We start from the raw sequence: 461,373 nt of genomic DNA on the forward strand, positions 1-461,373 counted from the left end.
TGATTCCAATCCTGTAACAGCCTGATCAGTACCGGAAACTGCCGCCCCCCAGGAACTCACGCAAGAGGGATGTGCCCGGAAGTCCGACATCAGGAATATAATTAAAGTAACGGAGGAAACGAAGCAGGCGGTAGGCTTCGGCATTTTCCGGGTCGCACTCGCGTACTTCGCTTAGGATCGGTTCGGCAAATTTGCGCAGGGCGGCCAGTTCATACAACATGGCGCTGTTGAACATCGCATCCGCATTTTCCTGATAGGGGAATATCCATTTGTCTTCACCCCGGCGGACACTTGGCCAGCGGGCGATCGTGTCGCGGGCGGAATAGCCACGGAAACGGTAATCACGGATGATGCGTCGCAAGAGGCGGTTGTCGGTCGTCGGAATCCAGTTGTGGTTATCCAGCGAGATGGAGGTCAGTACGGAGACATAAATCCGGTATTTATAACAATCCTCGATCATAGAGGTCAGCTCCGGGTTCAGGGCGTGGATGCCTTCTATCACCAGGATGGAGTTTTTATGTATCTTCAGCTTTTTCCCTTTGAATATGCGGCGGCCTGTTTCGAAGTCGAAAGTCGGGACTTCGATCTCTTCTCCCGAAAGCAGTTTCTGCAATTCACTATTGAAATAGGGGAGGTCGAGCGCATACAGCGATTCGAAATCATATTCACCGGACTCGTCCTTCGGCGTATCTTCGCGATTCAGGAAATAATCGTCGAGCGAGAGGCCGACCGGATGAATGAGGTTCGTGATCAGCTGTATTTCCAAACGTTTACAGAAAGTAGTCTTTCCCGAAGAGGACGGGCCGGAAATCAGTACAATACGAATGCCGTCGTTGTAACGGGCGGCAATCTCTTCTGCAATCTTGGCAACCTGCTTCTCTTGCATGGCTTCGGAGACCATAACGACTTCGGAAGCCATACCCCGCTCAATCACCCGGTTCAGATCGCCTACGTTGTCCAATCCGACTGTACGTTGCAGCGTCAGGTGCTCCTTATAAACCTGAAACATCTTGTCCTGGCGGATGACCGGCTCCAACTCTGCCGGGTTACTCCTTTGCGGGACACGCAAAAGCACGCCGTCGAAATAAGGGACCAGGTCAAAATGCCGGATATAGCCGGTGGAAGGTGTCAGGCAACCGTAGAAATAGTTGATGTAACCGTCCAGGTCATAATAAGAGGTATAAGGCATGCCGGCACTTTCGATCAGACGTGCCTTGTCGTTCATGCCCCTTTCGCGAAACAGGACTGCCGCATCGACTGTGCGAACCGTCTTTAAATGGAAAGGAAGGTCGGCGTCGATGATCTCACGCATCCGCTTTTTGATCTTGCCGATCGTTTCTTCGTCTATATCCTTCCCGTTATGGATCACACAATAATAACCTTTCGAGATGGGATGTTCGAGGTTGAGCGTGGCCGAAGGGAGGACGTCGTTCACTGCTTTTGAAAAAATATGACAAAGGGAACGGACATATGTACGCACCCCCGAAAGCCGGGAGTAATCAATATATTCTATATCTTTGGGATGCCAGCAACGGAAGGTCAGCCCTTCGGTTTTATTGTTTACCTGCGCATTCATCGGCTGTAACCGGAGCGGTGCGCCAACCAGCGAATAGATGTCCAACAGCGAAGAACCAATCGGTACCTCTTTATAAGTATTGTTATTTTTGCAATAAATTGTAATAGTTTCAGACATGGTATATCAGTTATTATTTATACTTTTGTCCCCTAAAGTTAGGAATATTAATCGGATATACATCCACTTAAACGTATTTTAAATGGACTATTCATTTTTTGATTTTCTACGCCTTATAGGTTCCTTGGGATTATTCCTGTATGGTATGAAGATCATGAGCGAAGGTCTGCAGAAATTTGCAGGTGACAGCCTACGCAAGATTCTAACGGCCATGACGACTAACAGGGTTACCGGAGTGCTTACCGGGGTTTTAATTACAGCCCTGATTCAATCATCATCCGCCACAACAGTTATGGTGGTCAGTTTTGTAAACGCCGGCCTGCTCACCCTTACCCAATCCATCGGGGTCATTATGGGAGCCAACATCGGTACGACCGTTACCGCCTGGTTGATCTCTACCCTCGGGTTCAAAGTCGACATTGCGGCTTTCTCTCTTCCTCTCCTCGCTTTCGGTATTCCGCTTCTGTTTTCAGGAAAAAGCTCCCGCAAATCGATCGGAGAATTCATATTCGGTTTCGCATTCCTCTTTATGGGCCTTCAAGCACTGAAAGCCAATGCTCCGGATCTCGGAGCCAACCCGGAGATGCTCGCTTTCGTGCAGAACTATGCCGATATGGGCTTTTTCTCCATCATTCTGTTCCTGTTTATCGGGGCTATCCTGACCATGATCGTGCAGGCTTCCGCTGCGACGATGGCTATCACGTTGATTATGTGTGCCAACGGGTGGATCGACTATCAATTAGGTGTAGCGCTCGTATTGGGTGAAAATATCGGTACAACGATTACAGCCAACCTGGCGGCTTTGACAGGTAATACACAAGCCAGACGGGCGGCTTTGGCGCACCTTGTTTTCAATATATTCGGCGTTATCTGGGTATTGATTCTGTTTTATCCGTTCACAAATGCCGTTTCCTGGTTCGTCACGCATATAATGCGCATTTCCGATCCGTCGGTGGCTGTTTCCTTTAAATTGGCTGCTTTCCATACGGCGTTCAATATAAGTAATACATTTATTATGATTTGGTTCGTCGGGCTGATCGAGAAAACGGTCCGGTTCCTTATCAAAGGCAAGAAAGAGGAAGACGAAGAATACCGGTTGCGCTATATTACAGGCGGTATGTTGTCGACAGCCGAGCTTTCCATCTTGCAGGCACATAAGGAAATCACGTTGTTTGCCGAACGTACCGGGCGTATGTTGGATATGGTGAAAGAACTGTTCTATGAAAAGAACGAAGATGTATTCCTGAAAACCTATAGCCGTGTCGAGAAATACGAAAGTATCAGTGACCGGATGGAGATCGAAATTGCCAACTATCTAACTTGTGTGGCTGAAGGCCGCTTGAGTTCGGAAGGTAAGGAAGAAATCCGTATCATGCTGCGTGCCGTGTCGGAAATCGAAAGTATCGCCGATTCTTGTAATAACATGGCGAGAAGCATTAAGCGTCGCAACGAGTTTAAATCGATATTTACGGATGAGCAGAACCATAATGTGGACCAGATGCTGGCACTTACAGAAAAAGCTTTACATCGTATGATCGAGATTTTGAAAAAGACAGAACTTGTACGCGACGATGTCAATCCGTCTTACAACATCGAAAACGAAATAAATAATTACCGCAACCAGTTGAAGATCCACAATGTGGAAGACATCAACAACAAGAAATACCAGTATCAGGACGGTGTCTACTACATGGATATCATCGGTGAAGCCGAAAAGTTAGGCGATTATGTGCTGAATGTGGTACAGGCGGTTATTGAGAAGAAGATTTAAGAAGATTTGAGCTATCAATTTATATCTATACTCCCGTCGATATAAATTGATAGCTCAAATCCGGCAAGAAGTGAAGCCATCCTTTTAAAATGTTAAATCATACAAGAACCTCCCCTAAAAGACAAATATCCATATCTATTTGTTACCCAATGCTTTGTATTATCATAGGTTTCTTAAAAAATATTACCCGCAGGGGTAATTTGAAATAGATGGGGTAGAAAACCGAATTTCATGCACTACTGTTTCGATTTGGACCAACGGGTATTTTGAAAAACTGTACAATAAGCCAGAATTCTTTTGTCACAGCGTCACACCGGATTTGAAGATTGCGATCTCCCGGTAGCCATTCTTTTCATTGTTAGTCGGGCTACCGCTTGCGATACTGATGATAAACCGGATAAAACATTCACAAAGTTCCTCCATGCTTTTGCCCTCCAAGAGGGGGCCGGCATTGAAATCGATCCAGTTGGGTTTGCGGAAATACAGATTACTATTGGTCGAAACTTTCACAGTCGGAACAAATGTGCCGAACGGAGTTCCCCTGCCGGTTGTAAACAAAACCAAGTGGCAACCCGAAGAAGCAAGTGCCGTACTGGCCACCAGGTCGTTACCAGGTGCACTTAGCAGATTCAGGCCCTTTGTCTTCAGCCGTTCGCCATAAAGCATTACATCCCGGACAGCCGAGGTCCCGGCTTTTTGCGTACAACCTAACGATTTCTCTTCTAGGGTTGAGATACCTCCAGCCTTGTTTCCCGGAGAAGGATTCTCGTAAATCGGTTGTTTGTTTTCTATAAAATAAGATTTGAAGTCGTTGATCAGATGAACGGTCTTTTCAAAGACAGCCTTTGATTCGCTACGGTTCATCAGGATCGTTTCGGCACCGAACATTTCCGGTACTTCTGTCAGAACGGTTGTTCCTCCCTGCGCAACAAGAAAATCGGAAAAGACACCTAACAGCGGGTTAGCCGTAATGCCTGAGAAACCATCCGATCCTCCGCATTTCAACCCCACACGCAATTCACTCAAGGGAATATCCGTCCGCCTATCCTGCGAAGCAATCGCATAGAGTTCCCGCAACAACTCCATCCCCGTTTCCAGTTCATCATCCACCTTTTGCGTTTCCATAAAGCGGATGCGTTCCGTGTCGTAATCACCAAGCATTTCCCGGAAAGTGCCGGCCTGGTTGTTCTCGCAGCCTAACCCGACAACAAGTACAGCACCCGCATTCGGATGCAGAACCATATCCCGCAAAATTTTCCGGGTATTTTCATGGTCGTCTCCCAGTTGGGAACAGCCGTAGTTATGGGGAAAAGCGACAATTGCATCGACTCCGGCGTCCTGTGTCTCTTGCCGTAATTTGTCGACCAGCCGGTGCGTGATGCCGTTGACACAACCGACAGTAGGAATCACCCAAATCTCATTCCGGATTCCCACCTCTCCGTTCTTGCGCCGGTATCCTTTAAAGGAAAGCGACCTCGCGGACGGTTGTTCAGGAATAGCCTGCGGGTTGAATTCATATTCTCGCAATCCTTCCAGATTGGTCTTGATATTCTTTTCGTTTACCCAGCTTCCGGCAGCTATCGCTTCACGGGCATGTCCGATGGGGGCGCCATATTTAATGATATGGTCTCCTTCTTTAAAATCCTGCAAAGCAACTTTATGTCCTGCAGGTATATCCTGCAGGACAACAATTGTTTTACCGTCCACATCCAAAGATGTACCGGCCTGTAAATCCTTTACGGCGACAACGACATTGTCCGCCGGATTTATTTGTATATATGTCCGCATCAGCAAATTTCTTTAACGACATTGAGCATTCCTTTTTCCTGGATGGCATCCAGGAACCCTTTAACCATACCGGTCAATCCCGGAATACGGTTCAGGTCTTCTCCCCAAATAGAAGTCGCCGCCAATACGCCTTCGGCAACTTGATGTGTCGAGCCGGTAGCCCAAAGTCCCTGCAGCAACTGAAGAATCTCAGCAGAATCGTTCGGCTCGGATTTCGTACCATCGGCACGGACATATCCTTTATAATAGGTGATAATAGCGGCCAGGCCTAACACAAGTCCTTTCGGCAACTCGCCTTTCCGTTCCAGATAGACTTTCAAGCCCGGCAGATCGCGTGTCTCATATTTAGGGAATGAGTTCAGCATGATGGAAACGACCGAATGATCGACAAACGGGTTGTTGAAACGTTCCATAACATCATTGCCGAATTGCACCAGTTCTTCTTTCGGCAGATTCAGCGTCTCCAGCAATTCCTCAAACATCACCTTATGGATGTATTTTCCCAACACTTCGTGCTGGCAAGCATCCCGCACGATATTCACCCCGGAAAGCCAGGAGACAGGTGCCAGAACCGTATGAGGACCGTTCAGCAGCGTCACTTTTCGCTGATGGTAAGGTTCTTCGCTCGGAACAAACAATACATTCAAGCCCGCCTTGTCTGCAGGAAACTCTTTGGCAACCGATTCAGGCGCCTCGATTACCCATAAATGGAATATCTCCGCCTGCACGACCAGATTGTCATTATATTGCAGTTTCTCTTTAATCGAATCGATCTCTTTACGTGGAAATCCCGGAACAATACGGTCCACCAACGTCGCATATACACCGCAACATTCCGTAAACCAGTTTTTGAAACCTTCTCCTAATTGCCATAAATCGATATATTGATAAATGGTTTCTTTCAGTTTATGCCCGTTCAGGAAAATCAGTTCGCACGGAAAGATAATCAGCCCTTTGTCTTTATCTCCGTTAAATGTTTTGTAGCGGTGATAAAGCAATTGGGTCAGTTTGCCTGGATAGGAAGAAGCAGGCGTGTCATCCAACTTGCAAGCCGGATCGAAGGTAATTCCTGCTTCCGTCGTATTCGAAATGACAAAACGCATCTCCGGCTGTTCGGCCAGTTTCATAAAAGCGGAAAAGTCCGCATAAGGATTCAACGCACGGCTGATCACATCGATCCGGGTAAGGCTGTCTACTTTTTCGCCTTTATCCAACCCTTGGAGATTGACATGGTACAAACAATCCTGTGCGTTCAACATATCGACCATTCCCCGGTCGATGGGCTGGACCACCACGACACTGCTGTTAAAACCTACTTTCTCATTCATTTTCTGGATAATCCAATCCACAAATGCACGAAGGAAATTACCCTCACCGAACTGGATGATCCGTTCCGGATACAGCACTTTGCCGGCAGTTTTTTCATTCAACTCTTTCATCTTAATCTTAATTTAAAATCTGTTCATTAATGGCAATCAGAGCCGATTATATAAATTCGGGCTCTAATTTAAAGGAAATCTCGGATTTATTTAGTATGTTTGCATAAAACTTATCCATAACTGGCAAGAATAGTCTTTTTTGTACCATGAAACATTTTCTTATTAACGCATCTGTTTTAATATCTATTTTGATTATGACGGCATCCTGCTCACCTAAGGTCGAAATGATTCCAGCAGAGTTGGCCTATCAGGCTGAAGCGACTACTGGAGAAGGTTCCATCTGGCATCCCGAACGTCACACCTTATTCTGGGTGGACATTGAAGGCCAGACATTATACGAATATCATCCGAATACGAAAGAATGTAGTTCATGGAAATTCGACCGCATGGTTTCGACGGTGGTTCCCGAGACAGACAGTACGGTTATCATAGCCCTGCAAAATGAGATCGTGCGGGTGAACCTGCATGACGGGCATACGACTTCCATAGCTCCGATCCCCGACAAAGACGGCAAAGTACGTTGCAACGACGGCAAATGCGATCCCGCCGGACGTCTGTGGGTCGGGACGATGGGCTTCGGTGCGCCTAAAGGAGCCGGGACCTTATATACCGTTTCGCCCGACGGAACAGTTACTTCCAAACTGCAAAAGGTTACGATCTCGAACGGAATCGTATGGTCGTCCAATAAGAAGTTTATGTACTACAACGATACGCCGACCGGCAAAATAGCCCGCTACCGCTACGATGCCGACAACGGCGACATCCTGTTTGATGGTATAGCCGTTACCTTGCCCTATGAATCGGGGGCGCCCGATGGTATGGCAATAGATAGTGAAGACCACCTTTGGGTTGCCCAGTGGGGTGGTTATGGCGTTTATTGTTACAACCCCTATACAGGGGAGTTGCTGGCAAAAGTGGAAGTGCCGGCACCAAATGTCGCCTCCTGTGCATTCGGAGGTAAAAAAATGGATACGCTTTATATTACAACGGCTCGTGCAGGCCTGTCCGAAGAACAGCTCCGGAAATACCCGTTAAGCGGTAGTGTGTTCTGTTGCAAACCGGGGGTTAAAGGTGTAAGAGCCAACAGTTTCGGGGAATGAAATCTCCCGAATATTATTTATCGCAAATGTAAACAGCTTCTCAAAATTTATTGTTTACTTTGTAAAACACATTGAAAGAGAAATATGACTAAGAATAAATCTGAAAAGAAAAGTAATAAACCGGAGAAGAAGAAAAACAACTCCAGAGGCGAAAACAAACGGATGAAGAAAGAGGCTATGATCAATGCTATCATCAACGTTTTCAAGTCTTCTCCCAAGGAACCTTTTAACTATCGACAAATCAGCAGTATGATAGGCGTGACCAACCAGGTGCAGAAGTTGCAGGTGGTGGATATCCTGTATGACCTTTCTTCTGACAACTTCATTTCCGAGATAGACCGGGGGCGTTATCGCTATAACGATTGGGGGACGACGGCTGTCGGAACCTTTATACGCCGCCAGAACGGAAAGAATTCTTTTATCCCCGAAGATGGCGGGACGCCGATCTTTGTGGCAGAGCGGAACTCTGCACATGCGCTTAATGGCGATAAGGTGAAAATACAGCTTCATGCCAAAAGAAAAGGAGCCGATCCGGAAGGGGAGGTTATTGAAATACTGGAAAGCAGCCGGCGTACAATCACCGGTAAGCTCCAGGTGACAAAAGGCTTTGCCTTCCTTATTACGGAGGATAAGACATTGGCAAACGATATCTTTATCCCGAAAGATAAACTGAAAGGCGGCAAGACCGGCGACAAAGCGATCGTCCGTATCACCGAATGGCCGGAAGAAGCCAAGAACCCGCTGGGCGAGGTGGTCGATATTCTGGGAACTGCCGGTGAGAATAATGCGGAGATGAATGCCATCCTGGCCGAGTTCGACTTGCCGTATAAATATCCGGCTAACGTAGAAAAGGCGGCGGAAAAGATATCGGAAGCAATTCCTGAAGATGAGATAGCCAAGCGCGAGGATTTTCGCGGTGTTACGACTTTCACGATCGACCCGAAAGATGCCAAGGACTTCGACGATGCCCTTTCCGCCCGCAAGTTGGAAAACGGCAATTGGGAAATAGGGGTCCACATCGCCGATGTGACCTATTATGTCAAACCGGAAAGCTTGATAGACCGGGAGGCTTACAAACGTGCTACATCTGTTTATCTTGTGGACCGCACTATCCCGATGTTGCCGGAACGCTTATGTAATCAGATCTGTTCACTCCGGCCGGATGAAGAGAAACTTTGTTTTTCCGCTATCTTCGAACTGAATAAGGAGGCCGAAGTACAACAATCACATATCGCCCGCACCATTATCAAGAGCGACCGCCGCTTTGCCTACGAAGAAGCACAGGCCATAATCGAGACAGGAGAAGGTGATTATAAGGAAGAGATTCTGGCGCTTAACAGTCTGGCACAGAAACTGCGTGAGCGACGTTTCAAAGACGGGGCAATCGCTTTCGACCGTTACGAAGTCAAATTCGATATAGATGAGACCGGTAAACCGCTTGGCACTTATATCAAAGAGGTGAAGGAAGCCAATAAGCTGATTGAAGAATTCATGTTATTGGCAAACCGTACGGTAGCGGAGTTTGTCGGAAAGAGCAAGAATAGGAACAAGAAAACGTTCGTCTATCGTATCCATGAACAGCCGGATCCTGAGAAATTAAGAGACTTCTCTGCGTTTATCAGCCGTTTCGGTTACAAGATGCGTACGGAAGGAACAAAGACGGATATATCTAAAGGTATCAACGATCTGCTGGACAGCGTACAGGGAAAGGCGGAAGAAAATCTGGTGGAGACTCTGGCTATCCGCTCCATGCAGAAAGCCCATTATACGACAGATAATGCCGGTCACTATGGGTTGGCAATGGATTGTTATACACACTTCACTTCTCCTATCCGCCGTTATCCGGATATAATGGTGCACCGTTTACTGGAACGTTACCTGGCTGGTGGGCGCAGTGTGATAAAGAACAAGTATGAAGAGTATTGTACACATTGCTCCGATATGGAAATGGTTGCCGCAAATGCCGAACGCTCTTCCATCAAGTACAAACAAGTCGAGTTTATGAAAGATAAAATCGGACAGGTATTCGATGGGGTCGTGTCCGGAGTTGCCGAATGGGGATTATATGTGGAACTGAATGAGAACAAATGCGAAGGGCTTGTTCCGATGCGTGACCTCGATGACGATTACTACGAGTTTGACGACAAGAATTATTGTCTGCTCGGTCGCCGGACAAAACGTATCTACCGGTTAGGGGATGATATCACGGTTAGAATAGTACAAGCTAATCTGGAAAAGAAACAATTGGATTTTACAATAGTCTGATAAAGAGTAGGTGTCAAAACTGTCCCGTCCCCGTGTCAAACACGGGGACAAGGGTTTTGAATCACCCTCTTTTCGATTCTTAATTCCAAAGGACAAGCCCTGTCACCCCGCAGGCAATCAATCCCAATCCCAAAAGAACATAGAAGATACGGGCGCCTTTACGTCCCAGCCATTTGACAAAAGTCATGGCTCCGCTGGTCTGGAAGTACCAGTCGAGATTCAGGGCTGCGGCAACAATAGAGAATACCCCTAATGCGATAAAGAGTATCAGGATAAAATATTCGGTAGGTTCCATCTTACTTTACTTCTACGGTGCGGGAACCGTCCGGATTTTCTGTAATGGCAACTTCCACAACGTCGCCCGGCAACAATTCTTCGATCTTTTCCGGCCATTCGATAAAACAGAGTGCGCCGCTATAGAAATAATCTTCCGTGCCTATATCTTCCGCTTCACTCAGCTTATTGATACGGTAGAAGTCGAAATGATAGATCAGTTCACCGGTCTCGTCGCTCCGGTATTCGTTGATAATGGCAAATGTGGGGCTGTTGATAACATCCTCTACACCCAGTTCTTCGCAAATAGCCTTGATAAAGGTGGTCTTCCCGGCTCCCATGTTACCCCGGAAAGCAAAAACGGTACGGTCATCCATCCCGGCAATAAACTCTTTCGCTGCTTGACGGATCGTATCTAAACTTTCGATTTTAATTGTATTCATAATTTTATTAATGGACAATTGACAATTTGGATTTCAGTTGCAAAGTTAAAACAATTGTCCATTGTCATTGTCCGTTGTCCATTATTTTATTTCACGGTCATCGTGATAAAAGGAATCAACATTTCCTCCATCGAAATACCGCCGTGCTGGAATGTGTTCTTGTAATAAGAAACGTAATAATTATAGTTGTTCGGATAAGCAAAGAAATCATTGTTCATCGCAAAGATATATTTGCTGCTCAGGTTCGGGGAAGGTAACCCCGCCTTGTCGGGAAAACGGATGTCAAAGACTTCCTTCGGATTATAATTCAAGTTCTTGCCTACCTTATAGCGCAGGTTGGTATTCGTATTCTTATCGCCTATCACCTTCTGCGGATTATCGACGCGGATCGTGCCATGGTCGGTCGTGACGATCACTTTATATCCTTTTCCGGCAATACGCTTGAAGAGTTCCAGCGTGCCTGAATGTTGGAACCAGGAACGAGTCAGGCTACGGTAAGCCGCCTCACTCTGGGCCAGCTCGCGGATCATCTTGTTTTCGGTACGGGCATGGGAGAGCATATCGACAAAGTTCAGCACTACTACATTCAACTGGTTATGAAGCAGGGAAGGGACGATATTCAGCAATTTGTCGTTATATTGCGAATCATGTACCTTATGGTAAGAGAAAGAATATTTCTTGCGGAACCGCTCGATCTGTGTCTGGATAAGTGGCGCCTCGTTCAGGTTTTTCCCCTCCTCGCTGTCTTCGTCTACCCAGAGTTCCGGAAATATCTTTTCGATCTGCAGAGGCATCAGCCCGGAGAAGATCGAGTTGCGGGCATACTGTGTGGCGGTCGGCAGGATGCTGTAGTACAGGCTCTCGTCGAACGTATAATATTCAGCCAGCAAATCCTTTACTTCGCGCCACTGGTCGAGACGGAAGTTATCGATCAGAATAAAGAACACCTTCTCTTCGTTGTCGAGCATCGGGAAAACCTTCTTTTTAAACAAGTCCGGGCTCATCAACGGACGGATTTCGGGATTCTGGATCCAGTCCACATAATTCTTTTTGACAAATTTGCCGAACGCATTGTTTGCTTCCTGTTTCTGCATACGGAGCATATCGGTCATCTGGACCTGGCTGTTTTCCAGTTCGATCTCCCAATAGACGAGCTTCTTGTACACTTCCATCCAGTCGTCGGTCGTCAGCGAATCGTTGATCTGCATGCCGATGCGGCCGAACTCCTGCTGATAGCCGACAGTCGTCGTCTCGGATATGATTACATTCTTATGGACATTCTTTTTGATCGACAAGAGCAACTGGTTCGGATTGACAGGTTTGATCAGGTAGTCGGCGATCTTGTTGCCGATGGCCTGGTTCATGATGCTCTCTTCTTCGCTTTTGGTCACCATGACGACAGGGACATCTGGGTTGACCGCCTTGATCTGCGCCAATGTTTCCAGCCCGGTCAGCCCAGGCATATTCTCGTCTAAGAAAATGATGTCGAACGATTCTTCCTTGCAGCATTCGATGGCGTCCTGCCCGCTGATTACCGGAATCACTTCATATCCCTTATCCTGCAGGAAAAGGATGTGGGGCTTTAACAAATCTATCTCATCGTCTGCCCAAAGCACTCTGTCTTTCTTTACTGCCATAGTTTTATCTTTCTTTTTTGAGGATGAACACACGGGTTCATCCCTACAAATGTATGATATTATAACGATATACCCCTTTATTTTGTATATTCTTCCCGCATTTTTTAGGCTCTTTTGTATTACCTTTGTATAATATAAACGAGTTAACTATACACGTATGAGACTATCCGTATTTGCCCTGGTTTGCCTGTTTCTTGCCGCATGTGCCACACAGGAAAAAGGCCGTGAGAGAATATCTTTTAACAAGGAATGGCGCTTTGCCCTGACTGAAAAGCAAGCCGATGCCTCCGCACCCGGTACGGATGACAGCAATTGGCGAGTTCTGAACCTGCCTCACGACTGGAGCATCGAAGCGGATTTCTCCCTCGATAACCCGGCGACTCCCGGAGGCGGTGCGCTGCCTGGTGGAATGGGGTGGTACCGGAAACATTTCAAACTGCCTGAAAGCGACAAAGGAAAAGTGGTCTATATTGATTTCGACGGTGTTTACCGGAACAGTAAGGTCTGGCTGAACGGACACATGTTAGGTTTCCGCCCCAACGGGTATGTCTCGTTCCGTTACAACCTGACACCGTATCTGAATTATGGTAAGGAGGAGAATGTTCTGGTTGTCCAGGCCGATAACAGCGAACAACCGAACTCCCGCTGGTATTCGGGTTCCGGCATTTACAGGAATGTATGGTTGGTGAAAACCGGACAAGTCCATGTGGATAACTGGGGGACAAATATCACTACGCCAGTCATTAATGCGGACAAGAGCACGGTCGAAATTGAAACGACCCTGAAAAACGATGCATCCGATGTAATTGTGGAAGTTTCTACCCTGATACAAAACAGGGAAGGAAAGGTTCTCTACGAGACATCTTCTCCAGCCGAATTAGCCGCAGGAGGGAAGAAAGTCATTACACACACAATAGAAATGTTCTATCCGGAACTATGGAGCATCCGGAATCCTTATCTGTATACCGCCATAATCGAGGTGAAAGTCGGCAATAAACTGACGGACCGCTATCAAACCACATTCGGCATACGTAAGTTCGATTGGGACGAGCATACAGGATTCTCTCTGAACGGAGAACCGACTAAAATATTGGGTGTCTGCCTGCATCATGACCTGGGATGCCTCGGAAGCGCGATCAACCCGAGGGCACTCGAACGTCAACTGCAAATGATGAAAGACATGGGTGCCAATGCCGTCCGCACCAGCCATAACCCGCCGGCTCCCGAGTTGCTCGACATATGCGACCGGATCGGGCTGCTGGTACAGGACGAGGCTTTCGACATGTGGCGGAAACGAAAATCGCCGTACGATTATGCCCAATATTTCGACGAATGGCATGAAAGAGACTTGACAGACCAGATTCTGCGCGACCGTAACCACCCGTCCGTTTTTATGTGGAGCATCGGAAACGAAGTGCTGGAGCAATGGCAGCATGCCGATGCCGACACCTTGAGTCTGGAAGCCGCCAACCTGATCCTCAATGCTGGACATCCTGTAGATGACAAGATTTTGTCCGATACCGCCATGAGCGTACAGGGATTGATCGCCCATTCGCTGGCGGCAATCGTCAAGCGCCTGGATAAGACGCGCCCTGTCACTGCTGCCAACAACGAAGCCACACCGGGTAACCTGATCTTCCGTTCGAATGCGTTGGATATATTGGGATTCAACTATCACGAAAAGAATTACGAGCCGTTCCCGCAAAATTTCCCGGGCAAGAAGTTAATCGTCAGCGAATCTACTTCCGCCCTGATGACGCGCGGCTACTACCAGATGCCATCCGATTCGATGTATGTCTGGCCGAACACCTGGCGGGATCGTTTCGACCGTCCCGAACATCTCTGTTCGGCTTATGACAATTGCCATGTACCCTGGGGCTCGACTCACGAAGTCACTTGGCGGGAAGTCAAACGGCTGCCTTATGTTTCAGGCATGTTTATCTGGACAGGTTTCGACTATCTGGGCGAACCGACACCGTATTGGTGGCCGAGCCGTAGCAGCTTCTTCGGTATTGTCGATCTGGCTGGTATTCCGAAAGATGTATATTATATGTACCAGAGCGAATGGACCGACACACCGGTCCTTCATCTTTTCCCTCACTGGAACTGGAAAGAAGGAGAACCTGTCGATGTCTGGGCTTACTATAACCAGGCGGATGAAGTGGAACTTTTTCTGAACGGCCAGAGCTTGGGAACCAAGAGCAAACCGGACGATGCTTTCCATGTATGCTGGCGTGTCCCTTTTATGCCAGGTACATTGAAAGCCGTTTCCCGTAAAAACGGTAAGGAAGTGCTTACGCGTGAAATCCATACGGCCGGCGAACCTGCCCGGATCGTACTGCTCCCCGATCGTTCCGCCTTGCACGCCGATGGAACGGATCTTTCATTCGTAACCGTGGAAATACAGGACAAAGATGGAAACTTAGTGCCGGATGCCAATAACCTGATTCGTTTCACGGTTGAAGGGGACGGTTTCATTGCCGGAACGGACAACGGCGACCAAAACGATCCCGTCAGCCTCAAGAAACCGGAACGCCATGCTTTCTATGGAAAGGCAATGGCTGTCGTGCAAAACACGGGTAAGGCAGGCTCCATCCGGTTAAAAGCTACAGCGGAAGGTCTGCCGGATGCCATGGTGGAAATACGGGTAGAGAAATGATGATTTATGGTTCATATTGGGAAAGAACAGAGAGTGGCTATACATACTGTTTTTCGAAATCCTCTGTCACTCTATCACACTTCGCTGTTTAAGTGTTGATAATCAGGATGTCATCGTGTGATAGATGTTGTATTTATCTATCACACATCTATCACACCTCTATCACCTGTCCCCTAAAAAGCCATAGCCTTTATTTTGTTAGATAAGCATCTGTCAATCATTTTATTAGTATAGATTGTACGCGGACACCCGGATGTCCGGAACAGGAACATCCGGGTGTTTAAAGCGGCTACACCCGGGTGAAGAAAGCTGCAAGATGGGGATGTTTGCAAATATTTCTGCTTGTTTTTCGTACTTTTCTTGCTTGTTTTGAAGAAAAAGCACCTTGTTATGGACAAAAATGCTCCGGTTCATATAGGTGTACTTAGTATAATTTAAAGAATAATGGAACTTCCAGGAGATGGTAATCAGGGATATTTGTGTAAATTTGCCCGGAAATAAAAGAGTTTATGGAAGTAAAGATCATAAATAAGTCACATCATCCGCTGCCCGGATACGCGACTCCGCTGTCGGCAGGAATGGATATCCGTGCAAATCTGATGGAACCGGTAGTTTTGAAACCCCTTGAACGGAAACTGATTCCGACCGGATTATATATCGCGTTGCCCGAAGGCTATGAGGCACAGATGCGCCCCCGTAGCGGCCTGGCATTGAAACATGGCATTACATTGCTGAACACGCCGGGCACTATCGATGCAGACTATCGCGGCGAGATCGGCATCATCCTGATAAACCTCTCATCCGAACCCTTTACCATCAACGATGGGGAGCGTATTTGCCAGATGGTGATCACAACCCACAGCCAGGTCGCCTGGCAGCCGGTGGAAGTGCTGGACGATACCGAACGGGGTGCCGGTGGCTTCGGGCATACGGGGAAAGAATAATTGAAAATTGAAAATTGAAAGTTATGGGTGTGATGCTAAAGTCTTTGATCTCGATATTTCTTTTCTTATTTCTGGTCGGGAGTCCATCGGCGTTGAGGGCGCAGGAGCAGGATGCGAAGGTGGAGATACCGCAGAAAGCTATTAAGGTGAGTGCCGCAGATCAGCGAAAATTCGATTATTTCTTCTACGAAGGGCTGAACCTGAAGACAGCCGGAAAATTCGATGCCGCTTATGACGCCTTTAACCATTGTCTGGCGATCGATTCGACTGCGTCGGCTGTGTTATACGAACTTTCTTCCTTTTATGCCCAACTGAACCGTCCGGAAAAGTCACTGGAAATGTTGCGGCGTGCGGTGGCTTACAGTTCCGATAATTTTACCTACCGGTTGGCGTTGGCCACGATGAGCCGCAACCTCGGTATGTTCGGTGAAGCGGCAGAGGAATATGAGAAGTTGGTGAAAGATTATCCCGGAAAGCCGGAGTTGAACTATTATCTGGCGGATGCGCTTACGCAGGAGGGTGAAATCGGAAAGGCGATCGATGCTTACGATGCCCTCGAATCGTCTATCGGCATGAACGAAGCGCTTTCCATGCAGAAATACAAGCTCTATAATGCGTTGGATCAAAACGATAATGCGTTCAAAGAGGTGGAAAAGCTCGCCGACAAGTTCCCGATGGAGTCCCGCTATCAGATCATCTTGGGGGATCTGCACCTGGAGAAGAACGATACCGTCAAAGCCCTGAAATACTATCAGAAGGCACACGCCATCGATCCGGAGAGCCCCTATTACATCGTCTCCATGGCAAACTACTACGAAGCCGTGGGCGATAAGGATGCCGCCGAAACGCAGATACGCAATGCGCTGGTAAACGAAAAACTGGATGTCGATACGAAAGTCGGTATCCTGTCCCGCTATATCCTTAAGTTGCAGCAGACGAAGAAAGGGACGGAAAGTGCGAATGCCCTTTTCCAGACGTTGATCGAACAACATCCCGAAGATATCGACTTGAAACAGATGTACGGCAGCTTGCTGATTGCCCAGGGGAAGACTGACGAGGCACGATTCCAGTTCCAGTTGATCACCGAGATGGAGCCGTCGGATGCTGCCGCCTGGCAACAACTCCTGAACCTGGCGTTGAAGTCGGAAGACATTCCCGAAGTGATCCGTATCTGTACCCGTTGCCAGGAACTTTTTCCTGATGCGCCGGAGTATTACTTTTATCTTGGGATCGCTTATTTCCAGCAGGAGAAGTATCAGGATGCACTGGACACCTACAGGGCGGGCTTAGAGATTATCCCGGAGACGAACGTAGGGCTGAAGTCTGACTTCTACGGACAGATCGGCGATATCTACTATCAGATCAAGAATATGCCGGAAGCCTATAAAGCGTATGACGAAGCATTGAAGTTCAACGACAAGAATGTAGTTGTCCTCAATAATTACGCCTATTTCCTTTCGTTGGAAAAGAAAGACCTGAAAAAGGCGGAACGGATGAGTGCGCAGGCGGTCAAGTTGGAACCGAACAATTCGACTTACCTCGATACCTATGCCTGGATATTCTTTGTGCAGGGAAACTATACGCTTGCCAAGATATACATCGAGAGCGCGCTTGCCAACGATACCACCAAGAGCTCCGAACTGGTCGACCACTACGGTGATATCCTCTTTATGAGCGGCGACAAGGAAAAGGCGCTCGAACAGTGGAAGAAAGCGAAGGAGATGGGGAAAGTGAGCGACGTACTGGATCGTAAGATCGCAGAAGGAACCTATATAGAAGAAGAGGAGGTCAAGAATGAATAAGATTAGCCTTGTCTCTGCGCTGATCCTTTTTATCGCCCTGTCGTTTACGGGCTGTAAATCGACAAAGAAAGTCGGGACGGTCGAAGCGGGCGGAGCGAAAACGCATAACGAGTTTTTTACGCTTATGCAGGAACAGGCGTTCAGGTATGAAACCCTGACCGCACGTCTGAATGTGGACTTGAACTTGCCGGGCAATAATATGAGCTCGCGTGTGGACCTGAAAATGGTAAAAGACAGTGCCTTCCAGTTGTCCGTCCAACCTTTTTTAGGTATCGAAGTTTTCCGTGCCGAGATCAGTGTGGACAGCGTGAAGGTGATTGACCGCATGAACAAACGCTACGTAGCCGATAATTATGCCAACCTGAAGGGGCAGACGCCGATCGAGTTCAACTTCTATAATCTGCAGGCGCTTTTCACCAACCAGTTGTTTCTTCCCGGGCAGCAAGGAATCAGCCCGAAGCAGTATAACCGTTTTAAGTTGAAACAGGACGGACCCGCAGCCGAAATACGGGTGAAGGATGTGATGGGGCTGTTGTACACCTTCATGGCGGACGGGGAGGAGAAGATTCTTTCGACCTGCATCACCGAGCCTTCGGATCGCTATGCCCTGCAATGGGATTATGCCGATTTCCGCTTGGCAGACGGGCAGCCGTTCCCCATGAAGATGGATGTGCAGGTGATGAAGGAAGGTGCTTCGCAAGGGGGGATTACGTTGCATTTCTCCCGTATGCAGACGGATGTGCCGGTGAAAATGGATTTTTCCATTCCTGCCAAATATAAACGTATCACGCTGGCGCAGATCATCAAGTCGTTGAGCAATACTAAAATGTAAGATGAAATACTTTTGGTTCGTCATATTCGTACTGTCGATCGGTTCTGTTTCCGCACAGAACTCGGCGAGAGTACGCGAACTTGAAAAGCAGCGTAAAGCCGCACTTGCCGAGATCGAGATGACCAGCCAACTGTTGGATGAGACTCGGCAGTCGGCGCGAAACTCGCTGAACCGCCTGAACCTGCTCTCCAAACAGATCCTTTCCCGTAAACAGGTCATTAACTTGCTGAATCAGGAGGTCGGGGAAATAGATAAACAGATAGCCGCCTCCCGCCACAATATCTCCCGCTTGGAAAAGGAGTTGGGCAACAAACGGCAGAATTACGGAAAATCGGTTCAGAGCATATACAAACGCCGCAGTTCGCAGGATAAGTTGCTGTTTATCCTCTCTGCCGACAATTTTGCCCAGTCCCTTCGCCGTATGCGTTACCTCCGCGAGTATGCCGACTGGCAGAAAAGGCAAGCTTCCGAAATCATCGACAAACAAAAAGAGATTGCCGACAAGCAGAAAGAACTGGAAAAGACACGTGCCGAAAAGAACGCCTTGTTGGGCGCACGTGAAGATGAAAGCCGTAAACTCGTTGCCGAAGAATCGAGCCAGAAAGAGGAAGTACAGCAATTAAGCAAGAAACAGAAGCAGTTGCAGGCCGACCTGAAAAAGAAACAGAAACAGGCCGACGCCCTGAACCGCCAGATCGAAAAGCAGATAGCCGAAGAAATCGCGCGCGCCGAGGCCGAAGCAAAAGCCGCCCGCGAACGGGCGGCCCGTGCCGAACGGAACCGCCTGGCCCGTGAAAAGGCTGCCGCTTCCGGAAAGAAAGTTCCCGAAGCGAAGCCGGAGACGGAACCGGCCCGTGAAGAACGTGTCGCCGACACCAAAGGCGGTTATGCCATGACGAAAGCCGAGAAACGCCTGTCTGATGATTTCGCGGGCAATAAAGGGCGTTTGCCTTACCCAGTGTCCGGCCGCCATACGATTGTCGCCTTCTTTGGCGAACAGCAACATCAGGAGTTGAAGTATGTCCGCACGAATAACAGCGGTATCGACATCCAGACCTCTCCGGGTGCGGACGCCCGTGCCGTGTTCAACGGCGAGGTGACGCGCGTGTTCGTCGTTCCGGGATATAATAACTCGGTCATTGTCCGGCATGGTAACTATCTGACGGTTTACAGTAACCTGAGCCAGGTCTATGTAAAGGCAGGCGATAAGGTGAGCACCCGCCAGGCAATCGGCAAGATCTTTACCGATACAGAGGATGGCAATGCTACGATCCTTCATTTCCAGCTCTGGAAAGAGAAAACGAAATTGAATCCGGCGCCTTGGCTGGATTGACGTAAGGGGTGCGTCAGGGTTGACGCAGGGGTTGGTCAGGACAGAAGCCGGAGGTGCGTCAGGGTTGACTCCCGTCATGCGTCGGCCGGAGCTTCCGGAGTGCGAATCTCACATCCTCCTTATTAAGAAGAAATTCCCTTAACCGGGTTCCCGTTTTCCGGCAGAAGATAATCATCGAGAATATCAGCATGGCGCTGAAAGAGATACTGGAACTAATGGCCGATCCGACCACTCCGTAAAGAGGAATCAGCAGATAACCGGAAATAAGCAGGCTTGTCAAACCGACAAAAGAACTTCCTGCGCTGTAGCGTATTTTTCCACTCCCGATAAAATATTGGCTCAAAATGCTGTTGCAGGCCAGTGCGATGATTCCGGCTGCCAGCCCTGTTATGACTTTGCGCATCCCCGCAAACTCGGCACTGAACAGATAATCCGTGTACACCCATTCCGGTATCAGGAGAATGCAACCGGTCGCAAGCGTGACGGCGCAAAAGGTAAGCTTGAAGAACCGGAGCGTAATCAGTTTTTGCTCGTAAGGATTGTTTGTCTGGGCAACGCGGCTGTACTCGATGAAACCGATGCTGCGATTGATGTGCCAGACGCTCTCGGAAATCTTGGTTCCTGCGTCCAATAGCCCGACACTTCCCAACCCGGCAAACCGTTTGACCAGGAAGTAATTGAGGCGAGTGGTCAGAATCTCGGCGATATTATCCGCACTCCCCCAAAGCCCGTAGGCAAACATTTCTTGCAAAAGTGCGTATTGCGAGCGTCCTTTACGGGGATCAGCCTCTTTTTTGCGTAGGAAGGGCAGGAGCAGGAGCAGGCTGACGAAGAATGCGGCCCCGTTCGTGAGATACATTCCCCACAGGTAGGCGTTAACATCCTGTATCTCCAATCCGTAATAGAGGAATAGCAGCACAAAGAATAACAATCCTCCTTGCAGGACAAAGGTCAGGTTGAACCCGAAAATCTGATTCTTCCCCAGCAGGAAACGGGAGTTGGCCGCTACCAGCGAGGTGAGGATCGAAAGGATATAAATATCAAGAGCATACCCTTCGGGGAGCAGTCCGGCAATAGCCATACAGCCGCAAGCGATACCCGCCCCGGCCGGTGTCCAACAATAAGAGGGCCAAAATACGGCCTGCATGGAATAGCGGTTCATGAAATAGACAATCGTGTTGCCTGCCAGTATTCCGCAGGACATGGTTGCGATCCCCACTGCCGCCAGGATCAGTCCGGCCAGACCGAGTCCTTCCGCTCCCAATACTTTGGCATTGATAAAGATCAGCGCCAGGTTCAGGATGGCAATCAGGTAGCGGGTGCCGATGGTTCCGAAGAGGTCTTTCATGATTGTCCATTGTCAATTTTCAATTGATCCAGCAGCTTGATATAGGTGTCTATTGCTTCCCGTATTTCCATCAAACCGATATATTCGTCGGCGGCATGGGAACGGGCGGAGTTCCCCGGTCCGATCTTCACGGAAGGGAAGTGCATCAGTGCCTGGTCGCTTAAAGTAGGCGAACCGAAAGGCTCTTTTCCCATCATAACGGCACGGCGTATGAACGGATGTTGCAAATCCGTACGGGTGGAGTTAAGGCGGAAACTGCGGGCTTTTATTTCGCAGCCGACCAGGGGCTTGATCAGTTCGAACAGTTTTTCGTTGGGATAGAATTCGTTCGTCCGGATATCGACGGTGAATTCGCAGCGGTCGGGAACGACATTGTGCTGTGTCCCGGCATGGATGATCGTGACGCTCATCTTCACCGGTCCGAGGAAATCGCTTTTTTCCGGGAACTGATAGGTGTTGAACCACTCGATATCTTTCATGGCAAGCGTGATCGCATTGATCCCTTCGTTCCGGGCGGCGTGCCCGGCTTTGCCGGTGCTCACGCAATCCAGGACCATCAGTCCTTTTTCGGCTACGGCTGGCTGCATGCCGGTCGGTTCGCCAACGACGGCAAATGCGATAGGGGGAAGGTCGGCAAGGGCGCTTTCCAGCCCGTTCTTGCCGGAAACTTCTTCTTCGCATGAAGCCAGGAAAATCAGGTTGTACGGTTGTTCCTTCCCGGATAGCACCCTGAATGCCTCGTAAAGAGATACCACGCTCGCACCGGCATCGTTGCTGCCGAGGCCATACAGGCGTTCGTCTTCCGTCTCCTCCGGTTTAAACGGATCTTTGGTCCAGCCCGAAGCCGGTTTCACGGTGTCGATATGTGAATTGAGCAGCAAAGTAGGCTTCTCCGGATGAAAGCCCGGAGCAATCAGCCACAGGTTATTCCCCTTCCGGTTCACTTTATACCCGGCCTTTTCCCAACTCTGTCCGAGAAAATCCGCCACTTCTCCCTCTTCCCTGCTGAAAGAAGAACGTGAAATCATCCCTTTTAATAGGTCTATTGCGTCGTAATACATGATATATTCTTATTTGTATATTGTCAATTACTCTTATATTTTATCCATGGAAACTATTCTGATTATTCCGTTAATATTCTCTCCACCGTCTCCCTGTCTTTCTTCAGTTGGTCGATCAGTTGGTCGAGGGTGTCGAATTTGATGTCGCCTCGTACGTGGTGTATGAACGCGACTGTCAGTTCGTTATTGTAGATGTCGCCGGAGAAGTTGAGGATGTTTACTTCCAGTGTAATGTTGTCTCCGTTATCGAGTGTCGGGCGGTTGCCGATATACAGCATTCCCTTGTAACGCTGTCCGTTCAGATACACCCGGACGGCATATACACCGATGCCCGGAATGACCTTGAAAGGCTCGTCCACCTGGATGTTGGCAGTCGGAAAACCTAATTTCCGGCCGACTTTATATCCGCTGACGATGCTCCCTCTTAGCCCGTAAGGATAAGTCAGCAGATGAGCCGCCTCCTCCACCCGGCATTCCGAAAGAAGTTTCCGTATCTCGGAAGAACTGACGGCCGCCTCCCCCTCGCTATATTGCGAGGCCTTGATAACCCGTATGCCGCAAGCCTTTCCATACGTTACATACTGTTCGAAACCATCTTCGCGGTTATGCCCGAAACGGTGGTCGTAACCGATCAGCAAAGTATCTACATGCAACCGGTCTGCTAATACGGTAGTGATAAACTCTTTTGCCGTCAGGCGGGATAGCTCGAGAGTGAAGTCTAACACAATACAATAATCGATCCCGGTGGACGCCAGATGTTTCAGCTTCTCTTCGAACGAGTTGAGCAACTTCGGCTGATAGTCGGTATGCAGGACTGCCCGGGGATGTTCGGGAAACGTGATGACGGCGGAAGGCAATCCGGCGGTTTCGGCCACCTGCTTCAGCTCATGGATCAGAAAACGATGTCCCAGATGAACTCCATCGAAAAAGCCGATAGTGGCTACCAGCTTTTTCCCTTTCAATGTCTCTGTGTCTCTTACAACTATCATCTTTTCAGTCTTAGGTACTTATAATTATATCTACAAAAGTACATAAAAATAGGGCAACCGCACCAAATCCAGCAGTAACAATTCTTTATTTCTATGGAGAGAAAAACCCGTTTTTGTCCCGAATAATTCTTTCTTAAGTGCCTGCTAATTCTGTAATCGGTGTCAGTGACTTTATAATCAGTGGTTGTGATTATATAATTGCTGGCACTGATTTTATAATCACTGGCACTGATTACAGAATTGATAGGCATTCCGATATTTTTTATGCCTATGTAGATAAGTTTTCTTGTAGCGGGGATAGATTATTCCTTATATTATGTAGTCCATAAGATCGTATTGCTTAAAAATGAATTCTTGAAACTGTGGGACAAGCAGGTGTTCCGTCTCCCGGAGAACGATCTGAAACGGATACTTTATGTTTCCGTCCGGAATGCCTGCTTCGATTATCTCCGTCGGATGAATATGGAACAGGAGATCATCGACCACCGCGCCTTGCAACTAAAACTGGACGAACTTGACTTCTTTGAGGCTTCTGACGAACTTTTCATGCGGAAAGACCTTCTTGACCTGCTGATGAAAAAAGTGGCTGAGTTGCCTGAAAGAAGCCAGGAAGTTTTTCGTATGTCTTATCTCGAAGGTCTGAAAGCGACCGAAATAGCAGAACGTCTCGATCTCTCCGTCCGCACGGTCGAGAACCTGCTCTATCGCTCCCTCCTTTATCTGCGCAAGAATTGTTCGAACCTGTTCCTGCTCATCTTCCTTTTATAAAGGAATTGTAAGTTTGGAAAATACTTGAATCAAGCTTCATAACAAGATTGATAACAGCTGCCGTGACTTGGATACCCGCCGTGTAGTTGCTTGTCGACAATTGTCGACAAGCAATTTCTTACAGGACCCCGTAAGCTTCCGCCCCGGTACATCCTTCTCTAATTGCTTATGCTTTTTATCTTTGTTCCGAAAAACCGGAAAAAGGATTCCTCTTTCCCAGGTTGGGTGAAAGACCTTCTGTTATCGAAGCGTTAATACAAATTAACGCATTATCCCTTGCATATTTACGACAGATTCGTAGCTTTGCGATACGATCGTAAAAAATAATATTGAAAATGGAAAGATTAACAAGACAGGAAGAGGATGTGATGCGTTGGATCTGGCAGATCGAGCCGTGTTTTATCAAAGACATTCTGGCGAAGTATGAAGAGCCTAAGCCTCCTTATACGACACTCGCCTCTATTGTGAAGAACCTGGAACGTAAGAAATACGTGAAGGCAAAACGTTACGGGAATACTTACGAATACAGGCCGCTGATCCCACAGGAAGAATATAAACGTACGTTTATGGGAAGTGTGGTGAACAACTATTTCGAGAACTCTTACAAGGAAATGGTCTCCTTCTTTGCCAAGGAACAGAAGATTTCGACCGATGAATTAAAAGAGATCATCGATATGATTGAGAAAGGACGAGAATAAACCGTAAATACATAATACCATGACACCGGAATTTGCCTACTTTTTGAAGGTAAATGTAGCTTTTATACTCCTTTATGCCTTCTATCGGTTGTTCTTTTATAAGGACACCTTCTTCAAACTGCGCCGTGCGATCCTTTTGGCATTCTTTGGAGTGTCATTGCTTTATCCGCTAATGAATATTCAGGACTGGATCCGGGAGCAGGAGCCAATGGCGGAAGTCATACAAATGTATTCGGCTATCTTACCCGAGACAACGATAACTCCTGGCAATGTTCCTGAAACAAACTGGCACGATCTGTTTCTTTCCGGTGTTTCTTATCTCTATTGGGGTGGCGTCATCGCCTTGTTTCTTCGTTTTTTGGTGCAGTTGAGTAGCATATTGCTATTGGCGCGCCGGTCCGAAGTCACTTTGATTCGCAATGTACGTGTACATCTATTAAATAAGCCGGCCGGTCCTTTCTCCTTTTTCGGGCTTGTATTCTTGCATCTTGAAAGCCATTCCGAGAAAGAGATCGAAGAGATCCTGACACACGAGTGTACACATGTCAACCAGTGGCATTCGATCGATGTGATTATCTGCGAACTGGTTTGTATTATTTGCTGGGTGAATCCGTTTGTCTGGCTGTTGAAAAGGGAAGTGCGCCATAACCTGGAATATCTGGCGGACGATACTGTTCTCGAGTCTGGTTATGACAGTCGCAGTTACCAATACCACCTTTTGGGGTTGGCGCATACCAATAAATCGGCCACCTCTTTATCCAATAACTTCAATATGCTGCATCTGAAAAACCGGATCAGCATGATGAACAAAAAACGTTCCCGGGGTATCGGAAGGACGAAATACCTGATTTTTATACCGGTTGTGGGCGTCTTGCTGATCGTGAGCAATGTCGATGCGTTGGCCCGTATTACGGACGAATTGGCGGAAAGCACGTTTGCCGATGTCCTTTTGCCCGACGTTGTCCATCCGGATGAAAAGATTGAAGTGAAAGCCCAGGTCGTGGATATCATGTATAAACCTGTTGCAGGTGCGGCAGTTGTCATTAAAGGGAAACCGATCGGCACGATTACGGATGTGAATGGGCATTTTGTCTTGAAGACTCCGGCTGATGCAACATTGCAGATTTCCGGGCTGGGGTTAAAGAAACGGGAGTTTGAAGCTACATCCGTTAAAGAGAATATGAAAATACAACTGCTTCCGGTAGTCGGGAATGCTGTTGCGGCTGAAGAACGCGAGGAATATGTGCTTTCGGAGGAAGAGGCCGAAGCTGCCAGACGTGCCCGTAGCCAAATCTTTACCGTCGTAGAGGTGATGCCCGAATTTCCGGGCGGACAAGGTGCTTTGCTGAAATTCCTGTCGACCCATGTCAAATATCCGGAATCGGCCATAAAGGGCGGTATAGAAGGACGGGTGAGTTGTTCTTTCGTTGTCGGAAAAGACGGGACGATTTCGGATGCGGAAGTCATCCGTAGCGTAAATCCGGCACTGGATGAGGAAGCTTTGCGTGTGATAAACTCCATGCCGGTTTGGACTCCGGGAAAACAGAGGGGCAAAGCTGTTAATGTGAAATATACGGTACCGGTTACTTTCCGGCTTTCCGGAGGAAAGAAAAAACCTTCTTCCCGTATCGCACAGAAACAAGTCAAAGGAATCGATACGTCCGGTCGCATCTTTTCGGTCGTACAACAGATGCCGGAATTTCCGGGCGGCCAGACTCAGCTGCTGAAATACCTGGCAACGCGCATAAAATATCCGGTTGAAGCACAGGAAAATGGAATACAGGGCCGTGTCTCTTGTTCGTTCGTTGTCGATACGGATGGAACTTTGAAAGATATTAAAGTGCTCCGCGGAGTCGATCCTTCGCTGGACAGGGAAGCGGTCCGGGTGATCCGGGAAATGCCGAAATGGAGTCCGGGCGTACAGAATGATATGGCTGTAGCCGTCAAATATACGGTTCCGGTCACGTTCCGTTTGGAAAAACCTGTTATGGATTAAAATAAGAAACCATGATGAAATGTAAGTTTTCTCTATTACTGTTTCTTTGCGTACTGCCCCTCTGTGGGCAGGCGCAGAGTTTTAACCTTCAGGAATTGGTGAATAAGAAACAATTCCAGGAAGTTATAGCACGTGTGGACAGTCTTACTCCGGCTGATTCTGCCGACTATGCCACGATGTCGGCTATCGGGCAGGCGTACGAAGGATTGCTTCGCTATAAGGATGCGTATCTGTGTTTTTCTTATTGCCTGAAAATGGATACGACCAATGTGGATGCTCTGAATGCCGTTGCCAGGAATGCCACCAATTTCGGTCGGATAGCGGAAGCTAAACGTTGCTATCATAAGGTGTTGGAGGCTGATAGCATGAACTTCTATGCCAACTATCAGCTGGCACGCCTTTATTATCAGTTGGGAGATTATGGTAAAGCGACGGAACACTATCATGTGCTCGCCTCCATCGAAGGTGAAAACCCTTCTATCCTAACCGGGTTGGCTGACTGCCATATCAAAAGGGGAACTGTCCCTAACATGATGATCGCATTGTCTTTATATGCCCGCGCACTGGAACTGAACCCGGAGAATATACGGGTTGCCTCCTCTTTAGCCAATCTCTTGCTTCAGACCGGAGATGGCAAAGGTGCATTGCAGGTCTGCGATACGGCTTTGTGTTATAACCCTGATAACAGGCAGATACGGCAGAGCAAAGGGATGGCCCTTTATATGTTGAAAGAATATTCGCAGGCGGATACGGTTTATACCGGGCTATTGGCTGACGGCGACTCTTCTTTCCTGAATCTCAAATATGCGGGCGCTTCCCGCTATATGTTCGGACATGCGTTCAATGCCGTCGGATTATTGGAGAAAGCGTATGAAATGGATACGACGGATGTAGAAACGGCTCTGTTGTACGGGGCAGCCATTGGGAAGACCTATGACCGTAAGCGTGCTTATGCCCTGTTCGACCAGGCCGAACGGAATATGCAGCCTAAAAAGTTTCTTAAGAATCTGTTGATTTCTTTACGGGGGGATATTTTGGAGCGTGACGGACGCTGGAAGGAGGCTGAACATTTATATTATGCCGCGTGGAAGAAAGATTCGGCTCAATTGAATTTTTTGTATGAGATCAACGTACATTATTGGGACGTGGATCCCGGCTTGTTCCAGAATGAAGAGATGTTGCAAAGAACAGTTTTTGCAAAGTATACTTATCTGACCGCCTATATGAAGACCGATAAGTCACAAAAGTATCTCTACAATTATCGTCCTTTCTTAGAAGCCGTTTGCGAAGATGCTTTTTTCAAGAATGCCGATGAAGTGACGATGCTGGCTCCCGATGGGGAAAAAACAAAATTGGCGGTCGCCGACCTGCGTGCGTTGGTTGCTCAACTGCCGCAGATGCCCGAAGATGAACGGCTGAGGCGTGAAAAAATGCAGGAACAAATGAAGAAGGTCCGGGAAAGGGAAAAGAAACTGCATAAAAGCGGTGCTAAACTTGATACGCTCGTCCTTAGTCAGGAAGAAAAAGAAAAGGCCCGGAAAATGCTGAAAGACGCCGGACTGGAATAAGCGGAATAATTCGGACAATCATGGACTGCTCACCGGAATCCTTTGTTGAAGGAAAGAAATATCCGGCTACCCGTGTTGCGGATAGTGTCTTGCTCTATTACCGGGACGCCTATGAGGTGTTGGAGTTGGCGGAAAAGAATCCGGCAATCCTGGAATACGAACAGCTGAAGAACTTGAAGGATGATGATAACCCGGTGTTGATGTTGGTCACTTTAAAAGAATAATAAATACGATAGATTATGCATAAATATGTATTTCTGCTTAGTATGCTTGTATTCCTTTCGGCATGTGGAGGGAAACAAACCGGGCAACCGCTAATTGCCGAAGTCGAACCTGTGAAGCCGGAATATCCGGTAACCGTTCCGTTTGAGGCGGGAGTCGGTGTCGAGCGGGAGATGAAGTTGAGCGATATTGCCGATTCCGTGCGATATGTCCCGTTGGAAACGAATGATAAGTGCCTGATCGATTTTATAAATCCGGGTAAAGTGGTAAAGACCTCTAAGTATTGGTTCGTATCCAGCAATTCGAGGTTATATCAATATACGACCGATGGGAAGTTCGTCAGGAACATCGGTTCGAGGGGCGGTGGCCCAGGACAATTCAATTACTTCCAACAGATAGATGTAAACGAGGATACAGGATTGGTTTTTATGTTGACGGCTTCCGGAAAGGTCAATGTCTATGATATGGAAACCGGGAAATTCCTTTATGATATAAAGACACCGGATAAGGAAACGGCGCAATTTGCCATGTTGAATGATACCTTAGTGGCAACATTCCTGCTAAATAGTAACGGGCAGCAAAAAGAACGTATCTATATTTCCGGTCAAAAAGGAAGTATCTTGAATACCTTCTACCGTTCGGATTTGTTTGAAGTCAAGAGTGGAACCCGTTGGCTGATGATGAGTGGCATGGACAGATATATGTTCCGTTATCAAGATATGATTTGCTACAAAGAATTTTACAACGATACTTTGTTCATCGTGACGGAGAAGGAACTTCAACCTCGTTACATCATCGATTTAGGCAAATATGCCATTCCTGTCGACTGCCGTATGGAAGCTTGTGACGGAGATGCGAAAACTTATAACACAGTTGCAGCTCCATATATCCGAAACCATGTGATAGAAACCGATTCTCTGCTTTTTATGCCCTATAATTACTGGGCGGGGGAAAAACAGCGGGAGCGCCACATGGTGCTTTATGACAAAAGGACGAAGGAATGTTTCTCCATTCCGGACGGTTATATAAAGAATGATTTTCCCGGCGCGCTGCCTTTGCGTCCGGCGACTTCTTTGGACCGGAACATTCTGGTTTCTGTCTGGGAAGTCGGAGATCTTATGAAAGAAGCTGAAAAGAATCCGGCTGTCCTCGATCATCCCCAGTTGAAAAGATTGACCGAAGATGATAATCCGGTACTGATGGTCGTTTATATGAAATAAGTTATGATGCGTTTTATTGGATTAGTACTATTGATCGGGCTGGTTACCGGTTGCTCGCCGGAGCGACCGGTTCCGGTCCGTATCGGTTATGTGGAAACGGATGTTCCCTCAAGCAACCAGTGTGTGGAGATAACCGGTGCTTTCCAAGGGAAGCCGTATCAGCTACGAATGGCACATTCCCTGAACGGGAATGTGAACTATAAGGTGTTGAACGAGGCGCCTTACATTATGCAAGATACGGTTTTGCGTATATCTATGGCAGTCGAGCCTCGACACAAACATACGGCGCGTTTTACATTGGATGCCGGTTCGGTGCAGATTGTCGAGGAGGCCGAATTGGAAGATGTCCTGCACAGTATCTTATTGGAAACCTATTCCGACCGCTCTTTTACCTCTTCCGATACGATTCCGCTTACTTCCTATTCTAATGGAGCTTTGTACGAAGTCATGGTGGACGGGCAATTGCAACAGGGCGGGAGTTATTGCAATGTACGGAATGCCAAGCTACCGCCGAAAGAGTGGCATAAGGCTTTTGATATGAAAGAATATATCTGGTTTGAGCTTTTGTTTACCGGAAAGTAGACGGCGCGCTGCGTTTTTTCAATCCTTTTATTGCGTGAGGCGATAACAAAATATATCTTTGCCATTGGATGTAAATAAGATATACGTTACGGAGTGATAACGACTATCCGATGAATTCATTCTGGATATGGCATCTATTAATCGCTTCACAGTTGTGAGCCGATCGTTTCACAACTGTGAGCCGTGCGAATCACAGATGTGAGCCGTACGGCTCATGGCCGTGAAACGATTAATAGATGCTGACTTCCGAAAGAATATATCCATGGGAAACAACTAAATAAAGGGATTGTGATGATGAAGAAATACCTGTCTCTTTTGCTTATATGCCTGCTCGTCTGGCCTGCAATGGCGGGGGAGCGCAAGAAAGTCGCTGTCGTGCTGGGCGGTGGCGGCGCAAAAGGTGTGGCGCATATCGGGGTATTGAAAGTGTTGGAGGAAGCCGGTATACCGATCGATATCGTGACCGGGACCAGTATGGGAGCGATTGTCGGAGGTTTGTACGCCATCGGCTACAGTCCGGACGAGATCAAAGAAATGGTGGAGTCGCAGGATTGGGAGATGTTGCTGAGCGACAAAGTGAAACGCAGTCATCTGCTTTTCCCCGAGAAAGAGAAGGCGGAACGCTATATTGTCTCCCTGCCTTTCGGGTTGGAGAAGAAAGACCGGGTGATAGACGGCGTTGTGAAGGGGCAGAACCTGCAAAACCTCTTTTCGGACCTGACGATCGGGTATCATGATTCGGTCGATTTCAATTCGTTCCGGATTCCGTTTGCCTGTGTGGCGGTCGACATGGTTAGCGGCAAAGATTATGTGTTTCATAAGGGAAGCTTGCCCCTTGCCATGCGTGCCAGTATGGCGATCCCGGCTGTATTTACGCCTGTCCGGCTGGACAGCATGGTGCTTGTCGACGGTGGGTTGAACAATAACTATCCGGTGGATGTCGCACTTGCCATGGGCGCGGATATCATTATCGGCGTGGATCTGGCAACAAGCGATTTGCGCACGTACGACCGCCTGCATTCGCCAGGCGATATTGCCACGCAGATCATTGCTTTGCATGGTAATGAAAAATATGTCCGGAACCGCGACCGGACCGATCTGTTGTTTCGTCCGGATATGGAACCTTACCGTTCCTCTAGCTTTGCTCCCGTTGCTCTCGACACGATGTTGCACAGAGGAGAAGCCGATGCCCGCCGCCGTTGGGACGAGATCATGGCTTTGAAACAGAAAATAGGTATTCCCGAAGCCGATACCTCTTCCTTGCAGGCCGGACGGCTGGCCCATCGTCCTGTCATGCCTGCCGATACTTTTTATGTCCGCCATATCCGTTTCGACGGAGCCGATCCGCGTGATCTCAACTGGTTGCACCGCATCTGTGCGCTGAAGGAGAATAGCCACATCACGTTGAAGGAACTTCGCAAGTCCATGTCTATCTTAGTCGGAACCAATGCTTATGCTTATGTAAACTACAAACTGACCGGCGAGAACCAGCAGGATCTGGTTCTGACCTTGCAGCCTAAATCGGAAAGCTCGGTGAACTTAGGCATACGTTTCGATTCGGAAGAAATCATCGGGGTGCTGGTGAATGCTACTTATCATAAGGGGAAACGGAACCATTCCCGCTTCGCTTTTACCGGGCGTGTGGGAAGCAAGATCTCCTCGGCGATGCTGGATTACTCGATCGAGCGTTCTCCGTTACGCAATTTCAATTTGTCGTATAAGTTCAGCTATAACAACCTGGATATTTACGAGAAGGGGGACAAGCGGTTCAACACTACCTATACGCACCATCTCGCCGAGTTCGCCTATTCGGATATGAACTGGTTGAGCTTCAAAATAAAAGCCGGACTTCGTTATGAGTATTTCAATTATAATTCCTTTCTTTACACGGGAGGCGACGAACTGTATGCCGTGAAACCGGAAGGCTTTTTCAGCTATTTCGCATCGGCGCACCTCGAGACATTGGACCGGCGGTATTTCCCCGATAAGGGAGTCTCGCTGGAGGCGGATTATTCACTCTATACGGACAACTTCGTGAAATATAACGGCAGCTCTCCTTTCTCGGCTATCGGCTTGAAGTTTATGACGGTTTGCCCCATTAGTTCGCGTTTGAGTCTTCTGCCTGCGCTTTACGGGCGTGTCCTGATCGGCGGGAATACGGCTTATCCGTTCCTGAATGCGATCGGGGGAGAAACGTTCGGGCGTTATTTGGCTCAGCAGTTGCCTTTTGCCGGTATCAACCATGTGGAGATACTGGACAATTCGGTCGTGGTGGCACGCCTCCAGCTCCGGCAACGCATTGCGGGTAACAATTATATCACGCTGACCGGCAACTATGGCATTCATAACGACGACTTTTTCCATCTGTTGGAGGGGAGAAGCCTTTGGGGCGGCAGCCTGGGATATGCTTATAACAGTATCGCCGGCCCTTTGAGTGCAACGTTCGGTATGTCCAACCGCAATTCGCACTTGCAGTTTTATATGAATTTGGGATTTATGTTTTAATATAATATATAAGGTATGAATGCAGAAATAATACAATTCCTGACGGAACTGCGTCAGAACAATAACCGGGAATGGTTCCAGGCGAATAAAGACCGTTACGATGCTCTTCGCAAGGGCTTTATCGACGAAGTGCAACAATTGATTGACCGGATTGCCCTGTTCGATCCGGAAATTGCCGGATTGGAGGCGAAAGATTGCCTGTTCCGCATCTATCGGGATATTCGTTTTTCTCCTGATAAGACTCCGTATAAAATCCACTTTGCCGCTTATATGGCTTCCTGTGGCGGACGGGGCAGCGAGCGTGCCGGCTACTATATTCATCTCGAACCGGGCGGTTGCCTGCTGTCGGGTGGTGTTTGGTGTCCGCCGCCGGCCTTGTTGAAAGCCCTTCGTAAAGATATTTATGAGAATATAGAAGATTTTGTCGGCATCATGGAAAAGCCGGCCTTCAAGAAGACATATCCGACGATGGAGGGCGAAGTCCTGAAACGTATGCCCGCCGGTTATCCTTCCGATTTCAGGTATGACGAAATCCTTCGCCATAAAGACTTTAGTGTTGTCTCCTGCAAACCGGATGAATTCTTTTTCGCACCGGATTGGATGGATAAAGCCCTTGAAGATTTCAAACTCTTATACCCGTTCAACCAATTCCTGAATTATACGGTGGATGAGTATTTAGGAAGAGTGTAACCATCCATTCATAACCGATCTGTTTCAAACCAAACAGCCCTCGTAGGGGCAGGTTCCAAACCTGCCCGATTTACAGTTCAATCTATCTGTCCCTATCATGTGGGTTCCAAACCTGCCCCTACCAATCCCTTTATTCCTCATTTCAATATATATTTTATGTGATTCATAATATTTTTATCGAAAAACGATAAAAATATTTGGTGGAGTCAAAAATAATATATTCTTTTGCATATCGAATAACGATAAATATTATTTGAGAAACAAACAACAAATACATAAAACATTATGAAACAATTCTTCAAAACAGTATTTGCATCCACACTGGGCGTGCTGGTTGCTTTGGGAATCGTAACAATCGGTTCTATCTTTTTTATCATTGGAGTAGCTGCCAGTGCCGATGGCTCTTCCGAGTACAAGCCTGATAAGAATACCGTGTTCAAACTGTCTCTGAATGGTGTACTGGTTGATCAGGCAGTGAAGAATCCTTTTTCCGAACTGATGGGCGAAAGCAGTGGCCAGATGGCTGTATCGGATGTGATCAAAGCGATCCGCCGTGCAAAAGCAAACGATAATATTAAAGGTATTTATCTGGAAGCCGGTTCACTTTCTACAGGATTTGCAGGGATCGAAGCGATCCGTCGTGAACTGGAAGACTTCAAGAGCAGCGGGAAGTTTATCGTTTCTTATGGCGATTACTACACACAGGGCGCTTACTATCTGTGTAGCGTGGCCGATTCTGTTTTCCTGAACCCGCAAGGCAGTGTCTCCCTGGTAGGGCTTGCATCACAGGGTCTGTTCTTTACCGGGCTGGCTGAAAAAATCGGAGTGGAACATTATATCTTTAAGGTAGGAACTTATAAGAGTGCCGTAGAGCCCTTCTTCCTGAAAAAATTTAGCGATGCCAACCGCGAACAGTTGACCTCTTTCTTGGGTAGTGTCTGGGGAAACTTGACAACCGCTATCGAGAAAAGCCGTAATATCTCTTCCGACGAACTGAACCGTTACCTGAATGAAGGTCTTGCAATGGGCCAGGCTTCCAATGCCGTTGATTATAAACTGGCAGACGGACTTCGTTATCGGTATGAGGTGGAAAACTGTGTGAAAGAAATGGCCGGGCAGGACGTGAAGGGTAAACTGAAAACAGCCGGAGTGGACAAAATAGTTTCTATCAAAGTAAAAGAAAAAGATAATGACAATAAGATCGCTGTCCTGTATGCAGAAGGTGAAATCAGAGACGAAGATTCTTCTTCCCCATTCAGTGCCGACGAACAGGTGATTTCGGAAGAGATGGCAAAGAAACTGCGTAAGTTGAAAGATGACGATGATGTAAAAGCCGTAGTCTTCCGTGTGAACTCTCCGGGCGGTAGCGCTTATATTTCCGAACAGATCTGGAAAGAAGTGGTAGAGTTGAAAGCTAAAAAGCCGATCGTCGTTTCAATGGGTAACTATGCCGCTTCCGGTGGCTATTATATTTCTTGTGCTGCCAACAAGATTGTGGCTGAACGTACGACACTGACCGGTTCGATCGGTGTGTTCGGTGTGGTCCGTAATTTTACCGGAACATTTGATAAATTAGGTGTAACCACGGATATCGTAAAGACGAATACGTTTGCCGACCTGGGCGACATCAGCCGTCCGATGCGTGATGATGAAAAGGCGCTGATCCAGCGTGGTGTGGAACAGACCTACGATTTATTCCTGACTCGTTGCGCAGATGGCCGCGGCATGACGAAAGCCGAGATCGACTCTATTGGACAAGGCCGTGTGTGGACCGGCGAACAGGCTTTGGAAAGAGGTTTGGTCGACCAGTTGGGCGGCATGGACGACGCAATCAAAGAAGCGGCCGCATTGGCTGAATTGACGGAGTATTCCGTTACGACAGCAGACGGCCCGAAAGACTTCTTTACCAAATTCATGGAAAAGAAAATGGACGAAGTAAAAGTTTCTATGGCTAAGTCGGTTATGGGTGAAGAACAGTTCAAATTGTTCTCTACAATCCGTAAAGCCGAAACGGAATCCGGTATTATTGCCCGTATGCCGTTCGAAATAAAAGGTTTATAATAATAAGAGAGAGGCTATAAGTTATGAAAAAGCAATTGAATCTGATTTGTGTATTGATATTCTTCTTTGTAGGATTGTCTTTGCTCCCGAGTATCTATTTAATGGGCAATGCCTTTGTAGATGGTTTCAGTGCCGGAATGTCACAGGCGGAAAAGGTGCATGAGCAAGGGGTAACAAATATCAGTGCGGAAGTCTTGAGTCCGCTGGCTCTTAATTTATGGCCTAAATCTCTGGCTGCCACTTCTGATAAAATATTTAATCAGAGAGATCAGGAGTGGTATCCTGCTTCCCAGATAAAAACTTTGGTCTGGGTGAAATCCAAGGAGTTGGGGATTACACAGCTCGGAGGTCTTTTAACCCTGATTAGCCTGATCTTTATAGTGAAAGCTATTATCCAGTTTTACAAACTGATCAATGCGATCAATCATGAGGTGATATTCGACTGGTTGAACGTCCGCCGCCTGAATCGTATCGGACGTAATCTGCTTATCTCATTTGTTCTGACACAGGCTTATGTGTTGATGAACTATTGGGCTTCTATCCGTTTGTTTGAACTTGAAGGTTACGAACATAATATCGGTTGTGACTTCCAGTCGATGACATTGATAATGGGACTGATCGCTTTATTAGTAGGCCGTATTTTTGCAATCGGCTTACAGATGAAGGAGGAACAAGAGTTGACAATTTAAGAATTTTGAGATGAAACGGAATTTGAATGCCCTGTGTTTTGTGTTGGTGATGCTTTGTATTATAGCTCTTTCATCAAATAATATAGATGCCATACAGCTTTGCTATGAGATGGGGAAAGGTACGGCTTATACCGATGCTACACAGAAAAGTTTTCTGATAGAGGTCCTTATTCGTGCTGTAGATATGAATATACTGTTGATAGCAGGCATACTCTTGATTATAGTTGTCTCAAAAATAAATAAGGGACTTGTCTTTGTCTGGCAGAATATCACTTTGTTCAGATGGATCGGATATTTGTTGGGTTTTCACGCTTTGGTTTCTTCTGTAATTAATTATGTGGAAAAGCAGGCTTCGGATACTTTTGTAGGAAATCCATTTGATTACCGGGGAATGATTGCTGCAATATTTGTTTTAATGGTTGCAGAGATTTTTGCAATTGGTTTGAGGATGAAAGAAGAACAAGACCTGACGGTCTAATGGAGGGAATGAAAATGAAATCGAAAAGTATAAGGATACTGAGTATTTTGATACTGCTTCTTTCTATGGTGGTGTTGGGCAACGGCTTTCGGGGCTTTAAAGACGGATGGAACAGCGCAGGCCGTGATTTGGATAAGAAGCCGGAAGGAAAAATACACCGGGTGGACGTGCCGTTGAACCCTGTTGTCGCGTATAGCTTGCCCGATACATTGCAATTGGAGGATAACCGGAAAATACCTTATCAGATAGGAAGTGTTGCTTTGGGAATGAAGACCGATAAGGCCTATGAACTCTATTCTGTTATTATAGGATTGATTTTTACACCGGTTTCTTTGCTTCTGATTATTTGGGCGGGATTGTCTTTCTTCCATTTTATCCGGGATGTGCAACGGCAACAGATATTTATCCGTTCGAATGTCAAGAGACTCCGCGTTATCTGCTGGATGTTGTTGTTTGTCGGGATTATGAAAAACTTGTTTGCAGGGATGGACTACTTTCTGTTGTTAAAAGACAGCCATGTCTCTTTTCCGGGCTATCAGATTGCTGGCTTCGAGTTTCAATATAGTATATTTTTCCTTGCTCTCTTGTTCGGCCTTTTTGCCGAAATATTTGCTTTAGGAGTTAAATTGAAAGAGGAACAGGATCTGACGGTTTAAAGGAGGATGGATATGGATAAGATTATAAAATTGCTGGTTATTCAGATCGGATTTCTGTCTTTAGGAAGCGTGTTTTTTGTCTGGTATATGCTGTCAGAGAAATTCGTTTGCCTTGATTCATGGGCCTGGTCATTCCGTTCTGCGAAGGTATTGCTTCTGACGGTTATACTGAGCGTCGTCTTTTTCGGGCTGCTTTGGGGATATCTTTATTATCGATCCGGCAGTTTGAGTTTATGTATTCTTTCGAATATGATCGTGAATGGTATTTCGGCGTTGCTTATAATTTATTACCCGGATGCCCGTTCCGTATATGAAATGATCGGAACAATGCCTTTTATCGGGCTTGCCGTTCTTAATGTGATATTGTCTGCTGCCTGTATTTATTATTTGAATCGAAGTTTGAGTATTCCGGTCTGGCAAATACCGGAAAATACGGATGGTGAATCTTGTAATGTCGTAATTAACGAATAATCAAAGGAGTAAAGTATGGCTATAATAGTGAATTTGGATGTGATGATGGCAAAAAGAAAGATTGCGTTGGGCGATTTGGCCGACCGTATCGGCATTACTCCGGCAAATCTTTCGATCTTAAAGACGGGTAAAGCCAAGGCTATACGCTTTTCTACTCTTGAAGCAATTTGTAAGGAACTCGATTGCCAACCGGCGGATATCCTCGAATTTAAGGACGATGAATCATAATGTTTTGGCTATGAATGACTATATCCTTACAATATGTAAGCTTGTCGGGTGAGTGAAGGTGAATAAAAACTTGAATATTGTTAAATAAGCTATATTTGCTGACAATATGTAAGCAGAAGTTTGGTTGATTCTGGAATGGTGGCTACATTTGCACCGCAATTTGAAAGTAATCTTAAAGTAATAATTATATGAAAACTTCAGTTTTAAGTAAAAGCATTCTTGTTCTTGCAGTTATCTTTTTATGTAATCTTGCAATGAACGCAGCCTCTCCCAGAGAGTACATGTATGATACGAAGGAAGAGAATGGTAAAATTGTTTCAAAGGTCATTTTCTTAAATGACAATGGTCTTTTGAACAAAGAAGTTAAATATGAATTTTCTTACAATGAAAACGGCAAAGTGTCGGAGAAGAAGGCATATCGCTGGGATAAGAGTAAGGATGAGTGGGTTCCCTATTATCTGACGACTTATTCATATAACGCAGAAACAGGGGAAATCAACACCACATACGGAATGTGGGATAGAAAGAAGAAAAACTTTAGCTTAAATGTCCAGAATATGGTTGCCCCGGCAACAAGTTATAACGACATTTTCTCATAATACCTATTTTTAAAATATTTCATAGACACAACCGAAAATGGCGCGAATAACAAAAGACGTGAGTCCCTGTTATTAGCGCCATTTTCATCTTTTTACGAGAATATGTAGTTTATCTGTAAATGTTTCTATCTTTGTTGAAACATTAAATAACCATAGCTATGGATAAAGTAAGAATACAACAATGATCGGTTTTTAGATTATTCTTACTTGATGATCTTCTCTATCTCCGAAAGATTCTTCTCAACGTCGGCATCCGTGACTTCGTAGTTGGTCAGGTCGCCTGCCAGATACTGGTCATAAGCGGCCATGTCGATCAGACCGTGACCGGAGAGGTTGAACAGGATCGTGCGCGGCTTGCCTTCGATCTTGGCCTGTTCTGCTTCGCGGATAGCGGCAGCGATAGCGTGGGAAGATTCGGGAGCCGGTATGATACCTTCGCTTTGAGCGAACAGCGTAGCAGCTTTGAATGTTTCGAGCTGCTGGATATCTACAGCATCCATCAGACCATCCTTTTTCAGCTGGCTGACGATAGAGCCTGCACCGTGATAGCGCAGACCGCCTGCATGGATATTGGCCGGGGCGAAATTATGTCCCAGGGTGAACATCGGCAGAAGCGGTGTGTAGCCGGCTTCGTCTCCGAAATCGTACTGGAATTGTCCGCGTGTCAGTTTCGGGCAGGAAGCCGGTTCGGCAGCCACGATGCGGATATCTTTACCCTGTGTCAGTTTATGGCGCAGGAACGGGAATGCGATACCGGAGAAGTTCGAACCTCCACCGAAACAAGCGATAACCACGTCCGGATATTCTCCCGCCATCTCCATCTGCTTTTCAGCTTCCAGGCCGATAACCGTTTGGTGGAGCATCACATGGTTCAGCACGCTACCCAATACATATTTGCAGTTCGGAGTCTGCATTGCCAGTTCGACAGCCTCGGAGATAGCCGTTCCCAGGCTTCCCTGGTAATTCGGGTGCTTGGTGATTATGTCGCGGCCCGCACGCGTACTCATACTCGGCGAAGCGATCACCTCGGCCCCGAATGTCTGCATTATAGAGCGGCGGTAGGGTTTCTGGTTATAGCTGACTTTTACCATATAAACAGCCAGTTCCAATCCGAAATGTTTGGCAGCCATCGCCATGGAAGCTCCCCATTGCCCGGCGCCTGTCTCGGTCGTGATATTGGTTACGCCTTCCTTTTTGCAGAAATAAGCCTGCGGGATGGCGGAATTCAGTTTATGCGAGCCTACCGGGCTGACACTTTCGTTCTTGAAATAGATGTGGGCCGGCGTGTCGAGTGCCTTTTCAAGACCATAAGCACGGACCAACGGAGTCGGACGCCAGATCTTATACATCTCGCGAACTTCTTCCGGAATCTCGATCCAAGGATCTGTCTGGTTTACTTCCTGATCTACCAATCCTTTGGCAAACAGGGGGTAGAGGTCTTCAGGTTTAAGCGGTTCCTTTGTTTTGGGGTTCAGTGGAGGAAGCGGTTTATTCTTCATGTCTGCCACGATATTGTACCAGGCTGTAGGAATATCTTTCTCCTGCAGTAAAAATTTCTTACTTTCCATGATGTTGTTATGTAGTTTACATTATTAATCGATTTGGCCTTTAAGGCTTACAACTTGGAAGCAAAGTAACAAATAATATTTCGTTCTTCAAATGAAATACAGGAAAATATATATCTTTGCGGCTCAACTCTGCTAAACTGATAACGAACTATAAGAATGAAAAAGCTGATATTACTGCTGGCCGGCATCTGTATGCTACTTCCGGCGACAGCACAGAAGAAGAACTTCACTTACAAGTTCTACGGCTTCGTCCGCGGAGACCTCTTCTATAATACACGTGCCAATATGGCTCCGGTGGATGGTAATTTTTATCTGTATCCGCTGGACAAGAAGCCGGATGCCGATGGCAAGGACCTGAATGCCGGTCCCAACGGCAGTTTTTATACCTTTACTTCCCGCCTGGGAGTGGATGTGACCGGTCCGAATATCGGTACGGCGCGTTCTTCGGCAAAGATCGAAGTCGATTTCGGAGGCTTTTCTTCCAGCAACACGATGCTGCGCATCCGGCAAGCCTATGTCGCCCTGGATTGGGAAAAGAGCCAAGTCCTGATCGGGCAAACCTGGCATCCTTTGTTCGGAAGTGTCTGCCCGGATATCCTGAACCTCTCTACAGGCGCTCCTTTCCAGCCGTTTAACCGCGAACCGCAAATACGTTACCAATATAAGGCGGGGAAGGTGAAGCTGACGGCTTCCGCCCTTTGGCAGTTGCAATACCTTTCGAGCGGCCCGAACGGAATGAGCGAGGAATATATCAAGAACAGCTGTGTACCGGAGTTTTATGCCGGAGCCGATTATACCTCCGGCAATGGCTGGCTGGCGGGTGGCGGTGTGCATCTGATCTCCCTGAAACCCCGTACATCTTCGGTCTGGAATGAAAAGACTTATAAGGTGAACGAGCGCATGACGACGTTCTCCTATGAGGCTCATGTCAAATACACCGGACGCAATTTCGCTTTTGCCGCCAAGAGCCTGATGGCTTCCTGCCTCGACCATACGGCGCTGATCGGCGGTTATGGCATCAGCTCCATCAACCCCGATAACGGCGAACAGGAATATACGCCTTTCCGCCATTCCACTTCTTGGGTTAATTTCACCTATGGCACGAAATGGAAAGGGCATTTCTTTGCGGGCTATACCAAGAACATGGGGACGGCAGACGCATTGGCCTCCGCCACCAAATACGGCATGGGATTGGATATAGACCAGGTCTTCTCCACCAACATCGCTTTCTCCTACAACCTGCCCCATTGGCAGATCGGTATGGAATATATGCCGACGACGGCCTGGTACGGCGATACCGACAGGGCTTCCGGCAAGGTTGTGAATACGCATAGCGTCACGAACCATCGTATACTGGGACTTGTGATGTATTACTTCTAAGTGATTGATTGGCAGCGTACCCAATTCTCACGGTTTCCACAGGTATGAGAACTTTTTCTCATAATGATGAGAATAAATACTCACAAACATGAGAAAAAATACTCATGCGTATGGGAAAATTTTCCTGTGCCTGTGGGAAAACCGTCCCGTGCCTATAGGATGATATTCTCAAGCCCTTGGAACAGATATTTTGTAGTGAGACCAAACTTCCTTACCTTTGCAGCCAATTTGAAAGGATAGAAATGAAAAGATACGTACTACTCTTTGCCGCCCTCTGTATGGTTATGGCCGGTTATGCTCAGAAAAAGAATTTTTCTTATAAATTTTATGGACAGGTGCGTGGCGACCTGTTTTATAATTCACGTGCCAATGCTGAAATTGTGGACGGGCTATTCCACCTTTATCCGAAAGACAAGAATTTGGATGCCGATGGCAATGACCTGAATGCCACGGCAAACGGGAGTTTTTACCTGCTTTATTCCCGCCTGGGAGTGGATGTGAAGGGACCGGACATCGGAAAAGCCGTGACGACTGCCAAGCTGGAGGCGGACTTCCGCGGTTCGGGGAGTAACTGGGCGGTCTTGCGTATCCGCCATGCTTATGTCAATCTGGACTGGGGAAAGTCGGCGGTGTTGGTTGGGCAAACCTGGCATCCGCTGTTCGGCGATGTGTTTCCGCAGATGCTGAACCTTTCGACCGGCGCGCCTTTCCAGCCGTTTAACCGTAGCCCGCAAATCCGTTACCGGTACACGTCCGGCAAGGGGTTGCAACTGACGGGGGCGGTGCTTTGGCAGTTGCAATATCTGTCTGCCGGCCCAAACGGAAAGAGCGAGGAATATATCAAGAACAGTTGCATTCCGGAAGTCTATGTTTCGGCTGATTATAAGGTGGACGGATTGATTGCCGGCGTCGGTATGGAAATGCTGTCCTTGAAACCCCGCCGGCAGACGACGGTGGACGACCGTGTGTATAAAGTGAACGAGCGCGTGACCTCCCTTTCTTTCGAGGCGCATGCCAAATATACGACTCAGGATTGGTTGATTGCCGGCAAGACCTTGCTGGCTTCCAACCTGACGCAAGCCTGTATGTTGGGCGGTTATGCGGTAACCTCCGTCGATCCGCGTACCGGGGAGCAGGAATATACGCCTTACCGCCATTCCATGACCTGGTTGAATGTGGTCTATGGCAAGAAATGGAAACCGGGAATCTTTGTCGGATACCTGAAGAACTTAGGAACGGGAAAGACGATCGCCGGACCGACCTATGGCGTCGGCTTAGATGTGGACCAAGTGTTTACAACGAATCTGCAACTCTCTTATAACCTCCCTCACTGGAAGTTAGGAGTGGAATACAGTCCCTCGCTTGCTTGGTATGGAGATATGAATGCTGAAAATGGTAAAATAGAGAACACGCATTCGGTGACGAACCACCGTGTGCTGGGGGTCCTGATCTATACGTTCTGATGAAAAAGATACTGATTATAGGAGCAAACGGGTTTACAGGGCGTAGAATCCTGGATAGCCTTTCGGAGAATGGAGCCTGCGAGGTTGTCGGTTGTTCCCTTCATCCGGATATCCGGCCGGGAGGAAAACATACGTTTGTCCGGGTGGATATTAATGATTATCCGGCGGTGGAGGCCTTGTTCGATCATGTCTGCCCCGATGTTGTTATCAATTGCTCGGCTCTTTCCGTCCCTGATTACTGCGAGCAGCATCATGAAGAGGCGTATGCGATTAATGTGGCGGCGGTGGAGAACCTGGCACACTGTTGTGGGCATCAGGGAAGCCGCTTTATCCATCTGTCGACGGATTTTGTGTTTGACGGGAAAAGCGACCGCCTCTATACGGAAGAAGATACGCCCGCACCGCTTAACTACTATGGACTGACCAAATATCAGGGCGAGCAGGCGGTTGCAAGGATCTGTCGTAACTATGCGGTTGCCCGTGTGGTTGTCGTCTACGGGAAAGCCTTGCCCGGACAGCATGGCAATATCCTGCAATTAGTCAAGAACCGCTTGGAGGCAGGGCAGGAGATCCGTGCCGTCTCCGACCAATACCGCACGCCGACCTGGGTGGCGGATATCGCCGATGGAGTGGAACGGCTGGTGCATTCCGGCAATTCCGGCATTTATCACATCTGCGGTGCTGAACATCTCTCTATTGCCGAAATGGCATATCGTGTAGCCGATTATTTCGGTCTGGACCGTTCCCTGATCCATCCGGTTACGACGGAGGAAATGAAGGAGACAACGCCGCGTCCCCGCTATAGCGGATTGTCTATCGAAAAAGCGAAACGCGATTTAGGCTATCGCCCGCATACATTGGAAGAGGGCTTAAAGGAAATGGCATAAAAAAAGAGGATGCGTTAAAGCTATCCTCTTTTCTGTATATTTAAATATCGTTTATCCGATATTCTTTACTTTCAACAAATATTCTGCGATCTGTACGGCATTCAAGGCTGCGCCTTTCTTGATCTGGTCGCTTACGGTCCAGAAAGTCAGGCCGTTCGGGTTGGTAATGTCCTTGCGGATACGACCTACGTAAACGGGATCTTTTCCGGCGATGAACAATGGCATCGGATAGTCTTTCTTTGCCGGTTCGTCCTGCAGGATAACACCTTCGGCTTCAGCGAAAGCCTTGCGGGCTTCTTCCACGCTGACCGGCTGTTCTGTCTCTATCCAGGTTGCCTCGCTGTGGGCACGCATAACCGGGACACGTACACAAGTCGCGCTCACTTCGATGTCGGAGTGCATGATCTTGCGTGTTTCGTTATACATCTTCATTTCTTCCTTCGTGTAGCCGTTATCCGTAAATACGTCTACGTGGGGAATTACGTTGTAAGCCAGTTGATAAGCGAATTTTTCCACAGTCGGTTCTTCGCCTTTCAGCAGCTGTTCATATTGTTTCACCAGTTCGGCCATAGCTGTTGCGCCTGCACCGCTGGCAGCCTGGTAAGTAGATACGTGTACACGCTTGATGTGCGACAGGTTTTCGATTGCCTTCAATGCAACGACCATCTGGATGGTGGTACAGTTCGGATTGGCAATGATCCCGCGCGGACGATTCAGTGCATCTTCCGGGTTCACTTCGGGAACTACCAAAGGTACATCGTTATCCATGCGGAATGCGCTGGAATTGTCGATCATCACAGTACCATGTTTTGTGATGGTTTCTGCAAACTCGACAGAAGTACCGCCACCGGCCGAAACAAAAGCAACATCGATTCCCTTAAAGTCGTCGTTATGCTTAAGCTCCTTGACGGTAATCTGTTTACCACGGAAAGTATAAACACGTCCGGCACTGCGAGATGAGCCAAAAAGCACCAGCTCATCCATCGGGAAGTTTCTCTCGTCGAGTACGCGCAGGAATTCCTGTCCTACGGCTCCACTCACTCCAACAATTGCTACTTTCATTTTGAGCACTAATTAATTTGTTTATAAAAAAAATAGTATAACTTTACAGCGTGTACAGAAAGCACTGCGCTTCCTCCGTTACAACGCTTTGGGGTGCAAAGATATACATTTTATAAACAAAACTATCAGACTATGAAACAATTTATTCTTTTTCTCTTCGTATTACTTCCTTTTTGTGTGGCTTCACAGGTAAATGAGATGTTTAATGGGCCGGAGTTGGGTTCTGACTGGATCGGCAAGGATCGGGATTCATTTAAAATTAATGAAGAGGGGAGGCTTCAACTTGCGATAAAGCCCGTCTGGGCAGGAAATCTGTCTATAGGAAAGAACATTATGTATTCGGCAAATATGCAATGGGAGTTTGATGTGTATATGCAGCAGGCGCCGAGTAATGCCAATAAGTTATGTGTATATTTGTATCAGGAAAATGTAGAGCGTTATTATTATGTGCGCATTGGGAATACGGGGACGAAAGAGTTGGGATTGATGCGTCATGGAAAAGCCGAATTGGTTGCACCGCGCACGGACTTTGCAGACATACCGTTACTTTTACATATCAAAGTGACACTGGAAAATAATGAACAGTGGACATTGTACAGCCGAACCGAAGGTAAGGCCAATTATAAGTTGGAAGGAAGTGGTATGTATGCGATTACCGTTCCACCGGAACGGGGGAATATGATTTTTACATTTTATTATACGAAGAGTCGAAGTGACTTGTTTTGTATTGATAATGTATGTGTTTCTGATCAGATCACCCCGACTCCGCTTGAACCGGAAGAACCCGAACCTTCTCCCGCAGAACTTCCGCAACTGCTTAGTGTTGAGCCTGTCTCAACTTCCATGTTGTGCTATACTTTTGATAAACCTGTCGAAATAAGAGAGGCCGTTTTCCATATTTCCGAAATCGGGGCGGCTTATCGGAAAACCTATGTGGACGTAGAAAAGAAAACCGCTGTGAATGCACTCTTCGAGGATGAGATGGAAGCCGGCAAACAATATACAATCTCTTATCAGGGAGTGACAGATCTGTCGGGAAATAACCTTGCCGATTATTCGGAAGAAGTGAAGTTTGAGGTGGAAGATGAAGAACCGGATGAGGAGGAAGGAAATAATACCGGTGATCTCTTACCAGGTTCTATTCTGATAAATGAAGTGATGGCAAAGCCGGGAGATGCACCGGGAATGGTTGAGTATGTGGAATTGTATAACAACACATCCGCTCCTGTATCCTTGAGCAGATGGGAATACAAGAATGTAACGGGCAAGAAAGTCAAAGTGTTGCCTGATGTAACCCTGGATGCAGGTAACTATGTCGTTTTATATAGCAGTGGAAAATCTTTGTCGGTCGATGATAAGGTATTGCTGATTCCGATAGAAAAGTTTCCAGCGTTGAACGACCAGGGAGCATCTTTACATCTATATAATGCTTCCGGAACTTTAATCGATTCCGTAACCTATGCAAAAGCCAGCCCCGGCAAATCCTGGGAGCGCTCTGCTTCAGGCTGGCATCTTTCCACTGACCCACGTGGCGGAACCCCCGGTTCAGTCAATTCCTCTCCCGACAAAGAAGAAGAACCGCCTGTAAATCCAGACGAACCGGATAGCCCGGATAATCCCGATGAACCCGACATTCCGGTGACCACAGACCCGGTTCAGCCCCGAGACATCATCATTAACGAACTCTTACCCGATCCGTACGCCGGGGGCAGCGAATATATCGAGTTATACAACCGTTCGGATAACCCCTTGTCTCTGTCCGCTCTCTCTGTTGCCACCCGTAAATCGGACGGAACACTCAACACTCGCTATCCTTTAGCCGCTGTCCCGCATGATCTGAAAGCAAAAAGTTATCTCCTCCTGACTAAGAACCTGGAAGGCGTTACCTCTTTCTATGATATTGCCGATCCCTCCGCCCTCTGCGGGTTGGCCAAACTTCCGGTTCTTGCCAATACATCTTCTACTTTGGTCTTATTCCGTTCTGCGGATGAAACGGTAATAGATGAAGTCGCCTATTCCTCGAAATGGCACGCCCACTCTATCAAGAACCAAAAAGGAGTCGCCCTCGAACGTATCGATCCGGATGCCGTTACGCAAGACGCGGCAAACTGGACCTCCGCTTCCGCAACGGCAGGTTACGGCACGCCCGGCTATCAAAACTCCCAATATAAAGATGCTTCGTCCGGAAGTTCCACGGGGATAGAACCTCCTGTCTGGATAGAAGAGTCCGGCAGTTATACCGTTTCCTACCTGCTCGACCGTCCGGGATATAGCTGTCGCGCTTTCGTTTTCAATACCTCCGGCCAGCGTGTAGCCGAGATATCCCATCATGAGTTGTTAGGCACATCCGGCGAAATCACATGGGGAGGTATTGGCTGCAACGGAAGCCCGCTACAGACAGGTGTCTATATCTTTTATGCTGAAATATATCATCCCGAAGGTACAGTGAGGCGCTTTAAAAAGGCTTTCCTGATCCGGTGATAGAGGGTTTATTCATAAACCGCCTTATACCAGCTAACCCTTTGCCTATACCATTCGAGCATTTTAGGTAGAGATTCTTGCGGGACGAAAACGGTCAGGCCGCAATAGCTGTCTACCGGCAATGCCTGTTGAGGTGTGCCGTAGTAATAATAGGATTTTGGGGTATGTGCTTTGTAGACAACAGCCTTGTCTAAGCAGCTGATGAAATTGCTGTATTGTTCGTCTGTCGCAAGCTGCTTGATATAGTCTGCCATATCATATAACATTCCGGGGCTGCGATACAAGTATTCCAGTCTTTGCATCTTTTTGAGGTCGAGGCTGTAGATATCGCTTTCGGGCTTATCCGCCAGTATCTCACGCGTTGCATTTTTCAGATTATCCAGTTCGCTTGTCTTCGTAAGCGATACGGTCGCGTACGGATAAGAATCATTCAGATAATAGTTGTAGAACGTTTCGCCGACCTTTTCCAGTTGCAGGTTGGTGGCGAACAATTGCGGCATCATATCCGCATACGGCCATCCGTCGGCCAATGTTTCCGTCGGGGAAGCTAAGATATATTCGGCCTTATTTCTAAGCTCGTAAGCACATTCGACACTTGCCATGTAGCAGGCATCGAACAGGATAAAATCAAATACGTTATTCGGCAATCCCTTTGCCAGGTCGTCGATCTCCATCCAGTCGTTGCCGTCCTGCCCGAATGCTTTCAGCTTATTCTGGTAGTCGGAAGGGAGCCAGGCAGTCCCGTGGCTCCATAAAACCAGCCCGTAGCTGTCGGCCGAATATTGTGAAACAACCTCGTTGATCACGCTCCGCATCACGTCCGGATCAGCCGAGTTCTGCTTCTCATAATCTTTCAGATGGAATTTTTTGACAACGCCGTTCTCCTCTTTTATCTGAAGAAGTTCCGGGTCCGAGCCGACAGGGGCATAATAAACGATCAGGTTTCCTCCGTTGAGGTTTTTGCCGGTCGCTCCTTCTATCATGCTTTCTATGTTTTTCGATGCGAAACTGCTGAGACTGTTATTAGCCATCATGTAGACTAAAATGGTGCGAGTTGTCCGGGGTTCCGGAGTCTCATTCTCGGAACAGTTTGTAAATCCTAAGCAAAGGATGATAAACAGAGTGATAAGTTTAAATTTCATATGCCCCCAATACTAAATGGTTCATCTTACAAAGATATGCAATTAATCTGTCCGGAGTGTGCATTTAGCATCAATTCTGTTTATATACATATAGATTTTACATATCTTTGTTTTTTAATTCATGATGTAAATCAATAAAAAGTCGATGAAGAGAATCTATTTTATCCTTATCTGTCTGTGTTGCGCTTTCTGTGCCCGGTCGCAGGTGGTTGCCGTCAAGACGAATGTGCTGTATGACGCGACCACGACTTTCAACCTGGGAGCAGAAGTTGCATTCAACAAACATCTTTCACTGGATATTTCGGGCAATTACAACCCCTGGACTTTTTCGGACGATAAATCCATTAAGCACTGGCTCGTACAACCGGAGTTGCGCTACTGGCTGCACGAACGTTTTAACGGACATTTCTTTGGCGCCCATGCCCTGTATGCCGATTATGATGTGGCAGGCAAGGCACTTCTGAATGTGATGAAGTCCGGCTACGCTTATGACGGCAATGCCTATGGGGGCGGTCTCTCATACGGCTACCAGTTGTATCTTTCTCCTCATTGGAACATCGAATTTACAGCCGGAGTCGGATATGTCCGTTTCAAGTATGACAAAACCCCGTTCCCGGCAAGTGAAGCGGCGGCAGGCAGTTACCGTAATGACTATTTCGGCCCGACGAAGTTAGGGATAAGTATCATGTATATCATTAAATAAGAGCCTTATGAAAACAATTCCATATATCCTGTTTTTTCTTTTTACCGTGCTGTCAGGTCATGCCCAGGAACTTCTGTCCGATTACCGGGGAATGGTGTATGTAAGAGAAAATAGTATCGGGCAGCAGGGTGATAACTTGATGTTGGACCTGCAAATCGACTTGTCGGGATTGAATGTCGGCCGTTACCAGAGCCTGGCGATTGCGCCGATGCTCCGTGAAGGCCGGGACTCGCTGATGTTCCGGCCCATCGTCGTGAATGGCGCCAATAAGCAGAAGATGTACGAACGGGCACTTGCTTTTAAAGGGAAAGTTGTTGCAGATGACGGGGCCTATCTGGTCGTGAAAAATCAACCGGCCTTACTCCGCGAGATTTCCTATCAGGAAGCAATCCCTTTCGAGCCCTGGATGAAGGGGGCGGAACTCGTGCTGGTCGGCGAACTGAAAAACTATGAGGGTGTTACAAAGAAAGTTTATATAAATGTTTTGACGGATAACCTAATCTTTTGATGGCAGGTATATTAGATTTTAACCCACTCTGTTGTTTTTTATATTGGGTTCACACCCTTGTAAGTCCAATTAAATCATTGTTTTGAAGTGAATGCAGTGAATGCCGTTCGTTTTTCCGGGAAAAATGGTTGTGAACAGTTCGATTTTTTTTGCCTTCACTGCTAACTCCTGAAATTTATCGTTTTACGGGAGGGTGAACCCCGTTTGTTTTTTTCTGATAATGGGCGGAATCCGGTAATTATTGGTCCCCGACCTGTAAAATATAGCCTAAAGGATAAAAAATATAGCCTATATCCTATTGGTAAAAAGGTTATAGGCTGTCTCCCAAAAGGTGCTAACCTTTTTCGGAAGAGGTGCCGACCTTTGCCAGCCTCTTTGTTTATCTAAAAATAAACTGTTTCATTGCTTGAACCGCCGTCTACCCAGGGATTGATGCTGCCGGAGAGGTGGATGTCTTTGGCTTGCAGGGTGAATTCATAGGTTTGTCTCTTTCCGGGTTCGAATGCTTTGGAGGATTCGATGCGGTAATCTTTACCGCTCATGCGGACGATAAAGATGGGTTTGGCTATGGGGCAGAGTAAAAAATCGGTCACGATTGTCTGCCCTGCAGGGACGACAGGGGTCGTTAAATCTTTGATAAATGTATATGCGGTAGTGGAAACTGTCTGTGTCAGCTTGCCTGTTTGTATGTCGAGTTGTAAAGAAGGCGAGTAGCTCGCTAAAGAGATGCTTTCTAAAATCATTTCTTCTTTAATATCGTCGACTTTCTTGAATTTGATGGTGATTGCCGAGAGAAGGTGGTTGAAAGAGAGGTTGACTGTCTCTTCGTTTGTGGCTTTACTCCGGTTCAGGACAGGGGTAGCCCACATAATGTCTTCTTGTTTGCTTAGATCGAACGGAATATTTCCGGGCGTATTGGCGGCTGATGATATATAAGGGTAGTAAGCGTAGAAGTTTAACAATGTGTCGGGATTGATGGGATAATGGGCGTCTGCCGAAGTTACTAATTCAGCGCTACCGGCTTCTTTGGTGTATAGCGTGTTTGTCAGATCTTTGCGGAGAGTGGTGTTAACGCTCCCGTCGTTTTTATGATGTCCCCAAGAGAAGATCCCGATTTGGGAGTTGTCGGGAAGGGTGGTTTCGGTGATGATGGATTTGGTGGTAAGGGTTTGGATGTGGGTGGAAAATCGGATAGCTTCTGATGGTGTTACCAATGGCACATCTGTTTCATTGCAACCAGATAATGTAAAATATAATAACAAAAATGTATACTTGATAATTTTCATGTGTTGTAATTAGTTTGTAAGAGGAAAGGAGATATATCAAACTATCCATTTCCCTTTTTAAAAGAGAAATGGATAATTTTTAAAGATATGTTTCTGTTGTGATATATTTTAATTAATTAAATGTTCCACTTCCAGAAGCAGCACCTGTTGCCCAACCTGTAAGAGTAGCTGTTGGCTCTATACCTGTTGCACTAAATGTTAGTGTTATTTTATGTGCATTACCAACTGTTATTGCTCCTCCATTTATTGTGATAGGCACTTCTTTTTCTGTAACATTATCTGTAGTAACGAGTAAAGTGTAATTCGTTGTAGGCTGTAATATCAGATAACCAACGCTTTGAGCGTCTGCTGCCACTGGCATTTCAATGTTTGTAATCTCTTTATCGTCATTTAGACTACGGACAGATAAATTATCTTTGTCTATATTTGTCCAGTCTAATGTAGTTACTTCATTATCACTTAATGCCATTTTAGGTTTGGTTAGAGCATCTTTTACCTTGATGGAAACTATCTTTCCAAATGTTGTTTTTGCTGCCTCACTTCCAATAACTTCAAATTGTAACTGAGTTAATAAATGTTTGAATGATAAAGACGTTATTTGCTCATTTTCTGTTTTTGAACCACTAACAGCTTTTGCGATTATAATATCCTGTGTTCCATTTATAGTCCATTCAACTTGGCCAGCAGTATTTGCTCCTACAGGACTGTATGCAATTAAATGTGATTTATTAGCTGCATTTGCATTATAATATAATTTAGTTGCGTCTGTAAAATCAATTACCCCATCTGTGCCTAATTTGGGAGTGGATGCCGCATTTGCCACATTTGTCCAAACTGCAGTTGGAGCGTCTGGAGCTGCCACAATTTGTAGTGGAACAGTTGTTGCAGGATAATTGGCATTCTCACCAGTTCCATTTTCAATGGGTGCTTTTGTTGTAATAACTCCCGCATTCAACTTTATCTCCACCTTGTCCTGATCCCCACCAGTCACTTCGTCAATCACATCATTCTCACTTGAGCAGCTGCTCAGAACTGATATGCTTGCTATAGCAAGCATACTTAATACTAAATTCTTCATGATATTCATTTTTTAATTGTTATTATACCCTATATCGCTTATTATTTGTTTATTCGATGATTAAACTGTCTCCGGCTACTACTTCCCAGTGGTTGATTTTGACTGTGAAGGTGGGGCCGGGAACGACGGTGGCTTCAATGGCTACATCAATGTCGTGCCCTTCGGTTTCGTCGATGGATGTTCCTAAGTCAATGGTTGAAGAGGCGTTGCTACCGTCGGATAAGGTAAAATCTAATGTTACCTCATGTGTGGGTGGCTCGGGTTGTTCTTCCCCTTTTCCTTTTGGTTTTCCCAGCATCAGAATGTTTGCATTTACTCCTTCCTCTGAAGGGGTGGTTTCGAATGTCAGGTCTGTCTTCTCGCCGGTTACAATCTCCTGTCTGCTTAGATTGATTGAGGTCGACATACCGCTGATGGTCCCTTTACAATTTGTAATCTTCTCCATTCCGTCTACTTTGACCTTGATGGACAGGTTGCGGACTAATGGTTCGGGAGTGAACTCGATTAACTCGTTGCTTCCGGCTTTTATCTCTAATTTTTCAACAACAACCCCGTATAAGGGGATTTTTCCTGTTTGAGCGTTTTCGGCCGCCTTTGTTGTTTGAAGGTAAGCTTCGGCTGTTTCAAACTTATTGATATTCCGAAAGTCGATGTCTGCGGCATCACAATTAAATACCAATAATTTGTAGCGGGCAGGCGGCAATGTGAAACTCAATTCATCGGCATCATCTTCCATCTGGATGACTGAACCTCCGTCTGTCGGATAGAAACAGTATCTAACCCGTTCCGGGACCGGATGTCCTTTCAAGAGCTTATCCCATTTGAAGGAATATTGTATGTCGCCCTGCTTGCCCAGATCCGGTGTCTTTTCCGTACTGCATCTGACTAATGTGATGATAATGCAACAAACGGTAAAGACGATTCCTGTTTTTATGTAATTCAGAATATTCATTCTTTAAATAAGTATTGATAATCAATACTATCTTTCTCTTTATGCTGCAAATATAGAGGAATAGCAGATGGCAGGAATTGCTTTTTCTAATCAAAAGGTTGCAAAACTTGCAAAATGTATTGATTTTTATATGTTTTCGTCTCTTTCGTTACGGATGGCACGCGGAGACTTGCCGAAATTAGCCCGGCAGAAGTGGGAGAAGTTGGATAAAGATTCGAAGCCGTACTTATAGCAGATCTCGGAAATGCTGATATTCGTGGTGGTCAGGTCGTTTTGTATATCCAGGCATTTCTTCTTCGTCATCCATTGGTAAACCGGCTCTCCGAAAGTATCTTTGAATAAACGCCGGAAAGTGGGGGTGCTATATCCTCCTAATTGCGCAAACGACTCGACATCTTTTACTTTCAGGTAATTTTGCATGACGAAGTAACGGAATGTTTTACTATACCTATATATAGGTGCATAGAAACCGGCGATCTCCTTCAGGGTATAGTAGCAGTTGAGCAGGAAATACAACTCCGTCTGCTTGGCTTTCAGAAATTCGGAGCACAGCAGGTCGTTGTTGAGGTACATCTTCAGCCCGTTGATAAAAAGGCGCAGAGGAAAGTACATCTCCAAGACGATGGGGAGCATGGGAGACTCTTTCGCCAGTTCCAATCCTTTGTTGAAGCGGTCGGCGCAAATGTTTTGCGGAGTCTCGAACAGGTAAAGGATGCATTCTGTAGATTCTAAGATGTGGAACTCTACACGTGAACCGATCGGTTGCATGATGAATTGCCCGCCATGAAATACCGTGTTTGGATGCTCGTCACTGGTTACCCGGACGGAGCCGGATATCAGGAAGTAGATCGTATTCTGCGAACACCGTTCTTTCGGGATCTTCATCCCTTTCAGGTAAGAACGGTATTTGAATATCTGCTTCTGATAGTGGGAGCAGGAAGAACAGTCTGTATATTTCTGACAGATAAAATCAGACATCCGCAGTTGGTTTTAAAGTTTTACCTTTTTGCTTTTACCTTGATTTTCATTATGGAAACGGTCTACGGCTGTGACTACGTAGCGGTATTTTTGCTTTCCGTTGTCGTAGGGCAGCAGATAGTTCGTTTTGCGTGTGATCGCTACGATCTTCGAGGGGTCGTTCAGGTTGACCGGCTCTTTATTTTCGAAGCGGTAAATGACGAAGTAGCTTGCCAATTCGGGATTGGTCTTGCTTTGTTCCGCCTGCCAGTGCAACATATATCCCTGGGCCGTCCATTCGGTTTTCAGCTTCTTGACCTCTTGCGGGGCACGGTTGTGCAGGTGCGTATAAGCCGGGATCAGTGCCGGATAGCGGTGGTAGTTCCGTTTCAGGCTGTCGGCTACGCCTTTGTTGTTCCAGAGGATTTCGTTTGCAGGCCAGAAGCAGTTGCCGCTGATGTGGGGAAGCGTGCGCTCGTAGCGCATCTTACGTGTCAGTTCTCCGGCTTTCATCGTGCGGGCGACGTCCTGGCCGATATAGAGGTGTCCGCCATTGGCGTTTTTGTCCCACCATTTGATCAGTGTGACATAGTCGGCTGCCGGATGCCCGATCTCCCAGTATATCTGTGGAATGTTATAGTCTATCCAACCCTCTTTCACCCAGCGTGTCACGTCTGCATACAGATCGTCGTAGTTCTGTAACCCGTTGGTGTTGCTGCCCGAACCGTCGGGCGTGCTTTTCTTGTTGCGGTAGATGCCGAACGGGCTGATGCCGAACCGGACCCACGGTTTGGACAGTAGGATGGTGCGTTTGATCTCACGAATCAGCAGGTTCACATTCTCCCTTCGCCAGTCCGCGCGCTGTGTCGCTTTATATCCTTTGTTCAAGCCGTATTTCCGGAAGCTTTTATCATCCGGGAAAGGCATGCCGGCTGCCGGGTAGGGGTAGAAATAGTCGTCCATGTGGATGGCGTCTACATCATAACGGCTTACGATATCGCGTACCACGCGGCAGATGAACTGCCGGCTTTCCGGTAATCCCGGGTCAAACAGGATTTGCTTGTTGTAGGTCACGAACCATTCCGGGTGCTTATTATATATATGTGAATCGGCAAAACGGGTGTTGCCTGCCGTGCTTGCCCGGTAAGGGTTCAGCCAGGCGTGAAATTCCATGTTCCGTTTGTGGCATTCTTCGATCAGGAAAGCCATCACGTCGAAGTTCCCGGCCGGGGCGAGTCCCTGCTGTCCGGTGTAGAAGCGGCTCCAGGGTTCAATGTTCGATTTATAGAAGGCATCGGCTTCCGGGCGCACCTGGAAGATGATGGCGTTGATCCCGCATTTTTGCAGATAGTTTAGCTTACGGATAAAATCTTTCCGCATTTGCGCGGGCGTCATATCCTTATATTCTCCCTGGAAAGCCGTCTGTATCCAAGCTCCGCGGAATTCCCGTTTCGCTTCTTTTCCAGCCGGTTGCTGCGATATTTGTTGTGTCGTTTTACAGGAAGTTGCTAAGCAAAGCAGTAATACCAGCAGTAAACGAAGATGTTTTGTCATCATAAATAATTAATGAATATGCGATTTAGGGTACAAACATACTTATAATTTTTGAATTGCATTTCAATATATTATTCTGATCAGGCCAACAACATCAAAATTATTGCCCTGAAACAAGAACCCGGAGCGCAACGGATAATAAATCCATGTGCTCCGGGTTCTCTTTATATACTCCTTATTCGTATCGACTGGGTTACTTCACCTCTACCTTTTCGCTTATGGTTTGCGAACCGCTTTCGGCACGGATGACGTAGATGCCCGGTGCGAGGTGGTCGACAGAGGCGGTCGGGGTGTTCAGGTTGCGCAAGGTGCGCAGGGCACGGCCGGCGATGTCGTAGACCGTCACTTCGCTGAGTGCATCGACCGAAGAGACGTCGATCCGTCCGGGGGCACTGTTGTAGAAGATGATATGGTTACGGGCGATAATCTCGTTCGACGTGGCGATGGAGCCGTTCAGGAAGTAGCGTCCGTAGGTGTTGCCCGGGACGGTCAGCGTCAGGCCGTCGGTCACGTCGTAGCGCTTGCCGGTCTGTTTGTCTACCAGCTTCACGTTCTTCATAGCGCCCGACAGTTTGAAGCTCAGCTCTACCGGAGTCGCGTCTTTGCCGTGGATGCCGACGGGGATTTCAGCCAGGTCGGGTGTCACGTTGATGGCTACCATCTGATTTCCGGCAAGAGTATACACCTGTGGTGCGGCAACTTCCTCGTTGATCAGCAAGGCAGCGTCTTCCCCCTCCACATAGCTGTCCGAAGCGGTGGCAAGACCGGCAACAACGGCAGTGTTGCGTACTCCGTTGCGGGTGGCGGTGATGCGCAATTGCGGCAGGGGTTCTTCGGCTGAAGCGACGGTTGCGGAGCGCAAACCAACGTTTGTACCATTTGCCGGGGCTTTCGCAATCATGTCGGTGTTGAAAGTGGCAGTTCTCTGATCTTTCACGATGAATGATTGGAGAGGGGCGACAAACTTAGGATCTGTATTGTCCTTCGTTGAAATTGAATATCCCTCGCCTAAAATATTGGTAGTCGTACCATCCTCACTTAGGATATAATAAGTTCCTGTACTATTATCAAAGAACTTCGACATATCCAAATGTGACATGAACGGGTTGCCGAACATTTCACCAGTAGCCTGAACTTTAGTAACAGGAGTCTTACCTTCTTTATTAGGGCTGATATGGAAGCGACCGTTACCGCTGCGGTTAGCTTCTGTTATTCTTATTTCATACCCTCCAGTAGTTTCACCTTTACCATAATATGTATATTTATCATCTGCTTTCGGCAAACGGAACAACACTTTATTGCTTTCACCTAAAGAATTTCCATCCGTCTTTGTCCCAATCGAGAATCCAGTACCCGGCGTAAACGAAACATCTACATCATTATAGAGGTTCGACCAGCTACCTGTAATTCCGTAATTGACTTGATTATTAGAACCAGTACCCCGAACAACCGTTGCCGTTGTCTTATCCCATCCGCGCATATAAACTGCCGGTTTCCAACGGGTATAGTTTGTATTATCCCTATAGGTAATATCCGTAAACGCCGGTGTCTCCTGACGTGCATACTTACCTACGTTACTTCCTGTCGGCAAATACATATCCCCCGACACTACGCCTTTCAAGGGTGAAGCGAGCATGTACCAGCGGTTCGGAGCCATTTCGTAATCTACGTGTGCCTTGTTGTAAGTCAGGTATTCCGTATGCAGGATTTCCGATTCGGGCTTGATGTAGATTTCGTCGCAGGTGTTGCCGTAGAAGCGGACACAGGCGTAATCATGTTCTCCTAATGCAAGTTCACCTGTTGGTTCTTCACCCCATAATACTTTCTCATAATCCGGATCGGCAAGCAAATCATACTCAATATTCTTGGTGGCGGCACCGATAGTTTCATCGGTTGTAACCATGTCTAATATCGGAGATTGACTTTGCTTATTTAATTCATATAAATGCGGATAGGCAGAATAAGGCTTATTTTCCTTATTGCCATAAATCGTCACCTTCGTGAAACGCATTGGAGTGTAGGCTTCGTCATGAGTACCGTTTGCACTTGCTACACTCGTTGTGTACAGTTCATCATCTTTAGACCGTCTCCAATGGCTTGGTCCGTCGTTGTTCCAGTTGTGCATACCGTCTACACTTCCTACCCACGTCACATATTCGGGGACGATTTTGAGGGTGAGTTTCATGGAACCTTCATAGACTTTTTGCTCATTGTCTACTACTTGATAAGGTATGTCAACCATATACCAGAAGCCTTCACGGAAGCCGTTATTTGTATTAAATTTGATTTTGAAATAGTGCGTATTCCATTTCGGTGTATTATTATCAGTGGATTCTAAATCTATATACTGATCTGCAAGTTCCGTTAAGGTTGCAACTTCTTTATCATTATTCTGCCAATTCGGATCTGAAGTCCTTACAACCTTTATTTTATTATTATTAGGGTTTACAGCAAATATCTCCCCCTTTGCCGATTTACGGAAATGAATCGGAATACGCAATGTCCCTTTTTTATTTTCTTCTGTTGGACTTAACATATCCTGTATCTGAGTTAGCATAACACGGACAGAGCGGACGTGTTTGCCATTCCAATCATCCGGTTGGTTAGGATTATTGGGATCCTTCGGGTCGGGGTCTTTCGGGTCCTCAGGATCGGGATCGGGCGTGTCGGGATCACCCGGGTCGATGGTCGGAGGAACACCTCCTAAATCAAATTGAACAGGCTTTGAACAATACAGCACATTATCTCCTAATGATGACAATGGCTCCTGATCTGCTGAAACCTGTACAACTACCGGTTGGTACTTTTGAGTCATTCTATGTGTAAATTGAGTCTCTTTTAAGATCAGTCGCCCGCTAGGATTATCCGTACTTTTTATTCCATAATTTGTTTCCAATACACTTTTTATTTCGTTCTTAATAGCTTCGGTCGTATTGGATGCGTTATATGTATTCAATGCAGTCTGAATCGAGTAAGATCCTCCATTATTGACAACAATTGTATTCGGTGCGATAAACTCTTCAAGCGTTCCGAAAAACCAATCAAATGTAGCATTTTTCAGTTCTTTAAAAGACTCTGAGTTTACGTTCTCCTTGTACCAAAATTTACCATTTATGGTATAGGTTTCATTAATTTGTGCATTTTCCGGTAAGATAACTTCCGATTCTCCTTTTACTATTTCATACATATTACCTGCTACAATTAATTCAAAGGGATCACCGACTAAAGCGCAGGGGTTGTTTTCGATGGAGGGTTCACTCTCCATCACCGATATATCGGTGAAAAGTCGAGCTACATATTTATTGCCGGCGATTAATTCTCCGTTAAGAAAAACTGGGGCGGAAGCTATTAAAGGATTCGGATCATCTTTATCGTAAGTAAATGTTTTGGTCCATTCCATATCTTCCAACCGAGTTGATATGTAGGAAATCCGATAATTCTGTTTGTCTGCCTTTGAATTATTATAGTTGATCTGTACGGGGGTATTTTTTTCGTTTTCGTCATAAACAGCGTAATAAATGCTTGTGAAATATTGAAGAGCATCATCTTGTTTCGTCGGATATTTTTCAGTAAGATACTCTTTCAATAATTCCGGTAACTCGCTATATGATACACGTCGATTTTCCGGTACTACCTGTTCTTGTTTCAATCCTAAAACTTGTAATGCACGATTATAATCCGTTACAAATCTCACCGTATTAATTTCGGTATCACACAAATCACCGGCTTGCACAAGACGTACTTGCGGTTTCGTTTTGAAGATACGGATATCATCGATAGCATAGTCGGCACCATCGGTATGAGGCTCGTTGTTTTGGATTTCGAGGTAATATCTCTCATATTGTACATTACTTTCCAAAACAAATGTGTAATACAACTGTTGCCATTTCATTATGTCAGAATTCTTTGTATCCTTATAGTGCACCAAGGCATCTCCTGTTGTTAAAGAATGCAATGGAATTTCATTTCCAGAATTATCAACTCCTTTAAAAATGATATTCAAGTTTGGTGCTAAAGGATATACTGGATCTTTTGAGTTTGACAATCCAACACGAGTCATATCTGCCAACCAAGCCGTTACTGTTATTTCTGTATTAGGACAAATAGGTTCTTCAATAGGAACTTTAACCACCGTTCCGAATTCATTAGAAGCATCTATATAATAAAAATGACCATGTTTTGCTCTCTGTTTCAGCTCTTCTTGGGTTTTACCTTTATTATCCGGTTCATTTAGATCCATAGAAATTTCATATGTGCGATCATATAAAGTATTATTGCCACTAATCCATAAATATTCATAATTCCATTTTTTTGTTTCTCCATTCACAGTTTGTGTTTTGTATTCTTTATTAACTCCGGTTACTGAAACATTAGAATGATTTGCACTTCTAAATAGCGCATAAATATTTTGGTTACTTGTAGCAAAATATGCTTCTTTTTCTTTATTCCAACCAATTCTCTGCAGGGGATAAATATCAGGATCCCAAAAACCATATGTTGTATAATTATCTTTGAATGCACTAAAAGGTTCTTTTGCTATATTATTCTCCACGTTTAAATTTGATGTTAAGACAGGTTCCCCTTGGTCAAAATTGACACTAGCTAACAATTCATACTTATCAGTTAGTCTTCGTGGATAACGATTAATGTCATTTTTTATGTTTTCTTCCAGTTCAAATCCGACATCTTGTAAAGGATGAAACGTGAATTTTGCCAAATCACCACTTGAGTTCTGATTTTCATCTATCGCTTGAACGTAAATAATTATATCTTCTTTATTGTCAGTGAAAAATTTTTCTGGAATTCTCTGCGTCTGTTGAAAAGGGACCTTGTTATTATTACGTGTAACTAGACTAAAGGATTGATATGTTTCATTCTCTCCCACTTTAAATTGAAATTCTTTTCCTTGATGAATATTATTGTTTTCGTCTTTCCAAAAATAGTTATTCGGCAATGAAGGCATATGAAAGTTTATAGATTTATTAATCTGATCTACTCTTCCATTAGAGTTCTTTGCTTTTCTTACCGCAGGGAAATAATACTCAAACGTTTCAACTTTTTTTTCTTTTATATTTTGGATGCATTCATCTGCATTTTTAATGATATATTTAACTCGTTTGGTCAATGTGGGTTCTGTATATACACTTTCATTTATTGCTCCATCTTGATATATACTAACATCACAATAAACAACATCCCCTCCTTGATAGTCTTTCGGAGCTGTATATTGAATGGTAGAAGCATCCATACCATATCCCTTAACAGGTTCCAACTGGTCTTTTAACCGTTTTGACCAAACCAGACCACCATCGTTTCTATTTTCAGCAGAAGAAGTTACAGTTACAAACTGATTAGAGGTTATATATTCTGTGTTTTTTTCTAAAGTAAATTCTCCTCCTTGATTATTAGCCTCATTTTGAGTAGTTTTAGATTGCAAAAAACTGATCTCTCCTTTTGTATTTGTGGTTAGAGTTTCATTTTTAACATACCAATGAACATACCAATTATATCTATCGTTAGTTTCATTACTATTATTTTTACTATCCGATATACTAATCCTCAACTCTTGAATAAACAATTCCCTAGGTCGTCCTGGCACTACATAAATCTCTTTTGTATCCACAAACACACTATCATGCGTATCTGTGTATTTGAGATTTATGGTTGGTCTATTTGTTTCTGTTTCCTGTCCCCAGACCATCCAGCCTCCCCCGCCTGTCAGCAGGGCGAACGATAGGAACAGCGTCCGGAGCCATCTGTCATATCTGATTTTATTTCGTTTCATCGTATTCTGAATTTAGTTTTATATCTGTTGTTATTTAGTGCGAAAATCTACTTATCGAGTAAGCTTCGGTCTACTCGATAAGTAGACGAGAGCTTACTCGATAAGCAGACGAATGTCTACTCGATAAGTAGGTTTTAGAGAGCTTATGGTTGCGATTCAAATATATCCTTAAACCGTAATGTCACTGTAAAGGACAAGGTCCGTTGGGCTTCAGGATTTTGTACCTCTAAAATGAACGTTGCGGTTTGGTTTTCGATTGCTGCACCAACCATACGACCGGTTATTTCTGTTCCGTCTATTGATAAATCACCGACCAATAAGCCGTCTCCATTGTTTGTTTGGGCAATTGACCATTTTAATTGATCAACATTATATTGTCTATCGGTTTCTAACGATTTTAACTCCTTTATCGTAAGAGTAAATGGACCTCCTCCAACAATACTACAATTCAAATTGGTCAATCCATTTTCACTTGTCATCACATCCGGATACCCACCAATTGGTGGATTTTTTCCCTCTATCCCTAAAGTAAGTTGATAACTTGCAAATACCAATCTTAGATTCCAAACGTGATTGCGCGGAATCCGTTTGACAAAAGAGGTTCGTTTAGTCCCACTATGAAAATTTGCATCGTGACTGAAACCAGTACCCGTACTGGTCGTATTCAATATCACCTCAAACCCGTTGTCCTTTTCCGATTCATTCACATAAATCCATTCCGAACTTTTTTCTTGATTTTCATCATTGGTTGTGAGCGGTATATTATTTAATATATCATCAATGCTCCATCCGTCTCCTGTCGTTGGCAAGATTGTGTTATTCTCTTTTCCAAACAGATAAGAGTTCGTATTAAAAGGAGTGATTTTTAAACTACTGACAGTTATTCCATGCCCCGTTTCATTTCTTACGAAAACCTTCATGCGGCTCACCAAACGGACTAACTCGATTTTCTTCTTCGTTCCGGAAGATACCGTCCATGTTTCAGAAAAACTCATCGGTAGGAATTTGTTATTATTCGGATCGAATGAGTCATTTTCCCAGGAAACCGTTTCCGGCAACTTCGGCATCGGTTGTCCTTCCGCCGTTCCGATTGCCTTATTCAAAGTTTCATTATTCAGCGACTTCCAGTTGGCAAACGCATAAATCTTCTTCACACCACTGGTAATCTCGAAAGAGCCGGACGACCAGTTGGTCAATTCACCTTCCTTTGCTTGTTCATCACCAGTCAAATCTGGCTGGAACTTCTTTTCAATCTTATCAGAAGCGTTGACGATAAACACTACCAAAGAGTTGATCTGTTCACCGGTCAATGGCTTCAGATCATCGTCACTCGCTTTCGTCTGCAACGACCCCGAAGCATCGGAGACGCCTACCTGCAAATCCACTTCCACCATTTCCGGAAGGTCGGGATCGCCGTTCGCACCCCGCTCGCCGCTCGCGCAACCGAATGTCAGGCAGGCAAGCAGGCAAGCTAACACGGGTAGGCTTTTATATGGATTCAATCGCGTTTTCATAATCCCATCTCCTCATTACCAAGTGTCACGTCTTCGAGACGGACGATCCAGTCGTCCACTACTACATAGAGGCAATGCGCCCGTCCGCCGGCGATATCCACGTATGCGGTGAGCACATATTCGTCCTGACGGTCCAGATATTCCTGTCCGCCCAGTTTGTGCGACTCGATCTGCGTCAGCTTCAACAACTCTGTCAGGTTGACGTTGATAAACGGCGTCTTTTCGCTTGCATAGCGGACACTCAGCGTTCCGGTCGAGTTGTCGATCAGACGCAAGGTGTTCAGCTCGGTGCAGGCGGCATCGTAGGCAACGGTTGCATTATCAGCCGACTTGACGGTTTCGACCTGTTGCAGGTAGGGCAACCAGGTGATGCGGGTGTCGGCAACCGGCTCGTTGTGCGCGTCGAGGTCGCCGTTGGTAGTGGTGACCACGAAGTCGAAGGCGTCTTTCGACAGTTCCGTGCCCCGGTTGGCATCCACTAAGATGAAGCGGATTTTGTTCGTATTCTTCACGAGCGGAAACTCGGTGTCGGTTGTGCCGCCCGCCGGGATCGTGTAGTCCAGCTCACCCTGGAAGAGTCCCGACAGCTCGCTGTCCACTCTGTTTTTGGGTGCTCTCAGTGCCATACGGAAGTCTTCGATCGTAGAGCCTTCGGCGGGTTCCGTCCAGGTATAGTCGCGGTCGTTCAGCCCCGCCCAGGCAAGCAGGCGGTAGTCGCCCGGTTCTAATTCGCTGAGATCTACTTCGTTCTTTTTCAGTTCCTCGCCCTCGATCAGACGGGAAGAGAGGAACTTGCCGTCCTGATCGTAGATGTAGAGGCGGACGTTCTTTTCGCGCTCCTGGTTCACCATCTCGTAGGCGAAAGCATCGGCGTGCTTGATGTTGTGCCGGTAAACGAAACGGAGCGTGTGCCGGCAAAGAGGCAGTTCGTCATGGATATAATCGCATGAAGCCAGTCCGGCGAGGCAAAACACCGCCAGCACCGGGAATAAAAGATATAGTATTTTATGATAGTTCATTGTTCTCCAATTTTGCACGTTAAAAATAAATCGTCTCGTCCGGCAGTCCTATCCAGGGTTTGACAATCACTTCGATTTCGATTTTTTCCGGTTCATCCGGATTGTCGGGATCTTCGGGGTCTTTCGGATCATCCGGGTTATCCGGATCTATCGGATCCTCGGGCTCGGGATCGAACGGCGGTTCGTAGGGAATGTCGTCGCCCAGGCCGTAGAAGTCGCGGATGCGCAACTTGTAGACGTTGTTGCGCACGATGGCATACTCCATGATGCCCTTCGAAGGGGCGTTGTTGTTGGAATGGCGGATCCAGTGGGTGTAGAAGCAAACACCGTCCACGTAGGTATGCAGGCCATAGCGTGCCAACAGACGACGCGTGTCTTTACCGCCCTGATCGACCTGCGGCGTGCCGTCCGTGCGCGAGGCATATCCGAACGTCGTGTACATATATTTCTTCCACGCCAATGCAGCAGCTTCGGCTGCAGTCAGAGCAGTTGACGAATTCTTGTCTTTCAGCTTCCTTGAAAGGAAACGGCGGTATCCGGTCGGGTCGCCCTCCTTCAAGCTCGATACCAGCGAATGCACGTCGCCCCAGGTCTTGCCCGTGAAGTCGTAGGTAGAGACGTCCGGCGCCCCTTCGGTGAAAGCCAGCATCGCTGCTTCGGGCGAACCGTAGATCACACCTTTGAAAGCAAAGAAGGTAAACGGCGTGCCGTCCAATCCTTTGCGATAGTCGCTCGTGCCGGTGGCGGGATCATAGAAGAGGCATCTTCTGGGTCCGTATAATGTCCTGAACACCACGCCTGTGCAATAGTAAGGCGACTGGTCGGCACGCGCCACCGTGTTTTCTTTCGTGTAGCCCACGCGGTACCATTCGCCTACGCGGTCGCCCATGCCGTTGGTGAAACGCCAGTTACCTGCCGAAGTACCGAAACTCATAAAGTAGTTTTCATAAAGGGCTTCGACCCGTTTGCCGTCCGAAGCGGGACGCTCCGGCCAGTTGGGGTTGAACATCTCGCTCTTCACATTCGCCATCGTCTTGTAGCGGCTCCACGGGTCGAGCACGTAGTTAGTCTGGTGGTCGCCCCATTCAGGCAGCTCCAAGCCTAAAAACTCAACTGCGCTTGCCGGTCCGAACGCATCGTTGGCCGCAGCTCCGACCACTCGTTTGACCATGAATGAACCTGCATCCAGCTTGTTGACGATCATGGCGCCGGTAATCGACACACGGGCTGCTCCCGCCGTCTTGTCCATCACGTCGAAATAGTCATGTACCGGCAGGTAGTCGATGCGTGCCGCATGACGTTCGACCTCGACTGTTGCCGAAGCGGGGTTGTCGATCGTGTTGTCGCCACAGATATACACCTTCTCGTCCAGGTGGCCGTCCGACGCCATCACGAAATGTGAATACTCGCCGTTTCTTTCCATCCACGCACGCTTTTGCAGGAAGTCACGTACTTCTCCGAGCGTCAAGTCTTTGAGCTGCGGGCGGATGTTGCCGGTGTTGGTAATAACCAGCAGGTCGTACCATCCGCCGGGCAGTCCCACCAACACCGGTTCGGTGCGGTTGTCGCCCTGCATGGCGTCGCGGTCGAGATAGATAATCTTGTCTATCGGAGTCGAGGCGGGCGAGTTCACCCCGTCTGTCCCTTGGTAGAAGAGCAGCATCAGGTCGTCGATGCGCGTCTCGTAGTCCTGCCCCGGCTCGTAGCCGTCGCCGTTCTCGCCTCCTGTAGGATTCGAGCGGGTGAGCGGTGCCTTGACATCCGGACAATGGAGCGTCAGTCGGAGGTAGTTCTCCTCCACCGGCTTGTCGCCGCCGTCGTCCCGTTCCGTCCGAAGCTCGTCCGAACAGCCTGCCGTCATGAGGGTGGCTGCCGCACAGGCATATAAAAGGAATTTATTGGTTATGTTCATGATTCTTCGTTTTTAAGAGTTGCTCATTCTTCGCGCTTCGCCTTGATCTGTTCGAGGTTCGCACGGGCGGCTTCGCCTGCTGCCGGGCTGTTTTCCAATCTTTTCAGGATCGCTTCCGCACCGTCGAGATCGCCACGCAGCATCCGGACGGAGGCAAGCGCCAACTGTTTCTCGTCGCCTTCGACAGCTTTCGCAAGATAACTTTCCGCACGGTCGAGCTGGCCTGTCCGAATGGCGGTGTTGGCGGCATTCAGGTTGGATACCGGGTCGTCCGGGAACATGCGGACCGCGATTTCGAATACTTCGTTATACTTCTCGCTGCCGGCTTCGAAAAGCTGTGCCACCATGAACATTTCGTTCAGGCTGAGCTTCTTCGGGTCGGTGTAGATGAGCGACTTCGCCTCTTCGGCTGTGAAGTTGCGGATGTGGTATTTCACCACGTAGTCCGAGTGACGCAAGGCGGGATAGATGTCACGCAGCAAGATCTTGTAAGAAGTACCGCCGTTCAGCGTCTTCAGTTTCAGTTCCTTCTTGTCCATGTCGCGCGGTTCCGGGTTGCGGATGATGGCGAGCAGTTCCGCCTTGTCGGGCAGGTTCATCTCTTCCAGCCGCTTTTCCAGCCCTTCCCAGTCTTCCGGCTCGAAGTCGACGCTGAAGGTGGCGTGTTCGAAGCGATAAAGGCTCTTCACATAGTCACGCAACGCCTTGGCACGGTTTTCTGCCAGATAGGTGTTGTTGGCGTATGTTCCTTCGGGGGAGGCGAAACCTTTGATCCACACCTCCGTGATAGTGGCGTAGGGATCGTCCTTCACCGACTCGATCGTGGCACGGATGGCGGCCAGTTCGCGCGGGTTGTTGCGGTAGTCGGGATAAATCGTAATCTTGTTGACCGGGAAGTCGAGGAACGCCTTGCCTTCGATCGAACGCGCCTTGACCGCTTCGGCTTCGGGCGTACGGTAGGCGAGCAGCGGTTTCAATACCACCGGCTCTGCCATGTTGATCGGGAAGAGCGGTAAACGGTCGTTCTGCAATGCCTCCCAGCCGCAACCGCATTCGTCGATGACGAGGGCGACTTCCGACTTCTTCATCCACGGTGCCATCGGTGTGCGGGTGGTATATTCGAAAGTCTGAGGCTTCCCTTTCTCGCGGCGCAGTTCGTATTCATCGTGTGTCGTATAGGTACGCTCCGTCCGTTCATATAATATATGCCGGTCGCGTCCGGAGAGGATGACCGGCGTCAGGGGACGGATGCTGTCGCCTGACGTGATGACCGGTGTGCAAACCAGGCTACGGTCTGAAGGAACTTTGGTTTCTCCGAAGTCGAGTGTCATGCCGATCAGCAGGGTACCGTCCGACTTCTCCACAATCTTATCTTTTACTTTAATCTCTTGTGCCTGCAAGGTGGCTACCGCCAGCAGACTTGCCACAATCCATGTATGCTTGTTCATTTTCATAAGGCGGCGATGTTTAGAATTGATAAATCAGGTTGATAGCGGCCTGCGTGGGACCGAAATAGTGTTTCTTCACATACTCCTGGCGGCGTCCGCAGTTGGTACAGGGGTACTTTTCCGATTCGAGGTAGAGGTAACCCACACCGACGGTCGCTTCCAGATTCCAGTGTTTGGAGAGCAGCCACGAATACCCGTAGCTGACACCTACACCCGCACCCCAACCCTGGTGGCGTTCGTTTTCGGTACCAAGCAGCTTGATGTCCGATACATTATATAATATGTATGGGACGTGCAATCCGATGAAATGTTTGTAAAACGTTTCGCAGAACCAGTAGCGCATCTCCGGATGGAGTCGCCAATGTTTGAGAGATTTGCCATAGCTGCCGTCCTCCTTCTTTCCGTCGAACGGATTAAGCCCGGTCTCTATGTCCAGACTCCAGTGACGTGCCAGGCGAAACTCCGCTCCGGCGTTGAAAGTAGCCATGGCTCCCCAATATGGAATATTGGTTTTAATTCCGACGACCGAACCTTTTTGTCCGGTCAACCTGTCTTGTGCGTAGAATGTCAAGGGTACTACTAACAGGAACATCATGACGATAAGTTTTTTCATCATACTCTTTATTGTTTTGCAGTTATAGTTTTCTTCCATTTCAGTCATCGGTTTGTTTTGCGGTATGCTTATTTATGAAATAAGGATACCAACATTTGTCTTTAGCCATAAAGAGCAGGTAGAACTGCAATTTTGGAATGTTTCTCCTGCTCGAAAAAGTTTGATTTTGACAATTTTTTGTTCTTTCTATGAAAGTAAAAGAATAAGAAATTGTAATAAAATATTAAATGAGGGCAAGGAAAGGGGAAACTTGTCTTAAAATAGAGAATCAATACTAATTTGTGTAAATAATGTGCAAAAATTAGGCAGTAGGGAAATGGGAAGACTATTTTTTTCTCTTTTAAAAAGCCTTCATATATATTTTTATATTATTTTTGCCTTTAAAATAAGGAAATATCTCCTTAGCTCAAACGAAATTTAACTCAACATCGTAATAACAAGTTTGTTATAAGCTATGATCCTTATTTCATAAATAAGGATTGTTACAAACTTTACCTTATTTCATAAATAAGGATTGTTACAAACTTTACCTTATTTCATAAATAAGGTGAAGTTTTAATCTGTCCTCCACCAAACAGACAGTTGATAGGGGCAGAAATAATTCGATTGGCTTTCGTCAATTCAGACACATCCAATTCACTTAAATAGTAACGTGTTGTTTTTTCCGAACTGTGTCCCAATCCTTGGCTGATAACAGCGACGGAAACACCGGATTGTAGTGCCGTGGATGCCCAGCTATGGCGGATCACGTATGAAGTGAAACGGACAGGAAGGCAAAGTTTATCTCCGATTTCCTTCAATTTCTTGTTGTGCAGTGCCAGACAACATTTATATTGTGAATGAGTTGGCGAACTTGACGGTAGGATAGGAAAGAGAAACTTTCTTTCCTCTTTATTCGAAGGTGCATATTTATTGATAATTTGCCACATACCGGTACTTATTTCCATACGGATTCGAGTACCTGTTTTCCGACGGTTATATACCAACTCGCCATTTTGGATGTTGCTTGTCGTCAGGTAAGCCATATCGACAAAAGGCATCCCACAGGCCAAAAAACTGAATAGGCACAGGTCTACCGCCAGTTCCTGTCCATGCGAACCATCTGTCTTGAAACTTGCCAACTGTTGAATAAGCGTGACAGATATGGCACGCTTGACGGTGGATTCGCGTTTGAGTTTGAGCCCCTGAAAGGGATGTTCAACCGGTTGCAACAAGCCATCATAACAGGCTGCATTATAGATCGCGCGTAAACTGCTCTGATAGGAGTTGATCGTGTTTGTTGCTAATCCTTTGCACTGCAGGTAAGCAGCAAAATCAGAAATCAGCGTTCGGTTCAGGTCTTCCATACGAAATTCGGAATTACCCGTAAATTTCAAAAAATGATTGACGGCAACTTGATAAAGTTCCGCTGTACTTGCCTTATTCAATTTTTTTTTCACTCCGATACGCACATTGGCATATTCGAGAAGTAATAACGAAGGGGAAATTTTCTTTCGTGCCATATTGGTATTTTGTTTGAATGGTTATTAGCTTATAACAAATGTAAATGCCTCTTATTGTCAAATTCTTCAAAAAGTTATTGGTTCAAATCGAAACTACTACTGCGTCTAATTCGATTTTCTATCCCATCTGATTCAAATTACCCGCAAGGGTAATATTTTTTAACAAACAGGTGCTTTCGGTATGTTGTTTGGAATCAGTGTATTGTCGGATATTGGTGGGCAAGGATGGGTTGTTGTCATTTTTGAAAAAAGATAAATCATTATAGAGAAGATGAAGAAAGATAATCTTATTACTTTTACCGCCGGAATCTTAAAAGAACAGACCATGAGAAAACCTCTGCTTAAAACATTGCTTTGCCTTTCGCTATTGGCTCCTTTTACGGGGAGTGGCCAGGATAAAAATGCGCTTGAATCCGGTTTTGCGAATCCGGCTGAAAAGGTGCAAACTTCCGTTTATTGGTATTGGATTTCCGGGAATATCTCGGAAGAAGGCGTAAAGAAGGACCTGTATTCGATGAAAGAAGCCGGGATCAACCGGGCTTTTATCGGGAATATCGGGTTGGAAGGGATTCATACGCCTTATAAGACCGTGCCGTTTTACAGTGAGGAATGGTGGAAAATACTACATGCAGCCCTTAAAACGGCAACGGAGTTAGGAATAGAGATCGGCATTTTTAATTCCCCCGGATGGAGTCAGTCGGGCGGGCCGTGGGTGAAACCGGAACAGGCGATGCGTTATTTGGCATCTGTAAAGGCGGAAGTCAGTGGAGGAAAACAGGTCGAGGTGGTTTTGGCGAATCCGGATAAAGATTTCCAGGATGTAAAGGTGATCGCTTTTCCCTCTGTCGGGAAGAGAGCAACCCGGCTGTCGGCCGCAAATACACAAGTGACATCTGCAACGCCTTTGCAAAACTTGAACAGCCTGATCGATGGAGATAAAGAGACGGCCATGCTCTTTACGGAAAAGAGTGAAAAGCCGGTGGCGATCGATTTCAGGACGGACGAACCGTTTACTTTACGCAGTCTGCAAATCTTCCCCGCTTGTCAGCCGATCCAAACCAATGCCCGTTTATTGGTAAAAGAGAACGGGGCTTACCGGATGCTGTCCGATTTTAAGATCGACCGTTTCAATGCGAATCTGAATGTCGGCTTTGAACCGTATGCTCCCGTCGTTATCTCTATCCCGGCAATGACGGCAAGCGAGTTCCGGTTGGAACTGACAAACGTCGCTCCAGGTACGGGACTGGCCGAGGTGGAGTTTTCTTCTCTTCCTGCTGTGGAACGTTATCCTGAGAAGACATTGGCCAAGATGTTTCAGACTCCGCTTCCCTATTGGCATGAATACCAGTGGCCGGTACAACCGGAAGCTGGCGATCCCTCCCTGGTTATCGATCCCGGACAAGTGTTGGATATTTCTGCTTTCCTGCAGGGGGACCGCCTTGTCTGGAAAGCTCCGGCAGGAGAGTGGACAGTCCTGCGTACCGGTATGCTCCCGACAGGCGTAACAAACAGCCCTGCCGATCCCGAAGCGACCGGTCTGGAAATAGATAAAATGAGCCGCAAGCATGTAGAAGCGCATTTTGAAGCTTTCATGGGCGAAATATACCGCCGTATTCCGGCAGAAGACCGTACCTGTTGGAAAGTTGTCGTGCAAGACAGTTACGAAACAGGCGGACAAAATTTTACCGACGGTTTCTTATCGGAGTTTCAGGCGCGTTACGGCTATGATCCGTTACCATTCCTTCCGGTTTATGAAGGATATGTGGTCAAGAGCGAGGATCAGTCCGACCGTTTCTTTTGGGACCTGCGCCGCCTGATTGCGGATAAGATTGCATACGACTATGTCGGCGGCTTGCGGGACGTATGCCATAAATACGGATTGACGACCTGGCTGGAAAACTACGGGCACTGGGGCTTTCCCGGCGAGTTCCTGCAATACGGCGGACAGTCGGACGAGATAGGAGGCGAGTTCTGGAGCTTTGGCGATTTGGGGAATATCGAGAATCGTGCCGCCTCTTCCTGTGGACATATATACGGAAAGCAGAAGATTTCGGCCGAATCGTTCACCAGCGGCGGGACGCCTTTCAGTTGCTATCCCGCCATGATGAAACAACGTGGCGACCGTTTCTTTACGGAAGGAATCAATAATACGTTGTTGCACGTCTATATTTCGCAACCTTCGGAAGAACGGGAACCGGGGATGAACGCCTGGTTCAGCAGCGAGTTCAACCGGCTGAACACCTGGTATCCTCAGATGGATTTGTTTACATCCTATTTGAAACGTGTCAATTATATGTTGCAACAAGGGCTGAATATTGCCGATGTTGCGTATTTTATCGGCGAAGATGCCCCTAAGATGACAGGTATCGTTGAACCGGAACTGCCGAAAGGTTACCAGTTCGATTATATCAATGCCGAGGTGATAGAGCGCGACCTCTTTGTCAAAGACGGCTTGCTGACGTTGCCTCACGGTACGCAATACCGGATATTGGTACTTCCGAAGCTCGAGACCATGCGTCCCGAACTGCTTGCCAAGATCGGGAAACTGATCGAAGACGGTGCAGTTGTCTTAGGACCTGCCCCGAAACGTTCGCCGAGTGGCGAATCTTTCCAAACGGCTGACGGGCAGGTTAAGAAGTTGGCAGACGTATTATGGTCCGGCCTGGACGGGCGGAACGTGAAGGCTGCCAAAAGAGGAAAGGGGGAATTACTGTTTGGTATGACAATGGAAGAAGCCTTGAAGCATATAGGCTGTGTACCTGACTGCGGGCTGCCGGCGGACGCTCCGGTCCTCTACGGACACCGTTCTGCCGGAGATGCCGAGATCTATTTTATCTCCAACCAGAAGGAAGAGACGATCGAGGTCAGTCCGGAGTTTCGTGTCCGTTCAAGGCAACCGGAGTTGTGGGATGCGACAACCGGTCGTACCCGTATGCTACCGGCCTATAAAGAGACGGCTGCGGGAACGGTGGTCCCTTTGATGTTACATCCTCATGAAAGTGCTTTTGTCGTGTTCCGCCGGCCGGCCGCGAAAGCGGAGGGAACGGGGTTGCAACTGAACTATCCGGCTCCGCAGACGCTTGTTCGCTTAGATGCTTCTTGGAAAGTCTCTTTTGAGGAAAAGAGAAGAGGACCGGCTGTTCAAACCTTTGCCCGCCTGGAAGATATCAGTAAGAACGAAAATCCTGATATCCGCTATTATTCAGGTACGATTTGGTACGAGACGGAATTTAAGTTGAAAAAGAAACCGGAAGGCCAATTGTATCTGAATCTGAACGATGTCGGTGTCATGGCAAAAGTAAAGATCAACGGCCGGTATGCCGGGGGTGTTTGGACAGCTCCCTACCGGGTAAATGTCACGGATTTGGTTCAAAAAGGAAAGAATAAAGTCGAAATAGAAGTCGTTACCACCTGGATGAACCGCTTGATCGGCGACAGCCGTTTACCGGAGTCCGAACGGAAAACCTGGACGCCTTGCAACAGCTGGAAACCGACCGACAGTTTGCAGAAATCCGGTCTGATCGGTCCCGTTTGTATAGAATGTGTGAATTGATTGTTTCCGAATGTGAATGCCAGCTGTTTACTTGGCAAAACAGCATTACTTTTTTACCTTTGCAATTTGGTAAATGAAGGAAATAAGTATGTCCGAAAACAATTCTATATTCATCAAGGGAGCTCGAATCAATAACCTGAAAAATATCGATGTCGAGATCCCCAGAGATAAACTGGTCGTTATAACCGGCCTTTCCGGTAGTGGAAAATCATCGTTGGCATTCGATACGTTGTATGCGGAAGGGCAACGCCGCTATGTGGAGAGCCTGTCTGCCTATGCCCGCCAATTCCTGGGACGTATGAGCAAGCCGGAGTGCGACTATATCAAAGGCATTCCCCCTGCCATCGCCATCGAACAAAAGGTGAACACCCGCAACCCGCGTTCGACGGTGGGAACTTCTACGGAGATATACGAATACCTTCGCCTCCTGTATGCCCGTATCGGGAAAACGATCTCTCCCGTCTCCGGTACGGAAGTGAAGAAACACCAGGTAAGCGATATCGTGAAAGAAGTCCTGGCTTATCCCGCCGGAACCCGTTTTGCCGTATACGCCCCAGTCGTCCTGCCGGATGGGCGTGGCATAAAGGAGCAGTTGGAAATCCTGCAAAAGGAAGGTTACACCCGTTTGTCCATCAACGAGACCGTTTATCGTATCGGTGAAGTGCTGGCGGATGACGCGCTGCTTTCTTCCCCCGTGATCGAACTGCTGATTGACCGTCTGGTCGTATCTGATGATAAGACATTGAAAAGCCGTCTTGCCGACTCTGCCGAAACTGCTTTCTTCGAGGGACATGATACCTGTATTATCCGTATTTATGTACCCGAAGGAACGGTTGTAAAAGAATATTCCAAAAAGTTTGAGGCCGATGGTATGGTGTTTGACCAGCCGACCGACATGATGTTCAGCTTCAACAACCCGTTAGGCGCCTGTCCGACTTGCGAAGGTTTCGGGAAGGTGCTCGGTATCGATGAAAATCTGGTCGTGCCGGATAAGAGCCTGTCCGTTTTCCAGGGGGCGGTTGTCTGCTGGAAAGGCGAGGTGATGGGAGAGTGGCTGAAAGAGTTTATCGTGAAGAGCGAGAAATATAACTTCCCGATCCACCGTCCTTATTACGATCTGACTGGGAAGGAGAAAGACCTGCTTTGGCACGGTGCACGCGGACTGCATGGCATCGATGACTTCTTTAAGTTTGTAGAAGAGAACCTTTATAAGATACAGTACCGTGTGATGCTGGCACGTTATCGCGGGAAGACCGTTTGTCCGACCTGCCGGGGTTCGCGCCTGCGCCCCGAAGCACTTTATGTAAAGGTGGGAGGGAAAGATATCGCGGAATTGGTCGCTCTTCCGATCACGGAAGCAAAAGCCTTTTTCGATAACCTTCAACTCGACGAGAACGAGGCCTCCATCGCCAAACGTTTGCTGACGGAGATCACCAACCGCCTGCAATTCCTGTTGGATGTGGGGTTGGGCTACCTGACGCTCGACCGCTTGTCCGCCTCCCTTTCCGGTGGTGAAAGCCAGCGTATCAATCTGGCGACCTCTTTGGGTAGCAGCTTGGTCGGTTCCCTTTATATATTGGATGAACCGAGTATCGGGCTCCATTCGCGTGATACCGATCTGCTGATCAAGGTCCTCCGGCAATTGCAGGCATTAGGCAATACGGTTGTCGTGGTGGAACATGACGAAGAGATTATCCGTGCAGCCGATTACATTATCGATATCGGCCCGAAAGCCGGCCGCCTGGGGGGAGAAGTGGTCTATCAGGGCGATGTTAACGACTTGAAAACCAGTAGTAACAGCTATACCGTCCGGTATTTGACTGGCGAGGATCAGATAGAAGTGCCTCTTTATCGTCGTCCCTGGAATAATTATATCGAGGTGAAAGGCGCCCGTAAGAACAATCTGAAAGGTATCGATGTGAAGTTTCCCCTGAATGTAATGACCGTCGTAACAGGTGTCAGCGGTTCGGGTAAAAGCTCGCTTGTGCGTGATATCTTCTACGAAGGAGTCAAGCATTATTTAGATGATGCCGCCCGCCTGATGGTAGACTGTTCCGGCCTGGAAGGTGATATGCACATGATCAAAGGGATCGAGTTTGTCGACCAGAATTCCATCGGTAAGAGTTCCCGCTCCAACCCGGTGACCTATATCGGCGCCTACGACGAAATCCGTAAACTCTATGGCGAACAGCCTCTTGCTAAACAGATGGGCTATTCGGCAGCCTATTTCTCCTTTAATAAGGAAGGCGGACGATGTGAAGAATGCAAGGGAGAAGGAAAGATCACGGTCGAAATGCAGTTTATGGCCGATATCACCCTCGAATGCGAAACCTGCCACGGCAAGCGTTTCAAACAGGATGTACTCGATGTCGAATATCACGGTGCGAGCATTTACGATATGTTGGAAATGACCGTGAACCAGGCGATCGAGTTTTTCGAACAATATCCGGGTTCGCAGGAAAAGAAGATTGTAAAAAAGCTGAAACCCCTCCAGGATGTCGGGTTGGGCTACATCAAACTCGGACAGACTTCATCTACTTTGTCCGGCGGTGAAAACCAGCGTGTGAAACTTGCCTACTATCTCGGTCAGGAGAAGCAGGAACCGACGCTTTTCGTTTTCGACGAGCCGACGACCGGTCTGCACTTCCATGACATCAAGACCTTGTTGAAAGCCTTCAATGCCTTGATCGATAAAGGCCATACGGTTGTCATTATCGAGCATAACATGGATGTGATCAAATGTGCCGATTATCTGGTCGATCTTGGTCCCGAAGGAGGAAGTGCCGGAGGAAATCTGGTCTGTACCGGAACGCCGGAAGAGGTGGCGATGTGCGAGGTTTCCTATACGGGAAAGTATTTGAAGGATAAACTCTGATAAAAAAGGGAGGTGTGCCAAACTGCCCCGTTCCCGTGTCAAGTGCGGGATCAAGGGGATTTTGACATACCTCCGTCCAAATAGCCATCGGTATTTCTATTTTTTACTCTTTTCCTGCTCTGCAACCTGATGAACGCGGTCGGCAACAGATTCTATTTTGTCCAGGCCTGCATCTTTCAGACTCATAGCTTCTTCTTTTGCTTTTGAAGCAAGGTTGTGCAGGTTTGCGTGAAGGCAGCGGAATTTACCATCATCTTCCATCTTGCGGAGTACATAACCTGTGACAACTCCGACTACCATACCAATTAATAAATCTTTCATACCATTACGTTTTTAAATGATTACTACTTTAGTTTTGTCTCCTCAAAACAAGAGGTAAATCTGTATTGTTCCGGTTTTTAAAGTATTTATAAGTATTGCGGAATTGTTTAGGGAAAAATATACGGCAACCCGTTTCTTTCCGCTGAAAGAGGATTGCCGTATAAAAGTTAGGAATAAGGTCCTGGTGATTTCTTCGCGTCTTCAAAATAAGTAATATAAGTGTGTGTTTCTCTTTTCTTCGGACAAAGGTAGAGTGGGAATGTTACAAAACTGTTACAGCTGGTGTACAGTGTTGTTAAAAAACTTTTGCTAAGCATTGTTTATTCGATTTGGGCTAATGGCTTTCTGAAAGATATTGCAATAAGGGATTGAAAAAAGGGAAGGTGGTTATTGTATAATATTGTTTTGTTAACAACAAGGCACATTCTTTTTTAATGGCTGCAGATTCCGGTTCTTCATCGGGGAAAAAGGGTTTTCTGCCATGAAGTGCGCAGTTTTTCACCACGAAGACGGTCGCCATCGCCGTGAGTTGCCGGGGCTATGCACCACGAAGACGGTCGTCATGGTAACGAAGACGGTCGTCGTGGCGATGAAGACGGTCGTCGTGTCGGTAAAGGGGCAAATTTCTTTTGCGATATTCAGGCCTGTGGCAACATTCGTTTGCTACAGGCGATTCTCCTGGAGTTTAGTTTTTTCACAATGTCAGGATTTCTTGCTTTCCGGTAACAGAAGGACTCTGTTTTCCAATTTCCTGCCGTGCTCGTTTTAGCAGTTGTTTATGAATTCCGATCTGAAAGAAGAAAACGTCAAACATGCATCGGCCGGGATTTCATCCCAAATAGAAAAAATCCCCAATAAGGGTTGTTGTATATTTTAGTAACATGCCTAATCCTTATCCCCACTGATTTTCTACTGAGCCAATATAAGTCTGTGCCCCTCTTTTCTTTGGACAAAGGTAGAGGGGAGATGTTACAAAACTTTTATCCCCTGAACATGGAAACATGTTGCATAAATGGCGCAGTTTTGTCCTGTAACCCATATGTTTTGGAAAAATATGCCTGTTTTTTCTTGTTGATTCGGAAAACCTATTTACCTTTGCAACGATTCCGTAGTGGGCAGCGGCCCACAGAGCGCGGAGTCAATTACATATTGTAAGCATTTTACGAAGATTATTCTTAGTTAGAAATCTGCAAAATTTTTAAGTACACTGGAATAATGGACAGTAAATGCTTGCGCTGGTTACGTATAAGTTCATCTACCATTCTTATGGGAAGATTGTTTTATATCGTATAAGGCGCGGGCTATTGTTCTATTATTGGTGTACGGGCTTTGCAGAGCCTCTAATTAGATAATAGACAATTGGCCCGCGTTTTTTTATGCCCGTTCATAATCACTCGCGGGGAGTTGTTCTCTCCTTCGTGAAATTAGTTGTTGGATTTTTAAACACTATTTTATTAACAATTAATTTTTAATGATTATGAACAAAAGATTTTCTACTCTTTTGGCAGGTGTTGCACTGATGGGTGCAGTGTCTGTTAATGCGCAGCAGGTTCCGGTGACGACCAAGCCTGCGGCATCAGTTGCAGCTTTGACTGCAGGAGATGTGGTGTATTTGAATTATGATGCTTCTTGGCAGATTGATTTTACAGGTGCTTGGACGGCAAATTCTCACAAGGATAGTTTGATTTATGCAAGTACTCCTGTGGCTGGCCGTTCAAAAGCTCATATTGACTCTTTGTTATTCAAGCTGGACTATGAAAAGACAGCTTTGGATTATAACGGAACCGCAACATTTGAATATGGGTTTACTTTTACAAGTAAGGTCGGCAAGTTTGCATTTGCAAAACCTGCAGCAGGAAAAAAGGCAACAGCTTTTTTGAAGACAAATGGAGCATTGAACAAGTGGGTACTGCCTGCAGCCTATTTGACTACAGCTGGTGTTAGTGCTTCTACGTCTTATGGATATGTCCCTTATGTAGTTGCTTCTCGTGTATCCGCGACAGATGATACTCCTAAAACTGTATACGTATTAGCTAAAGATATTACTTCTGGCGTTGTTGAAGTATTGGAAGTCGAGTATGATGCGGCTTTAGCATCTGCGATAACTTTAGCAAAGTTACAGGTAAATTATAATGCTTCAACAGGAATCGGTACGCTTGTTCAATCCGGTTCTCATGTGTTGTATTCAATAGATGGTTATAAAGTTTCCAGTTTAGATATAAACGTTTCTGCAACAAACATCGAAGACGCTCTTGGTTATGAAAAGCCGAGCTTCAAGTTTGCAAAGAATGTATCTGAAGGTGAAGATAACCTGTTGGCTGCTTACAATTGGGAATATACTTCTCAAGGTTATTTGAAAGCTATTGGTGCAAAACAGGAAAAAACAGGTCGTGACTTGTATCTGACTGTCGATACTTTCTACTATGATGTGCCTAATGCTCAGAACTACAAGTTGGCTTTGGATACACTGCCTGCAGTTGGTGCTCCTGCTGATTGGACTCGCAATGTAGAGACTTACAAATTCGATATCAAAGCATCTTTCGTTAAAGACTCTATCACTGTAATTGCAAAGAATACACCGAAAGTAACAGGTGACTACTTTGCACAAGATGCTGCTCCTATCGATGTAAACGCAAATGCTAACGAAGAAATTATCGTTAAGAAATTCGGTAACAAGACAGTTCTGACTACTCGTTATAGTGGTGATGCTACTAAAACTCCGTCTATTACTCCTTCCGAATTCCCGACATGGGAACTGATCGACACAGAGATTGCCCAGTTTACTTCAGGTGATGTTTATGTAATCTACGATATGAACAAAACTAAGGCAGATAAGAAAACGGTTAACCCTGATTTTGGAAAAGCGTTGATTATCGACAATATGGAGAACAGATTCACTCAGTTGTTCGTGAAGACAGATAAATTGGATCAGACTCTTCCGTCTCATCAGTGGGTTGCTTTGAAGAAAGATAACGTCAATGTTTATTCATTTGCAAACCGCGAAACGGGTGCGAAAGCAAATGCTTCTGTTTCTGGAACAGTTGGAACTGCTTTGACAGACGTCCAGTTGTATGTTGTTGATGCTAAAGAAAACCTGTACACTTACGGTTCTAAGGCTGATACGATTAAGATGGTTAAGATCGACGCTAAGACTTTGTCTCCGTTCGACGGTTACCGTGTTATCACGAAAGAAGAACAGATGAACAAAGTATTCAGCCTGCGCTTCATCAGTGACTTGTTGGGTGACGAAGCTTATGTACAGCAGGATGCTGATTCTACAATGACGGTTGCTGTTGGTAATAAAGATAATGCGGCTGAGGTTCGTTTCTTAAATCTCTATAGTGATACAATCAAAATAGGTGTTGTTGATCATCAGCTAACAGTTGTTCCTTATGCTATCAAAGTTGGTCGTTACTTCTTGGCTTATGATACAGAGAAGAAAGTATATCGTTTTACGACTAAACAGATAGGTGAAGCTTGGGCAGAACAATATTCTCTTGGCTATGAGTATCGGTTTGTTATTACAAAAATAGCTGGAGGCAATATAGCATTGGTTCCGTACGATGTTTTGTATGGTTCTACTCCAGAAAAATTGGCTATCGACAGTCAGAACGGAAACGCCGTACGTGTAGCATTGGATAGCGACCTGCGTCATGCATTCGAGCTGACAGAACCGGCTAACCGTATCTTCGCTGAAGTATTGGGCAATACTGATACTACTTTGGTTAAAGTAAATTTCCACTCTGTTGAAAACTTAGGTTGGAAATTAGCTAAGGGGGCTGACGACTTCTTGTATGAAGGTGTAACAGAACTGAAAGCCGGTGGTGCTGAATACGAAAAGGCTGCATTCGACTTCAAGTTGGATACTGCTTACGTAAATCGTCCGGGTAACACAATGCCGTTGTATTACATCACTTATGATGCTGTTCGTGGTGACTCTGTTCCTGTTGCTCACATCCATGACAATGGTAAAGACCATGTATGTCCGACTCCGTTGGTAAATGATACAGTTTCCGGTAAGTTCCTGTTCATGATGCACGACTCTTTGGATATTTCAAGAGCTAACGATTTGAAGTATGGTTATACCTATAATTATAATACATACGCAAAACTTCAGATGGTAGATGCTAAGCACATCAACGATACTTTGATCGTGAACCGTGTTAATCCGGTTGCTGCCGATACGTTGAAGGCCGGTGAAATTGCAGACAATGCAACAGTAGAACAAATGCAGTCTCAGTGGTTGAACTATGATAACAAGGCTCTTTTCGCATTCCGTGTAAACATGGATAATGCAGAAGAATATGCTATCTACAACCCTGCAACCGAATTGTATCTTACTTATCTGAACGGTTTCGTCGTTGCAACAACTGAAGCTGCTTTCTATACATTGAAAGATGAAGCTGGCAATAACGTTGCAAATGAAGAAATCGAATCTTCTGCATCTGCTGTAACGGTTATCGCCGGTGAAGGCCAGGTAACAATCGCTGGTGCCCAGGGCAAGAAAGTTGTTATCAGCAACATCTTAGGTCAGGTAGTTGCCAATACAGTTATCACTTCTGACAATGCGTCTATCGCTGCTCCCCAGGGCGTAGTTATCGTGGCTGTTGCAGGTGAAGAAGCTGTTAAGACAATCGTAAAATAATAAATGTGTTACATACGTAGAGATGCACGGCTGTGCATCTCTACACACGTACACGAAAAATATAATCAAATAATTCTAAAATGCAGATCGCGTGCCAAACGGCAATTACCCTGCGACAGGCGAACAAGCGGTCTAATATTAATAATACTAAAGTATTGAAATAAAGTTCAAGTGGCCTTTTCCCTGTGAAGGACGAAGGCATACGCAAAACAAGCCCCGAAGGTGTTCGACATCTTCGGGGCTTCGTTTTGTGTATGAAACCGTTATATTTACAGGGGACGGCACTTTGCGAATGATGGCGAAAAAAGTTCAAATCGGGTATTTTAGGAGGATGTTATTGTTCAAGTCGGTGAAATGCTCTATTTTTGTGGATATAACAATCAAACAAATCAAGACAATATGGCTCAGTACAAACGTATCCTGTTGAAGTTAAGCGGTGAATCGCTTATGGGAGGTAAACAATATGGTATAGACGAAGTTCGTCTGAATGAATATGCGTCACAGATCAAGGAGATTGCCGAAATGGGTGTCCAGATCGGGATTGTGATCGGTGGCGGTAACATCTTCCGCGGCCTGAGCGGGGCTTCCAAAGGCTTCGACCGTGTGAAAGGCGACCAGATGGGGATGTTGGCAACGGTTATCAACAGTCTGGCGTTGAGTTCTGCCCTTGTCGCCCAGGGGGTGAAAGCCAAAGTGCTGACAGCTATCCGCATGGAGCCGGTCGGCGAGTTCTATAATAAATGGCGGGCGATCGAATTGCTTGAACAGGGCAATGTCGTGATCATGTCGGGCGGCACAGGCAATCCGTTCTTTACGACTGATACGGGCTCTTCCCTGCGCGGCATCGAGATCGAAGCGGATGTGATGCTGAAGGGTACCCGCGTAGACGGTATTTATACTGCCGATCCGGAGAAAGATCCGACGGCCACCAAGTTCTCGGATATCACCTATGATGAAATCTATACTCGCGGCCTCAAGGTCATGGACCTGACGGCCACCACGATGTGCAAGGAAAACAACCTCCCGATCATTGTCTTCGACATGGACACCAACGGCAACCTGAAAAAGGTGATGAGCGGTGAAAACATCGGAACGTTGGTGCATAATTAATGCTGAAATGAATAACAAACGTATAGGGGTGCTTGCGAGTGCCCTGGTGGGTTGTATCTTCACCTTGAGCGCGCAAGACCTGACAATGAAAATAACGAAGAGATACCTCAATCTGCCGGTTTCGCATCAGGTAGACCGGGCTCTGATGACATTTGATGTGGGAGGGCGGCAAGAGCGGGTGTTTGAGATTCGTTTGGCCTCGGGAAAACCGGACTATTGGGTGTTTTGCGATATGTCTGCCTTGAAGAACAAAGAGATAAAAATATCTTATACTGGGAATAAAACAGGTATAAACAAGATTTATCAAGCGGATGAAATAGCCGGACAAGATAGCTTGTATAAAGAAACCAACCGTCCGCAAATCCACTATACTCAACGTAGAGGATGGAACAACGATCCTAATGGATTGCTGTATTATGACGGTGAATATCACTTGTTCTACCAACATAATCCGTATGAACGCGACTGGGGGAATATGCATTGGGGGCATGCAGTAAGCAATGATTTGATACATTGGGAAGAGCTGCCGATCGCCCTGTATCCCGACGAACACGGTACGATGTTTTCCGGTTCGGCAGTGATAGACTATGATAATACTTCCGGCTTCGGAAAGAATGGTATTCCGGCGATGGTGGCTATTTATACAGCAGACAACCCGGAAAAGCAGGTGCAATGTATAGCCTATAGCCTGGATAAAGGACGCACTTGGACAAAATATAAGGGCAATCCGGTGATCGATTCTAAGGCCAAATGGAACAGTAAGGATACTCGCGATCCGAAAGTCTTTTGGCATAAACCTTCAGGTAAATGGGTTATGGTGCTGAATGAGCGCGACGGACATTCCATATATAACTCTGACAATTTGAAAGACTGGACGTTCGAAAGCCATATTACCGGTTTTTGGGAGTGTCCTGAATTGTTCGAACTCCCTGTCGATGGGAATAAGGACAATACTAAATGGGTGATGTACGGTGCTTCCGGGACTTATATGTTGGGTGCGTTTGACGGAAAGAAATTTACACCTGAATCCGGCAAATATTACTATTCGACCGGTTCTATCTATGCAGCCCAAACGTTTACGAATATACCTGAGTCGGATGGCCGTCGTATTCAGATCGGTTGGGGGCGTATCTCTCATCCGGGAATGCCTTTTAACGGGATGATGTTATTCCCGACGGAGTTGTCTTTGAGAACGACGAAAGACGGCATTCGCCTGTTTAGTAAACCGATCGAAGAACTTGACCGCTTGCAGACCTCAGTCGGAAAGTGGAGAGAGCTGACGGCAGATAAAGCCGATGAACTGCTTCGGCAGTATAAGGATGCAGGTACATTGCGTATCCGTACAACCCTCAAATTGTCTCATGCCACAAATGCCGGCCTGAACCTGTTCGGGCAGTCATTACTGGATTACGATATGAATTACAACCGGATCAATGGTGTGTTCTATTCGCCCGAAGACATGACAAGTATGGAAATCACGGCCGATATTATCTTGGATAAGACTTCTGTTGAAGTTTATATTGATGATGGAGCTTATTCTTATTCGATGGAGCGTTGGCCGGACTTGAAGAACAGGGAAGGGTTCCATTTTTTTGGAAATAATATCGAAGTAAAAGAGATGGAAGTATACACGTTCCGATCCATCTGGGAGTAATTTTAAAAATATAAAACAAGTAAATAATGAAAGATAGTAAACCTGTAGTTGTCGGTATCGGTGAACTCCTGTGGGATGTTCTGCCGACAGGAAAACGTGCCGGAGGCGCTCCGATCAATTTCGTATATCATGCTACCCAACAGGGAGCCGAAGGGTATGCGATCAGTGCAGTCGGCAACGACGTGTTCGGGACGGAGATCGTCCGGGAACTGGATAAGAACGGTATCTGCTATTCATTGGAAACAATCGAATATCCTACCGGAAGTGTGATGGTGGAACTGAAAGACGGCATTCCGACCTATACGATTATCGAAGGTGTTGCCTGGGACCATATCCCCTTGACTCAGGAAGCTATTAACCTGGTAAAGAAGGCAGACGCCATCTGCTTCGGCACATTGGCACAACGTTCGCTCGAATCGCGTACGACGATCCACACGCTGCTTTCCTATGCCCGCGAAGAGGCTCTCCGGTTCTTCGACATCAATATCCGTCAGTCTTACTATTCAAAGGAATTGATCAACAGCCTGCTGGATAAGGCGAACGTGTTTAAGATCAATGATGAGGAACTCGATCTGGTACGTGAAATGTTCTCCCTTTCGGAGGATGAAGATACGGCTTGCCGCCAGCTGATCGAGCGTCACGACCTGCGCTATATGATCCTTACGGCCGGAAGCCGTTACAGTTCCATCTATACGGCGGACGATAAGTCGACGATCCCTACTCCCAAAATCGAGGTTGCCGACACGGTCGGGGCGGGAGATTCTTTCTCCGGTGCATTCGTCTACTCCATATTAACCGGCAAATCCCTGCGCGAAGCCCATCAGGCTGCTGTCGAGACGGCTGCCTTCGTCTGTACGAAAGAGGGTGCATGGCCTGCTTATCCTAATAAAGACTGATTATGAAAGAGAAGGGTTTATATGTAAAGTTGATTCCGGTGATGCTTGTTTTCTTCACGATGGGATTCGTGGATTTGGTAGGGATTGCCTCCAACTATGTGAAACTGGATTTAGGATTGACAGACTCCGAAGCGAATATCTTTCCTTCCTTAGTGTTCTTCTGGTTCCTGATCTTCTCCGTCCCGACGGGAATGTTGATGAATAAGATCGGGCGGAAAAAGACGGTAATGCTGAGCCTGCTCGTTACTTTCGTGTCGTTGCTGATCCCGTGCTTTGGCGATGGCTATATGGCGATGTTGGTCTCCTTCTCTTTGCTGGGTATCGGAAATGCTTTGATGCAGACCTCTTTGAACCCTCTTCTTTCAAATATTATTACCGGGAATAAGCTGGCAAGCAGCTTGACTTTCGGGCAGTTTGTCAAGGCGATCGCTTCTTTCCTGGCGCCTTATATCGCCATGTGGGGAGCAACCGCGGCGATCCCTTCCCTGGGGTTGGGCTGGCGTGTCCTGTTCCCGATCTATATGGTGATAGCGGTCATTGCGATCTTCCTGTTGGGGGTAACCCATATTGAGGAGGAGGCGCCTGAAGGCAAGCCGTCTACATTTTCCGAATGTATCGCTTTGTTGGGTAATCCGTTTATCCTGTTGATGTTTATCGGTATCATGTGTCATGTCGGCATAGATGTCGGAACGAATACCACCGCCCCTAAAATCCTGATGGAGCGCTTGGGGATGGATATACATGCGGCGGCGTTTGCAACGAGTCTTTATTTCATTTTCCGTACGATCGGTTGCCTGACAGGTTCACTGATCCTGGCGCATTGGTCGCCGAAGAAGTTCTTCATGGTCAGTGTCGTATTGATGGTTGCTTCGATGGCAGGCTTCCTTTTGTTCGACAGCAAAGTGCTGCTGTATGTCAGCATCGCCCTGGTCGGATACGGCAATTCGAATGTGTTCTCCATCCTTTTCTCCCAGGCTTTATTGTCGATGCCCCAACGCCAGAACGAAGTTTCCGGCTTGATGATTATGGGGCTTTTCGGTGGGACGATCTTCCCGCTCCTGATGGGGTTTGCCTCTGATGCGATCCATTCGCAGACAGGTGCACTGTTGGTTCTGGCAGTCGGGGTGCTTTATCTGCTTTTCCTTTTTACGAAGTTGAAGTAGCCCGGACGGTTTAGAAATAACATATTTCCATAAACAGTTTGCCAAAAAGAAAAACTTTACTATTTTTGTTTGCCTAACAAACAAAGAAAACAAAAATATACAATCACTTATGGCAGATATAAAACAGTATGTAAAGGCGGCAGAAGAGAAGATGACTTTCGCGATCGAATATCTTGACGAACAGTTGTCTCATATCCGTGCCGGTAAGGCGAATCCGAAAATCTTGGATTGCGTGAGAGTAATGTATTACGGTGCTCCTGTTCCTTTGGCAAATGTGGCTACCGTAACTGTACCGGATGCAAGAACGATCATGATCACCCCGTGGGAGAAGAAGATTATCAAGGATATTGAAAAGGGAATCATGGATTCCGATGTCGGCATCACTCCTGAAAACAATGGTGAAGTGATCCGTTTGGGTATTCCTCCTCTGACGGAAGAGCGCCGTCGCCAGTTGGCTAAACAGTCCAAACAGGAAGCGGAAACTGCCAAGATCAGTGTCCGTAACGCCCGTCGCGATGCAATCGAACAATTGAAGAAGAGCATCAAGACCGAAGGGACTCCTGAGGATGTGGAAAAAGATGCAGAAGCAGAAGTTCAGAAGGTTCATGATAAGTATATCAAGAAAGTAGATGAACTTTACGCAGCAAAAGAAAAAGAAATAATGACAGTATAACGAGTTGAAAGTTGAGAGTTAAAAGTTGAAAGTGGCGGAATAAACCGTTTCTTTCCTCCTTTTAACTTTTAACTTTCAACTTTCAACTTTCAATTAACATGAGGGGTTTGGTTATTAAGAACACGGGTAGCTGGTATACCGTACGCACCGATGATGGTCGCGACATAGAAAGTAAGGTTAAAGGAAATTTTCGTCTGAAAGATATCCGCACCACCAATCCTGTTGCGGTCGGTGACCGGGTCGATATCGATATCAATGCCGAAGGAACTGCCTTTATCACCGAGATCGAAGAGCGGAAGAATTACATTATCCGTCGTGCCTCCAATCTCTCTAAACAGTCGCATATCATTGCCGCGAATGTGGACCAGGCGATGCTGATTGTGACGGTCAACTATCCGATTACCACCACCGTTTTTATCGATCGTTTTCTCGCGACCGCCGAGGCTTATCGTGTCCCCGTGAAGTTGGTATTCAACAAAATAGACCGCTATAACACCGGTGATCTCGAGATGTTGGACGCCCTGACCAACCTGTACACGACGATCGGTTATCCCTGTTCCAAGCTCTGTGCCCGTTCCGAAGAAGGCTTGGACGAACTGAAAGAAGACCTCAGAGGGAAAATAACATTATTATCCGGACATTCCGGCGTAGGGAAATCGACCATTATCAATAAACTGGTTCCCGGAGTCAACCTTCGCACCGGCGATATTTCCGAATACCATAACAAGGGGATGCACACCACCACCTTTTCCGAAATGATTCCTCTGCCGGATGGCGGTTACCTGATCGACACTCCGGGTATCAAAGGCTTCGGCACGATCGAGATGGAAGGGGCGGAAATCGCCCATTACTTCCCCGAAATATTCAAATTCTCCGCCGATTGCAAATTCAACAATTGCTCGCACCGCCACGAGCCGGGCTGTGCCGTATTGCGTGCGGTGGAAGAGCATTATATCAGCGAATCGCGGTATAAAAGTTACCTGAGCATTCTCGAAGATAAGCAGGAGAGCAAATACAGGGAAGAATATTAGACTGCCGGCAGGCTCATCCCTGTGATCTTGCGGTATAAATCCAACGCATATACATCTGTCATCCCCGATATATAATCGAGGACGCATTGTACCTTGCCGTAAACGGTCGGAGCGTTCGTGTCGTACTGCTCCGGAATGCGTTGCAGCAGGAGCTTGCTGTAGGCATGATTCTGGTTCATGACGGCCTCCGTCAGCGTGTCGATCAGGTGGCTGAAGATGTGGTAACCGGCCAGTTCGATGTCCAGGACTTCTTTGGCGCGGTATATCTTTTTATAAGCGGTTTTTGAACAGGTTTCGTAGGCGGTCTTTGCCTGATCGCAGATGTTGTCGATAAGTGGAGTGTTGTATGTCCCGTTCAGGATTCCTTCTTCATTCTCGAGGAAGATTCGGGAGCATTCGTCTACTAAAAGTCCGATGATGCAGGAGCGGAGGTAAGCGATCTGTTCGTTGGTATCGTCCACCATCTTCATGACGCGGACGATATGGTCGAGGCGTTCCCCTTCGAAGAAGTTGAGGAGCAGCCTTATGGCCTCTTCCGTAGTCAGGATATGTAGTTTGCAGGCATCCTCGATATCCATGATCTGGTAGCAGATATCGTCGGCGGCTTCCACCAAATAGACAAGCGGATAACGGACGAACTTGTTTGCATCTTCCGGGTTCCGGCAAATTCCTAACTCGTCGGCAATACGCAGGTAATCTCCCTCTTCCGACTGGAAGAAGCCGAACTTCCCTTTCTTCCCGGCATAAACAGAAGAATACGGATATTTGATGATGGAAGCAAGCGTGCTGTATGTCAGGGCAAATCCTCCTTTGCGGCGTCCGATGAACTGGTGGGTAAGCAGACGCATGGCATTTGCATTCCCTTCGAAATGGAGGAAGTCTTCATAGCGACCTCCTTCTTCGAGAATCTTTTCCTGTAACTTTTTTCCGTTTCCTTCGGCGAAGTAGGCGGAGATTGCCCGCTCCCCGGAATGTCCGAACGGCGGGTTACCCATATCGTGGGCAAGGCAGGCAGCGGAGACGATGGAACCTATTTCCGGGAAATTGACGCTTCCGTCGGGATATTTCTGCATCAGGCCTTTGGCGACATTATTGCCTAATGAGCGTCCTACGCAGGAAACTTCCAGGCTATGTGTCAAACGGTTGTGCACGAAGATACTGCCCGGCAGGGGGAAAACCTGCGTCTTGTTCTGCAAACGGCGGAAAGGGGAGGAGAAGATCAGGCGGTCGTAATCCCGCTGAAAATCGGTGCGTTCATGTCTGCGTTCGTGATATTCCTCCATTCCGAAGCGTTTGCCGGAGAGTAATTGGTTCCAGTTCATCTTGTTTTGTTTGCTTAATAGATTAATTCTCCTTTTCCCTGGCGGATGATTTCAAAGTCGTCTGTCGTGCAGTCGATGACGGTCGAGGCCTCCGTGCCACCATAACCACCGTCGACGACGATGTCCACCTGGTTTTCATACTTTTCTTCGATCAGTTCGGGATCGGTGCTGTATTCGATGATATCGTCTTCATCGTGCAGGGACATGGTCAGGATCGGATTCCCTAATTCCTGTACAAGTGTGCGGATGATAGCATTGTCCGGTACGCGTATACCCACCTCTTTTCTGTTCTTATAGATCTTGGGCAGTTCGCTGCTGGTAGGCAGGATGAAGGTAAAGGCGCCCGGCAGGTTCTTCTTCATCAGCTTGAAGGCGGCATTGCTCACTTTGGCATATTCGCTCAGGTTGGAAAGATCATAACAGATAATGGAGAGATTGCTTTTTTGCGGGTTGACACCCTTCATCTGGCAGATCTTTTCGACTGCACGTACATTCAATGCGTCACAACCGATGGCATAAACGGTGTCGGTCGGGTAGATCACCAGACCACCGTCGCGCATGATATTGACCACCTTGTCTATTTCCCTGGGATTGGGATTTTCGGGGTATATTCTTACAAGCATAGCATTATGAGTTGAAAGTTGAAAGTTGAAAGCTGAAAGTTTGAGAGAACACGAAGTTAACTTTGCACTTTCACCTTTCCACTTCCAACTTATTTACGGCTTTAGCCGTAAATAACGTGTCCGTTTTCGTCGGTATATTCTTCCAAACCTTTGCTGTACTGGTTCATGGCGCGAAGGCTCATGCCCATGCTCGAGAAACCACCGTCGTGGTAGAGGTTCTGCATCGTGACTTTGCGGGTGAGGTCTGAGAACATCATAACGCAATAGTCTGCACATTCGTCGGCTGTGGCATTGCCCAGCGGACTCATCTTTTCGGCGAAATCCAACAGGTGGTCCATCCCTTTCACACCGCTGCCGGCTGTAGTCAGCGTCGGCGACTGGGAGATGGTATTGATACGCACGTTCTTTTCACGGCCATAGATGTAACCGAAGCTGCGTGCTATAGATTCCAGCAGGCTCTTGGCATCTGCCATGTCGTTGTAACCGAAGAATGTACGCTGTGCTGCTACATAAGAGAGGGCGATTACCGAACCGTATTCGGCAATCGCATCTTGCTTTTTGGCAACCTGCAACATCTTGTGGAAAGAGAGTGCGGAGATATCCAGCGTCTTTTCCAGCATGTCGTAGTCCAGATCGTCGTAAGTACGTTTCTTACGCACGTTCGGGCTCATGCCGATGGAATGTAAAACGAAATCTATCTTACCACCTAATATTTCTACTGATTTAGAGAAAACTGTTTCCAAATCTTCAACGCTCGTAGCATCCGCCGGAATAACCTCGGCGTGCAACTTCTCAGCCAAAGCGTCCACCTGTCCCATACGAACGGCGATAGGCGTATTGCTCAGTGTGATCGTTGCTCCTTCTTCTACGGCTCTTTCAGCCACCTTCCAGGCGATAGACATATCATTCAGTGCCCCGAATATAATGCCTCGCTTGCCTTTCAATAAATTATGACTCATACCTTTTATTTTAATATGTTACGGCACAAAAGTACACAAAATGTGCAAGATACGCAATTATTCCCGGTAATACACCCTTTTTACCCTCGGCGAGATAGAGGTCAGAATCTCGTACGGAATGGTCTTCAGCTTGTCCGAAAGTTCGCTGACGGGTAATTCTTCGCCGAAGATAATGACGGTGTCTCCTTCACGTGCGTCGATATCGGTGACGTCGATCATGCAAGCATCCATGCAGATATTACCGATGATCGGGCAACGGCGCCCGTTAATCACTACTTCGCCACCACCATTGCTGAAATGGCGATCCAGGCCGTCGGCATAACCGATCGGGATAATCGCAATGCGGGAATCGCGTTTTACATAGCTCATCCGGCTGTAACCGATAGAATCGCCTGCCGGAACGTTTTGAATCTGCAAGATAGTCGTCTTCAGCGTGCTGATATTGCGTAACCCTTTCTGGCCGGAGGCGCTGACCCCATACAGACCGATGCCGAGACGCACCATGTCCATCTGATAATCGGTGAACCGTTCGATTCCGGCCGAATTCAGGATATGCTTGATCACCTTATATTCCAGCCCCGCTTCCAGTTCTGCTGCCGCGCGGGTGAACGTATCTAATTGTTTTTTCGTGAAATCGTCGAAGATATAGGAGTCGCTGCCTACGAGATGCGAGAATACGGAGCGGGCAACCACGCCGCTTTGTTCTTTCAGGCGTCGGCAAATCTCCGGTACATCTTCCGGTTGGAAACCCAGGCGGTGCATGCCCGTGTCGATCTTGATATGGATCGGATAGGAGGTAATGCCCCTGCGTTCCGTTTCTTTTATCATCGCGTCGAGCAGGCGGAAACTGTACACTTCCGGCTCCAACTGGTTTTCGAACAAGACATTGAAGCTGCTGAATTCCGGATTCATGACGATAAGCGGGATCGAGATGCCTTCCTTGCGCAGTTCCGCCCCTTCATCGGCAACAGCTACAGCCAGGTAATCACAACGGTGTTCCTGTAAAGTCTTTGCCAGTTCGTAAGAACCGGCACCATATCCGAAAGCCTTAACCATACAGACCATTTTAGTCTCCGGCTTCAGTTTTGAGCGGTAGTAGTTGAAGTTATGGACAACGGCATCCAGGTTCACTTCTAAGATCGTCTCATGCACTTTCTTCTCCAACAGTTCGGAAATACGTTCGAAATGGAATTGGCGGGAGCCTTTTATCAGGATCAATTCGTCTTTGAACTTTTTGAAGGACGGAGACTTGATGAACTCCTCCGTTGTCAGATAAAACTCCTTTTCGATATCGAAGACACCCCCGTATTCTTTCAGGTCGCGGCCGATACCGATGATGCGGTCGATCTTCTTTCTGCGCACCAGGTCCGCGACTTTCTTGTACAGCGACTTCGGCAGCGTTCCCGATTGCAGGATATCCGAAAGGATCAACGTGCATTTCAGGTCCTTTTCTACGCGGCGGCTCTGCTGGAAGTCGAGGGCGATATCCAAAGAGTTGATATCCGAATTGTAGGTATCGTTTATCAACAGGCAGTTGTTGATACCCTGCTTTACATCCAGACGCATGGCGACCGGTTCGAGGCGCTTGAACTTTTCGACGTCGTTCACACTCGTCGGCTTCAGATACAACATCACAGCCATGCAATGGATGACGTTTTCAATAGAAGCATCGTCGGTGAAAGGGATCGTGTATGTCCGGTCGAAACCTAAAAGCGTGCAGCGGATGATGGTCTCGGATTCCAGTTTCTTGATCGATTCGATGTACAAAGGTGCTTCCGAGTCCGTCCGGCTCCAGGTGATCGCCTTGTGGGACAGGCAGGCCGACTCGATGCAGTTGGAGATAAAGGCGTCGTCGCCGTCATAAATGATCGCTTCGCAGTCGTTGAACAAGGTCAGCTTTTCCAAGCATTTCTGTGTGGAAGAGATAAAGTTCTCCTGATGCGCTTCCCCTATATTCGTGACCACGCCGATGGTCGGTGCGATGATCGGCTGCAGGCGTTCCATTTCGTCCGGCTGGGAAATGCCGGCTTCGAAAATGCCTAATGTATTCTTGTCGCTCATCTGCCATACCGACAGCGGAACCCCCAATTGCGAGTTGTAGCTACGGGGCGAGCGGACGATGTTAAATTCGTTATGCAATAATTGATAGAGAAACTCTTTTACAATCGTTTTCCCGTTGCTTCCCGTAATACCGATTACCGGAATATTGAAACGTTTCCGGTGATGGGCTGCCAACTTCTGGAGCGCTTTCAGCGTATCTTTGACGACCAGGAAGTTCGCTTCAGGCATCGATTCGAACTCCGGTAAAACAGTGCTGACTACGAAATTGCGTACACGTAACTTATATAATCCTTGTATATAATTATGCCCGTCGTTGGTCTTTGTCTGGAGGGCAAAGAATAGACTTTGTTCCGGGAATGAAAGACGGCGGCTGTCGGTAAGCAAGATACTGACAGGAGCATCATGTAATTTCTTGGCGTCAGCTCCGATTATCCCGGCGATTTCTTTAATTGAATATTCCATTCTTTTCTCTATAATTAGGTTTAGAACTTCTTTTTAATCATTTCGACTTCATTTGTCATATCAAAGTAAGGGAATTTCTCGTTAAGTCGTTCCATCTTTAACAAAGTTTGCGAGATGAATCGTTTATAGGCTTCGCTTTCCGGTTGAAACGGCTTATGGTTAATGGCCTTTTGGATATCCTTCCATTCTTTAATAATTGACAGTGAATCAGGTGAAAGCATACTGCCTGTGAATCGTTCCCAGATATATTCGATCGCAGCGGGGGATGGGTGCAGCATATCGTCGGCATAGAAACGATAGTCCCTCAATTCGTCCATCATGATTTCGTAAGCCGGGAAATAGGCGGTGTGTTCCGGGAATTCCTTTTGCAGCGCGTCGATGGCAAGTAGGAGAGTGGCTTTACTGAGCTGGTTGCCGTGCGCCCCGTCTTTCCAATGGCGGATCGGGCTGACGGTGAAGAGTATCTTCAGCTCCGGATTCTGTTCCCAAAGCGACAGGAGCAGGCTTTTCCATTCCGTCACGATCTCCCCGACAGTAAGTATGTTGCGGTCGAACATCTTTTCCGGTAGCTTGTGGCAGTTGGAAACGATCTTTCCCGAACTTTTCAACCTGTAGACCCATGCCGTGCCGAAGGTAAGGATCATCCGCCGGGCTTCCCGTATCGTGTCGGCTGAACTGAACAGCCTCCCGTTGATATTTGCTAAGCATTCTATTTCCGAAGGTGAGGAAAAACGGCTGTGATGGCTGAAGCTATGGTAAATCCCTTCATGTTGAAAAAGATCATCCCCTGTGAACCGCTCCGGACGAAGCAACATACGGATCGCTTCGACTATGGAAGAAGGATTATAGAGCGTTCCGAACGGATTCAGGTCGGTCTTGAACTTATTTTCCTCCAACTTCTTTCCGATATTCTCGGCAAAGCAGGAACCAAGCAAAACTGTCTGCTCCGTATAGGAAAATGTAAACGGGGCTTTCGGGATGGTGATGCGGGTGTAAAATTCCATATTGTTAATGTGTTTTTGAGGAATGACTGTTGTTCTTAGACAATTGTTTTTATTCTTGTAGCAACCAATCTGCACATATTTGTTGATGTTCATGATGGTATGTTTTTGGATGTCCGCCGCAAAGATAACCATTCAATTCCTTAAACTGCACTATTTCGAATGATTGTCGTTTTCAAACTGCACTATTGCTCTCGGATGTAGGGAAGGGTGTTTTTTCTGTTTTTACCCCTTTTTTTCGATGTTTTCTCAAAAACAACGTTTTTATACTTGTAGTATTACTTGAATAAAAGGGCGTAAATTGTTATGGGTGAGATTTATATGGCTATCTATAGGAAATGACTAAAAAGGCTGTTTTTAAGGGGTGAAAATGGCTTGTTTTGTGATTGTAAATGATTGGATATAAAATAAATAGGTACTGAAATCAAAATGACTAAAAAAAACGTACGTTTTTTTTAGTCATTTTTGGCGGGGCTGGCGGAGGTTTGTGATAAAAAGACGGTATGTTTGTACTTGATAAGCTATCTAATTGATAAGAAAGAATATAGAAAAGGAAATTTTCTTTGAGAAAAGGGTTGCAGGTTTAAAAAGTATGCGTATTTTTGTCACAAACCTCCGCCAGCCCCGCCAAAAATGACTAAAAAAAACGTACGTTTTTGATTTCAAAATACATACGTTAACATTTATCGAGGTTGTATACATTATATAACAAATAGGTTTTATTACTAATTAAATTATTAAATTATGAACAAGAGATTTTCTACTCTTTTGGCTGCCGCACTGGTAGCCGGTGGACTTTCTTCAACTGGAATGGCCCAGATTGCCAATCCACAACGTTTCCAGGATGTTGCTGCTTCAGAAGTAGCTTCTGAAAAGGTGGAAGAAGGTTTTTATTATCATTTAGGAACTACAGGTGGTAAGCATTTGAGTTTCCTTACTGATGCAACGGATAAGAAAGTTTATCTGCAAGCTCGTCCTATTAGTTCTTCTTCAGCAGATGCAGAAGTATATGTTGCTTCTACCGACTCTGCGTTGTGGGAACCAACTATCACTATTTCCAATAATGTGAAGTCCTTTAAGTTTACAAACAAACTTACTGGTAAAGTTTTAGCTGTTAAGTATAATAAGGATAAAGCTGCAGCAGAATGGGTCGCTGAAGATGCAGATGGCGCTATCTCTTCATTTGCTTTTGACAATTCTAAGAACTTGATTTGCTATGATGATGCAAGAACAAAGTATGTGTTGGACATCAAGTCAACTGGAAAAGCCGAATTTGTAAAATGGGAATCAGGTAAAACTTATGGAACAGCTGAGGTATATACTCCGGCTCAAAAGTTGTTATCAGCAAAAGAATTGAATGCAATTGGTAACGGTTCATTCAAATTAAATGTCCTGGATGCAGTAACTGATAATAGCGCAGACTTTATTAAAGGTGCTACATTGATCGCATATCAGGCGAAAGTGGGTTCTGAAACTTCAGGTGTTTATCTGCAAGTAAGTGGTGCTACTAAAGAAAATACCAGAGAAGCTGCTGACGGTGGACAGTTTGCAAATGATGGTAAAACAGCATTGAAGAACAAACATGTATTTCTGGTAGTGGATACAGTCTTTAATACTGGTACGGCATTCAATGACTCTATCGGCGGTCGTGGTTTAAAAATTGCTTCCGATAGTGTAACTTGTTTGTGGAATACTCCTGCAAAAGATGCGCAAAAACTGTATGAAAAAAATCAATACATTCAGACTGGTTATACTTTGCCTGATGCAGCAGCAGATTTAAGCTTTGACGAAGGTGCTAATATTCAGGTTGCAGAAGGTCGCCATCCGGCTAACTATCGTTTTTATATTTATAAGAATGTAGCTAAAGTCGGAGCTGAAGGCTTTACTGTGAAAGTAGATTCTATCCCGTCTATTTTCGAATTAAAGCAAAATAGTACATACAAAACTCCTTCTGCTGGTAAATATTACAAAGATGCACAGGTTGACTCAGTCGGTTATTTTGCTATCGCAAGAACAGGTACAGGTAATCCGGGTCTGTTTACCGTAGTTGACTCTACTACATTGTCTAAGGCTGTAGCTGATACTTATGCTACAATTTCTACAGCAGAAGGTAAATTAGCTACACTGGAAAAAGGTGTTTATTCTATCCGGGTAAAAGACGGAGCTTATCTGGCTGCTGCTTTGGTTGCTACTAAAGAATCGGCTGCTACGGAGCCTGCATTTACGACAGCGGCTACAGCAAGTGCTTTAGTTCCTGCAACTCAGTTCGCTATTGACGGTAGAAACGGTTATTATGCTGTAGTAAACCGTGAAAATGGAGGTAATGCATTTAATAATGGTGCAGCGAAAGTATATATCTATACGACTGATAAGGCTGATGAATATAAAGTACAGGGCGAAGATGATATTTATATCATTAAAAAATTAACTGTAGCAGATGATGAATATCTGGGTTACAAGCACTTTACTGATGATGAGCTTGCAAACTATACTGCCAAACTGAAATTCAATACCGCATTTGGTGGTGATAATTTGTATGTTGTAGCAACTTCAACCGGTAAACTGACTGTTGCCGATGCTGATGCTGCCGATGCAATGGAATTTAGCTTACGCGCTGCTGCAACAGATACTGTTGCTTCCGGTAGTAAAGCAGGTGAGAAAACATATGCTGCTGTAGAATATGGCAATAAAGATTTGAAACGTTCTGCATATCATTTATATGCTGTAAATGATGATTCAAAAGTTCTGACTTATAATACAACAAGCAAGACATTTGAAATTAGAACTCTTGATAACAGTGCTTCTAAAAAGTATGATGATAAAGTTGGCTATGCAAAGGTTGACTCTATTTCAACTCCGGTTTTGTTTAGAATGAATGCAGATGAACAATATCAGTTGATTTTGGCTGATACGGCTTATCATAATCCTGAAGGAAGTAAAGGTGATCCTTCTCATTTGGCATACTACAAGGTCGATAGCTTACGTATGGGCCAGATCAATGTTGCCGGTTCAGGTGCTTCTTTAATCTTAACACCGTTTGATGCAGCTCCTATGGGTTACTTCACTCTGGAATTACCGGACGATGCAGCATTTGTAGATCCTATCAAAGCAACTCCTTCTCATAATAGAATCGCTTCTGCCCGTAATACCACATTGGCTATTTCTATGAATGATAAAAAACAGGGTGTATTGAAAGCTGAAACAGAACTGAAAGCTGATGCTTTTGTTGAATCAGACTTCGCTATGTTCATCGATACTGCCAACATGGATAACCAGAAAGGTGAAAAACCGTTGTTCTATATCCTGACAACTCGTGGTTTGGATGCTGAAGCTGTAGCAGACGGACAGGCTATGTATATGTCAAGCAAGGATGGATCTTCTGTAGAATTCATCAAAGCTAAACAATTCGGTGAAGCTGGTCGTGACTCTCTGTTGGTTTACGCAACAAAAGCGAATGAAAAAGACGCTAAGTTGAAATTGGCAGACAACTATGCAACATTTGCATTTGCAAGCACTTCAACTAAGGGTGAATATAAGATCCAGAATGTTAAGAACAAGAAATATCTGGCACAGACAAACGGTATACTGAATTTAGCTGGAATTTCTCCTTATTCAGGTCTTGCTTTCACTGTCAATGCAGCCGAAGCTCCGACAAGCAACGAAGCAATCGCAACATCTGAAGTAGCCGTTATCGCTGGCGAAGGTCAGGTAACAATCGCTGGTGCTCAGGGTAAGAAAGTTGTTATCAGCAACATTCTGGGCCAGGTAGTAGCCAATACGGTTCTGACTTCCGACAACGCTGTTATCGCTGCTCCTGCCGGTGTAGTCGTAGTAGCTGTCGAAGGTGAAGAAGCTGTTAAAGCTATCGTTAAATAACTAAGGATATTATAATCAATAATTCTAAAATGTTTGACCGCGCAAAACGAAAGTTTTAAGTATCCTGCGACAGGTGAACGAGCGGCCAGATTTAATATTAATAATACTAAAGTATATTGAATTTAAAAGTTCAAGTAGCCAGTACCCCTGTGAAGGAGGAGGGCATACGAAAAACAAGCCCCGGAGGTGTTTCACTTCCGGGGCTTCGCTTTGTTAATGGAAAATTGAAAGTTGAAAATGGAAAATTGAGGGAAATCAATATTTACAAACATATAAATTTACGACACATGAAAAAAAAATTCCGGCTTCCGAATTGAACAAGGGAGCCCAAGTATTGGGAGAATCTACCCGGCAGGTAGGCAAACAACTACACGAACTCGAAAAATATTGTAATCATTTCTGCCGTCTTCTCGAACATGCCGTCTGGGAAGAAGATATGGTGCATGAAGAACTGATTGTCTTTACCGGATCGACGCAGGAGTTTCTTAAACTCCTGGAACCGCTGCTTCGCAGCAACCATTGCAAAGTGAACGGGAAAAACAACCGGGAAGCCCTACTCAGGGTTATTGACAGCGTGATAAAAATACAGAGTGAAGATGCCCGGGAGTATATCAAATTCGTCAGTTTGTTGGACGCCGCCAAACGTTTTCTATCGGAAGAGTGACCTGTATCCCTTTTTTACTAATATAGCGAAAAAAGGGTGAGATGAAGATATGAAATTCCGTACCTTTAGGAAAATGCCGGACGAACCGGCATTACATACACAAATACAATTTATTATCATGGTACAAGCAAGTATTTTCGCTTCGTTCAAGAATTACTTAGGAGATTCGCCTTTGGTAAAAGTGTTAACCGATATCCGCGAAGGCAGTTACGCCCAGCCTATCCAGGAGCTACGCCAAAAACTGTCTGAAGGAGACAAGGAAGGGGCCGAACGGATCAAGAAAGGGCTACCGGCCTTTACCGTCTCGGCCACCTACAAGGGTAGGCGTACGAAAGATTTCCTGACCGGCTACAATCCGTTGCAGGTCCTCGACCTGGACGGGCTTCAACCCGAACGTATCGCAGGCCTCCGGCTACTGATCGAAGGAGAACCTTATACGGTGGCCTGTTTTCGTAGCCCGAGCGGCAACGGCCTGAAAGTGATTGTCTATAATGCTACCGGATTGGACCCTGTCCCCGCGAATCACCGTAGTGCCTATGATTGGATGAAAAGCTATTACGAAAGACGGTTGGGAGTCGAAATCGACGCTTCAGGCAGCGATGCCGGGCGGCTGTGCTTTGTTTCGCACGATAGTGATCTGTATCTCTCTTCCCGTTACGAAGCGTGGCTGAACGGCGGCGGGGAACTGCCGGGCGATATTCCCGTCCTACCTTCCACACCGCCCGACAAACCTTTGACGGCCGGGAGTGACGCTTTTACACGGGCAAGACGGCTTACCTCGCGCAAATACAAATACGTGGACGGGAGCCGCAACAACTATGTCTATCTCTTCGCCTGCCATTGCAACCGCCTCGGGCTTCCAAAAGAAGAGACGGACGGCTATTGCCGGACTAACTTCGGCGATCTGCCTGCCGGGGAGTTGCGTCAGGCTGTGGAAAGCGCTTATGCGCACGCCGATGAGCAGGGAAAGGACAACGACGGCGGGTGCCGTGAGAAGAAGGTGGAACGCGTACGCGAATACCTTTCCCGGTATTTCCATCTCCGTAAGAATGTCGTGCGCGGTCTGGTGGAGTATCGGCGGAAGAAGACGAAAGGCTACTGCTACCTGCCTGTGACGGACTACTGGGAGAACTCTGTCTGGAGCAACCTCCAGCTGGAAGGATGTCCCGTCAAGCAAAACGAAGTGCATGCAGTCGTACATTCCGATTTCAGCAAGGAGTACAATCCTTTCACGGCCTATTTCGAAGAGCTGCCGGCATGGGACGGCGTGACAGACCATATAGCCCGTCTGGCGGCCACGGTGCGGACGGATAAACCGGAATTTTGGACCTCCTGCCTCCGTAAGTGGCTGGTGGCGGCTGTCGCTTGTGCCATCGATGACGGGCAGGAGAACCATTCCGTTCTGTTGCTTAGCGGTGAGCAGGGGATCGGTAAGACGACCTGGTGCCGCCATCTGGTTCCTCCTGCCCTTTCCGAATATGTCTATTCGGGCAATCTCGATCCGTCGTCCAAAGATGCCTCGTTACTGCTCTCCGACTGTTTTATGATCATCCTCGATGAGCTTTCGGGACAGAGCCGCATGGAGTTGAACCGTTTGAAAGCGATGATTACGAAGGATGCGGTACGTGAACGCCGGGCGTATGCCCGCAATGCGGAGGTGTACGTGCGCCGTGCCTCGTTTGTCGCGACGGTCAATGACAGCCAGGTGTTGACCGACCGCACCGGGTCGCGCCGTTTCCTGTGTTTCGAGGCACAGGTCATCGACTACAGTGCGCCTGTCGATCATGCCGGTGTTTATGCCGAGGCGTTGGCGTTATATCGGAGCGGTTTCAAATTTTGGTTCTCCGATACCGACATCACGGAACTGAACGCAAACAACGAAGCTTTCCAGCAGAGCAGCCCGGAGGAGGAGCTTTTCTATACCTATTTCCGCCGTCCCGAACGTTTTGACGTTCCACTTTTTCTGTCAAGTAGCGAAATAATGGCTAAAATCAGCCTCTACGCACGTGTCTCGGTGACCGGAACGAACACAAATAACATCGGAAAACTGTTGATAAGGGACGGATTTGAGTACAAAATACGGAAGGGAAGGCGCCTTTTTGCCGTAGTTGAGCTAACTTTTGAACAGGTGAAAGCATGTCAGATGGGGATATCGGGGGATGATACCGAGGAAGGAAGTGAAATGGAAAATGATGTTTATTTATCAGATAAACAGGTTGATACAAGTACTGGTGATCCGGATTTGTTTCATCAGCTTTGAGGGTTGGGGTGGACGTGGTGGACGTAAAAATGCACTTTTGTAAACTTTATATATGATGGTCATGGTCATTACCCTCGTTTTTACCATTACCCTCGTGTATAAAGTTATGAAAACGCAAAATAACGTCCACCACGTCCACCCCTTTTCCGGGACTCCTGTAGGAAAAAACGGTTCCCGTCTGAAAAAATAGGAGACGGGAACCGTTTTTTATAGTTCGTATGATTCTTCTTACAAAGAGGCGATGGTGTCGGTATCCAAGCCGGTGCAGGTCACGATGGCGGCGATGTCCACGCCTTGTGCTTTCAATTTTCCGGCTATTTCGCGCGAGGTGGCGATCCGGCCTTCTTTGATGCCTTCCTTGATGCCTTCCTCTTTACCCTCTTTGATACCTTCCTCCTTGCCTTCTTTCTTTCCAGCTTTAAATCCTTCCTCTTTACCTTCCTTGAATCCGTTTTCTATGGCATAATCCCACGTGTTTTGATTGTCGCGATAGATTTTCAAACATTCTTCGTATTCCATTCGTTCCTTTTTGTTGAGATTGACTATTTTCGCCAACTCTTCCAAGCGTCGGAACAGTGCTTTTTGCCCTTTGAAAGGCAGTGTTTCCAACTTTTCCATGTTTTTAAGCGTATAAAGCCAATAATCCAATCCGTTTTCACATTCTGCCTCTTCCTTGTCGAAGAAAGGCATTTCCAAAAAGATCTGCCGTATCAGGTTACTTGCCTGACGGCCGTTGCTGCGGTCGGCGAGCACGATGTCTGTGCGCACCTTGTCTGTTTTGCCGGACTTGAAATTCAGGAAAAAGATCCCGTACACGGGGCAAAGTGAAAATTTCCATTCGTCTCCCGGCTTGTCCTGGTCGCAGATCATACGACAAAGATAATACAAACTGCGTTCATAAAAATAACTTTGAGCGGCATTTTGGACCTCTACGATAAAAAAGTTTCCGTCTTTGTCTTTGCATTTAAGATCGAAAATAGCTGTCCGGCTGTCGGTACAGTCGGCCGGCATTTCTACGTTTAAATACGATAGGTCCGTAATGACATGTTCATTCTCGAACAGGTCGTTCAGGAGGTCGATCAACAGGGCTTTGCTTTCATCTCTTCCGAAGATGATTTTAAACCCCCGGTCTACGAAGGGATTGATAAATGTTGCCATAGTTTTATGGTTTTAGTTGTTTCGTCATCCAATATTGGATGACGAAACAAAGATAAAGAATAAAACCTTTCATGCAACTAATATGTCCTGAATATTAAAGGAAAAGAAAGAAAACCGTTTTTTTACGGTTCCCCTAAATGTTCTACAATAGCGGCTACCATCTTCGGGGTGAAACATCGCAGTCCCGGACGGTAACCGAGAGCCGTCAGTTTTTCTTTTAATACTCCCTGGTAATTGATCCAGCGCCAGAGTTGCATGATGGCAGCCCGGTGAGTGAGATGCGGGTTGTATAGACCGGCCAGTTCGCCTATCCCGTAGGCACGTATGCGAAAGGTTATCGTTTCCATTTCTTTGCTTGTTTGATTAGTTAAATATACGAATAAATATCGGAATATCAATTTATTGTGACGTCTTTATTGGTCGTATTATGAAGAAAACCTTCTTGTCGTCACGTTACGTCTTCCCTGTCTTCAACGGGGGGTGTCCGGTGATGTATCTTTGTATTGTAATCAGTTACAAAACAGTTTATTAATCATCTAAAACGTAAGGTTATGGGAGTAAAGTATCATTTGGTTCTTCGGAAGAACATGAGTAAAAACGTGGAGTCAGGGAAGGAAAATCTCTATTATGCGCAGACACGTGCGACCGGAGTCTGCACCTTCGACGAGTTGTGCGATTCGATCTCTGAAAGTTCGACGGCTTCGAGCGGCGATGTAAAATTGGTGATCGACCGGATGACTAAATTTATGGCAAAGGCTTTGGAGCGTGGCGAAGTAGTGCAGTTCGGCGAGTTGGGTAACTTTCAATTTCTGTTGGGGAGTTCCGGTAGTGTGACCGTGGAAGATTTCTCGATTTCACAGCTTCGCAAGCCTCGCCTTTGTTTCCGGCCGGGCAGTTTGTTACGTGGCCTGAAGCAGACGGTGAAAGGCGAACGCTTAACGTTCGAACCTGTGGCATCGGGTGGTTCCGGGGGCGAAGAGGAGAGACCGGGGGAACTGTAGGGAATTGAAAAATAAGAGTAGGTAATTGTAGGGGCGGGGTTTGCCCGCCCTTTTTAAAGGAGATAAAAGAATGGAAAAGCATTTATTTGTAAAGATATATGGAGAGGCGGCGCGGATGGCGGGGGAATTATTCGGGATGAATCCGGTGGTGATACTGGCGCAGGGGGCGATCGAGTCCGGATGGGGTGAGAGCGTGTTGGCGGTGAAGTACCATAATCTCTTCGGGATTACGGGCTATGGGGTGGAGAATGCTTACTGGCATGGCGGGAAAACGGATCTGGGGAAGGGGGGATTGTTATTCCGCCGGTATGACACTCCGGAGCATAGTTTTATGGATTTTGCCCGGCTGATATCTTCTGCCTACCCCCAGGCTGCGGCAGTCAGTTTCTATCCGGAGGCGTATGCACAAGAGATTGCCTACAGCCGGTATATCAGTGAAGTGAACGGGGACAACAGGGCTGCGTATTGCCGGATGTTAAGGATGATTGCAGTCGATATCCGGAGGATGGCATCATTTTAATCATTGTTTAATCCAAATAAAAAGAATGTGTATGAGTAAAGTAAGGTCGATTTTAGAGTTTGTGAAGTCGTTGATTGAGTTTTTGTTAGGGATCAGGAAATAGTTGAAAGGTGAAAGGTGAAAGCTGTGGCAAGCAGTATTTAACTTTCACCTTTCACTTTTTATCTCAATTAAATTCTTTGCCGTATTTCATCTGGGCATCGGCAACGAATTGTTTGATGCGCTGTTCGTCCTCTTTCTTACAGATCAGGAGGACGTTGCCGGATTCGGCCACGATGCAATCATTGATACCCTGTATGACGGCGAGGCGTTTCGGATTGTCGAGAGCAACGATATTACCACTGCTTTCATACATCATCGCTTCGCTTTTCAGGAGCGCATTGTTCTGTTCGTCTTTCTTTGCCAGGTCAAACAGTGATCCCCATGTACCGAGGTCAGCCCAACCGAAGTCAACACACAGCATATATACGTTGTCCGCTTTTTCCATGATACCGTAGTCGATGGAGATATTCAGGCAGTAGGGGAAGTTTTCGGAGATAAAATCGCGTTCTTCCGCTGTGTTGAATTTATCTTTACCCAAATCGAAACGGAGGGAAATGTCCGGGAGGAATTTGGAGAATGCTTCCAAGATGGCGTTGACGTTCCAGACGAAAAGTCCGGAGTTCCAGAAAAACTCGCCGCTTTCCATGAATACTTTGGCCAGTTCCAGATCGGGTTTTTCAGTAAAAGTCTTCACCTTCGTGAATTCGCCCAGCATGATATCGCTGCTTTGGATATATCCGTAGCCCGTTTCGGGACGGCTCGGTTTGATACCTAAGGTAACCAGTGCATTGTTGTCTTTTACGAAGTCGAGACCCTTCTGCACATCTTTCAGGAATACGTCTTCTTTCAGAATCAGATGGTCGGAAGGAGCCACAACAATATTTGCATTCGGGTTGCAAGCCTTGATATGATATGCCGCATAAGCGATGCAAGGAGCTGTATTACGGCGTGCCGGTTCCAACAGAATCTGCGATTCTTCCAACTCTGGCAGTTGCTCTTTTACAAGTGAAGCGTATTGCTCATTTGTTACGATATAGATATTTTCGATCGGAATAATCTTGGAGAAACGATCGAATGTCATCTGTAGCAGCGACCGGCCTGTGCCGAAAAAGTCAAGAAACTGTTTAGGGTAACTTTCTCTGCTGAAAGGCCAGAAACGGCTTCCAATCCCGCCGCCCATGATAACGCAATAATTATCTTTCATGATGATCCAGGTTGTTTTTTAGTTATACTCTTACAAAGTTAACGAAATATTCCGGGATTTCGTCTATCCATAAATCCTAAGAAGATATAAAATGAAAAAAAAGAGCGAAACGCTTGCAGGTTTAAAAATAATGCTTACCTTTGCAACGCATTTCAGAAATAAATGCCCAGATGGCGGAATTGGTAGACGCGCTGGTCTCAAACACCAGTGGATTCACTTCCATGCCGGTTCGATCCCGGCTCTGGGTACGAAAAACCCCTGATAATCACTTGATTATCAGGGGTTTTTGTTTTTATAGGGCGTACTAAATGTGTACTGAATGACGAATACAAAGAAAAGGTGTACTTTTATAATTTTTCTCCCTGTATCTTTATAATTTCTTAACTCTTATCCTGTCTTTTCTTCCTTATTATTGCCGATGTTTTCGGGAAAAGTGAGATTCTTACCTTATATTTGTAGTAAGAACGTTTAAAGGCACACGATTATGGAAAATCATATAGAAACCAATTTCAGAGAAATACAGAAGATATTAGATAGTTGTATAGCTCATGACTATAAAACTAAAGTAGATGCACTCTTTTTAAAACGTGAGTATTTGACGCAAGCCCAGCTAAAGGACTATTTGCGCCAAGAAATTTTTCGTGTGACTGAAAATATTGTAGCCATCCAACAAAAATACCGTGTCGTGCGTAACATTGTATTGGATATGGATATTCCCGATTTTTTGTGGGAAAGCGGTTATTTTGAGGACTTGAATTCTGATGAAAGAAAAAAGTATATCGGTTTCCGCTGCTCTGATTTTGATATGGACGCATATTTGCACGAACCGTCCTGCTATGATGGGCGGCTTCCTTATTTGTCCATCATCGTTAACCTTGTCGTTCTTTCCAAGTATTTGCGCCATCTGCAAGAACAGGAAAGTAATTACTATACAGATGTAGTTACCATCCAAGAGCAATCCTTACCAAAAGAGAAAGAGGAAAGTGTAGTTACTAATCCAACCAAGATTGTGGGCAAAAGCAATCCTTTCAAGTCCACGTTGAAAGCCAATGAAATCAAACTTCTGACTGAATGTGTGAACGAAGCGAATATGTTTACTACTACCGTCAGTGCCAAAATACTTACCGATTTTTTCAACTGCAAACTGAATGGGGTATTGAAAGTTAATAATACCCGTCTGTTAGCCTATCTTATGATGCAATTGAGTTGCTATAATTATATTGTTTATGAATGGCAGTCTGTCATAGCAAACAACAAACTGATATTGAAGAAGATAAAAGGAGAACCGCTTACACGTACTGACCTGTCGAGTGCGACAGACCAAGCAAAAAATATCTATCCGAAAGGATATGAAATCATAGACAAATACATCAAACAACTGAAAAAAGGTTGAGCATAGATTGAACGCTCAAACAAAGGTCAATTAGACTTCATTTTCAAGCTCTTAACTTTGCCCTCGTTAACAAAAAAACGAGGGTGCGCACCTTCATATTGTTTCACCTAAATTCCTAAACAATATGGAAAGAGATTTAGAGTTAAGAGTTTCCGAACTCGAAAAGATGTTGTTCCTTTCAAAGAACGTGCTTAGCTTCGATGAAGCGAGCAAGTTCTTGAACCTTTCTAAAAGTTATTTGTACAAGTTGACTTCGGGTAACTTGATACCCCATTACAAGCCGCAGGGCAAAATGCTTTATTTTGAGAAAGCGGAGTTGGAAGCATGGTTACGTCAGAATCCGGTCAAGACGCAGGCGCAGATAGAGCAGGAAGCGCAGAAGTATATCCTTAACCGTCCTCTAAAGAAATAACGGCTATGGAAAATAGAAAAGCGACAGAAGCCGGGCAGGACATCACCATGCAGAAAGAGGATTTCGCAGCCCTTTGGAAAACCATTCATCTAAAGGTGACGGACACTTACGAAGTGCCACCCGAAATACTCTGGGTGAACGGCTCTACCATTGGCACGTTGGGTAATTTCAGTGCATCCACGGGTAAAGCCAAGAGCAAAAAGACATTCAACATTTCCGCTATCGTTGCGGCAGCGTTGAAGAATGACGAGGTATTGAAGTATTCGGCATACCTGCCACCGAACAAACGGAAAATCCTCTATGTAGATACCGAGCAGAGCAAATACCATTGCCACAAGGTCATGGAGCGTATTTTGCGGCTTGCCGGACTGCCTACCGACAAGGACAGGGACGATTTTGTTTTCATCGTGCTAAGGGAGCAGACACCCGATAAGCGGAAACAGATTATCGGTTATATGCTTGAAAATATGCCCGATGTGGGGTTGCTCATCATTGACGGAATCCGTGACTTGATGTATGACATCAACAGCCCCAGCGAATCGACTGACCTAATCAACCTCTTGATGCGCTGGTCAAGCGGATATAACCTGCATATCCATACCGTACTGCATTTGAACAAGGGGGATGACAACACAAGGGGGCATATCGGTACGGAACTGAACAATAAGGCTGAAACCGTCCTGCAAATTACCAAAAGTACGCAGGACGGCAACATAAGCGAGGTAAAGGCGATGCACATACGTGACCGGGAGTTTGACCCGTTCGCATTCCGTATCAACGACAGCGCATTGCCCGAAGCCGTGGACGGTTATGTATTCAAGCAGCCCAGCCAAGACAGGGGCTTTCCACTGGCAGAACTGACGGAGCAACAGCACAGGACAGCTTTGGAAAACGGTTTTGGCAAACAGGTCATATATGGTTACGAGAATGTCCTAAAGACCTTGAAACAGGGTTATGCAAGTATCGGCTACAAGCGTGGACGCAATATCCATGTGGATTTGAACAAGTTCCTTGTGAACAAGCGCATGATTGTGAAAGAGGGCAAGGGCTACCGCTATAATCCCGATTTCCATTATTAAAAGTCAGTTTGGTTTAGTCCGGGTGTATATATAAGAGGAACGGACTTACTATTTCCCTGTATCGGAACAGGCAGGTTTAGTATGGTACGGGTATATATATAACGGACTAAACAGGACTGGCGCACTTTTCAACTATTTTTTAATCCCCAAAAAAGAAAATGTTATGAACATCGAAGATGTGAAACAAATACCCATCGTAGACTATCTGCATAGTTTAGGTTACTCTCCTGTCAAGCAGCAGGGTAACGGCTTATGGTACAAATCACCGTTAAGGGAGGAACACGAACCGTCTTTCAAGGTGAACACTGACCGCAACCTTTGGTATGACTTTGGCGCAGGCAAGGGCGGCAACATCATCGCACTGGCAAAGGAACTCTATTGCTCCGACAGCCTGCCATACCTGTTAAACCGGATAGCGGAACAGACACCGCACGTCCGCCCGGTCAGTTTTTCTTTTCCCCAGCGTAGGACAGAACCGAGTTTCCAACATTTGGAAGTCCGTGACTTGACCCATCCGGCATTGCTCCGTTACTTGCAGGGACGGGGTATCAATATCGAACTGGCAAAAAGAGAATGTAAGGAACTCCATTTTACCAATAACGGCAGACCGTTCTTTGCTATCGGTTTCCCGAACATAGCAGGAGGTTACGAGGTTCGCAATTCCTTTTTCAAAGGCTGCATCGCCCCGAAAGACATCACCCATATACGGCAGCAGGGAGAGTCGAGAGAGAAGTGTTTGGTATTCGAGGGTTTTATGGACTATCTTTCTTTCCTCACGCTCCGGATGAAGAACTGCCCGACCATGCCCGACCTTGACAGGCAGGATTATGTCATACTCAACTCTACTGTCAATGTGCCGAAAGCTATTGACGTGCTGTACCCGTATGAACGCATCCACTGTATGCTTGACAATGACAAGGCAGGATATGAAGCGACACGGGCTATCGAATTGGAATACTCCTACCGTGTGCGTGACTTCTCGGGCAATTACAGGGGGTATTCGGACTTAAACGATTACCTGTGCGGCAGGAAGCAGGAACAGAAGAACAGCACCAGCCAAGCGCAGGAGATAAAGCAGGAAACCGGACAACGTGCCGCCCCAAGACAGAAAAGGGGCAGGGGCATTTAGTCCGGCAGGATTACCAGCGACAGGCGGTTTAATTTGGAGAGCAAGGTTATGTTTCGGTAAACCGAAACTACCTTGCTTTGCTTGACAGCAAAGAAAATTTCTCCCGTTGGTCGCAATTTTTAAGATACTATTTAAATGTAAAAACCTATGACGAATATAAAGGATAAGCCGGGGGGACGTCCGGCAAAGAAACGGATAGAGAAGCAGCAACGGGTAGTCAGCACGAAGCTGACCGAGTTGCAGTATTATGCCATCAGGAAGCGAGCCGGGGAAGCCGGGTTGCGTGTCAGTGAGTATGTCCGGCAGGCGGTTGTTTCGGCAGAGGTCATACCCCGGCTGAATAGGCAGGATGCGGACACCATCCGCAAGCTGGCAGGGGAAGCCAACAACATCAACCAGCTGGCGCACCGAGCGAATGCCGGAGGTTTCGCACTGGTGGCGGTGGAACTGGTGAAACTCAAAAACAGGATTGTCGAAATTATAAATCAGTTGTCGGATGATTGGAAAAATAAAAAAGGGAAGCGGGTTTAAGGGCTGTGTGAACTATGTGCTTGGTAAGGAGCAGGCGGTTTTGCTTCATGCGGACGGGGTTCTGACTGAAAGCCGGGGCGATATAATCCGCAGCTTCTGTATGCAGACCGGGATGAATCCCGATTTGAAGAAGCCTGTCGGACATATTGCGTTAAGTTATTCGGCAGTGGATGCACCCAAATTGACAGACGAGAAGATGGTACAGCTTGCGCAGGAGTATATGCGTGAAATGAAAATCACCGATACGCAGTATATCATCGTGCGCCATCAAGACCGGGAACACCCACATGTGCATATCGTGTTCAACCGCATAGACAACAACGGCAAGACCATTTCGGACAGGAACGATATGTACCGTAACGAGCAGGTATGCAAGAAGCTGAAAACCAAACACGGGCTTTATTTTGCTGGTGGAAAAGAACAGGTAAAGCAGCACCGCTTGAAAGAGCCGGACAAGTCGAAATACGAGATTTACACGGCTGTAAAGAACGAAATCGGGAAGTCCAAGAACTGGCGGCAGTTACAGGAGCGGTTAGCGGAAAAGGGTATTACTGTCCGGTTCAAGTACAAAGGGCAGACAAGCGAGATACAAGGTGTTTCCTTTTCCAAAGGCGAATACACGTTCAAGGGTTCGGAGATAGACCGCAATTTTAGTTTCTCCAAACTGGATAAATGTTTCGGGGATGCAGGACTGAATACGGTCGGAAATCAACGGCAGACAGCTTTTACACCCGTTCGGGAGCCATTGCCGACACAGGGAAAGACTGACAGTCCGTTGATAACTGGCTCACTCGGTCTGTTCACCGCTTCATCGCCCCCTGCGGATGAAGAACCCAACTTGAATTTAAGAAAGAAGAAGAAAAAGAAAAAACAACTTAATTTGTAAACACATGGAGAAAAATTTGATTTTAGAGGGGCTTCTCTCAATGGTTACAGAACTGAAAGAGAAGCAGGAAGCACAGGTAACGCCAGCCAGTCGGGAGGAAACTCTTGAAAGGCTGAACGCAATCGAACAGGTATTGTCGGAATTGCACAGCAACCCGGCTATTCCCGAAAAAGATTTGCAGGCTATTCAAAGCCAGCTTGACGAGATACGGAACGGGATGCAAAGTCAGCAGAAACATATCGAAGACACCAAGAAAATAGTATTGGAAACCTACCGTTGTTTCAAGGTAATGCTTGATACTTTGGGCTCTTGCAAGACGGATAAAGAGGAAGCTGCGCCCTTACCGCTCTATCAACGGATTTACAACAAGGTCGCTTCTTGGATTCGTCCGGGATTGTTCCTTTTTTCGGCAGTGCTGGTTATCTGTTCCGTTTCCATATTCTTGAATATCCGTTTGGCTGAACGTATGCAGCAGTTACAGGACAACGATATGAAATACCGCTATTTGCTGATGCAAGGACAGGCAGACGGGGAAACTTTTGATATACTGGAAAACAAGTTCAAGTGGCAACGGGATAACGGCTTTATCCGAAGTCTGACCGATTCAGTGATGGATTTTGAATACCGCATCCAAAAGCAGGCGGAAGCACTGGAACGTGCAAGGCTGTTGAACGAGCAAGCCGAACAGCTAAAGAAAGAAGCTGATAAGCTGGGTAAGCCATAAACGGGGAAAGCCGGGATGGATGAAGCACATTCACCGTTCCGGCTTTTCAGATTCACTTCTTTTTCTTCGTACAGTGTTCTTTCTCGAACTGGCGTAGCGTGGTGACGCTGAACCTTTCCTTGATGAACTCCCGGACATCGGAAGCCTTGTAATACACTTTTCCGCTGATAGTGAAGTATGGCAACGCACCGATAGCCCGGTAGCGTTGCAGGGTTTTGATGCTTACTTTGAACAGCAGGCACAAGTCTTGATTATCCAATAGGTTATCATCTTCGGGCAGTACCCTGTCTGCATTGCGTAGTACCCGTACATCTTTGCAGAGTTCTTCCAGTTTGGCATACAGCTTCTGCATCCATCCACCAAATTCGTCATTGTCTATATACATAATTGCTTCATGTTTCAGATTATACATTCTTGTTTGTCAATCGATTGATGAAGCAAAGTTCTAAAAACGGATACAAAGAAATTACAGGAGAACTAATGGAGTCCCCTATAAATAAATCATAAGTTGCTGATTATCTATATCCTTTCTTATCATGTTCATTTTTGATTAGGTTTGCCAGTCCATTAAGAAATTCGGTGAGTTTGCCCGGCTTCCGTTTTATCACGTCCTCATGTTTTTGGTGGCAGTCGCTTATCTTAATGTTAAACAACCATTCAAAACCTTTGGATAAGTCCACTAAATAGGCAGGTTTACCGTTCTGATAAACGATGTCTTTGGAGAGGAATAAGCCGCTTACCACTTCCATGATATTGATAAGGGTTGTTTTGTCGGCGAGGTAGAGAGGGGAAAGGGGCTGTTTATTGATGCGTTGCTGTAGTTGTTCCGGGTATTTGATGCGCCATTCAATAAGGCGTATTTCAGTGTTCAAAAGTCCTATCGCTTCATCAATTAAATGCAAATAGGGCATTTTTTTCTTGCTCAAACCGTACACGATACGATTTAAGACGGTGTAAACCAAAGGAAAAATAGCGAAGTAAAATACTGTAATCCTGTTCGTTGATACCAAAATCGGCTACATGCGTAGCCAATTCCTCAATAGCTTCTGTAAACTCCGATGCAGAAACTTTACGTTGTGAATATTCCGACAATAAGCGGAAAAATCGCTGTTCTAAAATTAGATTCATGTATGTATTCATATAAAAAATAAGCCTTAGCGAGACTTAGGAAAAGGCTTATTTCAATTCATAATATTGTAATCCGCAAGTTGTTGTTTTGGGGGAATTTAGAAAAATAGTTTATAGCAAAGTAATCCCAATAAAAATAGCACTAAAAGGCATATTGTAAGAAATATATATATCCTAAACATATATATTTGGTCTGATTGCTCCTTTTCTATGGTTTTTTTACGGATTTCTTCTATCTTTTCAATGGAAACATTGGATAAATCAGCATTTTTACCTTTGCCTACAAGATATTTGTGATGTTCTTTCATCCTGTCTCTATTCAACTTGCGAAGCTCACGGTTCTCTTTGTCCCGTTGTAGCATATCATTTATGCAACCTAATGTTCCCATTTTCCAGTTAACATTTAATTTCCAAACCTTGATATATCAATTTCTTTTTGTAGTTCCCTAAAGATACGTTCCAAATCATATCCATGCGGATTGGAAATTTGGAAACATCCGCTTTCTATGGGGCTATTAACCTGAGGGGCAGTTATCACTGTGTCATTGAAAACGAAAGCGATGTACTTTCCTACACTCTTTGTTGTGGCTTCTCTCCATATAGGCAATTTATCTTGGAGGAAGACACCGGTAATGACCGAGTGTCCAAAAGCATCAGTTTCCAAACGTAAAGAATCGAAATCCTTAACAGTAAGGAAAGGTGTTTGTGAAAGGCTGTCTGTAATCTGTGATGTTACGTAGTACCAGCCGTTTATCCGGTGAAAGGATTTTGTCTGCATACAGGCTGTCATTAGTAGGCAGAAAAAGAGAATTGTTGAAATCTTCATATCCGCTATTTTTAGGTTAATACATCTTCTCCAACGTCCACACCATCTTATTGGGATTATAGGCTTCCATTACGAGGTGTGTTCCTGTGTATTCCAGCACTGTCCACGGACCTGCTATGTTGTCGAACGTGATGATTTTTCCATTTACTTGGTAAGTAAAATCTGTGTTCCACATATATCCGTCTTCTTCGTTCGTCCTTGTATAAATGCCTTCTGATTCGTTGGTAAACTGAAGAATGGATTGTTTTGTGTAGTCTATCTCATCTTCGATATTGTACACGGTCATTTGCGCTTGCCAAGTAGTTTGCTTCAGGGCTTCGGGGGTGAAGACAGAAGTAGGGGCATCATCGTTACTACAATTTGTCAGACATAACATGGCGCAAATAATGAATGTGGAAAGCACCATACATAAAGTAATTTTCTTTTTCATCTTATCTCTATTTTAAGTGATTGACAATAATTATATATTTCTCTTCATAGGGATACTAACAATACCTTTATTAATCTCTTTTTCACCCACTTTTTTGAAGCCTAAAGATGTATAAAAAGTTTCTGCATAGGTTGAAGAATTAACTGTTATATAAGTGAAATTACAATTGCTCATCATATAGTCAAATAGCGATTTCCCTATTCCTTGCCGATGATAGTGTGGCAAGACAAAGAAGAGGGATATATGTTGCCTTTCCTGATGTACACCGATTATTCCTATCAATAAATGATTGTCAAAAGCACCATATATGTCAAGTGTATTCATCAACGATGTGTCATACACGAAACTTTTAAAGGTTTCAATACCTTCTTGGGTGAAATCATTCCTGCCACATTCCATATATACTTGATAGGACAAATCAGCAGCATTATTATATTCTTCTTGTGTTAATTTACGTATCATATCAATGTTATTAAATCATGAATGCAAAATACGGAAGAATAAAGAAAAAAGGTCTTGACAATTGTCAAGACCCCGGTATAATGGATGTTAAAAGATTGGCTATTTCTCCAGTTTGCGGCGTATGCGGCTAATGGTTTCCGGTGTAACCCCTAAGAATGAAGCGATGTTTTTCAAAGGAACTACTTCTGTCAAGTTCCTGTATCGTATTTCAGGCGTACAATATGAATCAAGTAATCGTTCATATACCATTTCAAATAGACTCTCCGCCACATGCCTTCCGAATCGTTGAGTTTTCATATCCGTTTCCCAATATTCAATAATGTCATGACGGGATATTTCATGTACAGAGCAATCTGTTATAGCTTGAATATTCACTAATGATAAACTACCTTTCATAAAAGAAGAATAGTCACAAATAAATTCATCCGTAAAAGAGTATCCTACAATATGTTCTTCTCCTTCCTTATCTATATATGTATATTGGAATGTACCGTTTTCTACCCACCCGGCAAAACGTTCTATTTCATTCTGACGGATAAAGAAATTTTTTTTGCGGTATATACGTTGCTTCCCTTTTTCATGAAATAAATCTTTTACGAGGGAATAGTCTAAATTGTCGAGGTATGAATTAAAATCTTTCATTGTCGTAAGCTATTTATTCAGTCCACGGCGTATGCGACTGATTGTTTCCGGTGTGACTTGCAAGAAAGAGGCAATCTCCTTTAACGTAATGTACTCTTGAATATCGGGGCATCTATTCAATAAGTCAAGATACAGTTCTGCCGTGGTCTTGCAGTACATATCTATTAATCTATGATACATTAATAAGTATGATTGTTCAATAAGAGTACATTTTACTTGCATGGTTTCTACATTTGTGGCAAAGAATTCCTCTACTTTTAAATAGGGTATATAACAAATCTTTGTATCGCAAACGGCTTCAATTGTTACTAATGACGGTTGATTAGGTGCTATAAGTGTGCATAAACTTCCTGCAAATTCTCCGGAGAAAGTATATCCTACTATGTGTATATTTCCTTTTTCATCCACACGAGTATATCTCAATAAGCCGTGTTCGATATAAGCTCCTCGATGATTCACTTTGCCTTGAATAGTGAATTGTTCACCCTTTTTGAGTTCGATATAAGTGCCATGTTCCAAAATGAACTGCTTTAGCTGTTCTAATTTCGAATGGTTGGCATATTGTGAGTTAAAATCTTCCATACTATAAACTAATTGCAATTAAAATATAGAATAATCTCGTGAGTTGTTCTCTTAAAAAGCAAAAATAGATTCCTGACTTTATCAAAACATCTTCCTCCCTTTTTATAAATCCATTTTATTGTGAGTTTAGTTTATGCTTTTGTATATATATCCAAAACGAACTAAACTTATTTCTATTGACTGAAAGTATATGCTGGCGAAAAGAAAAAAAGTATTCTTCTTTTCGCCAGTTTTTAGGTTTGTTGTTCTAATAGTTTGAAGAAGAAATGAACTCCTTTATTTCTTCTTCGGTTGGAAGCTCTATCCTATACTTCTGTACAAAGATATTTGGGTCTAACCCGGCAGTGGCATACTTTACTAATGTATCTCCCTTTTCGGTGCAGAGCAAAATACCGATAGGCGGGTTATCATCCGGCTGCATCACTTCTGCTTTAAAATAGTTCAGATACATATTTAGTTGCGAAGCATACTCATGGTGGAACTTGTCTATCTTCAATTCTACAATAACATGACATTTCAAAATACGATGATAGAACACAAGGTCGGCAAAGAAATAATCTTCATCAATCAAGATGCGTTTTTGCCGGGCTTCAAAGCAGAAGCCATGTCCCATTTCCAATAGGAAGCGTTGCAAGTTGTCAAGAATGGATTGTTCCAAATCGTTTTCCGTCACTAATGCACGTTCATTCAACCCTAAGAATTCCAAAGTAACAGGTGTATTGATAACATCTTTAGGTTGTAATAAGGTTGCTTGTTGCTGGACTAAAGCGGAGAGAGCTTCTTTGTTTTTGGATAGTCCGCTACGTTCGTAATATAAAGATGCGATTTGTCGCTCCAACTCCTTAACAGACCAGCAGCCACGAATAGTTTCCATTTCATAGAAAGCACGTTTTACCGGGTTCTCAATTCCCGATATAGTGTTTAAATGGGTGGAAGATAATCTATTGAATAATCTATCAGCCGGAATCATCCATGTTTCGGTTTGTGGGTATTCTGTTGATAGTTTCCAAACGCCATTTTCAGATTCGGCGGTCACCAACCGCCGAATTGGTTCTGTGAATTCGGCGGTCAATGACTGCCGAATTTGAATTTGTGATGCAATATATTGTGTAACAGGTCCTTTTAGTTGTGGATAAACAAGGTACAACCGCCTAAATTCACGGAATCTACGTTCATTCAGACCTTTTGTTTTCAGTTGTTGTTCCAGCTTCTTCAAGAGTTGTTCACCGTAGGCGGCACGGTCTTCTCCGTTCTGCTCAAATTCTACGATATAGCACCCCATAAGCCAGTTACGGGAAGTAAGGGCAAGGTTTACAGCGTGTGCGGCTTGTGCCTGCAACGTGTTCTGTATCGTGCTGATATGTTTTACTAATGCTTCAAAGTTCATAGTTACAAAGATAAGTCTTTTATGGTTAAAACTTTAGTTCGGGTAAGCTGTTTATTGCTTCCTCTTTCAATTTATCCACCGCACGGGTGTACTTCTCCGTATGCTTCAATCCGCTATGCCCTAAAAGGCTGGCTACGGTTTTGATATTTGCCCCATTGTTCAGAATGTTCACAGCAAACGAATGCCGGGCACAATGCCAGCTTATATGTTTGTCTATCCCAGCTCTCTTTACCCAACGCTTTACTGATTTACAGCAACTTTCGTAAGTAGGTAAATCGAATATCAAGCAGTTTTTATCTGCCGGGGTTTCACCAATGATAGACAATAGACCATCATTCAGGGGAATAACCACACCACTACTGGCAGAATGTCCCTTTGTCTTGCTTTGTTCAAATTTCAATAACCGATTAGCGTAATCCACATTCTTATAGGTAAGGTCTTTTACATCACAGAAGCGCAGACCGCAGTATAAGCAGAAGATAAAAGCACGTCTAACATTCGGGTTCTCGTTGTCATAATGGCAAGCCGCCAACTTTTGTATTTCTTCGGGAGAAAGAACATCTTTTCGAAGCATTTGGCTATCCACTTTACAGGTAACACTTTTGCATGGGTCTTTCAACATTACATCGTGGTCAATCGCATATCGAATAACTTTCTTGAAACGCTGGTAAATGCTTTTAGCACCCTCACCCACACTTCGGGATTGCAGATAGGTTACAAACTGTTCCATCATTTCTTTGGTGATAAGTTCCGGTTTGATACTAAACTCATTCATGGGGTATTGCTCTTTTAAGAAGTCTTTAAAACGGCTAAGCGCAATTTGCACCATGCGAATATCTTTCTTGGTATAACTGTTGATATAGGCTTGGAAATAGTCTAAGAAATTGACCGTTCTATCTTTTTTCAACCGATAGCCCAACATACTTTCTTTAAATTCCTGCTCACGCTCCGCACGTATCTTTGTGGCAAGCTCCAATGTTTCTTTGTTCTGCTGGCGTTCCGCAGGGGTACGGGGCTTATCTATCAGATACAGACTAAGGTTTTCTTTTCGCCTGTTATGCTTTACTGCAAACTTGGGTTTACCTTGCATCTTTCCACTATCATAGTACACTTGATTGCCGTTTTCATCTAATACGGGCTTTTCCTCTCTACCTAAATAATACTCTAAGTAAAGGCTGATTCTACCATCCGAGAGCTTATTTTGCTCTAACTTGGGGTTTTCTTTCGTTTTATTTTCTAACTTTGCCATTGTTTAGAGGTTTTATCCCGATTTAGGTACCATAACCGGGTGATTACGCTAAACAGTTGATTTTCTTTTGTTTTCCGATATTGCAAAGGTACAAAAGAAAATGATATTTCAAAGTGTACTAAAAGTGTACTGAATAACGGAAAATGGGCAAAATATGGCAAAAATAGAGAAAATAGGAAATACTCAAGTGATTGATAATAAGGAAGATAATTTCTTTTATTTTCCTATGATTTCTATGGCTTGTACCGGCTCTGGGTACTAATTAAAAGCTAAGTGTTGATAGTCAATACTTAGCTTTTTTTCTTTCCTCCTGTTTTTCCGTGTAGGCTGTATGTTTTTGGTAGAATCGGGTAACGTGCTTTTTTGCTCTAAAGCAAAACTTTATTGAGGGAGATAACCTATCTTTGTCGCTCCTAATGCCTGTCTGCGTGGTGGGCGGTTCTTAACTTGGAATATAAACTTAATAAGATGCTAATATCATGATGAAGAGTCAGAATCCAGCAATCGGCCAATCGCACGTCGTTTGGTTGGATGTGGTACGTTTTGTTGCCATGTTTACCGTGGTTTGTTGCCATAGTGCAGATCCGTTTAACTTTTTTCCGGGCGAACCGCCTGCCAATATCGATCAGATAAAGTTTTGGGGGGCAGCCTATGGATCGTTTCTCCGTCCCTGCGTCCCCCTGTTTGTGATGATTACGGGAGCCTTGCTGCTGCCGGTGAAGGGCGATACTTCCGTCTTTTATAAGAAAAGAATCAGCCGTGTCTTTTGGCCTTTCCTGATCTGGTCGGTGCTCTATAACCTGTTCCCCTGGATAACCGGACTGTTTGGTCTGTCACCGGAGGTGATTTTGGACTTTTTCCCCTATTCGGGCGAAGAGGTGGCTCGCCAATCGTTGGGTGTTTCTCTAAGATATATTGCGGAGATCCCATTGAATTTCTCAATTGTGGATGTGCATATGTGGTATATTTATCTATTGATCGGGTTGTACCTGTACCTGCCTATTTTCTCCGCCTGGGTGGAAAAGGCCTCCGAAAAGGCCAAGTTGTGGTTCCTGGTTGCCTGGGGCGTGTCGACGCTGTTGCCTTATTATTATCAGTTCGTTTCGCCTTATATCTGGGGTGGTTGTTCCTGGAACTCTTTCAATATGTTGTATTATTTTGCCGGATTCAATGGTTATCTGCTTTTAGGCCATTATCTGCGCAATCACGACTGGAGCCTGAATAAGATCCTATTGGCCGGAATACCGATGTTTGGGATCGGCTATGCCGTTACCTTCTTGGGGTTCCGTTATGTAACGGCTTTGCCGGAGTACAGTGACGAATTGCTGGAACTCTTCTTCACCTATTGTTCGTTGAATGTGGTGATGATGACGATCCCGTTCTTCCTGTTGGCAAAGAAGGTGAACGTACGATCCGAAAAGATCAGGAGCCTCCTGGCAAACCTGACGACTTGCGGGTTCGGAATCTATATGGTACATTATTTCTTCACCGGTCCGGGTGTTGTGCTGATGCGTGCTCTGCATGTCCCGGTCGCCTTGCAGATACCTGCCGCCGCAGTTGTCGCATTTGGCGTTTCCTGGCTGATTGTTTTCGCGATTTACCGGTTGATGGGAAAGAAAGCCAAATACATTGTAGGGTAGTATTTGTAGCTCAAATACGGGAATAGGGGGGCTTCGGTATGAAAAAATGCACTACTTTTGCAGATATAGTTTAATAACAACGAGGTAATGATGCTAAACAGCAAGTCTATAATCGGCGAACTACTAATAATTGTATTTGTTTTTACTCTTTCCCTTTCCTCTGCGAAAGCAAGGACGGCAAACGTAGAAGGTCAGAAGGTTTTGGTCATTAGCTCTTACTCTCCGATCAAGGAAGTAGGAAACCATTTGATCGCCTCCTTTATTGATCATATGAGAGTCGATTCGGAAGCTAAAATATTTGTCGAGTATATGGACTGCGAGGCTTCCCCCGTCTTTGATACCTGGGTGGAATGGATGCGGCAGCTTTTTGCCGCTTATAAGGTGAAGCCCGATGTGGTTGTCCTGCTTGGAAACGAGGCCTGGTCTTCTTATCGGGTTACTTGTGTGGAGAGTTGGCGTGATGTTCCGGTTGTTTTAGGTTACGTAAAAGGGGCATTTGTCGATTATGAGAACCTGGGCAAGGAGCAGTTGTCTTTCGTCGCAGACATGATGCCGATGAAAGAGTCGTTCGGTGATTTCAAGGTAACGGGATATTCCTTTAAAGATTTTGTCATAGAAAACCTGTTGCTGATCAAAAAACTCCAGCCTCATATCCGGAAAGTGGCGTTTTGCTACGACAATCGTTATAATGTCGAGCTTTTCGAAACTTATTTACATAGCATTTTCAAGCAGATCGATTTGTTCGAGTTCTATTATATGGATGGCAGCAAACTATCTACGTCCCAATTGCTCGACTCTGTTGCCGTTATGGACGAGTCTTATGCTATTTTGTCGGCTGGATGGTATACGGATGCACTCCGGAACCCTCATGCCTATTCGATGCTGCACAATGAGCTGGCTCGCTATACATCCAAACCTGTTTACCAGATTATGGACCAGGGTGCGTCTAATATGAATTATATCGGCGGTTATTTCATTTCCGGTGAGGATCTGGGCAAAGATCTGGCATCGTTGACCTATAGCGTCCTGACTAAAGGAATCGAGCATAGCCCGGCTTTCCAATTCACACCTTCGCGGCCCAATTATTATATTAATTATCCGACGTTTGTAGCAACAGGGATTGATCCTTCCTTATTGCCTGAAAATACGGTGTACTATAACGAAGATCCTTCGTTGTGGCAGGAGCATCCGGTAGAAGTGGTCTTGTTAATCTGCTTGATAATCCTGATGGTGATTATCTTTATCGGCATCCTGAATTATAGGAAACGCAAGGAAGAAACCTATAAGACGGCAAATGCCAAAATGATGGAACTCTTGAGCCGCATGCCAGACATGGCGACCATCTATGATTCCGATCTGAATTTGGTGGATATCGTGAACCCGGAGAACCATATCTGGAATGGCATCGACACGAGAACCTTGGTCGGGAAGAACCTGAAGGATCTTTATTTGGAATATCCGCAGTCAAAAGAGATGCTGGATGAAATCATCCTGCATGTGAAGCGGACGGCCGAAACCGGCGAGGTGACCGTCTTTAACTGTAAATACGGGAAAAAGGACCAGGTCAAATATACAAAGGCACGCGTTGTGCCGTTTGGGAACAATTCGGTTATCTGCTTTACCCACGACGTGACCTCTTATGTCGTTGCCGAGAAGGAAAACCTGCGTTTAAAGACATTCCTCCAGTCCATCATGGATAACCTGCCGGTCGGGTTGTTTATCAAGGATGTAGGCAATGAATACCGCTATCTGTTTTACAACAATAGAGTCTGCGAATTCTATGGAGAGACCTTCGACAGTATGCTTGGAAAGAATGATTTTGAAGTGGATGATCCGAAAGCGGCTCTTTTCAGGGAAGAAGATGAACGGGTTTTGAAAAGCGACAGGCCGATCTCCTTTAACCGCGTGTTGTATGATGACGAAACCGGATTACCCGTACGTTGGGCGGTTACAACCAAAACACGCCTGGAAGATAAAGAAGGGAATATGTATATCGTCGCCACGATGGTCGAGACAACAGATATCCGCCGGAATGAAATCGAACGGGAAGAAAGCAAACTGCAACTGGACTTTACCCTCGATGCCGCCCAGATTATCTCATGGGAATATAATGCGGAGGACCGCATTTTCTATTCACCCCGGTCTACCGTGTTCGAAGGGCTGACGATATCATTGGAAGACTACCTCACATTCGTACATCCCGAAGACCGCGACTTGCTGCGTAGGGGTCTGGAAAACCTGTCGTGCGGTAAGATACATTTGATGGATGTCCAGATCAGGACGAAAGTGCCTGCCTTAGGGGATCGCTGGTTTGAAATGCATGCCGTTCCGTACGGGCGGAATGAGGACGGGAAGATCCGTAAGCTCATCGGCCTGAGGCGCGATATCACAGACCTGAAAATGACGAATGAACTGATCCGCCTGCGTAACAAGGCCGAAGAAGCCAACCGGCTGAAAAGCGCTTTCCTGGCCAATATGAGCCACGAGATACGGACGCCCTTGAACGCGATTGTCGGTTTCTCGAACCTGATCGCGATGGCGGAAGAGCCGGATGAGATCGGTGAATACGTTAAGATTATCGAGATGAACAATGAGCTTTTGCTCCAGTTGATCAACGATATTCTCGACCTTTCGAAGATCGAGGCTGGTCAGATGGATTTCAACTATTCGGCAGTTGACCTGTCCGCTATATTCAACAACCTGCAGCAAATCTATAAGTCACGTGTGAAAGAAGGAGTCGATCTGATCTGCCGCCTGCCATCTGACACCTGTGTGATCTATTCGGAAAAGAACCGTCTGACGCAGGTTATCTCCAATTTCCTCAGCAACGCCTGTAAATATACTTCGGAAGGCTCTATAACAATGGGGTACGAAAGGACGGGCGATACCTTCCGCTTTTATGTGACGGACACAGGTAAAGGCCTTGCCGAAGAGAATATCCCGCATGTCTTCGAACGTTTCGCTAAGTTTGACAGCTTTGTGCAGGGTACCGGATTGGGGCTTTCCATCTGCGAGTCCATCGTACAATCCCTGAACGGTAAGATCGGCGTGGATTCGCAACTCGGCAAAGGTTCGACATTCTGGTTTACGATTCCGTACAATCCGGTAAATGAATAAATGAGTATAAAACAAATAACAATAAAATGGAAAAAGTAAAGAAATCGTTGGTAAAGAAAGAGTATCTGGTCCCTTTTGTATTAGTCACATCTCTGTTTTTCTTATGGGGGTTTGCACATGCTATTTTAGATGTGCTGAACAAGCATTTCCAGGAGGCGCTTGTCATGACGAAGGCTCATTCCGCTCTGATCCAGGCAACGATGTACACGGGTTATTTCACGATGGCTATCCCGGCCGGACTTTTTATCAATAAATACGGATATCGCCAGGGCGTGGTGTTCGGTCTCATCCTCTATGGGATCGGATCGTTGCTTTTCATTCCGAGCGAACAATTGATGTCGTTCAACTTCTTCCTCTTTTCCTTGTTTGTGATCGGTTGCGGACTGACATTTTTGGAGACGGCAGCCAATCCCTACGTGACGGAGCTTGGGGATCGCGAGACGGCAGCCAGCCGTTTGAACTTGGCACAATCTTTTAACGGGTTAGGCTGTATCTGTGCGCCGGTGATCGGTGGAATGCTGCTGTTTTCTGGTAACGGAGAGGCTAACATTGCTTTGCCCTACACCGTGATGGGCGTTGTCGTCCTGTCTGTCGCCCTTGTTTTCTTCCGCATCCGCCTGCCGGAGATCGACCATGACGATTGTGAAGAGACGACAGCAGAGGCAAAAGCCGGATTGAAAGGATTGTGGAAACACCGTTGTTTCACCTGGGGCGTGATGGCCTTGTTCTGCTACGAAATAGCGGAAATATCGATCAATAGTTTCTTTATCAATTATGTGACTGACGATGGGTGGATGGATGCGCATGATGCTGCTATCGTCCTTTCCTTCGGTGGATTGGGTCTGTTTATGGTCGGACGTATTATCGGTAGCTGGATTATGAGTTATATCCGGGCGGAGAAGGTCTTGTTTATCTGTGCTATCTTTACCGTCTTGGGTGCTCTGTTCGTCACCCTGAATTTAGGTGCCCTGTCGAAAGGTGCTTTATTTGCTTGTTATATCTTCGAGGCTATTATGTTCCCGACCATTTTCGCTATCTCGTTGAGAGGGTTGGGCGACTATACCAAGCGTGCTTCGTCCTTCTTGATGATGTCTCCGATAGGTGGAGCGGTCGGACCGTTATTGATGGGCTATGTGGCCGATATCTCGACGATGTCGTTTTCATTTGTTGTGCCGCTGTTTGGGTATGTCGTGGTACTTATTTATTCCTATATGGTGATGGCTAAGAAACTGCATTGATTTATGATTTCAGATTTATGATTTATCAGTGATACATAGCTTATAAATCATAAATCTGAAATCATAAGTCGTTTCACTTATTCTTTTCGATAATATCCCAAACGTCTTTCTCCGTTCCTCCGAAAGGACCGGATGCCTCCAGCTTGATTGTACACATGGCGGCGGCAAAACATCCGGCTTCTTTGTATGAAGCCCCTTTGTTTCGCATATACAGATAGCCGGCCATATAGGTATCGCCACATCCCGTAGCGTCCACAATCTCTGTTGGAGGATAGGCGGGTATCTCATGATATTTGCCGTCGGCATAAATGACGGACCCCATACTTCCTAATGTCAGCAATACCTCCTTGACACCCCAGTTAGCTAATTTCAGAGCAGCTTCGCGCGGATCTTTGCACCCGGTGAGAACTTCCGTCTCGTGTTCGTTGGCTTTCAGGATATGGATGTATTTTAGTGCCTCCTTCTTTTCCGGCCAGTCTACGGCGAAAACTTTCTCACCGCGAACTTCGCGCAAGTAACCTTGGGCATCGACCGACAGCATCCCTTTGGTCGATAAATATTTGATCACGTCTAAGGAAAAATCGTCCGCCAGCAAACTTCCCAGGTGGTAGATTCGGGCATCGACATCCTGTAACCCTTCCACTGTGAACGGATCAGCTTTAGCCAATACCCGCTGTGTCCGGTTATTCTGGTTCTCGCCATATGTATTCTCAAAGTAGACGGAATGGGCACTGGGCAAAACTTTGACATCGATCCCTTTCCTGCGTATTTCTTCTACCGCATCCATTTCGCTGGCAGCAAGAGCTGTTACCAACAGAAAATCGGAAGTGTCTAAATTGCTCATCCCATGCGCGAAATAGAAGGATGTCCCTCCCGGCATATGTAGTGTTCTTTTCGGCGTTACAATCTTATCCAACGTAATGTGGCCGATACAACAAAGATTATGTGTATTCATATTACTTATTTAATCAGAGTGCAAAAGTAGGAAAAAAACAATTATACATAGGCACTTGGCTTATAATAAGAATACTTTATAACTCAATCTCTTTGGAGAAAGGCGTCGTTTTGCTTAAGAAACTTTTCTCTGTATTAATCAGGTTAGTCCATTTGTTAGAGTCGAATTTCATATTTTTTTTAAGGATCGCAGTCAACTCCTGGTTGGCGAAAAGTCTGAAATCCGAATGTACATCTTTCAGATATTCTATCAAAGTTTGAACACCTTTGATAGAGCCGCACCGAGCCAGGGCTGCTGCAATCGATAATTCCAGAAATCCACCATACAGCCTCCATCTGGTCTGATTACAATCGGTTGTCTGGTAACCGATGATATCAGGATTCGAAGCCAACTGTTCAAGTCCTTTAATAAAGAGGGGATCAGGTGTGCGTTCGATATAAAAACAGAGATTCAGAATGCGGTTATAATATGGGATTAATAGCAAATCGATTCTATTCCTGTTATAAGCGTCGCTTGCCTTGACTTTTTCTCCTCCTGAATGTGTCTCGCATAGTATCCGGTTGATAATCCGGTTGAAATCCGAATGACCGCACATACCGAGCAGTGCGATATCCTGGTTAATTTTCCAATACAGGTTGTCAGCATTATATTTTTCGAAATACTGTTGTGGATGTCCTGTCTGGACCTCGTTGACAAAAAGCTGTTCCAATTCGGAAATAATCAATCCGGCTCCTTCCGCATCTTTAAACCAGGCCAATGCTTTAGCTATCAAAATCGATTTGTCTTTCTTATATGCTTTTCTCAGAAGGGGATGGATATCCTGTTTTGCTCTTCGGCAGCATTTGAATAAATATTCGTTATCTCCTTCAATTAGTTTGTTCACGATATCCTGTGCTGAGAGTTTTTCCTGCGGATGGTTAGGCAATAAAAGCCCACTTTGCAGCCATTCTTTTTGTAGTTGGGAAACAGAAAAATCTCTTGGACGTTTCTGTTGGCTGATAATAGAAGCCGCAATAATCCCCGTCGCATATCCGAGTAAATAAACATCAGCGGACATACGTGTGAATTGCAGTGCGTTATGTGTCTGGCTGATGCCTCTGCCGGAAAGCAAAAGGCCGTCGATCGTTTTAGGAACAATGGCGCGATAAGGAATATTCACCGTGATCTGGTTGGAATGAGGTAACAGGAATGCACAACGTGAATATTCGGAATGGCCAAAATGATGGGGGTCGAAATCGCTGTGTGCATTGATAATGGTATCTTTGAACCATGTTTGTTCCAATGCGTCGATTAGGTTTAACTTGTATTCACCTTCCGGCCTTCTGGATTCGCGGACGGTCAGCATGGGATAGAAGTCGTAGAAGAATGATTCGTAATGGGACAGATATAAACCTCGCTGCAACTCTGTTATCTTCGTGTTGTCGATAATATCGTAGTCTTTGTTGATTGTTTGCATAGGTGCATTTTTACTTTTGAAAGGGAGGTCCCATTGGCTGTAGTTCTGGGTGGTATGCATTCTTGAATTTCCGATTTCAAAGTTCTCCCCTGCGAAATAGGCGATATCTCCATCACCGGTTGCATCTACCGTAAGTTTAGCTTCTACCCATTTCAATTCACCGTCGACACATATTGCGACTTTTTCCAGTCTCTTTCCATTGGTTTGGGTGCCACAGATAATAGCACCGTTAATCATACTATAGTCATATCGGTTTAAACTACGGACACTATGGACGCACCTGCAAATACAGTTGACCGATATGTTGTAGTCTTTGGCTGTTTGCCGTATCTCTTTTTCCAATGCTAAAATATAGGAATGTTTGTTTTGTCCTAAATAATAACCGGTCACCCCTCCCATCGTCTTACTTCCTCCTAAATCATTGAAATATTCGATGATAAGAGGTTTTGCCCCTTTTTCTGCGGCTGATAGGGCCGCTGCTATTCCGGCAGTTCCTCCTCCGGCAATCAATAGGGGATGATTGACTATGGGGAGTTGCATATCCTGGATTGAAAAAACAGTCAGAGGAAGTGTGTGTCCATATTCGCTTATTGTTTGGTTTGTAGGAGCGTTGAACGGCTTGTTTTTCCCTCCCGCATAATAAACAGTGTTCATGGTTCTCCGGGTATCATGCTTTTTGTATCTGCCGATACTGTATTGTGCTTTTTGAACCAATTCGAGAATAGAATTATAGCTGTGTTCTGCCGGGTGGCTTTCGGTGCAAGTATAGTCTTTGAGGGGGATATCCGGGAGTTTGTAATTGTTCAGATAATAAGAACATTCCTGTGCGTAATAACGCAACTTGGCATTTGCCAGGCCTTTTGCCAACAAAGGGAAGTCCTTACTGATTTGTGTTGCGATAAGTCTTGCTTTCTGTTCGATCGCACTTAGATTGTCTGTCTCAACAGGAAAATTGAAAGATAAGAAATACTGGTCCGGCGATTTCTTACCGGGATGTATTTCGAGTCTGTTATCTGAAAGACCATAAGAAGAGCTAAGAGTCAAATATTTGCCACTTAAATATTCCGCGTCCTGCACTTCCATTACAAACCCGGCTTTATCAGGTTTATAGGGTTGTCCGAATAAACGTCGTGTAAATGAGTTGTTGTCCGAAGCATCAATGAACCCCGTAGTGGGAATGGAATAAACTCCTTGCTTGCAAGCGGCGATTATTCCTGAAACCTGCTTTTTCTGATCGGAAATGATGCCGCAAACGTCGGTCATTAATAATAGGTCGATATTATTGGTGAGGAGAGAGCGGAGCAATCCCTTTTTCAAGCTTCCTGCAAACAGAAGTGTCTCGTCTCCGATAGAACTGTTGTAAGGTGCGCCGAGTTGAGTATTAAATATCTCTTTCTTTTCTCCTTTGGGGAAGAACAGTTGGATCAGGTTATCCGGCCATTTTTCGTATCCGGCCGTATTTAACCATAATTTTCTCTTGGCTGTAATATCATAACCGGGAGAAGTTCTTTTATCGATGACCAATACTTTCATTCCTTGTCTGGCCGCTTCGATTGCCGCAAAACAACCGGAAAGCCCGGCTCCGTTTATGATCAGGTCATAGCCGTTTTGTTCTGTCGTATGTTGGAATGACTGCGATATTTCTTCCATAGCTTTTGCGTACGAAAAATGATTATTGATTAACACGCCTCCTAATGCCGCTATGTTGATGTGGATGAAGTCTCTTCTTTTCATATAGTCTTAAAATTGATTGTTTATGCTTAAAGTTTGCCATGAAATACAAATGTCTGTATTTCATGGCAGTTCTCAATTAATAATTGGGGTTTTGTTTCAGATTCTTATTAATATCCAGTTCTTTTTGAGGAATCGGGAACAGATAGTCTCTATCAGGGTTGAATGTTCTGTCATCGAAAGAGCGTAATGCTTCGGCATATGTATCATATTGAGGCATGCCGTTTTTATCGAATGCCGGAATGTAGTGGGGTAGGTAATCCCTTACAGGCCTTCCATACAATTTACCGTTCATTACGGATTCTGCAATTCTCCACCTTCTGATATCAAAGAAGCGCAAACCTTCCATCGCAAATTCAACCTTTCTTTCCTGTCGAATCAGCTTCCGGATATTCTCCTGTGTATCCGGTTTGATAGCCGGCATTTGTGCCCTCTCTCGGACTAACTTTAAGGCTTCATATCCGAGATTATCCATTCTTCCTAATTCATTGACCGCTTCCGCATACATTAATAAAACTTCTGCATAACGGATCAGGATGATATTCAGCTCGCTTTTCAGTCGAAAAGTTTGTTCTTCATCCGTGTATTTTCTCCAACAATATCCTGAGAATGTGGCATAGGGATTTGTTACGTCCTGATTGTTTCTGCGTACTGCAGGAGTTACATTGTAGTCCCAGCATTCCAAGCTGTCAGGATGCGTTTCGAACTGGTAGCCTTGGAATGTACTGCCTGGTACGACAACGGTTGCTTCCAGCCGTAAATCCCGGTTTTTGAATGGGGTGGCTGCATTGTAAAGACTTGATTTGTTAATAGGTAAACCGTCTGTGCAGTAATAAGAATCAACAAGTGATTGGGCCGGAACCTTATTGGAATACCCGGAAGCCATGCGTGAGAATAGATTACCGGGAACACCATGAGTCTGTTGGTTTACGCGCGAGTACTGTACGAAGAAAATAACTTCCTTACTTTGCTTATTCAGCTTATTGAAAAGATTATTGTAGTCGGGTTCCAGTGAATAAACACCCGATTCTATTACGCGTTTACTGGCATCGGCGGCAATATCCCATTTCCCGGAAAACAGGGCTTCCCTAGCTTTTACGGAAAGGGCACATCCCTGAGTGATTCTGCCGATGTCATCACCTGTATATTGTACCGGCAATAACTTGGCCGCATCCTCCAGTTCGTTTAATATGAATTCAGAAACTTGACTTCTGTCGGTCTGAGTCGGTTTATCGGTGATTGATTGGGGCTCGGTCAACAGAGGTATATTGCCAAAGAAGTTGACCAATAAATGATAGTGATAGGCTCTGAAAAAACGAGCTTCGCCTTCTATCCTCGTGTATATGTCAGGGTTCGTGATAGACTGTGCTTTATGCATATTTGCTAAAAGCATGTTACATTGGTTGATAACTGTGTAACTGTTGAACCATATTTTATTAAAAGTTTCATTTGTCGGAACATGAAGCCCTTCACCTAATAATTGCAGGTCACTGCCCTGATCACGGTCCCAACCGATATCGGAGGCACAATCCAGAACCAGGTTTAAAGGAGAGGCTGCTTGTTGAAAATACATACTTTTAAAGTAAATGCCGTTGATAGCCATCGTTAGTTCGCTTTCCGTACTATAGAAGGTCGCATCCGAAGGTTTATCCAATGGATATTTCTCTAAATAGTCTGAACATGAAAGACATCCTAAAGTGAATACGCCGATTATGAGTTTTATATATTTATTCATGGTGATTAGTTTTTAGAATTTTACATTAAGTCCGAATGAATAGATTTTCATCATGGGATAGAAATCGCCTCTGCCAATAGGGGCTTCCGGGTCGAATCCATCATAAAAGCCTGTAATGGTAAACAGGTTCTGTGCACTGAAGAATATGCGGCAGTAATCCAGGAATATCTTTTTAACTAACCGGTTAGGTACCGTATATCCTACCTGGAGATTTTTTAACCGAAGGTAAGATGCATTTCTGATCCAATACGAAGATACCTGTTCATTGTTCGGGTAGTTGAATGTTAGTCGTGGATAAGATGCATTCCGGTTTTCTTCTGTCCAGTGATCCTTATGCCATTCTTGCGCCGTACCTCCCATATAGAATGCCAATACCCCTTGTTGGTCGATGTATCCGTCTGCTTTGCCTACTCCTTGTAACAGAAAAGACAGGTCTATATTTTTATACTTTCCGTAAAAGTCGATGCCATACGTGTAATGTGGCATATAGTCTCCCATTATCACCCGGTCATCTGCATTAATGACCCCGTCTGCCTTATCCATAATACCGTCACCGTCTGAATCGATTGTCAGTTGGTCTTTGTATTTGATATCGCCAGGTGCCAATATCGTTCCGAATTGGGAAGCGTGGTCTTTGATCTCGTCCATGTTTTGGAATAATCTCTCTGTCTCTAATCCATAGAGTGAAGTAATGGGATAACCTTCCTTATGGATCGTCCGATCGTAAATGTAAGGCCCTGTTTCTGCCAGATCTGTTATTTCGTTATGGACATCCGACAGATTAACTCCGATCCCATATTCGAAATCACCTATTTTATCATTATATCTGAGTGTAATATCCCATCCTTTGTTTCTTACTTTGCCGGCATTTTGATAAGCCGGATTTAATCCGGAAGTTCCAGGTATTGGTAATTTCAGGAGAATATCGGATGTGTTTTTAACATAATATTCCGCAGTGACCGATAGTTTGGAAAAAAAGGTCGCGTCGAATCCGATATTCGTCATTGCTGTAGATTCCCATGTAATGTTGGGATTAGCTGCGTCTGTGACCGCTCCGCCCGGTGCTGAAACTGCACCGTTGAAAACATAATCCATTCCCAATGAAACGGACGATACAAATGGATAGTTCCCGATATCCTGATTCCCTAATTTCCCCCACGAGGCTCTTATTTTCAGATTATTGATCCATTCGATATCTTTCATGAAAGATTCTTCGGATATTCTCCAACCTGCGGAAAAAGAAGGAAAGACGCCATATTTTAATCCCGAGGCAAAACGAGAAGAACCATCGTAGCGAATGTTCGCTTCAAGAAGATATTTTTGGTTGTAGTTGTAATTTATGCGACCGAATACGGAGCGTAGCGCCCAGTCGCTGGCAGAACCTGTTGCAGCCTGGTTTGCCGGTGAACCGGCATTCAGCACTTCGTAGTTCTCCAATAAATATTGATCCCTGAATCCGTTCAACCAGTCTCCCCGGAAGTCTATTTGTTCGAATCCCGCCAGTAATGACAGGTTATGGGCATTGAACGATTTGTCATAAGTTACCAGAGCTTTCAGATTATTGGTGACATTCTTGCTGTACTTTTCAGTCATATTTGCTCTGTACGGAGTCGGATTGTATAAATCTCCGCTCGGATAGTATAAGTTAACCGTCTTCCCGAACTTCTTGTAGTGGACGAAATTCCATTTCGGTGCATATTGGAAACTCAGGTTAAGACCGTTTACTGGCTGGTAATTGACTTTGAAGTTAATGTTGGCGGAATAATTCTTCTCATGCGTCATCCCTCCATCGTTTTCTTGTGCCCAGGTGTTCGTCCCATCCCATCCGATACCCCAGGAACCATCTTCATTTTTGCCTTGCAGGTTATTGGGATAACGGTTGAGGAAATACCAAGGCATGCCGGCCGCAGGTGTCGCATTGTCATCCGTCATAAAGTAAATATCGAAATTGGCAGAAAGCCTTTTATGTAGGTTTATATCAGAATTCAATCGTAAGTTTACGCGTTCGTAATTCGTGTTGATTGTTATACCATCCTGATTCAGGTAAGAAAGCGATCCTAAAATACTTACTTTTTCACCACCTCCATTGATACTGACATGGTGGTTATGCTGCAGGGCTTTCTTTTTCAGCATGACTTTCCTCCAATCAGTTTCAGGGTAGAGGTCGGACGGCGCATTTTTACGGTATTCATCGATATATTCTTGTGTAAAAGGTTCTACTTTGCCAACATTCCGGTTTGCCTCGTTTATCATCACCATGTGATCATATCCTGAAACGTTTTGCGGCATGGATGTCGGGGACTGCCAACCGATGTAGTTGTCATAGTTGACTTTAAACGAACTCTTTTCTGCGCGGTTTGTCGTTATCAGGATAACTCCGTTTGCAGCTCTCGACCCGTAGATTGCAGCCGATGCCGCATCTTTCAAAACTGATATGCTTTCGATGTCACTCGGATCTACCGAATTGATATCCGATTCGATACCGTCGACCAGAATCAGGGGATTAGCAGAACTTAACGTGCCGATACCGCGTATACGGATGGTTCCGTTATCTTTACCTGGCTGTCCCGATGTTTGTTGGACGGTAACACCTGACGACATCCCTTGCAAAGCCATCGAAGTTTGCCCCACGGGCTTCTTTGCCAGATCCGATCCAGTGATGTTTTCAACGGAACCCGTCAGGTTGATTTTCTTTTGGACACCATATCCGACAACAACAACCTCTTCCAGATTTTGTGTGTCTTCTGCCAGCTTTATCTTTAAGACGGATTGATTACCCGCATGGATTTCCTGGGATAAATAGCCGATATAAGATATGACAAGAGTAGCTCCTTCCGGTATTTCAAGAGAAAAGTTTCCGTCTGCATCCGTGATGATGCCGTTGGTTGTACCTTTTTGTACTACATTAGCACCGATGATCGGTTCATCTCTGTTGTCAGTGATGGTTCCGCTCACTTTTTTATGCTTATCCTTTTGTACCTGGATAAGTTTGATTGCAATCGTATTTCCTGTCCGGGTATATTCCATCCCTTTACCGGGAAGAATGCGATCCAGTAACCTTTCAACCGGTTCGTTCTGGATGCTGATGGTAATATCTTTTTTATGATCGAGATTCTTTTCGATGTAAGAAAACCTGACATCGGACTGTTTCTCGATACTTGTTAATAACTCTTTGAGCGAAACGTCTTTAACAGATATGCTTATTTGAGAATTTTGAGCATAAATTTCTGCAGGACAAACTAAAAAAATAGAGATAAGTAGCAGCTGTATAAATCTGAAAATAGTATCTTTACACACTAAACTGCACTGAAAATTTTGATAGTACATAGATTTAAATAATTATTTGTTGATACTTAAAGCCTTACGTGGTGGTTCGGCTTCTGTGTTTAAAGTATTGACTTTGCCGGAGATCTGTATAGGTTCTCCGGCTTTTTTAAGAAGAATTCATAATGCTTGTTTTTTTAGAGTGATTACTTGGTGAATTTAAGAGATATCTCGTTCCCTGATTTCTGATATTCGAATGTATAATGTTGTTGCAGGTTTTTCAAAACCTGGATGATGTCGTTCTCATGATAACTACCCGTGAAAAGCTCTTCCGGATATTCTCCGTTTGCTGTTATACTGACGCCATAGAATATTTCCAATTGTCCGATTATCTCTTTGAATGGTTGATTCCTGAAAATCAGATCTCCCCGTTTCCAGGCCGTTTCGACTTTCAGGTCCGTGCCCATTACCTTGATTTCTCCCGTTGTATGGTTGTAGCGGGCTTTTTGGTTAGGGGAAAGATGTACTTGTTTTCCCGGACTTTTATAAGGGGTAACTTCTATGCTACCCTCGATTAAGGAGGCTTCGAACCATGAATCGTCCGGATAAGCATATAAGTTGAAAGTCGTTCCTAATACCTTTATTTGGATTTCTGCAGTTTTAACAATAAAAGGAGCATCTGCATCATGTTTTACTTCAAAATAAGCCTCTCCGGTTAGTTGGACGGTTCTTTCATTCAGAGAGAAAGAAGCCGGATAGGATAATGTGGATTCTGCATTGAGATAAACTTTTGTCCCGTCGGGGAGGGTGACGGATGCACGTTCTCCCTTTTCGGCTGATATCGTGTACATTTGCGCAATCGCAGTTTGTATGTTTATCTTATCTATATAAAGATAACCGGTTAACGAGATCAGTAATAAAAAGATTGCGGCAGCAGCTATCCTACCCAAATATCCCAATAAGCTTATCCTTTTTTGCGGTTGGATGATCTCCTCTATGTTCTTCGAGATAGTATCGAATGCCTCGATATTTCTTTCTCCGGAAACAGGGTAGGTAGCCCATAATTGGGATAAATTTTGTTCCAAAGAACGGTCATCCATCTTTTGGATAAGTGCTTTCAACCGTATGACTTCCTCACTTGTGAGTTGTCCGTATAAATATTTTTTGAATAATGTATTGATCTCCTCCTGAACCATAGTAATAGATTGTTTATAGGTAATACGATAGAAAGACGAAAATCTACTTAATGATTTCGTGTGTTGTAAAACATATCTTTGTTAAGGTCTTTACGAATGTAAGAAGAACATGAAAAACAGGGTGTAGAAAGTAGACATTTCTTTTCTCAGAATGCCTAATGCCTGATGAAGGTAATTATAAACAGACTGTTCGGATATTTGTAATTTGTCGGCAACTTCTGTGGCAGACAGTCCTTGTTCCTTTGCCAGTTCAAATATCTGAACCTGCCTTGGGGACAGCTTTTCTTTTGCTTTAGCCAAAGATTGATTGAACGCTTCAAAATCGAAGCTATCTTGTTCGTTGACGGATAATTGTTCATCGGAGCAATGAATCAGGTAATCTTCAAAAACAGGATTGTTGAATTGTTTTTTCAGTTGGTCCTTCAATTGGTTTTGTGCCATTTTAAACAGCCAGGCCTTAAAAGATAAATCCAGGTCTATTTTTTGCCGGTTGATCCATACTTTTATAAAGGCTTCCTGTACCAGCTCCCTGGTTTGTTCATGCGAACGGGTGAGTCCGAAGATAAAGCCATATAGCAAGTCAAAATATTGTTCATATAAAGAATTGAACGCTTTATAAGATCCCTCTTTTAACTGTTTTAAAATTTCCGGATGTTGACTCATGCTGGTGAATATGAATATATAAACGACGGACAAATGTACATAAAACAAATAGAAATGCTTAAAAATAGATTGTTAAAGCTCTTTCTCCACCATTTTGAACAATAAATAGTGTACATTCTTACACTTTTTATTTATTTTTGCCGGAGTGATAAGTTATTGATTTATGTAATACCTGAAAAGCAGACATCTTATGAGAAAACATCTTTCCTTCTTTATCTTGATCCTGTTCCTGTTGCCGGGAGTATTTTCGCTGGCAAAGACTTCGTCTTCTTCCGATATACGCTATCTGTTCGCCTATTTTACCGATAAGAATGAGAATCGCAACGGTATGCACCTGGCCTGGAGTGCGGATGGATATACCTGGACACCGATAGGGCCGGAACATAGTTTCCTAAAATGCGATTACGGAACGTGGTATGCCGATAAACGTATGCGCGATCCTTTTGTCATGAAGGGGCCGGACGGGCTTTGGCATTGCATCTGGACGCTGAACTGGGACGGGAATGCGATCGGATATGCCCACTCCGAAGACCTCGTGCACTGGTCGCGCCAGTCCTATCCGAAAGTGATGGAAGGATATGAAGTCCGGAACTGCTGGGCTCCCGAAATGATTTACGACGACGAGAACCGGCAATATGTGATCTTCTGGGCCAGTACGATCAAAGAGAACGGCGTGTGGAAGACCGAGCCGGGAGAGAAATACGACCATCGTATGTATTACACTACGACAAAAGATTTCAAAAACTTTTCCCCTGCAAAGATATTCTTTGATCCGGGACATAACGTGATCGACGTAACCATACAGAAAAAGGATGGCAAATACTATATGCTCTATAAAGACGAGCGTATCTGGCCAGAGGCCAAAAAAGAACTGTCGGTAGCCGTAAGCGACCACGCAACAGGCCCGTATCTGCCGACCGGAGACAAACCTTTTGCGACCGACTGGGTGGAAGGCCCCGCCGTCTGCCCGCTGTCCGATGGCAGCTATGTCGTTTATATGGACGCCTATACCCGTCACCGCTACGAAGCGAAGCGGACACGTGATTTCCGTACCTGGGAGGATGTGACGGAGCGTATTTCGATACCGAAAGATGCCAAACACGGTTCTATCATTACGGTCACCAAAGCGTTTGTCGACAATCTCCTCTCGGAAGTGGCTGCGGCCCAACAGCGCGAGAACCTGCGCAATGAGCGTCTCGCTTTGCCCGATTCCTTGAAAGAGGCGGTTCCCGTTGAGGCGGAAATTACCGTCGAGGGCGGTCAGGCGAAAAAGATCAGCGATCATCTGTTCGGCATCTTCTTTGAGGACCTGAATTATGCGGCCGACGGTGGTTTGTATGCCGAACTGGTCCAGAACCGCGATTTCGAGTATGATCCGGAAGATAAGACCGGCAATGATCCGGATTGGAACAGCCGCTATGCCTGGGAATTGAAATCATATAAGGCGGATGCACCGGCGGAAGCTGTGGTGTTGGAGATCGACACGGCAGCCCCTCTTCATCCCAACAATCCGCATTATGCCGTCCTCCGTGCCAAAGGTGCGGAGTTGGACTTGATCAACAGCGGTTTCGACGGTATCCGCATCCGGAAAGGGGAGAAATATGACCTCTCTTTTTTCTCCCGTATTCAGGGTAATAAGCAGGGAGCCTTGCAAATCCAGTTGAGGGACCGCTCCGGAAGACCGCTCGCGCAGGCAGCCGCTAAGGTTGCTCCCGGAGAATGGACGAAGCAACACCTCACGTTGCAGGCTGTGGAAGATGCAGACAGTGCTTGCCTGTCCATACAGACGGTGGCTCCCGGTGTCTATGCCTTAGACATGATCTCCCTTTTTCCGCAGAAAACATTCAAAAACCGTCCGAACGGTTTGCGTGCCGATCTGGCACAGGCAATAGCCGACCTGCACCCGCGCTTTATGCGCTTTCCCGGAGGTTGCCTGGCACACGGCGATGGCGTACATAATATTTATAATTGGAAAGAAACGATCGGCACGCTGGAAAGCCGGAAACCACAACGCAATCTGTGGGGATATCATCAGACAAAAGGGCTTGGATATTACGAGTTTTTCCAGTTCTGCGAAGATATCCAGGCAGAACCTGTTCCCGTTATCGCTGCGGGCGTATGTTGCCAGAACTCCCGTGGAGGCGGGCAGCAGGGAGTCGCGATGTGCGATATGGATGCTTTTATCCGGGATATACTGGATCTGGTGGAATATGCGAATGGAGATGCCTCCTCGAAGTGGGGTCGGATGCGTGCCGAAGCCGGCCATCCTGAACCTTTCCATCTGAAATATATCGGGATCGGAAACGAAGACCAGATAACGGATGCCTTCGAAGAACGTTTCACGATGATCTATAAGGCTCTGAAAGCAAAACACCCGGAAATAACCGTGATCGGTACGGCCGGACCGTTCAACGAAGGAACCGACTATGAGGAAGGTTGGGAGATCGTCGACAGATTGCAGGTCCCGATGGTCGACGAGCACTATTACCAGACACCCGGCTGGTTCTTGAACAACCAGCATTTCTATGATTCCTACGACCGCCAGGGCGCAAAAGTCTATTTAGGCGAATATGCCGCCCATCTTCCCGGCCGTCCGAATAACCTGGAAGTCGCTTTGGCGGAAGCGGCATATATGACTTCCCTCGAACGTAACGGGGATGTGGTCAGTATGGCGTCTTACGCTCCGCTCCTGGCAAAAGAAGGGCATACGCAATGGAACCCGGATCTGATCTATTTCAACAACCGGGAGGTGAAGCCGACCGTCAACTATTACGTTCAGCAGTTGTTCGGCCGGAATGCCGGCGACGAATACCTGCCGGGTACGGTCAAACTGTCCTTCCCGTCGGAAGATATCGCCAAACGTTTTCCCGTCTCTGCCGTGAAGGACTGCAAAACGGGCGACCTGATCCTGAAATTGGTGAATATCCTGCCTACAGCCACCCGGACGCAAGTTCGGCTGAATGGCGTCGAGGTCGGTAATACCCGTGCCGTGAAGACCGTTTTGTCCGGAGCGTTGGAGGATACGGATTTGAAGCCCCGGACCTCTGATTGTGAAGTCGGGCGTGAATTTACCTGCGAATTGCCGGCATATTCGCTTACCGTAATCAGAATCAAGATAAAATCCGTATATTAGTCGCTGTTAATTAAACAGCGACATTATGGAAACTGCATTTTTTGTACTGTTACTCCTTGTAGTGTGGATCAGCTTGTATAATCATATAAGCAAAGCTACTGCCAATATAGATTCTCTGAAAAAGGAGATCGCCAGCTTGCGGAAGCAATTGGAAAGCCGGGCGTCTCACATTCCGGTCTTGTCCGTAGAGGTAAGGCCGGATGAAGTGACTCCGGAACCGGAAGTGAAACTGCCGGAGCCGGAACCTCGGAAAGCTGCTGACATTATTCCGCAGGTTACTCCCAAAAAGAAACGTAAACCGGTTAATTACGAAAAGTTTATCGGAGAGAACCTGTTCGGTAAGATCGGAATCCTGATATTGGTTATCGGCATGGGATTGTTCGTGAAGTATGCGATCGACAAGGACTGGATCAACGAAGTTTTCCGAACCGTGCTCGGTTTCGTGGTCGGTGGCGGCCTGTTGCTGATCTCGCAGAAGTTGAAGAAAACCTACCGGGCGTTCAGTTCCCTGTTGGCGGGCGGCGCTTTTGCGATCTTCTATGTCACGGTCGCGATGGCCTATCATTATTACGGGTTGTTCAGCCAGGCGACCGCCTTTGTCATTTTAGTGGTGCTTACGGTCCTGATGTCCCTCCTGGCCGTCTTCTACAATCGGCGTGAATTGGCTATTATTGCGTTGGTCGGCGGGTTTATATCGCCTTTCCTCGTCAGTAACGGCATGGGAAGTTATTTAGTGCTGTTTGTCTATGTGACGATCCTGAACCTTGGGATGTTCGGTCTTTCCATTTATAAGAAATGGGGCGAGCTGCCGGTCGTCAGCTTTGTGGCGAGCTACCTGATCCTGTTTGGTTATTCGAGTGCGGGAGATCTGGACGTGGCCGGGTTTACACAATTGGTGCACCTGTTACTTTTCGCGACTTTGTTCTTCCTGATCTTCCTCCTGACGGTCGTGACGGTGATCCGCTCGGACAGCCGTAAAATCAACCAGTTGATGATGGCTGTCGTGGTACTGAATAATTTTCTTTACCTCTTTTTCTGTTTGTGGTTCCTGCGGGAGATGCAGCTCGAGCAGAATATAAAAGGGGCGTTCACTCTGTTCATCGCCCTGGTGAATGTCGCGATTGCCTTTATCATAAACCGGAGGAAAGTAGAAAAGAGCCTGCTCTACCCGGCATTGGTCGGGTTGGCACTCACCTTTGTTTCCATCACCATACCGATCCAGTTGGACGGAACCTTTATCACCCTGCTCTGGGCGTGTGAGATGGTGATCGTCCTGTGGCTTTTCATCAAATGGAGAATCCGGATATATGAATACTTTGTAGCGATCCTGTTTTTCCTGACGAATGTTTCCTATTGGATGGATATCGAAGCCTTGTTGGGCTCCGGCATAAGGCCGGCTTTGTTTGCAAACGGCACATTTGCCACCGGCGTATCTGTCGGCATAGCTTTTCTGCTGGTTGCCTGGTTCCTGTTCCGTGAGAAAGACTTGTTTGCCACAACTTCCGTCTGGAAATATTCGCCCTGCAATGCGATAACCCTTTTAGACGGAAGTGCAGTGCTTTATACGGCCTTTATGATCGAGTTCTCCCGGAATATCGACGACTGGTATCTGTCGCAAGGCTTAATGCTGGCGTTTACGGCGGCTACTTTGTTTATATTGCTTCTCGTTATGCGGAAGCGTTTTCCGGTGGAACGTTATTTCCGGTGGTATGCGTTCTCTCTGCTTATTCCGGTTTGCTGGTATATGTACGTTTTCCTGTCCGGCCACTATTTTCTGTGGACGGCTTTGCAAGCGCTCGGATGGCTGACGGTGGCCGTTATCGCGGCGCATATTTACTGGCTGGCAAAGGAATATTATGCCGTGTTCAATTTCCGCAGCAAGACGGCGAACCGGATGACGGTCTATATCAGCGTTCTTTCCACCGTCCTGTTAGCCCTTGCCGTACGAAGCCTGCTTTGCCAACTTTCGCTTTCCGATGAGACGAACGCCGGCTTCTCCATCTCCTTAGCAATAGCGGGATTTGTCGAAATGGCAACCGGTATGCGCTTGCATCTTAAATCATTGCGTATGGTGAGCCTGTCCACTTTCGGGATCGTCCTTCTCAAACTGGTCGCTGTCGATCTGTGGCTGCTGCCTACGATCGGGAAGATCATTATCTTTATTATCCTGGGTGTTATCCTGCTGCTCCTTTCGTTCCTGTATCAGAAATTGAAAAAGGTTCTGTTCGAAGAAGATCGGGGAGAGGAAAAAGAATTATAATACAACCTAAAATACAAATAGTTATGGAAAACGATTTTGATTACAAATTAGTCCCTTCCGGCTTTATCCATTGTTTCAACAGCCAATGTCCGCAGGCCGGCAGTTGCTTGAGGCAAGTGGCTGCCCGGTATAGTGTACATGCCGACCGGCATATCCGGATTGTGAACCCGGCTTATTTCCCTGTAGGGGATGCGACATGTCCGGACTTCAAGCCTGCGAAGAAAGTGCGCATTGCATGGGGTATTACGAACCTGCTAGAAAAAGTCCCTTATCGGACGGCACGGCATTTGCGGAAAATAATGATCTTCCACTTTACGAAAACGCTTTATTATCGTTACTATCGCAAAGAATATGGCATTCTGCCGGAAGCCCAGCTCTATATCCGGAAACTTTTCCGGCAGCATGGTGTCGAGGAGGAACCTGTGTTCGATTCTTATACGGAAGAATACGAATGGTGAAAAAAGCACTCTCCGCTTTACAAGCGGCTCTTGGAGTTTCAAGTAGTTTCAAATATTGGAACTTAAAGTTTCTGCATATGAAACAAAGGGTTTCTATGTATGAAACTCTTGGTTCCACTGCATGAAACTAAAAGTTCCATGAGATGAAACTTACCGTTAACAACTTGTCATAGGCTCAAGCAATGGAAATTTCCGATAACTCGCGCCCTATCATTCGAATTGTTTCCACTATATCCGAGAAACGCTGCTTGGAGGGCTTTTTTGTCCCGCTCACATATTGCGCAAACAGACTTTGAGATATTCCCAGCCTGCGTGCTATTGCGGCGGCGTTCAGTTCCGGATGGGCTGTAAACAAATCATATAAAGGACTGGACTTCTTTTCATGGAAGAATCCCTCAAAACTCAAGTCTTCATCCAGCTCCTCCCAACGAATGCCAAACTTATCAACAGTGAAATTGGTTCGTTGTTCCGGGGTAGCAAATTTCAAACGCTGATAATCTGCAAATTTTTCACATGCCTCTTTGCCGTCGGTCGTATGTATCCATACAGCCGTGTCGGTCAACCATACTTTGTCTACTGTCATGTCTTGCATACTGATTCATTTTGTCTTATTAAAGAATTTATTCCAATGTTCCGCGATTACTTCCTGGTTTTCTTCGATCACCGATTCTACAAGTTTTAGCTCTGAAGATTTTAATCCGTTATTTTTCACCAATGTGACCGGGAACAAAGTGAATTTCGCGCTTATGTCTCCTTTTGTCACATGGACATGAATGGGTTCATGGTCATTTGCATAAAACATGAAACGGAAACCGAACAAAATAAATATCGTGGGCATAATCATCTTTTGTATTGTTATATCACAAATGTCGGTAATTATTTAATTACCTGCAAATATATAAAGGTGAAAAATATGCATCCGGCTGACGCAACTCCTTTATTTTGCCGAGAGGCTGACTTATTGTAAAACCATCAAAAAAGTCATGTACAGCTATCGACTAAAAAATTAGATGCGTGTGTCCTGAATATGGAATACAGTTCACTTGTTTAACCAATAACTATTACTATATTTGCATTGTGCAAATAGCACAATTGCGTTGTTTAACTGATTCTTTCAAATAAAAATCTGGAAAATTTGAAAGGGAAAGAATAAGTTAACGTATCCCGCATCGTATCCGTAAATATGGTGTGGGAGTATGTTGCTTATTTACTCCCGAAGGTTTTCCAGAGCCCTATTTGATAGATAAGTCACAGCTCTCACACTTCATATATAATTTAAAGATTAGAGTTTGGAGATCGAGAACGCCGTGATTTCATTCACACAAAAAAAAGATGCTGGCTGAAAAGAAAATACTATCTGACCATTTTGAAGAAATATATGTCTCATGGTTTTCACGGATGAAATATTTCGCCCTGGAGTATGTCGTGTCGGAAGAAGACGCGGAAAACATTGTCCAGGATGTATTTACCGAACTGTGGGAACGGAAAGAAATTCTGGCCTATGATGTGAATTTGGTCGCCCTGCTCTTTACCTCGATCAAGAACCGTTGTATCGATCTCTTACGTCACCGCATTGTCGTGAAGGAAGCTGTCAACCTGATGCAAGAAGAATATCAGGCTACTTTGCGGATGAAACTTGCCTCCCTGGAATTATTCGACCAGTCCATACTCTCCGAGCAGGATATCGAACGGATCATTACTGAAGTTATAGATTCTTTGCCTGAAAAATGCCGGGAAATCTTTGTCAAAAGCAAAATAGAAGGAAAAAAGCAGAAAGATATAGCAATCGAATTGAATATTTCCCTGAAAACCGTTGAAAACCAAATGGCTATCGCATATAAGAAAATTAAAGGCGAATTGAAAGACTACCTTCCCTTATTACTATTTTTGCTTGCTAATTAAAAAAATCTGTTTATTCTTTTGGGGGTTTTGGTCTCCTGATCCGTTTATTAAGAACAAAAGCGGAAAATATGAACGAACGGATACATAAATACTTTTATGAGGAACTTTCCACGGAAGAGCGACTATCCTTGTTGCGCGATGTCGAGGCGAGTGAAGAACTCAAAAAAGAATTTGCTGAATATCAAAATCTATATGCCTTGTTGAACTTAGGACATCAGGTGCAGGATAAAACAATCGGCAAACGGAAATACGACCGCTTTATTTTGCAGAAGCAGCATACCGTGCTGTGGAAGTGTTGGACACGCCGGATTGGGTATGCGGCTGCCATTCTCTTTTTAGTCGTTTCTACAGGTTTATTGACTTATTGGTACGCGCAGACTGAACAGCCGGAGTATTTATCGGAGAATGTGATGAATACTTTGTACACACCTGCCGGGCAGCGGGCGCAATTAGTCTTGCAGGACGGAACGGAAGTCTGGCTGAATGCAAAATCGAAGCTGACTTATCCGGCTCATTTTACCGGTGATAGGAGGAATGTTACGATCGAGGGTGAAGCCTTCTTTAAAGTTGCGAAAGATCCTTCCAGGCCTTTTATCGTTTCTGCGCATGATGTCGATATGAAAGTTTTAGGAACCCAGTTTAATGTGTGCAGTTATCCTGTGACCGGATATGTACAAACGAGTTTGTTGGAAGGTTCCGTACGTGTCTTTTTGCGGGACAAGGAAAATGAAGGAGTTATCTTGGAACCGGATCAGCAGGTGACGGTCTCGAATGGGAAGATGAAAGTTGAACCGATTCGCCTGAAAGCCCATTTCTTGTGGCGTGACGGTATCTATGCCTTTGAGAATGAACCATTGATCAACATTCTGGAAAAGATGGAACTTTACTATGACGTAAAGATTATAGTGAAAGACACATCCTTATTCAAGGATACTTATACGGGAAAATTCAGGCAGCGCGACAGCCTTGACGATGTTTTCCGCGTATTACAGCAAATCCGCAAATTCAAAGTAGAGAAAGACACAGAGCGGAACATAGTGACCTTAAAATAACAACATGTCAAACATAAAAACGTATAGCCTATGATGAAAGAACAGTAGAAAAGAAAACAAAAGCGGCAGAAGCTACCAACAACTGCCGCCAGAGTTAAAGCAAACACAAGTCGTAATTTTTTAGTATTCACTTTAAAACATTAGAACAAAGATATGAAAAGAAAAACTTTGTTATGGCCTTTTATTATACATAATAATTGCATTAAATATTTTTTTAGGATTATGAGAATATCGCTTTTCCTATTGTTTATATGCGTATGTCAATTGATGGCTGTAGATGCCGGGGCACAAAATGCGGAAATCACACTCAGACAGAATAGTATGACAATAAAACAGCTGATCAAGGAGATCGAGGCACAAACGGATTACCTGATTGTGTTCCGGGATCAGGATGTGGATGTTGACAGGATTGTTTCTTTCCAAGAAAAAACGGCTACAGTCGTCGACTATCTGGAGATGATTGCTAAAAATACTGGAGTTGGCTATAAGTTAGAGAATAACTATATTACGTTACTCCCTGCCTCTAAGTGGGCCAACCAAGAGAAAAAGAAGAAAGTGAGCGGACAGATAGTCGATGCATCTGGTTTAGCTGTTATAGGAGCAAATGTTGTAGAAAAGGGAACGACGAATGGTACGATAACAGATGTGGATGGAAATTTTTCATTGGAAGTCAGCGAAAATGGCACGTTGATCATAAGTTATATCGGCTATATCCCACAAGAAGTTACTGTTGCAAACAAGTCAAGTTTCAATATCAAGCTGAAAGAAGATACGGAGGTCTTAGATGAGGTAGTGGTGGTCGGATATGGAACAGCCAAAAAGAAAGACCTTACAGGAGCTGTTTCCAGCGTTAAAGCCGAGAAATTATCGGCTCAAGCACCTCGAAATGTACAAGATATTTTACGCTCAAATGCGGCTGGTCTGAATATTGGTATCGCAACTGATGCTAAAGCAGAAGCAGACTTGGCTGTTCGTGGTAAAGGTACTTTGTCAGCAGGTAGTTCGCCTCTTATTGTTTTGGATGGAGTGATTTATGAGGGGAATTTGTCTGATATAACACCCGAAGATATAGCAAGTCTGGATGTCTTGAAAGATGCGAGTTCTGCTGCTGTGTATGGGGCAAAAGCTGCAAATGGAGTTATTGCGATTACAACGAAAAAAGGAGCTCAAGGGAAGCCTGTGATTAATTTCAATGCAAATATCTCTTTTGCAAAATCTGCCAATCAGCCTAAAATATTGGATGCTGATGGATTCTTAAAATTTAGGCAGGACTATAATGAAGGGAGAAACTCGGATGAATATTTGGCGAAATACCCTCAAATATTTGTAAATCCATTCAATTTGCAAGGTGTAGACCCGCTTGTATGGTATAATTATGACCAGAGTATACCCGCTACATCTGTCACTGATAAACAATTAGAGACTCAATGGCTGTCTCGTCTGAATTTATTGACCCCTGAAATTGATAATTATTTTGCGGGTAGAATCACAAAATGGGATGATCTTGTATTTCAAACGGGACTACAACAGGATTATACAGTTAGCGTTTCGAATGCAACAGAAAAGACATCGCAATATTATTCATTAAACTGGGCAGATAGGGATGGCATTATTACCGGAGATAAATATACAAACTTTAGAGCAAGAATGAATGTGAAAACAGAAATCACGTCATTTCTTGCAGTAGGTATGAATACTCAATTTTCATCTCGAAATGAAGGTTTTTTGAAGAGTCTTTGGGAACAAATGACCATGATTTCACCTTATGGAGCAAATGAAGTGGATAATTTGGAAAGCCCTTATAGACGAAATCCGACTGGGATGGATCCTGTCAACCCTTTTTATGATAATATGTATACAGAAAGGAAAGATTTGTATCAAAATCTAAATGCAAAATTATATGCAGAAGTGAAACTACCATTCGGTATTGAATATAGTTTGAACTTTACACCTTATTATAGTTGGCATGATTATTATAACCATTATTCATCTGAGGGAGAAAAGTGGGAAGCCATCGGGGGAGCTTCGGTTAGAACAAACACCAAGCAGTTCAGTTGGCAAATAGATAATATAATTCGTTGGAAAAGAGAATTTGCTCAGAAGCATAAAATAGAAGTCACATTGTTAGCTAATGCAGAAAAATCTCAACATTGGTCCACTACAGCAGAGGCTCAAGGATATACGCCTAATGATGTTTTAGGGTATCATCAATTACAATCGGGATCAGTACAAAAAGTTTCAAGTGACGATACTTATCAAACAGGAGACGCTTTAATGGCTCGTCTATTTTATTCGTTTAATAACAAATATATGTTGACAACTTCTATCCGACGTGATGGATATTCAGCATTTGGAAAGAAAAATCCTCGAGCTACATTCCCTTCTGTCGCTTTAGGATGGGTTTTTACTCAAGAACAGTTTATGCAGCAAACAAACTCTTGGCTTAATTATGCAAAATTGAGACTTTCTTGGGGAGAAAATGGAAATCGAGATATTGGTCAGTATGCTGCATTGGCTCAAATGAATTCAAGTTTGAGACCTTATATTGACCAGACAGGAAATATCTATACAATTTCTCAGATGTTTGTAAATACGATGGCAAACCATAATTTAAAATGGGAGAGGACAGCTGCGTTTAACTTTGGTTTGGATTTTTCATTGTTTAATGAATTGTTGAGTGGGTCCATTGAAACTTATGTATCTAAAACCAATGATTTGTTGGTAAAACGGGCATTACCCGATGTTACCGGATTTAATAGTGTAACAGCCAATTTGGGCCAGTTACAGAATAAAGGATTTGAATTGACATTGAATGCAAACATCATTCGCACAAATGATTTTAAGTGGTTTGCTTCTGGTAATTTTTCTCTAAATAGAAGAAAAATAAATAGCCTTTACGGTGATATGGTCGATGTCTTGGATGAGAATGGAAATGTTACTGGGCAAAGAGAATCGGATGATGAAACTAATAAATGGTTTATAGGTCAAGATCCGGATCGTATTTGGGATTATGAGAGAGTGGGAGTTTGGCAGAAAGATGAACGTGAGGAAGCTGCAGTTTATGGATGTCAACCTGGTGATTTTAAGTATATCGATCAAAATGGAGACGGTATTATGAATAATAAGGATAAAGTTTTCCAAGGATATACAACTCCTCGTTTTCGTTGGACTTTGAGGAATGAATGGACTTACAAAAATCTTTCATTATCGGCTGTTTTATATTCCTATTTAGGATATTATGGTGCTTTTCAAAGGGCAGCCAATAATTATTCATTTCCTGACAGAACATCGGACTATGATTTTCCAAGATGGACGACAACAAATCCGATAAATGATTATGCACGCATTGGCTCAAAAAATATAGGAACTAATTATGTAAGCAAGTCATTTGTACGTTTGGAAAATGTGACGCTATCTTATCATTTTCCGAAAGAATGGATAAATAAATTTGCAATACAGTCTCTCCGCTTGTCCGGTAGTATTCAGAATGCAGCCGTTTTTGCTCCTCATTGGAATTTTTGGGATCCAGAAAGTGGCTCTGTTACTCCTCGTACGTTTAATTTAGGTATTAATGTAACTTTGTAAAAATTAGATTATGAAAAATAAGAATATATATATATGCGTTGTTGTAGCTTTTTTATCGCTCAATTCTTGTGCGGATAGTTGGTTAGAACCTAAACCATTATCTTTTCATACTCCAGAAGATACTTATGTTGGAGCCGATGGTTTTGAGGCTACTTTGTCCGCATGCGAAGCTGAAATGCATGACGAGTATAATGGAGATGGATGTGCTATTCTTACAGAGATGATACAATCGGATATTTGTGTTGAAGGTACTACTGATAAAGCTGGACCTCAGATGGATATGGATAAATCTCTATTACCCGATATGCCTTTGAATAATATGGATTATACTCGTGTCGGATGGTATTGGACGCATGGTTACAAAGCTATTAAATCTGCAAATATAATAATTGCTCGTATCAACGAAGGGAAGTTCGCAAATGAAGAAGAGAAAAATCGGATATTGGGGCAAGCTTATTTCCATAGAGCTTATTGGTATTATAAATTGGTACATCAATTTGGAGATGTACCTTGGTTAGATTATGAATTGGCAGAGCCTAAAACAGATTTTTATTCTTATGACAGGTGGAGTATTTTGGAAGAATTAAAACGAAATTTGGAGTACTCTTATCAGAATGTACCTGACAATGTTAATCGTGGTAAGGTTTCAAAAAGTGCCTGTGGGGTTTTGCTGATGAAAATAAATATGTGTTTGGGGCATTTTGACGAAGCGATACAAATCGGACAATCTATAGTAGCTGAACACCCTTTAATAACAACTCGTTTTACTTCAAATCAGAATAAACCTAAAACGAATTTAATGCATGATCTGCATAGTGTTGAGGCAAAAATGGATATATCGAATACCGAGGGATTGATGTATATTGTATCTTACCCTAATGCTCAAGGTTCCGTAAGATCTCAATTGATGAGAAATACAATTCCGCGCGTAGTCGGAGTTACAACTCCGGATGGAATGTCTGGAATTGTTTATACGAATAATGTAGAATCTCAATATGAAATTAATAAAACGTATGGAAGAGGAATTGGGAGAGCTCGTTGTACTAATTATTATCAGTACACTATATGGACGGAAAAGGAAAGAAACGATTTAAGAGGTGTTTATAATCGTGATAGTTGGGTAAGTCCATCTGACTTGTATTATAATGATCCAACGTTAAAAACAAGTGGAAATATTTATTATGGTACACATTTGGTGAAAAATCCAGCAATGTCTGTAGAAGATTCTATTAGAGCTTGGTATCAATGGCCCCATTATAAGTTATATGTTCCGGATCCGCTTTCTTCAAGTTGGTATTGGGGAGGTGAAACTCCTATGTACATTTATCGCTCAGCAGAAGTTTATCTATTAATGGCGGAAGCGTATTATTGGAAAGAGCAACCGGCTAAAGTGGCGGAAATGTTGAATGTTGTCCGTAATCGAGCTGGAGCAGAATCTTTGACTGCTTCAGATATTAATATTGGTTCAATTTTAGATGAACGGGCGCGTGAACTATATTATGAAGAAAATAGACATGTGGAAATTACTCGTATAGCTTTTACTTATGCTCATACAGGTAAAAATTGTGAATATTTTGGAAGAAGCTATAGCCTTGATAATATATCAGGGCCTGGAGGTGCTGGCTCTAATATTAAACAAGAGGGAATCAATTTTTGGTATGATTGGGTAAATGCGAAGAATAATTTTTATAATAAAGGTATCAAGCATCGTTGGGCTGAATATAAAATCAGTGTCCATCATCTGTTATGGCCAGTTCCTGCATCAGCTATTAACGCGAATACGAAAGGGGTTATAAACCAAAATATCGGTTATCCTGGTGCAGAGAAAAATGTAGAACCGCTTAAAGTTGGTCAATTATAATAAATGGATGTCTTATTAAAAATAGAATAACTCATGAGATCATTTTTTTATATATTATTTCTTTCCTTGATTTATAATTTCGCTTGTGGTCAAGCGATCATAAAAGGAATAAACTATGATGAGAGTAAAGTGCCTGATTTTGTGCTGCCGAATCCTCTCATTTGTAATGATGGACAGCAAGTAACCACTGCGGACGAATGGGAGAAAATAAGAAGGCCGGAAATTTTAGAGATATTTATGTCTAAGGTCTATGGACGGACGCCGGCTGATAAAATCGATGTGTCTTATACCTTATTGGCTTGTGATCCTAAAGCAATGAATGGTAAAGCAACTTGTAAACAAATATTGTTTACTTTTACAAATGGGAAAAAAACTATAGATGCAATTTTATTATTATATATTCCTAACCATGTAAAGGGAAGAGTACCTGTGTTTGTTGGATATAATTTTATGGGGAATCAAACGACAACATTAGAACCATCAATTTACTATTCTCCAGGATTAAGATTTGTACATGGTAAGGATAGCCCTGTATGGAAAAGGGGGGCACAGAAAAACCGTTGGTGTTATGATAAAATAATAGAACGTGGATATGCCGTAGCAACTATGTGTTATCATGATATCTACCCGGATCGTGCTGAGTTGAGAGATTATAGTGTAGCCTCTCTTTTCCCTGATTATATATCTGGATCCAAAAATCATGATGAATGGGAAGCAATTGGAGTTTGGGCTTGGGGATCAAGTCGTATAGTGGATTATTTGGAACGTGAGGAAAGAATAGATATGAGTAAAATTGCAATAATGGGACATTCTAGGCAGGGGAAAGCTGCACTCTGGTCTGGAGCCCAGGATTCACGTTTCAAAGTAGTCATATCAAATGATTCTGGCTGTGGGGGAGCCGCCTTGTCTAAAAGGGTTTATGGGGAAAATATTGCTCGCATAACAACTGTTCTTTCTCATTGGTTTTGTCCTGCATTTAGTCAATATGCAGGTAATGAAGAGAATTTGCCTTTTGATCAGCATGAGATGCTGGCTTTAATAGCACCGCGTCATCTTTATGTAGCGAGTGCAGAAGGTGATCTTTGGGCTGATCCTAAAGGTGAATATTTGTCTGCATATCATACAAATAAGGTTTATAAATTATACAAAATGAAAGGGCTGGAGTCGCCTGTCCCTCCGGCTGTTCATCAACCAATTATGAATGATGTAGGTTATCATATACGGGCTGGTAAGCATGATGTGACGGACTACGATTGGGAGTGTTTTATGAATTTCTGTGATTTGCATTTTAAGTAAATAGGAGTTCTGGTAAATATAAGTAATAAGAATATTGGATTTTGATCCCCAAAGAATCATATTCGATATTGTATTTATTCATTATTCAGTAAAGCTTTTCAAGAACTTGAGATACCTCTAAGAAATAGCACAATGTAAAAGGTTTGTGCCAGTTTCTTAGGGGTATTTATTCTCCAAAAAAGAAAAGGAAGAAGTCATAAAACCTCTACCACCCTCTCCAGCGCCATCCCATGCGACCCCTTTATCAACACATGAAACCCTTTCAGCGGATTCTTGCGTAAGGCTTCGATCAATTCCTCTGTTGTAGCAAACGTAGCAAAATCTTTTCCGGCTGCTTTTAGGAAATGTTCTCCGCACAGGAATACTTTGTCGTAGTTGCCTTCCTTGATTCGGGCAATGACTTCGGCATGAAGTTCGTCGCTTGTTGGGCCTAATTCTCGCATATCGCCTAGGATAAGAGCTTTGGGTGAGACAGGCATTGTGGCGAAATTGTCTAAGGCGACTTTCATGCTGCTTGGATTGGCATTATAGGCGTCGATGATCAGTTCGTTTTTTTCTGTCTTTTTCAGTTGCGAACGATTGTTTGTCGGTTCATAAGCGGCAATGGCACGGCTGATGCGTTCAGCAGGAATTTTAAAGAAACGGCCTACGGCAACGGCAGCCAAAGCATTGTCCAGATTGTAATTGCCGATCAGACGGGTTTCCACCGTATGGATCTTACCTTGCTGCTTCCATTCGAAAGTCAGGTAAGGATTGCTGCTGACAACACATCCCCAGGCAAAAGCCGTTTCATCGGAACCGTATGTAACCTGCTCGATTCCTTTGGCAATGTCTGTTAGATATTTATTATCCTGATTGATGAATATTTTACCTTTCGTACGGCGCATATAGTCGTATAATTCACCTTTTGTTTTGATCACGCCCTCGAAAGATCCGAAACCTTCCAGATGGGCACGTCCGACATTGGTGATAATCCCGTAGTTCGGCTGTGCGATGTCGACCAACTCTTTGATATCGCCCGGATGGCTGGCTCCCATTTCGATCACAGCCATTTCGTGGTCGTGCGTCAGGCGAAGCAAGGTGAGAGGCACACCGATATGGTTGTTCAGGTTGCCTTCGGTGTAGAGGAGGTTGTATTTGGTAGACAGGACGGCGGCCAACAGTTCCTTCGTCGTTGTCTTTCCGTTTGTTCCGGTGATACCGATAATCGGACAGCCGATCACTTTACGGTGGCGGTGCGCCAATTGCTGTAAGGTCGTCAGCACGTCGTCCACGAGGATCGTACGTTCACCGGTAAAATAATCCGGATTATCGATTACAGCATATACGCAACCGGAAGCCAGTGCTTTCTCTGCATATTGGTTCCCGTCAAATTTCTCCCCTTTCAGTGCAAAGAAAATCGAACCGCGTGGACAGTTACGGCTGTCGGTTGTTACTTTCGGATTGTGTATAAACAATTCATATAGTTCAGGAATAGTCATAATTTCTCCTTTATAAATTCTATGATAGTTATTTCGCGCAAATGTAGTGATTTAATGTATTTACCTTTATCTTTGTCGGAAAGAAAAATAAGAATGTTACATAAAACGCTCAATATTAGAGGGACGCTTACCTCGCTCGATACTCCGCTGGTAATGGGAATTTTGAATGTCACTCCCGATTCTTTTTATGCCGACAGCCGGAAACAGACGGAAGCTGCTGTTGAAGAACGTATACAGGCGATTTTGTCCGAAGGAGGGCAGATCATTGATCTTGGAGGCTACTCTTCCCGACCCGATGCCGTCGAAGTCTCACCGGAAGAGGAGATGGAACGTCTGGCTTTTGCCTTGAAGATACTAAATGCACATTATCCGGATGTAGCCCTGTCTGTCGATACTTTCCGGGCGGATGTGGCCCGTCGTTGTGTCGAAGAATACGGTGCGGCAATAATCAATGATATTTCGGGTGGTGAATTGGATGCGGAAATGTTTGAGACGGTTGCCCGTTTGCATGTACCTTATATAATGATGCATATGCGCGGAACTCCCCAGACGATGCAGCAGCATACGGATTATGAGGATATGATGGAGGATATTATGTTGTATTTCGCCAGGAAAGTCCGGCAGCTTCGTTTATTAGGAGTGAACGATATTATACTGGACCCCGGTTTCGGTTTCAGCAAGACGGTGGATCAGAATTATACATTGATGAGCCATTTGTGCGAGTTCAAAGAATTTGGTTTGCCTCTGCTCGTCGGTGTTTCCCGTAAGAGCATGATTTATAAATACTTGGGAGGAACACCTGCCGACAGCCTGAACGGGACGACCGTCCTGAACACGATCGCTTTGTTGAATGGGGCGGATATCCTTCGTGTCCACGACGTAAAAGCCGCAGTAGAAGCAGTCAAACTCGTCTCAAAAACTTTCAACTTTCAACTTTCAACTTTCAACTGTTAATATTATGTGGATGAATTTCGGAATAAAAGACCTGATTGATGTCTTATTGGTAGCCTTCTTCCTGTATCAGACGTATAAGCTGATGAAGAATTCCGGTACGTTGGCTATCTTTAGCGGGGTTGTGTCGTTTATCATTGTCTGGATTCTGGTTTCCCAGGTGTTGGAGATGCGCTTGATGGGGGCGATACTCGACAAGTTTATCAGTGTCGGTTTCCTTGTGCTGGTGATTTTGTTTCAGGATGAGATACGCCGTTTTCTGGTGGCGCTCGGTTCGCACAGGGGATGGAAATTCCTCGGAAAGATATTTTCGAAGAAGAACCACGACAAGGAGAACGAAGGGAAGTTTATTGCCCCGGTTGTCCTGGCTTGTATGAATATGGCGAAGAAAAAGACCGGTGCACTGATCTGTATCCAGCAAGATGTCGATCTGACCGTTTATGAGCATACCGGTGAAATGTTTAATGCTGATGTCAATGCCCGTCTGATCGAGAATATCTTCTTTAAGAACAGCCCTTTGCATGATGGAGCCATGATTATTGCAGACAATCGCATCAAGGCTGCCGGCTGTATTCTTCCGGTTGCCCAGAACGCCAGTCTGCCGAAAGATATGGGGTTGCGTCATCGTTCAGGTCTGGGAATGTCGCTCGAGACGGATGCGCTGGTAATCATCGTTTCGGAAGAACGCGGGAAGATATCGGTCGCTCATAATGGCAAGTTGGAGGTGAACGTTACGGCAGAAGATTTGCAACAAATCTTGTCAGGGGAGAAGGAAGTAACAAATTATTGTTAAATGTTCTGAAACTGACAGGTCTGCATGTAAATCTTTTACCGATTTTGCAAACTCTATATTGCATTTTGCCTACTTTTGTACCCGATTATCGTGATATCTAACTAACAATATAATAAAAACAGATCTTCCGCTATGGACTTAATGCAAGAGATTATTGCACGCGCTAAAGCAAACAAACAGCGTATCGTTCTTCCTGAAGGAACAGAAGAAAGAACATTGAAAGCTGCCGACCGTTTAGTGGCCGACGAAGTTGCAGACATTATCCTGATTGGCAACCCCGCTGAAATCAACAGCCTGGCTGCACAATACGGGTTAAACCACATTGGACAAACTACTATTATCGATCCGAAGAATCACGAAAAGAAAGCCGCTTATGCAGACCTGCTTTTCCAGTTGCGCCAGAAAAAGGGTATGACTCCCGAAAAGGCTGCCGTTTTAGTAGAAGATCCTTTGTTTCTTGCCTGCCTGATGATTAAATCCGGCGATGCCGACGGTGAAATCGCAGGTGCACAGAACACGACTGGTAACGTGTTGCGTCCTGCTTTGCAGATCATCAAGACTGCTCCGGGTATGAGTTGCGTTTCAGGTGCGTTCCTTATGTTTACAAAAACTCCCCAGTATGGTAAAGATGGTGTTCTGGTGTTTGCCGACTGTGCCGTAATGCCGAATCCGACAGCTCCCGAACTGGCGAGCATCGCTATCGCTACGGCTGCTACAGCCCGCGATATCGTAGGTATGGAACCGCGTGTCGCCATGTTGAGTTTCTCTACAAAAGGCAGTGCCTCTCACGAGATGGTCGACAAGGTTGTCGAAGCTACCCGTCTGGCAAAAGAAATGGCTCCTGACCTGAAGGTTGACGGAGAGTTGCAGGCCGATGCCGCTTTGGTGGAAAAGGTCGCTTCATTGAAAGCTCCGGGCAGCGATGTCGCCGGACAGGCTAACGTTTTGGTATTCCCCACTCTGGAAGTTGGTAATATTGCTTACAAGCTGGTTCAGCGTTTAGGTGGTGCAGAAGCTGTAGGTCCTATCCTGCAGGGTATGGCTGCTCCGGTTAACGACCTGTCACGCGGTTGCTCCGTTGACGATATCTATAAGATGGTTGCGATTGCATGTAACCAGTCAATCGGTCTGAAAGCTGCAAAATAATATACATTCCCTGTAGAGACGCACGGCCGTGCGTCTCTACACAATAACATCCATATTTAAATCATTAAATCATGAAAGTATTAGTATTAAACTGCGGTAGCAGTTCTATCAAATATAAATTGTTCGATATGACATCCGGCGAAGTGATGGCACAGGGTGGTATCGAAAAGATCGGTCTGCCGGGTGCATTCCTGAAGCTGACTGACAAGGACGGTAAGAAAGTTGTTCTGGAAAAAGAGATGCCTGGCCATAAAGAAGGTATCGAATTTATCCTGAGTATCCTGACAGACAAGACATACGGTTGCATCAAGGAATATAATGAAATCGACGCTGTCGGCCACCGCGTGGTACATGGTGGTGAAAAGTTTGCTTCCAGCGTGAAGATCGACCAGGATGTGATCAACAAGGTAATCGAATGTTCAGACCTGGCTCCGCTGCATAACCCGGCTAACCTGAAGGGTATCGATGCGATGGAAACGCTGATTCCGGGTATTCCCCAGGTGGCTGTCTTCGATACGGCTTTCCACCAGACAATGCCGGCTAAGGCTTATATGTATGGTTTGCCCTACGAAATGTACACGAAATACGGTGTGCGTCGCTACGGTTTCCACGGAACAAGCCACCGCTATGTTTCCCGTCGTGCTTGTGAAATCCTGGGCGTCCCTTATGAAGAACAGAAGATTATTACGGCCCATGTCGGCAACGGTGGTTCCATTGCTGCCGTAGACCACGGCAAATGTGTCGATACTTCTATGGGGCTGACTCCGGTTGAAGGTCTGCTGATGGGTACTCGTTGCGGTGACGTAGATGCCGGCGCTCTTTCTTTCATTATGGATAAGGAAGGGTTGGATGGTCACGGCTTGTCGGATTTGATCAACAAGAAGAGCGGTGTTGCCGGTTTGGTAGGCGGTTCTTCCGACATGCGTGATTTGGAAAATGCGGTAGCAGCGGGAGACGAACGGGCCATTATGACATTGGACGTTTATAACTACCGTATCAAGAAATATATCGGTGCTTATGCTGCAGCTATGGGCGGTTGCGATATCCTGGTATGGACCGGTGGTGTCGGTGAAAACCAGTGGGCGACACGTCGTGTTGTTTGTGAAAACATGGAATATATGGGTATGAAGATCGACGTTGAAAAGAACGAAGGTATGCGCGGTGAAGAAATGGTCATCAGCACGCCGGACAGCAAGGTCACGATTATCGTGGTTCCGACAGACGAAGAATATATGATCGCTGCCGATACAATGGATATATTAGGTAAATAATAATTATTCTAATCCTCACAGCTTACAAAACATTAGGATTAGTGTTTAGACTGCTCCGACACCGGTTGGAGCAGTCTTTTTTTATAAAATGAAATGGTCAAAATCTTTGCAATAAATAAGGAATGGACCGGATATGTTGTATTCTGAAAATTTGTCGGAAGGGAATCGTTCTATTTGTTCTTCCGTAGCGTCCCATAGGTTAAGGCCAGATGAAAATGTTGCAAGAAATGTAAGGTTTTCTGCGAATTTTTCTAATGGATCATTTTCTGTAGAAATATCTGTAACGATTATATATTGTTTGGGTAGCGATTTGAATAGATGAGGATCGCTTATATTCGCTTTACTAACCAATATATCCAGGATGCTTAAACTATCTTGTAGCTTTTTTTCAAGTTTATATTTTGTGATTTGTTCTTTAATACCTTTCTGAGAAATATCATGCAGATGATATTCTAAATATTTTTTCCAACCTTTTATTTCAATAAAAAGAAGTTCTTCATTTTTATAAATAGCATCAACTGAGGCAAGTGGTTCTTGCCCTTTGCAGTATAAATCCTTTATATGATCAAAGTCGATGATTACAGTCTGGCTTCTGTGAGGACAAGCTATATTTACCTTACAAGGATTATGCAATTGGCAGATAGTTGATGTTTGTAACCAACCTAATGAATTGATGTAGTCTAATAATTGCTCTATCATTTCAGATTCATAATATGATTTAATGGTTCTGATAGTTTTTTGAATATCATATTTAAATTAGTAGTTACATCCTCTATGGTAGATAGATTTGATGTGTCATCATTTTCAGTCAGGTAGTATTTGACTAAGTCCTCGATTTGTTCCTGATGTGCAAAATAACGAACCCCCTGTATAAAATAGGGGCTATGTGAACTGACCATAACAGGAATCCCTTCTTTTACCATCTTGACAATTAATTGGGCACAATCTATTTGCCATTTCGGATGAAGATGGTTTTCAGGTTCATCAATGATTAACATTTTTCCAGAATTGATTTCGTCTGCATCTAACAGCAATTGGATAATTCCAAAAGTTTTGATTCCTGAGGCAACATTCATGGTTTGTAGTTTTAATTTCGTCCCATTTTTTGTCGTTGAAAAATAGAAATCTCTTAATGTTTTATCATATTTGAATTCTCCGCCTATGATGCGGGAAATTTCCCATTCTTTGGTGAATAAAGAGGGAGTCGGATATTTACTCACTTCCAATTTATTCATTAAGTCTTTGATATGAAAAGGAATGACAGGGGCAAAACGATATTCGTTACGCCCGCTAATAACATCAAACAAACTACGGCTTTTGGATAATAGATCGTTTAGTTGCAGATATAAAGGTGTTTCTAAAAAAGTTGCATCTCCTATTGGTAGATAAAAACTTTCGTCTTTAAAAGATTTGACAACCTGATTGTCTTGAATCGTAAAAAGACATTGTCCTGTCTCATCGGATAATGTGACAGACGACTGCTCCGTCCCTTCTGTACAAATGTTATGGATAAATTCAGAATCAATGGCTCTTTGGAAGGCGTCGTTCAGTAATATTGTTCCATTGTTGGACTTAAGAAGGGTATTATGTATTTCTGTTAAGTTGTTAAGAGCTTTCTCTTTTCCTATGTCTGAAATTCTGAGTTGCCGTATGATTGAATATTTCTGTTGTATGAATTTATCGAATTCAAGTCGGATAATAGGATTATCCATGTCGTTTATGAAAGGCTGAATGCTGTTCATGAAGCGAGGCGGAATAAATTCATCTCTCCCTATTTCTATTTCTCTTTCTTTTGTTGCTATAGAATATCCGGTGCGAGTATATCTATATATTCTGTCAATACATTCGCGAACGATACGGGTTTTGTATTTAAAAGAATCTCCTTCACTGCCTGATAAAGCTTTGATTGCACAGAACAAAGCTTTACCTGCTGTACTTTTACCAGAGTCGTTGATCCCGGTAATGACAGTTAAGCCGCCGACTTCAATTGAAGCATGCTTGATCTTGTTTATATTGGAGAGTTCAATTTGCATCGCCTTTTTATTTAATATATGATTATACAAATGTAAAGATAAATATTAGTAAAAACTAATTCTCTTTTTATTCCGTTTCGAACTGCTCCATACAGAGCGTTTCCCCGTCCCATACGATATAGGAGAAGTATTGCATCCAGTCGCCAGCGATCAGGAGCCGCGCAGTCCGCGAAAGCATCAGGTCGAGCATGATATGGCGGTGGCCGAAGATAAAGAAGTTGATGTCCGGATGTGTCTTGAGGTAATCTTTTGCAAAGAGGACCATATATTCATGGTCTTCTCCCTGGTATTCGGGAGCCTCCCTTGTCTTATGCTTTTTCAGTCCGCTTTTGCGGCTGTTGAGCGACCAGCCGAGAGCGAAACCGAATGTCCAGCGAGGATGGATGCCCGCGTACAGCCATTGGCAAAATCGATTGCGGAAAAGGGCACGGAGGAAACGGAACGCTTTGCTGCGATAGTCAACCTCGTCGCCGTGCCCGAGGAAGAACCGCTTGCCTAAAAGGTCTATGGTGAGCACATCCCGGTGGATAATAGCACCGATCTCCTTCGGCAGATAGTCGAACATCCAGATGTCGTGATTGCCGATAAAGATATGGATCTCCACTCCGTTGTCGGATAGCTCAGCTAATTTTCCGAGGAAGCGGACGAAGCCTTTCGGCACGACATATTTATATTCATACCAATAGTCGAATATATCTCCTAAGAAATAAATTGCCATCGCCTCGTCTTTGATGCTGTCTAACCAGCGTACCAGTCTCTTTTCGACAGCAAGCGGGTCTTTATGGAAACGGGCGCCCAGATGTGCGTCCGATGCAAAATATATTTTCTTTCGAAGGGAATTCATGTTTCTATCGGAAGGAGTTTGTTTTTTCTTTCGGATGTATATTAGAGGAAACCTAATTCCAGTTTGGCCTCTTCGGACATCATGTCCTTGTCCCATTCCGGCTCGAACACTAAGTTCACTTCTACGTTATTCACGCCTTCGACAGCCTCTATCTTCATCCGGACATCTTCCAGAATGAAATCGGCAGCAGGGCAGTTGGGGGCGGTGAGCGTCATGTCGATGAGGACATTCTTCTCGTCGTCTACCTCTATATTGTAGATCAAGCCAAGATCGTAGACGTTGACCGGTATTTCCGGGTCGTATACGGTTTTAAGCATGGCGACAATCGCTTCTTCTGTTTGGAGGAATTCGTTGTTCATCTTTCTTTAATTTGAATGCAAACTTAATAAATAATTGAGAATTGACAATTGACAACAGCCAATTAATAAGAGAACAACCCTAACTCCCCATTGTTCAACTCTTTCTCCCTCTCTTTAATTCCCTATTTCCCATTCTCTAAAGTTTCCCCTCATCCGAGTAACTGTAATAACTGCCGTCAGCCAGGACAATATGGTCTAACAGGTTAATTTCGACCAGACGGGCGGCATCCCGGAGGCGTTGTGTCAGTTGGTCGTCCTGCCGGCTGGGACGGGTGTTGCCCGAAGGATGGTTGTGGCAGACGACGATGCCTGTTGCAAGGGCATTGATCGCGGCTTTCAGGATCAGGCACAGGTCGGCGGATGTCTCGCTTATCCCGCCCTGGCTGATCTTGACCTTCTCGATTACCTGTAAAGAGCGGTTCATGAGTGCGATCCATAATTCTTCGTGGGGAAGATCGCAGAGCAGAGGGTGGAAGAGCTGGTAAGCGTCTTTACTGGCGTGGATGGTCGGACGTTGAACAGGTGTACTGTTGCCGCGCCGTTTCCCAAGCTCGAGAGCGGCATTGATTATGATCGCTTTGACTTTTCCGATGCCTTTAAACTTAGACATCAGCTCTTTGACGGATAATTTGCCTAAGGCATTCAGATTATTATTGACGGAACCCAGAATACGTTGTGACAGTTGGACTGCGGTTTCCTGGCTGTTGCCGGAACCGATCAGGATGGCAAGTAATTCGGCATCGCTAAGGGAAGCAATACCTTTCAATAACATTTTTTCGCGCGGGCGGTCTTCTTCTGCCCATTCTTTTATTTTCATAGCAAGACTTTGTTAGTTGAAAGTGGAAAGTTGAAAGTTGAAAGTGAACCAACACCTTTCCACTTTCAACTGTTTTACCGGATACGTCCTACATAAGAACCGTCCTGTGTATTGATTTCGATGATTTCACCTTCTTCAATGAACAACGGGACGCGTACTTCGGCACCTGATTCTACTGTAGCAGGTTTCAAAGTGTTGGTTGCTGTATCGCCTTTGATGCCCGGTTCGGTATAAGTTACTTTCAACTGTACTTTTACAGGCATATCAGCGAATAAAACAGTATCTGTTGAAGCGTCTGAAACAACGTCTACTATCTGACCTTCGATCATGAAGTCTACACCATTGATCAGATCTTTGTCGATGATAACATCATCAAACGTTTCCTGGTTCATGAAGTGATAGTGTTCGCCTTCCTGATATGTATATTGGTACGGGCGACGTTCTACGCGTACGTCTTCCAGTTTTTCACCGATGTTGAAACGACGTTCGATCTGACCGCCTTTTACAACATCTTTCAGGGTTGTACGCATAATCGTGTTACCTTTTCCCGGTTTTACGTGAAGAAAATCGACGCAGAAATAGAGTTTACCGTCCAGACGGATACATGTTCCTTTCTTGATGTCCTGTGAATTAATCATACTAATGTGTTTTATATTATATTGTTAATTTATCTCGTGATGGATTTCGGGTGCAAAAGTAGTGTTTTCCTCTTAAAGTAGCAATAAACTTCTGCATTTTTATTTAGAAATAGGTTGCAAATCAGTTTGATAAGCAGAGGGTATACGGAGGCAAAATGCGATCCCTGCTCAAGTCCGGGATGACAGGCAAACTAAAAGAGCGAGATAATAAAACTGATAACCGGGACAAGAATAGCCGTCATGATCCCCATCAATCCGATGGCAAGCCCGCTCAAAGCCCCTTCCACCGCACCGATCTGGATCGCAACGGAAGTACCGACACCGTGTGAAGAAGCACCAAGTGCCAGCCCTTTTGCTATACGGCTTTCAATGCCTAACACTTTCATTACGAACGGCCCGACAATGCTGCCGAATATCCCGACCGCTACCACGATAACGGCTGTCAAGGAAGGAATGCCGCCGGATTTCTCAGCAATGCCCATCGCAATCGGTGTTGTGACCGACTTCGGTTCGAGCGTGGCGACCAACGCGGCATCTGCTCCCATCAGCTTACCGATCGCTATAACGCTGACAATCCCCACAATCGCACCGACAAAGACGGACGTCAGGATTGAAATCACATTCCCTTTCAGATATTGGATCTGTTCATACAGTACATATCCCAGCGCCACGACCGACGGCCCCAGCAGGAAATGGATCAGGTGGCTGCCTTTCTGAAACGACTCGTATTCGATATCCATCGCTTTCAGGACAACAATAATGACTAATATGGAGGTGATAAGCGGATGCAGCAAACTGATACGCGTCTTTCTGTACAAAGCCAAAGATGCCAGATAAGTGCCGATTACCAAAGTCAGGGAGAATACTTCCGATTGCGCCAGGTTATTCATGTCCGTCCGTCTCCTTTCCTAACTTTTGCTGGATGAGCGCCACACTGGCAATTACGAGTATGGTGCTGACTACTGAAGCTGTTACGATCACAACCCAATACTGGGAGATAATGCCGAGCGAATTCATCAATCCCACACCTGCCGGCAGGAAAAACAACCCCATGTTTTCGGTTAGGAGCGTGGAGAGCTTCTTTACTTTATTTGGTTTGACCACCTTAAATAGCAGCGCCAGGAACAACAACACCATTCCAATTACGCTACCCGGAATAAATCCGTCGATAAAATAACTGACAAACTCTCCTGTAAAATAGAAGAAGAGGATGTAAAATGCTTCTATTAGCATATTCTTACTGTCTTTTAGATAACCGCTGCAAAGATAACACCTTTGCGGAAAATATGTTCTACAGCATATAATATTTAACTATCCGGCCAATGCAGACGCAATGAACATATAGATCATCATACCGATAATGTCGTTTGTAATCGTGATAAACGGTCCCGTAGCTAACGCCGGATCGATCTTCAGTTTATCGAGTGTCATGGGAACCAGCGTCCCGAAAATACTGGCGAACATCACGACCGCAAACAGGCTTAAGGACACGGAAGCGGTGATACCTCTGTCGCCTAACATAAAGAAATTATAAATAAATACGACTAAACTGATAATACTGGCGTTAATCAGCGAAACGACAGATTCTTTCAGTATCTGGGGCAGGATGTTTCCTTCCTTCAAACTGTTGTTTGCCAAACCTTGCACCACAATGGCGGAAGACTGGATACCCACATTCCCACCTGTCCCGCCGATCAGCGGGATAAACAGTGCCATCTTGGGGTTGACGGCAAAGTTTCCTTCGAAATTGCCTAAAATCAGGGAGTTCCCGATACCGCCGATCATACCGATCAGCAACCAGGGAAGGCGGGCGGCCGTTTGGGTGAAGACGTTGTCCGAAGTTTCCACGTCTTGCGAGATACCGGAAGCCAACTGGTAGTCACGTTCGTGCTGTTCGCGTACTTCGTCCATAACGTCGTCGATGGTGATACGTCCGACGAGGCGCCCGATACTGTCGATGACCGGCAGGGCGACCAGGTCATATTTCTCGATCGTCTCGGTCACTTCTTCGATACTGTCGCTGTCGCGGACAGAGATCGGGTCTTTCTTCATCACGTGTTTGATCTTTGAGACGGAAGGATTGGTGATCAGTTTCTGGAGTTGGAGCACTCCGCGCAGGCGTTCGTCGTCGTCTACTACGTATACATAATAGATTTCATCCATGTCTTCGGCTTGCTTGCGCATCTCGTCGATACACTTGGGCATACTCCAATTCTCGTTCACCACGATCATTTCGGTACCCATCAAACCGCCGGCGGTATCTTCGTCGTATTTCAACAGGTCGACGATATCGCCCGCCTGCTCAACGTCTTCGATGTGCGAAAGAATCTCTTCCTGGGTATCTTCGTCCAACTCACGCATCAGGTCTACAGCGTCGTCGGTCTCCATGTTATCCACGAAGCGTTTGGCAATCAGTTCGTTCGGGAGTTCCTTCAGTAACTTGTGACGGTCTTCCTCGTCCAGTTCCATCAAGACATCCGCTGCCTTTTCGCCATCCATCAGCAGATAGAGGTAGATCGCCTCTTGCAGACTAAGTTCCTGATACAGTTCGGCTATATCCGCCGGATAGAGTTCGTTCAGTATCTCCTTAATCTTTGTGTCATCCTTTTCGGTGATGATGTCTTTCAGATTGTCTATATAATCTTTCGTCAGTTCAATCATTTTGGGAGAATTTATGATTTATGATTTATGATTTATGAAACAATACACGTTCCATAAGTTATAAATCATAAATCTGAAATCATAAATCGTTTACGTTTCGTTCCGTTATCAGCGTCAGTTCCACGAATTGCTCTACGGATAGCTGTTCCGGTCGTTTGTCGAAGATCGGGAGCGAATAGTCGGGACAATCCTTGCCCAACAGGGGCTTCATCGAGTTACGCAATGTTTTGCGGCGTTGGTTGAATGAAGTCTTGACAACCGTCTTGAAAAGCTTCTCGTCGCATCCCAACGTTTTCCGGTCATTCCGCACCATCCGTATCACCGCGCTCTTGACCTTTGGAGGCGGGTCGAACACTTTTTCACTGACCGTAAACAGATATTCCACTTCGTACCAGGCTTGCAACAGGACGCTCAGGATGCCGTATGTCTTACTGCCCGGACCGGCGGCAAGGCGTTCGGCTACTTCTTTTTGTATCATGCCTGAACAGCAAGGAATATGTTCCTTATAATCGAGCACTTTGAAAAATATCTGGCTGGATATATTATAAGGATAATTACCGATCACGCAAAACTGGTCCGGAAACAACCGGCTGAGATCCAGGCGCAAAAAGTCTTCCGCCAGAATCTTGCCTTCCAGGGCGGGAAAGTTCTGTTCTAAGTAATCGACCGATTCCATATCCAGTTCCACTACTGTCAGATCGTGTCCTTTTTCTAATAAGAATTGGGTGAGGACGCCCATGCCCGGGCCTATTTCCAGTACAGGCAATTGCTTGTAATCGGACAATGTATCTGCAATACGTTCAGCTATTTGCAGATCTTTCAGGAAATGCTGTCCTAGCGCTTTCTTTGGCTTAACTAATCTCATCCACTTCTTTGGTGTAATGTGTTCGTATTTAAATATAATGCTTATCTTTGCAGACGTACAAAAATACAACAAATAATTTAAAGTCATCTACGCATAATGGATTTTAAAACAATTCTACGCACGTTTCTTAAGATCATTCTCCCGCTTGCTTTCGGTTGTTTACTACTCTGGTATCTGTACAGTAAGATGGATATCGGCGAGATCTGGAATGTAATTCGTAAAGGCGTCCGCTACGACATCATTCTTTTTTCGCTTTTGTTCGGTTTGGGAGCCAATATAATCCGGGGACTGCGTTGGGGATTGCTGATCCGCTCGTTGGGTGATAAGGTGAAGACTAATAACGTGATTTACGCCGTGTTGGGAAATTACGCCGTGAACCTTGTGCTGCCTCGTGTGGGCGAAGTCTGGCGTTGCGGGGTGATAACCAAGTATGATAAGATCCCGTTTACCCGCTTGTTGGGTACGTTGCTGATCGACCGTGTGAGCGATACCATTATGGTCGGACTGATCACGATGTCTATCATTATCTTCAATTTTGATTTCTTCCGTAGCTTCTTTGCGAAGAACCCGGCATTGCTGGATGGCTTCCAGTCTATGTTCAATTCGATATGGATTTACGTGGCAGGCGTAATTTTTATCGCCGGAATTTGGTTTATATTCACATATATGAGTAACTTTACGCTGGTCAAGAAAGCAAAGTCGATGTTGCAGAACGTTTGGGACGGAATGAAGAGTATCTGGCTGATGAAGCGTAAAGGTCTTTTTGTGATTCAAACCTTGTCGATCTGGACAGGTTATTTCCTCTATTTCTACATCACTTTCTATGCATTCGACTTTACCCGTGACCTGGGCGTGACGGTCGGTCTGATCGCTTTTACAATGAGCAGTATCGCCGTGGCAGTACCCGTCCAGGGAGGTATCGGCCCGTGGCACTTTATGGTGATCGCCACTCTGATGTGCTTCGGGGTAAAGGAAACCGATGCGGCAGCTTTCGCACTGGTAGTCCATACGGTGCAAACCGCATGGCTCGGATTGACCGGTTTGTTTGGCGTGGTGGCTTTGCCCTTCACGAACAAGGAAGTGCCGGTCGCTGTTAATGAATAATACTATTGCATAAAAATAAAAGTAGCACAAATTAAATTTAACTTCTATGTCAGCAGAAATCAAAAATCTTTCTCCGCAGCCAGTCTGGGGTTATTTCTATGACCTTACGCAAATTCCTCGTCCTACCGGACATATGGAGGCTGTAACCCGTTTTATGGTAGCTTTTGGTAAAGGATTGGGATTGGAAACCTTGCAGGACGAAGTGGGAAACGTTTTGATTCGTAAACCGGCTTCTCCGGGAATGGAAGGACACAAGACCGTGACCATGCAGTCCCACCTCGATATGGTTCCGCAGAAGAACTCTTCAGTAAAACATGATTTTCTAACCGATCCGATCGATGCTTATATAGATGGAGATTGGGTGAAAGCCCGCGAAACGACATTGGGAGCCGATAACGGCATGGGCGCCGCTTTTGCTATGGCTGTCCTGGCAGACAAGACATTGAAGCATGGTCCGCTGGAAGCTCTTTTCACCATTAATGAAGAAGTCGGAATGGATGGGGCGGTCGGTCTGAAGCCGGGTTTCCTGAAAGGGGAAATCTTGTTGAACTGTGATTCGGAAGAAGAAGGTGAGCTGTTTGTCGGCTGTGCCGGTGGTGCCGATCTGAATGTCTCCATGCAGTTTAAGGAAGATACCTATATCCCTGAAGGCGACGTGGCAGTGAAGGTCAGTCTGACAGGCCTGAAAGGCGGCCACTCGGGCGTGGATATTCATTTGGGACGCGCGAATGCGAATAAGTTGATATTCCGTTTCCTGAAAGAAGCGGTACGCGACTATGGGGTTCGCTTGTCATCTATCGAGGGCGGTTCGTTGCGCAATGCGATCCCGCGTGAAGCGTTTGCTATCATAACAATTCCGGGTGATAATGTGGAAGCCCTTTGGGAACTTGTCTCCGATTATCAGGAAATGTACCGTTCCGAATATAAAGGTATTGAAAACGGCATTCATTTCGTGGCCGAAATGACCGAAATGCCGGCAACTCTCATTCCGGAAGAGATTCAGGATGATCTGATCAACGCGATAGAGGGCTGTCAGAATGGTGTGATCAGTATGTTGATGGATTTTCCCGGCACGGTCGAATCGTCGACAAACCTGGCAATTGTAAAGTCCTCGAACGAAATGATTGAGATTCAGATTTTGGTTCGCAGTTCGTCCGAGAGCCGCAAGGAAGCTGTTTGTTCGAGCCTGGAAAGCGTATTTTCACTGGCAGGTGCCAAAGTTGAATACGATGGCGGTTATGGCGGTTGGCAGCCGAATATCGATTCGCCGATCCTGAAGATTATGCAGCAGGCTTATCTGGACCTGTATGGAAAGAAACCGGAAGCAAAGGTTATGCATGCCGGCTTGGAATGCGGCATTATCCAGGAATCCTATCCGAATATGGACATGATCTCTATCGGCCCGGATCTGCAGCATCCGCATTCTCCTGACGAGCGCGTAAGCATTCCGTCTGTTGCCCGTACGTGGGACTTTATTGTTACGACGCTTGCGAGAATCTGATTTGTATTATACCTAATATAAAATAGAGAAGCCTCCGGTGAACGCAATCACCGGAGGCTTTTTTTATTTCCCATTCGATGTTTTCCGATTTTCTATGCAATGTATGTCTGTTTTTATGTAAGTGTAATTTGTTTTTGACGACGTCGGGAATATATTTGACGTTGTCGAGTATTTATACGACATCGTCGTGTATATTTTCGACGTTGTCGAAAACAGATTAGATGCAAGTGAAATTTATATTCCTTGCTGAATGCGAAGGTAATAAGTCGGCTAAAAACAATTGTCGGACGGCTTTTTTTGCCCGTTTTTTCAAAAATGCTCTTTTTGACGGTTTGAGGTTTTCGTAATAGCTTGATTATTAGATGTGCTTAATATATGCAATTGTACGCGCGTACCTATATTTATGGGGGTAAAATCGGACTAAAATGCGTGGGTAATTAGTTGTGCATTAATGAGATATGCCCTGAAAACAAAATGACTAAAAAAAACGTACGTTTTTTTTAGTCATTTTTCAGCTACAAAAATACAACTACTTTTTAAACCTGCAATTCTTTCTTCAAAGATTTTTTCTTTTCTATATTCTTTCTTATCAATTAGATAGCTTAGCAAGGACGAAAAACCTTCTTTTTGGCACAAACCCTCTGATCCCTCCCGAAAAATGACTAAAAAAAACGTACGTTTTCATTAGTCATTTTGGAGGACGGTCCCATGAAGGGACAAAAGAACTGAATTTCATTATATATAGTATTATTAATTAAATTATTAGATTATGAACAAAAAGTTTTCTACTCTTGTAGCAGCATGCTTATTGCTCTCTGGTTTCGCGAATGCAACGAATCCTGACGATGCTCCGAAAGGTGCTGTGAAAGCTGAAACTGTAGCAACTGGCAATTATTACCACATTGGTGCTTCTACAGGTGCTACAAATGTATTCCTTACCATTAAAAAGACGGATGATGGTTTTGCTCTGGTAAAAAAAGGTCTTGAATCTGGTGATTTGTTGACTGCATCTACTGACTCAGCTTTGTGGGAACCGACAGTGATTAAATCACAGGCTCCTTCTGCTCCTGTTTATACTTTTAAGAATAAGTACACAGGAAAAATCTTAGCAGTAAAGTATGCTGGCGATAACAAAGATCAAACGGCTATCTTGGTTGATCCTGCAACAGAAGGTGCATTCTCTGAATTTACATGGGATTATAATGGAACTGACTCCGCGTTAGTTGCTTATGATGCTCAGAACAAACCTTATGTATTGGATTTCTCAGGGGCAACTACCGGTGGTGTAGTAAAATTTGTAAAAGGTAAAAGCGCAAATTTGAACGGAATGGGTGTTAAGCCTTTTAACCCTGCAGAGATTTACATGACAGCAGAAATGCTGAATGCAGAATTAGGAGGAAAATCTTTCAAACTGAATGTCTTAGGTACTTATACAGATAAGACTAAGGATCCTTTGATTGGTGAATTTATTGCTCAGGATGCGAATGCTTTAGGAACTTCTCCTTCTTTAAATTATCCTGGTGTTTATTTACAAGCAAAAGATAAAAGCATAGATCGTAAAGTTAAAGATGCTGATGGTAATTATCTGAAGAATAATAATGTTTTTTTAGTTGTTGATACTGTATTTGTCGATGGTTTTGGTCGTGTAGACTCTATTAACGCAAAGGGGCTGCGGATGGCATTAGATACTATCAACTCAACTCATGCCGTTTGGTCCTCTCCAGCTGCTTGGACTACAGATTCTGTCGCAGCTGGTAGACAACCGGCTAACTATCGTTTCTTTATTTATAAAAACATTGGAAAGGTTGCTTCTGACTCTTTGATTGTAAAAGTTGATACCATACCTTCTATTGGTGTAAGTGGTAATTCTTTCTCACAGGGTATTAACCATGCTTCTGCTCCTGGCGCTGGTTATTTGGCTAATTATGTAATTGGTACAGGTAATACTCCTGTTCTGACTCCGCTTGATTCTTCTTATTTAGTATCTCAGCCTAAATACCAGTTGCCATTTATTACTTTAGGTGAAGGAACAAAAGCTAATTTGCCGGAAGGTATCTACTCTATTCAGCAGAAAAATGGCGGCTTCTATCAAGCTGCTTTAGTTAAGGCTGGTGCCGTTGCTGAATATGATTCTCTTGGTACTGCTGTTTGTAAGGAAGTTCCTTATTCTCAGTGGAGACTTTCTGGTTCAAATGGACGTTATAGCATTGTAAACCGTGAAAATGGCGTTGTATTCAAGAATTATCAACAGGTAATGACTCTTTATACAACAGATAAAGAAAATGAATACAAATATGGTGACGAAACATTGATTATTAAACCGATCGCTGATGTAGATGAAGATGATGCTTACTTAGGTTACAAGCATTTTACTGCTGAAGAATTGGATAATTTAGCTGTCCGTTTGCGTTTCACTGCATTTGGCGGTGTTGAAAACTTATATGTAGTTGGTAATAGAGCAGACTCATTGCTTCATGTTCGTCAGGTTGCAGATGTGGAAGATGCTATCGAATTCAAACTTGTAGCTGTAAAAGATAAAGATGGGAAAGCTAAAGATGTTAAATATAACACTTCTGAAGGTTTGAGTCGTCGCGCTTATCAGCTGATGGTCAATAATTACGGAGATAATAGCGTTAGAGAATATTTAGTTTGGGATGGTGATAATTCTGCATTTGCGTTGAGTGATTTTGAAGATCGTGGTGATGGTGCTGTTGCCGATAGCGCTGCTGTTGCTGTTATCTTCCGTCAGAATTGTGAAGGGGCATATCAGATACTTCCTGTTGATACAGCTATGATTGGTGTAAATCATTCTGGTTTTAAAGCAGATAGTTTGTGGGCAAATGGAACCCAGTTGACTGTAATAGGCTCTAATGATTTATTGGTTGGTTCTGATGTAAAGGGCTTACCTACCGGATATTTTGTATTGGATATTCCAGAAGCTCCGAAATATGCAACAGTAGAAACAGGCCATTATAGAGTACAGTCCGTAAATAATACATCTTTGGCTATTACTACGAATGCTGATGGTGCAGCAGTATTGCGCGGTGTCGGTGAGTCAATGCTGAAGTCAGACCCTGCTTATGCTGCAAATAACTTCGTGTTATATATTGATTCAGCTTGTACACATAATGCTGCAATGCCGACATATTATATTTCTACAACTCAGGCTACAGCAGGTACATTGACTCCAGAAGATTCTATTGCTGGTGCCCGTTATTATATGATGAATACTTTGGCAAGAGATGGCAAAGCAAATGCTGAAAAACTTGTATTTGCTAAAGCTAAACAGCCGTTTGAAACAGGTGATACTTTGGTTGTAGCTCCTTATGCAAAGACTGACACAATGGTAATTGGAGGTAAAGATGGTGCTCAGAACCGTGCAGCATTTGCATTCCAGACTACAGCTAATTCGGGTGAATATAAGATTCAGAATGTCGCAACCGGTGAGTATGTAAAACAGGTTAATACTGTTATATCTTTGGCTACAGGTTATGCCAATGGTAATAACTTTACATTGGAAGTTCAGGATACACCGACTTCTAACGAGGGTGTTGCCATTTCTGAAGTAGCTGTTATCGCTGGTGAAGGTCAGGTAACAATTGCTAACGCTGCTGGTAAGAAAGTGGTTATCACTAACATCTTAGGCCAGACAGTTGCTAACACTGTTATCACTTCCGACAATGCAATAATCGCTGCTCCTCAGGGTGTAGTCGTAGTAGCTGTTGAAGGTGAAGAAGCTGTTAAAGCTATCGTTAAATAATAAGGATATTATGTAGGGGCGGGGCTTGCTTCGCCTCTCTTAATTAATATAATTCTAAAATTTACCGTGTGCACCGTATAGATGCACGGCCGTGCATCTATACAATGGCAATTATCCCGTGACGGGTGAACAGGCGGTAGATATTAATACTAAAGTAAAAAAAGTTCATCTGCCAGTATCCCTGTGAAGAGAAAACGCAGACACAAAATGAAGCCTCCCCAGTAGCAATATTGAGGAGGCTTTTATTTATATATCATGATTTGTTGTTGGTTTCGTAAAATAAACCTTATATTTGTCTACTTCCCTATAAAAAGGGAAGAGTGATTTTTAACCAAACATATATACGATATGGAAATACAAAATAACCAATTTAACTATGCCGCTTTACTTAAGCAGGTTAAAGCAAGAGTTGCCTTTGCGCAGAAAAAAGCCATTTATGCAGCGAATGAAGAACTATTATCCATGTATTGGGATATCGGGAAGTTGTTGTCTGAAAGTCAAAAACAAATAGGCTGGGGAAACAATGCTTTGGAACAGCTTGCGAATGACTTGAAAAATGATTATCCGAAAGTAAAAGGGTTCTCTGTGCGGAACTGCCAAGTGATGATTCAATTCTATAATGAATATAATCAGCTGTTTACAAATGCGCAACGAGCCGTTGCGCATTTAGAAGATACAAATTTGATATTACCTGTTAAACAATTGGGATGGGCTCAGAATGTAGTACTTATGCAGCGTGTCAAGGATTTAAAAGCTCGTTACTGGTATATGGTTCAGTGTCTGAAAAATGGATGGAGTCGTGATTTCCTTGTTGAAGCCATCAAGCAGGACTATTACCACGCTCATGGCGCATTAGCCCATAATTTCGATACGACTCTTCCCGAAATCCAGGCGAAACAGGTGCGGGAAACGTTGAAAGATCCCTATATTTTCGATATGCTTACCTTTACTGAAGAATATGATGAACGAGACATAGAGTTGGGCTTGATAAAACATATTGAAAAGTTTCTGGTGGAAATGGGAGCTGGATTCGCTTTTATGGGACGGCAATATCATATAGAGGTCTCAGGAAAGGATTTCTATATTGATATTCTGATGTATAATGCTTTTATGCATAGATATCTGGTAGTTGAGTTGAAGCGGGGTGACTTTCAACCTGAATATATCGGCAAATTGAACTTTTATTGTTCAGCAGTCGATGATATCTTGTGCCGGGAAGGGGATAATCAGACGATTGGTTTGCTGCTTTGCCAGAATAAGGACCGCATTATGGCAGAGTATGCTTTGCGGGATGTTCATAAACCGATCGGTGTTTCCGATTATGAACTATCTCGATCTTTACCTAAAGATATCAAATCCTCCCTCCCTTCCATTGAGGATCTCGAAAATAAACTTCGTTCTATAATTGAGTAGTGCAAAAAAAAAAATTGTACTTTTGTGAGCTACATTAATAAGAATGGAACAATGGCTAACGATGAAATGAAACAAATCTGGAAAGTACCTGAGCCCACTCTTAGGAGGCTGCCGTGGTATCTTGCCTTTTTGAAACTGATGAAAGGAAGGGGGGAGACTTTCGTATCATCTACTCAGATTGCCAAAGAAATTAATGTGGACCCCAGTCAGGTGGCGAAAGACCTCTCCTTTGTGAATATTTCAGGGAAGACGCGTGTCGGTTATGAGATCTGTACGCTGGTGGACGTGTTGGAAGATTTCTTGGGCTTTACGGCGCAGCATAAAGCATTCCTGTTCGGTGTCGGTAGCTTGGGTGCTGCCCTGTTGCAGGATTCCGGTCTGAAACAATACGGATTGGAGATTGTAGGTGGCTTTGATGTCCGCAGGGAACTTGCCGGAACGGAGATCAACGGAATACCGGTCTACCACATGGACGATTTCCCGTCCAAGCAAAGAGAATACGGAGCGACGATCGGCGTGATCACTGTCCCTGTCGACAAGGCGCAGGAAGTGACCGAACAGATTATCGCCGGAGGAATTAAGGCCTTGTGGAACTTTACCCCGTTCCGTATCCGTGTGCCGGAAGATATCGTAGTGCAAAACACCTCTATGTACGCCCATCTTGCCGTGATGTTCAACCGCTTGAATTCAATCAATCACTGACATATGAAAATAATAGCAGTAGGAATGAATTATGCCGCCCACAATAAAGAGCTGCATCATTCGTTAGAATTATCGGAGCCTACTATCTTTATGAAGTCCGACTCTTCGTTGTTGAAGGACGGCAAACCGTTCTTTATCCCTGATTTCTCTTCGGAGATCCATTATGAAACGGAGATCGTCGTGAAGATAGACCGGCTGGGAAAAAACATAGCCGAACGTTTCGCCCATCGTTACTATAACGAGGTGACGGTTGGGATCGACTTTACGGCCCGTGACTTGCAAAACAAATTGCGTGCACAAGGTCTGCCGTGGGAAATCAGTAAGGCGTTCGATAATTCGGCTGTTCTCGGAACATTCATTCCCGTAGAACGTGCGGGAGATGTGAACCGCATCCCTTTCCACCTGGATATTAACGGAAAAACCGTTCAGGAGGGAAACACACAGGATATGCTTTTCCCGGTCGACAAGATCATAGCCTATGTCAGTCGTTTCTTTACGTTGAAGATAGGCGATCTGATCTATACCGGAACCCCGGTAGGCGTGGGGCCGGTCAAGATAGACGACCACTTGCAGGGATATATCGGCGAGCAGAAGCTGCTGGATTTCTTTGTGAGATAACACGGAAAAAGAACGTATGAAGAGAATCTTATATACCTTGCTGCTTGTATTCGGTCTGCTCACTTCAGCTTGGGCGGATGGCAGTCGCTATGCCTCCGGGTCGGTGTTGAACTCCGGGAAATGGGTGAAGATACAGGTCGGGGAAGACGGTATTTACAAACTGACGGCTGCCGACTTGAAGAAGATGGGCTTTACCAGCTTGGACAAAGTCGCTGTTTATGGTTACGGAGGTTGGCCGTTGGATGAAGATTTCTCTAAGACTTACATAGATGATGTTCCTGAGGTGGCCGTGTGGAGGAATGCGGATTATCTTTTGTTTTATGGGAAAGGACCACGCAAATGGGAATATTCCTCTTCTGATGGAGCCTTTATCCACACCAACAATCCCTATTCCAATTACGGATATTATTTCGTGACCGAAAAAGAAACGGCCGGGCGTACAATGGAAAAGGCTGCATCTGCCGATGGAGCCACTCTGCAGGTGACGACTTTCGATGACTATGTTTTGCATGAAGAAGATTTGGTGTCGGTGAACAGTTCCGGGCGTGAACTATATGGAGAATCGTTTTCCTCTACTTTATCCCGCGATTTTACAATCTTGATTCCGGGTATTACGAACGATGAGGGGAAGGCTACTCTGTCTTTTATCTCCCGTGGCAACGGAACGATCACGATGAATATCGATGGTAATTCTTTAATATCCGGTTCTGTGTCTGTCCCGTCGGACGAATACGAAGTGGCACGGGAGTTGTATCGTGAAAGAGCCTGGACAGCAGATAAGGGTGAGAATGTAAAAGTCAACATCGGATATAGTACGACCGGACACAAGAATGTGCACTTGAATTATTTCCGTCTTCAGATGAAGCGGCAATTGAAAGTATATGATAATTATACATTCTTCCGCAGCCTTTCAGCAAGAGGTAATGCTTCCCGCTTTGTGATTCAGGGAGCCGATGCCAATACACTGGTTTTTGATGTGACCGACGGTGTAAATCCGCAGCAGATGGAAACATCTCTGAATGGGACGGAACTGTCTTTCTCTATTCCTGCCTCCGCTTCTTTGAGGGAGTTCGTTGCCGTAAAGCCCTCGCAGATTAAAGCTCCCGTGACAGTCGGTGAGGTGGCGAATCAGAATCTTCATGCCCTGGCACAGCAAGATATGATCATTATTGCCCAGCCTAATTTCACCACTCAGGCGGAACGTTTGGCGGAAGCGCATCGGACAAAGGATAACCTGACAGTCCAGGTGGTGGCGCCGGAAGCGATTTATAACGAATTTTCCAGCGGTACTCCGGATGCAACCGCTTATCGCCGTTTTATGAAGATGTTCTACGACCGGCAGACATCGGAGGCTGATGCTCCCAAGTATTTACTGTTGTTCGGCGATGGTTCGTTTGACAACCGTAAACTGACTTCCGCTTGGAAATCGGTGGATATGAGCAATATGCTGCTGACGTATCAGACGGAAAACTCATTAAGTAGTCAATCGTATGTGATTGATGACTATTTCGGATTTCTGGACGATACGGATAATAAGAAATCCCTTCAAAATAAAAAGCTATGTTTGGGGATCGGACGTTTTCCTATCAGGACTGTGGAGCAGGCGACTCAGATGGTGGATAAGGTAATCTCTTATATGGAAAATAAAAATACAGGGTCGTGGAAAAACAATCTGTGTTTTATGGCTGATGATGGTAGCAATACGGATGGATTTATGACTGAGCATATGGAGTTTGCTGATCAGCTGGCAGGTTATGTCGAAAGTGAACATCCTGAGTTTTTGGTGAATAAACTGTATTATGATGCCTATAAAAAAGACATGACAGCAGGAACTTATCCGGATGTAAGGAGTGGCTTGCAAAAACTTTTAAAAGACGGACTTCTATTGTTTAATTATACAGGACATGGAGGGACAACGGCTTTAAGCGATGAGAAAGTGTTGACACAAACAGATATCAACCAGTTTACTTATACTCATCTGCCGGTATGGGTGACGGCTACCTGCGATTTTACGCGATTCGATGACTTGAACACGTCTGCCGGAGAAGATGTCTTTCTGAATAAAAGCAGTGGAGGCATTGCGCTGTTTACGACTGTCCGTGTCGCTTATTCCAGACCTAATTTCCCGATCAACGACAATGTTATCCGTAATTTGTTTGAAAGAAATAATGGGCGTCGTCGTACGCTGGGAGAAGTGATGCGAGCAACGAAAAATACCTTGTCGTCCGTTTACAAACTTGGTTTCTGCTTGATCGGAGACCCTGCTGTAAAAATGGCTTATCCAGAATTTGGAATGAAAGTGACGACCGTAAACGGACAAGCGGTAGATGGAAATTCAATTTCTTTCAAAGCTTTGGAAAAGATTACTGTCGAAGGAGAGGTGTTGGATGCTTCCGGGCAGTTGGTAACTGATTTTACTGGTATAGTAAACCCGACTGTAAAAGATAGCAAGGTGACTGTCACCTGCTTGAAGAACAGTAACAAAGATGACAGTCCGGCTTTCACCTTCACCGACTATCCGAATACGATTTTTATAGGGAATGACTCCGTGCGCAACGGAAAGTTCAGTTTTACATTTACGGTTCCGAAGGATATTTCCTATTCTAATTTGCAGGGGAAAATGAACCTCTATGCCGTCGATACGGAAAATGGTCATGAGGCACAGGGTAATTTCGACAATTTTATTGTCGGAGGAACTTCCGACACGGCGGAAACCGATACGATTGGTCCGGAAATCCGTGCCCTTTATCTGAATGATACAACCTTTGTGGATGGCGGCCAGGTGAATACGACTCCTTATTTTGTAGCTGAGTTATGGGATAAGAGTGGAGTAAATATCACGGGAAGCAGTGTCGGGCATGATATGATGCTGGTAATAGACGAATCGACTGTACTGAGCTATAACCTGAACAGCTATTACGAACTGCTTCCAGGCGAAGAGGGGGCTGGTATCGTGAAGTTTCCGATCCCGGCACTTGAGCCGGGTAAACATACGGCGGAGTTCTGGGTATGGGATATCCTGAATAACTCGACCGTGCGGACATTCACCTTCGAAGTGGTTGAGGGACTGAAACCATTCCTGTTCGATGTGATCGCAACACCGGGTATCGCCCGCGAGCAAGTGACTTTTCATCTTATGCACAACCGTCCCGAAAGCCGGATGCGGGTGGGTATCATGGTCTACGATCTGGCAGGCCGCCAACTTTGGAAACATGAAGAAAGCGGAACGTCCGGCTTGTTCGAAAACTATACGATTTCCTGGGATCTGACACGTGGTGGCGCCCGTATGCGTCCCGGCGTCTATATCTACCGGGCAGCTATCAGTACCGATAATTCCAAAGAGGCAACAAAAGCAAGGAAGTTCATCATTTTAGGAGAATAAGGTAATTCAGACAACAGCCTTTATCCGGTTATAAATGCCTTTCAATAAAGGGACTTTCGATATTAGTTCATTGAGTACGGATACAACATCATTTTCCAGCAAAGGATAATCATGGGCAATCTCATTTCGCAATTCCCGGATGTATCCCCATTCTTCCGCACTTTCTATAAACTGATAGCGTTCCAAACGATTCAGGATGTCCTGCATGGGTAAAGTTGTAATGTCTTCATCTAAATATTCCAATACATATCGGAATATTTTGGCTTCCATTGCATCCTGAAGTTTAGAAAAGCGGAAAATGAATTGATCCATGCAGCGGATTTGGTTTTCATCCAAATTTGCATAGCATTCAATGGACATAGGAATGTCTGTTCCCATCGCTTCCAAAGCCTCTTCTATGCGTTGAATATGTCGGTCACAAATATCAAATTCACGACTCAATCTTTCCCGTAATTCTTGTTTTCGGTTTGTCATATCAATCGTATGCCTGTGGTTAATGCTTCTTTTGCAACCAACGATTCTTCATGGTCGCCTATTACATCGATTTTCTGTTCTCCTAAAAGTTGTTTCAGGCGGGCGACCATACGGATGCGCGCCAAGACTCCTTTCTTTTCAGATGTAGTACGGATTAACAAGTCTATATCTCCTCCACGTTTCTCGTTATCTGTCCGGGAACCGAACAAATATACTTCAACGCTTTCGCCATAAATTTCTTTTGCGACTTGGATAATTGATTGTATGTCCTTCTTGTTTAAGCGCATTTCACTGTAGTTTCCACAAATATAGATACTTTTATTTTTTTATCCAATGTTTTCGTATGCCGGTTTCTTCGTTTTCTGCAATGGAAGCACATAAGGCTGTCTATCTTTTTAGGCGAATAAGAAGGAACGCATAATTTCCATTGTGTTTATTGTGGCTGTCAAGACAAAAAAGCCGATAATGATCCAGTCCAGTATGCGGTACATGCGAACCGGGAGGCGGGGATATAACCAACCTAACAGCAGGGGAACTGCAAACATCCAGTGTCCGCCGAACAGGATTGCTTCGTTCATCCCGTAACGGATAATAAAGTGGATGACAAAGTCGATACACAGGTACATAAGCAGCAACTGTACATATTTGTTTTTCAGGTTGAGCAATGCCGAGGCTGCAACTAAGAATAATAAGAACATGATGGCCGCATTATTCCAACTATGCAGATATTCGCTTGGCCGCAATACGACTTCTTTCCCTACTAACTGCTGTGTGAGAGGCGTGCTTATGATCGTGTTGCCCCAGAAGTCGATGAATGCCTGTTTGCCGAACGTATCGTCGTGGATAAAATATTGTCCGAGTTGCCGGGTCGTTTCGATAGGAGACGGGCCTTCCGAATGGAACAGTTTGGCTTTGAGCGTATAGAATCCCATGACGACCGCTACGCAAATAACGAACGGCAGCATGACTTTGAAGCCCGTCCGTATCTTATACCGGAAAGGCGTCTTGTTCAGGAATACGGCCATTGCCGGTTTGGCAGCGTTGGTGATTGTGACCCCTCCGCAGAGGAAAGAGAGGAAAAGGATCGTTCGCCCTTTTATATATCCGGTAAGCTTATATTCTCTGGAAAGCATTAACAAAGAGAAGACGAGCAGGAAAAAAGAGAATGGATAGGTTTCCGTTGTGAACGACAGAACGATAGTGGTGAAAAAACTTCCCGTGAAACCAGTCAGCAACAGTGCCCGGCGGGAGGAAATCCGGACGATCTGTTTCAGGTAACGGTAGATCAGTACCAGTCCGCCGGTTATTAACAGGTTCATCAGTGCCAGGCAGATAATACCGGCCGTTTTCTCTTTGAACAGGGTTGTCAACAGGATTATCAACAGAGTTTTCAACAAATGGAAGATACCGAAGAAAGGATGGCTGACGTCAAAAGCTCCCCCACGTGTATGGAGATGGAACAGATTGTCGTAGCCCAAATAACTCCCCGCACCTCCGTTAGGCATATCTATCAGTCCCGTGTGAAAGAGCATCTGATAGCCGATGCCCCCGTAAAGGAGGAAAAAGAAAAGGAATAGTGCGGCCTCTGTCCAGGTCGGCGGAAACAAGGTACGTCTGGTTTCCCTCCATTCGATTCGGAGAGCGCGAAACAGGATAGACAGGCAGGATGGTATCATATTTATTTGTTGAATGGTTTATAATGGGGGATATCAGCGATGGCAAGCAGCTCTTTGTCTCCGGAACTGTCACCATATACATGGAGTGTCTCGGATGCGAAATCAGGGTATATCCGGCGAAGTCTGCGGACTTTCTCGGCTCCTTTGCAGTTGGGGGTGGAAAATCGTCCGGTCAGGATTCCTTCTCTTACTTCCAGTTCCGTTCCTTCGACAACTCCGATTCCGATTGTCTCCGCCCAGGGGCGTATCCATTCCGGGACGGAGGCGCTGATGATGGCAATCCTGTTACCTGCTTCCTGGTGTTTGCGTATTTCTTCCAGCGCGGCAGGATAGACGAAGTCCGGTATACGGGAGGCGTATTCGAGGCAAGCCTTATGGAAATCCACCGTTCTCATTCCCCGCAGGAAAGAAGAGATCACAAGTTCTTTGGCCCGGTGTGTGGAAAGGATGCCCGCTACGGCTGCCCCTTTCAGCAGGATGATCCGGGGAAGCCGGAGGAGGAAAGCCTTCCGCCCGCACGTACGGATCAGGAAGTCCGGTAGCGAATCGCGGGAAATGATTGTTCCGTCGAAGTCGAATATTGCGATTGCCATATCAGTAAATAAGTAAAGCGAATACGATAAACCAGCCGGCCACGGTCAGTTGCAAGGTCCGGTCCTGCAACAGGATATCGGTCGGGTTGCAATTGCTCTTTTCAACCAGGATAATCTGCAGGTAGCGCATGATGCCTGCGAGGACGAACGGAACCGTGACATACAGATACTCGCTGCTCCTTGCCGTCACTTCCGGCGAGAGGGTATATAATATGTAAGTCACGGCAATAATGGAAGACAGGAACGACAGGATCACGTTCAGGTAATCGATCGTATATCCGGTAATATTCTTCCGCGAGATCTGTCCCGTCTCCATGAAATTACGCAAATCATCCCGGCGCTTGGCGAAAGCGAGGAAAAGGGAAAGGATGAAGGTCATGATGATCAGCCAATGTGACAACTCGATCTCACCTGCCGCCGCACCTGCCTCGAGGCGGATGATGAAACCGCAAGCGACAATCATAGCGTCTATGATCTGCACTTGTTTGAGGAAGAGCGTATAAGCCAGGTTCAGGAGGATATATCCTCCGGCCAGCGACCAAATCAGGTCGCTGCTAATGTGCAAAAGGCTGAAACATAACGCGCTTATGCCATAAAGCAGGAACATGAATGCGATTGCCTCCGCCGGCGAAACCTTCCGGGCGGCAATCGGACGGAATTGTTTGGCTGGATGCAAACGGTCTTCTTTGGCATCCATCAGGTCATTGAAGACATATACGCCGCTGGTGAGCATACAGAAGCCGGCGAACAGGATCGCAACGTTCTGCAACCTGTCTAAGTCTGCCATCTCCTGTGCAAAAAACACGGGTAGAAACAAGATGATGTTTTTTACCCACTGGGAAGGGCGCATCAGAAGAAATAATGCGTTAACTTTGCCTGTCGATTGTATAGCTTTCATACTCAAGAGGCAAAAGTAGGAATTTTATTTGAGCATACAATAAAGTTCGGATTATTCAGTTTATAATAGCGTGATGTAAATTGATCGGTAATTCGGAAAATAATTAAGGATAAATATATGATAAGTAAATTCAGAATCGGTACACTCGTTATAATACTTGGCTTCTTTACTTCGGTTGCTACAACCTGGGGGCAGGATAAAGTGTCTTTGCTTGAAATGGCGGTTCCTTCGTTGAATATCGCACCGGATGCTCGAGGCGGCGGTATGGGAGACATGGGGGCGGCTACTTTGCCGGACATCAATTCGCAGTACTGGAATGCTGCTAAATATGCTTTTATGGGAAGCAAGGCGGGAGTCAGTTTGTCTTACACGCCGTGGTTGCGCAAATTGGTCAACGATGTGGCTTTGGTGAATATGACCGGTTATTACAAATTGGGTAATAGCGACTTGCAGGCAGTTAGCGCTTCTTTGCGCTATTTCTCGCTGGGAGAAGTCAATATATGGGAGAACATCGGAGATGTGCCGTATGGGTTGAATCCGTACGAGATGGCGTTCGATGTGGCTTACAGCCGCAAATTGTCCGAGTCTTATTCAATGGCGGTAGCCTTGCGTTACATCCGTTCGGATATGGGGACGGACCAGAATGACGAGAGCAATGCGGGTAATGCTTTTGCTGCCGATATCTCCGGTTATCTGGAAAAATATGTGTTGATGGGTAATGCCGAGGCTTTGTGGAGCTTCGGTTTTAACCTGTCCAATATCGGGAGTAAGATCTCGTATGACGGAGGAAATACAAACCAATACCTTCCGGCAAAGCTGACTTTGGGAACCGGTTTGCTTTATCCGATCGACGATTACAACCAGATAGGCGTTTATCTGGACCTGAACAAATATATGGTTCCGTATGCTCCCCAAAAGGAAGAAGGGGAGACGGATGCCGACTACCAGACGCGTGTGGACGACTATAAATCATGGTCGAGCCTTTCCGGTATGTTGAAGTCTTTTACCGATTCGCCCAACGGCTTGCTGAAAGAGATCATGGTTTCGGTCGGAGCCGAGTATAGCTATAATGAACAATTCTTCGTCCGCGGCGGTTATTTCTACGAGAATGCGAATGTCGGCAACCGTAAATACTTCTCTGTCGGTGCCGGTTTCCGTATGAGCGTGTTCCAGTTGGATGCCGCTTATCTGATCAGTACGGTTCCGCAGAACCCGTTGGACCAGACACTTCGTTTCTCCCTGTCTTTTGATATGGACGGGATTAAGAACTTATTTAGGTGAAAGTTAAAAGTTGAAAGTGATGAAGATTCGGGTGGGTTTTGGATATGATGTGCATGCGCTGGTGCCGGAACGTGATTTGTGGTTGGGCGGAGTGAAAATAGAGCATACGATGGGCCTGCAAGGGCACAGTGATGCGGATGTGTTGATCCATGCTATCTGCGACGCCCTGCTGGGGGCGGCCAATCTGCGTGACATCGGTTACCACTTCCCTGATACGGCTGGCGAATATAAGGATATAGACAGCAAGATATTGTTGTACGATACGATGGAACTGCTCCGTGATGCCGGATATACATTGGGCAATATAGATGCGACCGTTGCGGCCGAGCGCCCGAAACTGAATCCTCATATCCCCGAAATGAAGCGGGTGATGGCCGAGGTCCTCCAGGTAGATGCCGAAGATATCTCCATCAAGGCTACGACAACCGAGAAATTAGGCTTTACCGGGCGGCAGGAAGGAATAGCCGCTTATGCAACGGTACTGATACAGAAATAGCCCGCCTCTTCCGGTTCTTTCCCTCAACTATTGTCGGGAGTTTCCCTTAGGTGAAACCTTAGTTCCATGCCTATGAAACCTTAGTTTCATGCCGGAGAAACTTTAGTTTCACGGGCATGGAACTGATTTCTCCCTCTCACTCCTTTTTTACTTCGCAGGGAATGGTGAACCAAAACGTGCTACCCACGCCTTCTTTCGATTCTACTCCGATTTCCCCTTTCAAGTAATCTATAATCGTTTGGCAAATAGATAGACCGAGTCCTGTCCCCTGGATAAAAGTGTCGAATTTAGCAAACCGTTCGAACACGTGCGGGATGTTTTCTTCTGCAATCCCCTTACCCGTATCGGAAACATAAAAACGCAGGCCGCCTTCTATCTCTTCATATCCCATTGTGATGGAGCCTTTGAAGGTGAATTTGCAGGCGTTTGTCAGGAAATTGGTAACCACCTGCATCAGCCGGTTCTTCTCGGAATGGATATAACAGTTCTTCTCCGGCAGGACACAGATCAGTTTTACACCCGGCTTGGTTTTGTCGCAGAAAACCTGTTCCAGGCGGTTAAACATACCGGAAACATCTATGTCGCTATAGATGAAGTCCATTTTTCCCGCTTCGATCTTGGATAGATCGAGTATGTCGTTGATGAGTTGCAGCAGCAGTTCGTTGTTCGTTTCGATTATCTTGCGGAATTCTTCCCGATCTTCCTCCTGTATTTCTCCCTGGGCGATCAGGTTGGAGAAACCGACGATTGCATTGAGCGGTGTCCGTATTTCATGGCTCATATTTGCCAGGAAGGCTGTTTTCAGGAGGTTGGCTTCTTCTATCTTTTCCTTTTCCCGCAATTCTTTCTCCATCCTTCTTTTCTGGATGAAGAGGCGGATACGCAGGGTGACGATAGAGGCCGATAGAATAAGGATAACGATCCCGGAAATGATCTGGATCTTATATTTCTCGAGGAATGTGGGTGGCTCGTCAAAATACACGGCGTTTTTCGGGTAATAGGACGGATTGATGCCGTGTGTGTACAAATGCTGGTAGTTCAGATACGTTTTGGGACTTCCTCCGATCCGGTCGCAAGGGACGAATGCGTCCCCTTTTGCCAATATCTCCCGTATAGTCATGATGATCGCATCGTTGAAGTCTTCAATGGAAATGTAATGTCCGCCTGCGAAATTCCCGTTCTTGATATCGAGGTCGACGATCAGATAGACGGGTGCATTGGAGAAACTGCTCGTCATCTTCTGCACATTGTCTACTAAGTAATGGTTTTCTCCTTTTTGAGGAATGGCATACCAGGAATAGTAGATGATCGCCGCATTCTTATTGTTGTAAGTCGTCAGCGTGTCCAGCAGGTTTTCCGTTGAAAGTTTCGGCCACGACAGGACGTTCAACTCGAGATCCGGATATTGCTCTTCCAATACGTTCTGTAGTTCCTGGCATGTGACAAAGCTGATATAACGGTTGTCGCAGATAAAGGCGATTTTCTTCAGCCCGGGTTGTATCTTCCGGATTGTCTCGATCGTTTCCCTGACGTAAAGCGGCTGCCGCAAGGTCGTGACGTTATAGCCTTCGATCATTTCGGTAGTAGGGATCATGGCCTCCCGGAATCCCAGTTTCCGGTCTACCATCGCTTTTATATCGCGGGGAACCATACCTTGCGAGTAACAGATGAGGCTGGGAACGTCTTTCCATTCGTTATCGAAAAGAGGGCGGGTGACGAGCCACGCCGGATCACCGATGCAAATGATGGCTTTCGGAGGAAAGGGATATTGTTGCCGTAGATAATCTAATTTGTGGATAATCTCCATCGTATCTTTGATTATCGGAATCTGTAATTCTTCTCCTTTTACCGGAATCCCGTCATGTGTAAGTGTGGTACGAATCGCTTCATAAGCCTGATGTGTCCATCTCTCCTTGAAATTAATAGAGTGAAGGACCAATATATAGTCTTTTGAACTATCCTGTTGGCAGTGGAGTACCGGACTGTACAATGACAGGATAAAAAATATGATTAGAAAACTGGTTTTATTCATCCCTGATTGAATTAGATGATTAGTACCCTCGATAATCTCTAAGTCTGTACAAAGATATGTAATAATGTCCGTAATCTTGTATATCCCAGTGTTAATTTGTAGATTTGGCCCCATAAAGAAAAGATAAATATGAAGAGTAACGACTGGAAAGACCGTTTGGGAGTCATGTATTCTACGAATCCCGATTTTCAATATAATACGGATAACGAAGAGGAAGAAGATACACTTCCGAAAGAGAAGCAACTGTTGCGCATCGCTTTGGATAAGCGGAACCGTGGCGGCAAAGCCGTGACATTGGTAACCGGTTTCCGGGGGACGGCCGGCGATCTGGAAACACTCGGCAAGTTCCTGAAGGTGAAGTGCGGGGTCGGCGGTTCCGTCAAAGACGGTGAAATCATCGTGCAAGGTGACTTGAGGCCAAAGGTCCTGGATATATTACAAAAAGAAGGCTATGTCAAAAGCCGCATAATCTGATCGTATGCTGACAATCTACAGAGCGTCGGCGGGAGCCGGGAAAACGCACAAGCTGACCGGTGAATATCTGACTTTGTTGTTTACGGGGCCGGGAGCCTTCCGCCGTATTCTTGCCGTGACCTTTACTAATAAGGCGACGGACGAGATGAAAACCCGTATTGTCGATGAATTGTATAACTTGGCTTCCGGCAGGAAATCGGATTATGTGGAATTGTTGAAGTCCACCTACTCGTTGACGGAGGTTCAGGTACGGAAGCAGGCGGCAAAAATACTGATCGATATCCTGCACGACTTTTCTGCTTTCAATATCAGTACGATCGACCGCTTTTTCCAGCAGACCATGCGTGCCTTTACACGTGAGATCGGTTTGCAGGGAGGCTATGGGATCGAAATGGATCAGGAGCTGGTGCTCACGACGGCAATCGACAACCTGCTGGCGGATCTCGAAAAGCCCGAAAGCAAAGACCTGTTGGGATGGCTGCTCCGGTTTGCGGAAGATAAGATAGAGAACGGAGGGGAATGGAATCTCCGTAAAGATATAATGGCCTTGAGCCGGGAGGTCTTCAAGGAAAGTTATAAGGCTTTCAGCGACGAGGTCGGCCGGGATATAGAAGACAAGAAAGCACTGGATGACTACAAGAACGATCTGTACGGCATTATCCGCTCCGTGGAAGCTGCAGCCAAAGAATTGGGTGAACGTGGTTTGGCGGTCTTGAACAGATACGGACTCAAAGTAACCGACTTCAAAGGAGGCAGCCGTTCGCCTCTGACTCTTCTCGAACGTTTGGCACAAGGGGAGATGAAGGAGCCGTCCGCTACTTTTGTCGGGCTGGCGGATAACCTGAACGGTTGTTTTACAAAAACGGTCGCTCTCGGTACGAGGCAAATTATCGGATGTGCTTTTGAGGATGGTTTGAATGATTGCATCAAAGGGATTGTTTCCCTGTTCGATAATCTGACAGCCTATAATACTGCCCGCGAAATTGTCCGCTATTATTATACGTTAGGTATCCTGACCGATGTGTCCCGCCAGATAGCCGCTTACCGGGAGGAGAAGAATGTGATGCTGATTGCCGACACGACGGAATTGCTCAATAAGGTGATCGGAGGCAGCGACGCTCCTTTTATCTACGAAAAGACCGGTACGCATGTCGACCATTATATGATTGACGAGTTTCAGGACACCAGCGGAATGCAATGGAACAACTTCCGTCCCCTGATCGAAGAAAGCCTCGCGCATAGCCGGGACAACCTGATCGTGGGAGATGTGAAACAAAGTATTTACCGTTTCCGTAACTCCGACTGGAAATTGTTGGACGAACAGGTCAGGTCCGATTTCTCCTCCGAAGAAGTACGAGAAGAAACGCTTAAGGATAACTGGCGTAGTTGCCGGAATATAGTTGAGTTCAACAACGCCCTTTTTACGACACTTCCGGGTGTTCTCCAGGCGTTATATAATGAGGCACTGTCCGTTTCTTCTCTCAACGAAGAACAGCGTGCGGCTTTTTTCACCAAGATCATGTCCGCTTATGATAAAAGTTTTCAACAGGTTCCTCCTCCTTTCAAACAGAAAGACGGGCATGTGCGGATCGAGTTTCTTTCCGGCGACGACGACAAAGATTGGAAGGAGGAAGCCCTGGAACGTTTGCCCGGCGTGTTGGAGAAGTTACAGGATAACGGATATGCACTAAAAGACATAGCGGTCCTTGTCCGCACCAACCAGGAAGGGGCGCAGGTAGCAGATACCTTGCTGACCTATAAGGAGGAACATCCTTCTGATCGCTACAATTACGATATTATCTCGGATGAGGCTCTGTTTGTCAGTGGTTCGAAGGCTGTCCGTTTCTTGGTTTCCCTGTTGCGCTACCTGAAGAATCCCGAAGACCGGACGAATGAGCAGATCGCTTTATACTCCTATCAGGTGTTGAAAGGGGTATTTGGCATCGAAGCTCCGGCTTTCCCGCCGGAAGTCGCCTCTGTCCTGCAAATTCTCTCCCGCCAGTCTCTCTATGAAACAACGGAAGGTCTGTTCCGTCTCTTTGCTGCTGATTTTCCCGAAAACGAACAGGTCTTTGTCCAGGCTTTTCTGGATATGGTGTCCGAATATACTCAGAAGGAGAGTGCCGATCTGAACCGTTTCCTGAGATGGTGGGACGAGACAGGTTGCCGTAAAACGATTGCCACGCCTGACGGACAGAATGCGATCCGCATCTTGACGGTCCATAAGTCGAAGGGGTTGGGTTTTAGGGTGGTGATTATGCCTTTCGGAGATTGGGAGATCGACCATAAGCCGTCAAAGCCGGTGATCCTCTGGTGTCATCCGGAAGAGAAACCGTTCGACCGCCTGCATCTTGTTCCCGTGCGCTACAACCAGTCGCTGGCAAAGACGATTTTTGCAGGTGATTATTTTAAGGAACGCTTGCATGCCTTTATTGATAACCTGAATACGCTATATGTCGCTTTTACCCGCTCGAAAGAAGAGTTGATCGTTTTCTCTCCGCGTCCGAAAAAGATCAAGGAAGGGACCGGCGATGTCGAAAAAATATCAACCTTGACCGACGCCTTGTGGGCCGGCTTGCGTACGGATATGCCCGATACTCGGGACGGTGAGAAACTGATCTCACTGCCTGCCGCTTTCGATACCGGAACAGGTGTTTTTGAACTGGGCGACTGGTGGCATTCGGCAGCAAAGGAAGAGAACAGTGAAATACAGGAGATCGGAATGGCGCGTCTTAGCTCCATCTCACCGGACGACCGCCTGCAATTACGCCTGCATGGCAAAGGTTATTTCTTCGATAATGCCCGCCGGAAACATGGCGCTTTGATGCACGAGGTATTGAGCCGTATCCGTACCCGAAAGGATATCCCGCAGTCGGTCGAACGATACCGTCAGGAAGGGGTGATCGACAGAGAGGAAGCGGCGGCGCTTGTCGTACGCCTCGAAGAGTTGTTGAACCTGCCGGGAGCCGCCTCTTGGTATGACGGTACGGCTCGTGTGTTGAACGAGGTCGATATCCTGTTCGGCAAAGGGTTGTCCAAGCGTCCGGACCGTGTGATGATCACCGGAAACAGTGTGGTCGTGGTCGACTATAAATTTGGGGAACGTGCCGACCAACGCTATCACAGCCAGGTAAGGAACTACCTGAAACTGATTCGGCAAATGGGCTATGACGAGGTTGAAGGTTTCCTTTGGTATGTTGAATTAAGCAAAATAGAAGCCGTGAAAGGGTGATATATTTTTGTTATTCGGTAAAAATGAATATTTTTGCAAATTCTTACGATAAATACTCGATTAGATTAAAGAATGAAAGTACATAAAGAAGGAACAGGTCTATTATTAACGCTTTTCACGATATTCTTTGTCGTGGACGTTGCGCTGTATCATACTGTCGGTAGAGGTTGGGTGTTCTATACCACGACTTTCGTTACCACAGTCCTGTTCTTGTTGGTACTTAACTTCTTCCGTAGCCCGTTCCGGCGTTTCCCGTTCGATTCGGAAGGATTGGTGATCGCCCCTGCCGACGGCACGATCGTGGCGATCGAGGAAGTGATGGAGAATGAGATTCTGCACAGGGAATGTTTGCAGATATCCATATTCATGTCCATTTTCAATGTGCATGCCAACTGGTTCCCGGTGAACGGGACTGTCAAGCACGTGTCACACCAGAAGGGACGTTTTATGGCTGCCTACCTGCCGAAGAGCAGCACGGAGAACGAGCGTTCGGCTGTCGTGATCACGACCCGCGGTGGCGTGGATGTGCTGGCTCGTCAGATCGCAGGAGCAATGGCACGGCGTATCGTGACTTATGCCAAAGTCGGCGATAAATGTCATGTGGATGAGCAGATGGGCTTCATCAAGTTCGGTTCGCGTGTAGATGTTTACCTGCCTGTCGGGACGGAAGTCCTGGTCGAAATGGATCAGAAGGTTACCGGTAACCAAACTCCGATAGCCCGTTTGGGAAAATAAGAGAAATAAATGAGCATCAAGAATAGTATACCTAATTTTGTTACCTGCTGCAGCCTGATGTCGGGTTGTATCGCTTGTATTATGGCGTTAAGAGGAAACTTGCCGATGGCGACCCTGTGGATTGTCATTGCGGCTGTTTTCGATTTTGGTGACGGTTTTGCCGCCCGCTCCCTGCACGCCTACTCTCCGATGGGAAAGGAACTGGATTCCCTTTCCGATATGGTAAGTTTCGGTGTCGCTCCCGGAATGATCGTTTATTGGCTGTTGGAGCAGGCATGCATGACGGCTCCTGTTTTGGGAGAGGCGGCTGGTTATGTCCCGTATATGGCTCTGGTGATACCGGTCTTTTCCGGATTGCGCCTTGCCAAATTCAATATCGATGAAAGGCAGACGACTTCTTTTATCGGTATGCCTGTCCCGGCCCATGCACTTTTTTGGGCGTCTATCGGGTATGCGTTCCATTCTGCCGTTCCGGTGGACAGTATCGGGTTTATTGCCGGAACGATAGTTGTGGCAATTTTGTTTTCGTCGTTGCTGGTGTCTGAAGTTCCGATGTTCTCTTTGAAAGTAAAGTCGTTGGCATGGAAAGGCAATGAGCTTCGCTATATTTTAGTAGCCGGGGCAGTGGTCTTTGTGGCTCTCTTTGGTGTTTTGGGCATTGCCGGAACAATCATTCTCTATATAACCTTGTCTTTTTTTAACAAAAGAAGATAAACAAGAATTCGTATCTTTGTGTTTGTGTAATGAACCAACTAAGTGACGGAATATGTTTAAGTTTTTGTTTGTTATGTTCTTCTTCTTTATCCTGTTAGTTTTTCTAATGGGATTCTCTATCTTGCGTACCTTTAAAAATATCCTGTTCGGAAGCGGAAGTAGTGGAAAGAAGGGTGAACAACGCCGTCAAACAAGCGGTTACTCTTCCAACACGCGCAGCAACAGTTCTGCACGCGAAGAATATGCCTCGCAGGCCTCCCGTAAAAAGATCTTTGCAAAAGATGAAGGGGAGTATGTGGATTATGAGGAAGTAAAATAGGTCTTTCAGCGCTTGCGCTGAAAGAAGTTGCGCATTTCTTCGGCGCATTCGTTTTCGAGGATTCCTTTTTTGACTATCGCTTTTGGATGTAAGGCTTTCGGTGCATATTGCTGGAAGCCTCTTTTTTCGTCTGCCGCCCCGTAGACGATCTTACTCAGTTGCGACCATCCGATCGCTCCGGCACACATCACACATGGTTCTACCGTCACGTAAAGGCTGCATCCGGTCAAGTATTTGGCTCCTAAGACGCTGACTGCCGCTGTTATCGCCAGCATCTCGGCATGGGCAGTCGGATCGTTCAGACGCTCCGTCTGGTTGTGGGCACGGGCTATGATCCGGTTGTTGCATACGATAACGGCGCCGACGGGAACTTCTCCCTCTTCGGCTGCTGCGCGGGCTTCTATCAGTGCCTGCTTCATGAAATATTCGTCGTTGAATGGATCGATCATCTTCTCATTTCGTTTTCATTGAAGAGGGTAGGATAGTCCTCTTCCAGGGTTTTAAGTATGTGGGACAGGATTGTCTCGCGGTACCAACGGGATTTGTTGATGATTTTATACCTGGCAAGATAACGTTCCACAGCCTTCTGCTCATCGTCGTTGAGCATGAAAGTGACCTTGTGCACGCGCGGGTGATTCGGCTGTGGAGATGAATATTTACGTTTCAGTGTCATAGTTTTGCAAATGTAAGGGGGAAAGCGCAAATAAAAAAGAAAAACATTATATTTGTGCAAATTACATGGAATGGCTAAATGGAACGAAACGGGAAAAGACGGTGAGTCGGTTGCACGTGCTTTTCTGGAAAAGCAGGGTTACAGGATTACTCATACAAACTGGCACTGGCATCATTATGAGCTGGATATCGTAGCAGTCAAGGATACCTGGTTGGTAGTCGTAGAGGTGAAAACACGTTCGGAAGATTACCTTTTAGCGCCTGAAGAGGCGGTCGATACTCCTAAAATCCGTCGTATTGTGGCGGCTGCCGATGCGTATGTCCGCTTTTTCAATCTCGAACTGCCGGTCCGTTTCGATATTATAACTGTAATAAAAAAAGGAGAGGGGCTTGAAATAGATCATATAGAAGATGCTTTCTATGCTCCTTGCCGCTAATAAACCAATATAGAGCAGTATGAATGTAGAAGAAGCCCGGGAATATTGCCTGTCGCTGAAGAATGTGACGGAATGTTTCCCTTTCGATGATGTTTCGCTGGTGTTCAAAGTGGAGGGGAAGATGTTCCTGCTCCTGCCTTTAGATGCTGTGGAGCCGTGTGTTTCGCTGAAATGCAGTACCGATTATATCGAGGAGCTGCGCGAACGATATACGGCCGTGGAAGGCGCTTATCATTTTAATAAGAAATACTGGAACACCATCTATCTCGGCCGGGATATGCCGGACAACGAGATCAAGCACTGGATTCATCATTCTTATCGCGAAGTGATCGCCAAGTTGCCGAAGAAAATAAGAGAAGCCTACGAAAATGAATAAGGAAAACGAAACGCCGCAGATCATCCGGCTTGCCGAGACGAACTCGACCAATAACTACCTGCGGGAACAATGTGCAAAAGTCCGGTTGCCGGAAGGTAGCCTCGTCATAGCCGATTTTCAGACAGCCGGAAAAGGGCAGGTCGGAAACTCGTGGGAGTCGGAAGCAGGGAAAAATCTGACATTCAGCTTGCTTTTATATCCCGATTTTCTCCCTGCGAACCGCCAGTTCCTGATCTCCCAGATTGCGTCCCTGAGTGTGAAGGAAACGTTGGAGGCTTATACGGATTCCGTTACGGTGAAATGGCCGAACGATATCTACTGGAAAGACCGTAAGATATGCGGAATGCTGATCGAAAACGATCTGTCCGGACAGCACCTCTATTGTTCGGTAATCGGAATCGGACTTAATATCAACCAGACGATCTTTCGCAGCGATGCCCCTAATCCGGTCTCCCTGACTCAGATTACGGGCAAAATGTATGACCGGGAAGAAGTCCTGGCCCGTTTTCTGCGCATCTTCTTTAACTACTATTTCCTATTATTACAGGAGAAAGAGGAAGAAATCCGTGCTGCTTATATGGCTGCCTTATATCATGGGGACGGCTATTATTCCTATACCGATGAAAACGGCCGGTTCGAAGCCTGTATCCACGCAATCGAACCGACCGGCCATCTGATCCTCCAATTGCATGATGGGGAACAGAGAAGATATGCCTTTAAGGAGGTTACAACCGTTGTCCCCCGGTAGGCCTTCCCGGTTGGTCTGTCATCGTGAACACCAGGTTTCCGCCTTTCATGACATCCTTATGGCTGATTGTAAGACCGGTAACCGGCTTGCCGTTCAGTTCCACTGATTGGACGTATTTGTTGGCTTTGGACAAACCTTTGGTTTCGACAGTGAATGTTTTGCCTTCGGGGAGAGACAGAGAAATCTTTTCTATCTGAGGAGCGCCTAACACATATTCCCCGCTGATCGGGTTGACCGGATAGAAGCCCATAGCCGAGAAGATATACCAGGCGGACATTTGGCCGCAATCGTCGTTACCGCACAGACCGTCAGGCTTGGCCAGGTAGAAGCGGTCGAAGATTTCGCGGATCACCTGCTGCGTCTTTTCCGGGTGGCCGGCATAGCTGTAAAGGTAAGCTACGTGATGGCTGGGTTCGTTGCCGTGTGCATATTGTCCGATCAGTCCGGTTACGTCGGAAACGAAACCCGAATTTTCGGCTGTGCTTTCTAAGAAGAACAGAGAGTCCAGCTTGGTCACGAACGCCTCGTTGCCGCCCATCAGGTCGATCAAACCCTGGACATCGTGCTGTACGTGCCAGGTGTATTGCCAGGAATTTCCTTCCGTGAAATCGCCACCCGAAGAGCTGGCGTGCGAAAGCAGGAAGGAATTGAACGGTGTGCGCCAGTTGCCTTTGGAGTCTTTCCCTCTCATCAGCTTGAGTTCCGGGTCGAAGAGATTCTTATAGAATGCGGCACGTTTGGAGAAATGTTCGTAATCATCTGTCTTGCCCAATGCTTTTGCCATCTGTGCCACACAATAGTCGTCGTAAGCACATTCCAAAGTCTTGGAAACCGATTCGGTGTCGATGATGTCGAACGGGAAGTAACCATATTTCTCGAATGTTTCCCAGTCGGAATTGAAATGGCTGACGGTGGCGCTCGCCTTGACTGCCTGGTAAGCCTCTTCCGCATCGAACCCTTTGAATCCTTTCAGGTAAGCATCCACGATCACCGGAATGGCATGATTGCCGATCATGCAGAAGTTCTCTTTTCCCCACAAAGCCCAGATCGGCAGGAAACCTTGTATCTTCTGGTGGTCCAGCATCGTCCGGATCATGGCGTCTACCTTATCTGCATTCAGGATCGTGTATAGCGGATGAGCGGCACGATAAGTATCCCAAAGGGAGAATGTAGAATAGTATTCGCCTGTCGGAGACGTATGAATATTGTCGTCGATGCCGCGATACCGTCCGTCGGTGTCGGCAATATTGTTCGGTTGCATCATCAGGTGATACATGGAGGTGTAGAAACTCGTCTTTTCATCCGTCGTACCTGTGACTTGCGCGCGGGAAAGGAGTGCCTGCCACTGGTCGCGTGTGGACTGGTGGACCGCATCGAAATCCCATGCCGGATTTTCTTTTTGCAGGGAAGCGAGAGCACCGTCGACACTTACGCTCGACATGGCGACTTTCACCTGTACGGCTTCACCCGGTTTCGTGTCGAATTCGAGGATGAGACGTTTCGCCTTTTCCCCTTTCTCTGCCGGAAGTTCTTCTCTGACCGTATAAGGATGGTCGAATTTGATTACATAAAAGTAATGGCGCGTCACCCAGGCGTGCGTCTGGTTATGTCCGGTGATCGTCTGGTTGTCCGGCATTTCGAGTCCGGCTTCTAAGACATGCGTCTTCAGTGCTTCCTTACTGCCGACCATGCCGCGTTGCAGGTCGACCAGCAGGCGTGCCGGTCCTTCGTTGTTGAATTTATAGCGATGAAGGGCTGTGTGGGCGGTAGCCGTAATCTCAGCATCGACACCATAGTCGGACAAGGTGACCGCATAATAACCCGGCGATGCCTTCTGGGTGGATTTGTCGTATTCGCTTTTATAAGTATTGTCTTTGATATCGCCGCTGAACGGGAACAACAGGATGTCGCCCAAGTCCGGGCAACCCGTTCCGTTCAAATGCGTCTGGGCGAAACCTTCGATAAAGTTATCATCGTAATTATATCCCGAACAGTATCTCCAGGAGCCGACTCCGGATTCGGGGCTTGCCTGTATCAGGCCGAACGGTGCACAAGCTCCCGGGAACGTATGTCCGTTGTCCGCATTTCCGATAAAGGGATTAACATACTGGCAATAGTCTTCCTCGACATTGTCTTTTACCTGAGGTGCAGGGCTGCACGCACTGACCATCCCTAACAGGGACAGTCCGATCACAAGGTCTTTCATGAATTAGAATTTTATATTTGCAATTAAACTTCGTTACTTCTTTTTCCCGTTTTTCATCTTGTCCCGAATCTTCAACCGTTTGATCTGCAGGAAACGTAGCAGGCCGATAACAAGTACTGTCGCTGCAATCACACCGAAGTACTGTACATAATCAGGATCGGCCTGCTTTCCCGGCCAGCCGATTATGCTCATAACGATCAGGTAAATCAATAGAACTGCGGTTGTTATGTTTACTTTCTTCATCGGATTTTCGTATTTAAATGCAAACTTAGAGAAAAAATATGATTTATGTTTGTCTTTGTTTCTATTTAACGGATAAATGCCGGAAAATCCCACTGGAAAGGCGGACAAGTCGGATTTATGTATATCTTTATCGGCGATTTGATTTTATATGTATGAAAGGCGGATCTGAGATATATTCTTTTAATCAGTTGTTTACTGACTATAAAAGTCGTTTTGTCCATTTTGCCAATACGTATGTCGGCGACAGTATGATTGCGGAAGATATTGCGATCGAAAGCCTGATGTATTATTGGGAAAATAGAGGAAAACTTGCTCCCGGCTCGAATGTCCCCGCTTATATCCTGACAGTCATTAAACATAAGTGTCTGAATTACCTGCAACGCTTGCGTACGCGAGAGGAAATAGTGGAATATCTGAGGGACTGTGACACGTGGGAACTGAACTTGCGTATCGCCACCCTGGAAGCCTGCAATCCCGAAAAACTGTTTTCCGACGAGTTACAGGCGCTTGTCGACAAGGCGTTGGAAACATTGCCTGAACAGACGCGCGATATCTTTGTCCGCAGCCGTTACAACAACCAAAGCCACAAAGAGATCGCGGAAGCCCTGGGAGTTTCTACTAAAACAGTGGAGTTTCATATCACCAAAGCTTTGAAAGTCTTACGCATCGCCTTAAAGGATTATTTCCCTTTACTGGCATTCTTTCCGAAATTCTTCTGCTGACGGTTGCCTGTCGACAATTGTCGGCAAGCCTGCTCACAATTGTCGGCAGGTTTGCCGACAGTTGTCAACAAGCCTGCTGACGGTTGTCGACAGGCGATTACCCGCCGGGAAAATTCCGAAACCCGGCGGGTAAACCGGAATACTTGGCGGGATAATTCCAAATACCCGGCGTCCGGCCGGAATTATCTGTAAGGGGGGAAAAACGAAACGTGTAAAAACTGGATTGAACAAAAAATACCTGATTGCTTTGTGAATAAGCACGTTATGTCAGAATAGAAGAGAGCCGGCAACAAAAACGAAACGCGACATTTACTTTACATCTGCCTTACATTCGAGGCGCGTTTGAACGCCGTTCAAATGGAAAACCTTACATTGAGGTTCGGATCGCGTCAGATTCCGACTGTTTCAGACGATTTTTATAGAGGATTTAAGTCTGATCGGCTTCCACATACAAATATACTCAGATTGATCGAGCAAAGCAAGGCTTGTTAAGGAAAGCCCTTCGGACGCGGCAGTTTCGATCGGTTTTGTTTCGGTCGGTTTACCATTTTTATTTTATTGAAATATTCCATATAGTTATTATTTGGTATATTTGCAAATGAAATAATACGAAATAGATATGACGAAAGTGATCCATGTACATTTGCTTTACTCAAAGAAAAATTATTACTTCGGTAGTATTTCGGCCATATTTGATACCCTGACAGAGGAAGAGGTCGGTATCACTAAAAGCCGGTTGCTGCATTCCGGTTTGAGCGATGGCAGTAGTAAAATAACGAAACGAGCGCTGATAATTCAGTCTCACCTGATACGAAGTACCAACAAGGGATAAACCGCTTTAAATCGAACGTTTAAGCCGCTTTCTGCGGCTTTTTTTGTATCTACTGGTTTCTTCGTGGATGCGGAGGACTTGTTTGAATCATTTGAACAGGTTGAAGAGTCGAAAAATGAGAAAGGTGTTACACTTGGTGTTACATTTGGTGTTACAAAAAACGGGGTGCAAAAACGAAACGTGTCAGTTTGGTGTTACATTTGGTGTTACAAAATATATCGATTTTTTATATGATTGATATGTGTATGATGTCTTTTGAACGGTCATTTTTATCGTTTTTGATATTATTGAATAGGGGAAGTTGTATTTTTCAGATATTTATTCACTCCCCTATATTTTAAGTTATTTTTCTGTCTGTTAGCTATTTGCCGTTTTTAGAGCAGGTAGTCCACCAAACACGTTTTAACCTACACTGGCAATAGTGGAACCGTTCGCAGCCGATACAGTATCCCCCAATTCCCTTCTAAGTTGCGTAATCGTTTGTTCTAACTTCCCTATTTCTTTTGCTTGTTCTTGAATCACAGAATCTTTCTGAGAGATTAAATTTGTCATACTTTCTATCAATATTTGTACAGAAGAACCTTCCGGGCTATTAGGTGTATATGTGATTGCTTTTATATCAGAATTAGATAATAAATCAAATTGGTTTATATTGTAAGCTTCGATAAATTTATCAAGGAATTGGTCTGTTAGATTTCTACTTCCATTCATTAATGAGTTTAAATACTGGGGGAGTATATCTAAATCTCTGGAAATATCAGCTTTAGACATACCCTTTGTCTGTAGATTGTCTATCTCATTTTTAAACCACCTGCTTTTCAAAATTGAAATTTTCTCCATATAGCCTAAAAAGATTTATATTTTGTTTGAATGTAAACCAAAATGATTTATATTTGCAGCGTATTCACAATGTGAACACGCCTCAAAGCTACGAAAAAGGCCTGAGGTAACAATGAGAACTAAAAAATTTGAGTATATGAAAGTAAATCGTAAGGCCGGAACTCGTAATAGTTGGCAAGAAATGGACATCGAGAGCCGTCAAGCTGTGTATTTAGCAGAGCGACTGGTAGAAGGCAAGCGCGGCGTGGTGATTGGAAAAGAACGTGTCAGCGACTGCACATTAGAGATACGTTACGGTCATAATCTTTATGGCACCGAAATATATATCGCGGATCGTGACAGCTTACAGGTGGCGTTTTATTCGAATGGCTACTTCTATGATACTATTTCAAAACAACAGGTGGAATTATTCTAATATTCAAACAGTATAGATGTATGAAAGCAATCAAGGTGACAGTAGATTTAAGAGAATGGAGTAAGATCGGTGATTTTCTTCGGGATGTCTCGGATGAAAACATTTTCACCTACCAGGTAGACAGCACATCTTTTCTGGCTGTGACCGAAAACGAATACGGCATGGCTTTCTTGCGGTCCCTACTGGAAGTCTGGTTTGAAGAAGAACTGATAATAAACGAATTAAAATAGAAGCATGGAAGAAAGGATAATCGTAGCACGTGGAAATGTCAGCCGGATTGCCCAGCTGAAAAATTGTAGCCGTGAAATGGTGAGCCACTCTTTGGCATTTCGGAAGAACACCCGTCTGGCCCGTTCGATCCGGAAGCTGGCTCTCGAACTTGGCGGCATCAAAGTCGGTGGAACGGATAAGGAGGAAACAAGCAATGAAAAATGAATGTCAGAAACTGTTTGAACCGGAGCTCCGATGGCTGAAAGGCTTGAATAAGGAGCAACGCTTGTATGTGGCTTATTTCTTGCTGAGCTTCATCCTTTTGTTCGCCATAACAGAAAGCGTAGGGTTAATGTTCGCTATTGTGGCGAATTTTGCCAACTCAGCCCGCCTGTTAAAACGAGTACCCTTAGATGGTTTAGATGATTAAAAATGGAGGGAAGATGGACTATTTCAAGAAGATATTATGCGTAACCTATGAGGAACTGACAGCAGGAAATGATCCAGTTATAAAACCAGTTACTCTACGATTGAATGTTACCCGCGGTAACATTCAGCGTATTAATCGTGGCGGTGGCGAAGGCAACCGCGCCTTGTACGCTTATTCCTCCCTTCCCGTCAAGTACCAACAACGCTATGTCGCCAAATACGGCGAGCCTGAAGAAATCATGAAACGCGAGATATTGAGAAGCAAAGTCCGCAAGGACGAGAAAGCGGAAACCTTTTTCGAAGATTACCGTTACGACAAGAACGGTGAAGATGTATCGCTTCCGGAGGAGACGAAGGCGGAATATATCTGGAATGCCTCAGTGCTGAACACGCTGATCGGTGACATTAACCGCCTCCGTCCCCGCCGTAACGCGCTCGGCATGTCCGGAGACTTTTGGGAAATCATCCGGCAGGAAAGCGAGGACCTGCGTACGGAGTATAATCATACGCTTCCCGGCAGTGTCGGCCGTTTGAAGGAACTGATCTCAAAATATAAGCCGGACCGTTATGAGGTCCTTATCAGCGGCAAGTACGGTAACCGCAACACGCTGAAGATCGAGGAAGAACCCGGACGTTACCTGATCTCTCTCAGACGCAGCCAGATGCCGAAATACACGGTAAGTCAGATATTCGAAGAGTATAACCGTACCGCTCCGGCAAAAGGCTGGAAACCGCTCAAAAGCGAACGCGGTCTGAAAGGCTGGTTCGAATCTCCGCGTATCAAACCCCTGTGGCACGATGCCGTATTCGGTGAGATGAAAACGCACCAGCTTTACGACCGCAAGCATCACACGCTCCTTCCCGAGCGCCGGGACACCCTATGGTACGGTGACGGTACGAAGCTGAACCTGTATTACCGTGACGAGAAAGGGAACAAATGCACGACAAGCGTGTACGAGGTGGTGGACGCTTACAGCGAGGTCCTGCTGGGCTATTATATCAGTGACCATGAGGACTATATCGCCCAGTACCACGCTTTCCGTATGGCGATCCAGCGCAGCGGACACAAGCCTTACGAGTTGGTATGCGACAACCAGGGAGGACACAAGAAAAATACGGCCCGGGGCTTTTTCTCGAAGATCAGCCGGATCCACCGCCCTACGGCTCCTTACAACGGCGCGTCGAAGACAATCGAAAATATCTTCTACCGGTTCCAGGCGCAGGTTCTTTATAAACGGTTAGGCTTCACCGGGCAGAATGTGACGGCCAAAAAGGAAACGAGCCGCCCGAACCTGGAGTTCATTGATGCGAACATCGCTTCACTTCCGACACTGGAGGAACTACATGAGATATACGCTGCCGCCCGTGAAGAATGGAACGAGATGGAACACCCGGCTTCCGGCAAGCCACGGATCGAGATGTACGAAAGCAGCGTAAACGAAGAGACGGATCCGGTCAGTGTTCGTGACATGGTCGATATGTTCTGGTATGTGACTGAAGAACCTTCGACGTTTACGGCCAGCGGTATCGAGATCACCATCCGGAAACGGAAATACGCCTATGAGGTATTCTCCGCCCCCGGTGAGCCGGATCTGGAATGGCGCCGAAAGAATACTTACAAGAAGTTCTATGTGCAGTATGACCCGTACGATATGACGAGCGTCCGCCTGCTTTGGAAAGACAAGGGCGGTGCGATGCGCTTCGAACGTGTGGCAAAACCGCCGATCCGCATCCATCGTGCTCAGCAGGAGCAGACAGAAGAGGAAAAGCTGTTTATCCGCCGCCAGCAGGAAGCCATCGTAAACGAGCGCATCGAACGCCAGGTTGCAGCCAAAGAGATCGAATACGAGTACGGTGTGGCTCCCGAACAGCACGGTCTCGTCAGCCCGAACCTGAAAGGTCTCACAAAAGAAGCCCAGGAACAGATCGACCGCCGTACCGGAAAATACAGCCATCCAAAGAACCGCACGATACGTGTTTCGCTTGGTCGGGATACAAAAGAGCTGAGTAACGTAACCTGGGATCAGATCGGACGTAAGGAGGTGACAACAAGAAAAGTGGTCGGCAAACTATAAAATATTAATAGATAAAAGTTTAAATAAGAAAAGAATCATGGAAGTAACATTGAAAGAAAAAGAATCGATCCGGGAGGGCCTGAAGGCGTACGTTTCGAAATACCCGAGCCAGACGAAAGCGGTCGGCAGCCTGAAGGGGATCAGTGCCGGAACGGTGAGCAACATCCTGAACGGCCGTTTCGAGAATATCAGCGACGAAATGTTCCGCAATGTGGCCTCACAGATTGGAGGTATAGGTACGTCCGGATGGCAGATCGTCGAGACCGGAGCCTACCAGGAGATCACGGAGGTATTGAAAGACGCCCAGACGTGGCGCAACGTCACCTGGGTGGTCGGCGAGGCCGGATCCGGAAAAAGCACGACGGCGAACATGTACCGCCAGGAAAAGAAAGAGGTGTTCTATATCCTTTGCTCCGAGGACATGAAGAAAGGCGACTTCGTGCGCGAGATCGCCCGTACGGTCGGCATCCGTAGCGAAGGTTACAACATCCGCGAAACATGGAGCCTGATCCTGGACGATATCATCCAGATGGATGCCCCGCTTTTGATCTTCGACGAGGCCGACAAACTGACCGAACCGGTATTCCACTACTTCATCAGCCTGTACAACAAGTTAGAGGAAAAATGCGGTATAGTGTTCCTTTCAACGGACTATATCACCAAACGTATCACAAACGGTCTGAGGTTCCGTAAACCCGGTTATAAGGAATTTTACAGTCGTATCGGTCGGAAATTTTACTGCTTGGAACCGGCGGACGCGAATGACGTGTACGTGATCTGTACGGCAAACGGCGTGACGGCAAAAAAGGATATCGACACGGTGATCAAGGAAGCGGCAGCCGTAGACTTTGACCTTCGCCGCGTAAAGAAGTCGATCCACAAGGTAAAACGCATCGGAGGAATAGAGAACCGTTCAAACGCTGTTTGAACACTATTTAAAGGATATGGAAAACAAGTTCGAACATTTAAGGATAGACTGCCGGAAAGAGTTACCCGGGGACTGGAGGGATTACCAGACCCTTTCGGATTACGAGGTGGTCCCTATTTACCGTGAAGGTCCTTATATCATGGATGCCTTGATCGGCAGGCAGGACGGTCGGTGGGTAGCCGGCATACGGTTCAAAAGCGGCATATCGGGACATTCTTTTAATCCCGGGCGTAAATGGGGCGAGTTCGCTTCGCGGAATAATGCGCTGCTTTGGGTACTTGGCTGGATGTTGACCCGTGAAGAGGTTACCGGTGCCGCCCGTCATGCTGTATTGGTAAGAATAAACGATATCCGTCAGTTAAGACTTTTTTGACCGGTATGAAACGAGCGATAAGCGTCCGGGATATCCTGGACAAGAAATATGAGACTTTCCCCTTTGAGGGAAAATGGCGTGATGCTTTCGATACACCGGAGCGTCAGGGTGTATGGTTCATCTGGGGTAACAGTGGCAACGGCAAGACATCATTCGTGATGCAGCTTTGCAAGGAACTTTGCCGGTACGACCGTGTAGCGTTCAACTCTCTGGAAGAAGGAACCTGTCTGACGGTACAGAACAACCTGAAACGTTTTGGTATGGCAGAGGTAAGCCGCCGGTTGTCGTTCATAAAAGAAGATATCCCGGCTCTGAAGGAACGGCTCCGTCGGCATAAAAGTTTCAATATCGTGGTGATCGACAGCATCCAGTACACACAGATGACCTACAAGGATTATATCCGGCTGAAGGAGGAGTTTTCCGACAAGCTTTTCATCTTTATCAGCCATGCCCGTGGAAAGAATCCGAAAGGTGATGCCGCCACAAGCGTGATGTATGATGCCGATCTGAAGATCTGGGTGGAAGGCTACGTGGCATACAGCAAAGGTCGTTACCGTGGTGATACCGGACAGTACACGATCTGGGAACTGGGAGCCTCAGAAGCTGGTTTGATAAAATAATTTGACAAGCATTAGTATATGAGCGAAATAGGAAAAATATTGACGATATGTCCCCCTAAATACCTGGGTGGCAGAACCGATAAGGAATCGTTCGTAAGTACCGGTCACAAGTGTCCCTGTTGTGCCGGTAACGGTTGGCATTGGGGGATGGATGAGAGGGGGCACGACCGGGAAAAAGCGACCTGTAACGTATGCGGTGGCAGCGGTGAGCTGACTGCGATCGTGAACGTGGAATGGAAACCATCTGAGCGATAAAAATAATGATAACATACAGTATACAAGATTATTAATTAAAAAAGAAAGAAAATGAAAACAGAAGAGAAGAAAGCAGCATTGTTTGAATTACAACAGATTGCAAAGAAATACTCGGAGGAAAACGGTATAGACATTTTCATGATAGGAGCAATCAGTGAAAAGACAGCTTCGGGAGATATCGAACAGGATTGCTGCATGTTCATAAATGGAACTCCCCGGCATATAATTGGAGGGTTGACCGGAGTTATCCGTGATAGTCCGAAAGTCGGTATGATTTTAGCTACTTCTTTAGCGGAAGCAGGTGTCAAAATTATCAGTTTTGATTTGTCCAAAAATTAGAATAACAATAATGAGTTTCAGATCATGGAAGAAATAAGAAAAAAACTAAGCGAAAAAGATCTTGACATCTTGCGTCAGGCAGTAACCGATAAAGGAGATATTCTCCTGGATGCTGACGACTACCATTACGGGGAGTTCGTGATCCCTTGCTGGGTAAAGATGTTTAATACCCCGGTAGAGCATCAGGTTTGCCGGGTGGTCCAGATCCGGAAAGAGATCGGCCAGTTCGGTTCCGATATGTTCTTTGTCCGTCATGCAGACGGTAGTCTTACGACATGGGAGAACCAGATGTTCCATAAGGTAAAGCCGGAATACATTCAGGAGATTGAGACGATCTACAACCTTCACGATGCGATTGAGATAGACGATGACGAACCCGGAAAGAGCATCGGTTACAACTACCAGGGTAATGAGGAATATATTACAGGGTTTATCATTCCATCGCCTTATCCGGCGGATCATGTAACCCCCATGAAGAGAGTAAAGGCCGGTATCCGGCAGCGAATTGAAAGTATTATGAACCAATCAAACGATTGATATGAAAAGTAAATTGTACATGGGGCTCGTAACGGTAAAAGCCAAGGCCCCGAAATATTATCGTCCGTCGGTAATGACATTTAAATTCGGTGTATTACTTGATAGCAAAGGCGATAAACTTTTGGAGAAAATCAAAGCGGATTACATAGGATACGTCAAGAACCAGTTAGAGATTCAGAATCCGACAATCAGCCTGGAATACAAAGCTGATATCACCTTGACCCCGATATCCGGTTTTTCAGTGGATTACTATCAAATATCACAATCAAAAGTAAAAGACGATGGCAAACATATTTAAACGTTTTGAAGGACTTACGGTCCGGGTGCAGATCATAAACGGTATGGGACTCCCTATCGATCACCAAGGAGTGGTCGAGGTGGAAGAAGGCTGGGCGTTCCTTTATACGGGTAAGGGTGATGATAAAAAATATAAAGTAGCGATCAATACGAATAAGAATAACGTCGTGTCGGTCGAGGTGATGGATCATAGAGGGTTCGAAATATGAAACGGTCGATAATAACCTGCCAGGTATATTGCGACCTGGATCCGGCTCCTCTACGAGTCACAGAGATCTATGTTTTCGGTATTTTGGTATTCAGACGGAAGAACTACGTCAAAGGCCGCTACCATACTAAAAACTAATTAAAGAAAGGAGTCAAAATGATAACGATAACACTTACGGTTGAGACAAACGAAAATAATTATGTAACCGGTTCCACGGTAGAATACCGTTTGTTCGGTATTCTACTCTGTCGGAAAAAGTATGTATATCCACCTGAGGGTTATTATGGTGAATATATCACAACTTGATGTCAAATTGTCTCATGTTTTTTCTGATTTCGTCGCATTCTTTGTTGAATTGTTTGATAAGAATTGCATCGGAATGGCTACATATCCGTCCTTTCTGTCTGTCCTGAATTTCAGTCAGCTTTTTGTACAGGAGATACTGTTGAATCATGAGACGTTCAAAATCGCGATCATTAATCATAATGAAATTGAGTTTAGTTAGATGAATATTCGATTGTCGCTACAAAAGTAGCAAACCTATCCCGGTCCGTGACGGATAGGGATAGGATATTTTAAAATATAGGAGGAAATAGAGATGAAGATAATACAAATGATCCCCAAACGTGGAATCGCAAAGCCGGAGAGTTACTCATCGTTCTACGGCCTTTTGAGGCTTCTTCCCGGCAGTGATAAAGATGCCCTGAAGGAGGAGATCGTCTATCAGTTCACAGGCGGCAGGACACACAGTCTCCGTGAAATGTCACTGTCGGAATATAACGATGCCGTCAGTGCGATGGAAAAGTTGATCCCCCCCAGCACAGAACAGGAAGCGATGAAACAACTGAAGAAAAGACGTTCCGATGTGCTTCATCAAATGCAACTGTTGGGAGTCGATACGGCCGATTGGAAGAAAGTGGATGCCTTCTGCCGGGATCGTCGGATCGCGGGAAAGTGTTTCCGCCATTTGGACGACGAAGAATTATCTCAGCTTTTAAAAAAGCTCCGTGCGATCCGCCGGAAAAAAGAAGGAGAGGAATAACGATGGCACGATATATCCCCCTTCAGGACAAGCTGGACGAGATCAAGGAACAAGGCGTAAAACTCCGCCGGAGGTTGGACTATCTCAGCGGCGAACGGGATTTCCTTTGCGATATGCTGCTTACCCGACCGACCAAGGACATGGAGGCACAACGCCGCCTGCTTCAGGAATGGAATGAGGAGATCGCCCATTTGGAGCGTTCGATTGACTATCTAAGGAACGAATATTCAAGACTGAAAGATCGGCAAAGTAATCAACTTAAAAACAACAAAAAACAGATCAAAAAGCCATGAATGCAAAAGATCAGAAAAAATTATGCGAAGCCGGCTATTATATATTGCGCCGGAGCGATTATCCCCAGCCGCATATAAAATTTAAAAGCGATGCTAATCCGGACAGTTGGAGAAGATATGGAGATAATTATCCTTCTAAAGCGGAAAGAGACAGAAGTATGAATCGGTTATTGAAGGATAATAAAATAATAGAGGATTAAGATATGATGACATTAAATAAAGGACGTAAAATGTCAAACGAAAGAGAATAATCAAAAGTATGAAATCCCATAGAGCCAGGGCATTAGTCAAAGAAATGGAGAAAGACTATAACGCCCACAATAAGATGATAAACTCGACGGTGGCCCACCAAGCGGTACAGGTTGCAGAAAAAGAGTTGACAGAGAAAGCAATCGAGGCATACAAACAATGCTGCCAGTATTATGTAAATGGTGATTGCGAGTATGGGGAGATTTCTTCTCCTTGTAAAATGAAATGTTTAACATGTGCTCAATTTATAAAGCACTTAAAATAATTATAGAAGTATGGACAAACAGGAATTATTAAAAAGCATGAGCGCCGATGAGCGCCGCCAGTTGTTGCGTGAATTACAGCAGCAGGACAAAGAAGAGCGTGAGGCCCGCCGTGATGCCTACGAGAGCCTTCGCGCAGAGTTTATGCAGGATGTAAAAAACAAGTTATTACCGGTCGTGGAAGATGTCAAGGCTTTCCGGGATTGGATCGAGAAGGAAGCAGGCGCGTTCCGTGAGACGATGCGCGATTACGGCCGCCTTCGTCGTGAGGATCAGTCGAGTTTTACGATCGTGGACGGTGACATGAAAGTGGAAGTGAAAAGCAACAAGGTGAAGAGTTTCGACGAACGCGCCGATATGGCGGCTGAGCGTCTGGTGGATTACCTGAAGCGTTACGCCATGAGTCGCGAACTGGGTACGGACGATCCGATGTACCAGCTTGCCATGACGATGATCGAACGTAACCGTCAGGGTGACCTGGATTATAAGTCGGTCAGCAAACTGTACGAGTTGGAGGACCGTTTTGATGCCGAGTATACGGAGATTATGAATCTTTTCCGTGAGAGTAACGTGGTCTACAAGACTGCCGTGAACTATTATTTCCACCGCCGTGATGCCAATGGCGTATGGCGCCGTGTCGAACCTTCTTTTTGCCGTTTGTAAGGTATGGAAGTGAGGAAGGACATTGCGCCGCATGTGATGGCGTGTAAGAAGTGCGAAGGTAAGGGCCGTGTGTTTTTTCCCGACCGTAACGGTAACGTGGTAGCTTCAAAGTGTCCGGTCTGCGAAGGCAGCGGCCGCGTAAAGGTCCAGAGCCGGGTCGTAACCCGGATCGAGCCTTTTGTCCCCGGCAAAGACGATACGGAACTGCTTACGATGTGATTTTGTTCAATATGTGAACAGAAAAAGACGCTACCCGGTGATTCAGGTGGCGTCTTTTGTTTTATAAGAGTCCCCAAAAGAGTAAATTTGCCGTGAAATAACAACAGGCTATGGCAAAAGGAAGAGACAAGACACTTATAGAGCTGCGTGACGAGGATCTTTTGCGCCGGTATTATTACTGGACGGAAGTTCAGCGTCTTCGTTTTGACGATACGTTGCGAATTTTGTCCCGGAAGGAGTTTTACATTTCGGAAGCACGTATCATGGCGATTATCCGTCAGAAATGCGACATGCTGAAAGATATTACCGTAAAGCCTGTTCCGAAAGTAAAGAAGCCCCGTCTTACTGCCACTCAGCTCTCCCTTTTTAAGGATGACTGATCCTACGAAGGAAATCATTCGCTACCTTGCCCTGCATGGCCGACTCATCATGTACGGAGAACGAGAAAGCCGTTTCATAAACCTTAATATTTCCCGGCAGAGCATAATCCCGGCTTTTAACCCTCAGAAGCGGACTGGAGTTTCCGGTACACCGGAACTCCTGAAGCGTACGGTACAACTCGGTTGCCATTTCCTGACGTTCACGAACTTTTTCATACGTTCCGGAGGTGTAGTGCGTGTCGTCGTAGCAATCGATGGCCAGACGTACGACGATCATCGACTCGCTTTTCTGTGCCCCCATTCCGAGGTCTTTCCAATCGGAATCGGTATATCCTATGAGGACAGCAGGGAAAGTGACCGGGTAGGTGTCCATATCCTCGCGCCCTTCCAGTTGTCCGTAGTCCTCGTCGATCATCGACAATCCTGGCATAGCCTCTGCGATCCTTTCCATGATCGCGATAAAAATATCTCCCATAGCGATTATAAATTAAGAATGTTGTTAAGTTCGTTTTCTATTTTGTCCCGGATCTTCCCTGTGAGTTCCTCGCTTTCGCCCAGGAACTGACGCTGCGGCATCCGAATCTTGCTTTTCTTTGTCAGGGCGAACCGTTTCCAGAAATCCGCCTTCGGGTTTACAGGAGTAACGGCTTTAGCCTTCTTCGTGCGTTTCATCGGCCCTTTAACGGCTTTTCTTTCCTTGCCTGATGCCAGGTAGAACATTTTCCAAGCGTGGCCCCTCATGCGATTTGTGACGGGTATCGTGCCACCCCAGTTATGGATCGGAGCATATATGAGATCGTTGGATACCTTGACACGATAATCCGACGGTACGTATTTGGTGGAGTCAAAAAGATGGTTGTGCCCGGAAAGCAGCGTACTATAATTGTTTGCTGCTCCGGTACCGCCCATAAGAAGCCTTCGTGACTTCTGCCAGGGATGCAGTCCCCGGTTTACGAACCCGCCCCGTCGGAAGTTATCCTGGAAATGATCCTTCGCCATACGTCCGACCATTACGGGGAGCCTGCGTTTTTGGAGTTCGTCGATCTCTTTTTGTTTGCTTTTTATTATTAAAAGAAATTCTTTCGTATCCATATCATTTATGTTTAAAAAGTTATTACATTTGCGTCAAAGTTCAATCATTATGAATATTCCCCGGCAAGTATCGGTATTTGCGAACAAGAATGGCTTTAATTCCATTGTTCTGTCAGAGAGCTCCGAACAGGAAAGCATCTATTCCGTCGGTTGTATTGACGAGAATGGGTTCGAGCTACCTGTCGGTCTTCCTACCTTTGTTCTATTTGACGGACATGCCTGCCGCCTGATAGATGGAGAGGAAGGGCTTGCGCTTTCTTCTCGTTTATTTGGTAACGAATAGTCCCATGATTTTGGGATTTATGGGCTTATTGTCGATTCTAATCACTCCTACACGGTCGCTCTTCATATTTGGTATATAACTACCGGCATTGTCTTTCCCCGTTTGCGGATCAAAGAACCTTACTTTTCCTTCTATCCTTTCAGCGCAGAACACATGTGCTGATCCACCTTTCCATGCACAATATATTTCATAGATTCCGTCCTCCTTGAACTTTTCCGCGAAATATTCCTTTAGCCGGTTTGCATTCATTATCCGGTAGCCTTTTTTGACTTTCCATTTGAAAGTATAGTCGTAATCCGGTTTAGTTCCGTCCGGATTCAAAAATCGTTCCTCCCATGTGATACCTTGTTTGGCCATCTCATTAAATGCGCTTTGTTCGATATTCGGTTTTGCCTCGATATCAAATCCCCATCGTCTGAGCATGTGTGTTACAGTACAGGTCTGGCAATTTACCCGATATCCTACAGCTTCATTGAACCGGGGATTCTCTTTGCCTTTGTTTGCCTCTTCGTACGTCATCGGTTTGCCTTTGGTAATACCGAGAGCCTTTTCAAGTTGCAGGTTATTTTGGGCGATAGCCATCTTTTCCTCAAAGGTTAAGCGATCAGGCATTTCTGCAATCATTTCATTGATACGTTTCATCAAGGTATCTACGGCATCCTTTGCCCCCGGATGTGCTTCGGTGACATAAGGGTGCTTTTCCGAAAACAGTTTTCCGTCTTTTCCGGGATTATTCTCCAGTCCATTGTGGGCCTTATCCTGATCCGAAGTTTTGTATGATACGTCCGTTACCGGTTTATCTGTCGAGCGTAGTCCGCATTTACAGTTCCACCGGTCGCCGGGCCGGTGTTCATTCCAGAACGGATCGTCGATCGGGCGAATGGTTCCCCAGAAGACACGGTGGTCCTCTCCGGGATGAACGGAAGTGGAAGGTATCCATTCGAGATTCGGCAGCACGTCCTTCTCGCGCTCGAATTGTCTCCAGTCGGCAGCCCGGTGCGCCCTGATGACTGCCGTGTCATATTCGGTGCGCAGCCAGTCGAGCATTTGGTGGTCCGCAATGGGCATGACTTCTTCCACCCACTTTTCAAATGGCTTCAAATTGCCGTTTTTGTCGAGTAAAAGCCGCGCCATGTCATTTTGCGCCCGGTGTACCTTGAACGCGGCAAAAACGGCGTTGTTATGCTTTATCTCCCGGATAAAGTCCTGATCAGGATCATCCGCCGGACGCGCCCCGAACCCTTTGTCTGTCGCCATGTTCAATGTTTTCCATACGGCATCGAACATGTTCTCCTCGATGTCGGTCATCGGGTGGAACTTTTTACTGTAAATGTTTTTCAGGGCATCCCGGATCAAATCCCCCGAAAAGGTAAAGGAAGAGGCCACCTCCTTTTCCGGAGCGGAGGCCGCATTCCGGTAGAGCGTATTTATCACCATTCTAAAACCGCCCCGTCCTTCTGCGGGGCGCGTCCGAAAAAATCCCGGCGCCAGCTTTTAAGTGTTCTTTGCAGCCATCCGCGTAGCGAAACCTTGCCGCCTTTTTTCCCGGATTCTTCTTTTGGAGGTTCTCCGGCCTCTTTTGTCTCTTTCGCTTTTTCAGCATCGTTCTTCTCCGGTGTTTCAGCCTCTTTTGCCTTTGCTACCGCCGTGGCTACCTGTTTCATTTCTTCCTGCCGTTTTTTCAGTTCCTCATAGTTCTCCGGCTTTTCAATCCCGAACTCCTCGTACAGATAATCGTCGCTAACGGGGAGGCCAAACGTATTTTTAAGCTGTGCGATGATTTCCACTTTTGTCTTCGGTTCGATCACCTTTTGCTCGGGGAAACAGAACTCCCCGGCGAATGTATCGATCCCCATACGAAGGAATATGTCGGTCATATTATAGTTCAGCACTTCGAGAACATCGTGCCGGTCAGCCTGAGCCACCTTGTCTTCGATCTTTTCGTGTACGGTACCGAGCGCCTGTGTACCCTTGTCGGAGGCCTCGGTAGTAAGCGTATTACCGAGGAATAGTTTCGATATCTCGTTGTTGCACCTTTCACACAGCCTGTCATACAGGTCCGAGCTTCCGGTTTTGTTAGACGCTTCCCTTAGTTCCATCGATGTGTCGGAAGAATGTACAAAAACTGCCATGCTACCGGTTGAAGCTGCGTCTTCGAGTGCCCTCTGTCGCGCTTCTTCGTCATCCGTGGGATAGGTATATTCACGAATAGGCGCTCCGAAAACTTCGGCGAACTGCGCCCAGTCGGCCACGTCGCTCCGCTTGTATATTACCCAGATGGCGGCTTTTGCCAGCAGTCCGAGGTCATCGGGACTGCCAACGAAAAGCAAATCCGGGTATTCGTCCCAGGATGTACCGGTAGTATCGGTCTGGTGGCGCAGGATCAGCCGGCGTACCGGATCGGCATGCTTGCGTGGTATAAGGTCATAGTCGATCCATTCTCCCCGACGGTAGAACTGCATGAGTGAGAATCCCCAGACCTTGGCGTCGATGATGTCGGAGACAAGCCGGCGGAACCAGGGTGAGCGTATTTGTTCGTTCACCCTCTCGTCGGGCTTCCCGTCTCGCCGGAACTCGATCACGGAAGAGAGGACGGCATTCTTCCGCTTTTCGATGACACTCGTAAGATGCGGGTCCATCAATATGTCACTGTAAAGGTCATAAAGACGGAACCTTCTGGAATAATCCACGTTCTCAGCCCATCGTATGGCCTGCATATAATCGGCGATATCGATACCGAAACGTTTAGGCTGGGTAAGAACGATCGTCGCCGGTCCTTTCTGTCCGGGTCGTGGCAGGTTCCCGCTGACGGAGATCTTGCCTTTCCTTGTCTTGTAGGCTTTCTTTTTCATCTTACAAATGATTTACACGTTTTGGATTGCTTTTAAAAAGGAAATTAGCGTTCCTCCGTCTTGTTTCTTCCGGGAGCAACGGAGCCCCGTCGATGGATATTTCCTCGGCGGCCACGGCCTTCATCCATTCCCTGGCCGCGTCATAACGGTCCTTTCGGATGCCCTTAATAGCATTTGGGTTATGTATGGAGGAAATATGGTAGATAGCGACATCGAGCGCCATCATAAGGATCAGCTGGTGCCGTTTTTCGCCCTTGGCGGCGAATATGCGGTCGCAGTCGTACCGGCGGGAAAGGTAGCTTCTTATTTGTGCAACAGCCCTGTCCTCGCATATCTCGATGACGGTTTCGTCCTGCCTTACGAGCGAGTCGAGAATTTCCCGATGTATGCTCGCGTCATAATCTTCAAGCGTAATAAATTGGCTCATAAGAAAAGTATTTATAAAGTTTATATCCTGTATTTGTTTGTATGCCGCACGGATTTCCGTGAGACGATGGCGGGTTTCTCCGTTGCCCGCATCTTACGGTCGATAATACGGTTCCCTCCCTCGACCGAGTCGGGACCGTCGGCGGGATATGTAAGAGACAGGTTGAAGAGTTTGAACTGTTCGACCATTCGTTTCATGTGGGGATTATCCTTTTCCGCCTCGTTGAAAACGAGGTCCCCTTCCCGGTTGAGCGGTTCGAGGTTGGCTTCGATACGGGTGGCCTTGTCCGTTTTCTTTTCTTCATCCCCTTTGATGTAGAGCTCCACGCCCTGCTCGCGGCGCACCTTCCTGACCAACGGCTGGAACACCTGCTGGAAGAAGGGGTCTTGCAGCTTGTTGTTCTCCATGTAGCAGTACACGGGGCAGCGTCCGCCTACAAAATCCAGCAGTTGTACATACCACTGGATGAACTCCGCGTTCAATCCCCGGTCGAGAAATGTTTTAATGACGTATAATCGCCCGTTTATCTTGCCCAACAGACAGATCGTCTTTGTGGAGCTCTTTTTGCTTTTGTTCTCGCCCGGTGCGGGGTCGCCGTAGATGACGAGGAACTTGAATTTGGAGAGGGCGGGCACTTTCCCGTAGGCGATCTCCCGGAATATCTCCCCGTCGGCCACCGGGTTGTTGAAAAACTCTTTCTGCGCGGCGGACGCGCTGACCAAGGAGAGGAACAGGTCGATGTCTTCTTCCGAGTTCTTCTCTGGCCATGAGGACACGCCGTTCCTGTCACGGATGTTGATGACATCCACATGCCCGATACCCTTCGCCTTCAGTTCCTCCGCCTTTTCGATGGCACGTGTGATGCAGCAGTCCGCCGCGATGATGTTCCCGTTAAACAGTACCCTGTAATGGCCGGAGACAGACATGGTCGGTATCAGAGCTTCTTCCAGCCACTTCCATTTGGTCTTGATGCGTTCCGGGTTGCGGCATTCTTCGTCGGTGTCTATATCATCGATCAGGATACAGTCCGGACGGAAGTTCTTGTTACGCGTACCACGCGGCGACTGCCCGGCCCCGATGGCGCGAAAAGAACACCCCGACTGGCAGGTAAATTCTCCTGTTTCCCATGTGCCCAGCCTTTTCTGTGTGCCGTAGTCCTGTATGATACGTTGGTTTTCCTCCATGTTGGCCATGAAGGGCAGGAGTAGACGCTGGGCGTTGTCCTGCGAGTTGGAGATGAGCAACACATTGCGCACCCGGCGGGTCAGTGCCAGCTTGATGATTTCCATCATGGCCCGTGCCGACTTGGCCAGCTCGCGAGACCATGCCCTTACCTCGTACCACCGGTCATGTGCCATCATGCGCCGTGTCGCCTTTTTGTGGAAGGCGGCGGGTTCGCAGGTGTAATACTGTGCAAAGTAGTAGCGAAACCAGGCCTCGTCATCCGCCTCCAGCCGTTTTTTGCGGGCCTCAATCTCGGCAGTGGAATCTGCCGGGTTGATGTCGGAATTTTCCCGGATGGATGCCACCAGGTCATTCCAGCCGTCGAGAGCGACCCTGTCACGCGAGTTGAGTCTTTTCTTTGCCATAACCTCTCAAGATAGCTTTGATTTAACGAAAGCATCGAGCAGAGGGGCGATCTCCTTCGCCCTGGCAGGATCGAAAACGCGCAGCCATTTAAGAAGCCCGGAGAATACGGAGATAACATCCGCCAGTCCGATCTCGGTTTCCATGTTCCGGATGGAAGCCGACAGTTTTGCGATAATATCTGCTTCCTGCGAGGTTGGGAAACGCTCTCCCTGGGCTTTTTGTGCGATGGCATCGTTCAGGGCAGCCATCTGCCGATACAAGCTTTTAAGTTGTTCTTCGCGTGTCATGGTAATGGAAGCCTTCAGCTGCTCCCAGTTTTCCTTGTTAATCCAACCGTTTACGGTGGGTCGCGATACTCCGACACGTTCGGCGATTTCCGCCTGGGTGAGATTCTCTTTGGTGTAGAGCATCTTGGCCCAGTCTTTTTTCTGTTTGTTGGTCAGTTCCGTCATATTTTGTGCCTCTGTTTTAGCGGCAAAAATGGCATATAAAAGAGGGTGAAAAAAATTGTGTCCGCATGATACCGTTTTATGGCGGCATGATGCGGCCATAAAGTTGTATGATAAAATCCCGATTTTGCAAAGCGGCGGAAATCAACCTATTTCGCAACCAAAACCGGTCCCGGGAGCCTTTCCCGGAACCTCAAAAAAACGGACATGAGCAAATTTTTCAACATGATAAAAAAGGACGGCGTTTGCAGCATCCTGCTTTACGGCGATATCGGCGAAAGGGATGCCGTACGCAGTGGCGATATCACCCGTGAGCTGATGGAAGCAGAGCAGGCCGGCGGGAAGATCGACGTCCGTATCAACAGTGACGGCGGCGACGTTTATACCGGCATCGCGATCTTTAACGCCCTTCGCAGCAGCAAGGCCGACATTACGATCTGGGTGGACGGCATCGCGGCCAGCATGGCCTCGGTGATCGCCCTTTGCGGGCGCAAGGTATTGATGAGCCGTTACGCCCGGCTGATGTTGCATAGCGTGATGGGCGGTTGCTATGGCAATAAGGACGAGATGCGCCGCTGCATTGAAGAGATCGAATCGCTGGAAGGGACACTGGCCGAGATGTATGCCGAAAAGACTGGAAGGACGGCGGAAGAGATCCGTGCGGCCTATTTCGACGGCGAGGACCATTGGCTCCGTGCCGAGGAAGCGCTTGCCCTTGGATTTATCGACGGCATTTATGATGCGGACCCCGTTCCGGAAGAGAGTACCCCGGAAGAGGCCTACAAAATATTTACTAACCGGCTCACGAAGCCACAAAACAAGACGAACATGAATTTAGACGAACTGAGGAAACGTCCCCGCTTCAAGAATTGCGTAACGGACGAGGACCTGATGCGCGAGATCGCCAGCCTGGAAACGGACGCGGCGAAGGTACCCGGGCTCGAAAAGGAACTCCAGGAGACGCAGGGAGAACTAAAGACCTTCCGTGACAAGGCGGCAGCCGACGACGAGGCGGCGAAAGAAAAGCTGCTGGATGATGCCGAGGGTGACGGCCGTATCGATGCCGAGAGCCGCCCGATCTACAAGAACCTCCTGGACAAGGACCGTGAAAACGGCGAAAAGGCGCTCCAGCGCCTCAGACCCAAACGCCGGGTAATGACCGATATCCGCCGTGATCCGGACACGGAAAGTCCGTGGAACCGGCGCATGCGTGAGATCAAAGAAGGTTTGAACCGTAAATAACCCCTGAGATATATGGCAATAGTAGTAAAGAACACGAATTACAACGGCGAGGTACTGGAGAAGCTCCTGGTACTTGCCTCCACAGGGAACGACCTGGTCGAAAAGGGCCTTATCATGGTCATCCCCGGCGTGGAAAAGAAAATCAGCCTGCCGCGTATCAAGACCGGCAAGATGTTGCAGAAACGCAAAGAGAATCCCCTTTTGGAAGATTCGAAAGGTAATTTCAACTATTCGGAGAAATCGCTGGATCCGGAGGACTTCATGGCCTTTACGGTCTTCAACCCGCGTACCTTCGAGTATGTTTGGCGCAAATGGCAGCCCAAAGGCAACCTGGTGTTCGCCGAACTTCCGCCTGAAGTGCAGAACGCACTCCTGGAAGAACTGATTAAGAGCGTGAAGTTCGAATTGGGCAGCCATTACATCAACGGCGAGTTCGGAGATGATGACGAACATTTGTTCAACGGTATCTTAACGCAGGCCGCAAAGGATACTGATCTTATCGTGGCAAGTTCCGATGAGCCCTCCATGCTGGGGAAACTGAAAGCCGTCCGCAAGGCTATCCCAAAAGCCCTGCGCGAGAACCCGAATCTGCGTATTCTGATGAGCATCGACGACTTCGACCGCTACGATGACGAGCTAACCGATCGCGAATACAAGAATGCCTCAGAAACGGACATCAACAAGAAACGCTACAAGGGTATCACGATCGAGACGCTGAACTCCTGGCCCGACGGTCTTATCGTTGCGACAATCTGCTCGATGGGCGTGGACGGTAACCTGTTTGCGGCCGTGAACCTCCAGGACGACGAGGACGTGATCCAGATCGACAAGTGGTCGGCAGCGAGCGAACTGTATTTCTTCAAGCTCCTGATGAAAGCCGATACGAACATTGCCTTCGGCGAGGAGTTCGTCGTGCTGGACAGCCGAAAAAATCCGGTATTTAAACCTGTTGAAAAGATCTTGACGGCAGACGTTACCGAGTTGTCATTCAAAGCGGCCGGTGAAAGCAAGGATATCGTAATTACCGCGTCGGGTGATTACAGCGTGGTACAAATCACGGCAGGTTTTACGGCGGTCGGAACGGAGGATGGTCTGAAGGTAACGGCTGAAACCAATACTACCGGTGCAGAAAAGGCAGGCACGATTCTCGTAGCACTCGATGCGGACAAGACAAAGACGCTGGAGATCGACCTTACGCAGGCGGCCAGTGACGGGGTAGACGAGGAAGAGGAAGGAGGCGGCGCATAATGGCGGCCCTGAAGTATCTTGTCATCCACTGCACAGCGACACCTGAGGGACGTGAAGTCTCTTCCGATGATATCCGCCACTGGCATACGGCTCCCATGAAGGAAGGCGGTCGCGGTTGGAAGCAGGTCGGTTATACGGACCTCTTCCATTTGAACGGCGGCGTGGAACGCATGGTGGAGAACAACGAGGACGCGCATGTGGATCCGTGGGAAGTGACAAACGGAGCCGCCGGTTACAACAGCGTAAGCCGCCACATTGTATATGTCGGTGGAGTGGACCGGGATGGCAAGACCCCGAAAGACACCCGTACCCCCTGGCAACGGAAATCCCTGGAGCGTTACGTGAAGGACTTCCACCGGCGTTTCCCTTCGGTCCGGATTGTCGGGCATAATCAGCTGGCGGCCAAAGCCTGCCCCAGCTTCGATGTACAAAAATGGCTTAAAGAAATTGGTATTAACCAGTAAAACAACAAAAACAACATGAAACAGAAATTTATCCTGTCCCTTCTTGGGATGATGTTATCGTTTATGGTAAGCCTTCCGGTATTGGCGCTGACAGCACCGGAAGTCGCAGTGGAAACCACCGGGGATTACGATGCCGTATTCCTTTCCCTCTCCGCGATCGTGGCCGTGATCCCTCTTATAGTGGAAATCGTAAAAGGCTTTTTCCCCAGCATGGAAGGGATCGTGACACAGATCGTTTCCTGGGTGGTCGGCGTCGGCATCTGCCTGTTCGGTTGGTGGCAACATTTGGGATTCCTGGATGGAATCGAGTGGTATATCGCACTCCTATACGGGCTCGGTAGTGGCCTTGCGGCGAACGGTATCGCGGATACGGGACTTATCGAATGGGTTATCGGCCTTTTCCGCCGTAAGAGTAAAGCTAAAGTGTAACAGACAGGTAAAACGGGCCAAACCATGATGAGCGGAGACTGGGCGGAAATATTCCAACTGCTTGTAACGAGCGGCCTTTTGGGCGGCGGTGTGGGATGGCTCGTAAACCGTACTCTGCGCAAGGCCCGTACGGCCAAAGAGGTGCATGACACGTATAAGGCCATGTATGAGGACATGCGCGGTACGCTAATAGAACTGAGGAATGACAATGAAAAGTTATACTCCCGCATCGGTCTTTTGGAGAACGTCGTCCATCGTGCGCCTACTTGCCGCCATTGGTCTTCTTGCCCTCTGCGTCCAGAGTTGTCACGTACGAAAAAGTACAAGGGGGATGCGGATGGGAACCACCCTTACGGCGGACAGCCTCGCATCCGTAATCCGGGGTATGATGACGGTACCGGTGGAGAAAGAGGAAGTGACGCTGACGATCCCGACGGCGAGCCTCCTTGACCTTCCCCCTTCGTCCTCATTCCATAAGAGGAACGGACGGGCCGATGTGGAAGTAAAACGTGAAGGCGACTCGATTATCGTACTGGCTTCATGTGACAGTCTCCAGCGTCTCGTCTTATGGTACGAGGCAGAACTGGCACGTGTGAAGAACGAAAACCAGAAGACGGAAGAAACCCTTCTTAGGGAGGTCAAACAAGGAGTAAACCCCGTTAAAACGGGGATCATATCATTTATCGTCGGCTTTGCGGCCGGCATAGTAGTAACTATCATAAAAAGACGAAAACAATGAACGAAAATTTCATTTATGGCATAGCGGTCGTGAAGTTTGACGACTTCATAATCGGCTGGATCGAGAAAGGATCGTGGGATTGGGGCGGCACGAAACCTGAAAGCGTGGACATAGAGGCCGAACAGGTTCCGGACGCGCCGGTACTGACGCTGCTCCAGAAGAACGGCCAGATAGCGCCGACGTTCAATTTGATCCAACTTAACTATAAGAATATCCATGCTGTCATGGGTGGCACGCTGGAAGGCGGCGAAGATGCCCCGACGGGCTGGAACGCTCCGACGGAACTGGTGCAGAAGTCCGGCAAATGGACAGTCGATTTTGTTTCGGGCCAGCAGTTGATCATCCCGAACGGGACGATCGCGGCCAACCTGGGTGGGAAACTGACCCTGACCGAGGTATCGAAGATCGAATGTCAGCTGAAGGTGAACAAGCCTGTGGACGGCTCTTCTCCGTACAGAATCATCAATCCGGCCGGAGAGGGCGAATAACGTATGGACGAGGCTGTGATCCGTGAGGTCCAGAAGGAGGCTGCCGATGCGCTGCTTGACGTCGGCGTCTCTGTCCCCATAAAAGAGTGGCGCCTTCCTTTCCGCCGCCATCCGGTCCGTCTGCGTGTCACAATGCGTCGACCCAGAACAAACGGGGCTATATCGCTGATGCGTATATGTCTTGGCATCGGGGTAACGAGCCGGGAGATGGAAAATTATACACCGGAAGAACACATGCGCTTCATGGTGGAACACGGCGTGGAAGTGTCGCGCATGCTGGCCTGTACGATTGTCCGGGATCCTCTTTCGAGGCGTCTTTTCCTGAAGGTCGTTGCATGGCTGCTTCGTGAACTGGTAGAAGAACGTTACCTCATAGGCGCTTACCGGACGTTTTACCGCCTGATGGGAACGGACCGTTTTACGAATATTATCAGATCGGCCGAACGGATGAACCCGATGAAGCTGAGACTGAGCCAAAGAAGGAAGGGGAGTTAAGAACGGAATATGAACCGTCCCATAGCCCCTTTGGATTTATCTGGCAAGTGGCTTCTGCCACGGGCTGGAGCGTGGAATATATACTGAAAAGGGTCAACTACCAGACGCTTATCATGATGCTTTCGGATGCCCCGCGCTATGTAAGGCGCCGGGGGGAAGAAACACCTGAAAAAAGTGGGAATACGGCTGTTAGTCCCAAGACAGTAAATAAGGAAGCCGCCCAGGCGGAGGCAGAAAATATCATATCATTTTTTCAAAGCAATTTAGAAGCGTAAAGAGGCGATGAAACCAGTAGAGATCGAATTTCTGATGAAGGACAACCTGACGGGCTCCCTTGACAAGGCCGGCCTGGCGGTTGATGTCTTGCAGCAAAAGGCCGTAAAGGCCGCTGAAGATATCGGCCGTAAGATCACGGATCAGAAAAGTGCCATCTCCTCCATAGAGTCCGACCTTCACCGGATGGAATCGGCCCTTACCGGTATGAAGCCCGGTACGGCCCAGAAGGAACTGGCGCTCGATGTCGCCGCCTGCCGTAAGGTGCTGGACGAGGAACGCGCCTCGCTCGAGGCACTCGAAAAGGAACATGCAGCGGCGGAAGCCTCTGTCCGGAAATTAAAACAGGAATACGATGCCCTCTCCTCTTCACAGAATACTGCTACAAATGCAGCCGGTAACCTGAAGGAACGCCTTCGTGAGCAGAAGGCGGTAGTCAAGCAGGTAGAATCGGATGTAAAGGCCCTGGAAAAAGCCTACAGATCGGCCGGGGCCGGTGGCCCGAAGATAGAGGCTGCAAGGGATTTGAACGCAGCCCGAAAGGCGCTTGAAGAAGAAAAAGCGATACTCTCCGATCTCCAAAAAGAGTATGACCGTACGAAAGACAGTTCAAAGCGCCTTACGATGCAGCTTCGGGAAATGCAGGACGAAATGGCCCGTATGCGCCTCAGTGGCCGGCAGAATACCGAGGAGTACCGTAAAATGGCGACGGAGGCCGCCACCCTTTCGGATACCCTTGCCGATCTGAATACCCAGACGCGAATCCTCTCGAACGACGATGCGAACCTCCAGGGCTTTATGTCGGGTGTTAGCGGCCTTGCCGGAATCTTTACGGCGGCAACCGGCGCCCTGTCGCTTTTCAGCGCGGAGAACGAGAACCTTCAGAAGATCCAGACGCGTCTTCAGAGCGTGATGGCCGTCACGATGGGCCTGCAGCAGGTATTCAATACCCTGAACAAGGATTCGGCATTCCGCCTTGTTACGGTCGTAAGAATGAAAAACCTTCTTACAGCGGCCACCACCCGCCTTTCAACCGCCCTTGGTATATCAAATGTTGCGGCAAAGGCGCTGATGGGAACCTTAACGCTGGGACTATCGGTTGCCGTGGGCGGCCTTATTTATCTTTGGGAGCGTTATTCCTCGGCCCAGGAAAAGGCGGCGGAGAAACTGCGCGAGAGGGTAGAGATAGAAAAGGACGGCCGGGCTGAAATGATAAAAAGCCGCTTCGAGATCGAAAGTACGCTGAAAAAACTGAAGGAATTTACCGGCACGAAGGAAGAGGAAAAGGCAAAGGTCGCAGAGCTTAACCGAAAATACGGCGAAAGCTTCGGTTATTATACGACGCTTTCCGAGTGGTACGACGTGTTGCAGGAAAAAGGCGAAAAGTATATCGAGATGCTTTTCCTGCAGGCAAAGGTCCAGAGCCTCATTAATAAGGCGGCTGAAGCAGACGAAGAGGTGAACCGCTTAAAGGCGATGAAACCTGAAGACGTGGAAGGCGGCCACGGCGGTGTATACCGCTTTTTTGCGAAACTGGGGGCCGTGAATGCGGGATTGACTCCGAAAGAAATGGACCGCCTCATAGACGAGGAAAACCTAAAGAACCAGGCTGCAAAAGTCGATGCGGCAAAGGCAAAAGTAGACGAGTTGCTCGCCGAAGCCCGCAAAGCCCAACAGGAATTAGGTGCTATCGGTAAAGAAAACGGTCTCGGTGGACACGTAAAGCCGGAAGATAAAACGAAGGAGGGTGAAAAAGAATTACAGGCGGAAAAGCTGCGCTGGGAAAAACTGCGCTCTATCCAGGCAGAAAACCGTGCCTCGGAGTTGGCCTTGCAAAAGGAATCGGCCGAAAAGAAACGAAAGGAGGTACTCCTTCAGTACGATAACGAAATAGAAGCTGTCAAGCAAAAGGAAAAAGAACTTCTTTCTCTCTACGACCGGGAAGGCACGGGAAATAAGATGTTCAAGGCATTCGGCAGTGGAAACGTGGATGTACTAGCCCGTCCGCTGATTGATGCGGCCCGTCTTGTTGAAAAAGGCTGGGAAGATGCGGGTGAAGGGATTGCGACAGTCTTTAGCAGCAGTTACGGCGTGGAAGATGCAGACGGCCTCTCCCACGAGATACTCGTAACGCCGATCCTGCCGGACGGGACTGTCCTTTCACCGGGGGAACTGGAGGAATATATCGATACAGTCTTAAACGGCGCGAAAGATATCCTCTCAGCCGATAAAAAAGGGCTTGTCATCAAGGTTGACGCGGAAGGTGGCGATGGTGAAACGCTCCACAAGTTACAGGAAAAGTTCTACGACGTACCGGAAAAGGTCCTGAGGGAACTTACCGCCCTTTATCAGAATGCGGCTGAGAGCCGTGACAAGGCGCTGGAGAATATCACCCTGGATCAGTTCCGGGCCGAACGTGACGCCCTTAACGACTATTTGAAAGAATACGGCACTTATCAGGAACGCCGGCTGGCCATCGCCACGGAGTATGCTGAAAAGATCCGGAAGGCGGAAGAGGCTGGAAACCGCAGTGAAGTAAAACGTCTTGAAAAGGAACAGTCCGTAAAAGTGGCCTCGCTGGAAGCGGAGGCCATCCGCCAGGATATCGACTGGACGGTGGTATTCGGTGGTTTTGGCGGCATGTTTCGTGATATAATAAAGGACACGCTTGAAAAGGCGGAAAAATATACGCGTACTGCGGATTTTAAGAATGCGGATGCAAAGGATCAGGAAGTGATCACAGGCGCCATCAGCCAAATGAAAAAGACGCTTGGGACGAATGGCAGCCTGGACTTTAAGAAACTGGGACGGGATGTGGATGCCTACCGCCAGTCAATGCGAGAGGTGGAGGAAGCCCGGGAAGTGGAACGTGAAGCCCTGGAGAATCTCCGTCAGGCACAGAAGGCTTATGAGGAAGCCCTTCGAAGCGGAACGGATGAAGAGAGGACGGCAGCCGAAACCGCACTCGAGACAGCCCGGATGAATGCCGAAGCTACATCGTCATCTGTCCGGGCGGGCGAAGCGAAGGTAAAAGAAAGCCAGAGGGTGGTAAGCGAGACGGCGACGAATCTCAGCGTGAGCATGCAGGATGTGACCGAAGGGCTGCAGAAACTTTCCTCCGGTGGACTGAAAAGTGCCTACGAGGGCCTGATCCAGGCGGGACAGGGACTGGGCGGGACATTCGGGGAATTGGCCGACAGCCTCGAGAGCGTGCCGGTCGTCGGTTGGATCCTTTCTATCATTGACATATTGAGAGACGGCCTTAGCAACCTTGTCGGTAGCCTGATCGATTCGGTACTGGGCGCGGTTAGCGGAATTATCAGCGATGTCTTGTCTGGTAGTCTTGTAAAAACGGTGTTCTCATCAGTTGTCTCCGGTGTCGGAGGGGTTCTGGATGCTCTGACATTCGGGCTGTTTTCCTCACATGGAAACGCCGACGAGGTCAACAACCTGGTGGAGCGTCTTACAGAGTCGAACCGGTATCTTGTAACGGCGATCGAGAAGTTGACCCAGCGTATGGAAGAAAGTGGAGGAGCCGAATCCACCGCTTATTATAATGACGTATACCAAAAGCAAAAGGAGAAGATCGAAAACGATCGTCAGATGCTGGAGGCAAAGATGGGTTACTGGAGTGCGCATCATTCCAACAACTATTATATAGACAAGGCTTTCAGTCAGAGCGACTGGCAGAAGGCTTCCGACTATATCGGTAAGGATCTCGATACGGTTTCCGACCTTTGGACGCTTTCTCCCGAGGATCTTGCCCGGCTCCAGGAACTGCCGGATATCTGGGAGAAGATTAACAGCGGCAAATACGACCAAAGTGAATACCTGGACGAGTACATATCGGATGCGAATACGCTGATCGACCTTCAAGAGCAGTGGCAGGACGCGATAACGGATACGTCGTTCGACAGTATAAAAAGCGGCATGAAAGAACTCTTGAAGGATTTTGAGACAGGTTCGAAGGACGTGATAGAGAGCGTGGACGAGTTCATGCAGAACGCGATTCTGAAGTCCATCGTGGACGGAACCTATTCCGAGGAACTAAAGAAGTGGCAGGAACTGTTCGCCGAGTTCATGTCGGACGGCATCCTTTCCCGCGAAGAAGCAGATGAACTTCGTAGCCGTTACGAGGAAATCTTCCGGGAAGCAGCAGAAAAGAAAGACGCTATGTTCGCATCCGCCGGAATAGAAGAAAACAAAGGCGGGGTAACGCAAAGCGGCAAGGCCGGGACCTATACGGCCATGACGCAGGACCAGGGAACAAAGCTGGAGGGGTTGTTCGTGAGCGGGGCGATGCACTGGTCAAGCATTGACAGCGGTGTGGAAGACATTTCGGGAAAGATGGACAAGGCCGAAGGACACTTGGCAAAGATCGAGGAACATATCTCGGTTAATCGGGAAACCCTACTGAAGATATTGGATAGTTTTAACAAAGTGTACCGTGACGGGTTAAGGGTACGGTCTAATTGATTTTAATATGGCAGGAATGGATGACATAATAGGCGGCTTGTTTTTTATCAACGGCGTGGATGTATGGAAAGAGTATGGCGTGTTCCTCACGGAAGAAAAGGAAGGCGGACGGGATAACCAGACGGCAATCCTTACCCCTTCAAAAGTAAAAAGCCATACGGCTGTGGATATTCGTGAGGAGGACGGCGAAAAATACTCCGAAAAGCTCACCGTGACGAATGAAGCCCGGGACATGACGCTGACGTTTGCCCTGTATGCTCCAACCCGGTCGGAATGGTTCTCTAAGTACCGTAGTTTTATTGCTTTTCTGAAACAAGGTACGGACGGCTGGTTGACGCTATATTACCCGCAGCTGGAACTGACACAAAAAGTTTATTATAAAGAAAGCAGCGGCTTTAAACCTCTTACGTCGCTTTGGCGGGACAGCGTACAGGCAAGCCGCTTCAAGGTAAAGTTCCGGGAGCCGGTCCCGGCCATTTAAACGGCATTTGAACGATATTCAAAAAGCATTCAAACAGGAACCGAAAAAAGAACAATATATATGCTACTTACAGTATACAGCAGTGCAGGACAGAAAAAATTCGAACTATCCCCGGATGAAAGTTCGACGGAAGTTTCCGGTATCCAGTCGGACAATGTCCTTACGCTCTCCTTTACGCTATACGAGTATGTAGCGTTGGAGGTTGGCGATTATGTGGACTTCATGTGGCACCGCTACCATCTCACGGAACGATATCTGCCACACGAAAAGAACACCCAGGAGTGGAGCTACGACGTAAAGTTCTATGGCCTTCAGAGTCTGATCGGACGTTTCCTGGTACTTGATACGACGGATGGCGACACAAACCCGACATTCACTCTGACGGCTCCACCGTCAGAACATGTGGAGCTTATCGTAAAATCCATCAACGACGGTTTCAGTACCACTGACTGGAAAGTGGGCCAGGTGGACGGAGCGGATAATATTGTCATCGATTACGAGGGCAAATATTGTGACGAGGCCCTGAAGGAGATTGCGGAGAAGGTCGGTACCGAATGGTGGACGGACGGCACGACGGTAAACCTCACACGCTGCGAATATGGCGAGGAGATCACGCTGGGTTACGGTCAGGGGCTTCTGGAGATCGAGAAGGACACGGCTGACGGCGTGAAAGTCTACACACGTCTTTTCCCTGTCGGTAGCGACCGCAACATCGATCCTTCACGCTATGGTCACAGCCGTCTGCAATTGCCCGGCGGTGCAAGATACGTGGATGTGAATACGGAAAAGTACGGGATCATCCACCACTATGAAAAAGACGCTTTCGCCGGTATCTATCCCCGGAGGGTCGGAACGGTAAGTGCCGTCAGAGAGGAGGAAGTGACGGACGAAGAGGGCAATCCTTACACGATCTATTATTTCAAGGACGACGCTATGGACTTTGACCCGAACGACTACGAGATAGCGGGCGAAGTAAAACGCGTCTCCTTCCAAGAAGGCAGTGAACTTTCCGGACTCGGTACAGGGGATGATTATTATTTCGAGGTGAACTTCGATAGCGCCACACGCGAGTTCGAGATCATCACCATCTGGCCGTATGGGAATGAGATGCAGCTTCCCGGAGGTGAGCTGGTCCCAAAGGCGGGAGACAAATATATACTTTGGAACTTATCGATGCCGGACGAATATTACCCGCTGGCCGAAAAGGAACTAAGTGAGGCGGTTGACGCCTATAACGAAAAGAACGGTATCGATGTTTCCGTCTACAAATCCCCGACGGATCACGTGTGGATGGAGGAAAACGCCGCCAGCCTTTATATCGGTCGGCGTGTGAAACTCCTTAGCCGCGAATATTTCCCGGAAACCGGTTATCGCCGGAGCCGTATTACAAAAATCACCCGGAAGGTCACGCTGCCGACATCGATGGATATCGAGATCAGCGACGCACTTTCGACGGGCTTCCTGGAGAAGATATCGGGGGATATCGCCGATGTCAAGAATTATGTGAAGACCGGAAGTAACGGCGGCGGAGGGATGGCTATTGTACGTTCATGGGAAAATACCCCGGCAAGTGACTACAATGTAGCCTCGTTCAAGATGACCCTGAAACAGATTGCCATGTTGGCACTCTCACGTCTGGGTCCGGACGAAGCCAGGGGGCTTATAAAGTTCCTTGCCGGTGCGGAGTTCGGCAAGTTCAGTGAGGGACTTTCAGGCGGGCGTATCGATAAGGAAGGCAACGCCGAATTTGGCAGCCTCCTGACCCGCCTTCGTGCGATCCTTCAGGAATTGCAGGTAAACGGCGCTGCCGAGTTCCGTGGTAACCTGTCGAGCGAGGAATTTATATCGGGTTTCCTGGACGGCAAAGGCTGGAGCATCTTTAAAAAGGAAGTTTTGAACGCACTCGGTATCCCGGAGGCGAAATACACGGCAGAGTTCGACGAGGTGATCGTTCGCGGTACACTTCGTGTCTTTACGATGGTGATCTCCCAGCTTCTGGGTGAGAACGACAACCGGGTGTTTGCCGGCATGATGGAAGTGGACCATTATGACGCAGCGACCGGACGGGTTTATTTCGACACGAATGGTGGCCGGTATTACAACCCTTTTAGGAAGGACGATTATATCATGGTCCAGCAATATAACGGGATGCCTTCGGAAGAAAACGACCATTATGTAACGAAACATTATGAACTTATTATAACGGCAGCCGGTATCGGAAACCAGGAGGATCGTGAGGACCGTCTGGACTGGGTGACATTCCAGAATTTCGTATCGGCTGATGGAAGGCCGGCTGTCGAACTTATAACGAAAGGCGACACGTTTACCCGCGTGGATAATGCCACGGATGCCGACCGTAAGGGTCTCATCCAGATCATTACGGTCGGGGCGGCAACGCCTTATATGGATATCGTCTACGGCCTGAAGACGGATCCGGATAATTCATTGAAGGGAAGGCTGGGAAATTTGAAAGGCATCTACCACCATCTTTTCGGGTGGATGGAAGGATTCGGGGAACTGCTGACGAATCTTTATGCGGTAGGTGATCTCCGCCTTCGCCGTACAGGCGAGAATCTGGACGCGAAAATAGAGATGTTAAAGTCTATGTTCGCTACCCAGTACCAGCGTGTAAGGTACGATATCACGGAGGAGGAGAATTACCTGAAGAATGCCACCTTCTCGGAATCGATGGAATACTGGCAAGCGGAGAACGAGGCGGAGATCCTGATGCAAAACGGCGAGGCAATGTTGATGAACGGAGCCATCTATACCCTCACGGGAAAAACGGCTTCGGTCGAGGAATACGAAGGTCGCAATATGCTGCATCTTTCCGGCAGCAGCGTCCGGCAGCAGAACGCCCATATCCGACAGCCGGGAACACACAAGGAGTTTGTCCCTCCGACGCCTAACAATATGACCGAGGAATATGTCGATGTAAAGGACACGCTTTACCTGACGATAAAATTCCTGGCTAAAACGGACGGCAATCTTGAGATCGGTTTTCCGGATGCGGTAAGTGAAGAGGGCTCTTTGCCATATCAGACGGTCGCCGTAACAAGTTCACTCGATTGGCAGACACTCCAGTGGAGCGGTACGTGGGACGGCAAGGGTGATTTTATGCTGGGTTATACCGGCGAGATGTATGTCGCCCTCCTTTCACTTACAGACCGTCCAATAGAAGACTACAAGAAAGAAACTTCTACGAAATTCGAGCAAACCGACAGTAATATCCGGCTGCTGGGAACGAACATCGATAATCTGAAGGGCACGGTGACGAACCTCGGTGTCGATCTGGATGCGGCAAAGGAGCAAATCCGGATCTATGCCGAACAGACGACGGAGAATACGGCAAAAATATCTCAGCTTACGGTAAAGACGGATTCGATCAGTTCTGCCGTCACGGAAGTGTCGGGGGACCTGGAAGCGGCCCGGGCACGTATCGAAGTGGTTGCCGGGATAGCTGCATCGGCCGGGGACGCAAAGGTTTACAACCAGGCGGGCAATCCCTGGAACTCCTGGCCGAGCGGCCAGGAATACAAATATGTCGGGAGTACCTGGCACAACACATCCGATGGCCATACCTATCGGTATATCGGCTATGATAATTCGAATACGTGGGAAGATGTGACGAACATACAGGATTCTGCGAGCTACATCCTGCAAAACAAGAATAAGATATCCACGGTGGTCGCGAACTTTGACGCTTACGGTAATCCGACAAGCGCGAGCGGGATCGTAACGACAGCCTACGCCAGCCAGATTTATGCGACCCGGCAAACGGTAAATGCCCTTGACGGCCGTGTATCGAGTGCCGAGGCAAAGATCGACGTACATTCTTCGCAGATCAGCCTTAGGGTAGAAAAAGACGGCGTGATCTCCGCTATCAACCAGTCGAGCGAATCCGTCGTGATCGATGCGAAGAAGATAAACCTGAACGGCGTGACGACGATCAACAACTCTTTCCGGGTGGAAGCCGACGGAACGACACATATTGGTGGTTTTACGGTCGAAGGAGGCCGATTATACTGGAAAGGACGCGATTATTTCGCAAATGACTCCCGGTCGTTGAAGCTCGGTGTTTCAGCAACTGCAACGGAAGGTGTTGTGGATGTCGCATTCAATGCGGCCACGACAGGACGGTTCGGAATAAAGGCTGTCGGTTCGAATATGGGAGGCGCCGCTATATACGGATCGACAGGAGCCCAGACCTACCCGGCGAGCGGCATGACATACGCAGGCTATTTTGTTGGTCCTGTGGATGTACGTGATACATCGAACGGGCTTGTCAGTGACGTTTGCGCGAGTCAGAAGTTTCGTGCGATAACAGCCCGTAATACGAACGGGACTTATGCGTATCGAAGCGGGATCTCGTTTCGTCAGACATACGATTTGGATGATGTGAGAATTGAGGTAATAAACGGAATTATCGTCGGCCTATATAAGGATAACGGCGAGATAATCATAGTAGGATAACATAAAAATAACCTAAAAAAGGAGGAATATCATCATGGTAGTGAATTTCAACCAAGAGTTTATCGACTGTTTCGGAAACGGGATTCCTGGAAAGAACCCCAAAAAGGCAAGTAATATTGCGGAAGAGCTTTGCCTGACGCTATTCAATCTCAGTACGCTCGGTGGCGGGATAGTGGCACAGGATAAAAAGTATATAGCTTACCGTCTGAGCCTTCGTATCTCGGAATGTCCCGAAGCAGTGGAACTGACGACCGAAGAGGCCAGCTTTCTGAAGGAAGTGAGTGCGGAAGCCTACTCAGCCGGTGCTTATGGCCGGATTGCGGACCTAATAGAAGGAAAATGAAGTTTAACCCCATAAAAAAATCGAAGATGAAAAAGAAAACAGCGAATTCGACAGTGAATTATGATCCGGAAGTGGTGAGCGAAGTTTGCTCGATCCACTTCACAAGAGTGACAAACGCCGCAGGCCGTACGCTTTATGGCAAGATCATAAAGGATGATGCGGAAGTCGGGAGCGTGAGCTATGACGAAAAGGGCGGTTACCTGATAACAAGTCTGAAGCCTTACGCCTCGCTCTCGGACGACGAAGTGGATACGATCTACCGGAAAGTCCCCGGTTGTGTGCGCGAAGCCCTCTCTGACGAATAAGAAAGGAGGCCTCAAATGGGAATGATCCAGACATCCCAGCGAGAACTGGAAGCGTTTTACGCTATGGCGCTTCCGGGTTTCCTGGATTATTTGAAGGTGCATGGCACGAGCGTGGACCGTGTGGAGATGGCAACCACGATCGAGGGGATTACGTCACTGCCGGGCCGGTACCGGCTCGGTGGCGTGGAGAAGAACGTGCTGGTTCCGATGGATCTCCTGACAAAAGGCGTAGATATCGAGATCGAGGCATGCCGTGAGGCTACGGTGAATGCGAATACCGCTGCGGATAATGCTAATGCAGCCGCCCAGCGTGTGGAAACAGCCATAGAAGATGTCGGGGCGGTAAAGCAGGCTGCACTCGATGCGGCAGCCGAAGCCCTTGAAGCGGCGGGAACGGTACTGGAAAGTGCGGAAGCGGCACGGGAAGCCACCCTTAAAGCGGAAGCGGCCACGTCTGAAGCCAAGGCAGCTACGGAGCGTGCCCTTCAGGCGGCCGGCGCTGCCGAAGAAACCGACAGAGAGGTTTCCGAAAATGAGGAGCTACGCGCCATGGCCGAAACAAACAGGGCTTTGGCCGAAGAAACTCGTGTCGCAGTCGAATCCCTTCGGGACGAAGCCGAAAAGATCCGTGCTGCTTCCGAAGAGGGACGCCTTACGGCAGAAGGTATCCGGGAAGAGTCGGAAACTTTACGCCGGGCGGCTGAAACTATGCGCAGTGAAGCCGAAACGGTAAGGGAAAAACAAGAAGCGGCGCGTCATCAAGCCGAAAAAGAACGTCAGGAAGCGGAACGGTTACGACAGGAGGCGGAAGCTACAAGGGAACAAAAGGAAACTGAACGTATCGGAAATGAGGCAAAGAGAGTTCAAACCGAGACAGAACGTCAGGCGGCAGAGGTTGCCCGTGCTACGGCTGAGAACCAGAGAGTGTCGGCTGAGAACTCCCGTATCCTGGCCGAGGAAGAACGGGAAGAAAAAGAAGCTGAGAGAAAAATTGCCGAGGCGAATCGGGAAACAGCCGAGTCTTCCCGGAAAGCATCGGAATTGACCCGAAAGGAAACTGAAGCCTCAAGGATAGAAGCCGAAAACTTACGCGTTTCAGCTGAAGACCTCAGGATCCTGGCAGAAGACGGGCGACGGACGGCTGAAGACGGACGTGTCACGGCAGAGGCGTTAAGGGCCGAACTGGCGGCACATCCGATGAAACCCCAGGGCGGTTTCTGGTTCGAATGGGACATCGAGGCACATGAGTACCGTAATACCGGTATCCAGGCCAAAGGAGATGTCGGGGATTCTTTCAGGATCATCGGGCGTTATGATACCCTGGAGGAACTTGAAACGAAGGTACCGGACGGAACCGGCATCGATGGCGTGTACGCTGTAGGAGAAACGGAACCGTACGATTATTTCGCTTGGCTTGTAGTGGACGGTGTATGGAAATGGGACAATCAGGGCAAGCTCCGGGGAGCCGAAGGTAAATCATCATACGAGGTATGGGAGGAACTGCCGGAAAACGAAGGAAAGACGCTGGATGAGTATTTCGATTACCTCAGTCCTCTGATCGATCCCGAAACCGGACGCTGGAAAATACAAGGGGTGGATACCGGCGTACAAGCCGAAGCAATCGACGCGCATGTGACCGTAAAAGAGAATGAACCGGACACCTATATATTGCATGTCAAAAGCGCCGGCGGCGAATTTGACACGCCGAACCTTCGCGGATTCGACGTAAAAGTCCGGGAAGCGGAAACCAATACGCCGGAAGAATACAAGCTGGAGATCACCACGGTGGAAGGGACATTCAAGACGCCCAACCTTCAGGGGCGTAGCGGTTCGACAGTGATCGACATCGATCATGAACCGGATGAAGGCGACACGCACTATACTTACAACGATGTGCAATACGCTTTTTCGGTGGGTGACGAAGTGAGATGGTACGACAGCGAAAACGATGAATATGTCCTCTTCAAACTCTATGCCGTGACCGGAGCCGGAGCGGTATGGGAAGAAATGGGAAGCGGGGCGGGATCACTCCCGAATGACGTGATCCTTACAGGACCGTCCGATCTTTCCTCGGAAGAATCGGAGAGCTACATTTATTTGGAAGACGGATATTTAAAAGGTAAGGAGGAATAACGATGGCAAGAAACAAGGGTGGCGTCTATGTCTACCAACAGATGGAGAAAATGTTGGCGGAGTGGCTGGCGGAAACGAAACCGATACCGGCAAAGGTGCTGTGTTGGGAATCGGACACCGGCATTATCCGGATGGGTGACGGCAAGTCGATGTACAAGGACCTGCCGCCCCGAATCAGCAGCGGGCTTTCCCCGCGTATCAGCGAAACAACCGGATGTTGGGAGACGTTCAACATCGCAACAAAACAATGGGATGATACAGGTATAAATCCGACCATAGGAACGGGAATCGACGGAGGGAAACCTTCTTCAGTATATACACCCGGACAAATTTTAGTATTTGGTAAAGTAACAGATCAGTAAAATTCAAAGAATATGGCTATACAATTGCAATTAAGAAACGGAACGATACAAGAATGGGAAGAAGCTAATCCCGTTCTTGCAGAAGGTGAACCGGGAGTGGTGTTGGAACCTTCAGGCGGCTTCGTGATAGGTGACGGAAAGAATCCCTATAAGAATCTGCCTTTCCATCCCTGGGCACAGGACGCATACGATATTTTGGTAACGTATGGGGGGTACAAAGGAACGAAGGATGATTTTTGTCGTCAACTCGGATCATCGCTTCGTATGCCTGAGCAGCAGGCCGGAACATTTGCAAATGCAGGTTCTGGCTGGAACTCATACACGTTCCCGAAGGAATTTTCGGAAGACGTGTATGTGGTTCTCACCCCGCAGGATGCAGCCGTTTTTGCATCGGTAAAAAATGTTACCAAACAGGGATTTCATTATTGCCTCTTCAATGCAGCCGGTGATACGATTGCAGAAAATGTCGTGGTGGGCTACATGGCGACGGCAGTCTCAGAACTAAACTTGGCACAAGCGATCGCAAGGGCTTCCGGCCTTAACCCTTTCGACTTTGACAACCTGACCGATCTTTTCACCGGTCATGCCGCCGAGGTTGTCGCTGACGAGGCGGCTTTTAACCTGGTAGGGCGTTCGGCAATGGCTTCCTCACGGTATATTTGCCATCTGACCGGCCTTAATCCTGACAGCTACTTCAACATGGTTTCCATTGCTGGAGATGTAACGGCCATGAACAACGTGAGTAAGAATCCGGAGGTTATATCCTACATACAAACAGCCCCCGGAGCTTACGACAGTATCCGGCTCGGAACTATGCCGATGGCAAAATACCTTTGCGGCATTTTGGAGCATGAACCGGAAAACTATTCGACCGTCACGAATATTCTGGAGGACGAAGAATTGTTGGCTGAACTCGTTTTGTCCGAGGCCGCCATGACCGCACTCTGCGGATCATCAATCAGTACAATAGAATTATCCGCCAGCGACGTCGCCATGCAGGCAGTCGCCGCCAGCGACGTCGCCATGCAGGCAGTCGCCGCCAGCGACGTCGCCATGCAGGCAGTCGCCGCCAGCGACGTCGCCATGCAGGCAGTCGCCGCCAGCGACGTCGCCATGCAGGCAGTCGCCGCCAGCGACGTCGCCATGCAGGCAGTCGCCGCCAGCGACGTCGCCATGCAGGCAGTCGCCGCCAGCGACGTCGCCATGCAGGCAGTCGCCGCCAGCGACGTCGCCATGCAGGCAGTCGCCGCCAGCGACGTCGCCAGTGATGCTATATTTAATAATGATAGTGCATTTACTGTCATTTTGGAATCTCCGGTCGCAATGGAAGCTATTTCTGATTCAGAATCGGCCATCACAAGTTTGATTCAATCACAAGAACGTTGCAATAGACTCGCTGCCAGCGAGACCGCGATGAGCGCGGTGGCTGCCAGCGAGACCGCGATGAGCGCGGTGGCTGCCAGCGAGACCGCGATGATATCTATAATATCTGAAGAAAATGCAAGAGAAACTTTCTTTGGCTCGAAATACAAAGTCGGCTTGGGATTGGCAACCTACGCGAAGATTAATAATTCAGCCCTGAAAGGGTGCAATACAATATCATTGGTTGCTGCAAGCAGCACAGCCATGCAGGCGGTTGCTGCAAGCAGCACAGCCATGCAGGCGGTTGCTGCAAGCAGCACAGCCATGCAGGCGGTTGCTGCAAGCAGCACAGCCATGCAGGCGGTTGCTGCAAGCAGCACAGCCATGCAGGCGGTTGCTGCAAGCAGCACAGCCATGCAGGCGGTTGCTGCAAGCAGCACAGCATTAAATGCTATTGTAAAAGTTGTTTCAGCTTGTCAAGCCATTGTTGCAAATATTTCAACGTACAGAAGTCAAGTCCTTTCTGCTTTATCCGGTGGAAATGAATTTACTAAAACAACAGGGCAACAAGTAGGAAATGGTAATACAACCGTTGATCATGGATTGAATACAAATACTATCTATATTCCTACATCTTGCCAAGATGATGGTGATACAGATATGGCTGCTTATTCTGGTGTAAATCAAACTACACAAATTGCATCTGTTGGACGTCATAGCGGCGAAACAGCCGTTAATACAGGTGTTGCTCTTAGAGGTGTAAAAGTAGTCGGTACAGGGTCATCGGTTGGTTATTTTAAATTCGATATTTATACGGCAAAATGAGTCGAGAATATTATCTCATAAAAAGTAAGTTTACATATTAATTTAACGAATAGTCGCTTATGAAAGTAGAAGGAATCAAGTGTCTTTCAGTAAAAGCTGAAAATGAAAAATTAGTGGTGGAACTATCCGAAACCTCTTTTTCTGAAATAGAAAAAGAGTTAGTGGGTAAAACAGAGTTGTCTGTGTTTGCGGATAACCAGAACGAAAATATTTTGGTGGAGAAACATTACGATTATGCGAAAGCGGATAGTTGTAAATACGACTATGATCGGAAGACTTACACATTGACACTTCGTAAATTAACCAGTATTGAAAAACAACTGGAAGATTTAAAGAAAGAAGTTGCAGCAATGCGTAGTGTGTAAGAATGAACCAAATACTCATAGTTATTTAAAACTATGGGAATTTTAGCCTGGACAGATCGGGAGAAGAGAAAGCCCCCGGTCTGTTAAATAGTAACGCCAATCACTTATTTACAACAAAAGTACGCCAGAGCGCACGACCGGGGGCAAATAGCCTCTGTCGCACTCTGGCTTTTTGTTGTTAAAATGATTGGCATTACAAAGGTACTTAAATTTTTGTTGTATGAAAGTGATAGAAATATTAAACTTTAATCGGGAGTTACTTGCAAAACTCTTGGATTCTGGAATCCGGTTGGATGATGTCCGATACGTTAATCTGTATACAGATTATTTCCGCCAACTTCGAGCAGGCGGAAAGGTAACGTATATCGTGGCTAAACTTGCTGAACAATATGGTATATCTGAGCGTAAGGTCTACGATTTGATAAAACGCTTTCAAAGTGACTGCAAACAGTTTGCAGTGTAAAAGATGTGTTTCATGGCTGATAAAGTAGAAGGGGTACTAACTTTGATTCCGTATCAAATAAGAGAAATCAGCCATGAATAAATATTATATGATTCTGGATAAAATACTTACCCAGGGAAAAACGCAGAATAACAAGAAAGGAAATATCAAATATCTTTTGAATGAACAATTATCTCTGGTTCCAGCGGATTTGTTGGATATATTTGAAGGGCACAATATCGCTCGTAAAAAGCTCCGACAAGAGTTGCAATTGTTCATGAAAGGGGAAAGAATGGTGGAGAAATATCAGGAAGCTGGCATAAGTTGGTGGGATTATTGCGGACAGACTCTCGTAAACAGCTATCCGACCTATTTTGAGAAGCTACCATCGCTTATCGAGAAAATAAACCGAGAAAAACGGACCAGCAAGAATTATGTACTTTTCCTCGGTTCCACTGGAGCGGAGACCAATCAGGCTCCCTGTCTGAGTCTCGTACAGTTCCAGATAGACGGCGGGGAACTGGTGTTGTCAGCCTATCAGCGCAGTAGTGATGCAAATTTAGGTCTTCCCGCCGACATTTATCACCTTTATCTGATGGCTCGACATATCGAACTGCCGTTAAAGTCCATCACTCTCAATCTGGGAAACGTCCATATTTACGAGAACAACATTGAGAAAACGTTTTCCCTATTATCTGGAAACGAGAGTGTCCGGTTCGAACTAAACGTATAAAATGTTGTAAATGACTTGCAGTGTAAACCTACCTCTTTGATACATGTACCTCCTACTGGATCATTATTTTTGCGCCGACTTAAACGCAAAGAATAAATGAAAAAGATGTATTTACAAGCTCCACTTCCTTTTGTGGGACAAAAGCGAATGTTTGCCAAAGAATTTATCAAAGTGCTCCAGGAATATCCCGAGAGCACTGTTTTTGTGGATCTGTTTGGTGGATCCGGACTGCTATCCCATATAACCAAATGTCAGAGGCCGGATGCCACCGTCGTATATAATGACTTCGACGGTTATCGTAAGAGGCTGGAGAATATCCCTGCGACCAATGCCCTACTAGCTGATTTACGCCGAATAACGGCAGGATTGCCACGTGACAAATCGATAACAGGCAAGGTACGTGAGGAGATATTCCAACGTATTGAGAAGGATGAGCGTGAGAGGGGGTATGTGGATTATATCACCCTATCATCCTCATTATTGTTTTCAATGAAGTATTGTCTGGGAGTGGAAGAGTTTAGAAAAGAGACGCTTTATAACAATATCCGTAAGACGGATTATCCGCTTGGAGATGATTATTTGGAAGGTTTGACTGTTGTTTGTGCTGATTACAAAGAGGTATTCAATCTGTATAAGGATGTGCCCGGTGTCGTGTTCTTGGTCGATCCGCCTTATCTTAGTACCGAGGTGGGTACCTATAAAATGTATTGGCGTTTGTCCGATTATCTGGATGTACTTGGTATATTGAACGGTCATTCTTTTGTGTACTTCACATCAAATAAGTCCTCCATTATTGAACTGTGTGATTGGATGGGGAAGAACCCGACGATCGGTAATCCATTTAAGGAATGTGAGAAAGTAGAGTTCAACGCCAGTGTGAACTACAGTTCCAAGTACACGGATATAATGTTGTATAAGCGTAATGATCAATCCCCTACCGATATGTCTGCCTGATCCTTATTGAAACGCTAAACTTTTGGATGTTTTTTCTCTGTTTTTACGGTATTCAAACAACGTTCAAAAGAGAATTAAAACGGTATGTATGGTTGACTTGATAGTAGACTGCACACACCGTTTTTTTACACGCGTCGTTTTTGTAGTTTTTTACACGCATCGTTTTTGCAAAGTGCCACGTTTCGTTTTGCGGGATTTATCTGCTTGCTGTTTTCGCCTTCCTTCAATTCTGTTTTTTTTACGTTATGAAAACTTTTTTCAAAAAAGTTCCCTTTTTCGTTAGGGATGCTTCCCGTTTATTTGCTTTATAAACAGAAACGGAAAAAATGGAAAAAGAAACACTATATAAATTCTTTGACGGAAAAGCTTCTCGCGCAGAGAAGGAAACTGTCCGTACCTGGCTGGAATCCTCTCCCGAAAACGAGCAAGAGCTTTTCAGGGAACGCGAGTTTTTCGATGCGATGATCCTGTCGGGCAGCATGAAAGCAGCCGGGATGGAAAAGAAATCCCGTCCTTTCTACCGGACCGCCCTGCTCGAAGCCATAAAGATAGCCGCCGTGTTTGCCATTACCGTTGCTTGCGGAACGTATTTCTATAAGTCGGAAATCCGGAAAATAGGCGAGGCAATGAATACGATCACGGTCCCCGCCGGCCAACGTGCAAACCTGACTTTGCCGGACGGCACGAACGTCTGGCTGAATGCACGCACCAAAATGCGTTACCCTGCCGCCTTTACGGGTAATAAGCGAGAGATAACCCTGGATGGCGAAGCCTATTTCGAGGTGACCCACAATGTAGATAAACCTTTTGTCGTCCAGACAAACAAATGTAATGTCGAGGTGCTGGGGACGAAGTTCAACGTGGAAGCGTACGGCGACTCGGAAGATTTCTGCACGTCGCTGATGGAAGGTGCGGTGCGGGTGTCGGATAAGGAGGAGCCGTCGGAAAGTATTGTCCTGACGCCTAACCATCAGGTCTCTTTGATTAACGGACATCTGCAGTCGAAACCGATTGCGGACTTCGACCCTTTCCGTTGGAAAGAGGGATTGATTTGTTTTAAGAATATGAACTTTAAGGAGTTGATGGCTCGTTTTGAAAAATGCTACGGTATACATATTATTATAGAGAACCCTAAATTAACCGATTATGTCTGTAGTGGTAAATTCCGAATATCGGATGGTATAGACAAAGCATTGCGCATTTTGCAGAAAGATGCCAAATATACGTTTGAGCGGAATAAGGATGAATCGGTTGTTTATATAAAGTAATGTTTAATCTTAAAAATTATAATGCCTATGATAAAGGAGAAAGGTTAACCTTTTATTGAGAAAAAATGCCGACAAGTGTCCCCACACTTATCGGCATAGCTTAACACAATTATTTAACTGTATTAATAAACTTGATTTCCAAAGATATGAATAAAAAATCTTTGTCGGTGTCTTATTCTGTAAAAAGACCTCGATGTAAACAATTTTTTAGAATCATGAGAATAACCACTTTGTTATTATTCGTGTTCATTTTCTGCATGCACGCAGAAAATTCCAGTTCTCAAAATGTAAACGTTACAATTAAAAGAAGTAACACCGAACTTGAGAATGTGTTGAACGATATTGAGAAACAAACAGATTATCTGTTTATTTACAACAAGTTTGTGAATGTGGATAGAAAAGTGTCTGTTAACCTGAAAAAAGCCTCCTTGGAGGATGTCTTGGCAAATCTGTTCGCCGGAACGGATGTGAAATATTCTGTCGATGGTTCGTATATACTACTGTCTGCAGGTGGAACTACCACAACTATTCCTTTGTCTGCACAGCAGAGTACAACTATCAGTGGTGTGATTACGGATAACAACGGCGAACCGATTATCGGTGCCAACGTGATCGAAAAAGGTTCAAAATCGGTTGGAACAGTGACGGATGTCGACGGTAAGTTTACTTTGGTGTTAGACAAGCCTGCCGCTACATTAGTTGTGTCTTATATCGGTTACCTGACTAAGGAGGTGCCTGTCGGCAACCAGTCTGTTTTAAAGATTATCTTATCCGAAGATACCCAGAATCTGGAAGAAGTGGTCGTAATCGGCTACGGTTCCGTAAAGAAAAGTGACTTGACCGGTGCTGTCGGTTCCATACAGGTCGACAAGGTGCAGGGCATCAGCGTGAAATCAGTAGATCAGATGTTGCAGGGACGTACATCCGGTTTGTATATGGTACAGAATTCAGGTATGCCGGGTGCAAGTTCTACAGTCCGTATCCGTGGCGGTAATTCTATTTCCGGAGGAAACGAACCGTTGTATATCATTGATGGTATGCCGGTTTATCCGAGTGCGGATGCAAGCCAGACGGCATTAAGCCCGCTGAACTCGATCCCGACATCGGATATCGAATCGATAGAAGTTCTGAAGGATGCTTCTTCTACAGCTATTTACGGTTCCCGCGGTGCTAACGGCGTTATCATCGTAACGACCAAGAAGGGTAAAAGCGGCAAAACGTCTGTAGCGTTTGATGCTTACTGGGGCATTCAGAATATCTATAAAAAATATGACTTGCTGGATTCCCGCTCATTCGAGAAACTGGCAAATGAGGCATTGGTGAACTCAGGAGGTGCAGCGATATATGACGAAAGCCTGACTCCGGCTACAACGGATTGGCAGGATTTGACATCCAATAAGAATGCACTGACGCAAAACTACCAGTTGACTGTTTCTGGCGGTAATGATAAAACGGCTTTCTTGACTTCTTTCAATTACTTCGATCAAGAGGGCGTCATCAAAGCATCCGAAATGAAAAAATATGCTTTCCGGGCCAATATCGATCATAAGATTTCTTCAACGATAAATTTAGGGTTGAGTTTGACGATGACGAAGGTTGATAATAACCGTGTCGGAAATTCTGTTTTGCGTTCTCGTTTGACTACGCCGCCGAATTTGCCTGTGATGCAAGATGACGGAAGTTATACGTTTAGTGACAACAATGGTGTCATTACATTCGATAATCCGGTTGGAGTTATAAACGAAAAGGTGGATTGGCATACCAGTTTCCGCTCATTGAACAATGCATTTGTTGAATGGAATATAATTAAAGGGCTGAAGTTTAAATCTTCTTTTGGTATTGATATCGATTATGCCACTAACAAAAGTTATAATCCCCGTTCTGTCTATTCCGGCAGCCAAAAGAGTGGAGAAGCCAAAAAAATCTCGAATAACACTTATACGTGGATTAATGAAAATATCTTGACTTATACGAATACATGGGGTGTACACTCTTTTACGGGTATGGTCGGATATACGCAACAGCAATCGACTTATGATGGTTTTAATGCCGGTTCTTATGGTTTCTTGAATGATAATTTGCAGATGAATAATTTAGGATCGGGTACGACTTATACGGCTCCGGGATCTGAAGTTAAGAAATGGGCTTTGAACTCTTACTTGGCCCGTGTTAACTACACTGTGAATAATAAATACTTATTGACTGCTTCTATTCGTGCAGACGGTTCATCCCGTTTTGGTTCGGACAACCGCTGGGGATATTTCCCTTCTGCGGCTTTGGCATGGAGAGCTTCTGAAGAACCTTTTATTAAAGATTTGAATATCTTTAGTAATTTGAAACCTCGTGTAAGTTTCGGTATCACAGGTAACCAAGATGGAATTGGTACTTATCCGGCGTATGCTTTATTGGGCTCGAATGGTTATGTGGCAGGTGGAGATAAGGTGACTGGCTATTATCCGTCGCAAGTTGCCAATACGAATCTGAAGTGGGAAACAACTTCCCAGTTCGATGCCGGTATCGATTTCGGTTTCTTTAATAATCGTTTGACAGTAGTTATCGATGGTTATTACAAGAAAACCCGTGACTTGCTGTTGAAAGTGAAAGTGCCGGGGTCTTCAGGTTTCTCTTCTGGTCTGAAAAATATTGGGGAAGTCGAAAATAAAGGTTTTGAATTGGCTATCAATGCTACACCGGTTGAAGGTGATTTTACTTGGAATACGAGTTTAAACCTTACTTATAACAAGAATAAAGTATTAGATTTGGGTGATGTCTCGTTTATTTATCCAAGCCAGCCGGGCCAGGATGAAACCGGAATACATTTAGGGCGTATCATACAGGTCGGACAACCTTTAGGAACGTTCTACGGATATGTGTATGACGGACTTTTCAGTACGACAGATGATATAGCTTCTTCTGCCCAGCCGACAGCTAAACCGGGTGATATCCGCTATAAAGATATTAGCGGTCCGGATGGTGTCCCTGACGGAGTGATCAACGACCTTGACCGTACGATTATCGGTTGTGCACAGCCAAAGCTCTTTGGAGGATTCAATAACACATTCTCTTACAAAAATTTTGATTTGAATGTAAATACGATTTTCACGATCGGAAATGATGTTTATAATGGTACGAGAGTTACTATGGAAAATATGCAGGGTTCAACAAATATGTTTGCTTCAACAATGAATTATTGGACGCCTGATAATCAAAACGCTCCGTTGCCACGTCCGCTCCGTTCAAAGGCTGTGATGCGTGTTTCCAACCAATATGTGGAAAACGGTTCTTATTTGCGTTTCCAGAATATTACGTTAGGTTATAATGTACCTGCTGAATTTTTGAGCTTTACAAAGTATGTATCGGGATTACGGGTGTATGCGTCTTTGCAGAATTTCTTTACAATAACAAGCTATTCCGGTGATAACCCAGAAGTCAGCAAATATGGTCAGGATAACTTGGGAGCCGGATATGATGCATTCTCTTATCCATTTGCAAAATCTGTATTGTTTGGTTTGAATGTTAAATTCTAAAAGAGTCTAAGTAGTTTATGAAAAAAATAGTATTTATAATATTGAGTTCGCTCATGATGAGCTCATGTACGGATATGGATCTGATACCGGAGTCCAATCTGAGTCCTGAAAACTTCTTTAAATCCGAAGAGGATGCAACTGCTGCTGTCTATGGAACGTATTCGGTTTTTACTGATAATGATATTTATAATCAGTTTTGGGAAGTATTGCAAAGCCAGGGAACTGATGATTGCGAGTGGAGTGGTGGTCGCACAACGACCAACCTGGACAAAAATGCTTTAGATAAATTTGAGTATGATGGAAATACGAATTTGGTTTATTCCGTTTGGATTAAGCACTATGTCGCAGTTAATCGCTCTAATTTCGCAATAGAAAATATTTCGAATATGGGGAACGACCAGATAAAGGATGATGCCAAAAAGAGACTGATTGGGGAAGCTAAATTCTTACGGGCATTGGCCTATTTTAATTTGGTCCGCGTATACGGAGGAGTTCCTTTAGTATTGAAACAAACTACTTCGTTGGATGGTTTGGAAGTTCCCCGGAATACAGTTGACGAATGTTATGAACAGATTATTTCAGATTTGCAAGAAGCGAAATCTGTTCTTCCTGCTATCGATCAACTTCCGGAAGGATATTTAGGACGGGCAACGAAAGGTTCCGCTTCTGCTATGTTGGCAAAGGTTTATTTGACTCGTGAAGATTACCAGAATGTTGTGAAGGAGACATCAGAAGTAATGCAGATGGGTTATAAACTATGGGATAACTATGCTGATAACTTTGATGTGGAAAAAGAAAACGGACAGGAATCTATTTTTGAAATTCAGTTTAAACGGAATACACCGGGTGTGTCTGGTAGTAATTATAACGGATATTACCGTCCTCCTTTCGTAAATATAAATGGATGGGTAGGATATGGTGATGACCCTGTGACCCGTAATCATTATGAATGTTACGAGGAAGGTGATTTGCGTCGGGATATAAATGTTCGTCTTTATACGAAGGAAGAGTATCCGAATATGTCTTCCAACTATGAGTTCCCTTGTTATGTAAATAAATTTCAGGATCCTTCGCCGTTGGCTGTAAGATCTCAAGGAGGGGAAAATAATTATCCGATATTACGTTATTCGGACGTTTATTTAATGCGTGCGGAAGCCTTGAATGCAATTAATACTTCTGATGCAGAGGCGTATGAGTGCTTAAATGTCATACGTCGTAGGGCTTTTGGACTTAATATGAACGAGGCTTCTGCCATTGATATTAAGCCGGGATTGAGTAAAGAAGATTTCTTGGATGTAATTCTTCTGGAACGTCGTAAAGAATTTGCATTTGAAGGACAACGTCGTTTTGACTTGGTACGTACGCATAAGTTGAAGGAAGCCATGATGGCGCAGAATCCGACTATTGGTGCTGTGGTAGAGGAAAAACATTATCTGTTGCCTATACCTGTGACGGAATTGGATGCAAATAAGTTATTGGAGCAAACTCCAGGATGGTAAATAAGTATTATATGAAGAGAAGAAATTTTATCAGAAACATAAGTTCTTTAGGCTTGGCATCTGTAGCGATGGGAACATCTTTTGCTGCAGAAAGTCCCCAAAATAGCATCTCACCGGGAAAATCGAAAATACCGGTATATGATGAGTGGGACGTGATAGTTGTGGGAGGAGGACCTTCAGGATGTGCTGCGGCTGCGGCCGCGGCACGCGAAGGTGCCAAAACCTTGTTGATAGAAGGAACTGGAGCCTTAGGTGGAATGGGGACTTCTGGCTTACTGAATGCGTGGTGTCCTTTTACGGATGGTGAGAAGATTATTTATAAAGGAATTGCGGAACGGGTTTTTTCCGAATCAAAAAAAGGTGTACCTCATATTCATTATGATAATTGGGTACCTATAAATGGTGAATATCTGAAAGTCGTGTATGATGATTTGGTAACCACTGAAGGTGTATCTGTTCTCTTTTTCACAACAATGGCTGCTGTCGAAATGAAGCGTAAAGGTGTTGTCGATGCGATAGTTGTTGCCAATAAAGCCGGATTGTCAACTTACAAGGCGAAAGTTTTTATAGATTGTACGGGTGATGGAGATCTCGCGGCTTGGGCTGGTGCTGATTTTGTAATGGGAGATGAAAGTGGTTCCGTACAAGAAGGTACTCTATGTTTTACCTTGTCGAATGTCGATCCTTATGAGTTTTCTTTAATAGGAAATGTTCATACTAATCGGGAGAATAGTCCGATTCATTCTATTTATGGTAATCCCAAATACCCGTTGGTGAAGGATAAGCATATGAATGACAAGTTGATCGGACCAGGTTTTTTAGGGTTTAATGCAGGACATGTGACTGTCGATAGTACTGATCCTGCTTCTTTGACTGAAGCAATGATGAAGGGGCGTAAGCTGGTTCGGCAATTGCATGAAGGATTGGTTGAGTTTGAGCCAAAGTCTTTTGGTGCTTCTTTTTTGGCAAGTACGGCTAATTTGATGGGAATACGTGAAAGCCGCCGGATAAAATGTGATTATACATTCACATTGGAAGATTGGCTTGCTCGTAAGGAGTTTGAGGACAGTATCGGACGCAACTGTTATTATATTGATGTCCATAAGCAGGATGCAACAAAGTACCCCCGCTATAAGAAAGGAGAATCCCATGGAATCCCCTTCAGTTGCCTGACCCCTGCAGACCTGAAGAATGTAATGGTTGCCGGACGCTGTATCTCGACGGATTCCTATGCCCATGGAAGTCTGCGTGTGATGCCACCGTCGCTGGTAACGGGCGAAGCAGTGGGTGTTGCCGCCGGTCAGATTTGTAAATCCAAATCTCCTGATATTCACAATGTCGATATTCAGCAGTTGAGAAAACGGTTGAAAGAAGTAGGTCAGTTGATCTGATGTAAGTAGATACCCGTCTGTTATTTTCTGGTTTAAAAAGGAATCGGCAGACGGGTATATTATGTCCTGGATCGAGGATATATGTCGATAAAATATTTGTACATACTGTTTTAAAGTTTTAATTTGACTATTGGAAATAAATATGAAGCAAATCATTCTGATTCTATTTTTATGTATGGCAGGCTGTTCTTTTGTGTGGGGGCAGGATGCGAATTACTATCGTAATCCCGATAGGATCTATCTGGATTCAAAAGATGGACACCAAGGAACATTCCTTTGGAAAATGAAGAAGGCCGGAGATGTTACAGCTGGTGCGGAAGCCGTGTCGAAACCCGGATATGAGACGGGTGACTGGATGCCGGCAATTGTTCCGGGTACTGTGCTTAATTCTCTTGTATATAACCAGGTATATCCTGAACCTTATTATGGCTTGAATAATAAACTAACGAGCCATATCATTCCGGACTTGTCTGTTGCCGGACGTGATTTTTATACTTATTGGTTCCGTACCGATTTTGTTGTTCCTGCTGATTATAAAGGAAAAGTCGTTTGGTTACAGTTGGACGGGATTAATTATCGGGCGGAAGTCTGGGTGAACGGTCATTTACTGAGTAATATTTCCGGTATGTTTATTCAGGATTATGTGGATATAACAGAGTTTGCCCGTATAGGCGAAACGAATGCTTTGGCGGTGAAAGTCTATCCGGTCGATATGCCCGGAACAGTCAAGCAAAAACAGTGGGGAGCTGCCGGGGAATTCCATAACGGAGGTGACGGAAATATCGGATTGAACACGACGATGTTGATGTCTGTCGGTTGGGACTTTACTTTCCTGGACGGCATACGCGACCGGAATACCGGTATCTGGAAAAGCATATCTTTGTATGCAACCGACAAGGCTGTGATCCGCAACCCGTTTATTCGTTCTGAACTTGCCAAGCCGGGATATGACAAGGCTGAGGAGACTGTCTCTGTCGAAGTTACTAACCCGACAACGGGTTCGGTCAAATGTGTTGTTTCCGGTGAAATTACTGGTGAAAATATCCGCTTTTCAAAAGAGATAAGCCTTTTCCGTGGGGAAACTCGTGAAATAGTCTTTACTCCTGAAGAATATCCGCAGTTGAAAATTGATAATCCCCGGTTGTGGTGGCCGTTGTTTAAGGGTAAACCGGAATTGTATGAATTGAAGATATCGGTTTCGGTTAAAGGCGAAGTTTCGGATTCCTTGAAAACCCGCTTTGGTATTCGGGAGATTACATCGGATCAGAATACACCTGATAAATCCCGTCAGTTCTATGTCAATGGCAAGAAGATCTTTATCAGGGGGACGAACTGGATACCGGAAGGTATGTTGCGCCATTCGGATGAACGTACTTATGCAGAATTGCGCTATACCAAACAATCCGGCGTTAATTTGGTGCGTATGTGGGGAGGCGGTATTGCCGAATCCGATTATTTTTTCCAGTTGTGTGACGAAATGGGACTGTTGGTTTGGCAGGAATTCTGGTTGACAGGCGATACGAAGCATCCGCACGACCAAGCTCTTTATCTGGCAAATGTGGAATCGACGGTAAAACGTTTGCGGAATCATCCTTCCCTGGCTTATTATGTTTCTTCAAATGAAAGTACGGAGGTGACCGGTGCGAAGGATCTGATTATGAAATTGGATGGTACACGCGGTTATCAGATGCAATCGGAATGTGATGGCGTGCATGATGGCAGTCCTTACAAACAGGTGAATCCGATGCAGCATTATGAAAATACAGCCTCGCCGCGTGGAAGCCGTGTGGATGGCTTTAACCCGGAATATGGAGCACCTACGTTGCCGACTCTTGAAACGCTCCGGGAGGTGATGGATGAAAAGGATCTATGGCCGATCAATAAAGAAGTTTGGGATTATCATGATGGAGGTGGTTTCCATTTGATGTCCACCATGTACAAGGATCTTGTTAATAATTACGGACTTTCGCAATCGATAGAAGAGTTTGCGAAAAAGGGCCAGTTGGTAGGAGCAATGAATTCAAAGACAATTTGGGAAGTTTGGAATTATAACAAACTGGACTATGGGGATCGTTATTGTTCAGGACTGTTGTTCTGGTATCATAATTGCCCGGTTCGCCAGGTCTGTGCCCGTATGTGGGATTGGTCGCTGGAACCGACAGCTTCGTTGTACCATACTCAGGATGCATTGGAACCTTTGCATGCGCAGTTTGATTATTTGAAGAATACGGTCTCAGTATGTAATGATTATTATCAGTCTTTTAAGAACTACAAGGTCAAGGCGGATGTATATGATTTGAACAGTAAGAAGATATTTTCTTATTCTCAGCGGATTGATATAGGTGAAGATGAGGTGTTGAATGATTTGTTTAAAATTGATTTCCCATCGGATATAACGCCTGTACATTTTATCCGGCTCGGTTTGTCGGATGAAAAAGGAAAAGAAATTGCATCTACGTTCTATTGGCGTTCCAATGCGATTTATGAGGGAAAGGAAACATTGACAGGTCCTACGTCTTCCGGCTTTGAATCTCTGAATAATATGCCGGTTGCCCGGCTACAAACGAAGTATAAAACGAAAGAGGCCGATGGGCGGTATTATATTGAGGTCTCGTTGAAGAATACATCTTCCCGGATTGCTTTCTTTACACAGCTTCAGTTCCTGGATAAAGCAGGCAAGCCTGTACGCCCTTCATTCTATACGGATAATTTCTTCTCACTATTGCCGGGTGAAACGAAACAGATACTTATTGATACGTCTGCGGACAAAGTTGCAGAAGGCGATTATTCGTTGATAGTCAGTGGATGGAATGTACAACAGAAAAAGTATAAATTGTAATATTTCGTGTTATATTAAATTATAGGGTGAAGGCGGAATGTAAAGTGCGGGGATAGAGCATTTTTACATTCCGTCTTTGCTGTGTTTATGGAAGGACTACTTTATGGTGCTTTTGATAATTGGCGGAATGTATTTGTAAGATGTACATTCCGGAGACATTGACAATCGGAATCACCTGCGCCCCCTGTTGTATCTTCTTTTGAACCACACAGCGCCCCATCATATTAATAATTCTGACATATCCTGCCTCCGGGATATTTTGCAGATGCAGTTGTCCGTCTTTTATAAAAAAGTGGAAATCCTCTGCAACCGGGCTTTTTATTCCTGTGCTTTGTTTGTCGGAATAAGGTTCGGCTATGCTTTTGTTTACGGGAAAGTTGGTCCGGATTATGTTTGTAGCTTTTGTGGGTGTGCTGTCGGATGAGACTTTTAATTCAGTTTGTGAAGATGCTTTTACAAAGAATGCAGCGAAAGGAGGGAGAGCATAGTTACTGCTGAGGGAATAGGTTTTGTAACCGTTTCCGTCATAGACATAGATATTTCCATCCAGAGCTATATTTTTTTCTATCTGTGATAGCACAAGTGGTGCAGGGAGCGGGTTGCCACATAAATACCAGCCGTAGTTCTCTTGATTGCCGGAAGTCATGTTGGTGCCTAAAGGGATTGTAATAACACCTGCGTTGGCAAAATCTTCGGGAATATCACCTGGTTGGGATGAAAAAGACAAAGTTCGGATTGTCGCTTTTTCATCTAATGCGATCAGGTAGCCTTTGTTCTTTTCAAACAGGGGTACGTTATCGGGACGGACAGGCATGACTTCCCAGTTTCCGGTAGATTGGTTATCTGATGCTCGTTTATCTCCATTGTAGGATTGGACATAAAAATAGTTGCCTCCGTCGTTAGGCGTAGCATCCTTTTGTTCAAAGCGGGGATCGATACCGGAAGGATAAACATCGAAAGGGAATGAGATAAAATACCATTTGCCGGATTCTTCAAAAGTTTTATGGAAGGTGATGCGGTCGGAAAGAAGAATTGCTCCTTCGGAATAGAGAGAGGCATCGCTTTCGTATAAGTCCAGATTCTTTAGGATGAACCGGGTGACTGGATTGATTTTCAGTGATCCGGAATTGATGGCGACATTTTTGCAATAAGTATCTGTGGTTATACTTGCATCCCCTTTTATGAGTGCGTTCCTGTGGCGGAGTGGGGGAAGATGCGACCAAAGGATTGTGTCATTCCAGTTTCCGATGCCTGAGAATAGGGAATTGGAAGGGATATTGCCGTATGCGTAAACGCTGTCAGTCATATAATAGCCTTCTTTGGAGGAAGAGGCTTTGAGTGTTAGTATAGATAAGCTGTTCGGATTTTTCCCGATAATGAAGTCCTTGTATGCTAAAAAGTCTTTTTCGGAAGTAGATTCATGTCCGACTAATTTTTCATCCGCTCCTTCTCGATAAACGCTGAAGAACAAATTCTCTTTTGGGGCAAGCTCTAATCCTGCGGCATGGACAACTATCTTTATTTCATTGTAGTCGGATAATGCGAAAGGTTGGAATGTCGTCCCAGAACCGACAGGTATTTTCATTGTGAATTTATCTTGGATGACAGACGAGTTCCCGTTTAAGGAAAAGATCCAGTTATCCCATTCGGATTTGCCGAACGTCTGCAACCTGAACGTATCGGAGACAAGCCTATTTTCATTGCTGTTTACGAAACTTTCCCATGAAGATGGATTGGAAACCTGTGCTTGGAGCGGATAAACGGCACCGAAGAATAAAATCTTTGCAAGTGCACACTGAACAAAGTGGATGACTTTCTTTTTCATAGTTAATACTATTTTGGATTGATATTATGGGTACAAATATACATAGAACTCGCAAAAAAACGGCAAAATTTGGATAAATAAAGTAAGTGTTTGGTATTGAGGAGAGTTAAGCCAAATTCTTCTATACCTTTCCAAATCGCTAAAATGCAGGATAATGAAAGGTTAAGAGAAAGATTTGCTACTTATCCGTTACCTTTTTTAGCCCCGGATAATCCGGCAAAATAACGCTTGACCACCTGCGGTTTTACCGTTCACCATGCAAAGAACCCTATATTTTGCCCGTAAAGATAACCGTTTTTTTCCGTTTTTCATGGAAATACAGGTTATGTTACCGGCATCCGGGGTTTTATTCTTTGTTCCGCTATAATTTTCATAACTGTAAATAGCTATATATCAAGTAATTTTGCAACATAAAAAAAATAGAGTTATGAAACAGACGGATGTAACGGTTACGTTCTACCTCAAAAAGAGCGAAATGAATGACGAGGGACATTGCCCGGTCATGGCGAAACTTGTTGTCGGCAAATTTTCAGAAGCGGCTTTTAGTGCGAAAATGTCCGTACCCGCTGCACTGTGGGCATCCGGACGTGCCACGGGTAAAAGTAACGCCGCGCGGGAAATCAACCGGCAACTGGACGATTTGCGAGCTTCAGCCATTTCCATTTATGCCGAACTGTCAGCCACCCGTGAGAATGTAACGGCTGAAGAAATAAGGAATCTGTTGTTGGGGACAGCTTTCGGGCAGGAAACCCTGTTGGGTTATTTCCGGACGTTCATCGAACATTTCGAAAAACGTGTCGGCGTGAACCGGGAAAAGGGAACAGCGCAATCTTACCGCTATGCTTGTAACTGTGTGGCCGCTTTCATCCAGGAGAAATACAAGTTGTCGGATGTTCCTTTCACGGCCCTGAACCGTTCATTCATCGACAACTATGACCTCTACCTACGCACGGAGCGCCGCTTTGCCCTGGGAACTATCGTGTTGCTTGTCACACGGTTGAACACGATTGTCGGGGAAGCCATCGCGGAAGGGATTATCACTGCCGACCCGTTCGCGGGTTATGAAGCCGAACATCCCGAGCGGGAACAGAAATACCTTACCGCCGTGGAGTTACAACGGCTGATGACCACACCCCTGCACGACCCGAAACTCTACCATATCCGCGACCTGTTCCTCTTCTCCTGCTACACGGGTATCCCTTACGGGGACATGTGCCGCCTGACGACGGAGGATCTGGAAGTGGCCGAGGACGGTGAGGTATGGATCAAGACCGCCCGCAAGAAGACGAAAATCGACTATGAAGTGCCGTTGCTCGACATACCGTTGCTCATCCTCGACAAGTACCGGGATATGGCCCCGGAAGGAAAACTGCTGCCGATGTACAGCAACAACGAACTCAACCGGACACTGAAACGTATTGCCGCCATTTGCGGAATTGAACGGAAGCTCGTCTTTCACTGCGGACGCCATACCTACGCCACCGAGATCACGCTTTCGCATGGTGTCCCGCTTGAAACCGTCAGTAAAATGCTGGGGCATAGCCGCATTTCCACGACGCAGATTTACGCCAGTGCGCCCAGAATGGTCGCTTAATAAATACTTCTTTAGCAAGAAGTTAGGATTGGGTTCGATATAATCCTATCGTCAATCAGTTTATCCAAAGGGGAAACCTGGTGGGGAGTGTAGCATACTGATTAAAGCCCTAAGTCTACTAATAGTCAAGTAGCGACTGAGGGGCAAGACGAAAAGACATACATAAGGATGAAGCCTTGATTGGTTGAACGATAGTTCTGTGGTACCAAATCTTGCAACAACGGAAGACTATTATACATACGTTGTTTCATAGTACTCTGCCTATTTTGTGCGTTAGTGCAGAGCATAAAGAACCGACTATGACACAGCCGCAATAAGCGGACAAGAACGAAAGTCGCATCCGACAGTATGACGTGCTAATAGTTATTAAGAGAACTAACTGGGGATTACCTAAGTCGGAACGCTGGAATAAACAGCTATAAAGAAAGCTTTTGAATATCCGATATGGTAACGGAACTTCCGTAGTAGTCCGAGCAAGGGAAAGCCTTGTACATGGCGAAGGGAAGTAGTCTGTAATTTTAATACAAACAACGGAAAACGTGAGAGACGTATGAGAAATCCAGAGCAAGTATTAAACATTTTAGCTGGACACAGCAACGAGCCTGAGTATAAATACGAAAGGCTCTACCGTATTCTATTCAATGAACAGATGTTCTTTGTCGCCTACCAACGTATGTATGCAAAGCCGGGAAACATGACACCCGGCACAGATGGCAAAACAGAGGATGAAATGAGCATCGATAGGATAAACAAACTCATAAAGAGTATAAAGGATGAGACTTATAGCCCCAATCCTGCAAAGAGAATTTACATTCCGAAAAAGAATGGGAAAATGCGTCCGTTAGGAATACTGTCTTTTGAAGACAAATTGGTTCAAGAGGTAGTAAGAATGGTGCTTGAAGCCATATATGAGGGACACTTTGAGTGGACATCGCACGGTTTCAGACCAAACCGAAGCTGTCACACAGCACTGAAAAGTCTACAAAACAATTTCAACGGTGCAAAATGGTTCATTGAGGGAGATATAAAAGGCTTCTTTGACAACATAGACCATGATGTGCTGATAGAAATAATGAAAGGTAGAATAGCAGATGACAGATTTCTTCGTCTGATACGGAAATTCCTCAATGCAGGGTACATGGAAGAGTGGCAATTCAACAAGACTTATTCAGGGACACCGCAAGGTGGTATTATAAGTCCTATTTTGGCAAATATATACCTTGACAAGTTCGATAAATACATGGAAGAATATGCCAACAAATTCAATAAAGGGACAATCAGAAGTCGTAACAAGGACATTTGCAAACTCAACAACAGAGTACACTACCTAAAGCGTAGGATAAACGAAGTGAAGGATGCAAACGAAAGAACAAAAATGGTAGAAGAACTGCACGAAAAGCAGAAGCGGATACTAACAATGCCAAGTGGCAACGATATGGATAGAAATTTTCGCAGACTGAGATATGTGCGCTACGCCGATGATTTTCTAATCGGGGTTATCGGAACGAAAAATGAATGTGAGACAATCAAAGCTGACATCACTAGGTTTATGCAGGAAAAGTTAAGGCTGGAGATGTCACAGGAAAAAACTTTGATTACAAATGCACAAGACAGCGCAAAATTTTTGGGTTACGAAATATATGTCCGTAAAGACTATGCCACAAAGAGAAACAGTAACGGAACAGTGCGCAGATACTTCAACGGGAATGTGATATTGCACGTTTCAAGAGAAGTAATCAAGAATAAACTGCTCAGCCTCGAAGCCATGAAAGTTGTCACCAAACACGGCAAGGAAACATGGGTGTCAAAAGGCAGGACTTATATGATTGACAATGAAGCGCACGAGATTGTATCTCAGTTTAATACCGAAATACGAGGGTTCTATAACTATTACTCAATAGCAAACAATGCATCGGCTTTGGGACGCTCTTTCGGCTGTATTATGAAGTTCTCCATGTACAAAACTCTTGCTCAAAAGCTGAATATGTCAGTGAGAAAAGTCATTGAAACATACCGCAAGGACAATCTCTTTGTCGTGCCTTTTGTAAACAAGGGAGGAGAAACCAAGTACAGGGTATTCTACAATGAGGGTTACGCCCGTAAAACGGATTGTGAAACAGCCCCAAGTGACAATCTGCCGTATATGTTCAAAACGCCATCGTTGAGTTTGATAGAAAGGCTTACAACAAAAACGTGCGAACTATGTGGCAAGCACGGAGAAGTGGTAATGCATCATGTCCGCACTCTCAAAGAGTTAAAAGGTAAAAATGACTGGGAACGCAAAATGCTCCATATGCACAGAAAGACTTTGGTCGTATGCGCGGAGTGTAACGCAAAAATCCAGAGCTGTGATAAGTAAAAATGATGTTACAGATGGAGAGCCGTATACATGGAGACGTGTAAGTACGGTTCGGGGGCAGGTAAACGAAAACCTACCGCTGTAAAGCGGAAAGGCGTTGTTTGCCGAGCCTACAAGTGACCGATGACAAGATCGACATGGATACCCGGTCTTTAGAGGAAAAGATTGCCGGCCGCTTCTCCGTAGCTATTTAATCTATCATTGACAATCAAATTCACAACGATTATGGAAACGAATAATAAAGAGATAAAACGCCGCAGCACGTTCTCCCTGCTGTTCTACATCAACCGCACGAAAGTCCGCAAGGACGGAACATGTAAATTGTTATGCAAGGTAAGCATCGACGCCAAGTCGGCCCCGATCAATATCAACGCGTTTGTCGATCCATCGCTTTGGAATCCGGAAACCAAAAGGGCGAACGGACGAAGCGAGAACGCCCGAACGGTAAACCAGGCAATAGAGAAACTGACCGAAAAAATCACCGGACATTACCGTCATATTCGTAAAAGCCTCGGTTTCGTGACGGCCGAGCTGGTCAAAAACGCCGTGGAAGGAATCGGGCAGAAACCGTTCACCCTCCTTGCCTTGTTCCGCGAGCATAACGAGGAGTTCCGCAAGCGTGTCGGCGTGGATCGCAAGGAAGAAACTTATGAAAGTTACGAGAACTCCTATAATATTTTAGCCTCCTTCGTGAAAAAAAGGAAGGAAAAGGAGGATGTAGCGTTGCGGAGCCTTGACCGGGAGTTCTACGATGATTTTGAAATATTCCTGCGTACAGATCGTGAAATGAAACCCAAGACAGTACACGAGCATCTTTACCGGTTGAAAAAAATGACCAAGCGGGCTGTCAGTCAGGGTACACTCCGGCGCGACCCTTACGGGAAGCTGCACCCGGAACTGCCCCGGCGCAAGAGCCGCCATTTGAAACTCGAAGACCTCAAAAAACTGATGGAAACTCCCGTCGGTAAACCCAACCTCCAGCGGGTGCGGGACTGGTTTCTCTTCGCTACCTTCACGGGGTTGTCCTACGCCGACCTGAAACGCTTGTCCGAAAAAGACATCACGCAGTCGGACGACGGAACGTACTGGATACACATCCGGCGCCAGAAGACCGAAACGCCCTCGGCCATCCGCCTGCTGAACGTGCCGTTGCAGATCATCGAGAAATACCGCCACGAGCGTAAAAGCGACAGGATTTTCAACCTCTATTGCCGGGGGTATCTCATCAAGCTCACCAGAGAACTGGGACGGACATACGGCTTCGACATGACCTTTCACAAGGCGAGGCACAATTTCGGGACACATATCACGCTCTCGCTGGGTGTGCCTATCGAAACTGTCAGCCGCATGATGGGACACAAGAGCATTTCCACCACGCAGATTTACGCCAAAGTGACCGACCGCAAGGTGGACGAGGACATGAAACGTCTGAAAGAACAGACCAAAGGCCGGAAAATAAATCTCTACGAGGAGGACGAACCGGAAACGGCAGATATTATAACGGTAAACGGTTGAACAGTATAACAAAAATTGATAAATTTGTATGACTATGACGACAAGAGAACCTATCAGCATTGAAAACGGGCGGGTGGAAATCCACACGCCGGAGAACCGTGTATGGCTCACGCGCCACCAGATTGCCGACCTGTTCGGAGTCTTCGTTCCTGCCGTGGGGAGCAACATCCGCTCCATACTCAAAAGCGGCATACTCCGTGAGGAGCGGGTTTACCGCCGGGAGCGCAACCGTGACGGCGGTATTGTCGAGCTGTATTCGCTCGAAATGATCGCCGCGCTGGCTTTCCGCTTAAAATCCGGGAATGCCGAAGCCTTCCGACGGTGGCTTGTCCGAAGGGCCACGACGACCGCCGTCGTCTGGCAGCTCCCCGGCATGAACACGATATTGAACTGAAAAAGAAGAACGGCCGTGATGGCCGTTCTTCTTTTATACCCATTCCTGTCCCCCGATACATTTCTTCCGGGAATCTTCCAGAAATTTCTGTATCTCGGATTCCATGTATAGTACCTTGCCCTGAATCAAATAATAGGGAATGATCCGCGCCGTGCGGTATTCCTGCAATGTACGCCTGCTGATTTTCAGCAGCCGGGACAATTCCTCGTCGGTGACGAACCGCTCTCCCTTGAGTGTCCGGCCTCCGGAGGATTCCAGTTTATCCAGTGCCTTGCCGGCCTTTTCCAAACGCCGGAAGAGATCCGCCACACGCGGATCGTGCTTGTCGATGAAATAATGGCTCATAACGCGGCGGTATTAGGATAGTGCGACGATTGCAGCAGTTTCCCGACATCTTCCGGTTTGTAGAAGATTTTGTGACGGATGCGGCTGAAAGGCAGCAACCCTTTCTCCCGGTAGGTTTGCAGGGTACGTTTCGATATCCCCAGCACGTCACAGACATCCTGGTTGTCCAGCCATTTTTTCAAACTCACGTCCTCCTGCCTGCGGCATAACGCCTCGGCTTTTCTTTCAATGGCTTCCACGTGCCCTGCCAGCGCGTCGAAAGCCTTCACGTCCATACTTATTATTTCCATGTTCTGTTTCATTTTTTGTTTCCCGGATGCCCAAAAGTACACAAATGAACAGTATCTTGTTATCAGCCAGTGGCATATGGACGTATCCGTCTTCAAAGTGGCAGCGAGTGGCGCCACGTCCGGCGGAAACGATCCTCCGCCGATACGGGATCGGCACGCTCCGATACGCCAATCGCCCGTGAAAGGAAATGTTCGCGGGCGATTTATCATTCCATGCAGGGTGAGCCGTGAACCGACTTTCGCGAGCGTTCACGGCATATCGTTTTCTCCCCGTTTCTCTCCCATAACCTTTTCCTCTCTTTTTTTCATGCCGCGGAGCGCGGTATGGAAATCTGTTGTCAGTAGCAAAGGTAGTTACGGGGCTCACGCTGCTGCAAGATCGGGCCGCGGGGCGGTTTGCCGCAAAATCTTCCTCTTTCCCTGCGGGCGAGCGTATTTTCCGACAAAATCTTGCAGCAGCTATCCCCGACACCTTTTGATGCTACCGAAACAGATTCCATCCATACCGGCTCCGCTACGGCATAAAAAAAAAGTCAAAGGTTATGAGAAACGAAGAGAAAAATAAATGGAAACAGAAATCCTCCAACCTTCCACTTGGCATAAAGGCAAAGGTCGGGTTGGCGGTAAAGGTCGGGGCGGTGGCTTTGGGCTTCCACGTGTGGGGTATCGACTTTATTTGGGTCGTTTTGGGCTTCACGTTCTGTTATGACATCCTGCGGGGCATTTTCTCCTGCCTTGTTTCTCTCGTGGCTCTAACCGGCTTTTTCTATTTCCTATTCACTCACATCTTCTAAATTATTACAGGTATGACAAAGTACATTTCATTATTCGGAGCGACTACCACGGACACACGGGTGCAGGTAGTCAAGGAAAACCAGGTAATCATCGGTATCGGTGCGGGTGCGAGCAGAAAGCGTTACGTCGTTTACAAGGTGGAACACACCGCCCGTGGCTACGTGTACCACATGGTCGATACCGAAACAAAGGAAATCAGCCAAACGGACATTCTGCGACCCCTCTCGCAAACATTCGGTATCGGCAGGTACTACGACGACGTGAACCCCGAGTTCATGGACGCTTTCGAGGTGGCTTTGCTCGTGGGGCAGGCGGAAGAGCAAGCCACGGCGCAGGCCATCGCCGCCGCCAAAGAGAAAGCCGAGCATGACCGCATAGCGGAAATAGGAGCGCAGAGGTTACGCCGCATCATGCCCGAAGGGGTGCAGGGCGTAATCATCGCCGAACTCAACGAAACGGAATACACTGACCCCTCTTACGAGTGTTCGACCACCCGAAGCGTGCGTACCGTCATTCTCGGCTTTTCGGCCACCTCCCGCAACGGCTTCGGGGAGTTGAGAAAGGCGGCGGCCAATTTCCCGCAAACGGCGCACCTCTCCGAATACGACCCCAAGAACGAACACCGCTATCCCGTTTTCACGCTCGGCAAAAGTCCGAAATACGGGTGGAGTGTCTGCAAACTGACCCACTACACACGTGAAGGGTACATCGACAGGCTGGCATATATCGCAGGAAACGAGGAGAATATATGTCTGCCCGAGCCGAAAGACGAAAAACGGGCGGAACGCACTGAAACGAGCGTGCAAGGCGGGTTTATCATCGTGGACTATTCCGAGAAGGCGATAGCCGTATTCGGGGACACCAAGCCCGTCAAGGACGCCCTTCACGCACTCGGGGGACGCTTCAACGCACGGCTGACGCATGACGGGCAGAAGAGAGCGGGATGGATTTTCCAAAAGACCAAAGAGGACGAGGTGCGGCGGCTTCTCGGAAAGGACGAATAAATGTTGAACACGGGGCGGCTCGCCGCCCCACAATACCAAAAAATCATGGCACAAGGAACAGATTATTTCAAACTGACGATACAGAACTATCTCGACGCACGGGCACGGGAGGACGAACTTTTCGCACCCCGATACGCCAACCCGAAAAAGAACATTGACGATTGCTGCACTTTCATCATCAACCAAGTACGGCAGAGCGGTTGCAACGGGTTTGCCGACGAGGAAATATACTCTATGGCACTCCACTATTACGACGAGGAGGACATCGACATCGGCAAACCCGTCAGTTGCAAGGTAGTGGTCAATCACACCGTTGAACTGACCGAGGAGGAAAAAGCCGAGGCACGGCGGAACGCCATACGGAAGGCCGAGAGCGAAGCCTACGCCAAGTTGGCGAAAGCCAAGTCCAAACCCAAGAAAATCGAAGATAACAAACTAATGCCCAGTCTATTTTAGTTATGAAACCGAGAACAAAATTCCAACAGAGCGTTGTGGCGGCAAGCAAACACCTGCCGCCGCTTACCCCCGCACAAATCGAATGGGGGTACAAGAACTGCATCGAGCATATCGGACGCCGCACGCCGAAAGGACTTATCACCTGCACCGAGTGCGGCCACACGTGGCAGAGCGAAAACGGAGAACTCACGGACAATCTGTTAGGGTGCGAGTGTCCGCACTGCCACACCACGCTGAAAGTGGAAACCACCCTGCGCCGCAAGTTCAACGATTACGAGTATTTGTGCATCGTAACCCGCTGCAAGGGTTTTCAAGTCCTGCGCTTCGTCTATATCGAGTGTTGGGCGAAAGTGGGACAGACACCCGTTTACACCCATATCGAAGCCGTACAGCGGTGGATTGCCCCCGACGGACGCTCCGCAACCTTCGCACGGCTGCGCCCGATGGGCTTCTTCGTTCACGGGTGGAGTTGGTCGAGCGCATTGGAACTGCGGGCGGAGAACGACGGGAAATACAACATCACGCCCACACGCATCTATCCCCGGCAACGGCTTATCCCCGAACTGCGCCGAAGCGGTTACGGCAAACAACTCCCCGATGTAACCCCTTTCGACCTTATCCACCTGCTGCTCTCGGAGAACAAGGCCGAAACGCTGCTTAAAGCGGGACAAACGGCACTCGTGCGATTTTTCGCCCGTTCCTCCCGCAATATCGCCGACTATTGGCCGGCCATCCGTATCGCCATCCGTAACGGGTACGCTATCGGGAAACCGACGGAATGGTGCGACTACATCGACCTGCTGCGATTTTTCGGGAAAGACCTGCATAACGCCCATTTCGTGTGTCCCGCAGACCTGCCCGCAGCGCATGACCTCTACATGGCTAAAAAACGGCGGCACATGCAAATGGAACGGCGGCAGGAGGAACGGCGCAAGGCGTTGGAACAGGAAGCCTCGTTTGTCAAAGCCAAAGGACGGTTTTTCGGAGTGGAGTTTTCCGACGGGGAAATCTGCATCAAGGTATTGGACAGCGTTGAAGCCATACGGCAGGAGGGCGAGGCCATGCACCATTGCGTGTTTACCAACGAATACTATCTGAAAGCCGACTCGCTCATACTCTCGGCCACAATCGACGGCAAACGTATCGAAACGATAGAGGTGTCCCTAAAACGCATGGAGGTCGTGCAGAGCCGTGGCGTGTGTAACAAGAATACCCCATACCACGGGCAAATACTGAAACTGATGAAGGGGAACATGTCCCTTATACGGAAACGAATGACAGCATAAAAATCGGGGCGGCGAAAGCCGCCCGCAAAAACAAAATAGAATGAACCAAATAGCATATAAATTCGTGTCGTGGGACGTTCCCGCACTCGAAAGCCTTGCAGGCTCAAAAGCGTACATATTACGCAAACGGCTCAATGATGGGGGAACGCTCACCCGTGAGGAGAAAGACTGGATTACCCGTGAGGTAAACCATAACACCTATTTCAAGGACTCCATTCTGCTTTTAGGGTATCGTTTCAACTTTGTCGATGTACTGAAAACATTCGTGGTAAAGCAGTACGGGCATTACACGGAATATAAGGGCGTGGACAAGACGAGCATACGCTCCATGTTGTACGGCAGAGTGGAAAGGATTGTCGAATTATAAAATCGGGGCGGCGAAAGCCGCCCTACAAAAAAACATAACAATGAAAATCATCTATAAAAGCTACATGGCACGCCCGCTCAAACCCTTCGGGGAGTGGGATTGGGAAGTTCGGGAAGCAGTCAAGACGGCCCTTGCACTCGTCGAGGGGAAAAACGGGTTCAAAACCCATTCCGAGATATGGAGAAGGTGCAACCTCGTCATTACCGTGGGACACAACATCTACACCACGAGTATCGAGATACGACCACCCGAGCAGGACGTGATACGCCGCAGGAGCAACTGGCATAACGGCTACGCCTACTACTGCAACGGCGTGTTCTGGGCGAACATGAGCAGGGTTAAAGTGGAACTTGTCTGATTAAAAAATTTCGGGGCGGCAAAAGCCGCCCGTAAAAAGCGAGAATATGAAAACGAATGAAGTAAACAAGGAAATCTCCTATGAAACGCTGCTCGTAACCTTCGGCGAGGGTATCGGGCGGCTCGACACCATGTTCGACGACCCGCAGGTGTGGGGCGTTGCCACGCTGAAGCAGTGGATCGACGGGTATGAAACTACGCGCTTCACCGAAATCGACGACCGAACGGCGGTTATCACATCCGAATACAACATGGACAGCATAAAGGAATGGCTGCAAAAGAACACACCGATTATCAACCTGGAAAAACGATAAAATCATGCGCAAGTACAAATTATTCATCGGCTACCGGCTGCTGGGAGAGTTTTCCGGTATATGGGAAGCCAAAAATTTCGCCGCTGAAAGCGGCATGAGCGGAATTTTCTCGCTCGTGGGAGAAAATTACCGGGACAGTTGGTACGAACCCAAAAAACAAGAAAAGAATGGAAACAAAGATTAAAGACATCACGGGAGCGGAAATAACCGTTACCGACTTAAAAGAGGCGGTACGCCAATGCCGGGAGTGCCTCGCAAGTCCCTACCTGATGCCCTCGGGGCATACCGTGGGGGAAAACCATGCCTACATGTTGCGGCAACTGCTCGCCCTGCAAAGGCGGAAACGGGAACACGGCAGGCAACGGCCGTGAAAATACGACGCGAAAAAAATCGGACGACAACCGTCCGATTTTTTTGTTTCCCGTCAATCGACCGCCGTATGGTCGCCCAGCTTCCCGTGCAGTTCACGCCCGATATGTCCGGCAATGCCACGGGGAGAAATTTCAGAGATTGAACCCCACCCGCCATGCGTGTATATGCACGTCTTGAGCGGTTCGGTACGGGAAAGGTAGAACAGATAGCCGTTGCGGAGCAGGATGCCCACGAACACCGAGCCGACCTCGATGTCGGCGATCTCGTCAAAACGTATCTTCCCGTCATTGTATAATACTGCCGTGCCATCCGCATCGGGAATGACGAACAGATCGTCTTCCATGACAATCCCGTGCAACTCGATTAGCGACCCCAGGCATTCACTCGCCGATACCCGGTCGTAATCACCCTTTACCTCATTTGTCGATTTCGTTTCCATATCGCTTTTCTTTAGGTTCAGACAAATACCATACGAAAAAGGCGTGAGAATACGTTAAATACCGGCATTGAGGTACAGCCAAGCACCCATCCACTCGATAGATAATTTCTCCCCACGCCGCTATCGCATACGCTTGACGCATATAGACACGACGATGAAGAAGAGAACTACCCATTATTTTGCGAGCGGATTAAAATTTGGCTGTTTTCAATGCCCCACCATAATGTGTTCCTTCCGTATGTAAATCGCCCGGCGGCACGCCGCCGGAGGATTCGATTGCAAATATAACGATTTCATTCGGGTATCGGCGACAACACGTGCGATTTTTAACAACCTTCCTGCCAAAGAACTACCCGCCGTCCTACAATTTCGGCCCCCGGGCGGGTTTGCGGGGCGCGACCTTCGGCTGCGCCTTCTTCTCCCTGGGCGGTTCGACGATCCGCAGTTTGAGTTTCTCCGTCTTACGGTCGTAACGCACCTCGCAGCAGTCAATCTCACCCGCAACCGACGTCCACACGTTGTTCACACGCACCGCGCCGCCCGAGTAGAGGGTCTTGTATTGTTCGTATTCGAGCGGCTGCCGCAATTTCGCGTCCACCTGACGGTGGAACGAGTAGATATTACGTCCCTTTGCTATTTCGTCGGGAACGTAAACCCGCAACTCGGGATGGGCGGCCTCGGCATAGAGGCACAGATCCGCCGTGCGAAGCTCCCTCGGAACCCACTGGATCATCCTCGGGTCGCCCCGCACGGCCGTATCGGCCACGAGCGGCGTGATGGCCCTCTGGGGAATGTCGTACAGCACCCCCGCATCCTTGCGAACGGCCTCCAACGCCACCTCCTCCGTTACAAGCCGGCGGTTCAGGTGCAGGACACTCATCAACCGGTGTATCTGCTGCGGGTCGTCCTGCTCGCGGAACACCTGCAAGACCAGGGCGGGGTCGCTCAACGCGCTGATAACCGAGAAATCGGTTTTGTCCTTCCCGTAGGTACGCTCGAAAGCCTCCCGGCTCATCTCCGGCGTCCGGGCTTCGCGGGGGACGCCTTTCAGGTTTTGCGGGTTCTCCCGCACCAGGCTCATGTATAGATCCGGGCTTTTCATGCTCTCGGGCAGGTGGGCGATGGCATAGGGACTGCGCCGTATGGCCTCCATGCACAACTCCGGCGTTTTCCACTTCTCGGGGACATATTGCAGGTAGCTCCCGTCGTGCCAGACGGCCCGGCGGCACATCTCCTCGTTCTTGGCGTGGTCGGGAAGGTTGTAGAACAGCTCCGGCTCCAGGGCGAAAATTTCCCGGGCCACCCTCGGCGTGAGGAACCAGGGGTTCATGTTCTCCAAAAAATCGAAGGTCTTATCGTAATTCGTGCAATAGAACCCCAACACTTTCAGGTGTATCTCCTCGAAGGGGATATAGCGGAGGACACGCAGGTCGTCGGTACGGGCCAACGCCCGGTTGCAGACCTCCGGCGTGAGCTGTTCGGGGTTGAAAAAGCGGATGGCCAGGGGATCGCGCTCCAGCGCCATCCCGCACAGACGGTCGGTTTTCAGATGTTTCGGAACGTACTCCAGTGCCAGGTAGTTCGAGGACACGGCGGCCTCGCAGACCCGTTCCGTGCGTAATTCCTCCGGCACTTCATGGAGCAGGATGCCGTCCCCGCTGACGGCACGCAGGCAGACTGCCTCCGTGCGCAGTTCCACCGGCACGAGCGAAAGGCAGGACGCGTCCATCCCCACGCCGTGAAGGGCCAGTTCCCCGGTCATGACCTCCGGGGCAATGGAGGCGAAAATCTCGAACTTGTCCACGAACGACATCCCGAATTTTTTCAGCCCTTCCAGGCATATATCGGGATACGGAATGTAAGGGAGTATCTTGTAATCGGCACTGTCCACCGCTTTCAACGCCGCACGGCATATTTGCGGCGTCCTCAATTCCCCGGGGACGGCCTCCAGCACCAGACCGTTGCGCTTCACGGCCGTCATGCACAGTTCGGGGGTCTTCAACCCCTCCGGAACGTAATACAGCGCGTAGCTGTTGCTATCGACGGCGGCACGGCACATTTTCGGTGTCTTCAGACGGTCAGGGACGAATTTCAGTGTTTCGCCCCGGTGGCCGGCCGCGGCAAGACAAAGTTCCGGCGTTTTCATCGCTTCGGGAACGAACTCGATGTTGAAAGCCGATTTCTTGATGGCGAAACGGCAGACTTCCGCCGTTTTCCGATCCTCGGGCAGCGTCTCGAAAAGGTTCTCGCGCCACGGGTTCTCGTACACCCCCGTATCGAGATAGGCTATATCTATTCTCTCTTGCTCTGTCATGGTTTTCAGTATTTATGGAAAGCGCCCGGGTGACGGGCGCTTCTCTTGGTTAGACATATTACGTTATCGTTCCGTTTCCTCCGTCCCGTTCTCGCTCTGGAACGTGAAGGAGGTCTTCACGACCTGACCCGTGTTGTCCTCGACATAGACGTCGATGGTCTGCTGGTCATCGCTGCGCGATGTGTAATAGAGGCGGAACACCTCACGGTCGAGCGGATAGCGGTCGTTGGGCAGGAACACCGTACCGTCGTCCATCCTCAACTCACCGCGCCCGTCGGGCTGGAAATAGCGGATCGTGTAACGCGCGCCGTCATATCTCCCCTCCCGCACGAGCGTGCAGCGGATTTCAGCGGTTTCACCAACGGAGATTCGCTTCTGAACGGGCATCGTTTCCAGAGAGAACGTGTACGCCTGCTGTATATCCAGCCCGTTGTCGCAGGATGCGCATAAAAGACCCAGGGCGGCGATCCAGACCGCCAGGGCCAATATCTTTTTCATCTTTTTCATGTCGCTTGCAAGTTTAATGGATTATGAATTTCACGCCCAGGCCGAACTGCGCGTGGAAATGTCCCGTTGTAGTGCCCCATAGGATACGCTCACGCCCCGTCAGCGAGAGGATAATCCTGTCGGTCAGGTACGCATCGACCTCCAGCGTGACGGCCCCGCCATAGAGGAAACGGTCGCGGTGGCGGAGCGTAGAGCCGTCATAGAGCCGCCTCTCGCCCCGGTTCACGCTCTCGTAACCGGCCAGCGCCGAGCCGCCGAGGTAGAAGAAAAAAGTCCTGGACGGGTCGGCGAGGAACTTGTAATAGTAACCTCCCTCGGCCGTGAACTGCGCCACCGGGATACGTTCCGACTTGTAGGGGTAATAACGGTTCAGGAACTCCGCGCCGAACACCCACTTGTCGGCATTCTTCGCGTAGCGGCTCATGGCCAGCCCGAACCAGTAGCCCGTTTCGCTGCGGCTGTCCCGGGTATAGAAGCCGTCGGCCATGCCTCCCCGTATTTCCAGCCCGCGCATGGCGGGCAGGGCACGCTGGGCGTGCGCCCCGTCCGAAAGGAGGAGGCATAACCCCAGCGTGAGAATGAATATCGCCCGTTTCATATCACTTTACCTTTAACTCGTTGATAACACGTGCGCGCACCAGGTCGGCATTCTCCACCGTGAAAGTCTGGTGTCGCCCGCCTTGCTGCTCGTGCAGTTCCACGACCAGCTGCTTGTCGTCGGCCAGCGTGAACTTCGGGAGCGTGAAGACCATGCGCTCGGTACGCTTGCCGCCGATGACCTGCACGTTGTTGTACGCACGCACGGGCCATACGACCTGCTCCTGGATGGCCGTGCGTTTGGCCACCTTCTTGTCCGTAATCTTGAACGTCAGGTAGTCCACGTTGAAAGGCACGTTGGAGGAGTTTTTCAGTTGGAGGTGGAAATAAAGCAGGTCGTTATGCACGTAGATACCTTTGAGGAGGTATTGTACCCCGAAACGCTTGCAACCGATATGCTTGATCTCGCGGCGGTCATTCTTGTAAATGGACTGCATGATCAGTTTGACCAGCAGCGGAGATTCGCATCCCAACTCCTGCAAATAGATGTCCAGCGCGTTATTGGGGCGGTTTACCGCCTCCCCGTCATGCAGGAAGTCCGCCATCTCGACCGACAGTTTCACCGGCTCGTCGGCATACTTGACATTGAAGCTGTAATAGGCCCCGTCCTCGGTAATGACCGAAAGGTTGCTCTCGCGCGAGAAATCACGCAGGGCCGCCTTTACACGCAGCACGTTTTCCGTGCCGTCGGCTTTCGCCGCCAGAAGATCCGAAGACCCCAGATCGACGTAACGGATGGCCGAGGGGAAAATCACATGAACGGTCTTGCTGAACGTCACCTCCAGCGCGTAGGGCGGGATAACCCGGTTGAAGGTCAGCGGACGGGTAAGACCGTCGTACAAATCGCCCGTGGAGGGCTTTTCCTGCGCGTGGGCAGCGAACATGCACCCGATAAAAGCGAGTGCCAGAAGAATCTTTTTCATACTCGATAAATTTTTGATTGTTGATAAAAATGGATTTTTTCAGTGGTGTACGGAAGTACGTCGTTTGTACCCTTATTGAAGGGGCGGGAGCAGCAGGACGCTGTAACCGGCCTTGAGCGTGACCTTGACCGAGCGCATCTTCTTGCTCACGTATTGCGACACGCCCTGGATGGCGCTGCGCCCCAGGTCGGAGAGCAGTTGCGAACCGGCATCGTCCGTGATCGTGATACTGCTGCCCATGCCCGCGCCCATATTGGCGGCGATCTCCTTCACGGCATTGAGTTCTTCCGACCCCGGCACGGGAATACCCTCGTTGCCGTTCGTGTCATAGACCGACAGATCGACCGGAACGACCGCCCCGCCGTGCTGGACAGCGCTGACCTTGACCGTCAGCCGTTCACCGTTGATCCTCGCCGCCCCCGTTACGGGCGTACCCGAGGGGATGAGCAGATCTCCCGCCATCATCGGTTCCAGCAGCCGGAAAGTAACCTCCCCGCCATCGGTGAGCGTCACGGTTTGCTGCACGGCGGCACGGATACTGTTGCGCTCGGGCTCGCGAAGGTCGCTCCCCACCGTGTTGAAACCCCAGTTCCGGGGCTTGACGAACTCACGGGCGAAGACCGAATCGGGCAGCGGGGCGGCAAGCAGCGACACGATGTTACGGCGCACCTGGCGCACGGGCTGCACGGAAGCCTTGCCGGAAACGGAGGCTTTCTGACGCGGGGCTTCAGGGGCCTGACCGCCGTTCATGTAGCGGGCGGCGATCTCGTAGGACTTCTCCAGCAGCGCCACCTGCTCCTCCTGGGCCGTTTTCTGCGCCTGCTGTTCTTCCAGGCGGCGTTCCAGTTCCTCGATGCGGGCCTGCATCTCGCGCTCTTCCCCCGTTTCACCGGCGGTCTCCTCGTAGAAACTGCCTAACTGGCGGTTGATGTCGGCATAGGCGGCACGGGAAGTCCGGAAAGCTCCCGACGAACCGCCGGCAGGGCCGGAAGACTTATCCGGCACGGCAGCGGGCATGACGGGCTCTTCCTCCTCGTCCTCCATCCCGAACGCGAAATCCTGCAAGGAGCGCATCTTTTCCCGCTCCCTGCGCCGCATCTCCTCCTGCACGTAGGCATCACGCTTGTCCGAGAGGATACCCTCCGATTCCGGGGTCGGCAGCTCCGTGTTGAAACCCGCCGAAGGCTCCTCCCGTTCTTTTTCGCCGGGGGAGAAGATCAGCCACATGCACCCGGCAAAGGCCAGGAAAAAGAGCGGGAAGACCACCATCTTCTTCCGCATCTGTATCTGCCGGGGCGTGAGTTCCTTTTTCCCCGCCTCCGGCTGTTTATTCTGTTTTTCGTTCGTCGTCATAATTGAAATCTTTTAGATGTTTTACACTGTCGGCCTCCTGCCGTTGTCTTAATTCCAGCTCCAGCCGCTCGATATGCCGTATCTGCATCCGTTCCCCGGCTCCCTTGCCGAAGCGGTAGATGGAAGACACGGTAAAGTAGAGCGACAAGACGGAAAAGAACAAGAGCAGCGTGAGGATCACGATAATCCGCTTATCGGGCGAGAGCGCCCCGCAAGCGCGGCGCAGGTGGTCTTCGACCCACTCCCCGAAAGCCTTTATTCTCTTCTTTGCCATAGCCTTATCTTTTTAATGTACGTAAATCGCGGTTCTCCAGAATCTCGAATTTCTCCATGATGAAACCCTGCGGGTTATTGTCCGAACGCCCCGAGTTGATCAGCTCGCAGCGCGTGACCAGCGAACGCTCGGTGATGTTGCTCTCGCGGACAATCATTTGCCGGGCATAGGTCATGGCCCGGTAGGGATAGGCGTTGAAGTCGCACACCACGGAGTCCACCTCGATACGCTGGCTGATGTTCCCCGACACCACACGGTTGTAGTAACCTTTCTCCTGCATGTCCTGGTAATAGGCGAAGGCGCTCTTATCGACCAGGAACAGCGCGCGGTTGATGTTGCTCTCGATGGCCGCACGGTCGGGCGAGAGGGTGAAGAACAACTCGTGAAAACGCCGGATATGTTCGCGCGCCTCCACGGGGCGGTTCTGGCTCAAATCCTGCGAGAGCGCCAGCATCAGCGACTTGCCCCCGTCCAGGACGTAGATCTTCTCGCGCTGCTTTTCGGCGAAACGGAAGCTCGCGACCACGCTGAACACGGATACCAGCGCGCACAGGCAGAGGAACACGATACCGAAAAGCCGAATCTGCCTGAAACTTGTTTCGATGTTTTTTAATGACTTGAATTCCATTGTCCAAATTGTTATGAATGATTATTGTTACCTTGTGTTGCCAGGTTGCGCCCGTTGGGGGCACTGCCCGAAGCCGGGCCACCGCCGCGACGCCCGAACGTGCGGCCGATCATGTTGCCGGCGATACCGCCAGCGACACCCGTGGCGAATGCCCCGGCCTTGTTGATACCGCCCATAGCCCCGCCGGCTCCGCCCGACTGGATCACCCACTCGGCAACGGTGGGGATCGTGAAATAGCCTATGATACCTATAATCAAAAAGATAATATAGACACCGCTGCCGCTGTCGGGAATGTAATTGGGGTCTTGCAGGGCCAGGACGTCCGCCTGGAGCATCAACGTCTGGATCTTGGCCAGCACCGCGGAGAACAGGTCGGCGATGGGAAGCCAAAGGTACACGCTGATATAGCGGGAAATCCAGCTCGCGAGCGTCGAGTGGAAGCCGTCGTAAATGGAGAGGGCGAACGACAAGGGCCCCAGAATCGACAGCACGACTAAAAAGAATGTCCGCAGCGTGTCGATGGTAAGCCCCGCGGCGTTGAACAACAACTCGAAGAAGTCCCGGACAAGCTGCCGGAAACCGGCCTTGATGTCGTACCACGTGCGTTCGGCCCACATGCTGATAATCTCGCCCAAGTCCGTGATACCCATATCCGCAAGCCGTTGTTCATACACCTCGTCGTCCACTAACCAAGCCTTGCCCTCGCGCCTGCGGGCCTCGGCTTCCAAATCGTCCTTCTGTTGCTGGTATGCCTGCAAATCCAATGTCTGCCCCTCCAGTATGGCGTGCGTGCCCTGCACCACGGGCGACATCACGGCGTTGATCGTCCCCAGAACCACGGTGGGAAAGAACATCACGCACAAGCCGATGGCGAAAGGCCGCAGGAGCGGGAACACGTCGATAGGCTCCGCGCTGGCCAGTGCCTTCCATACCCGGTAAGCCACGTAAAAGAGCGCACCCAGGCCGGCGATACCTTTCGCCACCCCGATCATGTCGCCGCATAGCGGCATCATCTCCTGATACAGGTTCCGGAGAACCTGGTGTAAATTGTCGAAATCCATGACTGCCTCCGTTTTCAGGTTACCAATATCTGTCGTTCGGGTTCCCGTAAAGTGCCAGCACCCGGTGCGCGTCGCCCTTTTCGCGGCTGCGGATGAAGGACACGGAGATGGTCTTGCGCGTGTAATAGCGCGTGAGGTTGCGGTACTCCAGCATCTTCGTGTAAACCTGATCCACCACGTCCATCCGCTCCTTGTCCGAGAGCGAGAGGCCGTTGCCGCCGGTTATGACCGTCTTGAGTTCCGCCACCAGCGCACCGCCCTCCTCCAGCAATCGGGCGTAACCCGCCGAGATCGCCGCCAGCTCGTCCACCGTGAAGTTCGGGTCTGAAACCATACGGTTGAATCCCGAGGTGTAGATTTCCGTGATCTCGCTGACCATTTCGAGCGTCAGCTTCACCTTCCGGGCATCCTTGATGATGTTATGCACCGATTTGAGGGCGTCGTAGTAAGCCTTGCTCTGGTTATAAATCTTGATACTCTCTTGCAGCGACTTGACCATGTTGGTCGCCGTGGTCGAGCTTTGAACCGCGCTCTTGATGTTCTGAACGAGGTTCGACGGGTCGATGACCGTCCACTGCGCTTTTGCCTGGTACGTGAAGCAAAGAAGCCCCACGAACAGCGTTAAAATCAATCGTTTCATCCTTTTCATTATTTAATTCGTGAATACTTGGGCGGTCATTCCGACGCCCGATAATAATCCCCGTAGGCGGAGAGCTGGAGCACCTCGCGCCCCGCATCGTAGGCCAGGGCGACATACCCGTAGAGGTCGAAGTAACGGATACCTCCCCAATACTTCCTCACGGGACGGGAGAAGCGTGTCCCGTCCTTGTAGGACACCTCCACGTAAAAACCGCCGCCCCGGCGTCCCGGGTTGCGGTAGATGCGAACCCGGGGAGAACCCGAGCGGCTTTCCCACTCGCCCGCCACCTCGTACAGCGCGAAGTCCAAACGCGCCGCCGTGGGGTCTGATCCGATACACTTGCGATACATGGCCTGCCCTCCCTTTAACGTTTGCCCTCGGCGAGCTGCCTGATCGCCAGTTCCATATCACCGCCCAGCTCCCCGGCAAGCCGCTGTACCTCCACTTTCTCCGTTTCCTCGGTCGTGTAGGCCAGGTACTCCGGGACGCTGACCTCCGTGGCATAGACCGCCGACTGAACGCCGCCCAGACCGATCCAGACCTCCTTGTATTTACGGGAAGGGTCGTTGGACTGGTTGATCGAGAGAATCTGCGCCTTCTCCTTGTCGGTCAGTCCCAACAAGGACTGAATCGCGTCGAAACGGTTCATGAACTTGCGCTGGTCGAGCAGGATCTTGCAGTCCGAGTTGTTGATGATCGCCTCCTTGACCACCGGGCTGGAAATGATGTCCTCGACCTCCTGCGTCACAACGATGGCCTCACCGTAGTATTTGCGGACGGTTTTATACATATAACGCAGATATTCAGCCATATTGGCCGTAGAGAGCGCCTTCCAGGCCTCCTCGACGATGAGCTGTTTGCGTACCCCCTTGAGCCGTCTCATCTTGTTTATGAAAGCCTCCATGATGATAATGGTGACCACGGGAAAAAGCTCCTTGTTTTCCTTGATGGAATCCACCTCGAAGACCACGAAGCGCTTCGAGAGCAGGTCGATGTTGGCCCGGGAGTTCAGAAGGAAGTCGTAGCGTCCGCCCTTATAATACTGCCGCAGGGTGATGAGCATGTTGTCGATGTTGAAATCCTCGCGGCTGACCCGGATCTCCCGCTCCTCCAGCTCGCGGCGGTAGTCGTCCCGCAGGTACTCGTAGAAACTGTCAAAACACGGCACGATATTCCGGTCGGCGCGGATACGCTCGATATAGGCGTTCACGGCACTGCCCAGCTCGCCGCTCTCGGTCTTCGTGATCTTGTCGTCCTCGGTTTTCCAGAGTGTCAGCAGCAGCGTCTTGATGCTGTCCTTCTTCTCCACGTCGAAATAGTAGTCGTCGGTGTAGAACGGGTTGAAACTGATGGGATGTTCCTCGGTATAGGTAAAATACACGCCGTCCTCACCTTTGGTCTTACGCCGGATCAGCTCGCAAAGACCCTGGTAGCTGTTACCGGTATCCACCAGCACGACATGCGTGCCCTGCTCCCAGTATTGGCGGACTAAATGATTCATAAAGAATGACTTGCCTGACCCCGAGCCGCCTAACACGAATTTATTCCGGTTGGTAATGATCCCTTTTTTCATCGGTTCGTCCGAGATGTCCAGGTGCAGGGGCCTGCCGCTTATGCGGTCGCACAGCTTGATGCCGAAAGGACTGGACGAGGATTTATAGTTGGTTTCCTCCGTGAAGAAACAGACCGCGGGCTCGATGAACGTGTAGAACGATTCCTCGGCGGGGAAATCCCCCGCATTGCCCGGCATACCCGCCCAGTAGAGCGTGGCGGCATCCACGGTGTTGTGGCGCGGGCGGCACTCCATCAGAGCGAGCTGGCTGCCCACATCATTGCGGATATGCCGGAGCTCCTGCACGTCGTCCGACCAGGCCAGCACGTTGAAATGGGCCCGGACGGATTGAAGACCGAACGAGTGCGCCTCGTTGAGATACTGGTCGATCCACTCCTTGTTTATCTGGTTCCCGCGGGAGTAGCGGGAAAGGGACTGCATGTTACGCGCACGTTTCTCGAACATACGCAGGTTTTCGTCGCTGTCTTCCAGGAACACGTACTGGTTGTAAAGGTGGTCGCAGGAAAGCAGAAGCCCCACGGGGGCCGCGAACGAGAGCAGGCAGTCCGAACGGTCGGTGGAAAGACGCTCGTAACGGGTGTCCGTACCCACGCGCCCCGGCAGGTCTTCCGTGTCCGAGAGCGTGTGCAGGCACACCCGTTTGTTGCCCACGCGCAGAACCTCGGCCCCCAGCTCGATGTCCTGAAGAGAAGTCGTCTCCGAGAGCGAGAGGGAAAAGTACCGCTCCAGCAGGCCCGGACAATCCGCCGTACCCGTGATCTCGTCCCCCGTGAGGCGGACAAGGGCCAAGAAACCCGAATCGTTCAGAATACGCTCGAACTGTTCCGCCGCCTCCAGGAATTTTGTCGCCGATTCCCGGTTTACCTCTTTGGGAATGATGTTGCCCCGGCAGAGGGTCGAGAAGTCTGAACGCATGTGCATACGCTCCCTCGTCGTTTTCGTCAGGTAGAGGAAGCAGGCGTGGGTCAGGAACGGACGCTCGTTGAAATGCCGCTCGTAACTGCGGGAGAGGAAACTCATGTCCCCCTCGCCCGTGGCCGGGCGGTAACGCTCGCGGATGAACCAGTCCTGCTTGTGTACCACGCTGTATTCGGGCAAGACCTTCAGGGCCTTGCACCAGGCGGCGTGGATCGCCTCGTACTCGGCGGACGTGACGGTGAACAGCTCCGGGAGTTCGACCCGATAGACGACCGTTATGTCCGCGTCCTTGCTGATGATACAACCGCCTTCCACGGCCAGGAGCGGGAACTTGCTTTCCAGCGTGGTGGCTTTCAAGAGGTTTCTCATACGCGGCCCCCCTTTCTTTTCAGCAACCGGCGCAGGGACTTGCGGTTGAGCAGGTAGCGGGGATGCCGGCGCGCGGCGAGCAGCTTCATCAGCCCGTGTTCCCCGTAACGGGTGTTCAGGCGGAAGGTAAGCCAGACCAGCACCGAAGCCGCCGCAACGCCGAAAGCGATACATACCCACTGATCGACCCCTGCCATGTAGAGGATGACGAACACCACGAAGACGGCCAGCAGGCCGCCCGCGAAGATGAAGAGGTACTGCGCCTTCAGGCCCCGGAACTCCACGCTCTTGCCGATTCCCTTGTTGATTCCATATTCCATAATTATTTGCATGACAGGTTGGACTACAAGAAGAAAGAGCGTAGGATCGTCGCGGCGACAATCAGGAAAATACACGCGCCGAACCAGCTCGCGGCGGTCTTCGACGTGTCGGGGTCGCCGCTCGAAAACTTGTTATAGACCTTGATGCCCCCGATAAGGCCGACCACAGCCCCCACAGCGTACACGAGTTTCGTGCCGGGGTCGAAGTAGCTGGTTACCATGTTGGTAGCCTCCGTAATGCCGGCGATGCCGTTGCCCTGCGCGAAAGCGGAGGAGATGGCGGCAAAGAGAAATGCCGCCGGAAGAAGAATCTTGTTCTTTCTCATAACTCGATAATGTTTGAATTGTGGCGCGGGGATGGATAGGCCCCGCACCGGGTTAAACTTCTTGATTCGTTTTTTTTCAGTGGTTCGAGGATAGCCTCACGCGCTACCCGTAGTCTTTTTCTTTCATCGTGATGTCATTATGGGGTTAAACAAACTCACGGACGTCGAAACCCGTGGGAACCGAACCCTGCGGAGATGGGCTTTCCGCAGACCTCTCGGACATACGCCGGTGAAAAGCCGAGAGGTAGGTGTCGATCAGGGATTTTACCCTGTCGTTCCCGTCGGGGCAGCCCGAAACGATGACCTCGAACATGTCGGTCTGTTTCAGGCCCAGGAGGACACGTCCCGTTTCCTCCCTTTGCTCGTCTGTTGAAGGTGGATCGTGTACCACGTGGCGGTAGGCTTCGCCCATCTGTTCAAAACTAACCCCCTGGGCAAGCGAGCGGCCCAAAAGGGGCAGCTCTTCGGTGTCGTCTTCATCCTCGTCATAATCCGGCTCCTCCGCGTCCGCATCCGGGAAAGATTCATCGTACAGCGGAAAGTCGATTTCCAGAGGTTCGTTAGGCTCCCCCTCGGGAGCGACACCGAACACTTCATCCAGGTCTTCCGGCGGAATCTGCCGGGGGTGTTCGGGTACATTCGTGGGCACAAATATATCGGCTTTTTCCGTAACTTTTTCAGTTTCAGATTCTACGGCAGCTTGTGGCCGGGAGTGGCGCAAGTCGAGGACAAAGCGGCTCCTGCCGATGATCTCCTGCCGGCAGGGCGTGTCTTCGGCAACGATCCCGTCTGCCGGTTCGTTACGTTCCATCCGCCGCAGGCGGAAAAACGCCCACAAGGCATACCCCACGGCAAAGAGGGGCAGCAGCCACAACGCCCCGTTCATCGCTCCTCCGCTTTGGGTTGCCGGGAGGCCACGGCCTCACGCTCCTCGAAAAGCCGCTCGATGGTTTCCCGGTTATCGTCCAGGTGCGCCTTGAGAACCTTGTCCACGTAGGCCGTGATCGTCACGTCGCCACGACCGATGACACGGGTGATCTCGCGGATACGCTCGTGATACGACGGACGTATCTTCACGTGCTTGTTACCGGCGAAAGGCAGCCGCAGCAGGCAGATGTAACGGGCCAGGTACTCGGCCTCGGGGGTGGGGACAGTCCCCACGGCGACCTCCCCCGAAGGGCCGTCGGGGACGATAAGGGTTTTCATCCTGCGCCGGTAGCGGCACACGCGGAAGATGAAGGGCACGGCGACGCAAAGGACGGCCGCCAGGATAACAGATAAAATAATTGCTTTGTCTGACATGATGGATTGTTTTTAATGGGTTGTAAATATTGGGTTCATAACTAAAAAATATCGGAGTTCCGTTTCTTGTAGAGTTCCGAAATTTCCTCCTGATAGGTCGCGAAATGCTGCTCCAGCACATTGTCCAGGTAGCTATACAGCGAGAGTTCGTTCTTACCGATAACCTGCACTATCCGGGTTATACGCTCGTGAAACTCCTTGCGGATATACACCGTTTTGCCGCTTCGGGTATTGGAGGGGGCGTTCCGGATAAAAAGACGCTCGTAATCCTGGCCTTTCCCTCTTCGGCGGCGTCCCTCCTCTTTCGTAGCCGACGAGGAGGCGGCCTCGCCGGACGGTTCCGATAGAGCCGATGCCTCCTCCTCTTTTTCCGGCGTGTAAGGATGTAATGGCCGGTTTCGGCTTTTGGCCTGGCTGATGATGAAGGAAGCGTCCAAACCGTCGTCATGTTCTTTTCCGCTCATGAGATCCTACTTTAACAGTTCGATCAATTCATCCACGAGTTTATCCAGGTTGCTGCCCCGGATCAAAGAACGGTCTGCCGGGAAGAGCGTGGAGCGGAAGACAGAGCGACGGCTGGCGTTCTGCTCACGACGAAAACGCTTGGTGTCAGGCAAGAAGGTCTTCAGGACAGGAAGATCCAGCTCTTTCATTACCGCCTCGTAAACCTGATATAATTCTGTCTTTTCACGTCCGTCCACCATGTTCCATAGCATATACAGCCCTTTCATCCGGGACTTCTCGCGGCCCATGATATGCTCCTTTACCACAACCGCGTAATTCAGGGTGCTTTCCATGACAACCCGGTCGGCACTGATCGGGGCGACGAGATAATCCATTCCGGCCAGGGAATGAATCAGATCCTCGTTATTGATCGTACCGGGAAGGTCGAAGAACACATAATCGAAATCACCTTGCGGCAGGAGGTAGTCGGCATCGGCCAACGCCTCTTTCGTGTTGCTTTCCACGACAGGATAGGCTTTCTTTTGAAGCCGGGTGAATTGTTCGTAAGCTAACCTCTTGTAATGTTCGTCTTCGAGGGCAAGCTTCAGGTCACGTTCCCGCATCTCCACGATGGAGTGTTGGGGATAATCGCAGTCGATGACCGCGACATTGAAACCCTTTACATAGTGCAGGTAAGAGGCTGCCAGCACCGTGAGGGTGGTTTTGCCCGCTCCGCCTTTCTGGGTGGAGAAGGCCACGAATTTCGTTTTCTCTTTCATTGTTCCATGCGTTTTTAGTTATACAATCGGGTAATCGTTCATCTCTTCACGTATCCGGGCAAGTGAGGGCATGAGATTTTATGCAGGTATGCCGGCACGCATATATGCTGGTGCGCTGGCAGGCTGTTACGCCGGTATGCCGGTGCATGGGCGCGTGTCCGATTTTATACTCATGCGCAACCGCATTTGCTTATCCGGACAAAGACCCGCTTTTTCCTCTGCACACGGTGTTTTCTGCATCCGTCCGCACGTGTGCGGACAGGGGGATGTGTCATTGCCCGTATCCGTTCTCACGTGCAAAGTAAACCCTTAAAAACACGGGTTGTATGCTCTTTTTCCGCTATGGCCGCGTGTGGCGTCAAAGTGGACGCAAGTGGCGTAATCGCTTATGACACAAGTGATTGAATAGGTAGGTATCTTTGCCTCGTGAACGATCCCGACGCTAATGAAGCCGTCCTTGCCCCGTTTTACGGCGGCTCTTTCAATGTTCTGTCCGCGAGCGGGCAGAAGGTATTTGCAAAGGGCAAATAGCAAGCTGTGTTTTCTGCTGCACGATTCTCGTTTTGCAGCAGAAAACAGCTTGCCCGCAAGGGGGAGAAAGCACCTCCGGAGTCGGTGCTTTTCAGAAAGGCGGCAAGCCGCGAAGGGATCGGAATTTTCAGGAACCGGTGGGGCCCTGGCCTCTCCTTAAAATTTCGATGCGATGGAAAAGAACAGAAAGCCCCGAGGGGGCAAAGGGGGACGACCCGCGAAAAACGACCCGGCCGTTTACCGCTTTTCGGTAAACTTTTCAGCCGTGGAACATGCCCGTTTCCTCGACCTTTACGAGCAGTCCGGGCTATTGTCCAAAGCCGCTTTTATCAAAGCGAGAGTGTTCAACGAGGCGTTCCGGGTGGTAAAGACCGACCGGGGAACGCTCGAATACGTGGCGAAGCTGACCGCTTTCCACGCCCAATTCCGTGCCGTGGGAACGAATTACAACCAGGTGGTGAAGGAGCTGCACGCGCATTTTTCCGAGAAGAAAACACTCGCGCTGCTCTATAAACTGGAGAGAGCGACACGTGAACTGGCGGCCGTCGGGCAGCAGGTCGTGTCGCTCTCCGAAGAGTTCAAACAACGATGGTAGCCAATATCACCACCGGAAAAGACGTGTACGGCGCGCTGGCGTACAACCAGGAGAAAGTCGATCGGGGCGACGGGAAGGTACTGCTGACCCACATCGTGAGGGAGCCGGCGGATGGGCGCTTCAACGTGGCCGCGACGGCAGAAGACCTCCTGCGCTGGATGCCCTCGCACTACCGGACGGAAAAACCCGTCGTGCACGTGTCGCTCAACCCGGCTCCCGAAGACCGCCTCGACGACGGGCAACTCGCGGAGATAGCCGGGGCCTACATGGAGCGCATGGGTTGGGGAGGACAACCTTATATCGTATTCAAGCATACCGACATCGGACGGGAGCATATCCATATCGTGTCGGTGCAGGTGGCCCAGGACGGGCGCAAGATAAACGACAGCAGGCGCAACGAACACAGCGTGGCCGTTACCGAGGAACTGGAACGGGAGTACGGACTGCATCCCGCCAAAGGGAGAAGGCGGGAGAAAGGGCAAGGGATCGTCCCCGCCGATTACACGCGGGGCGACCTGAAACGCCAGGTGGCAGCGGTAATAAAACCGGCCGTGGCGACATACCGCTTCCAAACCCTCGGCGAGTTCCGGGCATTGCTGTCCTTATATAATATAGGTATAGAGGAAGTCCGGGGAGAGCGGAACGGAACCCCCTACCGGGGATTGCTCTACACGCTGCTGGACGAGAACGGGGACAAGGCAGTGGCCGCGCCGCTCAAATCCTCACTGTTCGGTAAAGAGGTCGGGTATGACGGGCTGGAACGGCACATGGAGCGCAGCGCCGAACGGTTCGGGAAGGACGACACGAGGAGGCAAATCCGTGGCCGGGTCGATAAAGCGCTTCGGGGAGAACCCACGGAGGAAGAACTGCGCGAACGCCTGCGGGAAGCCCGAGTGGATCTCTACATACGACGCAACGAAAACGGCCGCATCGTGGGTGTGACCTTCATTGACCACGAAACACGGACGGTCGTGAACGGATCACGGCTGGGAAAGGCATACTCGGCCAACGCCTTCGAGCTGCGCTTCGGCGGGAAACGGAATCCCGGGGAAAACACGAGGGACTTGTCCCCGAAACAAGCGCCTGCCGGACGGGACGGGCAACGGAAGCGGAATACCTCACGACGGAGGAAAGTATAACATCTCAATTATCATTCATTTATTAAATTTTACGGTTATGCAACAGGAAGACGACCTTCGGGGTCTTGCAAAAACAATGGATTTCATGCGGGCATTGAGTATCTTGTTCGTGGTTATCAACATCTACTGGTTCTGTTACGGGCAGATACGGGAATGGGGAATCAATATCGGCGTGGTCGATAGGATTCTGCTGAACTTCGACCGCACCGCGGGGCTGTTCCGGAATATACTATGGACGAAACTTTTCGCCGTCGTGTTCCTCGCCCTTTCATGCCTCGGGACAAAAGGAGTAAAAGAGGAGAAAATTACCTGGCGGAAAATCACGGCATCGCTGGCCACGGGAGGCGTGCTGTTCTTCTTCAACTGGTGGCTGCTGGACTTGCCGCTGACGGCGATGGCGAACGCGGCTTTCTACATACTGACCCTATCGGCCGGGTATATCTGCCTCTTGATGGGCGGCGTGTGGATGTCCCGCCTGCTGAAGAACAATCTCATGGATGACCCTTTCAACAACGAGAACGAATCATTCCAGCAGGAAACACGCCTGATCGAGAACGAGTACTCCATAAATCTGCCGACGAAATTTTACTATAACAAACAGTGGAACAACGGGTTCGCCAATGTCGTAAACCCGCAAAGGGCTTGCATCTGCATGGGAAGCCCGGGCAGCGGAAAGAGTTATTGTGTTGTAAACCAGTTCATTAAACAGCAAATCGAAAAGGGCTATACCCAATACATCTATGACTACAAGTTTCCCGATCTTTCGGAAATCGCTTACAACCACCTGCTGAATCACCAGAAAGGTTACAAGAAAATCCCGACTTTCTACGTCATAAATTTCGACGACCCGCGCCGCTCGCACCGCTGTAACCCCATTCACCCGGACTTCATGACCGATATTTCGGACGCCTACGAGAGCGCCTATACCATCATGCTCAACCTGAACCGAAGCTGGGTGCAGAAGCAGGGCGATTTTTTTGTGGAAAGCCCCATTATCCTTTTCGCGGCCGTGATCTGGTTCCTGCGCATCTACGACAACGGGCGGTATTGTACCTTCCCGCACGCCATCGAGTTCCTGAACAAGCGGTACGAGGATATTTTCCCGATTCTGACATCCTACCCGGAACTCGAAAACTACCTCAGCCCCTTTATGGATGCCTGGCTCGGAGGCGCTCAAGACCAGCTCCAGGTGCGCCCGTAAGGGCATATAATAAATATAGCTTTGGCAAGCTATTAGGTACGTGTTCTTTGAAATAATTACCTATCACCAGCCGACTTATCCATTCAACGAAAGACGATGGGGAGTGTAGCATGTCGGTAAAGCCACAAGTGGACTAATTGTCAAGTCCTGACCGGGTGGCGAGGTGAAACGATAGATATGAGGATAAAGCCTATACTGGTTAAACGATAGTCCGAGCGGCTCGATGGTTAAGCCTTGGCGGAAGACAGTTATAGACGCCAAGCCGTGATACCCAACTTCGCCTTGTAGGTTGTTTGGGCAAAAGAACTTATCACGGAGCAACTACATACATAGTAAAGGACGAAAGTCGTATCCGACAATCTATCATGCCAAATAGTTATTATATGTCTAAACGGGGATTGCCTAAGTGGGGCAACCCATATGGCAACAGAGCTTCCGTAGTAGTCCGAGCAAGGGAAAACCTTGTACATGGCGAAGGGAAGCAGCCAATATCGTTTAATGTCAAATTTTGGAAAATGTGAGAGACATGAAAAGAAATCCAGAGAAGATATTAAACAGTCTAACACAACATAGTTCCGACTTGGAGTACAAGTTTGAACGTTTGTACCGGATACTGTTTAATGAAGAGATATACTATATTGCCTACCAACGCATATATGCAAAACAGGGCAATATGACCAAAGGTGTTGACGGAAAAACCGTTGACGGCTTCAGTATATCTCATATTGAACGGTTGATTGATACGCTCAAAGATGAGACGTATCAGCCGAATCCCTCTCAACGGGTGTATATTCCCAAGAAAAACGGGAAGATGCGACCGCTGGGTATTCCGTCATTCATTGACAAGCTCCTGCAAGAAGCTATTCGAATGATTTTGGAAGCAATCTATGAGGGTAGTTTTGAAAACTCCTCTCATGGTTTCAGACCACAGAGAAGTCCACAGACTGCACTTTGGAACATCCAAAAGAGATTCAACAATACAAAGTGGTTTATCGAGGGAGACATCAAAGGTTTCTTTGATAATATCGACCACGAAGTATTGATAGCAATTCTTTCAGAACGTATTTCGGATGTACGCTTTCTGCGTCTTATCCGAAAGTTCCTGAATGCCGGGTATGTAGAAGATTGGGTATTTCACAAATCGTATAGTGGAACACCTCAAGGTGGAATAATAAGTCCCATATTGGCAAATATCTATCTTGACAAGTTTGACAAATACATTAAGGAATACATCAATAGATTTGATAAAGGGAAAAGGCGTAAAGAAAATCCGATAGTAAAACGTTTTGGACAACGGAAAGCCAAGTTAGTGGAGAAGCTAAAAAAGTCAACGGACGAAGTTGAACGTCAACGACTGATGATGCAAATCAAAGAGATTGTTAAAGAACGTCTTAAGTATCCCGCAAGTGATGAAATGGACTCGGACATGAAACGACTGAAATATGTGAGATATGCGGATGATTTCCTGATTGGTATTATTGGCAGTAAAGAAGACTGTATCCATATCAAAGAGGACATAAAGAAATTTATGGCTGAAAAATTGAAATTGGAACTATCTGATGAGAAAACGCTGATTACTAATGCAAGGAAACATGCTAAATTTCTCGGATATGACATATTCGTGAGAAAGTCAAACGATATCCATAGGGATAAAAACGGACATTTAACAAGAAGCTTAGACCACAAGATAGTTTTGTATGTGACAACCGAGGTTATGAGAAAGAAACTCCTTGAATATGATGCGGTAAAAATCACCGTACAAAATGGAAAGGAAATCTGGAAGCCAAAAGGTCGTTCATACATGCGTTGTCTTGATGATTTGGAGATTATAAGCCAATATAACTCCGAAATCATGGGGTTCTATAACTTCTATTCGATTGCAAACAACAGTCCTGTGATAGATTCATTCTATAATATAATGGAATACAGTATGTATAAGACATATGCCGCAAAATACAGTACCTCGAAAAAGAAAATCATAGCAAGGTACAAGAAAAACGGAGTGTTTGCCATACCGTACACCAATAAAAATGGATATGAGTTCAAACGTGAGTTCTATGACAAAGGCTTTAAACGTAAGGAACTGCCTAATCGGTATTTAGATGACAGACTACCCAACACGATTGCCATAACGGGCGGCAGAAATGGTTTAATCAAGAGACTTCAAGCACGGGTATGTGAAAACTGCGGTGCTACGGACAACCTCGAAATGCACCATGTACGTAAACTTAAAGACCTTAATGGCAAAAGTGATTGGGAGATTAAAATGATTTCACGTAAACGTAAAACATTAGCAGTATGTTCAGTATGTCATCACAAGATACACGCAGGAAAGTTAGATTGAATGAGAAGGTGGAGAGCCGTGTACGGGGAGACCTGTATGCACGGTTCGGAGGCGAGTGCTTGGAAACCTATCGTGATAAAACACGGCAAGGCGCCGGGTGCTTAGCCTATGGCCAGATAGCATCGGCCAAAATTCCGCTTTCCCGCATGATTTCGCCCCAGCTATATTGGGTCATGTCGGGCGACGATTTCACGCTCGACATCAATAACCCGGACGATCCCAAGATACTCTGCGTGGGGAACAATCCCGACAGGCAAAACATTTACGGAGCGGCTTTGGGATTGTATAATTCCCGGATTGTCAAGCTCATAAATAAGAAAGGCCAGCTCAAATCGGGCATCATCATCGACGAGCTGCCGACAATCTACTTCAAGGGACTCGACAACCTGATCGCCACGGCCAGAAGCAACAAGGTCGCCGTGCTGCTGTGCTTCCAGGATTTTTCACAGTTGAAGAGGGACTACGGGGACAAGGAGGCCGCCGTCGTGATGAACACGGTGGGCAACATCTTCTCCGGGCAGGTCGTAGGTGAAACGGCCAAGACACTCTCGGAACGGTTCGGTAAGGTATTGCAGAAGCGGCAGAGCATGACGTTGAGCCGCAGCGACAAATCGACATCCATATCCACGCAGCTGGACAGCCTGATCCCGGCCTCGAAGATCTCGACGCTCACGCAGGGAATGTTCGTCGGGGCCGTGGCGGACAATTTCGACGAACGTATCGAGCAGAAGATTTTCCACTGCGAGATTGTCGTGGACAACGAAAAAGTGAAAGCGGAAACGGCCCGGCACAAGAAGATACCACAAATTACCGACTTCACGGACGAGAACGGGACGGATCACATGAAACAGGTCGTGCAGGAAAACTACGAACGTATCAAGGCAGAGGCCGGCCGCATCGTCGCCGAGGAACTGGAACGTATCAAGAACGACCCGGTGCTTTGCAAGCTCCTGCCGGAACAGAACTAAATGAACACAAACACCCCCGCAAACAACCTCCGTGACCTTAACGGGGGCTGTTTCCTGATTTTATAACCGCACAGCCGGTGTTTTGGAGCATAAAGTAGTGATTATGTGAACGGAAAACATTATTTTTGTGTTCGGAATCCTTTTAATTATAAGTATGACAGTTACCGATATATACGAAGCAATGAACAGCAAGGCGGAAGCGTTTTTCGAGTGGTTGCAGGCTCACCCGAAATACGGGTTGCTGTTTGGTGTCGGGTTGCTTGCCCTATGGCTTGCAGGGTTGCTGTTCCGTTGGAAATGGGCATGTCATTGGCAGTTTAACAGCAAACTGTGGTTATTTGACGATTGCAAGCCTGAAACACGCCGCAGGGTTCAGATTGTGTTGGTCAGCGTTCTGATTATACTTATATTGGTCGATTTCTTTGTATGGAGATAACGGTATGGAAAAGGACAATCGCAAATACCGGATCTGCTTCATCGACTATATGTGGTATGTAGCCGAGATATGGCACGAAAGGGAGCGTACCAATCTCAACGGACGTATGCTACTGTTTTGGTGCTGGCTCTTCGTCCTACTCATACCGCTTGGGTTTCCACCGATATTGCGCCTTTTCGGCTGGATGATTGGTTTGGCCATAGTGATTCCTCTATGCTTTCTTCCCGATTTATTCTGCAAGCTACGCTATACAGCCGGACGGCGTGAAGCGCTCCGTGAACATTACGGGAAGATGAAACATCCCGGCAGGAAGCTCGCCAAAATAGTTCTTATCGCTATCGCCCTGATCGTGGCAAATGTAGCGCTGATGTTCCACCTCGGATTTATACATAAGCCATGATGAAACCACAGGAACATAAACGGCGCTTTTATCTCTGGGACTACCTTTGGTGGATGGGGGAGAAATGGAAGCAGGCAAGACGAACAGGCAGGGTCGATGGCGAAATGATGCTCTCGATTTATAGCTTCGCTCTTTTGATATTCCCTATGATGACTGTTACTATCCGGCTTTTTCCAGGTGTGTCGGCATTGTTGCCATGTGTCGTTTTTAGCATTGTCACATTTGCCGTTATGTCGCTCGTCAGCAGGATTTACAAATGGCGAGGCAAAGCAGTGATGTCTCACTATGCCAAGTGCAGGTTTAACGAACTCCTTGCGGTTCTGTTATTTTTCCTTGCGATGGCCATTATCTGCTTTATGATGTATCTTCTTGACAAAAAGTGATACATACTTTGATACGGACTCCGGGCCGTTATATCGAATGGTCTAACTCGATGTACCAGTTTCCCTTGATGGGCTTGTAAAGCGTGGTGTCGTTGTACGTCCTGCGGTAGATCTCGTTCAGGTCGCCATGTTCGGTGATACGGATATTCCGACGGCTTCTCAATCCGGGATCGTAAACGAAACTCTTGGACGTTCCGGCATCCACGATGCCGTGGGAGTAGTACGGCATAACGAGGCTCACATATACCGAATCTGCCGTTCCCCATTCCCTGCGATCAACAAGGATAAAACCGCATCCAATCTCTGATAACAGGGAGTCGAGTAGGATTCGCTCCGGCTTCAACAGTCCATATACCGGGATGTCTTGTTCATCATTCGTTTCATGGGATGTATCGCTTTGCTCCATTGAATCAAGTATAATAACCTCTTCCGGAGAAAGCGGCGGGTAGTGAAAACTACCTTCTGAACTCTCTGCCATGATTTCGTACACCTTACGGAACGCCACCTCGTGCGTGGTGAAATGGCGTATCATTTCCTCGTCCGACGGCGGCATGGGAGGCTCTCCGCAGCTTACGGCAAGCAGGATTACAAATAACAGGATTATGACTGGTGTTCTCATTTTCTAATGTTTAATGTTCTGTGGCTAACCAATCTTGTTTAGGGAGTTGAGCCATTTGTTAATAGCATCCAATCTGTTATTCTGTTTAATGGTATCTTCATTTCTACATAATTTGATTTGCCGAATAACAGAGTTCTGCATAATTGAATCGGATTTGAAAAGCAGTTCTAAAACGGCTTCATAACATTTGGAATATCTGGACAATTCATCCAATATATTTGCGTCTTTTAGAATATACAGGTTGAAATTGTACACAAATGACTTGTAACTGAAAATCTCCGACTGTAATGCTGCTGCATCAAGACAAGTATAAAACAATTCCTTATCGTGCTGATATAGCCACATATAATCAGATGGGTTCAGGTTGTAGTGCAATAAAGTTTCCGAACGGACAAATGGAAGCCCCGTATTTGAGCCTACCAGATAACGGTATGTCTCATTGACTATTGACTCAACTATTTCAATGGATTCTGATTGTTTGTCCGATTCCCGTATTTCTGTAAATGTATCGGCAATAAGAACTTCCACATCCTGCGATTTGTAATATATACCGTTTTTTTGCCAGCGGAATCTACGGATATATTCTTCAGAAGTCGGACAACAGAACAGTAAAGTATTTAACAATCGGTTCAGATATATTCGCTTATCTGGAATATGACAACGGTGTAACCCTATTATGGAGCCATAAGCGTATAGCTTTCCAAACTCGTTTTCCTCCGAATTTGAATTTTTAGGCATGTAATACAACCGCACAATATTGGAAATGAAATAATATATATCAAGATATTTCAATGTATCAGCCGATTCTCCATATTTGTTAAGTAAATGCCGCTCCAGTTTCTCGCCATACCATAAGTAGCCATCGGGATTTATTTGAAACAACCGATGAAACTTAGGTCTTGATAATGAAAAGTTCTTGTTTCTACTTTTCATTCGTTCCAGTAAGGCGACAATAATTCTATTCGTTATATCCATAGCTGTAATGTTCAATAGCGTTCCGCTTTAAGCAGTAGTGCTGTTTGTTACTAACGAATTCATTCATTAATTGATGCTTTCATTTTTTCTACAATTACATCAATATATTGTTGTGGAATGTTTTTATTTTTATAGTTCTCAATAGCATCAAGAATACTTTGTTTCAATATCTCAACACATTGAGAATCATTTGCTGTTTCAAATTTATCAAATGGGAGTAGAATTTCCAATTCTATCCGATTACGTTTTTTCGAATATCGACTTAATGGATTTGTAGTAAATCCTTTTAAGCAGAATACATAGAAACTTAGTTCATTAATATATGAAATATCACATAGACAATCCATATATTCTATTACAGAGTTTCTTGCTTTACGAAACTTATCAGAAATACTATGTTCCAATTCACCTCCAATAAAAACTTTCATACAAATTTGTTATCGTTAGTAATGTCCGGCAGCGTTCCGCCTTTGTTCAGTCGGGTTGCAGCTTGTTAGCATCGTTTTTTATTTACGGTTTTTATACTTGTTTCTCAGAAATCCCGTAGTTCTTCGAATCTATCCAGCAATCTTGCCTTATCAATTATTGGATTATTCATGTAGTCAATTATTGAACACAATACCTCGTATACCAGATCCCGTTCATCAGTTTCGATACATCTCATTCGATTAAATGTCTTTGTATATTCCTCTACCGCAGCAATTGCTTTAGTCTGCGCCTCCGGATCATTTTGAACATTCAGGGCGAGTAACTCGTTTCGTGTCTTCCTGTACTGGATAATGGCCTTTTTGGCGGAGGAGGGTGAGATATAATCACTGTCATCCCAATCTCTGAATGGATTATCCATATTTTCTTTTATCCACTCTGGTTTTCTTGCCTGCGTGACGGAAAGATTCATTCCTTCGTTTTTTCGCTTCTTGTATAATTTTTTTATACATTTTGCCGCATCTTCTGGCAAACTTGTCATCCAAAGCCAGTTTAGATGTTCCATCCGTTCTGGCACAGGAATATCCTCTGAACTGAAGCCAAAAAGATTCCTCGTTGCGAAAACTTCAATGTTCCTAAAACTTTCGAGTACCGAGAAGTTTCTGATATACCCGGGTTTTCCCCATAACCAGAGTTCTTTCAGATTAGGGTAAACGGAGAATATATCGTTCATATCCACTTCATTAATTTCTATGCCATGAAGACTGTTGAGATTGGAAAGTTCAGGATAGGGGTGAAATATTTTACGGTATTGTAAGAGAAGGTTAGCCCCGTTATCTCTTGCATGAATGACACATGGACTAATTTTATCATTCAAAAGATATAACTGTTCCATTTCATCATTCAACCATAGTTCATCAATTTCAGTCAAATCTATGAGAAGTTTTCGTAGGCTTGTACCACGAAAATCAAGACTTCTTTGTCCTTTACCCTTATATGTCAGTTCTGTAATAAACGGTGTATTATCCAAATATTCAATGAGCCCCTGATGATATTCTTTAAGAACCAGCGTAGAAAGACATGGGAATACTTTTAATTCATCTGCTTTGGAAAACGGGCAATGGGCGTCATCTACATAGTGCGAACTTATTTTATATTCAGTTCCATTAAGCCATACTGTTTCCTCACTTTTCATTGCAATCTTAAACGCTTTTCTCCTTTCTTCAGGAATCTGTTGCCATTTAATTTGCCTATATACATCATACCCATAATTCCCTGTACCAAAATATGAGTTTTCCTCGTTTGTAAGAGGAGGAATATTACCTACAAATATAAAATAAGCTGGAACATCTATATCGACATTGGCTATACATAATTGCCTCTCCCAATACATGAAATCCATATAAAGAGGTTGGAGATTTTCCATCTGTACTAGATGAAGAGGCGATTCTCCAGTCCAATCCAGGTAAAGACAAATTGCGTCGCCCTTATCCTCTATTACGTTTGTAATCTGACAGGCTGTATAAAGCCTTAAACGATTATTATAGATAGTATAGACATCTCCTATCTTTGCTTTCATATTGGTTTAATTATAATTTTTCGATGCTAATGGTTTGCAGCGTTCCGCCTTATTCAGTCGGTAGTGCTGTTTGTTATAAACTCTTTTTTCTTTATTCTTTTGCCGTTACATGTAAAGCCATAAGTAAAAGCTGCATCTATGGCTTGTTTTGCACTCTCAAGAATATAATGATACAAATTATCATATTTACTAAAGCATGGAGAAAGAATGTAGAAGTTTTTAATATTTAAAGGAATATAAATCCCCGTCATATCGGATATTCCATAGCGTGCTTCCTCCAAATTTGGTACTGGTATGGAAATAGATATTTCAAACTCTTTATTAGATGGGAAACGTTTTGCCCGTTTGAAAATCCCAATCCCCCCATTAGTATTTCGAAGATTTATCTGTATGAGAAGTTTCCAATCTCCCAAATCATCTAAGTTGATTTGGTTATTGTAATCTTCCATATAACCATTCAACTCTCGGTAAATTGAGCGCAGTAAGTCCAATTCTCCAAGTTCGGGGATTTCACTACTTATTAAAACTGCATATTGATTATTCATACATTCATCCTTATATCCAGAGTTTATAATGTTTAGCAGATAAACTGCCTTAAATGTTTCATCTGTTTGTTAGCAATCTTTTAAGAAAGCAACATGAAGTGCCATTCTTTAGGATAGTCCTTCTTTATCATATTGAACAGCAACTTTACATTATTGGAATGCTGTTTTGTCAATATGGAGTATATATATTCATGACAGGCGCAGCAGGCTCGTTCTTTATTAGAAGCAACACAATGAAAAGAATCATCTGTATTTTCCTCTACACAAAACCAGTTCCATCCATAGTGCTTTTGGATGGTGTTTCCTAACAGGGAACCTAACTCATAAGCCCTATCCGTAATTTCCTCGTCATCTGAACTTTCAAAATTATTGAGATAGTTCTTTATGCCATCAAGGATGGCAGAGGATTCAGCACTTTCCTGCAAACCTATAAGGACTAAACCTTTAGCCGCAAGCTGATCTATTTCTATTCGTTCGTCCTCATTAATTGGACGGTATTCTATAATTTCACTCATTGCTTTCTTTTTTTCGTCAATTGCTAATGTCCGGCAGCGTTCCGCTTATTCAGTCGGTCTGCTGTTTGTTATCAACTTATATTTTGTCTGACAACACCATGTTCATAAGCCAAACTATCACATTCTTTTTGCATATTGGTCAGAACATCTTCGACCACTTTTAAGGAAACTTCTTGTGGTACATTTATGGATACGAATGAAGGGAGATTAGAAATCTCTACCTTGCATCCCATATCAAGTAGTTTGTCTCTGACCATCTGCATACGTTTATCGTTAAAATGTACCCTCAATGTGCTATTTCCAGAGGGATTCACTATGGATTGAAAATGATATTCGCCATCTTCTTCTGTAACACATATCTCATCCCCCAAACTGATTCCATAGGTATAGAATGGCACATTATCGACAATATAAGTATCATTACTTGCCTTTTTGCACCACAAACCTTCAATAGAAAATGGTGGATAGCCATCTTCATCTTGTTCCAAGTGAAATAGCACTTTTATATGTTTGTCTTTTTTCATTTTATTCATTAATAAGTTGATAATGTTCGGTGGATAATCATCATTAAAGGAGATTGATCCGCTTGTTATCTGCCCGCTTTATTCCTCTTCTTCGATAAAATGATTTATAAAGTAATTGAATGACTGGGCGATGTAACGAGTATTTGTTTCAAAGTTGTATTCTCTTGAAGCGTTTTCGTCCCACTCGTCAGTCAAGTAATAGTAAATCTTTTTATTCTTCAAGTTCAACGCATAATAGTTTCCACCCGAATCCATAGCAAAAGGCAACAGATTGCATGGCATTAAATTCCTACTCCATATATCTTTGGCTATGACTTCAATTGTTTCAAAAGCATTGGTGCGTTCCTTTATCGGAAAGAACGCATTTATCTCCACCCGATCCAAATCCTCGTCCTGCGGTTGATAACAATATGGTGATGGCATACCACCGTTGAACTTGAGGTAAAAGTTCTTCATGCCTGCCGGAATCTTTACATTCAACTCAACCTCAAAATTCTTTATATCTTCTTTTGTTAGCGAAGCCGAACAGTCCGAAAGTTCAGGCATTACACCTGCTGTCTCCGTTTGTCCCTCTTCGATTTCTTCTATTGCTGGAATTGCTTTGTGCCCGTCCAAAACAACGAGATTGTCAAAGAAATCATCTATTGAATTTGCAACAAGTCGTGGCTCTCCAAAATTGAAGATTACATCTTGCATCCCCACAATAGGGTAAAGATAGATCTTTCCATTAACCAAGTCTATGGTAATCCGACCTTCATCGGTAGATTCCATAGCAAAAATAAGAATGCTATCAGATATAGCTCCAGCTTTTCTTAACTCTAATGTTTCGCCTTCTGCCGTATATCTGGGGTCATTCTTAAAATCCTTGTTATATTTGAATGGGAAGAAATCTTCAATTTCCACCTCTTGATATTTATTTATGCTTGCGGTCTGTTTCGTAGAACCTCCATTATATTGTAAATAGAACTCTTTCAGTCTTTCCGGCAAGGCATAACCCAATTTACTCTCTATTTCTTCAAAATCTTTGAGAGTAAGACTTTTTTGGCAATTTTCTAATTCTATTTTCATATTCATTCTTTTTATGGGCAGATAATGTTTGGTGGATAACCGACCATTTCGAGAGCAATTAATCCGCTTTTATCTGCCCATTCTATTCTTCTCATTGTTCAAAATGGATATTATTCTCTGCGACATATTTCTTAATCGGCTCAACTATATCGGTAACGTAGTTTGTGCACTTAAAAAATTCTCTAAATATCCAACCTCCTTCACTTGCTTTGGCTAATGGAACCAAAGTTTCTTCAATGAACTCTTCATGGTTGCACAAGAGAGAACAGATTACTCCTAAGCTAAACTGTTTATCTGCATATATATGCTGAATATGACCCGAATTTGAGTAAAAATCTATAATTTTTGTATATTGTTTGACAAAAGGTATGATATACGGAAAAAAATCCTTTTTCAAATCGTTTAAGAATCTCTCAACGTTAGGAGTCTTGTCACTCTTATTCCCGAAAAAATAATCCATATCCATTAGATGCTGCTTAAACCAATCAATATTATTATCAAAGCAAACTATGATGTTACCACCAGCGTCTTTTTTATTTAATGGTTCTGATACAAGACTACATAAATATGGATTCTTTATTTTAGCTGATACACCCATACAAAAAGTGTTTTTACCGGCATATCCACCTTGGGTTGTTTGAAAGTAAAACTCAATACTACAATCGTTTTCCACTATGTAAGTAAAGTAGTCTTTATTCTTTTTTGCTTTGACCACATTTACAGGAAGCATCTCTTGTATTCTTGTAAACATGTATTTTAGGACTTCCGCTTTAGTTTCCATATCACTTTTTTTAGTTCATATTATTGGGCAGATAATGTTCGGCGGATAAACCACCTTAAAAGTTTCATCTGTTTGTTATCGACCTATTTTATTTTTAGTTTTTGACTATATGCAAGTATTACAAAACGATTATCTAATCCACAATCAATTACATCATTCTTTTCTAATTGAGAATAGGCTTTTACAAATCTATTTCGACATTTACTTGAATGTATGTAATGATTGAAGTAGTTCTCGGCTTGTTCCTTTTCACCATATCTCAACATATATGGCAGGGCAAGGAGAGAGTCTTTCGTGTATTGATTGAAACAACAGCCATGTTGCGTAATGAAGTCAATAGCCATTTGTCTATTCTCAAATAAATCAAATATCGGACAAGCATATTTTTCAAGTAAATCAATTATTGTTTTTATTGATGGAGCATAGCTTAGTCCGGCAAGATCCCAAGATTGATATTGATTTATTGGCGATAGGTATCCAATATGATTATGATATACTAAGCCATCATCATTGACATTGAGATTCTCTTCTTGCACCCACTTTTTCAAGTTTTTACAGGTAATCGTAATCAGTGGATATATAGCCACACTACAAGATGAATTATATACACTTGAACGAAACCATATTTCAAAAGTCAAATTTTTGTCTTTTGAAATCTTTTTCAAACATTGTCCATTTTTAGACGGCTTAAATCCCATTGCGATAAAAGGAATAGCTATCTCATTGCAGGCTTTAATAAATATATCTCTTGGTTTCATTTCTTGTTCTTTTCAGGTCGATAATGTTTGGCAGCGTTCCACTTATTCAGTCGGTTTGCTGTTTGTTATCAAATTCTCATTTATCCATTTATTTACTTTTTTCGTTACAAATGACATTGGAGAAACACCTGAATTATTATTCACTGTTATATCTGCACCATTTTCCAATAATGTAATCGCAGATTTGTCATTTCTATCAAAAATGGCAATGAATAGCGGGGTACGACCATTTTCTTCTTGGATATTTAAGTTTGCCTTTGACCCTGCAAGAAGTTCTATAATTTCCGGGCTATTCTCTTGAGCAGCGAAATGCAACGCCGTCCACCCAGAGTCATCTTGCAAATCCAAATTCAAACCATTCATTTTGTATTGCTTTATTAGTTCAATGGCAAACGTACTCTTTCCTTCGACAATGAAATTCATTAATAGATTTCTTCCATCTCTATCCACAAAATCACATCCATACTTATCCACAAATGATATGACTTTTGTAAAATCATCTTCGTCGAATAATTCAAACATCAGATCTTCTGCTTTTTCGTTATATTTTGTACTCATAACTGCTTTATTTTAGAATTTGATAATGTTCGGCAGCTAATCGCCATTTTGGGCGATTAAGGTGTATGTTAGCATCACTTCTAATAAAAGAATCACATATCAGCTAATTTCCACTTTACTTCAGAAGCTGATACATCATCATCAATATATGCTTGCAAATAAGCAGCTAAATCTTTATATCGACTTTCACCGTTGCAATCATATACCCATAATTCCGGTTCTTCTGTACCGTCAAACCATATTAGGCAAATCATTTCATAGCCATTATCGCTTGCTGCAAAAATGGAAATTCTGTTTGGCGCAAATAGTCCAGTAGCATGGTCTTCCCAATAATCCTTTGAAGCTTTTATGTCGCGAACAATTCCTATCAACCGTTCATCCTTTTCATCTTCATTCCATGGACTTTCCATTTCTTTTGTATCAAGCCAATCTCCATGTGTCGCATTAATCCATTTACCAAATGCCCCATACCTGATTTTCAACATAGGAGAGACATTTCTATAAACTCCTTTTTCAAGGGTAGGCACTCCCTTATGAAAGTCGATAGCTTGGCTTATTTGAACCTTACCTTCTAAATCAATGACTTCATCAAGCAATTCTTTTATTGTTTTCATTCTTTTTTATTTGATGCTAATGTCCGGTGGCTAACCGACCTTTTCAGGGGAGGGTAAGCCGCTTGTTATGTATCTTTATAAGTTGGGATGACTTACCCAATTATATTTTTTCATTAACTTTTCCATTGCTTTATTCTCTGCATTATTATTTCTGAAATAAATATATACAGATTTCAAGGTTTTCAGATGAAATAATGTTTTTTCCAACTCTTCGGTTGTTAGACATGTTAGTTCCGTTGCGACAAAACGCTGCAATTTCGGAAGATATCTGACACTGTCTATACCATAGCGCAGATTCGGGCAGCCTGCCAACTCCAACAATTCCAAGTTGCTCAGTTTTGACAAGTCTGGCAAGGTCTCAAGACTGAAAGTCCAGTGCAGATAAAGTCTTTTCAGATTAACCAATTTAGATATCCACGAAAAATCCGAGCATTTCGTCTGCCTTTTCAGATACAGATATTCCAAATTCGGAAATTTGTCAGGCAAACACTCCCCGTTTGTCAGTTTGGAGAATATGGATAACTTTTTCATATTGAAGTTAGGATTCAGACTCGATGCGTCCATTTTTTTGACCTCCAATTCTTTAAGATTTGTCAAACTGTTAATGACAGAAAGTTGTTTTTTAGTAATTTCCAAATAGTCTCCAAAATTAAGAGCATCTAAGAACTTTAACTCTTGCAGGCTCTGCAATGATATGCTTCTTTTAATCAGACCTAAAATTGAAAGACTTTGCAGTAATGGAGTATATTGAACAAAATCAATAGAATCCAATTCTGCTTTATGCGGAAAGTTGGAGACAAGTAAATGCCGTACATTACTCAAAAATTCAATAATATTGAGATTGTATATCAAATCTTCATCTTCTTGACTTATTCCTAAATCACAATCAATACATATCATACAATCATTCATTCCAAGCAATTTATTAATGGATTGCAATTGACTCACAGTATATCCCTGTGTACCAAATAATTGTATTGATTCTCCTTGTACTATGGTTATATTTGCAATTTCCTGTGAAGTTTGTTTACGAATATATATCATATTGAATTTTATTAAGATACATAATGTATTTCAGCTAACTGCATTTAGCTGTTAAGTTGATTGTTACCAACATTTATTTTTTCAATTCTCCCAATAAGCATATATTGGCTATGTGATATTAAATATTCTTCATTTTTTTCTTCGTATTTATTTTCTAAACACAAAGCACCACCGACAATAACATCAACATTCGTTTCTAAATCAAAATATTCTTTTTCATATCTGGGTTTCAAAATTAGAATACAACTTTTTTGTCCATTAAAATCTAAAAAACTATCAGATTTGAAAAGAAGAAATGTAGGAGAAAGTTGCTTTATTACTATACCATGAAGAATATTACTACCATTATGATTGAAACCCCACGGTTCATCTACTGTTAGTTTGTACTTGACCATATTTATTAATTTTCTTTAGTTGGTAATGTTTGTCAGCGTTCCGCTTATTCAGTCGGTCTGCTGTTTGTTATCAATGCCTTACCGATTATAAAGTTGATTTAGCATTTTGAAATAATCATTTCCAAACCCTTCAACATAATCATCCATTACGCCATATATGTTGTTTTTACTATCAACAAGCAAGACCATATATCCATGTTCGTATTCCCCAAAAGGACAAATATCCGAAACATGGAGTAGTTCACAAAATTGGTCGTAGAATAAGTAATGCGGATTATCGTTTAATGTTTTCTTTAAATTAAAATGCACATCCACTTTTGGAAACTGAAATTCCTGATTGTAGAAATAAATAAGGAAATCTATCAACTTTGAAGTCGGTTGGTAGTTTGCTTTAGAATAAATTGCCACAAGCTCATTCGGGCTTATGATTACCCGATTTTCCCAGTGGCAATTCGTTTTAAGATATTGCTTCAGTTCCATACTACTTTTATTTTTTATTTTGCACATTGATAATGTTTGGCAGCGTTCCGCTTTTTAGTCGGTTTGCTGTTTGTTAGTCGCTTATTCCCATTCAAATGTTGATAAGTAACGAAGACCATTATAGTCCGCAATCTCTTCAACATATTTTTTAGGTATGCCAAGATGACCTTTCATGTTTTCTTTAAGAATAAAAACTTTTTGGTTTTTCTTTTTATCTCTAAAACCATTCGGGATATAGCAGAAAGTACAATTATTTGAGGCATTATTAAGGCCATTTCTATTTAATGATTTTTCAACCCAACAATCAAGTACATTATTGTCTATTATAACTGATTGAATTAATTGAACAGAATTCATTGTACATGTTTTGTCAATTTTAATTCTTAAAAACTCTGGATAATAGAATTTTATACCTAAGTCTTTACAGAACTGACAACGATGTTCGGGATTGGGACGCTTTTTGCTCTGACCGGATTCATACGCTTCCAACTCCTTGAGGTATTGCTCTTGATTAAAATACTCCATAAATTCGGTTTCATTTTTATCGGTATGCCCAATCCATGTCATATATTTCAAACCGGCAGTCGAGGCTGTTGTACCAGTCGGATTAAGTTCAAAAATAAAAGAGCCCAAGAAGGATACCGATACGGTATTCGTCGCTTTCTGCAATGATATACCCTCATGGCTATTATACATGATTGCCGCATTTGCGACAGTTATTTTTTTCGCTCTTAGTATTTCCTTGATTTTATCTGTGTCTGCCGGAATAACATTCAACAGATTCTCAAGTCCTTCAGAAGAATATTTCATAATAAGAGAATCTTCGTCATAGTCCATTACACCAAGCTCTTTACAGAACTGGCAACGAAGTTCCTTATTGTCTTCATCGTATTCTTTCCACCATTGACGGAAAGCCGATTGATCCATATATTTCTCAAAGTCAGCTTCGGAATCGAATTGACCGACCCATATCATTATCTTGCTCATTTTCTTTTTTTATTTTTCAAGCGACTAATGGTTTGCAGCTTGCCGCCGTGAGGTGGCACAGGTGCTTGTTATCAGTCACTTTTATTTCAAATCTTCTTTATTTATAGTAATTATTCTATTCGGTATAAAGAATTGAGATGCTTCCACATCTATGCTGTTTGATATATAGCACTTCCAAAATTTCACGTATAGAAATTTCTTTTTGATTTTACGAAAAAACTTGGAAACCATTTGAGAAAAATCATTATTATCAGAACAGCAATAAAAACGTCCAGCAATGTATGCCATATCTTCCCTTTGAAAAGGAACTCTATATTCTAAAACTGGACTTTTCACATAGTCCAATACTTCAGCTGTTGTTCCATCATAATATTCATGTGTATAATATGATATATATTGTTGGAAAGATTTTCCGGTCAAATACATCTTCCGGTCATTAGCACAAATGTCAAAAGGAGATAAATCTCCTTTATAATGTGGGACACACAACAACTCTCCAAATACACTTCTAAGCGTATTTGCAATCATCTCATCATCATTTTTATGCGAATAGAATTCAAATTGCTTTCCCATGTTCTACTGGTTTTAATGACTGATAATGGTTTGCAGCTTGCCGCCGTTAGGCGGAACAGGTGCATGTTATTCGCATATTATTCGGGTCGCCAATATGGATGTAATGCCGTTCCAATATTAAACATTGGAACATTAAACTCATTTATCCATTCAAGGCGAGTCCAAATGCCAGAGTTTTCACCGACCATAAGCATCTTTTCATTACAAAAAACAGCTTCCATTTCATAAGGGCGACGACCAATTTCAAAGTTCATTACAATAAATCTAACTGGAGCTTTATCTTGTAACGGTACAACAACCGAATTGCATTTTAAGGTGGATTTTGCCACTTTACCTAATGTCTTTCTACTATGTCTTACAGCTTCAATAGAGCGTTTGGCATTTCTCGAAATCGCCATAGGTCTATATATCGGACCAAATTCCGGCTCTACATCATTTGGCAAGACATCCATTTTATCTACTAACTTTGTAAGACCGTCAATCATCATTTCTTTTATTTCATTTGAATTAATATTGCAAAATCCCGCCCATGCAACAAGCTGTTTGTCGGTAGGAAAACTCTCGCCGTCCACATCAAACCACACATTAAAATCGCTGCCCAAAGAATTGATATAGATAGGAGATTTGGCTGTATATAGTCCCCAATCATCAATTTGCCAAAGCGAGCAATCAAAGTTTGATATATAGTTTTTTTCTTCCATTTGTTTTTGCGAATAATGTCTGGTGGATAATCATCATTAAATGAGATTGATCCGCTTGTTATCCGTCTCATTCCTTTTTTAATGATGAAATAAACGATTCAAAATCACTCGCCAATAAGGAAAGAGCTACTTCTTCCATTTCCAAGAAATAGATTTTACCTTCAGCTTTGTCAAAAACGAAATAATTGCCGAATGGATCTATAGCAAATGGTATTACAGTATTCGGGATTATATCACTCAAATCAGTTATTGTCGCCGAATACGTCAAGTCTTCAAATTCTGTGGACTTTATGGGCAGAAAGAAATCCACCACATAATCCTGACTATTTTGAGTGTATATCGTTTTATTTGGTTGACCTCCGTTATTGGCAAGAAGGAACGATTTGATTTCCTGCGGGAAAATAAATTTGTTTTTCCGCTCAACATCAGCTATATCCTTAGCTGTAATTGATTCTGATTTATTGTTAACCTTAATTCCGCAAAACTTTGATTTAAATTAATTTATAAGTTCCTGAGCAACAAAAAGTTGCCCAGGATTTTGCCGTGTCAGATTTTTCACTTATCTTAGTGTTGCAATTAGAAAACAAGCGAAAATCGTAACAAGGCATGGCAAAGGTACAAATAAAATCTGAGAAACTCACACCTTTTGGAGGAATTTTTTCAATCATGGAGAAATTTGACTCCATGCTTTCACCCGTTATCGACTCAACACTGGGTCAGAGATGCCGCAGTATCATCGGATATCAGTTCAGCGAGATAGTCCGTTCGCTGATGAGCGTTTATTTCTGTGGCGGCTCATGCGTGGAAGACGTAACGTCACAACTGATGCGCCATCTCTCGTATCATCCTACCCTTCGTACATGCAGCTCTGATACCATCCTCAGAGCCATCAAGGAACTGACACAGGAAAACATCTCCTATACTTCCGACCAAGGCAAGACCTATGATTTCAATACTGCAGACAAACTCAACACATTGCTTATAAACGCTTTGGTTTCTACAGGCGAGTTGAAGGAAATTGAGGAATACGATGTTGACTTTGACCATCAGTTTCTTGAAACGGAGAAGTATGATGCAAAACCGACCTACAAAAAGTTCCTCGGCTACAGGCCTGGCGTATATGTTATCGGTGACAAGATAGTCTATATCGAGAACAGCGATGGCAACACGAATGTGCGTTTTCATCAGGCAGACACCCATAAGAGATTCTTCGCTCTTCTGGAATCCCAGAACATCCGTGTAAATCGCTTCAGGGCAGACTGCGGTTCCTGCTCGAAGGAAATCGTCAGTGAGATAGAGAAGCATTGCAAACATTTCTACATCCGTGCCAACCGATGCAGTTCGCTCTACAATGACATCTTTGCTCTGAGAGGATGGAAGACGGAGGAGATTAACGGCATCCAGTTCGAACTCAATTCCATTCTCGTTGAGAAATGGGAAGGCAAGTGCTATCGTCTTGTCATCCAGAGACAAAGACGCAACAGTGGCGACCTTGACCTATGGGAAGGCGAATACACTTACCGTTGTATTCTGACCAACGATTACAAGTCATCGACAAGGGACATTGTTGAATTCTACAATCTGCGTGGCGGCAAGGAACGTATCTTTGACGACATGAACAACGGATTCGGTTGGAGCAGGCTCCCCAAGTCATTCATGGCGGAGAATACTGTCTTTCTTCTGCTTACTGCATTGATACACAATTTCTACAAGACCATCATGAGCAGGCTTGACACCAAGGCTTTTGGGCTCAAGAAAACGAGTCGCATAAAGGCTTTTGTCTTCAGATTCATCTCCGTACCTGCCAAGTGGATCATGACTGCAAGGCAATACGTGCTGAATATCTACACAGAGAACCGCGCTTATGCAAAACCCTTCAAAACAGAATTCGGATAAGAATCCTTTCTTTCCGGTTAGAATCTGCGTATTACCTCAAGTCGCATCGTGGGGTAAGGGGATGTTGGCTACATATTGATGTTGTGCTGTTGCTTTTTACTGAAAGCTACTACTAACGACTCATAAATCTACCCTTAATCGTGTATTGGATGATAGTTGCGGATTTTAGGGTTAAATTCAAGTTCCATTTTATTTTTTATTTTGACGGATAACGGTTTGCAGCTATACGCAGGCAGGGATTTTTACCACTAAGCTACCTACGATGAACTGAACTTTAAATTTACCACTTTCCTGTCTTACGAAGCACGAACCCCCTGCTTGCGTATAGGTGATGTTATGCGGTCGGCTTTCATTTTCTCTTCTTTCTCGTTAATTTGTCAAGCAAAGTTACTAAATTTGCAGTCAAGCAATTTCAATTTTTGAATTATGTATTTCAGCAGACCTTGGACTTCTATCTAAGTGATAGGCAGTCCTGAATAAATTCCAATCAATCTTTTAGGGCAAGACAATCAGTCTATGCTTTGTGTGTGCTGTCATTTTTTTTGATGGCATTGCTTTGTCGTAGTTGCTCTGTCGGGTAATACTGTCTATTCACTTCTCTGTGATTTGAATTCAAGTATTCACCTGTAAGAAGTTACTAATGACAAAAAAGAAATTGCCCGTTCGTTTTACGGGTCAGCACTTTACTATTGATAAAGTGCTAATAAAAGATGCAATAAGACAAGCAAATATAAGTAATCAGGATACGGTTTTAGATATTGGGGCAGGCAAGGGGTTTCTTACTGTTCATTTATTAAAAATCGCCAACAATGTTGTTGCTATTGAAAACGACACAGCTTTGGTTGAACATTTACGAAAATTATTTTCTGATGCCCGAAATGTTCAAGTTGTCGGTTGTGATTTTAGGAATTTTGCAGTTCCGAAATTTCCTTTCAAAGTGGTGTCAAATATTCCTTATGGCATTACTTCCGATATTTTCAAAATCCTGATGTTTGAGAGTCTTGGAAATTTTCTGGGAGGTTCCATTGTCCTTCAATTAGAACCTACACAAAAGTTATTTTCGAGGAAGCTTTACAATCCATATACCGTTTTCTATCATACTTTTTTTGATTTGAAACTTGTCTATGAGGTAGGTCCTGAAAGTTTCTTGCCACCGCCAACTGTCAAATCAGCCCTGTTAAACATTAAAAGAAAACACTTATTTTTTGATTTTAAGTTTAAAGCCAAATACTTAGCATTTATTTCCTGTCTGTTAGAGAAACCTGATTTATCTGTAAAAACAGCTTTAAAGTCGATTTTCAGGAAAAGTCAGGTCAGGTCAATTTCGGAAAAATTCGGTTTAAACCTTAATGCTCAAATTGTTTGTTTGTCTCCAAGTCAATGGTTAAACTGTTTTTTGGAAATGCTGGAAGTTGTCCCTGAAAAATTTCATCCTTCGTAGTTCAAAGTCGGGTGGTTGTCAAGATGATTTTTTTGGTTTGGTGTCGTCTTTTTTTAAGCTGCCGCATAACGTTATACTATCAGCCGATTTGGCTGTTATTTTCTTTAAGTATCAGACCTCGTCTTCCTCCATCAACAGATCGTCCAACGGGCTTTTGATATTGCTTTTGAAAGTGTCGGCTATGTGGACATACCTTTCCGTTGTCTTGATGTTGTTATGTCCCATAAGCTCTTTCACAATCTTGATGTCGGTTCCTTGCTCCAGCAAGTGGGTGGCGAACGAATGGCGCAGCAGGTGCGGATAAATCCGTTTCGTGATTCCCGCTTCCCGGGCCGCTGCCTTCAGCCGTTTCGACACGATACTCTCGGTGAAAGGTTCGCCCGGTCTGTGTTCAAAGAGCCACACTTTCGGTTTGTATAGTCTGTTATATTCCGTCAGCTTTTTCATCAACGGTTTTGATAGCAGGGTGTAGCGGTCTTTTTTTCCTTTACCCTGCCGCACCCGTATCAGGGAGCGGGATTCGTTGATGTCGCCGGGTTTCAGTTCCAGCAGTTCGCTGATGCGCAATCCTGCGGAATAGAGTATGGAGAACATGCAGAAGAAGCGCAGGTCTGTCACCGTCGCGTCGAGTATCTTCTTTATTTCCTCCTTGCTCAACACGTCGGGCAGCGTCTTCTCCCGTTTGGCACGGTTCACCTTGTAACACCGCCGTTCCTGACCGAGAACTTTCTCGTAATAGAACTTGATGGCGTTGATACGCTGGTTTTGCTGGCAGGAGGATATGTTTTTCTCGTGGATGAGATACAGCAGGTAGTCGTTTATCTCGCCGGGGGTAACCGTTTCAATCTTACGCCCCTCGAAATGCTGTTGGAAATCGCGGAAATAGGAGGTATATACCCTTACGGTATGGTCACTGTAACGCACTTGCTGAAGTTTTTCCAGATAGCCTTCCGGCAGTGGCGGCCGTTTGTCTTCCTCTTTACGGGGGGCGGTTTCCTTGATGGCAGAATAGTCTATAAACGCCATTTTCACATAGCGGTCGAAGAACTCGGCAAGCACGAAATCTTCTGCCGGCAGATAAGCCCTGCCGCCGACAAGCAGTACGTTTTCTTCCTTCGACAGCGACAAGCGGATGTCATTGTCATTACCGAAAGTCACTTCGACAAATTCTCTCCCGTTTCTTATCACCGGAGAAAGTTTGATCTTGGTTTTTGGGGTATATATTTCCATGCCTCACGTTTTGTCGGATATTGAAACCCGTTTTCGCAAATTTATAAAAAAACACGGGTTATCCATGCGCTTTATTGACATTTAACAATAGATCCCGACTACCTGACAATAAGGTGAGGAGCCACGAAAATACCCTCTGCCAAATCCGTCCTTCCCGGCACTCCGTTTCTCCGATTTCCTCTGCCCTGCGCCACAAGCGGCCACTTCTGTGCCCGATGCTTCCATTGCCTTTCCAACTCTTTTACGTTCAGCCGGTTCCCCTTACTTTCGTTCCCGCATCGCTATTGGTGCTAACTAAAAACACTCGTAATTATGGACGAAAACGTAAAGAACGACGCTAAACAAGTCATGCTCGTTCAGAATGCCGACGACGGACGACTGCAAGCCGTTACCGGCGTGGATCGGGACGGCAATATCCAGACCGCCGACCCCACGGATCAGAACGTGGCGAGCCTGCTGAACGTGAACACGCAGGATTCAGCCCTCGAAGCCTTCTTCAAAAAGTTCATGGAACAGGCCCAGAACCCCGTCCACACGGGTATCTTCGTCATGACGGAGAATGCCCTGAACAAACTTATCCGCATCGACTTCGACCCGGAGATTCTGGAAAATTACCGTATCGACCCCTCCGAACGGCTCCAGACGCAGGAGCAGCGGCAGTTCGAGCCGCTGGACGTCACGAAGATAGACCTGGCGGATATGGAGAAGAAAGGTATCCGCATGGAGGACATCGAGCCGCACCTGAAAGCCATGTCTTACGGACATAAATCCAACGGGCTGGTGGAGATGAACCCCGAACTGGAGAACGGGATGCGTGTTTCCACCAAAGGGCGCGTGTCGCTCGAAGAGCAGGCGGACGGCTCGCTGCGCGTCGTGCCGCATTACTGGCAGGAACGGCCCGACCTCGACGCCCCCTTCCACGGGGTGCTGCTCGACGAGGAGGCGAAAACGAACCTGATGAACACCCGCCACGCCGGGAAAGTGATCGACCTGGAGCTGGAGCCGGGCAAGCTCACGCCCTGCTACGTGTCGATAGACAAATGGACGAACACGCTGGAACCCATGCCCGTTTCGCTACTCGAAAAACGTGCCCGCATCAAGGAGGCCGACCTCTCGGAAGGCAAGCAGATGGATTTCTACGGCGGCGGCAAGGTGTTGCTCGAAGGATATACCACCCGCGCGGGTTATAAGCGGGATGCCTATATCCAAATCGACGCGGCCGAACGTAACTATTCCTTTACCTACGACGGTTTGGATCGCAACCGCTACGCCCAGGAGAACAAGGAGATTTACCGTCAGAAGGCCGCCGAGAAAAACGGACGGCAGGAAACTACGGCCTCCGAACGACAGCCCACGCTCACGATTCACCGGACAATCCTCAAAGCCTCCGTGCCCAAAGAGGCTTATGACCAGTGGACGGAAGCGGTGAATGATCCCTCCAAGCGGGCGGATGTCAAGGCTTTCTACATCAAGGGCATGGTCAAGGACGGGCAGGGTGAGCCGTTCAACGCCTGGGTCAAGCCCAACTTCGAGCGTAACAAGATGGACTTCTTCCGCTGGAATCCCGACCGTGCGAAACGGCAGGGAGCGGAGGTCAAACCCGCCGTTGAAAGCCGTACCCAGGTCGCCGTCAATTCCGAGGGCAAGACCGTCGAAGCGGTCAAAGGTGTGAAAGAGCCGCTCAAGCAGGGACAGCAGGAAGCCACCCCGACGCAGAAGAAAAATTACCGCAGCAGCAAAAAGAGCAACTCCAAAGGTGTCAAGGTATAACGTATGAAATGGTTCTACATGCAGGCCGGAGCCATGCCGCTCCTGATCGCGGCGCTGGCCGCCTTGTACCTCCGGCCGGGTAAACGCAGCCCCCCGGAGGAGGCGGACGACGGACGGCAGTATTACGACGGGAACGGCAACCATGTCTATTACGACCGCCGGCTGATCGCCCGTCCGGAAAAAGAGAAAGAAGAAGAACTACAAGAAAACAACCACTGAAAAATCCGAATCATCATGCAAGTAATTATCGCAGAAAAGCCCTCGGTGGCGCGTGAGATCGCCGCCATCGTGGGAGCCACGAACCGTAAAGACGGTTTTATCGAGGGAAACGGCTACGCCGTAACCTGGGCCTTCGGCCACCTGGTCGGGCTGGCAATGCCCCAACAGTACGGCATCGCGGGTTTCCGCCGGGAAAACCTGCCTATCCTGCCATCATCGTTCATCCTCCTGCCCCGGCAGGTTCGGGAGGGTAAAGAGTATAAGGCCGACCCGGGTGTCGTGAAGCAGCTCGGTATTCTCCGGGAATTGTTCGGCATGGCCGAGCGCATCATCGTCGCGACCGACGCGGGGCGTGAAGGTGAGCTGATCTTCCGCTACATCTACTCTTACCTGGAATGCCGCACCCCTTTCGTGCGGTTATGGATCAGCAGCCTGACCGACCGGGCCATCCGCGAGGGGTTACAACACCTCCGCCCCGGCAACGAATACGACAACCTTTACCTCTCGGCCAAAGCCCGCAGCGAAGCCGACTGGATCGTCGGTATCAACGCCTCGCAAGCGCTTGCCGTGGCTGCCGGGCGGGGCGTCTGGTCGCTCGGACGGGTGCAGACCCCCACGCTGGCGATCATCTGCTCCCGTTACCTGGAGAACAAGGCGTTCAAGCCCGCCACCTATTTCCGGCTGAAGCTCTCCACGGCAAAGGAGGGCACGGAGTTCACCGTCCTCTCCACGGAGAAATTCGACGGCAGGGAGAAGGCGGAAGCAGCCCGCGCCGAAGTTATCGGCGTCCGAACGGTACGCGTCGTGAACGTGGAGCGCAAGGAGGCCAGGGAACAGCCGCCTCTCTTGTACGACCTGACGACACTCCAAAAAGAGGCCAACAGCCGGTATGGTTTTTCGGCAGAAAAAACGCTCGACATCGCCCAGTCGCTTTACGAGAAGAAGTTCATCACTTATCCCCGTACCGGCTCACGCTATATATCGGAAGATGTGGCCGAGGAGATTCCGGCACTCATCGGGAACATGACACGCTATCCCCGTTTCGCGGAATACGCGGGCAGGATGGATACCGCATCTCTCTCCCGCCGAAGCGTGGACAACGAAAAGATCGCCGACCACCACGCGCTGCTTCCCACCGAGAACCTCCCCTCCGAACTGGATGCCGACCACCGCATCGTCTATGAGATGGTCGCGGGGCGGATGCTCGAAACCTTTTCCGGGGCCTGCGTGAAAGAAAACACTTTCCTTACCCTGCAAAGCGCGGGACATGATTTCACGGCCCGCGGCAGTATCATGGTCGAGACGGGCTGGCGGGCCGTCCTGAATGAACCTGTCGAAGAGAAAGAGGAGGACATGACCCTCCTTCCCGACATCGTGCAAGGCGACGAGCTGCCCGTCAAAGGATGCGGCACGGAACAGAAACAGACCCGGCCGCGCCCCCTTCACACGGAATCGAGCCTGCTGGCGGCGATGGAAACCGCCGGACGCGAACTGTCCGACGAGGCCGAACGCGAGGCGATGAAAGATGCCGGCATCGGCACGCCCGCCACCCGTGCCGCCATCATCGAAACGCTCTTTGCCCGCGAGTATGTCAGGCGAGAGAAAAAGTCGCTTGTACCCACGGACAAGGGACTGGCCGTGTATGCCGTGGTCAGGGACAAGAAGATTGCCGATGTCGCCATGACGGGCGGCTGGGAACTGGCCCTCTCGAAGATCGCCACCGGGGAGATGGACGCCCCGACGTTCCATCGCGGTATCGAGGTCTTCACCTCGCAAATCGCCAAAGAACTGCTGGAAGCAAGAATCGACGGCGCGGAGAGTGACACAGCCTGCCCGCGTTGCGGCAGGCCCGTGGTGTTCTATCCCAAACTCGCCAAGTGTCAGAATCCCGATTGCGGCCTGACCGTATGGAGAACCGTGGGCCGCAAGGAGCTGACCGACAAGCAGCTCGCGGAACTGCTGACCAAAGGCAAAACCGGCACGATCCGGGGATTCGTCAAAAACGGCGGCGGAACGTTCGACGCGGCCCTCACGCTCGATGACCAGTTCAAGACCTCGTTCGTTTTCGAACCGCGCGATACTCCCAGGCAGGGAAAGAGGAACAAACGGAAATAATCGTTACCTTTGCCACTGGAAAAGACCTGTCATAACGAGATACGCTTGTTTGATAAGGATTTTTTCAGTGGTCGGCGCTTCGGGTGGGAACCCGGGGCGCCTTTCTCTTCCCCGATTATCAACGACCACTAAAAATTCTTATCATGCCAGACAAGCAACACCATACCCCCACGGGGGAATTGTCCTATTACGGACTTTCGTTACTATCCTACCTCAAGGACAGCCACCCGGAACTCATCGCCGAAAGTGAGTTCATCGCCGAGCGGGCCGACAGCGCCGCCCAAGCGTACAGCGAGGCGATCCGTTCGGGCTGCAACCACATCGAGGCCGAAGAAATTGCCCGCGAGGAACTCTGCCGCGGACTGCACTTTTCACCCTACAACACGCTGGTAAACATCCTCTGGAGGGAATTCGAGGCGGAGATTCCCGAGGATACCGCCCGGCAGGCGGCTCTACGCCTGCTGCCCCTCTGCCGCGGGGTGCTGGAGAAGTACGACCTCACGGACGACTTCGCCGACACGCCCGACTACGAACTGTTCTATACCGAACTGACGGGAACCGTCCAAATACTTCTCGAAGATGGCATTCAATAAGAAAACCCACCTCCGCCAGAATATCGACGCGCTGAAGACGGCCTTCACGCTCGACAGGGAACGGCGGGCGCCGACTCCCGAAGAAGAAAGGACACTCGGCGCATACAGCGGCTTCGGCGCCATCAAGGAAGTGCTGGAAAACCCCACCGGGAAACCGGACAAGGACGGCATGGCAACGCTCGTGGCCGAGTTGCACGAGGTCATCAGGGCGAACACCCCCGACGAACGGGAATACAAGCGCTACATGGACGGGATCAAGAACTCCGTCCTGACGGCTTTTTACACGCCCCCGAAAGTGGCAGACGCCATCGTGGAGGCGATATGGGACACGCGGATCGTCCCCAAACGTATTCTTGACCCCAGTGCGGGAACGGGGGTTTTCGTCAGTGCCGTGGATTTCCACGCCCCCTATGCGGAGATCACCTGCTTCGAGAAAGACCCCGCCACGGGGTTGATCCTGAAGCACCTGCACCCCGAAAAACGGGTGCGGGTACAGGGATTCGAGCGCATCGAACCCAAATACGCCGGTTACTACGACGTGGCCGTGAGCAACATCCCTTTCGGGGACGTGGCGCTCTTCGACCCGTTCTTCTCCACCCATACCGACCCCGTGCGGCGGCAAGGCACACGGGCGCTGCACAACTATTTTTTCATGAAGTCCGTCGATATGGTACGCGAGGGCGGCCTGGTGGCATTCATCACCTCGCAGGGAGTATTGAACGCCGAGCAGGGACGCCCCGTGCGCGAGTGGCTGATGAACCGCTGCGAGCCCGTATCGGCCATCCGGCTGCCGAACAACCTCTTTACAGAACACGCGGGGACGGAGGTCGGCAGCGACCTGGTTATCCTGCAAAAGAAAGCCGCCACGGGGGAACTGTCCGAACGGCAGCGGGATTTCATCGAATCCCGCAAGCTGTCGAACGGCATCCGGATAAACAACCTTTTCCAGTCGTTCGACAGGGTGATCCATACCGAGGCCAAAGTAGGCAAAGACCCCTACGGCAAACCGGCGATGGAGTTCACCCACGCGGAGGGCGTGGACGGCATCGACCGGGAGATGCGGCGTATGCTCTCGGAGGATTTCAACCGGCATTTCAACGAGAGTTATTGCCTGGAACATGCTCCGGAACAGACACCCGGTACACCGGAGCGGGAATTGTCCCGTCCCCGTCAGGCGGAACGCCAGCGTGCCGAAAGACACGAGCCCCGCCTTGCCGGAGAAATCGTCAAGGAGATTATCGCCGATGCCCGTAACCTTCAGCAGCAGCGGGAAGAGGAGGAAAAACGCCGCGTCGTCGCCGAAATGGCGGCACAGGGCTACCATGTCGATACCGAAACCGGGGAGATTACCCGAATCGAAAACAAACCCGGACAAGCGTTACCGGATTCTGCCGCCACATCCGCCGGAGAACCGACCGGGGAGGATCTGGCCGACTTCGGGGCCTGGTCGAAGGAGCGGGAGAATCGCTTGTGGGAGCAACACCCGCCGAAACCCGAAGATTTCGGCATGACGGATACTCCCGTGCAGCACGTGGGCGGAATAACGGAACCGAAACCGCGGGAGGGCTTCGCCGGGTCGCTTTTCGACACGGTGGAAACGGCGGCTCCCGCACCTGCCACCCAAGCTGCCGAACCGGTAAACGTGCAGCAGGAACCGTTGCTGACGCTCTACGATCTGTTCGGCTTCAGCGCCGAGGAGCGGCGGCAGGCAGAACTCGGTATATCCAAGAAAAGGAACAGCCGCCGGGGAGCAAAGCGGAAGACGCCCCGACAACCCTCATTATTCGCCCCGGCCTCCTCTCCGGAGGAACAGAAGAGCGAAATGCCGAAAACGACGCCACCGGAGCGTGATCCCGAAGACTTGTATGCCTCCCTGAACTGGGAGGACAACCCGCCGATCAACGGCTTTTACGAGATGATGATGTCGCTTACCCTGGAACGGAGGGCGGAACTACGCCGACAAAGCGCCCGGCAGCAGGAAACCCCGGAACAGCGGGAACGGCAGGCGGTACGCCCCCCGACGGAAGCCCCGAAAGACAGACGAAAACAAGCCGCCGGTACGCCGAGAACGGGCAGCTTGTTCGACACGCCGGAAAATCCGGAGGAGGAAGAACCCGGTAAAGAAACGCCGCAGATACGGGAGGCGGATATGAAACCCCGCCCGTTCGAGGGGGAGGTCGCCCCCTATTTCCGCGAGGGGACACTCGTCACGGACGGACAAAACCGGGTCGGCTACCTGCGGGAGACTGAATCCCTGCAACCCATGTTCCACCCGCTGGAACTCACGCCTGCACAACGGACGAAAGCCTCCATGTATATCGAGATACGCGATGCCTATTACCACCTTTATAACAACGAGGCGGAAACGCTGACGGCGAACCCCGCCCTGCGGGAGATGCTCAACCGGCTTTACGACAATTTCACCGAACGCTTCGGACGGCTCAATGACAAACGCAACCTCGACCTGATCAAGATGGACGCGCGGGGGACGGAGATTCTGTCGCTGGAGCGTTACATCGACGGCAAGGCACGCAAAGCCGACATCTTCGAGCGTCCCGTGGCCTTCAATCCCGATGAGATCACGCACGCCGACGACGCTTCGGAGGCCCTTGTGGCCAGCCTGAACAAGTACGGCCGGGTGGAACCGCACTACATGGCCTCGCTCACGGGAACTACCGTGGAGGGAATACTCGGGGAACTGAAAGGACGCATCTATTACAACCCGGAAACGGACGGCTACGAGGTTGCCGACAAGTTCATCGCCGGCAATGTCATCGGGAAAGCCGACCGGATCGAGGCGTTCCTGCGGGAGAATCCCGACCACGCCCCGGCCCGGGAATCGCTGGAGGCTCTGCGCGAGGCGACGCCCAAACCCATCGCTTTCGACGACCTGGACTTCAACCTGGGCGAACGGTGGATTCCAAAAGGTGTTTACGAGCGTTTCGCCTCCTCGCTCTTCGATACGGAGGTGAAGATCACCTTCGCCTCCAACCTGGACGAGTACGGCGTGAAGGCGGAAGCGACGAACGTGAAGATCACGGAGCAGTATGCCGTCAGCGCGCAGACCCGTAAGTACAACGGCCTGCACCTTTTGAAACACGCCCTGCAAAACACTTCGCCCGACATCACCAAGACCGTCCTCAAATGGGTGGACGGCGAACGGCGGGAGGTCAAGGTGCGTGACGGGGAGGCCATACAGCTCGCCAACAGCAAGATAGACGAGATCCGGGGTGCTTTCCCCGAATGGCTGCGCGAGCAGTCGTCCGACTTCAAAGACCGCCTGACAGACCTCTATAACCGTACTTTCAACTGTTACGTGCGCCCGAAGTACGACGGGACGCACCAGGAATTCCCCGACCTCGACCTCAAGGGGCTGGGAATCGACAAACTGTATGACAGCCAGAAGGACGCGATATGGATGGACAAACTGCTCGGCGGCGGGATAATCGACCACGAGGTGGGCGGCGGAAAGACCCTTATCATGTGCTGCGGGGCCTACGAGAAGAAACGCCTCGGGCTGGCCAACAAACCCATGATTATCGGGCTGAAAGCCAACATCCATGAAATAGCCCGGACGTTCTGCACCGCTTACCCGATGGCCAAAGTCCTCTACCCGGGCAAGGAGGATTTCACGCCCCGGAAGCGTGAGCGCATCTTCCGGGAGATACGCAACAACGACTGGGACGCCGTGATCCTCTCGCACGAACAGTTCGGCATGATACCCCAGTCCCCGGAGATACAGCAGGAGATATTGCAGGCCGAGCTGGACTGTGTGGAGGAGAACCTCGAAGTGCTCAAAGCACAAGGCAGGGACGTTTCCCGCGCCATGATGAAAGGGTGTCAGAAACGCAAGGCCAACCTGGAAGCCAAGTTGCAGAAGGTGGCGCACGCGCTGGAAACACGCAAGGACGACGCCGTGGACTTCCGCCTCATGGGTATCGACCACCTCTACGTGGACGAGAGCCACAAATTCAAGAACCTGACTTTCACGACCCGGCATGACCGGGTGGCGGGCCTCGGAAATCCCGAGGGGTCGCAGCGGGCGCTCAACATGCTTTTCGCGCTGCGTACCATACAGCAGCGCACGGGCCGCGACCTGGGGGCGACGTTCCTCTCGGGAACGACCATCTCCAACTCGCTCACGGAACTGTACCTGCTTTTCAAGTACCTGCGCCCGAAGGAACTGGAGCGTCAGAATATCCGCACCTTCGATGCCTGGGCGGCCATATTTGCCAAGAAAACCATCGACTACGAGTTTTCCGTGACCAACGAGGTCGTGCAGAAAGAACGGTTCCGATATTTCATCAAGGTTCCCGAACTGGCCATGTTCTACTCCGAGATTACAGATTACCGCTCGGCGGAGGATATAGGGATCGACCGACCGCAAAAGAACGAGATATTGCACAATATCCCGCCGACACCCCAGCAGACGGAGTTCATAGAACGGCTGGTGCAGTTCGCCAAATCGGGCGATGCCACGCTCCTGGGCCGCCTGCCGCTCTCGGAGCGGGAGGAAAAGGCGAAAATGCTCATTGCCACAGACTACGCCCGCAAGATGTCGCTCGATATGCGTATGATAGACCCCGAACTATACAGCGACCACGTGGACAACAAGGCGAGCCACTGCGCCCGTATGATTGCCGGTTACTACCGCCGTTTCGAGGCGTACAAAGGTACGCAGTTCGTATTCTCCGACCTGGGAACCTACAAACCCGGAGCGGGGTGGAACGTCTATTCCGAGATACGGCGTAAACTCGCGGAGGATTACGGCATACCCCAAAGCGAGGTGCGGTTCATCCAGGAGGCGACCTCGGAAAAAGCGCGCAAGGAGATGATCGCCGGTATGAACGCCGGGAAAATCCGCGTACTCTTCGGATCGACCGAGATGCTCGGGACGGGAGTGAACGCGCAGAAACGCTGCGTGGCGATACACCACCTGGACTGCCCCTGGCGTCCCAGCGACCTGGAGCAGCGCGACGGGCGGGGAATACGCACCGGGAACGAGATCGCCAAACTCCATGCCGACAACAAGGTGGACGTGATATTATACGCCGTCGAGAAGTCGCTCGACGCCTACAAGTTCGGGCTGTTGCACAACAAGCAACTGTTCATCCGCCAGCTCAAGACCAACAACATGGGAAGCCGTACCATCGACGAGGGGGCCATCGACGAGAAGAGCGGCATGAATTTTTCCGAGTATGTCGCCGTCCTCTCGGGAAATACAGACCTGCTGGACAAGGCCCGCCTGGAGAAGAAGATCGCCACGCTCGAAAGCGAACGCCAGGCATTCGTGCGCGGCAAATCATCGAGCCGCTACAAGCTGGAGCAGATCACGGAGAAGATAGAGAAGAACAACGACCTGATACGGCGTATCGGCAAGGATCTGGAACACTTCAAGGCCCGCGTCGAGTTCAACGAGGACGGCTCGTACCGCAATCCCGTGAAACTGAACGGGCTGGAAACCTCCGACCCCAAGCTCATCGGGAAACAGCTCAACCGTATCGCCGAAACGGCACGCACGCTCGACAGGCTCGAACCCATCGGGAGCCTCTACGGGTTCGAACTGCTCGTCCAGAGCGAAACGACCGGGAAAGACGGGCTCGACCTGGTGCAGAACCGTTTTTATGTCCGGGGTGAAGGGGATTATCTATACCAGTATAACTACGGGAATATCGCCTCCGACCCGCGACTGGCGGCGATGAACTTCATCCACGCGCTCGCGACCATCGAGCCGACACTGGAAAAATTCCGGAAAAAGAACGAGGAACTGGAGAAAGATATTCCCGTCCTGCGGGAAGTGGTGGAAAGTTCCTGGCGCAAGGAGCCCGAACTGACGGCCCTGAAAACTGACCTGACGGAAATAGACCGCAGGATACAGCAAAGCCTCAAACCGATAGAAGAGAGCGAGGGAAAGGAGGCGGAGGAGGATAACGACGTGTGCCGGGAACGGCATGACACGGCGGAAGAGCTCCCGAAGGAAGACAACACGGCGGCCCGTATTCCTTCCCGGCTGCGGCAGATTGCCGACGCCTCCGGGGGGCGCATCGTGATCGCGGGCGTGGGCAGCCCGCCGGAGAACGGCCCCGCAAAGAAAGGGATTAAGATGTAAGCGAAAAGCCGACGGAAGTACAGATTTCCGTCGGCTTTTTTCATATGCCCATGAGCGTTGTTGTCACACTTCCTGCAAGAGTGTTTGCAGCTCCTCCTGCGTGGGAAGATAGGTCATGTACTGGGCGGCGAAGACCTGCTTTTCATCTTCGGGCAGCGTATAACGGACGACCGCGTCGTTTTTCTCCGCGCAGAGGACGATACCCACCGGAGGGTTATCCCCGGGATTCATCAACTCACGGGTGTAGTAATTGACATACATCTGCATCTGCCCCAAATCCTGATGGGTCAGCTCCCCGGATTTAAGGTCTATTAAAACGAAACAGCGGGCCAGGTAATTGTAAAAGACCAGGTCGATGTAGAAATGCTTGTCGTCGAAGGAGATACGCTTCTGTCGCGCGACGAAGGCGAAGCCTTTCCCGAGTTCGAGCATCAAGCGCTGCAAGCGGCTGATGAGCAGTTGCTCCAGATCGGTTTCCAGAAAATGCTCTCCCTGGGGGATACCGAGAAACTCCAGGATATACGGGTCGCGGATGATCTCTTTGGGTTCGACACGCCCGGGTTCGGTACGGGAAATCTCCTCTTTCACGGCTTTCTTGTCTCGGCTGGCCAGCAAGCGGTCATAGAAAAGCGTGTTGATTTGGCGGTCGAGCTGCCGGACACTCCAGTTTTCCTTGACGCACTCGTGCAGGTAAAAATCACGGGCGGCATCGCCCGACACCTTGAGAAGCGTGCGGCAATGCGACCAGCTCAATTTATCACACAGCGTGTGATATTTCGGGTAGCACTGGTAAAACTGCCTCATGTACCGCAGGTTGGTGGCCGTGAACCCGTTTCCGAACTCCGCCACGAGCCGCCTGGAAAGGGTGTTGATGACAGCCTTGCCATATCCGGCACGGCCGGTTCCCTGCTGCTCGTACTCCACTATATATTTCCCTACCTGCCAGTAAGCCCTCACGAGGGTCGAATTGACATGATGTATCACCTTCGCGCGCGCTTCCTGCAAGATATGGCGCACGTTATGCAGCAGCTCTTCCTCCCCTTTGTCGGCAGGATATATTTTATCTGTTTCTTTCATTGTTCATTATTATATAGGCTTCCAAGTGCAAACATACTGATTTTACGGCAAATATCGAACGGTTGTACCGCCTTGTCGTGCCTTATTCCATGTATCTCCGCGTTTTTCCATGACGCCGGACTCTCGGGACAGGGCCTAACCGGAACCGGCAGGACGATCCTTTTTCAGCTTGCGGAAATTACTGAAGTTACGCTCGATGAACCGCAGGACGTCCGATTCCCGGTAGAAGGTCTTGTGATAGATCATCTCGTAAGGCAGCTCTCCCGAGGTGCGGTAACGCTGGAGTGTGCGCTTGCTGATATTGAGCATACGGCACAGGTCGTAATTGTCCAGAAGACGCTCCCCGTCAGGCAGGATGGAAAGCGGTTGCTCCACGTCCCCCGCGCACAGCTTCTCAATACGTTCCAGCCGTTCCGAGAGCCGCTGCATCCATCCGTCGAAATATTCCTTATCCAGAAACATGGCCTACTCCTTTGGTCGGTTTTTGCGCCGCACGGAACGCTCCTTCAGCACACGGCGGATTTCCGTGAGGGAATAATACAGCTTCCGGTTGATGGCCGAATAGGTGATCACGTGATCCGAGCGGAGGCGTTGAAGGGTACGCCCGCTGATGCCCAGGTAACGGCAGACCTGCTCGCCGTCCATCCATTCGTCGTTTATATACTCCTTATTCCATGCACGCCCCTTTTCAGGGAGAGAGGCGATTGCAGCCTCTATTTTCTCTATACGCCCGACAAGCTCGTTATAGGCTCGCGAACCGATCACTATGATTTTCATACTCCTTTGTTTTTTAGTCTGTTACAAAGGTCGGGCTTATATGGACAGCTTAAAACGAGGTCGGTACGACTTTTTTTTGATAATTTGCAGTGAACTGATTCTCAACGGTTCATGCGGTGAAGAAGGCAGTGTTTTTTACCGAAATCCGCGGCCCGTACTCGGTATTTTTATTGGCAGAAATGCGATAGCATACTGTGATTCAACGCTTAACGGTGTTCTAATCCGGACGGGGCTACAACGGAACACCCGTATCGGCTCCTTATACGGGTGCAAATACGGGCGTTCGGGAAAGTTCCTTTCGAGAGTTACGGGGGAAAACCGACCTCGGTTCTTTTGTTATATACAACGCTGATTATCAGTGCTTCTATAAGAAATAGAGTGCTTTACCGGTTCATGTTCTACTCGGAATTGCCGTTTTTCTTGTTTCGCTTCCACGTCTGCATACGTTTAAGCAGGGCCTCTTTCGCCTTGTCAAGCCACGGTGTCGGGTTGTTTCGGATTTTCATATCGCAGAATGTCCTCGAAAGGTTCATGTCGAGGTGTACGTTGAAAGCGTTGGAAATGTAGCTGGCAAGTTGCGTGAGTGGCACATTGCCGAAACAGCCTTTACTGTCGAGCAGGTAAATAAGTTCCGTCAGATCCGTCTTCGAGTCCTGCCATGTCGGACGCACGTCAGGCAATGGCAGAACCATGTTCCGGAGGTTCGTGCTCTCCAGTGATTCCAATTCGCCCATAAGATAAACCGACAACATATCGTTGGCCAGGATTTTCGCCACCTTGAAATCCGCGTTTGTCGAAAACTGCGGGTCGAGTTCATAGTAGAAGGTTTCCAGGTATTGCTCCGTGTCGGTCTGCCCGCGCAGGAAATAGAGGCTGTCCAGGTGTGTAGCGCCGCTGCGGAAATAGCGGATAAAGTCGAGGCGTTTCTGCGTGTACGCGTTGATGGCCCGAACATGGGCGTCCAGGTACTCCCGTTGTGCCTCGATACTTCCTACCGGACGGTTCATCTCGATATTGTAGAGCTTGCGGTAATAGATCAGACGGCAAAAAAGACGAGGTTTGATTTCTTTGAAGAACTTTATTTCCTCGTCATCGTTTTGAAAACGGTAGCCGATGATATATTGTTTCAAACGGTCGAACGCTTCTCCCAGGACACGTGACGCTTCAAGCGACTTTTTCAACACGTCGGTATCCCGCGATTCGATACGTTCGATACTCCGCAGGACTTCGCTGTTTAATTTTTCTATAAATGCAATCATAATCCGTCTTGTTACTTTCGCGTATAAAGTTAGCGAATCGAAAAACCGGCGGATTACGATTTTTATCTTTCTCTTCGTTTTTTTATCACGGAGCCGATTTTAATGTCAGATCCGACCTTCCTGGCGGATGGAAGTGGGATTGCTCCCCATATTCCGCTTGCAAAAGTCCGTAAAGTGGGATTGGGCGGAGAAACCGCACATGTAGGCTATTTCCTGCAACGTGTAGTGTGTCGTCCGCAACAACTCCCCGATACGTTCGATACGGCGCTGACGTAACCACGAGGAGGCCGAGCAGCCGAAAACCCGCTGGAAACGCCGGCGGAAGGTAATCGTGCTGGAATACCCGCAAACCCCGGCGAGTTCCGTGACGTTATCCGAGGCAAGATAATTCGATTTGACACGGGAGATGAACTCGTAATCGTCCCCCAGGTGCAACAGCTCCTCGAACTCCCCGACATCGGCGGGAGTGAGATGTTCATAAGAGGCGTCGAGCATTTTCAGCATGACAGCAGCGTTACATTCAACGGGCATACCCAATGTCTTACGGGCTTCACGCAGGTAATTCTTGAACCGCAGCCGCAGCGTGTCGTGATGCGGGTAGGAACACTCGGACAGAATGGTGCAAACCGTCCGCAGTTCATCGACACAACAGTAGCCGAAATACCACGTTACAAGACGCTCGACGTAATGGACGGCATGAAATTCCTCCGAAAGCATCAGAAGAAGCAGGAACGGGGTGAAATCCTGGTATTCCCTCGTTATGGGACGGGGTGCTTCGTCAAGCAAGGAGGCGATGTCCCGCATCAGCAGAGAATCTCCCGAGTACGCTTTTATTTGTTCGGAACTGCGGGCATAATCCCGGTAACGCGATATGACCGCCGACAAAGCATTGAACTTCACGGCGTGAACGCCTTCTATAAAGGAAGGGCGAAGACTGTTGTAAATGGATAAGTCGGTTTGCATAAGTCATTTCTATAAAACGGAGCCGCATCCCCTTGTTGCCAAAACTCCGCAAGTCGTTACTTATGAACCGCTTGGAACACGGTACGAATCCTAATTACAAATATATCGCATCTGATAATCCGGAACAAATATCAGCAGGTAAAAATGAAAATAAACCTCGTTATTTTTGATTATTACCTGCAATAATATTATATTTGCAAACAAATAAGAGTTGTTTGACAGCATGAGAAATATAGTGTATCAAAGCACTTTACCAATTTCTTATCCGTTGCCCATTCTCATGCGAGTTTCTTTTAATCTATTTGTAGTCAATTAAATACCTTCAGACTACATCAAATATAACAAAATAATTGAATTTACTATCTTTGCCGTATGAAAGAATTTATTATATCTGAAGCACAGACAGAAAAGGCTGTTCTCGTAGGGCTGATTACCCCTGAACAGAATGAACAGAAAGTGAAAGAATATCTGGATGAATTGGCCTTTCTGGCCGATACGGCAGGTGTCGAGGCTGTGAAGCGTTTTTATCAGAAACTGGATTTTCCGAACTCCGTGACCTTTGTCGGTTCCGGCAAGTTACAGGAGATAAAGGAATATGTGGTGGAGAATGAGATCGGGTTGGTGATATTCGATGACGAACTTTCCGCCAAGCAATTGCGTAACATCGAGAAAGAGTTGCAGGTGAAGATTCTGGACCGTACGAATCTGATTCTGGATATCTTTGCCCGCCGTGCACAGACCGCCCATGCAAAGACACAGGTGGAACTGGCGCAATATAAATATATGTTACCCCGCCTGACCCGTTTGTGGACACACTTGGAACGTCAGCGCGGTGGTGTCGGTATGCGTGGTCCGGGTGAAACGCAGCTGGAAACGGATAAACGTATTATCTTAGATAAAATATCCAAGCTGAAACGGGATCTGGTCGAGATCGATAAGCAGAAGAGCGTGCAACGGAAGAACCGCGGAAAGATGGTTCGTGTGGCCCTGGTCGGTTATACCAATGTAGGAAAGTCTACGTTGATGAACCAGCTTAGTAAAAGCGAAGTTTTTGCCGAAAACAAACTGTTTGCGACTCTCGATACGACCGTACGCAAGGTGATTGTCGACAACCTGCCTTTTCTGCTGTCCGACACGGTCGGCTTTATCCGTAAGTTGCCGACTGAACTGGTCGAATCCTTTAAGTCTACTCTGGATGAGGTGCGTGAGGCGGATTTGTTGGTGCATGTCGTTGATATTTCCCATCCGACGTTCGAGGAACAGATCGAGGTGGTGAACCGCACCTTGACCGAAATCGACAAGACGGAGAAGCCGATGATTATGGTATTCAATAAGATCGACGCTTTCACTTTTGTCCCGAAGGAAGAGGATGACCTGACTCCGCGTACACGTGAGAATATCGACCTGGACGAACTGAAACGTACCTGGATGAACAAGATGCAGGATAATTGCATCTTTATCTCGGCTAAGGAACGGACAAACATCGATGCACTCAAAGCCCTGTTATACGAACGGGTGAAACAGATCCACATTACCCGTTTCCCTTATAATGATTTTCTTTTCCAACAATATGATGAAGAATGAATGAAGGATATTATTTAAGGCATCTGCAATCGGACGAGATTGTGGATTTGGAGATAAACGGTTGTACGGCCGATAATTGGCAAAACGTAAAGGTCGCCAGCCCTTTTTATGCCGAACACGTTTGTAACGTCCATTTTTCAGGGAATGTGGCTTTGGGCCTTTTTGAAAAGGAGTTTACTCTTCCGGGAGGGGTGAAGAAGCATAGCGGCATCCGGAATGCGACTTTGCATAATTGCGAGATCGGAGATAATACGCTGATTGAAAATGTGCACAATTATATCTCTAATTATTTCATAGGCGATGATTGCTTCATACAGAACGTGAACGTAATGTATGTGGAAGGAAAATCTTCTTTCGGGAACAATGTCGAAGTCTCTGTCCTGAATGAGACGGGAGGCCGTGAAGTGCCTATTTATGAAGGCTTATCCGCATCATTGGCCTACCTTATAGCTTTGTACCGCCATCGGCCGATATTAATACTGCGTTTGCAGGCTATGATTGCCGATTTTGCTCATCGAGCGACTGGTAGCTATGGCTTTATCGGCAACCACGTGAAAATAATCAATACCGGGACTGTGCGTAATACGGTGATTGCAGATTATGCGACGGTCGAAAACTGTACCCGTCTCGATAACGGCACGGTCAATAGCAATGAAAATGCCCCGGTTTATATAGGCGACAGCGTTATCGCGGAGGATTTTATCATCTCTTCTGGGGCGGTCGTTGCCGATGCCGCCAAGATTATCCGTTGCTTTATCGGGCAGGCGTGTCATGTGACGCATAATTTCTCTGCACATGATTCCCTTCTGTTCAGCAACTGCGCTTTTGAGAACGGGGAGGCCTGTGCCATCTTTGCAGGACCTTTTACCGTGTCGATGCATAAGAGCAGCTTGCTGATAGCCGGTATGTATTCGTTCCTGAATGCCGGAAGCGGTTCGAACCAGAGTAACCATATGTACAAGTTGGGGCCTATCCACCAGGGAATAGTGGAGAGGGGTTCCAAGACGACCAGCGATTCCTATATTTTGTGGCCAGCACGTGTCGGAGCTTTCTCCCTGGTAATGGGACGCCACCACCATCATAGCGATACATCGGATATGCCTTTTTCTTATCTGATAGAGAAAGACGATGAAACGTATCTGGTGCCCGGTGTGAACCTGCGTAGCGTCGGAACGATCCGTGACGCCCAGAAATGGCCTAAGCGTGATAAACGTACCGATCCGGAGCGCCTGGATATGATCAACTTCAATCTGCTGAGCCCGTATACCATCTATAAGATGATGAAAGCTGTCGGAATCCTGAAGAACCTGCAGGATCTGGTGGGCGAGACGTCCGAAGTCTATTATTACCAGAATACCCGTATCAAAGGTTCTTCTTTGCGTACGGCCCTCGGCCTCTATGGAATGGCAATCAATAAATTCTTAGGTAACTCCCTGATCAAACGTCTGGAGGGAACGGATTTCCGCTCTATGGATGAAGTCTGGGCACAGTTGAAACCGACCTCTCCGGCCGGCCGTGGTGAATGGCTGGATCTTGCCGGGCTGATCCTTCCACGGGAGGAATTGGACAGGCTGATTGAAAGGATAGAAGAGGGTGAGATTGACTCGCTTGACGCGATAGAAGGTTTTTTTGCAACGATGCACGCCTCTTATTATGATATGGAATGGACATGGGCCTATGATATGCTGGAGGAATATTATGACGTGGACCTGTCGTCCATATCGGCAGCACAGATCATCGATCTTGTCCGTCGCTGGCAGGATTCCGTGATCGGGTTGGATAGCCTGCTTTATAAAGATGCGAAGAAAGAATTCTCCCTTACCTTCATGACCGGTTTCGGTGTGGACGGTTCGGATAAGGAGAAGCTGGAAGATTTTGAAGGCGTACGCGGCGCATTCGAAAATAACCCCTTCGTCACGGCAGTCAAAGAACATATTGTTGTCAAACGTGATTTGGGAGACGAACTGATCCGGCGTATGACACCTTTGCTCTAATCCCTCGATTTGTTGCGTGGGTGATGCTCCAGTATCTCCTTCCTGAGGAACTGGCGGTCGATATGTGTATATATTTCGGTGGTGGTGATCTTCTCATGTCCAAGCATCTCCTGGATCGCGAGCAGGTTGGCGCCACCTTCCAACAGATGGGTGGCGAAGGAATGACGGAACGTATGCGGGCTTACGTTCTTTTTGATACCTGCCATCTCCGTCTGCTGCTTGATGATATGGAAAACCATGATCCGCGATAAAGCCGTTCCCCTCCGGCTCAGGAACAGGATATCTTCAAATCCTTTTTTCACCGGAACGTGGTTGCGGTCATACAGGTAGTTTTTGATCTCCTTGATGGCCGTTCCCGAGATGGGGACCAGACGTTGCTTGCTCCCTTTCCCTTCCACCTTGATAAATCCTTCGTCGAAATAAACATCCGTGAAGCGCAGCGAAACCAGTTCCGACACGCGTAGCCCGCAACTATACAAGACCTCGAGCATCGCCCGGTTCCGTTGTCCCTCCGGCAACGTCAGGTCGATCGTGTCTAAGATGCTGTTTATCTCGTTGACCGTTAGAACCTCAGGAAGTTTCAAGCCGATCTTGGGAGATTCTAACAATTCGGTCGGGTCGGTTGTTATATAATCGTCTAAGAACAGGAATCGGTAGAAAGATTTGATCCCTGAAATGATCCTTGCCTGCGAGCGTGGGTGGATGCCGATATCACGCAAGCGGGCAACAAACTGCTGCAGGTCGTCATATGTGACATCCGCATACTTCTTGCCTTCACTTTCGACAAAGTTCGTCAGTTTGTCGAGATCTGTCAGGTAAGCGTCGATGGAGTTGGCTGAGAGCGCTTTTTCCAAACGGAGATACGTTTTGTATCGTTCTATTTTGTCATTCTCTTGGTGCATGAAACGAATTATAAATTGTGAATTATGAATTATGGTTTGTTATGAACGTTTGCGGGAAGGAACAACCTTAATTCATAATTCAAAACTCATAATTCATAATTCTTTACTATCTTTGCCGGATATTTCCTGCCGTACAAGGTAGTGCAAAGGTAATAAATTACAGCAAAATGAAGAAGATTCAGATTATCAACGGCCCAAATCTTAATTTATTGGGCAAGCGTGAACCGACCGTATACGGAAATGCTTCGTTTGAAGGCTATCTGAGTGAATTACGTACAAAGTATCCGCAATGTGAGATTGCTTATTTTCAGAGTAATGTGGAAGGTGAGATGATAAACAAGATCCATGAGGTCGGCTTCGATTACGACGGGATTATTATGAATGCAGGCGCTTATACGCATACATCCATTGCGCTCCACGATGCTATAAAAGCTGTAACGACCCCGGTTGTGGAGGTGCATATTTCAAACGTACATGCACGTGAATCTTTCCGCCATGTATCCATGATTTCAGCTGCTTGTAAAGGGGTGATCCTGGGATTCGGACTGGATTCGTACCGGTTGGCTCTCGAATCTTTTTTAGTTGGTTAACCCGGAAACGTGAGTTGGGCAACTCCGAGTTGCGAGTTGGGCAACTCGGAGACGTGAGTTGGGCAACTCCGAGTTGCGAGTTGGGCAACTCGGAGACGTGAGTTGGGCAACTCGGAGACGTGAGTTGGGCAACTCGGAGACGTGAGTTGGGCAACTGGGAAACATGAGTCGGGCAACCGGGAAATCTCAGTCGGGCAACCGGCGGATATAGTGATTAATAGGTAAAAATAATAGGTAAATATTTAGGTTATATGTTAAAGCATACGAAGATTGTTGCTACTGTTTCTGACCAGCGTTGCGAGGTCGAATTTGTCGACGCGTTGTACAAGGCCGGAATGAATGTCGTGCGCCTCAATACGGCTCACATGGCAGAAGAAGGTTTGACCAGAGTCGTAAATAATGTCCGTACGGTTTCCGATCGTATCGGCATCCTGATGGACACCAAAGGGCCGGAAGTGCGTACTACTCCTGCACAGGCCCCTATCCCGTTCAAGACCGGGGAAATTGTTAAGATCATGGGAAACCCGGAAGGGGAGACTTCGCATGATTGTATTTGTGTCTCTTACCGGAATTTCGTCAATGACCTGGGCATCGGCAGCGATATCCTGATCGACGACGGCGATCTGGAACTGAAAGTAATCGATAAGAAAGACGACTTCCTGGTTTGTGAAGTGCAGAACGATGCCACACTGGGAAGCCGCAAGAGCGTGAACGTGCCGGGTGTACGTATCAACTTGCCTTCCCTGACAGAGAAAGACCGTAAAAATATCCTGTGGGCGATCGAACACGACCTGGACTTCATCGCCCACTCTTTTGTCCGTAACAAGCAGGATGTGGTGGATATCCAGCGTATCCTGGACGAGCACAACAGCCCGATCAAGATTATCGCCAAGATCGAGAACCAGGAAGGGGTTGACAATGTAGATGAAATCCTCGAAGTGGCATACGGCGTGATGATTGCCCGCGGTGACCTCGGTATCGAAGTGCCGGCAGAAAAGATTCCGGGTATTCAGCGTATGTTGATCCGCAAGTGCGTGGAAGTCAAGAAGCCGGTTATCGTGGCTACTCAGATGCTCCACTCCATGATTAACAACCCGCGTCCTACGCGTGCCGAAGTGACGGATATCGCCAATGCGATCTATTACCGCACGGATGCCCTGATGCTGAGCGGTGAAACGGCTTACGGAAAATATCCGGTCGAAGCCGTCCAGACTATGACGAAGGTGGCACGCGAGGCGGAAAAGACAAAACTCGCCGCCAATGATATCCGCGTTCCAATCGAAGGAAACGATCTCGATGTAACGTCTTTCCTGGCAAAACAGGCTGTAAAATCATCGTCCAAGCTGCATGTGAAAGCCATTATTACAGATAGCTATACCGGACGTACGGCACGTTACTTAGCCGCTTTCCGTGGCACTTCCACCGTGTTTGCCATCTGCTATAATCCCCGCGTCATGCGTATGTTGGCTCTTTCCTACGGCGTGTGGGCTGTTCACCAGCCTTATAACGACAGCCGTCGCGGCTATTTCTACGACGCATTGAACGAACTGATCAAAAGCGGACGTATCACCCGCAACGATATGGTGGCTTACCTGAGCGGTAGCTTCGGCGAAGGCGGCGGCACGAGCTTCCTTGAAATCAATAACGTCGGGAAGGTTCTGGATGCCGGAAGTAATTATCAGTTACCGACGTTTAAGGAGTAAACAAAGATTTATGATTTATGATTTATGTCCCAGCAGGCAAGTCATAAATCATAAATCATAAATTATAAAGATGACATTAGACGAATATATCCTTTCCCATAGCGACGAAGAAGGTGCGCTGCTTTCGGCCCTGAACCGGGATGCGAATGTGAACCTGCTTCGTCCGCGTATGTTGTCGGGACACTTGCAAGGACGGATATTGAAGATGTTTTGCCGGATGCTCCGTCCCCGTCGCGTGCTTGAGATCGGGACTTATACCGGTTATGCGACTCTTTGTATGGCGGAAGGGCTGGAAGAGGGAGCTTTGATCCATACGCTCGAGATCAACGACGAAATGGAAGACTTCATAATGAAATATCTGGACCGCTCGCCCTATAGGGATAAGATACAGGTGCATTTCGGCGACGCCCTCGAGATTATCCCGGCGCTGGATGAAACCTTCGATCTTGTTTTTATCGATGCCGACAAGCGGCTCTATTCGGAATACTTCGACCTTGTTTTTCCGATGGTGCGTCCCGGCGGATTGATCCTTGCCGACAACACGTTGTGGGACGGTCATGTGGTAGAAGAGCATCCTAAGGATAAACAAACACTCGGTATTCTTAGTTTTAATGATAAAATCAAAGAAGACCCGCGTATTGAAAAAGTTATCTTACCTTTGCGTGACGGCCTCACAATGATCTGGAAAAAATAAAAAAGTAAGAAATTATGGAAAGTACAAGACTAAGTAAAATAGAGCGTCTCCTGCAAAAGGAGCTGAGTGATATCTTTCAGAAGCAGACACAGGCTATGCATGGCATCCTGATCTCTGTCAGTGTGGTACGTGTAAGTCCTGACCTGAGTGTGGCACGTGCCTACCTGAGTATCTTCCCGTCCGAAAAGTCGAAGGAAATGCTCGAGAATATCCGTGCGAATACGAAAGCCATCCGTTTTGACCTCGGACAGCGCATCCGCAAACAGGTTCGCAAGATCCCTGAACTGACTTTCTTTATCGACGATTCCTTGGATTATATCGAGAATATTGATAATCTGTTGAAAAAGTAAAAGATTACCGCGTTGAACTTCCCGTTTTATATAGCCCGGCGTTACCTTTTTTCGAAGAAATCCCACAATGCCATCAATATCATCTCGATGGTATCTGTTTGTGGAGTGGTTGTTGCTACAATGGCCTTGGTATGTGCGCTGTCTGTATTGAACGGGTTTGTCGGGCTGGTTTCTTCCATGCTCAGTAACTTCGATCCGGAGTTGAAGATTCAGCCTGTGCATGGGAAAGTTTTCGATCCGGCTCTTCCGGCCGTCCAGGAAGTGAAAAAGCTGCCCGAAGTCGCTTTGTTTTGTGAAGTGCTCCAGGACAATGCGCAGGTCCGCTATCGGGACCATCAGATTACCGCAACGATTAAAGGGGTAGACGATACTTTTGGGCGCCTGACCCGGATAGACAGTATTTTAGTCGATAGCCGGGAAGGTTCCTTTGTCTTGTCCGATGAAGTGGCCAATTACGCCAACTTAGGTGTTGGAACAGCTTTCTCTTTGGGCGTACGTCCTAATTATGCCGATCCTCTGGAAATTTATGCTCCCAAAAGGAATGAGAAAGTCAATCTCGCCAACCCTTTCGCCTCCTTGAATTTGGAATATGCCTTTGTGGGCGGCGTGTATGCCACCAACCAGCAGATGTATGACGAAAACTTCATCTTGTTGCCTTTGCCTATGGTCCGTTCCCTGTTCAACTATGAGAAGGAAGTCTCGGCTATCGAGTTGTCATTAGTCCCCGGTGCGGATATCAATTCGGTCAAGAACCGGATAAAATCGCTCTTAGGCGATGATTTTTCGGTCAAGGACCGCTATGAACAGCAGGAAGCCTCTTTTAGGATGATGCAAGGGGAGAAATGGATGATCTTCCTGATCCTGTGTTTTATTCTGATCCTGGCTCTGTTTAATGTGATCGGTTCGCTCTCCATGCTGATGATAGAAAAGAAAGGGGATGTCCGTACTTTACGGAATATGGGTGCGGACGATCGTCTGATCCGCCGTATTTTCCTTTTCGAAGGTTGGATGATTTCCGGGCTTGGCGCTTTGATCGGTATCGTTATCGGCTTGGTCCTTTGTCTGTTGCAACAGGAATTGGGGATTATTAAGTTGGGCCAGGCAGCGGGTTCCTTTATCATTGATGCTTATCCTGTCCGTGTCGAAGCCGGCGATATCCTCCTTGTTTTTATAACTGTTCTTGCCATCGGCTTCCTTGCCGCTTGGTACCCCGTCCGCTATCTGGGAAAGAAATGGCTCAACGTAGGGAACTAAAAGATAATATATAGCAAAGTATTTATTGATAGTAACTACCTGATAGTCCAGATCAGGCAAGAAGTGAAGCTGCCTTTTTGAATAACCTGATTATCTTTGCTCGTTTATATTGTTTCCGAAAGATGATACATCTTTCAAAAGAAGACGTATCATCTTGCCTGTGTAAGATGCATGAACTTATCGCTATAAGATGTATCATGTTTCATAGATACCCCCTTTTTCTCGATTTCTCCACTATATAATAAGCCTGGAAAGACTCTAAGTTTGCGTAAAGCAAGAAGCTGAGGTTAATTTATATCTTTGTTGTATGAAGAAACTAAATTAACCGACTAACGGAAGTACACTAATGGAAAACGATAGTCTTTAAAGACTAGTTATTGTAACAGACTTCCGTTAGTCAAGCAGGCAAAGACTAAATAGATTATTGATATATAATAGGATATCATTTAGAGTAGTAGCCCATTCCTGCTTTCGGTTAATCCAAAAACAATATAAAGGTATGAATAAATTATTTATCGGGATTGATTTCTCCAAGAAAAAAGTAGATGTAAGTGTGATAGAGAAAGAAAACATATCTTCAGGTGTCCACCGTGAGTTCAGTAATGATGTTGCCGGACATGAGAGTCTGTTGGCATGGCTTTGTGATAGCTATCCGCAGACAGGCAAAGATCAGATGCTCTTTTGCGGTGAGAACACGGGACTTTACAGCGTTTGTTTGAGTAACACTCTCGCGCACGAGGGTTATACACTGTGGCTGGAACATCCTTACAGGATCAAACACAGCAGCGGCATGCAACGCGGGAAAAACGATAAATTGGATTCATTGCTGATCGCACAATACGCTTGCCGTTTCGAGGATATGGCCAAGGTCTATACCCCCAATACGGAAACCATCCGGGCGCTGCACTCATTTTTCACATTCCGTGATTTATTGGTGAAAATGAAAAATGAAGCATTGGTACATGCCAAAGAACTCCATTCGGTCCTAAAAGGGAATCACGCAACAGATTACATATATCAACATAGCCTGACACAAGTGGATAACTTGAACCGTGAAATAAAAGATGTGGAAAAGGAAATAATGGATCTGATCAACAGTGAAGAGGAGATCAAAAACAATTATGAGCGTATTACATCCATCAAAGGCGTGGCTTTTGTCAACGCCCTTGCTTTGATCGTTTATACCGAAAACTTCACCTGTTTTGACGATCCGCGCAAGCTGGCCTGCTATGCGGGAGTGGTACCGTTCCAACGAACCTCCGGCTCCAGTGTCAAAAGCAATGCCAAGACAAGTGGATTTGCCAATAAAAAACTAAACACGCTACTCACCCAAGCGGCACGAACCGCTGCCATACATGATCCAATATTAAGAGAATATTACAGGCGCAAAAGAGAAGAGGGGAAGCATCATAATTTAGTTATAAACAATATTAGAAACAAACTGATACATCGAATCTGTGCATTGGTCAGGAACCAAACTTTCGACCAAACGGCTTAGATTTTTGCAATATTCTTAATTTGTTTTAAAATCTTTCCGTTTATTTGGTTGGGAACATAGATTACAATAAGGTCCGTTTTGAGGAAATAATGAGCCTTTTGGGCAATGTGCCAATAGACCAATGGAAGAAAATGTGAACCTATTAAATGATGATTTATGGGTGTGATGGAATGACATCGTTGTCGAAATGATTGTCGTTCTGTAGGGGCAGGTTCTAAACCTGCCCGATATCGACAAATATACATGTTGCAATCGGGCGGGTTTAGAACCCGCCCCTACAGCGACACCTTAAATATACCGATAAATCATCATTTATGATTCACATCTGGCAAATATTGAATTGGCAATCTGTATCGTGTAGATATCGATGTAGCTTATATATAATGTACGCGTATACATTATTCTTACTTTGTAGGGCTTGGTCGTAGTCCATCTGCATATTTCGTAGTTTGTCTTGTAAATAAGCATTTTCGTACGAGATAGCTTATATCGTTGATAAGAAAGAATATAGAAAAGGAAAAAATATTAAGGAAAAGGATTGTCGGTTTAAAAGTTATGCGTATTTTTGCCAAAAGAAATTCGTACGCATTAGTGATTGATTATAAAGTATTGGAAGCGTACATATTATTTGATTGAACTTATTACACTTTAGTATTAATATTAAATTTTTGATTATGAACAAAAAGTTTTCTACTCTTGTAGCGGCTTTTGCGCTTACAGCTTTTGCTGGTAATGCTGCAACAACCGCTCAGACAGTTGACAAGCTGGACAAGGATGCATTGAAAGGCATGTATCAGTTGCATGATGCAAGCAATAATATGCTTGTAATGCATGGTGACAGTTTGCTCTTAGTTGACGCTGCAGGTCTTGATACTGTTGGCGTTTCTGCTTCTCTTTGGTGTGTACAGGTTTCAGAACCTGAAAATCAGGGACAAAATCCTATTTTTGACTTTACAAACAAAAAAACAGGTAAATTCTTGGCTGTATCTGCTGCTGTAGTAGATACAATGAATAAGGACGTGATTTCTGTTCCGATTGTTGCAGGTGTAAATTATCAAGGTTGGGGATGGTCTAAAACTTATGAAAATAAGTTGGAATCAGCTAAACCTATGTATACCTACATTGATAAAGATTCTGTTGTCTATTTGACTACTGATGGTACAGATAACAATCATGTAAGATTAGTTAAAACTGGTGCTGATAAGATTGGTTCAACTTCTGCTCCAATTAACAATGCGATTGCTTTCACATTGAAAACAGCTGCTGACGTAGTATTGACAGCTCCTGAAATCAATGCTTACTTGGCAGGAAATAAGGATGTTTTGAAATTTGATCCTGATTACAAAGGAACTGAATCTTTAAAGAATCCGTTTAGTACAGTTGCTTTCCGTGTTGACTCTGTTAATGGTTTCGCAGGAACAACCACTGCAGATGATTATGGTTTCATGTTTGTAAAGGCAAAGGCTGATTCTTCTTATTTGCGTGTTGATACAGCTTGGGCTAATGCAAGTGGCGAAAAGTTCTTGAAGTTTGATTGGATGAAGAAAGATGCAAATTATGCAGGAACAACAAAAGATTCTTTGTTATCTACTAATAATAAATTGAAGAATCAATATAAGTTTAAATTTACTTATAGTCCTTCTGTTGATAGCGTATTTATTCAAGTACAGGAAGCTACATTTAAACCTGAAACTGTTAAATGGTGGAGCGATATTACGGCAGCTACAGATGTAAAGAAATATGCAACTAATCCTGACACACTGTTTGTTAAACTTCAGGATTTGATTGAAGGTGAAACTCGTATTGTAACAATCGGTAAACCGGCTATCAATACAAAGATTTCCTTCGGTGTAACAACTTGTGTTGCTGCTGACGATCTGTCTAAATCTGTTGCTGATGGTGTTTATTACATCAAAAACAACAAAGGCCAGTATCTGACTTCTCCTCTGGATAAGAATGGTAAAGCAATGCAGTGGGTAACAGTTGAAGAAGAAAGTAGAGATGTTGCTCACATGCCGGCATTCCAGTGGATCGTTTTGAAAGATCAGACAAATCCGAAGTTTGCTGAAACATCTCCGATCTCTATTTATAACCGTGAATTTGCAACTGCAAAGAACATGGCTAACGCAAGTCAGAAAGCTATCCAGCTGTATAAGGCCGTAGGTGGTACTAAATATTATGCTAATGTTGCTTCTATTTTAGGTCAGCCTGTTGACTCTTTGACATTTGATCTGGTTCCGGAAGCAAGTGTAAAAGATAGTTTGCTGGGTTATAAGAACATCGAAGAAAAAGATTTGATGATTTATAAATATCAGTTCAACTATTTCCATAGCTTCAATGCTGATAAGTTTGTTGCTGTAGCAAAAGACTCTATCCTGGGTGCAAATAATGAAAAGGGTGCACAGTTCTCATTGTTGAATGGTGACATTCAGTCATTTGGTTATGCTGTAACAAAAGACATTCAGAAGAGAATTGAAGGTTTGAAACAGCTTTACAGAACAGAGTATCGTGTTGTTTTAGGCAAAGACTCTTTAGTTAATGCTAAGAATGACTACTATGCTGTTGGTGCTGGTAATTACAATGGCGGTCTTGCTCCTTACTATCAGAATGTAGATAGCTTCTACTTCAAAGAAAATAATCATTATGATGGCAAGCATTTCTATGCTATCGTTCGTGCTCAGGCTGATACAATCGGTGATGTACGTGTAGGTGTTGACGATCAGGTATTGTCATTGTTATTGAAAGTTCAGTCTTTGACTGATGAAACTCGTGTTTCTTCTTTTGCTATCGAACGTGACGAAGAACCGTTGTATCGTCGCTTCAATAATGCAGCTCTGAATGAAAGCGTAAAAGATGGTCCTGACAGCTTACGTTTCTACGAAAGTGTTCGTAAAGAATATCTGATGGATGAAAACAACCGTGAAGGTGGTTTGATGGATGCAAATGTGAACTACTTAGGTATGTGGACCGCTGATAAAGCAACAGGTCTGGCATTCCGTATTGATACAGCTTGGGTGACTCGTGGTGCTGGTTATATCAAACCGCAATATCTGGTTTCTGTAAATCGTAATGATTTTGCAGGCAAAGAAGGTACTCCTTGTCAAGAAGATGGTCCGCATATCCGTCCTGACGGAACTGTAACAACAGATCCTATGGAATGTAAGCATGCTCATCAGGGTGTTCCTGCATTTGAAAGAGGTAAATATTTGGTAAGTTTCGCTGATTCTTTGGCATTGTCTAAGAATGACAAACCGTATGCTGATAGCAAGAATGGTTACACTCGTGTAGGTTTTGTTGAAGGTATCCGTATGGCTGATACATTGTGGATTCTGCCGGCTGATTTCAAAGCTCTGGAAAATGAAAAGATCGACTTCGCTGCTTTGAACGCTGCAAATAAAGCTCTTGTTGATGCAGGTAAGACTGGATTCAAGAATATCTTATCTGGTGATCAGCATAAGAATTATACTTGGTCATTCCGCTATTTGTCTCCTGAATTGGCTTCAAACAATCAGGTAACTAAAGAAGGTGAAGCTAACCGCTTCTTGATCGAATCTATGAGTGCAGACAATACTGATTCTAAGAATTGGATTGCTCCTGAAAAGGCACAGTGGTTGAAGATCCAGAATGGTTGTGTAGTTCTGACTCGCCCGACTGCTACATTTAACGATGCAGCTCTGGGTGTTGACGGTGCTCTTCGTTTCAACGTTGAAAACAAAGAAAACGATGAATTGGCTACCGACAACGAAACTATCGCAACATCTGAAGTAGCCGTTATCGCTCAGGAAGGTGCTGTAAGAATCGCTAACGCTGAAGGCAAGAAAGTTGTTATCACTAACATCTTAGGCCAGGTAGTTGCTAACACAGTTATCACTTCAAGCGACGCTGTAATCGCTGCTCCTCAGGGTGTAGTTGTAGTTGCTGTTGAAGGCGAAGAAGCTGTAAAAGCTATCGTTAAATAATTCGATGCATTTATAATTAAATAAATCAACTGCTCTTCTTCTCGTGAGAAAAGAGGGCAGGAAAACAAACAAGCCTTTCCGGTAGAAATATCGGAGAGGCTTTTTGTGCATATATATGAGTGATATGATCGGGAAGATTTGAAGATAATAGGAGAGGCTCATCTTCCGGAGAATGCGATATTTGAAAACAATCCTGTATAATCGTCCAAATATGCGATTCTGACAGGGTTTAGGGACGCCATAATATAACTATTTATCTGACCTGTTGAAAACTTTTTGTTACTTTTCTCTTATATTTCTTGGCGGTTAAATTAGGAAATGTGTACTTTTACCCTCCGATAGGGTGATGTATGTGCTAATCAACCAACTACAGGCCCTTATTTTAAGGAAAAGTTTAACATGAAGTAGCGAAGAAATGGAAGAAAAAGAAGTCTGTTATCATGTGCCGGTAATGCTTCATGAGAGTTTGGAAGGTTTAGACATTCAACCCTCCGGAGTGTATGTCGATGTCACCTTTGGCGGTGGCGGGCATTCCCGGGAGATATTGAACCGGCTGGATAACGAAGGGGAACTTTATGGGTTTGATCAGGATGCCGATGCTGAAAACAATATTCCGGCAGATCCTCGCTTTGTCTTTGTCCGTAGTAATTTCCGTTACTTATATAACTTTATGCGCTATCATGGTGTAGCGGGCGAGGTCGATGGGCTGTTGGCAGACCTGGGCGTTTCTTCCCATCATTTTGATGACAAGGACCGCGGGTTTTCCTTCCGTTTCGACGGAGCGTTGGATATGAGGATGAATACCCGTGCGGGGCTGACTGCTGCGGATATTGTCAATACATATACCGAAGAACAATTGGCCGACCTGTTCTATCTTTACGGAGAGTTGAAAGTGGCGCGTAAGTTGGCATCTGTGTTGGTGCGCAGCCGGGAAACAAAGAAGATAGAAACAATCGCCGACTTTTTGGAAGTGATAAAGCCCTTTACGGGAAAAGATAAGGAGAAGAAATTCTTGGCACAGGTATTTCAGGCATTGCGTATCGAAGTAAATGATGAAATGCGTGCCTTGCGCGAGATGTTGCAACAAACGTTGCAAGTGTTGAAACCCGGAGGCCGTCTGGTTGTTATCACCTACCATTCGTTGGAAGACCGGTTGGTGAAGAACTTCCTGAAGACGGGAAACTTTGAAGGGAAAATGGAAAAGGATTTCTTTGGAAATGTCAAATCCCCGTTTCGTTTGGTAAACAATAAGGTGATTGTTCCGTCGGACGAGGAGATCGAACGGAATCCCCGCTCCCGGAGTGCAAAATTAAGAATTGCGGAGTTGAATAATGAACATAAAGTCTAATGACTTTCAACTTTCAACTGAAAAAGTATGGCAGTGGAAACGAAACAAAAGAAAAAGAAGAAGGAGAATCGTTTCTCTTTTTTGTATATATTGGGCGGTGGGATCCTGAAGGAAGATTTCATTGTCAAGCATACGAAGATGATCGTACTTGTTGTCGTGCTGATATTCGTATTTATCGGTAACCGGTATGTCTGTATGCAACGGTTGCGCGAGATCGACCGTTTGCAACAACAACTGCGTGATGTGCGTTTCGAGGCGTTGTCCATTTCTTCGGAACTGACAGGCAATAGCCGCCAGTCGCAGATCGAACTATTGATAGAAGAACAGGGTATAGAATTGGAAGCGGCGAAAAACCCGCCGTATGAATTGTATAAGTAAAGATGGCTGAAGAGATCGAATCAAAAGAACAAGCTCCTAAGAGTAACCGGATTTTATTCTGTTACTTCTTTATCGTGCTGTTGCTCGGATTAGTAGCAATAGGCATCTTGGTGCGTGCCTGCGATACGGCTTTTGTGGAAAGGGAGACTTGGATGAAGGTGGCCGAGAGCCAGAAGCGTCCGAACCGCCTGATCTATCCCAGCCGTGGGAATATCTATTCTTCCGATGGCAAGTTGATGGCGACCAGTGTGCCTTGTTTTTATCTGTATATCGATTTTAATGCAGACTGCTATACCCACTCGACCAAGACTTGGAACAGCCTGGATACGCTTTTGAAAAGTAAGCGTGACGGGATCGATTCCCTTTCCATTTACCTTTCCCGCAAATTGAAAGACAGGACACCTGCCGGATATAAGAATTATCTGCTGAATGGTTTGAAGAAGAAGAGCCGCCAGTTCCCCGTTTGCGACGGTAAAGTTTCCTATTCCGATTTGAAAGAAATAAAGAAATTCCCCTTCTTCCGTTTGGGACGGTTCAAGAGCGGTTTCTATACCCGGGAGATGGTCGAGCGGCAGAAACCGTTCGGCACATTGGCATCCCGTACGATTGGCGATACGTTCCGTGATATCGACCCGAAGACCGGGTTGACCAAAGGAAAGAACGGGTTGGAATTACAATACGATACGTTGCTTCACGGTGTGGCCGGCCTGAATTCCGTGCGCCGTGTGGGAGGCGGATGGACGAATGTCGTGGAAGTGGAGCCGGTGGAAGGAATGGATATCCGCACGACGATCGACATCAATATCCAGGATATAGCCGAGAAGTCGTTGCTCGATATGTTGAAAAAGATCGATGCCGCATCGGGTACGGCTGTCGTAATGGAAGTCGCGACAGGCGAAGTGAAGGCTATTACCAATATGGGACGTATCCGTGAAGGCGTTTACGGCGAGGATACGAACCATGCCGTGGCGGATGAAACGGAGCCCGGCTCGACCTTTAAAGTCGCATCCATTATGGTTGCGCTTGAAGACGGTGTCTGCCAGCCTAGTGATACGGTAGACGTCGGTAACGGTATTTATATGTATAAAGGGGCCCGTATGACGGACCATAATAATAATAAAGGCGGTTATGGCCGTATCTCGGTGGAACAGGCAATCTGGTTTTCATCCAATATCGGGGTTGCCAAGACAATCCTGAAAGGATATGAGAAGAATCCGACTAAATATGTGGAAGGGCTTTACCGTCTCGGTTTGAATGAAAACCTGCATCTGGAGATTCCCGGAGCCGGCCGTGCTAAAATCCGCCGGCCGGACGATACGGTGCGCTACTGGTCGAAGACTGCTTTGCCGTGGATGTCTTTCGGATATGAGACCCAGATCCCGCCGATCTATACGCTTGCTTTCTATAATGCGATTGCCAACAACGGCAAGATGGTGCGTCCGATTTTTACAAAAGAAATCATGCACAACGGCAAGACCGTGCAGAGCTTTTCTACCGAAGTGGTGCGCGAATCCATCTGTTCGGAACGTACGTTGAATATCATTAAAGATATGTTGTTGGGCGTAGTGGAGAAAGGTACCGGTAAGGCGGTCCATTCCGACTTTGTCCGTATTGCCGGTAAGACCGGTACGGCTCAGATCGCTTCGGGTGGGGTCTATAAGAAGGCAGGCCACCAGGTCGCCTTCTGCGGCTATTTCCCTGCCGACGAACCGAAATATTCCTGTATCGTCGTGATCCGCCAGCCGCGCAACGGCTATCCTTCGGGCGGTACGATGTCAGGCGGCGTAGTGAAGGCGATAGCCGAGAAGGTATATGCCAGCCATATGTCTTTCGATATCCGGGAGATGGAGAAGGATTCATTGGCCGTAGTGTTGCCGCAACCGAAAGCTGGTGAACGGGATGCGCTGGAATATGTTTTGGATAAACTCGATATAGAGGCCGATAACGATAGTATCGAAACCAGATGGGTGACCGCTAAGCGTGAAGATGGCAGGGAAGATGTGAAACTGAAAGATATCCCTATCCGGGAAGGATTGGTGCCGAATGTGGTCGGCATGGGTGCGAAAGACGCCGTTTATCTGTTGGAAAGCGCCGGGTTACAAGCTTCGTTGAATGGTATGGGACGTGTATCTTCTCAATCCATATCTCCCGGTTCACGGGTTTCGAAAGGACAAACCGTTTCATTAACATTAAAATAGGCTATGGAACTAAAAGAACTTATTCATCCGTTGGAAGTGCTTGAGGTTGTTGGAAACACCGACGTGGAGATCTCTGGCATTCAGTCTGATTCCCGTAAAGTGGAAAAAGGCTTTTTGTTTGTGGCAGTCCGGGGTACGGCCGTAGACGGTCATGCTTATATCCAAAGCGCGATCGAAAAAGGTGCTGCCGCAATCGTCTGCGAGGAAATCCCTGCCTATCCGGATGAAAACATACAGGCATCCGAAGGCAAACCGGTCCTCATCCGTGTGAAAGATTCAGCGGATGCTTTAGGCAAATTGCTCTCTGCCTGGTATGAGAATCCTTCGGACAATCTGGTATTGGTGGGAGTGACCGGAACAAACGGGAAGACAACGATTGCGACGCTCCTGTACGAGATGTTCCGGAAGATGGGACATAAAGTGGGGCTGCTCTCTACCGTCTGCAACTATATCGACGGCGAAGCGATCCCGACGGACCATACGACGCCTGACCCTGTCACCCTCCACAGCCTGATGGCTCGGATGGTAGATGCCGGTTGCGAGTATGCCTTTATGGAGGTCAGTTCGCACTCGATAGACCAGAAGCGTATCAGCGGCCTGTCGTTCAACGGAGGTATCTTTACGAACCTGACGCGCGACCATTTAGATTATCATAAGACGGTCGAAAATTACCTGAAAGCCAAGAAGAAATTCTTCGATGACCTGCCCGCTTCGGCTTTTGCACTTACGAATGCGGACGATAAAGCCGGTCTCGTCATGTTGCAGAACACGGCTGCTAAGAAGCTGACTTATTCGCTTCGTACGTTGGCTGATTTCAAAGGGAAGATTTTAGAATCCCATTTCGAAGGAACAGAAATGCTGATAAACGGGCGTGAAGTGATGACGCGCTTTGTCGGCCGTTTCAATGCCTATAACCTGTTGGCGGTGTATGGTGCTGCTGTCTCTTTGGGTAAAGATCCGGAAGAAGTGCTGGTCGTGTTGAGCGATCTGCATTCGGTTTCCGGCCGTTTCCAGACGATCCGGTCTCCGAAGGGATATACGGCAATCGTGGACTATGCCCATACGCCTGACGCATTGACGAACGTGCTGGGCAGCATCCATGAGGTGCTGGATGGCAACGGCCGTCTGATCACAGTCGTAGGCTGTGGCGGCAACCGAGATAAGGGAAAACGCCCGATCATGGCGAAGGAAGCAGCCAAGCTGAGCGACCAACTGATCCTGACCTCCGACAATCCTCGTTTCGAGGAGCCGGATGAGATCATTAAAGATATGGTTGCCGGTCTGAATGCCGCCGATATGGAACGTACGCTCTGCATCACGGACCGTGCGCAGGCGATCAAAACGGCTACCATGCTGGCAAAGAAAGGCGACGTGATTTTAGTTGCCGGCAAAGGCCATGAAGATTACCAGGAAGTAAAAGGGGTGAAGCACCATTTTGACGACCGGGAACAGTTAAAAGAAATATTTAAGAGTTGAAAGGTGAAAGGTGAAAGTTAGGCTTCGCCGTAAAGAACTCTCAACTTTCAACTTTCAACTGAAAAACGAAGTTTTTATATGTTGTATTATTTGTTTAATTATTTGGATCAGCTCGATTTTCCGGGTGCCGGCATGTTCAAGTATGTATCATTCCGTTCGGCTCTGGCATTGATCCTGTCATTGTTCATCTCGACGGCTATCGGACGCCGTATCATCGACAAGCTGCAACTATTGCAGATCGGCGAGACGGTGCGTAACCTCGGCTTAGAAGGGCAGATGAGTAAGAAAGGGACGCCGACGATGGGAGGTATCATCATTATCATTGCGATTGTGGTGCCGACCTTGCTTTGTGCGAAGCTGACCAATATCTATGTGATCCTGATGTTAGTGACCACGCTCTGGTTGGGGGCGTTGGGATTTGCCGACGACTATATCAAAGTGTTCCGGAAGAACAAAGAAGGTATGCACGGTAAGTTTAAGATTATCGGACAGGTCGGCCTCGGACTGATCGTCGGCTTGGTGCTCTTCATGAGCCCGGATGTGGTGATCAAGGAAAATATGGAAGTGCGGCATGACAATGTGATCGAGGAAGTACGTTATCATACGGTTGAAAAGAAATCGACCAAGACGACGATCCCGTTTATGAAGAACAACAATTTCGATTATGCGCAGTTGGTTAACTGGGCAGGCGAATATAAGGAAGAGGCGGCCTGGCTGGTCTTCGTCCTGATGGTTATCTTTGTCGTTACGGCCGTGTCGAACGGGGCGAACTTGACGGACGGCTTAGACGGTCTGGCGGCGGGAAGCTCGGCGATCATCGGGGTGGCGCTCGGAATACTGGCCTATATGTCGTCGCACTTCGAGTTTGCCTCCTTCCTGAATATCATGTTCATTCCGGGAGCGGAAGAGCTGGTGGTATTTGCGGCTGCCTTTATCGGAGCGACGGTCGGGTTCCTGTGGTACAATGCTTATCCGGCGCAGGTGTTTATGGGAGATACGGGTAGCCTGACGCTGGGCGGTATCATCGCCGTATTCGCGATCATTATCCGGAAGGAATTGTTGATTCCGATCTTGTGTGGTATCTTCTTAGTCGAGAACCTGTCTGTCCTTATGCAGACGTTCTATTTCAAATATACGAAGAAGAAATACGGTGAAGGACGGCGTATTTTCAAGATGGCTCCCCTTCATCACCATTTCCAGAAGCCCGGTAATGCGGGGATACAGGCATTGATACAGAAACCTTTTAATGTGGTGCCCGAATCGAAGATCGTGGTCCGGTTCTGGTTGATCGGTATCATCCTGGCGGTTATTACGATTGTAACATTAAAGATGAGATAAAGTGATTTATGATTTATAATTTATGATTTATTATCGACGCATAAATCATAAATCATAAATCATAAATCATAAATGAATAAAGAAATCATAAATCAAATGAAGAAAAGGATTGTTATCTTAGGGGCCGGTGAAAGCGGCGCAGGTGCCGCCGTGCTGGCGAAGGCGAAAGGATTCGATGTATTCGTTTCCGATTTTTCGTCCATCAAACCCAAGTATAAGGATATGCTGGATGCCCGTGGAATCCGTTGGGAAGAGGGCCGGCATACCGAAGCCGACATCCTGAATGCCGACGAAATTATCAAGAGCCCGGGTATTCCCGACAAGGCTCCCATCATAAAGAAACTGAAGGAGAAAGGTACGCCTATCATCTCCGAAATAGAATTTGCCGGACGGTATACCGATTCGAAGATGATCTGTATCACCGGAAGCAACGGCAAGACGACGACGACCATGCTGACCTACCACATCCTCCGGCAGGCGGGAGTGGATGCAGGCCTTGCCGGTAACGTCGGGAACAGCCTCGCCCTTCAGGTGGCTGAAGATCCTCACGCCGTTTACGTGATCGAACTGAGTAGTTTCCAGCTCGACAACATGTATGACTTTAAGGCGGACATCGCCATCTTATTGAATATAACGCCCGACCATCTGGATCGTTATAACTACGAGATGCAGAACTATGTGGATGCCAAATTCCGCATCATCCGGAACCAGACGGCCGAAGATGCTTTCATATTCTGGAACGACGACCCCATCATTGCCCGCGAAATCGCCAAACGGCATCCCGAGGCAACTCTCTACCCGTTCGCCGAAACTCACGAAGCCGGCGTAAAGGGCTATACGGAAGACAAAAAGATAATAATTGAAACCTCAAACGGTACGTTTACAATGGAACAAGATTTATTAGCATTATCGGGAACGCATAATCTGTATAATTCCTTAGCTTCTGGTATCGCATCCAAATTAGTGGATATCCATGACGAGAATCTGCGGGCTTCGCTGAACGACTTTACCGGGGTGGAGCATCGCCTTGAGAAAGTGGCGCGTGTGCGCGGAGTCGATTATATCAACGACTCGAAAGCTACGAATGTAAACTCTTGCTGGTACGCCTTGCAGAGCATGACCACTCCGCTGGTCCTGATCCTCGGCGGGACGGATAAGGGAAATGACTATTCCGAAATTGAAGAGTTGGTGAAGAAAAAGGTGCATGCCCTGGTATTTCTCGGTGTGGACAATGCCAAGCTGCACGGCTTCTTCGACGGGAAAGTTCCCGTAATCGAAGATGCCCGTTCGATGGAAGAAGCCGTATCGAAAGCGTATAAACTGGCTGAAAAGGGAGATACCGTCCTGTTGTCACCCTGCTGCGCCAGCTTCGACCTCTTCAAAAGCTATGAAGATCGGGGCGACCAGTTCAAGGCTTGTGTGCGTAACCTGTAAAGAAAGATGAAGAAATGGATTTAGCAAGTAAACTGTTCAAGGGCGACCGGGTGATATGGGTGATCTTCATGTTCCTGTGTCTGATCTCGGCGATAGAAGTCTTTAGTGCGACCAGTACGATCGCCTACAAGAGTGCGACTCATTGGGACCCGATTGTGCGGCATACGACATTTCTGCTGGGTGGTTTTGTCCTTGTTTTATTGTTGCATAATCTCCCGTGCCGGTTTTATATGTTCCTGAGCTTGCTTTTGCCTGTTTCGGCAGTCTTGCTGATCCTGACGTTTTTTATTGGCGTAGAGGTTAATGGAGAACCGCGTTGGTTGGAAATATTGGGAATCCGTTTCCAGCCGTCGGAGATTGCCAAAATTACGGCTATCGGCTATACCGCGTTTTTCATGAGCAAACGGAACTGGTTTACGGAAAAGCAGATATTCAACTATGTCCAGATCGGTGTTTCGGTCGTTTGTGGGCTGATCTTCTTTACGAACGGGTCGACTGCCCTGTTGCTTTTCGCCGTGGTTCAGATCATGCTATTTTTCGGACAGGTTGCATTGCCCCGTCTGTTTAAGTTTTGGGGGATTTTGCTCATCGGAATTTCCATCTTGGTCTTGTTGCTGCTTTATACACCGGACAAGGTTATGGATTATATGCCGGACCGTCTGCATACTTGGCGGGCCCGAATCGAACGCTTCTTTGATTCCGAGCCTCCTGTAACACAGGAAGCGGGACGGGCTGCCGTTATCGATGACAAAGATTACCAAGCGGTGAATGCCAAGATAGCCATAGCCCGCGGTGGACTATGGGGCAAGTTTCCGGGGCATGGGCAACAGCGGGACTTCCTGCCACAGGCCTATTCGGATTTTATTTATGCGATTATCATCGAAGAAATGGGGATTGCGGGGGGAGTATTTGTGCTTTTCCTTTATATGGCTTTGCTCGTCAGGGTCGGGATGATAGCCCGCAAATGTGATAAGCTTTTCCCTAAGTTCCTGGTCTTGGGCTGCGGATTGCTGATTGGCATCCAGGCCTTGCTAAATATGGCTGTGGCGGTTGGGCTATTTCCTGTTACCGGACAGCCTTTGCCTTTGGTCAGCCGGGGTGGAACGTCTACTATCATCAGTTGTGCCTATATCGGGATTATCCTTAGTGTAAGCCGTTTCGGAGCCAATATGGGTAATGAGGAAGATATGCTCCCTTTGGATGAAAGTTCCATGGGCATCGAACCGGAAACGGATGGGCATGGAACCGCAGATGGGCCGGCATCCGTTGAAAATGGGACGGGAGCCGGAAATTATGGGCTGGGTGCCGTAGAATATGGGACAGGAGGCATGGACTACGAGAAGGAAGCAGGTGATCCGAACCCCCTCGAAGCCGTAGCCGAATTGAAAGAAGAAACAACAACAGAAACAAGAATATGAAACAGTACCGAATCATCATAAGCGGCGGTGGAACCGGAGGACATATCTTCCCGGCTATCTCCATAGCCAATACCTTCAGGAAGCGTTTTCCGGAGGCGGAAATACTGTTTGTGGGAGCTGATGACCGGATGGAGATGGAGAAAGTCCCGGCCGCCGGTTACCGCATCGTGGGGTTGCCGGTAAGCGGCTTCGACCGTGCCCACTTAGCCAATAACATCCGTGTCGCAGGCCGCCTGCTCAAAAGCCTCCGCCTTGCCAAAAAGACGATACGCGAGTTCAAACCCGATATTGCCGTGGGCGTAGGCGGCTATGCCAGCGGACCGACGCTTTGGATGGCTGCCTCCTTGGGAATCCCAACCCTGATACAAGAGCAGAATTCCTATGCAGGTGTCACGAATAAGCTCCTGGCAAAGAAAGCCTGCAAAATATGTGTTGCCTACGAAGGCATGGAGAAGTTCTTCCCGGCCGACCGTATCGTCGTGACCGGCAATCCGGTCCGTCAAGATCTGGCAGAAGCGTTGGATAAGCGCGAGGAAGCCTTGAAGTTCTTCGGCCTTTCCCCGGATAAGAAGACGATCTTAGTGGTCGGCGGCAGCCTGGGAGCCCGGACGGTCAACCGCAGCATACAGGGCGATCTGGATAAACTCTTCGCTTCGGATGTCGACGTACAGGTGATCTGGCAAACCGGACGCTATTACCATGAAGAAGCGTTGAAGCATCTGAAGGCTTACAGGGGAATGCCGGTCTGGTGCTCGGACTTCATCACCCGCATGGACTATGCCTATGCGGCGGCCGATCTGATCATCTCCCGCGCAGGCGCCAGTTCCATTTCAGAGCTTTGCCTGCTGAAGAAACCGGTGATCTTAGTCCCTTCTCCCAATGTGGCGGAAGACCATCAGACGAAGAACGCCCTGGCATTAGTTAATAAAGAGGCCGCTATCATGGTGGCCGACAAAGATGCCGAACAGCAATTGGTCCCGAAAGCCCTCGAAATCATCCACGACGACGAACGCCTCCGTACCTTGAGCCGCAACATCGCGACACTGGCCCATCATGAGAGCGCGGAACGCATCGTGGACGAGATCGTCAGGATCATCGAATAGGCCTTGTCCCCGCGCTTGACGCGGGGCCGCGGAGGAACAGGTATTAATAGGATGTAGCCGCCTCTTTTGCGATCCCGCGTCAAGCGCGGGAACAGGTTATGACCTTTTGTCGGAAAACCTATGGTCTTTTAATGAAAAAGCTATAGTCTTTTATCATAAAAGCTATAGTCTTTTGCGAAGAAGATACCGGCCTTTTATAGCAAATACGATATGAAGATAGTATCTTTGTAACAAAGAATAGTAACGAGTAAGAAAATATGGATATAAAAAACATAACGGCTGTCTATTTTGTCGGAGCCGGTGGAATCGGGATGAGTGCCCTGATCCGCTATTTCCTTTCGAAGGGAAAGAAGGTGGCGGGTTACGACAAGACCCCTTCCGACTTGACGAGGCAGTTGAGCCGTGAAGGAGCTGCCCTTCACTATATGGACAATGTCTATCTGATCCCCTACGACTTTACCGATCCGGCAAAGACGCTGGTCGTCTATACCCCTGCCGTCCCCGAAGACCATTCGGAGCTCTGCTATTTTCGGAGGAATGGTTTCGAGGTGATGAAGCGTGCCCGCGTATTAGGAGAGATCACCGGCTATAACCGGGGACTCTGTGTGGCCGGTACGCATGGCAAGACAACGACCTCTTCGATGGTCGCCCACCTGCTGAAACAGTCCCATGTGGATTGCAACGCTTTCTTAGGTGGCATCCTGAAGAACTATAACAGCAACCTGATGCTCTCCGACAAGAGTGATCTGACCGTGATAGAGGCGGACGAGTTCGACCGTTCTTTCCACTGGCTGAAACCCTATATGGCCGTTATTACGGCGGCCGATCCCGATCATCTGGATATCTACGGGACTCCGGAAGCCTACCGTGAAAGTTTCGAGCATTTCACTTCGCTGATCCGTCCGGACGGTTGCCTGCTTATGAAGCAAGGTATCAACGTAACCCCCCGCCTGCAAGAAGGCGTGAAGTTTTATACTTATACCGGTGCTCTCGACACAAAAGAACTTTCAACTTTCAACTCTCAACTCTCAACTTTCTACGCCGAGAACGTCCGTATCGGAGGTGGCGAGATCTTCTTCGATTTTGTCGGCCCTGATGTCCGCATTCCCGATATACAGTTGGGTGTGCCCGTGAAAGTAAATGTCGAGAACGGAGTAGCCGCTATCGCCCTTGCCTGGCTGAACGGTGCGACACCGGAGGAGATCAAGCACGGTATGGCGACCTTTGCCGGTCCGCGCCGTCGCTTCGACTTCCATCTCAAGAAAGAAAATATCGTCCTGATCGACGACTACGCCCACCATCCTGCCGAGTTGAAGGCAAGCATCCTCTCCGTGAAGGAACTCTATGCCGGACGCAAGGTGACCGGTATCTTCCAGCCGCACCTCTACACCCGCACGCGTGACTTTGCCGCCGACTTTGCCGCCAGCCTCTCGCTCTTGGATGAACTGATACTGCTGGACATCTACCCGGCACGCGAGAAACCGATACCGGGCGTCACTTCGCAGATCATCTTCGATGCCGTGACCATCGCCGACAAACGGTTGATCCGCAAGGAAGAACTGCTGGACGTGGTAGCTGCCGAAGCCGGCAAGCTCGAAGTCGTACTGATGCTCGGAGCCGGCAATATTGAACTGTTGGTAGAACCGGTAAAACAAATATTGGATAAAAAAGAATAAATCGTGATCCGTATCGTATCCATAATCGTTGCAACACTGTTGTTCTGTTACATCGTGTTTGTTTCCCTCTTCTTCCGGGAAAACAGGCAGAAGGATTTGTGCCGTGACCTCCAGGTAGTGGTCGTGGACAGCCTCGACAAACATTTTGTGAGCGAGAACGACCTGGTGTATATCCTCAAGAAGGCCGGCTTGAACCCGATCAAGAAGCCGATGGACGAGGTCAACACAGACCGGATTGAAAACGAGCTGCTGAAGAACGAAATGATTGCCCGTGTGGAGGCCTACAAGACTCCTTCCGGCATGATTAAATTGGAAGTAGAGCAAAAAATCCCTATCTTGCGTGTGATAAGTCCGCGAGGCAACTATTATGTGGATAATTTGGGAAGCACGATGCCTGTCAGCCGCCGTTATGTGGCGCACGTTCCGGTAGTGAGCGGATATGTGGAAAAAGAGCTGGCGGTAACCGACTTATACAAATTTGCATTATTTTTGCAGGAGAATGATTTCTGGAATAATCAGATAGAACAGATTTACGTTCATCCTGATAACGAGGTGGAGCTGATCCCGCGGGTCGGCAACCACCGTATCGTGCTGGGCTCCTTTGCCGATTTCGAGGAGAAACTGGACAACCTCCGGCTCTTCTACGAGAAAGCGATCCCTAAGGTGGGATGGGAGAAGTACGGTATTATTAGTTTAAAATATAAGGATCAGATTGTTTGTACTAAAAGATAGAGAATATGGCATACACAGACTTTATAGCGGCCATCGACCTTGGCTCTTCTCACATGGTCGGTATGGTAGGCACGAAAGGCCCTGCGGGGACCCTTTCCATTATTGCCTACGAAGTGGAGAACTCCGATACCTGTATACGAAGAGGATGTGTATATAATATAAAAGATGCGGCCGGCAAGATCGTGCGGTTGATCCGCAAACTGGAAAACAAGTTGGGCGGTTCCCGCATCGGCAAGGTATATATCGGGGTGGGAGGCCAGTCGCTTCGTTCGGTCAACCACGCTGTGTCGAGAGTGATCGGTAGCGGAACGGTGACCGAAGAGGTGCTGAAGGAACTAAACCAGGAATGCCGGCAATATCGTCCCGATATGCTGGATGTGCTGGATATAGCTGCTCCCGCTTATTACCTCGACAACCAGCCGGAGACTCACCCTGTGGGTCAGGGCTGTTCCCGTATAGAAGCCCGCTATAAGCTGCTCGTCGGCCGTCCATCCCTCCGCCATGCCGTAACCACGAATATGTCGGAGCAGATCAGGATCGATGTGGCAGGTGTCATTGTCTCGCCGCTGGCATTGGCCGATCTGATCCTGACGGAACAGGAGAAGCTGAAAGGGTGCGCACTGATCGATTTCGGTGCAGGCGTTACCTCTGTCACAATGTATAGGGACGGTAGCCTGGCAGGCCTGTATGTCATTCCGTTGGGTAGCCATCTGATCACCCGCGACCTGATGTCCTTAGGTATGCCGGAGAAGGAAGCGGAACGTGTCAAACGCACGTACGGCAACGCTATCTGGGAGAAAGACAACGAACAGCAGATGGTCACGGTAGACTTGGCCGACGGACAGCATTCAAGCGAGATCAAACTCTCGGATATCAATATGGTGGTGGAAGCCCGCAGCCGTGAGATCATCGAAAACATATACGCCCGCTTAGAAGATACGGGCGTGGCGAAAGAGCCCGGTTACAGCATCGTGATTGCCGGCAACGGCGCCGCATTGAAGAATATGCGCGAAGCCCTCAGCGAACGTTTCAAGATGGATGTCCGTTATGCATCCGTCCGCAAAGACCTGATTGCCGACGGCGAGATGATAGCCAACAATCCCGAATATACGACCGCAGTCGCCCTGTTGCTGAAAGGCGCGGAGAACTGCGCCCTTTATATCGCTCCCGAACCGGAGAAACCGAAGGTGGTGGAACCGAAGACCGAGCCGAAGGAAGAACCCGTAATCGTTGAAATAGAAGAAAAGCAGGAGGAACCGCCTGTCGAAAAGCAGGCCGCGGCTACGACGACTAAGAACCGCAACACCGGAGCTAAGAAAGAGGAAGAGAAGAAGAAAGGCAAGAGCTGGGGAATCTTCGACCTCTTCGATAAGGCAGTGGATAGGGCGGCCGGCAAGGTGGACGATATGTTGAATGAGGAATAATCGGTAACAATAAAAAGACAGACGACAATGGACGATAATACATACGATTTTGATTTGGCAAAAGCGCCTCAGACAATCATCAAGGTGATCGGTGTCGGTGGCGGTGGTGGTAATGCGGTCAGCAATATGTACCGCGAAGGTATCCGGGATGTATCTTTCGTATTATGCAATACCGATAATCAGGCGTTGCAGAAGTCGGAAGTTCCCGATAAGCTCCTGATCGGACGGAACACGACAAACGGGCTTGGCTCCGGCAACGTTCCCGAAAAAGGAGAAGCGGCAGCCCTTGAAAGTGAGAAAGAAATCCACGATATGCTCGACGACGGGACCCGTATGGCTTTTGTCACTGCCGGAATGGGAGGGGGCACAGGTACAGGCGCCGGGCCTATCGTTGCAAAGATCTCCAAAGATATGGGAATCCTTACCGTCGGTATCGTCACGATCCCCTTTGTCTTTGAAGGACGTCCGAAGATCGTGAAGGCGTTGAAAGGTGTCAGGAAGATGGCGCAGAACGTAGACTCCCTGCTTGTCATCAACAACGAACGGTTGAGGAATTTTGCCGATATGCCGGTTCCACAGGCCAACCGCAAAGCCGACGAGACGTTGACGATTGCCGCCAAGAGCATTGCCGAGATTGTCACGACCAACCTCGAACAGAACGTCGATTTCGCCGATGTCGACACGACGATGCGCAACAGTGGCGTCGCCCTGATCAGTATCGGTTTCGGGGAGGGCGAAGGACGTTTGCACCAGGCCATCAACGAGGCGTTGGAAAACACGCTGGTGAACGATGTCAACAATATCTTCAATGCCAAGCGTGTGGCGTTTGTCATCTACTATAGCCATGAAGACGAGCTACGCATCAGCGAGATGACGGATATACACAACTTCATGTCCCAGTTCAAGACCGAATATGAGGTGAAGTGGGGACATGGCTATGACGACAGCCTGGGTCATAAGATCAAGATCACGATCCTCGTGACCGGTTTCGGCCTGGAAGACATCCTGACGCAGAGCGAACAGCAAGAGCTTGCCACCGAAGAAGAAATACGCCTCGCAGCAGAGCGGGAAGAAGCCGCAAGGAGAGCGAGAGAAGAAGAAGATAAATGGGTGAAGCAATATTACGGCGAGTATATCGATTCCCGTCCGAATACCGAAATCGTAGTCCTTACCGTCGACGAACTGGACGACGACACCCTGATTGCTTTCATGGAAGATAAACCGGCTTACAAGCGGACAGCAAAAGATGTGCAGCAGATACGCCGGAAAGGAGAGGAGCCGCGTGCACAAAGCATGTCGTTCACCTCGCCTGCCGCTAACCGGAGCAAGAAGCCTAAATCGGGCGGCACAGTTATTAGTTTTAGATAATGAATAATGAATAAGGAAAAATTAATGATGAATAGTTGGGAGCCTGAAGGTTTAATTATTCATTCTTAATTCTTTAATTTACAAAACTATGGATATGTTTGAAAGAGTCAGCGAAGACATTAAAAGCGCAATGAAGGCGAAAGACAAAGTAGCCCTTGAAACACTGAGAAACGTAAAGAAGTTCTTTCTCGAAGCGAAGACCGCTCCGGGAGCCAACGACATATTGACTGATGCCGATGCGTTGAAGATCATGCAGAAGCTCGTTAAACAAGGCAAAGATTCAGCCACTATCTACGTGCAGCAGGGACGCCAGGATCTGGCCGACGCTGAACTGGCACAGGTAGCCGTTATCGAAAAGTATCTGCCGAAACAGATGTCTGCCGAAGAACTGGAAGCCGAGCTGAAAGCGATCATCGCACAGGTCGGAGCCGCCGGTCCGAAAGACATGGGCAAGGTAATGGGCGTTGCCTCCAAAGCATTGGCAGGAAAAGCCGAAGGGCGCATGATCTCGGAAGTCGTTAAAAGACTGCTGAATTGAAACTTGAAAATGGAAAATTGAAAGATAAAGAAGAAACACTTTACTTTTCAGTTTTCCATTTTCTTCCTCTTGTTGTCTCCTTATTAATCTAATTTTCAATTCTCAATTTTCAATTACCGGTATGATTACTTTTGTTTGTTGCCTTATTGCACTCATCGTAGGCTATTTCGTCTACGGCAAATTCATTGAACGTATTTTCGGCATCGATGCCAAGCGGCAGACTCCTGCCTATACACATCAGGACGGCGTGGATTACATCCCGATGCCTACCTGGAAAGTCTTTATGATCCAGTTCCTGAATATCGCCGGGCTGGGTCCGATCTTCGGTGCCATTATGGGAGCGAAGTTCGGAACCGCCTCTTTTCTGTGGATTGTACTGGGAAGTATCTTTGCCGGCTCGGTACACGATTACCTGTCCGGCATGTTGTCCCTGCGTCATAACGGGGAGAGTCTTCCCGAAATTATCGGCCGTTACTTAGGTGTGAACTTCAAGCAGTTTATGCGTGGGTTTACGGTGGTCCTGATGGTGCTGGTCGGTTCCGTGTTTGTGGCAGGTCCTGCCGGGCTGTTGGCTAAGCTGACACCGGAACACTTGGATGCCACCTTTTGGATCATAGTCGTGTTCCTGTATTATATTCTGGCGACCTTGTTGCCGGTCGATAAGATTATCGGCAAAGTCTATCCACTGTTTGCAGGAGCTTTGCTGTTTATGGCGATCGGTATCCTGATTATGCTGTTCGTCAATCATCCTCCGTTGCCTGAGATTACGGACGGGATGCCGAACACCTATCCCGGTCATTTACCTATCTTCCCGATCATGTTCGTCAGTATTGCCTGCGGCGCTATTTCCGGCTTTCATGCGACGCAAAGTCCGTTGATGGCCCGTTGCATCAAGAATGAGAAGTACGGGCGTCCTATCTTTTTCGGTTCCATGATTACGGAAGGTATCGTTGCGCTGATCTGGGCGGCTGCCGCTACTTATTTCTATCATAACAACGGCATGGGCGAAAACAATGCCGCCGTTGTCGTCGACAGCATCACGAAAGAATGGCTCGGTGCGGTAGGCGGTGTATTAGCGATCCTGGGTGTGATCGCCGCCCCGATTACCTCCGGCGATACGGCGTTCCGTTCGGCCCGCCTGATCGTGGCGGATTTCCTGCATCTCGAACAGCGTAGCATCTCCAAGCGGCTCATGATCTGCATCCCTTTGTTCTTAGTGGCTATCGCTCTTTTGCTCTACAGCCAGAAAGACAAGGACGGCTTCGATATGATCTGGCGTTATTTTGCCTGGAGTAACCAGACGTTGGCCGTGTTTACCTTATGGGCGTTGACCGTCTATCTGGTAATCTCGAAGAAGCCCTATATCGTTACGCTGATCCCGGCCCTGTTTATGACAGCCGTCTGTTCGACATACATCTTTGTCGCCCCCGAAGGCTTAGGCATGGGGACCGGCATTTCACAGATTATCGGTATAGCCATAACAATCGTCGTCTTTGTTTTCTTCCTGATTTGGAAGAAGATGGTCGGCAAATTATAAAACAGACCTCGTAGGGGAGGGTTCCAAACCCGCCCAATACCGGCAAATGATAATCCGTGTTTTCGGGCAGGTTTGGAACCTGCCCCTACGGAACGGCAATCATTTACCAGAAATCGAAGGAAAAATATCAGAACTGTAAACTGAGGCTTGGGGTTTATCTCTTATCTTTATCCACAGAAACAAATTAAAGGATAACCACCATGAGAAAACTGATAAGTTTAGTAAGCCTCTTTTGCCTGTCGGCCCTCTTGCCTTTGTCTGTAATGGGAGAACCTATCGATCGGGAGGCTGTTGTCAAGCGGCATCGCGTATGCACGACCGGGACGCTCCTGAAAAGTCCGGCACAAGTAGGTAACGGCAAGTTCGCCTTCGGGATGGATATAACCGGATTGCAGACCTTCGTCCCCTTCAACACTCTGTCCGATTGGAGCTGGCATAGTTTCCCCCTCCCCGAAGGGATGAAAGCCGAAGATTACCGTCCGGTTGTCGTGGAGACGCACGGTAAAAAGATCGCCTACGAACTCCGCAACCCCGACCAGCCGGAACTGTCCGAATGGCTGACCAAGAACCCCCACCGCTATAACCTGGGCCGCATCGGTTTCCGCCTGCTCCGCGAAGACGGTACGGAAGCGCAGGAAATCGACCTCGGCAACGCCCGCCAGGAGATCGACCTGTGGACGGGTGTCGTTTACAGCCGTTTCGAACTGAACCGCAAGGAAGTGAAAGTGCGTACCGTCTGCCATCCCGATAAAGACATGATCGGAGTCAGCATCGAGTCCGAACTGCTGAACGACGGCAATATGAGCATCTATCTCGATTTCCCCTATCCCGACGGACGCTATTTCAAACAGTATATAGGTCGCTACGACACGATCTCAGGTCATACCTCCACACTCGAGAAATTAGCTCCGAACTCGGTCCGTATCGCCCGCACGATGGACGACACGCACTATTACGCCACCCTCGACTGGACCGGCCCCGCCACCTTCAGCCGTGAATCGGAAGAGACGCATAAGTTCCTCCTCCAGCCCCGGCATACCTCCACCTTCTCCTTTACCTGCTGCTTCTCTCCCGAACCGGTCGCAGGCGTGACCGAGCCGGTCGCCACTATTGAGCGGAAGAGTGCCGCCAGCTGGGAGAAATACTGGCGTTCGGGAGCCGCCATCGACCTCTCCGGCAGCAAGGACCCGCGCTGGCTGGAACTGGAACGCCGCATCGTCCTCTCGCAATATCTGATGCGCGCGAACGAAAGCGGCCTGTTGCCACCCCAGGAATCCGGCTTAGTAAACAACGGCTGGTTCGGCCGTTTCCATTTCGAGATGATCTGGTGGCACGGTGTGCACTACGGGCTGTGGAACCGGATGGAATGTTTCGACAACTACCTGAACGTCTATAAGGACTTTATGCCGGCAGCCCTCGAACGAGCCAAGAGCGAAGGCCGCACCGGTGCACGTTGGCCCAAATGTACCGGGAACTTCAACCGCGAATGGCCCGGCAGCGCCCATGCCTACCTGATCTGGCACGAACCCCATCCGGTCTACTTCGCCGAGATGCAATACCGTCGGAAGCCTGTACCCGAGACATTGGAGAAATGGAAAGACATCGTGCTGAACACGGCCGACTATATGGCGGATTATCTTTTTTACGACAAAAAGACGAAACAATATGTCCTGGGCCCCCCCGTCGTCGTCGTTTCCGAGAATACGGACCCGTTGCAGACCATCAACCCGATTTTCGAGTTAGGCTATTTCCGCTACGGCCTGCGTACGGCGTTGGAGTGGGCGGACCGCCTCGGCCTGCCGGAAAAACGGACGAAAAAATGGAAGGAAGTGCTCTCGAAGATGGCGCCCCTTCCCGTTGCCGATGGTGTCTATACCACCTACGAGGGCATCCCCGATATGTGGACGAAATATACTTACGAGCATCCGGCCCTGACCGGTGTCTACGGTATGCTGCCCGGTGACGGGGTAGACCTCGCGACCTTCAAGCGTACGCTGGAGAAAGTCAGCAAGGAATGGCAGTTCAACCGCATCTGGGGTTGGGATTTCCCGATGTTGGCAATGGCCGCCGCCCGTACGGGACAGCCGGCGCTGGCTATCGATATGCTGATGCACCCATCCGCCGGATTCCAGTTCGACGAACACGGTCTGGCGACAGGCGGCCCGTTCCCCTATTTCCCTTCCAACGGGGCGTTGCTGACGGCAGTCGCCATGATGTGTGGCGGTTGGGACGGCTCCGTGGGTGAGGCTCCCGGTTTTCCGAAAGACGGGAGTTGGACGGTGCGCTACGAAGGGTTTGTTCCGATGCAGTGACAATGGCAGTATGCCGGAAAAACTGTCAAAACTGTCAAAACTTCGCCTTCCATTTTTGAAAATGAGCAATGAATATGCAATGATGTCTATTTGTTGATTATTAATCGATTAACTATTGTTTTCTGCATTTTTTTCATTCATTTTGAGCCTATGGGGAATGTCTTTTACGGACATTTTAGAGAGGAAACGATGGCAATGTATTGTTTGGAGTAGGTCGAAATTCCGTAGAAGGATGAAAATGTCCGTCAAAGCTTCGGTAAATTGGCAGGATAGTAGCTTTGAAAGTTGGAATTTATTATTATAATATGCTGTTATTCTGCTTGTTGTTGCTATTAATCGGGAATTTCGGAGCGAATGTGACAATTAAAATATGTGGGGCGAAGTTTTGACAGTTTTGACAGTTTTGACAGTTTTTGGGAGGAAAATCAGACAATCACCGAAAAACAAACGAATAGGCATCGGATTAAAAACGGATAAGCACCCCTCTGAAACGCAGTAAGCATCAATGATTTCCTTGAAAAGCACCGATTTTTGGACCAAAACGGACGTTGATGAATTTTTAGACTTGGTGTTTGAGGAATAAATAATTGAAAATGAAAGTATTGAGTGGTAGGAAAATGACTAAAAAAAACGATCGTTTAAATTCGTCATTTTTACGAGACAAAAATACGCATTCCTTTTTAAACCACAACTCTTTTCTGTAAAAAATTTCGTGCCTCTATATCCTTTCTTATCAATCAGATAGCAATTTGAGTACAAAAAACCGTCTTTCCGATACGAACTCCGAAGATAGGCAAAAAAATGACTAAAAAAAAGGATCGTTTTTGCTGTCAAAATACAAAAGTTAACACGTGTACATTATATACGTGTACATATATAATAGTAAAAAGTAAGAACTGACATTTCAATTAACTGTATTATTAATATTAAAATTTAGATTATGAACAAAAAGTTTTCTACTCTTTTGGCTGCTTTTGTCATGGTAGGTGCTTCTGTTTCAGCACAGACAATTACGGAGGCTGTTGCTGAAGCTGATTCTATTGTTAGTGGTGAATACTACTACTTGGGAACTGCAGAACCTGCTGGAGGTTCAAAGGCATTGACTATTGTAAAATCGTCTGCAAACAAAGACAGTTTGGTTTTGAAGGTAATCGCTGATGATGCCGCAGCTGCTGCATTGGGTGATTCTGCCTTGTGGTCCGTATCGACAGGTTCTACTGTTGCTTTGGGCGATTACTTCACTTTTACAAATGTTTTGACAAGCAAAACTTTGAAATTGGATAAGAAGGGCAACGCTATTCTTTCAAATGATGATGCTGCAGTCGATAAATTTGGCTGGGCTTGGACAAATGGTAATGCTGCAGGTTTGACTCACATTGCAGGGGGTAAAACTTACACTTTGGTTGCTACTAACACTGCAGGGGGTACTGCAGATTCTTTATCTTTGTCAGAAGGTACAACAACTACAGTGGCACTTATGCCGTTAGTTCCGGCTTGGAAGGCTATGACTGTTGCTGAATTAAATGGTATTAATGGTTCACATTTTACTTGGACCGTTGATGGCACAACTTCCACAACTGATCAGGCTGTGAATAGCGCAAATGCATTTAAGACAACATTTAAAGCTGTTGGTTATAACACTCAGGAGACTGATACAACGATGTATTTGCAGAAATTAGGCTCTTTAACAGGAACGAAAGCTGCCTATCTGAACGTCGATACAGTGTATTATACAAAAACCGGTGCTTTGATTGATAGTACAAAAGCTAACGGTGGTTTGGTATTTGCATTAGATACATTGGATAATACAACTCCTAAAGCAGGTAAGATCGCTGAATCATTCCAATTTAAAGTTTGGAAGAATGTAAAGGATTCTATCATTATTGAGGTTGTAAATATTCCGACTGCTGCTGCTAATACAACTTTTGCCGCAACTTCTACAATTACGTCAGGTTTTGTAACTTTAGTAGGTTTTGATGGTACATCTAAAGCTTTGACAGCTTCTGCCCCTTCTACTGCAAACGTGTTGCCTTCTGTAACGTTGGGTGCAGGAACAAAGGTTGAATTGCCTGCAGGTGCATATTATATTTATAAGGAAGCTGGCGATAGTGTTTATGTTTCCACATTGGCTACAACTTTGGCCGGTGCAACAAATGTAAAGGTGAAGGCTGGTTACGAAAAAGCATGGTTACCTTCTTCTCAGTGGTCTTTGGCTTCAACTACAAATAAACCTGCATTTGTAAACAGAGAATCAGGTAAATCATTTGCTGCTTCTGCCGCTACATTGTATTCTTCTGACGAGGAAGGTGTCTACTACTACGGTAGTGATACATTGAAGATCGTTCCGGTTGCAACCGAAGGTATTTATGTTGGTTACAAGAAAATGGGTGAAACTGCAGCGGAAGAAGCTGTAACAAAATTAGCTCTTCAGTTCCATTCTGTATTGACAGAAGGTACGACTCCTTTCGTTCGTGAAGCTGCTAACGATTCAATTCTGGAAGTTGCTAACATGGATAAGGAAAATGCCTTGTATTTCAATGTTATCCCTGTAGATACATTCTCTATCGGTGCAGACTCTTTGGTTGCTGTTGCTTACAAATTGTATAACGGAACAGATACTTTGGCTTATGATGCTACGAGAAAAGCTTATAAACTAAGTACTTCTGATGATGACAAATATTTCGTGTTCAGAGAAACAACAACTGAAGGTTGGTATCAGGTTTTACCGGTTGCAAGTGTTTCTTCTGGTGCTTGGACTCTTGAAGGTCAGGTTTCAGCTTCCGGTACTTCTGCCGAAGTTGTATTGAATACAGATTTGAACCTGATTAATGGCTACTTCTCTCTGGAAGCTCCGTTGGCTCCTGAATATGCAACAATCGAAGGTACTCCGGGTCATAAGAGAATTTCTTCTGTAGAAAATCCGACATTGGCTATCTCTATGAACTCTGATAGCTGCGGTGTACTGAAGGCTGTAACTGAACTGAAAGCTGCTGCATTTGAAAAAGAAAACTTCAGCATGTATTTGGATGTATATGAAAACGATACAATCAAACCGTTGTACATGATTTCTACTCAGCAGACTATTGCTATGGATTCTGCAGAGTATGCAAATGATGTTCGTTTCTTCATGAATGCTGCAGCTAATGATTCATTAGGTTTCAGAAAAGCAATGAGAATCGGTGCTGATTTGGATAGCTTGCATGTCTATGATGTAGCTGCTGCTCAAGATACAGTTGTTCCTGCAAATGTGAAGAAGAACTACACATTCGCATTCAGAAAATCTGCTACTGATGCTGAATACTATATTGAAAGCCAGGTTTCACCTTTGAAATATATGGCTCAAACAAATGGTATCCTTCACTTGGTTGCTACAACTGATGATGCATTGTTGTTCTCTGTAGATAAAGCTGATATGCCTACTGCTAACGAAACGGCTCCTTCAATAGGTGAAGTTAAAGTTATCGCTGGTGAAGGCCAGGTAACAATCGCTGGTGCTGCCGGCAAGAAAGTTGTTATCTCTAACATCTTAGGCCAGACTGTTGCTAACACTGTTATCTCTTCTGACAACGCTGTTATCGCTGCTCCTCAGGGTGTAGTTGTAGTAGCTGTTGAAGGTGAAGAAGCTGTTAAAGCTATCGTTAAATAATAAATGTGTTACACACGTAGGGATGCACGGCCGTGCATCCCTACACACGTACATAAAAATTATAATCAAATAATTCTAAGATTCATCGTGCGGCATTCCCGGAACGCCAGCTTTTACAGCTTACCGTCCGAATCAGCCAACTACCCCGCGAGGGCGAACAAGCGATGAATATTAATACTAAAGTAATGAAATCAAAAAAAGTTCATCTGCTCTCCCTCTGTGAAGACCGAAGTAGACAAAAAACAATCCCTTGTAGTCATAGATTGCAGGGGATTCGTTTTTTATTGGAAAGAAATTGGAAAGATAATTGATCTTTCGCACTTTATGTACGGTATATTTACTTATATTTGTCATCGAAGTAATAACAGTTGCAGCTAAAACATTTAATTATGAACAAATTTGTCAATCCTTTCTCGGATTACGGCTGGAAAAAGATTTTCGGCAGTGAAGTAAGTAAAGATCTTATCATTAGTTTCCTCAATGAAGTTATCCAACAGGAAGTAATCGTTGATATTACGTTCCGGAATGTCGAGATGCTCGGTCTGAAGCAAGAGCAGCGACGGGCTGTCTTCGATATCTTTTGTGAGAACGAAAAGGGAGAAGTCTTTATTGTCGAGATGCAGAAAAGCCGGCAGAAATATTTCTCCGACAGAGTGTTGTACTACGCCTCGTTCGCTATCCAGCAACAGTCTATGATCGTAAAGGAAAAGCTCGAAAAGGAACCGGACGAAGTAATCCGCAAACGCTGGAACTACCAAATCAGCAAGGTGTATGTCGTGTGCATTCTGAACTACATCATGGACCCGTCCCGTCCGGAGAAATACCGCTGGGATGTCGTTCGCATGGATCGGGAGCTGAAGCTGCCCTTTAGCGAAACACTTAACGAAATCTATCTTGAAATGCCGAAATTTGTATTACCTTTGCATGAGTGTGATACGCTTTATAAGAAGTGGTTATATGTCTTAAACAACATCGAGATCATGGAACGATTACCCCAGGAACTGAATAACCAGATATTCCGCAAGCTGAAAAGCATCGTGGAGGTAGAGCGCATGACCCCCGATCAACGCTTGGAATACGAACTAAGCATATCCGTCGAACGTGACCTTTCCGCCGCCCTCGATACCAGCTTCGAAGATGGGTTGGAGAAAGGAATAGAAAAAGGCAAGGCGGAAGGCATGAAGCACGGAGTAGAAAAAGGCAAAGCCGAGGAACAGCGCCTTATCGCTGCCAATTTGAAAAAGCAGGGAATCAATATCGAAACGATTGCGCAATGTACCGGTTTGCCGGTAAAAGAAGTTAGCGAGTTGTAGTCTGTTAGTGCTCGTCAATTGAACCGTCCGGGTTGTTTTAGCACATGACAATCCGGTTTACAGCATATGATGCTTCTTTAACTCCTTCCTCAGCTCTAACGCTTTCCCGTCCGTCACCTTGTCCATCAGTGCCCAGAAACGGTCGCTGTGGTTCATCTCTATGGTGTGGCAAAGTTCGTGGAGGAGGACGTAGTCGATCAGGGGCCAGGGCAGGAGCATCAGCGAGAGGGAGAGGTTGATGCTGCGGCGTGGCGTGCAACTTCCCCAATGGCTTTTGCTGTTGAAGATCTTTACACCCGTGCAGGTGAAGCCGTGCCGGGAGGCCAGGTCGAGCAACCGTGTAGGCAAGAGGCGGCGTGCCTCGTGCCGGAGGGCCTGTTCTAAGAGGTCCTTTAGCAGTTTTTGTACACGTTCGTCGGCAAAGTCGGTCTGTGCGGGGCAGGCGATATGCAGGATGCCACCCTCTAATTTCATATAGAAGTTAGCCCGGTCGGTACGGAAGATATGGAGGCGGAACGTTGCGGTCTGCATTTCCGTCTCGTCCGTCAGGAGCGGGCGGGCGGGATGTTTGGCAAGGGCTATGAGAAGTTTTTTTCTGTTTTCGCGGATAAAAGCCAGCATACGCGCTTCGTCGCCCCTCGGAGGCATCGTAGCCGTAATCATGCCCTTGGAGATTTTCAGCGTGTAGCGTGTAGCACGGGGACTGGTGCGGAGGAGGATGGTTCCCAGCTCTTTGTCTTGTATCGTCTTTTCCATATCGCTTGCAAAAGTAATGTTTTATGGGCAAACAATATATGGTTGAAATTGATTATCTTTGCGGCCGGATAACGAAAATGAGTATAAACAATATAATAAATTAAGCAATCATGAGCAAGAAAGCCCTTTTAATGATTCTTGACGGCTGGGGTATCGGCGATCAAGGTAAAGACGATGTAATCTTTAATACTCCCACTCCTTACTGGGACAGCCTGCTGGCCACTTATCCTCATTCACAGTTACAGGCAAGCGGCGAAAACGTAGGGTTGCCTGACGGACAAATGGGTAACTCTGAAGTCGGTCACCTCAATATCGGGGCCGGACGTATCGTTTACCAGGATTTGGTGAAGATCAATCGTGCTTGTGCCGACAACAGCATCATGAAGAACCCTGAAATCGTTTCTGCTTTCTCTTACGCCAAAGAACATGGCAAAAACATCCATTTCATGGGGTTGACCTCCAACGGTGGCGTACACAGTTCCTTCGACCACTTGTTCAAACTCTGCGATATCTCTAAGGAATACGGTATAGACAATACTTTCATCCACTGCTTCATGGACGGTCGCGACACGGACCCGAAGAGCGGTAAAGGATTTATCGAACAACTGACGGCCCATTGTGAACAGTCGGCCGGTAAGATCGCTTCCATCGTCGGCCGTTTCTATGCAATGGACCGCGACAAACGTTGGGAACGCGTAAAAGAAGCCTACGACCTGCTGGTTGAGGGCAAGGGAAAACAGGCTACCGACATGGTGCAGGCTATGCAGGAATCTTACGACGAAGGTGTAACCGACGAGTTTATCAAGCCGATCAACAACGCTACCGTAGACGGTACGATCAAAGAAGGCGATGTCGTGATCTTCTTCAACTACCGTAACGACCGTGCAAAAGAATTGACTGTCGTGCTGACTCAGCAGGATATGCCGGAACAGGGTATGCACACGATCCCGGGCCTGCAGTATTATTGCATGACTCCGTACGACGCTTCTTTCAAAGGCGTCCACATCCTGTTCGACAAAGAAAACGTCCGGAACACACTGGGAGAATACCTGGCTGAAAAAGGTAAGACACAACTCCATATCGCCGAAACGGAAAAGTATGCTCACGTGACCTTCTTCTTCAACGGCGGTCGCGAAACTCCGTACGAAGCAGAAGAACGCATCTTAGTTCCGAGTCCGAAAGTAGCTACTTACGACCTGAAGCCGGAAATGAGCGCTTACGAAGTAAAGGACAAATTGGTTGAGGCTATCGGTTCGCAGAAGTTCGATTTCATCGTTGTGAACTATGCCAATGGCGACATGGTAGGCCACACCGGTATCTACGGTGCTATCGAAAAAGCGGTTACTGCTATCGACAACTGCGTGAAAGACACGGTCGAAGCTGCCAAAGCTAACGGCTATGAAATCATCATCATCGCCGACCACGGTAATGCCGATCATGCGCTCAACGAAGACGGCACTCCCAACACGGCACATTCCCTGAACCCTGTCCCTTTTGTATATGTAACCGAAAACAAGAATGCAAAAGTCGAAAACGGTGTCCTGGCCGATGTCGCTCCGTCTATCCTGCACATCTTGGGCATGGCGCAGCCGGCTGATATGACAGGACGTGACTTGATTAAAAACTAAAGATTTATGATTTATGATTTATTGTCGATGCATAAATCATAAATCATAAATCAGAAATCATAAATTCTTTCATCGTGATTCAAATAGACAATACTTTGGTCAGCCTCGACGTCCTCGAACGTCAGTTTTTATGCGATCTGTCGCATTGCAAAGGTGTTTGCTGCGTGGAAGGTGATTCCGGCGCTCCTTTGTTGGAGGAAGAGGTGGGCGAACTGGAAAAAGCCCTTCCGGTTATCTGGGACGATCTGGCGCCGAAAGCCCGGGAGATCATTAAGAAACAAGGCGTTGCCTATATTGATGAGGAGGGCGACTTGGTGACCTCTATCGTAAACGGCAAGGACTGTGTTTTTACCTGTTACGATGCGGATGGTACTTGCAAGTGTGCGGTGGAGAAGGCTTATCGCGAAGGCAAGCTCTCTTTCTATAAGCCGGTTTCCTGTCATCTTTACCCGATCCGTGTGGAAAAATACGATACGTTCGAAGCGGTTAATTACAATCGTTGGAATATCTGCAAAGCTGCCGAGATATTGGGTAAGAAAGAAAAACTCCCGGTCTATAAGTTCCTGAAAGAACCGCTGATCCGCCGTTTCGGAAAGGAATGGTACGACGCGCTTGAAGAGATTGCCGGAGAGTGGGAGAAACAGAAGAAAGAAGAATAAAAAAGGTATAGCTCTTCCCGGAAAAGCCTATACCCTTTGAGGCAAAAGCCTATATCCTTTTGATCGAAAGGGTATAGGCTTTTGCTTTTTTAAATATCTGTTTTGCGTATCAGGTCGGCCGATTTGCCTTCCTCGTTCAGATAGGTTTCGATATGGCGCTTTTTCTTGTCTTCCAGGATCTCGTCGATGGCGATCAGGATGCCGGTTTCTTCCACCTCTCCAAACTCATGGTTGATAGCTGTACCGAATACGCGCATCTTGGGGGAGAGGCTCATATAAGCATTGACAAGCGGCGGCACATTGATGCCGAACTTACGGACCTCCTGGTTCAACACCTTATAATTATCCTTGAAGTTGTCATACTTGAAAAGCTCCTGCATCTTTTCCAGATCCGTGCCTGTCTCCAAAGGATAGACCGGTGTGATCAGCTTCTCCGGATCGGGGAAGTGCATGTTCAGGAAATACAGGATCATGTTGCGCGCTTCGGAGTTGTAGGTGTTGTACATCGTCACCTTCCCGAAGTAATACTGCAAGCTGGGGTCCACCACGGAAAGAGCCCCTAAGCCGTCCCAGAGGTTATCCAGCACGAACAGCCCCTTTGCGCTGCCACAACGCGTCGACTGGTATTCCAGTGTCACGAACGAACGGCCCAACTCGACCGTGTATGGCAGATATTCTTTATTGAATGTATCGGAGAAATTAAACAGATGGGAAGTCGCCAAAATAGGTTTGCCGGCTTTATCGAATTTAACGTCCGAGCCGCAGAGGAAGCGGTAACCGCCCAAAATCTGTTCGTCTTCTGGGCTCCATACGATAAGCTGGCGGTAAGCGCCTTCCATAGTGTCGTATTCGTCGATATCGACCGGAAAGCCGGTCCCGCCACCGTAAAACCGGAAGGCGATCTCACGGAGTCGCCCGATCTCCTGCATCACATTAGGAGAGTCGTGGGCTGTGACAATGTATATTTCATTGTTGGATTTGTTGGTTCTCCGTAGCTTCTTGTCCCCAGTCAGTTCTGCTTTCAGGAGAGCACGGTCGATCGGTTTGATAATGTCTTGCATATAATAAAAGTCTATTATTTCTTTAGATTATAAACGACTTCCTTCGTCCATTCGGCCCACTCGGCCGGTTTGCGGCTGCCCGTGAAGGTCTGCCAGGGAATCGGTTTCCCGAAATGGATACGGAATGTCTTGTGTTTGCTTTTGAACATCTCGTCGGGCAGATAAATCATTTCGTAATTCATCTTTATGCCCAATGCTTTGCGCAGGTTGGCGAGACGGTAGAAAAAGTTGGAGTTGCGCCCTTCGAAAAAGACCGGTACGATGTCACGCCGGTATTCCACGGCCTTCTGGATAAACGACTTTTTCCATTCGGTGTCCTGTATCTTTCCGTTTTGCTTGCGTGAACATAGGCCGGCAGGGAATGTGATGATCTGGTTGTCCGAAGCATAGGCCTCTTCGATCAGTGCGGCGTTCTTTTTCCCCTGCGCCCCGTGTTTGTTGATGGGGACGAAGATGGATCGCAGATTGGACAAGTAGAGCAGCAGGTCGTTCACCAAATAGCGGATCTTCCCGTCGAAACGACCGCCGATAACGGCCGACAGGCAAATCCCGTCCAGTCCGCCCAGCGGATGGTTGGATGCGAATATATACCGCCCTTCGGCAGGGATATTCTCTTCATTTACCAATTCCAGGTTCAAGTCAAAATATCCGATCAACTCCTGCATGAACGCCACCCCGTCTTTATCGTGATACCGGCGGAGGATGTCGTTCAGCTCATCCTGATGAACAGTACGGATCAGATAGCGGACTACAAAGCCGGGAATCTTCCGGGCTGCCGAAGGCGCCTTTTGCTGTAATACCTGTTTGATGTCTATCTGTGTAATACCTTCTTGTGTCATTTTGCATAACTCTTACAGGAAGCAAAGATAGAGTTAATAATTAAAAGTCAATGCTTTCGGGAAAAGTTTTTAAGTGTCGTCTACAACAATTCACGTTGCATTTCTGTTGTTATTAGTTAGTACGGAACGTGTAGGCCCTGATGATACGCCTGCGAAGTGGTGTAAGGTGTTAATTCCAAAATAGATAGAAAGGTGATTCCTACCTTTGGGTAATGCATTTTTAACATTTAAGGCTTTCTGTTTTTACCTTTTTTGTGTAAATATTAAATTAAAAGGCGCGTTATTTGTGACATTAAAACGAGAGATTTATTGATATGAGGAAGTCTACGATTTGGTTGCTTGCGGTGGTGATGGCTTTTGCCTTTGCCGGTTTACTCTTTTTGCAGGTAAAATATGTAAGCATCATACTCAAAAAAAGTAGCGAGCAGTTCAATGAAACTGTCAAAAGATCGATGCACCAAGTCTCGAAAAACCTGGAGCTCGACGAAACGGCCCGTTATCTGGAGGAAGATCTCAGCCGCGACGAAGCCAACAATTATCTTTACCAGAACGGACAGAACAACCTCGGCGGCGGAATCATCACCGAGAAAAAATACAAGATGCAGTTTACCAATGCCGACGGCACGATAGAACATATCGAATTCCATAGCGACATCCAGACACGGAAGTTCGAGCCACTCTCTTCATTAGGCAGCAATAAATCGCCTAAAAGCATTGTCAGTACGTCAAAAGATTTGCAACAAACGTTGAAACGCCGCTATCAGTACCAGAGCGGATTGTTTAACGAAGTGATCTTGAATATTTTGCATACAGCAAGCCTGAAGCCGATCGAAGAGAGGGTAGATTTTAAAAAGCTGAATAATTACTTAAAATCAGAATTTATTAACAACGGATTGAACCTGCCGTTCGTCTTTTCTGTTATTAACAAAGACGGAAATATAGTGTACCAGAACGGGGATATTCCTCCTGTATCAGACGTGATTCAACAGGTATTATTTCCCAACGATCCTCCTTCGAAACAGAATTACCTGAAAGTGTACTTCCCGACGAAGGGTGATTATATTTCAAGTTCTGTAACATTTATTGTACCGTCGATCATCTTCTCGCTGATACTTTTGGTGACGTTTATCTTTACCATTTATATCGTATTCCGTCAGAAGAGACTTTCGGAAATGAAGAATGATTTTATCAACAATATGACGCACGAACTGAAGACACCGGTTTCGACCATCTCGCTCGCCGCACAGATGCTGAAGGATTCGGATATCACAAAGAGCCCCGACGTGTTCAAGCATATCTCGGGGGTGATCAACGACGAGACGAAACGATTGGGTTTCTTGGTGGAAAAGGTGCTGCAAATGTCGCTGTTTGAACGTCAGAAAGCGGCCCTCAAGCTGAAGGAGGTGGATGCGAACGATTTGCTGGCAAGTGTCGCCAATACATTCGCCCTGAAGGTTGAGAAGTACGACGGCACGATCGATATCGATTTGCAAGCGGAAGATTCGGACATTTACGTGGATGAGATGCACATCACCAACGTATTGTTCAACCTGCTGGATAACGCAGTGAAGTATCGCCGCCTCGAAGTACCGCTGACGCTGATGTGCCGCACCTGGAACGAGAACGGCAAGTTGTTGATATCGATCGAGGACAATGGTATCGGGATCAAGAAAGAATACCTCAAGAAAGTATTCGACCGCTTCTTCCGCGTACCGACAGGAAACGTACACGACGTGAAAGGGTTCGGTCTCGGACTTGCTTACGTCCGTAAAATAGTAGAGGACCATAAAGGTACGATCCGTGCCGAAGTGGGAACCGGAAATGTAGGAACAAAATTTATTATTACTTTACCTCTTATAAAAAGTTAGTTATGGAAGAAAAACTAAAAATCTTCTTTTGCGAAGACGACGAGAACCTGGGTATGCTATTAAGAGAATACTTGCAGGCAAAAGGTTATGTGACTGACCTCTTCTCCGATGGAGAAGCCGGTTACAAAGGTTTCACCAAAGGCAAATATGACCTTTGCGTATTGGACGTGATGATGCCGAAAAAAGACGGTTTCACACTGGCGCAGGAAATTCGTTCTATCAACCCTGATATCCCTGTTATCTTCCTTACGGCCAAGACTATGAAGGAAGATATCCTGGAAGGTTTCAAAATCGGTGCAGATGATTATCTGACCAAACCTTTCAGCATGGAAGAGCTTTTGCTCCGTATCGAAGCGATCCTTCGCCGCGTGAAAGGCAAGAAGATGAAAGATATTCCTTTCTACAAGTTAGGCAACTTCTTGTTCGATACCCAGAAACAAACACTGGCTATCGGCGACAAGGTTACGAAGCTGACAACTAAGGAATGCGAACTTCTGAGTCTCCTTTGCGCACATGCAAATGAAATTCTGGAACGTAATTATGCACTGAAGACAATCTGGGTAGACGATAACTACTTCAATGCCCGTAGCATGGACGTGTATATCACGAAACTTCGTAAACTGTTGAAAGATGATCCGGGAATCGAAATCATCAACATCCACGGTAAGGGCTACAAGCTGATCACTCCTTCAGGTGAAGAAGCTGCCCGCGAAGAAGGCATCCAGGTTCTTTAATCAGATTTACCGGACGCGAACTACGCGGACGAGCGCAGAGTAACGCAGAGATATTATCATCAATAAAGGATAAGTCTGCGTTAGTCTGCGCTTTCTGTTTTAGGGGATGGTGACGGAAGTCCGTATCACTCGTTGGTCTCTTCGTGTTTCCTGCCTGTGAAACTTTAGTTTCCTGCCGATGAAACTTTTGTTCCCTGCCTGTGAAACTTTTGTTTCATGCAAGGGAAACTATTGGGACACACGGGAAACTCTGAGAAATTGCTTATATTTGTGTGCAATTAAATAAAGATATGATGAACGATAGACCGCTTATTCTGATTACAAATGATGATGGTGTTGAAGCCAAAGGGATAAAAGAGCTCACCGAGTGCCTTAGGGATCTCGGGGATATTGTGGTTTTTGCCCCCGACGGACCCCGTTCGGGAATGGCAAGCGCAATCACTTCGCTCGTACCTATTAAATATACATTGGTGAAGAAAGAAAAAGGACTGACGGTTTATAGCTGTACCGGGACCCCGGTCGATTGCGTGAAACTGGCTATTAACGAAGTGCTGGACCGCAAGCCCAGCCTGTTGGCTTCGGGGATCAATCACGGCGGCAACCATGCCATCTGCATCCAGTATTCCGGTACGATGGGGGCGGCTGCCGAAGGATGCGTGTTCGGCATCCCTTCGATGGGCGTGTCGTTGTTGGACCACCATGCGGATGCAGACTTTACCGAAAGCTGTCGCCTGGGACGTATGCTTGCCCGACGGATCATAAAAGAAGGGTTGCCGCACGGCACTTATCTGAACCTGAACGTCCCCAATATTCCGAACGTCAAAGGAATGAAGGTCTGCCGGCAGGCGGACGGACGCTGGACCAATGAATTCAAACGGTCGGAGAACGCAACGGGCGAACCTGTGTTCTGGCTCGCCGGCTCGTTCGAGAATGCCAAGCCGATCCATGCCGACAACGACACCCTGGCGCTCGACAGTGGTTATGCCTCGCTTGTCCCTTGCAAGATAGATGTGACGGACTATGACTTTTTAGCAAAGCTAAAAAGTCAATGGAAAATTGAAAATTGAAAATGGAAAATTATGTGTTGCTGTTTCCAACTTTCAACTCTCAACTTTCAACTTTCAACTGAAAAAATATGAAATATTTTTTAATAGCTGGCGAAGCCTCCGGTGATCTGCATGCCTCCAACCTGATGGCAGCACTGAAGGAGCAGGATGCGGAAGCGGACTTCCGTTTCCTGGGGGGCGATCTTATGCAGGCTGTCGGGGGGACGTTGGTGAAGCATTACAGGGAGATGGCTTTTATGGGCTTTATCCCCGTATTGCTCAATCTCGGCACGATCCTAAACAATATGAAAGCCTGCCAGGAGGAAATACGGCAGTATAAGCCCGATGTGGTGATTCTGATCGATTATCCGGGGTTCAACCTGAAGATAGCCAAATATGTAAAGACACAGTTGGGGTTGCCCGTCTACTATTATATCTCTCCGAAGATATGGGCCTGGAAGCAGTATCGTATCAAGGATTTCCGCAGCTATGTAGACCGGATGTTCTGCATCCTGCCTTTCGAAGTGGAGTTTTTCCGTAACCTCGACTATCCGGTGGACTATGTGGGCAACCCTTCGGTCGATTCGGTTGCCAACTATACTGAAAAACAGGCGGTCGAACCGGACACTTTCCGCGAGGATGAACAGTTGGACGAACGCCCCGTACTGGCACTGTTGGCAGGTAGCCGTCGCCAGGAGATCAAAGACAACCTTCCGACCATGCTGAAAGTGGCAGCCGCCTATCCGGACCACCAACCTGTGATTGCCGGTGCTCCCGGGCTGGAACCGGAATATTACAGGCAATATATCGGCAATGCGGATGTCAAGATCGTATTCGGCAAAACCTATCCTCTCCTTAGCCATAGCGATGCGGCACTCGTCACATCGGGGACGGCTACGCTCGAGACATCGCTTTTCCGTGTCCCGCAAGTTGTCTGCTATTATGTGGCGGCCGGCCGGCTGGCAAGTTTTATTTTCCGCCATTTCTTCCATACGAAATACATTTCGCTTGTTAACCTGATAGCCGGACGCGAAGTGGTGCAGGAGCTGTTCGGAACCCGGTTCTCATACGGCCAGATACACGACGAGTTGGGGCGCATCCTGAATGATCCTCTCTATCGTAAACGTATGCTCGACGGCTACGACGAGATTATCCGCCTGCTCGGAAAGCCCGGAGCTTCCCGCCGTACAGCGGAGCTTATCTACCAATCACTGAAGCATTAACATCTTTTATAAACAGTCTTTGCAGCATTTCACGATTGTCTAACATCTTCCTTTATAGAAAGAAAAATTAAACAATTTAGTGATACATGTTATGAAGACGTTGAAAAGTTTTATGCTATTAATCGGAATCATGTTAGGTTCTACTGCTTTTTATTCTTGTTTGGATGATGACGATGCTTATAGTGAGTTTTGGAGAGATAGCGATCAGGCAATTGTGACGATAAAGCCATTGAGTGATAATTCCTACTATATGCAGCTCGACGACAGTACGACGCTGTTCCCGACAAACTCATATACGCCGGAGAATTTGAAAGAAATTCGCGCGTTCGTTATATATAAGAACGACGAGAAGAAGATCGAAGGTTATGACCAGTCTGTTCAATTGTTGAGAATGGACACCCTTTTGACAAAACAGATTGCCCCTGACTTGGGAGCGGAAAACGACTCTTACTACGGAACTGATATGCTGGCTTTGAATGGTGGTAGCATTTGGTCTAAGAATGGTGTGTGGATAGAGGACGGATATATCACGTTCGATTTCTATATCCAAAGAGGGTATAACGAAAATGTCAAGCATTTCATAAACCTGGTACAGACAAACAGTGCCGACCCGTATGAATTGGAATTCCGTCATAATGCTTATGGCGATATCGACTCGTCTATCAGGCCTTCAGCTGGCCTGGTTTCCTTCAAACTGGATAAGTTGCCGAGCACGGAAGGCAAGACCGTTAAGTTGAAGATCAAATATAAATCTTTTGCTACAAACGAGTACAACACTGTCGAGTTGGATTACAAATCAAAAGATACAGAAGACTAATAACCTTCCCACATAACTTTTATTTTTATCATTTAGTTCAAGGAGAAAGGCATCGGGATGATGCCTTTCTTTTTTATATGCAATTGTTTATGAACTGAATGCCGGTTTATTAACGAACAATCCTTTCTTTTTTATCGGAAAGATGCAACGTTTCTCCGGTCCCCTTCGTTTATATATATGAAAATGGAAGAAACAAATGCACATCTGATCGAGGGGTGTCGACGTGGTAAACGGACTGCGCAGCTCGCCCTTTACAAGCAATTCGCACAACGGCTGTATGTCGCCTGCCTGCGTATTGTCGGTAACGCCTCAGAGGCGGAGGAGGCGATGCAGGATTCTTTCCTGAAAATATTCACCCGCCTGGACCAATATCAGGATGGACAATGTTTCGAAGCATGGATGCACCGTATAGCCGTCCATACAGCCATTGATTACGTGCGCCGGCAGACACCCGACTGGGAAGAACTCTCCGATAACTATACCGAGCCCGACGACGACGGGCCGGACGAGGAGGAAATCAGCTATTCGGTCGCCCAGGTGAAGGAAGCCTGCAAGAAACTGCCGACCGGCTATCGCGTGATCCTCTCGCTCTACCTCTTTGATGGATATGATATGGAAGAAATTGCCTCCATCCTGAAGATCCGGCCGCCGAGCGTGCGTAGCCAGTATCTCAGGGCAAAGCGCAAATTGTTGGATATAATAGCAGCTAATTAAGAAAATGGATAAACTGAAAAATTTCATAGACACGAACCGGGAAGCATTTGAAGACGACCTGCTGCCTGTAGGCCACTTCGAACGCTTCGAGCAGAAGCTGGCTGCTCCGCGCAAAAGCCGGGCTATGCTGTATAGCCTTTGCGCTTTTGTTGCGGCAGCTTGCATCGCCTTGCTGTTCCTTTTCGAACTGCCGGGTGGCACACCGATACATACACAGCCCGGGCAGGCCGTTGCCGGACAGCATAAATGCAAGATGAAGGAGGAGATAGAAGAGCTCCGCCTTTTCTACAATATGCAGATGAACGATATCATCTCGCAGATGCAGGCGATATACAAACAGCAGCGGATTCCCGGAGCGAAAGACCTGTTGGGGGAGACCAAGCGGGTACTGACGGACAATTATATGTTCGAAGAGACAGTCCTTCCCACTCTGCCCTGCTCCAATGCCGGCCTCTATGCCATGAACTTGCATTACAGCACCAGCTTGGAAAGTCTCAACATCATGTTGAAACAGATGGAGAATATGAAAACAACAAATAATAAGGTAATAAAACAGACAAGCAAATGAAAGCAACTCATCAACATTCAGTGACCGGCAAGCAGTCCATATTAAGACCTTGCCTGCTTATGCTCTTGGTTTTGTTTTGTAGTGTACCCGGTTGGGGCAGCAAACAGGAAAGCATCAAGAAAAAGGAAATCAACAAAAGTTTCAATGTCGGTAAAAACGACATCCTGCAAGTGGACAACCGTTACGGGAACATTACGGTTACGCACTGGGGCAAAAGCGAAGTCTCCATCCGTGTCGTGATCGAGGCAAAAGCCCGTAATGACGAAAAGGCGCAGGCTATCATCGACCGTGTCAACATACGGATGGAAAAGATGGGCAATACGGTTTCGGCCGTTACCAGCCTGAGGTCGCAAAACGGGAATGGTGGCTCTAACGAATCCTTCACCATCAACTATTATGTCAATATGCCGTCTGAATTGACGTGCGACCTGACACAGAAGTATGGCAATATCATCATGCCGGAAAACAATAAGGGGAAGTGCGACCTGCATGTCAAATACGGCAATCTCAATGGCGGGAATTTCACAGGCCCCCTCAGCATAGACGTGCAATATGGCAATATGGATATCGCCGATGCCGACAATGCGACCTTAGACCTGGCCTATTGCGGCAAATCCACTATCCGCAACGGCTCACAGCTGAATATCGACAGCAAATACTCCAACCTCAATATCGGGAATGTCTGGAAGATGAATGTCGAAGCCAAATATGGCGACATCCAGATCGATAAGCTGGACAACGGCTATATGGAACTGAAATACGGGAATTGCAAGATAGACGAGCTGAAACAGGGTATCAACGTTGACGAGCTAAGCTACAGCACGCTTACCATCAAAGACCTTGCCAGCAACTTTGACAAGATCAATGTGGATGCCCGCTATGGCAACCTGAATATCTATATCGATGTGAACGCCTCCTTCCGTCTCGTTGCCAACAATATGAAATATGGCAATTGCAAGATTCAAGGCGGGTTCAATATCCTGCGTCGTAACCAGGACGACAACTCGACCGGTTTCGATAGCCGCGACGATCAAAGAAACAAAAATAACTACACCCTCGACGTCAACAACGGTAAGAACGGCCGCATCAATTTCGAAGGAAACAGTTATAGCAATATCAAGGTGATGGCAAAATAAACCCCACCGTCTGTATCGGACAAATGAAAGAAGCCCCGGCATCCAAAACGATACCGGGGCTTTCCTATTTGAATAAAAGGGAGGACTGCTTAGTCAAGTTCTTTAATCGTGATGTTACGATACCAAACATCGTCACCGTGATCTTGCAAGCCGATCAAACCTTCTTTGTTTTCACCACCGCAGTTCAGCAACAGTTCGTAAGCCAACGGCCATTTGTCTTTGCTGAATTTGCTGTTGTCCAGCAATTCCTTCCACTGCTGTGTCCACAAATGATATTCAACAACCGGTTCGTCGTTCTGATAGTGAACAATCGTACCTTTGTAGCACATGATCTTAGACTTGTTCCACTGGCCGAACGGTTTAGAGTTCTGCGGCTTAGCCGGGATCATGTCATACAGGGAAGCAGACTGGCGGTTGCCGTCTTTACCCAACTTGGCATCCGGATGGTTCACGTTGTCCAAGATCTGGTATTCAGGAGCCGAGATGTAAGAAGGCTGTCCTTCTACTTCCTGGATCATGATGAACACGCCCGAGTTAGAACCTTTAGCCACTTTCCATTCCCATTCCAATTCGAAGTTTTTGAACTTGTGTGCAAATACCAAGTCGCCACCATCCTTAGCACCGGCTTCGCCAGCACCTGAACCAGACATATGGATAGCGCCATCGTTGACAGTCCAACGAGCCGGAACATCAGCACGGTTGTATCCACGCCAACCGTTCAATGTCTTTCCGTCGAACAGCGTGATCTTGCCATCTGCATCTTTCGGGAATTTAGACAAATCTACCATTGGCAGGTCGTTCATGAGTTTGTATTCAGGAACGGCAGCTTCCGTATTGGCTTCTTCTGCAGGAGCAGCAGCTTCTTCTGTTTTCTTACCACCACTACAAGATGCGAAATAACACATCATAATAGCAGCACTTGCTAATAATACTGACTTTTTCATTTATTTATTTGTTTAAAACTAATTATCTCGGCATATCAGGCAATTTCCAGCCCTGACGATAGTTATGCTTGATCAATTCGTTTGCAAACTGTTTCGCATTGACAGGGTCTGTCCAATCTTTATTGAATGACGGATGTCCATCTTTGATCGTGAAACCGTCTTTGATACAGATCTTGATCTCTTCGTTGTCCTTGATATTGGTGAACTGCATGTTCTGGCCGTCCCATTCCAGTGTCTTGTTCAGAGCCTGCAAACGAACTGCCAATACACCCATCACAACCATTTCGTTGAAGGGACCTGCTTCCAAGAAGTTGGACTTTGTCTGAACACGGCTGGATGCGCTTTCTTTACATGCACGGATCCAATCTTGTTCGTGACCGCCACTCATAGCTTTGTCAACACGACGACAAACTTTAGGTGCGTTAGGTACGCGACCAGACAACAAGAACGGTTCTTGTCCGTAGCAACCACATACTAATGTGTCTTTTGTTCCGTGGAAAATAGTCAGACCACCACCAGGACCCATCAGCTGTTTGCCTTCGGGGAATCCTTTCGGACGATTCGGCATCATACCGCCGTCATACCAATGTACTTCTACTTCCGGCATAGCCAATTTGGGCATATTTTCACGAGCCGGGAAAATGAATTTCACATGCTGTGCGTTAGGAGCGCAATCGCGGAGCAATAATGTAGAAGAAGCTTCTACTCTTGTCGGATAACCTAAATTCAAAGCCTTGAACGCAGTGTGCATGATATGGCAGGCCATATCACCCAAAGCTCCCGTTCCGTAAGCCCACCAACCGCGCCAGTTCCAAGGATGGTAAATGTGGTTGTATGGTTTAACTTCTGCCGGACCAGAGAACAAATCCCAATTCAATGTAGAAGGAATCTTATCGGCTTTTTCGGGAGTGTTCAGACCCTGTGGCCAGATTGGACGGTCTGTTGCACATTCAACCTTTGTAATATCACCGATTTCACCGTTCCAGATCCATTCGCAAACCAAGTCGGTTCCTTCAGCTGAAGACCCCTGGTTACCCATCTGAGTGGCAACACCTGTAGAGGCTGCTAATTTTGTCAGCAAACGGGATTCGTAAACCGAGTGAGTCAACGGTTTCTGTGTATACACATGTTTACCCATTGTCATGGCATCAGCAGTGATCATGGCATGAGTATGGTCAGCTGTCGCGATCAGTACGGCATCGATGGATTTACCCATTTCGTCATACATTTTGCGGTAGTCCCAATATTTCTTTGCATTCGGATGACGTTCGAATACTTTCTTGGAATATTTCCAGTCGATATCGCAAAGCGCTACGATATTTTCTGTTTTCTCCATATTCTTAAGATTGGCATTACCCATACCGCCGATACCGACAGCGGCAATGTTCAACTTATCAGTCGGAGCTACATATCCGTGAGATTTTCCCAGGATGGACCCCGGAACGATTGAGAAAGCTGCAGCAGCTGCGGCTCCTCTTTGAAGAAATGATCTTCTTGAAATGTTCGACATAGTAATAATTTTTTATAGATTAGCACTTAATTATAATATTCGATGTGATTTCTCGTCTTATAAAAACACAAACTGACGCAAATATAACCAATGCGAAAGTAACAGCAAGTCTTCCTTTCGGCTTTCTTCTTCAAAATAATTTTTTTTAACAGAGGTTATAGATAAAGTCTATTTTTTCATAAATAATATCTATGCTTTTAGGGGAAAACATTTTAACGCTTTCCCTATATTTGTATAGGAAGAAAACTAATTCACCCAATCTCTTGTTATTAAAATACGATACGGATATGAAAAGGGAGCCTATATACATACGAATATACCATTTTTACCTGGAAGGATTTCGCGAGATGAAACTGGGTAAAACGTTGTGGCTAATTATATTGGTCAAGCTCTTCATCATGTTTTTTATCTTAAAACTATTTTTCTTTCCTAATTATTTAGGGAAGTTTGATGGAGATTCCGCAAAGGAAGAACACGTTTCGGGTGAATTGATCAACAGAGCAATTACTCCTTAAATTATATAATTATGATCGCAAGCATTGACACTTCTTTGATTGACTGGTCAAGAGCGCAATTTGCTCTCACTGCCATGTATCATTGGCTGTTCGTCCCCCTTACATTGGGGCTCGGCGTTATACAAGCCATCATGGAGACCATCTATTACAAAACAGGTAACGAATTCTGGAAAAAGACAGCACAGTTCTGGATGAAACTGTTTGGTATTAATTTCGCTATCGGTGTTGCCACCGGGCTAATCCTCGAATTCGAATTCGGGACAAACTGGTCTAACTACAGTTGGTTTGTAGGAGACATCTTCGGAGCTCCCCTCGCTATCGAGGGAATCCTGGCTTTCTTTATGGAAGCGACTTTTATAGCCGTGATGTTTTTCGGCTGGGACAAGGTCAGCAAACGCTTTCATCTCGCTTCCACCTGGCTGACGATCATAGGAGCAACCCTTTCCGCCCTCTGGATTCTGATTGCCAACGCATGGATGCAGTATCCGGCAGGTATGCATTTCAATCCGGACACCGTGCGCAACGAGATGTTCGATTTCTGGGCGGTGGCCTTATCGCCTGTCGCCATCAACAAATTCTTCCATACCGTACTCTCCGGCTGGATTACGGGTGCCGTCTTTGTGATCGGCATCAGCAGCTGGTATCTGTTGAAAAAGCGTGACACGAAGTTCTCGCTCGAAAGCATCAAGGTCGGTGCCATTTTCGGGCTTGTCGCTTCCATACTGATTGTATGGACTGGTGACGGTTCCGCTTACCAGGTAGCCCAGAAACAGCCCATGAAGTTGGCTGCCATGGAAGGCTTGTATGAAGGAGGTAATGGCACGGGGTTGGTTGCCATCGGCCTGCTGAATCCCGACAAGACAAGCTATACCGATAATGTAAATCCCTTCATTTTTAATATAAAGATACCGAAACTGCTTTCTTTCCTTGCCGAGCGCAATGTGGACGCTTATGTCCCGGGTATCGTCAACCTGATTGAAGGCGGTTATACGACTAACCAAGGAACGGTCGCCCTATCCGCCGTCGAGAAGATTGAAAAGGGGAAGACCGCCATCCAGGCTCTTGCCGATTACCGCAAGGCGGTAAAGGATAAAGACGAGGTGGCCGCCCGGCAAGCCCGTACCTTGTTGGACGAAAACTTCGCTTATTTCGGCTACGGATATATCAAAGATCCTGCCGATCTGGTTCCCCACGTGGGATTGACCTTCTATTCATTCCGCATCATGGTGATCCTGGGCGGATATTTTATCCTGCTGTTCATCGTTGCTTTGATCTGGAGCAAAAAGAACAAGTTTGCCGATGCCCGCTGGTTGCAATGGGCGGGCCTGTGGACCATTCCTCTGGCCTATATAGCCGGGCAGGCGGGGTGGATCGTTGCTGAAGTGGGACGTCAACCCTGGGCTATCCAGGATATCCTGCCGACGAGCGCATCCGTGTCCAAGCTGGCTACTTCGTCGGTGCAGACAACGTTCTTCCTCTTCCTGCTGCTCTTTACCGTCCTGCTTATCGCGGAGGTCGGCATTATGGTGAAGGCGATCAGGAAAGGACCGGAAAATCATAAATCATAAATCACAAATCATAAATCATCATGACCTATATATTATTACAGCATTACTGGTGGTTCCTCATTTCCTTGTTAGGAGCACTATTGGTATTCCTGCTTTTCGTACAGGGGGGGCAGTCTTTGCTTTTCACGATTGGCAAAACCGAATTGCAACAAAAGATGTTGCTGAACTCGACCGGGCGTAAGTGGGAGTTTACCTTTACGACTCTGGTTACTTTCGGAGGTGCGTTCTTCGCCTCCTTCCCGTTGTTCTATTCGACCAGCTTCGGCGGAGCCTACTGGGTGTGGATGCTGATCCTGGCTTGCTTTGTCCTGCAAGCCGTATCGTATGAATACCAGTCGAAGAAGGGAAATCTCCTGGGGAAAAAGACCTATCAGGTATTCCTGTTGCTGAACGGCATCCTGGGGCCGATCCTGTTGGGGACGGCTGTCGGCACGTTCTTCAGCGGAGCCGAATTTATCGTCAACAAAGGGCAGCTGACCGATGTCGCCATGCCGGTGATCTCCACCTGGGCGAACCCGTGGCATGGGCTTGAAGCCGCTTTCGTGTTCTGGAACGTATGCCTCGGACTGGCGGTGTTCTTCCTGGCACGCATCCAGGCCTTGCTCTATTTCATCAACAACATCGACGATGCCGAGATCGTGAAACGCAGCCGCAAGCATTTGGTGATCGAAACGGCGCTGTTCTTGGTTTTCTTCCTTGTCTTCCTTGTGCATCTGTTGCTTGCCGACGGTTTTGCCGTTAACCCGGAGACGAAAGAGGTGTATATGCAGCCCTATAAATATTTCATGAACCTGATCGAGATGCCTGCCGTACTGGTTGTGCTGTTAGTGGGCGTGGTAGGTGTCTTATACGGCATTGTCCGTACGATCTTGTCGGGAACATGGAAAAAGGGGATCTGGTTCTGCGGGACAGGTACGGTGCTCACGGTCTTGGCGCTCTTCCTTTGTGCCGGTTGGAACAATACGGCTTATTATCCTTCGGTCACCGACCTGCAAAGTTCGCTTACGATAGAGAACAGTTGTTCCAGCCCGTTCACCCTGAAAGTGATGAGCTATGTATCCATTCTCGTACCCTTCGTCCTGGCCTATATATTCTATGCCTGGCGTGCGTTGGATCTGCGCAAGATCAGCGAGAAAGAGATGGAAAGCGAGAAAGGACATACCTATTGAATTGAAAATTGAGAATTAAAAAATAAGGGGGGCTGATCGGCTCCTTATAAAACAAAGGAAACGGCGAAGCTCACGCTTGGCCGTTTCTACATTTAACCGTTTTAAACAAAAAGAAAAAGTTAGTTAAGGCTTAGATGAAAATATCTTAAGCTTTTCTACTGACTCTAAATAGCTTCCTGAAAAGGACAGCAAACAAATATATGGAATACCTGTCATCCTCGGAACAATCTTCCCGCTTTTTTTGTTATTTTTCACAGTACGCCAATGCTTTTGTATTATCTTTACACCCAAATTATCCGATGGACCTTATGGCAGAATTTAATATAAACATATTGGGATGCGGTTCGGCGTTACCTACCACGCGGCATCTGGCAACTTCACAGGTAGTAGATTTGCGGGATAAATTATATATGATCGATTGTGGGGAAGGTACCCAGGTACAGATGCGTAAAATGCGCATCCGCTTCGGCCGTCTCGCCCATATCTTCATCTCGCATCTGCATGGCGACCACTGCTTCGGTTTGCCGGGGCTGGTCTCTACGCTCGGTATGCTGGGGCGTACCGGTGAGCTGGTCGTGCACGGCCCGAAGGAGGTCGAAGCTTACCTGCGTCCGGTGATGGACTTGTTCTGCCGGGGCATGGAGTTCGAGGTGCGTTTCAACCCGGTCGATACACGTAGCCATTCGTTGGTCATGGAAGACCGGTCGTTGTCGGTCTATTCCATCCCGTTGAAGCACCGGATTCCCACTTGCGGCTACCTCTTTGCCGAGAAGCCGAAGGAGGCGCATATCATCCGCGAGATGACGGATTTCTACCAGGTTCCCGTCCGCTGCATGAAAGATATTAAACAGGGGCAGGATTATGTCACGCCCGAAGGCGAAGTGGTTCCCAACTCCCGCCTGACGCGCCCGGCTGCTCCTCCCAAGCGCTATGCGTTCTGTTCCGATACGGCCTATAACCGCTCCGTCATCCCGATAATCGAAGGGGTGGACTTGCTCTATCACGAAGCGACATTTGCCGAGTGCGATCTTGCCCGTGCCAAAGAAACCTTCCACTCCACCGCCCGCCAGGCAGCGGAGATAGCCCGCGACGCCCATGTAAAACGCCTTGTCATCGGCCACTATTCCGCCCGCTACGAAGATCTGTCCGAACTTCACCGGGAAGCCGAAGCGGTATTTCCCGGCACGATATTGGGGAATGAGGGGATGGTGGTGACTTTGTAATTGAAAGTGGAAAATTGAAAATTTATATCCGTAGGGGCGATCCCCATGTGGTCGCCCCCGCGGGATCGCCCGTCAAATATAATCAAATACAAATCGTTTCTATTCCAAAAGATTATCGTATCTTTGTGAAGAAATCAATATATAAAAAGAAAGAGAGGATATAATCATGACAGCTATGGAATTAGAATGTAAGAAAGATGAACTCCGGGAATTGATCGATATGATCGAATCCGAAGAGACTGTAAATCGCGTAGGGAAGTATCTTAAACGTATGCTCACGCGTGAACAGCCGCCTTGCCAATTTTCTATAGAAGAGTTGAAGGAACAGTTGAATGTGGCAGAAAAGGAAGCTCGTTTGGGATTGGGATGCTCGACTGAAGAACTCCGAAAAGCAGTTCTGACATGGTAGACAGAATCATTTGGTTGCCGGCAGCCCAAAGAAACCTTAATAATGTTTATAAGTTTATCAGTAAGAAGAGTGTGCAAGCCGCTATTAAAACACACAATAAATTATTAGATGCAGTAGAACCTTTACTCAATTTTCCCCAAATGGCTCCGATAGAGCCTTTATTGGAAGATCGTGATAAAATATACCGTGCGCTTGTCGTTGATAAATATAAGATTATATATTATTTCGAAAAAAATATCATCTATATCGCTGCTGTCTGGGACTGCCGCCAAAGTACAAAACGACTTTGGAAACGATTTAATCATTAATAATACAGAACATTCTACATTATTCAAAAAATATTCCTACATTTGTACGATCTTAGGGTTTGGCATATGAAGATATTAATTGCAATCGTTTTATTGCTGGCCGTATGGGCCGGTTGTCCGCTTGAAGTGATGGCACAGCAAGCGAATACAACTGTGTCCCGGACGACCGTTGCCCAAGACAAAGATCCGGATGCTGTTGAGATCAGCGCCTACGATAACAAGATCGTTGTCGAGAATGCTCCGGCCGGTAGCAAGCTCGAGATCTACAGCGTGGTAGGCATACGGGTGAAAGAGATACCGATGAAGCAACCCTCCGGCGAATATACGGTGGATATTGCCAAAGGGTACTACATCGTCCGCATCGGCGACACGGTCCGTAAGGTGTCCATCCGCTAACGTTCTCCGGTCAACCTCCCCATAAAGACATTCCGACTGCATACGAAAACAGCGTCCAGCCTACGAAGGAGGCGGCTTGTCCTGTGTAGGCCGCCCGCACCCCGAGAGTGTCAAGAGGGCTCCTACACATCCCAGCACCACCTCTGAACGGTCCGCCCACAGGGCCATTATCCCGAGACCGGCCAGATACAATGCCAATACCTTCCTGAGGCACATCATCCGGCACCTCGTCCGGCAGCTCTCCCGGTATCGGGTGAGCAGGCTTTTCATTTTTCTCATCTTTTTTCTTCTTTCTCTTTTTCAAGTTCAACAAGAAGCCCAACAAGGCTCTGATAAATTCAAGGATTTGTCTTAGTTTGCTCATAATGGATTCTGTATTTGGTGGTTGATAAATGGGGTAATTATTTTACGTTTTTATGCTGCGAGCTTCGCATTCCAATCCAGCAACCGCCCGATCTCCGCTTCGAGCACAACGATGTTGCGGCGGTACAGGTCGCGGTTGTCGCCGTTCTGTTCGCTGATGTACGGGCTGTAGGCGATCTCCTTTGCGTAGGCTTCGGGCTGGAAGCTGAAATGGTAGGCGCGGGGATAGGCGGAGCGGATCAGGCGGGCGAAGTCGAGAAAAGAGAGAAGCGGCGAATCGTAATGCCTGAAATGATGGGTCCCGTAGGCTGTCTCGAACGTGGCACGTTGCCCGTGCCAATAGGCGTTTGAAGCGCCATAGCCCATCATGCCGAAGAAATTATGATGCTCCGCAGCAAGCAGGGAAGTTCCCCAGCCGCTCTCGAGCGCACCCTGTGCAAGGATGATCCGGGCGTTCATGCCGAACTGCTTTTCCGCTTCGGAGGCAGCCTTCCGGCAAGTGTGTAAAAAGTTGATTTTATTGTTCATAATATATTGATATTTACTTGTATGTCAGATTAATAATGCCTATATTTACGTGTCACAATCAAAAAACATACAATGGAAAATTCACTGAATCAAAACAAAGTCTGGGGATGGGGCGAACTGGCCCTGATGTACTTCCCGAATATCTCACAGAAGAGCGCGACCATGCAATTATTGAAATGGGTACGCGTCAGCGACGAACTGGTCGGGCAACTTGAAAAATCAGGATGGCACCCGGGCAAGAAATACCTCACCCCCAAGCAAAGGGACTACATTGTGGGTCACCTCGGAGAACCCTGAAGAGTTGAAAGTTGAAAGTTGAAAGTGATGCTTCGCGTTCGTACAAATAACTTTCACCTTTCACCTTTTACCTTTCACCTCTTACAGTTCTCCCGGTCGTTCCTCTTCGCCTCCGCCCTCCACAGGAACACCGGAAGCGATCTTTTCGAACGTGTAGTTTTTGACTGCTTCCTTCAGTTGCTTGCCGGGACGGAAGGCAATGCGGCGGCTTTTGATAAGCGATTGGTTGAACTCCTTCTCGGTTGCCGTGCCGGTGCTGCCGAACTGCAACTGGAAACTACCAAGCTCGCCCACTTTGACCACCTCGCCTTTGCCGAGGTTACGGCGCATCACGTTGACCAATTCGTCGAGGATCAGCTTCACGTCGCCGGACGAGGCGGTGGACTGGGACGAGATCAGGTCGCACAATTCATACACGTCGCACGTGCCGGTCGTATTGGCACTGGCGTAATACAGTTTCGAACCTTCGGCTGCATCTTTGCGCATATCTTTGCGCTGGACTAATTTGTACTTTGCTGGCATAACATTTAGATTTTTAGGATAAAACATGTATTTCTTAATCACATAACAAAGATACAACCACCCCCGACGCCCCAGCGGAATGTGGCGGAACGACGTGGAAAGAGAGGGAAAAGATGAGAAAATTAAGGAAAGCCGGTAAAAGGGAAGCCGGCTCCTTATCTATATGTGGCAGACGGGTAAAAGATATTACAAAATCGTAAAGCTGATTTTTCGTCCGAGGCCTTGGAATATCTTGAACAGGGTGGACAGTTGGATATCTGCATGCCCGTTTTCGATACGGGAGATGTAACTTTTCTTCGTCCCGATCTTAGCGGCAAGCTGCTCTTGCGTCATGCCTGCTTTCAAGCGTTCCGCTTTCAACTGTTCGCCAATGATAAAAGCCTCGCAGTTACTTTCGAACTCATCCCGTTGAGGCGTACCCGGTGTGCCGAAGTCCTCGGTGATCAAATCCTCGATAGGGGTGCATCCTATTGCTTTCCAATCTTTTTTATTCATTGTTTGTCCCATTCAGGATTTACTTCGCCAAAGATAACGAATTAGTGAACAAAAGCAATGCTTTTTCAGATTTATTTTTTTCTTTCCCCCGCCTATACCCTATCAAGAAAAAACCTATACCCTTTTCCCCCGAAAGCTATAGCTTTTTGAGGGATAGGGTATAGGGTTTTTGCCTTCTTGAAATCAGTTTGCCCTTTCCTGAAATCAGTTTCGGGGGGGAAAAGGACAGGAGAGGCGGAAAAGGCACTCTATTGTTTTTGGGGAACGGGAGAGGCTGTCTTTTTATATACTCCATGTGCTACACGCATGAAATACAAAGGAGTGAGCTTGTTTATGAAACGCCTTACACTCCGTTTCGACATCCCTTCCGACTCGCCCGAGAGGTAAGCATCTTGCAGGGTAAAAAGCTCCGGCAGCTTCTCTAACAGCCGGCGCGATTTGAGCGGGAAAGAAAGTTCGGGGGCGGTCTCGTCACGACGAAGCCCGGTCAGCAGCAGGCGGCTGTGCTCGAGGCAGGTTCCGGCGATCGAGAGGGCCGCCCGGAAATACTCGTCCGTGCAGTATTGCTGTTTCATCCCGTAGCCCGCCGCCCCGCAGCGCAGAGCGGTGAAGACCATGCAGAGGCGGAACGTGATCAGCCCGTAGCGCTTCACGACCCCGATGAACTCCTCGTCGCCAAACAAATCCGCCTCATGCAGCCATGCCGTGAAACGCCGGTTCAGCTCCCGCCATTGCGCGGACGTCAGGCATACCTGCAACGGACGCTTGCGGAGCGTCAAGGCAACCTCCATCACCTGCTGCGACAGTTCGGACAACTTCTTTTCCATCTCCATCCCGTCGCCTTCGGGCGAGACATCCTGCCAGGCTGCCTCGTTGCGGCACGTGTAAAGGAGCAGGCGGCTCACAAGCCCGCTCTCGGCATCGGGCACTAAGCGGGGGAACTGTCCCGGTGTGCCGGCTAAGAGCAACGCCAGGCGAGGACGTTCGATGCGGATCAGCTCGTTGTCCGTCTTGCGCGACGAAGCGACCGGTTCGTGGTGGAACGCCTTGCGGAGCAGGTCGTCGAACATCCCGAAGTCCAGTTTGCTCGCCGAAACGATCGTGTCGATCTCGCTGTCTGCCATCAGCCCGCCGATGCTGCCGTTGTCGCGCAGGTGGACGAGCAGTTTCGCTTTCGTGATCTGTGTCGGGATATTCAGGTAAACTGTGCTGGCAGGTTTCGGGGCGTCTTTCACCGTGACCGCCTGGCGGTTCTTGTGCGCTTCCGCCTTCTTCAGTTCCCATTCCTCCAAAGCCTGCAAGTATTCTTCCTCGGCACGCCCTGTCTCCGCCTCGATCAGTTCCGCATAGCGGTCGGCTAAGTGGCGCATATCGTTGATGCACCCCTTCCCGTTGGCAGCCGGAGCCACTTCGACGGTGAACAGGTGGGGGTAGACGTGTTTGCGGTGGTAGATGCCGAACACCTCCGGCAGGCAGGCGCTCAACACGGTGCAGGCCCCTAAGAGCGCCATGTCCCGTTCACGGCGTTGCGGGTAGAAGGCGACAGCTTCGCGGATCAGCGGCGGGATCAATCCGTATAGCTCTTCGGGCAGGAAAGGAGTCTGTTCGCGGAGCCTCTCGCCAGACTCTTCGGGGTCGGGCTCATACCCTTCCGCGTCCGGAAATGTAGAGAGTGCCTTTTCAGCCTTTTTGTGTCCTTTTACATTGCCGGAAGTTGCATGCTCGTTTGCATTCCCCTGATAAGCAGAAGATAACGCCTGGCTGATTTCCGCCGCCGTAAAATCCGGTGCTTGCAAGCGGAGCGTGCAGCAAGCGACCGTTTCGGCATATGAAAAGCCCCTCCGGTTCGCCTCGCAACCGAGGCGGTAGACCGTCTGGTTGCGCGCCCCTGCCAACGGCGGGTTACGGTCGAGGAAACGTCCGACAAACGCTTCGACACCCTTTTCGGCCGGTTGCTGTTCGGGGACGTGGAAGACTTCCGCCTCCGGGTTGTAATACGCCTCCTCGTCGTCACTCACGTAACAGCAGCGGCTGATGTCCTTGCATTTGGCATCGCTCGCCACATCGCCCGCCTTCTCGTAGAAGGCGGCGATGGTCCGGTAGGCTTCGCGGTGGTGTTCGGCGCTGCTGTCGACCCGGACGAATACCTTCAGGCCGTGCCCGCCGGGACTGACGAACATCGCCAGCGTGTAGCGCAGCATCCGGAGGACGGCGATCAGTGCCGCAAGGTCTTTCACATGATCGAAATCCAGCCCGACGATCTTGCTGTATTCCTGTAACGCGTCGGCCTTATGTCCGCCCTTGAACACCCCCGAAGGGGTGAATCCAGGCAATCCGCCTTTCAACTTCCGGGCTTCTTCGGCCTTCCCTTCCGCCAGGGCGGTACGGTAGGCAGTGATTTCAGCTACCCACCGGCGACGGCGGATCAGGATGATGATCTCTTCGAAGGTTAACACTTGGCACTCGGTCCGGTACAGGCTGGCGTAAAAAGAAACTTGTTCTTGCTTTTCCATTTGATATTACATTTAAGGCAAAAAAGATTGCCGGTTGATATTATACACCAAAGGTAAGCGTTGCAAATTGTGCCGGCAACCCTATCCCGGAGCCTATGCGTTGAGCTGTATGTCGCTGTTTAATAATCTGATAGAGATTACGATTCCGATAGAAGGATATTATTTTCGCGAGGTCTTATTTTTGATATTTAACACTTCATACAATAGTTCCTTGTCTTTGGAATAGTAATACTTGGCCAGCGTCGTGACCGACACGCCGAAGCGGAAGATGATTTGCATCGCTCTAAAGAGCAGTGCCGCCTTTCCCTCGTCTTCCGAAAACTCCGGCAAGTTGCGTATCCCGCTGAAATATTCGACAAGTGGACGTGCGTCTTCCACCGGAATCCGTCTGTCTTCCACTCCCGCGACCTCTTCAAGCAACGTCTGTATCCTGTTGCGGCAGGTACGGATGGCTTTCTCTGTGTAGTGGGTCGGGTTCCGGTCTGTCTCTTGTTTCAACTTGTACTTTTCCAGGCGGGTGTACAACTCCGCCATTTCCTGTGCTTTCTTGGAAAGCTTCTGTTTTTTTTGATCATATGTTTATTATTTTTTTGCTTTCTTTTTGACCGTCTGCTTCAGCAGACTGCAAAAGAAAATGGATAAGGGGGGCGGTTGATAGCGACACTGTCTTGGGGCTGTAAGCTGATTTATGTGTGTGATAGAATGACATGGTTGTCCGAAATGATTGTCGTTCTGTAGGGGCAGGTTCTAAACCTGCCCGATATTGACAAATGTACACATTGCTGCAATCGGGCGGGTTTAGAACCCGCCCCTACAGGGACACTCCTCCATGTTATATGCCGGCAAAGGCGACCCCGTAACCGGAATAAATTTTTACCCGCGGGCGTAAAATTTATTCCGGTTACGGCATAAGTCCTAAAACAACGAAGCCCCGGAGATAGTATCACCTCCGGGGCTTGTTTTGTGTATGCTTTCCTCCTTCACAGGGGTACTGGCTACTTGAACTTTTAAATTCAATATACTTTAGTATTATTAATATTAAATCCGGTTGCCTGTTCACCTGTCGCAGGGTAATTGGAGGATTAATCCGCGCAACCGAAGAATTATTTGATTATAAAATTTTAGTACCAATCATTACTTGATGATAGCTTTAACAGCTTCTTCACCTTCAACAGCTACTACGACTACACCCTGAGGAGCAGCGATTACAGCATTGTCAGATGCGATAACTGTGTTGGCAACTACCTGGCCAAGAACATTGCTTACGACAACCTTCTTACCCTGAGCACCAGCGATTGTTACTTGACCTTCGCCAGCAATAACAGTTACTTCAGATGTTGCGATCTTTTCGTTGTCCGTCGGAGTCAGATCGGTTGTATTTACGTTGAACAACTGAGCCTGTTCTCTGTTACCCAATACCAAGATACCGTTCAGATAGCTTACATATTTGCTACCATTTGCATCAGCAGCAGTTTCAATTCTGTAAGTACCGTCGCTTTCGATTGCGAATGCCCAAGTAGCAGGAGTTACACCCTTGTTACCTACAACATCGATTGTGTCTGTATCAACCGGTTTTACTTTAGAGATAGCCAAAGAATCGTTTTCGCCGAATTCAACGCGCTGTGCGTGAACAAAGCCGATACGAGTCAAGTTATCCTGTTCATATTTAACTGTGTCGTTGCTGCGTTTTGCAACAATAGAGTCGTTATAGCTTACCATGTATGCTTTTTCATCAAATGAACCAGTCTTTTCTACGTCGATCGGTTTTGTGATGTAGTAAGCATAGCGGATGTTGTTCTTACGATTTACATAAGCAGTGTCCAGACCCAAAACGAAATCATTGTCAGTTGCAGCAGCCTTCAGATCCAAACCTGTACGTTTAACTACAGCGAACGGTTTAACAGCAGTTACCTTAGAAGCAGGGTCACCATCCAGAGAGATGATTACACTTGTAGGTTCTGTGATTTCGAAGTTCTTGTAAATGTCGGTAGAATTGTCTGTCAAATCATAAACAAATGCAGTTGCTTCATCCAAGTTAACGGCTACAGCCTGTCCATTCTGGTTGTAAGAAACCTTCTTGCTTGTCTGATAAGTCTTGGAAGATGCATCGTAAGCACCAATCAATACTTCATATTCGTTAGCTTCGTTGTTTACATTTCTGAATTGGAGCAACAGGTTAGTCGGAACTTTTGTTACAACCAGTTCGTTGTCTTCATTTACATCCAGATACAAAGTATCTTTTCCGTCTTTAGCATACAGCTGATAATACTGTTTTTCCAGATTCTTGTCGTTCATGTCATAAGCAGAAGTAACTTCTTTCTTATTTTCATCCAGCATAGCCTTCAAGCCTAAAGCCTTAGTCTGGTCTTTAGCAGCAACCAATGTAGAATCAGCATTACCGTCGAATGTCAGGAAGAACGGAACTTCAGGATTTGCATAGTTGATAGCAGACAATACATAGTCAGAGATCTGCTGGATCGGTTCTGTAATGAACTTGTAACCCAGGTGTTCGTCTTTTGCATCAGCGATTTCTACCAGCTGGAATGTATCACGTGCAGATGTAGTATAGATCATATCTTTTTCTTCACCTACGACATACAGTTTCTGGCCTTTGACTACACTTGCAGCGAAGTCACGGTTGTCCAAAGAATAGATATTACCATTCTTAGTTGCAACGAACTGGGTTCCCGGAACATTTTCATAAGCAACTTTTGCCCATGTCGTAAAGTCTGCCGGAGTTGATACGCGATATTTACCTTCTTTTTCAGAAGCCTTTGTCTTTTCAACTACGAAATAGATAGCGCCATCTTTTACCAGAGTAGCTAACTTCGGTTCTGTGAAAGAGATCTTCGTGTTCTTAACAGCATCTTCATTTTCTTTGTCTGCAAGAAGAACTGAAGCCTCACGGGAGTTACCTAATGTACGGATAACAACGTTCTTGCCTGGTGCAAAGGAAGCAATAGCATCTGTTGCATCACTATAATATTTTGCAGGATTAGCCGGTTCTTTCCAAGCGTTTGCATAAATAAGGATAGAGTCACCCTGTTCTACATCCTTGATTTCAACATCCATCTTGAACAAAGCCGGAGTAGCCCATTCGCCTAAGTTCGGAACAAGGATTACTTCCATTTTTGTTTCATCAAATTCATAATCATCGGCTGTTACATCAACAGCTGACATATCATCAGACTTAACAACAACTTCATTCAACTTAGTTGTACCCAAAGACATATACTTTTCTTTAGATGCTACGTAAGCAGTGTCAACTACTACATAAGTATCTTTTTCTCCTACAACTGCATAAGGATAATAATCTTTAGCTGTAATGGCAGCAGAAGCCGTAACAGAAACAACGTCGTCTGCAACCAATGCTTCCAATGTTTTTTGATGAGCGTCAGCATAACCGGCAGCTAAAGCTTTCAATGCTTTATCAGCAGCAACCTTTTCTACTGTATAATCTGTATAGTCAACTTTGTCGGCAGCAATACGATAAATACCTGTTGCAAAATTATCAACAGCAGCCTTTACCTTTACGATAGCAGCAGAAGCAGCCAATTTGTCAATTTCTTTAACAGCTGCATCGCGGGCGTCTGTTACTTTTTTAAGTTTAGCGGCAGCATCTTTTACTTTATATACTTCGGGAGCACCGGCAGCAGCTACATTTTCGTATTTGTTACCTGCATCATTACCCTGAGTTAAAAGAGCAGCAACTGCTTTTGCAACTGTACCATCGGCAATAAACAGTTCCTTTACTTTATCTTCAGCAAGAAGAGCTGAAGTAGTTGTAATATCGGCTTTATTCGGAGCTTTAGCTGCAATAGTTCCTGCTTCAGCAGCTGTTTCGTTCATAGCTGTTGTAATTTCAGCTACATAAGCATTGACAGCGCCTTTGAAGTCTGCAACATCCGATACGACTTCATTAGCAGCTTTCAATGCAGCATCAAATTTTGCCATATCGTATTTTGCAGCAGAATATACAGCATTCTCAACAGCCTGCAATTCACCTGCAGAGAACGGGTTCGTAAACTTCGCATTGTCGGTGATGTCTTTGCTGAAGAACAACTGGAATGCTTCGTTACCGATTGCGTTCAACATAGGAGCCGACATTGTAACAGATGATGCTGTTAATGCAGCAACTGCAGGTGTAGCCTTTGTACCAGTAAACGTCAACTTTTTAACAGCCGCATCCAACTCTGCAGAAGTCTTAATATCCTTTGCATCTACTGTCGCACACATCAATTTGATTACATCGCCAACTGTATTCAGCTGGTAACCTACCACTTTCTTAGCAGCAGCATCATAATATGCGGCAGGGGCAAAATCAATGTCACCCAGGGTTACTTCCCCATCCACATATTTGTCTGCAGTAACAGTCGCAATATACTGGACACCCGGTGCAACCACTGCGCCCGGTGCATAGTATTCCGACTTGTTGGCTGCAGCATCAGCCTTTGTTAAAGCCACAGGACCATTCACCTTGTTTTCAACGCTTACATAATAACCTGCAATCAAGCCATTAGCGTCTTTGTAAGGAGTCAAATTCAGTTTCCACAAAGTCTTGTTGTACTTTTCCAAAGTAGGTACATTTTCCGATGTTGGATCGTCTGCCAAAGCCAAACTGTCGCGAGTAGCACCTTCTCCTACAGTCAAGTACTTGTCTGATCCTACTTTAATCTGGATATACTCTCCAACAGGATAAGCATCAGCCATCGCATTGAAGGAAAATCCACCTGCTACCAGAGCGGTAGCCAAAAGAGTAGAAAATCTTTTGTTCATAATTCTAAAATGTTTAATTAATAAATAGTATATCTATATGTATTCAATCTTTCGATAGCCCTTGTTTTACAAGAGTTAACTAAATTCCTGTATAATGACGAGGGAAAACGTACGTTTTTTTTAGTCATTTTTCCGGGGGCATTGAGAGCGTTTGTATAGGAAAGAAGGTTTTTCGTACTGGTTATGCTATCTAATTGATAAGAAAGAATATAGAAAAGGAAAATTTATAGGGAGAAAGGATTGCAAGTTTAAAAAGTAGTTGTATTTTTGTAGCTGAAAAATGACGAATTTAAACGTACGTTTTCATTAGTCATTTTGAAAGTCACACCTATCTTTGTCATATCCAATTACTTACAATCATAAAAACAGCCTAAAACAAACCGAAATCCCCGTCTTTTTATATAATGTACATATGTACCTATATTTGCATATAAATCAAAGTCTATCAACTATATACGTAATATCCGCAAATAACCCGTCCCTACTTTCAAAATAGCCCAAATCGGCCTTTTTCAGGAATACTCCGCTTTGCATTGTTCCCTTGTTGTTAACAAAACTAAAACATAAGCGGGGAAGGAAGCTCTTTCTTCTCTATAGCCCCGATGAATGTTTACCTTAAAGTAATTCCCTGATATTGCGAATTGTCTTGCCTTTTCGTATCTTTGTGGCATAGGTAGGGATAACTCCTTGCTTGAGAAATTGAACAATATAAAAAAGATAGCTGCCGTATTCTGATGGCAGGGCTTCGAGTGTACGGTTGTGCCTTTCAAAAACAACTATCTTTGCTAAAAACGTATGTGACATGAAAACAACATCGGAATATCTTTCTATTCTAAAAAACTATAAGGCTTCGCAGGCCGGAAAGTATGGCATTACTCGCATGGGGATATTTGGCTCTGTCGCGCGTGGTGAACAAAAAGAGGATAGTGACATTGATATTTGCTATGAAGGAAAAGCTCCTTCTTTATTGACTTTAGACAAGATACAGTCGGAGCTAAAGAGCCTGTTCGGGTGTTCTGTCGACTTGGTGCGTATGCGTGAGCATATGAATGATTATCTAAAAGAACGCATAACAAAGGAGGCTATTTATGTTTGACCGGAGATTGGCAGTTGAATGCTTGTTGAATATAAAGAGAGCATTGGAGACTATTGAAACTCGGGCTGATGTTGTTCGGGATGTGAATGACTTTCTTTGTTCTCCAGATGGAATGCTGAGGTTGGATGCGATCTGCATGAACTTGATTGCATTGGGCGAATCGGTGAAAAACTTTGATAAAATAACAAAAGGAGAAATTCTGCCTCATTATCCTGAAATTTATTGGAAAGGAGTTATGCAGATACGGGATAAGATAGCGCATCATTATTTTGATGTGGATGCTGAAATTGTCTTTGCTACGATTAAAGAAGATATCCCTTGTTTATTGCCAACTGTCGAAAAAATAATTCAAGACGCCGACAAATTATTCTTTTGAAGATTTCTTCCCTGCAGGCTTTGGACGTGTTTTATATGTCAAAGGTATGTGATCGCATCCATGATCCTGAAGAAGAACTTTATACTTTCAGCGACGAATACATTGCCGACGAAGTCATGCTGGAGCTTCAGCAAGCATCTTATTATTGATTACCTTCTTTTTTGAAACTTCGTTATCATTCCTAAAAAAACACCCTCCATTGCGCTCATTTGAAACAAGTTATTGAATATTCTGCTTATATTTGCAAGTTATCAACAGATTAGGTGACTTTTCAACAAAACAGGCATTGTTTTGCTTAAACTGATTTGTGTTAGGTTTTTAATGTTTAGTTTTGCCCCGAATAAATAGACAAAGTATGGGAAAGATTATCGCTTTAGCAAATCAGAAAGGTGGGGTAGGTAAGACTACCACTACGATTAATCTGGCTGCGTCGCTGGCTGCACTCGAGAAAAAGGTGCTGGTGGTGGATGCGGATCCGCAGGCTAACGCTTCGTCGGGACTGGGTGTGGATATCCGGAATGTGGAATTGTCCATCTACGAATGCCTGGTGAATGGCGACGACCCGAAAGGCGCTATTACCAATACTGAGGTGGAGGGGCTGGATATTATCCCTTCCCACATCGACCTGGTAGGTGCGGAGATTGAAATGCTGAACATGGAGAACCGGGAACAGATACTTAAGCAAGTACTGGTTCCGCTGAAAGACCGGTATGATTACATCCTGATCGACTGTTCTCCCTCTTTGGGACTGATCACGGTTAACGCCTTGACGGCTGCCGATTCGGTGATGATACCCGTTCAATGCGAGTATTTTGCTCTGGAAGGTATTAGTAAGCTGTTGAATACGATAAAGATTATCAAATCGAAGCTGAATCCTGCACTGGAAATCGAAGGCTTCCTGCTGACCATGTACGACTCGCGTCTCCGTCTGGCCAACCAGATTTACGAAGAAGTGAAGCGTCCGTTCCGGGACCTGGTTTTCACGACCGTTATTCAGCGTAATGTCAAATTAAGCGAGGCTTCCAGTTATGGCAAACCCGTATTACTCTACGATGCCGAATCGAAGGGAGCTCTTAATCACATGCAGCTCGCACAAGAGCTGATAGATAAAAACAAATAGATTTATGATTTATGATTTATGGTTTGAAAAGACAAACAAATCATAAATCATAAATCATAAATCATAAATTCGAAAGTTTATGGTAATGAAAAGATCGGCTCTTGGCCGCGGATTGGATGCTTTGATAACGATGGACGACCTGAAAACGGGCGGCTCATCGTCTATTAGTGAAATAGAACTGAGTAAAATCCAGCCCAATCCGGATCAACCCCGTTCTGTTTTTGAGGAAGAGACGCTCGAGGAGCTGGCTACTTCCATCCGTTCACTGGGCGTCATCCAGCCGATCACGCTGAAAGAGACCGGGACGGACAAATATATGATTATCTCCGGCGAACGCCGGTATCGTGCCTCCCTGATGGCGGGACTGGAACGCATCCCTGCCTATATCAAAACCGCCGCAGACGAGAATATCGTCGAAATGGCACTGATCGAGAATATTCAGCGTGAAGACCTGAACTCGATTGAAATTGCACTGGCTTACCAGAAGCTGATCGACAGCTACGGCCTGACGCAGGAAAAGCTCAGTGAACGCGTCGGTAAGAAGCGGGCGACGATTGCCAATTACCTCCGCCTTTTGAAACTCCCTGCCGAGATACAGGTGGGACTGAAAGATAAAAAGATCGACATGGGGCATGCGCGGGCACTGTTGCCTGTCGAAGACCCGGAAGTGCAGTTGGCGCTTTACGAACAGATCCTGGCGGAAGGTTTGTCCGTCCGCAACGTCGAAGAAATAGTACGTGGCGGAGTGGATGCGGCTGTGCTGGAACAGGCTAAAAAGGGAAAGCCCGCCCAGCGGAAACCGAAACTTCCTGAGGAATTCAACTTACTGAAGGATCATCTGTCTAATTTCTTTAATACCAAGGTACAACTGGTATGCAACGATAAAGGAAAAGGTAAAATAACGATCCCCTTTGCATCGGAAGATGAATTGGAAAAACTGATCGGCTTGTTGGATAAGTTGAAATGAGAAACGGGAAAGCGATATTATTTATACTGGTTTTGTTGTGTGGCCCGATAGTGTCCGGCTATGCGCAGAGGGGGATAACGGCAAAGCAAGACACGGTGATCTCTTCCGATTCGATCGTTACGGCAGTGGTCCCCGGCGAAACAGCAAAGGCCGATTCGACGGTGAAGGCTGTGCTTTCGGCTGCCGACTCACTGCCTCAGCCGAAGGTGAAGCTTAAGGAATTCAAACCCGATCCTAACAAAGCGCTGCTTTATGCATTAGTGCCGGGTCTGGGACAGATATATAATAAGAAGTACTGGAAACTCCCGTTGGTGTATGGAGCCTTTATGGGGTGTATGTATGCCATCACTTGGAACAATAAGAATTATGGCGACTATTCGGATGCCTATTTTAATATTATGGCGGATTACCAAAAGGTATTGGAGGGGCAGCAAGAAGGCCATGAACCGTATACGGGGCCGTGGAGCGAGAGTTGGACGATCTTTGTCCCGTCGGGGCAGGAGAGTACTTACGTCTCGAATACCCAGTTCCAGGAAAACCTGAAGCGCCGGAAAGATTACTTTCGCCGTTACAGGGATTTGAGTATTATCATTACGGTCGGGGTATATGCGATCACTATTATCGATGCGTATGTGGATGCCCAGCTGTTTGATTTTGACATCTCTCCGGACCTGAGCATGCACTGGTCGCCGGAGGTAACCCCGAAGACCCGCTACACGCCGGGTTCGTATGGATTGAATTGCAGTTTTAAGTTCTAACATCATGAATAAAAACCTACTTATCCTATTCTGCCTGTTCTGCCTGATGCAGGTTTCCCGTGCACAGGACCCGATATTCGGCGAACCGCAGTATTCGACATTATCGACAGACTCGCTGTCTGACGTAGTGGGCTTGATACCTGAAAGCCTCGATGCAAACGTAGATAGTTTGCTTCATTCCTGGCACGTGCAATATTTCTCGAAGGTAGATGAATATTGCCACGATGATGCGGAGAATGTTTATTTCCCCGACTCTGTTTATGAAGAACGTTTGGAGCGTCTGCCGAGCGTGATCCGTTTGCCTTATAACGAGGTGGTGCGGGATTGCATCGATCTGTATGCAGGGCGCAAGCGTGATCTGGTACGCTATATGTTGGGTATGGCGGATTTCTATTTTCCTATTATCGAACAGGTGCTCGACAAGCATAACCTGCCTTTGGAGTTGAAGTACCTGGCGGTCGTGGAGAGCGCCTTGAACCCGGTCGCCCTTTCCCGTGTGGGGGCTTGCGGGCTTTGGCAGTTCATGCTTCCGACCGGCAAGATATATGGTTTGGAGATCAACAGCCTGCTGGACGAACGGCGTGATCCGGAAAAGGCGACTGAGGCGGCCTGTAAGTATTTTGAAGATATGTATGCCATCTATGGCGACTGGAACTTAGTGCTGGCTTCCTATAACTGCGGTCCGGGCAATGTGAACAAGGCGATCCGCCGTTCCGGGGGGAAGACCGATTTCTGGGAGATATTCCGCTATCTGCCCCGTGAAACCCGTTCGTATGTGCCGCTGTTTATCGCTGCCAATTATATCATGAATTACTATTGCGATCATAATATCTGCCCGATGCAGACCAGCCTCCCGTTGGCGACCGATACGGTTATGGTGAACAGTATGCTTCACCTGGAGCAGGTTTCCGATGTGCTGGGAGTCGACATCGAACAGCTTCGTGCGCTCAACCCGCAATACAAACGCGATATTATACCGGGGAATACGGAACCTTCCGTATTGAAACTACCGGCGTCCCAGACCTATGCGTTTGTCGACAAGGAGGACTCGGTCTATACACATCGTATAGAAGAGCTGCTGGCCAACTGTGTACCGGTCAACGCAACAGGAAGATCGAAGAATCTCACGCTCGAGAAGATTACCCATGTAGTTGCTTCCGGTGAAAATATCTATACCATCGCAAACCGTTACGGCGTCACTCCGAAAGATATCCGTAAATGGAACGGTTTAGGTTCCAACCGTGTAGCCAAAGGCCGTCGCCTGCGTTTGCATGTCGATAACGGAGGCGTTGCATTTGCTTCGGCCAAGGCAAAGAATGCCGAAAAGGCCGCATCGGCAAAAGCGGTGCAGAAGGCTACTCCTGTCGTTGCCAAGAGCAATCAGACGGCACGCGTCTCCAGCAAAAGTTTGACTTATAAAGTGCAGTCCGGCGACTCCCTTTACTCCATTGCCAAGAAGTATCCGGGAGTTTCAACAGACGATTTACAGAAAGCCAACGGGCTGACAAGTGCCGATATCCGGCCGGGGCAGGTCTTGAAAATACCGGTCGTTTAACTTTTTCTGTCGCTTTCGGGAATATATAAGCAAATATTTATATATATTTGCCTACATACACGTTTAAAATACGGAAGGGCATTCGATATGAGCGACATAAATGATACAAAAGACACAACGGACCTGCAGCCTGACCAGGAGGCGAAACCCGTTCTCTCGGCTGATGAACAGATGATTCAAGACGGCTTTGACGCGCTGTTGCAGGATTACCTTAAGTCCAACCATCGCCGCAAGGTGGAACGTATAACCAAGGCGTTCAACTTTGCGAACCAGGCGCACGCCGGCGTAAAGCGCCGTTCGGGCGAGCCTTACATTATGCACCCGATAGCCGTGGCCCGTATTGTCTGCCGCGAGATGGGGCTGGGGTCCACTTCCATCTGTTCGGCTTTGTTGCACGATGTGGTGGAAGATACCGAATATACGGTTGAGGATATTAAGGATATGTTCGGTGAGAAGATCGCCCAGATCGTGGACGGCCTGACGAAGATCTCCGGCGGTATCTTCGGTGAACAGGCATCGGCTCAGGCGGAGAATTTCCGTAAGCTGTTGCTGACGATGAGCGACGATATCCGGGTGATCCTGATCAAGATAGCCGACCGTCTCCATAATATGCGTACGTTGGGTTCGATGTTGCCGGCGAAGCAGTTCAAGATTGCCGGTGAAACGCTTTATCTATACGCCCCTCTGGCGCACCGTCTGGGGCTTTTCTCCATCAAGACGGAACTGGAAGACCTGAGTTTTAAGTATGAGCATCCGCAGGAATATGCCTTTATCAATCTGAAACTGAAGTCTACGGAGGCCGCCCGAAACACTTTGTTCGAGCACTTTGCCGTGCCGGTGGACAAGAAGTTGAAGGAGATGGGGCTCAACTATGAAATGCGTGCACGTGTGAAATCAGCCTATTCCATCTGGAACAAGATGGAGAGTAAAGGTGTCAGTTTTGAAGATATCTACGACATATATGCCGTCCGCATCATCTTCGACCCGCTGCCGGGTGTGGATGAGAAGAACCAGTGTTGGGATATCTATTCCGCTATCACGGATATCTACCGTATTCGCCCGGACCGCATCCGCGACTGGGTGAGCCGTCCCAAAGCCAACGGTTATCAGGCGTTGCACCTGACCGTGATGGGGCCTGACGGACAGTGGGTGGAGATACAGATCCGTAGCCGCCGTATGGACGAGATTGCCGAGAAAGGCTTTGCTGCTCATTGGAAATATAAGGAACACAGCGTTGAAGAAGATACGGAGCTCGACAAATGGTTGCAGACCATCACCGAGATCCTGGAAAGCCCGGACCCGAACGCCCTTGACTTTCTTGATACCATCAAACTGAACCTTTTTACCTCCGAGATATTTGTTTTTACCCCGAAAGGCGACATCAAGACTTTGCCGCAGGGAGCTACGGCTCTGGACTTCGGTTATGCGCTCCACTCGGATATCGGAAACAAATGTATCGGCGCCAAAGTCAACCACCGCTTGGTTCCGCTCAGCCATCAGCTGGCAAGTGGTGACCAGGTGGAGATTCTGACCTCCCGTTCGCAGAACCCGCAACCGGAATGGCTGAACTTCGTGACGACTGCAAGGGCACGCGCCAGGATCGACGCTTACTTGAAAAGGATTCGTAAGGAGGCTGCAAAAGAAGGCGAGATTAAGGTGATCGATGCTTTCAAACGCAACAATTTGGAGGCAAATACGTCTAATATCGACAAGTTATGTATGTATTTCGGTTTCTCCAAACGGGAAGAATTCTTTTACGCGGTAGAGAAAGGTGATGTGATCCTGCCCGAAAACATCCATAAACTGTTGAAGGAGAAAACGGACAATGTACTGTTCAAGTACGTCAAGCAAGCGCTCCGGGTAGCAACGAAGGCGACTACCGGTAAGAAAGAGGAAGAGGAACAAACGAAAGAGAAGCCGAAATATGACAAGAAGAAACCTTATATTCTGAAGGAAGAGGCTTTTGAACGCAATTACGTCATTGCCGATTGCTGTAAACCGATTCCGGGTGACGAGTCGCTGGGCTTTATCAACGACGATGGTAACGTGGTAGTCCACAAACGTTCCTGTCCGATCGCCATGCGCCTGAAGAGCAGTTTTGGCGAACGTATCTTGAATACGGAATGGAGCAGCCATCATTCTTCATTCGAGGCAACGCTCGAGATCAAGGGAATCGACTCTATGGGCGTGTTGAACACGATCACCCGCACGATTTCCGACGACTTCAATGTCAACATCATCCGTCTGTTGATCGAGGCGAAAGACGGTGTGTTCGAAGGAAGGGTGAAGATGAAAGTCCACGATGTGGAGGATATCCAGCGGATGTGTGTAGTCCTTTCAAAGATAAAGAATATCCAGTCGGTTGCCCGTGTGGCGGACTAAATAAAAAAAGCTATAGCTTTTCCGACGAAAGACTATAGCTTTTTGTTGAAAAGAGTATAGTCTTTTTCCCGAAAAGGCTATACTCTTTTTTCTTATGTGTCAGGACAAGGAAATCAGATAAGCCGTATAGCCGATGTAACAAGCTATCAGGGCGATTCCCTCTATCCGTGTAATCGTCCGTTTCTTAAAGAACCAACCGAAGATGTAGAGCAGCACGCAGGAGCCGGTCAGTACGCCGAAATCCAGATTCGTAATCCCCTGTATGTTTAACGGGCTGATAGTCGCGCTGCATCCTAATACGAAGAATATATTGAAAAGATTGGAGCCGATCACGTTTCCGATCGCCATCTCGGGATTCTTTTTCAGGGCTGCTACAACCGATGTCGCCAGTTCGGGAAGCGAAGTCCCTCCGGCAACCAGCGTCAGGCCGATAATCGATTCGCTGACTCCGAGGCCACGGGCGATTCCTGAAGCGCCGTTCACAAAGAACTGTCCTCCGTAGACCAATCCCGCCAGGCCGGCTGCGATGAACAGGACGGACTTCCATATTGGCATTTCCTTTATTTCGGATTCGCCTTCGCCGCTGCCGTTGCGGGCAATGGCAAACGTATATCCCAGAAAGATAAGGAAAAAGCAGAGCAGCAACATCCCGTCGCTACTGCTGATCGTGTTGGCCGTAGCCTTATTGATCAATACATCGTTTGCACAGATGAACAAAACGACGGAGGCCAGTATGCAAAGCGGTATCTCCTTGCTTAACGTCCCTTTCGTGACACTGATCGGAACGATAGCGGCCGTGCAGCCTACGATCATCAATGTGTTGAAGATATTGCTACCGACCACGTTCCCGATCGCCATGTCCGCACTCCCTTTCAGGGCGGAAACGATACTGACGGTCAGTTCGGGCGCTGATGTTCCGAAAGCAACGATCGTCAGGCCGATCACTAAGCTGGAGATGTGAAAGCGTTTGGCAACCGAAGCGGCTCCATCGGTCAGTGCGTTTGCACCGACCAGGATCAGGAGCAGTCCGCCAATCAAAAGAACGATGTTCATCAGAAAGGCAGATCGTCGATCGGGTTAGCCGGACCGAAATCAGGAGCGGCAGATATTGCAGGAGCAGAAGCCGGTACGGCATTCTCGGGCGTCATGGCACCCGGTGCAGACTGGGGAGCTGCCGCCATCGGGCGTTCCACTTTCCAAGCACTGATATTGGTAAACCAACGTCCCTGATATTCGCGGCTGTCTATGTCGAAAAATACTGTAAGTTCTTCTCCGGGCTGTATAGCTGCCTGGTCGATGCGGTCTGCACCGAAAATCTGGAAGCATACTTTCTTAGGGTATTGGTCATGTGTTTCCAGGACATATTCCTGCTTCTTCCACTCGTTTCCGTTTTTGCTGATACCGCCTTGAACAGGCAGTACGGCGATGATTCTTCCCGTAATTTCCATGTTTCTTGTTTTTATTAAATTGCTGCGAAGGTACGATTTTCCGGCGTAACAAGCTAATTCTTTAAAGTCGTTTTTATATGTAAAGGACTATTTGGGAACTTCTAACGCTTCGAATGCCTCTTTCATGGCGAGTAGTTCTTCCTTGATCTGCTTCAACCTGTTTACGATCTCTTCGTGGCGTATCGTCGTTTCCGGGTTCTCTTTCAGCTTTTGCCGGGCGCCTGCCAGTGTCATTCCCCTTTCTTTCACCAAGTGGTAGACTAAACGTATCGCGTCGATGTCTTCCTGCCGATAGGAGCGGGTCCCTTTACCCGTTTTGCGCGGGCGTATCTGGTCGAATTCCTTCTCCCAGAAGCGCAGGGTCGACTCGTTGACGTCGAACATCTGCGCCACCTCGCTGATGGAGAAAAAGAGCTTTAGATTTTTATCTTTATTTAATGCCATCGTATTAAACAATGTTTAATCCATAACCTGGCCGTGATTTTCGGCAATCTGTATCATACGGTCGTATTCTTCCGGAGTCAGGTCCATATAGTAGTATTTGGACGGGTTGTCGTGTTTGCCACGGACAATCACCTCGTAGTGAAGGTGCGGGCCGGTAGACTTTCCGGTGTTACCCACTTCTCCGATCACTTCTCCGCGCTTTACTTTCTGCCCGACGCGTGCACGGAACTTGCTCATGTGGCCGTAAAGCGTCTGGAATCCATGCCCGTGGTTGATCATCAGGCAGTTCCCGTATCCCTGTTTCCAGGCGGCAAAGGTAACGACGCCATCACCGGTCGCATAGATCTCCGTACCTACTTTGGCGGAAAAGTCCATGCCGGAGTGGAAGCGGGGAGTACGGTAGATCGGGTCGATACGCACACCGTAACCGGATGCCGTACGTTTCAGGTCCTTATTCGCAATCGGCTGTATCGCGGGAATGCACTTGCTTCGTTCTTCCTGGTTCTTACCCAATGTGATGAGTTCCTCCAGCGAGTTGGACTGGATGTAGAGCTGCTTGCTCAGCATATCCATCTTCTGGGTGGTCGAAACTATCAGTTCGGGATTGGACAGGCTCATCAGATGCTCATACCGGTTGGTCCCGCCGAAGCCGGACTTGCGGACGGATTCGGGGATCGATTCCGCCTGAAAGATTGCCCGGTAGAGGTTTTCGTCGCGTTGTTGTATATCATCCAATACTTCCAGCGCATTGGTCAGACGTAACGAAAGTACCTCATATTGAGTTTGTAACAGCTTGTTTTCTTTCTTCAGTAGCGATTCTACTGGCGAATCGAACGTGCGGGAAAAGATAAAGAAAATGCCTACGCCGATCACGATACCGATACTCAGGTGGCGGAGCACACCGAAAAAACGGTCTTTGGCGGAGGGGTAAACGCGCTCGTAACTGAGCGTGTTGGGGTTATATAAGTAATATGTTTTTCTGCTTTTAAATAGTTTCATCAAATATTTTCTTGCTTGGATACGTGCAAAAATAATAATTTGCTGTACTTTTGCAAATTGTTTTTCAGAATATTAACGAGACTATATAGAATAGATTATGTTGACAGCAAAAGAAATCCGTGAATCATTTAAAGACTTCTTCGCTTCCAAGCAGCACCAGATTGTGCCTTCTGCTCCGATGGTTGTGAAGGGCGACCCTACATTGATGTTTACCAATGCAGGTATGAACCAGTTCAAAGATATAATCCTGGGGAACGTACCCCGTAAATATCCACGTGTCGCGGATTCACAAAAGTGTCTTCGTGTGAGTGGCAAGCATAACGACCTGGAAGAGGTAGGACACGATACGTACCACCATACCATGTTTGAAATGTTGGGTAACTGGTCGTTCGGCGACTATTTCAAACAGGAAGCGATTAACTGGGCGTGGGAATACCTGGTTGAAGTGTTGAAACTGAATCCCGACCGCTTGTATGCAACCGTGTTCGAAGGAAGTCCTGCCGAAGGTCTTTCCCGCGACGACGAGGCTGCCGGCTATTGGGAAAAGTTCCTGCCGAAAGACCATATCATCAATGGTAACAAACACGATAACTTCTGGGAAATGGGTGATACGGGTCCTTGCGGTCCTTGCTCCGAAATCCATATCGACCTCCGTCCGGAAGAGGAACGTGCCGCTATCCCCGGCCAGGACATGGTGAACAAAGACCATCCGCAGGTGATCGAAATCTGGAACTTAGTGTTCATGCAGTACAACCGCAAGGCCGACGGCTCGCTCGAACCGCTGCCTGCACGTGTGATCGATACCGGTATGGGATTCGAACGTCTCTGCATGGCTTTGCAGGGCAAAACATCCAACTACGATACGGACGTTTTCCAGCCGATCATCAAAGTGATTGCCGGTATGGCAGGTACTTCTTACGGCAAGGACAAACAGCAGGACGTGGCTATGCGCGTAATTGCCGACCATATCCGTACGATCGCCTTCGCCATTACGGACGGACAGTTGCCTTCTAATGCAAAGGCCGGCTATGTTATCCGCCGAATCCTGCGCCGTGCCGTTCGCTACGGCTACACGTTCCTGGATCGCAAAGAATCCTTCATGTATAAACTGTTGCCCGTGCTGATCGAAACAATGGGCGATGCCTATCCGGAACTGATTGCACAGAAGACGTTGATCGAAAAGGTGATCAAGGAAGAAGAAGAATCTTTCCTGCGTACACTGGAAACCGGTATCCGCTTGCTGGATAAAAAGATGGAGGAAACAAAGGCTGCCGGAAAGAACGTGATCAGCGGCGTAGATGCCTTTACTTTATATGATACATACGGATTCCCGTTGGATTTGACCGAGTTGATCCTTCGTGAAAACGGCATGGAAGCCAACATCGACGAGTTTAACGTCGAGATGCAGAAGCAGAAGGACCGTGCCCGCAACGCTGCCGCTATCGAAACCGGTGACTGGGTAGTGCTGAAAGAGGGCGGATCGAGCTTCGTCGGCTACGACCTGTTCGAATGCGATGCCGAAATCCTGCGTTATCGTCAGATCAAGCAGAAGAATAAGGTACTATATCAGATCGTTCTGGACCAGACTCCGTTCTACGCAGAGATGGGTGGACAGGTCGGCGATACCGGTTGGTTGATTGCCGATGACGAGACGATCGACGTGATCGATACGAAGCGCGAAAACAACCTGCCTGTACATCTGGTAGCTAAATTGCCGAAAGATGTAACGGCTACTTTCACCGCTAAGATCAACGAGAAGAAACGTATCCAGTGCGAATGCAACCACTCTGCCACTCACCTGTTGCACGAAGCGTTGCGTGAAGTGCTGGGAACGCATGTCGAACAGAAGGGCTCTTATGTTTCTCCCGACTCCCTGCGTTTCGACTTCTCCCACTTCCAGAAAGTGACGGACGAAGAAATCCGTAAGGTGGAAAAGTTAGTGAGCGAAAAGATCCGTGCTAACTATCCGCTGGAAGAGCATCGCAATATGCCGATCGCCGAAGCGAAGGCATTAGGCGCTATGGCTCTGTTCGGTGAAAAGTATGGCGATGAAGTTCGTGTGGTTAAATACGGTAACTCTATCGAGTTGTGCGGTGGTACGCATATCCCTGCAACCGGCATGATCGGTTCCTTGCGTGTGGTTGGTGAAAGCTCCATCGCGGCAGGTGTACGCCGTATCGAAGCGGTAACGGCCGAAGGTGCTGAAAACTACACCTTCATGTTGCAAGATTCCCTGCGTGAACTGCGTGCGATGTTCAACAATGTGCCGAACCTGTCTCAAACCATCAAGAAAGCTATCGAAGAGAATGCCGAACTGAAAAAGCAGGTAGGCGATTATCTGAAAGAAAAAGTTCAGCAGTTGAAGAAAGATTTGATTGCCAAAGCGGTTGAGCGTAACGGCGTGAAAGTCGTCGCATTCCGGGGCGAGGCCAATGTCGATGCTATCAAAGACTTGGCTTTCCAAATCAAAGGCGAAAGCCATACGGACGAAAAGGTCTTCTTTGTGGCAGGAATCAAAGACGGCGAGAAGTGCGCGTTGATGGTCATGCTGAGCGAAAAGCTGGTATCCGAAGGCTTGAATGCCGGCAAACTGGTGAAAGAGGCAGCGAAACTGATACAAGGTGGCGGTGGCGGCCAGCCTCATTTTGCAACAGCCGGAGGCAAGAATGTGGCCGGACTGGGTGAAGCTGTCGAACACATCCTGGACGCGGCCGGTCTGAAATAAGAAGAAAGAGATGTTTCCCCTGCAAGAAACTTTAGTTCCATGCCTATGAAACTTTAGTTCCATAAGCATGGAATTTTCTTTTCCTTGTTTTGATAATCGGATAACATATAATACCTTTGTCGTAACGATTATAATAAAAAAGGACATTATGGCCGCTCAAAAAGTAGTAATTAGCAAGGATCTCAAAGCCGATTTGCAGGCGTTCTTTGCTTCCATGAGTTATGATAAACTTTTTATCCTGACCGATACGAACACACAAGAAAAATGTTTTCCGCTGGTAAAAGATATTCCTGCCTTCCAGGATGCCCCGGTTATTACCGTAAAGGCGGGCGATACGCATAAAGACATTCAACAAGTCGCTTATATCTGGTCGCGTCTTTCGAATGAAGGTGCTTCCCGCAATTCACTTTTAGTCAATCTGGGCGGCGGTATGATTACCGATATGGGAGGTTTTGCTGGTGCGACTTTCAAACGCGGATTGCGGACCGTCAATATCCCGACTACCCTGATGGCCTCGGTCGATGCGGCTGTAGGAGGGAAGACCGGGGTTAACTTCAACGGTTTGAAGAATGAGGTCGGTTCTTTCTATCCCCCCGAATGCGTCTTTATCGATTGTGAGTTCCTGCGTACGCTCGATCGCGACAACTTGCTTTCCGGCTATGCCGAACTGATCAAACACGCGTTGATCAGTTCGATGGACATTTACGCCTCTGTCTTGTTGTTCGACCTCGATGCGAGGATCGATTATGCTTTCCTGAACAAGATGGTTGCCCAATCCGTAGCCGTAAAAGAGCGCATCGTGGAGGAAGACCCGAAAGAGCATGGCATCCGCAAGGCGCTGAACTTCGGTCATACGATCGGTCATGCCTATGAAAGCCTGTCGTTCAGGAAAAACCGCCCTTTGCTGCATGGGCATGCGGTTGCTGCCGGTATTGTCAGCGAATTGTATCTGTCTCATAAAGTATGCGGTTTCCCGATGGAGAAACTGAGCCAGGTCGTTTATTATCTGAAGGAGTATTATCCGGCTTTCGTGTTCGATTGCAAGGATTACGATACCTTGTATGAACTGATGACGCACGATAAGAAGAATGAGGCGGGGATTATCAACTTCACCTTGCTTTCGCAAGTGGGTGATGTTCAGATTAATCAGCAGGTAAGCAAAGAGAAAATCCTCGAATCCTTGGATTTTTATCGTGAAAGCTTTGGAATATAACGAAAAATATTTACCTTTGCAGCCGTAAAACAAAGCGGGGTGTAGCTCAGCCCGGTTAGAGTACGCGTCTGGGGGGCGTGTGGTCGGAAGTTCGAATCTTCTCACCCCGACATAGCTGAGTAAATATAAAAGGTTTGCAAGAAATTGCAAGCCTTTTTTGTGGTTTGTAGGAAGCGGTAAAAAAGAAAAACCGGCATAAGCATAACAATTGTTACGACTATGCCGGTTTTTTAGAATATGTCATCATCCGGATTCTTACCAGGTGATCTGCGGTAAGAATTTGGAAATCGTTTTCTTCAATTCGACGATGTTGATGGGCTTGGTGATAAATCCATTGCTTCCGGCAGCACGGGCAGCTTCCATGTCATTTTCGAAGGCATAAGCAGACTGCATGATGATCGGGATGTTCGTGTCTTTTTTCCTAATCTCTTTCAGCGCTTCTATGCCGTTCATCTCCGGCATTTTTATATCCAGCAAAATCATATCGGCTCCCTTTTCTTCAAAGACTTTCAATAGCTCCAAGCCGGTTCTGGCCTGAAGAACGTTACAGTGTCTTTTTAAAATGGTTTTTAATAGCAGGAAATTGCTTTCCTCGTCTTCTGCGATCAGAATAGTTACATTGTAGTTATCTTCGTTCGTGCCCATATCTTTTATATTATCTGTGAACAAATTTCAGCATTAATTTTCACATAACCAAATAGAATAGAACTTATTCTATATTTAGTGAGTCGATTGTACTAACTTATCATGAAATATTGTAAATCCGGGATTGTATTCATTTTTCATGTTTATTGAAAATAAAAGGTCCGAAAGGTTGAAAGATCCGAGGATGTTTGTATATTTAGTGCATTAAACGAAGCAGCGAGGTTAAACTTACCGCTTTCGGGAATGGTTATTTATGAAGAACAAGTATAACTTTAAAATCAAACATCATGGGAAAGAGTCAATTAATTCACAACAATGAGTTTCATTTGATCAATAAAGCTGAAATTCGCAAGGCTACAGGTAAATTGGTAGAAGCATTGAATCTGGCTGCAGGTTCAACGGACGGATTCGATATTTATAAAGTAGTGGATGCCTATTTTACGGACTTGGACAAGCGTCATGAAATAAATGCTTTGCTGGGTATCGGTGAAAGTTGTCAATATTACGGTGAGCAGGAACAAGTAGAGGAAGTGATCAAGGAGGTGGACTAAGAGAACTTTCTCTATTCTTTTTTTCAAGCAATAAAAAAGGAGATATCCGGGTGGACATCTCCTTTTATTTTATCTGAATTGACGGATCTTATTTACCAGCCAATTTTTCTTTCAGAGCAGCGAGTTCTTCAATGTCACCCAGTGTAGTCTTTTCAACCGGACCGGTTACCATTGCAGATTCTTCTTCTTTCTTGCCACCGCGTTTTGCAGATGATTTCTTTTCGCCAGTTTCTTTCTTAGCGCCTTTCTGTTCATCTTCGAAGATACGGCTGTGAGAAAGGATGATTCTCTTAGCTTCCTTGTTGAATTCGATTACCTTGAACTGCAGTTTTTCGTCTACAGCAGCCTGAGAACCGTCTTCTTTTACCAGGTGTTTCGGAGTTGCGAAACCTTCTACGCCGTAGGGCAGAGAGATTACAGCACCTTTATCCAGCACTTCGATGATTGTTCCTTCGTGGATAGAACCTACAGTGAAGATTGTTTCGAATACATCCCAAGGATTTTCTTCCAGCTGTTTGTGGCCTAAGCTCAAACGGCGGTTTTCTTTGTCGATTTCCAGAACCTGAACTTCGATTTCTGCACCGATCTGAGTGAATTCCGACGGATGTTTGATTTTCTTTGTCCAAGACAGGTCAGAGATATGGATCAAGCCGTCTACGCCTTCTTCGATTTCTACGAATACACCGAAGTTAGTGAAGTTACGAACTTTAGCCATGTGGCGTGAACCTACCGGGAAGCGAGATTCGATATCTTCCCATGGGTCGGCTTTCAGCTGTTTGATACCCAGAGACATCTTACGTTCGTCGCGGTCCAGAGTCAGGATAACAGCTTCGATTTCGTCACCAACTTTCATGAAGTCCTGAGCAGAACGCAAGTGCTGTGTCCAAGACATTTCAGAAACGTGGATCAGACCTTCTACGCCCGGAGCGATTTCGATGAATGCACCGTAGTCAGCCATAACGACAACTTTACCTTTAACTTTGTCGCCAACCTTCAGGTTTGTATCCAAAGCATCCCATGGGTGCGGAGTCAGCTGTTTCAAGCCGAGAGCGATACGTTTCTTTTCGTCGTCGAAGTCAAGGATAACCACGTTGATCTTCTGATCCAGCTGAACGATTTCTTCCGGATGAGAAACACGGCCCCAAGAGAGGTCTGTGATGTGGATCAAACCGTCTACGCCACCCAAGTCGATGAATACACCGTAAGAAGTGATATTCTTAACCGTACCTTCCAGTACCTGGCCTTTTTCAAGTTTGGAGATGATGTCTTTCTTCTGCTGTTCAAGTTCAGCTTCGATAAGAGCTTTATGAGATACAACAACATTCTTGAATTCCTGGTTGATCTTAACGATCTTGAATTCCATTGTCTTACCTACAAATACATCGTAGTCGCGGATCGGTTTTACATCGATCTGAGAACCCGGCAAGAATGCTTCGATGCCGAATACGTCAACGATCATACCGCCCTTAGTACGACATTTAATGTAACCTTTGATGATTTCGTCTTTTTCAAGAGCTTCGTTTACACGATCCCAAGAACGTGTAGCGCGTGCTTTCTTGTGAGACAGGATCAACTGTCCTTTTTTGTCTTCCTGGTTTTCGATGTAGACTTCTACTTCGTCACCAATTTTCAGGTCCGGGTTGTAACGGAATTCAGCCATAGATACAACGCCATCCGATTTGAAACCGATGTTCACTACAACTTCACGTTTGTTCATTGCAGTTACAGTTCCCATAACGACTTCTTTGTCCTTTACAGTGTTCAAAGTCTCGTCATACGTTTTTACAAGATCGTCCTTGCTTACTTCGCCGTAAGAATCGCCCTTTTCAAGAGCTTCCCAGTTGAAATCATCAATGGGTTGAATGTTCTTTAAATTTTCCATTCTCTAATTGTTAATACTTAAGTTTGTTTTAATTAGTAAGTTAGACATTATGTTGTCATCTCTCAAAAATCGGGGGCAAAGGTAATGCTTTTTTCTGACTTGCAAGGCTTTTTACATGGAAAAACAATCTTTTTGACTTGTAATACCGCTACTTACATCTTTTCTTTCTGAGACATTTGCCTTCTTTTGAATATTTGTCTGAACTTGTAGTCGACCCCTAACAGGATTAAGGCAAGCATCCCGATATAGGCATAGAATGGCAGTGTGCTCATATTGGGTATCTGTACGGATATTTTGGGGATGCCCATATAAAGGAATGAGGCGATCGCGATGCCGATCATTAGCAGCGAGGCTGCGATGACGGCAATCCATCCCCAGCGTTCGTCGCGCTTGCGTATCCGTTCGGCTTCGGCCATGATCTGCATCATCACGTTGGTACGGAATGAAGCGGGAAGTTCCTCTTCAGGCATCCGGCTAAACAGGTCTTTCAATATGTCATTCTTCTCGGTCATTTTATTGTTCCTCCATTCCTTTTAATACAACAAACAGTTTCTTTCGTATGCGATGCAATTTCACTTTTATATTAGAAGCAGTCAATCCGGTGATCGTTGCCACTTCGTCGATCGTCTTTTCTTTCATGTAAAAGAGCAGGATGATCGCCCGCTCGTCGGGTGGCAATTGGGCGAGGGCGGCATCGAGCATCTGTATTTGGTCGGAGCTGTCTGTCCTGCCAAGCGCTTCGGCCACTTCTTGTTCCGATACATTATTAATAACCGATTCCTCGATCGCCAGAAACTCGTGTTTCTTTTTCCGGGTCTCCGAGATAGCTGTGTTGTAGGCGATCCGGTAGATCCAGGTGGAGAAACTGCATTCTCCTTTGAACGAAGAGAGATTTTTAAACACCTTCATAAACACATCCTGCGCCAGTTCTTCCGCATCTTCCCGGTTTCTGACCACCTTTAAGATTAACGAATGAACAGGACGGCCGTATTTATCCAGAAGGCAGGCGAAGCATGCCGTATCTCCCGCTTGTATCCTTTGTATATAATATGTATCGGTATACAACTCCATCGTATTATAATGGACGCAAGCCGGGTGAATAGGTTACAACTTGCATCAATAAAAAAAATATTTTTTTCTTTCCTCCCTGTAACCTTTCGGAAAGAGATGCGTCAAAAGTAGCAAAGAAATTAATGAATCATTTAAAAAAGTACAGTTATGATGGATTTTATTGTTGTTCCGTTGACTACCGGAATTGTATTTGCAGCTATTTACGGTTTGTTTGAATTGTTCGTTCGCCGGAAAGAACGGTTGGCGATCATCGAGAAGATCGGGGATAAACTGGATGCTTCCGCATTCGAAGGAAAATTGGGATTGCCGAGTTATAGGGGAAACCGTATTTCTTTCAGCTCTTTGAAAGCTGGTTGCTTGTTGACAGGTATTGGGTTGGGATTGCTGGTCGGTTTTATCATTACCACTTCTGTCGGCATGGATAATATGATAGGCGTCACGAATGACGGTTGGCGTTCATGGTATCATAGTGATGTATCAGGGACTGTTTATGGCGCGTCAGTCCTTCTTTTTGGAGGTATCGGGTTATTGGTTTCCTTTATTATCGAAATGATAGTGGAAAAGAAGAGCAAGAAAGAATGATTTCTCTTTAATTCTTTATAAGGCACGGAGTTCACAGAAAGAAAATAAACTTATCCATGAATTCCGTGCCTGATTATTTATTCCCGGATCACGCCCCAACTAAGATTTACGGGGCCTAACAGTCCTGCTGGTTGTAACGGCGAATCTTTTCGGTAGTAATACCAGATCGAAAAGGTTTTTCTTCCTGTCGAAGGACGTGGTCGGTTTTGGATGAACCACTCCGGATAAGCCTTCATGGCACGTCCTAATTTCTCTCCCCGGTCTTGTCCCCATTCGAAGTCGGCAGGATATTGTTCATCCCCGATCAGGCGGTTCGCCCAGTTGTTGGTGACTGCGATTTCTATTTCATTCTCTCCCGTTTTTAACCAGGGCGTAATATCAGCCTGGTAAGGAGGATACCACAAGACGCCGGCATCCTTGCCATTGATCGTTAGTTCGGCGATATCGTTCAGTTCACCTAAATCCAAAGACACTCGTTTTCCCTTACCTAAAGCTGTTTCATCCAGCAAGACCGTTTTCTTGTACGTTGCTGTCCCTGCAAAATACCGGATAGCGGTGTCTGCAAGCAGGCTGAAGTCCGATAAGGTTGAAAACTCCCGCTGGAAAGGCTCTCCTAATTTGGGAACGAAAGAAATTTGCCAGGGACCTTTTATTTCCTGTGAAGCCTCTTCGTTTATTTGCACGGCAGGTTGTATCAGTGCCGTGTAGCCATTCTCTTTCTTCTCGGGGAGGACGAGGAAAAGGGATTCGTCTGCATTCAGTTTCAAGTTGACGAAGATAGAGTCGGATGTTTGCTTCCAATCGGCTGCCCGGCAGATAAGGCCTTTGTTCGGTAGCCATAATTCCGGCATTCTATCTTTCATGGCGAATGCAAAAGTACGGGTTTGCACGGAGTCTGACGGGTTGATGATAAAATATAAATCGGCATCGCTGGTTTTCCGGTGCAATACTGTTTCGTCGGTGGATATGAATGTCCCTTGTTGCAATAGCATCTGGCAGCGGGCGAGATAAGTGAAGAATGCCCTTCCCGGTTTGATCCAGGTCTGATGCCGTCCGAAATGCGTTCCCCACCAACCCATCCCCATGCCCGGTTGATATGAGTCGTTAAAAGGCTGATGCACCCAATGATGCAGGAAAAGCTGATTGGCCCCGGAGGCAAAACTGCCGTCGGCGGTATGTTTCAGAAAAGCCGGATCTTCCGTGTACTGGCTGATCTCGGGACGTCCGGTAAAGGCTTCGGCGGCAACGATCTTCTTTCCGTATACCCGTGCTGCTTTGGGGATCGTATTCCAGATAGCCCCTTTGCCGCCTGTCCAGAACTCGCCCATCGGGACGTCGGGGATAGCTACTGATTCGAATGAGTTGAACGGACCGGAATAAGGTTCCCAATAGAAAAGCAGCCCGGCTTCGTTTATCATTTGTTTGGCTATTTTCCAACCGTTGTCGATATAGAGGCGGCTGACGACTTCTTTGTAATCCTCCGTAAACAGTTTTACGTCGTCACGCTCTCCTGCATAATTCCGCAACGCAATCCAGGGAAGCGGATCATATCCTTTCAAACGGATGAAATCGTTTCGGAAGCCGGGAGTCCAATCCTGATTGCCTGCTTCATAACTATCGATCAGGATATGTGTGAATGAATCGCCGATATACTCCTTCAGATGCTCTTTCAGCGGGTCCAATACCGACCGCCAATGATAGGCCATCTGTTCACGGCTCATCTTGTCGGCTTCCAAAGCATGTCCGATCAGATCGTCCGGTAACGGATGCGGGTTGGACATCGTTGGCGCATGCCCGATCCGGTAGACTGTCCAACGCCCGGCGGGAGCCTGCCATCGAAGTATTCCTGCCGTATCCATCGCTTCCGATAGATTTATTATTTCATACGGTTTCACATCCGTCTTTTCGGGAACGGCCATGACCGCGACATCCCGGTAGAAAGTTGCTTGCCGGTGCGTGCTTCCCCATCCTTTATAGACCGGTAGTTCCGGTTTCGGAAGAACCGTTTCGATGAGGCGGCTACCTTGCAGGTTTGTCCGGCTGGAAACAATCTGCTGCATACCTCTTTCTTCCGTGATCCAAGGACCGCCTGAAGTGGAATAGCCGGGTGTACTCTGCAAGCCCAGTTTCAGGCCTAACCGTTTTGCTTCGGAAGCTGCAAACCGGAGGGCGTCCCAATAAGCCTCGCTTCGGAAAGTCTGTTCGGGCCAGGGGTTATTCTCTGTCGGAGCATGCGATTCCTGTACCGCTGAAGCAAGGTTGAATATTGTCGCTCCACCGATTCCGGCTTCTTTCATCGCTTCGAGATCTTTCGTGATCCCTTCTTTAGAGAAATTACTGCCCATCCAATGCCACCAGACATAGGGCTTATAGCAATCTGCCGGTTGCTTGAATTGTTCGGCTAGCGTGCGGAGCGGTTCGGACGTGCCGGTCTCCGGTTGTTTATCCGGCATACAAGCGGCGAACAGGCATATAAGCGGGAGGATGAAGATTGCCTTTTTCATTTTGCTTTTATTAGGCTTGTAAATTGTGTTCATGATATTCGATATGGATCTCTTTATTAAAAAGACCGGTATAAAGATAGGAAAGGAACAGGAACTTACCAATAAAGGACTGGCAAAAATAATCCCCGACGGTAACAGCTACCGCCGGGGATTGGTATTTTCAGGAATCTAAAAAGATTATTCTTTAGATTTCCACTCGTTGATCAGCTCGCTGATTGTTTCCTTCACCGACATGATACGGGTAGTCCGCCAAGCATTACTTCCGGCGAAAGCGTAACCGTTCTCAAAGTTTCCTTTGAAAGCGTTATACAAGGCAGTTACGATGCAATAAGGGCTTCGTGAGATGTCGCAAGTCTTGATGCAATTGAAGGGACAAGCCTTTGGCTGCTTCAATCCTTCTTTCACTTTCTGCAAGAAATTGCAGTGGATGGCTCGTCCCGGCATACCGACAGGACTTTTGATGATCTCGATGTCCTTTTCTTCCGCTTTGATGTAGCTCTCTTTGAAAGCATCTGAGGCGTCGCACTCGGTAGTGGTGACGAAACGGGTTCCTAATTGAACGCCTGATGCTCCAAGGTCCATCACGCGTTTGATATCTTCACCCGTGTAAATGCCTCCTGCTGCAATTACCGGGATTTTCTTGTTATATTTCTGTTCAAAGTGGGAAACTTCTTCCACTACCTGGGGCAGCAGTTCTTCCAGTGAGAAATGTTCGTCTTCCAGCTGGTTCTCCTTATATCCTAAGTGACCGCCTGCTTTCGGGCCTTCCAGTACGACTGCATCCGGAAGATAGTCGTAATTGTTTTTCCACTTTTCGCAGATGATCTTTGCGGCACGTGCGCTCGATACGATAGGAACCAACTTTGTTACACTGTCTTTCTTAAGGAAAGACGGCAGGTCCAAAGGAAGTCCGGCGCCGCTGAAGATGATGTCTACTTTTTCTGCGATACTGGTTTTCACCAATTCGGCAAAGTCTGAAAGAGCGACCATCACGTTCACACCGATAATGCCTTTAGCCTTTTCACGGGCTTTCCGGATCTCGGCTGCGAGGCCCAGATTGCCGGCTTCGGTGTAGTTGGGAGAAAGTTTTTTATATAAGAGACCGAGACCGGCGGCGGAGATAACGCCAATCCCACCTTCATTTGCAACGGCTGAGGCTAAGCCGGATAGAGAGATTCCTACGCCCATTCCACCTTGGATGATTGGAATGCGGGCTTTCAGATCTCCGATTGTTAATGTCTTCATGTAAGTAAAATATGTAAATAAAAATATATGTGGCAAAGGTAGCACAATAAACCAAAGAATGTGCAAAATCAACCAATATTGTTGCACAAATAAATAATAATTGTGCATTGATGTCTGTGGAAATAAAAAAAGGCAGAATTTATCTGCCTTTACATGGATTCGTTATTTAACTTATTTGACAGGGATATAGCCTACCTGTTTCACTGTTGCCTGTCCTTCTGCCGATAAGATATAGTCGATGAAGGGTTTCACTTTGCCTTCATTTTTTGTATCGTAATAGTAGAATAGCGGACGAACGATCGGGTACGCCTTGCTTTTTGCATTCTCAAAGGAAGGTTCGGTGAATGTTTTGCCTGCATCGTAAGAAACATGTACCGGTTTCACCTCCTTATTGATGTAAGCCAGACCGACGTAGCCGATTGCACCTTTCGTCTGGCTGACAGACTGGATGATGGCTCCTGTTGCGGGCATACTGAGGATGCCGTTCATATAGTTTTTGTTCTTCAGGACGCTTTCCTTAAAGAACTCGTATGTCCCGGAAGAAGTTTCGCGCGAATAGGCTACGATCTTCATGTCGGCGCCACCCACTTCTTTCCAGTTCTTGATCTTTCCGGTGAAAATACCTTCCAACTGTTCACGCGTCAGGTTGGATACTTTGTTGGACGGGTGTACGACTACCGCCAGCGCGTCGTAAGCGATCACCACTTCTTTCGTACTTTTCTTGGCTTCCTGCAATTTGACTTTCTCATCGAATTTCATCTTACGGGAAGACATGGCGATATCGGTTGTCCCTTCCATCAGGGCTGAAATACCGACACCGGAACCGCCTCCTGTCACTGTTATTTTAGCACCTTTATTTTTGTTGATGAAGTTTTCGGCTTCTGTCTGGCTCAGGGGAAGGCAAGTGTCACTTCCTTTGATTTTCTGGGCAAATACATTCGATACAAACATACAGGCGGCTACAGCAGCCATAACAATTGTCTTTTTCATTACTCTATTTTGAATTAATTTTCTGTATGCAAAGTAAATACAGTGGTATTGCAAGAGTGTGAAACAGATGTTACGTTTGTATTAAAACTTGTATTGCAGGCGCAAGGTGAACACGTCGTCTTTCCTGTCCTTTTCATATCCCTTTACGAAGTCGCTCTTTTCGTTGAAGTTGAATTCGTAATAGGCTTGCACGCGGATATGCTTGTTGAAACGGTACAAAGCGCCGATGCCGAAGGTACTTTGGGCGAGGTCTGTCTTGGAAGTCAGGCTATTTTCAACGCCGATTTCATTCCCTTTCAATTTGGTGTTCGGATCATAAGCGTCATATTTCAGGACGGCGGAGAATGGTGTGGTTCCGATGTCATGGACCAGATAGAAAAAATAGCCGATAAAAGGACGTTTGAACAGGGAGTTTTCCGGTTCGTTTGCCGGACGTGTTCCAGTGTTGGGGCTTTTGCTGCTGGTGGCGATGCCCGGTTGTGTACCTAACAATCCCTCACCGCGCAGGGTTGTCGTTCCCCAGCTGTTTTGGAAGGAGAACTGAGCGTCTATGCCGATGTACTCGCGTTTCATATATGTGCCGGTTTCTCCTTTGTCGACTGCTATGAATTTTTTGCCCTGAAGTTCGTAGGCCGTGGTGGTCGGGTTGTAGACGCCGCCATTGTAGTAGGAGGCTCCTAATCCCCACTTTCCCCAGTTGCCTATTTTCTTTTCGGCTCCTAAGCGGCCGATGAAGTCTTTGCGGCTGTCGGTTTCGCGGTTGATGCTGTTACCGGCGAACAGTCCGGCATCGAGGCGGAGAAAACCGATCGGGCTTGTCTCTTTGGCGCGGAGTGTCAGCATGGCACCCAGATCGCGTTCGTCCGGGAAGAAGTATTGGATAATGGTAGCACGCTCGGGTGATTCCAGTCCACTGGTCGAGTAGCCGATTTCGTGGCCGAAAGGACGGTTGAAAACACCCGCCATCAACTGGCTGCGTTTAGTCCAGGGATCTTTTATGCCGATGTAAAGGTCACGGAAGCTGACACCTTTGTCGTTGGCCTCGATCTGTACGGCGCCGGTTCCGATACCATCGTTATATTCGAATTTCAACCGTCCGCGGCGAATACCGAAACGGTTGAAACCTTTGTCTTCATGTTCGTTCTTGTCGCCTACTTTCAAGGTGGCGTCTTCCTGGCCATATTGGAATTGTCCCTGGATATAAGCGGATACTTTGAACTTGCTGAGTTTACGGACAATTTTATCCAGAGTCGTCGTCTCCTGCGAAAGCGAATCGACACGAGCATTCAGCTTTTCTATTTCCTGGGCTTCCTGTGCCTTCATCGCAAACGGAAGCAGCGCCAACAGACCAAGCGCAATAATCTTTCCTGATTTCATTCCTAACTTTTTGGACTCTATAATTTCGTTTGCAAAGGAACAAGAATGCTGTTTCGCATTTACGACATATGTGTTACATTTGTGTTACAAGTTACCGATGACATGGCGGGTGTTCTCAGCCCGCTTTTCAAGTTCCTTGATTGTTAATGTTATAACTTTGCCTATCGGTTGATTGTTCCGGTAGGTCACGATACGCAGCCAGGTTGCATTTTTCGGAATACGGAGCGGCGCTTTATATTTCGGAGTGAAGCTATCGGGATCCGTATTATCGAATGTATAGTAAATATCGAGGTTGCCCGGTTCACTGTCCAGTCTGATCTCCAAAGCTCCGTCTTCGGTATAGTAGGGAGTGATGATTGCATTGTACATGCTGCGTGCATAGTTGACCTGTGCCCGGTCTGCCCGTACGAAATGTTGTTCGACACGCGGCCAGAACTTATCCCAATCCGTCTTGGACGGTCCGGTCCACAAGACTTCGGCAAGTGCCCATCCGCGCGGCCAGGTCATGTATTCGGCATGGTGGAAAGTGGGGACGGATTCAGCCCAGAGATTACCTTGTCCTCCTAATATCATCTCGGCCGGCACACTGTCGGGGACAGGGTTGAAACTGTAGGAATCTTTCAGGCGGCACATGGAGTAGGTGTCCGGTTCGACAGACGGCTCGCCTTGCCAGAGGTCGATATAGCAATGTTCGGCCGGTGTCATAATTACGTGATGACCGGCTTTTGCCGATTTGATTCCGCCTTCCATCCCGCGCCAGCTCATAACGGTAGCATCGGGAGCCAGTCCGCCGTCGATAATCTCGTCCCAGCCGATCAGCTTTTTCCCTTTTTCTTTCAGTATGCTTTCCATACGGTGGATAAAGTAGCTTTGCAGTTCGTTTTCGTTCTTCAGGTTTTCTGCTTTCATACGGGCCTGGCAACGCGGGCATTTGTGCCAGAACCCTTTGAAACATTCGTCGCCTCCGATATGGACATATTCGTCGGGGAAAAGGGCTGCCACTTCCGTCAAGACTTTGTCCATGAACTCGAAAGTGATGTCTTTACCTACACAAAGCGTATTTTCATCTTCTCCGTAGAACTTGTTGCCGACACCGACAGCCGCAGGTGCTTTCATACAAGCCAGATCGGGATAGGCAACGAGTGCAGCCAGGCTATGTCCCGGCACATCTATTTCAGGAATGACGCGTACGTAGCGTTCTGCTGCGTAGGCAAGCACTTCTTTCACGTCCTCCTGTGTGTAGAAACCTCCGTAACTCGCTTCCTCTCCCGGTTGTTGCGGTTCGCGCTGCCACCATTGCCCGACACGCGGAGCACGCCAGGCGCCAACTTCCGTCAGGCGTGGCAGAGATTTTATTTCCAGACGCCAGCCCTGATCGTCGGTCAGATGCCAGTGGAAGACATTCATTTTGTATTCTGCCAGTTCGTCGATGTATTTCTTCACTTCTTCTTTTGTGAACCAGTGGCGGCTGACGTCAAGCATAAGTCCTCGCCAGGCGAACTGCGGTTTGTCGGTGATGTCGGCGCATGGAATCGTCCAGTCGATATCTTTTTGTTCCCGGTTGCTTTTTATTTCGGGGGGAAGCATCTGCAGTAAAGTCTGTACTCCGTAGAAGATTCCGGCCGGTTGGTTGGCGGTGATGACGATATCACCGTGTTTTACCTGCAAGCGATATCCTTCTGTTCCGAGATCAGCACTATCGGTCAGCTTAAACTCAATGTTGCCGTGTTTCTCAACCGGAACTTGAAAGCCTGTTGCGGGTGCGACCTTATTATTGAAGTAACGTGCGATTCCTATTAATTGAGGATTGGAAGCGTCGAGAGTGATAGCTGCCCGGCGAGTCAGTTTGAAGTGATCTGTTCCGACCGTCATTTCTTGGGGTTCAGGGATCAATGCAAGGGCGTGATTCGGAATGTTTTTGTGGGAACAAGAGCTAAATCCCAATATAAGACTTGCTGTAGCGAAGATAAATAGCAACTTTTTCATGAAGCAGTGTACTTGTTTATTGTTTAAGATGCGAAGATAGAGATTCTATTTCACAAAGCCAATCCTTGGTCGGGGTTTATCGTTCGAGGCCTTTTTACTTTGCAACTCGGCAAGCGTTTGGTTTATCAGCTCCAACTGTATGCGTGTATCTTCGTTGATGTCGTTGTAATCGGTGAAAGCCTCTTCGATATATTCTTTGAGTTCTTTTACTTCCTGTTGGAGTAGGGTAAATTTGTCTATGGGTGGGCTTACTATAAGTTGTCTCATAGCAACAAAAGCACGAATGATACTTCGGTTGGTTTCAATTGCTAATTTAGAATTAAGCACACCACTTAGCATGGCAACTCCAAATTCAGTGAAAGCAAAAGGAGCATATTTAAAATTATAGCCTCTTCCTTTCTTCAAGGTCGCAAATTGCGACCTTGAAAACGCTCTAAGTTTGCGTAAAGCAAGAAGCTGAGGTTAATTTATATCTTTGTTGTATGAAGAAACTAAATTAACCGACTAACGGAAGTACACTAATGGAAAACGATAGTCTTTAAAGACTAGTTATTGTAACAGACTTCCGTTAGTCAAGCAGGCAAAGACTAAATAGATTATTGATATATAATAGGATATCATTTAGAGTAGTAGCCCATTCCTGCTTTCGGTTAATCCAAAAACAATATAAAGGTATGAATAAATTATTTATCGGGATTGATTTCTCCAAGAAAAAAGTAGATGTAAGTGTGATAGAGAAAGAAAACATATCTTCAGGTGTCCACCGTGAGTTCAGTAATGATGTTGCCGGACATGAGAGTCTGTTGGCATGGCTTTGTGATAGCTATCCGCAGACAGGCAAAGATCAGATGCTCTTTTGCGGTGAGAACACGGGACTTTACAGCGTTTGTTTGAGTAACACTCTCGCGCACGAGGGTTATACACTGTGGCTGGAACATCCTTACAGGATCAAACACAGCAGCGGCATGCAACGCGGGAAAAACGATAAATTGGATTCATTGCTGATCGCACAATACGCTTGCCGTTTCGAGGATATGGCCAAGGTCTATACCCCCAATACGGAAACCATCCGGGCGCTGCACTCATTTTTCACATTCCGTGATTTATTGGTGAAAATGAAAAATGAAGCATTGGTACATGCCAAAGAACTCCATTCGGTCCTAAAAGGGAATCACGCAACAGATTACATATATCAACATAGCCTGACACAAGTGGATAACTTGAACCGTGAAATAAAAGATGTGGAAAAGGAAATAATGGATCTGATCAACAGTGAAGAGGAGATCAAAAACAATTATGAGCGTATTACATCCATCAAAGGCGTGGCTTTTGTCAACGCCCTTGCTTTGATCGTTTATACCGAAAACTTCACCTGTTTTGACGATCCGCGCAAGCTGGCCTGCTATGCGGGAGTGGTACCGTTCCAACGAACCTCCGGCTCCAGTGTCAAAAGCAATGCCAAGACAAGTGGATTTGCCAATAAAAAACTAAACACGCTACTCACCCAAGCGGCACGAACCGCTGCCATACATGATCCAATATTAAGAGAATATTACAGGCGCAAAAGAGAAGAGGGGAAGCATCATAATTTAGTTATAAACAATATTAGAAACAAACTGATACATCGAATCTGTGCATTGGTCAGGAACCAAACTTTCGACCAAACGGCTTAGATTTTTGCAATATTCTTAATTTGTTTTAAAATCTTTCCGTTTATTTGGTTGGGAACATAGATTACAATGAGTTCTTCTTTGTTGAGTTCAAACATAAAATCGTCTCCTTCAAAACGTTCCATGTTCCGCCTGACTGCTTCTTTCAATCGTTTGGTTTCTACCTGGTACATTTCAGCCAGATCAAAGTCCAGCATGACCTTGTACCCCCTAATTTCATAAATCTTGTTCTGGATAATTTCTAATTCTTCCATATCTCTTATATCTGTTTTTAGTAAGGTTTTCTGATTTATTTCACAAAGCCAATCCGGGGACGCGGTTTATCACTGATTGATTTTTTACTTTGCAACTCGGCAAGCGTTTGGTTTATCAGCTCCAACTGTATGCGTGTATCTTCGTTGATGTCGTTGTAATCGGCGAAGGCCTCTTCGATATATTCTTTGAGTTCTTTTACTTCCTGTTGGAGTTCGGTTACCCTGTCTGCTGGCGGGGTGGATACAAGTTTCCGGATAGCGACGAAAGCGCGGGTGATTAAAATGCTGGTTTGTACTGCAATCTCGCTTCTTAGTACACTTGCAAGCATGACAACGCCATGTTCCGTGAAAGCGAATGGATTCCTCCTAACTCCCATCTTAATGGCATTGGAGGTCACAATTTGTGACTTCCAATTTTGGGTTTCTTCATCAGTTAATTGGAACATAAAGTCTTCAGGGAAACGGGTGGAATTCCGTTTGACTGCTTGATTTAGAACTTTAGTCTGAACTCCATACATTTCTGCTAAATCACGATCTAACATGACTTTCATGCTTCTGATCTCATAGATTTTACTTTGGATAACTTGTAATTCCTCCATCTGTCGTAAATTTTAGTAAAGGTTTATATTCGTTTGCGAAGATAGAGATTAATACGAAAGAAATAGAGAATAAGAGAACTTAATTGTTATTTCGGGCATGAAAATAAAAACGGACAGGCATTCGAACATTCTTCGATGCCTATCCGTTTCCAGATGGATGCCTGTCGGATTTCACTCCGGTAAGCAACTATATCAGAAGCGCCAACCTACATTGATCTGGAGCACGCCATTGCGGGATTTCTCGCCTCCCCAGTCTAATGTGGAACCGCCTACGCTCATTTTGTTATCGGATAATGTATTGGTGAGCCCGATATTGTAGTTCATGGAAAACAATAAGCCGGATTCAAACTGGTAGCCGAGGCCGATACCTAAAGCAACATCCACCTTATTGAACATCTCTTTAGCCTTGACAGACCCGCTGAACTTACCTTCGGATGCGGAGATTTTGGAACCTACCAGGAAACCGAACTGTGGACCGGCGAAAGCATAAAGACCTTTATACATATACGCTTTTGCATAAATCGGAATGTTCAGGTAGTCGTTTTTGATTTTTGCAGTAGCTCCGCCATCCGAACCTTTAGTCCCTTGCATGGAATAATAGATTCCCGGTTCGACGGAAAATTGCGGATTGATCGGAAACTCGGCTGCAACCCCGACGTTCAACCCCGGTTTCATACTCCCGTCGGTATTGGTCATATTAGCGAGGTTCAATCCGATCTTCGGTAAGAAATGGAAATCCTGTGCACTGACCTGAAACGTCACGAACATCAACAGCAATAAAGCAATCTTTTTCATAATCGATAATATTTTAATGAGTAATAGATAAACCTTCTTTAAATAAAAAAAGTTGCGCTATTAATATAACGCAACTTTCTATCAGAATATTATTTCTTGTTCTCTTCTATCCACTTCCGTGCGTTAACGAAACCTTCTATCCAAGGAGTAACTTCGTCACTGTCGCGGCGATCTTCAGGATAGTAACCGCATTGCCACGGGAACAACGCACGTTCCAGGTGTGGCATCATAGCCATGTGGCGCCCGTCATGCGAGCAGACACCGGCAACCGACCAGGGCGAGCCGTTCGGGTTGGCTGGATAGCCTTCGTAGTTGTACTTAAGTGCGATATGGTATTCTTTTTCTTCATACGGGAAAGAGAACTTACCTTCACCGTGAGTAATCCAGATACCTAACTTCAAGCCGCTCATCGAACCGAACATAACAGAATGGTTCTTCGGTATCTCGACCGAGATGAAATTGGATTCGAGCTTGTGCGAATCGTTGTGCAGCATCTTGTGCTTCTTTTCATGTTCCGGATAAACAACACCCAACTCGGCCATCAACTGGCAACCGTTGCAGATACCCAAACTTAACGTGTCGGGACGTGCATAGAAGTTGTCCAGTGCCTTCTTGGCTTTCTCGTTGTATAAGAAACCGCCGGCCCATCCTTTGGCAGAGCCCAAAACGTCGGAGTTGGAGAAACCGCCGCAGAATACGATCATGTTTACATCTTCCAAAGTCTCGCGTCCGGAAGCCAGGTCAGTCATGTGAACATCTTTCACATCGAAACCTGCCAGATACAAAGCGTATGATGTTTCACGTTCGCACTGGCAACCTTTTTCACGGATAACGGCAGCACGGATTCCGCTTTTTCCTTTGCGGTCGGCAGTCAGGCCGTAAGAAGACAGCTTACCGGTGAAGTTCTTCGGATATTTGAATTCCAGCGGCTGCATCTTGTAGTTCTCGAAACGGTTGCCTGCGCATACGCTACCGCTCTGCTTGATATCCAGTTTATAAGAAGATTCGTACCATACGTCACGCATATAGTCGATGCCGAAGTGGTACTGGATGCCGTCTTTGGAAACCAACAAATGGCGTTCGCTGGTCGGCTTGGCGATAACGGCAAAACCTACACCCGCATCTTCCATCAGTTTCTCGAATGCTTTCTTGTCCTTTACCTGTACGATGATACCCGGATTTTCGGAGAACAGAATCTTGATAATGTCCTGTTCAGCCAATTTGTCGAGGTTTACATCCAGACCACCTTCCACGTTTGCGAAACACATTTCCAGCAGCGTTGTGATCATACCGCCGGCAGAGATATCGTGTCCGGCCAGGATCAGGCCCTTTTCGATTGCATCCTGTACGGCGTTGAACGCATCCTGGAAATATTCCGGGTCCTTCACGGTCGGCACTTCGTTGCCGAGCTTGTTCAATACCTGTGCGAAAGCGGAGCCACCCAGCTTCATCGTGTCGAACGAGAAGTCTATATAATAAAGGTGAGAATTCTTTTCGTGAGCCAATACCGGAGAAACAATCTTGCGGATGTCGCTAACTTCGGCGCCGGCGGAGATAATAACCGTGCCCGGAGCAATCACCTTGTCGTCGCCATACTTCTGCGTCATGGACAAAGAGTCCTTACCCGTCGGGATATTGATACCCAGTGAGCAAGCGAAGTCGGAAGCAGCCTGAACAGCCGTGTACAGACGAGCGTCTTCGCCTTCGTTGCGGCACGGCCACATCCAGTTGGCACTCAGTGATACGCCGGACAACTTGTCAGCCAACGGCGCAAAGACGATATTTGTCAATGATTCGGCAATTGCCATAACGGAACCTGCAGCCGGGTCGATCAGCGCCACCTGCGGGGCATGACCGATAGACGTAGCGATACCCGCTTTTCCACGATAATCCAAAGCTACTGCACCCAGGTCGCTCAACGGCAACTGCAATTCGCCCTGGCACTGCTGGCGTGCGATCTTGCCCGTCACCGAACGGTCCACCTTGTTGGTCAACCAATCCTTACATGCAACGGCTTCCAATTGGAGCACGTTCTCGAGGTAATGATGCAGTTCGGATTCTTTGTAAACGACCGGAGCGTATGTCTCTTCTATCGTATGATCCTTCATGATCGTTCTCGGCGGTTTACCGAACATATATTCCAACTTGATATCGATCGGCTTCACACCGTCGGCCTGTTCGAAGACGAACTTCATATCGTTGGTCGTTTCACCCACCACATACATCGGGGAGCGTTCGCGGTCGGCAATGCGGCGTACGCGTGCCACATCTTCCTCCTTCATCAGCAAGCCCATACGTTCCTGGCTTTCGTTACCCACGATTTCCTTTGCGGAAAGTGTCGGGTCGCCGACAGGCAGCTGGCTCATGTCGATATGTCCGCCGGTTGCTTCCACCAATTCGGAAAGGCAGTTCAGGTGGCCGCCTGCGCCGTGGTCGTGGATGGAGATCACCGGGTTGTTGTCCGATTCGGCAATCGCACGGATCACGTTGGAAACACGTTTCTGCATTTCCGGGTTAGCACGCTGTACGGCGTTCAGCTCGATACCGCTGGTGTACTGGCCCGTGTTTACGGAAGAAACAGCGCCGCCGCCCATGCCGATACGGTAGTTATCACCACCCAGCAGGACAACTTTTTCGCCCGGTGCGGGATCGCCCTTCAGCGCGTCGCGCATATTGGCATAACCGACACCGCCGGCCAGCATGATTACTTTGTCGTAAGCATATTTCTTATTGTTCTCTTCGTGTTCGAAGGTCAGGACCGAACCGCAGATCAGCGGCTGTCCGAACTTGTTACCGAAATCGGATGCACCGTTGGAGGCCTTGATCAGGATTTGTTCCGGAGTCTGGTACAACCAGGGGCGCGGATCGAGAATCTTTTCCCATTCGCGTGCACCTTCCGTACGCGGATAAGCAGTCATGTAGACAGCTGTACCGGCGATCGGCAGAGAAGCCTTACCACCGCCCAGGCGGTCGCGGATTTCGCCTCCCGATCCGGTAGCCGCACCGTTGAACGGTTCGACGGTCGTCGGGAAGTTGTGGGTTTCAGCTTTCAACGAGATAACCGATTTGAATTCCTTTACTTCGTAGAAGTCAGGTTTGTCGCCGCTTGCCGGAGCAAACTGTTCGATCACCGGGCCTTCGTTGAAAGCCACATTATCTTTATAGGCGGAAACCAGCTTGTTCGGGTTTTCCGCCGATGTTTTCTTAATCAGATTAAAGAGAGAACTTTCTTTCTCTTCTCCGTCGATAATAAATGTACCGCCGAAGATTTTGTGACGGCAGTGTTCCGAGTTTACCTGTGCAAAACCGTACACTTCGCTGTCGGTCAGCCGGCGTTCCAGCTTCTGGCTTACTTCGTTGAGGTAAGATACTTCTTCATCGCTCAATGCCAGTCCTTCCTGTTTGTTGTAGGCTTCGATATCCTCGATATAAACAATCGGGTCCGGTTGTTTGCTGATCGTGAAGATGTCCTGGTTCAGACCGTTGTAGATACGCTGCAACATCGGGTCATGTTCTGCTTCGCCTGAGGAAACGGGGAAGTATTCCTCGATGCGTGAGATACCGGTGAGCCCCATGTTCTGGGTGATTTCCACGGCATTCGTACTCCACGGGGTGATCATTTCCCGGCGTGGACCAACATACCAGCCTTCCAATGTTTCAGTCTGGAGAGGTTTTGCCTCGCTAAAAGCCCAAACTAATTTTTCTACATCTTCAGGTGAGAAAGCGTGTGCAGCCTCCACAGCTAACACCGTCTTTGTTGGAGATTGAAAGAATAGAATCATATCGTCGATTTATTAATGGTATTCCGTTCATACGGGGGATAATAAAGGATACCCCTCGCTTACAGAGTGCAAAGATAGTGCTTACTAACCGAATTTCCCCTAAATCTGTTGAAGAAAATAAATTTGTCTCTGCAAGGAACTTTATCGATAAAAACGAAGCCCCGAAGATGGCTTTCACCTTCGGGGCTTGTTTTTGTACCTGCTATCCGGTCTTCACAGAGGGAAAAGCAGTCGAACTTTTAATTTCATTACTTTAGTATTATTAATATTAAATCCGGAATGCTTGTTCCCCCTCACGGGATACTTGGCTCTATACCGCACAATCCGGTTAGAATTATTTGATTATAAATTTTTCTTTACTTAATGATAGCTTTAACAGCTTCTTCGCCTTCAACAGCTACTACGACTACACCCTGAGGAGCGGCGATAACAGCGTTGTCGGAAGCGATAACTGTGTTAGCAACCGTCTGGCCTAAGATGTTAGAGATAACAACTTTCTTGCCCTGAGCACCAGTGATCTGAACGTTTCCGTTACCAGCGATTACTATTACTTCAGATGTAGCGATTGTTTCGTTATCTGTAGCCATATCACCTTCAGAACCCATTTCGATATTGAAGATAAGAGCGTTGTCACCACCTGTCTTAGCATTTGCGAATGTAGATTCACCTTCTTCAGACAATACCAAGCAACCATCCTGGCTCTTTAACCAAGCAGCTGTTGTCGGCTGGATGGCTTCTTTAGCCATTGATTCGATCAAGAACGGAACTTCTTTTTCTTCTGTTGCAGTTGCAGCATCTTCCGGTTTGATATAACGGAATGACCAAGTGTAAGTCTGGTGATTATCGTTGATAGCAGCCAAATCCTTGATGTAAGTCTTATTGATTTTAGCAGCCGTATAAGCCTTAACAATTTCAGCTGTATCCAACTTATTCACATCCATATTTTCGAATCCGTTAACCAAGAAGATCAGGCTATCACCAATGTGCATTGCTTTTTCGAAACCAGCACGGTAATATTTACCGAACAAATACGGATTCTTAGCGTCTTTCACACCACGAGCTTTTTCTGCTTTAGCAGAATCCTGGAAGTTAACCAAGAACTTAGCAACAGTATAACCTGCTTTAGCCTGCGTTGCGTGAGGACAAGTCCATTCTGTGATACCATTCAAATGTTCGTGATCCAAATGACAAGGTTCAGCAGCGATAGCATCAACAACTTTACGATCAACAGAAATCAGGTACTGCGGTTTAATATAACCTAAACCACGGTTCACCCAAGCTGTGTCAACATGGAATGACAAGCCTGTTGCTTTGTCTTTTGTCCAAATACCCAGGTAATCAACAACTTCATCCTGGAAGTTTTCATTGTTTTCATCCATCAGGTATTCACCACGATAGAATTCTTTGAAGTTCAGATTCAGAGCGATATCCTTACCGTCTTTTACACCTTCCAGTTCAGTATTGAAACGACGATACAAAGGAGCGTCGAACATTTCGATTGCAAATACAGAAGTATTAATGTTAGCCATTTCTTCAGCTTTCAATACAGCTTTCTTCGTATTTTCAGCAACACCTGCTTTCGTCGTATCGTTTGACAAAGCGATCAGTGCATAGTAATGTTTACCATTATCACAGTTGTTTTCTTTGAAATAGAAATCCATTGCAGCAGCAGTTTCGTCTACAGCAAACTTACCATCTTCGTTACGGAAGATGCTCTTTCCATTGTTGGCAGAACCGTCGCGAACAACAGCTTTATAAGTATTACGATACAAATTCTTCAAGCCCGGGATTCTTTCAGCGACATCTTTGGTTACTTTATAACCATACTGAACAGCATCTACAGCTTTACCATCCTTCACAGGCTGAACCAATCGGAATGAACTTTCGTAATCTTTTACTGTCAGAGTAGAATCATCGTCAGCCATCACGCCGATAAAGTGAGAAGCGTCATACGGGCTGAAGTGATTGAATGTATAAGTAACAACCTTCAAAGAATCTTTGTCGAAGTTTCTGTAACCTAACAACGTGTCAGATTTGGCAGCAGCTGCAACTTCTTCGAATGCTACATAAATGTCATCAGTACCGTTGTTGAAATACATCTTTCCATCTTCATCTTCCATCAACTGGATAGACTGAGTGTTCTTCGGATATTCACGGTTTGTAATCGTAACCTTAGATGTTTTCTGACCTTTTCTATTCTGCAATACTACCCACTGATAAGCCGGCATATGATCCAAAGACTGGAAGTCTTCATCTACTTCTGTCCATCTTGCCACAGAGTCTGCATAGTTGATAGCAACAGCAAAATATTTACCGTTTTCTACATTCTTGATCTTATAAAGGTTATCGCTAACAGTTACGCGACCGTCTTCAGGATCATCCATCTTTGTCTGAATCAAAGGAAGAATATAGTCGTTGTTTTTTGCTGTAGTTTCATCGCTAAGTGCAACAACAGCAGGAGTCAAAACGATCTTGTTCCCATCCAATACTTTCAAAGCCAACTGACCCAAACCGCTTGCATATGCTGTTGCACTTATTCTTTCTTGTCCATGAACAGGAGTAGCAGATCCAGTAACAAGAGCTTGATAAGCAGCATTCAATACCAAAGAGTCTTCTGCAAAATAATACTTACCTGTAAAAACAGCAGCAGCAGACGGACGATGAACATCCCATTCAGGTTTATCAGCAGTTCCGCGATTCACCCAATACCCCTTTTGTCCACCTAATGTATTTGCTCCAGAAGCGTTCCACTTAGGTTTGCTATGCAATGTATCTACAACAAGTTTGTTCAATCTTTGAGCATCAGTCTCAGTAATACCATAATACAATGTGTCTGTCATCAACATATAAGGATTACCAGTCTTTGAGACCTGACCTTTACGCAGCAAATAGAATTTCTTATTAGTCAAAGAATCCACATTCGTTGCAGAACGTGCTTCCCAAGCATACGCCGTCAAAATATTTTCAGGATCCGTGCTCGGATTCTTCACATCTTTTCCATTTGCAAAATACAATTTTCCGGTAGCACCTGCCAACAGGTTAAAGTTTGCAGGAGTCAAATCTACAGATGGTTTATCTGTAATAGAAGTCGGAGTGATAACAAATGCGTCTGTACTAGCAGCTTCGATAGCCTCTCTTACACCACCTTCAACAGCAGCAAGGACTGCTATACGACCATTTTTTTTAATATAAAAAGTTGAGTCACCCTTCACTGCATACAAACCCAATGCAGAGTTGAACGCCCACTCATCGTTTCCATACTCATCCAATTCCACTTCTGTAGTAGAAACCCCGTTTTTTCCGTTTGTAACCAAATCAACTGCCAAAGATTGCTGTGTTAATTTGTTTACAAATTTGTAAGTAGGAATACCAGCCGCACTTGTAGGTTCAATAATCGAAACTTCCCACATTGCCGAAAAGGCGTTCTTGATAGTAGCCCCATCAAGGCTTTTCATCCCAGGATAAGTTGTAAGAGCATTTGTTTTTTCGTCATCACTGTTTAACACGACACGAAGAAAATCATTGTCCCCATCATTAAGAGTAACGTAATCCCCAGACTTCGCATTGGCCAAGATGTCATCTGCATCTACCGCCTTTGTTTGTGCCGAAGCCGAGACACCACCGGCTACCAATACGGCAGCCAAAAGAGTAGAAAATCTTTTGTTCATAATCTAAAATGTTTAATTAATAATAATGTATATTGAATCTATAATGTCATTCTTTGAAACAGCTGTCTTTCAGCCGTTTTTCTTAATTCCTGTATAATGACGAGCTAAAACGTACGTTTTTTTTAGTCATTTTTTTTCGCGACCTTTGTACTTCGTATCAAGAAGGGCGATTTTTGTACTCGTTATGCTATCATGTTGATAAGAAAGGACATAGAAATAGAAAATTTCTTGCAAGAAATAGTTGGAGGTTTAAAAGGAATGCCTATTTTTGTAGCGAAAATATGACGAATTTAAACGTACGTTTTCGTTAGTCATTTCTCCCGCCTTCATAATATCTTATACATCAATAATTTACAAACGCATTTCCCTGTTTTTGGCATTTAAAAAATAACATTTTTTAAACTGTCTGATTCTTATATATTTCTCTATATATCAACAAATTAAGTTTTTCGGTTCAAATTAATGAAAAGGCTATTTCTGGACGTTTTTCGAGCGACATAAATCCTCATGTCTTTTTTTGTTAAACATTTGTGCTTTCGTTTACTTATTTTTATACTCCAGTTTCCCGGTTCATTCATGTGGTCAAGCATTATCGTCGCCTGTCAAAGCGTAACGATATCTTCAAATCGGCAAACAGGTCTTCATCGCGGACGATCAGTACGCCTAAACGGGTGGACGCCGATTTCGGGCCACTCTCTATAAATATCGGGTGAGCCTGTTTTCTTCGCTCGGTTTTGGCAAGAAGCGAACCTGTCTTTTTGAAATGTTAAATCATACAAGAACCTTCTCTAAAAAGCGAATATTTGTATCTATTTATTACTCAGTGTTTTATATTATTATGGGTTTCTTAAAAAATATTACCCGCAAGTGTAATTTGAAATAGATGGGGTAGAAAACCGAATTTCATGCACTACTGTTTCGATTTGGACCAACGGGTATTTGGGAGAACTGTACAATAAGCCAGGAATGACAATAAGGTTCGTTTTGAGGAAATAATGAGCCAATTGGATAATGTGCCAATAAATGAAATTTTTGATGCGTTTGCCCTGAATATACACCAAAACAATGCAAAATGTCAAAAACTAATGGCAGGAGGAATTGCCGATCAGGCAGGCCAGCATGGACAGGATGTCGAGGCGTACCAGGTGGTTGCGTATCTCGCTCAGTGCTTTGGAGATATGTTTTTCCACCGCCTTTTCACTGATTTTCAGTTGGGCGGCTATTTCTTTGTTCCGCAGGTTCTTTTCGCGGCTCAGTTTGTAGACTTTCCGGCATTGGGGCGGAAGGGTTTCGACAAACCGGTTGATCTCGTTGGTGATCTCTTTCAGCAGGAGTGTGTCATGCTGGTTGTAGCTGAGGATTTCCTGGCTGATCAGTTCGTCGATCGTATCTGTACCTTCGATGCGTTTTTGCATCAGGGCGGAATTCAGGTAATTGATGGAACGGTTGTAGACGGCGCGGTAGAGGTAGGGCTTGATCGGATCGTTGAAGTCAATGCTTTCTTTTTTCTCCCAAAGCGACATGAAAATATCCTGGGTGATGTCTTCGGCGGTCTGCCAGTCGCCGACGAAGCGGTAGGCGTAAGTGACTAAAATTTTGAAATAGACGTCGAACAACTCCCGGAACAGCGACAGGTCGCTTGCTCTTGTGTGTAGCTTTTTCAGGCTGTTTTCTTCCGGTATTTTCATGATATTCTGCCTCTCTCTGGATATTTTTTTAGCAAAAATAGAATTTTTTTCAATTCGGAGGTAGGGATATTCCCTTTTGTTTTGTGATAGGTATAAAGAATGTTATCAGAGATGAACGATATAATACTAAAATATTTACAAGGAAATGCTTCGGAAAAAGAGAAGGAGCTTCTTCTTGACTGGCTGAGGGCCGACGGGGAGAATAAGAGGGCTTTTTCCGAAATAAGGGACCGGTGGCTGGAAAGCGGTGATGCCCCGGTGTCGGACCCGGAATGGGTGAAGCGGGCCTTTGCACGTTTTACGGCTGGGGTCGAGGCGAAAGAGAGGGCACGGAGACAGAGTCGCCTGTCCTTTTATATGAAGGTTGCTGCCTCTGTCGCCGTATTGTTGGTTTGCTCGTTGGGTAGCTATTTTGCCGGGCAAAAGCGCTTCTTCGGTTCTTCCACAACAGAACAGTTGGTGATGAACCGCGTCATTATGGGAAAAGAGAGCAAGGGGGCCGTGACGCTGCCGGATGGGACGATCGCCTGGCTGAATGCCAACAGTGTGTTGGTCTATCCGGAGCATTTCTCAGCAGACAAACGCTTCGTCCGGTTGGAGGGGGAAGGCTATTTTGAAGTCGTACGAGATGAAAAAGCGCCTTTCTTTGTGGAGACGAACGGAATGGTCGTTAACGTGTTAGGCACTCATTTCAACGTTAAGAATTATGAGAATAAGGAGACGATCGAAACGACCTTGCTTTCGGGCAAAGTGGAAGTTCTTCTCTCCGGCATGAACAAAGGGATTATCTTGAAACCGAATCAACGGATTTCCTGCAACAGGCAAGATGGGACTTACAACCTCGCGGAAGTAAACGCTTCCGACTATATTATCTGGATCGGTGATAAACTGGTCTGCACGAACGAAAAGCTGTCGACCATCCTGCACCGGATGAAGCATTGGTATAATATGGATATAGAATGCAAGAAAGGGGTTCGGCTCGATCACCGCCTGTCGTTGACGATCAGGAAAGAGTCGCCGGAAGAAATCTTGAAATTGTTGGCCTTGATCAGTCCGATCCGCTACACGATCGAGGGAGACAAGATAATAATCAGTCCTAAATAATAAACGATAAATAATTTGCCTATGATCTAAGATTCAGAAAAACATCAAAAAAAATCAGGCAGATGTTACCAGCATCCGCCTGATGTAAAACTAAACAAACTGCTCTCAAAGGTAAGAGCGTGAGAGCAAAATGTAAAACTTTAAACATTCAAATGTATGAAAAAAAAGTCCACGAATGGGATAGCCATACCCATTCTTAACATTAATTTATTCAGGAAAATGAAGCTAATACTTTTATTTGTTGCCATTTCCTTTTTTCAACTGTCTGCTGTTGAAAGCTATGCCCAGAATACGAAAATCAATCTGAGCTTGTCTGATGTGACGCTTGCAGAAGCGATCCGGTCCATTGAAGCGAGTACGCAATTTGTATTCTTCTTTAATAATTCTGCCGTTGATATGACGAAACATGTTAACCTGAATGTCAAAAACGGAAATATCAAAGAGGTTTTGAACCAGATTCTTTCCTCTTATAACTATCGTATAGAAGACAATAAGATCGTTTTGTTGGGCGAAATGCAGCAGGATGGCAAGATTACGGGTATCGTTTCGGATGCTTTCGGCCCGATTGCCGGCGCCAACGTGGTGGTGAAAGGTACGACAAACGGAACGATCACCGACATGAATGGAAACTTCTCCCTTGACGCTCCGAAAGGATCTAAACTGCAGATTTCCTATATCGGCTACATCACAAAGGAACTGACTGTTGGCGATAAAACAAACTACTCCATCTCGTTGGTCGAGGATTCGCAGGCATTGGACGAAGTGGTTGTGGTCGGTTACGGTACGGAAAAGAAGGTGAACGTGATCGGTTCGATCGCTCAGATCGGTAGCGAGAAATTGGAAAACCGTTCGACTCCGCAGTTGTCGAACGCCTTGACCGGACAGATGGCGGGGGTGACCGTAATCCAGCGTTCGGGACGTCCGGGCAGTAGCGGCGGCGAGATCCGTGTGCGTGGTGTCGGAACGTTTACCAACTCGAACGACGACAAGGCGGCTACCAAATCGGATGCTTTGGTATTGATCGACGGTATTCCCGGCAAGCTGAACGATGTCAGCTCGGAAGATGTGGAATCCATCTCGGTATTGAAGGATGCTTCTACGGCTGCTATTTATGGATCACGTGCTGCCAACGGTGTTATCCTGGTGACCACCAAGACGGGTAAAGAAGGAAAAGTATCGGTGGGCTACAACGGATATGTCGGTTTCAATACGCCAACGGCGTTGCCGGAATTTGCCGATACGTGGCAGTATGCGACTCTCTATAACGAAGCGGTAGGCCGTGAAGCCTATACGCAGGAAGAAATTCTGAAGTTCAGGGACGGAAGCGATCCGGATCATTATGCCAATGCCCGCTATCTGGATGAGGTGTTCTCGCGTAAAGGCTTGCAGACCGGACATGATGTGACGGTGAACGGCGGGAATGCACAGAACCGCTATATGGTGTCTTTCGGCTACCTGAAGCAGAACGGTATTGTTGAAAAGAACGATTATCAACGTTACAATGCCCGCGTCAACCTGATCAACGAGATCCTGCCGGGCTTGAAGCTGACCAGCCGCCTGTCCGGTGTTTACGGCAACCGCAAGGAACCGATGGCTCCGGGTGGGGATGATGCCGATAATATGTTGATCCTGATTCAGAAAGCATTGCGCTTCCCCGGACTGACACCGACTGTCTTGTCTGACGGAACCTTCGGCGCGGGACGCGAATTGCACGGAACGCCTTCCGGATGGATCAAGAGCGATTCTTTCTATGAAAATCCTGAATTTTCTCTGAATGCGAATGTCCGTTTGGACTATAACCCGATCAAGGATTTACAATTGTCTGCCATCGGGGCTTATACCTATACCAACGGTGAAGAGCGTACATACCGTTCGACTATGAAGCTGACCGGAGACCGCCTGTTGGGACCTTCCGAACTGAAACATAAGATGGGAAAGACGATCTATAAAACTTTCCAGGCAACGGCGGAATATAATAAAAAGATCGGCGGCCATTCTTTCGGCATCCTGGCAGGTTACTCCTGGGAACAGGAGGATTACCGCTACATACAGGGTTCGCGTGATAAATTCCCCGGCAACGACCTGCCTTATATCAATGCCGGTTCTCCGGATAACCAGAAGGCTACCGGTTCGGGTAATGCCTGGGCCATCCAGTCCGGTTTCGGCCGTCTCCGTTATAATTTCAACGAACGTTACCTGTTTGAATCGACGGTGCGTTATGATGGTTCTTCCCGTTTCCCGAAAAATAAGAAGTTCGGTTTCTTCCCGTCTGTTGCAGCGGGTTGGAGACTCTCGGAAGAAAACTTCTTCAAGGAAAACGAATCGCTGGGCTTCATCTCCAACCTGAAACTGAAGGCTTCATGGGGACGTCTGGGTAACCAGAATATCGGTAACTATCCGTACCAGTCTGTATACGAATTGGGACAGAACTATCCTTTCGGAGACACTTATACACAGGGCGCAGCCGTTACGACAGCTGTGGACCCGACGATCAAATGGGAAGAAACGGAAACGATCGATGGCGGTCTGGAAGCTGTTTTGTGGAACGGCCTGCTGAGTGTGAACGCTTCTTATTTCAATCGCCGTACGTATGACATCCTGTATAAACCGAGCGGAAGTGTCTCTTCGATTCTCGGACAGAAAATTTCGGAAATGAATACCGGAAAGTTGAAAAACTCCGGGTGGGAATTTGAAGTCGGACACCGCAATACGATCGGCGACGTTTCGTATAATGTCAATGCCAACCTGTCTATCATCAAAAACAAGCTGACGACTTTGGGTGTCGGCAATGTCGAACAGCTGAACGGTATGGTCGGAAACGGTAGCGATCTGTTTGTCGGTTATCCGATCAATATGTATTATGGCTACGTGTCGGACGGCGTATTCCTGGATGAAAACGATATCAAGGCTTGGCACGATCAGAGCAAGGTGACTCCCAATGCCCGTCCCGGTGATATCCGTTACAAAGATATCAGTGGACCGGACGGTGTGCCCGACGGCAAGATCGATCCGAACTACGACCGTGTATATTTGGGCTCCCGGATTCCGAAGTTTACGTTCGGTCTGAATTTGGGTGTGGAGTATAAAGGTGTGGATTTGTCAGTTCTTTTGCAAGGCGTTGCCGGTGTGACCGGTATGCTGGACGGCTTTGCCGGCTGGGCATTCAGAGGTGACGGTAATATCCAGAAATGGCAGGCCGAAGGACGTTTCGATCCGGCCAACCCGACCCGATACCCGGCTTATCCGAGACTGGAAGACCTGAGCAATTCGATCACTCCGAATATCGAAACTTCCGATTTCTGGACACAGGATGCGTCTTATATCCGCCTGAAAAATATCCAATTGGGTTATTCTTTCCCGATAAAGATGCTGCAAGCTGCGAAGATCAGCAATCTGCGTGTGTATGTGCAGGCCGAGAATCCTCTTTGCTGGAACAAGTATAAACCAGGATGGGACCCGGAAATCAATACGTCCGGAAACTATTATCCGATTTTGGCGACTTATACAATTGGTGTAAACTTTAAATTTTAAAAAGTCATGAAACGAATCAAATATTTTATTTTCACTTTGCTGGCAGCAACGGCTACTTTCGTATCGTGTGATCTGGACCGCACTCCGCTGGATCAGTTCGCTGAAGATGATTTCTGGACCAGTGAAGATAATGCCGAGCTGGCTTTGACCGGTATTTACAAGGGGGAAATATTGTTCAATTCTCCTGAATATACGCCGATAGACTGGTGGTCGTATGGCGGTTTGATCTTTATGGAGTTTCCTACGGATAACGCTTATGACCGTCGCGGGACGAACTCTAATTTCCATAAGATGACAAACGGTGCGCTGTTGTCGAATAATGCTTATGTGAAATCGTATTGGGAAAAATCGTATTCCAAGATTGCCCGTTGTAACCGCTTCCTGGAAGGAATTGTTAATCTGAGTGATCCGGCTGTTGTGGCCCGTTTCACGGCAGAAGCTCGTTTTATCCGGGCCGCCCAGTATTTTTACCTGTCACAGTTTTTCCAGGATGTGCCTCTGGTAACGAAAGTGCTGACTAAAGACGAGGCAAATACGGTAAAGAAAAATACAAAGGAAGAAATAACGGAGTTTATTATAAAGGAATTTACGGAAGCGGCAGCCGATCTGCCCCGTTTTAAAGAGTTGAAGGCTTCGGAGACGGGACGTGCCAGTAAGCAGGCTTCTCTCGCTTTCCTGGGACGTACGTTGCTGGCCGCTAAGAAATATAGCGAGGCGGCAGCAGCCTACAAGCAGATTATCGATCTGGGGGATAATGCTATCGATCCTGATTATGCCTCCCTTTTCTTGCCGTCGAATGAGAACAGCAGCGAGAATATTTTCTCTACACAATATTTGCAGGATCAGGCTGGAAATGCGTTGCCCCAGCATGCTTTCCCGGTAAAGGACGGCGGTTGGTGTCTGATTAACGTTGCGGCCGGTTTGTTCGAGGCTTACCAGTTCAGAGACGGTACGCCGTTTAGCTACGACAGTCCGAAATATAATCCGGATAACCTGGGGGAAAATAGAGACCCGCGTTTGGATTATACCATCTATTACAATGGTTCGATGTTCAAGGGCTCCCTTTATGATTGCCATCCTGATTCACAGAGCCCGGACAAGGTTATGGGCGGACAGACGACACAGACGGGATTGATGATGCGCAAGTATTTCGACGAAACTTATTCCGGTGACCTGAATAGTTATGGTGGAAACGTGCCCGTTATCCGTTATGCTGAAGTTCTGCTCAGCTATCTGGAAGCCAAACTCGAGGCCGGCGAAGGCATTACGCAGGCTTTACTGGATGAAACCATCAATAAGGTAAGAGGTCGTGCATCTGTACAGATGCCGGCAATCACGGAAGTGAATGCCGCGAAGCTGCGTCCTATTCTGCGGAACGAGCGTCGCGTCGAACTGGCGATGGAAGGTATCCGCTATTGGGATTTGCTCCGTTGGGGTATTGCACATGAAGCATTAAATGGCGATATTTACGGCGCTCCTTTCCCCGGCTCGAAACGTGTAAGCGTGAAACCGGACGGCGAAGCGGACAAATACGGCAGATGGTGGGTGAACAGCCGTGCTTTCCGTCAGGACCAGGATTATAAATGGCCGATCCCGCAATCGGAACAGGATATCAATCCGAACTTGCGATAAGGTGCAGTCATGTGAAGCGATATAAATAAATTATTATCATGAAATCAACAATTCTATTAGGGATAGGGGCCACTTTGTTGGCCTCCTGTTCCGGTAACAAACAGAAAACGGAAGAGAAAACAACGCAGCAGCAGAAGCCGAACGTTATTTTCCTGATAGCCGATGATATCGGTTATGGCGACTTGAGTTGTAACGGATCGAAAACGATCCATACGCCGAATGTGGAGAAATTAGCGGCACAGGGTGTCCGTTTTACCGATGCGCATGCGGTAGCTGCGACCAGTACCCCTTCGCGCTATTCCCTGTTTACCGGACATTATGCCTGGAGACGGAATGATACGGGTATTGCAGCCGGGGATGCCGGTATGGTGATCCGTCCCGAACAGCCGACCGTCGCTGATATGTTCCGCGAATGCGGCTATACGACCGGTGCGATCGGGAAGTGGCACTTGGGATTGGGTGACAAGACCGGCACGCAGGATTGGAACGGCTTGATCACTCCCGGACCGACGGATATCGGTTTCGATTATTCCTATCTGATGGCGGCTACCGCCGACCGTGTCCCTTGTGTCTTCGTCGAGAACCAGCGGATCGTGAACCTCGATCCGAACGATCCGATTGCCGTCAGCTATAAGGAACCGTTCCCCGGCGAACCCTTGGGAAAAGACCATCCGGAACTTCTGACGAAACTTAAACCGAGTCCGAACCACGGGCATGATATGGCGATCGTAAACGGTATTTCCCGTATCGGTTATATGAAAGGCGGCAAACAGGCTTTGTGGGAAGACGAGAACATTGCGGACAGCATTACTTGTAAAGCTGTCCAGTTTATCGAGAACCACAAGGACGAACCGTTCTTCCTGTATGTCGGGACCAACGATGCCCATGTTCCCCGTTGGCCGCATCCCCGCTTTGTAGGCAAAAGCGGTATGGGACCTCGTGGCGACGCTTTGTTGCAATTCGACTGGACCGTAGGCGAAATTATGGCTGCACTGGATAAAGCGGGCCTGACGGAAAACACGCTGATCGTGCTGAGTAGTGACAATGGTCCTGTCGTAGACGATGGTTATGCAGACCGTGCCGTTGAACTTTTAGGCGACCATAAGCCTTGGGGACCGTTCCGCGGTGGAAAATATAGTATTTTCGAAGCCGGAACCCGTATTCCGATGATCGTTAGCTGGCCGGCCCAGGTGAAACCGGGTGTTTCCGATGCGTTGGTTTCACAGGTGGATCTCTATGCTTCTATGGCAAGCCTGATGGGCAAAACTCTTGAAGCAGGAGCTGGTTCTGACAGCCAGGACTATCTGGATGCTTTCTTAGGCAAAGACCTGAAAGGACGCGACTATGTAGTCGAAGTAGCCGGTTCTCTGTCCGTCTCTGACGGCGAATGGAAATATATTGCTCCGAGCAATGGTGCCGCCTACCAGAAACTGACCAATATCGAATTGGGTAACAGTAAAGAAGAGCAGCTTTACAACTTGAAACAGGATATCGGCGAAAAGAAGAATTTGGCTGCCGAACATCCCGAAATCGTTGCTAAATTAAAAGCTATTTTGGAAAAAGAAAAGGCTAAATAGTCTTTTTGCATAAAGTGTGAAAACGCCTGTAGGTAATCTAAAAAACATTCCTGCAGGCGTTTTTTAGTTAAAAATGAACAAGTTCATTTTATTCTGCTCTCGGTTTGCGTTATCTTTGCAAATCATAAGGCAGAAAATAGAAGGATAATGCTGGGATTGATAAGTAAAGGAATTGTTATTGGCGTACTGGTTTCCGCTCCGATGGGTCCGATCGGTATGCTGTGTATACAACGAACGCTGAACAAAGGACGCTGGCACGGGTTTGTCACCGGATTAGGAGCTGCCCTGTCGGATGTGATCTACGCTGCGCTGACCTGCCTGGGGATGGGTGTCGTGGTGAACTTCGTGGAAGCGAATCAAGCCCCTTTGCAATTGATCGGCAGTATCGTATTGGGTATTTTCGGCTATTATATTTTCCAATCCAATCCTGTCCGGAACCTGAAAAAACAGCGGGAGAAAAAGTTATCTTTCACCCAGGATTTTATTACAGCTTTTCTTCTTACCTTTAGCAACGTATTAATAGTCTTACTATATATCGGTTTATTTGCCCGCTTTGGCTTTGTCCTGCCGGAACATTCTGTCTGGATGCTGTTGGGAGGTATTGTTTTTATAGGGGTGGGAGCTGTCTTTTGGTGGTTCGGAATTACCTATATAGTTGCTAAATTGAAGAAATGGTTTAACGTGCGAGGTATATGGTTGTTGAATAGGATTGTGGGATCGGTCATTATTATCTTGGCTTTAATCGGAGCTTTATCCGTATTGCTGACTTCTTATTTACATCTGCCATTACTCCAAATCTATAATTGAAATGAAGAAACTGAAAGTCCCTTATTTGGAAACGCTGGATGTACTGGACCTGTCGTCCGTAGGCTTTTTGATGGAAAAAGCCCAGCGAGAGTCGATTGACGTGATTAACTGGGAGGAATATCCCTATAAGCCTATCGTGGCTTTCGATATTGCAAGATCGAAAGTGAATCTGTATATTCGCTATTTTGTAAAAGGCAATTCTCTGAAAGCGCTTTATGAGGCGGATGGTTCGCCTGTCTATCAGGATAGTTGCGTGGAGTTCTTTATGAAACGGGTGGATGATCCCAATTATTACAATTTCGAGTTTAACTGTATCGGTACTTGCGACGCTTCCTACCGGGAATCGCGCGATTCGAAAAAGTCGCTGACAGCGGAGGAGTATGCTTCTATCCGCCGTTTTTCAACTTTACCGCATACTGCCTTTACCGAAAAATTAGGTGTTTATAGCTGGGAACTGGTGGTTGCGATTCCTTTCCGGTTGATGGGTCTCGATCCTGACAACCTGCCGGAAAAGATTATGGGCAACTTCTATAAATGTGCAGACGATACGGAATTTCCGCATTTCGTCAGCTGGAACCCGATCGGTCTTCCTGCCCCGAACTTCCATTGTCCGGAGTTCTTTGGGGAAATCTATTTATAGTTGAAAGTTGAGAGTTGAAAGTTAAGAGTTTATATTCCCCTTTAACTTTCAACTCTCAACTTTCAACTCTTCAGCTCTTCAGTTCCTTGATTTTTACTTCCGAAATACTGGCATTACCGGAGGTTATTACGATGCGGATATCGCTGGCGGTCGTGCCTTTGAACCGGTAATTCTTCAGTTCGTTCGTAGCCTCTACTGTTCCTTCATATACGGTCAGGAACTGGCCTCCGCCACCGGAGAGCTGGATTTCAAATTGGGCGTCTTTGCTTTTTTCTTTCCAGGCAATCGCAATGCTGTTAGGAGAGGCATTGTTTTCAAGTGCGAAAGTGATGTATTCGCCTTTGTTGGCTTTCCAGGCCGTAGACAGGTTGCCATCCAATACCAATGGGGCAGACTCTTGCGAAGAACTGGCAATAACTGATTTCTGCTGCCGGGAAACTGCCGATGCGCCTGCCGGCTCTTTCCCATATTCTACTACCGTGAAGCGGTCGTTCAGACGAATGTCCTCGGACGAGGCGCCGACCATAACCTTGAAGTCTCCCGGTTCTACCACCCAATGATGGTCACTGTTCAGCAGTTGCAGGTCGCGCGGTTCGATCGTGAAGGTAAGCTCTTTCGTTTCCCCCGGGTTCAGATGGATGCGGTCGAAGCCGACGAGGTTCTTTTCGTAGGTCGTGACGGAGCTGAGGACATCGCGTACATATAATTGTACCACTTCGTCCCCGGCACGTTTGCCCGTGTTTGTCACTTTACAACGTACGGTAACCGGCTGAATTTGTGTCACGACAGCGGGTTGGATCGAGATATCCGAGTATTCGAAAGTCGTATAACTCAATCCGTAGCCGAACGGATATAAGGGGCCGTTTACGCGTGACATATTGCCGTCCAACCCTTTGTTACGTCCGCCGTCAACTTGTGCGTTCGGTTTGGTCGGGAAGTTGAACGGAATCTGTCCGGCTGTCTTCGGGAAGGTAACCGTCAGTTTTCCGCCGGGGTTATAGTCGCCGAACAGGACGTCTGCAATGGCCGTTCCGCCTTGCGATCCCGGGTACCAGGCTTCGAGGATGGCCGGAACATATTTGTCCGCCCAGTTGATGGATAGCGGGCGTCCGTTGATCAGGATCAATACGACCGGTTTGCCGGTTGCTACGACAGCTTGCAGCAAGTCGAGCTGGCGGCCCGGCAGCTCGAGGCTGGAACGCGATTTGTTTTCTCCGCAGGTACGGTTGCTGCCACCCAACACGACAACGGCAACATCGCTATTCTTTGCGTTTTCGACTGCCTTGTCGATTTCACTTTGTTCTTCGCCGGTCAGCGGGTAACGGATCAGTTCCGATTCCGGCCAATTGGCGTCTACCAGGTCGCACCCTTTGGTAAAGAGCACTTCCGTACCCGCTTTTACTTTATTCTGAATACCTTCCAAAACGGTTGTCACTTCTACGGCAAGCGGGCCGTAGTGTGTCAAAGCGTATGCTTCTTCATTGGCATTCGGGCCGCATACGGCAATCTTGGAAACTTTGTTTACATCTAAGGGAAGAACGGCATTCTGATTCTTCAACAGAACGAGCGATTCTTTTGAAGCCTGCAAGGCAACCTGTTGGTTTTCGGCGCTGTTCACCTCTTGGTCCGCTTCTTTCAAATCGATCTGATACGGATGGTCGAACAATCCGACAAGGAATTTAACGCGCAGGATGTCACGCACACGGTCGTCGATCGTAGACATCGGCAGCGCACCTTCCGCGATCAGTTCGCGAAGCGGCAGGACGTATGAATCGGGGGAGCGGAACGTACAACGTATGTTCAGTCCGGCCAATACACTTTGCAATACGGATTCTTTCATATCGGCGGCAGTCCCGTGTTTGGAGAAAAGATACTCGACGGCGTCGCTGTCCGATACCACATACCCGCGGAAACCGAACTCCCCGCGCAGGCGTGTCGTCAGCCAGTAATAGCTGCTCTGGATCGGGAACCCGTCGTAATCGTTGTACGAACTCATGACTCCGAGGATGCCGGCCTCCTTGATGACCCGCTTCCAGGGATATACATGGATCATCTCGACTTCGCGCGGTGACATTTGCGGGTCTACGCGCGCCATGCCTTCACGTCCGCCTTTGTTGTTGCTGTAGGCAATGTAGTGTTTGGAAGTGGCGGCTACCTGGTGGTCGGTCTGCATGCCTTTTGCCATTTCCACCCCTAATTCGGCTACTAAGTACGGGCTTTCGCCATATACCTCTTCATAGCGTCCCCAACGTTGGTCGCGGCCGACATCGAGGATCGGGGCATAGACGTTGGTATATCCTAATAAGCGTCCTTCGCGTCCGGTGATATAGCCGACTTTGTGTACGAGGTCGCGGTTCCAGGTGTGTCCCAGTCCCAATTGTGTCGGGAAGTTGGTGGCGATGTAGCTTTCCACCCCGCGTATGCCTTCGTTCGTGAAATCGGTCGGGATGCCGAGGCGTGTCTCTTCGATAAAGAACCGTTGCACCTCATTCAAAGCCCAGGCGTGGCGGGAAGCCGGCCAAACATACGGGTTGTCCGAAGGGGGCAGCCCCCATTGCTGGAAACCGTTCAGATGTTCGTCGATAGCTCCCATGCCGTCTTTCCAGAGCTGGTTTTTCCAGTCCGGCGTCGGCAGGTCGTCTTTCAGCACCCGTTTGTAGCCGTAGAGCGTAACCATCTGGCAGGTCTTTTCTTCGACGGTCATCTGCGAGAGGAGGTCCTCGATGCGTGCATCGATCGGGGCGGCTGGATCTTCATATACATCCTTTTTCCCATTCTTGTTGAAGTCTATCCAACCGTTCCGGTAAATGGACTTATTCGTTAATTTGTAGGTGTCCGGTATCCGGATTTCCTGTGGCGTTTTGTTTTGCGCCTGCGTGCAGAATGTCCCAGAGAGGACAAGGCACGACGTAAGGACGGCGAGTCTGTTTTTCTTCATGGATTATAATTTGATGTCGTTCAGTTCGACTAATTTGTTAACAATGGCGTATACGGTCAAACCACTGGCACTGTGTATCTGCAACTTCCGGGCGATGTTCCGGCGGTGCGTAACAACGGTGTGTGTGGAAAGGAACAGGCGGTCGGCTATTTCTCGGTTTGTCATGCCTTTAACGACGCAGACCACGATTTCCTTTTCACGCGTGCTGAGCGTCTGCTGTTCTTCGTTTTCATCATCTTCCGTCGGCGGCGTATGGAGGCGTTCCAGTTTGTGGCGGATCTCGTCCGGGCTGTCGTAGATGTTGATCTGGTCGTCATAGGGCTGGAGCAGGGCATGATCGGCGACGGCATACAGCAGGGCTATGCATTTCATCTCCGTACAGCCGGTTTCCTCCTTGAGGAGTTGCGAGGTGTTGCAACCGGGGAGCGACGGGTTGATGATCAGCATATCCGGCTTGTGCGAGCGAAGTGTCTCCTGCAAAAGCTCCGCAGTAGCTATTTCGATGATCTGGATGCGGAATCCGGGGAGCCGCTTCAATACCGCTTCGAGCCCGCTGCGGATGATGGCGGACGGTTCGGCAATCGCTATGTTTAATAAGGTGCTCATAGGCATCACTGTATTGTTTTTTCGAGAGCTAAGATCGCCGGCACGAAAAGATAGTCTTCCACATGGTTGTGGGACGACAGGTCCTGCTCGGTGGCAAAGATATCAAACAGGACGCTGTTCAACAGGTTACTGCCGGGCCCCGGATAATATTTGATCAGGATGTTTTTCAGCTCGATGATCTTCATCTCGATCTGGTCGTGATGTTTCCGGAAGATCGTTATGTTGTATTTCGGATCTTTCACGCCCTTCAGCAATCCCCGTACATAGGGGAATACCGTCTTTTCCTCATACGACATGTGTTTGTTCACCTCTGTAGCATAGTCGTCGAAGAATTTGGTAATGACGAAAGCCACATCTTTCGGACAGTCTGCAATCGCCTCTGTCAGCTTGCGGCGGATATGGGGAAGCCGGAAATCCAGGAAATAGGCGTGTGCATTATGCAGATAAGTGATCAAAGCCTCGATCGACAGGCATTTGTCGATATTTGTCATCGGCGCAGATACCTCTTCTGTCAGAAAGTTCACGACGGTTAGGAACGTGCAGGGATCGACACCGTTTTGGCGGCACACCTCTCCGATGTTCTTTTCTCCGAATCCGAGTGCAATTCCGAAGCGGCTCATGACAAGCACCATCGGATAGTTCTCGCAGATCAGATCGCTCATTTTATCGGTCTCCCGATATTTACCATTCTTATACATAGGCTTTTCTCTCTTGTCTTGGTGTTTGAATAGCCAAAGATACAATTTTTTTTGTAAGTATCTCTTTCTGCAATTATTCCGTCAGGATAACCGCATCAAAAACCTCATTTCTTGGCGAAGGTAAATCTGTCTTTTTTGATATAATAAATTACAATAAGTTCTCTAAAAAGGAGGATATTTATATTTGCCTGTTATCCAGTGATTTGTGTTATTTTGAGTTTCTTAAAAAATATTACCCGCAAGTGTAATTTGAAATATATGGGGTAGAAAACCAAATTAGATGCGCTACTGTTTCGATTTGGACCAACGGGTATTTTAGTGAATCGTACAATAAGTAATGGATGACAATAAGCTTCGTTTTGGAGAAAATGTGAATCTTTTATTGGAAGATTTACTAGTTACTTTTGGCTTGATCCAAAAGTAACCAAAAGATCAAGGCTTAACCGTCCGGTCTACTCCGGGTAAAGGTTCCGCTGTCGCCTGCGAAACTCGCTTCGCTCAAACAGCGCAGGCTCCGGACGCTGCACCTTTACCCTCCGCTTGACGACCGTCCGCTTAGGCCTTTCTTAGAAAGCTGCGCTTTCTCTTGGGATGGCCGATACCGCCTTTTCTTATCCTGGGTAGGAATTTCGCAGGGGTTTTTTAGGCCAAAATAGGGCTAAAAATGGGGTGAAATCGCAAAAAGGCCGATTTTGGCATTTTAAGGCTTTTTGAAAATGGTTGATTATCAGTTTAATATGATTTACTAATTATGTACGTGCGTACCTATATTATAGGGGTAAAAATGGAATTAAAATAGAATGTAAGTGGTTGAAAATAAAAATGATAGGATGCTATTTCAAAATGACTAAAGAAAACGTACGTTTAAATTCGTCATTTTTCAGCTACAAAAATACATATACTTTTTAAACCTGCAATCCTTTTCTCAAAGAAAATTTCTATTTCTATATCCTTTCTTATCAATTAGATAGCTTAACAAGTACGAAAAAGGCTCTTTTTAATACGAACTTTCCGACATCTCAAAAAAAATGACTAAAAAAAACGTACGTTTTCGATTTCAAAAGACAAAAGTTAACAAACGTACGATAGAACTGAACTTTTTATAAACATTAGTATTAATATTAAATTTAGAATTATGAACAAAAAGTTTTCTACTCTTGTAGCAGGGGCTGCGCTTTTGATGGGTGCGGTGTCTGCTAATGCAGCAGTAGCTAATCCGGTTACTTCACTGGGGAAAACCAACACTGAGCTGTTCCAGTTACAGACATCTGGTGATAGTGTTTTGGTTATGAACCAGCATGGAACTTTGTTGATGCAGGCAAAAACTGCTTTGACTGGTGCAAACATCGCTAATTCTTTGTGGTGTGTGGAAGTAACGGAAGAAGGTTACGGTAAAGCTCCTATCTTTGACTTTACAAACAAGGCAACAGGCCAGCGTTTGGATATCGCTTATGCCGGAACTGAATTGGTTACTCGCCCGGGTTCAAGTGCAACAACAGACTCTACTACTGTCGGTGGTGAAATCAGCGGTTGGGCTTTCTCTTCTCAGTACAAAAGTGGCGTAGAAGCAGCTACTTTGTATTCTTATTTCAAAGCAGACTCTGTAATCGGACTTGTTAAAGTGGGAAATACAACGACAGTAAGCGATACTGTTCGTGTTATGAAGGAGTCTGCAAAAGTAGCTTCTGCTGATCGTGTTACTGGTAGTGTATTTACTAAGTTTACTTTAGCTTATGCTGATGGACTGACCTTAAATGCAGAAGCTATTAACACTATTCTTGGTCTTCAGACAGCTGACAAAGGTGTTAAACTGACTTTTAACAAGGACAAGAATAATACTAAACTGAAAAACTATTTTTCAGACGATGCTAAGTTCTTTGCTGATACAACAAAGACTGGTTCTACAGTAGACGATTTTGTTCGTATTATGACAGGAAAGAAGAGTGATAGTACTTATGTTTATGTCGATACTGCTTATGTAAATGATAATGGTGAAAGATTCTTAGGCTTCGCAACAAAACAGTTTACATCTGCTAAGTTGAAAGGCAAAACACTTAATGATACCTTAGGCGTTCTCAACGACCAATCTAAGTTCTTGTTTACATATTGGCCTTCTAAAGATAGCTTGGTTATTCAGGTTAAGAAAGCTACTTATCTGAATGGACATGAGTACTTTAGTGAAAGTGATGGTTCAACTGCAGGCGATACAACTGCTATTACATCTAACGCTGACAAGAAGAACTACGTAACTGTTCAGGACTTGGTTAAGGCTGACGATATCCGTATTGTAACTATCTACGGTAAGAAAGAAACAGAAATCGGCTTCGGTTTCAAGGGTTGTGAACCTGTATCCGATGGTCGTAGCTCTGTTGCTGACGGTTTGTACTTTATCATGAATAAGGCTGGTCAGTATCTGGCATCTCCGATTCATGTAAATGGTGCTGAAGCTCAGTGGGTAACAGTTAAGGCTGGAGAACAGCTTCCTGCTCATATGCCGGCTTACCAGTGGGTTATTTTGAAGACTCAGTCTAACGCAAAATTGGCTGCTACTTCTCCGATCGAAGTTACTAACCGTGAATTTGATGACTTGACTCAGTCAATCCAGTTGTATAAAGCTGACGGTGCAAAATATTGGACTGCTACTTCTACTTTGATTCCTGCAACAGATTCATTGTATTTTGTTGAAGTGAAAGAAGCTGAAGGTGTTAAGGGTAATGCTGCTTTGATTGCTGAAGCTTATCAGGATTCTTTGCTGGGTTACAAGAATATTCTGGATGCAGAATTCCTGCTGAGAGAATATAACTTCAAGTATCTGCACCCGTATGCAACAGGAGAAAATAGCAAATATCTGGCTAAAGGCGCAGGTAAAGATTCTCTGTTGAATGTATTGGCAAATGCTGAAGACAAAGACGCGTTCCGCTTGATCTACAAAGGTATCAACAATTATGGTTATACTGTAACTACGGCTAAGGCAACAAGATTGGGTATCAAACAGTTGTACAGAGCTAACTATGCAATCCAGTTAGGTTATGCTTATATGGATAGCTGTGCAGAATCTAAATATGGTATGAACAAGTATGTGGCTGTTCCTGACTCTTTCTATTTGAAAGAAAACAACCATTACGATGGCGAATGCTATTATGCAATTCTTAAAGCTGCTGATGAAGAACTGGGTGACTACAAAGCAGGTGTAACTGATGACATTCTGGATGCGACATTGAAAGTTCAACCATTGGTTGAAACAAGAACCTCTGCATTTGCTATCGCTGAAGATAAGACTCCTTTGTATCGTCGTTTCAATAATGAAGTTTTGGGTGAGAGTGCAACAGACGGCCGTGATAGCTTGAGATTCTACGAAAGTGTCCGTAAAGAATATTTGATGGATGAAAACAACCGTGAAGGTGGCTTGATGGATGAAACTGTAAATTATGTTGGTATGTGGACTGCTGACAAGGCTACAGGTCTGGCATTCCAGGTTGATACAGCTTGGCTTGGTTTAGGTCGTGGTTATATCAAACCGCAGTATCTGGTTTCTGTTGCTCATAATGACTTTGAAGGTAAAAAGGGTATTCCTTGTACAGAAGAAGGCCCTCATATCACTCCTGACGGACAAATCACAACAGATTCTATGGCATGTAAGCATGCTCATCCGGCTCTTCCTGGATTCCAGAGAGGTAAATACCTGGTTAGCTTCCAGGACTCTGCTGAAGTTAACAATATGGAAAAACCCTACACTGACATTAAGAACGGTTATGTACGTGTTGGTTTCGTAGAAGCTATTGTTCTTCCGGAAGATCATCTGATGTATGTCCTGCGTGATGAATTCAAAGGCTTGGCTAATGACAAGATTGATTTCGCAGCAATGGATAAAGCTGATTCTATTGCTGTTGCTAATGGTGGTAAATCCTTTATCGTGGATCTGTCTGGTGACGATCACAAGAATGTAACTTGGTCATTCCGTTATGTACATCCTGAAAAAGCTCTGAAAGTAACAGAAAACAACGAAGATAATTCATTCTTGTTTGAATCTATGGCTTATCCTGAAGATGCAGCAGGTGTATATTCTGCAACAGGTACAAAGAAAGATATCGCTCCTTCTACTGCTGCTTGGTTGAAATTGCACAATGGTTGTGTTGTATTGACAGACAATAAGTCTTCATTCTCTAACGCTAAGACCGGTGGCGACGGTGCCCTGATCTTCAACGTTGAGAATAAAGAAAATGACGAATTGGCAACAGACAACGAAGAAATCGCAACATCTGAAGTAACTGTTATCGCTGGTAACGGAAACATTCAGATCGCTGGTGCTGCCGGTAAGAAAGTTGTTATCTCTAACATCTTAGGCCAGACAGTTGCTAACACAGTTATCACTTCTGACAATGCTACAATCGCTGCTCCTGCAGGTGTAGTTGTAGTAGCTGTTGAAGGCGAAGAAGCTGTTAAAGCTATCGTTAAATAATAACGACATATTCATCATAAGGTAGAGATATGGGTAACCGTATCTCTACTTGGATTGAAATAAAGAATTTATAATCAAGTAATGAACCATGCGTCCGGTCTTCCGACCGTTCAATTACCCCGTGAGGGCGAATAAGTGGTACATTAATACTAAAGTAAAAAATAAGAACGCTGCCCGTACTTCTGTGAGGAAGGAGCGCAGACAAAAAAACAAGCCCTGGTAGTATTCGTACTGCCGGGGCTTCGTTTTTGAATATTGGAAAAATGTTTTGAGTTTCGAAATATTGTTGCTATTTTTGCCACAAAGCAAAATAGTTATGAGGATAATAACGTTCGCAGCTATAAGGGAGTATATTAAAAAGCACGCTGATGCCGATGTCCCTTTGAAAGATTGGTATAAAAAGACCGAGAGAAGCGATTGGACATGTTTGGCTGATATGAAGCAAACTTTTAATGGGGTTGACTATGTCGGCAATGACAGGTTTGTTTTCAATATTAAAGGAAATGACTACAGATTGGTTGCGATTGTGTTATTTACAGCAAAAAAAGTATTTATCCGCTTTATTGGTACGCATAAAGAATATGATAGAATAGATTGTTCTTCTATCTGAACGTGAGACACACGTATAAACTGTAAGTAGAGATATGGCAAAGATAAAAACAGAAAAACAGTACAAAGCAGCTTGTGCAAGAATTGAAGAATTGCTGAAGGTAGTTGGCAATGATACTCCTTCTGATGACAAGAATTTTCTTGAACTTGATTTGATTTCGGACTTGGTTGCCGATTATGAGGAAGTTCATTTTCCGGTGGAAACCCCCTCACTTGTGGATGTTCTTAAACTTCGTATGTATGAGATGGGCCTTACTCAAACAAAGTTGTCGGAATTATTGAGCGTAAGTCCTTCGCGAGTAAGCGAATATCTTTCAGGTAAGTGCGAACCGACATTAAAAGTGGCCAGGGAAATGAGCCGTAAATTGAATATAGATGCCAATATTGTGTTGGGAGTATAAATTTCTTCATACTCCCCATTTTGTTATTACAAGGCCGCAAACCGTTCATCCCCTTTCGCCGTTACCGCCGTACATTCCATTTCGACCAGCCAGCCGGTCCGGCAAACCGGAGCACGCACAATAATATAAGGGAGGTTAGGATGGTGTTCATCCATATACAGTTTTACCCGTGCATAATCCGCCGTATCGCGGATATAGATCACCGCCTGCATGATATCGTCTAAAGTGGCCTCCGCTTCTTTCAGCAGGGCTGCTATATTTTCGATCATGCGGGAAGCCTGTTTCATGACATCGCCGGCGTGCACGATTTCGCCATACCGGTCGATGCTGGCCGTGCCGGAGATGAATATATGACGGCGGTCGCCGTATGTGACTGCTGTTCCCCGTTCGAACGTAACGCCATATTCGTACGTGCGGTTCAGATGTTCGGGAGCGTATAAATAGCGGATCTGTCCGGGGCAAATACCGGAAACGGCATACGTGTCCATTGTCACGAACACCATCGGGTCGAAATAGCGGCCCTCGATCCCCGTACTGGCAATGAAATGAGTCTCCTCCGTCAGGTTCTGTGTTGCGAACACCTCTTTGCGGGCTTTTACCACACCCGGATAATTTACATCTACATTCTGTACGAAGATCCACGTACGCAGGCAGTTGGTCGCCAGCGTACAATTGGCATCCGTCAGTTGCAGGATATAATCGCGGAAGATCAGACGGGTCTGATACTCCGAATTGGCTGCCCTGTTACACTGGTTAGCGCCTAAAAGTTGGCTATATGCATTGTGGCGCGCCTCGAACAATCCGCTTGGCAACACCTGTGTCTGTACACCTGTCTGCAACCAGGCCCACAACGCGATCTTCGTCCCGTTCATCGGAGCCTGTTGCACGATTGACAGCGCGCAATAGGGGGAAAGCCGTTCCCGCTCCATCAGTTCATCCGTCTGGTTGGTTACGTCGCTCAGGAAATAACGCCGGAAAATGGCGACCGGATTGCCCGGCAACTCTTCTACGCAATGGGCGTAAACATCTTGTATATGCTGCAGCTGGGCGTGATAATCCTCCATGCAATCTGTCTGCTGGAAGAAAATATGGTATTCCGTTATACCTTTGGAAGATTGAAAGGAGGTGATTTGCACCTCAGTCGTGTCGTATGTTTTCCTTATCAGGTTCATATGTGTATTGTGTTTTTGCGGTATAGATCGTAAAAATAAGGCTATTTAATTGAAAATTGAAAATAGAGAGTTGAAAATTACTTAATAAAGTAAGGAATGATGCCATTTTTTAGCCGTTCAGGTCCTTCAACTCTATCAATTTGTTCACGATCGCATAAACCGTCAGGCCGCTGGCACTGTGCACCTGCAATTTACGGGCGATGTTCCGGCGGTGTGTGATGACGGTGTGGGTGGACAGGTACAACCGGTCTGCAATCTCCCGGTTTGTCATGCCTTTCACCACGCAAATGACAATTTCTTTTTCCCGGCTGCTCAGTGTCTGCTGGTCGTCGCTTTCCCCTTCTTCGGGTGCTACTTCTTCGGTGTTGAGGTGTTCCAGTTTATGTTTCAATTCGTCCGCACTGTCGTATACGGATATCTGGTCGTCATAGGGGCGGAGCAGGAACGGGTCGCTTACGTTATATAGGAGTGCGAAGCATTTCATATCCGGACAACCGCATTCGTCTTTCAGATGTTGCAGGTTGAAGTTTCCCCGGATGGAAGGGTTCATAATCAGAATGTCCGGCTTATAAATGCGTAAGCCTTCTGTCAGACAGTCTGCCGCTGTTATCTCGGATATCTGGATACGGAATCCGGGTAAGCGTCTCAGCAGCGTTTCCAGTCCGTACCGGATGATGGCGGACGATTCGGCTATCGCTATTTTAATGTTAGTGGACATGGCAGGGGTGGTTTTATTGTTTTTCTAAAGACAGGATAGCAGGTACGAAGAGGTAGTCTTCCACCCGGTTATGAGAGGCGAGATCCTGTTCGGTTGCGAAGATGTCGAACAGGACACTGTTGAGTAGGTTACTGTCCGGTCCCGGATAATATTTCAGGATCAGGTTTTTCAATTCCGTAATTTTCATCTCGATCTGGTCGTGCCGTTTACGAAAGATGGTGATGTTATATTTCGGGTCTTTCTTCCCTTCCAGCAAATTGCGGACATACGGGAAGACGGTTTTCTCTTCGTACGACATATGTTTGTGCACCTCCTCGGCATATTCGTCGAAAAAGCGGCGGATCACGAAAGCCACATCTTCCGGGCAGCTCACGATTGCCTCCGTCAGCTTGTGGCGGATATGGGGAAGGCGGAAGTTCAGGAAATAGTCGTGTGCATTATGCAGATAAGTGATAAGCGAGGAGATGGAAATATCCTTATGGACCTCCGCTACCGGGACGGCCTCTGACTCCGTCAGAAAGTTGACGACAGCCAGAAAAGTATGTGTGTTTATCTTATTCTGCCGGCATACTTCTCCGATGTTTTTCTCTCCGAACCCCAGGTCGATTCCGAAGCGGCTCATCACAAGGACCATCGGATAATTCTCGCATATCAGGTCGCTCATCTTGCTTGTTTCCCTGTATTTTCCGTTCTTCATGTTTCCCATATCTTTTATCATTTGTATAGTAGGTTGATTATAAGCAGGCATATTGAGGCGCATTCGCCGGTACGACAGCCATGCATTCCGTCTCGATCAGCCAGCCCGGACGGCATACGGGAGCATGTACGATCAGGTGCGGAAATGACGGATGCCGGCTTTCGATGTATTGCTTGACTACCCGGTAATCCGCCGGGTCGCGCAGGTAGACGATTGCCTGCATGATGTCCGTCAGCCTGGCACCCGTTTCCTGCAGCAAGGCTTCGATATTTTCCAGCATACGTCCCGTTTGCTTCAGGATATCCCCCGGATATACGATCTCGCCTTTGTTGTCGATACTCGCGGTTCCGGAGATGAAGATCTGTTTCCGGTCGCCATAAGTTACGGCTGTCCCCCGTTCGAAAGTGACCCCGTATTCGTATGTCGGATTCAGGTGGGCGGGAGCATAGAGGAACTGGATTTGTCCGGGGTGTAAGCCTTTTACGGCATAGGTATCCATCTGGACAAAAACGTTCGGATCGGCATGGCGCCCTTCTATCCCCGTACTGGAAATATAATGAGTCTTTTCCGTCAGGTCTTGCGTGATGAAAACCTCTTTGCGGGCCTTGACGACACCGGCATAGTCGACATCCACGTTCTGGACGAAGAACCAGGTACGGATGCAGTTTGCGGCGAGTGTACAATGCTGCTCTGTTAATTGCAGAATGTAATTGTTCAGCAACAACCGGGTCTGGTATTCAGAGTTTGAGGCTTTATTGGCGAACCCTCCTCCCCAGAAATGGTGGTAGCCGTTGTGGGATGCTTCTGTCAGCCCGTTCTTGCAACTCTGTATGTTCATATCCGTTTGCAGGTAAACCCATATTGCAATTTTGCTACCGTTCAGAGGCGCTTGTTGCACGATCGACAAGGGGCAGAGTGAGTTCTCACACTCCCATTCCATGATCATATCGGTCTGATTGGTAGCGTCACTCAGAAAATAACGGCGGAACACGGCTACAGCCTGAGCCGGCAATTCTTCTGTCATTATCTTTGCATATGCTTTTTGCAGATTTTGCAGTTGTGCACGAAAAGGAAGAAAAGGATCGGTGACAGACATCAGCAACTGATATTCCGCCACTCCTCCTTTCCCGATAAAAGAACAAATCTGAACGTTTATGGTATTCTGTTCGTATGTTTTTGTTGTAAATGCCATGTGTTATTATTCTTTAGCACCGTCTCTAATCCACGTCTTGATAAGTGTAACCAGCTCATCTTGCGGGAGAACGTCTGTATGATTATAATTTACAATATCTCCGGTCAGGATGTCGATCAGGAAACTATACGAGGGCATACCCGGTTCTACTCTTTTTTTTGAAGTAGACAGGGTTGACTTTGCGTTGACTAAGTTGGTAAAACTTTTCCCTTCGGTCAGGTATAATCCTGCCGCCGCTTTATCGCCAGCTCCGTGGCAGGCGGCGCAATAGTTGTCAAAAACCTGATGCTGTATCCTGTCATAAGAGGCAATATCGATTTTACTGACGGGTAGAGTTACATCGTCAGTCCCGTTACTGATATCGTAAGTGTAGAAATTGTAGATTAATTTGCGTCCTTTGGTCAGAATCGAAATTCCGATTGTTTTTGCATCTTCATGCAGCCCGTTCAGGTCGAGCGAGACTGTTTCATCTTCTGATTTGGGAGCCGGAATCTGTTTGGACATGAGCGGATTTCCCGAGTCATTGCCGTAAGCAGCCAAAACGATCTGATAGGTGGAAGGCCAGGCTTCCAATCCACTGAAGGAGACTTCCATTGTCACTTTGAGTCCTTCTGTCCCTCCAGTTTCTTCGGGATGCAGATCCCCGTCGTCGCAGGAGGTAGACAGTAGGCACACAGCAAAAAATGTATATATGATCTTATTCATTTAATTTTTTACTATTGTTAGAAAGAGTATTGCAACATGGCGATTGCCGAATGCATAGGCATATTGAGTGCGTCGTTGTCACGATCTAATTGGGTATCATGTCCGGTACGTCCCATATATTGGTACATAACCTGCAACTTCAGGTTGAAATTGGAAAAGAAATAATTAAAGCCGGCGGCAGGCATATTCATAAGGCCTTTTTTATTCGCGCCGTTCCGGTCGTACCAGTCATAGCGGGCAGCCAATTGCATCTTGTCTGTTACAAAGTATCCGACTTGGGCATAAGCCCCCCAGAAGTTGTATGCTTTGGATATTTGTTGGCGTTTAGTGAATTTCATATTCATCCAATAAGCCTCAGCTGTGACGTACCAGCGGTTTTTTAACCACGCAAATTCGAATCCGGCACGGAAATCGTTTGTACTTTCACTTTCCGATTCGACATTATAAGATGTGGAGAGCGCGAAAAGCATCTTGTCGTTTGTCAAATCATCCGGATTCCCCTGGTAAGAAGGCATTTCGCCTTTAGGCATATAAGCGATACGTCCTGCATACAGGAGAGAAGGCAACCATTTATGATCGTCGCTCATCGTTTTCCCTGCGGTGTTGACATCTATGCCGCTTCCGTTGAAAATCCCGACTCCGTAGTCCCATTTCCGGTCGATCAGTCCGTGGAGTTCGATTCCGAGGTCGAAGCCTGTGGCAAAGATAGGGTTGACGGCATTTAAAGAATAAGGGATATTGACCCTCGTTGTCAGCGATGACGGCAAAGAAGGGAACAACGTTTCACCCAGTGTTACTAAGTAAGCCTGATGTCCGGGTGTCTTAAATTTACCGACTTTCAGGCGGAGAGATTCCTTCATGTTTACATCGAACCAGGCCTGTTGCAATAAAGCCCCGCCACTTTTTGCCGCGTTAAGGGTAAAGTTGAACGTAACCTTGCCAAAAGCCTTTCCTGAAAATCCGAGCAGGGCATTCGGAATCGCAAATCCGGAGTTGGCGATACGATCTACTTCCGACAGGTCCAGATCTTCGTCGTCATAGTAATTGAAGTTGCCGGATGCCTGAATCAAGACATAAGGCTTCAAGAGAAAATCTCCTGCTTTTGTATTGAATGAAAATCCTTTTTTACCAGCTAAAGAGACAACGTCGTTTTCTACATATTTGTCATCGATCGATTTTGTCTGTGCGTAAGTTGCAGAAGGTAAAGCCGTATATAGGATAGCTGCTGCTAACCATTGTCTGAAAAATGATTTCATGTGTATATAATTAATATCGTATTATTATAATGAATTCAGGAATTTGAGAACGGCCGCCCGTTCTTCTTTGCTCATCCGGGCGAATAATTCGCGTGACACCTGGCCTTCGCCGTCATGCCACATGATGGCTTCTGTCAGATTCCGGGCACGTCCGTCATGCAGGAAATAAGTATGTCCATTTACTTTTTCCTGAAGTCCGATTCCCCACAGTGGGGTTGTGCGCCATTCACATCCTTGTGCGAGTCCGCTTACGTATTGGTCATCCAGCCCGATCCCCATATCATGCAACAGGTAGTCCGAATAGGGATGTATGGTCTGGCTGCCGAGCCAGGGCAGTTTGGTTCCGTTAAGCAAGACAGCCCCGCGCGGTCGGGTATGCAAGGTCGGGGTATGGCAAAGATGGCATTTGGCTTGATAAAACAATTCCTCACCCTTCTTTACCGTTTCGTCGTTTACGTTACGGCGGTAGGGTACTCCTAAACTATGCAGGTAGAGGTCGACATCTTCCATATCGCGCGTTGTGATTTGTATGCCGTTCATCGCCATGCCCATCATCTGGACCTGTCCGAAGCAGACCTCGAAAGGATAGCGGTCGTTCGTCACGCCCATATCGGACGAGAAGCCCAGTTCGACGGTCAGGTCGGCATGCTGGGCTTTATTGCCGCTGACACCGATCTGGTATACGCCGCGTTCTGTTATGTAGTTGAGCCGGCCGCTGATCCCATACTGCGGGTAGTTGCTTTGCTCGGCCAGTTTTTTCAGTTCGTCATGGTCAAGCGCCATCATTTGTCCCATCCCCACATGCCGTAGAGGAATACGTACGGTTATGTTGAGGTCTTCGGGACGGATGCTGTCGGCATACCATTCGGTGATTTTGTAGTGAGGCGTGAGCAACGAATAGGTTTCCCCATCGGGGAAAGATTTGGTCTCTTCCGTGTAGGTCACACTCAGTTTACCTTCGGGTTCCACTCCATAAATGGACTGGTCGTGCAGAACACGGCCGTAATCCCGGAAGAAAGCCCCGTTTTTGCGGGAAATATAAACGAGCATGGAAGAAAAGTTGTATTTTCCGGAACCTCCGACAGTATGTAACGTCGGTTCCGTCCGTCCTGCATTTTTGTGGCATGCTCCACACGAGTAACCCGCATAGACAGGGCCCATACCACCCGTATAAGGATCGTCGTCTCCTGTCCGGGCATCATCATAAAGAGCATCCCCTGTCGTGAAGCGGGTTAAAAGCTCATCTTCGACCCACGAGGCAGGTTGGTCGTATGCTTTGCTCGAAGACATAAAAGTCGTTGATATGCCGGCTGAAAGCTCTTCCGGTTTGGCGACTTCACCGCTTGTCTTTAATATAAGCGTGTCATCCAGCCCTTTTTCGCAGGAAAACAGGCAGACGGATAACAGGGATAATTGGATTATAAATTTCATTTTTTGCTGTGTTTAATGAAACTGGAAAATTAATCCAGCTTCAAAGCTCCTTTAGCTTGTGTCAGAGCGTCACTCAGGTTTGCACAAGCGTCCATGGCTGCTTCAATTTCGGCATTGCTTGTCAGGTTGCTGCGGAAAGGTGCAGGAATCTTGTTGATCATTGTTTTTGCATTATCGATGGCATCTTTCAAATTCTGGTCAACGTCCAGATTGACACTTTTAACTAGTTCGGAAAGGCTTGTTCCACGATCGCCCTCGATTCCTCCCAGATAAGAATTTTCGATGCTGACGATATTGTCGGTATAGTCCTTCAGCGAGTTCCAGCTATACCAGGATTCAACGGCTAAGACACCCTCTTCCTTATTTGTTTTGTATTTGTTGTACGGTTCTCCGATTTTAGCATCTCCGACTTCACCGGCAATATCGATGCAACCGTCGAAGATTTGTCCGATTACGACAGCCAGCGAACCGAAACGATCCGTATTATGCTGCTTGAATTCATTGCCGAAGCAAGTTGAATATTTATCGACGGCCCCATCTTTGGACCAGGTGTAATACAAGGTTTCCGTATCTTTAAGCAGGCGTTCGGTTACGATCTTGGTATATTGGATTTCCTCGTCTTTGACTGTCGAGGCATCCCGGGGCTGTCCTTCGTTGAACAACAGGTATTCAAGTGTATGGAAACCACGGACTCCGAAAGCCGCTTCGCTTTCACCCTCTACTGCTCCCCAGTTTTTGTTTTCCAGAATTGCATTGATCTCGGTCATTTCCAGAGGCCAGGAGTCCAAGGAAGGGTCCAGGTTTTCGTATTCGGCGGGTCCGTAAAGAAAGGCTTCGCTCTCTTCCCAAGGTTCACGCGCCTCACGCCATGCCGTACAAGCAGCATCCAAGTTGGCTTGGGTCTTGTTGCTCAGGAAAGTGGTGACCGCCGTATGCATGATTGTCACTTTATCAAGCATATCTTTGTAAGTCGGGACTACTGTTTTATCGACATAAGCCTCTACAGCAGCCTGTGCTTTTGTTTGGTCTACAATGTTCTCGAATGTGTTACCACCTTCATTACCTGTACTCTCTTCGTCGCAGGAAACACAAGTGAAAGCCAGTGCCGCACTCATAGCTGCCCCCATTACCCATGAATAAATTTGATTTCTTTTCATTTTTTGTTTGTTATAAATTAGGTTATAAATATTTTATTTTGACAGGAACCAGCCTACATAGGCCAACCCGACAGAGATCTGGTTTTCACAGTTGAAGTCTCCTCCTCCTATCCGGCGGTTGATGTAATCCGCCTTTACGACTAAATTGGGCAGCGCATAATAGTTTACGCCTACTGTGAAAGCTGAAACCTTGAAACGTCTGTCTGCCGTAATGCCTTCTGCAACATCTTCCATCGTGTTGTAATATTCATAGCGTACAAAAGGAAAGACGCGTATTGCGTTTTTCGAGTCGTTGAAAAGCGAAACAACATTGTAGCCTATCTCGCCTGCGTAGCTTGCAGCATTTTTAGCAACGGTGGTACGCGTGTATCCCGTGCTGCTGCTCATTTGGGCGATCCGACGGTTCAGCATATAGCTGTCGCTCAGATTCCCGTAAACAGCGTTTGCACGTGCAACCAGGTTACGGCTTTTGTATTGTGCGTCGAACGTGAAGATGTTTACATCAGCCTGAAGGTCGGAAGTCTTACTGGGCTTGGACGCGTTTTTGGCTGTCCGGTTATAATAGAAGGAGGCGCCTAAGCGTAATTCCTGTATGGGTGTATAGTTCAGGCGTGCGGCGACTGCGGGAGATGTAAAGCAGTCAACTTCGAACATCCCTTGTTTGCCGCTGGCAATCCAGTTTTCGCGGGAGAAGCCCAACGGGTCGAGTCCGGCAACCAACATGGCTTCGTAATCGAATTTCCCGAATGTGCCGAAAAATGCAATCCCGTTTTCATGCCAGGTAGACGGCAGGATGGTCGTTTCGCCTTCCGGACGGTAGACGCCGAAAAAGTTGACAGGCTCGTGATGGGCGTTTGTCAACCCGACGGGTACGATCAGGTGGCCGGCACGTACGTTAAACGATTTATGTATGAGTTTTGTGATATGGAATTGTTCAAGAGCCACTTCTCCGCCCTTTTCGATCTCAGTTTCGTATTCGCCGTTTTCAGAGCGCCATTCTATTTCGCGTGCAACTCCGGTCCCTCCGTATTCGAATTCTATCTCGGCTCCCAATATCCAGGTAGGGGAAAATTTGTAATCGAAGGCTAAGACGAAGCGTGGGATAGAAATGGTTCCTCTGTTTTCTTTGGCCGATCCGTTGGGGGTAATCCTGTTTTGGCTATAATCCATATAGCTTGCAGCCATTTCCCCATATCCGCCGAAACGGAACTTATTATATCCGCTCGCGTAAATCCCGGCAGATTCTTCTGCCGCTGTCGAAGTACTGTTCTCTTGTGCAAATGCCGTTGCACAAGACGTAAGTAGAGTAATTGCTAATAAATTAGTTAACCTTTTCATTGCATTTTGAAATTTTTGGCAAAATTAGAGGGGTTACGAACGGTGTGCAATCGCAATAAGTAGGTAAAAAGCCGCTGTTGTTACCTATTTGTAGGTATTATATCTCAATATCACCCTGAATAGGTAGCGAGAAGCGCTTTTTTACTTACATATAGGTATTGTGGGAGAACGGAAGTGCCCGTATCTTTGCAATGTCATTAAGAAAGTAACACTATTAGTATAATCGCTATATCAAAACCTTTTGCTAATATGTAAGCATATAAGATGATTAGTTATGTCGGAAAGTTTTTATTGGTTATTTCCGATATAAAAAAGAAGCTTCTCTGGGAAGAAAGGCTTCTTTTTTATTTTAAGACTTCCGCTATTTTACCGGGCTACGGTTTTTGGGGGGGCTTACCCGATATTTAATATTGGATGTCAGTCTCCTTCGGTGCCGCACATATCCCAATAAGCAAATAGATCATTTATCTGTTACTTTTGGCTTGATCCAAAAGTAACCAAAAGATCAAGGCCGAACCTGCTTCGCTACTCCGTTCCCTTCGTTCGCTGTCGCGTCTGAAACTCGCTTCGCTCAAACAGCAGACGCTCCGGACGCTCACTGCGGTCACTGCGCTTAACGCTCACCAGCTTAGGCCGGAGATAGAGCCTGACGGCTCTGTTGAGGATGGTGCTACTGCCGGCTTTGTTGTTCTGTTGACAGCTTCAAGTGCGGGAACAGGCTTGTCCCCGTGCCCCACACGGGGACGCTAAAGGACCTCCGGTATTATAAAAGAACTGCCGATATCGTAAAAGAACTGTCGGTGTCGGCCATCCCAAGAGAAAGCGCAGCTTTCTAAGAAAGGCCTAAGCGGGTGGGCGTAAAGCGGAGGGTAAAGGCGAAGCGTCCGGAGCCTGCGCTGTTTGAGCGAAGCGAGTTTCGCAGGCGACAGCGTAGCCTTTGCCCGGAGTAGCCCAGCCGGTTAAGCCTTGATCTTTTGGTTACTTTTGGATCAAGCCAAAAGTAACAGATAAATTAATAGTTTCGCATTTCCCTCAAAACGCCCCTTATTGTCATCTCTGGCTTATTGTAATCTATGTTCCCAACCAAATAAACGGAAAGATTTTAAAACAAATTAAGAATATTGCAAAAATCTAAGCCGTTTGGTCGAAAGTTTGGTTCCTGACCAATGCACAGATTCGATGTATCAGTTTGTTTCTAATATTGTTTATAACTAAATTATGATGCTTCCCCTCTTCTCTTTTGCGCCTGTAATATTCTCTTAATATTGGATCATGTATGGCAGCGGTTCGTGCCGCTTGGGTGAGTAGCGTGTTTAGTTTTTTATTGGCAAATCCACTTGTCTTGGCATTGCTTTTGACACTGGAGCCGGAGGTTCGTTGGAACGGTACCACTCCCGCATAGCAGGCCAGCTTGCGCGGATCGTCAAAACAGGTGAAGTTTTCGGTATAAACGATCAAAGCAAGGGCGTTGACAAAAGCCACGCCTTTGATGGATGTAATACGCTCATAATTGTTTTTGATCTCCTCTTCACTGTTGATCAGATCCATTATTTCCTTTTCCACATCTTTTATTTCACGGTTCAAGTTATCCACTTGTGTCAGGCTATGTTGATATATGTAATCTGTTGCGTGATTCCCTTTTAGGACCGAATGGAGTTCTTTGGCATGTACCAATGCTTCATTTTTCATTTTCACCAATAAATCACGGAATGTGAAAAATGAGTGCAGCGCCCGGATGGTTTCCGTATTGGGGGTATAGACCTTGGCCATATCCTCGAAACGGCAAGCGTATTGTGCGATCAGCAATGAATCCAATTTATCGTTTTTCCCGCGTTGCATGCCGCTGCTGTGTTTGATCCTGTAAGGATGTTCCAGCCACAGTGTATAACCCTCGTGCGCGAGAGTGTTACTCAAACAAACGCTGTAAAGTCCCGTGTTCTCACCGCAAAAGAGCATCTGATCTTTGCCTGTCTGCGGATAGCTATCACAAAGCCATGCCAACAGACTCTCATGTCCGGCAACATCATTACTGAACTCACGGTGGACACCTGAAGATATGTTTTCTTTCTCTATCACACTTACATCTACTTTTTTCTTGGAGAAATCAATCCCGATAAATAATTTATTCATACCTTTATATTGTTTTTGGATTAACCGAAAGCAGGAATGGGCTACTACTCTAAATGATATCCTATTATATATCAATAATCTATTTAGTCTTTGCCTGCTTGACTAACGGAAGTCTGTTACAATAACTAGTCTTTAAAGACTATCGTTTTCCATTAGTGTACTTCCGTTAGTCGGTTAATTTAGTTTCTTCATACAACAAAGATATAAATTAACCTCAGCTTCTTGCTTTACGCAAACTTAGAGTACAGTTTTTCGAAATTCCCGTTGGTCTAAATCGAAATAGTAGCGCATAAAATTCGGTTTTCTACCCCATGTATTTCAAATTACCCTTGCGGGTAATATTTTTTAAGAAACTCGTAATGATACAAAACGTTGAATAATAAATAGATATAAATATTCCCCTTTTAGTGGAGGTTCTTGTATGATTTAACATTTCAAAAAGACAGCTTCACTTCTTGCCGAGAGTGAGCCCGAAATTGCCATCCACCCGTTTAGGCGTACTGATCGCCTGCGAGGAAGACCTGCTTGCCGATTTGAAGAAGGCGGGCTACATGAAAGGCCTGCATATCATTACGTCTCGACAGGTGACGATAGTGCTTGAACATCTGGGTGAACCGGAAAACTGGAACATAAAATAAGTAAACGAATGCGCAATGATTTAACAAAAAAAGACACAAAGATTTGCGTTGCTCGAAAAACGTCCAAAAATAGCCTTTTCATTAACTTGAACCGAAAAACTTAATTTGTTGATATATAAGGAAATGTGTAAAAAACAGACGGTTTAAAAAATGTTATTTTTTAAATGCCAAAAACAGGGAAATGCGTTTGTAAAATATTGATGTATAAGATATTATGAAGGCGGGAGAAATGACTAACGAAAACGTACGTTTAAATTCGTCATATTTTCGCTACAAAAATAGGCATTCCTTTTTAACCTCCAACTATTTCTTGCAAGAAATTTTCTATTTCTATGTCCTTTCTTATCAACATGATAGCATAACGAGTACAAAAATCGCCCTTCTTGATACGAAGTACAAAGGTCGCGAAAAAAAATGACTAAAAAAAACGTACGTTTTAGCTCGTCATTATACAGGAATTAAGAAAAACGGCTGAAAGACAGCTGTTTCAAAGAATGATATTATAGATTCAATATACATTATTATTAATTAAACATTTTAGATTATGAACAAAAGATTTTCTACTCTTTTGGCTGCCGCTCTGGTAGCAGGTAGTTCTTTTTCAGTTCAAGCTGCATCAAGTGATGAAGCTGCTTTGAAAGAAAGCTTGGAAAAGTATTACCAATTGAAAACAGCAAATGGTAATAGCGAGAAACTGCTCGTTATTGGACATGGTGAAACCCGTGACTCTTTGGCTCTTTGGTCTACAGATAAAATTGAGACACTTGAAAGCCTTAACGAAACATTATGGCGTGCTGAATTTACTCCGGTAAAGGCTTCAAACGGAGCGATTGTGCAGTACGAAATGCGTTTGTATAATAAGGTAGGAAACCGTCAGTTGGTTTTGAGTACAGCGCTTGCACAACCGGGTAAAACATTCTACAAATCTCCGGCTGCTATCATCGGTGGTGAAGGGTTGGATAAGTGGACATTAACGAAAGAGGAATATGACGCTTTATCAACTATTAAGAATCAGAATTTCACTTTTAGTGAATACATTTATTCCCGACTCACAGATAAGACTACCAAGTATAGATTGGCTATCAAAGGGGGATGAGATCAAATTCCAATCTGTTGTTTCAGAAGAACAGAAAGGGCAACCTGTAGGTATTCTTTCATTCCCCACTGAAACGGGCGTAGAAGACTTTAAAGCGACAGCAGCTTTGAGAAAAGGTTCTTGGGCTCTAAAAGCCGAAGAACTGAATACTAAAGGCAATGATGGCTTTACTCTTTCTTTCTCTAAAGATGTAGTTAATAACAAATATGCAAACCCGTTCTCTGCTTATACTTTGCACGCAACAACAGAGCCTATCTATTCTGCTGCTACTTACAAAGGTGATTATGCAGAGGCTTTGGCTGGCGTAAAGGCTGCATACCAACAGTTAGATGATTTGAAGGCTGCTTTGAAAGGCTATATTGATGGCACGGACGAAGCTATTACTTATCTGAAAACTACAGGTAACACAGGTGCAACAAAAGCTACAGCTGGTTCTCTGATTCCTAACCAGTCTGATTTAGATTTGGCTGGTGGAGAAGTGGATGCTAACATTGTTGTTTTGGCGGACGCTGCTGATGTGAAAACTAAGATAGATGCAGCAAAAACTAAGATGGTTGCTTTAGCTGCTGTTGAGATTGAAGCAGGAAAAAAATTGGCTGCTGACAATACTGCTTTGAAAGAATTCCAAACAGCTACCAAAGCCGTTTTGGATGCTATGGATAAGTTGATCAAAGACACTAAAGCCAACGTTGACGCTGTTGATAAGGTTATGCAGGCTTGGATGGTTCCGGCTAACATTGATGCTGATATCAAATGGGCAACAGAAAGTGAACTGACTGCTCTGACAACTCTCAATAGTGCAAACTTCAAGACTACAACTACAAAAAGTTCAGGGATTCCTGCTGAAGATGCTGCTCTTGGTGATTGGATCACATACTTGACAACGAAAGCAACAAAAGATGAATTAGCAAAAGCTGCTTGGAACGAAAAAGGGTATTATGCTTTGGCTATTGCCGATTCTACAATCAAAGAAAAACAGGCTTATTTGACTGTAGATACTAACTATGTGGCAGAGAAAGAACAGTATCTTACTTTTGCAACAGATACATTGATTTCGGCAACAATAAAAAAAGAAGGTAAAGATGTTAAGGTCTTAGTTTCTCCCCTAAACACTCATATTCGCAAGTATGCGTTCCGCTTGGCTGTGGCAACTAATACTATCGCAACTGCCGATTCTATCGTGATCAATACATATTCTCCGGTGGTAAATGAAGAAAACAACAATTATTACGCTGATGTGAATGGCTTCGTAAAATATAGCGATCCTGCACGTGTTGTTATCCGGACATTAGGCAAAGGCCGTGAAATCTCTATCGCTACAAGTAAAGAAGATGATGCAGCTAAGAACACAAAAATCACTTTCGCAATGCCTCCGTATGCAGACTTCGAAGAAGGTGAAGTATTCTTTGTTAAGAGCATGAAAGATGCAGACAAGGGTGGTTTCCGTGTAGTATCTTATGATGGAACATTTAATACATCATTAGTAAAAGAAAGTAAGGTTTCGGCTTCTGTTCCTGCAACTCAGTGGTTTGTTAAGAAAGCAGATGCTGCTACTCATACTTATACAATTGCCAATCGCGATAAAGATCAGAAAATCGTAAATGCAGGAAAAGTATATGTAATCGATGCAGAAAAGCGTATCTATACAACTGCTGCAAAAGACACATTCCAGGTTGTGGAAATTGCAAACTTGAAAGAAGATGAAAATCTGGGTTACAAATATCTGACTAATGAAGAACAGATTTTGAAATCTTTCGTCTTGACAGCTAAGAACTATGCTAATCCGGAAGCTTATTATCTGACAGTTGGTGCAGACTCTGCTGTTGTAGTTACTCCGAACGCAGACGAGGCTATGTCTTTGATCGTAAAAGTTCCGACTACTGCCGACACTAAACTGAATGACGAATCTATCCTGACTCGTGCATTCAATCTGGTCACAGTATATAAGAAAGATACTTGTTATCTGACTTCTGTTGATGGTATGCTGTTGATTACAACAAAAGCTAATGCAAATACTCTGAAATTCAGAAGAGTAAACGATAATGCTGATGAATATGAAGTATTGGTTAATGGAAACGAAGGTAAATTGTCTATTAATCAAGATGGTGAAGGTGTAAAGGTTGCTATGGCAGAGGCTACTTCTTATGTATTCAATCTGGCAGAAGAAGTAACAGAGATCTATAAGAACTTTGAAACTGAAGGAGTCAAGAACGTAATCATCTCTTTGGATGGTGACGAAGCTTCTAAAGTAACAGCTGTTAAACCGTTCGCTGTAATCAAACGTACTGGTCTGGAACTGAAAGCGGCTACAGACAACGACTTCGTACTGGGTCTGGATACTGCTTATATCAATCGTGCAAACAACTATCGCTATGCTTACTACATCACAAAGCCAATCGATGTTGAAAAGGTTGGTTCCTTCGATGAAAAAGCATACATGGTTAGCTACAATGACTCTATCGATTGCAGCAATGATACAGTTCAATATACTCAGGACGGTCTGACTCGTATCGGTTTCGTTCACGCAAACCGCGTTGAAGCATTTAATAACGATTCTTTGGCTATCAGTAAAGTGGCTCCTGAAATTAATGACACTATAGATGTTGTTAAGTATCAGGGTATCACTCCTGCTACTTGGGCATTTGCTATTGAAAGTGACGGTGTATATCGTATTGAAACAAAAGCGGATGACAATGGTAACAAATATGTAAGCTACCTGAATGGTATTCTGGTATTAGGTAATAAAGAACAAGCTCAACTGTTCAATGTCAACGATACAGACTTGACACCGACAGACAACGAAAAGATCGCAACATCCGAAGTAACCGTTATCGCTGGCGAAGGTCAGGTAACGATTGCAGGTGCTGCCGGTAAGAAAGTTGTAGTAAGCAATGTTCTCGGCCAGGTAGTAGCTAACACAGTTATCGCTTCCGACAACGCTGTTATCGCTGCTCCTCAGGGTGTAGTCGTAGTAGCTGTTGAAGGCGAAGAAGCTGTTAAAGCTATCATTAAATAATTAAGGATATTATAATCAAATAATTCTAATCAGATCGCGCGGATAATAATCCAATTACCCTGTGACAGGCGAACAAGCGATCAGATTTAATATTAATAATACTAAAGTAATGAAATTAAAAGTTCGACTGCTTTTCCCTCTGTGAAGACCGGATGGCAGGCACAAAACAAGCCCCGACAGTATTCGTGCTGCCGGGGCTTCGTTGTTATATAAATTGAATTATTTTAAAAGTTCTCTGTTACCGTCATTCTTCAAAACTTTCATCTGCTGAATAGCAATCTGATTGAGTTTAATCAATCGTTCACCCTGCGGAATACCTTGGTCGACGAATACTGCATTCTGGTTTTCCATATTCGAGAGACAAATCAGTTCATTGATAGAGGCATAGTCAC

402 protein-coding genes, 2 tRNA genes and 4 pseudogenes (1 of these 408 only partly in view) are annotated in these 461,373 nt (G+C 46.7%); 234 read left to right on the plus strand and 174 right to left on the minus strand.

All coding sequences use genetic code 11. From position 1 onward, the window contains the following. Positions 1-25 precede the first annotated feature (25 nt). A complete protein-coding gene (locus ACPYIV_RS17115; protein WP_425884209.1) occupies positions 26-1,693 on the minus strand; it encodes a nucleoside kinase in 1,668 nt (555 codons plus the stop codon). A gap of 82 nt (positions 1,694-1,775) precedes the next feature. Between ACPYIV_RS17115 and ACPYIV_RS17120 the strand changes: the two genes are divergently transcribed. Then, positions 1,776-3,464: a Na/Pi cotransporter family protein gene (locus ACPYIV_RS17120; protein WP_293734702.1), complete on the plus strand. Its 1,689-nt coding sequence runs from the start codon at positions 1,776-1,778 to the stop codon at positions 3,462-3,464. A gap of 300 nt (positions 3,465-3,764) precedes the next feature. Here the strand turns inward: ACPYIV_RS17120 and ACPYIV_RS17125 are convergent, their stop codons facing one another. Further along, complete coding sequence (locus ACPYIV_RS17125; RefSeq protein ID WP_425884211.1) at positions 3,765-5,252, minus strand: UxaA family hydrolase; 1,488 nt, start codon at positions 5,250-5,252, stop codon at positions 3,765-3,767. Next, positions 5,252-6,691 (minus strand): tagaturonate reductase, encoded by a 1,440-nt coding sequence (locus tag ACPYIV_RS17130; protein ID WP_293734158.1) that lies wholly within the window; start codon positions 6,689-6,691, stop codon positions 5,252-5,254. The genes ACPYIV_RS17125 and ACPYIV_RS17130 overlap by 1 nt, the downstream gene beginning before the upstream one ends. Positions 6,692-6,885: 194 nt before the next feature. On the opposite strand from ACPYIV_RS17130, the gene ACPYIV_RS17135 reads away from it, so the two are divergent. Both ACPYIV_RS17135 and rnr read left to right on the plus strand, forming a co-directional pair. Then, positions 6,886-7,791, plus strand: coding sequence for an SMP-30/gluconolactonase/LRE family protein (locus ACPYIV_RS17135; protein ID WP_293734159.1), 906 nt, complete (start codon positions 6,886-6,888; stop codon positions 7,789-7,791). Positions 7,792-7,875: 84 nt separating this feature from the next. Beyond that, positions 7,876-10,056 carry a ribonuclease R gene (gene rnr / locus ACPYIV_RS17140; protein ID WP_299359519.1) on the plus strand — a complete coding sequence of 727 codons (2,181 nt, stop codon included), beginning with the start codon at positions 7,876-7,878 and terminating at the stop codon, positions 10,054-10,056. A 79-nt stretch (positions 10,057-10,135) separates the two neighbouring features. Here the strand turns inward: rnr and ACPYIV_RS17145 are convergent, their stop codons facing one another. The 3 genes from ACPYIV_RS17145 to ACPYIV_RS17155 all read right to left on the minus strand — a co-directional run bounded on the left by ACPYIV_RS17145 (position 10,136) and on the right by ACPYIV_RS17155 (position 12,409). Then, entirely contained in the window at positions 10,136-10,351 is a 216-nt protein-coding gene (locus ACPYIV_RS17145) for an immunity 17 family protein (RefSeq protein WP_293734161.1), read from the minus strand. 1 nt (position 10,352) lies between these two features. After that, positions 10,353-10,772: a tRNA (adenosine(37)-N6)-threonylcarbamoyltransferase complex ATPase subunit type 1 TsaE gene (gene tsaE, locus ACPYIV_RS17150; RefSeq protein WP_186929546.1), complete on the minus strand. Its 420-nt coding sequence runs from the start codon at positions 10,770-10,772 to the stop codon at positions 10,353-10,355. Positions 10,773-10,858: 86 nt separating this feature from the next. Further along, on the minus strand, positions 10,859-12,409 hold the full coding sequence (locus tag ACPYIV_RS17155) for a PglZ domain-containing protein (protein WP_293734162.1): 1,551 nt from the start codon (positions 12,407-12,409) through the stop codon (positions 10,859-10,861). Between the two features lie 157 nt (positions 12,410-12,566). On the opposite strand from ACPYIV_RS17155, the gene ACPYIV_RS17160 reads away from it, so the two are divergent. The 5 genes from ACPYIV_RS17160 to ACPYIV_RS17180 all read left to right on the plus strand — a co-directional run bounded on the left by ACPYIV_RS17160 (position 12,567) and on the right by ACPYIV_RS17180 (position 19,979). Then, positions 12,567-15,068, plus strand: a complete 2,502-nt coding sequence (locus ACPYIV_RS17160; protein ID WP_425884215.1) for a sugar-binding domain-containing protein — start codon at positions 12,567-12,569, stop codon at positions 15,066-15,068. A gap of 509 nt (positions 15,069-15,577) precedes the next feature. Then, positions 15,578-16,012: a dUTP diphosphatase gene (dut, locus tag ACPYIV_RS17165; RefSeq protein ID WP_293740930.1), complete on the plus strand. Its 435-nt coding sequence runs from the start codon at positions 15,578-15,580 to the stop codon at positions 16,010-16,012. 32 nt (positions 16,013-16,044) lie between these two features. Then, positions 16,045-17,814 carry a tetratricopeptide repeat protein gene (locus ACPYIV_RS17170; protein WP_425886532.1) on the plus strand — a complete coding sequence of 590 codons (1,770 nt, stop codon included), beginning with the start codon at positions 16,045-16,047 and terminating at the stop codon, positions 17,812-17,814. Beyond that, positions 17,807-18,646 (plus strand): DUF4292 domain-containing protein, encoded by an 840-nt coding sequence (locus tag ACPYIV_RS17175; protein WP_300762566.1) that lies wholly within the window; start codon positions 17,807-17,809, stop codon positions 18,644-18,646. Before ACPYIV_RS17170 ends, ACPYIV_RS17175 begins: the two co-directional genes overlap by 8 nt. 1 nt (position 18,647) lies before the next feature. Beyond that, the gene (locus tag ACPYIV_RS17180) at positions 18,648-19,979 is read left to right on the plus strand and encodes a murein hydrolase activator EnvC family protein (RefSeq protein ID WP_425884218.1); all 1,332 of its coding nucleotides are present in this window, start codon (positions 18,648-18,650) and stop codon (positions 19,977-19,979) included. 58 nt (positions 19,980-20,037) lie between these two features. Here the strand turns inward: ACPYIV_RS17180 and ACPYIV_RS17185 are convergent, their stop codons facing one another. The 3 genes from ACPYIV_RS17185 to ribF form a co-directional block, all read right to left on the minus strand. After that, positions 20,038-21,327, minus strand: a complete 1,290-nt coding sequence (locus ACPYIV_RS17185; protein WP_425884219.1) for a lipopolysaccharide biosynthesis protein — start codon at positions 21,325-21,327, stop codon at positions 20,038-20,040. Then, positions 21,324-22,388, minus strand: a complete 1,065-nt coding sequence (locus tag ACPYIV_RS17190; protein WP_293734168.1) for a M20 family metallo-hydrolase — start codon at positions 22,386-22,388, stop codon at positions 21,324-21,326. Before ACPYIV_RS17190 ends, ACPYIV_RS17185 begins: the two co-directional genes overlap by 4 nt. A 62-nt stretch (positions 22,389-22,450) precedes the next feature. Beyond that, positions 22,451-23,377 carry a riboflavin biosynthesis protein RibF gene (gene ribF, locus ACPYIV_RS17195; protein ID WP_425884221.1) on the minus strand — a complete coding sequence of 309 codons (927 nt, stop codon included), beginning with the start codon at positions 23,375-23,377 and terminating at the stop codon, positions 22,451-22,453. A 354-nt stretch (positions 23,378-23,731) separates the two neighbouring features. On the opposite strand from ribF, the gene ACPYIV_RS17200 reads away from it, so the two are divergent. The 16 genes from ACPYIV_RS17200 to ACPYIV_RS17275 all read left to right on the plus strand — a co-directional run bounded on the left by ACPYIV_RS17200 (position 23,732) and on the right by ACPYIV_RS17275 (position 38,808). Next, entirely contained in the window at positions 23,732-24,145 is a 414-nt protein-coding gene (locus ACPYIV_RS17200; RefSeq protein WP_293733999.1) for a sigma-70 family RNA polymerase sigma factor, read from the plus strand. Between the two features lie 335 nt (positions 24,146-24,480). After that, a complete protein-coding gene (locus tag ACPYIV_RS17205; protein ID WP_005633254.1) occupies positions 24,481-24,843 on the plus strand; it encodes a BlaI/MecI/CopY family transcriptional regulator in 363 nt (120 codons plus the stop codon). A gap of 19 nt (positions 24,844-24,862) precedes the next feature. Continuing rightward, the gene (locus ACPYIV_RS17210) at positions 24,863-26,839 is read left to right on the plus strand and encodes a M56 family metallopeptidase (protein WP_293740310.1); all 1,977 of its coding nucleotides are present in this window, start codon (positions 24,863-24,865) and stop codon (positions 26,837-26,839) included. Between the two features lie 11 nt (positions 26,840-26,850). After that, positions 26,851-28,407 (plus strand): tetratricopeptide repeat protein, encoded by a 1,557-nt coding sequence (locus ACPYIV_RS17215; RefSeq protein ID WP_425884225.1) that lies wholly within the window; start codon positions 26,851-26,853, stop codon positions 28,405-28,407. 20 nt (positions 28,408-28,427) lie between these two features. Further along, positions 28,428-28,631, plus strand: a complete 204-nt coding sequence (locus ACPYIV_RS17220; protein ID WP_293733996.1) for a hypothetical protein — start codon at positions 28,428-28,430, stop codon at positions 28,629-28,631. 15 nt (positions 28,632-28,646) lie between these two features. Next, the gene (locus ACPYIV_RS17225) at positions 28,647-29,849 is read left to right on the plus strand and encodes a 6-bladed beta-propeller (protein ID WP_425884227.1); all 1,203 of its coding nucleotides are present in this window, start codon (positions 28,647-28,649) and stop codon (positions 29,847-29,849) included. Positions 29,850-29,852: 3 nt separating this feature from the next. After that, positions 29,853-30,431 (plus strand): hypothetical protein, encoded by a 579-nt coding sequence (locus ACPYIV_RS17230; protein ID WP_425884229.1) that lies wholly within the window; start codon positions 29,853-29,855, stop codon positions 30,429-30,431. Between the two features lie 294 nt (positions 30,432-30,725). Continuing rightward, a complete protein-coding gene (locus ACPYIV_RS17235; protein WP_293734000.1) occupies positions 30,726-32,936 on the plus strand; it encodes a patatin-like phospholipase family protein in 2,211 nt (736 codons plus the stop codon). Positions 32,937-32,951: 15 nt separating this feature from the next. Then, positions 32,952-33,626 (plus strand): DUF2461 domain-containing protein, encoded by a 675-nt coding sequence (locus ACPYIV_RS17240; protein ID WP_425884231.1) that lies wholly within the window; start codon positions 32,952-32,954, stop codon positions 33,624-33,626. Positions 33,627-33,911: 285 nt separating this feature from the next. Then, complete coding sequence (gene sppA / locus ACPYIV_RS17245) at positions 33,912-35,687, plus strand: signal peptide peptidase SppA (protein WP_293740303.1); 1,776 nt, start codon at positions 33,912-33,914, stop codon at positions 35,685-35,687. 23 nt (positions 35,688-35,710) lie between these two features. Then, positions 35,711-36,376: a DUF2975 domain-containing protein gene (locus ACPYIV_RS17250; protein WP_293733991.1), complete on the plus strand. Its 666-nt coding sequence runs from the start codon at positions 35,711-35,713 to the stop codon at positions 36,374-36,376. A 10-nt stretch (positions 36,377-36,386) separates the two neighbouring features. Further along, complete coding sequence (locus tag ACPYIV_RS17255) at positions 36,387-36,854, plus strand: DUF2975 domain-containing protein (protein ID WP_300761956.1); 468 nt, start codon at positions 36,387-36,389, stop codon at positions 36,852-36,854. Between the two features lie 14 nt (positions 36,855-36,868). Continuing rightward, complete coding sequence (locus tag ACPYIV_RS17260) at positions 36,869-37,510, plus strand: DUF2975 domain-containing protein (RefSeq protein WP_293733989.1); 642 nt, start codon at positions 36,869-36,871, stop codon at positions 37,508-37,510. A 12-nt stretch (positions 37,511-37,522) separates the two neighbouring features. Further along, positions 37,523-37,981: a hypothetical protein gene (locus ACPYIV_RS17265; protein WP_425884235.1), complete on the plus strand. Its 459-nt coding sequence runs from the start codon at positions 37,523-37,525 to the stop codon at positions 37,979-37,981. A 15-nt stretch (positions 37,982-37,996) separates the two neighbouring features. After that, entirely contained in the window at positions 37,997-38,209 is a 213-nt protein-coding gene (locus ACPYIV_RS17270) for a helix-turn-helix domain-containing protein (RefSeq protein ID WP_293733987.1), read from the plus strand. A 188-nt stretch (positions 38,210-38,397) separates the two neighbouring features. Beyond that, positions 38,398-38,808, plus strand: coding sequence for a DUF3836 domain-containing protein (locus ACPYIV_RS17275; protein ID WP_293740299.1), 411 nt, complete (start codon positions 38,398-38,400; stop codon positions 38,806-38,808). 203 nt (positions 38,809-39,011) lie between these two features. Here the strand turns inward: ACPYIV_RS17275 and ACPYIV_RS17280 are convergent, their stop codons facing one another. Continuing rightward, the gene (locus tag ACPYIV_RS17280) at positions 39,012-40,376 is read right to left on the minus strand and encodes a TrpB-like pyridoxal phosphate-dependent enzyme (RefSeq protein WP_293733985.1); all 1,365 of its coding nucleotides are present in this window, start codon (positions 40,374-40,376) and stop codon (positions 39,012-39,014) included. 156 nt (positions 40,377-40,532) lie between these two features. On the opposite strand from ACPYIV_RS17280, the gene ACPYIV_RS17285 reads away from it, so the two are divergent. The 3 genes from ACPYIV_RS17285 to rfbD all read left to right on the plus strand — a co-directional run bounded on the left by ACPYIV_RS17285 (position 40,533) and on the right by rfbD (position 44,106). After that, the gene (locus ACPYIV_RS17285; RefSeq protein WP_293740297.1) at positions 40,533-41,756 is read left to right on the plus strand and encodes a DcaP family trimeric outer membrane transporter; all 1,224 of its coding nucleotides are present in this window, start codon (positions 40,533-40,535) and stop codon (positions 41,754-41,756) included. A 242-nt stretch (positions 41,757-41,998) separates the two neighbouring features. Next, on the plus strand, positions 41,999-43,219 hold the full coding sequence (locus ACPYIV_RS17290; RefSeq protein ID WP_425884238.1) for a DcaP family trimeric outer membrane transporter: 1,221 nt from the start codon (positions 41,999-42,001) through the stop codon (positions 43,217-43,219). Continuing rightward, on the plus strand, positions 43,219-44,106 hold the full coding sequence (gene rfbD / locus ACPYIV_RS17295; RefSeq protein ID WP_425884240.1) for a dTDP-4-dehydrorhamnose reductase: 888 nt from the start codon (positions 43,219-43,221) through the stop codon (positions 44,104-44,106). The genes ACPYIV_RS17290 and rfbD overlap by 1 nt, the downstream gene beginning before the upstream one ends. 51 nt (positions 44,107-44,157) lie before the next feature. On the opposite strand, the gene ACPYIV_RS17300 is transcribed toward rfbD, so the two are convergent. Then, positions 44,158-45,168: an aspartate-semialdehyde dehydrogenase gene (locus tag ACPYIV_RS17300; protein WP_293733981.1), complete on the minus strand. Its 1,011-nt coding sequence runs from the start codon at positions 45,166-45,168 to the stop codon at positions 44,158-44,160. 132 nt (positions 45,169-45,300) lie between these two features. Here ACPYIV_RS17300 and ACPYIV_RS17305 point away from each other — a divergent pair, with 132 nt between their 5' ends. Then, positions 45,301-47,649 carry a lamin tail domain-containing protein gene (locus ACPYIV_RS17305; RefSeq protein WP_425884242.1) on the plus strand — a complete coding sequence of 783 codons (2,349 nt, stop codon included), beginning with the start codon at positions 45,301-45,303 and terminating at the stop codon, positions 47,647-47,649. An 8-nt stretch (positions 47,650-47,657) separates the two neighbouring features. On the opposite strand, the gene ACPYIV_RS17310 is transcribed toward ACPYIV_RS17305, so the two are convergent. Beyond that, complete coding sequence (locus tag ACPYIV_RS17310; protein ID WP_425884244.1) at positions 47,658-48,791, minus strand: clostripain-related cysteine peptidase; 1,134 nt, start codon at positions 48,789-48,791, stop codon at positions 47,658-47,660. Between the two features lie 145 nt (positions 48,792-48,936). Between ACPYIV_RS17310 and ACPYIV_RS17315 the strand changes: the two genes are divergently transcribed. Both ACPYIV_RS17315 and ACPYIV_RS17320 read left to right on the plus strand, forming a co-directional pair. After that, a complete protein-coding gene (locus ACPYIV_RS17315) occupies positions 48,937-49,494 on the plus strand; it encodes a DUF3575 domain-containing protein (protein WP_293733978.1) in 558 nt (185 codons plus the stop codon). 7 nt (positions 49,495-49,501) lie between these two features. Next, complete coding sequence (locus ACPYIV_RS17320; protein WP_293740291.1) at positions 49,502-50,002, plus strand: DUF3868 domain-containing protein; 501 nt, start codon at positions 49,502-49,504, stop codon at positions 50,000-50,002. Between the two features lie 383 nt (positions 50,003-50,385). Here the strand turns inward: ACPYIV_RS17320 and ACPYIV_RS17325 are convergent, their stop codons facing one another. The 12 genes from ACPYIV_RS17325 to ACPYIV_RS17380 form a co-directional block, all read right to left on the minus strand. Next, a complete protein-coding gene (locus ACPYIV_RS17325) occupies positions 50,386-51,288 on the minus strand; it encodes a fimbrillin family protein (RefSeq protein ID WP_425884247.1) in 903 nt (300 codons plus the stop codon). 112 nt (positions 51,289-51,400) lie between these two features. Continuing rightward, complete coding sequence (locus ACPYIV_RS17330) at positions 51,401-52,366, minus strand: fimbrillin family protein (RefSeq protein WP_425884249.1); 966 nt, start codon at positions 52,364-52,366, stop codon at positions 51,401-51,403. 49 nt (positions 52,367-52,415) lie between these two features. Next, the gene (locus ACPYIV_RS17335) at positions 52,416-53,318 is read right to left on the minus strand and encodes a DUF5119 domain-containing protein (protein WP_293733919.1); all 903 of its coding nucleotides are present in this window, start codon (positions 53,316-53,318) and stop codon (positions 52,416-52,418) included. A 126-nt stretch (positions 53,319-53,444) separates the two neighbouring features. Beyond that, entirely contained in the window at positions 53,445-54,296 is an 852-nt protein-coding gene (locus ACPYIV_RS17340; protein WP_293733918.1) for a helix-turn-helix domain-containing protein, read from the minus strand. A 12-nt stretch (positions 54,297-54,308) separates the two neighbouring features. After that, positions 54,309-55,832, minus strand: a complete 1,524-nt coding sequence (locus ACPYIV_RS17345; RefSeq protein WP_425884252.1) for a glycoside hydrolase family 10 protein — start codon at positions 55,830-55,832, stop codon at positions 54,309-54,311. A 190-nt stretch (positions 55,833-56,022) separates the two neighbouring features. Continuing rightward, positions 56,023-61,614, minus strand: coding sequence for a T9SS type A sorting domain-containing protein (locus tag ACPYIV_RS17350; RefSeq protein WP_425884254.1), 5,592 nt, complete (start codon positions 61,612-61,614; stop codon positions 56,023-56,025). Positions 61,615-61,757: 143 nt separating this feature from the next. Further along, positions 61,758-63,128 carry a FimB/Mfa2 family fimbrial subunit gene (locus ACPYIV_RS17355; protein WP_301704130.1) on the minus strand — a complete coding sequence of 457 codons (1,371 nt, stop codon included), beginning with the start codon at positions 63,126-63,128 and terminating at the stop codon, positions 61,758-61,760. Next, a complete protein-coding gene (locus ACPYIV_RS17360; protein WP_425884256.1) occupies positions 63,125-64,147 on the minus strand; it encodes a FimB/Mfa2 family fimbrial subunit in 1,023 nt (340 codons plus the stop codon). Before ACPYIV_RS17360 ends, ACPYIV_RS17355 begins: the two co-directional genes overlap by 4 nt. A gap of 19 nt (positions 64,148-64,166) precedes the next feature. Then, the gene (locus tag ACPYIV_RS17365) at positions 64,167-66,059 is read right to left on the minus strand and encodes an Mfa1 family fimbria major subunit (RefSeq protein WP_425884258.1); all 1,893 of its coding nucleotides are present in this window, start codon (positions 66,057-66,059) and stop codon (positions 64,167-64,169) included. Positions 66,060-66,082: 23 nt separating this feature from the next. Further along, positions 66,083-67,513, minus strand: coding sequence for a DUF3868 domain-containing protein (locus ACPYIV_RS17370; protein ID WP_293740282.1), 1,431 nt, complete (start codon positions 67,511-67,513; stop codon positions 66,083-66,085). 13 nt (positions 67,514-67,526) lie between these two features. After that, the gene (locus ACPYIV_RS17375) at positions 67,527-68,120 is read right to left on the minus strand and encodes a DUF3575 domain-containing protein (protein ID WP_293733922.1); all 594 of its coding nucleotides are present in this window, start codon (positions 68,118-68,120) and stop codon (positions 67,527-67,529) included. Between the two features lie 536 nt (positions 68,121-68,656). Beyond that, positions 68,657-69,622, minus strand: a complete 966-nt coding sequence (locus tag ACPYIV_RS17380) for a tyrosine-type recombinase/integrase (protein ID WP_293740281.1) — start codon at positions 69,620-69,622, stop codon at positions 68,657-68,659. A 325-nt stretch (positions 69,623-69,947) separates the two neighbouring features. On the opposite strand from ACPYIV_RS17380, the gene ACPYIV_RS17385 reads away from it, so the two are divergent. Beyond that, positions 69,948-73,175 carry a glycosyl hydrolase gene (locus ACPYIV_RS17385; protein ID WP_425884261.1) on the plus strand — a complete coding sequence of 1,076 codons (3,228 nt, stop codon included), beginning with the start codon at positions 69,948-69,950 and terminating at the stop codon, positions 73,173-73,175. A gap of 88 nt (positions 73,176-73,263) precedes the next feature. Continuing rightward, complete coding sequence (uvrA, locus tag ACPYIV_RS17390; protein ID WP_301703751.1) at positions 73,264-76,050, plus strand: excinuclease ABC subunit UvrA; 2,787 nt, start codon at positions 73,264-73,266, stop codon at positions 76,048-76,050. 96 nt (positions 76,051-76,146) lie between these two features. Here uvrA and ACPYIV_RS17395 read toward each other — a convergent pair whose 3' ends face one another. Beyond that, complete coding sequence (locus tag ACPYIV_RS17395; RefSeq protein WP_293733908.1) at positions 76,147-76,371, minus strand: hypothetical protein; 225 nt, start codon at positions 76,369-76,371, stop codon at positions 76,147-76,149. A 481-nt stretch (positions 76,372-76,852) separates the two neighbouring features. On the opposite strand from ACPYIV_RS17395, the gene ACPYIV_RS17400 reads away from it, so the two are divergent. From ACPYIV_RS17400 to rsgA, 8 genes are all read left to right on the plus strand, one after another. After that, a complete protein-coding gene (locus tag ACPYIV_RS17400) occupies positions 76,853-77,140 on the plus strand; it encodes a hypothetical protein (protein ID WP_301703753.1) in 288 nt (95 codons plus the stop codon). Positions 77,141-77,848: 708 nt separating this feature from the next. Beyond that, positions 77,849-81,016 (plus strand): DUF6383 domain-containing protein, encoded by a 3,168-nt coding sequence (locus ACPYIV_RS17405; RefSeq protein ID WP_425884264.1) that lies wholly within the window; start codon positions 77,849-77,851, stop codon positions 81,014-81,016. Between the two features lie 399 nt (positions 81,017-81,415). Further along, positions 81,416-82,126, plus strand: coding sequence for a UMP kinase (gene pyrH, locus ACPYIV_RS17410; RefSeq protein WP_293739435.1), 711 nt, complete (start codon positions 81,416-81,418; stop codon positions 82,124-82,126). A gap of 7 nt (positions 82,127-82,133) precedes the next feature. After that, positions 82,134-83,780 carry a DUF4980 domain-containing protein gene (locus ACPYIV_RS17415; protein WP_425884267.1) on the plus strand — a complete coding sequence of 549 codons (1,647 nt, stop codon included), beginning with the start codon at positions 82,134-82,136 and terminating at the stop codon, positions 83,778-83,780. Positions 83,781-83,806: 26 nt separating this feature from the next. Next, on the plus strand, positions 83,807-84,676 hold the full coding sequence (locus ACPYIV_RS17420; protein ID WP_425884269.1) for a carbohydrate kinase family protein: 870 nt from the start codon (positions 83,807-83,809) through the stop codon (positions 84,674-84,676). A 2-nt stretch (positions 84,677-84,678) separates the two neighbouring features. Beyond that, positions 84,679-85,839 carry an MFS transporter gene (locus ACPYIV_RS17425; protein WP_425884271.1) on the plus strand — a complete coding sequence of 387 codons (1,161 nt, stop codon included), beginning with the start codon at positions 84,679-84,681 and terminating at the stop codon, positions 85,837-85,839. Between the two features lie 109 nt (positions 85,840-85,948). Beyond that, positions 85,949-86,512, plus strand: a complete 564-nt coding sequence (gene frr / locus ACPYIV_RS17430; RefSeq protein WP_293731935.1) for a ribosome recycling factor — start codon at positions 85,949-85,951, stop codon at positions 86,510-86,512. A gap of 98 nt (positions 86,513-86,610) precedes the next feature. Continuing rightward, positions 86,611-87,543, plus strand: a complete 933-nt coding sequence (rsgA, locus tag ACPYIV_RS17435; protein WP_425884273.1) for a ribosome small subunit-dependent GTPase A — start codon at positions 86,611-86,613, stop codon at positions 87,541-87,543. Here the strand turns inward: rsgA and dgt are convergent. From dgt to ACPYIV_RS17460, 5 genes are all read right to left on the minus strand, one after another. Beyond that, a complete protein-coding gene (dgt, locus tag ACPYIV_RS17440; protein ID WP_425884275.1) occupies positions 87,540-88,865 on the minus strand; it encodes a dGTP triphosphohydrolase in 1,326 nt (441 codons plus the stop codon). The genes rsgA and dgt overlap by 4 nt on opposite strands. Positions 88,866-88,879: 14 nt before the next feature. Further along, positions 88,880-89,488 (minus strand): L-threonylcarbamoyladenylate synthase, encoded by a 609-nt coding sequence (locus tag ACPYIV_RS17445; RefSeq protein ID WP_425884277.1) that lies wholly within the window; start codon positions 89,486-89,488, stop codon positions 88,880-88,882. Positions 89,489-89,589: 101 nt separating this feature from the next. Next, on the minus strand, positions 89,590-90,447 hold the full coding sequence (locus ACPYIV_RS17450; protein WP_425884279.1) for an enoyl-ACP reductase FabI: 858 nt from the start codon (positions 90,445-90,447) through the stop codon (positions 89,590-89,592). A 57-nt stretch (positions 90,448-90,504) separates the two neighbouring features. Next, entirely contained in the window at positions 90,505-92,970 is a 2,466-nt protein-coding gene (locus ACPYIV_RS17455) for a bifunctional UDP-N-acetylmuramoyl-tripeptide:D-alanyl-D-alanine ligase/alanine racemase (RefSeq protein WP_293739430.1), read from the minus strand. A 20-nt stretch (positions 92,971-92,990) separates the two neighbouring features. Next, complete coding sequence (locus ACPYIV_RS17460; protein WP_425884282.1) at positions 92,991-93,974, minus strand: GSCFA domain-containing protein; 984 nt, start codon at positions 93,972-93,974, stop codon at positions 92,991-92,993. A 741-nt stretch (positions 93,975-94,715) separates the two neighbouring features. Here ACPYIV_RS17460 and ACPYIV_RS17465 point away from each other — a divergent pair. From ACPYIV_RS17465 to ACPYIV_RS17475, 3 genes are all read left to right on the plus strand, one after another. Beyond that, complete coding sequence (locus tag ACPYIV_RS17465) at positions 94,716-97,847, plus strand: DUF6383 domain-containing protein (RefSeq protein ID WP_425884284.1); 3,132 nt, start codon at positions 94,716-94,718, stop codon at positions 97,845-97,847. Positions 97,848-98,160: 313 nt separating this feature from the next. Continuing rightward, positions 98,161-98,511 carry a hypothetical protein gene (locus ACPYIV_RS17470; protein WP_293739428.1) on the plus strand — a complete coding sequence of 117 codons (351 nt, stop codon included), beginning with the start codon at positions 98,161-98,163 and terminating at the stop codon, positions 98,509-98,511. Positions 98,512-98,629: 118 nt separating this feature from the next. Then, positions 98,630-100,771, plus strand: coding sequence for a VapE domain-containing protein (locus tag ACPYIV_RS17475; protein ID WP_425884286.1), 2,142 nt, complete (start codon positions 98,630-98,632; stop codon positions 100,769-100,771). Between the two features lie 228 nt (positions 100,772-100,999). On the opposite strand, the gene ACPYIV_RS17480 is transcribed toward ACPYIV_RS17475, so the two are convergent. Continuing rightward, on the minus strand, positions 101,000-101,929 hold the full coding sequence (locus ACPYIV_RS17480; protein ID WP_425884288.1) for an Rpn family recombination-promoting nuclease/putative transposase: 930 nt from the start codon (positions 101,927-101,929) through the stop codon (positions 101,000-101,002). 122 nt (positions 101,930-102,051) lie between these two features. Then, positions 102,052-102,276: a DUF4248 domain-containing protein gene (locus tag ACPYIV_RS17485; RefSeq protein WP_293731922.1), complete on the minus strand. Its 225-nt coding sequence runs from the start codon at positions 102,274-102,276 to the stop codon at positions 102,052-102,054. A 204-nt stretch (positions 102,277-102,480) separates the two neighbouring features. Between ACPYIV_RS17485 and ACPYIV_RS17490 the strand changes: the two genes are divergently transcribed. Both ACPYIV_RS17490 and ACPYIV_RS17495 read left to right on the plus strand, forming a co-directional pair. Next, complete coding sequence (locus tag ACPYIV_RS17490) at positions 102,481-102,930, plus strand: HU family DNA-binding protein (RefSeq protein WP_293731921.1); 450 nt, start codon at positions 102,481-102,483, stop codon at positions 102,928-102,930. Positions 102,931-103,000: 70 nt separating this feature from the next. Then, positions 103,001-103,450 (plus strand): glucosaminidase domain-containing protein, encoded by a 450-nt coding sequence (locus tag ACPYIV_RS17495; RefSeq protein WP_425884291.1) that lies wholly within the window; start codon positions 103,001-103,003, stop codon positions 103,448-103,450. A 166-nt stretch (positions 103,451-103,616) separates the two neighbouring features. On the opposite strand, the gene ACPYIV_RS17500 is transcribed toward ACPYIV_RS17495, so the two are convergent. Continuing rightward, positions 103,617-104,696, minus strand: coding sequence for a mannose-1-phosphate guanylyltransferase (locus ACPYIV_RS17500; protein WP_293731919.1), 1,080 nt, complete (start codon positions 104,694-104,696; stop codon positions 103,617-103,619). A 164-nt stretch (positions 104,697-104,860) separates the two neighbouring features. On the opposite strand from ACPYIV_RS17500, the gene ACPYIV_RS17505 reads away from it, so the two are divergent. The 8 genes from ACPYIV_RS17505 to ACPYIV_RS17540 all read left to right on the plus strand — a co-directional run bounded on the left by ACPYIV_RS17505 (position 104,861) and on the right by ACPYIV_RS17540 (position 110,850). Further along, positions 104,861-104,944: transfer RNA gene (locus ACPYIV_RS17505), tRNA-Leu, on the plus strand. 236 nt (positions 104,945-105,180) lie between these two features. Then, positions 105,181-106,089 carry a hypothetical protein gene (locus ACPYIV_RS17510; protein WP_004323660.1) on the plus strand — a complete coding sequence of 303 codons (909 nt, stop codon included), beginning with the start codon at positions 105,181-105,183 and terminating at the stop codon, positions 106,087-106,089. Positions 106,090-106,213: 124 nt separating this feature from the next. Next, positions 106,214-106,501, plus strand: a complete 288-nt coding sequence (locus tag ACPYIV_RS17515; protein ID WP_004310673.1) for a helix-turn-helix domain-containing protein — start codon at positions 106,214-106,216, stop codon at positions 106,499-106,501. 5 nt (positions 106,502-106,506) lie between these two features. Further along, positions 106,507-107,580, plus strand: a complete 1,074-nt coding sequence (locus ACPYIV_RS17520; protein WP_004323659.1) for an AAA family ATPase — start codon at positions 106,507-106,509, stop codon at positions 107,578-107,580. A gap of 163 nt (positions 107,581-107,743) precedes the next feature. Beyond that, entirely contained in the window at positions 107,744-108,709 is a 966-nt protein-coding gene (locus ACPYIV_RS17525; RefSeq protein WP_004323658.1) for a toprim domain-containing protein, read from the plus strand. A gap of 147 nt (positions 108,710-108,856) precedes the next feature. Further along, a complete protein-coding gene (locus tag ACPYIV_RS17530; protein WP_004310825.1) occupies positions 108,857-109,240 on the plus strand; it encodes a MobC family plasmid mobilization relaxosome protein in 384 nt (127 codons plus the stop codon). Further along, positions 109,206-110,126 (plus strand): relaxase/mobilization nuclease domain-containing protein, encoded by a 921-nt coding sequence (locus tag ACPYIV_RS17535; protein ID WP_004323657.1) that lies wholly within the window; start codon positions 109,206-109,208, stop codon positions 110,124-110,126. Before ACPYIV_RS17530 ends, ACPYIV_RS17535 begins: the two co-directional genes overlap by 35 nt. A 4-nt stretch (positions 110,127-110,130) precedes the next feature. Then, complete coding sequence (locus ACPYIV_RS17540) at positions 110,131-110,850, plus strand: hypothetical protein (protein ID WP_004323656.1); 720 nt, start codon at positions 110,131-110,133, stop codon at positions 110,848-110,850. Positions 110,851-110,902: 52 nt separating this feature from the next. On the opposite strand, the gene ACPYIV_RS17545 is transcribed toward ACPYIV_RS17540, so the two are convergent. The 11 genes from ACPYIV_RS17545 to ACPYIV_RS17595 form a co-directional block, all read right to left on the minus strand. Next, positions 110,903-111,235 carry a helix-turn-helix domain-containing protein gene (locus tag ACPYIV_RS17545; protein WP_004323655.1) on the minus strand — a complete coding sequence of 111 codons (333 nt, stop codon included), beginning with the start codon at positions 111,233-111,235 and terminating at the stop codon, positions 110,903-110,905. A 130-nt stretch (positions 111,236-111,365) separates the two neighbouring features. Beyond that, a complete protein-coding gene (locus ACPYIV_RS17550; protein ID WP_004323654.1) occupies positions 111,366-111,785 on the minus strand; it encodes a hypothetical protein in 420 nt (139 codons plus the stop codon). After that, positions 111,739-111,990 carry a hypothetical protein gene (locus ACPYIV_RS17555; RefSeq protein ID WP_004323653.1) on the minus strand — a complete coding sequence of 84 codons (252 nt, stop codon included), beginning with the start codon at positions 111,988-111,990 and terminating at the stop codon, positions 111,739-111,741. Before ACPYIV_RS17555 ends, ACPYIV_RS17550 begins: the two co-directional genes overlap by 47 nt. 86 nt (positions 111,991-112,076) lie before the next feature. Continuing rightward, positions 112,077-112,367 carry a hypothetical protein gene (locus tag ACPYIV_RS17560; protein WP_004323652.1) on the minus strand — a complete coding sequence of 97 codons (291 nt, stop codon included), beginning with the start codon at positions 112,365-112,367 and terminating at the stop codon, positions 112,077-112,079. 14 nt (positions 112,368-112,381) lie between these two features. Then, positions 112,382-112,804, minus strand: a complete 423-nt coding sequence (locus ACPYIV_RS17565; protein WP_004323651.1) for a SecDF P1 head subdomain-containing protein — start codon at positions 112,802-112,804, stop codon at positions 112,382-112,384. Between the two features lie 16 nt (positions 112,805-112,820). Then, positions 112,821-113,234 carry a hypothetical protein gene (locus tag ACPYIV_RS17570; RefSeq protein WP_004294812.1) on the minus strand — a complete coding sequence of 138 codons (414 nt, stop codon included), beginning with the start codon at positions 113,232-113,234 and terminating at the stop codon, positions 112,821-112,823. Positions 113,235-113,264: 30 nt separating this feature from the next. Beyond that, positions 113,265-113,696 (minus strand): GNAT family N-acetyltransferase, encoded by a 432-nt coding sequence (locus ACPYIV_RS17575; RefSeq protein WP_004323650.1) that lies wholly within the window; start codon positions 113,694-113,696, stop codon positions 113,265-113,267. A 99-nt stretch (positions 113,697-113,795) separates the two neighbouring features. Further along, on the minus strand, positions 113,796-114,338 hold the full coding sequence (locus ACPYIV_RS17580; RefSeq protein ID WP_004323649.1) for a Crp/Fnr family transcriptional regulator: 543 nt from the start codon (positions 114,336-114,338) through the stop codon (positions 113,796-113,798). Positions 114,339-114,347: 9 nt separating this feature from the next. Next, complete coding sequence (locus ACPYIV_RS17585) at positions 114,348-114,920, minus strand: Crp/Fnr family transcriptional regulator (RefSeq protein ID WP_004323648.1); 573 nt, start codon at positions 114,918-114,920, stop codon at positions 114,348-114,350. A 247-nt stretch (positions 114,921-115,167) separates the two neighbouring features. Beyond that, positions 115,168-116,307 (minus strand): PDDEXK nuclease domain-containing protein, encoded by a 1,140-nt coding sequence (locus ACPYIV_RS17590; protein WP_005644680.1) that lies wholly within the window; start codon positions 116,305-116,307, stop codon positions 115,168-115,170. Between the two features lie 25 nt (positions 116,308-116,332). Beyond that, a complete protein-coding gene (locus ACPYIV_RS17595; protein ID WP_004323157.1) occupies positions 116,333-117,556 on the minus strand; it encodes a site-specific integrase in 1,224 nt (407 codons plus the stop codon). Positions 117,557-118,035: 479 nt separating this feature from the next. On the opposite strand from ACPYIV_RS17595, the gene ACPYIV_RS17600 reads away from it, so the two are divergent. The 3 genes from ACPYIV_RS17600 to ACPYIV_RS17610 all read left to right on the plus strand — a co-directional run bounded on the left by ACPYIV_RS17600 (position 118,036) and on the right by ACPYIV_RS17610 (position 123,551). After that, positions 118,036-119,196 (plus strand): acyltransferase, encoded by a 1,161-nt coding sequence (locus tag ACPYIV_RS17600; RefSeq protein ID WP_293731918.1) that lies wholly within the window; start codon positions 118,036-118,038, stop codon positions 119,194-119,196. An 87-nt stretch (positions 119,197-119,283) separates the two neighbouring features. Continuing rightward, on the plus strand, positions 119,284-122,313 hold the full coding sequence (locus ACPYIV_RS17605) for an ATP-binding protein (RefSeq protein WP_425884310.1): 3,030 nt from the start codon (positions 119,284-119,286) through the stop codon (positions 122,311-122,313). Between the two features lie 26 nt (positions 122,314-122,339). Further along, a complete protein-coding gene (locus ACPYIV_RS17610) occupies positions 122,340-123,551 on the plus strand; it encodes a sugar MFS transporter (RefSeq protein WP_293731916.1) in 1,212 nt (403 codons plus the stop codon). Between the two features lie 73 nt (positions 123,552-123,624). Here the strand turns inward: ACPYIV_RS17610 and ACPYIV_RS17615 are convergent, their stop codons facing one another. The 6 genes from ACPYIV_RS17615 to ACPYIV_RS17640 all read right to left on the minus strand — a co-directional run bounded on the left by ACPYIV_RS17615 (position 123,625) and on the right by ACPYIV_RS17640 (position 134,551). After that, entirely contained in the window at positions 123,625-124,506 is an 882-nt protein-coding gene (locus ACPYIV_RS17615) for a PfkB family carbohydrate kinase (protein ID WP_293731915.1), read from the minus strand. Positions 124,507-124,582: 76 nt separating this feature from the next. Next, on the minus strand, positions 124,583-127,696 hold the full coding sequence (locus tag ACPYIV_RS17620; RefSeq protein ID WP_425884312.1) for an FAD-dependent oxidoreductase: 3,114 nt from the start codon (positions 127,694-127,696) through the stop codon (positions 124,583-124,585). 76 nt (positions 127,697-127,772) lie between these two features. Further along, complete coding sequence (locus tag ACPYIV_RS17625; protein WP_293731911.1) at positions 127,773-129,428, minus strand: RagB/SusD family nutrient uptake outer membrane protein; 1,656 nt, start codon at positions 129,426-129,428, stop codon at positions 127,773-127,775. Between the two features lie 12 nt (positions 129,429-129,440). After that, a complete protein-coding gene (locus ACPYIV_RS17630) occupies positions 129,441-132,755 on the minus strand; it encodes a TonB-dependent receptor (RefSeq protein ID WP_425884314.1) in 3,315 nt (1,104 codons plus the stop codon). 143 nt (positions 132,756-132,898) lie between these two features. Next, complete coding sequence (locus ACPYIV_RS17635; protein ID WP_293731907.1) at positions 132,899-133,888, minus strand: FecR family protein; 990 nt, start codon at positions 133,886-133,888, stop codon at positions 132,899-132,901. Between the two features lie 90 nt (positions 133,889-133,978). Further along, a complete protein-coding gene (locus tag ACPYIV_RS17640) occupies positions 133,979-134,551 on the minus strand; it encodes an RNA polymerase sigma factor (protein WP_299362858.1) in 573 nt (190 codons plus the stop codon). Positions 134,552-134,741: 190 nt separating this feature from the next. On the opposite strand from ACPYIV_RS17640, the gene ACPYIV_RS17645 reads away from it, so the two are divergent. The 3 genes from ACPYIV_RS17645 to ACPYIV_RS17655 are packed head-to-tail and all read left to right on the plus strand — an operon-like array spanning position 134,742 to position 140,402. Then, positions 134,742-137,684, plus strand: a complete 2,943-nt coding sequence (locus ACPYIV_RS17645) for an alpha-L-arabinofuranosidase C-terminal domain-containing protein (protein ID WP_425884317.1) — start codon at positions 134,742-134,744, stop codon at positions 137,682-137,684. Between the two features lie 25 nt (positions 137,685-137,709). Further along, positions 137,710-139,944 (plus strand): DUF2339 domain-containing protein, encoded by a 2,235-nt coding sequence (locus ACPYIV_RS17650; RefSeq protein WP_425884319.1) that lies wholly within the window; start codon positions 137,710-137,712, stop codon positions 139,942-139,944. 23 nt (positions 139,945-139,967) lie between these two features. Continuing rightward, positions 139,968-140,402 (plus strand): DUF6078 family protein, encoded by a 435-nt coding sequence (locus tag ACPYIV_RS17655; RefSeq protein WP_293731900.1) that lies wholly within the window; start codon positions 139,968-139,970, stop codon positions 140,400-140,402. Between the two features lie 175 nt (positions 140,403-140,577). On the opposite strand, the gene ACPYIV_RS17660 is transcribed toward ACPYIV_RS17655, so the two are convergent. Both ACPYIV_RS17660 and ACPYIV_RS17665 read right to left on the minus strand, forming a co-directional pair. Next, the gene (locus ACPYIV_RS17660; RefSeq protein ID WP_217803122.1) at positions 140,578-140,994 is read right to left on the minus strand and encodes a DUF2442 domain-containing protein; all 417 of its coding nucleotides are present in this window, start codon (positions 140,992-140,994) and stop codon (positions 140,578-140,580) included. Positions 140,995-141,000: 6 nt separating this feature from the next. Next, positions 141,001-141,240 (minus strand): DUF4160 domain-containing protein, encoded by a 240-nt coding sequence (locus ACPYIV_RS17665; RefSeq protein ID WP_195281533.1) that lies wholly within the window; start codon positions 141,238-141,240, stop codon positions 141,001-141,003. A 494-nt stretch (positions 141,241-141,734) separates the two neighbouring features. Here ACPYIV_RS17665 and ACPYIV_RS17670 point away from each other — a divergent pair, with 494 nt between their 5' ends. The 5 genes from ACPYIV_RS17670 (at position 141,735) to ACPYIV_RS17690 (ending at position 150,098) form a co-directional block, all read left to right on the plus strand. Then, positions 141,735-142,304 (plus strand): RNA polymerase sigma-70 factor, encoded by a 570-nt coding sequence (locus ACPYIV_RS17670; protein WP_293731897.1) that lies wholly within the window; start codon positions 141,735-141,737, stop codon positions 142,302-142,304. Between the two features lie 68 nt (positions 142,305-142,372). After that, on the plus strand, positions 142,373-143,356 hold the full coding sequence (locus ACPYIV_RS17675) for a FecR family protein (protein WP_425884322.1): 984 nt from the start codon (positions 142,373-142,375) through the stop codon (positions 143,354-143,356). A 267-nt stretch (positions 143,357-143,623) separates the two neighbouring features. Beyond that, positions 143,624-146,941 (plus strand): TonB-dependent receptor, encoded by a 3,318-nt coding sequence (locus ACPYIV_RS17680; RefSeq protein WP_425886533.1) that lies wholly within the window; start codon positions 143,624-143,626, stop codon positions 146,939-146,941. Positions 146,942-146,951: 10 nt separating this feature from the next. Further along, positions 146,952-148,802: a RagB/SusD family nutrient uptake outer membrane protein gene (locus ACPYIV_RS17685; protein WP_293731894.1), complete on the plus strand. Its 1,851-nt coding sequence runs from the start codon at positions 146,952-146,954 to the stop codon at positions 148,800-148,802. A 33-nt stretch (positions 148,803-148,835) separates the two neighbouring features. Then, positions 148,836-150,098, plus strand: coding sequence for an acetylxylan esterase (locus ACPYIV_RS17690; protein WP_293731893.1), 1,263 nt, complete (start codon positions 148,836-148,838; stop codon positions 150,096-150,098). A 194-nt stretch (positions 150,099-150,292) separates the two neighbouring features. On the opposite strand, the gene ACPYIV_RS17695 is transcribed toward ACPYIV_RS17690, so the two are convergent. Next, positions 150,293-151,579 (minus strand): UDP-N-acetylmuramoyl-tripeptide--D-alanyl-D-alanine ligase, encoded by a 1,287-nt coding sequence (locus ACPYIV_RS17695; RefSeq protein ID WP_300761869.1) that lies wholly within the window; start codon positions 151,577-151,579, stop codon positions 150,293-150,295. Positions 151,580-151,672: 93 nt separating this feature from the next. Between ACPYIV_RS17695 and folP the strand changes: the two genes are divergently transcribed. From folP to ACPYIV_RS17715, 4 genes are all read left to right on the plus strand, one after another. Further along, complete coding sequence (gene folP, locus ACPYIV_RS17700; protein WP_293739413.1) at positions 151,673-152,533, plus strand: dihydropteroate synthase; 861 nt, start codon at positions 151,673-151,675, stop codon at positions 152,531-152,533. A gap of 4 nt (positions 152,534-152,537) precedes the next feature. Next, positions 152,538-153,323: a diadenylate cyclase CdaA gene (cdaA, locus tag ACPYIV_RS17705; protein WP_293731890.1), complete on the plus strand. Its 786-nt coding sequence runs from the start codon at positions 152,538-152,540 to the stop codon at positions 153,321-153,323. Positions 153,324-153,455: 132 nt separating this feature from the next. Beyond that, positions 153,456-154,469 carry a phosphate acetyltransferase gene (gene pta / locus ACPYIV_RS17710; protein ID WP_293731889.1) on the plus strand — a complete coding sequence of 338 codons (1,014 nt, stop codon included), beginning with the start codon at positions 153,456-153,458 and terminating at the stop codon, positions 154,467-154,469. A gap of 71 nt (positions 154,470-154,540) precedes the next feature. Beyond that, positions 154,541-155,740 carry an acetate/propionate family kinase gene (locus ACPYIV_RS17715; RefSeq protein ID WP_293731888.1) on the plus strand — a complete coding sequence of 400 codons (1,200 nt, stop codon included), beginning with the start codon at positions 154,541-154,543 and terminating at the stop codon, positions 155,738-155,740. 81 nt (positions 155,741-155,821) lie between these two features. Here the strand turns inward: ACPYIV_RS17715 and ACPYIV_RS17720 are convergent, their stop codons facing one another. From ACPYIV_RS17720 to rsmA, 10 genes are all read right to left on the minus strand, one after another. Beyond that, positions 155,822-156,439, minus strand: a complete 618-nt coding sequence (locus ACPYIV_RS17720; RefSeq protein ID WP_293731887.1) for a hypothetical protein — start codon at positions 156,437-156,439, stop codon at positions 155,822-155,824. Next, positions 156,436-157,773 carry an AAA family ATPase gene (locus ACPYIV_RS17725; protein WP_425884327.1) on the minus strand — a complete coding sequence of 446 codons (1,338 nt, stop codon included), beginning with the start codon at positions 157,771-157,773 and terminating at the stop codon, positions 156,436-156,438. The genes ACPYIV_RS17720 and ACPYIV_RS17725 overlap by 4 nt, the downstream gene beginning before the upstream one ends. 67 nt (positions 157,774-157,840) lie before the next feature. Next, positions 157,841-158,617 carry a UDP-2,3-diacylglucosamine diphosphatase gene (locus tag ACPYIV_RS17730; protein WP_425884329.1) on the minus strand — a complete coding sequence of 259 codons (777 nt, stop codon included), beginning with the start codon at positions 158,615-158,617 and terminating at the stop codon, positions 157,841-157,843. Positions 158,618-158,658: 41 nt separating this feature from the next. Next, positions 158,659-158,976 carry an SUF system Fe-S cluster assembly protein gene (locus ACPYIV_RS17735; protein WP_293731884.1) on the minus strand — a complete coding sequence of 106 codons (318 nt, stop codon included), beginning with the start codon at positions 158,974-158,976 and terminating at the stop codon, positions 158,659-158,661. Between the two features lie 136 nt (positions 158,977-159,112). Then, positions 159,113-159,793 (minus strand): RadC family protein, encoded by a 681-nt coding sequence (gene radC, locus ACPYIV_RS17740; protein WP_293731883.1) that lies wholly within the window; start codon positions 159,791-159,793, stop codon positions 159,113-159,115. A 74-nt stretch (positions 159,794-159,867) separates the two neighbouring features. Continuing rightward, on the minus strand, positions 159,868-160,431 hold the full coding sequence (gene efp, locus ACPYIV_RS17745; RefSeq protein WP_293731882.1) for an elongation factor P: 564 nt from the start codon (positions 160,429-160,431) through the stop codon (positions 159,868-159,870). A gap of 191 nt (positions 160,432-160,622) precedes the next feature. Continuing rightward, positions 160,623-161,321 (minus strand): LrgB family protein, encoded by a 699-nt coding sequence (locus ACPYIV_RS17750; RefSeq protein WP_293731881.1) that lies wholly within the window; start codon positions 161,319-161,321, stop codon positions 160,623-160,625. Next, positions 161,314-161,664: a CidA/LrgA family protein gene (locus ACPYIV_RS17755; protein WP_293731880.1), complete on the minus strand. Its 351-nt coding sequence runs from the start codon at positions 161,662-161,664 to the stop codon at positions 161,314-161,316. Before ACPYIV_RS17755 ends, ACPYIV_RS17750 begins: the two co-directional genes overlap by 8 nt. A gap of 78 nt (positions 161,665-161,742) precedes the next feature. Then, on the minus strand, positions 161,743-163,092 hold the full coding sequence (gene mgtE, locus ACPYIV_RS17760; protein WP_293731879.1) for a magnesium transporter: 1,350 nt from the start codon (positions 163,090-163,092) through the stop codon (positions 161,743-161,745). A 79-nt stretch (positions 163,093-163,171) separates the two neighbouring features. Then, positions 163,172-163,957 (minus strand): 16S rRNA (adenine(1518)-N(6)/adenine(1519)-N(6))-dimethyltransferase RsmA, encoded by a 786-nt coding sequence (gene rsmA / locus ACPYIV_RS17765; RefSeq protein WP_293731878.1) that lies wholly within the window; start codon positions 163,955-163,957, stop codon positions 163,172-163,174. Positions 163,958-164,053: 96 nt separating this feature from the next. Between rsmA and ACPYIV_RS17770 the strand changes: the two genes are divergently transcribed. From ACPYIV_RS17770 to porU, 7 genes are all read left to right on the plus strand, one after another. Then, positions 164,054-165,061, plus strand: a complete 1,008-nt coding sequence (locus ACPYIV_RS17770; protein WP_293731877.1) for a lysylphosphatidylglycerol synthase transmembrane domain-containing protein — start codon at positions 164,054-164,056, stop codon at positions 165,059-165,061. Between the two features lie 46 nt (positions 165,062-165,107). Then, complete coding sequence (locus ACPYIV_RS17775; protein WP_293739407.1) at positions 165,108-166,562, plus strand: aminoacyl-histidine dipeptidase; 1,455 nt, start codon at positions 165,108-165,110, stop codon at positions 166,560-166,562. A gap of 769 nt (positions 166,563-167,331) precedes the next feature. Next, positions 167,332-170,322 (plus strand): DUF6383 domain-containing protein, encoded by a 2,991-nt coding sequence (locus ACPYIV_RS17780; protein ID WP_425884334.1) that lies wholly within the window; start codon positions 167,332-167,334, stop codon positions 170,320-170,322. A gap of 348 nt (positions 170,323-170,670) precedes the next feature. Further along, positions 170,671-171,735: a PDDEXK nuclease domain-containing protein gene (locus ACPYIV_RS17785; RefSeq protein WP_425884336.1), complete on the plus strand. Its 1,065-nt coding sequence runs from the start codon at positions 170,671-170,673 to the stop codon at positions 171,733-171,735. Positions 171,736-171,786: 51 nt separating this feature from the next. Beyond that, positions 171,787-172,437 (plus strand): redox-sensing transcriptional repressor Rex, encoded by a 651-nt coding sequence (locus ACPYIV_RS17790; RefSeq protein ID WP_425886534.1) that lies wholly within the window; start codon positions 171,787-171,789, stop codon positions 172,435-172,437. 3 nt (positions 172,438-172,440) lie between these two features. After that, positions 172,441-173,055 carry a fumarylacetoacetate hydrolase family protein gene (locus ACPYIV_RS17795; RefSeq protein WP_293731873.1) on the plus strand — a complete coding sequence of 205 codons (615 nt, stop codon included), beginning with the start codon at positions 172,441-172,443 and terminating at the stop codon, positions 173,053-173,055. Positions 173,056-173,071: 16 nt separating this feature from the next. Continuing rightward, positions 173,072-176,437, plus strand: a complete 3,366-nt coding sequence (gene porU, locus ACPYIV_RS17800) for a type IX secretion system sortase PorU (protein WP_425884338.1) — start codon at positions 173,072-173,074, stop codon at positions 176,435-176,437. A gap of 6 nt (positions 176,438-176,443) precedes the next feature. Here the strand turns inward: porU and ACPYIV_RS17805 are convergent, their stop codons facing one another. The 5 genes from ACPYIV_RS17805 to ACPYIV_RS17825 form a co-directional block, all read right to left on the minus strand. Further along, entirely contained in the window at positions 176,444-176,911 is a 468-nt protein-coding gene (locus ACPYIV_RS17805; RefSeq protein WP_425884340.1) for a toxin-antitoxin system antitoxin subunit, read from the minus strand. Continuing rightward, entirely contained in the window at positions 176,908-177,198 is a 291-nt protein-coding gene (locus tag ACPYIV_RS17810; protein ID WP_293731870.1) for a nucleotidyltransferase domain-containing protein, read from the minus strand. Before ACPYIV_RS17810 ends, ACPYIV_RS17805 begins: the two co-directional genes overlap by 4 nt. Positions 177,199-177,306: 108 nt before the next feature. Further along, the gene (locus ACPYIV_RS17815) at positions 177,307-178,587 is read right to left on the minus strand and encodes a DUF6080 domain-containing protein (RefSeq protein ID WP_425884343.1); all 1,281 of its coding nucleotides are present in this window, start codon (positions 178,585-178,587) and stop codon (positions 177,307-177,309) included. 2 nt (positions 178,588-178,589) lie between these two features. Next, positions 178,590-179,180 carry an HAD-IB family hydrolase gene (locus tag ACPYIV_RS17820; RefSeq protein WP_425884345.1) on the minus strand — a complete coding sequence of 197 codons (591 nt, stop codon included), beginning with the start codon at positions 179,178-179,180 and terminating at the stop codon, positions 178,590-178,592. Between the two features lies 1 nt (position 179,181). Next, positions 179,182-180,078 carry a decaprenyl-phosphate phosphoribosyltransferase gene (locus ACPYIV_RS17825; RefSeq protein WP_293739401.1) on the minus strand — a complete coding sequence of 299 codons (897 nt, stop codon included), beginning with the start codon at positions 180,076-180,078 and terminating at the stop codon, positions 179,182-179,184. Positions 180,079-180,195: 117 nt separating this feature from the next. On the opposite strand from ACPYIV_RS17825, the gene porV reads away from it, so the two are divergent. Further along, on the plus strand, positions 180,196-181,359 hold the full coding sequence (porV, locus tag ACPYIV_RS17830) for a type IX secretion system outer membrane channel protein PorV (protein WP_293731866.1): 1,164 nt from the start codon (positions 180,196-180,198) through the stop codon (positions 181,357-181,359). A gap of 19 nt (positions 181,360-181,378) precedes the next feature. Next, positions 181,379-181,855, plus strand: a complete 477-nt coding sequence (gene ispF / locus ACPYIV_RS17835; protein WP_293731865.1) for a 2-C-methyl-D-erythritol 2,4-cyclodiphosphate synthase — start codon at positions 181,379-181,381, stop codon at positions 181,853-181,855. A gap of 136 nt (positions 181,856-181,991) precedes the next feature. On the opposite strand, the gene ACPYIV_RS17840 is transcribed toward ispF, so the two are convergent. Then, positions 181,992-183,887, minus strand: coding sequence for a sensor histidine kinase (locus ACPYIV_RS17840; RefSeq protein ID WP_301704410.1), 1,896 nt, complete (start codon positions 183,885-183,887; stop codon positions 181,992-181,994). Positions 183,888-184,016: 129 nt separating this feature from the next. On the opposite strand from ACPYIV_RS17840, the gene ACPYIV_RS17845 reads away from it, so the two are divergent. The 5 genes from ACPYIV_RS17845 to ACPYIV_RS17865 all read left to right on the plus strand — a co-directional run bounded on the left by ACPYIV_RS17845 (position 184,017) and on the right by ACPYIV_RS17865 (position 189,361). Then, positions 184,017-184,361, plus strand: a complete 345-nt coding sequence (locus ACPYIV_RS17845) for a translation initiation factor (RefSeq protein ID WP_293731863.1) — start codon at positions 184,017-184,019, stop codon at positions 184,359-184,361. A gap of 4 nt (positions 184,362-184,365) precedes the next feature. Then, the gene (locus ACPYIV_RS17850; RefSeq protein WP_425884348.1) at positions 184,366-187,593 is read left to right on the plus strand and encodes a UvrD-helicase domain-containing protein; all 3,228 of its coding nucleotides are present in this window, start codon (positions 184,366-184,368) and stop codon (positions 187,591-187,593) included. Positions 187,594-187,665: 72 nt separating this feature from the next. Further along, entirely contained in the window at positions 187,666-188,328 is a 663-nt protein-coding gene (locus tag ACPYIV_RS17855; RefSeq protein ID WP_122298208.1) for a phosphatidylserine decarboxylase family protein, read from the plus strand. 9 nt (positions 188,329-188,337) lie between these two features. Then, complete coding sequence (locus ACPYIV_RS17860) at positions 188,338-189,042, plus strand: CDP-alcohol phosphatidyltransferase family protein (protein WP_293731861.1); 705 nt, start codon at positions 188,338-188,340, stop codon at positions 189,040-189,042. Between the two features lie 52 nt (positions 189,043-189,094). Next, positions 189,095-189,361: a DUF4834 family protein gene (locus ACPYIV_RS17865; RefSeq protein ID WP_293731860.1), complete on the plus strand. Its 267-nt coding sequence runs from the start codon at positions 189,095-189,097 to the stop codon at positions 189,359-189,361. Positions 189,362-189,366: 5 nt separating this feature from the next. Here the strand turns inward: ACPYIV_RS17865 and ACPYIV_RS17870 are convergent, their stop codons facing one another. Then, a complete protein-coding gene (locus ACPYIV_RS17870; protein ID WP_425884351.1) occupies positions 189,367-189,810 on the minus strand; it encodes a nucleoside deaminase in 444 nt (147 codons plus the stop codon). After that, a complete protein-coding gene (locus ACPYIV_RS17875) occupies positions 189,807-190,034 on the minus strand; it encodes a hypothetical protein (RefSeq protein ID WP_005644624.1) in 228 nt (75 codons plus the stop codon). Before ACPYIV_RS17875 ends, ACPYIV_RS17870 begins: the two co-directional genes overlap by 4 nt. Positions 190,035-190,104: 70 nt before the next feature. On the opposite strand from ACPYIV_RS17875, the gene ACPYIV_RS17880 reads away from it, so the two are divergent. The 3 genes from ACPYIV_RS17880 to ACPYIV_RS17890 are packed head-to-tail and all read left to right on the plus strand — an operon-like array spanning position 190,105 to position 191,594. Next, positions 190,105-190,470: a YraN family protein gene (locus ACPYIV_RS17880; RefSeq protein WP_425884354.1), complete on the plus strand. Its 366-nt coding sequence runs from the start codon at positions 190,105-190,107 to the stop codon at positions 190,468-190,470. Positions 190,471-190,489: 19 nt separating this feature from the next. After that, positions 190,490-190,846 (plus strand): MmcQ/YjbR family DNA-binding protein, encoded by a 357-nt coding sequence (locus ACPYIV_RS17885; protein WP_293731857.1) that lies wholly within the window; start codon positions 190,490-190,492, stop codon positions 190,844-190,846. Continuing rightward, entirely contained in the window at positions 190,839-191,594 is a 756-nt protein-coding gene (locus ACPYIV_RS17890; protein WP_293739396.1) for a biotin--[acetyl-CoA-carboxylase] ligase, read from the plus strand. Before ACPYIV_RS17885 ends, ACPYIV_RS17890 begins: the two co-directional genes overlap by 8 nt. Here ACPYIV_RS17890 and ACPYIV_RS17895 read toward each other — a convergent pair. Both ACPYIV_RS17895 and ACPYIV_RS17900 read right to left on the minus strand, forming a co-directional pair. Continuing rightward, a complete protein-coding gene (locus ACPYIV_RS17895) occupies positions 191,572-193,800 on the minus strand; it encodes a GH92 family glycosyl hydrolase (protein WP_425884356.1) in 2,229 nt (742 codons plus the stop codon). The two genes, ACPYIV_RS17890 and ACPYIV_RS17895, sit on opposite strands and share 23 nt — an antisense overlap. Positions 193,801-193,833: 33 nt before the next feature. After that, positions 193,834-194,043, minus strand: a complete 210-nt coding sequence (locus ACPYIV_RS17900) for a hypothetical protein (protein WP_425884358.1) — start codon at positions 194,041-194,043, stop codon at positions 193,834-193,836. 152 nt (positions 194,044-194,195) lie between these two features. Between ACPYIV_RS17900 and ACPYIV_RS17905 the strand changes: the two genes are divergently transcribed. After that, positions 194,196-194,765, plus strand: a complete 570-nt coding sequence (locus ACPYIV_RS17905) for an RNA polymerase sigma-70 factor (RefSeq protein WP_293731853.1) — start codon at positions 194,196-194,198, stop codon at positions 194,763-194,765. A gap of 619 nt (positions 194,766-195,384) precedes the next feature. Continuing rightward, complete coding sequence (locus tag ACPYIV_RS17910; protein WP_425884360.1) at positions 195,385-195,597, plus strand: hypothetical protein; 213 nt, start codon at positions 195,385-195,387, stop codon at positions 195,595-195,597. A gap of 402 nt (positions 195,598-195,999) precedes the next feature. Here the strand turns inward: ACPYIV_RS17910 and ACPYIV_RS17915 are convergent, their stop codons facing one another. After that, positions 196,000-196,437: a helix-turn-helix domain-containing protein gene (locus tag ACPYIV_RS17915; RefSeq protein ID WP_425884362.1), complete on the minus strand. Its 438-nt coding sequence runs from the start codon at positions 196,435-196,437 to the stop codon at positions 196,000-196,002. A gap of 136 nt (positions 196,438-196,573) precedes the next feature. On the opposite strand from ACPYIV_RS17915, the gene ACPYIV_RS17920 reads away from it, so the two are divergent. The 21 genes from ACPYIV_RS17920 (at position 196,574) to ACPYIV_RS18020 (ending at position 206,232) form a co-directional block, all read left to right on the plus strand. Next, entirely contained in the window at positions 196,574-196,852 is a 279-nt protein-coding gene (locus ACPYIV_RS17920) for a hypothetical protein (RefSeq protein ID WP_425884364.1), read from the plus strand. 20 nt (positions 196,853-196,872) lie between these two features. Next, a complete protein-coding gene (locus tag ACPYIV_RS17925) occupies positions 196,873-197,082 on the plus strand; it encodes a hypothetical protein (RefSeq protein ID WP_425884366.1) in 210 nt (69 codons plus the stop codon). 4 nt (positions 197,083-197,086) lie between these two features. Beyond that, positions 197,087-197,287 carry an ArsR family transcriptional regulator gene (locus tag ACPYIV_RS17930; protein ID WP_425884368.1) on the plus strand — a complete coding sequence of 67 codons (201 nt, stop codon included), beginning with the start codon at positions 197,087-197,089 and terminating at the stop codon, positions 197,285-197,287. Further along, the gene (locus ACPYIV_RS17935) at positions 197,277-197,492 is read left to right on the plus strand and encodes a hypothetical protein (RefSeq protein ID WP_425884370.1); all 216 of its coding nucleotides are present in this window, start codon (positions 197,277-197,279) and stop codon (positions 197,490-197,492) included. Before ACPYIV_RS17930 ends, ACPYIV_RS17935 begins: the two co-directional genes overlap by 11 nt. Positions 197,493-197,505: 13 nt before the next feature. Next, positions 197,506-199,566: a kinase gene (locus tag ACPYIV_RS17940; protein WP_425884372.1), complete on the plus strand. Its 2,061-nt coding sequence runs from the start codon at positions 197,506-197,508 to the stop codon at positions 199,564-199,566. A 37-nt stretch (positions 199,567-199,603) separates the two neighbouring features. Then, positions 199,604-200,494 carry an AAA family ATPase gene (locus ACPYIV_RS17945; protein ID WP_425884374.1) on the plus strand — a complete coding sequence of 297 codons (891 nt, stop codon included), beginning with the start codon at positions 199,604-199,606 and terminating at the stop codon, positions 200,492-200,494. A 16-nt stretch (positions 200,495-200,510) separates the two neighbouring features. Next, a complete protein-coding gene (locus ACPYIV_RS17950; protein WP_425884376.1) occupies positions 200,511-200,867 on the plus strand; it encodes a hypothetical protein in 357 nt (118 codons plus the stop codon). A gap of 5 nt (positions 200,868-200,872) precedes the next feature. After that, the gene (locus ACPYIV_RS17955) at positions 200,873-201,487 is read left to right on the plus strand and encodes a hypothetical protein (protein ID WP_425884378.1); all 615 of its coding nucleotides are present in this window, start codon (positions 200,873-200,875) and stop codon (positions 201,485-201,487) included. 18 nt (positions 201,488-201,505) lie between these two features. Then, positions 201,506-201,742, plus strand: coding sequence for a hypothetical protein (locus ACPYIV_RS17960; protein WP_425884380.1), 237 nt, complete (start codon positions 201,506-201,508; stop codon positions 201,740-201,742). A 51-nt stretch (positions 201,743-201,793) separates the two neighbouring features. Continuing rightward, the gene (locus ACPYIV_RS17965) at positions 201,794-202,081 is read left to right on the plus strand and encodes a hypothetical protein (protein ID WP_425884382.1); all 288 of its coding nucleotides are present in this window, start codon (positions 201,794-201,796) and stop codon (positions 202,079-202,081) included. A gap of 24 nt (positions 202,082-202,105) precedes the next feature. After that, a complete protein-coding gene (locus tag ACPYIV_RS17970; protein ID WP_425884384.1) occupies positions 202,106-202,618 on the plus strand; it encodes a hypothetical protein in 513 nt (170 codons plus the stop codon). 1 nt (position 202,619) lies between these two features. Then, complete coding sequence (locus tag ACPYIV_RS17975; RefSeq protein ID WP_425884386.1) at positions 202,620-202,916, plus strand: hypothetical protein; 297 nt, start codon at positions 202,620-202,622, stop codon at positions 202,914-202,916. Continuing rightward, entirely contained in the window at positions 202,900-203,124 is a 225-nt protein-coding gene (locus ACPYIV_RS17980) for a hypothetical protein (RefSeq protein WP_425884388.1), read from the plus strand. Before ACPYIV_RS17975 ends, ACPYIV_RS17980 begins: the two co-directional genes overlap by 17 nt. Then, positions 203,121-203,261 (plus strand): hypothetical protein, encoded by a 141-nt coding sequence (locus ACPYIV_RS17985; protein WP_425884390.1) that lies wholly within the window; start codon positions 203,121-203,123, stop codon positions 203,259-203,261. Before ACPYIV_RS17980 ends, ACPYIV_RS17985 begins: the two co-directional genes overlap by 4 nt. A gap of 460 nt (positions 203,262-203,721) precedes the next feature. Further along, on the plus strand, positions 203,722-204,165 hold the full coding sequence (locus ACPYIV_RS17990; protein ID WP_425884392.1) for a hypothetical protein: 444 nt from the start codon (positions 203,722-203,724) through the stop codon (positions 204,163-204,165). A gap of 2 nt (positions 204,166-204,167) precedes the next feature. Further along, positions 204,168-204,458 carry a hypothetical protein gene (locus ACPYIV_RS17995; protein WP_425884394.1) on the plus strand — a complete coding sequence of 97 codons (291 nt, stop codon included), beginning with the start codon at positions 204,168-204,170 and terminating at the stop codon, positions 204,456-204,458. Further along, entirely contained in the window at positions 204,455-204,658 is a 204-nt protein-coding gene (locus ACPYIV_RS18000; RefSeq protein WP_425884396.1) for a hypothetical protein, read from the plus strand. Before ACPYIV_RS17995 ends, ACPYIV_RS18000 begins: the two co-directional genes overlap by 4 nt. Before the next feature lie 59 nt (positions 204,659-204,717). Further along, positions 204,718-204,972 (plus strand): hypothetical protein, encoded by a 255-nt coding sequence (locus ACPYIV_RS18005; RefSeq protein WP_425884398.1) that lies wholly within the window; start codon positions 204,718-204,720, stop codon positions 204,970-204,972. 10 nt (positions 204,973-204,982) lie between these two features. Beyond that, the gene (locus ACPYIV_RS18010; RefSeq protein WP_425884400.1) at positions 204,983-205,633 is read left to right on the plus strand and encodes a DUF3164 family protein; all 651 of its coding nucleotides are present in this window, start codon (positions 204,983-204,985) and stop codon (positions 205,631-205,633) included. A gap of 3 nt (positions 205,634-205,636) precedes the next feature. After that, positions 205,637-205,852 carry a molecular chaperone DnaJ gene (locus ACPYIV_RS18015; RefSeq protein WP_425884402.1) on the plus strand — a complete coding sequence of 72 codons (216 nt, stop codon included), beginning with the start codon at positions 205,637-205,639 and terminating at the stop codon, positions 205,850-205,852. Between the two features lie 110 nt (positions 205,853-205,962). Continuing rightward, entirely contained in the window at positions 205,963-206,232 is a 270-nt protein-coding gene (locus ACPYIV_RS18020) for a transposase (protein ID WP_425884404.1), read from the plus strand. Here ACPYIV_RS18020 and ACPYIV_RS18025 read toward each other — a convergent pair. Both ACPYIV_RS18025 and ACPYIV_RS18030 read right to left on the minus strand, forming a co-directional pair. Beyond that, positions 206,219-206,707 (minus strand): hypothetical protein, encoded by a 489-nt coding sequence (locus ACPYIV_RS18025; protein ID WP_425884406.1) that lies wholly within the window; start codon positions 206,705-206,707, stop codon positions 206,219-206,221. The two genes, ACPYIV_RS18020 and ACPYIV_RS18025, sit on opposite strands and share 14 nt — an antisense overlap. A gap of 5 nt (positions 206,708-206,712) precedes the next feature. Continuing rightward, positions 206,713-207,324, minus strand: a complete 612-nt coding sequence (locus ACPYIV_RS18030) for a hypothetical protein (RefSeq protein ID WP_425884408.1) — start codon at positions 207,322-207,324, stop codon at positions 206,713-206,715. A 28-nt stretch (positions 207,325-207,352) separates the two neighbouring features. Here ACPYIV_RS18030 and ACPYIV_RS18035 point away from each other — a divergent pair, with 28 nt between their 5' ends. Beyond that, positions 207,353-207,607, plus strand: coding sequence for a hypothetical protein (locus ACPYIV_RS18035; protein WP_425884410.1), 255 nt, complete (start codon positions 207,353-207,355; stop codon positions 207,605-207,607). Here ACPYIV_RS18035 and ACPYIV_RS18040 read toward each other — a convergent pair. Genes ACPYIV_RS18040 through ACPYIV_RS18060 form a run of 5 tightly spaced genes read right to left on the minus strand, consistent with a single transcriptional unit; the run spans position 207,590 to position 212,928 of the window. Continuing rightward, positions 207,590-209,044, minus strand: a complete 1,455-nt coding sequence (locus ACPYIV_RS18040; RefSeq protein WP_425884412.1) for a toxin glutamine deamidase domain-containing protein — start codon at positions 209,042-209,044, stop codon at positions 207,590-207,592. The genes ACPYIV_RS18035 and ACPYIV_RS18040 overlap by 18 nt on opposite strands. Further along, positions 209,038-210,459: a phage portal protein family protein gene (locus ACPYIV_RS18045; protein ID WP_425884414.1), complete on the minus strand. Its 1,422-nt coding sequence runs from the start codon at positions 210,457-210,459 to the stop codon at positions 209,038-209,040. The genes ACPYIV_RS18040 and ACPYIV_RS18045 overlap by 7 nt, the downstream gene beginning before the upstream one ends. A gap of 1 nt (position 210,460) precedes the next feature. After that, entirely contained in the window at positions 210,461-210,886 is a 426-nt protein-coding gene (locus tag ACPYIV_RS18050; protein ID WP_425884416.1) for a phage protein Gp36 family protein, read from the minus strand. 20 nt (positions 210,887-210,906) lie between these two features. Beyond that, complete coding sequence (locus ACPYIV_RS18055; RefSeq protein ID WP_425884418.1) at positions 210,907-212,475, minus strand: hypothetical protein; 1,569 nt, start codon at positions 212,473-212,475, stop codon at positions 210,907-210,909. Between the two features lie 6 nt (positions 212,476-212,481). Further along, positions 212,482-212,928 (minus strand): helix-turn-helix domain-containing protein, encoded by a 447-nt coding sequence (locus ACPYIV_RS18060; protein ID WP_425884420.1) that lies wholly within the window; start codon positions 212,926-212,928, stop codon positions 212,482-212,484. A gap of 204 nt (positions 212,929-213,132) precedes the next feature. Here ACPYIV_RS18060 and ACPYIV_RS18065 point away from each other — a divergent pair, with 204 nt between their 5' ends. The 26 genes from ACPYIV_RS18065 (at position 213,133) to ACPYIV_RS18190 (ending at position 246,081) form a co-directional block, all read left to right on the plus strand. Further along, positions 213,133-214,167, plus strand: a complete 1,035-nt coding sequence (locus ACPYIV_RS18065; protein ID WP_425884422.1) for a head maturation protease, ClpP-related — start codon at positions 213,133-213,135, stop codon at positions 214,165-214,167. A gap of 12 nt (positions 214,168-214,179) precedes the next feature. Then, positions 214,180-215,415 (plus strand): hypothetical protein, encoded by a 1,236-nt coding sequence (locus ACPYIV_RS18070; RefSeq protein WP_425884424.1) that lies wholly within the window; start codon positions 214,180-214,182, stop codon positions 215,413-215,415. Beyond that, positions 215,415-215,879 (plus strand): N-acetylmuramoyl-L-alanine amidase, encoded by a 465-nt coding sequence (locus ACPYIV_RS18075; protein ID WP_425884426.1) that lies wholly within the window; start codon positions 215,415-215,417, stop codon positions 215,877-215,879. The genes ACPYIV_RS18070 and ACPYIV_RS18075 overlap by 1 nt, the downstream gene beginning before the upstream one ends. A 15-nt stretch (positions 215,880-215,894) precedes the next feature. Continuing rightward, positions 215,895-216,308: a hypothetical protein gene (locus tag ACPYIV_RS18080; RefSeq protein WP_425884428.1), complete on the plus strand. Its 414-nt coding sequence runs from the start codon at positions 215,895-215,897 to the stop codon at positions 216,306-216,308. 24 nt (positions 216,309-216,332) lie between these two features. After that, positions 216,333-216,758 carry a hypothetical protein gene (locus ACPYIV_RS18085; protein WP_425884430.1) on the plus strand — a complete coding sequence of 142 codons (426 nt, stop codon included), beginning with the start codon at positions 216,333-216,335 and terminating at the stop codon, positions 216,756-216,758. After that, positions 216,709-217,047 carry a hypothetical protein gene (locus ACPYIV_RS18090; RefSeq protein WP_425884432.1) on the plus strand — a complete coding sequence of 113 codons (339 nt, stop codon included), beginning with the start codon at positions 216,709-216,711 and terminating at the stop codon, positions 217,045-217,047. Before ACPYIV_RS18085 ends, ACPYIV_RS18090 begins: the two co-directional genes overlap by 50 nt. Then, the gene (locus ACPYIV_RS18095; protein WP_425884434.1) at positions 217,044-217,535 is read left to right on the plus strand and encodes a hypothetical protein; all 492 of its coding nucleotides are present in this window, start codon (positions 217,044-217,046) and stop codon (positions 217,533-217,535) included. Before ACPYIV_RS18090 ends, ACPYIV_RS18095 begins: the two co-directional genes overlap by 4 nt. Positions 217,536-217,538: 3 nt before the next feature. Beyond that, entirely contained in the window at positions 217,539-218,030 is a 492-nt protein-coding gene (locus tag ACPYIV_RS18100; protein WP_425884436.1) for a hypothetical protein, read from the plus strand. Positions 218,031-218,068: 38 nt separating this feature from the next. Then, a complete protein-coding gene (locus ACPYIV_RS18105) occupies positions 218,069-218,305 on the plus strand; it encodes a hypothetical protein (RefSeq protein ID WP_425886535.1) in 237 nt (78 codons plus the stop codon). A 7-nt stretch (positions 218,306-218,312) separates the two neighbouring features. Next, complete coding sequence (locus ACPYIV_RS18110; protein ID WP_425884438.1) at positions 218,313-222,779, plus strand: hypothetical protein; 4,467 nt, start codon at positions 218,313-218,315, stop codon at positions 222,777-222,779. Positions 222,780-222,795: 16 nt separating this feature from the next. Then, entirely contained in the window at positions 222,796-223,260 is a 465-nt protein-coding gene (locus ACPYIV_RS18115; RefSeq protein WP_425884440.1) for a hypothetical protein, read from the plus strand. 60 nt (positions 223,261-223,320) lie between these two features. Next, a complete protein-coding gene (locus ACPYIV_RS18120) occupies positions 223,321-227,733 on the plus strand; it encodes a hypothetical protein (RefSeq protein ID WP_425884442.1) in 4,413 nt (1,470 codons plus the stop codon). Between the two features lie 34 nt (positions 227,734-227,767). Further along, a complete protein-coding gene (locus ACPYIV_RS18125) occupies positions 227,768-228,076 on the plus strand; it encodes a hypothetical protein (RefSeq protein ID WP_425884444.1) in 309 nt (102 codons plus the stop codon). Between the two features lie 26 nt (positions 228,077-228,102). Then, the gene (locus ACPYIV_RS18130; protein ID WP_425884446.1) at positions 228,103-228,381 is read left to right on the plus strand and encodes a hypothetical protein; all 279 of its coding nucleotides are present in this window, start codon (positions 228,103-228,105) and stop codon (positions 228,379-228,381) included. 15 nt (positions 228,382-228,396) lie between these two features. Beyond that, a complete protein-coding gene (locus tag ACPYIV_RS18135; RefSeq protein WP_425884448.1) occupies positions 228,397-230,514 on the plus strand; it encodes a hypothetical protein in 2,118 nt (705 codons plus the stop codon). A gap of 2 nt (positions 230,515-230,516) precedes the next feature. Further along, positions 230,517-230,876, plus strand: coding sequence for a hypothetical protein (locus ACPYIV_RS18140; RefSeq protein WP_425884450.1), 360 nt, complete (start codon positions 230,517-230,519; stop codon positions 230,874-230,876). 12 nt (positions 230,877-230,888) lie between these two features. Beyond that, a complete protein-coding gene (locus tag ACPYIV_RS18145) occupies positions 230,889-233,063 on the plus strand; it encodes a hypothetical protein (protein WP_425884452.1) in 2,175 nt (724 codons plus the stop codon). 59 nt (positions 233,064-233,122) lie between these two features. Then, positions 233,123-233,428, plus strand: coding sequence for a hypothetical protein (locus ACPYIV_RS18150; protein ID WP_425884454.1), 306 nt, complete (start codon positions 233,123-233,125; stop codon positions 233,426-233,428). Positions 233,429-233,648: 220 nt separating this feature from the next. Next, a complete protein-coding gene (locus ACPYIV_RS18155; protein ID WP_425884456.1) occupies positions 233,649-233,891 on the plus strand; it encodes a hypothetical protein in 243 nt (80 codons plus the stop codon). A 73-nt stretch (positions 233,892-233,964) separates the two neighbouring features. Beyond that, positions 233,965-234,603 (plus strand): thymidylate synthase, encoded by a 639-nt coding sequence (locus tag ACPYIV_RS18160; protein WP_425884457.1) that lies wholly within the window; start codon positions 233,965-233,967, stop codon positions 234,601-234,603. Between the two features lie 96 nt (positions 234,604-234,699). Beyond that, a complete protein-coding gene (locus ACPYIV_RS18165; protein ID WP_425884459.1) occupies positions 234,700-235,557 on the plus strand; it encodes a DNA adenine methylase in 858 nt (285 codons plus the stop codon). A gap of 326 nt (positions 235,558-235,883) precedes the next feature. Continuing rightward, on the plus strand, positions 235,884-236,825 hold the full coding sequence (locus ACPYIV_RS18170) for a FecR family protein (protein WP_425884461.1): 942 nt from the start codon (positions 235,884-235,886) through the stop codon (positions 236,823-236,825). A 389-nt stretch (positions 236,826-237,214) separates the two neighbouring features. Continuing rightward, a complete protein-coding gene (locus ACPYIV_RS18175) occupies positions 237,215-240,352 on the plus strand; it encodes a TonB-dependent receptor (protein ID WP_425884463.1) in 3,138 nt (1,045 codons plus the stop codon). Between the two features lie 17 nt (positions 240,353-240,369). Beyond that, positions 240,370-241,851, plus strand: a complete 1,482-nt coding sequence (locus ACPYIV_RS18180) for a RagB/SusD family nutrient uptake outer membrane protein (RefSeq protein WP_301704400.1) — start codon at positions 240,370-240,372, stop codon at positions 241,849-241,851. 11 nt (positions 241,852-241,862) lie between these two features. Further along, positions 241,863-243,242 (plus strand): FAD-dependent oxidoreductase, encoded by a 1,380-nt coding sequence (locus ACPYIV_RS18185; protein ID WP_425884465.1) that lies wholly within the window; start codon positions 241,863-241,865, stop codon positions 243,240-243,242. Positions 243,243-243,384: 142 nt separating this feature from the next. After that, positions 243,385-246,081, plus strand: a complete 2,697-nt coding sequence (locus ACPYIV_RS18190) for a glycoside hydrolase family 2 protein (RefSeq protein WP_299362082.1) — start codon at positions 243,385-243,387, stop codon at positions 246,079-246,081. An 85-nt stretch (positions 246,082-246,166) separates the two neighbouring features. Here the strand turns inward: ACPYIV_RS18190 and ACPYIV_RS18195 are convergent, their stop codons facing one another. Beyond that, positions 246,167-247,906: a T9SS type A sorting domain-containing protein gene (locus ACPYIV_RS18195; protein WP_425884468.1), complete on the minus strand. Its 1,740-nt coding sequence runs from the start codon at positions 247,904-247,906 to the stop codon at positions 246,167-246,169. Positions 247,907-248,333: 427 nt separating this feature from the next. On the opposite strand from ACPYIV_RS18195, the gene ACPYIV_RS18200 reads away from it, so the two are divergent. The 4 genes from ACPYIV_RS18200 to ACPYIV_RS18215 all read left to right on the plus strand — a co-directional run bounded on the left by ACPYIV_RS18200 (position 248,334) and on the right by ACPYIV_RS18215 (position 253,768). After that, positions 248,334-249,500, plus strand: a complete 1,167-nt coding sequence (locus ACPYIV_RS18200) for a site-specific integrase (protein WP_007564012.1) — start codon at positions 248,334-248,336, stop codon at positions 249,498-249,500. A 550-nt stretch (positions 249,501-250,050) separates the two neighbouring features. Then, positions 250,051-251,859 carry a reverse transcriptase domain-containing protein gene (locus tag ACPYIV_RS18205; protein WP_425883772.1) on the plus strand — a complete coding sequence of 603 codons (1,809 nt, stop codon included), beginning with the start codon at positions 250,051-250,053 and terminating at the stop codon, positions 251,857-251,859. Between the two features lie 225 nt (positions 251,860-252,084). Further along, positions 252,085-253,374, plus strand: coding sequence for a site-specific integrase (locus tag ACPYIV_RS18210; RefSeq protein WP_007568639.1), 1,290 nt, complete (start codon positions 252,085-252,087; stop codon positions 253,372-253,374). 28 nt (positions 253,375-253,402) lie between these two features. Continuing rightward, complete coding sequence (locus tag ACPYIV_RS18215) at positions 253,403-253,768, plus strand: hypothetical protein (protein WP_007559043.1); 366 nt, start codon at positions 253,403-253,405, stop codon at positions 253,766-253,768. 33 nt (positions 253,769-253,801) lie between these two features. Here the strand turns inward: ACPYIV_RS18215 and ACPYIV_RS18220 are convergent, their stop codons facing one another. Together ACPYIV_RS18220 and ACPYIV_RS18225 are read right to left on the minus strand one after the other, a co-directional pair. After that, positions 253,802-254,113: a helix-turn-helix domain-containing protein gene (locus ACPYIV_RS18220; RefSeq protein WP_004295430.1), complete on the minus strand. Its 312-nt coding sequence runs from the start codon at positions 254,111-254,113 to the stop codon at positions 253,802-253,804. Next, the gene (locus ACPYIV_RS18225) at positions 254,110-254,403 is read right to left on the minus strand and encodes a helix-turn-helix domain-containing protein (RefSeq protein ID WP_004319131.1); all 294 of its coding nucleotides are present in this window, start codon (positions 254,401-254,403) and stop codon (positions 254,110-254,112) included. Before ACPYIV_RS18225 ends, ACPYIV_RS18220 begins: the two co-directional genes overlap by 4 nt. Positions 254,404-254,447: 44 nt before the next feature. Here ACPYIV_RS18225 and ACPYIV_RS18230 point away from each other — a divergent pair, with 44 nt between their 5' ends. The 10 genes from ACPYIV_RS18230 (at position 254,448) to ACPYIV_RS18275 (ending at position 259,353) form a co-directional block, all read left to right on the plus strand. Next, on the plus strand, positions 254,448-254,585 hold the full coding sequence (locus ACPYIV_RS18230; protein ID WP_192921872.1) for a hypothetical protein: 138 nt from the start codon (positions 254,448-254,450) through the stop codon (positions 254,583-254,585). A gap of 360 nt (positions 254,586-254,945) precedes the next feature. After that, a complete protein-coding gene (locus tag ACPYIV_RS18235; protein ID WP_004303766.1) occupies positions 254,946-255,197 on the plus strand; it encodes a hypothetical protein in 252 nt (83 codons plus the stop codon). A 12-nt stretch (positions 255,198-255,209) separates the two neighbouring features. Next, the gene (locus ACPYIV_RS18240) at positions 255,210-256,202 is read left to right on the plus strand and encodes a hypothetical protein (protein ID WP_007559037.1); all 993 of its coding nucleotides are present in this window, start codon (positions 255,210-255,212) and stop codon (positions 256,200-256,202) included. A gap of 45 nt (positions 256,203-256,247) precedes the next feature. After that, positions 256,248-256,658 carry a PcfK-like family protein gene (locus ACPYIV_RS18245; RefSeq protein WP_009132163.1) on the plus strand — a complete coding sequence of 137 codons (411 nt, stop codon included), beginning with the start codon at positions 256,248-256,250 and terminating at the stop codon, positions 256,656-256,658. A 2-nt stretch (positions 256,659-256,660) separates the two neighbouring features. After that, entirely contained in the window at positions 256,661-257,944 is a 1,284-nt protein-coding gene (locus ACPYIV_RS18250; protein WP_040311991.1) for a PcfJ domain-containing protein, read from the plus strand. A gap of 40 nt (positions 257,945-257,984) precedes the next feature. Next, on the plus strand, positions 257,985-258,311 hold the full coding sequence (locus ACPYIV_RS18255; RefSeq protein WP_007559031.1) for a hypothetical protein: 327 nt from the start codon (positions 257,985-257,987) through the stop codon (positions 258,309-258,311). Positions 258,312-258,351: 40 nt separating this feature from the next. After that, on the plus strand, positions 258,352-258,669 hold the full coding sequence (locus ACPYIV_RS18260; protein WP_008620152.1) for a hypothetical protein: 318 nt from the start codon (positions 258,352-258,354) through the stop codon (positions 258,667-258,669). Between the two features lie 46 nt (positions 258,670-258,715). Continuing rightward, on the plus strand, positions 258,716-258,982 hold the full coding sequence (locus ACPYIV_RS18265) for a DUF6956 domain-containing protein (protein ID WP_007559026.1): 267 nt from the start codon (positions 258,716-258,718) through the stop codon (positions 258,980-258,982). Between the two features lie 4 nt (positions 258,983-258,986). Next, positions 258,987-259,166 carry a hypothetical protein gene (locus tag ACPYIV_RS18270; protein WP_004319137.1) on the plus strand — a complete coding sequence of 60 codons (180 nt, stop codon included), beginning with the start codon at positions 258,987-258,989 and terminating at the stop codon, positions 259,164-259,166. Beyond that, positions 259,150-259,353 (plus strand): hypothetical protein, encoded by a 204-nt coding sequence (locus tag ACPYIV_RS18275; protein WP_004295440.1) that lies wholly within the window; start codon positions 259,150-259,152, stop codon positions 259,351-259,353. Before ACPYIV_RS18270 ends, ACPYIV_RS18275 begins: the two co-directional genes overlap by 17 nt. Positions 259,354-259,406: 53 nt before the next feature. Here ACPYIV_RS18275 and ACPYIV_RS18280 read toward each other — a convergent pair whose 3' ends face one another. From ACPYIV_RS18280 to ACPYIV_RS18365, 18 genes are all read right to left on the minus strand, one after another. Further along, positions 259,407-259,793 carry a hypothetical protein gene (locus ACPYIV_RS18280; protein WP_004295441.1) on the minus strand — a complete coding sequence of 129 codons (387 nt, stop codon included), beginning with the start codon at positions 259,791-259,793 and terminating at the stop codon, positions 259,407-259,409. Between the two features lie 361 nt (positions 259,794-260,154). Then, a complete protein-coding gene (locus tag ACPYIV_RS18285; RefSeq protein WP_007559024.1) occupies positions 260,155-262,107 on the minus strand; it encodes a DUF4116 domain-containing protein in 1,953 nt (650 codons plus the stop codon). Positions 262,108-262,170: 63 nt separating this feature from the next. Further along, positions 262,171-262,614, minus strand: a complete 444-nt coding sequence (locus tag ACPYIV_RS18290) for a DUF3872 domain-containing protein (RefSeq protein ID WP_004295445.1) — start codon at positions 262,612-262,614, stop codon at positions 262,171-262,173. Between the two features lie 13 nt (positions 262,615-262,627). Further along, positions 262,628-263,212, minus strand: a complete 585-nt coding sequence (locus ACPYIV_RS18295; protein WP_004319140.1) for a conjugal transfer protein TraO — start codon at positions 263,210-263,212, stop codon at positions 262,628-262,630. A gap of 1 nt (position 263,213) precedes the next feature. Next, complete coding sequence (traN, locus tag ACPYIV_RS18300; protein WP_004303795.1) at positions 263,214-264,134, minus strand: conjugative transposon protein TraN; 921 nt, start codon at positions 264,132-264,134, stop codon at positions 263,214-263,216. Between the two features lie 72 nt (positions 264,135-264,206). After that, positions 264,207-265,487, minus strand: a complete 1,281-nt coding sequence (traM, locus tag ACPYIV_RS18305; RefSeq protein ID WP_007559021.1) for a conjugative transposon protein TraM — start codon at positions 265,485-265,487, stop codon at positions 264,207-264,209. Next, positions 265,462-265,761 (minus strand): TraL conjugative transposon family protein, encoded by a 300-nt coding sequence (locus tag ACPYIV_RS18310; protein WP_004295449.1) that lies wholly within the window; start codon positions 265,759-265,761, stop codon positions 265,462-265,464. The genes traM and ACPYIV_RS18310 overlap by 26 nt, the downstream gene beginning before the upstream one ends. A gap of 4 nt (positions 265,762-265,765) precedes the next feature. Continuing rightward, complete coding sequence (gene traK / locus ACPYIV_RS18315) at positions 265,766-266,389, minus strand: conjugative transposon protein TraK (protein ID WP_004295450.1); 624 nt, start codon at positions 266,387-266,389, stop codon at positions 265,766-265,768. Between the two features lie 11 nt (positions 266,390-266,400). Then, a complete protein-coding gene (gene traJ / locus ACPYIV_RS18320; RefSeq protein ID WP_007559019.1) occupies positions 266,401-267,450 on the minus strand; it encodes a conjugative transposon protein TraJ in 1,050 nt (349 codons plus the stop codon). Between the two features lie 19 nt (positions 267,451-267,469). Beyond that, positions 267,470-268,090, minus strand: a complete 621-nt coding sequence (locus tag ACPYIV_RS18325) for a DUF4141 domain-containing protein (protein WP_004295452.1) — start codon at positions 268,088-268,090, stop codon at positions 267,470-267,472. Positions 268,091-268,125: 35 nt separating this feature from the next. Further along, entirely contained in the window at positions 268,126-268,440 is a 315-nt protein-coding gene (locus ACPYIV_RS18330; protein WP_004303798.1) for a DUF3876 domain-containing protein, read from the minus strand. A 14-nt stretch (positions 268,441-268,454) separates the two neighbouring features. After that, the gene (locus ACPYIV_RS18335) at positions 268,455-270,950 is read right to left on the minus strand and encodes a TraG family conjugative transposon ATPase (protein WP_007559015.1); all 2,496 of its coding nucleotides are present in this window, start codon (positions 270,948-270,950) and stop codon (positions 268,455-268,457) included. Then, positions 270,947-271,273, minus strand: coding sequence for a DUF4133 domain-containing protein (locus ACPYIV_RS18340; RefSeq protein ID WP_029429442.1), 327 nt, complete (start codon positions 271,271-271,273; stop codon positions 270,947-270,949). The genes ACPYIV_RS18335 and ACPYIV_RS18340 overlap by 4 nt, the downstream gene beginning before the upstream one ends. A gap of 20 nt (positions 271,274-271,293) precedes the next feature. Further along, positions 271,294-271,596: a DUF4134 domain-containing protein gene (locus ACPYIV_RS18345; RefSeq protein WP_004319158.1), complete on the minus strand. Its 303-nt coding sequence runs from the start codon at positions 271,594-271,596 to the stop codon at positions 271,294-271,296. A gap of 145 nt (positions 271,597-271,741) precedes the next feature. After that, complete coding sequence (locus ACPYIV_RS18350; protein ID WP_007559012.1) at positions 271,742-272,482, minus strand: hypothetical protein; 741 nt, start codon at positions 272,480-272,482, stop codon at positions 271,742-271,744. Continuing rightward, the gene (locus ACPYIV_RS18355) at positions 272,479-272,898 is read right to left on the minus strand and encodes a DUF3408 domain-containing protein (protein WP_004295458.1); all 420 of its coding nucleotides are present in this window, start codon (positions 272,896-272,898) and stop codon (positions 272,479-272,481) included. Before ACPYIV_RS18355 ends, ACPYIV_RS18350 begins: the two co-directional genes overlap by 4 nt. Before the next feature lie 41 nt (positions 272,899-272,939). Beyond that, the gene (locus ACPYIV_RS18360; RefSeq protein WP_004295459.1) at positions 272,940-273,362 is read right to left on the minus strand and encodes a DUF3408 domain-containing protein; all 423 of its coding nucleotides are present in this window, start codon (positions 273,360-273,362) and stop codon (positions 272,940-272,942) included. Positions 273,363-273,368: 6 nt separating this feature from the next. Beyond that, complete coding sequence (locus ACPYIV_RS18365; protein ID WP_007559008.1) at positions 273,369-274,121, minus strand: ParA family protein; 753 nt, start codon at positions 274,119-274,121, stop codon at positions 273,369-273,371. A gap of 703 nt (positions 274,122-274,824) precedes the next feature. Between ACPYIV_RS18365 and mobA the strand changes: the two genes are divergently transcribed. The 8 genes and pseudogenes from mobA (at position 274,825) to ACPYIV_RS18405 (ending at position 282,118) form a co-directional block, all read left to right on the plus strand. After that, positions 274,825-275,247: a conjugal transfer protein MobA gene (mobA, locus tag ACPYIV_RS18370; RefSeq protein ID WP_004295462.1), complete on the plus strand. Its 423-nt coding sequence runs from the start codon at positions 274,825-274,827 to the stop codon at positions 275,245-275,247. Next, positions 275,241-276,386, plus strand: a complete 1,146-nt coding sequence (gene mobB, locus ACPYIV_RS18375) for a conjugal transfer protein MobB (RefSeq protein WP_007559003.1) — start codon at positions 275,241-275,243, stop codon at positions 276,384-276,386. The genes mobA and mobB overlap by 7 nt, the downstream gene beginning before the upstream one ends. A 37-nt stretch (positions 276,387-276,423) precedes the next feature. Continuing rightward, a pseudogene (locus ACPYIV_RS18380) lies at positions 276,424-277,572 on the plus strand (YWFCY domain-containing protein); the annotation flags it as partial. Positions 277,573-278,113: 541 nt separating this feature from the next. Beyond that, entirely contained in the window at positions 278,114-279,931 is a 1,818-nt protein-coding gene (locus ACPYIV_RS18385; RefSeq protein WP_425884505.1) for a reverse transcriptase domain-containing protein, read from the plus strand. After that, positions 279,895-280,899 carry a TraM recognition domain-containing protein gene (locus ACPYIV_RS18390; protein ID WP_425884507.1) on the plus strand — a complete coding sequence of 335 codons (1,005 nt, stop codon included), beginning with the start codon at positions 279,895-279,897 and terminating at the stop codon, positions 280,897-280,899. The genes ACPYIV_RS18385 and ACPYIV_RS18390 overlap by 37 nt, the downstream gene beginning before the upstream one ends. A gap of 154 nt (positions 280,900-281,053) precedes the next feature. After that, on the plus strand, positions 281,054-281,335 hold the full coding sequence (locus ACPYIV_RS18395) for an Imm17 family immunity protein (RefSeq protein WP_007558996.1): 282 nt from the start codon (positions 281,054-281,056) through the stop codon (positions 281,333-281,335). A 4-nt stretch (positions 281,336-281,339) separates the two neighbouring features. Further along, complete coding sequence (locus tag ACPYIV_RS18400) at positions 281,340-281,735, plus strand: hypothetical protein (protein WP_007558995.1); 396 nt, start codon at positions 281,340-281,342, stop codon at positions 281,733-281,735. Then, a complete protein-coding gene (locus tag ACPYIV_RS18405; protein ID WP_129614412.1) occupies positions 281,732-282,118 on the plus strand; it encodes a hypothetical protein in 387 nt (128 codons plus the stop codon). The genes ACPYIV_RS18400 and ACPYIV_RS18405 overlap by 4 nt, the downstream gene beginning before the upstream one ends. A gap of 28 nt (positions 282,119-282,146) precedes the next feature. Here the strand turns inward: ACPYIV_RS18405 and ACPYIV_RS18410 are convergent, their stop codons facing one another. From ACPYIV_RS18410 to ACPYIV_RS18500, 19 genes are all read right to left on the minus strand, one after another. Next, a complete protein-coding gene (locus ACPYIV_RS18410) occupies positions 282,147-282,737 on the minus strand; it encodes a DUF4948 family protein (RefSeq protein ID WP_004295259.1) in 591 nt (196 codons plus the stop codon). A 24-nt stretch (positions 282,738-282,761) separates the two neighbouring features. Next, the gene (locus ACPYIV_RS18415) at positions 282,762-283,712 is read right to left on the minus strand and encodes a hypothetical protein (protein ID WP_007662662.1); all 951 of its coding nucleotides are present in this window, start codon (positions 283,710-283,712) and stop codon (positions 282,762-282,764) included. A gap of 59 nt (positions 283,713-283,771) precedes the next feature. Beyond that, on the minus strand, positions 283,772-284,140 hold the full coding sequence (locus ACPYIV_RS18420; protein ID WP_004295261.1) for an Imm44 family immunity protein: 369 nt from the start codon (positions 284,138-284,140) through the stop codon (positions 283,772-283,774). Between the two features lie 104 nt (positions 284,141-284,244). Then, entirely contained in the window at positions 284,245-285,717 is a 1,473-nt protein-coding gene (locus ACPYIV_RS18425) for a hypothetical protein (RefSeq protein ID WP_007662661.1), read from the minus strand. Positions 285,718-285,770: 53 nt separating this feature from the next. Beyond that, complete coding sequence (gene imm9, locus ACPYIV_RS18430; RefSeq protein ID WP_004295321.1) at positions 285,771-286,262, minus strand: Imm9 family immunity protein; 492 nt, start codon at positions 286,260-286,262, stop codon at positions 285,771-285,773. Positions 286,263-286,342: 80 nt separating this feature from the next. Then, complete coding sequence (locus ACPYIV_RS18435; RefSeq protein ID WP_028728890.1) at positions 286,343-286,777, minus strand: hypothetical protein; 435 nt, start codon at positions 286,775-286,777, stop codon at positions 286,343-286,345. Between the two features lie 71 nt (positions 286,778-286,848). Then, positions 286,849-287,301 (minus strand): DUF4265 domain-containing protein, encoded by a 453-nt coding sequence (locus tag ACPYIV_RS18440; RefSeq protein ID WP_224262761.1) that lies wholly within the window; start codon positions 287,299-287,301, stop codon positions 286,849-286,851. A 78-nt stretch (positions 287,302-287,379) separates the two neighbouring features. After that, on the minus strand, positions 287,380-288,375 hold the full coding sequence (locus tag ACPYIV_RS18445; RefSeq protein ID WP_007558975.1) for an SMI1/KNR4 family protein: 996 nt from the start codon (positions 288,373-288,375) through the stop codon (positions 287,380-287,382). Positions 288,376-288,460: 85 nt separating this feature from the next. Further along, positions 288,461-289,150, minus strand: coding sequence for a hypothetical protein (locus ACPYIV_RS18450; protein WP_048317459.1), 690 nt, complete (start codon positions 289,148-289,150; stop codon positions 288,461-288,463). An 83-nt stretch (positions 289,151-289,233) separates the two neighbouring features. After that, a complete protein-coding gene (locus ACPYIV_RS18455; RefSeq protein ID WP_007662658.1) occupies positions 289,234-289,908 on the minus strand; it encodes a hypothetical protein in 675 nt (224 codons plus the stop codon). A gap of 42 nt (positions 289,909-289,950) precedes the next feature. Further along, positions 289,951-290,466, minus strand: a complete 516-nt coding sequence (locus tag ACPYIV_RS18460) for an ankyrin repeat domain-containing protein (protein ID WP_048317455.1) — start codon at positions 290,464-290,466, stop codon at positions 289,951-289,953. 92 nt (positions 290,467-290,558) lie between these two features. Next, positions 290,559-291,080 carry a hypothetical protein gene (locus ACPYIV_RS18465; protein WP_048317453.1) on the minus strand — a complete coding sequence of 174 codons (522 nt, stop codon included), beginning with the start codon at positions 291,078-291,080 and terminating at the stop codon, positions 290,559-290,561. Between the two features lie 75 nt (positions 291,081-291,155). Further along, on the minus strand, positions 291,156-292,124 hold the full coding sequence (locus ACPYIV_RS18470; RefSeq protein WP_048317451.1) for a hypothetical protein: 969 nt from the start codon (positions 292,122-292,124) through the stop codon (positions 291,156-291,158). Positions 292,125-292,168: 44 nt separating this feature from the next. Further along, positions 292,169-292,519, minus strand: coding sequence for a hypothetical protein (locus ACPYIV_RS18475; RefSeq protein ID WP_048317449.1), 351 nt, complete (start codon positions 292,517-292,519; stop codon positions 292,169-292,171). Positions 292,520-292,597: 78 nt separating this feature from the next. After that, a complete protein-coding gene (locus ACPYIV_RS18480) occupies positions 292,598-292,999 on the minus strand; it encodes a hypothetical protein (RefSeq protein ID WP_005842521.1) in 402 nt (133 codons plus the stop codon). Positions 293,000-293,080: 81 nt separating this feature from the next. Further along, a complete protein-coding gene (locus tag ACPYIV_RS18485; protein WP_009017660.1) occupies positions 293,081-293,986 on the minus strand; it encodes an immunity 22 family protein in 906 nt (301 codons plus the stop codon). Between the two features lie 81 nt (positions 293,987-294,067). Next, the gene (locus ACPYIV_RS18490; protein ID WP_004326133.1) at positions 294,068-294,559 is read right to left on the minus strand and encodes a hypothetical protein; all 492 of its coding nucleotides are present in this window, start codon (positions 294,557-294,559) and stop codon (positions 294,068-294,070) included. A gap of 77 nt (positions 294,560-294,636) precedes the next feature. After that, positions 294,637-295,260 (minus strand): hypothetical protein, encoded by a 624-nt coding sequence (locus ACPYIV_RS18495; protein ID WP_009132149.1) that lies wholly within the window; start codon positions 295,258-295,260, stop codon positions 294,637-294,639. A 67-nt stretch (positions 295,261-295,327) separates the two neighbouring features. Next, on the minus strand, positions 295,328-295,735 hold the full coding sequence (locus ACPYIV_RS18500; protein ID WP_425886536.1) for an SMI1/KNR4 family protein: 408 nt from the start codon (positions 295,733-295,735) through the stop codon (positions 295,328-295,330). 131 nt (positions 295,736-295,866) lie between these two features. On the opposite strand from ACPYIV_RS18500, the gene ACPYIV_RS18505 reads away from it, so the two are divergent. Both ACPYIV_RS18505 and erm(F) read left to right on the plus strand, forming a co-directional pair. Continuing rightward, entirely contained in the window at positions 295,867-297,156 is a 1,290-nt protein-coding gene (locus ACPYIV_RS18505; RefSeq protein WP_005815306.1) for an IS1380-like element IS612 family transposase, read from the plus strand. 640 nt (positions 297,157-297,796) lie between these two features. Next, positions 297,797-298,597, plus strand: a complete 801-nt coding sequence (gene erm(F), locus ACPYIV_RS18510) for a 23S rRNA (adenine(2058)-N(6))-methyltransferase Erm(F) (protein WP_002682030.1) — start codon at positions 297,797-297,799, stop codon at positions 298,595-298,597. Positions 298,598-298,708: 111 nt separating this feature from the next. On the opposite strand, the gene ACPYIV_RS18515 is transcribed toward erm(F), so the two are convergent. Beyond that, a complete protein-coding gene (locus ACPYIV_RS18515) occupies positions 298,709-299,827 on the minus strand; it encodes a tyrosine-type recombinase/integrase (protein ID WP_007565622.1) in 1,119 nt (372 codons plus the stop codon). 312 nt (positions 299,828-300,139) lie between these two features. On the opposite strand from ACPYIV_RS18515, the gene ACPYIV_RS18520 reads away from it, so the two are divergent. The 5 genes from ACPYIV_RS18520 (at position 300,140) to ACPYIV_RS18540 (ending at position 310,633) form a co-directional block, all read left to right on the plus strand. Beyond that, complete coding sequence (locus tag ACPYIV_RS18520; RefSeq protein ID WP_007558960.1) at positions 300,140-301,597, plus strand: DUF3945 domain-containing protein; 1,458 nt, start codon at positions 300,140-300,142, stop codon at positions 301,595-301,597. 3 nt (positions 301,598-301,600) lie between these two features. Continuing rightward, entirely contained in the window at positions 301,601-301,816 is a 216-nt protein-coding gene (locus ACPYIV_RS18525) for a hypothetical protein (protein ID WP_004319199.1), read from the plus strand. A gap of 15 nt (positions 301,817-301,831) precedes the next feature. Continuing rightward, the gene (locus ACPYIV_RS18530) at positions 301,832-303,931 is read left to right on the plus strand and encodes a type IA DNA topoisomerase (protein WP_004319201.1); all 2,100 of its coding nucleotides are present in this window, start codon (positions 301,832-301,834) and stop codon (positions 303,929-303,931) included. Between the two features lie 143 nt (positions 303,932-304,074). Further along, a complete protein-coding gene (locus tag ACPYIV_RS18535; RefSeq protein ID WP_004295482.1) occupies positions 304,075-304,524 on the plus strand; it encodes a DUF1896 family protein in 450 nt (149 codons plus the stop codon). Further along, positions 304,511-310,633, plus strand: coding sequence for a helicase-related protein (locus ACPYIV_RS18540; protein ID WP_425884528.1), 6,123 nt, complete (start codon positions 304,511-304,513; stop codon positions 310,631-310,633). Before ACPYIV_RS18535 ends, ACPYIV_RS18540 begins: the two co-directional genes overlap by 14 nt. Before the next feature lie 63 nt (positions 310,634-310,696). Here ACPYIV_RS18540 and ACPYIV_RS18545 read toward each other — a convergent pair whose 3' ends face one another. The 5 genes from ACPYIV_RS18545 to ACPYIV_RS18565 all read right to left on the minus strand — a co-directional run bounded on the left by ACPYIV_RS18545 (position 310,697) and on the right by ACPYIV_RS18565 (position 314,709). Then, entirely contained in the window at positions 310,697-311,710 is a 1,014-nt protein-coding gene (locus ACPYIV_RS18545) for a PDDEXK nuclease domain-containing protein (protein ID WP_004319206.1), read from the minus strand. A 135-nt stretch (positions 311,711-311,845) separates the two neighbouring features. Beyond that, positions 311,846-312,172 (minus strand): helix-turn-helix domain-containing protein, encoded by a 327-nt coding sequence (locus ACPYIV_RS18550; protein WP_004295487.1) that lies wholly within the window; start codon positions 312,170-312,172, stop codon positions 311,846-311,848. Positions 312,173-312,175: 3 nt separating this feature from the next. Further along, positions 312,176-312,487 (minus strand): helix-turn-helix domain-containing protein, encoded by a 312-nt coding sequence (locus ACPYIV_RS18555; protein ID WP_004303820.1) that lies wholly within the window; start codon positions 312,485-312,487, stop codon positions 312,176-312,178. Positions 312,488-312,885: 398 nt separating this feature from the next. Then, complete coding sequence (locus ACPYIV_RS18560; protein WP_004295489.1) at positions 312,886-313,746, minus strand: RteC domain-containing protein; 861 nt, start codon at positions 313,744-313,746, stop codon at positions 312,886-312,888. A gap of 105 nt (positions 313,747-313,851) precedes the next feature. Further along, complete coding sequence (locus ACPYIV_RS18565; protein ID WP_007558946.1) at positions 313,852-314,709, minus strand: helix-turn-helix transcriptional regulator; 858 nt, start codon at positions 314,707-314,709, stop codon at positions 313,852-313,854. A gap of 372 nt (positions 314,710-315,081) precedes the next feature. Here ACPYIV_RS18565 and hflX point away from each other — a divergent pair, with 372 nt between their 5' ends. Both hflX and ACPYIV_RS18575 read left to right on the plus strand, forming a co-directional pair. Then, complete coding sequence (gene hflX / locus ACPYIV_RS18570; RefSeq protein ID WP_425884540.1) at positions 315,082-316,293, plus strand: GTPase HflX; 1,212 nt, start codon at positions 315,082-315,084, stop codon at positions 316,291-316,293. Continuing rightward, a complete protein-coding gene (locus tag ACPYIV_RS18575) occupies positions 316,290-318,287 on the plus strand; it encodes a DUF4954 family protein (RefSeq protein ID WP_293739387.1) in 1,998 nt (665 codons plus the stop codon). Before hflX ends, ACPYIV_RS18575 begins: the two co-directional genes overlap by 4 nt. On the opposite strand, the gene xerD is transcribed toward ACPYIV_RS18575, so the two are convergent. Continuing rightward, positions 318,284-319,189 (minus strand): site-specific tyrosine recombinase XerD, encoded by a 906-nt coding sequence (gene xerD / locus ACPYIV_RS18580; RefSeq protein ID WP_293731844.1) that lies wholly within the window; start codon positions 319,187-319,189, stop codon positions 318,284-318,286. The two genes, ACPYIV_RS18575 and xerD, sit on opposite strands and share 4 nt — an antisense overlap. A gap of 167 nt (positions 319,190-319,356) precedes the next feature. Here xerD and aroQ point away from each other — a divergent pair, with 167 nt between their 5' ends. From aroQ to ACPYIV_RS18700, 24 genes are all read left to right on the plus strand, one after another. Continuing rightward, complete coding sequence (gene aroQ, locus ACPYIV_RS18585) at positions 319,357-319,779, plus strand: type II 3-dehydroquinate dehydratase (protein ID WP_293731843.1); 423 nt, start codon at positions 319,357-319,359, stop codon at positions 319,777-319,779. A 251-nt stretch (positions 319,780-320,030) separates the two neighbouring features. Further along, complete coding sequence (gene pyk / locus ACPYIV_RS18590; RefSeq protein WP_293731842.1) at positions 320,031-321,482, plus strand: pyruvate kinase; 1,452 nt, start codon at positions 320,031-320,033, stop codon at positions 321,480-321,482. Between the two features lie 70 nt (positions 321,483-321,552). After that, positions 321,553-322,176 carry an O-methyltransferase gene (locus ACPYIV_RS18595; protein WP_425884545.1) on the plus strand — a complete coding sequence of 208 codons (624 nt, stop codon included), beginning with the start codon at positions 321,553-321,555 and terminating at the stop codon, positions 322,174-322,176. Between the two features lie 14 nt (positions 322,177-322,190). After that, on the plus strand, positions 322,191-322,526 hold the full coding sequence (gene rbfA, locus ACPYIV_RS18600) for a 30S ribosome-binding factor RbfA (RefSeq protein WP_186929609.1): 336 nt from the start codon (positions 322,191-322,193) through the stop codon (positions 322,524-322,526). Positions 322,527-322,538: 12 nt separating this feature from the next. Continuing rightward, positions 322,539-323,780, plus strand: a complete 1,242-nt coding sequence (locus ACPYIV_RS18605) for an FtsX-like permease family protein (protein ID WP_425884548.1) — start codon at positions 322,539-322,541, stop codon at positions 323,778-323,780. A 499-nt stretch (positions 323,781-324,279) separates the two neighbouring features. Further along, positions 324,280-325,278, plus strand: a complete 999-nt coding sequence (locus tag ACPYIV_RS18610) for an IS110 family transposase (protein WP_290092606.1) — start codon at positions 324,280-324,282, stop codon at positions 325,276-325,278. A 674-nt stretch (positions 325,279-325,952) separates the two neighbouring features. After that, positions 325,953-329,237: a DUF6383 domain-containing protein gene (locus ACPYIV_RS18615; RefSeq protein ID WP_425884550.1), complete on the plus strand. Its 3,285-nt coding sequence runs from the start codon at positions 325,953-325,955 to the stop codon at positions 329,235-329,237. Positions 329,238-329,652: 415 nt separating this feature from the next. Beyond that, entirely contained in the window at positions 329,653-330,585 is a 933-nt protein-coding gene (gene rsmH, locus ACPYIV_RS18620) for a 16S rRNA (cytosine(1402)-N(4))-methyltransferase RsmH (protein WP_293732660.1), read from the plus strand. A gap of 27 nt (positions 330,586-330,612) precedes the next feature. Beyond that, complete coding sequence (locus tag ACPYIV_RS18625) at positions 330,613-330,963, plus strand: FtsL-like putative cell division protein (RefSeq protein ID WP_293732661.1); 351 nt, start codon at positions 330,613-330,615, stop codon at positions 330,961-330,963. A 2-nt stretch (positions 330,964-330,965) separates the two neighbouring features. Further along, positions 330,966-333,161, plus strand: a complete 2,196-nt coding sequence (locus tag ACPYIV_RS18630) for a penicillin-binding protein (protein ID WP_293732662.1) — start codon at positions 330,966-330,968, stop codon at positions 333,159-333,161. Positions 333,162-333,164: 3 nt separating this feature from the next. Beyond that, the gene (locus ACPYIV_RS18635) at positions 333,165-334,637 is read left to right on the plus strand and encodes a UDP-N-acetylmuramoyl-L-alanyl-D-glutamate--2,6-diaminopimelate ligase (RefSeq protein ID WP_293732663.1); all 1,473 of its coding nucleotides are present in this window, start codon (positions 333,165-333,167) and stop codon (positions 334,635-334,637) included. A gap of 78 nt (positions 334,638-334,715) precedes the next feature. Then, positions 334,716-335,975 (plus strand): phospho-N-acetylmuramoyl-pentapeptide-transferase, encoded by a 1,260-nt coding sequence (mraY, locus tag ACPYIV_RS18640; protein WP_293732664.1) that lies wholly within the window; start codon positions 334,716-334,718, stop codon positions 335,973-335,975. Positions 335,976-336,071: 96 nt separating this feature from the next. After that, a complete protein-coding gene (gene murD / locus ACPYIV_RS18645; protein WP_425884554.1) occupies positions 336,072-337,409 on the plus strand; it encodes a UDP-N-acetylmuramoyl-L-alanine--D-glutamate ligase in 1,338 nt (445 codons plus the stop codon). Between the two features lie 14 nt (positions 337,410-337,423). Next, positions 337,424-338,827 carry an FtsW/RodA/SpoVE family cell cycle protein gene (locus ACPYIV_RS18650; RefSeq protein WP_300762167.1) on the plus strand — a complete coding sequence of 468 codons (1,404 nt, stop codon included), beginning with the start codon at positions 337,424-337,426 and terminating at the stop codon, positions 338,825-338,827. Beyond that, positions 338,824-339,930, plus strand: a complete 1,107-nt coding sequence (gene murG, locus ACPYIV_RS18655) for an undecaprenyldiphospho-muramoylpentapeptide beta-N-acetylglucosaminyltransferase (RefSeq protein WP_293739306.1) — start codon at positions 338,824-338,826, stop codon at positions 339,928-339,930. Before ACPYIV_RS18650 ends, murG begins: the two co-directional genes overlap by 4 nt. 257 nt (positions 339,931-340,187) lie before the next feature. Next, positions 340,188-341,606 carry a UDP-N-acetylmuramate--L-alanine ligase gene (murC, locus tag ACPYIV_RS18660; RefSeq protein WP_293732668.1) on the plus strand — a complete coding sequence of 473 codons (1,419 nt, stop codon included), beginning with the start codon at positions 340,188-340,190 and terminating at the stop codon, positions 341,604-341,606. 3 nt (positions 341,607-341,609) lie between these two features. Beyond that, positions 341,610-342,338 carry a cell division protein FtsQ/DivIB gene (locus tag ACPYIV_RS18665; RefSeq protein ID WP_299360563.1) on the plus strand — a complete coding sequence of 243 codons (729 nt, stop codon included), beginning with the start codon at positions 341,610-341,612 and terminating at the stop codon, positions 342,336-342,338. Between the two features lie 5 nt (positions 342,339-342,343). Then, entirely contained in the window at positions 342,344-343,762 is a 1,419-nt protein-coding gene (gene ftsA / locus ACPYIV_RS18670; RefSeq protein WP_293732670.1) for a cell division protein FtsA, read from the plus strand. 27 nt (positions 343,763-343,789) lie between these two features. Then, positions 343,790-345,130, plus strand: coding sequence for a cell division protein FtsZ (ftsZ, locus tag ACPYIV_RS18675; RefSeq protein ID WP_293739304.1), 1,341 nt, complete (start codon positions 343,790-343,792; stop codon positions 345,128-345,130). Between the two features lie 88 nt (positions 345,131-345,218). After that, positions 345,219-345,668: a GatB/YqeY domain-containing protein gene (locus ACPYIV_RS18680; protein ID WP_293739303.1), complete on the plus strand. Its 450-nt coding sequence runs from the start codon at positions 345,219-345,221 to the stop codon at positions 345,666-345,668. Between the two features lie 121 nt (positions 345,669-345,789). Next, positions 345,790-347,205 (plus strand): carbon starvation CstA family protein, encoded by a 1,416-nt coding sequence (locus ACPYIV_RS18685; RefSeq protein ID WP_425884558.1) that lies wholly within the window; start codon positions 345,790-345,792, stop codon positions 347,203-347,205. Between the two features lie 200 nt (positions 347,206-347,405). After that, positions 347,406-349,517: a hypothetical protein gene (locus ACPYIV_RS18690; RefSeq protein ID WP_293739302.1), complete on the plus strand. Its 2,112-nt coding sequence runs from the start codon at positions 347,406-347,408 to the stop codon at positions 349,515-349,517. Positions 349,518-350,457: 940 nt separating this feature from the next. Continuing rightward, positions 350,458-353,163 carry a DUF6383 domain-containing protein gene (locus ACPYIV_RS18695; RefSeq protein WP_301704237.1) on the plus strand — a complete coding sequence of 902 codons (2,706 nt, stop codon included), beginning with the start codon at positions 350,458-350,460 and terminating at the stop codon, positions 353,161-353,163. A 389-nt stretch (positions 353,164-353,552) separates the two neighbouring features. Continuing rightward, positions 353,553-354,476 (plus strand): Rpn family recombination-promoting nuclease/putative transposase, encoded by a 924-nt coding sequence (locus tag ACPYIV_RS18700; RefSeq protein ID WP_425884561.1) that lies wholly within the window; start codon positions 353,553-353,555, stop codon positions 354,474-354,476. Between the two features lie 57 nt (positions 354,477-354,533). Here ACPYIV_RS18700 and ACPYIV_RS18705 read toward each other — a convergent pair whose 3' ends face one another. After that, the gene (locus ACPYIV_RS18705; RefSeq protein WP_293739299.1) at positions 354,534-355,232 is read right to left on the minus strand and encodes a M48 family metallopeptidase; all 699 of its coding nucleotides are present in this window, start codon (positions 355,230-355,232) and stop codon (positions 354,534-354,536) included. 110 nt (positions 355,233-355,342) lie between these two features. Between ACPYIV_RS18705 and gpmI the strand changes: the two genes are divergently transcribed. Then, positions 355,343-356,860: a 2,3-bisphosphoglycerate-independent phosphoglycerate mutase gene (gene gpmI, locus ACPYIV_RS18710; protein ID WP_293739298.1), complete on the plus strand. Its 1,518-nt coding sequence runs from the start codon at positions 355,343-355,345 to the stop codon at positions 356,858-356,860. A gap of 74 nt (positions 356,861-356,934) precedes the next feature. Next, complete coding sequence (locus ACPYIV_RS18715; RefSeq protein WP_293739297.1) at positions 356,935-357,519, plus strand: DUF3109 family protein; 585 nt, start codon at positions 356,935-356,937, stop codon at positions 357,517-357,519. Between the two features lie 89 nt (positions 357,520-357,608). Here ACPYIV_RS18715 and ACPYIV_RS18720 read toward each other — a convergent pair whose 3' ends face one another. Together ACPYIV_RS18720 and ACPYIV_RS18725 are read right to left on the minus strand one after the other, a co-directional pair. Then, a complete protein-coding gene (locus ACPYIV_RS18720) occupies positions 357,609-358,580 on the minus strand; it encodes a GNAT family N-acetyltransferase (protein ID WP_293732680.1) in 972 nt (323 codons plus the stop codon). A gap of 14 nt (positions 358,581-358,594) precedes the next feature. After that, on the minus strand, positions 358,595-359,419 hold the full coding sequence (locus tag ACPYIV_RS18725) for a 1-acyl-sn-glycerol-3-phosphate acyltransferase (protein WP_293732681.1): 825 nt from the start codon (positions 359,417-359,419) through the stop codon (positions 358,595-358,597). Positions 359,420-359,733: 314 nt separating this feature from the next. Here ACPYIV_RS18725 and ACPYIV_RS18730 point away from each other — a divergent pair, with 314 nt between their 5' ends. From ACPYIV_RS18730 to ACPYIV_RS18765, 8 genes are all read left to right on the plus strand, one after another. Beyond that, on the plus strand, positions 359,734-361,287 hold the full coding sequence (locus tag ACPYIV_RS18730) for a sensor histidine kinase (RefSeq protein WP_293732682.1): 1,554 nt from the start codon (positions 359,734-359,736) through the stop codon (positions 361,285-361,287). Positions 361,288-361,289: 2 nt separating this feature from the next. Beyond that, positions 361,290-362,021, plus strand: a complete 732-nt coding sequence (locus ACPYIV_RS18735; RefSeq protein ID WP_005634267.1) for a response regulator transcription factor — start codon at positions 361,290-361,292, stop codon at positions 362,019-362,021. A 290-nt stretch (positions 362,022-362,311) separates the two neighbouring features. Continuing rightward, on the plus strand, positions 362,312-363,088 hold the full coding sequence (gene surE / locus ACPYIV_RS18740; RefSeq protein WP_293739295.1) for a 5'/3'-nucleotidase SurE: 777 nt from the start codon (positions 362,312-362,314) through the stop codon (positions 363,086-363,088). A gap of 68 nt (positions 363,089-363,156) precedes the next feature. Then, positions 363,157-364,290: a lipid-A-disaccharide synthase gene (gene lpxB, locus ACPYIV_RS18745; RefSeq protein ID WP_425884566.1), complete on the plus strand. Its 1,134-nt coding sequence runs from the start codon at positions 363,157-363,159 to the stop codon at positions 364,288-364,290. Positions 364,291-364,381: 91 nt separating this feature from the next. Then, positions 364,382-365,107 (plus strand): NigD-like protein, encoded by a 726-nt coding sequence (locus ACPYIV_RS18750; protein WP_293732685.1) that lies wholly within the window; start codon positions 364,382-364,384, stop codon positions 365,105-365,107. A gap of 177 nt (positions 365,108-365,284) precedes the next feature. Further along, positions 365,285-365,821: an RNA polymerase sigma factor gene (locus ACPYIV_RS18755; RefSeq protein ID WP_370648539.1), complete on the plus strand. Its 537-nt coding sequence runs from the start codon at positions 365,285-365,287 to the stop codon at positions 365,819-365,821. Positions 365,822-365,825: 4 nt separating this feature from the next. Continuing rightward, positions 365,826-366,389, plus strand: a complete 564-nt coding sequence (locus tag ACPYIV_RS18760) for a hypothetical protein (protein ID WP_293732687.1) — start codon at positions 365,826-365,828, stop codon at positions 366,387-366,389. After that, on the plus strand, positions 366,386-367,525 hold the full coding sequence (locus ACPYIV_RS18765) for a hypothetical protein (protein ID WP_425884569.1): 1,140 nt from the start codon (positions 366,386-366,388) through the stop codon (positions 367,523-367,525). Before ACPYIV_RS18760 ends, ACPYIV_RS18765 begins: the two co-directional genes overlap by 4 nt. An 89-nt stretch (positions 367,526-367,614) precedes the next feature. Here the strand turns inward: ACPYIV_RS18765 and ACPYIV_RS18770 are convergent, their stop codons facing one another. Next, positions 367,615-368,469: a 3-keto-disaccharide hydrolase gene (locus ACPYIV_RS18770; RefSeq protein ID WP_293732689.1), complete on the minus strand. Its 855-nt coding sequence runs from the start codon at positions 368,467-368,469 to the stop codon at positions 367,615-367,617. A 22-nt stretch (positions 368,470-368,491) separates the two neighbouring features. After that, positions 368,492-369,979: a Gfo/Idh/MocA family protein gene (locus tag ACPYIV_RS18775; RefSeq protein ID WP_425884571.1), complete on the minus strand. Its 1,488-nt coding sequence runs from the start codon at positions 369,977-369,979 to the stop codon at positions 368,492-368,494. Between the two features lie 287 nt (positions 369,980-370,266). Here ACPYIV_RS18775 and ACPYIV_RS18780 point away from each other — a divergent pair, with 287 nt between their 5' ends. The 7 genes from ACPYIV_RS18780 (at position 370,267) to ACPYIV_RS18810 (ending at position 375,567) form a co-directional block, all read left to right on the plus strand. Beyond that, positions 370,267-370,494: a DUF4492 domain-containing protein gene (locus ACPYIV_RS18780; RefSeq protein ID WP_293739290.1), complete on the plus strand. Its 228-nt coding sequence runs from the start codon at positions 370,267-370,269 to the stop codon at positions 370,492-370,494. 11 nt (positions 370,495-370,505) lie between these two features. Beyond that, complete coding sequence (locus tag ACPYIV_RS18785) at positions 370,506-372,062, plus strand: cytochrome ubiquinol oxidase subunit I (RefSeq protein WP_293739289.1); 1,557 nt, start codon at positions 370,506-370,508, stop codon at positions 372,060-372,062. A 20-nt stretch (positions 372,063-372,082) separates the two neighbouring features. Then, entirely contained in the window at positions 372,083-373,231 is a 1,149-nt protein-coding gene (locus ACPYIV_RS18790; RefSeq protein WP_293732693.1) for a cytochrome d ubiquinol oxidase subunit II, read from the plus strand. 308 nt (positions 373,232-373,539) lie between these two features. Then, positions 373,540-374,454, plus strand: coding sequence for a ribonuclease Z (locus ACPYIV_RS18795; protein ID WP_293732694.1), 915 nt, complete (start codon positions 373,540-373,542; stop codon positions 374,452-374,454). A 175-nt stretch (positions 374,455-374,629) separates the two neighbouring features. Then, a complete protein-coding gene (locus ACPYIV_RS18800; protein WP_293732695.1) occupies positions 374,630-374,863 on the plus strand; it encodes a hypothetical protein in 234 nt (77 codons plus the stop codon). Further along, positions 374,857-375,171: a type II toxin-antitoxin system RelE/ParE family toxin gene (locus ACPYIV_RS18805; protein WP_293732696.1), complete on the plus strand. Its 315-nt coding sequence runs from the start codon at positions 374,857-374,859 to the stop codon at positions 375,169-375,171. Before ACPYIV_RS18800 ends, ACPYIV_RS18805 begins: the two co-directional genes overlap by 7 nt. A 66-nt stretch (positions 375,172-375,237) precedes the next feature. Further along, complete coding sequence (locus tag ACPYIV_RS18810; RefSeq protein ID WP_293732697.1) at positions 375,238-375,567, plus strand: T9SS type A sorting domain-containing protein; 330 nt, start codon at positions 375,238-375,240, stop codon at positions 375,565-375,567. Between the two features lie 10 nt (positions 375,568-375,577). Here the strand turns inward: ACPYIV_RS18810 and ACPYIV_RS18815 are convergent, their stop codons facing one another. Then, positions 375,578-375,931, minus strand: coding sequence for a hypothetical protein (locus ACPYIV_RS18815; protein WP_425884576.1), 354 nt, complete (start codon positions 375,929-375,931; stop codon positions 375,578-375,580). A gap of 50 nt (positions 375,932-375,981) precedes the next feature. Continuing rightward, positions 375,982-376,458, minus strand: a complete 477-nt coding sequence (locus ACPYIV_RS18820; protein WP_425884578.1) for a glucosaminidase domain-containing protein — start codon at positions 376,456-376,458, stop codon at positions 375,982-375,984. Positions 376,459-376,530: 72 nt separating this feature from the next. Between ACPYIV_RS18820 and ACPYIV_RS18825 the strand changes: the two genes are divergently transcribed. After that, positions 376,531-376,755, plus strand: coding sequence for a DUF4248 domain-containing protein (locus ACPYIV_RS18825; protein WP_293732700.1), 225 nt, complete (start codon positions 376,531-376,533; stop codon positions 376,753-376,755). A gap of 81 nt (positions 376,756-376,836) precedes the next feature. On the opposite strand, the gene ACPYIV_RS18830 is transcribed toward ACPYIV_RS18825, so the two are convergent. From ACPYIV_RS18830 to ACPYIV_RS18850, 5 genes are all read right to left on the minus strand, one after another. After that, positions 376,837-377,277, minus strand: coding sequence for an HU family DNA-binding protein (locus ACPYIV_RS18830; RefSeq protein WP_293732701.1), 441 nt, complete (start codon positions 377,275-377,277; stop codon positions 376,837-376,839). Positions 377,278-377,463: 186 nt separating this feature from the next. Further along, positions 377,464-377,772, minus strand: coding sequence for a helix-turn-helix domain-containing protein (locus ACPYIV_RS18835; RefSeq protein WP_293732702.1), 309 nt, complete (start codon positions 377,770-377,772; stop codon positions 377,464-377,466). A 248-nt stretch (positions 377,773-378,020) separates the two neighbouring features. Beyond that, entirely contained in the window at positions 378,021-380,285 is a 2,265-nt protein-coding gene (locus ACPYIV_RS18840; protein WP_425884581.1) for a DUF3987 domain-containing protein, read from the minus strand. A gap of 159 nt (positions 380,286-380,444) precedes the next feature. Next, positions 380,445-380,819 (minus strand): hypothetical protein, encoded by a 375-nt coding sequence (locus ACPYIV_RS18845; RefSeq protein ID WP_425884583.1) that lies wholly within the window; start codon positions 380,817-380,819, stop codon positions 380,445-380,447. 600 nt (positions 380,820-381,419) lie between these two features. Then, positions 381,420-385,061 carry a DUF6383 domain-containing protein gene (locus ACPYIV_RS18850; RefSeq protein WP_425884585.1) on the minus strand — a complete coding sequence of 1,214 codons (3,642 nt, stop codon included), beginning with the start codon at positions 385,059-385,061 and terminating at the stop codon, positions 381,420-381,422. Between the two features lie 802 nt (positions 385,062-385,863). On the opposite strand from ACPYIV_RS18850, the gene ACPYIV_RS18855 reads away from it, so the two are divergent. From ACPYIV_RS18855 to ACPYIV_RS18885, 7 genes are all read left to right on the plus strand, one after another. Then, on the plus strand, positions 385,864-386,157 hold the full coding sequence (locus ACPYIV_RS18855) for a nucleotidyltransferase family protein (protein WP_293733455.1): 294 nt from the start codon (positions 385,864-385,866) through the stop codon (positions 386,155-386,157). Continuing rightward, the gene (locus ACPYIV_RS18860; RefSeq protein ID WP_293733456.1) at positions 386,150-386,533 is read left to right on the plus strand and encodes a HepT-like ribonuclease domain-containing protein; all 384 of its coding nucleotides are present in this window, start codon (positions 386,150-386,152) and stop codon (positions 386,531-386,533) included. The genes ACPYIV_RS18855 and ACPYIV_RS18860 overlap by 8 nt, the downstream gene beginning before the upstream one ends. Positions 386,534-386,888: 355 nt before the next feature. Next, the gene (locus ACPYIV_RS18865; RefSeq protein ID WP_115500378.1) at positions 386,889-387,653 is read left to right on the plus strand and encodes a ParA family protein; all 765 of its coding nucleotides are present in this window, start codon (positions 386,889-386,891) and stop codon (positions 387,651-387,653) included. Positions 387,654-387,732: 79 nt separating this feature from the next. Beyond that, entirely contained in the window at positions 387,733-388,620 is an 888-nt protein-coding gene (locus tag ACPYIV_RS18870; protein WP_425884589.1) for a ParB/RepB/Spo0J family partition protein, read from the plus strand. After that, complete coding sequence (locus ACPYIV_RS18875; RefSeq protein ID WP_293739276.1) at positions 388,617-389,378, plus strand: DUF5683 domain-containing protein; 762 nt, start codon at positions 388,617-388,619, stop codon at positions 389,376-389,378. The genes ACPYIV_RS18870 and ACPYIV_RS18875 overlap by 4 nt, the downstream gene beginning before the upstream one ends. A gap of 4 nt (positions 389,379-389,382) precedes the next feature. Then, positions 389,383-390,933, plus strand: coding sequence for a LysM peptidoglycan-binding domain-containing protein (locus ACPYIV_RS18880; protein WP_425884591.1), 1,551 nt, complete (start codon positions 389,383-389,385; stop codon positions 390,931-390,933). Between the two features lie 87 nt (positions 390,934-391,020). Next, entirely contained in the window at positions 391,021-393,315 is a 2,295-nt protein-coding gene (locus tag ACPYIV_RS18885) for a RelA/SpoT family protein (RefSeq protein ID WP_293733460.1), read from the plus strand. A gap of 99 nt (positions 393,316-393,414) precedes the next feature. Here the strand turns inward: ACPYIV_RS18885 and ACPYIV_RS18890 are convergent, their stop codons facing one another. From ACPYIV_RS18890 to ACPYIV_RS18905, 4 genes are all read right to left on the minus strand, one after another. Then, positions 393,415-394,368, minus strand: coding sequence for a calcium/sodium antiporter (locus tag ACPYIV_RS18890; protein ID WP_425884594.1), 954 nt, complete (start codon positions 394,366-394,368; stop codon positions 393,415-393,417). Continuing rightward, positions 394,368-394,763, minus strand: a complete 396-nt coding sequence (locus ACPYIV_RS18895; protein WP_293739274.1) for a DUF3127 domain-containing protein — start codon at positions 394,761-394,763, stop codon at positions 394,368-394,370. Before ACPYIV_RS18895 ends, ACPYIV_RS18890 begins: the two co-directional genes overlap by 1 nt. Before the next feature lie 87 nt (positions 394,764-394,850). Next, a complete protein-coding gene (locus tag ACPYIV_RS18900; protein ID WP_293733463.1) occupies positions 394,851-395,207 on the minus strand; it encodes a MerR family transcriptional regulator in 357 nt (118 codons plus the stop codon). A 15-nt stretch (positions 395,208-395,222) separates the two neighbouring features. After that, positions 395,223-396,206: a M23 family metallopeptidase gene (locus ACPYIV_RS18905; protein ID WP_293733464.1), complete on the minus strand. Its 984-nt coding sequence runs from the start codon at positions 396,204-396,206 to the stop codon at positions 395,223-395,225. A 97-nt stretch (positions 396,207-396,303) separates the two neighbouring features. Between ACPYIV_RS18905 and alaS the strand changes: the two genes are divergently transcribed. From alaS to ACPYIV_RS18920, 3 genes are all read left to right on the plus strand, one after another. Beyond that, positions 396,304-398,931 carry an alanine--tRNA ligase gene (gene alaS / locus ACPYIV_RS18910; RefSeq protein WP_425884597.1) on the plus strand — a complete coding sequence of 876 codons (2,628 nt, stop codon included), beginning with the start codon at positions 396,304-396,306 and terminating at the stop codon, positions 398,929-398,931. 148 nt (positions 398,932-399,079) lie between these two features. Further along, positions 399,080-400,144 (plus strand): 3-dehydroquinate synthase, encoded by a 1,065-nt coding sequence (gene aroB / locus ACPYIV_RS18915; protein WP_425884599.1) that lies wholly within the window; start codon positions 399,080-399,082, stop codon positions 400,142-400,144. 35 nt (positions 400,145-400,179) lie between these two features. Continuing rightward, a tRNA-Pro gene (locus ACPYIV_RS18920) sits at positions 400,180-400,254 on the plus strand. Positions 400,255-400,399: 145 nt separating this feature from the next. Here ACPYIV_RS18920 and ACPYIV_RS18925 read toward each other — a convergent pair. Further along, positions 400,400-400,789 carry a response regulator gene (locus tag ACPYIV_RS18925; protein WP_293733467.1) on the minus strand — a complete coding sequence of 130 codons (390 nt, stop codon included), beginning with the start codon at positions 400,787-400,789 and terminating at the stop codon, positions 400,400-400,402. Between the two features lie 287 nt (positions 400,790-401,076). On the opposite strand from ACPYIV_RS18925, the gene ACPYIV_RS18930 reads away from it, so the two are divergent. Further along, the gene (locus tag ACPYIV_RS18930; RefSeq protein WP_293733468.1) at positions 401,077-401,340 is read left to right on the plus strand and encodes a hypothetical protein; all 264 of its coding nucleotides are present in this window, start codon (positions 401,077-401,079) and stop codon (positions 401,338-401,340) included. Between the two features lie 88 nt (positions 401,341-401,428). Here ACPYIV_RS18930 and rpsA read toward each other — a convergent pair whose 3' ends face one another. The 3 genes from rpsA to ACPYIV_RS18945 form a co-directional block, all read right to left on the minus strand. Further along, positions 401,429-403,222, minus strand: coding sequence for a 30S ribosomal protein S1 (gene rpsA / locus ACPYIV_RS18935; protein ID WP_293733469.1), 1,794 nt, complete (start codon positions 403,220-403,222; stop codon positions 401,429-401,431). 152 nt (positions 403,223-403,374) lie between these two features. Then, on the minus strand, positions 403,375-403,734 hold the full coding sequence (locus ACPYIV_RS18940; protein WP_425884602.1) for a hypothetical protein: 360 nt from the start codon (positions 403,732-403,734) through the stop codon (positions 403,375-403,377). A 1-nt stretch (position 403,735) separates the two neighbouring features. Next, positions 403,736-404,293: an RNA polymerase sigma factor gene (locus tag ACPYIV_RS18945; protein WP_425884604.1), complete on the minus strand. Its 558-nt coding sequence runs from the start codon at positions 404,291-404,293 to the stop codon at positions 403,736-403,738. A gap of 147 nt (positions 404,294-404,440) precedes the next feature. Here ACPYIV_RS18945 and ACPYIV_RS18950 point away from each other — a divergent pair, with 147 nt between their 5' ends. Continuing rightward, positions 404,441-404,875: a DUF6249 domain-containing protein gene (locus tag ACPYIV_RS18950; RefSeq protein ID WP_293733472.1), complete on the plus strand. Its 435-nt coding sequence runs from the start codon at positions 404,441-404,443 to the stop codon at positions 404,873-404,875. Between the two features lie 77 nt (positions 404,876-404,952). On the opposite strand, the gene ACPYIV_RS18955 is transcribed toward ACPYIV_RS18950, so the two are convergent. Further along, positions 404,953-407,379 carry a glycosyl hydrolase gene (locus ACPYIV_RS18955; RefSeq protein ID WP_425884606.1) on the minus strand — a complete coding sequence of 809 codons (2,427 nt, stop codon included), beginning with the start codon at positions 407,377-407,379 and terminating at the stop codon, positions 404,953-404,955. 31 nt (positions 407,380-407,410) lie between these two features. Here ACPYIV_RS18955 and ACPYIV_RS18960 point away from each other — a divergent pair, with 31 nt between their 5' ends. Next, positions 407,411-407,551, plus strand: coding sequence for a hypothetical protein (locus tag ACPYIV_RS18960; RefSeq protein WP_301704488.1), 141 nt, complete (start codon positions 407,411-407,413; stop codon positions 407,549-407,551). A 5-nt stretch (positions 407,552-407,556) separates the two neighbouring features. On the opposite strand, the gene ACPYIV_RS18965 is transcribed toward ACPYIV_RS18960, so the two are convergent. The 5 genes and pseudogenes from ACPYIV_RS18965 to ACPYIV_RS18985 form a co-directional block, all read right to left on the minus strand. After that, the gene (locus tag ACPYIV_RS18965) at positions 407,557-408,624 is read right to left on the minus strand and encodes an NAD(P)H-dependent flavin oxidoreductase (protein WP_293733475.1); all 1,068 of its coding nucleotides are present in this window, start codon (positions 408,622-408,624) and stop codon (positions 407,557-407,559) included. Positions 408,625-408,795: 171 nt separating this feature from the next. Continuing rightward, a complete protein-coding gene (locus tag ACPYIV_RS18970) occupies positions 408,796-409,614 on the minus strand; it encodes a phosphate ABC transporter substrate-binding protein (protein WP_293733476.1) in 819 nt (272 codons plus the stop codon). An 81-nt stretch (positions 409,615-409,695) separates the two neighbouring features. Beyond that, entirely contained in the window at positions 409,696-410,991 is a 1,296-nt protein-coding gene (locus tag ACPYIV_RS18975) for a hypothetical protein (protein WP_293733477.1), read from the minus strand. 84 nt (positions 410,992-411,075) lie between these two features. Further along, positions 411,076-412,977 (minus strand): beta-N-acetylhexosaminidase, encoded by a 1,902-nt coding sequence (locus ACPYIV_RS18980; protein WP_301704490.1) that lies wholly within the window; start codon positions 412,975-412,977, stop codon positions 411,076-411,078. 45 nt (positions 412,978-413,022) lie between these two features. After that, positions 413,023-413,400 (minus strand): annotated as a pseudogene (locus ACPYIV_RS18985) (ORF6N domain-containing protein); the annotation flags it as partial. Between the two features lie 251 nt (positions 413,401-413,651). Here ACPYIV_RS18985 and ACPYIV_RS18990 point away from each other — a divergent pair. After that, entirely contained in the window at positions 413,652-414,650 is a 999-nt protein-coding gene (locus tag ACPYIV_RS18990; RefSeq protein ID WP_290092606.1) for an IS110 family transposase, read from the plus strand. 68 nt (positions 414,651-414,718) lie between these two features. On the opposite strand, the pseudogene ACPYIV_RS18995 reads toward ACPYIV_RS18990, so the two are convergent. The 6 genes and pseudogenes from ACPYIV_RS18995 to ACPYIV_RS19020 all read right to left on the minus strand — a co-directional run. Beyond that, positions 414,719-414,901, minus strand: a pseudogene (locus ACPYIV_RS18995) (ORF6N domain-containing protein); the annotation flags it as partial. 35 nt (positions 414,902-414,936) lie between these two features. Then, entirely contained in the window at positions 414,937-415,500 is a 564-nt protein-coding gene (locus tag ACPYIV_RS19000; RefSeq protein WP_301705381.1) for an ORF6N domain-containing protein, read from the minus strand. Positions 415,501-415,692: 192 nt separating this feature from the next. Continuing rightward, positions 415,693-416,295 carry a porin family protein gene (locus ACPYIV_RS19005; RefSeq protein ID WP_293739266.1) on the minus strand — a complete coding sequence of 201 codons (603 nt, stop codon included), beginning with the start codon at positions 416,293-416,295 and terminating at the stop codon, positions 415,693-415,695. Positions 416,296-416,384: 89 nt separating this feature from the next. After that, complete coding sequence (purL, locus tag ACPYIV_RS19010) at positions 416,385-420,077, minus strand: phosphoribosylformylglycinamidine synthase (protein WP_425884611.1); 3,693 nt, start codon at positions 420,075-420,077, stop codon at positions 416,385-416,387. Between the two features lie 356 nt (positions 420,078-420,433). After that, positions 420,434-423,745: a DUF6383 domain-containing protein gene (locus ACPYIV_RS19015; RefSeq protein WP_425884613.1), complete on the minus strand. Its 3,312-nt coding sequence runs from the start codon at positions 423,743-423,745 to the stop codon at positions 420,434-420,436. A gap of 1,082 nt (positions 423,746-424,827) precedes the next feature. Further along, positions 424,828-425,433, minus strand: coding sequence for an RNA polymerase sigma-70 factor (locus ACPYIV_RS19020; RefSeq protein ID WP_425884615.1), 606 nt, complete (start codon positions 425,431-425,433; stop codon positions 424,828-424,830). A gap of 111 nt (positions 425,434-425,544) precedes the next feature. Between ACPYIV_RS19020 and ACPYIV_RS19025 the strand changes: the two genes are divergently transcribed. The 6 genes from ACPYIV_RS19025 to ACPYIV_RS19050 all read left to right on the plus strand — a co-directional run bounded on the left by ACPYIV_RS19025 (position 425,545) and on the right by ACPYIV_RS19050 (position 434,724). After that, positions 425,545-426,537 (plus strand): FecR family protein, encoded by a 993-nt coding sequence (locus tag ACPYIV_RS19025; RefSeq protein WP_293739263.1) that lies wholly within the window; start codon positions 425,545-425,547, stop codon positions 426,535-426,537. A 219-nt stretch (positions 426,538-426,756) separates the two neighbouring features. After that, the gene (locus ACPYIV_RS19030; RefSeq protein WP_425884617.1) at positions 426,757-430,068 is read left to right on the plus strand and encodes a TonB-dependent receptor; all 3,312 of its coding nucleotides are present in this window, start codon (positions 426,757-426,759) and stop codon (positions 430,066-430,068) included. 6 nt (positions 430,069-430,074) lie between these two features. Continuing rightward, positions 430,075-431,700, plus strand: coding sequence for a RagB/SusD family nutrient uptake outer membrane protein (locus ACPYIV_RS19035; protein WP_301705023.1), 1,626 nt, complete (start codon positions 430,075-430,077; stop codon positions 431,698-431,700). Positions 431,701-431,738: 38 nt separating this feature from the next. Further along, positions 431,739-433,277 (plus strand): sulfatase family protein, encoded by a 1,539-nt coding sequence (locus ACPYIV_RS19040; RefSeq protein WP_293734473.1) that lies wholly within the window; start codon positions 431,739-431,741, stop codon positions 433,275-433,277. A gap of 147 nt (positions 433,278-433,424) precedes the next feature. Further along, entirely contained in the window at positions 433,425-434,084 is a 660-nt protein-coding gene (locus ACPYIV_RS19045; protein ID WP_293734474.1) for a LysE family translocator, read from the plus strand. A gap of 1 nt (position 434,085) precedes the next feature. Beyond that, positions 434,086-434,724 carry a carbohydrate-binding family 9-like protein gene (locus tag ACPYIV_RS19050; RefSeq protein WP_293734475.1) on the plus strand — a complete coding sequence of 213 codons (639 nt, stop codon included), beginning with the start codon at positions 434,086-434,088 and terminating at the stop codon, positions 434,722-434,724. A gap of 70 nt (positions 434,725-434,794) precedes the next feature. Here ACPYIV_RS19050 and ACPYIV_RS19055 read toward each other — a convergent pair whose 3' ends face one another. The 3 genes from ACPYIV_RS19055 to ACPYIV_RS19065 are packed head-to-tail and all read right to left on the minus strand — an operon-like array spanning position 434,795 to position 438,966. Next, positions 434,795-437,662, minus strand: coding sequence for a glycoside hydrolase family 3 C-terminal domain-containing protein (locus ACPYIV_RS19055; protein ID WP_425884621.1), 2,868 nt, complete (start codon positions 437,660-437,662; stop codon positions 434,795-434,797). Positions 437,663-437,665: 3 nt separating this feature from the next. Further along, positions 437,666-438,268, minus strand: a complete 603-nt coding sequence (locus ACPYIV_RS19060) for a response regulator transcription factor (RefSeq protein ID WP_425884623.1) — start codon at positions 438,266-438,268, stop codon at positions 437,666-437,668. A gap of 5 nt (positions 438,269-438,273) precedes the next feature. Then, positions 438,274-438,966 carry a hemerythrin domain-containing protein gene (locus ACPYIV_RS19065; protein WP_293734478.1) on the minus strand — a complete coding sequence of 231 codons (693 nt, stop codon included), beginning with the start codon at positions 438,964-438,966 and terminating at the stop codon, positions 438,274-438,276. Between the two features lie 1,135 nt (positions 438,967-440,101). On the opposite strand from ACPYIV_RS19065, the gene ACPYIV_RS19070 reads away from it, so the two are divergent. The 3 genes from ACPYIV_RS19070 to ACPYIV_RS19080 all read left to right on the plus strand — a co-directional run bounded on the left by ACPYIV_RS19070 (position 440,102) and on the right by ACPYIV_RS19080 (position 444,435). Beyond that, positions 440,102-443,425 (plus strand): DUF6383 domain-containing protein, encoded by a 3,324-nt coding sequence (locus ACPYIV_RS19070; RefSeq protein WP_425884626.1) that lies wholly within the window; start codon positions 440,102-440,104, stop codon positions 443,423-443,425. Positions 443,426-443,741: 316 nt separating this feature from the next. Beyond that, the gene (locus ACPYIV_RS19075) at positions 443,742-444,035 is read left to right on the plus strand and encodes a type II toxin-antitoxin system HigB family toxin (RefSeq protein WP_425884628.1); all 294 of its coding nucleotides are present in this window, start codon (positions 443,742-443,744) and stop codon (positions 444,033-444,035) included. Between the two features lie 34 nt (positions 444,036-444,069). Then, positions 444,070-444,435 (plus strand): helix-turn-helix domain-containing protein, encoded by a 366-nt coding sequence (locus ACPYIV_RS19080; protein WP_425884630.1) that lies wholly within the window; start codon positions 444,070-444,072, stop codon positions 444,433-444,435. 26 nt (positions 444,436-444,461) lie between these two features. Here the strand turns inward: ACPYIV_RS19080 and ACPYIV_RS19085 are convergent, their stop codons facing one another. The 10 genes from ACPYIV_RS19085 to ACPYIV_RS19130 form a co-directional block, all read right to left on the minus strand. Then, on the minus strand, positions 444,462-445,607 hold the full coding sequence (locus tag ACPYIV_RS19085; protein ID WP_425884632.1) for a Rid family hydrolase: 1,146 nt from the start codon (positions 445,605-445,607) through the stop codon (positions 444,462-444,464). 109 nt (positions 445,608-445,716) lie between these two features. Next, on the minus strand, positions 445,717-446,325 hold the full coding sequence (locus ACPYIV_RS19090; protein ID WP_425884634.1) for a response regulator transcription factor: 609 nt from the start codon (positions 446,323-446,325) through the stop codon (positions 445,717-445,719). 13 nt (positions 446,326-446,338) lie between these two features. Beyond that, positions 446,339-447,043, minus strand: coding sequence for a hemerythrin domain-containing protein (locus tag ACPYIV_RS19095; protein ID WP_425884636.1), 705 nt, complete (start codon positions 447,041-447,043; stop codon positions 446,339-446,341). Positions 447,044-447,059: 16 nt separating this feature from the next. Further along, positions 447,060-448,214 carry a Rid family hydrolase gene (locus tag ACPYIV_RS19100; protein WP_425884638.1) on the minus strand — a complete coding sequence of 385 codons (1,155 nt, stop codon included), beginning with the start codon at positions 448,212-448,214 and terminating at the stop codon, positions 447,060-447,062. 6 nt (positions 448,215-448,220) lie between these two features. After that, entirely contained in the window at positions 448,221-448,919 is a 699-nt protein-coding gene (locus tag ACPYIV_RS19105) for a hypothetical protein (protein WP_425884640.1), read from the minus strand. Between the two features lie 17 nt (positions 448,920-448,936). Then, positions 448,937-450,175 carry a porin gene (locus ACPYIV_RS19110; protein WP_293739252.1) on the minus strand — a complete coding sequence of 413 codons (1,239 nt, stop codon included), beginning with the start codon at positions 450,173-450,175 and terminating at the stop codon, positions 448,937-448,939. A gap of 24 nt (positions 450,176-450,199) precedes the next feature. Beyond that, complete coding sequence (locus ACPYIV_RS19115) at positions 450,200-451,606, minus strand: di-heme oxidoredictase family protein (RefSeq protein ID WP_300762230.1); 1,407 nt, start codon at positions 451,604-451,606, stop codon at positions 450,200-450,202. A 29-nt stretch (positions 451,607-451,635) separates the two neighbouring features. Then, positions 451,636-452,763, minus strand: a complete 1,128-nt coding sequence (locus ACPYIV_RS19120) for an imelysin family protein (RefSeq protein ID WP_425884643.1) — start codon at positions 452,761-452,763, stop codon at positions 451,636-451,638. Positions 452,764-452,796: 33 nt separating this feature from the next. Continuing rightward, positions 452,797-454,101 (minus strand): hypothetical protein, encoded by a 1,305-nt coding sequence (locus tag ACPYIV_RS19125; protein ID WP_425884645.1) that lies wholly within the window; start codon positions 454,099-454,101, stop codon positions 452,797-452,799. 1,131 nt (positions 454,102-455,232) lie between these two features. After that, entirely contained in the window at positions 455,233-456,231 is a 999-nt protein-coding gene (locus ACPYIV_RS19130; protein WP_290092606.1) for an IS110 family transposase, read from the minus strand. 464 nt (positions 456,232-456,695) lie between these two features. Here ACPYIV_RS19130 and ACPYIV_RS19135 point away from each other — a divergent pair, with 464 nt between their 5' ends. The 3 genes from ACPYIV_RS19135 to ACPYIV_RS19145 all read left to right on the plus strand — a co-directional run bounded on the left by ACPYIV_RS19135 (position 456,696) and on the right by ACPYIV_RS19145 (position 460,981). Then, positions 456,696-456,869, plus strand: coding sequence for a DUF4248 domain-containing protein (locus ACPYIV_RS19135; protein ID WP_425884647.1), 174 nt, complete (start codon positions 456,696-456,698; stop codon positions 456,867-456,869). 544 nt (positions 456,870-457,413) lie between these two features. After that, entirely contained in the window at positions 457,414-457,965 is a 552-nt protein-coding gene (locus tag ACPYIV_RS19140; protein WP_425884649.1) for a hypothetical protein, read from the plus strand. Beyond that, on the plus strand, positions 457,898-460,981 hold the full coding sequence (locus tag ACPYIV_RS19145) for a DUF6383 domain-containing protein (protein ID WP_425884651.1): 3,084 nt from the start codon (positions 457,898-457,900) through the stop codon (positions 460,979-460,981). Before ACPYIV_RS19140 ends, ACPYIV_RS19145 begins: the two co-directional genes overlap by 68 nt. Before the next feature lie 219 nt (positions 460,982-461,200). Here ACPYIV_RS19145 and ACPYIV_RS19150 read toward each other — a convergent pair. Then, positions 461,201-461,373: pseudogene (locus tag ACPYIV_RS19150) on the minus strand (KilA-N domain-containing protein); its annotated part runs 358 nt beyond the window's last position; the annotation flags it as partial.

The sequence above is a fragment of the Parabacteroides vesiculifaciens genome, assembly GCF_049860805.1.
GTDB lineage: Bacteria > Bacteroidota > Bacteroidia > Bacteroidales > Tannerellaceae > Parabacteroides.

Excerpts from the sequence above, each read along its gene's own strand:
- ACPYIV_RS17115 (WP_425884209.1), bottom strand. The coding sequence starts at position 1,693 with ATGTCTGAAACTATTACAATTTATTGCAAAAATAACAATACTTATAAA.
- ACPYIV_RS17120 (WP_293734702.1), top strand. The coding sequence starts at position 1,776 with ATGGACTATTCATTTTTTGATTTTCTACGCCTTATAGGTTCCTTGGGA.
- ACPYIV_RS17125 (WP_425884211.1), bottom strand. The coding sequence starts at position 5,252 with ATGCGGACATATATACAAATAAATCCGGCGGACAATGTCGTTGTCGCC.
- ACPYIV_RS17130 (WP_293734158.1), bottom strand. The coding sequence starts at position 6,691 with ATGAAAGAGTTGAATGAAAAAACTGCCGGCAAAGTGCTGTATCCGGAA.
- ACPYIV_RS17135 (WP_293734159.1), top strand. The coding sequence starts at position 6,886 with ATGACGGCATCCTGCTCACCTAAGGTCGAAATGATTCCAGCAGAGTTG.
- rnr (WP_299359519.1), top strand. The coding sequence starts at position 7,876 with ATGACTAAGAATAAATCTGAAAAGAAAAGTAATAAACCGGAGAAGAAG.
- ACPYIV_RS17145 (WP_293734161.1), bottom strand. The coding sequence starts at position 10,351 with ATGGAACCTACCGAATATTTTATCCTGATACTCTTTATCGCATTAGGG.
- tsaE (WP_186929546.1), bottom strand. The coding sequence starts at position 10,772 with ATGAATACAATTAAAATCGAAAGTTTAGATACGATCCGTCAAGCAGCG.
- ACPYIV_RS17155 (WP_293734162.1), bottom strand. The coding sequence starts at position 12,409 with ATGGCAGTAAAGAAAGACAGAGTGCTTTGGGCAGACGATGAGATAGAT.
- ACPYIV_RS17160 (WP_425884215.1), top strand. The coding sequence starts at position 12,567 with ATGAGACTATCCGTATTTGCCCTGGTTTGCCTGTTTCTTGCCGCATGT.
- dut (WP_293740930.1), top strand. The coding sequence starts at position 15,578 with ATGGAAGTAAAGATCATAAATAAGTCACATCATCCGCTGCCCGGATAC.
- ACPYIV_RS17170 (WP_425886532.1), top strand. The coding sequence starts at position 16,045 with ATGCTAAAGTCTTTGATCTCGATATTTCTTTTCTTATTTCTGGTCGGG.
- ACPYIV_RS17175 (WP_300762566.1), top strand. The coding sequence starts at position 17,807 with ATGAATAAGATTAGCCTTGTCTCTGCGCTGATCCTTTTTATCGCCCTG.
- ACPYIV_RS17180 (WP_425884218.1), top strand. The coding sequence starts at position 18,648 with ATGAAATACTTTTGGTTCGTCATATTCGTACTGTCGATCGGTTCTGTT.
- ACPYIV_RS17185 (WP_425884219.1), bottom strand. The coding sequence starts at position 21,327 with ATGAAAGACCTCTTCGGAACCATCGGCACCCGCTACCTGATTGCCATC.
- ACPYIV_RS17190 (WP_293734168.1), bottom strand. The coding sequence starts at position 22,388 with ATGTATTACGACGCAATAGACCTATTAAAAGGGATGATTTCACGTTCT.
- ribF (WP_425884221.1), bottom strand. The coding sequence starts at position 23,377 with ATGATAGTTGTAAGAGACACAGAGACATTGAAAGGGAAAAAGCTGGTA.
- ACPYIV_RS17205 (WP_005633254.1), top strand. The coding sequence starts at position 24,481 with ATGGAAAGATTAACAAGACAGGAAGAGGATGTGATGCGTTGGATCTGG.
- ACPYIV_RS17210 (WP_293740310.1), top strand. The coding sequence starts at position 24,863 with ATGACACCGGAATTTGCCTACTTTTTGAAGGTAAATGTAGCTTTTATA.
- ACPYIV_RS17215 (WP_425884225.1), top strand. The coding sequence starts at position 26,851 with ATGATGAAATGTAAGTTTTCTCTATTACTGTTTCTTTGCGTACTGCCC.
- ACPYIV_RS17220 (WP_293733996.1), top strand. The coding sequence starts at position 28,428 with ATGGACTGCTCACCGGAATCCTTTGTTGAAGGAAAGAAATATCCGGCT.
- ACPYIV_RS17225 (WP_425884227.1), top strand. The coding sequence starts at position 28,647 with ATGCATAAATATGTATTTCTGCTTAGTATGCTTGTATTCCTTTCGGCA.
- ACPYIV_RS17230 (WP_425884229.1), top strand. The coding sequence starts at position 29,853 with ATGATGCGTTTTATTGGATTAGTACTATTGATCGGGCTGGTTACCGGT.
- ACPYIV_RS17235 (WP_293734000.1), top strand. The coding sequence starts at position 30,726 with ATGAAGAAATACCTGTCTCTTTTGCTTATATGCCTGCTCGTCTGGCCT.
- ACPYIV_RS17240 (WP_425884231.1), top strand. The coding sequence starts at position 32,952 with ATGAATGCAGAAATAATACAATTCCTGACGGAACTGCGTCAGAACAAT.
- sppA (WP_293740303.1), top strand. The coding sequence starts at position 33,912 with ATGAAACAATTCTTCAAAACAGTATTTGCATCCACACTGGGCGTGCTG.
- ACPYIV_RS17250 (WP_293733991.1), top strand. The coding sequence starts at position 35,711 with ATGAAAAAGCAATTGAATCTGATTTGTGTATTGATATTCTTCTTTGTA.
- ACPYIV_RS17255 (WP_300761956.1), top strand. The coding sequence starts at position 36,387 with ATGAAACGGAATTTGAATGCCCTGTGTTTTGTGTTGGTGATGCTTTGT.
- ACPYIV_RS17260 (WP_293733989.1), top strand. The coding sequence starts at position 36,869 with ATGAAATCGAAAAGTATAAGGATACTGAGTATTTTGATACTGCTTCTT.
- ACPYIV_RS17265 (WP_425884235.1), top strand. The coding sequence starts at position 37,523 with ATGGATAAGATTATAAAATTGCTGGTTATTCAGATCGGATTTCTGTCT.
- ACPYIV_RS17270 (WP_293733987.1), top strand. The coding sequence starts at position 37,997 with ATGGCTATAATAGTGAATTTGGATGTGATGATGGCAAAAAGAAAGATT.
- ACPYIV_RS17275 (WP_293740299.1), top strand. The coding sequence starts at position 38,398 with ATGAAAACTTCAGTTTTAAGTAAAAGCATTCTTGTTCTTGCAGTTATC.
- ACPYIV_RS17280 (WP_293733985.1), bottom strand. The coding sequence starts at position 40,376 with ATGGAAAGTAAGAAATTTTTACTGCAGGAGAAAGATATTCCTACAGCC.
- ACPYIV_RS17285 (WP_293740297.1), top strand. The coding sequence starts at position 40,533 with ATGAAAAAGCTGATATTACTGCTGGCCGGCATCTGTATGCTACTTCCG.
- ACPYIV_RS17290 (WP_425884238.1), top strand. The coding sequence starts at position 41,999 with ATGAAAAGATACGTACTACTCTTTGCCGCCCTCTGTATGGTTATGGCC.
- rfbD (WP_425884240.1), top strand. The coding sequence starts at position 43,219 with ATGAAAAAGATACTGATTATAGGAGCAAACGGGTTTACAGGGCGTAGA.
- ACPYIV_RS17300 (WP_293733981.1), bottom strand. The coding sequence starts at position 45,168 with ATGAAAGTAGCAATTGTTGGAGTGAGTGGAGCCGTAGGACAGGAATTC.
- ACPYIV_RS17305 (WP_425884242.1), top strand. The coding sequence starts at position 45,301 with ATGAAACAATTTATTCTTTTTCTCTTCGTATTACTTCCTTTTTGTGTG.
- ACPYIV_RS17310 (WP_425884244.1), bottom strand. The coding sequence starts at position 48,791 with ATGAAATTTAAACTTATCACTCTGTTTATCATCCTTTGCTTAGGATTT.
- ACPYIV_RS17315 (WP_293733978.1), top strand. The coding sequence starts at position 48,937 with ATGAAGAGAATCTATTTTATCCTTATCTGTCTGTGTTGCGCTTTCTGT.
- ACPYIV_RS17320 (WP_293740291.1), top strand. The coding sequence starts at position 49,502 with ATGAAAACAATTCCATATATCCTGTTTTTTCTTTTTACCGTGCTGTCA.
- ACPYIV_RS17325 (WP_425884247.1), bottom strand. The coding sequence starts at position 51,288 with ATGAAAATTATCAAGTATACATTTTTGTTATTATATTTTACATTATCT.
- ACPYIV_RS17330 (WP_425884249.1), bottom strand. The coding sequence starts at position 52,366 with ATGAAGAATTTAGTATTAAGTATGCTTGCTATAGCAAGCATATCAGTT.
- ACPYIV_RS17335 (WP_293733919.1), bottom strand. The coding sequence starts at position 53,318 with ATGAATATTCTGAATTACATAAAAACAGGAATCGTCTTTACCGTTTGT.
- ACPYIV_RS17340 (WP_293733918.1), bottom strand. The coding sequence starts at position 54,296 with ATGTCTGATTTTATCTGTCAGAAATATACAGACTGTTCTTCCTGCTCC.
- ACPYIV_RS17345 (WP_425884252.1), bottom strand. The coding sequence starts at position 55,832 with ATGATGACAAAACATCTTCGTTTACTGCTGGTATTACTGCTTTGCTTA.
- ACPYIV_RS17350 (WP_425884254.1), bottom strand. The coding sequence starts at position 61,614 with ATGAAACGAAATAAAATCAGATATGACAGATGGCTCCGGACGCTGTTC.
- ACPYIV_RS17355 (WP_301704130.1), bottom strand. The coding sequence starts at position 63,128 with ATGAAAACGCGATTGAATCCATATAAAAGCCTACCCGTGTTAGCTTGC.
- ACPYIV_RS17360 (WP_425884256.1), bottom strand. The coding sequence starts at position 64,147 with ATGAACTATCATAAAATACTATATCTTTTATTCCCGGTGCTGGCGGTG.
- ACPYIV_RS17365 (WP_425884258.1), bottom strand. The coding sequence starts at position 66,059 with ATGAACATAACCAATAAATTCCTTTTATATGCCTGTGCGGCAGCCACC.
- ACPYIV_RS17370 (WP_293740282.1), bottom strand. The coding sequence starts at position 67,513 with ATGAAAATGAACAAGCATACATGGATTGTGGCAAGTCTGCTGGCGGTA.
- ACPYIV_RS17375 (WP_293733922.1), bottom strand. The coding sequence starts at position 68,120 with ATGAAAAAACTTATCGTCATGATGTTCCTGTTAGTAGTACCCTTGACA.
- ACPYIV_RS17380 (WP_293740281.1), bottom strand. The coding sequence starts at position 69,622 with ATGGCACGAAAGAAAATTTCCCCTTCGTTATTACTTCTCGAATATGCC.
- ACPYIV_RS17385 (WP_425884261.1), top strand. The coding sequence starts at position 69,948 with ATGAGAAAACCTCTGCTTAAAACATTGCTTTGCCTTTCGCTATTGGCT.
- uvrA (WP_301703751.1), top strand. The coding sequence starts at position 73,264 with ATGTCCGAAAACAATTCTATATTCATCAAGGGAGCTCGAATCAATAAC.
- ACPYIV_RS17395 (WP_293733908.1), bottom strand. The coding sequence starts at position 76,371 with ATGAAAGATTTATTAATTGGTATGGTAGTCGGAGTTGTCACAGGTTAT.
- ACPYIV_RS17400 (WP_301703753.1), top strand. The coding sequence starts at position 76,853 with ATGAAGTGCGCAGTTTTTCACCACGAAGACGGTCGCCATCGCCGTGAG.
- ACPYIV_RS17405 (WP_425884264.1), top strand. The coding sequence starts at position 77,849 with ATGAACAAAAGATTTTCTACTCTTTTGGCAGGTGTTGCACTGATGGGT.
- pyrH (WP_293739435.1), top strand. The coding sequence starts at position 81,416 with ATGGCTCAGTACAAACGTATCCTGTTGAAGTTAAGCGGTGAATCGCTT.
- ACPYIV_RS17415 (WP_425884267.1), top strand. The coding sequence starts at position 82,134 with ATGAATAACAAACGTATAGGGGTGCTTGCGAGTGCCCTGGTGGGTTGT.
- ACPYIV_RS17420 (WP_425884269.1), top strand. The coding sequence starts at position 83,807 with ATGAAAGATAGTAAACCTGTAGTTGTCGGTATCGGTGAACTCCTGTGG.
- ACPYIV_RS17425 (WP_425884271.1), top strand. The coding sequence starts at position 84,679 with ATGAAAGAGAAGGGTTTATATGTAAAGTTGATTCCGGTGATGCTTGTT.
- frr (WP_293731935.1), top strand. The coding sequence starts at position 85,949 with ATGGCAGATATAAAACAGTATGTAAAGGCGGCAGAAGAGAAGATGACT.
- rsgA (WP_425884273.1), top strand. The coding sequence starts at position 86,611 with ATGAGGGGTTTGGTTATTAAGAACACGGGTAGCTGGTATACCGTACGC.
- dgt (WP_425884275.1), bottom strand. The coding sequence starts at position 88,865 with ATGAACTGGAACCAATTACTCTCCGGCAAACGCTTCGGAATGGAGGAA.
- ACPYIV_RS17445 (WP_425884277.1), bottom strand. The coding sequence starts at position 89,488 with ATGCTTGTAAGAATATACCCCGAAAATCCCAATCCCAGGGAAATAGAC.
- ACPYIV_RS17450 (WP_425884279.1), bottom strand. The coding sequence starts at position 90,447 with ATGAGTCATAATTTATTGAAAGGCAAGCGAGGCATTATATTCGGGGCA.
- ACPYIV_RS17455 (WP_293739430.1), bottom strand. The coding sequence starts at position 92,970 with ATGGAATATTCAATTAAAGAAATCGCCGGGATAATCGGAGCTGACGCC.
- ACPYIV_RS17460 (WP_425884282.1), bottom strand. The coding sequence starts at position 93,974 with ATGGAATTTTACACCCGCATCACCATCCCGAAAGCCCCGTTTACATTT.
- ACPYIV_RS17465 (WP_425884284.1), top strand. The coding sequence starts at position 94,716 with ATGAACAAGAGATTTTCTACTCTTTTGGCTGCCGCACTGGTAGCCGGT.
- ACPYIV_RS17475 (WP_425884286.1), top strand. The coding sequence starts at position 98,630 with ATGGTACAAGCAAGTATTTTCGCTTCGTTCAAGAATTACTTAGGAGAT.
- ACPYIV_RS17480 (WP_425884288.1), bottom strand. The coding sequence starts at position 101,929 with ATGGCAACATTTATCAATCCCTTCGTAGACCGGGGGTTTAAAATCATC.
- ACPYIV_RS17485 (WP_293731922.1), bottom strand. The coding sequence starts at position 102,276 with ATGGAAACGATAACCTTTCGCATACGTGCCTACGGGATAGGCGAACTG.
- ACPYIV_RS17490 (WP_293731921.1), top strand. The coding sequence starts at position 102,481 with ATGGGAGTAAAGTATCATTTGGTTCTTCGGAAGAACATGAGTAAAAAC.
- ACPYIV_RS17495 (WP_425884291.1), top strand. The coding sequence starts at position 103,001 with ATGGAAAAGCATTTATTTGTAAAGATATATGGAGAGGCGGCGCGGATG.
- ACPYIV_RS17500 (WP_293731919.1), bottom strand. The coding sequence starts at position 104,696 with ATGAAAGATAATTATTGCGTTATCATGGGCGGCGGGATTGGAAGCCGT.
- ACPYIV_RS17510 (WP_004323660.1), top strand. The coding sequence starts at position 105,181 with ATGGAAAATCATATAGAAACCAATTTCAGAGAAATACAGAAGATATTA.
- ACPYIV_RS17515 (WP_004310673.1), top strand. The coding sequence starts at position 106,214 with ATGGAAAGAGATTTAGAGTTAAGAGTTTCCGAACTCGAAAAGATGTTG.
- ACPYIV_RS17520 (WP_004323659.1), top strand. The coding sequence starts at position 106,507 with ATGGAAAATAGAAAAGCGACAGAAGCCGGGCAGGACATCACCATGCAG.
- ACPYIV_RS17525 (WP_004323658.1), top strand. The coding sequence starts at position 107,744 with ATGAACATCGAAGATGTGAAACAAATACCCATCGTAGACTATCTGCAT.
- ACPYIV_RS17530 (WP_004310825.1), top strand. The coding sequence starts at position 108,857 with ATGACGAATATAAAGGATAAGCCGGGGGGACGTCCGGCAAAGAAACGG.
- ACPYIV_RS17535 (WP_004323657.1), top strand. The coding sequence starts at position 109,206 with ATGATTGGAAAAATAAAAAAGGGAAGCGGGTTTAAGGGCTGTGTGAAC.
- ACPYIV_RS17540 (WP_004323656.1), top strand. The coding sequence starts at position 110,131 with ATGGAGAAAAATTTGATTTTAGAGGGGCTTCTCTCAATGGTTACAGAA.
- ACPYIV_RS17545 (WP_004323655.1), bottom strand. The coding sequence starts at position 111,235 with ATGTATATAGACAATGACGAATTTGGTGGATGGATGCAGAAGCTGTAT.
- ACPYIV_RS17555 (WP_004323653.1), bottom strand. The coding sequence starts at position 111,990 with ATGAATACATACATGAATCTAATTTTAGAACAGCGATTTTTCCGCTTA.
- ACPYIV_RS17560 (WP_004323652.1), bottom strand. The coding sequence starts at position 112,367 with ATGGGAACATTAGGTTGCATAAATGATATGCTACAACGGGACAAAGAG.
- ACPYIV_RS17565 (WP_004323651.1), bottom strand. The coding sequence starts at position 112,804 with ATGAAGATTTCAACAATTCTCTTTTTCTGCCTACTAATGACAGCCTGT.
- ACPYIV_RS17570 (WP_004294812.1), bottom strand. The coding sequence starts at position 113,234 with ATGAAAAAGAAAATTACTTTATGTATGGTGCTTTCCACATTCATTATT.
- ACPYIV_RS17575 (WP_004323650.1), bottom strand. The coding sequence starts at position 113,696 with ATGATACGTAAATTAACACAAGAAGAATATAATAATGCTGCTGATTTG.
- ACPYIV_RS17580 (WP_004323649.1), bottom strand. The coding sequence starts at position 114,338 with ATGAAAGATTTTAATTCATACCTCGACAATTTAGACTATTCCCTCGTA.
- ACPYIV_RS17585 (WP_004323648.1), bottom strand. The coding sequence starts at position 114,920 with ATGGAAGATTTTAACTCACAATATGCCAACCATTCGAAATTAGAACAG.
- ACPYIV_RS17590 (WP_005644680.1), bottom strand. The coding sequence starts at position 116,307 with ATGAACTTTGAAGCATTAGTAAAACATATCAGCACGATACAGAACACG.
- ACPYIV_RS17595 (WP_004323157.1), bottom strand. The coding sequence starts at position 117,556 with ATGGCAAAGTTAGAAAATAAAACGAAAGAAAACCCCAAGTTAGAGCAA.
- ACPYIV_RS17600 (WP_293731918.1), top strand. The coding sequence starts at position 118,036 with ATGATGAAGAGTCAGAATCCAGCAATCGGCCAATCGCACGTCGTTTGG.
- ACPYIV_RS17605 (WP_425884310.1), top strand. The coding sequence starts at position 119,284 with ATGATGCTAAACAGCAAGTCTATAATCGGCGAACTACTAATAATTGTA.
- ACPYIV_RS17610 (WP_293731916.1), top strand. The coding sequence starts at position 122,340 with ATGGAAAAAGTAAAGAAATCGTTGGTAAAGAAAGAGTATCTGGTCCCT.
- ACPYIV_RS17615 (WP_293731915.1), bottom strand. The coding sequence starts at position 124,506 with ATGAATACACATAATCTTTGTTGTATCGGCCACATTACGTTGGATAAG.
- ACPYIV_RS17620 (WP_425884312.1), bottom strand. The coding sequence starts at position 127,696 with ATGAAAAGAAGAGACTTCATCCACATCAACATAGCGGCATTAGGAGGC.
- ACPYIV_RS17625 (WP_293731911.1), bottom strand. The coding sequence starts at position 129,428 with ATGAATAAATATATAAAACTCATAATCGGCGTATTCACTTTAGGATGT.
- ACPYIV_RS17630 (WP_425884314.1), bottom strand. The coding sequence starts at position 132,755 with ATGTACTATCAAAATTTTCAGTGCAGTTTAGTGTGTAAAGATACTATT.
- ACPYIV_RS17635 (WP_293731907.1), bottom strand. The coding sequence starts at position 133,888 with ATGGTTCAGGAGGAGATCAATACATTATTCAAAAAATATTTATACGGA.
- ACPYIV_RS17640 (WP_299362858.1), bottom strand. The coding sequence starts at position 134,551 with ATGAGTCAACATCCGGAAATTTTAAAACAGTTAAAAGAGGGATCTTAT.
- ACPYIV_RS17645 (WP_425884317.1), top strand. The coding sequence starts at position 134,742 with ATGAGAAAACATCTTTCCTTCTTTATCTTGATCCTGTTCCTGTTGCCG.
- ACPYIV_RS17650 (WP_425884319.1), top strand. The coding sequence starts at position 137,710 with ATGGAAACTGCATTTTTTGTACTGTTACTCCTTGTAGTGTGGATCAGC.
- ACPYIV_RS17655 (WP_293731900.1), top strand. The coding sequence starts at position 139,968 with ATGGAAAACGATTTTGATTACAAATTAGTCCCTTCCGGCTTTATCCAT.
- ACPYIV_RS17660 (WP_217803122.1), bottom strand. The coding sequence starts at position 140,994 with ATGCAAGACATGACAGTAGACAAAGTATGGTTGACCGACACGGCTGTA.
- ACPYIV_RS17665 (WP_195281533.1), bottom strand. The coding sequence starts at position 141,240 with ATGCCCACGATATTTATTTTGTTCGGTTTCCGTTTCATGTTTTATGCA.
- ACPYIV_RS17670 (WP_293731897.1), top strand. The coding sequence starts at position 141,735 with ATGCTGGCTGAAAAGAAAATACTATCTGACCATTTTGAAGAAATATAT.
- ACPYIV_RS17675 (WP_425884322.1), top strand. The coding sequence starts at position 142,373 with ATGAACGAACGGATACATAAATACTTTTATGAGGAACTTTCCACGGAA.
- ACPYIV_RS17680 (WP_425886533.1), top strand. The coding sequence starts at position 143,624 with ATGGCTGTAGATGCCGGGGCACAAAATGCGGAAATCACACTCAGACAG.
- ACPYIV_RS17685 (WP_293731894.1), top strand. The coding sequence starts at position 146,952 with ATGAAAAATAAGAATATATATATATGCGTTGTTGTAGCTTTTTTATCG.
- ACPYIV_RS17690 (WP_293731893.1), top strand. The coding sequence starts at position 148,836 with ATGAGATCATTTTTTTATATATTATTTCTTTCCTTGATTTATAATTTC.
- ACPYIV_RS17695 (WP_300761869.1), bottom strand. The coding sequence starts at position 151,579 with ATGACTATTCCTGAACTATATGAATTGTTTATACACAATCCGAAAGTA.
- folP (WP_293739413.1), top strand. The coding sequence starts at position 151,673 with ATGTTACATAAAACGCTCAATATTAGAGGGACGCTTACCTCGCTCGAT.
- cdaA (WP_293731890.1), top strand. The coding sequence starts at position 152,538 with ATGTGGATGAATTTCGGAATAAAAGACCTGATTGATGTCTTATTGGTA.
- pta (WP_293731889.1), top strand. The coding sequence starts at position 153,456 with ATGGACTTAATGCAAGAGATTATTGCACGCGCTAAAGCAAACAAACAG.
- ACPYIV_RS17715 (WP_293731888.1), top strand. The coding sequence starts at position 154,541 with ATGAAAGTATTAGTATTAAACTGCGGTAGCAGTTCTATCAAATATAAA.
- ACPYIV_RS17720 (WP_293731887.1), bottom strand. The coding sequence starts at position 156,439 with ATGATAGAGCAATTATTAGACTACATCAATTCATTAGGTTGGTTACAA.
- ACPYIV_RS17725 (WP_425884327.1), bottom strand. The coding sequence starts at position 157,773 with ATGCAAATTGAACTCTCCAATATAAACAAGATCAAGCATGCTTCAATT.
- ACPYIV_RS17730 (WP_425884329.1), bottom strand. The coding sequence starts at position 158,617 with ATGAATTCCCTTCGAAAGAAAATATATTTTGCATCGGACGCACATCTG.
- ACPYIV_RS17735 (WP_293731884.1), bottom strand. The coding sequence starts at position 158,976 with ATGAACAACGAATTCCTCCAAACAGAAGAAGCGATTGTCGCCATGCTT.
- radC (WP_293731883.1), bottom strand. The coding sequence starts at position 159,793 with ATGAAAATAAAAGAATGGGCAGAAGAAGACCGCCCGCGCGAAAAAATG.
- efp (WP_293731882.1), bottom strand. The coding sequence starts at position 160,431 with ATGATTAATTCACAGGACATCAAGAAAGGAACATGTATCCGTCTGGAC.
- ACPYIV_RS17750 (WP_293731881.1), bottom strand. The coding sequence starts at position 161,321 with ATGAATAACCTGGCGCAATCGGAAGTATTCTCCCTGACTTTGGTAATC.
- ACPYIV_RS17755 (WP_293731880.1), bottom strand. The coding sequence starts at position 161,664 with ATGCTAATAGAAGCATTTTACATCCTCTTCTTCTATTTTACAGGAGAG.
- mgtE (WP_293731879.1), bottom strand. The coding sequence starts at position 163,092 with ATGATTGAACTGACGAAAGATTATATAGACAATCTGAAAGACATCATC.
- rsmA (WP_293731878.1), bottom strand. The coding sequence starts at position 163,957 with ATGAGATTAGTTAAGCCAAAGAAAGCGCTAGGACAGCATTTCCTGAAA.
- ACPYIV_RS17770 (WP_293731877.1), top strand. The coding sequence starts at position 164,054 with ATGGATTTTAAAACAATTCTACGCACGTTTCTTAAGATCATTCTCCCG.
- ACPYIV_RS17775 (WP_293739407.1), top strand. The coding sequence starts at position 165,108 with ATGTCAGCAGAAATCAAAAATCTTTCTCCGCAGCCAGTCTGGGGTTAT.
- ACPYIV_RS17780 (WP_425884334.1), top strand. The coding sequence starts at position 167,332 with ATGAACAAAAAGTTTTCTACTCTTGTAGCAGCATGCTTATTGCTCTCT.
- ACPYIV_RS17785 (WP_425884336.1), top strand. The coding sequence starts at position 170,671 with ATGGAAATACAAAATAACCAATTTAACTATGCCGCTTTACTTAAGCAG.
- ACPYIV_RS17790 (WP_425886534.1), top strand. The coding sequence starts at position 171,787 with ATGGCTAACGATGAAATGAAACAAATCTGGAAAGTACCTGAGCCCACT.
- ACPYIV_RS17795 (WP_293731873.1), top strand. The coding sequence starts at position 172,441 with ATGAAAATAATAGCAGTAGGAATGAATTATGCCGCCCACAATAAAGAG.
- porU (WP_425884338.1), top strand. The coding sequence starts at position 173,072 with ATGAAGAGAATCTTATATACCTTGCTGCTTGTATTCGGTCTGCTCACT.
- ACPYIV_RS17805 (WP_425884340.1), bottom strand. The coding sequence starts at position 176,911 with ATGACAAACCGAAAACAAGAATTACGGGAAAGATTGAGTCGTGAATTT.
- ACPYIV_RS17810 (WP_293731870.1), bottom strand. The coding sequence starts at position 177,198 with ATGCGCTTAAACAAGAAGGACATACAATCAATTATCCAAGTCGCAAAA.
- ACPYIV_RS17815 (WP_425884343.1), bottom strand. The coding sequence starts at position 178,587 with ATGATACCATCCTGCCTGTCTATCCTGTTTCGCGCTCTCCGAATCGAA.
- ACPYIV_RS17820 (WP_425884345.1), bottom strand. The coding sequence starts at position 179,180 with ATGGCAATCGCAATATTCGACTTCGACGGAACAATCATTTCCCGCGAT.
- ACPYIV_RS17825 (WP_293739401.1), bottom strand. The coding sequence starts at position 180,078 with ATGAAAGCTATACAATCGACAGGCAAAGTTAACGCATTATTTCTTCTG.
- porV (WP_293731866.1), top strand. The coding sequence starts at position 180,196 with ATGATAAGTAAATTCAGAATCGGTACACTCGTTATAATACTTGGCTTC.
- ispF (WP_293731865.1), top strand. The coding sequence starts at position 181,379 with ATGAAGATTCGGGTGGGTTTTGGATATGATGTGCATGCGCTGGTGCCG.
- ACPYIV_RS17840 (WP_301704410.1), bottom strand. The coding sequence starts at position 183,887 with ATGAATAAAACCAGTTTTCTAATCATATTTTTTATCCTGTCATTGTAC.
- ACPYIV_RS17845 (WP_293731863.1), top strand. The coding sequence starts at position 184,017 with ATGAAGAGTAACGACTGGAAAGACCGTTTGGGAGTCATGTATTCTACG.
- ACPYIV_RS17850 (WP_425884348.1), top strand. The coding sequence starts at position 184,366 with ATGCTGACAATCTACAGAGCGTCGGCGGGAGCCGGGAAAACGCACAAG.
- ACPYIV_RS17855 (WP_122298208.1), top strand. The coding sequence starts at position 187,666 with ATGAAAGTACATAAAGAAGGAACAGGTCTATTATTAACGCTTTTCACG.
- ACPYIV_RS17860 (WP_293731861.1), top strand. The coding sequence starts at position 188,338 with ATGAGCATCAAGAATAGTATACCTAATTTTGTTACCTGCTGCAGCCTG.
- ACPYIV_RS17865 (WP_293731860.1), top strand. The coding sequence starts at position 189,095 with ATGTTTAAGTTTTTGTTTGTTATGTTCTTCTTCTTTATCCTGTTAGTT.
- ACPYIV_RS17870 (WP_425884351.1), bottom strand. The coding sequence starts at position 189,810 with ATGATCGATCCATTCAACGACGAATATTTCATGAAGCAGGCACTGATA.
- ACPYIV_RS17875 (WP_005644624.1), bottom strand. The coding sequence starts at position 190,034 with ATGACACTGAAACGTAAATATTCATCTCCACAGCCGAATCACCCGCGC.
- ACPYIV_RS17880 (WP_425884354.1), top strand. The coding sequence starts at position 190,105 with ATGGCTAAATGGAACGAAACGGGAAAAGACGGTGAGTCGGTTGCACGT.
- ACPYIV_RS17885 (WP_293731857.1), top strand. The coding sequence starts at position 190,490 with ATGAATGTAGAAGAAGCCCGGGAATATTGCCTGTCGCTGAAGAATGTG.
- ACPYIV_RS17890 (WP_293739396.1), top strand. The coding sequence starts at position 190,839 with ATGAATAAGGAAAACGAAACGCCGCAGATCATCCGGCTTGCCGAGACG.
- ACPYIV_RS17895 (WP_425884356.1), bottom strand. The coding sequence starts at position 193,800 with ATGAAAGACCTTGTGATCGGACTGTCCCTGTTAGGGATGGTCAGTGCG.
- ACPYIV_RS17900 (WP_425884358.1), bottom strand. The coding sequence starts at position 194,043 with ATGAAGAAAGTAAACATAACAACCGCAGTTCTATTGATTTACCTGATC.
- ACPYIV_RS17905 (WP_293731853.1), top strand. The coding sequence starts at position 194,196 with ATGAAAGGCGGATCTGAGATATATTCTTTTAATCAGTTGTTTACTGAC.
- ACPYIV_RS17910 (WP_425884360.1), top strand. The coding sequence starts at position 195,385 with ATGACGAAAGTGATCCATGTACATTTGCTTTACTCAAAGAAAAATTAT.
- ACPYIV_RS17915 (WP_425884362.1), bottom strand. The coding sequence starts at position 196,437 with ATGGAGAAAATTTCAATTTTGAAAAGCAGGTGGTTTAAAAATGAGATA.
- ACPYIV_RS17920 (WP_425884364.1), top strand. The coding sequence starts at position 196,574 with ATGAAAGTAAATCGTAAGGCCGGAACTCGTAATAGTTGGCAAGAAATG.
- ACPYIV_RS17925 (WP_425884366.1), top strand. The coding sequence starts at position 196,873 with ATGAAAGCAATCAAGGTGACAGTAGATTTAAGAGAATGGAGTAAGATC.
- ACPYIV_RS17930 (WP_425884368.1), top strand. The coding sequence starts at position 197,087 with ATGGAAGAAAGGATAATCGTAGCACGTGGAAATGTCAGCCGGATTGCC.
- ACPYIV_RS17935 (WP_425884370.1), top strand. The coding sequence starts at position 197,277 with ATGAAAAATGAATGTCAGAAACTGTTTGAACCGGAGCTCCGATGGCTG.
- ACPYIV_RS17940 (WP_425884372.1), top strand. The coding sequence starts at position 197,506 with ATGGACTATTTCAAGAAGATATTATGCGTAACCTATGAGGAACTGACA.
- ACPYIV_RS17945 (WP_425884374.1), top strand. The coding sequence starts at position 199,604 with ATGGAAGTAACATTGAAAGAAAAAGAATCGATCCGGGAGGGCCTGAAG.
- ACPYIV_RS17950 (WP_425884376.1), top strand. The coding sequence starts at position 200,511 with ATGGAAAACAAGTTCGAACATTTAAGGATAGACTGCCGGAAAGAGTTA.
- ACPYIV_RS17955 (WP_425884378.1), top strand. The coding sequence starts at position 200,873 with ATGAAACGAGCGATAAGCGTCCGGGATATCCTGGACAAGAAATATGAG.
- ACPYIV_RS17960 (WP_425884380.1), top strand. The coding sequence starts at position 201,506 with ATGAGCGAAATAGGAAAAATATTGACGATATGTCCCCCTAAATACCTG.
- ACPYIV_RS17965 (WP_425884382.1), top strand. The coding sequence starts at position 201,794 with ATGAAAACAGAAGAGAAGAAAGCAGCATTGTTTGAATTACAACAGATT.
- ACPYIV_RS17970 (WP_425884384.1), top strand. The coding sequence starts at position 202,106 with ATGGAAGAAATAAGAAAAAAACTAAGCGAAAAAGATCTTGACATCTTG.
- ACPYIV_RS17975 (WP_425884386.1), top strand. The coding sequence starts at position 202,620 with ATGAAAAGTAAATTGTACATGGGGCTCGTAACGGTAAAAGCCAAGGCC.
- ACPYIV_RS17980 (WP_425884388.1), top strand. The coding sequence starts at position 202,900 with ATGGCAAACATATTTAAACGTTTTGAAGGACTTACGGTCCGGGTGCAG.
- ACPYIV_RS17985 (WP_425884390.1), top strand. The coding sequence starts at position 203,121 with ATGAAACGGTCGATAATAACCTGCCAGGTATATTGCGACCTGGATCCG.
- ACPYIV_RS17990 (WP_425884392.1), top strand. The coding sequence starts at position 203,722 with ATGAAGATAATACAAATGATCCCCAAACGTGGAATCGCAAAGCCGGAG.
- ACPYIV_RS17995 (WP_425884394.1), top strand. The coding sequence starts at position 204,168 with ATGGCACGATATATCCCCCTTCAGGACAAGCTGGACGAGATCAAGGAA.
- ACPYIV_RS18000 (WP_425884396.1), top strand. The coding sequence starts at position 204,455 with ATGAATGCAAAAGATCAGAAAAAATTATGCGAAGCCGGCTATTATATA.
- ACPYIV_RS18005 (WP_425884398.1), top strand. The coding sequence starts at position 204,718 with ATGAAATCCCATAGAGCCAGGGCATTAGTCAAAGAAATGGAGAAAGAC.
- ACPYIV_RS18010 (WP_425884400.1), top strand. The coding sequence starts at position 204,983 with ATGGACAAACAGGAATTATTAAAAAGCATGAGCGCCGATGAGCGCCGC.
- ACPYIV_RS18015 (WP_425884402.1), top strand. The coding sequence starts at position 205,637 with ATGGAAGTGAGGAAGGACATTGCGCCGCATGTGATGGCGTGTAAGAAG.
- ACPYIV_RS18020 (WP_425884404.1), top strand. The coding sequence starts at position 205,963 with ATGGCAAAAGGAAGAGACAAGACACTTATAGAGCTGCGTGACGAGGAT.
- ACPYIV_RS18025 (WP_425884406.1), bottom strand. The coding sequence starts at position 206,707 with ATGGGAGATATTTTTATCGCGATCATGGAAAGGATCGCAGAGGCTATG.
- ACPYIV_RS18030 (WP_425884408.1), bottom strand. The coding sequence starts at position 207,324 with ATGGATACGAAAGAATTTCTTTTAATAATAAAAAGCAAACAAAAAGAG.
- ACPYIV_RS18040 (WP_425884412.1), bottom strand. The coding sequence starts at position 209,044 with ATGGTGATAAATACGCTCTACCGGAATGCGGCCTCCGCTCCGGAAAAG.
- ACPYIV_RS18045 (WP_425884414.1), bottom strand. The coding sequence starts at position 210,459 with ATGAAAAAGAAAGCCTACAAGACAAGGAAAGGCAAGATCTCCGTCAGC.
- ACPYIV_RS18050 (WP_425884416.1), bottom strand. The coding sequence starts at position 210,886 with ATGAGCCAATTTATTACGCTTGAAGATTATGACGCGAGCATACATCGG.
- ACPYIV_RS18055 (WP_425884418.1), bottom strand. The coding sequence starts at position 212,475 with ATGGCAAAGAAAAGACTCAACTCGCGTGACAGGGTCGCTCTCGACGGC.
- ACPYIV_RS18060 (WP_425884420.1), bottom strand. The coding sequence starts at position 212,928 with ATGACGGAACTGACCAACAAACAGAAAAAAGACTGGGCCAAGATGCTC.
- ACPYIV_RS18065 (WP_425884422.1), top strand. The coding sequence starts at position 213,133 with ATGAGCAAATTTTTCAACATGATAAAAAAGGACGGCGTTTGCAGCATC.
- ACPYIV_RS18070 (WP_425884424.1), top strand. The coding sequence starts at position 214,180 with ATGGCAATAGTAGTAAAGAACACGAATTACAACGGCGAGGTACTGGAG.
- ACPYIV_RS18075 (WP_425884426.1), top strand. The coding sequence starts at position 215,415 with ATGGCGGCCCTGAAGTATCTTGTCATCCACTGCACAGCGACACCTGAG.
- ACPYIV_RS18080 (WP_425884428.1), top strand. The coding sequence starts at position 215,895 with ATGAAACAGAAATTTATCCTGTCCCTTCTTGGGATGATGTTATCGTTT.
- ACPYIV_RS18085 (WP_425884430.1), top strand. The coding sequence starts at position 216,333 with ATGATGAGCGGAGACTGGGCGGAAATATTCCAACTGCTTGTAACGAGC.
- ACPYIV_RS18095 (WP_425884434.1), top strand. The coding sequence starts at position 217,044 with ATGAACGAAAATTTCATTTATGGCATAGCGGTCGTGAAGTTTGACGAC.
- ACPYIV_RS18100 (WP_425884436.1), top strand. The coding sequence starts at position 217,539 with ATGGACGAGGCTGTGATCCGTGAGGTCCAGAAGGAGGCTGCCGATGCG.
- ACPYIV_RS18110 (WP_425884438.1), top strand. The coding sequence starts at position 218,313 with ATGAAACCAGTAGAGATCGAATTTCTGATGAAGGACAACCTGACGGGC.
- ACPYIV_RS18115 (WP_425884440.1), top strand. The coding sequence starts at position 222,796 with ATGGATGACATAATAGGCGGCTTGTTTTTTATCAACGGCGTGGATGTA.
- ACPYIV_RS18120 (WP_425884442.1), top strand. The coding sequence starts at position 223,321 with ATGCTACTTACAGTATACAGCAGTGCAGGACAGAAAAAATTCGAACTA.
- ACPYIV_RS18125 (WP_425884444.1), top strand. The coding sequence starts at position 227,768 with ATGGTAGTGAATTTCAACCAAGAGTTTATCGACTGTTTCGGAAACGGG.
- ACPYIV_RS18130 (WP_425884446.1), top strand. The coding sequence starts at position 228,103 with ATGAAAAAGAAAACAGCGAATTCGACAGTGAATTATGATCCGGAAGTG.
- ACPYIV_RS18135 (WP_425884448.1), top strand. The coding sequence starts at position 228,397 with ATGGGAATGATCCAGACATCCCAGCGAGAACTGGAAGCGTTTTACGCT.
- ACPYIV_RS18140 (WP_425884450.1), top strand. The coding sequence starts at position 230,517 with ATGGCAAGAAACAAGGGTGGCGTCTATGTCTACCAACAGATGGAGAAA.
- ACPYIV_RS18145 (WP_425884452.1), top strand. The coding sequence starts at position 230,889 with ATGGCTATACAATTGCAATTAAGAAACGGAACGATACAAGAATGGGAA.
- ACPYIV_RS18150 (WP_425884454.1), top strand. The coding sequence starts at position 233,123 with ATGAAAGTAGAAGGAATCAAGTGTCTTTCAGTAAAAGCTGAAAATGAA.
- ACPYIV_RS18155 (WP_425884456.1), top strand. The coding sequence starts at position 233,649 with ATGAAAGTGATAGAAATATTAAACTTTAATCGGGAGTTACTTGCAAAA.
- ACPYIV_RS18160 (WP_425884457.1), top strand. The coding sequence starts at position 233,965 with ATGAATAAATATTATATGATTCTGGATAAAATACTTACCCAGGGAAAA.
- ACPYIV_RS18165 (WP_425884459.1), top strand. The coding sequence starts at position 234,700 with ATGAAAAAGATGTATTTACAAGCTCCACTTCCTTTTGTGGGACAAAAG.
- ACPYIV_RS18170 (WP_425884461.1), top strand. The coding sequence starts at position 235,884 with ATGGAAAAAGAAACACTATATAAATTCTTTGACGGAAAAGCTTCTCGC.
- ACPYIV_RS18180 (WP_301704400.1), top strand. The coding sequence starts at position 240,370 with ATGAAAAAAATAGTATTTATAATATTGAGTTCGCTCATGATGAGCTCA.
- ACPYIV_RS18185 (WP_425884465.1), top strand. The coding sequence starts at position 241,863 with ATGAAGAGAAGAAATTTTATCAGAAACATAAGTTCTTTAGGCTTGGCA.
- ACPYIV_RS18190 (WP_299362082.1), top strand. The coding sequence starts at position 243,385 with ATGAAGCAAATCATTCTGATTCTATTTTTATGTATGGCAGGCTGTTCT.
- ACPYIV_RS18195 (WP_425884468.1), bottom strand. The coding sequence starts at position 247,906 with ATGAAAAAGAAAGTCATCCACTTTGTTCAGTGTGCACTTGCAAAGATT.
- ACPYIV_RS18200 (WP_007564012.1), top strand. The coding sequence starts at position 248,334 with ATGAAACAGACGGATGTAACGGTTACGTTCTACCTCAAAAAGAGCGAA.
- ACPYIV_RS18205 (WP_425883772.1), top strand. The coding sequence starts at position 250,051 with ATGAGAAATCCAGAGCAAGTATTAAACATTTTAGCTGGACACAGCAAC.
- ACPYIV_RS18210 (WP_007568639.1), top strand. The coding sequence starts at position 252,085 with ATGGAAACGAATAATAAAGAGATAAAACGCCGCAGCACGTTCTCCCTG.
- ACPYIV_RS18215 (WP_007559043.1), top strand. The coding sequence starts at position 253,403 with ATGACTATGACGACAAGAGAACCTATCAGCATTGAAAACGGGCGGGTG.
- ACPYIV_RS18220 (WP_004295430.1), bottom strand. The coding sequence starts at position 254,113 with ATGAGCCATTATTTCATCGACAAGCACGATCCGCGTGTGGCGGATCTC.
- ACPYIV_RS18225 (WP_004319131.1), bottom strand. The coding sequence starts at position 254,403 with ATGGAAATAATAAGTATGGACGTGAAGGCTTTCGACGCGCTGGCAGGG.
- ACPYIV_RS18230 (WP_192921872.1), top strand. The coding sequence starts at position 254,448 with ATGAACAGTATCTTGTTATCAGCCAGTGGCATATGGACGTATCCGTCT.
- ACPYIV_RS18235 (WP_004303766.1), top strand. The coding sequence starts at position 254,946 with ATGAGAAACGAAGAGAAAAATAAATGGAAACAGAAATCCTCCAACCTT.
- ACPYIV_RS18240 (WP_007559037.1), top strand. The coding sequence starts at position 255,210 with ATGACAAAGTACATTTCATTATTCGGAGCGACTACCACGGACACACGG.
- ACPYIV_RS18245 (WP_009132163.1), top strand. The coding sequence starts at position 256,248 with ATGGCACAAGGAACAGATTATTTCAAACTGACGATACAGAACTATCTC.
- ACPYIV_RS18250 (WP_040311991.1), top strand. The coding sequence starts at position 256,661 with ATGAAACCGAGAACAAAATTCCAACAGAGCGTTGTGGCGGCAAGCAAA.
- ACPYIV_RS18255 (WP_007559031.1), top strand. The coding sequence starts at position 257,985 with ATGAACCAAATAGCATATAAATTCGTGTCGTGGGACGTTCCCGCACTC.
- ACPYIV_RS18260 (WP_008620152.1), top strand. The coding sequence starts at position 258,352 with ATGAAAATCATCTATAAAAGCTACATGGCACGCCCGCTCAAACCCTTC.
- ACPYIV_RS18265 (WP_007559026.1), top strand. The coding sequence starts at position 258,716 with ATGAAAACGAATGAAGTAAACAAGGAAATCTCCTATGAAACGCTGCTC.
- ACPYIV_RS18270 (WP_004319137.1), top strand. The coding sequence starts at position 258,987 with ATGCGCAAGTACAAATTATTCATCGGCTACCGGCTGCTGGGAGAGTTT.
- ACPYIV_RS18275 (WP_004295440.1), top strand. The coding sequence starts at position 259,150 with ATGGAAACAAAGATTAAAGACATCACGGGAGCGGAAATAACCGTTACC.
- ACPYIV_RS18280 (WP_004295441.1), bottom strand. The coding sequence starts at position 259,793 with ATGGAAACGAAATCGACAAATGAGGTAAAGGGTGATTACGACCGGGTA.
- ACPYIV_RS18285 (WP_007559024.1), bottom strand. The coding sequence starts at position 262,107 with ATGACAGAGCAAGAGAGAATAGATATAGCCTATCTCGATACGGGGGTG.
- ACPYIV_RS18290 (WP_004295445.1), bottom strand. The coding sequence starts at position 262,614 with ATGAAAAAGATGAAAAAGATATTGGCCCTGGCGGTCTGGATCGCCGCC.
- ACPYIV_RS18295 (WP_004319140.1), bottom strand. The coding sequence starts at position 263,212 with ATGAAACGGGCGATATTCATTCTCACGCTGGGGTTATGCCTCCTCCTT.
- traN (WP_004303795.1), bottom strand. The coding sequence starts at position 264,134 with ATGAAAAAGATTCTTCTGGCACTCGCTTTTATCGGGTGCATGTTCGCT.
- traM (WP_007559021.1), bottom strand. The coding sequence starts at position 265,487 with ATGACGACGAACGAAAAACAGAATAAACAGCCGGAGGCGGGGAAAAAG.
- ACPYIV_RS18310 (WP_004295449.1), bottom strand. The coding sequence starts at position 265,761 with ATGGCAAAGAAGAGAATAAAGGCTTTCGGGGAGTGGGTCGAAGACCAC.
- traK (WP_004295450.1), bottom strand. The coding sequence starts at position 266,389 with ATGGAATTCAAGTCATTAAAAAACATCGAAACAAGTTTCAGGCAGATT.
- traJ (WP_007559019.1), bottom strand. The coding sequence starts at position 267,450 with ATGGATTTCGACAATTTACACCAGGTTCTCCGGAACCTGTATCAGGAG.
- ACPYIV_RS18325 (WP_004295452.1), bottom strand. The coding sequence starts at position 268,090 with ATGAAACGATTGATTTTAACGCTGTTCGTGGGGCTTCTTTGCTTCACG.
- ACPYIV_RS18330 (WP_004303798.1), bottom strand. The coding sequence starts at position 268,440 with ATGTATCGCAAGTGTATCGGATCAGACCCCACGGCGGCGCGTTTGGAC.
- ACPYIV_RS18335 (WP_007559015.1), bottom strand. The coding sequence starts at position 270,950 with ATGAGAAACCTCTTGAAAGCCACCACGCTGGAAAGCAAGTTCCCGCTC.
- ACPYIV_RS18345 (WP_004319158.1), bottom strand. The coding sequence starts at position 271,596 with ATGAGAAAGAACAAGATTCTTCTTCCGGCGGCATTTCTCTTTGCCGCC.
- ACPYIV_RS18350 (WP_007559012.1), bottom strand. The coding sequence starts at position 272,482 with ATGAACGGGGCGTTGTGGCTGCTGCCCCTCTTTGCCGTGGGGTATGCC.
- ACPYIV_RS18355 (WP_004295458.1), bottom strand. The coding sequence starts at position 272,898 with ATGTCAGACAAAGCAATTATTTTATCTGTTATCCTGGCGGCCGTCCTT.
- ACPYIV_RS18360 (WP_004295459.1), bottom strand. The coding sequence starts at position 273,362 with ATGAGCGGAAAAGAACATGACGACGGTTTGGACGCTTCCTTCATCATC.
- ACPYIV_RS18365 (WP_007559008.1), bottom strand. The coding sequence starts at position 274,121 with ATGAAAGAGAAAACGAAATTCGTGGCCTTCTCCACCCAGAAAGGCGGA.
- mobA (WP_004295462.1), top strand. The coding sequence starts at position 274,825 with ATGGAAAAGAACAGAAAGCCCCGAGGGGGCAAAGGGGGACGACCCGCG.
- mobB (WP_007559003.1), top strand. The coding sequence starts at position 275,241 with ATGGTAGCCAATATCACCACCGGAAAAGACGTGTACGGCGCGCTGGCG.
- ACPYIV_RS18385 (WP_425884505.1), top strand. The coding sequence starts at position 278,114 with ATGAAAAGAAATCCAGAGAAGATATTAAACAGTCTAACACAACATAGT.
- ACPYIV_RS18390 (WP_425884507.1), top strand. The coding sequence starts at position 279,895 with ATGTCATCACAAGATACACGCAGGAAAGTTAGATTGAATGAGAAGGTG.
- ACPYIV_RS18395 (WP_007558996.1), top strand. The coding sequence starts at position 281,054 with ATGACAGTTACCGATATATACGAAGCAATGAACAGCAAGGCGGAAGCG.
- ACPYIV_RS18400 (WP_007558995.1), top strand. The coding sequence starts at position 281,340 with ATGGAAAAGGACAATCGCAAATACCGGATCTGCTTCATCGACTATATG.
- ACPYIV_RS18405 (WP_129614412.1), top strand. The coding sequence starts at position 281,732 with ATGATGAAACCACAGGAACATAAACGGCGCTTTTATCTCTGGGACTAC.
- ACPYIV_RS18410 (WP_004295259.1), bottom strand. The coding sequence starts at position 282,737 with ATGAGAACACCAGTCATAATCCTGTTATTTGTAATCCTGCTTGCCGTA.
- ACPYIV_RS18415 (WP_007662662.1), bottom strand. The coding sequence starts at position 283,712 with ATGGATATAACGAATAGAATTATTGTCGCCTTACTGGAACGAATGAAA.
- ACPYIV_RS18420 (WP_004295261.1), bottom strand. The coding sequence starts at position 284,140 with ATGAAAGTTTTTATTGGAGGTGAATTGGAACATAGTATTTCTGATAAG.
- ACPYIV_RS18425 (WP_007662661.1), bottom strand. The coding sequence starts at position 285,717 with ATGAAAGCAAAGATAGGAGATGTCTATACTATCTATAATAATCGTTTA.
- imm9 (WP_004295321.1), bottom strand. The coding sequence starts at position 286,262 with ATGAATAATCAATATGCAGTTTTAATAAGTAGTGAAATCCCCGAACTT.
- ACPYIV_RS18435 (WP_028728890.1), bottom strand. The coding sequence starts at position 286,777 with ATGAGTGAAATTATAGAATACCGTCCAATTAATGAGGACGAACGAATA.
- ACPYIV_RS18440 (WP_224262761.1), bottom strand. The coding sequence starts at position 287,301 with ATGAAAAAAGACAAACATATAAAAGTGCTATTTCACTTGGAACAAGAT.
- ACPYIV_RS18445 (WP_007558975.1), bottom strand. The coding sequence starts at position 288,375 with ATGAATATGAAAATAGAATTAGAAAATTGCCAAAAAAGTCTTACTCTC.
- ACPYIV_RS18450 (WP_048317459.1), bottom strand. The coding sequence starts at position 289,150 with ATGGAAACTAAAGCGGAAGTCCTAAAATACATGTTTACAAGAATACAA.
- ACPYIV_RS18455 (WP_007662658.1), bottom strand. The coding sequence starts at position 289,908 with ATGAAACCAAGAGATATATTTATTAAAGCCTGCAATGAGATAGCTATT.
- ACPYIV_RS18460 (WP_048317455.1), bottom strand. The coding sequence starts at position 290,466 with ATGAGTACAAAATATAACGAAAAAGCAGAAGATCTGATGTTTGAATTA.
- ACPYIV_RS18465 (WP_048317453.1), bottom strand. The coding sequence starts at position 291,080 with ATGAAAACAATAAAAGAATTGCTTGATGAAGTCATTGATTTAGAAGGT.
- ACPYIV_RS18470 (WP_048317451.1), bottom strand. The coding sequence starts at position 292,124 with ATGATATATATTCGTAAACAAACTTCACAGGAAATTGCAAATATAACC.
- ACPYIV_RS18475 (WP_048317449.1), bottom strand. The coding sequence starts at position 292,519 with ATGGTCAAGTACAAACTAACAGTAGATGAACCGTGGGGTTTCAATCAT.
- ACPYIV_RS18480 (WP_005842521.1), bottom strand. The coding sequence starts at position 292,999 with ATGGAACTGAAGCAATATCTTAAAACGAATTGCCACTGGGAAAATCGG.
- ACPYIV_RS18485 (WP_009017660.1), bottom strand. The coding sequence starts at position 293,986 with ATGAGCAAGATAATGATATGGGTCGGTCAATTCGATTCCGAAGCTGAC.
- ACPYIV_RS18490 (WP_004326133.1), bottom strand. The coding sequence starts at position 294,559 with ATGGGAAAGCAATTTGAATTCTATTCGCATAAAAATGATGATGAGATG.
- ACPYIV_RS18495 (WP_009132149.1), bottom strand. The coding sequence starts at position 295,260 with ATGGAAGAAAAAAACTATATATCAAACTTTGATTGCTCGCTTTGGCAA.
- ACPYIV_RS18505 (WP_005815306.1), top strand. The coding sequence starts at position 295,867 with ATGGCAAAGGTACAAATAAAATCTGAGAAACTCACACCTTTTGGAGGA.
- ACPYIV_RS18515 (WP_007565622.1), bottom strand. The coding sequence starts at position 299,827 with ATGGAAATATATACCCCAAAAACCAAGATCAAACTTTCTCCGGTGATA.
- ACPYIV_RS18520 (WP_007558960.1), top strand. The coding sequence starts at position 300,140 with ATGGACGAAAACGTAAAGAACGACGCTAAACAAGTCATGCTCGTTCAG.
- ACPYIV_RS18525 (WP_004319199.1), top strand. The coding sequence starts at position 301,601 with ATGAAATGGTTCTACATGCAGGCCGGAGCCATGCCGCTCCTGATCGCG.
- ACPYIV_RS18530 (WP_004319201.1), top strand. The coding sequence starts at position 301,832 with ATGCAAGTAATTATCGCAGAAAAGCCCTCGGTGGCGCGTGAGATCGCC.
- ACPYIV_RS18535 (WP_004295482.1), top strand. The coding sequence starts at position 304,075 with ATGCCAGACAAGCAACACCATACCCCCACGGGGGAATTGTCCTATTAC.
- ACPYIV_RS18540 (WP_425884528.1), top strand. The coding sequence starts at position 304,511 with ATGGCATTCAATAAGAAAACCCACCTCCGCCAGAATATCGACGCGCTG.
- ACPYIV_RS18545 (WP_004319206.1), bottom strand. The coding sequence starts at position 311,710 with ATGAAAGAAACAGATAAAATATATCCTGCCGACAAAGGGGAGGAAGAG.
- ACPYIV_RS18550 (WP_004295487.1), bottom strand. The coding sequence starts at position 312,172 with ATGTTTCTGGATAAGGAATATTTCGACGGATGGATGCAGCGGCTCTCG.
- ACPYIV_RS18555 (WP_004303820.1), bottom strand. The coding sequence starts at position 312,487 with ATGAAAATCATAGTGATCGGTTCGCGAGCCTATAACGAGCTTGTCGGG.
- ACPYIV_RS18560 (WP_004295489.1), bottom strand. The coding sequence starts at position 313,746 with ATGATTGCATTTATAGAAAAATTAAACAGCGAAGTCCTGCGGAGTATC.
- ACPYIV_RS18565 (WP_007558946.1), bottom strand. The coding sequence starts at position 314,709 with ATGCAAACCGACTTATCCATTTACAACAGTCTTCGCCCTTCCTTTATA.
- hflX (WP_425884540.1), top strand. The coding sequence starts at position 315,082 with ATGAAAGAATTTATTATATCTGAAGCACAGACAGAAAAGGCTGTTCTC.
- ACPYIV_RS18575 (WP_293739387.1), top strand. The coding sequence starts at position 316,290 with ATGAATGAAGGATATTATTTAAGGCATCTGCAATCGGACGAGATTGTG.
- xerD (WP_293731844.1), bottom strand. The coding sequence starts at position 319,189 with ATGCACCAAGAGAATGACAAAATAGAACGATACAAAACGTATCTCCGT.
- aroQ (WP_293731843.1), top strand. The coding sequence starts at position 319,357 with ATGAAGAAGATTCAGATTATCAACGGCCCAAATCTTAATTTATTGGGC.
- pyk (WP_293731842.1), top strand. The coding sequence starts at position 320,031 with ATGTTAAAGCATACGAAGATTGTTGCTACTGTTTCTGACCAGCGTTGC.
- ACPYIV_RS18595 (WP_425884545.1), top strand. The coding sequence starts at position 321,553 with ATGACATTAGACGAATATATCCTTTCCCATAGCGACGAAGAAGGTGCG.
- rbfA (WP_186929609.1), top strand. The coding sequence starts at position 322,191 with ATGGAAAGTACAAGACTAAGTAAAATAGAGCGTCTCCTGCAAAAGGAG.
- ACPYIV_RS18610 (WP_290092606.1), top strand. The coding sequence starts at position 324,280 with ATGAATAAATTATTTATCGGGATTGATTTCTCCAAGAAAAAAGTAGAT.
- ACPYIV_RS18615 (WP_425884550.1), top strand. The coding sequence starts at position 325,953 with ATGAACAAAAAGTTTTCTACTCTTGTAGCGGCTTTTGCGCTTACAGCT.
- rsmH (WP_293732660.1), top strand. The coding sequence starts at position 329,653 with ATGGAAGAAAAAGAAGTCTGTTATCATGTGCCGGTAATGCTTCATGAG.
- ACPYIV_RS18625 (WP_293732661.1), top strand. The coding sequence starts at position 330,613 with ATGGCAGTGGAAACGAAACAAAAGAAAAAGAAGAAGGAGAATCGTTTC.
- ACPYIV_RS18630 (WP_293732662.1), top strand. The coding sequence starts at position 330,966 with ATGGCTGAAGAGATCGAATCAAAAGAACAAGCTCCTAAGAGTAACCGG.
- ACPYIV_RS18635 (WP_293732663.1), top strand. The coding sequence starts at position 333,165 with ATGGAACTAAAAGAACTTATTCATCCGTTGGAAGTGCTTGAGGTTGTT.
- mraY (WP_293732664.1), top strand. The coding sequence starts at position 334,716 with ATGTTGTATTATTTGTTTAATTATTTGGATCAGCTCGATTTTCCGGGT.
- murD (WP_425884554.1), top strand. The coding sequence starts at position 336,072 with ATGAAGAAAAGGATTGTTATCTTAGGGGCCGGTGAAAGCGGCGCAGGT.
- ACPYIV_RS18650 (WP_300762167.1), top strand. The coding sequence starts at position 337,424 with ATGGATTTAGCAAGTAAACTGTTCAAGGGCGACCGGGTGATATGGGTG.
- murG (WP_293739306.1), top strand. The coding sequence starts at position 338,824 with ATGAAACAGTACCGAATCATCATAAGCGGCGGTGGAACCGGAGGACAT.
- murC (WP_293732668.1), top strand. The coding sequence starts at position 340,188 with ATGGATATAAAAAACATAACGGCTGTCTATTTTGTCGGAGCCGGTGGA.
- ftsA (WP_293732670.1), top strand. The coding sequence starts at position 342,344 with ATGGCATACACAGACTTTATAGCGGCCATCGACCTTGGCTCTTCTCAC.
- ftsZ (WP_293739304.1), top strand. The coding sequence starts at position 343,790 with ATGGACGATAATACATACGATTTTGATTTGGCAAAAGCGCCTCAGACA.
- ACPYIV_RS18680 (WP_293739303.1), top strand. The coding sequence starts at position 345,219 with ATGGATATGTTTGAAAGAGTCAGCGAAGACATTAAAAGCGCAATGAAG.
- ACPYIV_RS18685 (WP_425884558.1), top strand. The coding sequence starts at position 345,790 with ATGATTACTTTTGTTTGTTGCCTTATTGCACTCATCGTAGGCTATTTC.
- ACPYIV_RS18690 (WP_293739302.1), top strand. The coding sequence starts at position 347,406 with ATGAGAAAACTGATAAGTTTAGTAAGCCTCTTTTGCCTGTCGGCCCTC.
- ACPYIV_RS18695 (WP_301704237.1), top strand. The coding sequence starts at position 350,458 with ATGAACAAAAAGTTTTCTACTCTTTTGGCTGCTTTTGTCATGGTAGGT.
- ACPYIV_RS18700 (WP_425884561.1), top strand. The coding sequence starts at position 353,553 with ATGAACAAATTTGTCAATCCTTTCTCGGATTACGGCTGGAAAAAGATT.
- ACPYIV_RS18705 (WP_293739299.1), bottom strand. The coding sequence starts at position 355,232 with ATGGAAAAGACGATACAAGACAAAGAGCTGGGAACCATCCTCCTCCGC.
- gpmI (WP_293739298.1), top strand. The coding sequence starts at position 355,343 with ATGAGCAAGAAAGCCCTTTTAATGATTCTTGACGGCTGGGGTATCGGC.
- ACPYIV_RS18720 (WP_293732680.1), bottom strand. The coding sequence starts at position 358,580 with ATGCAAGACATTATCAAACCGATCGACCGTGCTCTCCTGAAAGCAGAA.
- ACPYIV_RS18725 (WP_293732681.1), bottom strand. The coding sequence starts at position 359,419 with ATGACACAAGAAGGTATTACACAGATAGACATCAAACAGGTATTACAG.
- ACPYIV_RS18730 (WP_293732682.1), top strand. The coding sequence starts at position 359,734 with ATGAGGAAGTCTACGATTTGGTTGCTTGCGGTGGTGATGGCTTTTGCC.
- ACPYIV_RS18735 (WP_005634267.1), top strand. The coding sequence starts at position 361,290 with ATGGAAGAAAAACTAAAAATCTTCTTTTGCGAAGACGACGAGAACCTG.
- surE (WP_293739295.1), top strand. The coding sequence starts at position 362,312 with ATGATGAACGATAGACCGCTTATTCTGATTACAAATGATGATGGTGTT.
- lpxB (WP_425884566.1), top strand. The coding sequence starts at position 363,157 with ATGAAATATTTTTTAATAGCTGGCGAAGCCTCCGGTGATCTGCATGCC.
- ACPYIV_RS18750 (WP_293732685.1), top strand. The coding sequence starts at position 364,382 with ATGAAGACGTTGAAAAGTTTTATGCTATTAATCGGAATCATGTTAGGT.
- ACPYIV_RS18755 (WP_370648539.1), top strand. The coding sequence starts at position 365,285 with ATGAAAATGGAAGAAACAAATGCACATCTGATCGAGGGGTGTCGACGT.
- ACPYIV_RS18760 (WP_293732687.1), top strand. The coding sequence starts at position 365,826 with ATGGATAAACTGAAAAATTTCATAGACACGAACCGGGAAGCATTTGAA.
- ACPYIV_RS18765 (WP_425884569.1), top strand. The coding sequence starts at position 366,386 with ATGAAAGCAACTCATCAACATTCAGTGACCGGCAAGCAGTCCATATTA.
- ACPYIV_RS18770 (WP_293732689.1), bottom strand. The coding sequence starts at position 368,469 with ATGAAAAAGTCAGTATTATTAGCAAGTGCTGCTATTATGATGTGTTAT.
- ACPYIV_RS18775 (WP_425884571.1), bottom strand. The coding sequence starts at position 369,979 with ATGTCGAACATTTCAAGAAGATCATTTCTTCAAAGAGGAGCCGCAGCT.
- ACPYIV_RS18780 (WP_293739290.1), top strand. The coding sequence starts at position 370,267 with ATGAAAAGGGAGCCTATATACATACGAATATACCATTTTTACCTGGAA.
- ACPYIV_RS18785 (WP_293739289.1), top strand. The coding sequence starts at position 370,506 with ATGATCGCAAGCATTGACACTTCTTTGATTGACTGGTCAAGAGCGCAA.
- ACPYIV_RS18790 (WP_293732693.1), top strand. The coding sequence starts at position 372,083 with ATGACCTATATATTATTACAGCATTACTGGTGGTTCCTCATTTCCTTG.
- ACPYIV_RS18795 (WP_293732694.1), top strand. The coding sequence starts at position 373,540 with ATGGCAGAATTTAATATAAACATATTGGGATGCGGTTCGGCGTTACCT.
- ACPYIV_RS18800 (WP_293732695.1), top strand. The coding sequence starts at position 374,630 with ATGGAATTAGAATGTAAGAAAGATGAACTCCGGGAATTGATCGATATG.
- ACPYIV_RS18805 (WP_293732696.1), top strand. The coding sequence starts at position 374,857 with ATGGTAGACAGAATCATTTGGTTGCCGGCAGCCCAAAGAAACCTTAAT.
- ACPYIV_RS18810 (WP_293732697.1), top strand. The coding sequence starts at position 375,238 with ATGAAGATATTAATTGCAATCGTTTTATTGCTGGCCGTATGGGCCGGT.
- ACPYIV_RS18815 (WP_425884576.1), bottom strand. The coding sequence starts at position 375,931 with ATGAGCAAACTAAGACAAATCCTTGAATTTATCAGAGCCTTGTTGGGC.
- ACPYIV_RS18820 (WP_425884578.1), bottom strand. The coding sequence starts at position 376,458 with ATGAACAATAAAATCAACTTTTTACACACTTGCCGGAAGGCTGCCTCC.
- ACPYIV_RS18825 (WP_293732700.1), top strand. The coding sequence starts at position 376,531 with ATGGAAAATTCACTGAATCAAAACAAAGTCTGGGGATGGGGCGAACTG.
- ACPYIV_RS18830 (WP_293732701.1), bottom strand. The coding sequence starts at position 377,277 with ATGCCAGCAAAGTACAAATTAGTCCAGCGCAAAGATATGCGCAAAGAT.
- ACPYIV_RS18835 (WP_293732702.1), bottom strand. The coding sequence starts at position 377,772 with ATGAATAAAAAAGATTGGAAAGCAATAGGATGCACCCCTATCGAGGAT.
- ACPYIV_RS18840 (WP_425884581.1), bottom strand. The coding sequence starts at position 380,285 with ATGGAAAAGCAAGAACAAGTTTCTTTTTACGCCAGCCTGTACCGGACC.
- ACPYIV_RS18845 (WP_425884583.1), bottom strand. The coding sequence starts at position 380,819 with ATGGCGGAGTTGTACACCCGCCTGGAAAAGTACAAGTTGAAACAAGAG.
- ACPYIV_RS18850 (WP_425884585.1), bottom strand. The coding sequence starts at position 385,061 with ATGAACAAAAGATTTTCTACTCTTTTGGCTACCGCTCTGGTAGCAGGT.
- ACPYIV_RS18855 (WP_293733455.1), top strand. The coding sequence starts at position 385,864 with ATGAAAACAACATCGGAATATCTTTCTATTCTAAAAAACTATAAGGCT.
- ACPYIV_RS18860 (WP_293733456.1), top strand. The coding sequence starts at position 386,150 with ATGTTTGACCGGAGATTGGCAGTTGAATGCTTGTTGAATATAAAGAGA.
- ACPYIV_RS18865 (WP_115500378.1), top strand. The coding sequence starts at position 386,889 with ATGGGAAAGATTATCGCTTTAGCAAATCAGAAAGGTGGGGTAGGTAAG.
- ACPYIV_RS18870 (WP_425884589.1), top strand. The coding sequence starts at position 387,733 with ATGGTAATGAAAAGATCGGCTCTTGGCCGCGGATTGGATGCTTTGATA.
- ACPYIV_RS18875 (WP_293739276.1), top strand. The coding sequence starts at position 388,617 with ATGAGAAACGGGAAAGCGATATTATTTATACTGGTTTTGTTGTGTGGC.
- ACPYIV_RS18880 (WP_425884591.1), top strand. The coding sequence starts at position 389,383 with ATGAATAAAAACCTACTTATCCTATTCTGCCTGTTCTGCCTGATGCAG.
- ACPYIV_RS18885 (WP_293733460.1), top strand. The coding sequence starts at position 391,021 with ATGAGCGACATAAATGATACAAAAGACACAACGGACCTGCAGCCTGAC.
- ACPYIV_RS18890 (WP_425884594.1), bottom strand. The coding sequence starts at position 394,368 with ATGAACATCGTTCTTTTGATTGGCGGACTGCTCCTGATCCTGGTCGGT.
- ACPYIV_RS18895 (WP_293739274.1), bottom strand. The coding sequence starts at position 394,763 with ATGGAAATTACGGGAAGAATCATCGCCGTACTGCCTGTTCAAGGCGGT.
- ACPYIV_RS18900 (WP_293733463.1), bottom strand. The coding sequence starts at position 395,207 with ATGGCATTAAATAAAGATAAAAATCTAAAGCTCTTTTTCTCCATCAGC.
- ACPYIV_RS18905 (WP_293733464.1), bottom strand. The coding sequence starts at position 396,206 with ATGAAACTATTTAAAAGCAGAAAAACATATTACTTATATAACCCCAAC.
- alaS (WP_425884597.1), top strand. The coding sequence starts at position 396,304 with ATGTTGACAGCAAAAGAAATCCGTGAATCATTTAAAGACTTCTTCGCT.
- aroB (WP_425884599.1), top strand. The coding sequence starts at position 399,080 with ATGGCCGCTCAAAAAGTAGTAATTAGCAAGGATCTCAAAGCCGATTTG.
- ACPYIV_RS18925 (WP_293733467.1), bottom strand. The coding sequence starts at position 400,789 with ATGGGCACGAACGAAGATAACTACAATGTAACTATTCTGATCGCAGAA.
- ACPYIV_RS18930 (WP_293733468.1), top strand. The coding sequence starts at position 401,077 with ATGGGAAAGAGTCAATTAATTCACAACAATGAGTTTCATTTGATCAAT.
- rpsA (WP_293733469.1), bottom strand. The coding sequence starts at position 403,222 with ATGGAAAATTTAAAGAACATTCAACCCATTGATGATTTCAACTGGGAA.
- ACPYIV_RS18940 (WP_425884602.1), bottom strand. The coding sequence starts at position 403,734 with ATGACCGAGAAGAATGACATATTGAAAGACCTGTTTAGCCGGATGCCT.
- ACPYIV_RS18945 (WP_425884604.1), bottom strand. The coding sequence starts at position 404,293 with ATGGAGTTGTATACCGATACATATTATATACAAAGGATACAAGCGGGA.
- ACPYIV_RS18950 (WP_293733472.1), top strand. The coding sequence starts at position 404,441 with ATGATGGATTTTATTGTTGTTCCGTTGACTACCGGAATTGTATTTGCA.
- ACPYIV_RS18955 (WP_425884606.1), bottom strand. The coding sequence starts at position 407,379 with ATGAAAAAGGCAATCTTCATCCTCCCGCTTATATGCCTGTTCGCCGCT.
- ACPYIV_RS18960 (WP_301704488.1), top strand. The coding sequence starts at position 407,411 with ATGATATTCGATATGGATCTCTTTATTAAAAAGACCGGTATAAAGATA.
- ACPYIV_RS18965 (WP_293733475.1), bottom strand. The coding sequence starts at position 408,624 with ATGAAGACATTAACAATCGGAGATCTGAAAGCCCGCATTCCAATCATC.
- ACPYIV_RS18970 (WP_293733476.1), bottom strand. The coding sequence starts at position 409,614 with ATGAAAAAGACAATTGTTATGGCTGCTGTAGCCGCCTGTATGTTTGTA.
- ACPYIV_RS18975 (WP_293733477.1), bottom strand. The coding sequence starts at position 410,991 with ATGAAATCAGGAAAGATTATTGCGCTTGGTCTGTTGGCGCTGCTTCCG.
- ACPYIV_RS18980 (WP_301704490.1), bottom strand. The coding sequence starts at position 412,977 with ATGAAAAAGTTGCTATTTATCTTCGCTACAGCAAGTCTTATATTGGGA.
- ACPYIV_RS18990 (WP_290092606.1), top strand. The coding sequence starts at position 413,652 with ATGAATAAATTATTTATCGGGATTGATTTCTCCAAGAAAAAAGTAGAT.
- ACPYIV_RS19000 (WP_301705381.1), bottom strand. The coding sequence starts at position 415,500 with ATGGAGGAATTACAAGTTATCCAAAGTAAAATCTATGAGATCAGAAGC.
- ACPYIV_RS19005 (WP_293739266.1), bottom strand. The coding sequence starts at position 416,295 with ATGAAAAAGATTGCTTTATTGCTGTTGATGTTCGTGACGTTTCAGGTC.
- purL (WP_425884611.1), bottom strand. The coding sequence starts at position 420,077 with ATGATTCTATTCTTTCAATCTCCAACAAAGACGGTGTTAGCTGTGGAG.
- ACPYIV_RS19015 (WP_425884613.1), bottom strand. The coding sequence starts at position 423,745 with ATGAACAAAAGATTTTCTACTCTTTTGGCTGCCGTATTGGTAGCCGGT.
- ACPYIV_RS19020 (WP_425884615.1), bottom strand. The coding sequence starts at position 425,433 with ATGAAAATACCGGAAGAAAACAGCCTGAAAAAGCTACACACAAGAGCA.
- ACPYIV_RS19025 (WP_293739263.1), top strand. The coding sequence starts at position 425,545 with ATGAACGATATAATACTAAAATATTTACAAGGAAATGCTTCGGAAAAA.
- ACPYIV_RS19030 (WP_425884617.1), top strand. The coding sequence starts at position 426,757 with ATGAAGCTAATACTTTTATTTGTTGCCATTTCCTTTTTTCAACTGTCT.
- ACPYIV_RS19035 (WP_301705023.1), top strand. The coding sequence starts at position 430,075 with ATGAAACGAATCAAATATTTTATTTTCACTTTGCTGGCAGCAACGGCT.
- ACPYIV_RS19040 (WP_293734473.1), top strand. The coding sequence starts at position 431,739 with ATGAAATCAACAATTCTATTAGGGATAGGGGCCACTTTGTTGGCCTCC.
- ACPYIV_RS19045 (WP_293734474.1), top strand. The coding sequence starts at position 433,425 with ATGCTGGGATTGATAAGTAAAGGAATTGTTATTGGCGTACTGGTTTCC.
- ACPYIV_RS19050 (WP_293734475.1), top strand. The coding sequence starts at position 434,086 with ATGAAGAAACTGAAAGTCCCTTATTTGGAAACGCTGGATGTACTGGAC.
- ACPYIV_RS19055 (WP_425884621.1), bottom strand. The coding sequence starts at position 437,662 with ATGAAGAAAAACAGACTCGCCGTCCTTACGTCGTGCCTTGTCCTCTCT.
- ACPYIV_RS19060 (WP_425884623.1), bottom strand. The coding sequence starts at position 438,268 with ATGAGCACCTTATTAAACATAGCGATTGCCGAACCGTCCGCCATCATC.
- ACPYIV_RS19065 (WP_293734478.1), bottom strand. The coding sequence starts at position 438,966 with ATGTATAAGAATGGTAAATATCGGGAGACCGATAAAATGAGCGATCTG.
- ACPYIV_RS19070 (WP_425884626.1), top strand. The coding sequence starts at position 440,102 with ATGAACAAAAAGTTTTCTACTCTTGTAGCAGGGGCTGCGCTTTTGATG.
- ACPYIV_RS19075 (WP_425884628.1), top strand. The coding sequence starts at position 443,742 with ATGAGGATAATAACGTTCGCAGCTATAAGGGAGTATATTAAAAAGCAC.
- ACPYIV_RS19080 (WP_425884630.1), top strand. The coding sequence starts at position 444,070 with ATGGCAAAGATAAAAACAGAAAAACAGTACAAAGCAGCTTGTGCAAGA.
- ACPYIV_RS19085 (WP_425884632.1), bottom strand. The coding sequence starts at position 445,607 with ATGAACCTGATAAGGAAAACATACGACACGACTGAGGTGCAAATCACC.
- ACPYIV_RS19090 (WP_425884634.1), bottom strand. The coding sequence starts at position 446,325 with ATGTCCACTAACATTAAAATAGCGATAGCCGAATCGTCCGCCATCATC.
- ACPYIV_RS19095 (WP_425884636.1), bottom strand. The coding sequence starts at position 447,043 with ATGATAAAAGATATGGGAAACATGAAGAACGGAAAATACAGGGAAACA.
- ACPYIV_RS19100 (WP_425884638.1), bottom strand. The coding sequence starts at position 448,214 with ATGGCATTTACAACAAAAACATACGAACAGAATACCATAAACGTTCAG.
- ACPYIV_RS19105 (WP_425884640.1), bottom strand. The coding sequence starts at position 448,919 with ATGAATAAGATCATATATACATTTTTTGCTGTGTGCCTACTGTCTACC.
- ACPYIV_RS19110 (WP_293739252.1), bottom strand. The coding sequence starts at position 450,175 with ATGAAATCATTTTTCAGACAATGGTTAGCAGCAGCTATCCTATATACG.
- ACPYIV_RS19115 (WP_300762230.1), bottom strand. The coding sequence starts at position 451,606 with ATGAAATTTATAATCCAATTATCCCTGTTATCCGTCTGCCTGTTTTCC.
- ACPYIV_RS19120 (WP_425884643.1), bottom strand. The coding sequence starts at position 452,763 with ATGAAAAGAAATCAAATTTATTCATGGGTAATGGGGGCAGCTATGAGT.
- ACPYIV_RS19125 (WP_425884645.1), bottom strand. The coding sequence starts at position 454,101 with ATGAAAAGGTTAACTAATTTATTAGCAATTACTCTACTTACGTCTTGT.
- ACPYIV_RS19130 (WP_290092606.1), bottom strand. The coding sequence starts at position 456,231 with ATGAATAAATTATTTATCGGGATTGATTTCTCCAAGAAAAAAGTAGAT.
- ACPYIV_RS19140 (WP_425884649.1), top strand. The coding sequence starts at position 457,414 with ATGAACAAAAGATTTTCTACTCTTTTGGCTGCCGCTCTGGTAGCAGGT.